Source organism: Pseudomonadota bacterium (assembly GCA_039818985.1).
Classification (GTDB): domain Bacteria; phylum Pseudomonadota; class Alphaproteobacteria; order Sphingomonadales; family Sphingomonadaceae; genus Alterisphingorhabdus.
Genome location: JBCBSU010000001.1, coordinates 1,721,353 through 2,182,725, shown reverse-complemented (window position 1 = coordinate 2,182,725; position 461,373 = coordinate 1,721,353). Strand labels below are relative to the sequence as shown.

The following is a 461,373-nucleotide window of genomic DNA, read 5'->3' as shown; positions in this document are numbered from 1 at the left end:
GGTCGGGCCTTGAACATGGCAACCAGCCGAGCTTTGCCGAGGTGTTTGACGGTTTGAGGGCGCGCTAAGTCATGGCTGCGGCAAAATCTGCCAACAAAGACAATCAGCGGCCGATCATCGTCAAGAAGATCATCGCTGATGACCATGGCGGCCATCATGGCGGTGCTTGGAAGGTGGCCTATGCCGATTTCGTGACCGCGATGATGGCGTTCTTCCTGCTGATGTGGCTGCTCGGGGCGACTGATGAGAAACAGCGCAAGGCGCTGGCCGACTATTTCACCCCGACACTGGTGGAGCTGAAACAGGGCAGCGCTGGTTCGAACGGCCTTTTCGGCGGCGATTCGGTGGTTTCGCGCGATGAATATCCGCATGCCATGGGGCAGACCGGCGACCGCTCACTGACCATCCCGAAAGATGCGACCGGTGTCGAGGACAGGGGTGGCAAGTCAAACCGTTCGTTGCAGAAAGTGGCGTTCGAGGCGTTGCGCGAGGAGCTGGAACAGCGGCTCAATTCGCGCCCTGATCTGGTGCAGATGTCGCGCAATGTGCGCTTTACCCATACCCAGGAAGGGCTGCGCATCGATCTGGTCGATGAAGCCGATTTTGCGATGTTCAGCCTGGCCACCGACGATCTTGCCCCACGTGCGCGGGTGCTGTTGGCGGAAGTTGCCGATGTCATTACCAGTCTGCCCAATCCGGTGATTGTCCGGGGGCATACCGACAGCCTGCCCTATGCATCGGGCAAGGTGATGAACAACTGGATGCTTTCAACGGCGCGCGCCGAGGCGACGCGCAAGACACTGGTAGAGGGTGGGGTAGAGCCGAAACGTATGCTCCGTATCGAAGGTGTAGCCGCGCGCGAGCCGTTCAACCCGGCAGATCCCGCCGATCCGCGCAATCGCCGTATGTCGATCACCCTTGCCTATATGGACGGCAGTGCGGGTGCCGTCGCTGCGGTACAAGAATCAGCAGACGAGTCAGAAAGCTGAGCCGGTAACGGCACCCGCGCAATCATTGCGGATGCCGACATAGCCGCAAGAACTTTTCGGTGCCGCTCGCGACACGCCGGGCGATCTCGTCACGGCTGAGTGGCTGGCGCACCGAAAGGCGGAATTCCATATCGGCAAAGCCTTTCCAAAGGCTCAGCAGATCCTCGGCACCTTCACGCGGATTGTCGAGCATCAGCTCGCCTTTTGATGCCGCTTCCGATAGCACCCGGGTCAAACGATCGCGGCACTGGCCGGGTCCGGCAGCAAAGAAACGATGCGCCAGATCCGGATGCTCGGCCAGGTCCTGCGCCAATATCCGCTCCATGGCCACATGGTTTTTGTGGAACAGAAAAGCCAGCAGCGCTTCACCAAATCCGTTGAGCCGGGTGACAAGGTCGGTGCTCTCGGCCTTTTCCTCGCTGAGCATCACGGACATGGTCTCGACCTGGGCCTTGACCACTTCCTCGAACAGCGTTGGCTTGTCACCAAAGCGGTTGTAGATGGTGACTTTGGACACGCCGGCAGACTGGGCAATCTCTTCGATTGTGGCGGCGGCCACACCCTTGGTGAAGAAGATGCGCTGTGCGGTTTCTATGATCGCGCGATGCTTTTCCGGGTCACGCGGGCGACCGCCCGGATGCGGTGCTTTCAGTCCCTTGCTGGTAACGGATTTCGACAAAATGGAACCTTTTTCAGAAATTGAACATTGACGTTCAATAACTATCGGTTAATTAATAAACGAGAGCGTTCACTATCATGAGTCGTGCGGCGATGCAAACGCTGCGCCATGGTGTTTCACAGCGGATTCGACCGAGGGACAGGAATGAACTGGATTGCTATCCGAATGCTGACCGGCGACCGTACCAAATTTGTCGGTCTGCTCTTTGGGGTGGCCTTTTCGACCCTGTTGATCAGCCAGCAGGTGACCATTTTTGTCAATCTGCTGATGCGCGGCGCCAGCGCGGTGGAGGATATTTCAACTGCGGAAATCTGGGTCATGGATCCTTCCGGACGCACCGCGGATATTACCTTTCCGATGCCGTCCACCGCGCTGGAGCGGGTACGCGGTGTCGATGGCGTGCAATGGGCAGTGCCGCTGATCCGTGCCGGAGCCAATGTCCGTACCCGCGATGGCGATCTGGAGGGCGTTACCGTGATCGGTGTCGATGATGCGACGTTGATCGGCCTGCCGCGCAATATGGTCCGGGGAGAACGCGGTGCACTGGCCGATCCGGATGCGGTGTTTATCGACGATGTCGGTTCGCGCCGCCTGTTCCCCAGCAGCGAAGAGGCCATGGGCACCCGCCTTGAACTGAATGACCAGCGTGCGGTGATCCGCGGTATTGTCGATGCCACTCCGACCTTCACCTCGCAGGTCACGCTCTATACCCGCTATTCCAATGCGCTCAATTTCGTGCCGGGTACACGCAACCGCATGAGTTTCGTTCTGGTGCGTACTGAAGATGGCCGCAGCCCGGTCGAGGTGGCGCGCTATATCGAAAAGGTCACCGGCCTCAAGGCGCGCACGCGCGAGGAATTTGCGGATGACGGGATCAACTTCATCATCGAGAATACAGGTATCCCGGTCAATTTCGGCATCACCGTGGCGCTCGGTTTCATTGTCGGTGTGGCGATTGTCGGGCTGACCTTCAGCCTCTTCATCCGTGATAATATCAAGCAGTTCGGCGCATTGAAGGCGATCGGTGTGACCAACAACAAGATCCGTCTGATGGTCGCCTGTCAGGCCGGACTGGTCGGGTTGATCGGTTATGGTATCGGCATTTTTCTTGCAGTGCTGTTTATCTACACCACCGAGGCGATCGACACCTTCAAGGGCTTCTACACACCCTGGCAGATCCCGTTGCTCACCGCGGTGGTCACCATGGTGATGATCATGCTCACCGGTTTTCTGGCGTTGCGCGAAGTGGTGAACACTGAACCATCGGAGGTGTTCCGATGAACCAGCAGGCCGTATCTACCGCGCGACCCGTTCCGCTGCAGGTGATCGAGAATGCCGCCATCTCGGTGCGCGGCATCGTCAAGGAATTCCCGGTTGGCGACAGTTTTATCCGGGTGCTGCACGATATCGATCTCGATGTTCGCCCCGGCGAACTGACCTATCTTGTCGGCGAGTCCGGATCGGGCAAGACGACGCTGATCTCGATCATTGCCGGGATTATGTATCCGACCAAGGGCAGTGTCAGCGTTTTCAATACTGCCATCTATGACCTGTCCGATAATGGCCTGGTCAATTTCCGGCTCGATAATATCGGCTTTGTATTCCAGCAATATAACCTGCTGCCGACGCTGACCGCTGCGGAAAATGCCGCCGTGCCGCTCATTGCCGCCGGTGTGCCGCGTGCCGAGGCTGAACAGCGAGGCCGCGAAATGCTGGAGAAACTCAATATTGGCGATCAGGCAGACAAACTGCCGCGCCAGCTTTCCGGCGGCCAGCAACAACGCGTCGCGATCAGCCGTGCGCTGGTGCATGAACCCAAGCTGGTGGTCTGTGACGAACCGACGGCCGCACTCGATGCCATGTCCGGGCGGCGGGTGATGGACCTGCTGCGCGAAGTGGCGCTGTCAGAAGAGCGCGCCGTTATCATCGTGACCCATGACAATCGCGTTTTCGATCTGGCTGACCGTATTTTGCAGATGGAGGATGGCCGCATCACCCATGATGGCAAGGAGATGCCCGATGGCCATTGATCCGCGCCACCCGCTTTCGCTGTTTCCTACTCTCACACCCATTATGCCTTCAGGGAATAACCCATGAACAAACTCAGTTTTTCCCGCCAGATATTGCCGATTATCGCGATCATCGGAATGATCGCGGCGGCCTATATGGTGTTCGTATCGCAACCTGACAGCACCACCACCGACCCGGATTCCATCCCGGCAACTGCGCCCTCCGGCCAGGCGGCAACCGTTGCCGGGGCAGGCGTGGTCGAGCCGTCGAGCGAACTGGTCGATATCGCTCCGGAAATCGCCGGTGTGGTGTCCGAGCTTTATGTCAGCGCCGGCGATACGGTCAGCAAGGGCCAGCTGTTGTTCGCGGTCGATGCGCGCGATGCCACGGCGCGGCGGCGCGAGGCCGAGGCCAGGGTGAGAAGGCTGAAAAGCAGCATTGCCGCCGCCAGCGTCACGCTCGACAATGCGCGCCAACAATTGGCACTGTACGGCGACATCGCCGATAGCCGGGCCATTTCGGAACGCGAGGTGATCGATCGTGAATCCGCAGTACGCGATGCGCGTGCACGGCTGGCACTGTCGCGCGCCGAATTGCAGGAGGCCGAGGCGCAGCTTGCCAGTGCCAGAGTGACGCTTGATCGTCTGGTAGTGCGTGCGCCGATGGCGGGTGAGATACTCGACGTCAATATCCGCCCCGGCGAATTTGCCCAGACCAACCAGATGGGCGGCAACGCTCAGCCGGCGATCATCATGGGCAATACCGATCCGCTGCATGTACGCATCGATATTGACGAGAATGAGATTGAACGGCTGTCGCTCGGTGATCCTGCTGTGGTCAGTCCGCGCGGCAATGGCGACAAGAAGGTGAATGTCGATTTTGTCCGCGCCGAGCCGCTGGTCACACCCAAGACATCACTGACCAACTCGTCCTCCGAACGGGTCGATGTACGGGTGCTGCAATTGATTTATGCGCTGCCCGGGGATGATCATGGGCTGTTTATCGGCCAGCAGGTCGATGCCTTTGTCCCGGCGATCGCGCCCCAGGCCGAGGACGACCCCGACAGCAAATCCCGCGACACCAAATCCCGCGACACCAAATCCCGCGACAAGGCGGAGACGCAGTGATGGCACCGCATTTCGGCCATCGGCAGATATGGCCACTGCTGGCTGGTGTGTCGCTGCTTGCCGGCTGTATGACCGGTACCAGGCCGCCCGCACCGGAAACGGTGGTGTTGCCCGACGGCTTTGCCGCTCCCCTTGCCACCAGCGAACAGGCCGGGACCATTGCCGCGCTGCTGCCGGTTGACGACCCCGGTTTCATCGCGCTGCGCGACACCGCTCTGGGCAATGCCCCCGATCTCGCCGCAGCAATGGCACGGATCAATGTTGCCCGGGCCGGGCTGCGCGGTGCCGGGGCGGAACGTTTCCCCAATATCACCGGCTCGGCCTCGGTAACGCAGCAGCGGATCAATCCGGCGCAATTCGGCGGTGGCGGAGATAGCGGAGACGGTGGCGGGCCGGGCGGCTTTGTCATCAACCAGGACCAGACGCTGTTCAGCACCTCGCTCAATGCCAGCTGGGATGCCGATCTTTTCGGGCGGCTCCGCGCTGCCGAGCGCGCAGCGGCGCTGCGGCTCGATGCCAGCACCGCCGATGCCGCGGCAACAAGATTGGCGCTGACCGCAGATATCGCGCTGAATGTTGCCGATTATCGTGCTGTGGCTGCGCGACGGGCGGTTATCGATGCCGAAATTGCCGACCTCAGTGCACTTGAAGCCCTGACTGGTGAGCGCGCAAGGGCAGGGTTGGTACCTGAATTTGATACCGTGCGTGCCCAGTCGCTGCTGCGCCGCGCGGAATCGCGCCGCGCGCCGCTGGTTGCTGAAGAAGGCGCGATTGTCGCGCGGCTGGCGACGCTGACCGGACAGTCGGTGCAGCAGGTCAAGGCGCAGCTTGGTGCCGGTGATGCGCAAGCCTCTGCCGGTTTTGCCAGCGTTCCGGCGTTGCGCGTGCCGTCGACACTGTTGCGTGCCCGGCCCGATGTCGTCGCCGCGCAATATCGTCTTGCCGCCGCCGATGCCGATCTCGCCTCGGCGGTGGCATCGCAATATCCCAGCTTTTCGATACAGGCGAGTCTGGGCCTGATTGCGCTGGCACTGGGCGATCTGTTCAGTGACGATGCGATCATCGGCTCGGTGGTCGGCGGCGCGACGGTACCGTTGCTCGATTTTGGCCGTATTGGAGCGCAGATCGACCAGCGTGAGGCCGAGGCAGCACTCGCCTTTGCCGATTATCGCCGCGTCCTGTTCACCGCACTGGGGGATGTCGAGGCGGCGCTGACCGCAGTGGCCGCTTCCGATGCTGAAGTGACCGCGCTGGCGCGCCAGGCGGAGACCGATCGTGACGCCGCTACACTTGCCGATATCCGCTACCGCAATGGCCTGGACGATTTCCTCACCGTTATCGATGCGCAGCGAAACGCCAATGCCTCGGCCGAGGCATTGGTGCTGGCCGAGGCCAATGCTCGACGCCAGCGTATTGCGCTCTACCGCGCTATTGGGGGTGAACCGCAAACCGCAACATCAGTGGTCGAGGTGGTCCAGCCAGCGGAGGGGCCATAGACCAGGCGCATTATCGCATTTCCGAACAGATGCCCGACCTCCCCCTCTCGGGCGTTTGCCGGGGCCAATCTCCCCCTCCCTGGCGGCCCCGGACAAGCAAAAGGGGCGGCACACATCCATGTGAACCGCCCCTTTTGTCTTGCTTTCCTCTCTCCAGACCGAAGGGGAGACCGATATCACCAGATCCGGATGCGTTCTTCCGGCGGCAGATAGAGTTCATGATCGGGGCCGACATTGAACGCTTCATACCATTCATCGAAATTGCGCACGATGCCGTTGACGCGGAAATCCGGTGGTGAGTGCGGGTCGGTCTTGAGCTGGCGCCGCAGATATTCCTCGCGCGATTTGTTGCGCCACACCTGGGCCCAGGCCATGAAGAAGCGCTGATCACCGGTCAGCCCGTCAATCACTGGTGCTTCTTTGCCTCCCAGCGAGAGCTTATAGGCGCGATAGGCCATGGAAAGGCCGCCAAGGTCACCGATATTCTCGCCCAGGGTGAGCTGACCGTTGACACAGGTCTCGCCATCATCGAGCGGGCACAGCCTGTTATACTGGGCCACCAGCGCGTTGGTCAGCTTCTGGAAATTGGCGAGGTCGCTCTCGGTCCACCAGTTGCGCAGCACGCCATCGCCATCGGACTTGGCGCCCTGATCGTCAAAGCCATGGCCCATTTCATGGCCGATAACACCGCCAATGGCGCCGTAATTGACCGCCGGGTCCGCCGACAGGTTGAAGAAAGGCGGTTGCAGAATAGCTGCAGGGAAAACAATCTCGTTGCGGTTGGGTGAATAATAGGCGTTCACCGTCTGCGGCAGCATGAACCATTCGGTCTTGTCGATCGGCCCGCCCAGCTTGGACAGCATGTCATCAAATGCCCAGTCATTGGCAGCCATCATATTGCCAAAGGCCGAACCCGGTTCGACGGTGAGATCGTCATAGGTCTCGAACTTCTCGGTATAACCGATCTTGGGCGTGAACTTGGCCAGCTTGTCGCGGGCGGCGACCTTGGTTTCCTCGCCCATCCATTCGATATCATCGAGATTGGCCGCCATTGCGCGGCGCAGATTCTCGACCAGTTCATCCATTGCCGCCTTGTTCTCGGGCGGGAAATAGCGCGCGGCATAGACCTTGCCGACGCCTTCGCCCAATGCGCCCTCTACGGCACTGACGGCACGTTTCCAGCGCTCGCGCTGCTGTTCGCGCCCCCCCAGCTTCTTGCCGTAAAAGGCGAAGCTCGCCTCATCGATATCGCTCGGCAGCACTGAGGCGGCATCGGACAGCATATGTGCTGCCAGATAGGCCTTCCATGTCGCCAGCGGTGCCTCATTGGCGAGCTTCAGCAGGCCCGGAATACCGGCGCCGAGCTTGGCCAGCTGTTCCGGCGTCAGGCCGTTCTCATCAATTTCCTCGGCGGTCGGGGTGAGCTGGCGGATGACATAGCTGTCATTATCACCGAGGCCGACTTCGTCCATAAAGGCTGCGATCGGGAAACCGCCGGCCATGGCGATCAGCCCGGCCCGGTCGACCTTGTTATAGGTGAGGTTGCGGTTGCGTCCCAGCGCCCGGTCCCAATGCTGTTCGGCAATCTGGCGCTCAAGCCCATAGACCGCTTCGGCGGCGGCGGCCGGGTCCTCATATCCCGCCTTGCCGAGCAGGAAGGTCAGATATTCCTTATAGGCTTTGCGGATATCCTGGTTGCGCTCGCTGTCATCGAGATAATAGCTGCGGTCGGGCAGGCCGAGACCGGACTGGTTGACATAGAAGGTATATTGGTCGGTCTGCTTGCTGTCGACATCGACCCAGCCGCCCAGTGGTGCCGAAAGGCCGGTCATGCCAAAGGCTTTGGCCAGATCTTCGCGGCTGTCGATGGCCATGATCGTGCCCATAAGCCCCTGAACCGGGGCAAGACCGGCGGCGTTGATGGCATCGACATCCATGAAGGTGTTGTAATAGGCGGCAATCTTGCCTTCGAGTGTCGCCGGGTCGGGCTGTTCCGCAGCCAGCTCATCGATGATCTTCTTGACCCGCTGTTCGGATTTCTCGGCCAGCAGTGTGAAGCCGCCATAGCGCGAACGGTCGGCGGGAATTTCGAAGCTGTCGACCCATTTGCCGTTCACATGGGCGAAGAAGTCGTCGCCGGGATGCACGCTTGGCTTGAACAGCGTGGTGTCGACACCCCAATCGCCCCAATAGTCACGCGCGGTGGTGTTGATGCCTTCCTCACCGCCTTGTTCTTCCGCTGCGATCAGCGTATCACGATCGCTGGCTTCGATATCGCCGGTTTTCGCCTGTGCGGCAGTCGCAGTGGAAATAGCCAGCGCCGCGAACGACGCGGTGGCAAACAGCTTCTTCATTGGTAATGGCTCCCCATTATTCTGGATATATTTTGTGCAGTCTGTTGCATATGGCACAGCTTTGTCCCGCGCAAAATCACTTCTGCCAAAACCCCAGCCGGTTCGATAACCAACATTCTCGTTGCGAAACAAAAGCAAAATGGCAATGCGGGGTTTTCCGGCATTGCCATTGGCCCATGGCCTGCTAATCCGACGCGATAATGCTGGTCTCCATTCTTCTCCTCATAGTGGGTTTGGCGCTGCTTGTCGGTGGCGGTGAATTGCTGGTGCGCGGTGCGGTACGGCTGGCCGACCGTCTTGGCGTCAGTCCACTGATCGTCAGCATCGTGATCATCGGTTTCGGCACCTCGGCACCCGAGCTGGCCGCCAGCATAGAAGCCAGTCGCATCGGTGCGCCCGGCATTGCCTGGGGCAATGTGATCGGCTCCAACCTGGCGAACAGCCTATTGATCCTGGGGGCGACAGCAACGGTCGGTCGGCTGGCGGTAACGCGCGGTCCGTTATGGCGCGATGGGGGCGTCGTCATTGTCGCCACCTTCATGCTGTGGATGCTGGCGATGGATGGCAATATCGGTCGACTCTGGGGCGTGGCGATGCTGGCGTTGCTGATCGGCTATCTCTCTTATGCGGTTATACAGGAAAAACGCAGCGGCGGGGTGACTGCCGCCGGGGACTTCGGCATCGCCAATGCCGAGATACTGGGCGTCGATGAAGAGCCGGGCGAGGCACTGGACGATGCGGTGGAGATCGCCGCCCGACCGGAAGCGAGCGGAATACTCGGCCTCTATTACCGCTATCCGGTGCCGTCCTCGCTTGTGATCCTGCTTATCGGACTGGGGCTGATCCTGGGTGGCGGGTCAATGCTGGTCGAGCAGGCGGTGGTCATTGCCGGCGCATTCGGTCTCAGCGAGACGCTGATCGGAATCACCGTGATCGCCATGGGCACCTCGGCGCCCGAGCTGGTAACCTCGCTTGTAGCCGCCTTGCGCAACCAGGGCGAGATCGCGGTGGGCAATGTCATGGGCTCGAACATTTACAATATCCTGGGCATTGGCGGCACTGTTGCGGTGCTGTCACCCAAAGGCTTTCCCGATAATCTGGTGATGCCCGATCTGCCGATCCTGATGATGTCGGCCATCATCATGATGCTGTGCGCCGCATCGCATTACAGCATCTACCGCCGCGAAGGCGTGCTGCTGCTGTTGTGCTATCTGAGCTATATCGGCTGGAAGGTCGCGACTATCTGAGTCAACAGCGCTGCCGGGCGTGACAGGCACAATGGCCAGCGCTATATTGATCAAAACATGGAAAATATATGGGCCAAGGGTCCCAGGGGAACGATATGCGTACATGGGTGCGAAACAGCCTGATCTTCATCTTTCTGGTCATTGCGATACTGGTTGCGGCAGCGTTCTTCCTGCTGCGCGGACAAATGGCGGAATATACACTGGATCAGCTGAGCGGGCCCGATCCGGTGATCTCCGAGCCGCGCATCGAGCGCTTTCCGACGATCAATATTGCCGAGATTGCCGGCTGGGCCAAAGATGAGGCACCGATTGCCGCCAAGGGCCTGACGGTGACCCGCTTTGCCGAAGCACTCGACCATCCGCGGCAAATGTATCGCCTGCCCAATGGCGACATATTGGTAGCCGAGACCAACAGCCCGCCGCGCGAGAACAAAGGCATAGAGGGCTGGGTGATGCGCAACCTGATGTCGCAGGCAGGTGCCGGCTCAGCCTCTGCCAACCGTATCAGCCTGTTGCGCGACGCCGATGGCGACGGTGTGGCCGAGCAGAAAACCGTTTTCCTTGAAGGGTTGAACTCACCTTTCGGCATGGCGCTGGTCGGTGACACGCTTTATGTCGCCAATACCGACGCGGTGCTGGCTTTCCCCTATAGCGAGGGTGATACGCAAATCACTGCCAAGGGCGAGAAGATTGCCGATCTTAACGCCTCCAAGCCGAACAACCACTGGACCCGAAACCTCATCGCCTCACCCGATGGCACCAGCCTGTTCGTTGCGGTCGGCTCCAACAGCAATATCGGTGAAAACGGCATGGACAGTGAGAAACAGCGTGCCGCGATCCTCGAAATCAAGCTCGATGACGGCAATGCGTTGCGCGAATATGCCTCAGGGTTGCGCAATCCGGTGGGCATGGATTTCCATCCGATTACCGGCGGGCTGTGGACCGTGGTCAATGAGCGCGACATGCTTGGTCCCGATCTGGTGCCCGACTATCTTGCCGAAGTCGATGTCGGTATTCAGTTTGGCTGGCCGCATTATTATTGGGGCGGCTATCGCGACAGCCGGGTCGAGGAGGTGCTGTTGCGCGACCTCTCCGATTATATCCGCCGCCCGGACTATGCTCTTGGCGCGCATGTTGCGCCACTTGGCGTGGTCTTCTCGCATGAATCGGTATTTTGTGACGCCTTTGCCAATGGTGCCTTTATCGCCCGTCACGGATCGTGGAACCGCAAGCCGGCATCGGGCTATGATGTGGTGTTCGTCGCCTTTGCCGACAATGGCGAGCCTGAGGATGCCCTGCCGGTCGATGTGCTGACCGGCTTCCTCACCGATAATGGCGATACCCGCGGTCGTCCGACCATGGTCGAGATCGACGCTACCGGTGCGCTGCTGGTTACCGATGATACCGCGGGCATCATCTGGCGTGTCGCGCCAGAGCCGGGCTCATGCCCGCCCATTGGTGGCGACAGCGACGATGATAGCGGAGCCGCTGTCGACGAAGCTGCCTGATCCTTTTACCAACCCTTGCTGCAGGACATGTCCATGACCGTCACCCAAGCCGTGCGCAACCGCCGCTCAGTCCGTCATTTTCTCGACACACCGGTCGATACGGACATATTGCGTCAGGCACTGGAAACGGCACAATATGCGCCATCGGGTGGTAACCTCCAGCCATGGCATGCCGAGGTGCTGACGGGTGAACCACTGGCAGAGCTCAAGGCGGCGGTGGCCACGAAGCTGCCCCTCGGGCCGGACGGGCAATCGCCGGAATATCCCATCTATCCCAAAGGTCTGCAGGAACCCTATCGCAGCCGTCGCTATGGTGTTGGTGAGGCGCTTTATGACAGCCTTGGCATAGCCCGTGAGGACAAGATGGGCCGGATGATGCAGATGGCGCGCAATTTCCAGGCATTCGACGCGCCGGTGTGCCTGTTCGTGCATACACCGAAAAATATGGGACCGCCCCAATGGTCGGATATCGGCATGTGGATGCAAACGCTGATGCTGTTGCTGGTCGAAGCCGGGCTCGACAGTTGTCCGCAAGAGGCATGGTCGATCTATGGCGCAGAAATCCGCACTGCGCTGGGGCTGTCCGATGACCATATCTTCTTTTGCGGCATGGCTATCGGTCATCGCGATCCGGAGGCACCGGTCAACCGCTTCCCTGTGCCGCGCGCACCGCTGTCGGAAGCAATATCATTTCACGGCTTCGCATAGCAACCGCACCTTGCCGATGGGCTGCGATCACCCTGATATTCTTGCTGATTGTGCCATTATTACACAAAGTTGCGACAATTGTGATTTGTGGCACCATGGCTTCCCTTAATGTCTGATACATCCTATAACAGTTGTGAAATGAGTCTCATAAGGCTGCAGCTGGGCTGCGCATAGCGGGGCTTAAATCGGGTCGCACTGTAATGGATGCTGTCGGCGTGGGAACGCCGGGCGGCGGCATTTGCAAGAGGGGTGTGCGATGCGGTTTTGTGAGGAAGATGCTCCCGTCAGGACAACCGGGAGGCTTTCATTTCTCCATCTCCCTGACAGGATGATGCGTTCTTCGCAGCTGGCGTGCAAGGCTGCGCTGGCTATTGGTCTGTCGCTCGCCACAATAGCCTCGGTCGTTCCCGTTCAGGCCCAGCAGCCGGTCAGTCTGCGCGACAGCTTTCCGGTCGGCAGCGGTGGTGGCGACACGCTGTGCCAGGCCCAGAGCCGGTCGCTCGATCCTGCCAATATCTCTCCATTTGACCGTAGCTGGGCGATTGTTTGCCGCGATTCCGCCAAGCCGGTCGGCTATGTTTTTGCGCTTAGGGAGAGTGCTGGAGACGTATCGCAGCGGCTGACGACCCGGCGCAGCGATGATGTCGATTGCTCTACCTCGCAACAGGCGGCAAGTTCCGATGCGCGCTCCTGTATCTGGCGCGAGGGCAATTTGCCCTACACCATTTTGCGCCGCAAGACTGGCAAGGCGCATTATGTTGCCGAGGGCTTTTCCGCCTATAATGATGCGTTGCGGCTGGCGCTGGAATCGGTGATGACCGACCGGCTGGTCGATGGTGATATCCGCGTTGTTACCACATCATTCGGCGACAGCGCCGCCTTCGCCAGGGTGCAGGCACTGACGCTCGAGCCGGATCAGGCACTGGCTGAGGGCTATCGACGCAATAATCGTGGCGATTATGCTGATGCGGCCGCGTTTTTCGAGACGCTCGAACAGCGGCTGATCGGCGAGGAAACCAGCCTCGACCCGGCGGAGTTCATCATCAACCGGGCGTTGCAAAAATCCAATCTCGGCGAATTTGCCGAGGCCGATGCGCTGTTTGCCGAGGCGCGACGCAGCCCGACCGACGATCCGGTGCAGGCGCGGCTGCGGCGTAATTTCGAGGCAATCCACCTGATCAACCAGCGCCAATATGACGCCGCCAGGGCGCGGCTTGCTGAACCGATCGCGCCGATTGTCGACAGCGCTAGGGTGTTGCGCGAACAGGGCGAGATCACCCGCCCGATTTCAGCCCGGATCAACAATGAGACCAGCCTTGGCGACATTCTGGGTTTTGTCGATGATCTCAAACTGACGCCGGAGGAGCGAGCGATCATCATCGATGCGCAGGCCAGGCACCTGGTTGCCACGGCACAGCGGCTTTCGGGCCAGCCTGAAGTGGCGCGGGAAGGCCTGTTGCAGGCGTTGCAAGAGGTCATGGCGGTGCGCGATGGCCGGGTCGTATCGATTATCCGGTTGCGTACCCAGATACTCACCGAACTGGGTGTCATAGCCGAAGATGGCGGCGACTATGCGACGGCAGAGGATTATTATCAGCAGGCGATCACACTGTTGCAGACACAATATCCCGAAACGCGCGCGCTGAGTGCGGCAAGGGCGCGGCTGGGGGCATATCTGGTGCGTCGCGGCGAGAATGACAGGGCGCGTGCCGTGTATCGCGAGGTGGTGGAAAACTCGCTCAACCGGCGCAGCGCACTGACCGGATTTGCCAATCAGCTGGCGCCCTATTTCGACATGCTGGTGGGTGACGGCAATGCCAGTGATGCAGATGTGCAGGAGTTCTTCGAGGCGACCCAGATACTGGTCCGGCCCGGTGTTGCCGAGACCCAGGCGATATTGGCACGCGAACTCAGCGCCGGCGATGACGAGGCGGCAAGGCTGTTCCGCCAGTCGACCAACCTTACCCGCTCAGTCGAGAGGCTTCGGATCGAGTTTGCCGCGCTCGGCGAAGTCGAGGACCAGGGCAGTGTTGCCCAGCGCCGCGTTGCGCTGGCGAGCGAAATTGACCGATTGGAGGCGGCGCAGCGCCAGGTGCTGATCAGCCTCTCGGCCTATCCGCAATATACCGCGCTGGCGACGCGGCTTCTCGGCCTTGACGAGCTGTCCGATGCGATCAAGCCGGGCGAAGGCTTCAGCCGCATTTCGGTCGCTTCGGGCAAGGTCTATGTGTTCTTTACCGACGGCGAGACCAGCCGTGCCTGGCGCGCTGATCTCAGCGCTGCCGATATGGAACGCCGTGTCGATGCGATACGCGAGACCATTTCCGAATTCGATCCGGTGTCCCGGCAATATCTGACCACGCCCTTTGATGTTGCCAATGCCCGGTCGCTCTATAGAGACCTGTTCCAGCCGATTGACGGCCCTCTGCGCAATCTCGACCATCTGATTTTCGAGCCTGATGGTGCGCTGCTGCGGTTGCCGATCGACCTGCTGGTCACAGATGATGCCTCGGTGGAGCGCTTTGCTGCGCGCGCCGACAGCATCGATGGCGACCCGTTCGATGTCAGCGATGTCCGATGGCTGGCGCGTGATCTGGCGGTGAGTACCGCGGTGTCGGCGCGAGCCTTTGTCGATGCCCGGGATGCACCGGCATCGGGCGCAAGCCGGCAATATCTTGGCATGGGCGAAAATGCCGCGATTTTCGGCGAAACCCGCATCAGTGGCACTCGCGGACCGACAGGGGAGGGTACGGCGGGCTGTGCCTGGCCACTGGCAGAGTGGAACAAGCCGATTTCCGCAGCGGAATTGCGTGCCGTCGGCACGTTGGTTGGCCAGTCGCAGTCGGAACTGCTCACTGGTGCGGCATTCAGCGACAGCGCTATCAAGGCGCGCGGCGATCTGGATGACTATCGCATATTGCACTTCGCTACCCATGGTTTGGTCACCGCGCCGCGTCCCGAATGTCCGGCACGCCCGGCGCTGCTGACCTCCTTTGGCGATGACGATTCCGACGGGCTGTTGACCTTTCGCGAAATATTCGACTTGAGGCTCGACGCCGATCTGGTGATCCTCTCTGCCTGTGACACCGCCGGCAAGGCAACGGTTGCGGCCACGCGGGAGGCCGGGCTGGACACGGGTGGCGGCGGTTCGCTCGATGGTCTGGTGCGTGCCTTTATCGGCGCCGGTGGCCGTTCCGTGCTCGCTAGCCACTGGCCGGCACCCGATGATTTCGATGCGACATCGCGACTGATCACCACGCTTTTTGCCGAAGGGCAGGACACGGCGATATGGGCGGCGCTGTCAGCCGCGCAAAAGCCGCTAATGGATGACCCGATAACGTCGCATCCCTATTACTGGGCCGGTTTTGCGGTGATCGGCGACGGTGCGCGCAGCCTGCGCATGGATAGCGCAGCCAGCCCGGCGGCTGCGGACTGACGCATGACCGATATCGCCCCCTCCGCTGCACCATCAAGTGTCGAGGTTGACCGCACGGCCAGGCGGATGATCTCGCAACTGGGTCCTGTGCGGCTGGTGGCGACCGTCTTCTTCATCCTGTTGGCGCTGCTGATCGCACGGTTCAGCTGGGATGTACCGCTGCTGCGCGATGCGGAAAGCGCGCTTTACGATATCCGCGCGGCCAATTTCGCACCACAGGCGGCGCAGGATGAGCGTATCGTTATGGTCGTCTATACCGACAAGACATTGCGCGACACCGGCCAGCGATCACCGGTGGATCGCACCATTCTTGCCAATGCGCTGCAGAATATCGATGCGCTGCAGCCGAAATCGATCGGCATCGATATATTGTTCGACCAGCCGCAGGATGATGACCCGCTGTTGCAGCGGACGCTGCTCGACATGGCCACGCCGACGCATATTGCCTATGCTTCGGTGGATACCAATGCCGAGGCGATCCGCTTCGAGCAGCAGAAGTTTCTCGAAGCCTATCTCGATGATGTCACCACCGGCAACAGCGCCGCAAGCAGCATTCGGCTGCAGACCGACAGTGATGGCGTGGTGCGCCGCTGGCCCGACCAGCCCGAGGAATTGCCACCATTTTTCTCCATCGCGCTGGCCGGAGAGGCCAAGGGCTTTGACAGTTATCAAGGGCCAATCCTGTTCCGCGCGCCCGAGGCGGTTGACCGCCCGGTTTTCGCCAAAATCCCAATCGATCTGTTGGCGGACCCGGCAACCGCCAAGATCGTCGCTGGACAGATTGCCGGGCGGCACGTGCTGATTGGCGGCGATTTCGTCGATTTTGACCAGTTCGACACCCCGTTCACCCGCATTGGCGATCCAGTCACCAGGGCAAGCCAGATGATCGGGCTGGAAGTTCATGCGCATATGCTGGCGCAGTTGCTTGACGGCGAGCAGCCGGCGACCATTCCCGGCGCTGTGCTGTGGCTGGCGGCGTTGCTGGTGATCATCGCCGGTGGACTGACTGCGGTCAGCAATGCCCGTGCCTGGGTGATCGCGCTGCTGCTGATCCTGCAACTGGTGTTTTTCCTCGCCATGCCCTTCTGGCTGGAATCGATGAATGTACACACGTTGGGCCTGCCGTCCTTTGGCTGGGGCGCCGGCTGGTTGATCGCCTATGCCTCGATCAGCGCATCGGCACGGGTCATCGGTTCGAAACAGCGCGCCTTTGCCCAGGGCGCTCTGGGCAAATATCTGCCCAAATCGGTCGCTTCGGAAATCCTGCAGGATCCGGACAAGCTGGCGCTGCATGGTGAGAAGCGCGAGATTTTCTGCGTCTTTACCGATCTCGAGGGCTTTACCAAGCTGAGTCACGCTATCGAACCGGAAATGGTGGCCCATTTGCTCAACGATTATCTCGACCGGCTGGCGGCGGTGGTGCTGGAATATGGTGGCACCCTCGACAAATTTGTCGGTGATGCTGTCGTTGCCTTCTGGGGCGCACCGATTTCCTATCCTGATGATGGCGAACGGGCAGCACGCGCGGCCTATGCCATGTACCAGGCCGGGGAGGATTTCCGCAACTCCGCGCCAGCCGGTGTTCCGCCGATTGGCCGTACCCGCGTCGGCATGCATTTCGGCGAAGCGATAGTCGGCAATTTTGGCGGTGAGGGGCGGATACAATACACCGCCTTCGGGGACAGCATGAATACTGCGGCACGGCTCGAAGCCGCGAACAAGGCGCTAGACACCAGGGTGCTGGTCAGCCGTGAGGCGGCCGAGCGTTCGGGACTGGACTGGTATCGGCCCATGGGCACCATCACGCTGCGGGGGCGCGCCACTCCGGTAGAGATTTTCGAGCCTGCGCCCGAATGGCAGGCCGAGCAGCGCGCCGAACTGGCAAGCATTGTATCCGCCCATGCCGAGGGTGATTCCAGCGCTGTGTCACGGCTCACAGACATTATCGCGAAATGGGGCGAAGATAATGCCCTGAGCAATTTGATGAAACGGTTGCAGGCAACCGGAAAAGGAGAAAGCTATGTTCTGGGATAATACCAGAAAGACAGGAAAGGCGACGCTAAAGGCTGCCCTGGCGGCGGCGATCGTCTCGGGGGCGTTCGCTGCGGCGACGGTGCCTGCGATGGCGCAATCGGTGGTGGTGCGTTCAACCGGGCCATCGGCATCACAATATCCTGCCGGCAAGAAGCTGGCTGCAGATGCACGCATTACGCTGAAAAGCGGCGATGTCATCACCGTTCTCGACAAGGCCGGCACCAGGGTGCTGCGCGGGCCACAAACGGTGTCGCTCAATCGTCGTGTCGCCAGTAATAGCCGGTCCAGCGGCATGGCCTCGCTGCTGACTACACGCAGCAACCGGCGTGCCCGCACCGGGGCGGTACGCAGCGCAGGAACCGCGCGTGCCGGCGATAGCCAGGCTCCGGTACGCAGCCCGAATTTGTGGTTCGTCGATACCAGCCGTCCGGGCATCTACTGCATTGTCGACCCCAAGGCGACGGTATTGTGGCGCAAAAGCGTACGCAGCGGCGAAACCGCGACACTTGTCTCTGCCAGCGGCGGTGGTTCCGCTGCTATTGAGTGGCGTCGTGGCAATGCGCTGAAGCGCTGGCCGGTCGAGACTGTGCCATTGGCCGATGGCGGCAGCTACAGCCTGGCGATGCCGGACGCCACAGAGCCGGCACAGATAACCGTGCGTATGATGGCAGATGTGCCCGAAGCTCTTGATGATATCGCTGCGGCGCTGATCGATCGCGGTTGTCAGCGGCAGCTTGATCTGCTCGTCGATACACTGGGCACCGAAGATGCAACGGATGCAGCAACGACGGACATGGCCGGATAAGATGTTGCCGATCGCATCCTCCTGCCGTGTCGTGCTGCTGTTTGCCGCACTGGCGCTTGCGCTTCCCGCAGCGGCGCGGGCGGATGTGCTGGTCATCGATTCCGCCGGTCCGTCGGCTGCCGATTATCCGCGTGGAACTCGCCTGGCCGATGATGCCGAGATTAGCCTGAAACAGGGTGATGGCCTGTTGCTTCTCGATGGCGGGGGTACAAGGGTGCTGAGGGGGCCGCTGACGATGCGGCTCGACGCACCGCACCCAAGAGCGCAGGAGCGTGCAGAGGGTATTGCCCGCTCGCTGCGCAACACACAGCGCTCGCGCGCCGGAGCGGTGCGCGGCCCTGTTCCCGCTCCCGGCGGCGGCACACTCTATGAGAATGAAAAACCCAGGACGATGTGGTTTGTCGATATCGGGCAGGGCGGCACGGTCTGCCTGGCGGAAGGTGCGCGCGTCACTTTGTGGCGCAAACGCGGAGGACGGGAACAACGTTTGCGCCTGGACCCGATCGAGGGCGGAGAGAGCAGGCTGGTCTATTTCCCGTCCGATACCAATGAAGTTGCCTGGTCGTCGGCGATGGCGGACGGAATAAAGGCGTGGCAGCTCACACAGGACCCCGCCGATGGCGAGACCGAACCGGTAAAGATCTATCTTACAGAAGTGGATATCGAGAGTGATGATCCTATCAGTCTTGCCACTGTGCTGTTGGACAATGGCTGCGACGTACAGCTCGAATATGCCGCTGAGAAGCTGAGGAATCCGCAATATGGGGTCGTGCTGCCATCGCCGGGAGGCGATGCAATTCAGCTCGTCCATAGGGAAAGGGAAACGGCACCCGCAGCGATGTGAACGCACAGGCTGTGAGAACAATGCCGCTATGTCGCGCCGGATGAATGTGCCTTGGAATGTGAAGGGGAGTTTATGAGGCAGGATATTGCCAGGCTGGCAAAAACCGGGAAGATGGCGACACGACTGCTTGCTGCAGGCGTGACGGCATCGCTGATGCTGCTATCGGTTCCGGTGGCAGCGCAGGGCGTTCCGGGCGGTGTGACCCGCGAAGAGATTCAGCGTACCGACCCGGACCGCGCTGCTCCGGTGCAGGGCCAGCCGATCAGCGTCGATACCGAATTTGAGCGTGCGCCCTGTCCATTGGCGGCCCCCGAATTTGCCTCGACCCGCTTCACCCTGAGCAATGTGCGCTTCAACGGTCCCGATGCGATCGATCGCAGCCTGCTCGCAGACAGCTTTGCCCCCTATATCGGCCAGGAAAACTCGGTCGCGATTATTTGCGAGATTCGTGACCGGGCAGCGACGGCGTTGCGCAATCAAGGCTATCTCGCTGCGGTGCAGGTACCGCCTCAGTCGATTTCCGACGGTGTGGTGACGCTCGATCTGCTGGTCGCGCGGATGACCCGGGTGGAAATTCGCGGCGATGCCGGGCCATCGGAAAAGGTGCTGGCGCGCTATATCGAAAAGCTATCGGGCCAGCCGGTGTTCAACATCGTCGACGCCGAGCGCTATCTGCTGCTGATGCGTGATATTCCAGGGCTGGATGTCCGCCTCGCGCTGCGCCCGGCCAATGCCGCGCCGGGCGAGGTGATCGGCGAGTTTTCGGTGATCCGCACACCTGTCTTTGCCGATGTTGCGATCCAGAATCTCGGTAGTCGTGAAGTCGGGCGGTTTGGCGGTCTGGCCCGGGTCAGCATCAACGGTATCACCGGGCTGGGCGACCAGACCACAATCAGTGCTTTCTCGACCCTTGATTTTGATGAACAGCAGGTTCTGCAGCTGGCGCACCGCATGACTCTGGGTGGCGAGGGTTTCACTATAGGCGGTGATTTCACCTATAGCTGGAGCGAACCGAGCGTCGGGGCCAACGGTCTGCTCGACTCCGAAACGCTGGTCGCCAATCTCAACATGCGTTACCCATTTATCCGCAGCCAGGCGAAGAATCTGTCGGGCACATTCGGGTTTGAATATATCGACCAGGATGTCGATTTCGGTGTCGCACCGCTGACCCGCGATACGCTGAGCGTGCTTTATGCCCGGCTCGATTATGGCGAGATTGCCTCTGCCAGCATTACCGGACGCGATGGTTATTCTGCGGTCGAACCGAAATGGTCGTTTCTTGCAGGAATCGAGTTGCGCCAGGGTATCGATATCTTCGGCGCGACACCGGGTTGTGGTGTCAACTTCACCGACTGCATATTGGGCAATGTCATTCCGCCCAGCCGTATCGAGGCCGATGGCACCCAGTTTGTCTTCCGCGCCAATGCGCAGCTCGATTATCGCCCAACGCCCGACCTGCTTCTCAGCGTCGCGCCGCGGGTGCAATATGCACCGGACCCGCTGCTTGCCTATGAGGAGTTTTCCGGCGGCAACTTCACTGTTGGCCGGGGTTTCGATCCGGGCGTGATCATTGGTGACAGCGGTATCGGTGTGCGCAACGAGATTGCCTATGGCTCGCTGATACCCGACGGACCCAAGGCTTCGGCATTCCAGCCCTATGCCTTTTTCGACGCTGCCTGGGTGTGGAATGAAGATGCCGCCTTTAACGGCCTCGATCCGCAGGAGCTCTATTCGCTTGGTGCGGGCCTGAGGGCCAATTTGCGCAATACCGCGACGCTCGATGCACTGATTGCGGTGCCGCTCAACAGCGCCGGTTTCCAGACCAGCGTTGGCGATGTGCGCTTTCTGTTTACGCTTTCGGTGCAGCTGGCACCGTGGAATTTGCGCTGATGTGGGGACGCAATAGCAGCACGATGTTTGAAGGGATGAGGAGCAGGACCATGGCCGATCATAACAGGAGGGAAAGCCAGGCAGATATCGTGCAAACACGCCATCGCGGCACTATGCGGCATCGCCTTCTGACCACCGGCTCTGCGGTGGCTGCCGCTCTGGTATTGAGTCTGGGATCACCGGCACAGGCCCAGACCGTGGCTGGGGCAGGCGCGGGCCATCCCGGCTTTTCGGTGCAGAATTATCCCTTGCCCAATCGTGTTACATTGTCGCGGCCCACGCCTGCGCCAAGGACGGTGCCCAGTGTTCCTGTTCCTGCGCCGCCGCGCTCCTTGCCTGTTGTGACACCGCGCGCTCCGCTTCCGTCGCGGCGCCCGGCCATGCCGGTGATGGTGCAGGAGAGCCGACCGCACATGCCGTCGATGCGGGTCGAAAATGCACCGCACATGCCGGAGATGCGAGTGGAATATGCACCGCATATGCCGTCAATGCGTGCGGAAAACGCTCCGCAGACGCCGCCAATGCAGGTGCAGGAGGCACCGCATCGTCCGCCGCTGCGCGCCGAGAATATACCGCATATACCCCGTTTGCCCGGACGCGGTGGATCTGAGACCATCGCGATAAACGGCAATGCGGGGATTGATCCGAATGATCTGGAAAACCTGCCCTTTCAGGACGGAGGGCCATTAACTGTCCAGAACCGTCCATTTGCTGTCGGGCAACGCATAGAACTCGCTCAGACGATACAGGCCAATCCGACATTCATCCTCGGCAATGGCGTCTATGATGCGAATGCCTTTGGCTTCAATTTCGGTGCCGGCCCTGTGGCGGTCGTCGACCAGGTCACGCTCACCGGCCCGGAGGCGATTATCAACTGGACGCCACTGGACACCGCGCTGTTCTCGACGACACAGGATGCCATCAATATCCTTCCTGAAGACACTTTTTTGCAATTTGCCGGTCCTACATCGGGATATACGGTGCTCAATCGCATCCTGCCTGCGGTCGATGCCAATGGCGATATCCGCGCGGTCAATTTCGGCGGCACGGTGCAGAGCTTTCTGGGCACGAGCACCGACGCCAACGGGATTTTCAACGGTCCGACAGGCGGTAATATCTGGTTCTACAGCCCCGGCGGCATCATTGCCGGGTCGACATCGACATTTGATGTCGGCAGCCTGTTGCTGACCACCAATGATATCGACACGACGGGCGGTCTGCTTGACGCGGGCAATGTTGTTCGCTTTCGCGGTGCTTCCGACAGTCTGTCGGCGGTGGTAATCGAAAATGGTGCCCAGATCAGTGCGCTCAACCAGGGCAGTTATATTGCCATGGTGGCTCCGCGCGTTCAGCAGGATGGCAATGTCAGCGTTAATGGTTCGGTCGCCTATGTTGCGGCCGAGCAGGTCGACCTCAGTATCAATGAAGGACTGTTCGACATTAATGTCATTGTCGGCACGACCGATGCCAATGGTGTGGTCCATAACGGCACCACCAGCGGGCCGGCACGGCGTCCCAATCTGGTCGGCGGTGTTCCCGATCCGACCACAGATGTCCAGAATATCTACATGGTCGCGGTACCGAAAAACGACGCGCTGACCATTCTGGTATCGGGCAATATCGGCTATTCTCCGGCTGTCAGGGCCGAGGAGCTGAATGGCCAGATCATCCTGTCCGCAGGCAACAGCGTTTTCGGAGAGACCGTTCCCGCCGTTCAGGACAGTAGCAGGACCGCGAATATCACATTTGGCGATACCGTGCTGTCCAACGATCTGACCGCTTTTGCCAATAACGCTATCGACATTACCCGGCGTACCTTTGACAGCACCGCCAGTGTCAGCCTTGATGCTGCAGACCGTATCGATCTGATTGTCGCCAATGCCGATCTTATCGAGGTTGATGGCACATTGACCGCCAGCGCCGGCAGCGGCGGCAGGGGCGGCATTGTGAATATCGATGTGCAGGGCGGCACCGATGCCGGCATTATCCGTATTGGCGAAAGCTTCATCATCGATGCCAATGCTGTCGGGCTGGTTACGCCCAATGGCGGTGCCCCCGGTGAGGATGCGACAGCAGGCAGCGTCGCCTTCTCGGTAACCAATGGCGGCATAGTCGAGGTCAATGATCTGCTTTCGATTGCAGCCGATGCTACCGGAGGCTCGACCCCGGATGCAGCCGGCAGCGCGACCGGTGGATCGATCAGCTTTACGCTCGACGGCGCATCCAGCACCATAGAGACGGGCCGTGCCTTGCTGACCGCGACCGGCAATCGTGCGTTCTCCCAGGTTGTCAGCCCGCTCGAAGGCAATGATTCTTTCGGCGGTAATATCACCATTGATCTGCTCGACGGCAGCCTGTCCACCACCGGTGGTGCGTTCGGCATTGACGGCTTTACGGCCGAGGCCAATGCGGTTGCCAGCTTCGGCACCAACGGCAATCCGCACAATGCAACGGCCGGCACGGTTGCCATGCGGGTCATAGGCGGCACCCATAATTTTATCGGCGTCCTGGACCTGTCTACCTTTGCGCAGTCGCAAGAAGGTGGTTTGGCGACATTCGGGCGGAGCAGCCTGGAAGTGCGCAACGTTACCCTGGGTATTGGTAACAATCTGTCACTGGATAACGGCACTTTCGGTGATGGTGCCAATGGCTTTGCGCTGAACAGCGACTTGCTGGTCGCCGATGGTGCTGTGCTGAATGTCAATGGCAGCATCAATATGAGCGCTAACGGTGCGTTCGAGAATTCCCGCGATACCACTGTTATTGGTGGCAATGTGCAGCTCCTTGCCGATAACGGCACTGTCACCACCGGTTCGATCGATTTCGACAGTAGGGCCAATGGCACGAGCTTTTCGATTAACTCATCTGCCAATGCTACTGCAGGGAACATCACGCTTCGGTCTGTCAATGGCGGGTCGATTACGTCGACCGGGTTCAACTCGATTAACGCCGATGCAGCCAGCGGCGATGGCTTTGACGGCACTATAGGCACAGGCGGCAACATCCTCATCGAGGCCGATAACGGCGCGATCACCTTTAGCCGCAGCCTCTTCCTCAGCGGTAACGGAACCGGCGGATCACGTTTCGACTCCAGTGGTGAACTGAGCCAGGGTGTGGGCGGTGACGTGACAATACGTGTTAATGGTGCCAATGGCGCGATGACATTTGAGGATCTGTTTGCCAGCAGCGATGGTCAGGTATTCTTCGATGTCGAGGGCGGCGGTTCGCCCAATGCGGGCGACGGCGGTACCGGCACTGGTGGCAACATAACCTTCGACCTGCTGGGCGGTACCTTCAACGCCGACTTTATCAGCGTCGGCGCAGACGGTTTTGGCGGTGAAGGTGGCGGCATCTTCAATGGCACGGAAACCGGGGATGGCGGCACAGGCCGCGGCGGCAATGCCATATTCAACCTCAATGGTGCCACTGTGGTCATCGATACACTGACTGTTACCGCCGATGGCAATGGCGGTTCGGGTGGCTTTGGCAATGCGGCCGATGGTGATGACCCCGGCAATGGCGGGCAGGGCATTGGCGGCACGGCGACTTTCAACGCGCTGTCGGGCACGCTCACAGTCGGTACGCTCAACGTCTTTGCGCGTGGCAACCGTTCCGGTGGTTTTGGTGGTGGCTCGCTTAACGGACCGGCTGCCCGGGGCGGTGACGGACAGGGCGGTCTGGCTCAGTTCATCAATAACGGATCGGCCACGGTGAACGCCGGCACCATAGTTGTGTCCAGCGAGGGCTTTGGCGGCCGCGGTGGCCGCAGCGACCCGGGTTTCAACGGTGGTGATGGCGGCAACGGTACCGGTGGCACGGCGATATTCCGCGATGATGCCGGCATTGTAACCTTCGACGAATTGAGCGTTCTCGCCAATGGCAATGGTGGTGAAGGCACCAATGAAGGTAGTTTTGGCATCCCCGGTGCAGCCGGCGGCAATGGCGGTGATGGCATAGGCGGCACCGCGTCGTTGCTGCTCAATCAGGATATCCTGCCGACACCCGCTCCGACTGGCACGATTCTGGTCAGCGCCGATGCGACCGGCGGTGCCGGCGGCGATGGCCTGGATGGCGGTAATGGCGGCGATGCCACTGCCGGCACGGCAGAAATAGTCGTTACCGCTGCTGACGTTACACTCGATAATCCGACAGTCAGTGCCAATGCTTTTGGCGGCTTTGGTGGCACTTCGAGTGATGTTGGCAGCGGCGGCAATGGCGGTAATGCCACCGCCGGTACTGCAGCTTTGATTGCTGATGCCGGGGCAGTCGTGTCTTTCGAGGCGCTGACCATGCAAGCCAATGGCATAGGCGGAACCGGCGTTGAAGGTGCCGACAATTTCGGCTCGACACCCAATGGCGATGATGGCGGCGATGGTGGTGATGGCGGCGATGGCATAGGCGGTACCGTTTTGCTGCGGGCCCAGGAAGGCGGCGCGATCATGGTGCTCAATGATGCGCTGGCCGATTTTTCTGCACTTGGTCTGGGCGGCGATGGCGGTGCAGGCGGTGCAGCCAACGACTTTGCCACCAGCGGGACCGGTGGCGATGGCGGCAATGGCGGCCTTGCCGTGGGTGGAACGGTAGAGCTTGTTGCGGCCGGTGGCCGTCTCACCTTCAGCGATGTCACCGTAAGTGTGGCGGGCGATGCCGGAGACGGCTTTATTGGCGGCCTTGAAGCCGGATATGGCACGCGCGGACGCGACGGTCTGGGGGGTGTCGGCAGCGGCGGCACGGTGCGTGTTGTCCAGACCGAGGATGGCAGCGGAAATGCCGGTGGCATCAGCTTCGGCAATACCCAGTTCACCGCAAATGGCTTTTCGGGCCAGACCATCGACCCGGGTGTCAGCCCGCCGAGCATCACCAGCCCCAATGGTTTTGGCGGTCGTGTCGAGATCAACAGCTTTGCCGATGACAGCAATGGCGGCATCGTCTTCGATAGCCTGAGCGTTGAGGCGCTGGAGCAGTTGCAGGACGATATTTTCGTGGGCGGCTTTTTCGTCAACAGCACCACAGGCCAGGTCACGGTTTCGGGCGATGCGATGGTCAATGTCGGCGGTGATGTCGGGTTCGCCATGACCGGCGGCGGCAACTTCACCATTGGCGGTGATCTTACCATCATTGCCGGTGGATCGGTTGCGGCAGAGCATAGCAACCGGCCGAACAATGCTTCCGCATTCACCACCACCGCTTTCAATGGCGGTTCCGGCAACACGGTCTTTGCCGAGAATATCTTCATCCTTGCCGAGGGCAATGTCACCAGCGCCGGCGGGACGCTGATCAACGGTGGCACCGGGGTAATCGATATCCGTTCCGAGGGCTTTATCGATGTCGCCAATCTGCTGGCCGAACAGTTCATTACGCTTTCCGCCGCGCAATCGGTGACCGTGGGAGATGCGGTGGTGACCGGCGACGCCTTTGATGGCGGCAATGGTCAGGCCGATGGTGCCGGCATATTCATCGAGTCCGGTGCGGTTGTGGATCCTGTAACTGGCGGCAGGGCATTTATCGATTTCGATACGATAATCACCGGCAGGGTTTCTGCAGCGGCCTTTATCGAAGTTGACGCGGGCGGTTCTGTGATCGCCCGGTCTGGCGCTGCTATCAGCTCGGACAATCGTGTTCAGTTCCGCAGTGGCAATGATATCATTGTCGAAGACGGAGCAACCATTGCCAGCGCGCTCGATCCGATCCCCGACTTTGGCTATGGCGGTGGCGGCGCTACCGATGGCCCGGCCAACCTGATCCTGTCCGCCGGTGCGCTGGACGTTCTTGGTCAAACACCACCGGGCATATCGAGCATATTGATCGAGGGCAGCCTTGATGCCAGCGGCGCAGCGGTGATCATGAGCGGTGATGCGATCCAGGCGCTGAACGGCGTGATCACATCATCGTCCCTCGTTGCCGATGTCACCAGTGCCCCGGCCACCGGCGATCCGCGCAGCAATGATGAAGGCGCACTGGTCTCCGATTGTCTTGAAGGCAATATCTGCCTCGCCAGCATCGTCGCCGATGATACGGTGGAGATCGGCCAGAATGGCACCCCAATCGATTTCCGTCTTACCGATGGCAATATCGATGCGCTGAATGTGGCGGTGACGACGCGCAGCGAAATCGTGCTGGGCACCATGGGTGAAACCACACAGGTGATTGGCGCAGACTTCCTGGCTCTGGAAACGCAGGAGGGTGATGTAACCCTGCTCGGTGATGCCCAGCTTTCCAGTGACCAGATTACCATATTGGCGGAACAGGGCAGCCTGATCGGCACCGGTTCGCTAACCAGCGGCAACGATATCGGCATCACCGTCGCAGACAGTATCACTGCAGCGGCGATTCTCGCGGGCGGCCAGCTGACCACGGTGGCAGAAGTGGGTGGCGAACTGGAAGATGTCTATGTTCTGCCCGGCACCTTTGATGTCGGTGAATTCGGCGTCGGTGCCGGTAACATCGCCGTCGATGCCGGCGATATTCTGATCGGCAATGCTGATCCGTCGGGTAATGACATACTGCTCAACGCTGCCGGTTTTGCCTTTCTGGGCAGCAACAGCAGCGCCAATATCATTGATATCAGCGCCAGCGATATCGATATCGGCGATATCTTTGCCGATGACAGCATAAACCTGTCTGCCAATGGCACCATTACCGGGTCTTCGGCATCGGCAGGCTTCTCAATGTCTGCTGCGGCAACGGATATCGACTTCGGTACATTTGATGGCAGCGTTACCGATCTTTCCGCCGATATCATCATTGTGAATGAAGTGTTCGGTTTTGACGAAGTGTTCATCAATTCGGGCAGCCTCAGTGCCGACACTATCGAAGGCAGCAATGTAAGCATCGATACCGGCGACATGTCGGCATTTCAGGTGACCGGCGACACGATCGACATTATCGCTGCCGACTTCGTCAATATCGACTTCATCGATTCCAGCGATACGCTCAGCATCGATGCCGGTCTGATCGGTTTTCAGCAGGCCGATGTCGTCGGCACTGCCACATTGACGTCATTCCTCGACATCGACGGCAGTGTCTTCAACGCAGGTGAAGCCGAAGTGACCGCCGATGGAACCATCACCATTGATGATGTCAGTGTGGCCAATAGCGGTAATTTTGTCGGCGATGGCGGGGTAATTTTCGATACCGCCGATATTGGTGGCGGTCTGCTGATGCAGGCAGATAATGGTGGTGTCGAGGTAACCACTGATCTCAGCGTCGGCGGCGATGCCACGCTTGACGGCCAGGCGATACTCGTCAATGCGCTGGGCAATCTTGTTATCACCAGCGCAAATGCCAGCAACGGCAATATCGACATCACCTCAGCCGGTGATCTCGGCCTGCTCGACGCATCATCGGCGGGGGATATCACCCTTGTTGCCGATGGCTCGGTGACTGCCGGTTCAATGGTTTCCGGCACCGCGCCAGGCAATCCGAACAGTGGCGGCATTTCGGCCTTGTCCACGCTGGTCACACCGTTCCAGACAGTGGTTATCGGTTCGCCGGGTGTCGGCGATATCAGCATTACCGGCGGCGATGTCAGCTTTGTCAATGATGTCGAGGCCGGCAACCAGCTGATTGTCACCGCAGGCAGCACCATCAGCGTTGATGCGCTGGCTTCGGGGGCTGAGATATTCTTCACCTCCAGCGATATCGCCATCGGCACCAGCGGTCAGGTCGGTCGCTCCGATGTCACCAGCCTGATCGAGTTCAATAACACCAATGATGCCGAGATGCTCATCGGTGGTACCGGTGGCACCGGCTATGTTATCGACAATGACGAGTTCAGCCGGGTTTTCTCCGGCGGAGATATCCGCTTTGTCTCGCCCGCGCTTTCGCGTCCTGATGGCGACATGATCATTCGTGATCTGTCGATCACCGTGGGCCAGGGAACCGGCGATCCGCAGGATGGCAATATCGGATCCGGTGGCTCGGTCTTCTTTGAGGCGGGTGACCTGATGATCGTCAACGGGCTGGTCAGCGCCGCCAACGCCAATGCCAATAACGGTCTGATCTTCGATGTCAGTGGCCAGTTCCGTCTCGATGCGGAGACCGGCACGATCCAGCTGCTCGATCCCAATGGCGGCTTTACCGGCTCCATCGGGGTCACCGCGTCGCAGATTTTCGCCGTCACCGACGCCGCCTTTGCCGATATCAGCGGGAGTAGCGCCGCCGCTATCGATACACGGCTCGCCAATAATGACGGTGTCGACAATGCCGATGGCTTCTTCCGCACCGGGGCGCTGTCGTTCGAGGCCGGGTCGCTGCTGGCGATCCAGAACAGCGCCGCGGGCACGGAGTTCGATGACCGCCGGGGCTTCACCGCGAACAGCCTGACCATCGATATCGATCCGCAGGGCAATGGCATCATTGTCATCAACGGGGTGTTGATCGATGCCAGTGGCGGTGTCGTTACCGGCATCGATGTCATCGCTGCCGCCACCATCACGGCGGGCGGCGGCACCCCGATCTTCGACACTGATTCGACGATCAATGGCTGTGTGATTGCCGATCCGGCAAGCTGTGCAACGTCGACGCCGACCCCGACACCCACACCCACGCCGACACCAACCCCGACGCCTACACCGGCACCGACTCCAACGCCGGCGCCTACGCCCACTCCGACTCCTACCCCGACCCCGACACCCACACCGCCAACCAGCGATGACTCGGCACCGCAGATTGTGCAGCGTGATGTTATTGAAGAAGAGGTCGATGATCAGGAAGAGGAAAATCGTCAGGAGGCGATTGCCGGCTTTGGTGTCGAGATCGACCTGATTGAGTTGCGCAATTCGGAGGAAATCGGCTTTGAACCGGTGATTGACGAGCCGGTGACCGGCTCGGGCAATGATGATCTGTGGACGCCACCGACCGAGGATGATGAAGAATAAACAGGAGGAATGACGGCAACTGGTCGGGTAAATCTGGCCGGTTGCCGCCATTTGTGCCGAGTTGATGCTTGACCTTGGCCGCGGCTTGCAACACAGCAGCATCCATGTCTGATGTTACATTATCTCCTACGCCCGTCGGCGCGCCGCTGAACCTGTATAACAGCCTGACCCGGACGCTGGAGCCTTATGACCCGGTGCATCCCGGCGAGGCGCGGGTCTATTCATGCGGGCCGACAGTCTATAATTATCCGCATATCGGCAATATGCGCGCCTATGTCTTTGCTGACACGCTGGGGCGGGTGCTGAGCTACAAGGGCTATAAACTCACCCATGTCATCAACATCACCGATGTCGGTCACCTTACCGATGATGCCGATGATGGCGAGGACAAGATGGAGAAGATGGCGGCAGAGAAGGCGCAATCGATCTGGGATATCGCCCGCCATTATACCGAGGCCTATTGGGATGACGTGAAGGCGCTGAATATCCGCCAGCCTGCGCATTGGTCGATTGCCACCGACTATGTCGACCAGATGATCGACTTTGCCAAGGGGATCGCCCCCAAACATTGTTATGAGCTTGACAGTGGCCTTTATTTCGATGTCTCGACCGTGGCCGGTTATGGTAGCCTGGCGCGTGCGGCGACCGAGGAAGGTGAGGGCCGTATCGAAAAGGTCGAAGGCAAGCGCAATTCCCAGGATTTCGCCATATGGCGCAAGACGCCGCCGGGCGAGAAGCGCCAGATGGAATGGGATTCGCCCTGGGGCAAGGGTGCGCCGGGCTGGCATCTCGAATGCTCGGTCATGTCCGAGGCGCTGCTCGGTTTTCCCTTCGATATCCATACCGGTGGCATCGACCATCGCGAGATCCATCACCCCAATGAGATTGCGCAGAACCAGGCCTTTGGCTGCTGCGACCACAGCGGCGCGCGCATATGGATGCACAATAATTTCCTGATCGACCGCACCGGTAAAATGTCGAAATCATCGGGTGAATTTCTGCGAGTGCCACTGCTCGTCGAAAAGGGTTTCCATCCGCTGGCGTACCGGCTGATGTGCCTGCAGGCGCATTACCGGTCCGAGCTGGAATTTGGCTGGGATAATCTGCTGGCGGCGCTGACCCGGCTCAAGCGGATGGTGATGGCGGCCGAAAGGCTGGCCGATGCGGTGCCGGCGGACAGGATGGATCATCCGAAATTCGCCGCGATACTCGAGCGGTTCGATGCTGCCATTTCCGACGACCTCAACACCGCGATCGCCCTGACCGCATTGGAGGAGGCGCTGGCGGTCAAGAAGGTCGATGCCGGAATCAAGCGTGCGGTCATAGAGCATATCGATGCGGTGCTCGGGCTCGACCTGTTCGGGTTTGGCCGCGCCGATCTGCGCATCCGGCCCAAGCATGCGGTCATCACCGAAAGCGAGATCGAGGATGCGCTGGCGCGGCGCAAGGCAGCGCGCGCAGAAAAGGATTTTCCTACCTCTGATGCCATTCGCGACGAGCTGACGGCCAGAGGTGTCGAGGTCATGGACGGCGATCCGCTGGGCTGGGACTGGATTTTGTCCGTCTGACATTGTCATCCGTCTAAAAGCTGGCATGTCAGACAGATCGCGCTTGCCTCGCGGCGCGGCTTTTCTCTACTCTGGCGGCCAGCGACGATTCACGAGAGGGAGATTATGCGCGGCAAGATTCTTGGCGTTGATCGTGTCACCGGAAAAGGCCAGATTTCCGGTGATGACGGCCAGAGATACCAGTTCGGCAAGGAAGACTGGAGTGCGCAGGCGCCACCGGCGATAGGCGCGCTCGTCGATTTCGAAGTCAACGGCAAGGATGCACTCAGCGTGTTTCGTGTCGATAATGGTGCTGTTACCCCGGCCACGGCACACAGCGAAAAGAGCAAGATTGTCGCGGCACTGCTGGCCTTTTTCCTCGGCCCTTTTGGCGTCCACAAATTCTATCTCGGCTATAATGGTGCAGGCATTGCCATGCTGTCGGCGACGCTGATCGGTTTTGTGCTGAGCATCATCATCATTGGCATCTTCGTGGTGATGGGGGTCAGCCTCGTCGCCTTTATCGAGTTCATCATCTACCTCGTAACCAGCGATGAGGATTTTCAGGAAAAATATGTCCGCAACAGCCGTCCCTGGTTCTGAGGCGGCATAGGGTTATGGCAAAAGCGGTCATATCGGCGTTGATACGCCCTTTGCTCGAAGGCAAACTGCCCGCCGGGATAGAGCCGCTGTGGTTCATGACGCCCGAAGAGGCGAAAGCCGAAATTGCCGATGCGGATATTGGCTGGGTCGATATGAACGATCCGCGGGCGATGAAGGATGTGCTGCTCGCGGGTGAGCGGCTTAAATGGGTATCGACCATCTATGCCGGGCTCGATCATTTTCCGGTAGAGGCACTGGCTGCCCGCGGCACCATGGTGACCAATGGTGTCGGCATCAACACCATTGCGGTTGCTGAATATGCGGTGATGGGCATGCTCAGCCTTGCCAAGGGCTATCCCGATGTGGTGCGCGCCGCTGATCGGCGCGAATGGCTGACCGCTTCGCCCGGCACCGTCGAACTCCATGACAGCAAAGCGCTGATTGTCGGCTATGGCGCCATTGGTCGGGCGATTGGCGAAAGGCTGCGCGGCTTCGGTGTAGAGGTCACCGGCGTCGCCCGCACCGCACGGCCCGAACAGGGCATATGGGGCGCCGGTGACTGGCAGAATCGCATCGGTGAATTTGACTGGATCATCCTCGCCACGCCGTCGACATCCGAGACCACCGCCTTGCTCGGAAGCGATGCAATTGCGGCGATGAAGCCCGAGGCCTTTCTGGTCAATATTGCGCGCGGTGACTGTGTCGATCAACCTGCGCTGATCGCGGCGCTCGAAGCGCGGCGGATCGCTGGCGCCTTTCTCGATGTCACGACGCCCGAACCTTTGCCCGAAGACCATCCCTTATGGTCGCTGCCCAATGTCCAGCTATCGATGCATCTGTCGGGCCGGGCGCAGCAGAAGATGTTCCCGCGTTCGGCGGCGCTGTTTCTGCGCAATGCCGCGGCCTATGTCGCCGGTGAACCGCTGGAAAACCGGGTCGACCTGACGCTGGGTTATTGATCTGGCCGCCTGCTGTGACTGGGCGCTGGCAGGTGCCTGAAATCATTGCCATTGCCGGGTGACATTCCACCGATAATTGCTTATGCAGTAACGAGAATATCCGGGGGACAGCGACTCACCATAATGCTGTCGATCATACGGGTCGTCCGCAAGACGCATTATGTCCGCTGAGAGAGGGAGGCCTAGTAATCATGACCAAAGCATCTGACCTGTTCGTCCAGTGTCTGGAAGAAGAAGGCGTTGAATATATTTTCGGCGTTCCGGGCGAGGAAAATCTCGACATGCTCGACAGCCTGTCGCGCTCCGACAAGATCAAGCTGATCCTGACGCGTCATGAACAGGGTGCGGGCTTTATGGCCGCCACCTATGGCCGCCATACCGGCAAGACCGGCGTGTGCATGGCAACGCTTGGCCCCGGCGCTACCAATCTGGTCACTGCCGCCGCCTATGCCCAGCTTGGCGGTATGCCTATCCTGATGGTCACCGGGCAGAAGCCGATCAAGCATTCGAAACAGGGCCGGTTCCAGATTCTCGATGTCGTCGACATGATGGGGCCGATCACGAAATTCACCCATCAGCTGGCCGGTGCGGATAATATTCCCAGCCGGGTGCGCGAGGCGATCCGGCTGGCCGAAGAAGAAAAACCGGGCGCCACGCATATCGAATTTCCCGAGGATGTCGCGGCGGAGGAGACCGAGTCGACGCCGATTCCGCCCAGCCTGACCCGCCGCCCGGTTGCCGAAGCCAAGTCGGTGCGCGCTGCGGTGAAGAAACTGGAAAGCGCCAAGGCACCGATACTGGTGCTGGGCGGCGGTGCCAACCGTACCATCACCGGGCGAATGCTGACCCAGTTTATCGAAAAGACGGGCATTCCTTTTGTCACCACCCAGCTTGGCAAGGGTGTTGTCGATGAACGGCGTGACGAGTTTATGGGCTGTGCCGCGCTGTCGGCGGGTGATTTTGTCCATCGCGCCATTCAGGCGGCAGACCTGATCGTCAATGTCGGTCATGACGTAATCGAGAAACCGCCCTTCTTCATGGAAGCCGGTGGTGCCGAGGTTATTCATGTGTCGATGAATTCCGCCGAGGTTGATCCGGTCTATTTCCCGCAGATCGAGGTCATCGGCGATATCGGCAACGCCATCTGGCAGATGAAGGAAGATATCATCGTCTCGTCCGACTGGAATTTCGATGCGATGTACAAGGCGCGGGCCGCCGAGAAGGTGCATACCGATAGCCTCGATGATGATCAGCGCTTCCCGATCTTCCCGCCGCATCTGGTCAAGGTCATCCGCGATGCCATGCCCGGCGACGGCATCATCGCGCTCGACAATGGCGTCTACAAAATCTGGTTTGCCCGTAACTACAATGCGCACAAGGCGAACACGGTTTTGCTCGACAATGCGCTGGCGACCATGGGGGCGGGGCTGCCCTCGGCGATGATGTCGGCGATGCTCTATCCCGAGCGCAAGGTGATGGCCATCTGTGGCGATGGCGGCTTCATGATGAACAGCCAGGAAATGGAGACGGCGGTGCGGCTCGGACTCAATGTCACCGTGCTGATTCTCAACGACTCCAGCTATGGCATGATCCGCTGGAAACAGGCCAATATGGGCTTCGAGGACTGGGGCCTGACCTATGACAATCCCGATTTCGTCAAATATGCCGAAAGCTATGGCGCCAATGGCTATCGCATCGAAAGTGCCGAGCATCTCAAACAGACCATCGACCATTGTCTGGCGACCGATGGCGTGCATCTGATCGACTGCCCGGTGGATTACAGCGAGAATGACGAGATATTGAACATCAAGATCAAGGAACTGAGCAAGCAGGTGTGAGTGCAAAACCGTTCGCCCTGAGCTTGTCGAAGGGCCGTTATTGGTAATCAAGGCAGGGCTTGGACAGGCTCAGCCCGAACGGACTGGAAATCATGACCAAACTCAAAGACATTTACCCGCTCTATCTCAATAACGAGGCAGCGCAGCCCAATACCGACCTGAAGGTCACCGACAAATATAGCGGTGAGGTTGCCTTCCGCACCGCCCTGGCGACCCCCGATGTGATCGATCAGGGCATTGCCGGTGCTGTCGCCGCAGTCGAGCCGATGGCGCGGATGGCAAGCTATGAGCGACAGGATGTGCTCAATCACTGTGTCAACCGCTTCAAGGAACGCTTCGACGAGCTGGCCTATGCGCTGTGCGTCGAAGCGGGCAAGCCGATCAAGGACAGCGAAGGCGAGGTCACACGACTGATTGACACCTTCCGCATTGCGGCAGAGGAATCGGTGCGGATGACCGGTGAGGTCCAGCCGCTCGATATCTCGCCACGTGCACGCGGGTACCAGGGTATCTGGAAACGGGTGCCGATCGGCCCGTGCAGCTTTATTTCGCCGTTCAACTTCCCGCTCAACCTGGCGGCGCACAAGATCGCCCCGGCAATTGCTGTGGGCTGTCCGTTTGTGATGAAACCGGCATCGAAAACACCGCTCGGCGCAATCATCATGGGCGAGGTGCTGGCGGAAACCAATCTCCCCAAAGGGGCCTTTTCAATCCTGCCCGCCAGCCGCGATGGTGCCGATCTGTTTACCGAGGATGAGCGTCTGAAGCTGCTTTCCTTTACCGGCTCGCCCGGTGTTGGCTGGGACCTCAAGGCCAAATCGGGCAAGAAAAAGGTGGTGCTGGAACTGGGTGGTAATGCCGCCGTGATCATCGACGCGGATGCCGATCTCGATGATGCGCTTGAACGGGTGATCTTCGGTGCGTTCTACCAGTCCGGGCAGAGCTGTATCGGGGTACAGCGGATCATCATCCACGAAAAAATCTATGACCGTTTCCGCGACATGCTGGTGGCAAAAACCGCGACGCTCATCGCCGGTGATCCCAAGGATCGTAATACCTTTGTCGGACCGATGATCAGCGAGAAGGAAGCGATGCGGCTCGATGGCTGGATTCAGGATGCGATTGCCAAGGGCGCGACGCTGCTCACCGGGGGCAGGCGCGACGGTGCGATGCTCGAGGCAACATTGCTGGAGAATGTTCCGCGCGATTGCGACGCAGTGCGCGAGGAGGCCTTCGGCCCGCTGGCAATATTGTCGAAATTCAGTGATTTCGGCGCGGCGCTCGACGAGGTCAATGACAGCAAGTTCGGCTTGCAGGCGGGTATCTTCACCCGCGATCTGTTCAAGACGCTCGATGCTTGGGATACGCTCGATGTCGGCGGTGTCGTGGTCAATGACGTGCCGAGCTATCGTGTCGACAATATGCCCTATGGCGGCGTCAAGGATTCCGGGCTGGGGCGTGAGGGGATCATCTTTGCCATGGAGGATATGACAGAAATTCGCAATTTGGTGATCCGGCGCACATAAGGCCATGGCAAGACGGGATAAATAATCAGCATTCTCCCTTGCAAGCGGGGGAAGAAACAGGTTTAATACAAGAACATAAGATGGGGTCGCATCGTTGGACTTGAGGGGCCGGTGGCCAAGCCGCCGAGCAGGTAATAACGATGCAGGATGGAGAGAAAGAGCGTGGCCACGCCGCGCACCGTGACGCTGTTTCCGCTGCTGCGGTCGCGTCTCAAAGCCGCATCGGCTATGTTCCCGCCTTGCTGCTCGCAGCCGCAATGGCGATCTTTGCCCTCATTACCATTTTCATCATAGGCCTGGCGGCGCCCGAACCGGTGCAGGCGCAGGCCGCGAGCGAGGCAATACGCGGCAAGCATATGGGCGTTGCCACCTGCGCCGGCTCGACCTGCCATGGCCGCAATGAGGCTGATGGCGAGATTGTGCGCCAGGATGAACTGATGCGCTGGCAGGAGGAATCGACCCCTGGCGGCGCGCATAGCCGGGCTTTCCGGGTATTGGGCGAGGCACGCAGCCTGGCCATTGGCAAGAAGCTCGGCATTGGCGATCCGCGCTCGGCGCAAATGTGCCTCGGCTGCCACGCGACTCCGGCACATGCCACCGGGCCGCGCTTTCAGCTTGACGATGGCGTTGGCTGCGAGGCCTGTCATGGCGCCTCTTCGGGCTGGCTCTCGAGCCATTATGCCGTGGGTGCCGACCATGGCGACAATGTCGGTCGCGGGTTGATCCCGCTCGATAACCCCAAGGCTCGTGCCAGCGTTTGCCTCGACTGCCATTTCGGCAGCACCAACAAGGGTCAGTTTGTCGACCACCGCATCATGGCCGCCGGCCATCCGCGTATCTCGTTCGAGCTCGACCTGTTCTCGACATTGCAACAGCATCATGATGTCGACGGCGATTATGTCCAGCGCAAGGGCAGACCATCCTCGGTCCGCTTCTGGGCTGTTGGACAGGCAATGGCGCTCGAACGGTCGCTCAACCTGTTCGCCCGACCCGGAATTGCCATGGAGGGCCTGTTCCCGGAATTCTATTTCTATGACTGCCATAGCTGCCATCGCCGCATCTATGACGACCCCGATGCGCGCCCGGCATTTCTCGATAATCCGGGACGGCCAATCCCGACCGGCATGCCGCCCTATAATGACGAGAATATGATCATGCTGGCGGCTGCAGTGCGTGTCGTCGCGCCCGATCTGGCAAAGGATTATGATGCGCGCACCCGTGCTTTTCACGCCGCCATGGGGCAGGGGCGTCAGGCGGCGGTGACCGAAGGCCGCAAGCTGCAGCAATTTGCCCGCCGGCTTGCCGATCGTTTCGCCCGCAGCACATTTACCCGGGCCCAGACCTTTGCGATCATGGAGACCATTGCCAGCGAGGCAATATCGCCGCGCTTCACCGATTATGAGGGGGCGGTGCAATCGGTGATGGCGGTCGATACACTGCTCTCCGGACTGGTCAATGATGGCGCGGTGTCGGCGCGTGCCGCCAATGCGCTGCGTATCCAGATCAACGAGGCCTATGCCGCTGTCGCCGAGCCCAATGCATTCCGGCCGACATCGTTCCGGCGCGCGCTTGGCCGTTCAGTCCAGACTATCAGGACGCTCAAATAATGACCCAGAGCAAGGCATATTGGCGCTTGCGGCTGCGGCGTGCCACCGGCATGGCGCTGTCATCGGCGCTGGTGCTGGCGAGCGTTTCCGCCTGTGGTGGTGATGGCGGCGGTGGCGGCAATCCGCCGCCGATACAGGGACCAAATCCGGCTCCTGCGCCTGCTCCAGCACCCGCGCCGCCACCGGGTGGTCTTTTTGCGCCACCGCCGCTGGTGGCGCTTACGGTCACTGATGTGCAGCAGATTATCGCCCAAGCGGTGGGTGAAGCGCAGTCGCGCAACCTGCCGGCCGACATTGCCGTGGTTGATCGTGTCGGTAATGTGCTCGCGGTGTTTCGGATGAATGGTGCCCCGGCTGAAACCCGGCTGAGCACGGTGACCGGTGATAGTGGCAATAGCGGCGATACCGGACTGCAGGGCGCGATGGTGCCCAATGCCGCCGCCGCTATCGCCAAGGCAATCACCGGTGCCTATCTGTCGAGCGGCGGCAATGCCTTTACCTCACGCACGGCCAGCCAGATCGTGCAGCAGCATTTCCCGCCGGCGCCGACCACGCCGGGGCTTGAAAGCGGGCCGCTTTTCGGGGTGCAGTTCAGCCAGCTGCCCTGTTCCGACCTGTCGCAGCGTTTCGCCCCCGGTGGCGGGGTCAGTGCCTTTATCGGCCCCAAACGCTCACCGCTGGGTCTGGCTGCTGATCCAGGTGGGCTACCACTCTATAAAAATGGCGTTCTGGTCGGTGGAGTCGGCATCATGGGCGATGGCGATTATGGCTTTGACACCAATATTCTCGACCGTGACAAGGATGACGAAGAAGCGATCGCCATTGCCGCGAGTCAGGGCTTTGCCGCGCCCGGCGCGATCCGTGCAAACCGGATTACGGTGGACGGTACATCGTTGCGCTTCAGCGATGCCGATACCGGCGATATCGGCGCGTTGCAGAACAACTTTCCCGCAATCAACGGCAGTGCCGGTAATCTGATCACCGTCACCGGCTATACCAATGGCATCATTGTCGCGGGCACTGCCTATGGCAGCGAAGCCTCGGGCATCCGCGCCGCACGGGCCAATGAATTTACCAACCCCGATGCCTTTGTCCTGACCGATGGCGCCGGGAATAACCGCTTTCCGATCCGTGGCGGCACTGACGGCGCTGTGGTCAACCAGCCGCTGACCAGTGCTGAAGTGCGCGCCATACTCGAAGAGGCGTTCACCGTGCTCAGCCGGGCACGGGCACAGATCCGCCGGCCGCTCGACAGCCGGATGCAGGCGACGATTTCACTGGTCGATACCAATGGCCAGATACTCGGCATTGTTCGCTCGCCCGATGGCCCGATTTTCGGCACCGATGTGTCGCTGCAAAAGGCCCGGACCGCAGCGTTTTTCTCCAGTACTCGCGCCGCTGACCAGCTGTTGGCCACACCAGCGGTTCCGGGTGTCGCTGATGTCCCTTCCTATGTCGCAGCGGTGCGCAATTTCCTTGGCGACCAGACGGCGCTGACCGGCACCTTCGCCTTTGCCGACCGTTCGGGTGGTAATTTGTCGCGGCCTTATTTTCCCGACGGTGAGGTCGGTCGTCCGCCCGGACCGCTTTCGGTTCCGATCGGGGATTTCAGCCCCTTTGCCACGGGATTGCAGACTGATCTGGTGACGCCCAATGTTGGCGCGCATGTCGAATTCATTCGCAGCAATGGCGCATCTGCCGATACGCCGCAGCGCTGTACCCAGCTTCCGGCCTATTCGGCTGGCCGCAACCGTTTGCAGAACGGTATCCAGATTTTCCCGGGTTCAGTACCGATTTATCGCGGCAATCAGCTTATCGGCGGCATTGGCGTTTCGGGCGATGGTATCGACCAGGACGATATGGTCAGCTTTCTGGGTTTGCATAATGCCGGTGTGCGGCTGAATGGTGCGCTGGGCAACGCCCCCAAGGATATCCGCGCCGACCGCATTGTCGTCGATCTCGGCAATGCACAGGTGCGGCTGCGCTATGTCAATTGCCCGTTCGCGCCGTTTCTCGACACCGCCGCGCAGAATGTCTGCGAGGGTTTGTAGAGGTGACGGTAGCAACCAGCCTTTTGCCTTTCATGGCGATCCTCGCGGTACATGGTACCGCCGAGCCTGCGCCTGACGATATCTCGTGGCAGCCCGAACCGGCACCGGCGGAGGAGCCGGTTCCGACCGAATCTGGCACCGAGGTCGAAGAACAACCCGGACCCGATGCCGAGGATGCGTTGATCGATGGCCGCCGTCGCCCCGGTGTCGAAAAGGAACTGCCCGATCCGGTCATCCAGAACAATCCGGGCGCGGTGCGCGCGCCCCCGCCCGAGGCTTTCCCGACCGATGACTTCCCGGTGCCTGATCGTTGGCGGCTGATCCAGTCGCTTGGTGTGGTCAAGGAAAACTGGTTCGATCCCTATAACCAGAACACCTATAAGGGTGATCGACCGATCTGTATTCCCACCGAGGAAGAACAGGCGCGGCGCAAGGCGGAGGGGCTGCCCCGTTGCGCGACGCCGAAATTCCTTGGTCTCAAGAGCGAGGGCGAGTGGTTCTTCGTCGTCAACGCGATTTCCGATACCATTATCGAGCCGCGCAGCTTCCCGATTCCGGTCGGAGTGCAGACCACAGAACGGCCCGACAGTCTCGACGTATTCGGTCGCGCCGACTCTTTGGTATTGGCGCAGACTTTCATTACCGGCTTTGCCCTGATCAAGGGTTCGACCGCCTATAAGCCGCCCGATGTCGAATACCGCGTGACACTGGCGACCCAGATCAACCATGTCGATGTGCCAGAGCGGCGCGTGCTTTTCGTCGAGCCGAGCCGGGAAAGCCAGCGCACCGACTTTTTTGTCGGGGTACAAGAAGCCTTTATCGACTATCACTTCCGCAACACATCGGACCGTTATGATTTCGATTCCGGTCGTATCGGCATCCAGCCGATGCAGGCCGATTTTCGCGGCTTTCTGTTTCAGGATAACCAGCTCGGCGTGCGGCTGTTCGGCACTCGCGACAATAATCGTGTCCAGTATAATCTCGGTGCTTTCATGCGGCTGGAGAAGGACACCAATTCGGGCCTTAACGATATCGGCGCGACGCCGCGCAGCGATTTCGTCTTTTTCGGCAATCTCTACCGTCAGGATTTTCCCTTTGTCGGCCTGACCAGTCAGGTCTCTGTGACCTATAATATGAACCGCGAGGCCGGTGACATCGAGATTGACGATAATGGTTTCCCTGTGCGCCCGGCGCTGCTCGGCGATTTGCGCGGGCGCGATTATGATGTGGTCTATCTCGGCTATGCCGTTGATGGTCGCATCGGGAGGATGAACCTGACCGGTCAGCTTTACGGTGCCTTTGGCGAGGACCGGAACAGCATCTTCACCAGCCGTCCGGCCGATATCGCAGCCTGGTTTGCCGCGGCAGAGTTGAGCTATGATGTTGACTTCATGCGCTTCCGTCTGTCGGGCCTGTTCGCCAGCGGTGATAGTGACCCGGACAATGACACTGAGGCGGGTTTCGATGCGATTTTCGAGAACCCGATTTTTGCCGGCGCCGATACCAGCTACTGGATCCGCCAGACCATACCCTTTGCCGGTGGCGGTCGTGCGGTCAGCATCAACGGCCGCAACGGCATATTGAATTCGCTGCGCTCGTCCAAGGAACAGGGCCAGTCCAATTTCAACAATCCGGGCACCATATTGCTCGGCGCAGGCGCGGATTTCGATCTGACTCCCGAGATACGGGTCTCGGCCAATGCCAACCATTTGTGGTTTGACAATACCGCGACGCTGCAGGCGCTGCGCAATGAAGGTTCGATCCCCAATGCGATTGGCTGGGACCTCTCGATCGCCGGTATCTGGCGGCCCAAAGCGACGCAGAATATCGTTTTCCGTCTGTCGGGCGCGCTGTTCGATCCTTCAGACGGTTTTTCCGACCTGTTCACCCAGGCGGGTGACAGTGACATTTTCTATTCGGTGCTGTTCAATGCGATTTTGGCGTTCTGATCGAGCGGGGCAGGCCCCCGCATTTCTGGCCCGTATGGCGGCGGTGCTGACGCTTGGTCTGGCATTGTCGCTTGGTACGCCCGATACCGGCTTTGCCGCCAAGAAGGAAAAGCCGCAAAAGGTAAAATACCGTTTCACCCCGCCGGCGCCACAGAATCAGAGTTGGGCCGAAGCTGATGCCAAGAGCACCGGCTGTCAGAGCTGCCACACCGCCAGCGACCACAAGACCATGCACGCCTCGCCGGCGGTTGTGCTGGGTTGCACCGATTGCCATGGCGGCGATGCCAGCGTCACCGGTAATAATGACTGGGGCTGGAATGATGCGCGCTATCTGGAAGCGCTGAAAAAGGCGCATGTGCTGCCGAAATATCCCGAAGCCTGGCACTGGCCGTCCAGCGCTAACCCGAAACGCTCCTATGCGCTGATCGCCAAAGAGTCGCCCGAATTTGTCCGTTTCGTCAATCCGTCCGACTATCGTGTGGTACGTGAAGCGTGTGGCGCCTGTCATATCGAGATTATCGAGGCATCGGAACGCTCGCTGATGTCCACCGGCGCGATGCTGTGGGGCGGGGCAGCCTATAATAACGGCATTGTCCCGTTTAAAAACTATATTTTCGGCGAGGCCTATACCCGTGGCGGCAAGCCGGCGAGCATCAAATCGGCCATGCCCGAAGAGGGCCAGCCCTTCGGCACCGTCAGCGCGGCGCAAAAGGCGCGCGGCGCACTGCCGATCATGTATCCGCTGCCGACCTGGCATGTCATCCCACCGGGTGACATCTTCCGCGTGTTCGAGCGTGGCGGGCGCAACGTGAACAGCCAGTTCCCCGAAATCGGTCTGCCCAATATCGGTGGCATTATCCAGCGGCTCGAAGAGCCGGGACGGCCTGACCTCAAACAGTCCAATCGCGGCCCCGCCACTGGCCTGCGTGTCGCTATCCCGGTGCTCAACATCCACAAGACCCGGCTCAACGATCCGTTTCTGTGGCAGATGGGCACCAATGACCAGCCGGGCGATTATCGCAGCTCGGGCTGCGCCGCCTGTCATGTCGTCTACGCCAATGACCGCGAGCCGCGCCACAGCCTGACCTATGCCAAATATGGCCGTGACGGCCAGACTGACACCGCCGATCCGACCATTGCCTATCTTACTGAGGGCCAGAAGCGCTTTGGCAGCTATGGCACCTATGATGCGGCCAAGGCCGGTCATGGCGGCGGCCATGGTGAAAAAGGCCATGGCGGTGATGGGCATGATGGCATTGGCGGACCGGGGGAGAGGGAGCGTGGCCATCCGATCAAGCATGAGTTTACTCGTGCCATCCCGACAGCACAGTGCATGAACTGCCATATGCACCAGCCGAATATCTTCCTGAACAGCTATCTCGGCTATACCATGTGGGATTATGAATCCGACGCGCCGAAAATGTGGCCGGGTCCGGAAAATACGACATCGCGGCCCGAAGGCCTGTCGGATGAAGATTATCAGCGCATCTACAAGAGTCAGAAATTCCCCACTGCCGCCGAGGTCCGCGCGGTTCTCGACCGCAATCCCGAGGGTGCATCGCCCAAAGGGCTATGGGCTGATATCGATTTCCTGCGTAATGTCTATGATCTCAACGAGGAATTGAACGACACGCAATTTGCCGATTATCACGGTCATGGCTGGAATTTCCGTGCCATTTTGAAGCGCGACCGGGCGGGCAATCTGCTTGATTCGGAAGGCAAGATTGTTGCCGATGATGATCCGGAGAAATTCCGCAGGGCGGGTGAGGACAAGTTCGTCAAACCCGGCAGCAATCCGGGCAAATCGGTGCATATGATGGACATCCATGCCGAGGTCGGCATGCAATGCGCCGATTGCCATTTCGCGCAGGACAGCCATGGCAATGGCCTGATCTATGGCGAGGTCGCCAATGCGGTCGAGATTGGCTGCAAGGACTGCCACGGCACGGCGGATGCCTATCCGACGCTCAAGACTTCTAATCTTGCGGCGCGACTACAGGGCACCAATCTGGCGTTGCTGCGCAATCCCGATGGCAGGCGCCGCTTCGAATGGATGGAAGACGTGGATGGCCGCCGCTATCTGATCCAGCGTTCGATCATCGACCCGGAGCTGAGCTGGCGTGTCAGCCTGACCAGGGACAGTGTTACGCGGAGTCACCCCGATTTCAACGCCAGATCGGCCCGCGCCAAGCTGGTCGCCAAATCGGCTTCGGATACCGGCGAATATCGCTTCGGCACCGGCGTTTTACCGTCCGAGCGGGCACATGATGATGGTAATATGGCGTGCTTTACCTGCCATCTGAGCTGGACCACCAGCTGTGGCGGCTGTCACCTGCCGATCGAGGCGAACTGGAAGACCAAGAAGCATAAATATGAGGATGTCGAGACGCGCAACTATGCCACCTATAATCCGCAGGTGGCGCGCGACCAGATGTTCCAGCTTGGCCGTCATCAGACCACCAAGGCGGGAACCGAGGTCGACGAAAATGGCAAGCCCATCGGCATTATCGCACCGATCCGTTCGACTTCGGCGCTGATCCTGTCCTCTACCAATATCAACCGCGAACGCATCTATGTGCAGCAGCCGCCAATCTCGGCATCGGGCTATTCGTCACAGGCCTTTGCGCCGCATTTCCCGCATACAGTGCGCAAGACCGAGACCAAAATGTGCTCCGACTGCCATTTGAGCGCGGCCAATGACAATAATGCGATCATGGCGCAGCTGCTCTTGCTCGGCACCAATTTTGTCAACTTTGTCGGACTGCATGCCTTTGTCGGCATGGAGGACGGTTTTGAGGCGGTGCGCGTCACCGAGTGGGACGAACCGCAGGCGGTGATCGGTTCCTATCTGCAGCGTTATGCCTATCCCGATTACTGGCGGATGCATGTCGAGGATAATGGCCGTGAGCTGAAAAACTGGGTGCGTGGCGAGACCTTTGATGGTGATCTGTCGGGCGAGACCAAGGCGCTCGAGGAATTTGCCAATGTGGTGCAGGATACGTCGGGCGCGGTACGCTGTCTGCAGCATCGCGGCGAATATATGTTCGTCGCCGAAGGCAAGGGCGGCTTCCGCGCCTATGATATCGCCTCGGTCGGCAATAAGGGTTTTTCCGAGCGGATTGTCCGCGCACCCTTCTCTTCGCTGGGGCATGACACCCATGTAAAGACGAAGAATGCCAGCTGTATGGCGCTGGCGACCACCCAGCCGATTGCACCGCACCGCAATGAAGACATGGCAGCGACCAACCTCACTGACGCTGATGGCAATGTCATTATCGAGGAAGATGGTACCCCGCGCACCATGCTCGAGGAAAATCAGGAGCAGGCTTTCCACCCGATCTACAGCTATGCGGTGATCACCGACAGCGTGGAAGGGCTGGTGCTGGTCAATATCAACACATTGGCCGATGGCGAGTTTCGCAACAATTTCTTCAAGCGGACCATATTCGCCAACGGTGCCAAGGCGTGGAATCCGGGCGGTGTTCTTAATGGCGCGCGGCATATCACATTGGCAGGCCACATCGCCTATATCACCACCGCTTCGGGGCTGGTGGTTCTCGATCTCGACGATCCGGCCGATCCTCAGGTCACGGCGCAGCTTCCACTCAGCGACGCCAGGGCCAGTGCGGTGCAGTTCCGCTATCTCTGGGTCACCGACAGCGAGGGTGTGAAGCTGTTCGACATCACCCGGCTGCGTCAGCCGGTGGCGGTGCCGCAGGCGACGGTCCCGCTGGATGATGCGCAGAAACTCTATCTCGCACGGACCTATGCCTATGTTGCGGCGAAGCGGGACGGATTGGTGATCCTCGACATCACCAATCCGGAAGCTCCGCGTGAATATATGCGGTTCAATGCTGGCGGGACGCTCAACGATGCCGAAGATGTCATTGTCGGTTCAACCAATGCGACGCTGTTCGCCTATGTTGCGGATGGTCGCAATGGCCTGAAGGTAATCCAACTGACCTCACCGGCAAGCCAGCCGAAATTCTATGGTTTCTCGCCCGCGCCCAAGCCTGAACTGATTGCCTTTGCCCGTACTGCCGCGCCAGCGCTGGCTCTGTCCAAGGGCCTCGACCGTGATCGGGGTGTCGATGAAACCGGCGGCCAGATTGCGATATTCGGTCGCCTGGGTTCGCGGCCCTTTACCCGCAAGGAAATGGAGCGGCTGTTCCTCAACAGCAGCGGCGTGCCCTATAAGGTCAAGGATGAGCCTGATCTGTCGGACTGGTTCGGACCGCAAATCGCCCGCCGCTCCACCCTGCCGCCCCCGCCGCGCCGATAACGACGGCGCAGGCGCATTATCAGCTGTCTTCCAGTGTAAGCGCTTCGATTTCGAGCAACAGCGTCGGTTCACCCTCATGGCGTTCGACCCGATGCGTGACATGGATGTCGATGACCACATGGCGGTTCAGCGCAAATTCGTGACTCTCCAGCCGCTCTGCCAGATCATGTCCTGCGGCGACACTCTCGGTGCCGGTAAAAGTCAGTGCCAGACGGTGACGCATGCCTGTAAAGGTGGCGCTGGCCCAGTCATAGCCTTCATGGAAGCGCAGCTGTGCCTGACCCCGGGTCATGGCGATCAGTTCGTGCACCAGCGCGTTTGCAGGATCGTTGCAGCTATGTCGGTTGGCCGCCTTGGTTTCAACCGGCATCGGTATGGCCTGCTTCCGCAGCATATTTGTTCATGAAATGTTCTATTTTATCCCGCATGGCTTTTCTCGGCTCACGCCCATTGCGCATATCATCGACGAGGCGCGGATCATGTGCTGCCAGTCGACCGAATTTGGTTCGCGGCATGTCATGCTTTCTGAGGAATTTCTCGACTTCACGCAAAATCATGATGCACCCTTTCTCACTGATTCGTTCTGGTGCATAGGAAAATGACGATGACAATCCTACTTGTCTAGGAAAAATCCTATGCTATAGTCATGACTATGACCGATAATCACAAAGTGCGAGAAACCCTGGCTCGGCTGATCGCTGATCGTGGCGTCAGCTATGCCGGCGTGTCGGATATGCTGGGACGTAATGCCGCGTATATACAACAGTTTATCAAGCGTGGTACGCCAACGCGGCTTGCCGAGCCCGATCGCAGATTGCTGGCCCGTTTCTTTGGCGTCGCGGAAGATGTGCTGCGCAATGCCGATGAAAACGGTACCGAACTGCCCGGCGAAATGGTCCAGAATGGGCAGGATAGAGGAAAATCCCTGCGTGCCATACCCAAGCTTGCCATTGGCGCTTCGGCCGGGCCAGGGCGCAGCGCCGAAGACGAGCATGTCGAGTGTGAACTCGCCTTTGATGAAAACTGGCTGCGGCGGCAGGGGCTGGGGCGTGCGGCACTCAGCATGATCCGGGTCGAAGGCGATTCGATGGAACCGATGCTGTGCGATGGTGACGACATCATGGTCGAGATGGCGACCGGTGAGATAGCGCGGCGCGATGGTATTTATGTACTGCGTATCGACGATGCGCTTATGGTCAAGCGCCTCGCTTTTCAGCCTGACGGCAGCGTTACGGCGATCAGTGACAACAGTGCCTATCCGGCGTTGCCGGGTCTGGCGATGGCCGATATAGCGATTGTCGGTCGGGTGGTGTGGGCCGGACGCAAGCTCTGACAGTTACCGGCTTATTCCGCGCCGCTACCATTCTCGCCGCTACCATTTTCGGGCGTATCAATACCGCAGCGCAGTTCGGCACGCCCTGCATCGGTGATCTGGTACATGCCGACGCCGATGCGGGCGATCAGCTGGCGTTCGGCAAGGTCGCGCCGGGCCCAGAATATCGAGCCCATCCAGTGCTCAGCCTCGCGGCGCAGCCGGGTCCGGGTGAGGGCATCGCAATTTTCGGGTATGGGGACGGCATATTCCTTGATGCGTTTTTCGATGGCTTTGTCGGTCCAGCGTTCGCCATCCTGCATAATATCCAATATCGCCATGGCAACGGCGTCACGACCAATCGTTTCCGGCTTGCTCAATCTATTTCGATGCCCTTGCCCCCAGGGTGGTTGTGGTGGCGGATGAATAGCCCGCAGCGTGCGACGAATGCCAACAGGCTGCGGCGGAGCGAGCCGCATATACGCCCACAGCATGGCAAGTCTTGCATTTGCGGCGAGTCGCTGCCACATCGTCAGCCATGTCGAACCAGCCCAATACCCCCACAAATCCGATCCAAAATCCGCCCTTGCGTGCCGCCATCATCCCGGTGACGCCGCTGCAGCAGAACTGTACGCTGTTCTGGTGTACCAGTACCAACAAGGCGGCTTTTGTCGATCCCGGCGGTGACCTGCCACGGCTGAAACAGGCACTGGCCCAGACCGGGGCCGAACTGGAAAAAATCCTCATCACCCATGGCCATATCGACCATTGCGGCGAGGCTGGCAAACTGGCGAAAGAACTTGGCGTGCCGATCGAGGGACCGCATGAGGAAGACCGTTTCTGGATATCGCGGCTGGGCGACGATGGCCGCAATTACGGGATTGCCGGTGAGGTGTTCGAACCCGATCGCTGGCTGCACGATGGTGACCAGGTGACAGTGGGCGATCTCACCCTTAATGTTATCCATTGCCCCGGCCACACGCCGGGCCATGTCGTGTTTCACCACGCGCCGTCCAGGCTGGCAATTGTCGGCGATGTGCTGTTCCAGGGGTCGATTGGCCGTACCGATTTTCCGCGCGGCAACCATGGTGACCTGATCAATGCGATCACCGGCAAGCTTTGGCCGTTGGGGGACGATATCACCTTTGTCCCGGGCCATGGCCAGACCAGTACTTTCGGTCATGAGCGCAAGACCAACGCCTTTGTTGCCGACGATGTGCTGGCGGCGCGCGGCTAGCGATTATGCAAGCTGCCAGTCATGCAAGCTGGCTATGCAAAATGGGCTATCTAATAAATTTTCTCAATAGCTTGCAGATTTGCAATTAAATTTCGCGAATGCGTCCTATCTTGACATAGTCGAACCAGTTTCGTAACAAAACCTTCGTAATTGGACGGCACCCCCAGAGAGGCGCTGCCAGTTGCACGCAGGCGGAACGTGAAAACCTTACCCAAGGAGCGTTCCCAATGAAGACACGTCTTACCCTTTTTCTTACCGCCACAGCCTTGTCTCCCCTCGCTGCCACACCTGCTTTGGCAGAGAGCAGCGGTGAAGCAGGTGAATTTGAATCCTCAGGTCTTGCTACCAACGGTGCGGCTGCGATCAGCAGCATTCGCACGCCTGAAGAGCGCAAGCTAAACCCGGAGCTCAAGGTCGCCAATGTCAGCACCGCCAAGAACAGCAACCGGTTCAGCAGCATTGCCACCATCGGTGATGGCGCTGCGCCGCCTGTTTCCGCTACCGGTTACAGTCTTGCCGGTGCAGATAGCGGTTTTGCCGGAAATATCGACGCCGGATATGTTGGTACCCCGATCGCACCCTCCGACGCATCGGCGCTGACCGGTGCTTCGGCTGCCGCTGCCGCCGCAGCCCAGGGTTCGCCAGCCGCGCGCGAGGACAGCTACAGCGTTCTGCTGAACCAGGACAGCTTTTTCGGCTTCTATCCGTCATTCAATGGTCTGATTCCGATCGGCGACAATGTCGATTTCAGCTTTTACGGTATCCTGTGGACCAATTCCGGTTTCAGCACCGTTGTCGGCACCGACGGCGATCTGTGGACCGAGTTTGGCGTTGGCGCCAACTTTCACCTCGCCGACGGCAAATTGCAGGTGAAGCCGCAAATCGGCCTGACCAATGGTGCGCTGCTGTCCGGTGGCGTCGTCGATGCCAATGGCGACCCCACGTCCACCGGTGGTAATTTTGCCGATGGCATCGTGCCCAGCCTGACGGTCAACTATGGCGATGATTCGTTTGAAGCGGAATTTTATGGTGGTTATTACGCCGCCCTGCGCAATCGCAACGATAATGCAGCGCTCGATTTTCTCCACACCTGGATCAATGCGGGCTACCGCTTCAGCGACAAGTTTTCGGCCGGCGGCCATTATGAATTGCTGTCCAATACCCGCAACACCTTTCCCGGTGGCTCCAGCGCTGTCGTCTATCAATGGCTTGGGCCCTATGTGCAGTTCTCGCTCGACAACGGCTTTTTTGCCCGCTTCACCGCCGGTGCGGATATCGAGGATGGCAATGATGGGGACTTCTACAAGTTGACCGCAGGCTTCTCCTTCTGATCGGAGGAGAGAGCCCCTTGGGGTGGGGCGCCTCGATATTGTCGGGGCGCCCCATTACAGGGTCTCAGATGCGTGTGCGACAGCCTGTGTTCACTCGCTGCGAAGTGCCTCGATCGGTGAGAGCCGCGAAGCGCGGATTGCCGGATAGCCGCCGAAAAGCAGACCGATAAACGCTGAAAAGACGATTGCAACCAGCGCTGTTCCAATACCGATGGGAACCGGAAAATCGGCGTAGACCGATACCAAAAGGCTGCTGAGCCAGGCCAGCAACAGACCGACACAGCCGCCCAGAACACACAATACCGCCGCCTCGACAAGAAACTGGTTGCGGATATCGCTGCGTTTTGCGCCCAGCGCCATGCGCAACCCGATCTCGCGCGTCCTTTCGGTCACGCTGACCAGCATGATGTTCATGATCCCGATGCCGCCGACCAGCAGCGAGATCGAGGCAATCGCCACCAGCACTGCCTGCATGATGCTGGTTATGAAACCGAAATCCTCCTGAAATTCCTCTGTCGTACGCACCCTGAAAGGCCGGACCTGGCCCTCGCGGATATTATAGCGATCCTCCATGAGGCTGATCAGATCGGTTTTGGCGACACTCAGTGAATAGCCATCCTCAAATCCGATAAAGGCCAGCTGGACATCATCAGGACCGGCCAGTCCGTCGCCGGCAAAACGCTGGCGCATGGTTGAAATCGGCATGAACGCGACATTGTCGCTGTCATCGCCGAACGCACCGCCTTTCTCCTCCATCTGGCCGATAACGGTAAAGGGTATGCCATTGACCCGCACGGTGCTGCCTACCGGGTCGGTATCGACAAACAGCTCGTCAGCGACGGTTTTGCCCAGAACGATAACCCGCCCTGCACTGCGGACATCTTCGTCCTCGATAAAGCGCCCAAGCGCCGCCTTGGTGTCGGTGACAATGCCATAGCCGCTGGTAATCCCGACGGAATTTGTCGTGGTGCGGTTATTGCCGACCACCAGATCGATCGAATAGCGCAGTTGCGGCGCAATGGCGCGAACACCTTCAATCTCGCGCTCCACAGCTGCCAGATCACGCATGGTCAGCCGCCCGCGCGTGAAGGAGCGGCGCGGCCCATCACCTTCAGCCTCGGGCGACAGGATGGCCATATTATAGCCGAAGCTGTTGATCGTCTGCACGACACTCACCTGGGCGCCGTTGCCGACCGCAATCGCCAGTGTGACGGCGAAGACGCCGATCATCACGCCCAGCATGGTCAGGATCGAGCGCATGACATTGGTACGCAACGCCGTTAGCGCAATCGCCACATTGACGGTCCAGCCGGATAGCATGGTCGCTGTTTTCGATGCCATCAGTCAGCCCGTTCCATCTCTGCTGCACCGGCGCCTGTCGCCACAGTGCGGTTGTCCACCGGTCGGTCCTCGATAACATTGCCATCGCGGAACTCGATCCGGCGCTTGGCATGATTGGCAATTTCGCTCTCATGCGTGACCACGATAAGGGTAATGCCGGCGTCGTTGAGCTGCTGGAAGATCGTCATGATATCTTCCGATGTGCGCGAATCGAGCGCACCTGTGGGTTCGTCCGCCAACAGGATCAGCGGTTCGGTCACCAGTGCGCGGGCAATGGCGACGCGCTGTTGCTGGCCTCCTGACAGCTTGGCAGGCGTGTTATGCAACCGCTCTCCAAGCCCCATATCGATCAGCTTGGCTGTGGCGCGCTGACGCCGCGTCTCTGTGTCCAGACCGGCATAGATTAGCGGCACCGCAACATTGTCGATTGAAGATGTTCGTGCCAGCAGGTTGAACTGCTGGAACACGAAACCGATTTTCTGGTTGCGCAGCTGGGCCAGCGCATCGCTGGTCATCTCTGCCGTCGATATGCCGTCGATAAAGACCTCGCCACTGGTCGGGACATCCAGGCAGCCGATCATGTTCATGAATGTCGATTTACCCGAGCCGCTGGCGCCCATGATGGCGACATATTCGCCGCTATTGATGGTCAGCGAAACGCCATTGACGGCATGGATTGTCTCTCCACCCAGATGGTAGCTCTTTACCAGATTGTGGGTCTCAACCAGTGGGCGCGTCATCGGATTTATCCGCCTGCACCAGCAGCATCTGGATCGGCATTGTTGCCGTCGAGATTGCGTGATCGCACCACTATCCGTGTGTTCTCGGCCAGTCCCTTGACGACCTCGACATATTCCTCGCCCTGCAGGCCGGTTTCGATCAACTGGCTGTCGGGTTTATAGGGGTCATCGCCGACGCGCCAGACGGTCGCCTGGTTGACGGCCTTTGGTTCTTCCCTCCTGGCTGCGGTGTCGCGATCCTGCAGACGTGGCCGAAAGCGCGTTGCCGATACCGGAACCCGCACCACATTGGTCCTGCGACCGGTGATGATATCGACATTCGCCGTCATCCCGGTGAGCAATTTGCCATCCTTGTTGTTGACATCGAGGATGACGAGATAGCTCACAGCACTGTTCTCCTCGGTTGCGGATTTTCGAATTTGTTGAACGCTGGCCTGAAAAACCTCATCGGGATAGGCGTCGACAGTGAAGCGTACTTTCTGGTCCTCGCGAACCTCGCCGATATCAGCTTCATCGACTGCCGCTTCGACCTGCATGCGGCTTGTGTCGGCTGCGATTGTGAACAGATTGGGCGTCTGGAAATTGGCGGCAACGGTCGTCCCTGGCTCGACGAGCTTGTCGATAACCACGCCGCTGGTGGGGGCGATGATCCGGGTGCGTGACAAATCCAGCTCGGCCGATGCAAGCTGTGCCGAGCTTTGAGCGATCTGCGCCCGGGCACTTTGCGCCTGGGCCCTGGCGGTGCTTAACGTCGCCTTGGCGGTGACAAGGGCATTTTCGGCCTGATCCAGCCCTGCACCCGAAACAAAGCCTCTTGCTTCGAGCGTCTTGCGGCGTTCAAATTCCCGGCTCTGTACCACGACATCGGTTTCCGCCTGACGGATGGCCGCCAGCGCCTGAGCGAGGCTGGCACGCGCGAGATCGACCTGGGCTCTGGCCTGGGTAACCTGGGCGCGGGGCCGTGTGGAATCGATCTCGGCAAGCAACTGCCCCTTGACCACGGTGGAGTTGAAATCGACATACACAGCGGTGATTTGGCCGGAAATTTCCGAACCGACATTGATTGTGTTCAATGCGCGCAATGAACCACTGGCCGAGACGGTGCGAATGACATCGCCACGGGAGACGTCTTCAGCGACATATTCATAGCCCGGTGATGATCCGGCAATGATGCGATAGCCGGCAAATGCGGTGATCAAAATGGCGATAGTCGTGATGATCCAGTGCTGACGCATCCAGCCCAATATTCGTCGCACATCCTGACCTTTCGCAAATTGCCCCCTGTCGCTCTAAATAGAGATTTCGGGGAAAAATTGCGACATGCGTTGGTGGGATTTTGTCGGCAGTTGGTCCGCAAATCCAATGACAAACCCGCTGTCGCAAGTGCTGCAGGCCGGAACATGTTCAATGCCGAGTGACTGCCATGACGCTGCAGTCACCACTTTGTATCGCGCGAGACGGAAGCGATTTACTGTTTGTCCATGTCGAAATTGACGCTCGCATCGCTGCTATTCGTCGCTGCAGTCTCTTCTTCAGAAGCTGCTAAAGGATATGCAATAACGCCATAATCTTGCAGATTGATAGCGGCGATTTCCGCCGCAAGGTCGCTTTGCAGGACATAACGGGATATTGACTTGAGGTCTTTCGCCAGACTGGGTTTGAGATAAGGGGCGGCATCCATCGGGTCTCGCCCATAAAGTGCTTCCCTGATCGCGGTGGCAGTCAAAAGCGACCGCTCGCTGAGATAGCCAGCCGCAGATGTACGCCATTCGGCATATCCGACGCCTTGGCTGGCCGAAAAATTAAAGGCGTTATTTGCCAGAAAAACACCGAAGCCGAGATAGACGCTGCACAAATCGGTGCTGTGTTCCATCATTTCCTCACCACCCGGCATGACCGTTTTGGCATAGGCCATGAGATAGTGAGACAGCTCATGAGCCAGGGTTGCGATCAGGCCGACCGGATCATGACGTTGCTCCGGATTATAGGCAATTTCGCCGATATGCTGGCCGTCGGCGTCGCTCAACAAACGAAAATGTCCGAGAGGCGCCTGGACATTATGAACCAGATGAATGGCTTTTCCAACTTGTGTCGGGCGGTTCTGTTCGCCGATGACCAGCATTGTCGGCCAGTCGGCCATGTCACAATGGGCTTTGACCTGATCCAGAATATCAGCGACAGCCTGATCCGGGTCATCGGAAACCGGAGGAAAGAAATCCGGCGTCGGCAAAATCAGCGGCGATGGCGCGACGTCATCCTGACCGAATTCCTGTTCCAGCCATTTAAACCCGGCGAGCAACCATTCCCACTCATCCCTGCGGACTGGCATGCGTGGACCGAATATCATGACTTGTCTCCGGGCTTAATCATTCCGTTTAGTGCGGCGTAAGCCCCAAAGCGACTGCAGCCGCATAGAGCGCCAGCAGCAACAGCGTCAGCAGGGTGATGATGGTGCCGACCATCCGGCCTTTTTCCAGCGCGCCGCCATCCATGCCAAAACCATGCGCGATGCGTGCGGCCATATAGATATAGCCGATCGACCACAGCATGATGCTGCCATGACCGGCAATCTCCAGCGCTGCGATCAGTGCCAGTACAAACGGCGTGTTCTCGACGAAATTGGCCTGGGCGCGCATACGGCGCAGCACGATATCGCTGCCGCCATCGCCAACGCTGACCTTCTCGCTGCCGCGTACCCGCCCGATGCGAACGGCTAGCCAAATGTTGATCAGGGCTGCCAGTGCGGCCATGGTGAGGGTTATCGGAATATCCATGCAGTTTCTCTCATTCTGTGCATAAGTGAAATGATTGTCGACAATGCCTCAGCATGACAAGCGTCTGCGATCCAGTCTTGCACAATCGGAAAAAATCGCTATAGCCGCCGCTTCGCTTGCGCCGGAACATTTTTCTGCCCGAATCATTATCGGGGTTTGCAGACATACGATCCGGTCGCGGCATGAAATGAATCCACAGTCTATTTTTTACGGAAGCAGGTGACACCATGGCTGTCCCCAAGAGGAAAACAACGCCGTCGAAGCGCGGCATGCGGCGCTCGCACGATGCTCTCAAGGTCGAGGCGTTTCAGGAATGCCCGAATTGCGGCGAACTGAAGCGTCCGCATCACGTTTGCGGTGCCTGCGGCTATTATAATGGCCGGGAAATAATTGCTCCGAGCTACTAAATCGGCAATAGACGGGTCTGTAGATAAAAACAGGCCCGATAACGGGCTATTGCAGGATAGGGCATGAAGCAACGAATTGCGATTGATGCAATGGGCGGCGACCATGGGGTCGCCGTTATGCTTGCTGGTGCCGCTCTCGCGCGTCATCGCCATGACAGTTTCCAGTTCCTGCTGGTGGGTGACCAGCCGCGCATCGAAAAGGCGCTGGACAACCATCCCGGATTGCGCGCGGCTTCGGAAATTCTCCACAGCGAAAAACAGATTACCGGCGATATCCGCCCAAGCCAGGCGGTGCGCCAATCCCGTGGTACCTCGATGGGCATGGCGATTGATGCGGTAAAGGCCGGCGAGGCCTCCGCCGCAGTCAGCGCCGGCAATACCGGCGCGCTGATGGCGATAGCCAAGCTGGCGCTGCGCACCATGCCGGGGATTGACCGGCCGGCACTGGCGGCGCTGCTGCCGACGCTGGGCGATCATGATGTCATCATGCTCGATCTTGGCGCCAATACCGAATGCAATGCCCGCAATCTGGTGCAGTTTGCCGTGATGGGTGCCGCCTATTCGCGTATTCTCTATGACTTTGATGCTCCCCGGGTACGGCTGCTCAATATCGGTACAGAAGATATGAAGGGTACCGAAGATCTGCGCGATGCAGCGCAGATGCTGAAAGATGCGGTAAATCTGCCCATGGCGTTTGAAGGCTTTACCGAGGCGGACAAAATCTCGCGCGGTGATGTCGATGTGATCGTTTCCGATGGCTTCTCCGGCAATATCGCTCTGAAAGCGGTAGAAGGGGCAGCGCGCTTTGTGACCGATTTGCTGAAGCGCAGCTTTGCCAGTTCGCTGCGTTCCAAATTCGGTTTCCTGATCTCGCGTCCGGCGACAGAATTGCTGCGCCATCATCTCGATCCGAATAATCATAATGGCGCGGTTTTTCTTGGCCTGAATGGCGTGGTGGTGAAAAGCCATGGCAGCGCGGATGACAAAGGTGTCGCCAATGCGGTTGAGGTTGCGGCGCGGCTGGTAAAGCATGATGTCACCCAGCGCATTGTCGACGATCTTGGAAATTTTGATACCAGCGCCGACGAGCCGGATCAGAAGCAGGCGGTGTAATTTTGGCTGACATGCCTCGCTCCGTAATTATCGGTACAGGCTCTGCCTTGCCGGAAAAATGCGTCAGCAACGACGAGCTGGCCCGGCAGCACAATATTGACACCAGCGATGAATGGATCCGCGAGCGCAGCGGCATTACGCAACGCTATATCGCCGGAGAAGGCGAGACGACAGCGACACTGGCGGTCGACGCGGCTGGCAAGGCGCTGGAAGCCGCCGGGATGACGGCAGCGGATATCGACCTTATCATCGTAGCGACCGCTACACCGGACAATACTTTCCCCGCCACCGCTACCAAAGTGCAGCGAATGCTCGGTACTTCAGGCGGCATTGCTTTTGATGTTGCGGCAGTATGTTCGGGGTTTATCTATGCACTGACTGTCGCCGATGCGATGCTGCGATCGGGGCAGGCCGGCACCGCTCTGGTTATCGGTGCCGAAACCTTCAGCCGCATCCTCGACTGGACCGACCGCACCACCGCTGTGCTGTTCGGCGATGGTGCCGGCGCGGTGGTATTGCGGCGCGAGAATATGCCTGCAGATGATGGTCGTGGCATTTTGGCCAGCCGATTGCACGCCGATGGCTGCCAGCATGACCTGCTCTACGTCGATGGTGGCCCCTCAACGACCCGGACAGTCGGCCATGTGCGGATGCTGGGGCGCGAAGTTTTCCGCCAGGCGGTCGGCAATCTCAGCACGGTGATGAACGAGGTTCTCGATGATGCCGGGCTCGAAGCGGCCGATATCGATTGGGTGGTGCCGCATCAGGCCAATGCCCGTATACTCGATGCAACCGCGCGAAAACTGGGCTTGCCGGCGGAGAAGGTCATCGTCACCGTCGACCGGCACGCCAATACTTCGGCTGCATCGGTGCCGTTGGCGCTCGATACCGGAGTGCGCGATGGCCGGATCACGCCGGGCGATCTGCTGATCCTGGAAGCGATGGGCGGCGGGTTTACCTGGGGCGCTGTTGCGATACGTTACTAGGTTAAAGAGACTTATACAAAAAAATGTGCTATGGCATCACTATGTCATCCGGTGCATGGGCTTGCTCCGGATGTATCATATATTGGATGGGAGTTGGCTTATGCGTTCAGTAGGCACCTTAACCCGCGCGGATCTGGCTGATACGATCAATCGTCAGGTCGGGCTCTCCCGTGCCGACTCGGCGCAGATTGTAGAGTCGATCATTGACCATATCTGCGATGCCCTGGTCGATGGCGAACATGTCAAAATATCCGGCTTCGGCACCTTCCTTTTGCGCGACAAGGGTGAACGTATCGGTCGCAATCCAAAGACCGGTGTCGAGGTTCCGATTACCCCGCGCCGGGTGCTCACATTCCGCGCCAGTCAGTTGATGAAACAGCGCATAGTTGCAGGCGACTGATTTCTCTGGCAGAATCATCGCCTATAATATTGGCGATTGGTTATGCAAAAATCAGACGATGCATTGCGCACAATTGGCGAAGTATCCGAGGCGCTGTCGGTAAAACCCCATATTCTGCGCTATTGGGAAGAGCAGTTCTCCATGCTCAACCCGCTCAAACGCGCGGGGGGCAGGCGATATTACCGGCCGGAAGATATCGCCCTGCTGCGCCGGATCGACAGGCTGCTTAATGAAGAAGGCTATACCATCAGGGGGGCACAGAAGGCGCTGAAGAATGGCGATGGCAAAAGCCGTGCTGTTTCGGGGAAAACCCCGGCCCTGGTTACGGCTGAGCCGTTCGAACCGGTGCTACCATTGTCGGGCAGGAGCACATTGTCAGAAACGATGCTCATCGAACTGCGCGCCATTCGCAGCGAACTGGTGGATGCGCTCGACAAGAGCGGTTAGCGTCAGCAATTCGGCTAATGTCGTACTTCGGGGCCAAGCTCCGGATCAATATCGCGCGGCCGCACCAGCAGTTCGAGTTGCGCCGGGGCGCTGCCCAGATCCTGCCATGCGTCAATATCGGTCTTGAGTATCGCCAGCGCGCCTGTGGGGAATTTCGTTTCTACTTGGTCACGCATCGGGCTGCTGCCGTCATCGGGGAGCAGTTCGAGGATCAAATCTTCCAGCCCCGGATTATGCCCGGCGATCATCAGCACCGAGGCAGCATCATCCTGTTCGCGCAACAGTTCGAGCAGTGTTGCCGACGAGGCGAGATAGATGCGTCGGTCCCACTGGGTGGTGAATTTGCTGTCGAGCTGGCTTTCGACATGCTCCAGCGTCTCGGTGACACGCGCTGCCGGTGAGGCCACCACCGCGTCAAACTGCATATGGTTGGCCTTGATATAGGCCCCCATCACGGTGGCCCCTTTGATGCCACGGGCGTTGAGCGGACGATCGAAGTCGCGGGTCTGTCCATCGGACCAGTCGGACTTGGCATGCCTGAGGATCGCGAGTGTTTTCATGTCGCTATTGGGTCCTGCCTGGGCTGATCCTGATCCGGTTGATCCGGCGACTCGGTACCATCTCCGATAATATGATTTTGGACCGCCATGACCGCCTCTGCAAGCGTTACCCGCGACACCGGTGTGCCTTCCGGGAAAGCGCCGAGCAGGCGTGAGGGAAAGGCGGCGGACAGCACAACGAAATGGCCATGATCCTGCTTGCTGCGGATCAGCCGGCCAAAGGCCTGAGCCAGTCGCGCCTTGATAATCTGGTCATCATAGGCCGAGCCGCCATTGGCCAGTTTGCGCGCCTTATGCACGATGCTGGGCTTGGGCCAGGGCACGCCTTCCATCACAACCAGTCGCAGCGAATGGCCGGGGACATCGACACCATCGCGCAGTGCATCGGTCCCGAGCAAAGTCGCGCGCGGATCATCGCGGAAAATATCGACCAAAGTGCCGGTGTCGATCGGGTCGACATGCTGGGCGTAAAGCGGCAGTCCATGCTCGGCCAGCCGGTCGGCGATACGGCCATGCACCGCGCGCAACCGCCGGATGGCAGTGAACAGCCCCAGCGCACCACCCCCGGATGCCTCGATCAGTCGGGCATAGCCATTGGCCAGTGCCGCGATATCGCCGCGCTTGATATCAGTGACGATCAGAATCCTGGAGCGTGCGGCATAGTCGAACGGGCTGTTTGCGGCAAAGCGTTGCGCTTCAACCGGCATATGCGCTGCGCCGGTACGGGCAATGGCTTGTGGCCAGTCATCACCGCTTTTCAGTGTTGCTGAAGTGACCATCACACCATGGGCGGGTTTGAGAACCGTCTCTGCCAATGGCCGGGTCGGATCGATCCAGCGGCGATGCAGACCGACATCATATTCGCGCCCTTCATAACGGTCGACCGCCAGCCAGTCGATAAAGTCGGCATCGGCCGGTCCGCCCAACGCCGAGAGCATCGAGAGCCAGGAAGACAGGCTGTCGGTGCGCCAGCCGAGGCTGCCTAAAGCACCTTCGATCCGTGCCCGCGCCGGTGCATCCATCCAATCGGGACCATCAAGCAGCAATGCTTCAAGCCGATTGCCCAAGGTGATCAATGGCTTGAGTAGCCGGTCGATGGTACTGGCAGCCCTGGCCGCAGCTTCGAGCAGTTCGCCGCTTAGCTCGGCGCATTCGGTTTCCAGCCCATAGCCGGCATCCTGCGAACCGCTTTCATCCCGCGCATAGACCAGCGTGCGAATGGCGGCGAAAAGCGCCTCTATCTCGCCTTGCGGTGTCCCTTCGATCAGCCGCTGTAGCCACCCTTCGCCGGGGAGCAGGCTGGCCGCCATGCGCGCCGCTTCAATCGCCGTACCGCCTTCGTCATCATAGCTGGCGACGTCGGCCAGTCGCGCCGCCAGACCGCGCCGTCGTCCGCGCGCATTGCCCTCTGGTCCGATTACCCAGCGGCGAATCTCAATTGCCTCCTGCCCGGTCAGCGCAGCGGAAAACATGCTGTCGGCGGCATCGAACAGATGATGCCCCTCATCGAAGATGATGCGGCTGGCATGGCCCTGTTCGTCGCGGCCGCGCACGGCATTCACCATCACCAGTGCATGGTTGGCGATGACGATATCGGCCTGGGCACTGGCGCGGCTGGCCTTTTCAATGAAGCATTTGCGATAATGCGGGCAGCCGGCATAGATGCACTCGCCGCGCCGGTCGGTCAGGGCGGTGGCACCCTTGCGGCGGAACAGGGCGGGCAGCCATCCGGGCATATCGCCGCCGATCATGTCGCCGTCACGGCTATAGGCGGCCCAGCGCGCCACCAGCTGGGCGAAGATCGCCGGACGGCCGCTGAAACCGCCCTGCAATGCATCTTCGAGGTTCAGCAGGCAGAGATAGTTTTCCCGGCCCTTGCGGACCACCACCTTGTGCTTGAGGATATGCGCATCGGGGTAGATGCGCCGCGTTTCCTGTCGCAGCTGGCGCTGCAGCGCCTTGGTATAGGTCGAAACCCAGACAGCACCGTCGGCCTCTGCCGCCCAGAGCGATGCCGGGGCGAGATAGCCAAGCGTCTTACCGATCCCGGTGCCTGCTTCGGCAAGCAGCATATTGGGGGCGTTGCGACGCGCGCGTGGGGCAAAGACCTGCGCTGCCGATTTGGCATAGGCAACTTGTCCTTCACGTTTCTCGGCGCCTTGACCGGTCAGCGCATCGAGTTGGTCGATCACCATCTCTTCATCCAGAGTGACCGTGCCGGGGGCAGGGCGGGGTGCTTCCTCCTCCCATTCGGAAAGCCTTGAGAACAGCCATTTCTCCGCGCGTTCTGGCTTGCGCAGGCGGCGGATGACTTCCCCTGCCCATGCCCAACGCTGGCGGTGCAAGGCTTGGGCTACATCCCATGCCCCCTCCCGCTCGGCCCAATCGGGAGATTGCAGGGAGGTGAGCAGGGTCTCAGCAGCGGTGTGGAGCAGGGCGGGGACGTCGGGATCGTCAATAAGCCCCTCCTGTTTACGGGAGGGGAGAGACAGGTTCAGTGCTTTCAGTAAACCCGCTGGCGTCGGCACCATAAACCTTGCCGGATGCACAAAGGCGAACAGCTCCAACAGATCCAGCCCGGAAATATCCGCATAGCCTATCCGCTGCCCGATCAGCGGCGCGTTGAGCAGGATCACGGGCGTATCCGCCGCCAGCGCCACCGCCTCGCCGCGGCCCAGCCGTCGGGTCTCGCCCTGATTATCGCGCAGCCAGATGCCGCTATGGCTTGCATGAATGGCAGGAAAGGCTAGGGGAGTCATTGTTCTGGACCTTGTCCAGCGATACGGCACCAGCCCACTCCCCCACCCGACCACCCAAGGGTAGTATATGGCGTGGTCGGGTGGGGGAGTGGGCTGGTGCCGCTCTTCATGTCGCAGACATGACAAAAAACGAACGAAATGGAAACAGAATAAGATGGATTATCGCGAAGCAGCAATGACCTCAAAGGCCTGGCCATTTGAAGAGGCACGCAAGTTGCTGAAACGTTTCCGCGATGACAAGGGCAAGCCGACCACCAAGCCAGCCGGTGTACCGATGCTGTTCGAGACCGGCTATGGTCCCTCGGGCCTGCCGCATATCGGCACGTTTAACGAGGTGCTGCGCACAACCATGGTGCGTCGCGCCTATGAGACGCTGACCGCCCATGAAAATGGGGAGTCTGCGCCGACGCGGCTGATCGCCTTTTCCGATGATATGGATGGGTTCCGCAAGGTGCCGGGCAATGTTCCCAATCAGGATATGCTCGCCGAACATCTGCATAAGCCGCTGACTCAGGTGCCCGATCCGTTTGGCGAATATGACAGCTTTGCGCATCACAATAATGCACGGCTGCGGCAGTTTCTCGATCAGTACGGCTTTGACTATGAGTTCATGTCCTCGACCGAGCAGTACATGTCGGGCGCATTTGATGACACGCTGAAGCTTGTCCTCCAGCGCTACCAGCAGATCATGGACATCATGCTGCCGACCCTCGGCAAGGAGCGTCAGGTGACCTATTCGCCGGTGCTGCCGATCAGTCCCAGGACCGGCCATGTGCTGCAGGTGCCGGTCGAGGTGGTCGATGCCGAAGCCGGTCTGGTGCGGTTTGAAGATCAGGGCGAGATGATCGAGCACAATATCCTCTCCGGCGGTGCCAAGCTGCAATGGAAGGTCGACTGGGCGATGCGCTGGACCGCGCTCGGCGTCGATTATGAGATGTATGGCAAGGACCTCACCGATAGCGGCGTGCAGTCGGGCAAGATTGCCAAGGTGCTCGGCGCGCGTAAGCCGGAAGGGCTGATCTATGAGATGTTCCTCGATGACAAGGGCGAGAAAATCTCCAAGTCCAAGGGCAATGGCCTCAGCATCGAGGAATGGCTGCGCTATGGCAGCGAGGAGAGCCTGGCTTTCTACATCTTCCGCGAGCCGAAATCGGCCAAGCAGCTGCATCTCGGTGTGATCCCGCGCGCGGTCGACGACTATTTCCAGTTTCGCACCAACTGGCATGGCCAGGAAGCCGACAAGCGGCTCGGCAACCCGGTGCACCATGTCCATAATGGCGCGGTGCCGGAGGAAAGCATCCCCGTGACCTTCGGCCTGTTGCTCAATCTGGTCGGCGTTATGGGCGATGTCCCCAAGGAGCAGATCTGGGGCTATCTGCGCCAATATGCGCCCGATGCGACCGCCGAGCGCTATCCGGACCTTGATGGCCTGATCGATAACGCGCTGGCCTATAGCCGCGACTTTATCGCGCCGACATTACAGCGCCGCAAGCCACAAGGTGGCGAGGTTGCCGCACTCGAGCGGCTGGATGCTGAACTGGCGACACTGCCTGATCATGCAGCGGCCGAGGATATCCAGACCATCGTATACACCATCGGCAAGGATGAGGCCTATGGCTTCGGCAATCTGCGCGACTGGTTCAAGGCGCTGTATGAGACGCTGCTCGGCTCCGAACAAGGCCCGCGCATGGGCAGCTTTATCGCGCTGTACGGCGTGGAGAATACGCGCACGCTGATCCGGGAGGCGCTGTCATGAGCGGCTATCATCTGGCTCAGATCAATATTGCCCGTTTTGCGAAACCCAAAGACGACCCGGTCAATGCCGATTTCATGAACGGGCTCGACCCGGTAAACGCGCAGGCAGAGGCGGCGCCGGGTTTTGTCTGGCGGCTGGTGGGCGAGGGCAATGACGCGGTGGACCTCAGCCCGGACGCCAGCGATCCGCGCCTTGCGATCAACATGTCGCTCTGGACTGATGTCGAGGCGCTGGGGGCTTTTGTCTATCGCAACCCTGATCACCTCGCCTTTATGCGCCGCCGTCGCGAATGGATGGAGCATATGAACGTCTATCAGGCGCTGTGGTGGGTGCCGGTTGGCCATATTCCGACCGTCGAGGAAGGCATGGCGCGGATTGCGAAGCTGGAAAAGCATGGTCCGATGACGGAAGCTTTTACCTTCCGCCAGCCTTTCCCGGCTCCTGATGGCACACCTGCCGTTCCGGTTCTGGACGAGTGCGCCTGACTGGTGGCAGCATCTGGGGCAAGAATTTGAACAACATCGTCAATTTCGATGATCTCGGCCTATCTCCAATCATTTTGGAGATAGGGGGTTTTGCGCTGCGCTGGTATAGTCTGGCCTATCTGCTGGGGCTTGTGTTTGGCTGGTGGATGCTCAAGCGGATGCTGACCCGCTCCAACCCACCCATGTCGTCACAGGATGTCGATGATTTTCTTCTATGGGCCACCATCGGCGTGATTCTCGGTGGCCGTCTGGGCTATGTCCTGTTCTACAATCCGGCCGAATTTCTGGCTGACCCCCTCAAGATCTTTGCCATCTGGACCGGTGGCATGTCGTTTCACGGTGGTGTGCTTGGCATGCTGCTGGCCATCATGATCTTTGCTTATAGGCGTCAGCTCAACTGGCTTCGGATCGGTGATTACATTGTCTGTGTTTATCCCTTTGGGCACATGCTGGGCCGGCTCGCCAATTTTGTGAACGGAGAATTATGGGGACGTCCGACCGATGGTAGCTGGGGAATGATCTTTCCCCTGGCCGGAGATGAACCAAGGCATCCGAGCCAGCTTTACCAGGCTGGACTGGAGGGCCTGTTGCCGCTGATCGTGCTGATGTTTCTGTTTTGGCGGACAGACGCAAGGCATCAGCCGGGTCTGCTGGTCGGTGTTTTCTTCATCATCATGGGCGTGTCCAGAGTTGTGCTGGAGCTCTTCAGGGAGCCGGATCGCAATTTGGGTACCTTGTCCACGGGGCTGACCATGGGCCAGACACTCACCATTCCGTTGCTTCTCGTGGGGCTGTGGCTGATTATCCGGCGGCATCCGCAAACGCTATTGAGAGAATCGGAATGATCGAAGTCTTCACCACCGGCGGCACCATCGACAAGGTCTATTTCGACGCGCTGTCGGAGTATCATGTCGGCGAGACGACACTGCCCGATATCCTTGCCGAGAATAATGTCCATGCACCGCATCGCGTGACGCAGTTGATGCGCAAGGACAGTCTGGAACTGACCGATGCAGACCGTGCCACCATCTGCGAGGCCGTCGCCGCATCCGATGCGCCGCATATCCTGATCACTCATGGCACCGACACCATGATCGAGACCGGCAAAGCGCTGTCACGCATCGATGGCAAGACCATCGTGCTGACCGGATCGCTGCAGCCGGCGCGGATCAAGAACAGCGATGCCGCGTTCAATGTCGGTTTTGCCTTTGCCGCGGTGCAGGCGCTGCCGCCCGGGGTTTATGTCGCGATGAACGGCCAGATTTTCGACCCGCGGGTCAGCCATAAGGACCGTGCCGCCGGGCGCTTCGTCAACAATTGAGCCGTCGCTGATCAGTTCCGGCGCGGGCGCCCGCATTGCGAGATGCCGGTTGCGTAAAGGTGCATCACGCGGTTATCGTCTTCGGTGAGTTCGGCGCTGAAGCTGTAATAGCCCTCGATGCTCATGCGGATGAGGCTGGCCTGCATTTTATTCTTTTCGAGCCGTGTCATGGTGAAGGCACCCATATCGCCTTCGAGCCAGCAGCTATACCCGGTGTCGACGCGCAGGCAGCGGCCATTAGCCTGAAAATAGTCGCGCGAGCCCTTCAGCGTATAGCCGACGCGGATCGGCAGTTCCTCGAAATCGTTACCGGCACCGCGGCGCGCGACGAAAAAACGGGTCACTGTCTGTTTCGGGTTGCGGGCCAGATGTTCGGAATCGTAAACTCGCATATAACAGGCGCTTGTAGTCTCCAGCCCGTCGAAATTCTGGGCCATCATCGGTGCGGTCAGGGTCAGCATGGCGAGCGGCAATATCGGCAGTTGCATCGCATGATCCTCCTATTGGCTATCCGATCCTGTCGGCGGCAAATAGCATATCGGATTCGCCGGTCACTATTATGACAGCATAGCATGCCCCTTGCAGACCTGCCCCGTCATGCCGATATTTGCTCCATGCATATCCACGCCGACTTTACCCAGACCGCTGTCGTCCGCCCGGGCGATGTCGACTGGACCCCGTCGCCGCTCGACGGGGTTGATCGCCAGATGCTCGACCGTATCGGCGGCGAAGTCGCCCGCGCCACCTCGATCGTGCGCTATGCCGCTGGCAGCCATTTCGGTGCGCATATGCATGGCGGTGGTGAGGAATTTGTCGTGCTCGAAGGCATTTTCTCCGACGAGCATCGCGACTATCCGGCGGGCAGTTATGTGCGCAATCCTATCGGCACCAGCCATACGCCCTACAGCTCTGACGGCTGCACCATCTTCGTCAAGCTGCACCAGTTCGATGCAGGTGATACGCGCCAATTCCATCTCGATATGCATAGCCTTGACCTGGCACCGCTGCCCGATGGGGAAGGTGTCTCGGCGGCACCGCTGCACCGCTTTGGTGCTGAAGAGGTCAAGCTGGTGCGCTGGGAAGCAGGATCATCGCATCCCGCGCATGTGCATCCCGGAGGCTCGGAGACGCTGGTTCTGGAAGGCACTCTGGCCGATGAGCATGGCACCTATCCGGCGGGTACGTGGATGCGTCAGCCACCCGGATCATCGCACAGCCCCTATAGCGAAAGTGGCGCGCTGATCTGGGTGAAGACCGGTCATCTCAGCCCGGAAGTGCTGGGCGACTGGGCCAAGGCCGCCGCCTGAACCTAGACTGTTCTTCACTTAGCTTGAAACACGTCATTGCGAGCGTAGCGAAGCAATCCAGGGCAACACGCACCCGCTCTGGATTGCCGCGTCGCTTCGCTCCTCGCAATGACGATTCAATGTAAATGAAATCGACTCTAATCTCCTCTGCCTGAATACTTTACCGTTAGCCCTGAGCCTGTCGAAGGGCGGTTCTCGACTTGGTGCCATGCTGAGAAACGGGCTTCGACAAGCTCAGCCCTGACGGTTTTTTACTGAGGAACCTAAGCCGCCACCCGCGTCGCTTCTCTGCCTGTCACCTGCCGCAAGACGCTGCGATAATCGGGCGCGATGGTCATCTTTGCACCATGCCCCTGGCTAAGCAAATGCTGATGCGTCTCGGCTAAGCGATAGCAAGGCACGCCCATAAACAGATGGTGCTCGGCATGGTAATTCACCCAATAGGGCGCCACCGTCGCCCGCGCCAATGGCCCGGCATAGGTGGTGCGCGCATGGCTGAACGGGTCGCTGCTCCCCGTCGTGGTGCAGGCATGTTCGGCGATATTGCGGATGCGCAGGAACAGCGGGAATGTCGTCGCCAGCGCCACCAGCCACAGCGCATAGGCTATCCCGCCCGTGACCGGCCCCAGCGCAAGCATTGCCAGTAACACCAGCACCAGTTGCACCAGCAAAAAGCGCCCGGTGCTCTTCGCCGTGGCGATCGCGCCGCTGTCATCGGTTACCGGTGCGGAGACGCCATTGCTGCTGGCATGATCGCCTTTCGCCGCCTCGGTGCGCTCGCTCCGGTTAAACACGGTCCCGGCGCTGGTATCGCGTTTTGCAGCGGTCGTGCCGCCACTGCCGCGCAGCATCGCTTTTAGCCCCTTCAGCGCATAGCCAAATTGCGCCGCGCGTTGCTTCAGAAACGTCTGCCCGGTCAGATCGCGGATGATCTTGCGTCTCAGCGAGTCCGGGCGCACCGGAAACGGCGCGGAGAGCGGCAGGTCCGGGTCCTCTGGTTGCTGGGTAAAGCGGTGATGGGTGAGGTGATAGGCGCGATAGCTTTGCAGGTCCGCCCCCGTCGCCGCGCCCGCCAGCCAGTCGCCGGCAAAATTGTTGGTCTTGCGCTTCGGATGCGTCAGGCCATGCGCCGCCTCATGCATCAATATCGCCAGCCCCAACTGTCGCCCGCCGAGCAGTGCCAGCGCCAAAGGCGTCACCACCAATGCCACCAGCCAGCTCCATGCAAAATCCGCGGTCCACAGCCAGGCCGTCCCGCCAGCCACCAACGCCACCACGGCCCAGCCATGCGCAATCAGCGCCAGCCCGCGCCAGCGCGACACAGACGTCAGCGCGCGCCATTGCTCGGGCGCGAAAATCTGTCGGGGGCTGGCGGCTTTAACGGCAGGCATGGAACAATAATATCACGCGCCATCGGAGGCGGCAACGACGCCGGGGAATCCGCCGCTGCCGCGCCGCCATTGCTACGCCTGGGCCAATAGGTCCGAATCGGCCCTGAAGGTGACACAGGGTGACAGGCTGTCACCATCAGGGGAGCACCCCCATATAGCTGAAATAATGCGCTTTTTCGGCTAAAAGCCCGTGTAGGTGACACTTGGGACAGGGCGCAAAAACAGGCATTATGGGTGGCGATGACCGGCAAATCCATCATGCCGCGATTATAGTGCCGGCACGGCGGTGTAGGACAGATCGCTATCAACGCTTCACTCCCTCCGCGCGCTTATTCCGGCTGCGTATCAAGCGCTACAAGGCGTCCCAGACAGTCTATACTGCATCCTGAAAGGGGGGAGTGGTTATGCGAAAGCGGGGATATATACGGTCCGGGCGGGTCAAGTCAGGCTCTATGCGCGGCGTGGCATTGTTATCGGCTCTGGCCTGCGCCGCGCTGCCGCAGATGGCGCTGGCCCAGACCACCGAAAGCGCGGAAGAGCGCGAGACCCGGCACCATCTGTCGCTGATCCTCGGCGCCACGACGCTGGTGGAGGATGGCGAGACGGCGATCACCTATGGCGTGGATTATGAGTATGAACTTAGCGAGCGGCTGGGCATCGGCTTTGTTGCCGAGCGTGCCGAGGGCGCGGTCGACGCGACCACATTGCTGGCGGTGATGGATATCCATCTGCAACCGGGCTTTGTGCTGCAAATCGGCCCCGGCGTCGAATGGGCCGAGGGCGAGACCTTCTTCATCGCCCGCACCGGCCTGCTCTATGAGATCGATATCGGCGACTGGGTCATCGCGCCGACCGTGTCCTATGACTTTTCCGAAGGCCCGGATGCGGTGATTTATGGGGTTACGGTGGGGGTGCGGTTTTAGGAGGCTGCACCTTCTCGCTTTGATCTAATGGCTTGGCATTGTTTTGCTTTGCGAATAGACCTTTGCAAAAGGGGAAGGCGATGACCAACACGCTCTATTATGGTGACAATCTGCATGTGTTGCGTGAGCATATCGCTGATGAAAGCGTTGACCTCATCTATCTCGATCCACCATTCAATTCTAACGCCAATTACAATATCTTGTTCAAGTCGCCCACTGGTAAGGACAGTGACGCACAAATCGAGGCGTTTGAAGATACTTGGCACTGGAATGATACTGCTGAAGAGGCGTTTGACGATGTTATGCGCTCGGGCAATGCGCAGGCGTTCGAACTGCTGCGTGCGATGCGCAACTTTCTCGGTGAAAATGACATGATGGCCTATCTGGCTATGATGGCTGTAAGGCTAATTGAACTGCATAGGGTGCTTAAAGAGACGGGCAGCCTCTATCTTCACTGTGACCCGACCGCGAGCCATTACCTGAAGTTGCTGCTCGATGGGGTGTTTGGGGCCACAAATTTTGGTAATGAAATAATTTGGCGGCGTCAAAACGCAAAGAGCTTAGCTTTCACACGCTTCGCCAGAAATCATGACGTGATATTGAGGTCACAAAGTCTGACGAGTGGAAGTGGAATCAGCCTTTCGAGGAACATGATCCAGAATATGTTGCAAAATTCTACAAATACGAAGAGGCAGAAACTGGCAGACGTTACCGCCTCTCAGACTTAACCAATCCAAATAAGAATAGGCCTAACCTGACATATGAATTTCTAGGTGTAACCCGTGTCTGGAGATGGACACGCGAAAGAATGCAAAAGGCTTATGAAGATGGCATTGTAATTCAGGCTAAGCCTGGCGCTGTTCCTGCACAAAAGCGGTATCTTGATGAACAGGATGGGAATCCCGTAGATACTATTTGGGAGAATATCAGGCCATTACAGGGGCAATCCCAAGAACGCCTCGGCTACCCAACCCAGAAACCGCTCGCCCTACTCGAACGCATTATCGCCGCCTCGTCGAATGAAGGTGATGTAGTGCTCGATCCCTTTTGCGGCTGCGGCACAGCAGTGCATGCAGCGCAGAAGTTGGGGAGGTCATGGGTCGGTATCGATGTCACCCATCTCGCAATCGGGCTGATCGAAAAGCGGATGAAGGACGCTTTCCCCGAAATCAGTTTCGACGTCGTCGGTCGTCCACAATCGCTGGCTTCGGCAGAAGACTTGGCCAAACGCGATAAGCATCAATTTGAGCTTTGGGCGCTGTCCGTAGTCGATGCTGTCCCTTGGAAAGGAGGCCGCAAAGGTCCCGATGGTGGAATTGACGGGATTATATATTTCAAGCCCGATGGTAAAAAGACCGAAAAGGCGATTGTCGAGATCAAGGGTGGTAGCACCGGGGTCAAGGATGTTGGGCGGCTGGCGCAGGTGATCGAGCGCGAGGGCGCGCCGATTGGCGTATTGATTACAGCGCAACTGCCGACCCGTGCGATGGAACGCGATGCTGCCAGCGTTGGCCGGTGGGAAAACCCAACGACTGGGCGCAGCCATGCTCGGCTACAGATCATCACCCTGGCCGAATTGTTCCAGAACAAGCGCCCCGATATTCCCTGGGTTGACCCGTCCACCTTCAAAAAAGCCAAACGCGAGGAAAAGCAGCAGGGCAAGCTTTTATAATGCCAAGTACAATCATTGCCGTCATTGCGAGCACAGCGAAGCAATCCAGGGCGTTGGAGCGCTGTGCTCTGGATTGCCGCGTCGCTTCGCTCCTCGCAATGACGGTCCTAAATAAAATGCGTTAGGACGCGCGCTTTAAGCCCCCAACTCCACCGCCAATCGTTCCATAAACACCACCCCCTGCGCCATTTGTTCGACTGCGATCCACTCATCCGGCTGGTGCGCCTGTTCTATCGAGCCGGGGCCGCAGATTATGGTGGGGAAGCCGGCTTGCTGGAACTGGCCGGCCTCGGCGGCGTAGGAGACCTGGCCGGCGGGGCTATTGTCGCCGGGTTTTACCGCAGGGCTGAGGTTGCGGGCGAGAGCCTCGGCGGGGTTGTGTTCTGTCGGTGCCAGCGGCGGGACATTGGCCATCCGGGTGAGTGTGACGCCGCATGTGTCGCAGTGGGCGCCGATCGCGGCGTCGGCGCGGGCTATGTCGGCGCGGAAGGGGACCAGCACCTCCTCGGCATCGACACCCGGCGGGCAGCGCAGATCAAAGGTGAAGCGACATTCGCGCGCCAATATGTTGGACGCGGTGCCGCCCTGAATCGTGCCGATGGTTAGCGTCGCATGCGGCGGGACAAAGCCGGAGCCTGCAGGCGGATTGGCCTCAAGCGTCAGCGCCAGTTCGCGCAGTTCCGCCATCAGATCGACTGCGACCATGGTGGCCGAAACGCCGAGATGCGGCAGGCTGCTATGCGCCTCCTTGCCGGTGACGATGACCTCATAGACATTGATGCCCTTATGTCCGCTGATCGGTTGCATCAGGCTGGGCTCGCCTATAATCGCGCAGAGCGGCGGCGGAATGGTCTCGGCCATTCGGGTGATCATTGCGGGCGCGCCCTGACAGCCGACTTCCTCATCATAGCTGATCGCGAGATGGACGGGCTTGCTGGCTTTGACGAACAGCGGCACGGCAGCGAGCGCGACGGCGATAAAGCCCTTCATATCCGATGTGCCGCGGCCATAAAGGCGATGTTCCTTACCATTTGGGCCCTCGACTGCGCGAGGCGTCACCGTCCATGGATCGCTGGTCCAGGGCTGGCCATCCACTGGCACAACATCGCTATGGCCAGAGAGGATCACGCCGCCGGGAACATCGGGGCCGATCGTGGCGAAGAGATTGGCCTTTTTGACGCCATCCTCGCCGGGCACATTGGCGACGCGGCTGGCGCTGACGCCATGCCCCGCCAGATAATCCTCTACCCAGGCGATCAGCTCCAGATTGGAGCCGCGCGAGGTGGTGTCAAAGCTGATCAGCTTTTCGAGGATGGCGAGCGCGGAAGCGAGCAGGTCGGAGGAAGGTGCGGCAGTCATATCCATGGCCTAACGCGTTGCGGCGCGATTGTCACATCTGTGCTGTTACTGCCTGTCTCATTCGGTTGCCGGGACCGCCTCGGGCTCGGGCCGCGGGGCATATTGGCGGCCATCCTCGGAGAGCAGCGCGGCGATTGGCCGGGTCGCCGGCCATTCGGCCAGTACCAGCATCATGATGGTGGTGAACGGTACCGCCAATATCGCGCCGGGAATGCCCCATATGGCGGTCCAGAAGGACAGCACCAGCATGATGGAAAAAGCGCTGAGATTGAGCGACTTGCCGATCATCCTGGGTTCGACGACATTGCCGATGATCGTCTGCGCCGCGGTGAGCAGCCCGGTGATGATCAGCGGCGTGGTCAGATTGCCGAACTGGGCCACGGCAAACAGCGCCGGAAAAGCGACGCCGACAATCGAGCCGATATAGGGGATATAGTTGAGCAGGCCGATGATAATCGCCCAGAGGATGGCGAATTCCAGCCCGAAAAGCAGCATGATGATCAGGCAGACCAGGCCGAGCAGGATGTTGATCAGCGACTTGGTGGCGAGATAGCGCCCGATATTGAGGTTGATCTGGGCCACGATATCAAGCGTGGTATTGGCCCGCTGGTCGGAACCGAAAGCGGCGCAGACCTTGTCCTTGAAACCGCGAATCTCGGTCGTCAGGAAGCCTGCATACAGCACGGTGATGAACACGAAGCCGCCAAAGCTGCCGAGCGATGACAGTACCGATTGCGACAGCGCGGGAATGTCGATGGTGTCGAAAAAGCTGTACACCGCATCGCGAAAGGCCAGCCGGGCCGCATCCTGGCCGCGCTCGATAATCGCTTCGGGCGCCTCCATCAGGTCATCGGTCTCCATCGGTGGCGGCGGTTCGGTCGGCGCGGCAAACCACTGGTTGAACAGGTTCTGCAGATTGGCCTCATATTGCGGCAGGCTGGGGATGAGCGTCTCCAGATTGACGATCAGCAGCCAGCTGACGGCATAGACCAGCCCGAGTATCCCGAACAGCAGCACGATGGTGCGCATCCATAACGGGCTGCGGCGCAGGCCGGGCACGCGGCCGATGGCCATGCGCGCGGCGAAGAATATCTGCACCATGATGATGGCGGTGACGATCGGCAGGATGAGGTCACGCCCGATAAACAGCAGCCAGCCAATCAATATCGCCAGCCCCAGCGAGAAGAAAATCGTACTCAGTCTGCTCTGCTTCATTGCTGGCATCATTACGGGCGTTGGCGCGCAGTGCAACGGCTAAAGTCGGCGATAGTCCGGCTCCAGCTCAGCGCGAAGCGATCCTGCCGCGTGCCTGAGCCAATTGCCGCTGATGCCATGGCCCAACTCATCGCTACTTCGTGTTTGGGGGCAGCGTCGATATCCCCGGCCTTTCCCATGACCACACATGTACCCGGCGCTCTCCGGAGCCGGTTATTGCCGGATCTGCAAAATGTCCGTGCCGTTTTTGACGCTGTGCGCGATCAGGAGCGTCTCAATCATTAGCTGAATCCGTACTGGCCTAGTCGATGGCTACTTTCGTGTAGCGGGCATCGATAACCTGCCAATCAAGATTGGCCATGAACGCATCGATATAGCGCCCGGTCGCGGTGCCATAATCCATGTGATAGCTGTGCTCATACATATCGAGCGTGATTAAGGGCATGCTGGTTGCAGCCCCGTGCATATGGTCCCAGGCCCAGTAGTTGTGCAGGCTTTTTGTATAGCTGTTATAGCCGAGAATGGCCCAGCCCGAACCGCCCGAGAGTGACAATGCGGTGCGGTGAAATTCGCTGGCCCACATATCGAAACTGCCAAAGCTGGCGGCGATTGCCTCAACCACCGATCCGGCGGGACGTCCATCGCCACCCAGTGCACCGAAATAATATTCATGCAGGATGACCGACCCGGTGCGGTGCAGTTCCTCACGCTTGAGGCCACCATAGACAAGAGCGGGGAAGTCTGCGTCTTGCATCGCCTCTGCCAGCTTGCCCTCGATGGTGTTGAGCGCGCGCACCGAGCCCTGATAATTATTCTGCCAGTGCGATGTGATCAGATTCTCCGACAACCCGGTCAGTTTTTTCGGGTCGAATGGCAGCGGTTGTGGGCTGTACTTTGCGGCAAAAGCCGGAGCTGCAAGCGGTTGTGGTTGCGCTATAGCAGCGGTTGATGCCGCGGGGATGATGGCGGCTCCGGCAATGCCTGCCGAAACGGTGCTGATGGCGTCGCGCCGGGTTATCTGCGTCATGGCTCTCTCCTTGCTATAGATCACTCTGCTATTGCGCCGTGCTGATACCCCGCTTGGTTTCGAGATAGGTGGCGAAGCTGGCGAGCCAGTGGCTGCCCGAATAATGCTCTTCGCTGACGGCGGCGATACCGGTGTCCTTGTGCACCTTGGCAGCGGCGAGCAGTGCGGGGATGCGCGGGTCATCATCGGCAAGCGCCGAGCCAATGCCCTCCAGCGCCCATGCGCGCGACAGATTGACGCCATCGAGATGCACCAGCTTGCCATCGCTGGCATCGCGCACCACGCCGGGGGTGAGCCAGCCGGCAGAACCGTCTGTGGGGATGGTAGGCAGGAAGCGGCTGAGCCATGCGCTATAATCCGCCTGAGGCATTACCCGGCGCATCAGGTCCGCCTCCATCAGGCAGGGGGAAAGGAAATCTTCACCCGATGGCTCATAGGCAAGCGGGCAATTGGCATCATCCTTATGGAATTCCAGCGCCTTGTCGATCAGCGCTTGTTCCAGCGCGCTGTTCTCGACGGTGCGGGCATAGTCGAGCATCAGGCCGAATGCGAAGGCGGTCTGGTTATGGGTGCCGAGCCGGATCGGATAGGCGAGCTTGGGCAGCCACTGCATGATCTGCGCGACAATCGCGTCCTCCAGCGGTGCCAGTGTCTGGCGATATTCCTGTAACTTGGGGTCATCGCTTTCATGCAGCTCGGCGACGAGCTGCAGATACCAGGCAATGCCATAGGGCCGCTCGAAGCTGCCGCGATCCTCGCCTTGGTAATAGACCAGTTCACCGGCGATGTTTTCCTCGGTGAAGCTGCGATCGAGCGCGGCGATTATCGCCTCGCGCATTTCCTGGTTATTTTGGGCCTCGCCGCCAGGGCTGTCGGGATCGGTCTTGAGAATGCGCACCAGCAGCCAGTGTCCATGCACCGAGCTGTGCCAGTCAAAGCAGCCATAAAAGGCGGGGTACAGATCGCGTGGTTCGCCGACATCGGCATCGCTGTCGAGTACATGGCTGATCTTGTTGGGATATTGCTTGTGCACACAGGCGAGCGCGAAGGTCGCGAAGCGGTCGGTCAGCACATTGGCGCGCGGCTCGGGAATCGCGATGGCATTGGCTTCGGTCTCCCGCTTTTCGAGATCGACCGGTTTGCAGGCAGTGGCCAGCGACAGCAGGGCGAGCCCCATGGAGGTTGGAAATAACAACCGCGTTCTAATCATCATCTTTGCTCCTTGCACTGTAAGGCAGGAATAGACCAGTCAAATAGGCCGTGCCAAGATTTCTCGCCTGCTGCCCCACGCAGCGATCCTGCCTGACGCATTACCGGACAAAGCATTCCCGCTTGCAATACTGCCTCCTGCTGATAAAAATGCACAAATAATCTGTTGTTCGGAATGAGTGTGTTTTTTCTTTCGATCACCGGAAAGGGGCCGCCAAACCCGAATAAATTGCATGGGTAAACGATAGCCTGCGCGGACTTGCTCGAGATCGATTGGATTATCTTTTTGAATAGGGAGCGAATTATGGCCGACAAATCCGCAGTGCTTGGCGAAGACGAAGCCCGTCAACGCCTGCCATGGCGTCGACCCGAACTGGTCGAGCTGACGACAATCGAAGAGGTAAAGGCCGGGACGCTCGCTTTCAACGAGCCAGCTAATCCGGGCACTGGTAGCTTGTCCTGAACCCATATAGCGCCGTGCCGAGAAGAGCACTCAGCGCGTCTGTTCGCAGAAATGGTATGTCTTGGTTTCCGATTGCCGGAAACGGGCTGCGAGAGCGGATCAAATTGCATGGGGAGACGATAGCCTGTGCAAATCGCTGATGATCGACCGTATATCTGTTTGAAGAGGGAGCAAATGATGGCTGACGAACCCGCGGCGATTAGCGAAGACAAAGCCCGTGAACGCCTGCCATGGCGTCGGCCCGAACTGACCGAATGACAACGATGGAAGATGTGCGGGGCGGAACCTTCGCTGATACCGAGACAGCTGCGCCCGTTACTTTCAGCTTGTCCTGAACCTATATCGTACCGCGCCGCGTAGCGCTTGCGGATTAAAGGGTTTAGCCATGGTATCCTTGTTTTGCGGCTGGCATGGTGCCGTTTCGGACAAACCGGTAGCGATTGATGATTTTGCCAGCGCGTTGATAGCATCGGAGCCATTGCGACAGGTCAGCGGGTTTTCGCATCTGGTCATTGGCGACGTGACCCTTGCCCTGGCCAATGTACCGCCGTCCAATGCGCCGTCCTACCATTTCAACAACGCCATTGTGCACCGCGGCGCGGTGGGACTGGTTGCCGATTGTCGGCTCCATAACCGCGCTGCCTTGCGGGTGCTGCTGCCCGATCAGGCCATGGACGATGATGCTAGCGACGCCGATATTATCGCCGCGCTCTATTGCGCCAGGGGCGAAGACGGCCTCGACGCGCTGAGGGGCGATTTCGCCTTTGCGCTTTATGATGCGGATCAGGACCGGCTGATTCTGCGGCGCGACCATTTCGGTGTGCGCCCGCTATATTATAGCCGGCTCGGTGGAGACGGTTTTGCCTTTGCCTCACTGGCGCGTGCCTTTACCGGTTCGGGTCTGGTGGCGCACAAGCGTGACTGGGACACTTCGCTGGCCTATCTGGCGACAAATGTGCGTTCCGGCGACGGGACCATGGTCGAGGATGTCAGGCTGTTGGGCGCGGCGCATCAGCTGACACTGGCGCAGGGCATGCCGCATGTCCGGCGCTATTGGCATCTCACGCCGCCCCGGTTGGCGCGGCAGAATCCGGATTATGACCAATGGTGCGCCGGGCTTAAGCAGCGTTTCGACCATGCCGTCGCGGTCCGCCTGCCGCTATGCGGTCCGGTCGCCTCGGAGCTTTCGGCCGGGCTGGATGCAGGCGGCATCACCGCCACCGCAGCCAATTTGCTCCCTGCGGAGGATCAGCATGTCCATGCCTATATCGGTACCCTGTCCGATGATGCCGATCCCGACCTTTTTGTCGATGAAAGTGCTGTGGCGCAAGATATTGTCAAAGCCTCGAACCGCATCAGTATGACCAAAGTAGCGCATGCACCCGGCCCTCCGGGGCTATTGGCCCAGCCTGAACCGGACAGGATCGAGGGCAGCTATGTCTTGCGTGAAGATGAGACGTGCCGGCTGGCAGCGGAAAGCGGTGCCGACACCGTGCTGTGCGGATGGGGCGGCGATCAGTGCGTCACCTATCTCGGGCATCAGGCCTTTTCCCATGCATTGCGGCGCGGCCATCTCGGCCCCGTCTGGGGCGATATCCGCAATGCCCATGCGCAAAAGGGTCTCCTGGGTGCCGCAAGGCGTGCCGCAGCGATCGGCCTGACTGCATTGCTGCCCATGGGTCGTTCGCGGCCGATCAAGACATGGCTGCGCGGTGAGAGCGGTGTAGCGGAAACACAGCGCGATATCATGGGATTGCGCCCGCAATATCGCGGCAAAACGATGCGCGATCATGATGGTGGCGATGTCACCCTTAGCCAGATAGCAGGGCTGGAACAGATTGCCGATACCGGCAGGCTCGACAGCCTGGCGGCGACGTCGGCGCGCCATGGCGTACAGTACAGCTTTCCGATGCTTGATGTCGATCTGGTGGAGTATATGTTGACCTGCCCGCCCGAATTTCTGTGCGACCGCGATATGCAGCGCAAGCCGTTTCGCACCATCATGCTGGGGGTGTTACCCGACAGCATAAGGCTGCGCCGGCAGAAGATGCTGCCATCGCCCGAATTGCCGTTCGGGGTTGCGGAAAACCGTGGTTATTATCTGGAGCGGCTGGCGGTGCTTGAACGCGACAGTCGGCTGCACGAATATGTCGACTTTGCCCATTTGCGCAAAAGGCTGGTGGCGCTGCCCGAAGCCGATACATTGCGCCCGCTATTCCGGCAAAATGCCGCCAGGGGCGAGCAGACGCGACCGGGCCAGCTAAATGCAAGCTTTTTGAGCGTCGACCGTATCGAACGGCTTCAGCAATGGCTCGATGAAGATGGCCCGCCGCAACAGGCTGTGCCGGGCGGCTGACCGCCCCGTTGTGCGGCTTATTTCTGCGCCGTTACCCAGTCACGGATTTTCGATTCAAGTACACTCATCGGCAGCGCGCCGGTATTGAGTATCTGGTCGTGAAATTCACGCGGGTCGAAAGCATCGCCCAGTTCTGCCTGCGCCTCTCTTTTGAGCCTTTGTATGGTCAGCGCGCCGATCTTGTAGGCAACCGCCTGTGACGGAATGGCGATATAGCGCTCGACCTCGGCAGTGGCGTCGGTCTCGCCCATGGACGAATTGTCGAGCATATATTTGATTGCCTGTTCACGGGTCCAGCCCTTGGAGTGCAGTCCGGTGTCGACGACCAGCCGCATCGCGCGCAGCATTTCGTCGTCGAGATGGCCCAGCCGCTGATAGGGATCGTCGAACAGCCCCATGGGGAAGCCCAGCTTCTCCGAATAGAGCGCCCAGCCCTCGACATAGGCGGTGTTGCCGCCAAAGCGCATGAAAGCGGGCAGGGCGGCATTTTCCTGTGCCAGGCTGATCTGGAAATGATGGCCCGGTGCACCCTCATGCAGATAGAGCGTGGTCTGACCCGGCGTGGTGCGGCTGGGCAGGTCATAGGCGTTGAAATAGAAGATGCCCGGACGCGAGCCATCAGGCGTGCCCGACTGATAGGAACCACCTGCCTGGAACTTTTCGCGGAACGGCTCATAGGGGCGGATTTCCAGTGGCGTCTTGGGGATCACCTTGAACTGGGTCTCGATTACCGCATCGACTTTTTTGCCAAGGTCATAATAGGCTTGAGTCAGCGCCTCGCGGCTCTCCGGCTTGAACTGCGGATCGGTGCGGATGAAGTCGAAAAACTCTTTCAGCGTCCCTCCAAAGCCGACTTCCTGCTTGATCGCCTCCATCTCGGTGGTGATACGCGCAACTTCGCTGAGGCCCAGCTCATGGATCTCGTTCGCGGTCAGCGGCAGGGTCGTCGTCTGCTCAAGCAGATATTGGTAAAGCGTCTCGCCGCCCTTCATATAGGAGAGACCGACCCCCTCACGTGCCTGAGACAGATAGCTGTCGCGCAGATAGTCGCGCAGCCGGGTATAGGCGGGATAGATACCGTTTTCGATAGTGTCACGATATTCTGCGGTCAGCCGCGCCTGGTCGGCTTCGCTAATGCCTTCGGGGAATTTCTTGACCGGGCCGAAATAGGGGCTCTCCTCGACGCTCTGGGCAAGCTGGGTGTTGAGTTGTTCGATAACATTGCCGATAGTCAGCCTGGTCTCGAACACGCCCGAGGCTTCGCCCTGACGGAAGCGTTCGATGCTGGCATCGATCAGCGTGATGAAGCCCTGATGCCGCTTCAGATTGTTCTCATAATCTTCAACTGTCCTGAAGGGTGCGGCCCCGGTGCCCGAGGCGAAATTGGGGTAGAATGTGTGGAAGCCGGAGAAATGATTGAGCGGCCGAACGACCGTCAGCGCCATGATTTCATCCGAATAGCCTTTGAGCGAGACTTCCTGGTTACGCTTGAACACATCATAGGCAATGGCATCGACGGTATTCAGCTTGCTGCGGTCAATGGCTTCGAGCGCCTTCAGATTGTCCAGTGCCGCCTGGCGTTCAGCATCGAAATAGGCATCGGAGATATAATCGCCAAACTGGTCCGCATAGCGCATGTCGCCACGGAAAAGTCCGCTGATCGGGTTGCGCTTCAGCGATGCCTGGTCATCGGCGGCAAAGATGGCGCGCAACTTCTCACCTTCGCTCTTTTCCTCACCATGGTCCATCGCAACCACTTCAAGCGCGGTTTCGGCCGGGCTAGTATTGGCGAAGACCTGACCCGGCGCCGAGACGGCGAGGGCAATGGTCGATGTGGCTAGCAGCATGGTAACACGCATAATGAAGTCCCCTAATCGTGATCTGCCAGCAAGATTACGCCTTCCAAAAGGCTATCGCAACGGCGTCAGCCGAAGAGGATGCGGCGTTGGTCGATGGTTTCTGGACATGATGTTATAACATCTGATCTGATCCTGAGTCAGCCCGCCTCTCCGACCCTTCGCATATGGGCCGTTTACAGACTAATCGTCCGCCCAGGGCCGTTCGCGAAACCAGTTGGTGATGATATATTTGACGCCTGCCGTCACCGGCGCGCCAATATGCGCGACATGGCGATTGGGCCTGCCCTGGGGGGTCATGTTGTTCCATGCCAGCAACGATCCGGTTTCCGGGACGACACCGAAGCCGAGATGCGGGAAATGGGTCTCGCCGCCGCCTTGTGGCTGGTTGAGATAAACCATTGCGGTCCAGCTGCGCTGGCCGGCGCGGTTCATCTCCTTTTCCCAATAGTCGCTTCCTTCATGGAAGAAATCATGATGCAGCTTGAACTGCTCGCCTATGCGATAGCGCTGACCCTGTATCGTCTCGCCATATTCGCTGGCTAGGCCCAGCAGGCCCGATATGCGCTGGGCGATGCGCTGTACCTCGGGGTCATGGCGCGGGAAGTTACAACTTGAACTGGTACGGAACTGGGTGTCCTCCGGCGTGTCATAGAGCGTTGACGGGATGGCGTCGCGGTCGATCAAACGCATCAGCATGCGGCAGTCATCGGGCGGTAGGAAGCCGCGCATGCTGTAGACTTGCGCCTCGTCGGTTTCGAAGCGATAGACGCGGCCATTGCGGTCGAGCCGGCTGCTGACCTGTTTGCCGAATTTCGCCAGCTTGCGGCTATTGGGCGTTCTGGGCATGGATTCAATGCAGATCGGGTGGTCGTGGCATGAAGATTTATTCGATGACCCGACCGCGGACCATAACGAAATCCATCTTATCCAGTGCCGCGCCGATGGCCCGGGCCACCGCCATCATCAAGGCTGCTGCCAACTTGCCGCTGCGCCGCAATATGATGTTTGTCATGATCGTCTCCCCATCTCCCATCACCCCGACAGCCCCCATTGGCGGAGTTTCCTGCGGTTCAGACTAGAGGCTTGATGCGATCAGGCAAGGGGTCCGGTTTCTCGGCAAGTGCGGAGCACGTCATCTTTCATGAGCTTTACAGCGTTCCCATGAGCCTTACACTGCAGCATCAACGCGCACTGCTGACGGGGAAGATGGCAGTCCGTTTCAGATGAGGGTTTCAAGAGCAAGCAATCACAGGAGAGACTGATGTTCGGCAAGCGTAGTATTGCATTCCTGACGCTGGTTGGTGTTGTCCCATTGACCGAGACAGTGGAAGCACGACAATCGTCTTCGAGGCAGAATCTGCCGGTTTGTCAGATGCGCTCGGATGGTGCCTCTCTTACGCTGAAAAAATCATTTGGGGGAAACATGATTCCGGAGCTTCTGGTGCGTTTCCAACCGGACAGAAAGGTTTTTTCATCTGATGAGGCGAGAGCCCAGATGGATGGGAAGTCCGGCAAGCGCTTTGGCGAACTGATCGGCCTGTACCAGAGTTTCGGCAATGGATTCGAAGCCATGGATATGACCCTCACCCTGCCCGATCAGGACTATGATGAGCCGATGGGCGCGGCAAGGTTCGGTTCCGGCACGACCGCTTTTGTAACCAAAAGGACGCTAGTCGGCTCTGGTGTAAGCGCTGATGTCAGCGACTTTGGACTGACCAATGGCAGTTTTCCGGTGACCTATGCGTGGCAAAAGGGCGGTCGCAAATATCAGGCAACCTATGTCTTTTCTTCGGTTCTGTCGAACAAACAGATTCGATGGGCCAATAATCAGCTGAGCGTACTGACCGAACGCTGGAACAGTGGCAAGTGCCGGATAAACGGGACCGCAAAAGTCCGCACCAGGGCAGGCCGTGCCTGTTTCCTGACCACTGCTGCTTGCGATGTAATCGGCCTGGCGGATGATTGCTGGGAGCTTGAGTCCTTGCGTCGGTTCCGCGACGGCTGGCTTGCGCGTCAGCCGCACGGCCGAGATGCTATAGCAACCTATTATCGTGAAGCGCCCGCAGTCGCAGCACGGCTTCGCACCCAGCCGCGGAAGCTTCTCAAGCTTTACTGGACGCGTATCCTGCCAAGCGCCATTGCCGCCCGTTTCGGCTTCAACGGATTTGCTGAGCGTCTTTACACCCGGATGATGCAAGATTTTGGGGTGAGCCTGTCTTCGCGCTGACTTTTTTGTTGTGCACGGTGATTGTTGCGCGCCACCCGGACCGGACACAGCATGGGTGACAAGGTATTGGCGCTTTGCCATGGCAGCAGACTCAGATTGCTGAATCGTGCTATATTGCCTTAGGGGGAGGAGACAAAACGCCATGCCACGCAAGACAATTGGCGAATATGAATTCGCAAAAATCTATCCCATGTATGTGTCGAAGGTGGAGAAGAAGGGCCGCACCCGGGAGGATGTGGATACTGTGACCAAATGGCTGACCGGATATGATGATACCGGGCTTGCCGATCAGATTGACCGTTCAACCAGCTTCGCAACTTTTTTTGCGGAAGCACCGCATATGCATGACAATGTCGACAAGATCACCGGTGTTGTGTGCGGCGTTCGGGTTGAAGATGTTGCCGATCCACTGGAACAGAAGGTGCGCTGGCTCGATAAGCTGGTCGATGAACTGGCCAAAGGCAAAGCGATTGAGAAAATCCTGCGATAAACCGCCGATATAAAGCGTTTTACGGGCTTGGTTTGACGGGCTGGTATGAACTGGCGGAATGTCGCTCAACTTCTTACTCATCCCCCAAAATATGGATCAGCATCGGTTCGCCCATCAGGCTGGGTGAGCCCGCCAGCGTTTCCAGTGTCGCACTGATCTGGCTTTCGCTGCATTCGTGCGTCACCATTGCCACCAGCACTGCCTCGCCGTCGCTGCTGCGTTCTTTCTGGATCAGGCTTTCGATCGAGACATCGGCATCGCGCATCGCTGCGGTGATTTCGGCCAGGACGCCGGGGCGGTCGGCGACCTCGAAGCGCAGATAGGCGCGGCCGACACGGTGACCCGATGCCGCCGGGGCGCAGGCTTCCAGCGCGCTGACCGGCATGGCAAAGGCGGGCGACTGTTCGCCCCGGGCAATGGCGATGATATCGGCAACAACCGCAGATGCAGTCGGACCATCGCCGGCACCGGCGCCCTGAAACAGCAGGCGCCCGGAGAAATTACCCTCGGCGACCACAGCATTGGTCGAACCGTCGACATGCGCCAAGGGATGGTTTTGCGGCACCAGATAGGGATGGACACGCTGGAACAGGTCATTGCCGTCACGCTCGGCCAGGCCGAGCAGGCGGATGCGATAGCCCAGCGCATCCGCCTGGGCGATATCGGCAGCCTGGATGGCGCGGATGCCCTGTATCGCGACATTGTCGAAATCGAGGCGGCTGGCAAAAGCGAGGCTGGCGAGGATCGACAGCTTATGCGCCGCATCGACGCCGTCAATATCGAAGCCGGGATCGGCCTCGGCATAGCCCAGCTGCTGTGCTTCGGCGAGCACATCGTCGAAATCGCGGCCGCTCTGCTCCATGGTTGAGAGGATGTAATTGCTGGTGCCGTTCAATATGCCATAGACCCGCTCGATGCGGTTGGCGGCGGTGCCTTCGCGCACACCCTTGATTGCCGGGATGCCGCCAGCCACCGCAGCCTCATAATGCAGCGCGGCCTCATTGGCCTCGGCCAGTTCGGCCAGCTCCAGCCCGTGATGTGCAATCATCGCCTTGTTGGCGGTCACCAGTGACTTGCCATTGGCCAGTGCCCGTTTGGCGAGGGTCAGCGCCGGGCCGTCGGCACCACCGATCAGTTCGACGATGATGTCGATATCCGGATCATCGGCCATGGCCAGCATGTCATCGACCCAGCGATAGTCGTTAAGCGCAATAGCGCGATCCTTGCCACGATCGCGCGCGGTGATTGCGCCAATGCTGAGCGACTGGCCCGAGCGACGCGCAATCAGCATCGCATTTTCCTCGATCAGCCGGATCACCCCGGTGCCCACGGTGCCGAGGCCGGCTATGCCGAGTGTCAATGTTCGCGATGCCATATATCCATGTCCTGCCGATGTGCCTGTGCTTTTCAGACTCTCTAACCCGCATGCGGCGAAATGCCAGCGTCAAATAAAGGCTTCGCGCCGATGATTCACGCCATTGGTTTACGCCGGGGGTCCGCCACCCTATATGGCGCCGGCATAACCAAGCTCAGGAAAATCCATGGCAACATCATCCGATATGTCCCCCGCTGCTGCAGCGGCGACGGCTGCGCCCACAATCCTTGTGCTTGCGGGCAAGCGCGACGGCAAGCTCGATCCGCTGGCGGAGGAAGCCGGGGTCAGCCATAAATGTCGGGTGCCGATCCAGGGTAAGCCGCTGCTGCAATGGGTGCTCGAGGCGGCTGACGAGGCCTGGCCCGACAATACGATACTGGTGTCGATCCATGATCCCGAAGTGATTGCCGATCTGCCCGCAGTGATGGCGCTGCAACAGGCGGGGCGACTGACCATCTGCGAAGCGAAACAGGGTATCGTCGAAAGCCTGGAAGAGGCGATCCGGGTGGCGGATACGCCGTTCCCGCTGCTGATCACCACCGGCGACAATGTCATTGTTTCACCCGAAGCCTTGCGCGCCATCCACCAGTCCGCGGTCGATCAGCAGGCCGATGCGCTGCTGGCCATTGCGAAGCGCGAAGATGTTCTGGCGGCGCATGCCAATGCCCAGCGCCGCTTTTACGAATTCTCCGACATGGCGATCTCCAACTGCAACAGCTATTGGCTGGGCAATGATGCGGCGATGCGCGCGGCGGAATCCTTTCGCGGCGGCGGCCAGTTCATCAAGACCAAGGGCGCAATTGCCAAAGCCTTTGGCATTGTCAATCTCATCCGCTTCAGGCTCGGCTGGTGGCGGCTTGACCAGATGCTGGAGGCGCTGTCCCGTCGTTTCCGGGTCCGGATCGCGGCGCATATCTTCGATGATGGTGCCTATGCTGTCGATGTCGATAACCGCCGGACCTATGACATCTCCGCGATGCTGCTGGAAAAACGCAAGCTCTAGCCACCCGCGCCGCAAATCGCGAGGACGGGGTTATTCACACGGGCCGAGCTGTCGCAACACCATTGCATAATCGGCGCGTGCAACCTGGTTGGCGCTGCTACTGCCGGAATAGAGCACGCCATCGGGAATATTGCGCGGCAAGCCACAGGCGAGGCGATACCATAGCAATGTACCGGGCTCTGGACGCTTGGCTGCAGCATCGACAATCTCGCTCAGCGATACTGCCCATATCGGCAAGCGGCGCGGCCGTCTCAGAATCGAGATCGAGACAGGATCGCCGCCGGGAGTGTCGAGGAATATCTGCGTCTCGCCTTCGCCTTCCAGGTTGCCCGGTACGTGGAATACCTCCCTGATGCCGGTGATCGGTGGCGGCGCATCGGCGGCCAGCAGCGCCCGGGTGATGCCACGCACCCTGGCTTCCAGCGGCTGCGACCAGGGCTGTTGGGCATCCGGCCCGATCAGCTGAATCTCATTGGCGCTGTTGCCGCGCCGGGCGAAGAGCAGGAACGTCTGTTTTTTCAGTTTTGGCGCCTTGCCGCGCGCGTTCAATGGCATGTCGACAAGGTAGCGAATCGATTCGGGCAGACCGCCCTGGCCGCGGATCAAACCGAGAATATCCGCCTCGACATAGATTCGCACCTGGCCCGGAGCGATGCCAGGAGCGCGCTCTGCGGGCAAATTTATTGCGCGTGTGACCCGGGCAGACGCAATAATATCAGCATTGTCAGCCAGCCGCGCCAGCATGGCATAGTTTGCCTGAGCAGGGGGTGGTGATTCCTGTGCAGTGGCGTGATTCGTAAAGAAAAACAGCGCGATTGCGACTATGGTGGCGATGTGTCTGGGCATCTTGTCAGGCCTTGTTCCGGATGTGCCGAACGATATTCACCCTTTGATAATTGTCGTGAATGTGGTTAATCACAAGTGAATTTATGAAACCGTTTGCCTGCTCCGGCGTGTGCCGTTAAGCAGGAGCAAAATCTATAACATAAAATTTATGCATTGCGGGTGGGCGTCAAAAACTGTCAGTATGTGATAATGCATCGCAAAGGTTATTGCAGCCTGTCTGGCGACCGGACCGGCGACATTGCAATGCCTTTCCGCAATGATCTGGCTTTAGTTAGGGGAGTGCGTTTCTGAATGTCATATGTCGATCAGGATATGAGCGGGAACAAGATCGTTTCCGCACTTATCGTTGCCTTGATTATGGTTGCCCTTGGCTATGGCCTTATCAAGGGCTTTGAGGTTGTAACCGGCAAGAAGCTCATTGACACGACTGAGGTCATCGAGATCGAGGAAGAGATTCCCGAACCCGAAGAGGAGCCGCCGCCAGAGCCTGAAAGGCAGGTAGAGCCGCCGCCAATCGTGTCGCCACCGCCTCCGATTCAACTGCCTGCACCGACACCACCGCTGCAGACGCAGACCGAGATTCCGGAAACTTTTACGCCAACGCCACAGGCTGATCCGGTGCCGGAGCCTGCTCCGGAACCGACACCGCCGCCGCGTGTATCCAAGCGGCCCAACCCGGAGCCGCGCAACAATCGCGGTAGCTGGGCCAACACCAATGACTATCCTTCGCGCGCCCTGCGTGAAGGGCGCGAAGGCACGACGCGGGTCCGGCTGACCGTCGGTACCAATGGACGCGTATCCGACTGTGCGGTTACCGGCTCGAGCGGACATAGCGACCTCGATGCTGCTACCTGCAAGAATGTGAAGCGTCGTGCACGTTTCCGGCCGGCTCTCGATCCGAACGATAACGAGGTTACCGGCACCTATAACTTCGCTGTGCGCTGGCAGATTCCCGATAGATAAGCCGGACGCTGGATGGTTTTTGATGCATATGCCCGGCTTTTGGTGGGTACAGTTTATGTTTTCTGAGAGGAAATTATGATGATGGTTGAATTTTTGAGCGCTGCCGGGGCCGAAGTGCCTCAGACGGAATTCGGTTTCTGGACAGCTATGGAAGAAGGTGGTCCGGTTGCCTGGACCACTGCCGGTATCCTGGCAATCATGCTGTTCTTTTCGCTCTACATCCTGCTGGTCAAACTGTTCGAGCAGAACAAGGTGATGAAACAGGGCAAGGAAGTGAAACGCTCTTTCTGGCGCGCCAAGACCCTGCGCGAGGGTTCGGCAAAGCTGGAGAAGAACTCGGCCTATAAGCAGATTGTCGATGACGGCATCAAGGCGCGCGAAGAGCATGCCAAGCTGGAAGATCCGATGGAAGCGCATGACTGGCTCCACGGTTCGCTGACCCGCTCGGAAGACTCGATCAATGCCAAGCTGGCCGGTGGTCTGCCTTTCCTCGCAACGGTTGGTGCTACTGCACCGTTTATCGGCCTGTTCGGTACCGTTGTCGGCATCTATCGCGCACTGATCAAGATCGGTGCCAAAGGTTCGGCCGCCATTGGCGACGTTGCCGGTCCGGTTGGTGAGGCGCTGATCATGACCGCATTCGGTCTGCTCGTCGCTGTGCCTGCTGTGCTTGCCTATAACTGGCTGCAGAGCCGCAACAAGCGTATCGCCGAGAGCATGCACGCTTTCTCGACCGATCTGCTGGCGTTTATTGCTTCGGACGGCAAGGTCGTTCCGGCGGTTAACGCTCCTGCAGCTGCCAAAAAGCCTGCGGCACCGGCCAAGCCTGCAGCAGCCAAGCCAAACCCGGCTACTCCGGCTGCCAAGAAGTAAGTTTGACGGAATAATATGGGGTGGGCCGGTCTGACCGGCCTGCCCGATCAGTCACGCACGGCATAATGCCGCTATCGTGGCGATAGCTGGAACAGGATTACGTTATGGCAATCAGTATGGGAGGCGACGGCGGCGAAACGCCAATGTCCGACATTAACACCACACCGCTCGTGGATGTTATGCTCGTTCTCCTCATCATCTTCCTTATCGCCATTCCGGTGGCGATTCAGACCATCGAGAATCTCGAGCTGCCGGTGCAGGAATATGAGGCCAATGAAACCAAGGCCGAAAATGTCCTGCTGTCCGTAACCTCGACCGACGCTTCGGGCCGCAGCCCCGGCGATTCGGGCTATGAGGGGGCATCCCAGGGCGGTGAATGCCGCATCTACCGCAATGTGACGCCGGTGGGTTCGACCGAGCTGCAGGAATGGGCTACCGAATATATCGAAAAGTTTGTCGAGGATCGTGGCGGTATCGACAATATCGATCCCGAAGACGTTCCCGAGGCGCATATTCGTGGCGATATCGACGTACCCTATCGCTGTGTCGGTGGTGCTATCTTCATCATGCAGGCTTCCGGTTTTCCGAAGGTCGGCTTTATTTCGGAGCCCAATCTGGGCGCGTGATCGTCCGGGGGCAGCAAGCGCCCGGCCAGCCTGAAACCCGTAAGGATCGTTCGGGCACAGGATGTAAGAGTTAAGGAGAGCCTGTTATGGCAATGAGTGGTGGCAAGGACGATGGCAGTCCGATGATGGACATGAACACGACGCCGTTGATCGACGTTATGCTCGTGTTGCTGATCATGTTCATCATCACCATCCCGCCGCAGATGCACGCTATCAAGCTGGACCTGCCGCAACCGGATAATTCGATCAATACGCCGCCGGTTGATCCGGTCCGCAACAAGCTGATTGTCGAGCCCGATGATACGATTTTGTGGAATGGCGAAGCGGTCAATATCAACCAGGTAGAAAACCTGCTGGCCCGTTCGATGCAGATGGAAGTGGAGCCCGAGCTGCAGTTCCAGCCCAATGCCGTCGCCCGCTATGAGCGCGTCAACCAGGTGCTCAAGGTGATCAAAGTTGCCCAGGTGACCAAGTTCGGCTTTGTCGGCAATGAGCAATATCGTATATTCACCACCGCTGGCGGCTGATCCGGACCGCTGAAAGCATCTTACCAGAAAACGCAAAAGGGCCGTATCGCATGATACGGCCCTTTTTGCTGGCTGCCGACCTGGTTCAGAGGGCGCAAACTTGACGCTACGGAATGCTGGTATATCATCTCCTGCGGGGAGAGCATGATATGACCGGAAAAGCCGCATCCGCCACCAGTCGTGACTATCTGTCGGATCTCAACACCACGCCGCTGATCGATGTCATGCTGGTGCTGCTGATCATGTTCATCATTTCCATCCCGCCGCAGATGCATGCAATCAAGCTTGATCTGATGCATGGCGATCCGCCTGTAATAGCCGAGCGGATATTGGAAACGAACAAGATCGTCGTGACGAAATCGGATGTCATTCTATGGAATGGGAAGCCGGTTACTATCACCCAGCTTGACACGCTTCTGCGGGTGATAGGCGCAGAAAGGAACGGGCAGGCCGAAGTCCAGCTACAGCCTGAAGCGATAGCCCGTTATGAGCAGGTCAACCGTGTGCTCAAGTCGGTGAAGCAGGCTCAGCTGACGAGCTTCGGCTTTGTGGGTAATGAGCAATATCGGGATTTTGTCCGGCCTATTTGATCAGCATGGATTGCGATGACGGCGCGTCGAATTGCAGGCTCGCCAGTCGGGCATAAAGGCCGTCACTGGCACTTAGCTTCGCGTGATCGCCTTCCTCGACAATCCGTCCCTCATCCATCACGATGATACGATCGGCGGCACGGATGGTGGCGAGACGGTGGGCGATGACCAATGTCGTGCGATCCTCCATCAGCCGGTCAAATGCCTGCTGCACCAGCCGCTCGCTCTCGGCATCGAGGGCCGATGTCGCCTCGTCGAGCAGCAGAATCGGTGCGTTGCGCAGCAATGCCCGCGCAATCGATATGCGCTGGCGCTGGCCGCCTGACAGCCTTGTGCCCGCCTCGCCGAGATAGCTGTCGAGACCATCGGGCAGGGCGCGGATGAATTCGGCGGCATTGGCGGCCTCGGCCGCTGCCCAGATTTGCTCATCACCGGCGTTCCAGTTGCCATAGCGCAGATTATCGCGCGCCGAGGCGGCGAACAGCACGCTCTCCTGCGGCACATAGGCCATGCGCTGGCGAATATCGGCCGGATCGGCCGAGGGCAGGGCAACGCCATCGACCCGGATGGTCCCGGCCTCGGGGTCATAGAAGCGCTGTGCCAGCTGGAAGATAGTCGATTTGCCGGCACCGGAGGGACCGACAATCGCCACCGTTTCACCCGGTGCGATGGTCAGGCTGAAATCCTGTATCGCGGGCGTTTCCGGCCGCGTCGGATAGCTGAATGTCACCTTCTGAAAGCTGAGCTGGCCGCGTGGCGGCTGGGGCAGATCGACCGGTCGTGCCGGTGCGGCGATATCGGGTTCGGCATTAAGCAGCTCGTTGAGCCGTGCCGAGGCCCCCGATGCTCGCAGCAGGTCGCCATAGACCTCGGTCAGCGCGCCAAAGGAGCCGGCGACCAGAACGCCAGCAAAGATGAACGCAGCAATGGTGCCGCCGGTGAGCCGCCCCTCGACGACATCGACCGCGCCCTGCCACATGATCCCGGTAATCGCGCCGAAGATCAGGGTGATGATTACCAGCGTCAGCACCGCGCGCAGCGTAATGCGTTTCCTGGCGGTGTCGAAAGTGCGTTCCACCGACCCGGCAAAGCGCTCCGCCTCGCGGCTTTCCTGGCCAAAGGCCTGAACGATCTTCATCGCCCCCAGTGTTTCGGTGGTGTTGGCGCCGACATCGGCGACCCGATCCTGGCTCGATTTCGAGACTGCTTCAAGACGCCGCCCGATGATGACAATCGGGATGATGATCAGCGGAATACCGATCAGCAGATACATGGTCAGCTGCGGCGCGAGATAAAAGAGATAGATAATGCCGCCAACGCCGACGACCAGATTGCGCAGCGCAACCGAGACGGTGGTGCCGACAATCTGTTCGACAATTGCGGTGTCGGCGGTCATGCGCGAGGCGATTTCCGATGGCCGGTTCTCCTCGAAAAAACCCGGCGACTGGCGCAGCAGATTGCGTTGCACCTCCAATCGTATATCGGCAACCACACGCTCGCCCAGCCAGGACACGAAATAGAAACGCAGCGCCGTAGCAATCGCCAGCACCACCACGATCAGCAGCAGATAGTGGAAAAAGGGCGCGATATCCTGGGCATTGGTGCCGAGCGCGGCAAAGCCTTCATCGACCACCTTTTGCAGCTGGCGCGGGATCGCCAGCGTACCGAGCGCCGCCACCAGCAGGGCGAGGCCGGCAAACAGAATCTGCCGCGGATATTGGATAGCATGCCGCCAGAGCAGCCGCAGATTTCCGAGCTTGCGCAGCGAGCGATCTTTCTTGTCATCGCCATCGGGTAATTTTGCCATGGCAGTGCGCTAGCAGGGTGCCGGGACAGGCTCAACCGGTTTGGCATGTCGTTGGTCGATAGCCGGTGATTATCACCCCAGTGTATCAATAGCTTGACGTAAACCGGTTGTGCACTGCCGCAATTGGGTCTAGAATCGCGCATAACAGGGCGGGGGCCAACCGAAAAGACGCAGCAAGCGCACTGGTCCCTGCCGTCGCAAGGAACATATATGATCTATCAGGCCTATGAGATGCAGCGCTCCATGCTGGCGAGCGCGAGTGCCTGGGCGCATATGAGCGCGCAACTCCTCAACAATCCGGCCAATCCCTTCGGTTATGTCGGTGGCGGTCCGGTGTTGGCGCATGCGCTGGATGTCTTTGCTCATGCCTCGGCTCCGCGCGGCAAGCCGGCTTTCGGGATCGATACGGTCGATGTCGATGATACCGAGCAGCCGGTAACCGAGGACATCGTTCTCCAGATGCCTTTTGGCCAGTTGAAGCGTTTCCGCCATGCGGCGTTGCCTGACAATGCGCCGCGTTTGTTGATTGTAGCACCGATGTCAGGGCATTTCGCGACGCTGTTGCGTGGCACGGTGGAACGGATGATCCCGCGCCACGAAGTCTATATCACCGACTGGCGCGATGCGCGGCAAGTGCCGCTGGAAGAAGGGTCTTTCGACCTTGATGACTATATCGATTATGTCATCGCCTTTCTCGAGCATATCGGCGCAGGTGCGCACATGCTAGCGGTGTGCCAGCCATCGGTGCCCTGTTTTGCCGCTGCGGCGGTGATGTCGGGTGAAGACCATGACTGCCGCCCGCGCACGCTGACCATGATGGGCGGCCCGATCGACACCCGTGAGGCACCGACATCGGTCAATCTGATGGCGCAACAGCGCCCGCACAGCTGGTTCGAGCAGAACGCCATCGCTACCGTGCCGATGCAGTATCCCGGCCATGGCCGTCGCGTCTATCCCGGCTTTCTGCAGCTTGCCGGCTTCATGTCGATGAATTTGGGTAACCACATGTTCAGCCATTGGGAGATGTTCAAGCATCTGGTCGATGGCGATGGTGAAAGCGCGACAGCGACCAAGGACTTTTATGACGAGTACCGCTCGGTGTGTGATATGACGGCGGAATTCTACCTGCAGACGGTCGACCATGTGTTCCAGCGGCATTTGCTGCCGCGCGGCGAGATGATGCACCGGGGACGACGGATCGATCTTGGTGCCATCCACGATATCGGCCTGCTGGCGATTGAAGGCGAGCGCGACGATATCAGCGGCATTGGTCAGACGCGGGCGGCGCTGCACCTCACCCCGGCGCTGGACGAACGCTTCAAATTCTACGACCTGGTGGAGAATGTCGGCCATTACGGCATTTTCAACGGCAGCAAATGGCGCACCAAGATCGCACCGCTGGTCGAGGAATGGATCATCGAGCATAACGACTGATCGAAGATTGCCGCGCTGTCGGACTTTGGGTCGGATTTGGGGTTTTCCCCATCCGGCGAATGCCCTACATCACCGCGCATGATTACACTCAAATCCGCAACTGTTGAGCGCTGGGATGTCGATGGCGCCTTCACCATCGCCCGGGGCAGCAAGACCGATGTCGATGTCGTGGTCTGCGAAGTCACCGATGGCGCCCATATCGGCCGTGGCGAGGGCACACCGATCTATTATGAGGGCGAGACTGCCGAGTTGTGCGTCGAAGCCATCGAGATGCGCGCCAAGCAGAACCGCGAAATTACCCGCGAAGACCTGCTTGAATCAATGATGGAAGGCGCGGCGCGCAATGCGCTCGATGCCGCTTTATGGGACCTGGAGAGCAAGGCAACCGGCAAGCCTGTATGGCAGCTGGCGGGTCTGCCCGAACCCAAGCCGCTGGTCACCGCCTATACTGTATCACTCGGCGAGCTCGACCAGATGGCGCAGGACGCTGCCGGTGCGGTGGCAAAGGGCTATAGCCTGCTCAAGGTCAAGCTGAACGGCGAGAATGACCTCGACCGGCTGGCCGCAGTATACGCCGCTGCGCCGGGCGCGCGAATCATCGCCGATGCCAATGAGGCCTGGGACGAGCTCGACATATTGAGCATGGCCATGGGCGCGCACCAATATGGCGTCGAGCTGATCGAACAGCCGGTATCCGCCGGGTTCGAGGATGAGCTGATGGCGGTGGAAACGCCGGTGCCCTTCTGCGCCGATGAAAGCTGCCATACCAGTGAGGACCTTGACCGGGTCGATGGCTGTTTCGGTGCTATCAACATCAAGCTCGACAAGACAGGCGGGCTGACCGAAGCGCTGGTCCTGATGGAAAAGGCGCGGATGCGCGATCTCAAAATGGTGGTCGGTTCGATGCTGGCAACCAGCCTCGGTGTGGCTCCGGCTTTTGCACTGGCGCAAAAGGCCGATTGGGTCGATCTTGACGCCCCGGCCCTGCTGAAAAAGGATCGCGAGGACGGCTTCCTGTTCCAGGACGGCATGATCCACCCGCGCTGATGCTGCTGTGACTGAAGTTGCTGGCAAAGAGGCTGATGCCAAACCGGCCAGAGCGCCGCGCATAATTACCGAAAGGCTATTGCTGCGTTCGTTACGCCGCAGCGATTTTGATGCATTCTGCGCAACCCGAGCCAAGCCCGAGGTCATGCGCTATATCGCATCCGAACCCTTTACCCGCAGCCAGCTCTGGGAGAAATTTCTGCGCGGCCCCGGGCTGTGGCCGTTGCTGGGCTATGGCATTTGGGCGATCGAACGACGCGAGGATGGGAAGCTGATCGGCGAGGTCGGCTTTGCCGATTATCAGCGCGATGTCGATCCGCCGCTGCCGGGGCAACAACCCGCCAAGGGCGAGGCGATCTGGCCCGAGGCATCATGGTTGCTCGACAGCGATGCCCATGGCCAGGGCTATGCCAGCGAAGCGCTGACGGCGGCGTTGGCATGGGCCGATGCCGAATTGCGGACGCCCCTGGTGTGCATCATCACGCCCGACAATGACGCATCACTGCGACTCGCGGCGCGTCATGGCTTCCTGGTTGTTGGCCACCGCGTGCACAAGGCCGACCCGGTGCTGGTGCTGCACCGCGGCTGATACTCTCGCAACATCATGATTTTGCTGCATTTTCGACGGATATGTAATATCTATTTGCCATAATGTTAAAAATATCTAACATAAAGTCATAATGATTCGACATTTAGAGGAAGAGATATGACATTCCATGAGAAGATTGCCTGGGCAGCATTGCTGACCATAATCGGCGGGTTCGGCACTTATTTTGTCAGCCTGATCTATGCCGCCAGCACCGACAGCGTATCGCTCGACTATTTTCTCGGCCTGTTGCTGACAGTGGTTGTCGGCGTCACCGTCGTGATGATCGTTGCGGCATCGGCAATTGCCATCCTGGCACCCGAGGACGCGCATGCCAAAGCCGATGAGCGCGACCAGCTGGTGGGCAAGCGCGCCGCGGGCATAGCCTATTTCATATTGCTGATCGGCGTTATCTGCGCTGTGTTCAGTGTCCATCTTGGCGCCAGCCTGTTCTGGATACTCAACGCGATATTGGCGGTCATCGTGGTGGCGGAGGCTATCCGCTATGGTGCTAAGATCTGGCAATATCGGCAGGGGTGAGGGGCGTGGCCAAAACACCCTTCACCAACACCATTCGCCGGCTGCGTTTCGAGGCCGATGAAATGACGCAGGCGGAACTGGGGGCGAAGGTCGGCGTTACCCGCCAGACCATCGCCGCCATAGAGCAGGGAAAATATTCGCCGACACTGGAAACCGCCTTCCGTATTGCGCGGACCTTCAACCAGCCGCTGGAGGCGGTATTTGCATGGGACGAGGGGGCTTAAGCTCCGCCTCGTCCCCAATCCGTACTTCTGCTTACAGTACCTCGAACAGGCCAGCCGCGCCCATGCCGCCGCCGACGCACATGGTGACGACGACATGCTTGGCACCGCGGCGCTTGCCTTCGATCAGGGCGTGGCCGACACAGCGCGCGCCGGTCATGCCATAGGGGTGGCCGATGGAGATCGAGCCGCCATTGACGTTGAGCAGCTCATCGGGAATGCCGAGTGTGTCGCGGCAATAGAGCACCTGCACGGCAAAGGCTTCATTCAGCTCCCAAAGGCCGATATCGTCCATTTTCAGGTTGAAGCGCTCAAGCAGCGCCGGGACGGCATAGACCGGGCCGATGCCCATTTCATCGGGCTTGGTGCCAGCGACCGCCATGCCAACATAGCGGCCAAGCGGGGTGAGGCCGCGCTTCTCAGCCACCTTGGCTTCCATAACGATAGAGGCAGAAGACCCGTCGGAAAGCTGGCTGGCGTTACCGGCGGTGATGGTCTTGTCGGGGCCGAGCACCGGCTGCAGTCCCTGCAGGCCTTCCAGCGTCGTCGTAGGGCGGTTGCCCTCATCCTTGGTGATGGTGACTTCCTGCTCGGAAACCTCACCGGTTTCCTTGTTCTTGTACATCATCTTTGTGGTGACGGGGACGATCTCGTCGTCAAAATGACCGGCCTCCTGGGCTGCCGCGGTGCGCATTTGCGACTGCAGCGAATATTCGTCCATGACGTCGCGGCTGATCGAATAGCGGTCGGCGACAACCTCGGCGGTTTCCAGCATCGACATATAAATGTCGTTATGCATCGCCACCAGTTCCTTGTCCGGCGAAATGCGCATTTCCGGGGTCTGCACCAGGCTGATCGATTCCTGGCCACCAGCGGCGACAATATCCATATTGTCGACAATCACCTGCTTGGCGGCGGTGGCGATGGACATCAGGCCGGATGAGCATTGCCGGTCAATGGTCATGCCGCTGACCGAGATCGGCAGGCCCGAGCGCAAAGCCACATTGCGCGCCAGATTGCCGCCCTGTGTGCCTTGCTGCAGCGCGCTGCCCCAGACACAATCCTGTACCTCGCCGCCTTCGACACCGGCGCGCTCGATCGCGGCGGTCAGCGAATGGCTGCCCAGGGTCGGGCCAGCGGTGTTGTTGAACCCGCCGCGATAGGCCTTGCCGATCGGGGTGCGGGCGGTGGAAACGATAACTGCATCACGCATGGGGAATTCTCCTTGGGTTCCGTGCCTCCGATGAAGCGGAGGGGCTTAACAGATTAAACGAAAAACTGGCTGATCCATTCGGCGATCAGTGCCGGCTTGTCCTCGCCCTCGATCTCGACGGTGAATTCGAGTGTCTGCTGCCACTGGCCGGGGCGCTTTTCCTCGAGGTCGAGCAGCTTGAAATGGCCGCGGACGCGCTTACCCGAGCGCACCGGGGCAAGAAAGCGGGTCTTGTTGCCACCATAGTTGACGCCCATTTTCACGCCTTCGACGCGCGGACAGTCGGACCTGGCCATCATCACCGGGAACAGGCTGAGGCTGAGAAAACCATGGGCGATGGTGCTGCCAAAGGGGGTCAGTTTCGCCTTTTCCTCATCGACATGGATGAACTGGTGGTCACCAGTGGCATCGGCGAATTTGTTGATCATCTCCTGGTCGACCAGAATCCACTCCGACGATCCGAGCTGGTCGCCCTTTTTGTCCAGCATTTGCTGCGGCGTGATGGCTGTCATGATGGCGTCCTCTTGCTATTGGCTCTTGCTGTTGGTTTTATCGTTGCACATTGCAACTCTAGTGCCGCACAAAAGGCATGGGCGCAAGGCTGGCCGGGCGATTTTTACCGATGTCGCGCGGCCTGTTGGCCGTGCCGTAGCGTGAATAGAGATTGTCTTGCCATGGCCTGTCCGATAGCCTGCCTGTCATGGCGTGGTTGGCGAAATATCGGTCGGCAAAACTCCTGCTGATTATCGGCGTCGCGGCTTCTGTGCTGCGGCTGCTCCTCGATAGCAGCTATGCCACGACAGCTTTGGTCTATGTCGCCATTCCGGCATTGATTGCGCTTGCGCTGATCGTCTTTGTCGACCCCTATGAAGGGCATTCGGAACACCGCAAATTCTGGTTCTTCATGCTCGATTCGCTGATCGTCATGCTGGCGACTTCGGCATTGCTGATGGAAGGGTTTATCTGCGTCATAATGTTCATGCCGATCTATTTCGGCATCGGCCTGCTCGCCTATATTTACAAGCGGATCAGGGGCGATTTCAGGGTGGATAGCCAGGAAGATCTGGCGCAGCGCTTCAAGGTCAATGCCTGGCTTGCGCTGCCATTGCTGCTGCTCTCGGTCGAAGGGGTGGTGCCGCAGACCAGCTTTGAACGCTCCAACAGCATTACCCGCAGCCGGGTGATCGATGCCAGTAGCGCCGACATCATCAGGCATCTCAATCATCCGATGTACTATTCCGGCGACCGTGGCTGGCTGATCTCGATTTTCCCTCAACCTGTGCGCACCGAAAATCCGGGCCTTTATCCCGGTGCCATTCACAGCCTGCATTTTGTCTATAATCGCTGGTTCGTCACCAACACCAAACATGGCGAAATGCATGTGCGCATCGATGAGGCATCGCCGCAGCGGATCCGCACCAGCATATCGCGCAATGACAGCTATCTGGGCAGCTATATCGATATTCGCGGTACCGAGGTGAATTTGCGACCACTAGACGGTGATCGCACCGAGGTGCGCCTGACAATACGCTATGAGCGCACGCTCGACCCCTATTGGTATTTCCATCCGCTGCAGAAAATTGCAGTGGAGCAGAGCGCCGATTATCTCCTGGCACAGATTATCGATCCTGCGGGGCAGCAATGATCGTCGATGCAAGCGATGAAGGCGCAGACGCCAGTGCGGGCAGGGTGCGCTGGAGCGCAACCAAGTCACTCTGGTTCACCGGCCATGCGCTGGTCTGGATGGTGCTAGGCTCGCTATATTTCAGCTGGAGCGCGGTCGCGCTGTTTCTCCTTACATCGGCGATAACCCTGTGCGCCGGCCATTCGCTGGGAATGCACCGCAAGTTCATTCACAACAGCTATCAATGCTCGCAATGGCTGGAGCGTCTGGGTGTCTATTTCGGCACCCTGGTGGGACTGGGCGGGCCGCGATCCATGCTGTTCACCCATGATGTCAGGGATTGGGCGCAGCGACAGCCCGAATGCCATCCCTTTCTGGCGCATCAGTCGGCCATGCTGCGTGATTTCTGGTGGCAGCTGCATTGCACATTGTCGCTGACACATGAACCCCGGATCATCTGGCCATCATCGCTAGCGCGCAGCAGCCTTTATGACTGGCTGCAGCGCACATCGATGCTCCAACAGCTGCCTTGGGCGCTGCTATTCTATGGTCTGGGTGGCTGGGGCTGGGTTGCCTGGGGCATTTGTGGTCGCATCACCATATCGATATTGGGGCACTGGCTGATTGGCTATTTCGCCCACAATCAGGGGCATCGCAGCTGGCATGTCGAAGGCGCGGCGGTGCAGGGCCATAATGTGCATTACACCGCACTGATCACCTTTGGCGAATGCTGGCACAACAACCATCACGCTTTTCCCGGTTCGGCAAAGTTGGGGTTGTTGCCGGGGCAATGTGATCCGGGCTGGTGGGTGCTGTGCTTTCTGTCCCGGCTTGGTCTGGTGTGGGACATGAAGGTGCCGGAACGGCTCGATGAAGTGAGAGATCTGTCGCGCAAGTCCCGGCCGGACACCCGATCCGAGCGTGCTAATCCTCTGCCGAGTGGAAGGTAAAGCCGTCCTTGGGATAGGGCATGATCATCGTGCCATCGGGGGCGGCGGTAAAGGTTGTCTGGGTCGGATAGGCGAACTCCAGGCCTTCCTCGTTGAACCGCTGCAATATCTCCAGCCCGATATCATGCCGCTTGTTGTACACCACCTCATAGTCACTGCTGTAGATATCGAACTCGACCTGAAAGTCGATCGAACTGTTGCCGAAACCGACAAAGCCGGAGCGCACGAATTCGGCACCATGTTTTTCGACAATCGAGCGCAACAATGCAGGTATTTCCCGCGCCTTTTCCGGCGGCGTCTGGTAAATCACGCCAATGCCATAGCGGGTCCGGCGCCGGTCGAGCCGGGTATAGTTGATGATTTCCTTGTCGAGCAGATTGCTGTTGGAAATGATGACCTCTTCGCCGAAAATCGACCGCAGCCGCGTGCTTTTCAGGCCGATTTTCTCGACCTTTGCGACGGTATTGTCATAGCCGATAAAGTCGTTCCGCCGGAAAGGCTTGTCAAAGATAATCGCAAGCGCCGCAAAGAGCTCTTCGAACACGCCCTGTGCGGCCAGACCGATGGCGATGCCACCGATGCCGAGGCCGGCTATCAGGCCGGTGACGTTGAAGCCCAGATTGTCGAGCACCACGATGGTCGCAACGCTGAACACCGCGACGGTGACCAGAATGCGGATCAGGGTAAGCGCATTGGTGAGTGTTTCCGAGGCTTCATCGCTGTCGCCGCCATTGGCGCGGCGCTCGATCAGGCCAAGGGCAATTTCGCGCAGCCATATCGCCGCCTGAAAAACGGCGGCAATGGTGAAGAGAATAGTGATCAGTCGTTCGATCGGTTCAGGCGTTTCGGCAAAGCCGGTGACCAGACGGATCGACACCAGCAGCTGGAACAGCCGCCCGGTCTTGCCCAGGGTACGAGCGATGATTGCCGGCATGGATAGCCTGTCGTCACGGCTTCGCGCAAAGTTGAGCGCGCGGCTGCGGACAAAGCCCAGTGCCATATAGATGGCAGTGCCAATGGCAAAAGCGATCAGTATCTCGGTGCTGTGGGTGGTGGCCCAGCCTTGCGTCTTCACCCATGTCCGCTGCAGTACATTGGGGTCGAGCGCGCTGGAAAGCGCCGTGGTGGAGCCGGTGTCGGACGCGGAAAGCATGGCCGCCACCTAGTCAGTCAGTTTACAACTTACAACCCCCAGCCGCCAGTGCCCGGCCCGCATCCTGCCTATTCCGCCGGTTGCGCCAGCTTGCGTGTACGCTCCTGCAGCGGCCGGAATGCGGCCTCCTTGCGGCGCCGGGTAAGATAGGTGTCGAGCCCGATCTGCATCGCCACCAGCATGTAGATAAATGGCTGGAAGGCGATGCCGACAAACATCGATCCGACAAGATAGATGATCTGCCCATTTTGCAGCGCCAGCGCGAAGGGCGCTACCCATTCCTCGCCGGGCTTGTGATCCTTGCTGTAGCGTCTTCGAATCATCTCCATGCGGAACAGTCCGCCCACCATGATACCAAGCCACAGCGCAAGTCCGGGAAAGCCCTGCTCGCCCAGCATCTCGAAATAGCTGTTGTGATAGGCGCGGGCCTCATCGACATATTCTTCCACCTCGATCGCGGTGCGCGAGCCGGTTTCGCGGGTTTCGACCTTTTCGACCTTGAGGCTGTTGCCGCGATAGGCTTCAAAACCACCGCCAAAGGGCCGGTCCTTCACATAGTCCAGCGTCCACATCCACACCGCGACCCGGGTCGATGCCGATTCATCGGCGCGGTGATCGCCAATGGTCGCCATCCGGTCGGTATAGCTTTGCGGCAGTAGCGGCAGCGCCATGATGCCCACCGCGACCGCCAGCCCGGCATAGACGAAGCGATAGCGGTTGAAGCGCAGCATCAGCACCGCCAGTGCCCCGGCGCATAGCAGTCCGGTGCGGGCCTGGGTGCCTATCGGGATTAGCAGGCAGGCAAAGACCAGCGCATAGGCGAAGACCTTGACCCGGATATCGGGCACGAACACCGTGCCATATTTGGCTAGCCACAGCACCAGCGGAATGACGGTGATCGCGACGGTGGAGATGATCGAGCCTTCATAAAGCCCGCTATTGTCGTCGATCAGCAGCTGCAGCACGCCATAGCCGCCGCCTCCGGCAGCGGTCTTGATGCCGCCGGTAATGATCAGCGTGCCCACCGAAAGCACCATGAACAACGCCAGCGCCTCGAGCCGCAATTTGGTGCGCAATGTCAGCGGCAGGAAGATGGCGAACACCAGGGCCTTCCACACCCAGTCCCATTTTTCCGCCGCCTCGGCGGGGAAGTCGGCGATATTATTGGTGGTGTAGTAGCAATAGACCAGCAGCAGCACCATCATTGTCTGGCGGATGGAGAAGCGGCTGTCCTTCTTGTCATCGGCTATCCAGTAGCCGAGAAAGGCGAGGCCAAAGACGATCAGCGAGATCGGGATCGAATTGAGCAGATAATAGCTCATCCGCTGCGGCGCGATGATGTCGATATAGACATAGGTCAGCACGAACAGGAACGGCCGCTTGAAACCATAGGCGATGAGAAGGCCGAGAAAGGCAGTGAAGAAGATATCGCGCACCGGATCAGTCCCGACTGTCAGTCATGGCGGGGTTCTTGCCGCGGTTGCGATGAATGTTGAAGCCGCTGGGGACGGTATCGCGCTCGGGCGGGTCTTCCTTGTCCAGATCATCGCGATGGATGATCCGCCAGCCCGCCAGCGCGATCAGCGCATGGGTCAGTAATATGGAAAACGTGTCTATCATGTCCGCCTTAATCGCCGTTCCCGCCCGGAACAGCATCACTGTGCCGCACTTGCCGGGCAATAGCGCATCGCGGTTGATGACGCGTTAATCAAATTGCGTCATAAGCGCCATCCATGGCGACCCGCATATTGCATATACTCGACCACAGCCTGCCGCTCCATAGCGGATATTGCTTCCGTACAAGGGCGATCATGAAGGCGCAGATCGCTTCCGGGCTGGAGGTTGCCGGGGTGACCGGAGTGCGTCACAGCCGCAACCTGCCGGCCGGGTCGACGCCGCCCGACAGCCATGAGATCATCGATGGGCTGGACTTTTTCCGCACTCATGGCGATGCAACCGGGCCGTCGCCGCTGCGCGAATGGCGCGAGACCGGGCTGTTGGCCGGGCGTATCGCCGAGGTTATCGAGGAATGGCGACCGGATGTTCTCCATGCCCATTCACCGGCGCTGAATGGTCTGGCCGGGCTGCGTGCGGCACAGCGCAGCAATTTGCCGCTGCTCTATGAGATTCGCGCCTTTTGGGAGGATGCCTCGATCGGCAATGGTACTGGCAGCCGCCATTCGGCACGATACTGGATGACGCGGATACTGGAAAACCATGTGATCACCGGCGCCGATGCGGTGGCGGTGATCTGCGATGGATTGCGCCGCGACCTGCTGGCGCGTGGTGTGGTCGCCGATGACCGGCTGGTGGTGGTGCCCAATGGCGTCGATATGGCATTATTCGGCACACCGCCCGCACGCGATGATGTTCTGGCCGCTGAGCTGGGGCTGGATGCTGGTACTGCACAGCGTCCGGTAATCGGCTTTATCGGCAGCTTTTACGATTATGAAGGGCTGGATGACCTGATCGCAGCAATGGCGCATCTGGCGCAGCGCCAGCCACAGGCGCAGTTGCTGCTGGTCGGGGGTGGTCCGATGGAAGCCGCGCTCAAGGCGCAGGCGGCGTCGTCGCCGGTGGCTGCCAATATGCATTTTACCGGACGGGTGCCGCATGACCAGGTCGAACGCTATTACAGCCTGATCGATATATTGGCCTATCCGCGCAAGGCGATGCGGCTTACCGATCTGGTCACACCATTGAAGCCACTCGAAGCCATGGCGCAAAACCGGCTGGTCGCTGCTTCGGATGTTGGCGGTCACAGGGAACTGATCGAGCATGGCCGCACCGGAACACTGTTCCGTGCCGATGATCCGGTCGATTGTGCCCGCGCGCTGGGGGATCTGCTGGAAAACCGCGACATCTGGGATGCGCGCCGCGCAGCCGCGCGCAGCTTTGTCGAGACAAAGCGCAACTGGTACAGCAATGTAGAGCGTTATCTTCCCGTTTACCAAAAGCTGTTAGGACAAACCGTCGACCCGGATGTGCACCGGGCAGCATGATATGTCCCAGCGTGGTTTCCTGAGAGACCGGGGCACAGGGACCGATGGGGTTAAAGAGTTATGGCGAATAATATTGCCGACATGTTTTCACGGGCTATCGAGCGCTTCGGTGCCTTGCCGATGGCCGCAATTGCCGGGGTTGCCATCGGCGCGGTGACACTGGTTATCCATAATAGTGTCTTTGAGAGCATCATATTGGCGGTCGGCCTGAACGAGCTGATCCCTGCTGCGGCGCCGCCGCTGGGCCTGACCGCGCGGATTGCCATAGCAGTGGCGACGGCGCTGTTCGTCACGGGCATTTGCGCCATCATGTTTTCATCCTGGGATGACAGCGATGAAGACGAGGATATGGATGATCTTTACGAGAATGTCGTCGAAATCGGTGATGACATGCCGCGCCCTGGCCTGGCTGAGCGGCTGCGTGCGATATTGCCGTTCAACTATGGCGGTGATGACGGCGAGGTGCGTGAGCTTGATGACCTGCCGCGCATGCGTCGTGCCGATAGCCATCCCGATGCGCCTGCGCGCGCGCCGCTGCTGGCGGGCCGCGATCTGGCTGCAAAGGAACCGGAAAGGGCCAACACCGCACCAGCTTTGGCGGGTGAGGATGACAGCCCGGTTGACAACAAGTCGGCCCGGCGCGACCGGCTGAAAAATCTGTTGCCGCTCGAGCTTCTGCGCAGCGATGCGGTCTCTGGTGGAGATGAGCCGCTGGTCGCCAAGCGACGCCTCGACAAAGATAGCGCCGGTGACATAGCGGAATCTGTGACCGAAGCGGAAGTGGATGCCGAGAAAGTGGCGGACGAGAGTTTCACCGAACTGCCACCGGCGACTGCCGGGGAGGATGTTAGCGACGCAGCGTTACTTGCGGCAGCGCTGGCCCATGCCGACAGCGTGGAAAACCCCGGTGACGATGAATACGACGACCATGATGTCTATTATGACCATGATGAATATGACGATGCGGTGCCCGAATGGGAGACACCCATCGCCGAGACATCGGGCTTTGTCGGGGACATCGACGCCGAAGAGGTCGCGCTTGAAGAACCCGTCAGCGACGACATGGCAGAAGCCGCTGAGGACGAAGTCGAGCCGCCACTGGCTGAGCTCAGCATTGATGCTCTGATCGACCGGCTCGAGCGCGGGCTTGACCGTCTGGCCGCAGGCCGGGCGGAACAGGTGATCGAGAAGGTTCCGGCCATTGCCACCATCGCTCCGGTTGCGCCGGTCGCAGAAGAAATCGCCGCGCCGGAGGAGCCGGATGCCGCTCCTGAACCGATGCCGGTATCGCTGGTATCGCCGATGGAACAGGCCTTTGAGCCTGAGGATGAAGCGGTGGCAGAGGTTACCTATGACGCTGTGCCATCGGCAATGGATGAGGAGGCAGCCTCCGCTGGAGCTGAAACCGCCGATGTGACACCATTGAACCAGCCCGAAGATGTCGATGCGGCGCTCAAGGCGGCGCTCGAAACGCTGCGCCAGATGACCGACAAACAGCGCAACGCCTCTTAAGGCTGGCTAGAGATCCTCATCTTCCAGGCTGAGCAAGCTGGCATTGCCACCGGCGCTGGTGGTGTCGGTGGAGGTTACCCTTTCGGCGCAGAAACGCGGCAGATAATGTGGTCCACCCGCTTTTGGACCGGTGCCTGACAGGCCTTCGCCGCCAAAAGGCTGGCTGCCGACAATGGCGCCAATCATCGAACGGTTGACATAGAGATTGCCAACGCTGGCACGGGCCTCCACAATGGTCGCAGCGCGCGCTACCCGGCTGTGAAGCCCCATGGTCAGACCAAAGCCCTTGGCGTTGATCCGGTCTACGGTTTCGTGCAGCTTTTCCGCTTCCCATGTTGCGACATGGATGATCGGACCGAACCATTCAGTGTCGAGATCATCCATCGCGTCGAGCGCGATCAGGGTCGGGGGCACAAACAGCCCGGTTTCGGGCACATCCACCGTCTTGATAATCCGGTCGGAGACACTGTCCCGATAGGTCATCAACCTGTCATAGGCGGCCTGGTCGATCACCGGGCCAACATCGCTGTGCGGATCGCCGGGGTCGCCCACCACCAGCGCATCCATCGCGCCCTTGAGCATGGTCAAAGTCCGCTCGGCAATATCCTCTTGCAGCAGCAGCAACCGCAACGCCGAGCAGCGCTGTCCGGCGGACTGAAAGCCGGAAATGACGACATCGCGCACCACCTGTTCGGGTAGTGCGGTGGAATCGACGATCATTGCGTTAAGCCCGCCGGTCTCGGCGATCAGCGGCACGATCGGGCGGTGATCATCGGCAACCAGCGCACGGGCAATCGCCTTGCCCGTGGGTACCGATCCGGTGAACGCGACCCCGGATATGCCATGATGATCGACCAGTGCTGCGCCTTGTTCCGCACCGCCGACGAGCAATTGCAGCACATGCTGCGGAACCCCTGCTTCATGCGCCAGCTTCACGGCATAAGCGGCGATGCGCGGCGTTTGCGGTGCTGGCTTGGCGATGACACAATTGCCACTGACCAGCGCAGCCGTGACCTGCCCCAGAAAGATCGCCAATGGGAAATTCCAGGGCGCGATACAGCCCCATATGCCACGCCCGCTCATACGCAGCATATTCTGCTCACCGGTGGGGCCGGGCAGTTCGACCGGCTGCAGCGTGCGGCGCGCCTCGGCGGCATAATAGCGGCAGAAATCGACTGTCTCGCGCACTTCACCCAGTGCATCGGGAATGGTTTTCTTCGCTTCGTTGACCGCCAGAGCCATAAGTTGCGGGCGATGCTCCTCGAGCAGACCGGCCAGCCGTTCGAGACAGGCAGCGCGATCCTCCACCGGCATCCTGTCCCAGCCATGAAAGGCTGATTGCGCGCGGTCGACCAGCATGTCGACATCGCTTTCATCGGGCATGGTGATTTCAGGGGCATTGGCGACTTCTCTCGCAGTGTGCGCCAAGATCAGCCGGTCGTCGAGATCGATTCCGCTGGAATTGCGTCGCTCCGGCCCGAACAGCTCGACCGGCAACGGGATCGCCGGATGGCGGGTGCCGCCGGTCTCCAGCACATATTCGACCGGATCGGCCAGCAGTTCATCGACGCTCATACTGTCATCGGCGAGCTGATGCACAAAGCTGCTATTGGCGCCGTTCTCCAACAGGCGGCGGACGAGATAGGCGAGTAGATCGCTATGACCGCCCACCGGCGCATAGATGCGGCAATGATAGCCTTCGTCGCGCACCAGCCGCTCATACAGACCATCACCCATGCCGTGCAGCCGCTGAAATTCGAAATCGCGGCGATCACCGGCCCAGGTCAATATGGTGGCGATGGTGCGCGCATTATGGCTGGCAAAGGCCGGCTCGATATGGCTGTATTCGAGCAGCGCCCTGGCACAGGCAAGATAGGAGACATCGGTCGCCGGTTTGCGGGTGAACAGCGGATAGTCGGAAAGCCCATGCTCCTGGGTAAACTTGATCTCGCCGTCCCAATAGGCGCCCTTGACGAGCCGCACCTTGATCTTTTCGCCCGCTTCCTCGCCCAGCGCATTGGCCCAGCCGCACACCGCCAGCGCCCGCTTGGAATAGGCCTGTACCGCCATGCCCAGGCCATCCCAGCCGTTAAGGCTCTGCTGGCGGCGCACCCCGGCAATGACGTCGAGACTCATGATCAGCCGTTCCGATTCCTCGGCGTCGATGGTGAGGGCAATATCATGCTTCGCTGCCTTTTCGGCCAGCTCGGTAACGCGGTCGATCAGCACTGGCAGGCAGCTATCCGACTGAGCGGCCTCATAACGTGGGTGCAGCGCCGACAATTTGACCGAGACGCCATGACCTGATTGCGGTGCGCGGGCAATGGCCTCGATCGCGCCGGCATAGGCCTCGAAATAGCGCTGCGCATCTTCATGGGTACGTGCGGCCTCGCCAAGCATGTCGAAGCTGGCGGTGAAGCCGCGATGCTGTTTGCGGTCCATCCGCACCAGGGCTTCATCGATGGTGCGTCCCATGACGAAAATCTCGCCCATCAGCCGCATCGCCGCGCCTACAGCCTGGCGCACAAAGGGTTCGCCGGTGCGATTGATCAGCCGCTTGAGCATAGAGGCGTTTGCGCTCTCGCCGACCACCGCACGGCCCAGTACCAGGCCCCAGGTGGCGCTGTTGACCAATGTGCTGGCCGATTTGCCGCTATGCGCGCGCCAATTGGCGCTGCCGATCTTGTCGGCAATCAGCCGGTCGGCGGTCTCCGGATCGGGGACACGCAGAAACGCCTCGGCCAGCGCCAGCAGGGCCACACCCTCGGCTGTGGACATGCGATATTCCTGCAGGAACTGGTTGACCCAGCCGCCCGACTGGGCGCTGCGCAGATCGGCGAGCAGCGCATGGGCGCTGTTCAATATCGCGTCTTCCTCGCCGGGATTGTCGGTCTTGGCGATGGCCACCAGCGGGGCCAGCACCTCATATTCGGGCAGGCGGTGCAATCGGCGCATTTCGGCACGGGCATCGTCGATAGAGGCGATAGGCGGGATGGCATTGTGCATCGGCATGTCACTTCATCACAAGGTTGGCGCGGCGGACAGTGAGCGTCCGTGCCAACATGATCCAGGGGAGGTACGGAAAAGACCATGAGGGTCCACCGAAAGATGCCAGACCCTATCGCATTTTCGCTTTTTGCGGCCAAGCAAAACATGCATCATGGCCGCGAAAAATCCACCTTCCGGTTGAGCTTATGCACACAGCCTTTATGGGGAAGCGATGCGCCGCATTCTCGCCTGCCTTTCGCTGATCATCCTGCTCGCGCCAGGCACATTTTTGCGCACCGAGCCAGAACCTCCGAATGATTCCCAGGAGATATCGCTGGTGCCGGTGGCACTTAATCCGCTCAAACCGGCGCAACGCCGTATCGGCGCGCTCGATTATATTGCAGGCTGGGAGCTGCGCAGCCGCAATTCGCGCTTTGGCGGCATATCATCGATGCTGGTTGAGCCGGGCAGCCGTATATTGGCGTTATCCGATGGCGGCACATTGTTCAGCTTTGCGTTGCGCCAGAGCAGCGGCTTTGCCGATAGCGCTGCGGCTGATGCCGATGGCGGCTGGAGCGACTTTATCGCCCCGCTTCCGGGTGTCGATGGTGAGGATCGCAACAAAGCCTATCGCGATGCCGAATCGCTGGTGCGTGATCCGGAAACCGGACGTTTCTGGGTCGGATTCGAGGATAGCAATCGCATCGTCCGTTATGGCGCCGGGCTGGCCCGGGCAGAGACCGGTTACCGCCCCGAGGCTATGCGCGGCTGGCCAAGCAATAGCGGCGCCGAGGCGATGGTGCTGCTCGGCAGCGCCCGCTTTCTGGTGTTTTCCGAGGATCAGGAATACGGACCCGGTGTGACCGAGGCATTGCTGTTCATCGGCGATCCTGCCGACCCCGAGGCGCAGGCCATCCGCTTCGGCTATCGCCCGCCCATCGGCTATAACATCACCGATGCGACGCTGCTGCCCGACGGCCGTCTGATTATTCTCAACCGGCGGTTCACCGTGCTTGAAGGGGTGTCGGCGCGGATTACCGTGGCCGATCCAGCCGACATTGCGCGCGATGCGGTGCTGGAAGGGCGGTTGATCGCAGGCATCGATCCGCCTTTGACCGTCGACAATATGGAAGCCATTGCGATTACCAGTGAAGCGAGTAGCGATGACCCGGACGCTGGCGAGGACATCATGGTGTGGATCGCCTCGGACGATAACTTCAACACGGTGCAGCGCAGCCTGTTGATGAAATTCCGCCTTGATCTGGAGCGACTCGATTCGGGTGAGACATTCCGCCCCGGCCTGTCATCGATCGAGTGAAGCGAGCGCTGCCAGTGGATACGAAAAAGCCGCACGAAAACAGAAGTTTCCATGCGGCGATCACGTTTGAGTGTCTGCTCTCAAGCGAGCAGGCTGTGCCCTGGTTCAGGCGGCAGCGGCTTTTTTCAGCTCTTTCTTGACCTTGACGGCACGTGCGGAAAGCTTCTCGTCGGAAGTCTTCAGCAGCCAGTTATCGAGGCCACCGACATGCTCGACTGAACGCAGGCCAGCAGCCGATACGCGGAACTTGAAGCTGCGCTCCAGCTTGTCCGACATCAGCGTGACATTCTGCAAATTGGGCAGGAATACGCGCTTGGTCTTGTTGTTGGCGTGGGACACATTGTTGCCCACCATCCGGCCCTTGCCGGTCAGTTCGCAGATACGCGACATCGTCTCTATCCTGTATATCAAGAATCTCTGGAAAGCGCGCGACATAGCCATGTTGGCCTCAACCGTCAACGACAAAGCGCTTTACAAGGCATGATTCATGCGGTCTAGCGCCCAGCATGCCACGCAGCAAACCCGGAATGTTCATGGATCAGGCGCTGGAACAGGCACGCGCGGCGATGCAGATCGGCGAAGTGCCGGTCGGGGCGGTTGTGGTGCGCGATGGCGTTGTCATTGCGACCGGCCATAACCGTATGCGCATGGACAATGACCCCACGGCGCATGCCGAGATGGTCGCCATGCGTCGTGCCGCAGCCAGCCTCGGTACATCCCAACTTATCGATTGCGACCTGTGGGTAACGCTGGAGCCCTGCGCCATGTGCACCGGGGCCATTGCCCATGCCCGTATCCGCCGGCTTTATTATGGTGCCAGCGACCCTAAAGGCGGGGCAGTGGAGCATGGCCCCAGATTGTTCAGCCAGACGACGCTGCATCACAGGCCCGAGCTTTATTCCGGAATTTCCGAAGAGGAAGCTGCGGCTTTGCTCAAGACGTTTTTCGCAGACAAGCGCTAATGTCGCAGCCTTAGGTGCATAATGCGGCGCGGGCTTCGCTTTCGACTATTTGCATCATGTGTTGCCACGGACCGGGGCCATGGCTGATACGCGCGACGCCAGTTTCGGCAAGGCGATTTCTGTCGACCATGTTGGGCAGCCTCATCACATTGACCGGGAGAGTCGATTCTCGGCAAATGGTTTCCAGCATTGTTTCGTCCGCCAGTCCGGGAACGAAGAAACCATCGGCGCCAGCCTCGGCATAGGCTTTCACCCGGGTCAAAGCCTCATCGGACATGGAATCGCTGTCGAGCGATGCGCGCCCGGCATCGAGCCAGATATCGGTACGCGCATTGATGAACAGGGCGACACCTTCGGCGTCGGCGGCCTTGCGGACGGTTGCGATACGCCCGGCCTGTTCGGCAACAGAATAGAGCGCGGCCTGATTGATCTGCTGGTCTTCAAAATTGATGCCGACAACACCGGTAGCAATCAGCCGGCGGACATTCTCCGACAGCGTGCTGCCGCCATCGGCATAGCCTGCCTCGAAATCCACCGTCACCGGAAGCGACACTGTATCGCAAATCTGCCGGCTGGTGGTCAGCACGGCATCGAGCGGAAGTACCTGTCCATCCGCATAGCCCTGAGCGCTGGCGACCGAAAAGCTGCCGGTGCCAATGGCCTGTGCCCCGGCCCGCTCGACCGCCAGTGCCGAGCCGGCATCCCATATGTTCCATAATGTGACCGGATTACCGGGTATGTGCAGGCTTCGAAACGCCTGGGCCTTGTCATTCTGCTCTGTCATGTCTGTCTCCCTTGTCCGACAGATAGCCGTGCATCAGAAAATGCTCGTCCCGAAACTTGTCATGAAAGCGATTTCAGTCTCATTCATCGCCAAAACGCGGATAATCGCGTCCGGCATAAAGATGGTCCTCGCCGGTGCGGGTCATATCGCCGATAAATTCTGCCCAGACGCCGCCGGGATTCCAGATGGCCTGCATCCGGGTTCGTGCATCGGCTTCCGAAAGCAGCCCTGTTTCCTGATCATATCTGTAGAAAAAGGCGCTGACCCGCGCATTGACGATACAGTGCACATGCACATGGTCGTGCGCATGGCTGTCCATGGCTCGGCGAAACCGGTCATAATCGCTTTGCCGAGGGGTATCGAAGGCAACCGGGATATGGATATAATTCAAGCCGAGACCGGCGCAGATAGCGGCTTCGTCCTTCAGCGATCGCGGATGGTCATGCGGCGCCAGATTGATGATGGTGGTAACGTCGGCGGCTTTTAGCGCCGTCAGTTGCGCGGCACTTGGCTGACCCGATGTGGTGATTTTCTCGCGCAATCGCAGAAAGTTGAAGATGCCCTCGGTCTCGCCGGTTACCTCCTGTCGTCAAAACGCGATCAATTCGCGGCCAATCAATGCACGAAGCGTGTCACCACATCGCGATAGGAGCGCGATACCTTTACCTGGGTGCCCGATTCAAGAATCAGGAAGCATTCGCCATTGGTGTGCGGTTTGACCTGGCGCACCTGGTCGAGATTGACGATGGTCGAGCGGTGCACCCGCTGGAAGTTTTTCGGGTCCAGTCTTTTTTCCAGATCCTTCATCGTCTCGCGCAGGATCAGCGAATTGTCGGCAGTGTAGATGCACATATAGTCGCCTGCGGCATCGATGCGCTCGATAGTATCGACATCGACGCGGAAAATCTGACCGCGATCCTTGACGTTGATCAGCTTCTCATAGCGGCTGGGTGGCAGTGCATCCTCTGATTGCTCGAGTTCCTCAGCTGCCTCGGGTGCCACTTCGTTGAGCAGGCCACGCAGCTTCTCGGCTTCGTCGCGCACCCGCTTGTCGGCGAGCCGTTCGCGAATGCGATCCAGCGTATCGGCCAGCCGGTCCTTGTCCACCGGCTTCATCAGATAGTCGACCGCCTGAGTCTCGAAGGCGCGCAGTGCATGGTCGGAATAGGCGGTGACGAACACGATCAGCGGCGGCTCAATGTCCATAATGCCCTTGACCACGGAAAAGCCGTCAAAGCCCGGCATCTGGATATCGAGAAAAACGAGATCGGGCTTGAGTGTCTTGATCTTGCGGATCGCCTCGCGGCCATTGGTGCAGGTATCGACAATCTCTATATCTTCAAACTCGGCCAGCCGGACTTGCATGCCCTGGATCGCCAGTTTCTCGTCGTCGACCAATATCGTTCGTATCGTCATTGCCTATTCTCTCTTGCTCGCGTCGCTCTTGCTCGCGTCTTGCCTGTTCGCGTGTTTCTGCCGGCAGCTCGATAATCACGGAAAAACCGTTCTGACCGGGTGAGGAGCGTATCTGGAACATATGGTCATCGCCATAGGCCTGCGCCAGCCGGTCGCGGATATTCGTCAAACCGACGCCGGTGGAGCTTACTGCGGTACCCAGCTCGTTCCCCGGAGTGTTGTCATTATGCACACCCGGACCGGTATCGGAAACGGTAATACGCAGCTTCTCGCCGTTTATCCGGGTTTTGACCGTGATATCGGCGCCTTCTTCCAGGGGGGTGACAGCATATTTGATCGAGTTTTCTACCAGCGGCTGGAGCAGGAGCGAGGGCATCAGCGCCTCGCGCGTCTCTTCCTGAATGTCGAATTTCGGACGCAACCGCTCCTCGAAGCGCATTTTCTCGATGTCGAGATAAAGCTTCAGCGTTTCCACCTCCTGCGCCACGGTGACCCGGCCGGTAGGCTCGTTGACCAGTGTATAGCGCAGAAACGAGGATAGCCGCGACAGCATGGCATTGGCCGGCTCGGTCTCCTTGAGCAGCACCAGAGTCGAGATGCTGTTCAGCGTGTTGAACAGGAAATGCGGGTTGAGCTGGTAGCGCAGCATCGCCAGCTGGGCGCTGGTCGCCTGACTTTCCATGCGCTGCAGCTGGTCGGCGCTCTCCTCTACCTGAAGGAAGAAGTTGATGGCGTAATAGAGCGCCGACCAGGCACCGAGCAGCATCAGATCGAAGAAGAACGTGCCGAGCAGCAGCGCGGTAAAGGCGGTATCGCTGTCCTGGCGATAGAGCGAAATCACCCAGGCATCGATAAAGGTGTAGAGGATCACCGCGACGAATAGCGACAGGATCGACAGGCCCCAGGTAATGATCGGCTTGCGATTCATCAGCGAGCGATAGACCACCGCCAGGATCAGCGAGATCGAATAGCCGGCGATGGTGTTGACGACGACAATGGCAAGGAAGCTGATCGGCTGGCCATTGGCGATACCGCCCACGGCGCGCAACAGCATCGCACCGATCCAGCCGGCGAACTGGAGATTCCAGAAGGCGCGGTTCTTGTTCGCAAAGAACGGGGTAGGCTTGATCGGAACAATGGCCATGGCTGAGCAAATAGGGGGTTTTGGTTTGCGAGGGAAGTGGTGTTGCGTCCTGCGCCCCGATCATTGCGACGATCCCGTTGGATGGCTGGGGTTTTGACAGCAGACAAAGTCATGATAGCCTGTTGCCAGAGCAGAATGAAAATGCAGGAGAGAATGATGGATGATGCAGCCTTGACCGGCGATGCGGTGCCGGGCGCAACCGACGATCATGACGGCCATGGCGATGCGGAACACGCAAAATTCCCCGAAATGAAACAGGGTACCCAGGAAGACTGGGCCATCATCGCCGGGCATTTCCGCCCCTTTGCCGCCAAGGTCGCCGACAGGGTGCTCGATCATTTGCGGCTGCTTGATGGAGACTATGGCGGTTTCCCGGTTGACCGGCTGGAACACAGCCTGCAGACCGCGACCCGCGCGCATCGCGACGGGCGGCCGGAGGATTATGTGGTGATGGCGCTGCTGCATGACATTGGTGACACGCTGGGCAGCTATAACCATCCCGATGTCGCCGCTGCGATCATCAAGCCCTTTGTCAGCCCGGAACTGCACTGGATCACCGAGAAGCACGGCATCTTCCAGGGCTATTATTTCTTCCATTATCTCGGACAGGATCGCGATATGCGCGAGACTTATCGTGGCCATGAGCATTTTCAGGCCTGCGCCGATTTCTGCGAGAAATATGACCAGGCCGCATTCGATGCCAGCTATGACAGCGCGCCGCTGAGCTTTTTCGAGCCGATGGTGCGACGGGTCATGGAGAAGCCGATCAACTCGGTTTATGCTGACTAGAGACCCAATAACCGTCATTCCGGCTAGCTCGCTTTTCTAACCAAATCGGAGATTTGGAGAAAACCGGCTTCCGGAATGACGAAGCGGAGATATCTGTTTTTAATCGATCTCTGCGCCGCCGCTGATCAGCAGCGGTGGTGGCAGCAGGCCGTTGGCATCGCGCCGGGTCCGGGCCATGGCGGCGATTTCCTCTTCGAACAGCGCGACCCGCTTGCGCCAGCGATAATGTGTCGGCGCCGAGAAAATGCCCTTGCCAAATCGCTTGCCATAATGGGTCCAGAAACGGATTGCGCCTTCAGGGTCGAAACCGGCATTGGCCATCAGCCAGACCGACAGCCGGTCGGCCTCGATCTCGGTCATCTTGATCGCCTCGGCATCCTTGCCGAGCGGTCCGAACACACCGCCATCAATGCCGGCGGCGTCGAGCTTGTCGGGATGCCTCAACAGATTGTGCGCGATTTCATGCGCCAGCACCGCCGCCAGTTCATCGTCATCGCGTGTCAGCTCGGCCAGCCGCGAAGTGATGGTGACCAGATCGCCATCGGTCGAGGCGTCGCGCTTTTTCGACGGTGCAATCTGGAAGCGCGAACGGCAAGTTCTAACCGGTAGTAACGGCGAGAGCCTTGCCCATTGCGCCTTGCCTGCCGCGTTGCCCGGTAACCACACGATATCCTGTTCGGCCTGCTCGAAACGCCGTTGCAGCATCGCTTCGAGCGCCTGCAGATCACCCAGCGTTTCGGGTGCTTCGCGCACGGCGTCACCATTTTCCGGATCAAGCGGGTCGGCATGGCGGGTAAAGGCGATATTGTCGCCGACCGACAGGCCGAGTCCGGCCGCCGGGCTGTCGGGCGCGATTGCGGCGATCCCGACATAGCCTTCGCGCAGCCCATAGGCGCGCTTTGCCTTGTCCTTGTCGCCATAGCTGGCGAGCAGATGCAGCTGCCATCCGACATGCCACATCCGCTTGTGGCAATAGGGCATATTGGCGCGTAGCAGCCGGTAGCTGACGCTGGTCACCCGCTGGTCAAGCCGCCGCAGGGCAATATAGGGCGCAAGGTCGCGGGGTATTTCGACGGTATCGCCGGCAATTTGCGGCGATTGTGCCTGTGCATCGGCGATAGAGACCGCTTGGCCGGCCAGTGCCAGCAACCCGGCCAGCATCAACGGGCAACCGATGACCGATCTGGCGGCGCCCGGGATGCGCCCCGGTTCAGCCACCTGCCGAACGGCTGGCCCGCACTGCGGCAATGGCGGCCTTGAGCTGGTCATAGCCGACCGCGCCATTGAAGATCTGGTTGCCGACGACCCAGCTAGGCGTGCCGGTAAATTCAAGCTGCTGTGCCATGCGGATATTGTTCTCGATCTCCTGTTGTGCCTCGGCGCTGGCGGCAAAGCTGCGCGCGCTGCTCAGGTCGAGATTGGCCTTGCGCGCGGCGGTTTCGATGGTGGTCGAGGAGGGACGACCGACATCGAACATTGCGGTGTGGAAATCATAATAACGGCCCTGCTTGGCGGCTGCGAGCGCCATGCCGGCGGCATCGCCGCTGGAATCGGAGAGGATCGGCAGTTCGCGAAACACCACCTTGAGGCCGGGGTCTTCCTCGATCAGCCGCGCCACGTCACTGACGCTCTGGCGGCAATAGCCACAGGCAAAATCGGAAAATTCGACCAGTACGACATCACCATCGGGATTGCCGGCAAAAGCCTGGGCGAAGGGCGTTTCGATCTGCTGCCGGATGCCCTCGATACGGGCCATGGCCTGCTTCTCGCGCAGCCGTTCGACCGCTTCGGGGATGATCTCCGGATTGTCGAGAATATATTGCCGGATAATGTCCTCGAACGCCGCCTGTTCCTGCTCGCTGATACCGGCGGCACGTGCGGTCTGATCGGTATCGGACGAACCGCCCGATCCGCTCTGCCAGAAAAACACCCCTGCGGCGGCGGCAACCGCCAAAACAGCACCACTGGCCATAATTACCCACTTTCCTTGAGAATTGTCGTTGCCGCTCGAGGCGGTTGATGCAGCATTTTTCGGCATGAAGACTCCGCTTGTTCAGCCGCTTAGCGGCGTCGGCCCTGGCGTTCAAGGGCATCGCGTGCAAGCAGGGAGATATCCTGTGCCCGGATCCAGTCGGGGGTATATTCGGGCAGCCCGGCCATGGCGATGCCCGCATGGCGCATCGCCAGCGGCGCATTGCCCTGAAGCACATAGCGTTCGGCGCTGGCCAGAGATGCGCGCGGTTCATCGCCCTGCTGCGCATAGACCACGCCGAGCTGATACCAGGCAAAGGGGTTGCGTGCATCGCGCGCTACCGCTGCCTTGAGCACCCGTTGTGCCTCTTCGAGATGGTCGGGATTCTCGGTGGCGATCAGTGCATGGCCGAACAGCCCGGCGATCAGCGAGTGGTTGTTGGTCAGATAGGTGGCACGCCGCAGCGGCTCGACCGCCTGTTCGGGGCGACCGCTTTCGAGCAATATCTGGCCGTGCAGCTCAAGGAAATAGGGGTCGTCGGGGTTAAGTGCCAACAACTCCCTGGTTTCGTTCAGCGCTTTTTCGGGATAGGCGCTTTTGTGCCAGGCATAGGCACGGGCATAGCGTCCGGGAATGCTCTCATCATATTCGGGATAGTCGCGCAGTGTGAGGCGCGGTTCGAGAATATAGCCTTCCAGCTTGGCCTTGACCCGTTTGAAACGCCGCTCAATATCCTGATCCAGCGGCTTGTCCCAGGCCGCATCCTTCTCATAGATATCCTGCAATGTAGTCACACGCTCGCCCGAGAGCGGGTGGGTACGACCGAAGCTGTTATCTTGCGGGATGGCGAGGCGGAATTCCAGATTTTGCAGCTTCTTGAAGAAGTTGATCGATCCACGACCGGTCATCCCCGCCTGCGACAGATATTTGGCACCGGCGACATCGGCTGCGGCTTCTTCTGCCCGGGTATGCGCGAGGAACTGGTTCAACGCCGCTTGCTGGCCGAGGCCGAAAAGTCCGAGCCCGGCTTCACCCGCGCCGGCAGCAATGGCAGCCGCACCGAGAATGAGACTCAAAATACTGATATTGCCAGCCTTGCCGCCTGCTTCGGAGCGGGTAATCGAATGGCCCAGCGCAATATGGCCAAGCTCATGCGCGATCACGCCCTGCACCTCATTGGCGGTATCGGCGGCGCGGATCAGGCCAGTATGGATGTACACGTCCTGGGTGCCGGCAACAAAAGCGTTGATCGAGGGGTCATTGATCAGCACGACATTGACATTGCCGGGCCTGAGGCCAGCGGCGATGATCAGGTCGCGCGACATATCCTTCAGTAATTCTTCGGTTTCGGCATCGCGCAGGATCGATTGTGCCTGCACCGGCTGGATCATCAGCGCGGCCATGACCAGCAGCGCCAGGATCCTGGCTGCCCATAAATGGCCGCGTTGCAACCATTGTTTCGGCCAAGCGCCAACGGCACGCACAGCGACGCGCATCATCTCGGGTGATGTGTGAGCCGACAGCGCTCTACGATCGATCATGCCGTGCACCTTTGATGATGTCGCATGAACCGACGCTGAAACGCCAGCGCTGCCCGGAGTGCGACCTGCAGATATGATATAGGAAGTCGGCGCCGCTGGCAAAAGGGTGATCGGTCAGCTGCCGGTCGCGCGGGTCTCAAGCGCGGCAAGGAAGTTGTGCGACGCCTGTTTCAGATTGTCTGCTTCTTGTTCCAGATTACCCATGACCGAACGCATGTCGTCGGCAAGACAGCGAATTTCACGCGACGCTTCGGCCATATTCTCGGTGTCGCAGCGGACATTATCGGCTTCCTGGGCGACATGGCCGACATTGCGGCCAATATCCTGCGTCGCGTTGGATTGCTGGGTGATCGCGCTGGCGATCTGCCCTGCGCCATTGGCCAGCTGGTCTATCTCGCCGGTGATGTCGGCGATGCTGTTCACCGTCTCGCCGACATTGCTCCGCATCGCCTCGACCTTCTCATTGACCGAGCCAATGGCATTTTGCGTCTGCGCCGCCAGATTCTTGACCTCATGCGCGACGACCGCAAAGCCTTTGCCCGCCTCACCGGCACGCGCTGCCTCGATCGTGGCGTTGAGTGCGAGCAGATTTGTCTGCTGCGCAATGGTCTCGATAACCGTCGCCACCTCACCGGTGCTCTCGGCATGGCCGCTCAGGGCATGGACCTTATTCTGCCCCTGCAGCGAGGCTTGGCGGATATTCTGTGCCGCCTGGCTCTGTTCATTCGTCTGGGTAAGGATTTCCTCCGCCGCAGCGGAAAGCTGGCTGACAGCACTTGCGGCGGACTGCACCGCATTGCTGACATTGGTGGTACGCTCATAAACGGTCTTGGCGCGATTCTCGGCATCGGATCCGATGCGATGGATATCGGCAGTGGTGGTGGCCAGCATATCGATGGCCTTGGTCAGCGCGGTAACGGTGCGACCGACACTGGTTTCGAAATCGCGCGACAGGGCCTGGCGTTCGCGTTCGCGGGCGGCAAAATGCTCCAGCCGCTCCTGCTCGACAATTTCCGCCGCTTCGATCTTGCGGCTGGATTCGAGCGCGATGCGCTCGGCCTCGCTGGCAGCCTTGGCGGTTTCGGCGGCGGCGAGCTCCTCCGCCTGCGCCACCGAGCGCGAAAAGGAGTTCCACTGCATCATCAGGACTCGCCACAGCGAAAAGATGAACATCACGAATAGCGGGTAAAAGATTATCGGCAGGCTGATCCGGCCGATATACAGCGAGAAAGCAAAGCCTGTGGAGACGCTGGCCAGCCAGATCATATTGATCAAAGGTGACTTGAAATAGCATAGCGACCCCATAGTGACGATGGCCACTGCTACCGCCATTGTCATGGCATGGATCGCGCTATCGTCGGACTGGAAGAATCCGGCGAATATCGCACTCCACCCCCATGCGGTGATGATCACCATGGCAACGAACATGGTGCCGAAAACGCGATAGCCTGCCTGGTCATCGGCCATTGCCTTTTGCGACTGCAGCAATGCCCAGTGCAAGCGCAGAAAGATGAGACTGGTCAGCGAAACGGTGGTTGCACCGGCGAGGATAAAGCCGCCGCCAACGGAATCATGGAACAGTAACGACAGGAGGGCCATCAGCACGATGACAATGGGGGACACAGCGACCTGTCCCTGGCTGGTGCCGATCAATTCCACCCGTGCCAGCCGCGCATTCCGTTCGCTGTCACCGCGCAATGGCTGGACAATATCGCGGACGATATTGCGCTGATGCGCAAACACATCGTCCAGAAATGTCTTCCACATGGGCCTCGAGCCTCACCAATATTGCACTGCCGGTCCCGACAAATACTAGGAAATCATGGTAAAGGAGAGGTTAATGGGTCAGCGCTTTGGTGCCGCTTTTCTTCTGCGCCAAATCGCCCGCAAGGCCTTGCGACGGATCGAGCACCGAGCGGAAGAAATCATGGCTGTCTTCAAGCACCGGGGCGCGGTTACGAAACGGACGCGACACTGCCATGATGATGTCACTGTGATCGACGCCATCATAGCCAATATAGCGCGATTGCCCGCCAGTTGCTTCCATGCGCGCTTGCAGGGCCTCGCTGTTGCGCGGTCGTACGGTGGTGTCTTCGGTGCCACTGAGCAACAACAGCGGCGGGGCATCGGCACGGGCAAAACTGATCGGCTGGGTCGCCTCGGGATCGGGCGCTTCACCGAAGCTGTTCTGCGCCGCTTCCGAGGTGAAGGGGTAAAAGTCCGCCGGTCCTGCAAGCGACGTTACGCCCCGGATGATATCGGTATTCTTGCCATGCGCCGCGAGCCATTGCGGATCGAGAGCGGCCATCAGCGCATTATAGGCACCAGCCGAATGGCCAGCGATGACAATAGACCCGGGATCGCCACCATGATCGGCGATATTGTCATGCGTCCAGGCAATGGCTGCGGCGGCATCGCGCGCCATCTCCGGAAAACGCACATCGGGGTAGAGGCGGTAATCGGGCAGCACCACGATATAGCCGAGTTCAGTATAGGCGCGGGCAAGAAAACCATATTGATGCTTCTCGCCAAAATACCATGAGCCGCCATAGAAAAAGACCAGCACCGGCAGCGACGCATCAGGCGGTGTGTCAGCAGGGGTCCAGATATCGAGGCTGAGACGCGGGTGATTGGCGAAGGACAGATCCTGCGCCACTTGCACCGCTTTGCTGTTGAGAGAGTATAGCGCATCGGCGCGGTTGAGCTGTTCCGCCCCCGGTCGGCTAAAGAACCATCCCGCCAGTCCGGCGATGGCGAGCAGCAGGGTGGTGAATATGATCCAGCGCATCGGTGTCTCCTGGTAAGTGATATGCGCCGGTCTATTCCGGCAGGGCATTGGCGATCAGCAGCGCCAGTGCGACAGTGATCAGGATCAGCCCGGCAATGCGGTTCAGCATCCGGGTGCGTCCGGCGCCGCGCGCCAATGAACCGCCGCGTGCGGCTATTATCGAATAGGTGGTCAGGCTGGTGGTCTCGGTAAAGATGGTTGCCAGCACCAATATCAGTATCTGCGGGCCGACGGGCCGGTCGGCATCGAGAAATTGCGGCAATATGGTGGTATAGAATAACAGCGCTTTGGGATTGGCCATATGCACCGCGATACCGCTGGCAAAGCCGGCAGCGAGGCTGCTGCCCGGGGCACTGGCGCGGCCCGGCAGCGCCGGGTCGATAATGGCAGGCATGCTGTCGGTGCGCAGCCTCTGCCAGCCGAGCCAGATCAGATAGGCCGCACCGACATACTGGATCACGGCAAAGGCGACAGGTGCAGTGCTGGCGAGCGCAATCAGTCCGACCGCGCTGAGGCCATACCATACGAAATTACCGACATTGATACCGAGGATCGGCCCAATGGCATTGCGTGTGCCCCCGGACAGGGCGTGGCTGACAGTGATCATCACCGCCGGTCCGGGTACCAGGCAGAAAGCGAGGTCCGTCAGGATGAAGGCGATGAGCGTTTCGGCGGACATGGGCGCGCTATAGCGTGATTACCGTCCGCCCGAAGCGAAAAATCCGCTCAACCGACGCTTTCGATCAGTTGCAGTACCTCATCATTGGTCGGGCGCACCTTGTAATCGGCGGAGACCGATTTTGCCCGCACGACACCATCGGCATCGAGGATGAAGATCGAGGCATAGGGCACACCATAGGCACGGCTTTCCGGATCGGCATATTGCGGATCGCGAATGGCAAAGGCATCGATCAGCTTGGACCCGTCATCGGAGAGCAGGGTATAGGGAATATCCTGGTCACCGGCGAAAGCTGCGAGCGAACTGACCGGGTCATAGCTGACTCCGGCAAGGGTGTAGCCCGAATTCGCGACATCCTCGGCAATGTCCTTCAGGCCCTTGAGCTGGGCCTGACAGAAAGGACACCAGTCAACCGAGCGGGTGAATACCAATATGGTGCCTTTCTCGTCTGCCAGCGAAGCGACGCTGGCCTTGTTGCCGGCGGCATTGGCGAGTTCCAGATCGACCGGCGCGCGATCGCCGATCGCCGGACCGGGCTGGTCGGAAACGGCGATAATTTCGGTTTCGGTCTCGGCTTCAGGCGACGGTTCGGCTTGTTCCGTCTGGGTGTTGCACCCGGCAACAGCGATGGTGGTGGCGACCAGAAGAGCTGCGGAGAGTTTTTTCATCGTATGTCTTTCATCCCTCAATCAGATACGCGCGATGATGCGTTTCACACGCACCATCACAGATTTCGCAGCATATGGGGACAAAGTTACAAATGTAAACGTATCGGCGGCTGGTTATCCGCGATTTACCGCAGCTCATCCGGGTTGGGGTAGCGTTGGGCAGTGGGCAGTTCGTGCGCCGTTGCCATCCAGTCTATACGGTCGGCAAGCTGGATAAGCATTTGTGGTGGCAGCTTTTCCGGTTCGTCCAACGTTGCCGACTGGACATCGACACAGCCGGGAATCAGCGCGTCATTGCTGTAAAAAAGACCGGTGCCGCACTGGATGCAAAAATGTCGGCGCGCATGCTCGGACGAGGCATAGGTGGCAACTTCGCCGCTATCGATATGTACCGCCTTATCGCGATACATTGCCCAGCCGACCATTGGCGCGCCGGAGTTGCGACGGCAATCGGTGCAATGGCACAGCGTATGGTTGAGCGGTGGTCCCCGCAATGTGTAACGGATGGCGCCACAATGGCAGCCACCGGTCAATATCATCTCGTCATCATCTACGGTCAAAGTCATCCCCGATATGGAACTGTACGCTTTTCGGGCATGAGTGTGGCCGGTTTTCCCATGTCCGGCAAGTGTGGTGCCGGACTATGTCCTAGTTATCGGCGCTGCCGCTACTTTCCTCGAGCAAGGCCCGCACCAGCATGCTGCGCTGGGTCCGCGATGAACGATCCAGCGGCAGGTCATAGAGCTTTGTCAGGAAAGCCTCGTCACGACCGGAAATATGATCATAGCCATGGGCGGGGTCGAACAGGTTCATGATCGAGTCACCATAGGGGCCGGCATCGGCACGCATCTCGGCGAGAACTACCATCGCAGCATATTGCGATACACTGTCGAGCGTATAGCCATGTGCTGCGTTGACATCGATCACCACGCTGGCGGCGATAATGGCGCGCCCGGTATTGGAACTGATCAGGCTGGGGCGATATTGCTGCAGGGTTGGCGCATTGCCCAGATTATTGCCGATATTGCTGCCATCACCTTCAGCCGTCACAAAGATCGGATCACCAAAAGTCGGTCGCTCGCCGCCAATGGCACGAGCCTGTGTCCGATACCACCAGCGTATCGGTGCGTCGCCATCGAACATGGCCTTGCGCTCGCCCAGTGGAACTTCGGCAAATTGCCGGCCTTTTTTGCGCCGTATCTGGCTGGCGGTGTCACTGCCATCGGTGCTGAAAATCACCGAAATATTGGGCGGGCAACCCTCTCGCGCGACCGGCGCACCGACCTGCATGGCAACATCGCGGATATGCCCGATGACGATGGCGGCATGCTCGGCGCTGATGCCGAATGCCACCGGGCAGATCGGGTCGAGCCATCGCGCGGCGGGAGTAAGCCCATTGGCAACACCGGCGCTACGCACATATTCGACAATCTCGGCGCGCTCTTCAGCCCTTGTGCGCGGCTGCCCATCAACCGTAATTCGGCTGTCCGATGCTGTTGCTGCCTGTTCCTCGCTATCCTGCTCCTGAGCAGCTGCCGACAATGGACAGACAGCGATGCCGAGTATCGTCGCCAGGGCGAAGGAGACATGCCTGCCACGGGCAAATTTCAAAAGCTCACTGTGCATAGCGGTTCCTTAGGATTGGGAATGGCTCAAACTCTCTATGTCTATGATAATATTCCGCAGGCGGAACCAATATCAATGTGGCAGCTTTGATGACAGGACGCGCGCTGGCTAATTCCGTACCATCGCCGTGCTTTCCTTGAGCAAGGCCCGCACCAACACCCCGCGCTGGGTTCGTGATGACCGATCAAGCGGCAGGCTGTACAGTTTTGTCAGAAAGGCAATGTCGCGTTCGGCAAGATCGTCGCCACGATCGGGGTGTTCGAACAGACCCAATATGGACTCATTATAACCGCTCGTGCCCTGCCGCATCTCCGCCAGCGCCACCATTGCGGCATAGTTGGAGACGCTGTCGAGCGTGAACCCATCGGCCTGATTGACATCGATGACAACACTGGCGGCGCGGATAGCCCGGGCTGTATTGGTGCTGACCAGGCTGGGGCGATATTGTTTCATGATATTGGCATTGCCGAGATTGGTGCCAAATTGGGGCGCACCCGGGCCGGTCTCTACGGCAAGAAAGACAGGGTCTCCAGTGCTGTGCTGACCGCCCCAGCTTGGCTGTTCCTGCGTCCTGTACCACCAGCGGACCGGGTTGTTGCTGTCGAACACATCATCGCGCTCGCCATGCGGTACTTCGAGAAATTGCGATCCGTTACTGCGCCTGATGCCAGCCACGGTGTCACGCCCGCTCTCGGCAAATATGATGGTCATATTGGGGCGGCATTTCGCCCTGGCGACGGGTGCGCCCACCGTGCTTGCCACAGCGTGGATATGGTCTGCAACAATCTTGCCATGTTCATCGCTGACGCCCAGCACACGCGGGCAGATCGGGTCGATCCAGCGCGCCACCGGGCGCTGGCCTCTGGCGACACCGGTGCGGCGGACATATTCGACAATCTCGGCGCGCTCTTCCGCGCGGGTGCGTTGCTGTCCTTCAACCGTAATCCGGTCGTCCGATGCTATGGTTGCAGCTTCGCCAATATCCTGTTCCTGCGCAGCAGCCGTCAATGGATGTGCAGCCATGCCCAGTATCGCAACCATAGCGAAAGTGAATGGGGCGAAAGTGAATGGCTTGCCGGTGATATCTTTCAAAGGACCACTATTCATGTCAGCTCCTTTAAATTTGCGATGGTTCGGCCTCACTACATCTATGACATTATTTCGCAGGCGATCTCCAATATAAAGGCAATATCTCCAGCGATAGGAGATGTATCGCCTAATTCTGCTCAACCGCTTTGCTCTGGTCGAGCAATGCGCGCACCAACATACCTTTCTGCGCCCGGGCCGAGCGGTCCATGGGCAGGCTGTAGAGCGTTGTCAGGAACGCCAGGTCGCGATCGGTGAGGCCGTCAAACGGTCCGCCACTTTCAAACAGACCCAGTATCGAGCCATCATAAGGCCCGGCATCGAAGCGCATCTCTGCCAGAGTCACCATCGCTGCATAGCTGCCGATGCTGTCGAGTGACAGACCGCTGACCTCATCGGCCTCGATCATCAGGCTGGCGGTTTCCAGTGCCCTCAGTGATTTGGTGCTGATGAGGCTGGATTTATATTGCTGGTAAACATTCCCGTTGCCGAGATTGTTGCCATAATTGCCGCCTGCCTGGCCACCGCCGAAATTAGCGCCAGCCACACCGACCGAAGGCGGGTCGCCCTTGCCGCTATGCTCCCCACCTCGGCTGGGGCGCTCTCCGGTGCGATACCACCAGCGCGTTGGCAGGCTCCCCTCAAACAGGGCCTTTCTTGAGGTCGTCGGCACTTCGCGGAACTGGGATTGCCGCTTGCGACGAATCTTGCCGATCATCTCATTATTGTCGCCGCTGAACATGATGGTGATATTCGCCCGGCACGCACCTCTGGCCACCGGTGCGCCGACCTGTTGCGCCACATCCTTTATCCGTTGCACCACAATCTCGGCCTGACGTTCGGATATGCCCAATATGCGCGGGCAGATCGGGTCGACCCAACGGGCGACAACGCGCTGCCCGAATATCACACCCGAGCGGTCGACATAGTCAACCGCCTGTCGCCGCAGCTCATCGCCTGTTTTCTGCTTGCCGTAAACGGTGACCGAGCCAATGGACTGCTGCGAAGATGGTGCTTCCGGCTCTATATCGCCCGCTGCTTCCTGCTGCGCTGATACGGGCGTTAGGGACAGTCCGGTAAAGAGGAGAAAGGCTATGAAGAAACGGGTTTTTATAACGGGTGTGCTGCTACTGGCGCTGCCTGGCATAGAGTTTCTCTCCAGCAATATATGTCCAACCCACCCTCATGGGCGCGGGCTATAACACATATTTGCTGAGGTCGGTATCCCGTGCAACATCATCGAGCTGCTTCTGGACATAGGCGGCATCTATGGTGACGCTTTCGCCCGTCATCTCCTCGGCGTTGAAGCTGATATCCTCGAGCAGCTTCTCCATCACCGTCTGCAGCCGCCGGGCGCCGATATTCTCGACCGTCTCGTTGACATTGGCGGCGATTTTGGCGAGCGCCGCAATGGCGTCATCGGTGAAGTCGAGCGTCACTTCCTCGGTGCCGATTAGTGCGGCATATTGCGCCGGCAGATTGGCCTTGGTGTCGCTGAGGATGGTGACAAAGTCTTCTTCGGTCAGTGCGCGCAGTTCGACCCGGATGGGCAGGCGGCCCTGAAGTTCGGGTAGCATGTCGCTCGGCTTGGAAACATGAAAGGCGCCCGAGGCGATGAACAGCACATGGTCCGTCTTCATCGGACCATATTTTGTCGCCACGGTGGTACCCTCGATCAGTGGCAGCAGATCGCGCTGCACGCCTTCGCGGCTGACCGATCCGCCGCGCACATCGCTGACCGCGATCTTGTCGATCTCATCGAGAAAGACGATGCCGTTCATCTCGGCATTTTGCAGCGCGGCACGGGCGACATCGTCATCGTCCATGCGCTTGTCGGCTTCTTCCTCGACCAGCTTGTCCCAGGCATCGGCAACCCGCATCTTGCGTCGCTTCATCGGTGTCTGGCCAAAGGCCTTGCCCATCATGTCGCTAAGGTTGATCATCCCGACCTGTCCGCTCATGCCGGGGATTTCCATCGGTGCATTGGGTGTGTCGCTGACCTCGATCTCGACTTCGGCATCGTTCATATGGTTGTCGACAATGCGCTGGCGGAAGCTCTCGCGCGTCGCCTCGCTGGCATTGTCACCGACCAACGCGTCGAGCAGGCGTTTCATCGCCGCTTCCGAGGCGGCCTCGCGCACCGCCTCGCGACGTGTGTCCTTTTCCAGCCGCACCGCCTCTTCGACAAGATCGCGGGCAATCTGGTCGACATCGCGACCGACATAGCCGACCTCTGTGAATTTGGTCGCTTCGATCTTGATAAACGGCGCCTGGGCCAGCTTGGCGAGGCGGCGAGAAATCTCTGTCTTGCCGCAGCCGGTGGGGCCGATCATCAGGATGTTCTTGGGCGTTACCTCATCGCGCAATTCGGCGGGCAGGCGCTGACGCCGCCAGCGATTGCGCAGCGCCACGGCAACAGCGCGTTTGGCGTCGCGCTGGCCGACAATATGCTCATCCAGCGCGGCAACGATCTTTTTCGGGGTCAGTTGGTTCGTCATATCGTCCGTAATATAATTTCAATCACAATTCGATTTGGGGGTTGCCTGGCCAGAGTCAAGCGCAGCGCATGCCATTGGCAATGGCCGCATGGCCTTCGATAATCATCTCCGACACGGCCTGTTGCGGGGTCCGGTCATATTGACCGCGGTCGAATGTGCCACCCAGCACAACGCCGTCGGAGCGCGGAAACATGTAGAGGCCGCGGCGGTTGGTATAGGCATAGGTGATTTCCGGCTGCGGCAGCAGGATCTCCAGCTGGCCACGTACCGGAGTCAGCTCTTCATCACCGAACAGTTCTGCCGCGCCGAGACCGATGCAGTTGAATATCAGCTTTTCAGGAAGCGTCTGGATTTCGCTCCGGTCATGGAAATGGCGTACCATGATCTTTCCGCCAGCAAGCAGGATATCGCGCTGGATCGCGCGCAAAAAGCGGGCAGGCTCAATATACATATTGTGAGAGCGGCGCAGATGCGGGCTACCGAACGGGTTGTCGACCTCTTCAATAGTCTGCATTGCGGGCAGCATATTGGCGATAAGCCGGTCAACGGTGCCCATATTGATCGGATTGTCCGACAGCTCATAAGTGGGCATCCAGCGCACGCCATAATGCTCACCCACCAGCAGCTGATAGCGATAATAGCTATAGGCGCTGGCCTTGACGAACTGCTCTTCAAATTCCGGCGTGAGCTGTGACCGTGAGAAGACCGAGCTGGGATACCATTGGCCGCCAGCAATGTTGGACGTGGTCTCGGGCGGGAGCTGGCTGGTGTAGATGGTCACCTGCTGTCCCGCCTCCTGCAGCAGTCGTGCCGTTGTCAGTCCCATGATCCCGGCACCGATGACCGCCACCGGACCCGAATGACCGGGTAGCCCAAGATCGACCGCGAGCTTCGAACTGCCCCAGCCCAGCGTAATTCCGCCGCCGCCATGGCCGTAATTATGCACGACCTGTTTGTCGCCCATCGCTTCACGGCGGACGACAAAGCCGGAGGGGCGATAGGGGCGCAGGCCAACAAGCTGGCGAATGACGCGGTCGGCGCTGACATTGACTCCGGGCAGGCAGGGGGAAGGTGTGGCCGAAACCAGCCGCTGCGCCGGGCGGGCACAGGCGGAGAGCATGGCTGTGCCGGTCAGGGCAGCACTGCCAGCGAGGAATCGTCTGCGGTTGAGGCTGTCCCTGTCAAGCACCGGGCGACTATAGGCGGTCAGGTCGTGCTGTCGAGCGTTTCCACGGTCAACTGGTCATTGGTGTAGACGCAGACATCGGCAGCAATTTTCATCGCCTTGCGCGCCAGAACTTCGGCGTCTTCCTCATAGTCCATCAGCGCGCGGGCAGCGGCGAGGGCATAGTTGCCGCCCGAACCGATGGCGGCGATGCCGTCACCCGGCTCGAGCACATCGCCATTGCCGGTGAGGATCAGCGTTACCTCCTTGTCGGCGACGATCATCATCGCTTCGAGGTTGCGCAGATATTTGTCGGTGCGCCAGTCTTTGGCCAGCTCGACCGCGGCGCGCATCAACTGGCCATTATGCCGCTCCAGCTTGGCCTCGAGTCGCTCGAACAGGGTGAAAGCGTCAGCCGTGGCGCCGGCAAAGCCGCCAATAACCGAGCCATCGCCCAGCGCACGGACCTTGCGGGCATTGGGCTTCATGATCGTCTGGCCCATGGAAACCTGGCCGTCGCCGGCGATGATGGCCTTGCCGTTCTTGCGGACGCCGATGATCGTGGTGCCATGCCATTGCGGCATGGAATGTGCGTTATCTGTGTTCATGGGAAACATATGGGGCACGGGATTTATCGGTACAAGATCGGTATTATGAGAGACCGCATCTATCCGTTCGCCCTGAGCTTGTCGAAGCCTGCCCAGAGCGACTGCTGCAAGCAGTCAGTCGACGGGGGCCGTACTGTTTTTGAAAGTGAAAAGCAGGGTTTCGACAGGCTCAACCCGAACGGAGAAATATCCTGAGGATTAGCCGCTGCCGAAGACGATAAAATGTGGATTGTCATAGCCGCGTTCGGCCTTTTGATAGCCGAGCGGGGTTTTTCCGTCTGCCAGCGTCACCCGACCGCCCGCGGCCTCGACAATCGCCTGTCCCGCCGATGTGTCCCATTCCATCGTCCGGCCCATGCGCGGATAAAGATCGGCCTTGCCCTCGGCGACAAGACAGAATTTGAGTGACGACCCGGCGGAGATGATCTCGGCGACATCATGGTCATCGAGAAAACTGTCGGTCTCGGGCGAGCGGTGCGAGCGCGAGGCGATGGCGACGAGTTTGGTGTGACGGTCGCTGGTGCACAACACGGTCCTGGTCTCGGGCATTGCCCATGCGGCATCAGGGGCGATGTCTACCTTCCATGGCGGGCCTTCGGGATGCGCGACATAGAGCGCGCGATGCGCCGGGGCATAGATAACCCCCGCCACCGGCCGGCCATCACAAATAATACCGATATTGACGGTGAAGTCCTTGCGGTTATTGATAAATTCGCGCGTACCATCGAGCGGGTCGACACAGGCATAGAGCGTGCCGAGATCGGGAATGCGTCCGGCGGCAACCTCTTCCTCGGCCAGCACAGGCAGGCCAGGGGCAATCTTCGCCAGCGCTTCGAGGATCAGTTCCTCGGCCTTGTGATCGGCTTCGGTCACCGGCGAATTATCTTTTTTCTCAACCACATCACAGCCCTTTATGAAATAGGGCATGATGAGCGCGCCGGCGGCATGGGCGATGCGGGCGAGTGCCTCGCCGGTCAACGGTGCTGCCGCGCCAGGCAGGATTTTGCCGCTCGCCTGTGTCATATCGTTGCCGACCATTCGCCGAGTATCGCCTCGACAATATGCTCGGCTGCGTCTTCGGCGCTCATACTGGTGGTGTCGATGCGGATTTCCGGCTTTTCGGGTGCCTCATAGGGGCTGTCGATACCGGTGAAGTTTTTCAGCTCACCGGCACGTGCTTTCTTGTACAGGCCCTTTTCGTCACGCGCCTCGGCAACATCGAGCGGGGTATCGACGAAAATCTCGATAAACTCCCCTTCGGGCATCAGCTCGCGCGCCATCCGCCGTTCGGCGCGGAAGGGCGAGATAAAGGCGGTGAGCACGATCAACCCCGCATCGGTCATCAGCCGGGCGACCTCGGCGATGCGGCGGATATTCTCCACCCTGTCGGCATCGGTAAAGCCAAGATCCTTGTTGAGACCATGGCGGACATTGTCGCCATCGAGCAGAAAACTGTGCCTGCCCATGGCGTGCAGCCGCTTTTCGACCAGATTGGCGATCGTTGATTTGCCCGAACCCGACAGGCCCGTGAACCATAGCAGCCGCGGCCTTTGGTTCTTCTGCGATGCGTGTGCCTCGCGGGTGATGTCAACGTTCTGCCAATGGACGTTCTGGCTGCGGCGTAGTGCGAAGTTGATCATTCCCGCTGCGACAGTGGCATTGGTCACCTTGTCGATCAGGATGAAACCGCCAAGGTCACGTCCGCCCCTATCGGCATCATTATAGCCTTCAAAGGCGATACGCCGGTCGGTGGTGATTTCGGCAACGCCGATGCTGTTGAGCTCCAGCGTCTTGGCGGCAATCTGTTCCATGGAATTGACATTGATCTGATATTTGGGCGGCTGCACCGTGGCCGAAACCATCTGGCTGCCGAGCTTGAGCATATAGGCGCGGCCCGGCAGCAGCGCTTCCTCATCCATCCAGACAATCGTCGCCTCGAACTGGTCGGCCGCCGCCGGCGGAGCATCGGCGGCGGCGATCACATCACCACGCGAACAGTCAATCTCGTCGGTCAGAGTCAGCGTCACCGACTGGCCCGCCACTGCCTCGTCAAGATCGCCGTCAAAGGTGACGATCCGCTCTATAGTGGAGGTCTTGCCCGACGGCACCACGCGCACCCGATCACCGGGTTTTACCGTGCCGCTGGCAATCTGGCCGGCAAAGCCACGAAAATCGAGATTGGGCCGGCTCACCCATTGCACCGGCATCCGCATCGGCCCTTCGCGCCGCGCATTGACGCCGATCTCGACGCTTTCGAGATGGTCGATCAGTGCCTTGCCGGCATACCAGGGGGTGTGGTCACTCAGTGATGCGATATTGTCGCCGGCAAGGCCCGAAATCGGGATGGCGGTGAAGTCGCTGATGCCAATGGATCTGGCGAACAGGTCATAGGCGCCGACAATCGCGTCATAGCGTTCCTGATCATAGTCGATCAGGTCCATCTTGTTCACCGCCAGCACGATATTCCGGATGCCGAGCAGATGCGCCAGATAGCTGTGCCGCTTGGTCTGGGTCAGCACGCCTTTGCGCGCATCGATCAGGATGATGGCAAGATCTGCAGTTGAGGCACCGGTGGCCATGTTGCGGGTATATTGCTCATGCCCCGGTGTGTCGGCGACGATGAACTTGCGCTTTTCGGTGGCGAAAAAGCGATAGGCGACATCGATGGTGATACCCTGCTCGCGCTCGGCGGCTAGGCCATCAACCAGCAGTGCGAAATCGATATTTTCGCCCTGGGTACCGCTGGTTTTTGAATCCGCTTCCAGCGCGGCAAGCTGATCCTCGAAGATCATCTTGCTGTCATAGAGCAGCCGTCCGATCAGCGTCGACTTGCCGTCATCGACACTGCCGCAGGTGATGAAACGCAGCATCGTCTTGTGCTGGTGCGTATCGAGATAGGCATGGATATCGTCGGCAATCAGCGCTTCGGGGCGATAGACGGTTTTTTTGGTCATATTTCTGTCTCTGAAATGCAAGCCTGAGCCAACAACGCCGTTCGGGCTGAGCTTGTCGAAGCCCTGCGTTTATTTGCAAGAAAAGAACGGCCCCCTTCGACTGACTGCTTGCAGCAGTCGCTCAGGACAGGCTTAGACAGGCTTAGGGCGAACGGTCTTGAGCAGGTTGCCAGAGACCCCTGCCTTCGCAGGGGTTGACCCTGCGGAACGCTTTGCATTCCGTGGCGAGTCAAAAATAGCCCTCCTGTTTCTTGGCTTCCATCGATGCGCCCTGGCCCTTGTCGATGGCGCGGCCCTGTCGCTCGGAACCGGTAGCCAGCAGCATCTCCTGGATGATCGCGGGCAGGTCGGAGGCATCGCTTTCGGTCGCGCCGGTGAGCGGGTAGCAGCCCAGAGTGCGGAAGCGTACCGAGCGTTCCACCACCTGTTCGCCATCTTCGAGGCGGAAGCGGTCATCATCGACCACTATGGTCAGGCCGTCACGTTCGACCGTGGGGCGCGGCGCGGAATAATAGAGCGGGACAATGTCGATATTCTCCAGCAGGATATATTGCCAGATATCGAGCTCGGTCCAGTTGCTCAACGGGAAGACGCGCATGCTCTCGCCTTTATTCTTACGGGCATTATAGAGCTTCCAAAGCTCGGGGCGCTGGTTCTTCGGGTCCCAGCGATGGCTGGCCGAGCGGAAGCTGAAAATCCGTTCCTTGGCGCGCGCCTTTTCCTCATCGCGGCGACCGCCACCAAAGGCAGCGTCGAAACCATGGCGTGTCAGTGCATTTTTCAGCGGATCGGTGAGCATGGTCTGCGAATAGAGCGAAGAACCGGTGTCGAACGGATTGATACCGCTCGCCGCACCCTCCGCATTATGTTCGACCAGCAGTTCAAGGCCATATTCCTTCACCGTGCGGTCACGATGATCAAGCAGCGCCTGAAAATCCCAGCCCGAGGCGATGTGCAGAAAGGGGAAGGGCGGCGGCGAGGGATAAAACGCCTTGCGTGCCAGGTGCAGCATCACCGATGAGTCCTTGCCCACCGAGTAGAGCATGACCGGCTTTTCCGCTTCGGCGACAACCTCACGCATGATGTGAATGGCCTCGGCCTCGAGCCGCTGGAGATGGGTGAGTGTCATAAGGTGGTGCCTGAACCGTCAGGAATGGAGTGTGGGTGGCGCTTGGCCCTGTACAGCAAATATATCAATAGCCAGGGCGATTTGCATGGAGATTTTCTTTGTGCGGCGCAACCCTGGCTTATTCGCTCCGATTGGCAATTTCGGCCAGCAGTGCTTTGACCCGCTGTGATTCACCGCGCGGGATGATCAGCAACTGGTCGCCCTCGGCGATGATGATCAGATCCTTTATTCCCGTTGCGGCGATTTTGAGGCTATCGCTCTGGACCAGATTGCCCTCGCTATCGAGCAGCGTCACCGGACCGGAAAGCGCGTTTCCCGCGCCGTCACTGTCGGCCAGCGCATGCACTGCATCCCAGCTTCCCAGGTCGGACCAGCCGCAATCAAGGGCAAATACTGCGACATTGCCCGCCTTTTCCATGATCGCATAGTCGATTGAGTCCGATGGCGATGCCGCAAACGCCTCTGCATCGGGGGTCATGGCCTGATCATCGCGACGTGCCGCTGCATGCGCTGCGGCGCAGGCTTTTGCCATCCCGGGTGCATGTTGCTCAAGTTCCTGCCAGTAACGGTCTGCGCGCATGAGGAAGATTCCGGCATTCCACAGATAGCCACCCTCATCGAGCATTTGCTCGGCCATGGCGCGCTCGGGCTTTTCGACAAAGGCCTTCACCCTGTGGCCGCTGCTGCCATCGAGCGATGCGCCCTGATGGATATAGCCATAGCCGGTCTCGGCATGGGTCGGTGTGATACCGAAGGTGACCAGTGCCCCGGCCTTGGCTGCCGGAACTGCCGCAGCGACAACCGCGCGGAACATAGCGGGATCGGTGATCACATGATCGCTTGGCATCACCAGCATCAACTCTTCACCGACGAGCTCCAGCGCCGCCAACGCTATTGCCGGTGCAGTGTTGCGCGCGACCGGTTCGAGGATGATCCGCGCGGTTTCACCAAAGTCCGCTGCTTCCAGTTCTTCGGTAATCAGTGCGCGATGCGCGGCATTGCCGATGATCAGCGGTGGCGCAAATTGCGCGCGGTCGCCAATACGGTCGAGCGTTGCCGCGAACAGGGTGCCTTCTCCCGCCAGCGACAGGAACTGTTTCGGCCGGGCATTGGTCGATCGCGGCCATAACCGTGTGCCCGATCCGCCTGAAAGTATGACCGGGACGATCATGACGCTGCGCCGCTGTCGAGGCTGCGCGGCCAGGCAAGCAGCATGGTGGTTGCGGGATCGAGCGCGACACTGGCGAGCGCGCTATGCGCCTCGCGGCGATAGACCTGGCCGTGGTGCAATGTCTGGCCATCGATCTCGGCAGGTCCGTTGATCGGCGCCCAATAGCTGTCGGTGACCATGGTGCTCGCCAGCTCGCGCACCTGCTCTGCATCATGTGCCAGCGCCAGCCCGAAATGTGGCCAGTGGCGGATCAGCGGGTCCTGGCTCAGATAATCGCCATGATTGGCCATGGCATAGGGCCCGGGACTGGCAACAGCGATGGCGTCGTCGAGATGGAGCTCGCGCGGCCGGCCATAATCATAGAGCCGATAGGTGATGTCGATATTCTGCTGCACCTCGATCAGGGTCAGCCCCGGTCCGATGGCATGGATGGTGCCGGGGGCGACATACCAGATATCCCCGGCGCGGGTCGGTTTCCAGTCGATCATATGCTCGACCACACCCGAGAGCGACGCCTCACGCAGTTCCTCAGGGCTTATCGGGCTTTTCAGCCCCAGACCCAGCACCGCATCGGGTTCGGCCTGAATGACATACCAGCACTCTGCCTTGCCGCAGCGCTGGCCGCGCGCGCGCGCCGCAGCATCATCGGGGTGCACCTGCACCGACAGCTTTTCCGAGGTGAAGAGATATTTGATCAGCAGCGGATCATTCACCAGCTCGCTGCTCGACTGATACCATAGTTCGCCAATGCGCCTCGGCTCGCCGGCATGGGCATCGACAAAGGGCGGCGCGAGGTCGTCGCGGCCCCAGGGTTTCTCGACCATATGCGGGGTGAGCCGGGTCAGCATGGTATGATTCCGCCGCTAGAGCAGGCGGCGAACCTCCTGAGCATGATAGACGCGCACATCGGCATCGATACGCGTGGCCTTGGCCAGTTCGAGCATGAATTCGGTCATATGTGGCTGGCCGAAATGCCCTTGCAGTGCCTCTTCATCGCGCCAGCGCTCGGAGATGCGAATGACTTCAGGATCGTTGATGCACTGGGCAATGCTGTAGTGCAGGCAGCCTTCCTCATTTGCATTGGTGGCGGTGACCGCTTTGGCTGTCGCCGCCCGCAGTTTTGCGACATCACCTGGGGAATATCTGATCCAGCCTTCAACGATTATCATGGCAGCCCTCCTTACGCTTTTATGCTGTGATAGTGCTTATACCATTCCACAAAGCGGGGGATACCATCTTCAAGTCCGGTTGCCGGGGCATAGCCGACGGCAGCGGCAATGGCTGTGATATCGGCATAGGTTTCATAGACATCGCCCGGCTGCATCGGCTTCATGATCTTCTCCGCCTCACGGCCACAGGCCTGTTCGATGGTAGCGATGAAATCCATCAACGCTACCGGTCGGTTATTGCCGATATTATAGACCGCATGTGGCGAGACGCTGCCGCCGGGTTTTGCCTGCGCATCATCGGCGGGTGGGGCATCGAGCGTTGCTACAAGTCCGGCGATGATGTCGTCGATATAGGTGAAATCGCGCTTCATCCTGCCATGGTTGAACACCTGTATCGGCGTGCCTTCACATATCGCCCTGGTGAATTTCCACGGCGCCATATCGGGCCGGCCCCATGGTCCGTAAACGGTGAAGAAGCGTAGGCCCGTGAGCGGCAGGCGATAGAGATGGGCATAGGTCTCGCTCATAAGCTCGTCCGCCTTTTTGGTTGCGGCATAGAGCGACACCGGATGATCGACACGTGCATCGACCGACAATGGCATCTTGGAGGCGTGGCCATAAACCGAGGATGACGAGGCATAGACCATGTGGCCGATCTGCCGCACCCGCGCCAGTTCGAGCATATTGGCATGGCCGACCAGATTCGACTGCACATAGGCAGCCGGGTTTTCCAGGCTGTAACGCACCCCGGCCTGGGCGCCGAGATGGACGATCCGGTCGAATTGCTCGGTTGCGAGCACACTGCTCAGCGCCTCGCTGTCGGCAAAATCGAGCCTGTGAAAGACAAAAGCCCCGCCGGTTGCGGCAATATCATCGAGCCGCGCCTGTTTCAGCGCCGGATCATAATAGTCGTTGAGATTGTCGATACCGATGACGCGATCGCCCCGCGCCAGCAGCGCCTTGGCCAGCGCATGGCCGATAAAGCCGGCAGCTCCGGTAATCAGGATCGTCATTCAGCGTGCCTTCCCGTCAACAGACAGCGCTGTTCTATAACACAGATATTGCTATCCGGTTGACCCGCCTTGGTTATTGCGCCTCAGCCCTGATCGGTGCTGGCCCACATGCCGCGGGTGTCATAGACTGTCCTGCCGGCCAGTTTTTCGCGCGATACCACCTTGAACGCGTCATGATCGACCAGTGCGACAATGACATCGCAATCGTCAAGAGCGCTGTCGAGATCGGTGAGAACCGCGCCGGTGCCATCGAAACCCGGGGGCAATTGCGCGGCATAGGGTTCGACAATCTGCACCCGTTCGCCATAGCTGTGTGCCAATGACAGCGCCACTTTTAGCGCCGGGCTTTCGCGGAAATCATCGATATTGGCCTTGAAGGCGAGGCCGAGACAGGCGACTTTCGCGCTCTTTCCGGCAGCCTCGACCATACCCTCGGCGCGACCGATGGTATAGTCGCACTTGCCATCATTGACCCGGCGCGCGGTGGCGATCAGTGGCGTCTGCTCGGGCGCTCCATGCACCAGAAACCATGGGTCGACAGCAATGCAATGGCCGCCGACACCGGGGCCGGGCTGCAGGATATTGACGCGCGGATGACGATTGGCCAGCGCGATCACTTCCCAGACATTGATGCCCATTTTATCGGCGATCAGCGACAGTTCATTGGCAAAGGCGATGCTGACATCGCGCGAGGCATTTTCCACCAGCTTGACCATTTCGGCAGCGGCTGCGCTGGTGTGTACGCACTCGCCCTTGACGAAAATCTCGTAAAACGCCTTGGCCTTTTCGGCGCAATGTGGCGTGATGCCGCCGATGCTGCGGTCATTGGAGACCAATTCGGCGATAATCTGCCCCGGCAGCACCCGCTCCGGGCAATAGGCGACATGGACATCGCAAGCCTTGTCGCTGGTGCCGGCAATGGCGAGATCGGGGCGCAGGCCGGCGATCTCGGCGCAGATTGCCGCCGTGGTGCCGATTGGCGAGGTCGATTCGAGGATCACCAGATCGCCCTGCTTCAGCACCGGGGCGATGCGCCGCGCCGAATCCATGACATAGGAGATATCGGGTTCGTGATCGCCCTTGAAGGGCGTCGGCACTGCGATCAGGAAGACATCGCTCGGTTCGACCTCGAGCGAAGCACGCAGTCGGCCACAGGCGACCATATCGTGCACCAGCGTATCGAGATCGCGCTCCTCGATATGGATTTCGCCGCGGTTGATGGTGTCGACCACATCGGCCTTCACATCGAAACCGCAGACATGGCAACCCGACTGGGCAATCACCGCTGCGGTAGGCAGGCCGATATAGCCAAGTCCGACCATGGTGACACGGGGCAGTGTTTCGTGCGTCATGCTTTTACCAACTCCGCAATCCGGGCGCTGCTCTGGCCATCGCCAAAGGGATTGTGCGCGCGTGCCATCTGATCATATTCCTGAGCGTCATCGAGCAGCCTTGTGGCGTTGGCAACAATGGCCTCGCGATCAGTGCCGACCAGCCGTGCAGTGCCAGCCTCGACGCCTTCGGGGCGCTCGGTGGTTTCGCGCATCACCAGCACCGGCTTGCCCAGCGCCGGGGCTTCTTCCTGCACCCCGCCGCTATCGGTGAGCATGATCTCGGCGAGCGACAGCAGCCGCACAAAATGCGGATAGTCGAGCGGCTCGATCATGGCGACATTGTCTAGGCCCGACAGCGCCGCATCCATCACCGCGCGGACATTGGGGTTGGGGTGCACAGGGAAGATGAGTGCGACATCATCACGCTGCGCCAGCTCGGCAATGGCGGCAGCGATATTTTCCAGACCACCGCCGAAATTCTCGCGCCGGTGGCTGGTAACGCCGATAATCCGCTTGCCGGCAAAGCGCTGCTCCAATTCGCTGAGGCCCGTAGCGAGTTGCGGCTCGGCCTCGATGCGTTTGGTTACCCAGTGCAGCGCATCGATCACGGTGTTGCCGGTAACGTGGATCAGCGACGGGTCGACGGCCTCTTTCTTCAGTGCATTGGCCGCGGTTTCGGTCGGAGCAAAATGCATATCGGCAATGGTGCCGATGATCTTGCGGTTCACTTCTTCAGGCCAGGGATGGTAGATGTTGTAGCTGCGCAGCCCTGCCTCGACATGGCCGACCGGGATCTTGCGATAATAGGCAGCCAGGGCACCGACCATGGCGGTGGCGGTATCGCCCTGGACGATAACGCGATCGGGCTGCACCCTGTCCATCACTTCGCCGATCTTGGTCAGCAGCCGTGCCGTCAGTGCATCGAGTGACTGGTTGGGCTGCATGATATCGAGGTCATGATCGGGGGTTATCTGGCCGATATCGAGCACCTGGTCGAGAATCTCGCGGTGCTGGGCGCTGACACAGACCACCGGGTCGATGCCTTCGGCTTCGGCAAAGGCATGGACGACCGGGAAAAGTTTGATTGCTTCGGGGCGTGTGCCGAAGATGACGAGGATTTTCTGGGACACATCACGCTCTGTCGCAGTTGTAGATCGCGCCGCCTATGCACCATGTGGTTGCACAATGCCATAAAAAGCTTAGGGCTTTGCGGCAATATTCGCAGCCGTAAAATTTCCGCAGCCATATTGCCTGAAAGAAACCGCCTCATGCCCGGCCCGACTGGCTCATCTTCGAGCAGAAAATCATCGCCCAGCCTGCTTTCGGGCCTGTTCTCGGCCAAGCGCCTTAGTTGGGCCTTGCGCGCAGCATTGCTGCTGATCCTGTTGTGGTTTGGCCTGTGGTTCGCTGTCGGCGATAGCCTGTCCTATTTCGGCTATATCAATGCTGGCGGACTGGTGTTCGGTATTACCGCAATCATTATCGCGGTAATCCTGACCATGCTGCGTGACTGGATTACCGCACCTTTGGCGGCGATAGTCGGCTTTGGGTTGATGCTGATGCCATCGGGCACCAATATGGCCGCCGGCGAGGAGCGCCAATTTGCCAGCGACCTCAGGGTAATGTCCGCATCGCTGCGCGGGCTTAACCGCGACATGGCGGGGTCGGCCAGGCATCTGGCGCGCTATGATGCCGATATTATCGGGTTGCAGGAAGTCCATGATGCCGAGGCATTTCGTCAGGCGCTGGAAGAAGAAACCGGCAAGCCCTGGAATGTGGTGACGCAAAACAACCTCGCACTGCTCTCGCACCATCCGGTTCGCGCTGAAGCACTGGCGATTAACGGCGTTCTCAAGACGCGGGTCATGGTCGATGGCCGCCGCTTCTCTGTCTGGACATTGCGTGCGCCAAAGGCATTCGAGACGCCTACGGTCAACCGGTTATTCTATCGCGACCTTGCCGAGGCCATTGCCAATGAAACGCCGGACGCGGTCATCGGCGACTTCAACGCCAGTCGCTGGAATGAGGGCTATGCCATCATGTCCGATCTGATGCAGAATGCCCAGAAGAGCGCTGGTTTCGGACCGGGTAGCACCTTTCCCGGTCCGGCCCGGCGCAGCGGCCTGTTCGGTGCCTATGTCCGTATCGATCATATATTCGCCGCTCGCGAATTGCGTATCGCCAATGCCTTTACCGGGGGTGCGTATATTCAGTCCGATCATCATCCGGTGATTGCCGATTTTCGCCTCGGTACTGCGGGAGCGACGCAATAGGCGGCTAGGCTTCGGGCCTTTTATGGCTTAGCCGCACCGCACCGAGGCTGATGTCGCCCGCAGCGGAGAGTCCGCCCAGTCGCACCGCCATTACCAGCCGATAGACCGGGCAGTCCTGTTCGCCCAGCACAGTCTGCCAGCGTGGCGTGTCAAGCCGTTCGGGAACCAGTGCTATCTCCGGGGCCCTGTTACGCGGCGTGTCGGTGCACTGCAGATACCAGCGCAGCTTGCCGAGATCGCGCCGTGCCAGCGCGTCTGTGTCAAGCTGCAGGGTAATCTCTCCCGGCGGTAGCATCACAAGATGCTCGGCAATCGGCCCCAATGCGCGTCGATCAAGTTCCAGATCAAGCCGGGTATCGCTGTCATCGCCGGCACCTCTTACCAGAGGCAGGATAGAGCGGCTGGAGCGGAAGCGCCAGTCGGTCGGGTAGGGCAGGTTCATCCGTTCGCCGCGCGGCCATGCCAGGGTGATCGATCCATTGGCCGGAAGCACCGCGCTTTGCGAAGGGAAAAGATTGGCCCAGGTCTGCAATGCCCGCCCGGTCTCGCCTTTTTGTACCAGCATGTTGATAAAAGGCAGCGCTTCGCGCGGCGTTACTGGGGATTCGGTGTTCTTCAGGCCGATGGCGATGTTCTCAAAGCCGCGATATTGCGACGGATCGGTGTCATCGGCGTCGGCGAAAAAGTTGGCACGCCATGGCGGATTGGCAATGAACTGCTGCCGCACCGTGCCGGAAAGTTCGGGGTCAAGCGCGGCAAGGGTGAAGATGGAGAATATCTCGCTCTGCACCCGCCGCCGCCGCAACAGGGCATCGGCGTGCTGGATGCTGCGGGCATAATCGCCGTCGCGCAGCGATTGTTCGAACAGCCATGCCTGAGTCGCGCTGTCGCGCCAGCTCAACTGTCCCGCGAGCTCGACCAGCTTCTTGCCCTTGTCTTCTTCGCCTTCGTCAAACCGGGTGATACCCAGAGTGCGCAATGCCTCGACATGAGTCAGCGAATCATCAAGCGCATCCATGGCAAAAGCACCTGCGGACTGTTTCTCGTCAGCTGCCAGCAGATCGGAAGATAGTCGCGCCGCAGCCTCACCGTCGCTGGTCGGGAATAACAGGCCGGTTTGCCATTGCCGGTTGCCCGCTGCCGCTTCGCCAAGCTGGACCGCGACCACGAGGGCCGCCAGCAACAGGCACAGGACCAGTATGACCCAGAATCTCAGGCGACCCGCTGTCCCCGAAACGGCATCAGTCATCACGCTTCACGTAGTTGTACTGATAGCCGTAATATTCGCCATAACCGCTCGATACACCGTCGAATTTCGACAGGATCAGGCCCAGCAATGTGGCATCGGCATCGTTAAGGCGACGGATGGCAGATTTGGTCTGTCCACCACGAATACGCCCTGCTTCGACGACCAGAACCGTGCCGCCCACGGCGCGGCTCATCTGCGGCGAATCGGCCAGCCCCATAACCGGAGGACCGTCGAACAAGATGTGATCATAGCGGCCTTCGACCGACTTGATAAACCGCGTGATCGCATGGCTGACAATGATCTCGGTGGGGTCAGGCGGGATAGGGCCGCAGGACAGGAAATCGAAATGCATGTCAGCAGGTTTGGAGATGACGGTATCGAAATTGGCATTGCCCGTCAGTGTCGAGACAAAGCCCATATTGTTTTCCACGCCGAGATATTTGTGCAGCGACGGGTTGCGCAAATCGCCATCGACCAGCAGCGTCCGCTTGCCGGCACGGGCAAAGCTTTCGGCAATGGCGACGGCGCTGGTCGACTTACCCTCTGATGGCTGGCTACTGGTGAGCAATATGCTCTTGGGTGCACCCTCGCTGGTACTGAAATCGAGCGAAGAGCGGATCGACGAATAGGCTTCGGCGATGGCCGATTTCCGGTCAGAGAGTGTCTCGATCAGCGGGTCTTCCTGCTTGTAGACCGGAGTCGTGCCGAGCAGTGGCAGGCCGAGCTTGCGGGACGCGTCATCGGGTGTCCGGATCGAGTCGTCGAAGGTTTCGCGCAGGAAGGCGACCAAAAAGGCTATGGCGAGGCCGATAACTCCGGCCAGCAGCATGTTGATCAGCGGCTGCGGTGCAATCTTCTCGGCTGATTGTGCCTCATCTATGATCGAGATGTTGTTGGTGACCACATCAGCGCTGGTATTCACCTCTTCGAACCGCTCGAGCAGCGACTGATACTGTGCCCGGTTGGTCTCCACCTCGCGCGCCAGCAGGTTGAGCTGGACCCGCTTGTTCTGTTCTTCAAGCGTTGCGTCCTTCAACTGTTCCAGATTGCTTGCCAGCGATGCTTCCTGGCGCTGCTTGATTTCATAGTCATAGCGGATCGCCCCGGTAATGCTGGTTGCGATGGCGTTGATTTCCGAGTCGAGACTATTGAGCTGGGCCGCAGCCTGTACGGCCACAGGGTGATCGGGCTTGTAGCGGTCGAGCAGCTCGCGCAGCTGCGATTCCTTGGCCGCTTTTTCGGATAACAAGCTCTGGATCGCGGGATTGTTCTGGACCGCGCTGATCTCCAGCGGCGGACGACCACGCACTGCTTCCCATTCCTGTTGGGCAAGGATGCGGTTGGTGCGTGCCTCTGCCAGATCGGTGTTCATCTGGACCAGATTTGCGGTGGTTATCGAGCGCGGAGCGGAGCGGCCTTCTTCGTCGGTGCTGCCAACGCCATCGCTGGCATCGATAATCTGGGTGTTGCGGGCATAGAGCAGCGCCTGTCGCTCGGCTTCTTCCAGTCTCTGCTTGGCATCGGCGATTTCACTTTCAAGGAAATCGCGGGCATAGGAGCTGGCTTCATAACGCTGCTCGATATTGCCTGTAATCAGGCTCTTGGCGTAGGCATTGGCGACACGCTGCGCCAGTTCCTCGTCGCGGCTGTCAAAGGTGATGGTGGCCACCTTGTTGCCGAAGGGCAGTGTGATATCGATATTGGCGACCAGCGTGGCGACGACCTGTTCGAGCCTGGCGCGCTCGAGCGATGTGCCTTCACCGGCAATTTCGACCGGCTGCTCACCCATTTTGACCAGAAATGTGTCATTGGCATTGAGGTCGAGATCGGTGGCGACGCGCTGTGCCATTGACCGGCTCTTGATCAGATCAACCTGCGAATTGAGGTAGCGCTGGACATCGGCGCCACGCAGCCTGTTGCTCAACTCGGTTGAATCGGTCAGCACATCATTCGAGTCTGGATCGATCTGGATTTTTACTTCCGCCTGGTAGATTGCAGGCGAAACGATGGTCACAGCAACACCGATCAGCAGTGCCACCAGAATAATGGCACCCATAATGTAGCGCTGGCGATATGCCATCGATCGGATTTCGGCAAAGTTGATCGAGAAGCCCTGCTGTTCTTCGAGGATCTCTGTTCGATCAAATTCTGGACGTGTCATAAGCGATGTATCTCTTCGAATATCGATAGTGCTTTAGTTTGCAAGCGGTCTGAAAACGGCAATCAGCGGTGCTATTTTCAGGAAGTCCTGATAACCTTGGCGCAGGCTCGAAAATCCGACAACGATAATGTCACCGGGCAATATCACCGGATTGGCCATCTCGCCCGAGCGGATCCTTGCCAGGTCGAATGCGGCGACCATTTTCTGGCCGTTGACGCTGCGGAACACCGCAATCTCGTCAAGCTGTGCGACATCATCCGGGCCGCCGGCCAGCGCGATGGCAGTGAGCAGGTCACTTGTTCCGGTAAGCGCGAACACGCCCGGGCTGCTGACTTCGCCTTCCACCGTGACCCGTTTCGAGTTCACCTCCTGCACATTGACCGCGACACTGGGGTTGACCAGATATTTTTCGCCGAGCCGGGTGGTGATTTCCTGGGACAGCTGATCGGGTGTCTTATTGACCGCCTCGACCTTGCCAATAAGCGGCATTTCTATGCGGCCGCCGGAATCGACGCGCACCGCATCGATGCTGAGATCGGGTTCGCGGAAAACGCGTACCGTCAGCACATCCTGCGGTCCGATGACATAGTCTGGAAAAGGATTGCCCGGATCGGGTACGGTTCCGGCCAGTGCGCTCGCATCGGCTGGGACAATTCCCGGCACGATTTCGCGTGATGACTGGCAGCCCGATACTATCAAAGACAGGCTGATCAAAATTCCTAACGCGGCGATTTTATTCACTATGAAACCCTTGCAAGCAAATTTCGTAAGCAATCTTCGTAATCAATCTCGGTGCAGCCTTCGCATCATAACCGCCGATGCAGCTATCGCGTAAGCGCGCGTTTGTACCAAAATGTCGTCATCCTCATATTCTCAAACGCCTAGCCTATTCCCCTTTGCGCCGAAAGCGATAATGCCCGGGCGACGGATTTCATTCCCGGTGCGATTGACCGCCAGCCTGTGGCGGCCGCCTGGAACTGAAATGCAGATGGCTGCGAGAACGCCAAACAGGGCGGCAATGGCAAGGCTGCGCATCGGGTAATCCACAAGCGAATGCAGCGCTATCATTGTCAGCCCCCAACAGGCCAGCAGTGGCAGGTCGGTAATGTCGCCCCGGGTCCTGCCGACGATAATCCGGCGCATGGCGGGCAGCATTACCACCGCCATAGCGGCCAGCAGAATGAGGCCGAAAATCCCGGTCTCGATAATGATCTCTATATAGTCATTATGCGCATGGTTGACATAATGGGTGCCGATAATGTCGAGGCTCTCCTGGCTGCGAAACGCTTCGTCAAAGGTGCCGATGCCAGAGCCGAAGGGGAAATAATGCCCCATTGCGGCCAGGGTGTCGGGCCAGAATTCATAGCGGTGATCGTCGGACTGTTCGAAACGCGCGCTCAGGCTTTCCAGATTGCCGAGATTGCCGGTCCACCAGCCGAGCAAGACCAGCGCGACCAGCGCGCTGACGCAGATGGCAATGGCAATTAACCCGGTTTTGCGGTGCCGTTCGGGGATCGACAGATAGGCAAGGAAGAGTATGGATAGCAGCAGCAGCACGGTGACGGCGCGGCTGCTGGTGGCCAATATGCCGATGGCCAGGACAAAGGCCAGTGCCCAGTAAAGCATATGGCGCGACAGCGGTGCCGCATGCAGCCGTGCCGCGAGCATGGCCGGTGCAAGCACAAGGCTTATCAGCAGGAACAGCGCCATATGGTTGCGATTGGCAAAAATGCCGATGGGCAGACCCTTATGGGTGGTGTCATAGAAATAGAAGCTCTCGCCGCCCGAAAGCGACTGGGCAATGGCGATCAGCAGGTGGAGAGCTGCGGCCAGCATCACGCACCACAGCAGCCTGGTCTGGAGCCCGGTATCGAGTCGGCTGACAGCGATGAAGGCGGTCACCGGTACGATCAGATAGAGCGCCGAGCGCAAGGTGCTGTCGGGATTGATCGACCATGGTCGCCAGGCATCGCCCTGACCGATCAGCACCGCCGCTTCGGCCAGCGGTGCGCGCCCTGGCAGATTCTGCCAGACAGAAGGTGGCAGTGGTACCAGCTGAATGACGCTCAGTGCCACAGTCGACAGGATCAGGATTTTGGTACCACGCAGATGCATGGTTTCCCGGTCTTTCTTCTTGCCGATAAGCGACAGGAACAGTGCCGGGATCGCAGCGAGATAGACCAGCATTTCGGTCATCGGGAAACGGCTGCCGCTGCCGCCCAGGACAAAGGCTATCGCCAGAAAGAGCAGCGTGGCGATGGCGGCGGCGTCCGCATTGGCCGGCACCAGCGCACGGGACCGTCTTGCCGTCCTGTCTGCATAAGCCGTAGCCATTATCCTGCCTCGACAATCGATGATGCTGTCACAAAGTACCCATGGTACGCCTGCTTTCGAAGAGAGGCGTGCTGCTCTGGGCTGGTTGAAGTTGTCCGCTGCGTCCTATGCGCATTGTTGGATGGCGTCAATTCAAACATGGGCATTGCTTATGCATCGAATCTTTACCGAATTATCGCCTGTCGGCGGCGTGCCGCGATGGCATGATCGCGCCTTTGGCGGCAAGGTTTTCGATTTCCCCTCTGGTCAATAGCTACCGAAGGGATATATGGCCGCGCCACGGTGAACGGAATATGACTATCTGCACAGGCGGTGAACGCCCATCGATGATTGCATATGTCCGGCCATATGATCGGTATGATCGAGGCGGTGCATTTTGAGTGTCGGACGCAATACTGTCTATAATCTGGCTGGAACGGTCACGCCGCTGGTCCTCGCGCTGGTTACGATTCCGCTCTACCTGCAACAGGTGGGCGTCGAGCGTTATGGCGCGCTGGCGATCATATGGGTCATTCTCGGATATTTCGGGCTTTTTGACCTGGGGCTGGGGCGCGCCACGGCGCACCGTATCGCCGTGCTGGTCGATGATGAGCCGGGCAAAAGAGCCGATGTTTTCGCCACCGCCGCGGTCGTCAATATCGGCATGGGAATATTTGGCGGGGTGCTGCTCTATGTCGCCGCCAGCTATTTCTTCTCGGTCCATTTCGAGGCTGACCAATGGCTGCGTGAAGAGGTGCTCGACGCGGTGCCGGTGCTGGCGCTGGCGGTGCCGGTCGCGACGCTGACGGGTGTTGCTTCTGGCGCGTTGCAGGGGCGGGAGAAATTTCTCGATGTCAATATCGCGACGGTGATCAGCACCAGCCTGTTCCAGCTCATTCCGTTGGCGACGGCTTTCATTATCGGGCCGACGCTGAAATGGCTGGTGGTCTCGGCGATCATTGCGCGTGTCATCGGCTTCGGCATCTTCCTGCTCAGAGTGCGGACACATCTGCTCAGGGGATTCACGCCGCGTTTCGACAATGCCGAATGGCTGGGCCTGCTGAAATATGGCGGCTGGGTAACATTGACGACGCTGGCGGGGCCGCTGATCGTGGTCGGTGACCGGTTGGTTCTGGGCACGACACTGGGTGCCGCCGCTGTCGCGATTTACGCCGTGGCCTTTGATATATCGCGCCGCGTCGCGCTGATCCCCAAGGCGGTTGGCAATGCGGTATTCCCGCGCATCGCCTCGAGCGAAGGCGAGGCGCGCAAGGACATTTTGCGCAAAAGCCTGTCGGTGCTCGAAATCCTGATGACGGTGATGATCATCGGGATCATCTGCATTGCCGAGATATTCCTCAAGCTCTGGGTCGGTCAGGATATTGGCGAACAGGCGACGATCCCGGCGCGTATCCTGATGTTTGCCTATTGGATCAATGCCTTTGGCGTGATTGCGTTCATTTACCTCCAGGCAGAGGGCAAGCCCGATATCGTCACCAAGATCACCATCATCCAGCTGCCATTCTATTTCGTGCTGCTCTATTATCTGGTCGAGGCCTTTGGCGCGATCGGGGCCGCTTCCGCGGTGCTGTTGCGGCTGATCTTCGACGTCATGTTCCTGCTCTTTGCGATAGACCGGAAAATGCCCCTGCCGCGCTCCTTCTTCCTCAATTTCGTGATGATCCTCGCCCTGGTCGTGGCGCTGTCGCGCTATGAGTTCGGCGTACTGGCAACGCTTTCGCTATGGCTGGCGGCGACAGTCATAGCGCTCGCCCTTTCCTGGGGGCATGCCGATGGCGATACCCGCGCGATGATTGTCGCGACGCTGAAAACACTGACCAGCAAGGTGCGGCTGGTATCGCGGCGATAGGCGCGGGCGCCATTTTTGGTGAATTTATGCTTCTCTCCGCCGTCTAATGCCCCTATTGCCCCGCTGTCATATTCATCAGCCGGGATATGCGCGCGAATCTCAATCTTTTGCGAAGGTTAGGAACAGATAATGAATTTGACCGACATTATTGGCCGGTTGAGGCAGAAGATACGCAAGAGGCAGGGCAGGCCCACCAATCATTTCCCCTTCGCCGAGCGCCAGATTCCGGCATCGCAGGCGATGCAGTCGCTCGAGGAGTTTCCCAGCGATCTGGCCGAGATATTCTTTCGCCATGATGGCCGCGTCGTCCATAAATGGCTGCACTATCTCGATGTCTATTCGCGTGAATTTGCCCGTTATCGCAACAAGGCCGATGTGAATTTCCTCGAAATCGGTGTGTTCAAGGGCGGCTCGCTCGAAATGTGGCGCAAATATTTCGGCCCTGACGCGAAGATTTGCGGCGTCGATATCAATCCCGATTGCGCGGACTATGTCGACGCGCCCAATCAGGTGCGTATCGGCTCACAGGCCGATCCGGCATTCTTGCGCGGCGTGGTCGAGGAAATGGGGCGGCCCGACATCATTCTCGACGACGGTTCGCATGTGGCGACGCACCAGCAGGTCAGTTTCGAAACGCTATGGCCGCTGCTCAACCATAACGGGCTCTATGTCATAGAGGATTTGCACACTGCCTATTTCCCCGGCTTCAACGAGGGCGGCTATCAGCGCCGCGGCACCGCGATCGAGGTCGCCAAGCAGATCGTCGACGACATGCATGGCTGGTATCATCCGAAAAAACCGCTTTTCGCGGACAAGAATGAGGTTGCCAGTGTGCGCTTCTATGACTCAATTGTGGTGATCGAGAAGCAGAAGGTGCCGATGCCGTCGCATATGCAGGTCGGGCAGGTCTCGTGAGGCTGTCCGGCCGGCAGCACCGGGACCGCCGGATATTGGCCGGACTTATCCATCCGCTTTTTCGACGACGATGATATAGGCGCGGTCGAGAAAGCTGTTGAACAGGCCGAGCGTCGCCGCGCGCAGCAGCTTGAACCGGCGTGCGGTAAACGGTGCTGGGATGACTTCTTTCAGCTTGAGGCCCGAGCTGACCATCAGTTCCACCGCGGTCGATTTCACGAAGAAGCGCAAATGGGTGCGGTCGAGAATGCCGGCATCCTTATATTCCCATTTGTTGCCGAACAGCAGCGGCAGGCTGGCGTTGATCTCACGCACATTGGGGATGCTGGCGATGAATACACCGCCGGGCTTCATGCAGCTGTGGATATCCGCGACGGTCTGCCACGGATCGACCAGATGCTCGAGCACATCGAGCGCCAATACGGTGTCGAAACCGCCCAGATCCTCGGCGCATCCGGCCAATGCCTCACGGCTGGAAATATCGGTTTTGCGGTAATAATCGAGCCCCGGTGTGGTGTGGCTTTCGTCGATCTGGTCGAGCACGGCGACCTTGTCGGCCAGCCCCTGGGCCTTTGCGGCCAGCGCTGTGGCCCCGGTGCCGCCGCCAATATCGACCAGCCAGCCCTCGGTGCGGGGGATATAGGGAAAGATGTCGCTGCGCACGAGACCATGATAGTTTTCGATGCTCGGTGCAGCGGGTGCGGTTTCGGTTGGGCTGGTAACGGTCAAGGGGATGATTCCTGCTTTATGCTGCAGATGCACAATTAATTCGGGCAAGCGGTCTTTAGTGGCTTGAGTGCCACTCGGCAAGCGGTTATGCCACCGGCGAAACACGGCGCGGCACCGGCCGCTACAAGGAATTTACAATGGCTGTTTTAGACTTTGTCGGCAATTCTGGAAGCCCACGGTTCCAGGAAGACCAGTGCATTGAAAAAGGCCGGGCGCTGGCCGAGCGCTATCAGAATGCGGAGCCGTTCCCGCATATCATGATCGAGGACTTCCTCCCGATCGAGCTGCTGCGCGATGTCGCAGAGCATTTCCCCGAGAAGGAACATGCCCGCTCGTTCAACCGCAAGCAGGAAAATCTGAAGTTTCAGTTCCACCCCGAAGATGTACCGCATGATCCGACCCGGAACCTGCTGGCGGCGCTGAACAGCCAGCCATTTCTGAATTTTCTCTCTGCCATGACCGGTATAGAGGGGCTGATTGCCGACCCCTATTATGCCGGTGGCGGACTGCATCAGACATTTCGTGGCGGTCATCTCGGGGTTCATGCCGACTTCAACAACCACAAGATCATGCATGTTCGGCGGCGGCTCAATGTTCTGGTCTATCTCAACGAGGACTGGGACGACAGCTATGGCGGCCATCTTGAACTGTGGTCGAAGGACATGAAGGAAATGCACCACCGCATCGCGCCGCTAATCGGTCGCTGCGTTGTCTTCAGCACCAATCTCGACAGCTATCACGGCCATCCCGACCCGCTGAATACGCCGGATGGCGTCTCGCGGCGCTCGATTGCGACCTATTACTACACCTCGACTGCGGACATTAACGATCAACCTGATCGCACTACCAATTTCATGTCACGCCCCGGATCGCATGATGCCACCGATTATAGCGTGAAATTGCGCCACCTTGCCAAGGACTGGCTGCCGCCAGCATTGTTGCGGATGGTCGGCAAAAGCCATTAACCCGGGTCACCGGCGCTTGCCGGTGCAGGCGCAGCTATTGGGCAAGGGCTTCTATTGTCTGTGTCAGCACTGCCTCATCGGCATCGCTCAGGGGCTTTGACGGCCGCACCGGGAAATGCTCCGGCACTTCGAGACGCTGCTGCAGCGAGTAGCCATGGGCTGCGAGAAACTGCTCCATCTCCCCAAGCGCTTTGGCCGGCGCGGCGCACATATCCGCATAATCGATGCTGAACAGCCGGCCCTGATCGATGATCGCCATGTCTTCGGCGATATCCCGCGCCACGCCGATGACCTGTGCCACCGCGCGCTCACTGTCGCTTTTGCCGGCATAATCTGCCGCCAGCCTTGGTCGCACCGACCACCAGATATCGCCATGTTTTTCCGGGCCGCCCTCGCTGCGTTCGGCGCGTATGATCGACCGGGCATTGTCGCGTATGTCGCGCCGCACCTCGATATAGAGCGCATCGGGCCAGATGCGCTGCATCAGTCGCAATCGGTTGGAATGCATGACATTCTTGTTGAGAAAGGGCGCGTCCAGCACGGCGGTGAAGCCGGCTGTCAGCTGCCGCAATTCGGCGATGCTTGGTTCGGGATAATCGCGGCCATCGGTCCAGTCACCATCGGCAAGCCAGCGCTGCCATATCCAGCCGCCCTCATTGGGCGCGCCCCATCCGTCAATATGGCCATAGCGGCTGGTGAAATTGCCCTCCCATTTGCCGATTGCGCCCTGGAAGAGTCGAGTGGCCGCCAGCGGTGTCCGGTAAAAGCGATGCGCTGCATTGGCCATATAGGCAAAGCGAAAGCGGGTGATCAGCAACTCATAGAGCAGCGACGTGCCCGAACGCGGGGCGCCGATGATAAACACCGGCGGCAGTGCACGATCCGGCTTTGCCCGCATCAATTGCCCTTCCAGCGGTGCCATGGCGGCATGGCCGACATTGCGCGCCAGCGATATGGCGAGGCGTTTCATTTGTGCACCATATCCGGGTCGGGCAGAGTGATGGTCTGGCCGCCGGGCAGGCTAAACAGCGCCTTGAGCTCGAATTTCAGCCGTGTCCACCATGGTCCGGCATTGGCCGGTGGGCGGAACCCTCGTAACAGGGTGGCAGCGGCATAATATGGGATGCGGACGATGTCGCGCAGCGTCATCAGTAAAGTGCCGAGCCAGGCGATACCGGCACCCCGGGTAAAGCGCAGGAACAGAATATGGCCGCGCGTCATTTCGACCGCCTTCCAGTCATTCATCTGGCCTGTGCTGGCGGCACCGTGGTGGAGTATTTCGACTTCAGGGTTATACACCACATCCCATCCGCCCTTGCCGGTGCGGTGGCACCATTCAGCCTCCTCGCCATACATGAAGAAGCGGGTGTCGAGGCCGCCCACCTGTTCCAGCAACTCGCGGCGTGCGAACATGAAACACCCCGACACCGCATCGACCCGGTTGACTGTATCGCGCGACAGCCCGGCATAACGCAGGTCGCCGAACAAGCTGGTCCGGCGCAGCCACAGGCTGGGCATGAAGATGATGAAGAACAGCTGGGTCAGACTGAGAAAGCGGATCATGCTCGATTGCTGGCTGCCATCATCGAGCCGCACCCGCGGGCCCATGATGCCGGTTCTCGGACTGGCCGTCATATGGTCGATACAGCGCCGCAATCCGCCGGGGAAAATCTCGGTATCAGGATTGAGCAGCAGGATATGGCGACCATGTGCCTGCTCGAAGCCGATGGCATTGCCATAGGCAAAGCCGCCATTGGCCGGGCTGTCGATCACGGTAATATCGGGGAATGTCTGGCGCAGTGCAGCGGCGCTGCCATCGCTGGAGCAATTGTCGACCACGATCACCTCGACCGCCAGATCGCCCTTATTGTCGAGCACCGACTGCACACAGGCCAGGGTCATGTCGCGCGTATTGTAGCTGACAATGACCACCGACACGTCATGCGTGACGCTTTCTGGCAGGCGCAATGTGGTGCTGGGAGAGGTCATGGCATCCAGGCGGGATCGGAAGAAGGGTCGCAATAATGCGCTCGGCGCCCCGATATGTCAGGTGGAGCGCTATTTCAATCTGTTTCGGCCTCGGCTATCGCGCTGCCATGAATCGCTCCGGCCCGATCACCAGTGCGCTCAGCGTGTCCGAAATCCCGGTGGCAGATGTACTGCCGCTGCTTGTAGCGGCCGGTAATGCGAGCTGGCGGCAATATCCCGCCTATGCCGGTGTCGCGGCAAAGGCAGCAGGCGCGCGCAGCCATTATCTGCTGGTCAGCGATGGCGACCAGCCTGTGGCCCTGGCCAATGCCCGTATAAAGCCGCTGCCGCTGGTGCCGGCAGGGCTGGCGGTGATTGCACAGGGGCCGGTGATGCTAGACGATGGTGCCGAAATGGTGGCGCATGTTCAGGCGGCGCTGCGCCACTATCTGGTTGCGGGAAAGGGTTATAATCTGCGGATCAATCCGCCGGTGATCACGGACGATATAGCCGTGCAGCGCAGCGCCTATGAGGCGATCGCCGGCTTCGCCCCGCTATCCGGCACCGGCTATGAGACATTCATCATCGACCTGGCACCCGATATGGAGGCGTTGCGCGCTGGGCTTAACGGCAAGTGGCGCACCGATTTGCGGCGTGGGGAGAAAGGGGATATCAGAATTACCCGCAGCGCCGATCCGGAAGATTTTCGTCTGTTCCAGCCATTATTGCAGCAACTGTCGCACCAAAAGGGGTTCCAGGCACCGCAGGATGCTGCGTTTTTTGCCGATGCCGCCGAAATGGCGGGTGCGGATGAGCGGCTGCTGGTCCACCTGGCCTGGCATCAGGACCGGCTGGTCGGCGGCCATATCGGTGCCTATAGCGGCAATATGGCGGTGTATCTTCTCGGCGCGACCAATGATGAGGGGCGTGATCTGCGCGCATCCTTCCGCCTGCAATGGGCGGTGATCGAACATGCACGGTCGCTCGGACTCAGTCATTATGATCTGGGCGGTGCGGATGAAGAGGACAATCCCAGCGTATTCCGCTTCAAGAAACGGATGGGTGGTGTGCATTATCGCGGACCCGAGATACAGGAGGCGCGTGCAGCCTGGCCGAGAGGTCAGATAGTCGAGCTTGCCGAGACCATATACAACAGGGTGCGCGGATGACCTTCATCCTGAATTTTCATGGGCTGGGGACGCCCAAGCGCCCCTATGAAGAGGGTGAGGCACCCTATTGGATCAGCGAGTCCGTCTTTCATGACACGCTTGATCTGGTCGAGCGCACGTCCGCACCTTTGTCGATCACCTTTGATGATGGCAATGATTCTGATTATCACATCGCCGTGCCTGAGCTGCGGCGGCGCGCCATGAAAGCAAGCTTTTTTGTGCTTGTGGGCAAGCTCGACCAGACCGGCTATCTGACCAGTGAGCAGGTGGCCGAAATCGATAGTGACCCGCTATTCGCCATCGGTTCGCACGGCATGGATCACCAGCCATGGCCGGACCAGGATGATGCAGCGCTGACGCGCGAGCTTGTGCGGTCGCGTGACATATTGTCGCAGATATGCGGCCGCAGTATCGACGATGCCGGGCTGCCATTTGGCCGCTATGACCGACGCGTCATGCAGGCGCTGAAACAGGCCGGATATGGTGCTATTTATTCCAGCGATGGCGGGCCGAGACTGAGCGATAGCAACCCCATTCCGCGTTTCAGCGTAAGGAAAGATACCAGCATGGATGGGTTTGGGGATTTTCTCGCCAATGCCCAGAGCAGCAGCGCCAGGGTCCGGCAAGAAGCCAAGTGCATCATGAAGCAGCTGGTGCGCTGACCCATGGTAAAAAAGCAGAAATTTCTCGAGCTGGAAGCCGTGCGTGGCGTCGCGGCGCTTATGGTCACACTTTACCATTTCCCGACCTTTTCGCCGATTTACGAAAATCCGGTCATCCGCAATGGCGATCTGATGGTGGATCTGTTCTTCGTCATCAGCGGCTTTGTGATTTCCTATAATTATTTCGACAATATCGGATCATCCGACAAGCTGGTGGCGTTCCAGAAGAAACGCTTCTGGCGGCTCTATCCATTGCATCTGCTGACATTCCTGGTGTTTGTCATTATCGACCTGACGCGCATTGTCATGAACGGAGAGAGCGGGGAAAGTCCGGAAAGCTGGAAGCTGGCGCTGTATAACCTGCTGCTGGTGCAGGCGCTGTTTGCCGATGAGCTATCCTATAATTTTCCCAGCTGGTCGATCTCCACCGAGTTTCTGACCTATTTCGTTTTTGCCTGCATTGCGATGATGGCGGGTCGCCTGAAGAGTGCGATCATGCTGACCATGTTCGTCGCCAGCGCTGCTTTGTGCTGGCATCTTGATGCCTTTCACAATGTCGTTGGCTATCCGATTCTGCGCTGTTTCTACGGCTTCTTCGCCGGGGTCCTGGTGCACCGGTTTTATGAGGGGGGCGACCATCGCCGCTATGGCTGGTTGCTGTCGCCAATCATCTGGTCGCTGGTCTCGATCGCCACCATGGCCTTTTACGACCGCCTGGCTGCCTGGCTGCCGGTAGTCATCTTCTCGCTGCTCGTGGCATCGCTGGCGGTGCATGCCGGGTCGAGCCATATGACAAATCTGCTCAACAGCCGCTTTCTCCAGCATCTCGGCAAGGTCAGCTACAGCATTTATATGTGGCACATAGCGATTGTTTTTGTATTTATCCGCATCCTGCAGACGGTTTTTGGCTATGGCGGGGAATTCGTTCCCAATGTAGGTATCAAGCTCGATATGGGCGCCGGTGTCGCTTCGCTGGTAACAATGCTGTATCTGCTATCCATCATTGTTATCTCAAGCTACAGCTACCATGCCGTTGAAATGCGTTTCATGAAGCGAAAGAAGGCCTAGGTAATGCAGGGTTTCAAGAGAGTTTGGCCATTGGTGCTGTTTTTCTACAGCCTTTTGCTGCCGCCGGAGATCTTCTTCGAAATCTCCGGTTTCCGGTTTTACGCCTTTCGCATCGTCGAATTTGCTCTTTTCCCTGTCGTTCTCATCCAGATGCTGCAGGGCCGGATCCGCATCAATATCGTCGACCTGCTCAACATATTCTCGGCCGCATGGCTGGTGATATCCTTCAGCGTCATCCACGACTTCATGTTCGCCATAGAGAGCGGCGCGTCGTTGGCAGCCGATGCCCTGATTGCCTATTTTCTGGCGCGATGCTCCATTCGCAATCTCGCTGACCTCAGGCTGTTTCTGACCGTCATCATTCCCGGCGTTTCACTGGCGTCTGCCATGCTGGTGATAGAAAGCCTGGGGGGCAAACTGTTGCTGAGGCCTGCCGTGGCGGAGATTCTCGGTTCCCGAGAAGTGGGGGCATTCGGTCTTCGCAACGAAAAAAGGCTCGGGTTTTTGAGAGCCTATGGGCCATTTTATCATCCTATCATGGCCGGTATGTTCCTGACCTCACTGCTGCCGCTTTACATGCTGGCCATGAAGCCCGGCAGGACCAAGATTGTCGGTATCGCGTCATCACTTGGCGCCCTGTTTTCGTTCAGCTCTTCGGCCTTTCTGGGCGTTGCCACCATCTCCGGCCTGTATGGCTATGAGAGGCTGTGCCGCGTCGTACGCGAACTGTCATGGCCGCTGCTCGTAATGGTTGCTTTCGTTATCCTGATCCTGCTGCACTTTTTTTCACAGGACGGCCTGATTGCGGTATTGAACCGCTATCTGCTGCTCAATCCGTCAACCGGCTATTATCGCACATTGATCTGGCAATATGCCGGGGCCGAAGCGCTGGCAAACCCGGTATTCGGTATCGGGCGCAATGAATGGCTGCGACCACTATGGATGGGGAGTAATTCCATTGATGCCCATTTCCTGTTGTTGGCGGTGAAAAACGGCATGCCGGCGGCGATATCGGCCTTCCTGGCCTATGTCATCGCGATTATTGTTCTTTCCAAAAGGGTATCGGATGCGAGGACCACTGAATATCGCAATGTCTATCTCGGGCTTGCCATAGCCCTCGCGGTCGTACTGATTGGCCAGTTCACCGTGTCTGCCGTTCTCACCACCCAGGCGATCGTGCTCATCATACAGGGTATTGGCACAAGCCTGGCTTTTCAGAGCCGGAAAGTTGTTCAAATACCGCCGAGCAGGCCATATTCACGGGCCCCATCGCACGCCTGAGGATCAGCATCCCGGGCGGCTATTCGATTCTAGAGAAGGTAACGAGCTAAAATGAAGCGTTTGGTACGACAGGCCATGCTGACCACGCGGTCATGGTATCAGCGTAAGGTGCTGGGACTGGATATCCATCCGACGGCACGGATGTCGATGTCGGCCGAGCTCGACTGGACATTCCGAGCCGGCATTCACATCGGCGCGGAAAGCTATGTCGCCTTTGGCGCGCGGATCATGACGCATGACTTCACGCGCGGCCTCTATCTGCACACCCGCATCGGCGAGCGCTGCTTTATCGGCGGCCAGAGCCTGATCCTTCCAGGCGTGACCATTGGCGACGGTGTGATTGTCGGCGCCGGCAGCGTCGTCACCAAGGATATTCCTTCGCATTGCGCGGTGGCCGGTAATCCGGCGCGGATCGTCAAGGAAGGGATTGTTGTCGAGATGTTCGGGCGGCTGGTCGAGGCCGATGAGAATGAGCGGCGGCTGCGCGAGAGTGATCCCGAGGCGGCGAAGCTGCCGGGACGCGACTTCAAGAAGCGCCAGGCCAAAGCCGACCGCGAATAGCGCCGCCGCACCATGACAATCATCCATATTTCCACCGATTATCCGGACAGCGTCCAATCGGCGAAGACCCGGGCAATCGCCAATCTGGTCGAGGCCACGGCGGACCGGTTCGATCATCAGGTTTACTCGCTCAACCGTCGTGACATTCCCCCTGCCAGCGGCATGAAGCGATGGCTGGGTAAGGACTGGGGCAGGGGTATCCATCGGCATGATGAGACCGGCAATATCTCGAGCTGGACCTATGCCGCGCCGTCGCGTGGCCTGTTCCTGCGGTCGAGCCTGCATGCGGTCGCTGACATATTGGCCGATGATATTGCCCGGCGGGGACTGAGACCGACGCTGATTCAGGGGCACAAGCTCAGCATGGAAGGCTTGATTGCGCGCAGACTGGCGCGCCATTTCAATGTCCCCTTTGCGCTTTCGATTCAGGGCAATACCGATCGTTCCATCCTGAAGGTGCGGCGCGACCTGTGGCCCGATTATGGCCAGATATTCCACCAGGCCGCGATGGTCTTCCCCTTTGCGCCATGGGCCTTGCGTTATTGCGAGCAGGCGCTGGGCCAGCGCAATGGCCCGGTGCAGATGCTGCCCTGTATCACCGAACAGGACCGGATCATCGCACCGCAGGAAGCACCGGACCGGATCATGACTGCATTCCATCTGCGGCACTGGCAGATCAAGAATTTCGACCGGCTGGTCAAGGCGGCGAACCGGGTGCGGCAGGGGCAAAGTGGCTTTACTTTCGATATCTATGGTGGGGGTGAGGACGGCCTTGTCGCCATGCTGCAGCGACGTATCGATGACGCAAAGGCCGGCGGCATCGCACTCAAGGGCAGTGTGGCCGGTGCCGACATGCAGGCGGTGATGAACCGCCATGCCGGTTTTTGCATGGTCTCCAGGCGCGAGAGCTATGGTATGGTGTTCGCCGAGGCGTTGCTGGCGGGTTGTCCGATCGTCTATCCCGCCGATGCCGCGGTGGACGGCTATTATGACGGACAGTCTTTCGCACTGGCGGTGGCGCCACAGGATGATGGTGCGATTGCCGAAGCGATGCGCAAGATTCTGCGCGACCAGAAGGCGATGAAACAGGATCTCGCCGCGTGGCAACAATCGGGCGCGGCGCGCGAATTTCAGCGCGACACCATCAGGGGCAACTATGCGCGCGGACTCGGTATCGCGCTGGGCGAGGAAAAGGCCGATGCGGGTTGAACTGCTCGATACCCCGATCGACGTGCTCGGCTTTGATGAAACGCTGGAGCGGTGCGAAGCAGCAATGGCAAGCCGCGAACAATGCGTCCATGTCGCGATGAACGCGGCGAAATTCGTCAAGATGCGCAGTGATCGCGAACTCCATAATGATGTCACTGGCGCCGACATTATCGGTATTGACGGTATGGGCATCGTGCTGGCGCTGCGGATTCTCGGCCTGCGCGATGCGCCCAAGGTTTCGGGTGTCGACCTGATGCTGGCGCTGCTGGCGCATTGTTCTGCAAGCGGGCGCAGACCCTATATTCTCGGCGCTCGGCAGGATGTGCTGGAACGCGCCATCGCAACGGCCCAGAAGCGCTGGCCGGGCCTTGCCATGGCCGGGTCGCGCAACGGCTATTTCGGCCCGGAAGATGAGGCTGACATTGTTGCCGATATTCGGGCCAGCGGTGCCGATTGCCTGTTCATCGCCATGCCGACACCGCGCAAAGAACGCTTTCTTGCCAGATATGCACGCGAGGTTGAGGTGCCGTTCATCATGGGCGTTGGCGGGTCGGTCGATGTGCTCGCCGGGCATGTCAGCCGTGCCCCCGGATGGATGCAGCGCAACGGGCTGGAATGGCTGCACCGGCTGATCCAGGAGCCGCGCAAGATGTTCTGGCGCTATGCCAGCACCAATGGCCGTTTTCTGGCGCTGGTGCTCGGGGCCCGGCTGCGCGGAGAGAAAGTCTCCTTACCCGGCTAGGACGCGCTCCGGTTCAGGGTAATTCGGCGATGGCCTCGGCAAATGTCGGCGCGAAAGCACGGATGACCTTTTCCGAACCATCACGGGTCAGATGTCCCTCATCAACATAGATGATCTTGCCATTCTCGACGATGCGGCACTGCTGCGCATCGCAAAGCGCAGCAAATGGATCGACAAAGCGCACATTGTCATATTTGTCGGCAAGTTGAGCGAGCCGGGCGTTGAAAGCGCGATAGCGCGATTGCCTGGCGGGATAGGCCGAGGGGCAATCGCCATCGATATATTGCAGGCAACGGAAATAGCCCTCCTTCATCTGTTCTGACGCATCCAGCGTTCCTGCCGCTGAACCGATCAACACGACCGGCTGATTGTCCGGCAAAATCTCGAACAGGCTGTCCAGCCCCGTCAAGATCGCGCTGGCCGCTTTGGGATCGTTGGCCGAGCCATCGGTGCCGATCTGCTGGCCCTGGTCATCGGCGACATAGATATCCCAGAACTGGGCGATCACCAGCACGCTGCTTTTCTCTGCGAGATTGGTCCTGAGCCTGTTGAGCTGCTTGGTGCAGTCCGGACGGACCCGGCCCTGGAACAGGCTGGTAACGCCGGGTAGCGCCATACAGGCATATTCGCCAATATATTCGAACGGTACATCCTGATCCTTGGCATAGCCGTCCAGCGCGCCGACATAATGGCGTGCATGGCTGTCGCCATAGAGCAACAGGCCGCCATCCTGGTCCGCCTTGTCGTTGCGGAAGTACCAGCCGAATGTGTCCTCAGGGTCGCCCCTGTCCGAGAGGCCAGCAACCGTTGGCAGTGCTGGCCACGATGTGAAACGTCCGGCGAGTCCGACTCCGGCAGTAGCGGCAAGCGCTGCCGCGGCTATGAACAATATCAGCTTGTTGGAGCGATTTTTGAGCAGCGTGAAACGCGCCGGTTTCTCGATCACGACATAGGTTAGCCACGCCAGCAGCAGGGCAAGGACCATCAATGCGGCTATTACCAGTGGATCGTGATGGAAATATTTGATGCGATAAAAGGCCAGCAGTGGCTGGTGCCAGAGATAGGCGCTGTAGCTGATCAGGCCGATGGCCACGAAAGGCTTCCAGCTCAGCAGGCGCGCGGCGAAAGTCTCTCCCCTGGCGAACAAGATGATCAACGCCGTGCCGCCTATGGGGAAAAGTGTGATCAGGGCTGGTGAGCGGGTTTCCGGCGTAAAGACAAGATTGGAGGCGACAACCAGTGCCAGCCCGACCAGGCCGAGCATACCTCCCAGCCGTGGCCCGATCGCCTCAAGCCTGTTCGCCGACGACTTCATGAAGACGGCGCATAGAGACCCTGCCATCAGCTCCCAGGCACGGCTGGGCAACAGATAGAAATTGGTCATTGGCAGCGCCCGCGAGGCATATTCGGAAAAGGCCAGGCTGGTCAGCCCGATGGCCAGCAGAAACCACAAGGCGGCATTTGCGCGGTATCGCCAGATAAGGATCAGCAGCACAGGGAAGATGATGTAGAACTGCTCCTCGACCGACAGGGTCCAGGTATGCAGCAACGGCTTAAGTTCGGCCGACTGGTCGAAATAACCTGTCTGCCGCCAGAACAGGATATTCGATGCAAAGAGGCTGACCGCAACAAGGCTTTCGGCATAATCGTCCCATTGCGGCAGTGTCATCCACAACCATGCAACCACGGTGGTGAACAGCAGGACGGTAAACAGTGCCGGTAATATCCGCCTCGCCCGGCGCTCGTAGAATTTGAGGATGGAAAATCGGCCCTGATCGAGATCCTTGATGATGATTGCAGTGATCAGATAGCCCGATATGACGAAGAAGACGTCGACACCGAGATAACCACCGCTGAAAAGGGGCAGGCCGGCATGGAAGAACATCACCGGCAGGATGGCAAATGATCTGAGACCGTCTATTTCGGGCCTATAGGCTATCGCTGTCACAGATCGCACTCCGGAGGCATGTTCGTCATGCGGTCGGCTAAGCGTCAGCCAGCTTCAGCAGATATTGGCCATAGCTGGTCTTGGCGAAACGGTTGCCGGCCTCGATCAGCTGGTCGCGATCGATAAAACCCTGTTCAAAGGCGATTTCTTCCAGACAGGCGATTTGCTGCCCGGTGCGGTGCTGGATGGTGCGGACAAATTCCGATGCCTCGACCAGGCTGTCATGGGTACCCGTGTCGAGCCAGGCATAGCCGCGGCCCATCTGCTCGACGAACAGGTCGCCTGCCTCCATATATAGCCGGTTGAGATCGGTGATCTCCAGCTCGCCGCGCGCCGAGGGTTTGACCTGTAGTGCCAGATCGGTGACGCGCTGGTCGTAAAAATAGAGGCCAGTGACCGCCATGTCCGACTGCGGTTGCGCAGGCTTTTCCTCGATGCTGATGGCGCGCGCATTGCTATCGAGTTCAACCACGCCATAACGCTGCGGATCATCGACCTGATAACCGAAAACCGTCGCGCCCTTGCTGCGGTCCACGGCATTGGCGAGCAATATCTGCAACCCGGCGCCGAAGAAGATGTTGTCGCCCAGGATCAGCGAGGCCGGGCCGCCATCGACAAACTCCGCCCCGATGTGAAAGGCCTGGGCCAGTCCTTCGGGCTTGGGCTGCAGTGCATAGGATATGTCGAGGCCATATTGCGCGCCGCTGCCGAACAGCTGCTTATAGCGGTCGAGATATTCCGGCGAGGAGATAATCAGGATTTCGCGGATGCCGGCAAGCATCAGCACCGACAGCGGATAATAGATCATCGGCTTGTCATAGACCGGTAGCAGCTGCTTGTTCACCGCCAGCGTTGCCGGGTGCAGCCGGGTGCCCGAGCCACCGGCCAGAATAATGCCTCTCATGCGTCAGTCCTTCAGCAATATGTCGAGAATATCATCAACCGCACTCTGCCAGCTGCGTGGTGTGACGGCAAAATCAGCGGTGATCTTGCTGGTGTCGAGGCGGCTATTGGCGGGGCGCCTTGCCGGGGTAGGATAGTCTGTGGTGGAAATGGCGTTGAGTGCCGGTGCCGTGTGTCCCTCGGCATTCAGCCGGTCGAAAATATGCGCCGCGAGGCCATGCCAGCTTGTCTCACCGGCATTGGTGAAGTGGTAGATGCCGGTCTGGCGGGTCGGATCGTCGACCATGGTCAGGATCAGCGATTGCAGCACATTGGCAATGTCAATGGCGCTGGTCGGGTTGCCGATCTGGTCATCAACGACACTCACCGTGTCGCGCTCTTCCGCGAGGCGCAGCATGGTCTTGAGGAAATTATGGCCATGCGGGCTCAGCACCCAGGCGGTGCGCAATATGATGGCCCGGGCACCGCTTTCCAGAACGCCCTTCTCGCCCGCCAGCTTGCTCTTGCCATAAATACCGAGCGGCGCCACCGGATCATCCTCGCCATAGGGTGTGTCCTTGCTGCCGTCGAAGACATAGTCTGTCGACACCTGGATGATCGGCAGTCCCTGATCGGCGGCAGATTGCGCCAGCACTTTTGCGCCATGGCCGTTGGCCGCCATCGCCAGTTCGGGCTCGCTCTCGGCCTTGTCGACCGCGGTATAGGCCCCGGCATTGACCACGGCATTAAGCGGGTTTTCACGGATGAAGCGCGCGACCGAAACGGGATCGGTCAGGTCGAAACTATCGAGATCGGGAACCACCAGTGCGATATCATCGGGCCAAGGCAGCGCCTGCAGGCAGGTGCCCACCTGCCCGCTGCCTCCGGTGATCAATATCCTGCGTGCTTCGATCATGTCCGTCCTGTGCCCAGCCTTTCGCCGCGATAGGCGCCGGACAGTATATCACGCCACCACGTCTCATTGTCGAGATACCATTTTATGGTCTTGGCCATGCCGCTTTCAAATGTCTCGACCGGCTCCCATCCAAGATTGTCCTGCAACTTGCCGGCATCGATGGCATAGCGGAAGTCATGGCCCGGCCGATCGGTGACAAAACTGATCTGTTCACGATAGCTTTTGCCGTCGCTGCGCGGGCGGATACCGTCGAGCGTGTCGCAAATGGTTTCGACCACCTGCAAATTGGTACGCTCGCTATTGCCGCCGACCATATAGCTTTCGCCTGAAGTGCCGCTCTCGATAACCGCCAGCATGGCGCGGACATGGTCATCGACATAGAGCCAGTCGCGGACATTGCTGCCATCGCCATAGACCGGCAGCGGTTCGCCAGCGAGGCATTTGATGATCATCAGCGGGATCAGCTTTTCGGGGAAATGATAGGGGCCGTAATTGTTCGAGCAGTTGGTGATCAGCGTGGGCAGGCCATAGCTGTGATGCCAGGCGCTGACCAGATGATCCGACCCGGCCTTGGATGAGGAATATGGCGAGCGTGGATCATAGGGCGTTTCTTCGGTGAAATAGCCGGTATCGCCCAGTTCGCCGAACACCTCATCGGTGGAGATATGGTGGAAGCGAAAGACGCTTTGGTCATCCGCATCGAGACCCTGCCAATATTCGCGCGCCGCCGCCAGCATGTTGAAGGTGCCGACCAGATTGGTCTGGATGAACGCGGCCGGACCATCGATCGAGCGGTCGACATGGCTTTCGGCGGCGAGATGCATGATGGTATCGGGCTGGAACTGGACGATTTCCCGTGTCACTGCCGACAGGTCGCAAATATCGACTTGTGCAAAGCTGTAGCGCGGATCATCGGCGACCGGAGCCAGCGAGCTCAAATTGCCAGCATAGGTGAGGGCGTCGATAACATGTACATGGTGCGCGCTGTCATTTATCAGCAGACGCACCAGCGCAGAGCCGATAAAGCCCGCGCCGCCCGTAACCAGAATCCTGCGTGCTGTCATGATGTTGCACCTTGTTTTAGCGGAAAATTCCTGTTGCGCTAGCTAGCCTGACAATGTGTCGCTGTCACCCGGTTACACCGCAAATTGCACAATAAACTGCGGCTCAGAACGGGTTGCTGAAATCGGCGAGGCCGGGATGGCTGCCATCCTTGTCGGAGACGATCGGTGGCTTGCCGTCGAGCGGCCAGGGCAAAGCGAGGTCGGGGTCGTCCCAGGCCAGACCGGCATCACATTCGGGGGCGTAATAGTCCGAGCATTTATAGGCAACTTCCGTTGCCGGGCCCAGCGTGACAAAGCCATGGGCAAAACCGGCGGGAATGAAAAGCTGGCGGCCATTTTCGGCGCTGAGCTCGGCAGCGGCCCATTGGCCATAGCTTTGCGATCCGCTGCGGATATCGACGGCAACATCCCAGATCGCCCCGGCGACACAGCGCACCAGCTTGGCCTGGGCATGGGGTGGAGTCTGGAAGTGCAGGCCGCGCAGCGTACCCGGCTCAGCGCTCAGTGAATGGTTGTCCTGTACAAAAGCGATGTCAGCGACGTTGCGGCGAAACCAGTCATCGCGAAAGGTCTCGGCAAAATAGCCACGGGTATCGCCATGGCGCCTGGGCTCGATGATCACGACTGGGGCGATATCGGTCGGAATGGCCTGCACCGGATGGACTTTCTGATCTCGAAGCGTTCGGAGCGTACTGCGCGGACGCGGCTCAATAGGCGTTGCGGTGAATCAGCACCCTGAAGGTCATCAGGACGATCTTGATATCACCCCATAGCGACCAGTTGGCGCGATAGTCGAGGTCGGAACGCAGCCGGTCTTCAAGGTCCTGCCGCTTTTCGGTGGCACCGCGATAGCCGCGGATCTGGGCCAGGCCGGTAAGACCGGGCTTGACCGCGTGGCGGTGCCAGTAGCGGCTGTCAATGTCCCAGAACAGCAGGTTTTCGGCGCGCGAACCAATGGCATGGGGGCGCGGGCCAACAACGCTCATATCACCGACCAGCACGTTGAAGAGCTGGGGCAGTTCATCGATGCTGGTCTTGCGGATAAATGCACCCAGGCGCGTGATGCGGTCATCATCGCGCCCTGTGGAGCGATCACCATTGGCATCGCATTTCTCGCTGCGCATGCTGCGAAATTTGAGGATGTAGAAGGGCCGGTTACCCAGTCCGATGCGCTTTTGCTTGAACAGCGCAGGACCAGGCGATTCCAGCTTGATCAATATCGCGACGACCAGCATCGGCAGCGCCAATATGGGCAATGCCACCATCACGAAAGCGATGTCGAACAGCCGCTTGGTGATGCGCTCATTCCATTTGAGCGGACCCTGGGCAATTGACAGTGCGATATGGCCGTCGCGACGGTCGAGCGCGATCGGTGCGAGATCGTCAAGCTCGGGAATGACAATCTCGGCATTGATGTCGAGCGCTTTCAAGGTAAATGCCCAAGCTTGGCGCTTTTCCGGCGTGCAGTGGACCACAACCCGGTCCATATTCTGCGTCATCAGGCCAAGTCGCTGAACGATCACCGGGTTGGTGAGATCGGGTTCCAGCTTCTGCGATACGGCATCGATCAGTGGACTGTTGCCGGTATAATGTATCGAGACACCATCCTGGATGATGATTTCGGCCATCGGGTTGCTGCCCAATATCCGCTTGGCAAGCTGTGACATCAGCCAACGCCCGGCAAACAGGAATATCAGCCCCAATACGCCCCCGGTCAAAAAGATGAAGCGCGAGAAATCGGCACTGGCCTTGAGGAAGAAGGCGGTGAGCACAACCGCGCCCATCGCCAGCAGGAACGAGGTGGCAGCACGGGTATAGCTGGTCCAGAAGCTGCCGAGGACGGTCGAGCCATAAGCGCGCGAGTTGAACGCGGTGGCAAGATAGATCGGTATGCAGACAGCGAGCATATTGCTGATCTGCGGGATGCTGATGATGCCGAGCCGGGCGATATTGGCGAGGGCAAAAGCGGCAATGATACACAATATATCGACGACACACAGCCCGGCATCCAGCCTGGCACGGCTACGCCGCTTGCTGGCATTCCTGGTGATATCCTGGCGTGTTACGTCAAGCACCTGATCGGTATAATCCTGAGAAGAAAGAAAAACCAGTCCGGCCTCCACTTCCGCTTCCAAGTCGGTCGCGGCTTGCGAATCGAAAGGAATCGCGGGTTCTGCCGTTTTCTGGGGGAGATTCATTGCTATTATCTTGCCTCGCAGAGTGGAATCATGAAAATTCAGTACTTTATCTTACTTTTCTGCGACCCTGGCGACATCTAAGACCATGAAGACCATGGTTAAGCCCATGTCTGATAGAACTATATGATGCAGCGCACAATCGCCTAGCCATAATCGTATCAAAATGTAACGCTGAAGCGATGAAAGCCGCTTCATGTGGGACCGGTTTCATGTAAAGGTCAAAAATGACAGTTATGTTTCATGATGTTACCGCTCTTGCACAATCGCTGCTCTCGTATCAACGTGTCATCCCGGCAACAAGGAAGATGGCCTTTGTCGCCAGAGGGACATAAGGCTGATGGCCGGACAGTTAGCATCGCGGAAATTATCGGAGCATCGATGAATATAAGAGAAGTCGCAGGTCTGGCTCTGTTGCCAGTCTATAGCGGGGCATCGGGTCGCGGGGGGCAGTCATAATGGCAACTCCTTTCACGGTACAGGCTGATATGGATCTGGGCAGCCGTGTTGCGCCTTATCTTGTCGATACAGGTGCCGATGTGCAGATCACTGAGGCTTTGGTTCCAGAGACATTGGGAACGACGGAGCATAAGGGTGTTGCCTATGAAGTCACCGAGGATGACTTTCTGCTGCGCCTGCCGAACGGTGTTCGTTACCGGGTGCAGGGCGGTGAAAGCATATCCTATCACCGGCCCGACGGCGTTTCCGACCGCGAGGTTGCGCTGTTCCTGCTCGGTTCGGCCTGGGGCGCATTATGCTATCAGCGCGGGCTGCTGCCGCTACACGCCAGCGCGGTTCTCGCCGGCGGCAAGGTGCATGCCTTTACCGGCGCATCGGGTGCTGGCAAATCGACATTATCGGCGGCTCTCGCGGATCGCGGCTATCCGTTCTTCACCGATGACATATTGATCATCGATCCGGCGCAATGCGATGAGCAACTGACCTGTTATTCCGGTCAGAAAGACCTGAAGCTGTGGAAGGATGCGCTGGAGCTGACCCGGGCAGAGCAGGGCGCTGCGGTGCGTGATGCCGAGGATTTCGAGAAATATTTCGCCACGCCCAGGCTGAGCGTGGAAAGTGGGTCGGGATCGCTGGCCAGTCTTTCCATCCTTTATCCGGGTTCGCGTGAGCCTGGTGTCGAGCGGTGCCAGATTACCCCGATTACCGGAGGCAATTCGGTGGTCCGCCTGATGCAGAGTGTCTATCGGCCACGCTATGCCACGGCGATATGGGGGCGCAAGCGCACCTATATGGTGCTGGCGCAGCTGATTAACGACGTGCATGTGCAGTCTTTCACCCGCCCGTTTCTGCGCGAGGACTTTGAAATCGGTCTCGATTTCATCGACAGCTGGCTGCAACAACAGGCCGATGCGGCGACCGGAAGAGATCCCGGATAATGGCAAGCAGCGTATCTCGTTCCGACGCCGCCGATGCGCCGCCGGCGCGGCAGTTGGTGTGGCTTGCCAGCTACCCTAAGTCGGGCAACACTTGGACGCGGATATTGCTGGCCAATTTTCTCGATGCCGACAAGGCGGCAGCAAGCGATCATATTGCGCTGTCCGGATCGATATCGAGCAACCGCCCGCGGTTCGACAGCCTCACCGGTCTGCCATCATCGGACATGACCGACGACGAGATAGACTGCCTCAGGCCCGGTTGCTATCGCGCGCTGGCCGAAGACAGTCGCGAGCAGCTCTTCATCAAGGTGCATGATGCCTATCATGACAACCGTGAGGGCAAGCCGATCTTTCCTGCGGAAATATCGCTGGGGGCAATCTATCTCGTCCGCGATCCGCGCGATGTCGCGATATCCTATGCCCATCATCAGGGGCATATGGACTTTGCCAAAGTGACGAGACAGCTTGCCAATCCGCGCCATGTCCTTGCCGGTTCGCGCAAATCGCAGCTGCGCCAGACCATGGGAACATGGAGCGACCATTATCGCAGCTGGACCGCGCAGCAGGATATTCCGGTGCTGGTAATCCGCTATGAGGATATGCTGGAAGATACGGTTGCGGCGCTGCGGGCGATGACCGGTTTCCTCAAGCTTCCAGACGCGGAGGATGAAGCGCGGTTGCAGCAGGCCGTCGACAATGCCCGTTTCGAAAAGCTGCAGGCGGCGGAGAAGGAAAAGGGTTTTTCCGAGCGCCCGGAAAAAGCGAAGCAGTTTTTCCGTTCGGGCAAGGCGGGTGAATGGCGTGATGTGCTCGACGTAGCGGACCGGGAGACCATTGAAGCCGATCATGGCAAGGTGATGCGGCTATTGGGTTATCTGTAAAAATATGCACTATAACCGCAAACAGACATAAAGGGAAAACATGACTGAGACAGGGCAAGTGGGTCGCGAAGACCAGATCAACAAGACGGATTCACATGTCGAAACAGTGGTCGACGATGAAATGGTGCTGATGGATATCGAACATGGCAATTTCTACAGCCTGACGGATACAGGCAAGCGTATCTGGGAACTGATCGACGGCCCGACCAGGGTCGATACGCTGGTAGAGCGGTTGACGGCGGAATATGATGTTGCCGAGAATGAATGTATCGAACATCTGTCGGGCCTGCTCCACGACCTGCAGCAGCGCGGCCTGGTCACTGTGACGCCCGCCTGAGCACGATGACTCTCGCCCGGTTTCGGGTTGTGGGCGACATTATCGGACAGGAACCGAGATGACAGGCATTGCTGCGGTTTTCGACAAGACAGGTCATGGCCCGTGCCGTGACTCGCTGGAGCGCGTTATCAATTCGCTGAAGCTCTATGGGCCGGACCGGTCGGGGCTTCGCATCAGCGGCCCATTCGGGCTTTGCTGGACGCATGGTGGGGGCTATTTTCCGCAAGACCAGTTCGAGCGCCAGCCGTTGATTGTGGCACGATGGTCGTGCGTGTTTTCCGGTCATCTTGTTTATCGCGACGAACTGGCCGACACGTTGGGCATCACCCCGGACCGGCTGGCGTCGATGCCGGACAGTGCGCTGTTCCTCGCTGCCTGGCAGAAATGGCAACAGGATACCGGCGAGCATGTCGAAGGTGAATATGCCGCGATCATCGGCGATAATGAGAGCAATGCATTGTTTGCACTGCGCTCGCCGACCGGGGCACCGCCGCTCTATTATCACGACACCCCGGACCGGTTCCTCATCGCCTGTATCCCCAAGGCGTTGTTTGCCCATGGCGATGTTCCACGCCAGCTTGACGAGGCTAAGCTCGCCGATAGCATGGTGCTCAATTACGAATATAATCCTGGCTGCTATTATCAGGGCCTGACCAGCATCCGCTCGGGTACCATGGTCCGGGTGACGGCCACGGATATTCGCGTGCATGGTTTCTTCGATGTCCGCACCGCACCCGAAATCCGCTTTGCCAGCGATGAGGATTATGTCGAGGCCGCGCGCGAACTGGTGCGCAATGCCGTCGGTCAATATATGGCCGGGCCGGACATTCCGGCGGCGCATCTCAGCGCCGGGCTCGATTCCTCGACCGTGGTGGTGACGATGCTCGACCTGCTGGCGGAGAGCGGTCGTGGCGAAGAACGTATCGATACCTACACCCATGTGCCCGAGCCGGGCTGGGATGGCCGTGCCTATGGTCATTTGCGTTTTGGCGATGAGTCGCCAATGGTGCGCGAACTGGCGGCGCGATACCCGCAGATCAACCCGCATTTTATCGACTGTGCCGACGCGCCGCTGGGTGGTGGCGATACTGCTCTGGACAAGCTGTTCCTGCTTGCCGAACAGCCCCCGCGCGGCATCAGCAATTTACACTGGGGCGATGCCATCAACCGCCGGATTCGCGCCAGTGGCAAGCGTATTGCGCTGGGTGGTGCCAGCGGTAATGCCACCATCAGTTTTAACGCCAGAGGACTTTACGGCCAGTGGTTCCGTCAGGGGCGGTGGCTTAAGCTGTGGCGCGAACTCGCCGCGGACAAGACGCCCGGCTTCAGGTTTTGCGGCGTCTATTCCCGTGCCATCGCGCCCAGCCTGCCACCATCGGTGACCCGGACAATTGCCCGGCTGCGCGGGCTGGCGGCACAGAGTGGCTGGGGCGGATATTCCGCGATCTCTCCCGATTATGCCGCCGAGATGGATGTCGATGGGCGGGCCGAAGCGGTTGGCTGGGACACCAGCTATTCGGGTTTCACCGATGCGCGGGAGATGATGTACACCATGCTGCAGCGTGGCGGCCGCGATGAAGGTGCAGCCTTTCGTCAGGCGCAGATGGTGACCTCCGGGGTGCTGACCGTGGACCCATTGGGCGATCCCAGGCTGCTGCGCTTCTGCGCTGGTATTCCGATGGATCAGTATCTGCGCAACGGCAACCATCGCTTCCTCGTCACCCGCATGATGGCGGGCCGTCTGCCCGATATTTATTTCTCCCCGCGTCGTGGTCGACAGACTGCCGACTGGCACTACAAGATGACGCGTGATCTCGATCATTTCCGCCAGCAGGTGGCCGAGATGAAGGCCGACCCTGATATTGCCCGGCGGTTCGACATTGCGCGTCTCGAGCGAGTCCTCGAGACCTGGCCGGACAAGACACCGCTATCGCACAGGGACCATCCCGATTATGCCATTGCCATGCTGGGCCTGGGCCGGGCGACAACCACAGCGCGGTTCATCAACTGGGTTGAGGGCAAGAACCGGTGAGCTGTGCGGTTGCCAGCGGCGGTGAGACTGGCCTATCAGCTATCGGACAGAGGTGATTTTCTCATCAAGGGGAGCAGGATGATCCGCAAGAGTATGATGTTGGCGCTGGCCGCTTGGCCGGGCGCGCTGATGGCACAGGCCGCACCGGTGGAGTCGATCGACCAGACAGAAATATTGCCCGAGCTCAACGCCAGTAATGTGGTTCCCGTTCTCAAAGTCGTGACTGGCAACCACGTCACCAGCCTGGACAGCGATCTCAACCATTTCATCACCGCCACCGCCACTAATGGCCTGCGCTTCGATGTGCGTTTTCATGGATGCGAGGACCCGAAGGCGGAGAATATAGACAAGATGCAATGCCGCGCGCTCAGCCTGGTGGCACTGTGGGAACCGCGTGGCGATGCTGCGGTGATGAATCCGGTTATTGCCGATTTTCTCTACAAAAATCCGCTGGCCAATGCCGGCATGCTGCCCGATGGCAGCATCTATATGACGCGTTATATCATTGCCGATTACGGTATCGCCCAGGGCAATTTACTGTCCGAGATGGCGAATTTCGTCCGTACCGCTACCGACTTCACAAATACGGTAAACCGCACCGGCGCTGCTGCCACTGAAAAGTGATAATATTACATTATAAGCGTTACAGCTATTTTTCTGAAACAATTGTAAAAAAACGCAAATTCATGTATTCCTCTCTTGCGGGTTGCAATCAATAGATTCGCACTATTCGGGAGGGGTAATTATGAAGAGATTGAAAATCACGGCGGCCATGGGTGCCGCTGCACTTGGTATGTCTGGATTTACAGCGTCGGCACAAGCACAGGTCGATCCGTATCTGGGGCAGTTGATGTATTTTGGCGGTACTTTCTGCCCACGGGGCTGGGCCGATGCAGCCGGATCAATATTGCCGATAAGCTCCAATCCGGCTCTGTTCTCACTCTTTGGCACCAACTATGGTGGCGATGGCCGGACCACTTTCGGCTTGCCCGATTTGCGTGGGCGCGCGCCGATCAGCGATGGCACTGGCCCCGGACTGCCCAATTACGTGATAGGTCAGACGGGCGGTTCAACTTCGTTTACCCTGACAGTGGCCCAGCTGCCCAGCCATAATCACACCGGCACTGTTGCCGCCAGCCCGACACTGGGCGACACCAACCAGCCGGTGCGCAACAGCTTCGCCCAGGCACCGGCAGGGCAGAATGTCTATCTCGACGGCAGCCCGGCGGTGAACAACATGAACGCTGATACTCTGCGTATTAACAATACCGGCGGCGGCCAGGCAGTGAACAAATTGTCGCCTTTCCTCGTGGCGCGCTGGTGTGTCGCTATTCAGGGAACATTCCCTTCACGCAACTGATCGTTCGAAAGGCTTTTCGAGCAATCTGAAAGTTATTGAGTGAAAGGATATTCACCATGAAGAGAATCAAGATACTGGCTTCTGCAGCGGCTATGGCTGCCATGGCCGGAACCACGGCGACACCGGCGCAGGCGCAGGTAACACCGCTGATCGGGCAGATGACCGCCTTTGGCGGCAATTTCTGCCCGCGTGGCTGGGCTGATGCCAGCGGCGCGCTGCTGCCGATATCGTCCAATACCGCACTGTTTTCGATTATCGGCACCATTTATGGTGGTGACGGACGCAGCACTTTCCAGCTGCCCGACCTGCGTGGTCGGCGACCCGTTGGTTTCGGCAACAGTCCGATAACCGGCAATTATATCATGGGACAACGTGGCGGCAGCGTCAGCTTCACCCTGATCGAATTGCAATTGCCCTCGCACAACCATACCGGCACGGTGGCGGCCAGTCCTCTGCCCGGGGATACGCGTCAGCCGGTACGGAACAGCTTTGCCCAGGCGCCTGCCGGCTTGAATATGTATCTGGATGGTGCTCCGGCAGTCAATAACATGAACGCCGATACCGTTCGCACCGGTAATACCGGCGGCAACCAGGCGGTGAACAAGGTTTCACCGTTCCAGGCCGTGAGATGGTGCATCGCGATCCAGGGGGTATTCCCCTCGCGTAATTGATACAGCCGATCAGTTTGCAGGCTGATACACGGAGAGGGCGGCTCACTTGCCGCCCTTTCTTGTCACCTGAAGTAATTACGCCAGAGCGGATGAATAACCGCATTGCAAATTGGTTAAATTTGGTTTACGTATATTTTACATAGATATATACGAGTGATTTCGGGAGAGATATGATGGAACGACGGCTAGAGACTCATAGCGAGGAAAAGCGGCCCTGGACCAAACCGGAGCTCAGGGACATTTATGCCGGTGCCAGCGACATTCACAATGGCTTCGCTCTCGGCAGTGACGGCAACTCGCCCGGTCCGCCGGATACATCGTCCAGCTAAATCCCGGTTTTTCTTCCTTTTCCGGATGCTTCCGTCACAGCGTGGCGTGAAGTGTCTTGTGTTTGCCGTATATCATGAATGTTGCCACTCGGCTGCGACGCTGCCGAACATGTTTTCCTGGTACTATTTTGATCAAATTGACTGGCGGTCTTTTCGGCAATAGGCATGATGCATTGCTCTTGGTGACATTTTTTTCTCCCAGCTCGGGATATTGATACGAGTGACGGCTAGCTCCTCCTCATTGCGACATAAGAACGGCATCGATCTGCGCCTGTATCTCAGCGGGCTGGTGCTATTCGCACTGGCGCTGTTTTTCTGGACCAGTTCGCGCTATCCGGCGCTTAACGAAAAGGCGCTGATGGGCGGCAATACGCCGTTATCGGGCCTCTCTTTCGATATTGTCCTCGATATTTTCCCTGACAGTCCGCTATGGTGGGAATTAACAGCCAATATCGTCAACTGGATCGTCACAAACTGGAAGGGCATGACCTTCGGTGTGCTGTTCGCCGCGGCGCTGCTGACGCTGCTGTCGGTGATAAAGAAGAAGTCGTTTGAAAGCGGTTTCGCCAATGCCGCGCTGGGGGCGGTAATAGGCGCGCCGCTCGGCGTATGTGTCAATTGCGCCGCGCCGATCGCTCTGGGCCTGCATATCGGGCGGATGCGGCTGGAGACGACATTGTCGGCGCTGATCGCCTCGCCAACGCTCAATGTCATCGTCGTGACCATGAGCTTTGCGCTGCTTCCGGTGCATGTCGCTGCGACCAAATTGCTGCTGTCTTTGCTGATGGTGCTGCTGGTGGTGCCGCTGCTGTGCAAATACTGGCTCAAGGCGGAAACCGCCGCCAGTGGCAGCAATATGGCCAATCTGACCGGGATTACCGAAGCCAAAGGCTTTACCGGCTGGATCGCCCGGGCGCTGGCACCGCGCGAATATGAGGCGCCATCGGGCGGATTGGGCGACACATTGCTCTGGTATGCGCGCACCTTTGGCCGCAACCTGTTCTTCATTGCCGTTATCACCGTGCCGATGATGTTCGTTGCCGCCATACTCGGAGCTCTGGTTGCGACCTGGTTCGACAATAATGCGCTGACCACTGTGTTGCCGATACGCCAGCCGGTGCTCATCCTGCTGGCGATGCTTGCCATCGCGGCGGTAGCAACATTCGCGCCTGCACCGATTGCGCTTGACGTGATACTTACTGCGGTATTGCTGGGTATAGGCATGCGCACCGACTATGCCGCGGTGGCGCTGATCGCGCTCGGTACCTTCAGCGTCTATGCCTTTATCATATTGTGGCGTGCCATCTCGCTGAAAACCGCACTCACCATCTGGATCGCCACCATGGGGCTGGCGATGGGTGGCGGCATTATCGCCAATCTGACCGCGAAATATGAGATCGCCTATTTCGAGCAGCGCGCCTCGGAATATCTGGCGGCTGCGCCCGATGTTGATGTGCCGGTGCCACCTGCCTTGCCTGCAGCCAGTTCGTGGGCAGAGCTGCAGCCTCAGGTCAATGCCCAGACCATAAATCCGGTTGCCCTGCCGGTTAGCGTCTCGAGCAATCGCGGCAGCGATATCACCGTTTCGCGTTTTCTGCCCGGGGCATCGGACATATCTTCGGCACCAGCTGCTGGCGGCACCGTCTTTACTCGCGTTCCAGGCCAGCAGCTCGGCCTCGACGAACAGGGCATTCTCCATCCCTATCGTGAAATGGGTCCGGATATGCTGAGCGGTGCCATCGCTGCCGGTGATGTTCATGGCGATGGCTGGATCGATGTGGTGACACGGCGTCCCACCGGAGCGACCGGCCTGTCGTTCTACAGCAATATCGGCGGACGGTTTGCGCGGCAGGAGATCGATCTGGGACCAGTAGCCGATATGGGCGTGATCAATGTCGCGCTGGTAGACATGGACAATGATGCGTGGCTCGACCTGGTGGTAGCGACGCGGGCGGACGGGCTGTTCGTCTTCTACAATCAGGGCGGGACATTCGGGCAAGCCAGCATGTCGCATATCGTCACCGAGCCCTATGGTCTGGCCATGTCGATGGGTTTTGCCGATATGGATCGCGATGGCGATCTCGACATGGTGCTCGGCCGTTGGGCGCATGGTTCAGGCCGTGAAGGCTGGCAGGCGGTCATTCCCGATGTTGCAACCAACCAGATTGCCTGGAATGATGGTAACCGGCGGTTCGTGATTACCGAAGTGCCGGGCAGCGCCGGGCAGACGCTGACCACATTGGTGAGCGACGTCAACAATGACGGCATTCTCGATCTGATAAAGGGTGATGATGTCGCGGCGACCGATCAGGTGATCCTGTTCTCGGATCAGGGGCAAACACTGAAACCGAGCCGTGACAACCAGCCTTTCCGCTATGGCATGCGCACCAGCATGAGCTACGATGTTGGCGACTGGAATAATGACCTGCGCCGCGACTATTATGGCGGTCAGATCGCCAACGGCCAGAATATGGCGCGCGACGCTACCAGGGGCGATGGCCGGATTTTCGAGATTTGTCAGCAAATCGGTTTTGATAACGGCTGGAGCATGCAGCAGGTTCGGGGCTGTGCCGCCGAGCTCAAGTCCATCGACAATATCCGTGGCGGTTACAGGGCGATCCTCAATGTCAGATGCGGGCACGGCCAGAGCACCCGCGATGCGACATTATGCTTCGGGCTGGATTATCTTTTCTATGTCCGCAAGAAAATGAGCAAGGAGCGGGCGCTGACACCTGAAGAAGCGCAGCGCCGATGCGCCGACAGACTGGTCCGTCTCACCTATTTTGCCGATATGTGTGATGCGATGCTGCTGCCGGTGCAACCGATCATGACGCGTGAGCAACTTGCTGTTGCCCATGTTCCTGCGCTGAACTACCGAAACCTGCTTCTGACCGCTACGGCCGATGGCGGCTATGCCGAAGAGGCGGAACCCAATGGTGTCGCCTTCCCGGGCTGGTCATGGAACAGCCGCTTTGTCGATCTCGACCAGAATGGCTGGCAGGATCTGCTGGTTGTGACCGGCATCTGGCTTTCGCCAAGCCAGTCGGGAAGCAATATCTTCTATCATAATGATGCAGGCCAGTTCCGAAATGCGACCAGTGATTTCGGCTTCACCGATATCGTGCCAAGCTACAGCTATGTCAGCTTCGACTATGATCGCGATGGCGATATTGACGTTATCCGTGACATCAGCGCCAGCCGCATGATCGTGCATCGTAATGACCGTCCTGCCGGCAGGGCGTTATGGGTGCATCTGCGCGATGGCAAGGGCAACAGCATGGCTATCGGGGCAACGGTGACGATCTGCACCGATGGCGTCACTATGGTGCAGCCGGGCAGGTGCCAGATGCGCGATATCAAGGCAAGCGGGGGTTTTCAGTCCTTTGACCCGGTGGCGGCGCATTTCGGGCTGGGTAATGCGAGCGCGGTGTCATTGATCCAGGTGCGCTGGCCCGATGGTGAGGTCAGTAGCATTCGCCCTGACAGCGCTTTGGGCGAAGGCGAAATTACAGTGTCGCGCGGCTGACTCAGGTACTTTATCGCACAGCGTGTCGGCAGTCGCGGACAAGACGCTGCTGTTCAACAGCGCGGCCATTGGGATCATGGAGCCGCAACAGGAAAGACGGGTGTACCGTGATCACCAGGTCACCAACAGCATCCCATGAGCGATGCAGCCCGCGCATCGCACCGATCTTCACAGCACTGCCGGTCAGTGCCCGCGCCGCGGTAGCGCCCAGCGCTATCGTCACACTGGGCTGTACCAGCGCCCGCTCATGCAGCAGCCAGTCGCGATAGGCGGCGACATCTGAGGCGGAAGGGGAGCGATGAATGCGCCGCTCGCCGCGCGGCTCATATTTGAAGCGCTTGACCGCATTGGTGAGATAGCATTGGCTGCGGTCGACTCCTGCCTCTGCCAGCACTGTATCGAGCAGCCTGCCGGCGGGACCTACAAACACACCGCCCTCCCGGTCCTCGACATCACCCGGTTGTTCCCCGACCAGCATGATATCGGCATTGGCCGGCCCTTCGCCCAAAATAAAGCGCTCTGTAAAGCCCTGCCACGGCCAGTCATTGCGCGTCATCATCACCCGGTTCAGGGCTGCCAGATCGGGAAAAGTCTGGGCCGGAGCAAGGCTGGCTTCCGCTGTGGCAGGGCCGGCCGCAGTCACCGCGTTATCCTGCATGTTTCGCACCCTTGCGGAGCTGTTGTCGATCAGTCCGGGAATCAACTGGGCTTCGGGCAGGTTCTGCCAGTATTTTACCGGCATTTCGCTCTTCATTGCCTGCACCTTGACCCGTGCCGGGTTGAAGATGCTGCGATAATAGCTGCGCCATTCATCTTCTATCGCATCGCTGTCGGGGACGTCGGATTTCTGGCCGCCTGGCCCGAGCCGGAGCTGCACTCCGTCCCAGGCTATGCTGGCCTGGGGCGTTACGATCAGCCAGTCCATGCCGGTGAAACGGTTGCGGAAGAAGCGTGCGACATGTGCGGTGATATGATGTTCCGGCTCGAACCAGGCGGCGAATTGTTCGCGCGCCGCGCCATCATCATCGATGTGCTCACCGGTTTTGCGGAAGCGCACAAAGGCGTGCATTTTGTGAATGTCGCGCCGGACATTTTTCGCCATCGCCATGATGCGCCGCACATCGCTGTCGGCGGGATTGCCCATCAGCCCGGGCGTCTGGCGGATTCGCCATAACAGCCGATAGCCAAGCGCAAAACGATCATGGTCGCTGTGCAGCAGCGCCGTCATCACTATGGTGAGATGCTGCCGGTTAAGGCGCAGCGCAGCGGCGTTGCCGGAGTCGGGAATATCGGCGCGCGGGATCAGGTCGAGCGCGGCCGTACGACCTGCCACCTCCCAGTCGAGCTGCTCTGGCGCAATCTGTGCCGCCAGCGCCTTGCGCGCGGCATTGCGCCACCCCGCAAGATCGGTCTCGCCGGCAAGGCGGGCGCGATAATCGGCTGTTTGTGGTTGGGCCAGCCCGGTCATGCGCCGAACAGGTTGAGCTGTGTGGGCTGCGGCGCCAGCCGGGCATAGAGGTTTGCATCATCGAGCCGCGACCCCGGGGTCCAGTCGCGGGTCACGATAAAGGGCAGCATCTTCGAGACATTGCGGCACAGCGTCTCGATATCCGTCAGTTTCAGGCTGGCAAAGCGCCGCGCCTTGAGGATCGCGAGCACACCCCGCACGCCCAGCCCGGGTACCCGTAACAGCATCGCTTTGTCGGCGCGATTGATATCGATCGGAAAATGCTCGCGATTGCGCAGTGCCCAGGCCAGTTTCGGGTCGATCGCCAGGTCGAGATGGCGCCTGCCCGCTTCGTCGACCTTGGCCCCGGTCATGATCTCGTCGACACCGAAGCCGTAAAAGCGCAGCAGCCAGTCGGCCTGGTACAGCCGGTGTTCGCGCACCAGCGGTGGCGCTGCCGGCGGCAGTTGCGACGAGGCATCGGGGATGGGGCTGAACGCCGAATAATAGACCCGTTTGAGCCCGACGCCTTTATAAAGGCTGGTTGAGGTGCCGAGTATCTTGCCGTCATCGGAATTATCCGCGCCGATGATCATCTGGGTAGAATGGCCGCCAGGCGAGAATAAGGGCGCTTTGCGCGAGGTCTTGCGTTCAGCTCTGGCCTCGCTGATCCGCCGCCCCAGCGTGCCCATGGTCTTGCGGATATGCGGCCCTGATTTCTCCGGTGCCAGCCGGTCGATACTGTCATCGCTGGGCAGTTCGATATTGATAGACAGCCGGTCGGCATATCGGCCGGCGCGGGTGAGCAGGTCGGGATCGGCCTCGGGAATTGTCTTTAAATGGATATAGCCACCGAATTTGTTTTCCACGCGCAGCAGTCGCGCCACCTCGACAATCTGCTCCATGGTATAATCGGGGCTGCGGATAATCCCCGAGGAGAGGAACAGTCCCTCAATATAGTTGCGCTTGTAGAAATCGAGGGTGAGGTCGACGATCTCCTGCGCGGTGAAGGCGGCGCGGCGCACATTGCTCGACGACCGGTTGATGCAATAAAGGCAATCGAACATGCAGTAGTTGGTCATCAATATCTTAAGCAGCGAGATGCAGCGTCCATCGGGGGCATAGCTGTGGCAGATGCCCATGCCGGTGGTCGAGCCGATGCCGCCGCTGGCGAGCGAGCTGCGCTTTACAGAGCCGCTGGAGGCGCAGCTGGCATCATATTTTGCTGCATCGGCAAGGATTTCGAGTTTTTCGGCACGAGTCAGAACAGGCATTTGTTCTGTATATGTTCCGTCTTTATCAAGATCAAGCGGAACTCTGTGAGAAGATGCTATTGCGCAATCAGGCTGGAGGCTGGTCGACCGCCCGCCGGTAGAGATGCCAGGTCGCATGACCAAGTACCGGCAGCACCACAAACAGCCCCAGGAACAGCGGTAGCATCGCGATAAACAGCGCAATGGCGATGAGGCAGGCCCAGCCCAGCATCACCTTGGTATTGGATCGCACCGTCGCGAGACTGACAATAATCGCCGTGATAAAATCAATCTCGCGATCAACCAGCATTGGTAAACTCATTACGGTGATTGCGTAAAAGGCCAGTGCCATCAGCGCGCCGATTGCGCCGCCGACAATCAGCATCGCAATCCCGGTATCCGTCATCAGGAACTCCAGCGATTCAGAACCCATGCCCGACGCTGACAGGAAAATGGCGAAGACACCATGTGCGATAATTACCCAAAAACCAAAGGCGACGAACACAATGACACCTATCGCCAATATCTGCTCATCACCGCGCCCGCGCAATGCACCCAGGATCGCTCCCCAGCGCATCGGCAAACCTTCCTCGCGGCGGCGGCTGACTTCATAAAGGCCGACGGCAACAAAAGGCGCGATCAGCGGGAAACCTGCGGCGAGGGTCGAGAGCCAGGCGAGCTGACTCCAGACGAAAAGGACATAATAGAGCATCAGCCCGGCAAAGACATAAATGCCGGCGAAAAACAGGCCGAACTGGGGGTGGGTAGCAAAATCGCGCCACCCGGCAACAAGTGCAGTACGCAGATCGGCTGTGGTCAGATCGCTTGCCACCAGATCACGGGCGACCGGCGTTTGTTTGCTTGTGGCCATAGTGCCTCTCCCCATTACAGAGAGTGCAACAATCGGCGAGCCTCATCAACCCATAGCTGGACGGCGTTGTGTGTTTCGCATAATGCGCTTCGGCAACGGCATTCGGGCTAAACGCCCATAGGGCCCTATCAGCTCTGTGGGAGCTTTGTGTCAGTGTGTCATAACCCTCGTCCTGATAATAGTCTTCGAGAACCTGCTAGCAATGACTGAACAGTCAAATGAGCCACTCGTCTCGTTCATCGTGCCTACACTTAACCGTGGCACCTATCTGCTTGATACGGTCAAATCTGTCCTGGTAGCTGGAGATGAGAGCCAGGTTCTGATTGAAGTCATTGTGATAGACAGCAACAGCGATGATGGATCATGGGAGGAACTGCTCAAGGTTTTTGGTAATGACAGCAGGCTGCGGGCTTATCAGAATGCGCGTGGTTCTGGTGCTGTGCCCAGCTGGCTGGAAGGTGCGCGGAAAATTCGCGGCAGATTTGCTACCTTTATATGGTCTGATGATGGCATTGCGCCCTTCTATCTGAAACGCACGCTGCCCTTGCTGGACAAGGGTGAAGCTGTCGCCTTTGGCATGCACAAATGGGTGCACGATAAAGCCCTTAACGACAACGACTTCATAAAAGAGATCGCGGCAACAGGGCATGGTGCCTCGCAGCCCTATCAGCCGGGCCAACGCCATTTTGAATATTGTGATTCCGAAACTGTGCAGCATCTTTCCCATGACGGAGTGCTCCATGACTATTTTTTTCGAAACCGGAACAATCCTTTCGTCACCATTACCCCTGGCAAGGCGCTATTTCGCGCCGATGTTCTGCGCTGCTGGACCGAGGAGATGGCTACGCTTATGCAAAGCAGCTGGCTCGCGCGTGAACTGCTCCTGAAAAATGCCATCGGTCCGGATCTGGCCCTTATCCTGTTCGGTCTCGAAATGCAGGATGCAGGCACAAGCTTCCAGTGTACCGAGGCTCAGATCAATCTGCATCGCGTGCATTTTGGCCAGATTGGCCAAAATGCAGGAACATGGCGCATGGATGCCGGATATCGCATTGTTAATGCGCTTTTTTATTGCAGAGGCCGGCTACAAAGCCATTTCTCGGATGACGAGATCTATCAGACAGGTGCCCAGTTGGCATTGTTGTTGTTTGCGTCCTTGCGCGCTATCGGTCGCGAGACCAATGTCCCGATTGCGTGGCGTTCAGCGCTATCATTATCCAAGCATATCACAGATATATTCCGCTATTGCGTGAGACGGGATGGCATAGCAGGCGCTTTTCGCCTAGTGCGAGCAGCACAGCAGCGCCGCCATATCAACAGGCTTGCAAAAGCGGAAAAATCTGCCTGACATATTCGCCATATTATCAGCAAGAAAGATCATCGGAATGGGTTACAAAGTGCCTCTAGCTTCATTACGGCTGGCCGAAGCCGAGCTTGTGGCGGTCATGGATGTGCTGAAAAGCACCATGGTCAGCCAGGGACGCGCTGTTGCCGATTTTGAGGCGGCGCTGGCCGAGCAAGTGGGTGTTTCTCATGCGGTAATGGTCAATTCCGGTACATCGGCCAATATGATTGCGCTTGAAGCGGTCGCGCATCTTAGCCGTATGCGCCCGGATGCTCTGCCCCGGTCTCTCGATCGTGGTGACGAAGCTATCATCCAGGGGCTTTGCTGGCCAACCACATTGACGCCCTTGCTTAATCAAGGTCTGGTGCCGGTATTTTGCGATATCGACCCTATAACGCTCAACGCTGGCGTAGCGCAGATAGCCGCCGCACGCACTGCGCGAACCAAGATGGTCATAGCCGTTCCAGTGCTCGGCAACCCCGGCCATCTGGAACAGGTTAAGGCCTATTGCGAGGCGGAAGGCCTGATTTTTGTTGAAGATTCCTGTGAGAGCATGGGCGCAATTACGGAGCAGGGCCATCAGGTCGGTAGCCTTGGTCTCACTGCAGCCTTCAGCTTTTTTATTTCGCACCACATCACCACAATTGAAGGTGGTGCCGTGCTCACTGATGACCCTTTACTCGCCCAGATCGCCAGAGCCTTGCGGGCGCATGGCTGGTCACGGGAACTCGACCGCGAACAGATACCCTTCGAGATTCCCGATGGCATTGACCCGCGATTTCACTTTCTGTTGCCCGGCTATAATGTGCGCTCGACAAATCTGAATGCGGCGATTGGTCTTGAGCAGCTAAAGCGCCATCCCGGCTGGCTGGATGACCGGCGCAGACTGGCCAGCGGCAGGATCGCGGCGCTTGCGGATCTGGTTGACAAGGTGATTATACCCGGCGTGGAATGTGCTGATCGGCATAGCTGGATGGCCTTCCCGATGCGCTTGCCTGATCGCCAATCAAGGGATCGCATGGTTGCGGCACTCGAAGAAGCGGGTGTTGAAACCCGACCAGTTATTTCCGGCAATATCTTGCGCCATCCGCTGGTGGATACGCTGCCGCTGGCAGAGCATCAGGCTGTGTTGCCGGAATGTGATGCGATTTCGCAAACCGGGCTGATGATAGGCATGGACCCGGATATGGATGACGACCGGGAGGCGTATTTGCATCAGGCCCTGCGCGACGCATTGGAGGCATAGAGGCTCTTCTTTATAACAGTAACTACTGCCATATTGAGACTATCAGAAACTTCCATCGAAAGAGACGGTGCCGACTCTCTTACCGAGATTGCTGTTCTGCCTGCAGATCGGCGAGGTCCGCATGCACCATTTCTTCTATGAGAGCATCGAGCGCAATTTCCGGCTGCCAGCCCAGTTCCGCTTTGGCTTTGGCTGCATCACCACGCAGCGACTGCACATCGACAGGGCGAAAATAATTGGTATCAACTTCGACAAGTATCTGGCCGTTCCTTGTGTCCAGGCCTTTTTCATCAACGCCCTGTCCGACCCATTCAATAGTGCGGTCGACATGTGAAAAGGCGAGTTCGATCATGTGGCGGACGCTATGGGTTTGCCCTGTCGCCAGAACATAGTCACCTGGCGCATCCTGCTGCAGCATTTGCCACATGCCCTTGACGAAATCGGCAGCATGGCCCCAGTCGCGTTTGGAGGAAAGATTACCCATCAGCAGTTTTTCCTGCTTGCCGAGATGGATCGCCGCAACACCGCGGGTTACCTTTCGAGTCACGAAGTGCCGCCCCCGTAGCGGACTTTCATGGTTGAACATGATGCCATTGGATGCATGCAGCCCATAGCCATCGCGGTAGTTTCGCACCAGCCAATAGGCATATAGCTTGGCCGCTGCATAGGGAGATGCTGGCTGAAATACAGTGTTTTCATGCTGTGGTGTTTCAGGCGCGTTGCCAAACATTTCCGATGTTGACGCCTGAAAAAAGCGTGTATCTTTCAAGCCCATCAAACGGATGGCTTCCAGAATTCGCACAACGCCAAGGGCATCGGCGTCGGCTGTATATTCCGGATTCTCAAAGCTCACCTGCACATGGCTTTGCGCTGCAAGATTATAGACCTCATCAGGACGAATGTCAGAGATCAGGCTCATAATGGCGCTGGCATCTGTCATGTCAGCATAGTGCAATGTGAGTTCACCCTCGCCATTGCGCAAATCGCTCAGCAGATGCTTTACGCGGCGACTGTTCGACTGCGATGTCCGTCGGCGCATGCCATGAACATGATATCCTTTGTTGACAAGCAGTTCAGCGAGATAGGCGCCATCCTGTCCTGTAACGCCGGTTATGAAAGCGGTTTTTGTCATGGCAGGGCCTTCGCCGAATTGCGGCTTGTTATCAAGCAAATAAGCTCCTGCCTCCACCAATTTACGGGGTATATTGGAAAAAGTTTTTGGACCTTATCGTTTTGCATGGCTATGGCTTCCGGCTTATTATGACCGTCAAGCCGCAAAAGTTGGAAGATAGCCTGAAAATGCCTGTGCAGGACCGCGCGGGCTGGCTCGACCATGGTGACGTTGTTGCAGATTTGGTCTCGATAATCATTCCCACATATAACCGTCGGCATATGGTTGGTGAGGCCATAGAAAGCGCTTTGTCTCAGACATGGGACAATATTGAAGTTGTCGTTATCGATGATGGATCGACGGACGACACAGTCGAGATGATCGAGAAGAGATGGGGTAAAACGCACAACCGGCAAATGCGTTTGCTTCAGCAACCCAATCAGGGGCCAGCTGCTGCGCGCAATGCAGCAATGCGCGCAAGCCGCGGCGATTATCTCATGTTTCTGGATTCGGATGATCTCCTGCTGCCTGATGCAGTAGCAGAGCTGATGACAGCATTGAAAAATGGCACAGCGCAATATGCCATGGCGACCGTTGCGATTATTGATAGCGACAACCAGCTTCTCGACTATCCAATTGTCGGCGTCCCGGTGCAGCCGCAAAATGGCAATATATTCGTCAGTTTCTGCATCACCAACAGCGCCTTGTACAAGCGCAGCCTGATTTCTGCTGCGGGTGCTTATAATCGCGGCCTGTTGCGTGGCGAGGATAACGAACTGCATTGGCGCGTTGCGGTTGTCGGCGGCGATGGGGAAGTGGTCGATACCGTGGTTGGCGTTCGCCGTATCCATAACCAGTGCCAGCTCAGCGTTGATCTTGATGAGACAGACAGGCTGGATATCATCGCCCAGATGCTAGAGGCTTTTCGGGTTTGGGCATTGGACAGCCATATCCTGCATGGCCATGTGTTGCACTACTATCTGCGACAGCTTTTGCAGCTTGCCACAGAATATGGCGCTGAGGGTAATTTTGACCGCAAGGCGAAAATCCTGTCTGTGCTCAATCAGCAAGCCCCTGGCAATCAACCCATTCGGACTATGGCCAAATTATTGCGTCCCAATGTTCGCACGATTAGCCAGAGTTTGAACATGGTTTTCAAGCTTGGCCGCTACTTTCCGAGACGAGAACGCCGCCTCCGTTACAGAAAAACTGTTGCGCGAGATTTCCGCTGGCCTGCTTCAATCAGCAGTCGGTAGAAATTGCGGTAAAAGACAATCTGGCCATCAGGCTGGCAAAGCCGACGACAACAGCATCACTATTTTGGGACATATCCCTTGTGCCGGTCATATTCGACATCCTCTGAACCAGTCCAGTCCTGGTGGCGGCGGTAAATGCGTATCGGCTTTTTCGGGAGCGGGGCCGCCTTATAGCTGGATACGAACCGCGCTATTCGCGCGGTGGTATTGCATTCTTCCAGTACGATACGCTTTGCTTCCAATATCGCATCACGGTTCTTTTTATAGCGGTCGGAGTGCACAATATCTTCCAGAATTCTGATAATGTCGGGATCGTCAGGATCGATAATCACCATGCTTTCCTTGGGGAAGAAATCGGTGACATTGGGAGCACCGACGTAAAGCGGCATGGTTTCTGCAACAAAGCAGTCCATGATCTTTTCCGTAACGTAATTTTCCATAAATGCGTTTTCAAAGGCGATGCTGTAACGATAGGGTGCTATGCCATTCCATTTGTCTGCGATCGGTGAAAAGCCGCGCCCATAAAGGTCGAGCGGTAAGGTGCTTTGCTTGAGCTTTTGCAAGAACCGCAGACGATAGCGATGCTGCGGCATAATCGAGGCATTGCTGGTGACCCAGGAAAGCAGGTGGGTTTTTTCGGTCACATGGTTGGTGCGCAGATAGTCATAATTGCGCTCCACCGTCCATGTCGGGCAGAGCGCGGCGGCTTCGATATATTGACGATTTCCGGGAGGATTTTCGATATAATCACGATTATGCGTAAGCACGATCGTGTGTTCGCCCTGCGCCTTATGGATATTGGCATGAAACCGGGTGGCCGGCTCGCATACGGCAAAGACCACCCGGTTTGGGCTGGCGATAATATCTACATGCTTGAGAGAGCGGTCAATCGCGCTCATGATGACGTGCCAGTCCGGATCCGGATAATCTGGCCGTACAAAGGCAACATCACCCCAAACACATGATTCATTGGGTGTCGAAAGCGGTATCGCACGCCCCAGCCCGCAAAGATGTTCATGCCCTTCATAATCGTCATGGACGCAAACGGTGATCCGCGTGTTGCGCGCAGACTCATCACTGGCCAGAGGCGACGGCGTCCACGTATAATTGCGATAGGTGCGGATGCTATAGTATTTTATGCGCCGAGAAAGAGAGCGCATCAGAAAAAAGGGAAAACCCATTCCCGATGCCCTGAGTTTTTCCCATTTGCGCCGCCCTGAGCTTGTCATTGGGCAGCATCCATAATCTGCGATTCTGCACACTCGGCTTTTGCGACTAACTGGGGGACGGGCAAAAGCCGTGTCACTTCATATTCATCAGCATGGCGATAATCCGGGCCGATATGGCGGATGGTGAATGTTTCTGGGCTGCTTGGTGGTTCTTCTACGCCGTTTACGAAATTGGCTAGCCGGGCAATCATGTTATAGTGATCGAGGGTAATGCGCTTGGCTTCCAATATTGCGTCACGATTTTTGCGGTAGCGGTCTGAATTGACGACATCCTCGATTATACGCCAGATATCGGGATCATCCGGGTCGATAATCACCATGCTTTCGGCCGGAAAAAAGTCAGTAACCTTCTGGCTTCCGCAATAGAGCGGCATGGTTTCAGCAACAAAGCAATCGGTCAGTTTTTCCGTGACATAATGGTCATATACCGCATTCTCAAAGGCGATGCTGTAGCGGTAGGGCGCAAGTGCATCCCATTTGTCATGCACTTCCCGGAAGCCGCGACCAAAATGGTCGAAATCAACGCCTTGTGCCTTCAGTCTTTCCAGAAACCGCAAGCGATATCTATGCTCGGGCATGATTGTATAATCGCTGCACACCCATGACAGCTTTTTGGGCTTTTCGGTTACGCTTGTGGCCTTGAGGAAATCATAGTCCCGTCCGACTATCCATGTCGGGCACATGCAAGCGCTCAATATATGTTTTCGCATGCTGTGTTTTTCCGCCACGATTTGTTCATCGCTGGTAAGCACGTAAGAACCTTCGCCCTGCGCGGTGTGCATCGCTTTATGAAAAGGGGTAGGCGGCTCGCAAATCGCATGGATCACCCGATTTTGGCTTGCGGTGATTTTGAGTGGCCTGCGATCACGATCTATTGCTGTCATCACCAGATGCCAATCAGGATCGGGGTAATCCTCACGTACAAAAGCGACATTGCTCCAGACGCATGATCGTCCCGGGGTCAGCATTTTTACCGTTTCGGCAAACACATTGGGAAGGCGCACATTTCCCCAGTCATCATAACAGCAGATCACGATATCGGCCTTGTCTGCATCTGCGTCTGATGCAAGCGGGACCGGACGGGAAAAATAGCGCCTGTAATAGTGGTTGAGCAGATGGCCGAGGCGCCTTGCCACCCGCCGCAAGAGATGGGGACGCGTCCAACGGTTCTGTCTGTCCACCATGTCTCTGTCGCCACTTTGTCTCTGTGCGACTGCCAGAAGAGCCGAGGTTGAAACAGCTACCTTCAGCCAGCGCACCATCATTGCTGTAAATTTCGGTCGCCATAATCCACAAGGCTGCTATGGCGCAACTATGACGTTGGCATGGTTCCTCACCGTTTAGTCCTGGCTCTTTAATTCTGTTCTTTTTGCCCTCCACAGTCTAGGCCATCAGGCAGGATCCATGACCGTATCTACAGAAGCATCACGACATAGCATTTCCAGCGCATTGGGCATTGTCTATCACGCCCTGCCCGCGCACCGAAAGCCGCAGATCATTCGCCTGTTATTGCTCATGATTGCAGGGGGCTTCGCAGAGTTTGCTGTGCTTGCGTCATTGTTTCCATTTCTGGATGTCATAGCCAGACCAGAGACCAGTTCCGTTTCCGCCTGGTTGCGTCCGATAATGGATGCGTTTCCCGATTTTGGCGACAGCGTGATGTCGCGCCTTGTGGTTCTGGGGTTTCTGCTTGCCATATTTACCGGCGGTGCGGCCATGATCCGGGTTGGTCTGGCCAGAGCGATAAACGCCCTGGCCATAGGGCTTGGGCTCGATCTCACCGGGCGGTTGCTCGATGTTGCACTGCACCGGCGCTACCGCGACCATGTCGATCGCCACAGCAGCGAGCTTATCGGCGCTATCCAGAAGACTGACGAAATCGTCTATTATATTGTACTTGCGCTATTGCAGGGGATGAGCGCCGCCATTATCGGTGTAACCATCATCGCAGCATTGCTGTTTATCTCACCTGTGATAACCGCTGTCGCTGGCATCATCTTTGCCTCCGCCTATTGGCTATTGTCCAAGACAACACGCCCTTTGTTGCGCAAACATTCTGCTGTTGCAGCACAGATGCAGACCCAGCGCGTCAAAATCGTCCAAGAGGCCAGCGGCGGCATGCGCGATATCATTATCGGGCAAACCCAAAAGGTCTTTGCCGATGCTTATCGCTTTGCAGACCAGAAGTTCCGCCACGCCTTTGCTCTGTCACTCTTTCTTGCTCAGTTGGCGCGGCCGCTGATCGAGTATCTCGGTATCCTCCTGATCATTGGCCTGGCGATTTATTTTGCGATGCAGCCGGGCGGTCTGGTGGCGGCAATTCCAGTTCTGGGTTCGCTGGCGCTCGGTGCGCAGCGTCTGCTGCCCATGTTCCAGCAGGTCTTCAGTGCATGGGCTTCGGTTACCAGCCGGCAGGCTGCACTTTATGATATTGCGCAGTTACTTGGTGAAGCCGAGAGCAATGAACAGCCAATATTGGATGATGGAAAGCAGGAGTCTTTTGCTGGTTTTCGGGCGGTTAGGCTGGAAAGCGTTGCTTTCGCCTATGACGCAAAGCCTGTTCTTTGCGATGTCAACCTCACCATAAATCGCGGCGAGCGGATAGGGATATTGGGGGAAACCGGCAGCGGTAAGAGCACGCTTGTTGATATCATAACCGGACTGCTCGAGCCGGATAGCGGTAGGGTCACGGTTGATGGCCAAGTGCTCGATGCTGATAATCGCCAGTTTTGGCGCAAACAGATAGCCTATATGCCGCAATCGGTTTTCCTCGCCGATACAAGCGTTACTGAGAATATCGCCTTTGCACATGACAGCGTGGCTATCGATGCAGAGCGTGTGCGAGAGGTTATCAGCATTGCACAGCTGGCTGATGTTGTTGATGCCTTACCCGATAAGGCCTCCACGCTGATCGGTGAAAATGGCGTGCGCGTGTCCGGCGGCCAGCGCCAGCGTATCGGTCTTGCGCGTGCGCTCTATCGTCAGGCTGACCTGCTGGTGCTGGATGAGGCGACGAGCGCGCTCGACACCGCAACCGAGGACCGGATGATGCGCGCGTTAATCGCGGCGCGCCCCGATATGACGATGCTGATTGTCGCGCATCGTGAGAGCAATTTTGCGCATTGTGATCGCGTCATCAAAGTTGTTGATGGCAATATCGAGCAAGTGTCGCATTAGTCGACGGGATATCGGTGATACCCACACATCACGGAGTTTATTGAAGTCCAGTTTTCACAAATTACCGCGCGGTGTCTGCTGGGATGCAGGGCTGGGAAGCTTGGTCTGAAGCACCCCCGGCGACGAATATTTATAACACAGTGTGCATCTCGCTTTAGGTGAAACCTTTGCGTGAATTCTCTTATTACAATTCTCTATCGACGACGCGCTCCATTCAATGTCATATGCTCGAAAAAGCATTGAAGATGTTATCAAAAGATGCACGCATAACTAATGTCTGAATCCTTATTTTTCGTCACTCTAAGCGATATGGCAAACCATAAATGCGGGTGCCTCACACTCATGCAGAATGGCACCTGAAATATGTGCAAATCATCCTTTCTGAAAACCGCGGTAATTTGTGTAACTGCTTTTATCATCCTTTCAGTGGTAGTTGTTTTTGCCTGGTCAAGTACAGGCGTATCGGTTGACCGTGATACCAGCGACCCTGGGGTGCTACTGGCAAATCGTGATGTCGATAGGGCCTCGCAATATCGCGAAGGCTATTTCGCCTTTGCAGGCACTACTCTGCACTATGTCGAGGCAGGTAAAGGGGACATGGTGTTGTTCTTGCACGGCTTCCCATCTTACTGGCCATCATTCCAGCGGCAGATGGAAGCATTGAAGGCAGATTATCATGTCGTCGCGATAGATGGCCTGGGGGCGGGTAAGTCGGATGCACCACAGGATGTTGAAGCCTATAAGCTGGAGGCAATGGCCGATCATGTTTTTGCGCTGATCGACCATTTGGGAGCCGATCAAGTTCATCTTGTTGGTCACGACTGGGGTTCGGCTTTTGCTATAGGATTGGCCCAGCGTTATCCGAAGAGAGTGAAATCCGTAATAGCGTTCAGCGCACCACCGCAGAATGTGATATTGGATATTCTCGCAAATGTGCCCGAAGAACGCGCGACATTTGCCTATGTTGAGCAGTTTAAGCGGGCACATCCCGCTATCCTGCTGGCCATGGGCATTGAGCAAAGCATCTGGGATGGCGCTTATGGTCCGCTGGTGGAAGCCGGCCATTTGAGCGAAGAGGAGGGCGCTCTCTTTCGTCAAGCAACAAGCGATCCGAAGCGTATTGATGCGCATATCAACTGGTACCGTGCGAATATCCCGTCGCCCGATGCGGTAAGCGAAAGCGACTATTGGCCCGCCAGACAGGCTCGGGTTGTCGCTCCAGCCCTTTATATCTGGGGTAGTGATGACCCGATTTTCAGCCAGTTGGCGATTGATAAAATGGAAGCATTATCGGATCAGAGCGAACTGATGATCCTTGAGGATGTTGGCCATTGGCCCCATGTCGAACGGGCAAAGGAAGTCAATGCCGCTCTTAGAGCGCATATTGCTGCAGCTTCTGATACGACAGCAGAGTAAATCCTTAGTCCTCATCCTCCAATGCATAGGCAATAACATAACCGCCCTTGCCATCGCGGACATCTTGGGAATCGACATATTCATTGGTCGCCGGATCACGCGGATAGCGCCAGGTCGGGTTTGGTACGGTGACGATCAGATATTGCTTACCGTCCTTTTGTGAACGGTAGGACATGGGTGTAGACTGACCGTTGCCGGGCAGATCGGCTTCCCATTTTTCCTCACCGGTGCGCACGTCGTAGGCGCGGACCTTTTTGTCCATGGTTGAGCTGAGAAAGGTCAGGCCACCGCGCGTTGTCAGCGTTCCGGCGCGGATCGCGGTGCCGACATCATAGGGAATGCCCGAGCGCAGGTTGAATGGGCCCGAGCTGCTCATATCGCCTGCGGGGCGGCTCCAAAGCAATTCCTTGGTATTGAGATCAATCACCGCGATGCGCGACCATGGTGGTTCAAAGCACGGTACCTGTGTGCCCAGTCGCGACATGAACGGCATCGGCAGGCCATAATATTTGATCCGCCTGTGATCGAACGGGTCATTAGCATCAGGCTCACCCGTTTTCGGCTTTGGTCCATCGGGATCGAGTTGGACCGCAGGGTGGTTCTTGCCGAGCAGCAGCGCTGCGCGTGGCCCGGCTTCAGCAACTTGCTCGGGCGTTACCAGGATTAAGCGGTGCGCCAGCATCATCGGTGCGGCGACAAGCAGGCCATTATCGGCGTCGACCGAGACGCTGCCCCAGTTGAAGCCGCCAAAATTGCCGGGGTAAAGCATGGTGCCGGTGTTGGTGAGGCCAGTGGGTACAGTGGGCGGGGTGTACATGCCCTCATAGCGCATTGTGCGATATTCGATCCGGCAGACAAGTTGGTCGATCGGCGTCAGGCCCCACATATCCTTCTCATAGCGATAGGGGTGGAAATTGGGCAAAGGTGAGAAGGGCTGTGTCTCTGACAGCTTTTCCTTCGGCTCCGCGCCCTGAGGCGCCGGGCGTTCTTCAATCGGATAAACAGGCGTGCCATCGCGGCGATCGAGCAGGAAAATGTCGCCCATCTTGGTGGGGACAGCAACAGAAGGCACTGTCTCGCCATCGCGGGTCACGTCGACGAGTACCGGCTGGGCAGGCACATCATAGTCCCAGATGTCATGATGCACCGTCTGATACTTCCAGCGTGGTTCCCCGGTTGCCGCATCAATGGCGACAACAGCGGACGACCATTCCTCATCGAAATCGCGGCGCGCGCCGCCAAAATAGTCTGGGGAGGCATTGCCGGTCGGCGCATAGATCAGGTCAAGCTCGGGATCATAGCTCATGATCGACCAGGCATTGGGTGTGCCCAGCGTATAGGTCTCGCCCTCGGCTGGTTCACTGTGAACGCCGGGATTGCCGAGATCCCAGGCCCAGGCAAATTCGCCCGTCATCGCGTCAAAGGCGCGGACAACACCCGGCGGCAGGCCGAGGTCTTGCGAGTCCAGCACTTGCCCGCCAACGACCAGATTGTCACCCGCAACCAGAGGGGAGGAGGTGACGTAGTACTCCTGCGGTTCATGCACACCCATACCCTTACGCAGATCTACCATGCCATTATCGCCGAAATCGGTGCACAGTTCGCCGGTCAGCGCATCTACGGCAATAATGCTCGCGCCGACAGTGGAGGTGACGATGCGCTTGGGGCACTGGCCGGCATAGCCTTCAGGCGCTTCATGATAGCCGAGACCGCGACAGGTGCGTGCATATTGGTGATCTGCCGGTGGTTCAATCCCCGGTTCATAACGCCAGATTTCTTCGCCCGTGCTGTCATCAATCGCGATCACGACATTCAGCGCGGCGCAGATATAGAGCATGCCGTTGACGTTGAGCGGGGTTGCCTTGAAATCTTCCTCGACTCCGGTGCGATAGCGCCAGACTTCTTTCAGCCCGCCAACCGTTTCGGTGTTGATATCGGTCAGTCGGGCAAATCGGGTGCCGCCTTCATCATTGCCATAGTTGCGCCAGTCAGTAACGGCGTTGGCGGTAGCGAGATCGCGGACTGTCCCGGTGCCGTTTTGTGTGTAGTCTTGCATAAAGGCCAGCAAAAGCAGCGCGACAGTGGCCAGGCTGGACGCGCCGACCCACCATTTTGACGGCTGTGGCGTAGGATCAGTGCTACCGTGATTGTCTGCTTTATCGGCACCCGTTTTTTGATCAGGTGCTTTGCGGGACCATGGTGTCAAGAACCAGAGGCCCAAGCCCAGCCATGCTGCGAGCCGTGGCAGCAGGGCGAGGAAATCGAGCTCCGCCTCATAGAGCGACCAGATCAGCGTTGCCGCCAATATCACCGCATAGAGCTTTATTGCCTTGCTGCTGCGCCGCTTGACAAATATGCCGACCATGAAGGTCGCAACCCCGGCAATGGCGTAATAGGGGCTGCCGCCGAGATAGATCAGAAACCCGCCAAGAAGAGTGAGAACAAGCCCAATCACCCAGAACAGGACAATGAAAATCCATCGGACAATATTGGACATGGTCATAATCGGTTTCCGGTCAAATCTCGGTCATATCCATAGTTGGTATCATAGAGGAAAAATCGTATTTCCGCCGTCCAGAACAACTGTCTGTCCTGTCATAAAATCGCTTTCGCGCGATGCCAGGAATACGGCTATGCCTTCCATATCCTCCAGTTCGCCTATGCGGCCAATGGCTGAACGGCGGCGTGCTGAGTCCTGAAACGCCTTGCTGGTATCCATGGACATTTCGGTTTCGATAAAGCCGGGCAGGATCGCGTTTACGCGAATACCCTGATTGCCCAGTTCCATCGCCAGCGCCTGCACCAGACCAATAACCGCAGCTTTTGTGGTCGAATAACCAGCCGCACCGCCCGTGCCGCATAATGCCGCGATGGAGGATGTCACCACCAGCCGACCGGGTGTCTGGTTGGCCAGCATATGCTCGGTCACCGGTTTCCAGGTCTGAACCACGCTCATCAGGTTGAGGTCTATGGTGTCGAGCCATGTCTGACGATCGGTCATATGCGACATGCCGCGAAAGCCGCCGCCGCCGGCATTGGCGAAGCAACTGTCCACGCGGCCATAGGTTTCAACAGTTTTGGCAAAAGCCTCATCAATCTGGCTTTCATCGGTGACATCACAGGCATAGGCCTCTGCTTCACCGCCCATGGCCCGCAATTCTTCAACCGCTGCGGCGTTCTTTTCGCTATTCCGTCCCCAGACCGCGACCTTGGAACCGCGTTTCACCAGGCCGCGGCAAAAGGCAAGGCCAAGGCCGCCATTGCCGCCGGTGACAATGGATACGTGATTGGAAAGGTCGAACATGCGTGCTCCCTAAATGCCGTTATCTGCGAAATTGCTGGATGAAAACACCGAGGCCTTGTCGAGCTTCTGCAGCCCGAGAAGATTGCCATCGGGGTCGCGGCCGAACATTATCTGGCCACCATCCATTGGCCCTGGCTCGGTAACGACAGTACCGCCCGCATCCACCAGCCTTTTGCGGGCAGCCTGCATGTCGGAAACATCGAAGACGATCATGTTATAGCCGAGGGCATCAACGGGCCTCGGGGTTTCCACATCTTCGGTGGGGTGGCTGTGATATTGAAATATCTCCAGCTCGAGATTGCGTATCTGGAACCACGCCATTTCCAGCTCGCTGCCCGGAAGGCCGGAGACCTTGTCTACCTTTTCGCCAGAAACCGAGAACCATTGTCCAACCCGTCGCGGTTCATGCTGATTGAGAAAAGCAGCATAAAAATCGACCAGTCGGTCAATGTTGGGCGTTGCAAGGGATACTTGGCGAATGCGGTAGGAATTTTTGGGTGGTTCGGGCAGCTCAAGCTTGGCGACATCGACATGCTCAACCTCGGCCACCAGGCCGTCGCGATCACGGGCATAAGCATAATAGACCGGATTCTTTGGATTCAAGTGCACCATCTCCTTGTCACCGATATAGTCGGCACCACCGGCAAGAAGTTTCTGATAGGCTTGGGTTTTGCTGTTCACCTGATAGCAGACATGGGCAATGCCCGGGCCTTGAACATCCATGGGGGCAGTGGATTGAGCGGCGAGTGAAGGGGCAACAAATTGCATGAACCGTATTTGCGCGTTGGTGCTGCGCAGCGTCATGGTCTGCACCTCAACGCCTTCCCTGCCAGCGATCGCGTCTAATTGGGTGCTGCCGGAAATCGGGCTTTGATCAACCGATTTCAGATCAACCGCGTCGCCATAGAGCTTTGCGGTCTGCTCAAGATCGGCAACGGTTGCGCCAACATAGTTCACCCCGATTATAACCGAGTCTGTTGGCACTTCGGTCGGTGTCGAACCACCACATGCCGCCAGCAGAAGCGTGGCACCAATAGCCGCAATATAGTTCTTCATTTTCTTACCCTGCCTAACTGCGTGAGGCCGGATGACCCCTCCCGGTAACCAGCGATCATATCTGATCTTCTTGTGAGATCACTGGCTTTGAATGGCGATCACCCTAAAGCTTTAGTATACCAAAAGTCAACTAATGCTTCCATTGAGGTGAAAAATATGTATATGGAGAAGCCTATATAGACAAAAAATATACATAAGGTCATCCGATAGGAGGGGTGGAATGATGAACGGTCCAAGGGCCATGAGCCGCGGGATTCTGCTGGCTGGGGTTGCTTTTTCCATATTGCCCGGCGCGGCAATGGCGCAGACAGGGGGCGAGCCGGAAGAGAGCACGCAAGGGGTATCCGACTCGGCAGACACCGATGAGAATGTGATCATCGTCACCGCGTCGAAGCGCGAAGCCACTTTGCAGGATACCCCGATTGCGGTGTCCGTAACCACGGCAGAGCAGATCGAAGACGCCCAGATACGCGATATCCTCGATATCCAGACGCTGGTACCATCACTTCGCGTAGGGCAGGGCGGTATTTCTGCGAATACGACGTTGAGCATTCGCGGCTTTGGCAACGGATCGAATAATATCGGTATCGAACCTTCGGTCGGGGTTTTTGTCGACGGGGTTTATCGTTCGCGTGCTTTGGCGCAAATTGGCGATCTTCCCAATGTGCAGCGGGTGGAAGTCCTGCGCGGGCCGCAATCGACATTGTTCGGCAAAAATGCTTCTGCCGGCGTTGTCAGCATTGTCACCCGCAAGCCGCAATTTGAATTTGGTGGTTTTGGCGAGATTTCCTACGGCAATTTTGATGCGCTAATTGTTCGCGGTGATGTCACCGGGCCGATCACCGATACCCTGGCGTTCAGCATTGGCGGCAATCTTAACCAGCGCGATGGCTATATCCGGGACACAAATCTCAATCAGGATCTGAACGAGCGCGACCGCTGGAGCACCCGTGGCCAGCTCCTGTTTGAGCCCAGCGAGGATCTGAGTTTTCGTCTGATCGCCGACTATGAGAATATCGATGAAGTCTGCTGCGGTGGCGTCAATGTCGTCGATGGGCCTACGGGTGCAGTCTCGCGTGCTCTGGGATCTACCGTGATCCCCAATAACCCGCTCGGCCTGACCAGTTCCCTGACCTTCGCGCCGTTTAACGAAATCGATAATTTCGGCGTGTCGCTGCAGACCGATTGGTCGCTTGGCGCGATCGACTTCACGGCTATCAGCGCCTATCGCGGTGTCAGGGTTGATCTGAATCAGGACAGTGATTTCAGCAATCTCAATTCACTGGCCAGAAGCGCCATCGATACGGATATCGATACCTACACGCTCGAATTGCGCGCTGCGTCAAATTTTGATGGGCCGCTCAACTTCCTTGTCGGCGGGTTCTTCTTCCAGGAGAATATCGATCAGGTGCAGGACTTTCAGTTCGGTGAGGATTTTGCAAATTTTGCCAATGCTGTAACCGGTGGTGCCTTTAGCGCTCTTGAACCGACAATCAGGGCGTTGGTACCGGGTATTGCGCCCGGTAACTTTGGCGGTGTCGGGCAGGGGCGTTTGCTCAACTTTGACTATGCCAACACCGCTTTTTCGATTTTCGGTGAGGTGAATTACGCCATAACCGACCGGCTGACAGCGACTGTTGGGGCCAATTTTACCAATGACCGCAAGCAGGTTGTGCAAGACAATATCAGCACTGATGTGTTTGCCAGTGTTGACCTGATCCAGGCTGGCTTCAATGCTGCACTGCTGCAAGGAGCAACGCCGGAACAGGCTGGCGTACTGGCTTCAAGTCCAGGCACGAACCCGTTTTTGGGGCTGCGTGCTTTTCAAATTGTTCCTCCGTTTCTCAACTTCCCCAATGAAATCGAGGATGGCCGCACAAATGACAGCGATCTGGCCTATACCCTTCGTCTGACCTATGAAGCGAGCGACAATCTCACAGTGTACGCAACCCATGCCACGGGCTTCAAAGCATCATCGTTCAACCTCTCGACGGACAGCCGGCCATTTGGCACAGACTTCATACCCGGCTCGCCTTTTCAGGTTCCGCCACCTGCATCATCGCCCATTCGTGATGCCGGTCTGGCGCTTCCAAATCTGACTGCAGGCACGCGCTTTGCCGGGCCTGAAGAAGCGACAGTCTATGAGCTTGGGGTCAAGGGACAGTGGCAGGGCTTTGCCTTTAATCTGGCGATATTCGACCAGACGCTGGAAGGTTTCCAGGCCAATCTGTTCACCGGTGACGGTTTTGTTCTCGGCAATGCCGAAGAACAGTCGGTGCGCGGATTTGAATTTGATACTTCGGTCTCTCCCATTCCTCAGCTGACATTCACTGCTGCCATAACTTATCTCGACGCAACCTTTGACAGCTTTACCGGCGGGGTTGCGTTTAACCCGGCGACATTTTCAGCCGTGCCGACCGATCTTTCGGGGGAAACGCCAGCGGGTATCCCTGAATGGTCTGGAAGTTTCAGCGCTGCCTATGTCCATGAATTTGGTGATGGGACCACATTGCGATTCTATGCCGACTATCTGCTGGAGAGCAATGTCGAGATTGCCCAGGGATTGTCGCAGTTCAAACGATCGGTCGAACAGCTCAATGGTACAATCAGCCTTGGACTGACCAATGGCATCGAGCTGACCGCATGGGCTCGTAACCTGACCAACGCGGCTTATCTGCAAGGCGTATTTCCATCTCCTGGCCAACCAGGTTCCCTGAATGGTTTTCGTAATCAGCCAAGGACATATGGCGGCTCGATACGGTTCAAATTCTGATCCGCATTTCTCCCGAAGGATCAACTGGGTGGGCGGCTTAAGCCGTCCACCTTATTTTTGGATGGGACTTCACCGTTTATCGTTTGAGCTTTTGTGACCTTATGGAAATGTCGTATTTCATGCCCGTAAGGCTGCCTATGATCATCGCAACCGTTATGTCCTCAACCCTTTGCCTGCTCATGCCGCTGCGTAGCAGATATTCCCCTGCTGACGCCGGAAGGCCAAAGGAAATATCTGTATAGGCCGCCGCATCCTCAATCGGCAGATCAAAACTTTTGGCCACAAGATTGGCAAAATATTCTACCGCCTGCCCACGCCGGAAATAGGTAGGATCAGGCGCATTGGATATGTTCGGATAGGCTTGAAGCCGCTCAATGACCATGCCGCGCTCCTCAATATTCAGCAGATAGACACGGGTGACATTCCGCACCAGTTCTTCAAATGTTGTCGCCTTTTCGGCCACCTCAAACTGCTGACGCCTCAGCGCCTTCAACTCGCGGTCGAGCAATTCTCTCAACAAGTCTATCAAACTGTCAAAATACCGATACATCAGCGCTTTGCTGACCTCGGCTTTCTGGCCGATTGCTTCCATCGAAAGCCCCGATGTTCCGTCCGTTGCAATCATGTCGGCAGCGCTGTCAAGAATCATCGATCGCCGAACCTTGCGGCTGAATCTCTGTTTTGGCTGTGATTGCTTCTTCGCCATCTGCTTTTTGCTCAATTGTTGATGGTTCGGTGATTAACGCAGTTCATCAAGCAAGCTGGATAATCTGGCTCGCACCAATCTAGGTAGACTCATCGTCTAAATAGATACAACTATCGGGAGCTTTTTGGCTAGACTGCGAATAGCCCATTGAAAATATGGTGAGCCCTGCTGGGGTCGAACCAGCGACCTACTGATTAAAAGTCAGTTGCTCTACCGACTGAGCTAAGGGCCCGTAACCATGTTTGCGTGCCCGTATTGGGCGGCACGGTTTGCGTTGCGAGGGCATCCCCTAACGGCGTCACCGGCTGTGGTCAAGCGGCTTTGACCGATTCCGCGCTTTGGTGTCGGCGCGACGCTGCCGCGCGGCGAGCTGTGCGATGCTGAGGCCGCTGACCGGGTCGCGCCAGCCACCGGCGATATGCGCCGCGGGGTGCAGCACAAAGCCGCGCTCCCTGAATGCCGGGTGCGGCACGGTCAGGCTGTCGTCGAGCCATATCCCGCCGCGCCACAGGATAATATCGAGATCGAGGACCCGCGATGACCATCGCCGCCTGTGACGGGCGCCGAAGCGGTTTTCCAGCGCCTTGAGATGCGTCAGCAGGGCCGAGGGCGCGAGCATGGTCTCGATGATCGCGGCGCTGTTGGCGTAGAAGCGCTGTGACGGCCCGAGCGGGGCACTATGGATGATGGGTGCGGCATCAATCAGTCGGAGCGGCGCAGCATCGAGCAGTTGCATCGCCGCGCCGAGCACCGCCTGTGGCAGGCCATGGTGCCTGTGCCGCCGGTTGGAGCCGAGCGCGACCAGATAGCAATGCGCTGCCGTTGGAGAGCTTGTATCATCCATCACTGCGCCCTATCGCAGCGGCCATGCCCGATGCCAGTGCTTTCTCGATACCGTTGCAGGGCGGTGCCCCGCCGGGTTGCCGCCGGTGTTCGCGGCTGGTGGCGCTGCGACGGGAAACGCGCAAACACCATCCCGGATGGTGGAACCGTCCGGTCCCGGCCTGGGGCGACCCGGATGCATGGCTGGTGTTGGTCGGGCTGGCCCCTGGAATGCATGGCGCGCACCGCACCGGCCGGGCCTTTACCGGCGATGCCTCGGGTACGGTGCTACATGCGGCACTGGCACGCCATGGGCTGAGCAATGGCCTTTACGAGGCACAGGCCGATGACGGATTGGAGTTGCATGGCGTCGCCATCACCAATGTCATTCAGTGCCTGCCGCCAGAGAACAAGCCGAGCGGCGCCGAAATTGCCGAATGCCGCCGCTATTTCAGCCGGACATTGCGTCACCTGCCGCAAGCGCGGGTGGTGCTGGCCCTGGGCCGCGTAGCGCATCAGGCGCTGGTGCGCCATGCCGGGCTGGCGCAGAAAGATGTGCGCTTCGCCCATGGCGCGCAGCATCAGCTTCCCGATGGCCGCTGGCTGGTGAGCAGCTATCACTGCTCGCGCTACAATATGAACACCGGGCGGCTGACCGAGGCAATGCTGGATGGTGTTTTTGTGCAGGCAAAAGCACTCGGTCAGGCCAGCGAGTGATTTGGGCGTTGCGTCGTTTCGGAGCGCCGCATAGGGTCCGGCGCGCAACAACATAAGGATAGCCCATCTATGTCGATCATCCTTCACCATCTCGAATATTCCCGCTCAACCCGGATCATCTGGCTGCTTGAGGAAATGAAGACCGATTATGAGATGGTGCGCCATGCGCGCAATCCGCAAACCTTCCGCTCGCCCGAGGAACTGGCCGCAGTGCATCCGCTGGCCAAGGCGCCGACGGTGATTGTCGATGGCGTGACCATGGTCGAATCGGGGGCGATCATCGAATATCTGATCGAACGTTTCGGCAATGGCCAATTCGCCCCGGCACCCGGCAGCGAAGGGCGCGCACGCTATCTCGAATGGATGCACTTTGCCGAGGGCACGATGAGCATGCCGGTGATATTGACCGCGCTGGCGCCACGCTTTGGCGGCTTGGGCGAGACGTTGACGCCCTTTATCACGACCGAGGTGGTCAAGCTGCTTGGCTATGCCAATGATGCGGTCGATGGCCGCGATTTCCTGATCGGCGATGATCTGACCGGCGCCGATATCAACCTTTGCTACCTGCTTGAGGTAGCAACGGCGGCGAAGCTGATGCCCGCTTATCCCGAATTGCAGCGCTATCTCGCCGCGATGCGGGCGCGCCCTGCCTATGGAAAATCGCTCGAACTTGGCGGGCCGATTGTGTTTTCGCCTGCCTGACCCGCAGGCGGCGCAATGCGCATTTTCACCCTTTTGCTCCTGGCGTTGATCGCCTTTGCAGGCAATTCGCTGCTAAACCGCGCGGCGCTGGCCGATGGGGCTATAGGCTGGGCTGATTTTACCATCATCCGGCTGTTCTCCGGTGCACTGTTCCTTGTCGTTCTGGTCGCCATCCGCAATGGCGCCATCGCCTTTCCGAAGCAGTTCAGCCTTGCGGCATGGATGATGCCGGCCATGCTGTTTGCCTATGCCGCGCTGTTTTCCTGGGCCTATCTCGGCCTGACAGCGGCCACCGGCGCGCTGATCCTGTTCGGCTGTGTGCAGATGACGATGCAGGGCATCGGCCTTGCCCGGGGCAGCTATCCCAGCGCCTTGCAGCTCATGGGGACGGCGCTGGCCTTTGCCGGACTGGTGTGGCTATTGCTGCCCGGCGTTGCGGCGCCGCCACTTCTGCCAGGGCTGGCCATGGCCGGGGCGGGCATTGCATGGGGCATTTATAGCTGGCTCGGGCGCGGTGTGGCCGATCCAGTACAGACAACCGCCGCGAATTTTTCCGGTTCGCTGGTCTTCTGCCTCTTGCTGGTAGCACTGGCCGGCCTTTCCGGGCCGGTGACGCTGCCCGGCATCATGCTGGCAGTAGCTTCCGGAGCGATTACCTCGGGTCTGGGCTATGTACTATGGTATGCCGTGCTGCCGCGGCTCAGCGTGACAAATGCTGCCGTGGCGCAGCTCTCGGTCCCTGCCATCGCCGCAATGGGTGGCATTGTCCTGCTCGGTGAAGCGCTGACCGCGCGTGTGGCCATTGGCGGCGCGATCATATTGGCCGGGATCGGCCTGACGATCATGCGCAGGCCATAGAGGTTGTGACTGGCTATGCTGCAATTGTGTATTGCTCAAATACCACACCCTTGCTATAGTCTTACTCGGAGTGCAGCGCGGTGCCAATGATGCAGCGTGCGGGGAATGGGAGAAAGATAATGGCCGAAAAAGAAAAAAGTGCTGATGGTTTCAAGTTCAACCAGCCGACAATTGTCGCGCTGCTCTATCTCGGATCATTTCTGACCGGAGTGTCGGGTCTGGTCGGCGTGGTACTGGCCTTTGTCTGGCGCGGTGAGGGCGGCAGCGGCTGGGAGACCAGTCATTATACCTTCCACATCTACACCTTCGTCATCGGGCTTGTAGCGAGCCTTATCGCCTTTGTGCTGCTGTTCGTGTTTATCGGTGCGCTTCTTTACCCGCTGATCGCAATATGGGTCATCGTCCGCACCGTAGTGGCGATGCTGGCGGCGCAGAAGGAAGAGCCGATCAAAAACCCGAAGACGATGTTTCTCTGATAATTCAGAATATTACACGCCCTGCAATATAGGCAGGCCATAGAAAATTGCTGACTCCGTATCCTTGGCTGGGTACGGAGTTTTTCTTGTTTCAGGAGTTGCTATGCGTTTGTCCCTGTCCCTTTTTGCGCCTGTTCTGGCTGTGAGCATCGGCTGTTCCACGGTCTCTACAGCTGAACAGAAGCCGGCTGTCGCGCCGATATTGACCAGTGAACAGGCCCGTGATGAACTTACCTTTGCCAGGCCGCTGGAAGCGCGTGTCACCCATGTTGACCTTGACCTGACGCTGGATTTTGATGCCAGGCGTGTCGAGGGCAGTGCTACGCTGGACATTGTCGCTGCACCCGAAGCCAGTGAGATCATCCTCGATTCCAAAGGCCTGCTGGTCGAAAGCGTAACCGATCCGCAAGGCAATGCGCTTGATTATACCATCGGCGAGGACATGGGGACGATCGGCGCGCCTTTTACCATCCGTTTTAATCGGGATAGCGGCGCAGCGCCGCAGAAAATCACTATCACCTATGCCAGCGGCCCCGATGCGGTGGCGCTGCAGTGGTTGTCGCCGGAACAGACTGCCGGTGGTGAAAAGCCGTTCATGTTCAGCCAGGGGCAGGCGATCCTCAACCGCAGCTGGATCCCGACACAGGACAGCCCAGGCATCCGCCAGAGCTGGGAAGCGACGATCACCGCGCCTGAGGACCTCAACGTCGTGATGAGCGGAATCCTGCAGGGCGAGGCGGAACCGGCGGGTGAGGGGATACACCGCTTTGCCTTCACCATGGACAAGACCGTGCCGCCTTATCTTATCGCCATTGCGGCGGGCGATATTGCTTTTGCCGAACTGGGGCCACGCTCGGGCGTTTGGGCCGAGCCGTCAATGCTGGAAACCGCCAAGGCAGAGCTGGTTGATACCGAGGCAATGATCGACGCGGCCGAGGCGATTTATGGCCCCTATCGCTGGGGCCGTTATGACATGATCGTACTGCCGCCCAGCTTCCCCTATGGCGGCATGGAAAACCCGGTGATGACTTTTTTGACGCCGACCTTTATCGCCGGGGACCGCAGCAATACCGGGCTGGTCGCGCATGAGCTGGCGCATAGCTGGTCGGGCAATCTGGTGACCTATGCCAGCTGGAGCGATGGCTGGCTGAATGAAGGCGTGACCTCCTATTTTGAGAGCCGCATCAGCGAGTCCGTGTTCGGCAAAAAGCGCGCCGAACAGGAATATGCGTTGAGCTATGGCTCGCTGGTGGCAATGGTCGAGGAGCGCGGCGCGGACAACCCTGCCACCGCCATGCGCACGCCCGATAATATCACGCCGTTCGAAACCGCTGGTGAAGCGATTTATGACAAGGGCACGGTGTTCCTGCGTACAGTGGAACAGATTGTCGGGCGCGAGAAGTTCGATGCATGGATGCGCGGCTGGTTTGATCGCCATGCGTTTCAGCCTGCGACGTCGGAGATGTGGCTGGCAGAAATCCGCGAGGGCCTGATCAAGGGCGATGCCGAGCTGGAAGCAAAGCTGATGCTCGATGAATGGGTTTACGGCACCGGCATCCCCGGCAATGCCGTCAAGCCCGATCCGGCCGCCTTTGCCGCCGTTGATAGCGCGGCCAGGATCTATGTCGAGAGCCGCACATTGCCGGTTGAAACATGGACCGGCTGGAGCGGTGCCGAACAGATGCGCTTTATGCGCAAACTGCCTGCAAAACTGAGCGCTGCTGAACTGACCATGCTGGATGATGCGCTGCGCGTCTCAAGGACCGGCAATAACGAAGTGCTGTTCCTGTGGCTGGAGGCGGCGCTGCGCAACCAGTATCAGCCAGCCGTGCCGCAGGCCGAAGCCTTCCTCACCCGCATAGGCCGCAACAAATTTGTTGCGCCGCTATACAAGGCGCTGAGCCAACAGGGCGAATGGGGCATGGCCATTGCCAAACCGCTATACGCACGAACACGCGCGGGCTATCATTCCTATACACGCAGTCAGGTTGACCCGCTTGTGGGTTGGGAGGGGTAAAGAACAGCTATGAAAAATCTGAAGACTATTTTGAAATCGCTTCCAGTCTGGGGTTTCGCTTCGTTCGCAGCTGCGACTGCTATGGCCTCCGAACCGATAATGGTCAATTCAACCGAAGAAGCCGCATTGTTGGACGGTCGCTGTGGTGGTGATGAATGGGATGCTGCGACAGAAATTTCTCTGTCTAGCGACGTGTCTCTTCTTCTGATGCATGACCAAAATTCATTATATATCTGCGGCAAAGCAAAAGATGGCGAGCCCACGGCCATGGATTTGTATGTTGAGAATACAGATACTGGCAAACTCCACCGCATTCACCTCTCCGCGCAGATGGGAGAGAGTATTTATGACGGCAGCGAGTGGATTGACTTGGGAGCGTGGGAACTTGAAGATTATGCTGGGTTCTGGACACCCTTTTTCGGCTTTCAGGAAAATGAGAATGGCGGGCGTCCAAGATTCTATCGTGGCTCGCACAAACAGGTCCAAATCTTGCACAAGAAGTTTCCCGGTAATAGCTGGAGAATGAAGTACAATCTTGCAGTAGGGAGAGAAGGCCGCTGGGTGGAACACCACTTTCCAGAAGATTCAGTAGATAGCGATACGTCAACTTGGACGGATTTTGTATTTTCAAAGTGAGATTAAAGCCCCTCTCCTTTAGGGGAGGGGAGATAACTTAAATCTCCGCGCGAGATCATCGACGGCTTGGTCCTACTGATCCTTACACATTGCATCCCCATCCGCCATCGCCGCGCGCAGCCGGGAGGCCTTTTCTTCATAACCAGCGCGGGTGAATGTGCCGGTCTGGGTGGTTGAAGCCTTGGCGGCGCTTTCATAGGCGGTGATGGCGGATTCGCACCGGCCCGCTGCCTCATAAGCCTGCGCCAGCAAATTAAGGTTGGCGTGATAGCCAGGATAGCCTTGGACGAGATATTCAAACACGGTTGCCGCCTCATCCGCACGTTCCGCCTGAAGTAGCGCTATTCCATAATTCTGATAAATCGCTTCGCGCTGTCGGGCAGCCGTGCCATAGCGCGCGCGGATATTGACCTCATGGGCGATAAAGTCATCTATGTCGAAGCCGGTGTCTGCCATGGTGAATTGCAAATCTTCAAAAACATAGCGCAGACCCTGATAATGGCCGGGCAGGCGGATAGACATATGATCCTCGCCTGCAATTTCTTCATGGCGCCACACAAGGCCTTCTGGCTTTGCAGTTTCCAGCGTTTCGACAAAACGCCCCAATTCCTGACGCATGCCATCGCCGTCTTGCTCGCCTATACCGAAATAGATTTTTGCCGCTGGCTGCGGGTTGGCGGAGAAATATACCTTGGCCCGGGCATTCATCTCTTCGCCACCCCACCAAAGGGCGGGTGATAGAATGATATAGGCGTCAAAAAGGCCCGGGCGTTCCATTAAGGCATAGGCGCCGAACAGGCCGCCAAAGGAATGGCCTTCCAATATGCGGTGGTCGCTGGTTTGGTATTCTTGTTCAATCGACGGAATCAGCTCTGTCTCAAGAAAGGCCAGAAAACTGGCAGCGCCGCCGCTATTGGCATCGCCTTCTACAGCGGAAGGCGTGTAATCGCGCGCGCGATTGGTACTGACTATGCCGACAAAGATCATTTTCGGCACGAAGCCCAGCGAGCTGAGCGTGTCGATTGTCGCTATGGCGTGCGTCATATTTTGACGGCCATCGAGCATGTACAAGACAGGATAATCGGCATCGCTGTCTTCGTAACCATCGGGCAATGAAACGATAACGGGTCGATCCTCATTGAGGATATCAGAACGCACTGCGATCTCGCTTGCTGATACAACCGGCTCTTGTGCCGACAGATTTGGCGCAAGCATAAGCGTCAGAACGGAGGCGACGAAAGCAACGACTCCAGGTGCAATCTTCATGCGAATTTCCTTTGCCGGCTTCCAACAAAATGATCGTTAGAGCAGTACCGACTACAAGTGTAGTCGGTACTGCTCTCTAGTCAGCTGTTCCAGTGGTGTAAAGGGGTTTTGCGAACCAGGGAGAGATGCTTTTATCTCTGTGCCTTCGTGTTCCTGCGCGAGATTATGAGAGGCTCAAACCTGTCAATCGGCCACAGCGTCCGGTTCAAGCTGCGCCGATGGCCGTACTTTCGCCGTACCTTCCTCACGTTGGCGCTTGAGTTCCTTTTTGAGCTTGGCCGGATCTTCGGCGAAAACGAAACCAAAGCTGACACCGCCTTCCTTGCCGATGGTGGCGTGGTGCAGCTTGTGCGCCTGAACCAGCCGCTTGGCATAGCCACGCTTGGGCACCCAGCGGAAATAGCGCTGGTGCACCAGCCCGTCATGGATCAGCGTGTAGATGCCGCCATAAATAGTGACGCCCACGGCAATCCACCAGAATATCTCGGCGACAAAAACCCCCATGGCAAACAGGCTCATCGCCGTAACCGAGCCGACCACGGCGAACAGGTCGTTCTTCTCGAGGATATTGTCATGCGGCTCATGATGGTCGCGGTGCCAGGCCCAGCCCCAGCCATGCATGATATATTTGTGGCTCCACCAGGCGACAAACTCCATGAAGATGACGGTGGCTATGACTATCGCAAGGATGACCCAGATATTCATAATCGCTTTGCTGTCCTCTGTCGCTGAACTGTAGCGGTTAGCCTTCGCTTCCTACATAATGATTTGCTGGACAATATCCATATCACACTTTGCCTTGGCGTATGAACTATCTAAGACGTGGCTATGGACGAGAACAGGCAACCAAAAACGCTGTATGAAAAGATCTGGGATGCGCATGTCGTGTCGACACGCGATGACGGCACCGCGCTGATCTATATCGACCGGCATCTGGTGCACGAGGTGACCAGCCCGCAGGCATTTGAGGCGCTGCGCCAGGCTGGCCGACCGGTACGCCGCCCCGATCTGACATTGGCTGTGCCCGATCACAACCTGCCGACCACGGCGCGGCTGGCGGCCGATGGTTCGCGCCTGCCGATCGCCGATCCTCAGAGCGCAGCCCAGCTGGCAGCGCTGGAGAATAATGTTGCTGCGTTCGGCATTCCCTATTTCGGTGCGACCCATCGCAATCAGGGGATTGTCCATGTCGTCGGACCGGAACAGGGCTTCACCCTGCCAGGCACAACGCTGGTCTGCGGTGACAGCCATACTTCGGCGCATGGTGCATTGGGGGCGCTGGCTTTCGGCATTGGCACCAGCGAGGTCGAGCATGTGTTGGCGACGCAGACGCTATTGCTGCGCAAATCGCTGGCGATGGAGGTGCGGGTCGAGGGCGAGGTGCCGCTGGGCGTCACGCCCAAGGACCTGATCCTGCATATCATCGGCACCATCGGCACCAGCGGCGCTACCGGTCATGTCATTGAATATCGTGGGTCTGCGGTGGAGCGCATGTCGATTGAGGGTCGGCTGACCATGGCCAATATGTCGATCGAGGCGGGCGCGCGCGCTGGTCTGATCGCGCCCGATCAGACCACCTTCGCCTATCTCAAGGGACGGCCCATGGCACCCGGGAGCGAGCAATGGGACGCGGCCTGTGGCTATTGGCGGACCCTGAGAAGCGATGACGGTGCGCTATTCGACAAGAGTATCACCATTAATGCTGCTGTGGTCGAGCCCAGCGTCACCTGGGGGACCAGCCCTGAAGATGTGGTCGGCATTTCCGGTCATGTCCCCGATCCGGCGAGTTTTGGTGATGCCGGCAAGCGCGCTGCTGCGGCCAAGTCGCTCGCCTATATGGGGCTGGAGCCGGGCACGGCGATGACCGATATCGCCATCGACCATGTGTTTATCGGCAGCTGTACCAACAGCCGGATCGAAGATCTGCGTGCCGCCGCTGCGGTGATCGGTGACAGGAAGAAATCGGATCAGGTCAAAACTGCGCTGATCGTGCCGGGGTCGGGTCTGGTCAAGCACCAGGCCGAGGCAGAAGGTCTCGACATGGTGTTCAAAAATGCCGGTTTCGAATGGCGTGAGCCGGGCTGCTCGGCCTGTCTCGGCATGAACCCCGACAAGGTGCCCGCAGGCGAACGCTGCGCCTCGACCAGCAACCGTAATTTCGAGGGAAGGCAGGGACCGGGCGCGCGGACACATCTGCTGTCTCCGGCCATGGCAGCCGCAGCGGCGATAACCGGCAGATTGATCGATGTCAGGCGACTTGCCTAATGCTGCGGGGGCAATGCATTTGCGGTGCTGTCACCATAGAGCTGAAAGCAAGGCCGACACATATCAACAATTGTAACTGTTCGCTGTGTTTACGCAGCGGTGCGCTTTGGGGTTATTTTGCGCCGCAAGATGTCATCATCACCGGAGAAACACGCGAATTCATCCGCAATGACATCGGCGTTCCCGCGCTCATATCGCATTTTTGTGGCCATTGTGGCAATGTTACCCACTGGACGTCACTCAAGGGGTTCCCGCAGGACCGGATGGGTGTAAATATGCGTTTGATGGAAGCAGCTGCATCAGCGGGTGTTACGATCAAATACCCTGATGGCGCGAGTTGGGATGACGTCTCTGAATTGGGATATCGCAGACCTGACGTGATTGTTCCAGAAACCGGGTTGGCTGGACTGTGCTGCTGCTGATTACAGATTATGTTGAAGAGTGATGACCATGACTGACAATGACAATGAAAAGGGCCCTGATAACAAGGAAGGCTGGTCCACCGGTGCCATGGTAGGCGCTGCGGTTGGATCGGCGGCGCTGATGGCGGCTTTGCTCTATGCCGGCAACAGCGCCTTGCGGCGCAAGGCCGGGGCCAAGGCCGATGCGAAAAAGGGTGATGAGATGCCGCCACCGCCCGAGGGCGAACAATATGAGAGCGACTGAGCGGTGACGCCGGTCAAGCGCGTATCGGGCCGCGCCTATCCCTGGGGCGCGGTCAATATCGATACCGACATCATCATTCCGGCCAAATGGCTCAAAACCATCAGCCGCGATGGGCTGGGGCAAGGTGCGTTCGAGAGCGTACGGGCACATTCGGGCAATGTCTTTGACGATCCGGCAAATCAGGGCGCTTCGATATTGATCGCGGGTGACAATTTCGGCTGTGGCTCGAGCCGTGAACATGCCGTTTGGGCGATGCGTGACATGGGAATCACAGCGGTAATCGCCCCAGGATTTTCCGATATTTTCTCGGGCAATGCGTTCAAGAACGGACTGGTCACGGTGGTTCTGCCACAGGATCAGATCGACCGGCTGCTCGAGGTTGCCCAGACCAATGAAATTACCATCGATCTCGAAACCGAGACGGTTACCACGCCGTTTCAGGACCGCTTTGCCTTCAGCCTCGATCCGTTCCGCAAGCACTGCCTGATCAACGGTCTCGACGAAGTCGCGTTGACGCTGGCCGATGCCGATGCAATCGATGCGCATGAACGCCGCCAAGCCGAGTCCACGCCCTGGCTTGTGCCGCAATAACCCAATTCCTACAGAACTTTATTCAGAACCATTCAGGAGAAGATGATGCGCGCGCTTTTGTCGAAACAGGTTGGAGGTCCCGATACGCTGGAGATGACCGAGGTCGATGATCCGACACCCGGTGCCGGCGAGTTGCTGGTTTCGGTCAAGGCCTGTTCGATCAACTTTCCCGATGCGCTGATTATCCAGGATCTTTATCAGCTGCGCCCGCCGCGGCCATTCGCGCCGGGCAGCGAGATTGCCGGTGTGGTCGAGGCGGTGGGCGAGGGCGTCACCGATTTTGCTGTCGGTGATAGGGTGATTGCCGGCACCGGCTTTGGCGGACTGGTGGAAAAAATCACCGTCGCCGCTGCGGGCGTTTATCGCCTGCCTGATGCTTTCTCCTTTGAACAGGGTGCGTCGCTGCTGATGACCTATGGCACATCGATCCATGCACTCAAGGATCGTGGCCATATCAAACAGGGTGATACGCTGCTGGTGCTTGGCGCCGCCGGGGGTGTTGGCCTCGCCGCAGTGGAGCTGGGCAAGGCCTATGGCGCCCGCGTCGTCGCTGCGGTCTCGAGCGAGGCCAAGGCTGAAGCCGCCAAGACAAGCGGTGCCGATGAAGCGGTAATCTACGACCGCCAGCCATTCGATAAGGCGCAGTCCAAGGAACTTAGCCAGAAATTCAAGGAAGCGGTTGGTCCCAATGGCGCCGACGTCATCTATGATGCGGTGGGCGGTGACTATAGCGAGCCGGCGCTGCGTTCGATCGGCTGGGAAGGGCGTTTCCTTGTTGTCGGCTTCCCTGCCGGCATTGCCAAATTGCCGCTCAATCTGACGCTGCTCAAAAGCTGTGATGTCTGTGGCGTGTTCTGGGGCGCCTTTGCCGCACGCGAGCCGCAGCGCAACGGCGCCAATATCGCGGAGCTGTTCGATCTGTGGGGCGCAGGCAAGATTAGTCCGAAGATATCCGAGACCTTTGGCTTCGAGGATGCGCCCAAGGCGATTGCCAAGCTGGCCAATCGTGAAGCCATCGGCAAGCTGGTCGTGACAATGTAAGCAGCGCTTGCGTGACTCGCCGGTGCGGCTTAGTGCTGGTGAGAAATATTCGCCACAGGATTGTCAGGACGGAACATATGACCACTTTCAAGGATCGCGAAAAGGCATTTGAAAACAAGATGGCGCACGACGAGGATGTGGAATTCCGCATCACCGCACGGCGCAACCGGCTGCTCGGCCAATGGGCTGCGGCGAAAATGTCGCTGACGCCGGAAGAAACCGATGCCTATGCCAAATCGGTGGTCCAGGCCGATTTCGAGGAGGCCGGCGATGAGGATGTAATCCGCAAGCTGCTTGGCGACCTGACTTCGGCCGGTGTCGATATCGATGATGCCGGTGTCCGTGCGGCACTCGATGAACAGATGATCGAGGCTCGGCGCCAGTTCACCGAAGAGAATAGCTGAGGATTAGCCAGCCATGCCGATGCAGGCCGAGGATATAGAGAAAATGATCCGCGAGGCGATCCCCGATGCCGAGGTGACGATCACCGACCTTGCCGGCGATGGCGACCATTATGCGGCGCATGTAGTGTCGGAGAGCTTTCGCGGAATCAGCCGGGTCAACCAGCACAAGGCGGTCTATGCCGCACTGGGCGGGCGCATGGGCGGCGTGCTTCATGCCTTGCAACTGACGACTGCGGTACCCACTTCCTGACCATAACCCCCAATGCAAGGAACAATCCCATGACCGATGCCACCCAAGAAAAAATCGGGAAAACGGTTTCCGAAAATGATGTCGTCCTGTTCATGAAGGGCACTCCGCTTTTCCCGCAATGCGGCTTCTCCAGCCGCGCGGTCGCCATTCTCGACCGCCTTGGTGTTGCCTATGAGAGCGTCGATGTGTTGCAGGACATGGAAGTGCGCCAGGGGATCAAGACCTATTCCGACTGGCCGACCATCCCCCAGCTCTACGTCAAGGGCGAGTTTGTCGGCGGTTCGGACATTATGATGGAGATGTTCGAGGCTGGCGAGCTGGAAACCATGATGGAAGAAAAGCAGGTCGCCAAGGCGGAGTCCTGACCACAGACCTCATCCGAGGATAGAAGACACAGAAAAGCCGCACCTTTTTGTCGGGAAAGGTGCGGCTTTTCTTTTTGCGGGTCCAGGCCTGACGGGTGGTGGCCTGTCCCTTGGGAAAGGGTCGGGGAGGCGGTCTGCTAGAGACCAGAAAAGCAGACCGCCCTCCAAGTGAACCAGTAGGAACGCTGTAAACTATGCAGGGGCCGTGCCAGTTTCGGCGGGCACATAAGAAACAGCGATTTAGATGGTTATCGCGCCGGTAACACTTTCCGGCATGTAAAAAATGCTGACATGAGCGGCAAATCAGGTCGGCAAAGCGGCAAAAAATCCTGCCGGATTTTGCCGATTGCCGGTTTTACTTGCATGGCGACTATGGCTCCGCCATCTCATCGGCCATGGATGACATGCCCAGTACCGATCCACTGACCGGCAAGCCGCTGATAGCCGCAACGCCCGCTGCCACCATCATTGTTGCTGCCGACCAGCCAGAGGGGCCGCCCAAATTGCTGATGGTTGAACGTTCGGGCAAAATGGCCTTTGCCGCAGGCGCGGTGGTGTTCCCTGGTGGCCGCGTCGACAGTGGCGATTATGTGCTGGCGCGCCGGTTTCTCGGTCGCTCCGCTGATAATGCGAATGAAGACGAGGCGCTGGCGGATATGGCCGGGCGCATTGCCGCGATCCGCGAAACCATCGAGGAGGCGCGCTATCCAGTGGCAATAGCGACAGTGCCTCAAGCGGAGGCAATTGCCGCGATCCGTGCTGAGGCTTCGGGAGACAGCCATTTCGATGCTGTGGTCGACCGCTTCGGGTTGCAGCTCGAGCCGCAGAGCCTGACCTATTTTGCCCGCTGGCGACCGCCTTTTAACGAGAAGCGCGTATTCGACACGCGCTTCTATATCGCGCGGGCGACATTGCCCGAGGAACAGGCGGTGGTTGACGATACCGAGAACCGCAAATTGTTCTGGGCGACGGCGCAGCAGGTGCTCGACCGCGCCGAACAGGGCGAAATCAAGCTGATCTTCCCGACGCGGCGCAATCTGGAAAAGCTGGCCCTGTGTAACAGCCATGCCGCGCTGGTGGCGCATGCCGAAGCGTATCCGCCGCAGCTTGTCACTCCATTTATTGAAGAGCGAACCGGCGAACCGCATCTGTGCGTGCCCGATGGTCTGGGCTATCCGGTGACTTCGGAACCGATCAGCGGCGCAATGCGGGGTTAGACCATATCAGGCCGAACAGCTCGCGCCACCCAGGACGCAGAAGCGGGCGCAATGCGGATGGTTGAGCTTTACCGAGCGTGACGCCTGTTTCAGCGTCTGGCCCATGTCGAAGGCTGCATCATAGGGCAGCAGCGTGCAGGCGGCGACGGTTGGTTTCTCGTTACCCTTGTGTTTCACCACCATGCGGCTGGTGGCGCACATGATCGAGGCAGGGTCGACGCTGAGAATATCCCAGCATCGGGTGGTGATCTCGGCGATATCAGCGCCCGCATCCATCTCGGGAAACTGCACAAACTGGTTGGGGTCATCGAGGTCGACAGGCAGCGCTTCAGTGACGAACAGCCCGGCAAAGCCGGCGCGCCCCTGTTCTTCGTTCTCGCTGGCCAGTCGCCGTCCGGCAATAGCGATTCGAAAGCCATTTTGCGCCAGCCATTTGAGGCCATCCATGGCCTTGTGCCAGCTATTGGCGCCACGCTCTGCCTCATGCACTGCCTGGCTGTAATGGTCGAGGCTTATGCGCAGCGTCAACCGGTTGCCATAGCGTGCTTTCAGCTCGAGCAGTGCCGTTTCGTGCCGCCGCATCGGCCGCATTGCATTGGTCAGTACCAGCACGTGAAAGCCACGCTCAAGGCAACTGGTCAGGATCGGCATGATGTCTGGGTTCATGAACGGCTCGCCTCCGGTAAAGGCGATTTCGCGCGTCGGCAGCGCCTCATCACGGATCTCGTCAAGATAGACGAGCACCTCGTCATGGCGGATATAGACCAGCGCGTCGTTGGTCGGGCTGCTCTCTATATAGCAGGAGGCACAGGCAAGGTTGCACAGCGTCCCGGTATTGATCCACAGCGTTTCCAGCGCCCGCATATCGACCGAGGCGCGTTTCTCGCCCCCGGCGGTGACATCAGGGTTCTGGAACTTGGCTGGATCAAGTGGCTGCTTTTCGGGCAGCGCAAACGGGCTGTCTTCTGGTTTTGGCTGGCTGGCGATAGGTCTGTGCCCCGATACTGCGGCGAGAGGAATTTACAATCTAGCCGCACATTCCGGGACTGTCATCAGCGTAATTGCCTTTGCCCTATGGGCAGTCTGAGCAGCGGATTGTTCGGATCGGGGCGCTCGCCGGTCCATGCGATTTCCGGATCAGCCAGATAATAGCTGCCCTTGAGTTCATAGACATTGCGATAGCCATAGCCATAAAGGTTGATAAAGGTCGGGATATTGAGCGCCAGAGTTGCTTTCTTACCAACAACCGGGAAGGCATTGTCGCGAAAATTATTGTTGCAGTAGATCAGGATCTGGCGATCCTGGTCATCGCCGATTACTTTGCGCAGTTTCTCATCGGTAAAGTCGGAAAAAGGCAGGTTGACAGCGCCTTTTACGTGCCCGGCAGCAAAGGCTGCGGCAGAACGGGTGTCGAGGATCAGTACATCTTCCGTCGCAGCCCGCCGGTTGAATTCTTCCAGACTCACAAGACGCTGCTGGCGATAGGCAAAGACTTTATCGGTAAGCTCAGCAAAGCCCTGATAATCCACCTGAGCTTCGGTTTGGGGCGCAGCTGGCGTCTCCTGTGCAGCAAGGGTGCTCGGTATGGCAAGGGCAACTACGGCAATGGTGATAACAGCGCGCATGATATTCTCCTGCAAGCGAAGACAGACAGTGCGCTGTTGCGACTGAACTATCTGTGAATTGTCCACCACCTGGGCTTCGCAAGGAACCGCGCCAGCCTCTGGCGTATCTGTTCAATGCCCCGGCCTCGGTACGCGTTGTCCTGCTCTATGCTACAGTCTAAAACCTTTCCCGTGCGAAAAAATTCAGGAGTGCCCAGTTGATGAAGCTCAGGAAATCGATCAGCAGGTTTCGGATGATATCGGGTATATTATTCGTGCTGGTCGTAATCATCTATTTGCTGAACGCATCATGGCTGGCCCCGCGACCCCTTGGTCAGGCCACTCTCATGGCCCATCGCGGTATCCACCAGCTTTATGATCGTGCAGGTATCGACAATGATACCTGCACGGCGACGAGAATGCTTCCTTCTACCAATCCCTATCTGGAAAACACGATACCCTCCATTGAGGCCAGCTTTGCCGCAGGTGCCGACATATTGGAGATCGACATCCACCCGACAACGGATGGCGATTTTGCGGTATTTCACGACTGGGAAGTCGATTGCCGTACCGAAGGACGCGGCGTTACACGCGAGCAGTCAATGGCTTATCTGAAAACTCTCGATATCGGCTGGGGATACACTGCAGACGCCGGTAACACCTATCCTTTTCGCGGCAAGGGGAAGGGCATGATGCCATCTCTGGCCGAAGTTCTCGAGGCATTCCCGGAGAGGAGATTTCTCATCAACTTCAAGAGCCGCTGGATAAAGGAAGCGGACCATTTGCTTGCCTATCTGCAGCGCCATGAAATCGATATTGATGACCGGATTGCCGTATATGGAGGGGACCGGCCGGTCGAGCGCTGGAAAGAGATACATCCTTCCGGTTTTGCCTTCACCAAGGCTGACATGAAGCGCTGCACCTTTGCCTATGCAAAATTTGGATGGAGCACGATCGTTCCGGAAGCCTGCAAGAATAGCGTTATCGGTGTGCCGATACATTTCCGACACCTCGTCTGGGGTTGGCCCAACCGGTTTCTGCTGCGCATGCAAGAGGCTGGAACAACCGTAATCATTCTTGGTGAGGTGGAGAATGAAAACGGGGCGCCGGGTATTACAAATCCGGAGGATTTGACGGGAATCCCGAATGGATTTGACGGCTGGATCTGGACTGACGCGATAGAGACTATCGGTCCGGCCTGGCAAGCGCGCTAAGGTCTCACCGCCGCAGTTTTGCGAGGAACCGCGCCCAGCCTTTGGTCCATTTGTTGAACACCTTGGCCTCGTCCGAAGCAAAGGCCGCTGCCTTGCTGTGCTCGGCGCGGTTGGGATAGGGCACGATCAAACTGGCCATGCCGAAGGTGTTGGACTTGCCGGTGATCGCCATCGACCAGGGCAGCAGCATGTCGCCGGCATGAGCCCCGACGATGGTGGCACCAAGCACCTTGCCGCCCTTTTTGACGATTTTGACAAAGCCGGTGGTTTCAAGCTCGGTGACGGCACGGTCATTATGCGAGAAATCCTCGCGCCACACGGTGATTGTGTCGCCATGTTGCTCGCGCGCCTGTTTCTCGGTCATGCCGACCTGTGCCAGTTCCGGGTCGACATAAGTGACCCAGGGCAGGGCCTTGTAATCGGCCTTGCTCGGCAGCCCGAAGCCGACTTCGAGCACGACATTGGAGCCTTCATAGCCGGAAACATGAGTGAAATGCGGCCCCGGACGGCAGTCGCCAATGGCATAGATATGCTTCTGGCTGGAGCGGCGACGGGCATCGACAGTGATACCCGCCCTGTCATAGGCAACCCCGGCGACTTCGAGGTTGAGACCATCGAAATTGACTTCACGGCCGGTGGCGATCAGCAAATGGCTGCCGCTGAGCTCCTCGCCGCTATCGGTGGTGAGGATGATGGTATCGCCTTCCATCCGCACCTCGTTGGCGCGGGCATTTTCGTTGATGACAATGCCTTCCTCGCGCAGCCGGGCGATGACGATTTCGGCGGCCTCGTCATCATCTTTGGGGAAGGGGCGTCCGACAGTAGCGACGGTGACTTCACTGCCGAGGCGGCGGAAGCTCTGCGCCATCTCCATACCGATAGGTCCGCCACCGAGCACGATCAGATGCCTGGGCAGTTCGGTGAGACCCCAGATATTCTCATTGGTCATGAACGGCACATCATTGATGCCGTCAATCGGCGGCACAAAGGCGCGGCTGCCGGTGGCGATGACGATGCGCGGTGCGCTGATCTCGCGCGTCCCGCCGGCATTAAGCGCCACGGTCAGCGATTTTGGCCCGGTAAAGCTGGCATTGCCGCGAATAACATCGACGCCCATTTCCTCGAACCGTTCCTGGCTGTCTTCCGGCGCGATGGTGGCGATGGCGGCATGGATATGGTCATGCACCGCCTGGAAATCGACCCTGGGCTCGACATTGTCGATGCCGAATTTCTTCGCCGTGCGCATATCCTGTGCCCGGTGCGCGGCAGCGATAATGGCTTTGGACGGTACGCAGCCGGTGTTGAGGCAGTCGCCGCCCATCTCGCTGCGCTCGACCAGTGCTGCATTGAGCCCCAGCATGGCGCAGCCACCCGCAGCGGTGAGCCCGGCCGAGCCTGCGCCCAGCACGATGATGTCATGTGTGTATGTCATGGCAGTTGTTTCGCCTTGGGAATGAGAGAGGTTACAGTCACTTGGCGCGGGCCAATAAAAATAATCCGGTTGCCCGATGCCGATGGAGACGGGCATGTAGCATTGTCGAGGGCCAGGGGCGAATCACAAAGGGCACATCATGAATATCGAAAACAGCCGAGAATATTATGGCCAGGTGCTGGGCGGGTCGGATGATCTCAAAACCGATGCCTGTGTTACCGCCGAACGTCCGCCCCGGGCGGTGATCGAGGCACTGGCCAATGTCCATGATGATGTCAAAGCGCGCTATTATGGTTGCGGCCTGATCGCGCCGCAGGCGGTCGAGGGCGCGCGCATTCTCGATCTTGGCTCGGGATCTGGACAGGACGCCTATATTCTGGCCCAGCTTGTCGGCGAGCAGGGCGCGGTGGTCGGCGTCGATACCACACCGGAACAGCTTGCCGTCGCCGATGCGCACATTGACTGGCATGCCGAGCGTTTCGGCTATGCCCGGCCCAATACCCGCTTTATCGAAGGCGATATCGAGAGGCTGGATCGGCTCGATCTGGAACCGGGCAGCTTCGATGTCATCGTTTCCAACTGCGTCATCAATCTGGTCGCCGACAAGGGCAAGGTGTTCCGCGATGCCTTTGAGCTGCTCAAGCCCGGCGGCGAGATGTATTTCTCCGATGTCTATTCGGAACGGCGGGTGCCGCAGCACCTGCTCGATGATCCGGTGCTGCACGGCGAATGCCTGTCGGGCGCGCTCTACTGGGGTGATTTCCTCGATCTGGCCCGGAAAGCCGGCTTTGCCGATCCAAGGCTGGTCAAGGACCGGCCGCTGGGCATTGGCGATCCTGCAGTGGCTGCGAAGCTCGACGGCATCAACTTCTACTCGGCCACCTATCGTCTGTTTCGGCTCGACGGGCTGGAGCCGGAATGCGAGGATTATGGCCAGGCGGTGATCTATAAGGGCAGTGTTGCCGGCGAGGAGCGGCTATTTGCGCTCGACAAGCACCATATGATTGAGCGCGGCCGCGTTTTTCCGGTGTGCGGCAATAGTTGGAAGATGCTGGCCGATACGCGCTTTGCGCCGCATTTCGACTTTATCGGCGATTTCTCGACCCATTATGGCGTGTTTGAAGGATGCGGCACCGGGCTGCCTTTCGCCATGCCCAGCGGTGATGGCGAGCTGGTAGCCGCGGCCTGCTGCTAGAGCTTTTGCCGGGCATGACGATGCGCATTCTTCTTACCGGTGCAACAGGCCTGGTCGGCGGCGCAATGGCGGGAGCGCTGCTCGACAGCAGCCATGCTGTCTGCGCGGTGATCAGGGGTGAGGGCCGTCATGTGCTCGATATGGATGGTCGCAACCGTATTGCCGAAGTCGAGACGGTGCAGGGCGACATTGCGGCCACGCATTTCGGCCTTGCAAAGCTTCCGGCGGATGTCGACCTGATCGTGCATTGTGCCGCGACCACTGATTTCACCGCCAGCGACGCGGTTTATGATGCGGTCAATGTGGGTGGGGCAAAAAATGCGGTGACGCTGGCGCGGCATCTCGGCGTTCCCTTACTGCATGTCTCCACCGCCTATGTCTGCGGCCGCGCCGACGGTGCGGTACCCGAAGAACCGGCCGATCCGTCACGCATATTCACCAATGGCTATGAGCGTTCCAAAGCAGTCGCCGAGAGCTATGTCATGACTGGGCGTGCAGCCGGGCTTGTCGCCGCCATTGCCCGGCCGAGCATCATTGTCGGGCGGCTCTCCGATGGCGCTATTCCGCGCCAGGATGATTTTTATCACCTGTTTCGACTGTTCGGCTCGCCACTGCTGGCTCGGGTCCCGGCAATTGATGGCGCGGCCTTTGCCATTGTGCCGATCGACCATGTCATTGCCGGCTTGATGGCGATGGTGCACGACATGGCGGCCTTTGATGGCGATGCAGTGCATCTGGTCGCCGATCATGCCTTTCCGCTGGCTGACATGCTGGAGATTGTCGGCGAATATCCGCGCGCCCGTCCGGCCGAGATTGTCCATCCCGAAAGCTATGATCCTGCCAAGCTCGACCGGCGCAGTCTTATGGTGCATCGCAAGGTCGGGGCGCAGTTTTTCGATTATTTTGCCCGGGTGCCACGCTTTGAAAGCCGCATCATGGCCCAGAGAGCGGGACTCGCCGCGCCGCATATCGACAAGCCCGCTCTGCGTCGCATGGTCGAACATTGCCATGAAACCGGGTTTCTCGACTGGAAATAGGGATCGTTCAGGTTACCGGATATCAGGATAGAGATCGTCCAGCTTCTTGCGCACGCCAAAGCTCCACATGATCCCGATTTTGAGATAGCGGTAATTGGCCTTGAGCGGCCCCCAATGGGCGATGCGCCGGTCCGATGTGATGACCGGCTTGCGTGTCATCTTCAGCTTTCCACGTGTCGCCATGCCGATGCACAGATCCGCCTCTTCCATGATGGTGGCGTCGCTGGGTACGCCGCCAATGGCAAGAAAGTCATCGCGGCGGAAGAACATGGCATGATCACCGAAGAGCAGCCGCACTCCGCGCACAAACAGATGCGGATGGGTGACGATGGGATACCAGGTCTTGATCCAGTTGTGCAGCGTTGTGCCCCATCGGGTCTTCCTGCCACGAATAATCGGCAGGAAGGTGGCGAGCGCGATTTTCGGGTCGCCAAGGGTCTGGCGCACATGGGCGATGGCATCGACGGGCAAGATACTGTCGGCATGGAGGATCAGGATGATCGGGCTCTCTGCCTCGGTAACGCCATGATTGATCTGCGGCCCGCGCCCCTTTTGCGGCGCGATAATGGCGCGGAAACCGGCCTGTTTTGCCAGTTCCATGGTTGCATCACTGCTGCCGCCATCGACCAGCAGCACCTCATCGGGCGCGGGGTCGAGCGTGGCGATATTGGCGATGGTCGCGGGCAGCGACTGTTCCTCCTGCCAGGTCGGGATCAGCAGCGTGACATGTTGCTGGGTGTCGGCGGTCATTGCGCGATGCTTCCTGTCAGTTCAGGCCAGCGTTCCAGATCCTCGGGGCGGTCGCAATCGGCGAGCATCGGCAGCAATAGCGGCTCTATGCCCATGGCTTTGAGCCGCGCCAATGTCGTCGGCAGTACCTGATCGGTACTCCACGGCATATTGGTGAAAAGTTCGGGCAGCGGGCGCGTCATGCCGATGAGATAATAGCCGCCATCCTCGGCCGGGCCGATGACTACCTCATGGCTGTGCAGCGCGGCGACCGCCTGCTGCACAATCTCGCCGGTGAGATCGGGTGTATCGGCGCCGAAAAAAATCTGCGGACCATAGCCCAGTGCGGCGAGCAGCCGGTCGGTGAGATCACCTTCGGGCTGTGCGGCATGTTCGGGCGCATCGCCGAGCCATTGGCGGAAAGCGGCCTCGTCATTTCCTGCATAATGCACAGTCACCGGCTGGCCGCTGCCAATCAGCGTCGCGCAGGTCCGATGCGCCAGCTGTCGGTGCAGCGCCGCTGCCCCTGCTTCACCCAGCGCCGGGATCAGGCGTGTCTTGGCATAGCCGGGTACCGGATATTTGGCGAACAGCCGCAGCATGACGGAAGCACTATCGGGCATGGCATCAAGCCATAGGCTGGATTGCCGAGGAAACAAGGCCAATCAAACAAAGGTTGCATTCATGTCATGTGCTGATCATGGTGCCCGCCCTGTTCGCCGCTAAGGGACACCGCCATGTCAGAGATCATCCTCTATGATTATTTCCGTTCGACCGCCGCCTATCGGGTGCGGCTGGCGCTCAATCTGAAAGGCGTCGACTATCACACCGAGTGGGTCAATCTGGTCGATGGCGATCAGCGCGGCGCGGCTTATACTGGGCGTAACCCTCAGGGGCTGGTGCCGATGCTGCATATCGATGGTCATGACCTGGCCCAGTCGCTGGCGATTATCGATTATCTCGATGCGCGTTTCCCCCAGCCGCGCCTATTGCCCCAAGACCCGGTGGCGCGGGCCAGGGTGCTGTCCGATGCGATGGTGATCATCGCCGATATCCACCCGATCAACAATCTGCGTGTCTGGCAGTATTTGAAACACCCGTTCGGGCACAGTCAGGATGATGTCGTGCAGTGGATGCATCACTGGATGACGCTGGGCTTCACCGCGCTGGAAAAAGCCGCACCGGAGCAAGGCATTTTCGGCGGTGAAACGCCCAACCTCACCGATATCTGTCTGACAGCGCAAATGTACAATGCAGAGCGCTTTGGCCTGCCGATGGATGATTTCCCGAAACTGACGCATATTCATGCTGCATTAGGCGAACACGCGGCATTCAGGGCCGCCCATCCCGACAGGATTGCCGCCGAAACATGATTTTGAAAACCGTCTGTCTTTCCGGCTCGGCCATGGCCTGTGCCATCGCCCTGTTGCCTTCCGCCGCCTTGGCACAGGAGCAGCCGGACCCATGCCTGTTGATTGATTGCACGCCTGATCGCGAGCCCGGTAACGATCCACCACAAAGCGTCGAGCCGTATATTATCGCGCGCGACGACATTGTCGTATTGGGAGATAATCTGGGCGATCCGCTGGGCGACAAGGCCTATGCTGTCAGCGAAATAGGACCGGCATCGCTGGCGAATGAGGCCAGTGGACGCATCGAAAATGCGCTGCGCAATATTCCCGGTCTGCAGCAGTTTCGCCGTTCCGATTCACGCTCGGCCAATCCCACCAGCCAGGGCGTGACGTTGCGTGGGCTGGGAGGAAATGCCGCCAGCCGGGCGCTGCTGACGCTCGATGGCGTGCCGCAGGCAGACCCCTTTGGCGGCTGGGTCAGCTTCCCCGGCTTTGATGCGCTAGCAATCGAAATGGTGCGGGTGCGTCGCGGCGGTGGCAGCGGCAGCGATGGTGCGGGGGCGTTGGCGGGCACGATTGCGCTCTCCAGCGTCGGGGTGGGTGAGAGCAGCCGTTATGGTGGCGCGCTGCGCTATGGCAGCCGCGACAGCCTCGAGGCCAATGCCGAGGTGCAGCAAAAGCTGGGCGCGGGTGGGCTGACATTCTCGGCGCAATATGCCCGGGGCGATGGCTTTATCCCGGTGATCGAGGAACAGCGCGGTGCGGTCGACCGCCCGGCGGAATATCAGCAATATGGCTTTGGTGCGCGTTTTGTCGCGCCGTTGAGCGGCGATACCGAGCTTCAGGCCAATATCCGCGCCTTTAGTGATTCGCGTGAGCGCGGTTTTGCATTCAGCGACAACCGCAATGACGGCGCCGATGCCTCGCTGCGGCTGGTGTCGCGCGGGCGCTGGCAATGGGAGGCGCTGGCCTATCTCCAACTGCGCACATTCGAGACCAGCTTTGGCAGCGTGGCCGCCGACCGCAATTCGGTGCGCCAGGTGCTCGACCAGTTCAATGTGCCCAGCACCGGCATCGGCGCGAAATTCGAGTTGCGTCCGCCAATAGACGACACCGCCGAGCTGCGTATAGGCGGCGACTGGCGCCGCACCATTGGCGAGACCAATGAGCGCTTCTTCTTCCAGAATGCGGAACCTCTGCGTGGACGCAATGCCGGCGGGCGCACCGACACGCTGGGCGGCTATGTCGAGGCGAGCTGGCAGACGACGCCCGAATTGCTACTCACCGGCGGAGGGCGGGTCGATTACTGGTCGATCAGCAATGGCTTCCGCCGCGAGTTCGAGCTTGCTCCAGCTATTGCCGGACAGATCCGCAGTGATGATCGCTTTGCCGATCGCGATGGCGTCGAGGGCACCGGGCGGATCGGCTTTGCCTATGATGCCGCCAGCCTGTTGACGCTGCGCGGCGCCGCCTATCTCGGTTGGCGCCTGCCGACCCTGAATGAGCTGTATCGTCCGTTTCGCGTCGGTGCCGATGCAACGGCGGCGAACGAAAATCTCGCGCCAGAGCGGTTGCGCGGAGTGGAGTTTGGATTGGACTGGGAGATTTACACGCTGCGCTTCAGTGGAACGGTTTTCTACAACCAGCTCGACAACGCCATCGCCAATGTTACGCTCGACAGCGGCCCGGGGCTGTTCCCCGGGGTTGGTTTTGTCTCGGGTGCAGGGGTGTTTCGCCAGCGGCAGAATCTTGATGCTGTCGAAGCGCTGGGCGTCGAAATCGACGCCGCCATCGATATCGGAGCCTTCACCCTGGCGGTGGGCTATGCCTGGGTCGACAGCGAGGTGGCGGGCAATGCCGGGGCACAGGCCGGGATTGACGGACTGCGCCCGGCCCAGGTGCCACAGCATTTCGCCAATGCCTCGCTCGATTGGCTGCCGCGGGACAGTGCTGCCAGCGCTGGCGTGACATTGCGCTATATCGGCAGCCAGTTCGAGGATGACGGCAATACGCGTTTGCTCGACGACGCCTTTACTCTTGATGCGCGCGCCGGTTACCGGCTGAGCGATACACTGATGCTCGAGGGTTGGGTGGAAAATCTTTTCGATGCCGAGATACAGGCCGGGATCAGCGGTGCCGGTGTCATCGAACGCGCCCGGCCCCAGACATTCTGGCTCGGCGTCAATGTGGTGCTGTGATGGCGAATCGGGATCCTGTAGCAAAAAATGCTGTCGAGGCTGACCGCAAAAGGCTGGCGGATTTCCTGCCCTATCAACTGTCAATTACCACCAACACCGTCAGCAACCTGATTGCCGAGGAATATCGCAGCCGCTTCGGCCTCAAGATCACCGAATGGCGGATTATGGCGGTGCTCGGCGATCTGGAACAGGCGACGCAGAGCGAATTGGTGGCGGCGACGCGGATGGACAAGGTTGCGGTCAACCGTGCCTGCAAGGCGCTGGTCGAACGCAAGCTGATTGCCCGTGCGCCGCACGCCAGCGATGGCCGATCGCACCAGCTGGTGCTGACTGCTACCGGTAAGGATCTTTACACTGAGATCATGCCGTTGGCCGAGGATATGGAACGGCGGATATTCGCGGTGCTGTCGTCAGAGGAAGCGGCGCAGCTCGGTGACATGCTGACCCGGTTGCGCCAGTCCAGCGACAATCTGCGCGACGGCGACTGAGGTTTACGCTGCCTCGGCGCGCATCACGCTGCCCGAAAGCTTCACTGCCATGTCACGATTGATCCGGGCACGTAGTGCATTGTCGATATCGGGGGACTTGTCGCACAACCGACGCAGCGCGGCGCTGTCCCAGACGAGTATCTCGCTGTCGGCAGTGCTGGTCACTTTGGCGCTGGCCGGGCCGTTGAGCAACCAGGCAACCTCACCGATGAAATTATTGGTGGACAGGGTGAAGCTGTCGTGCCCCTTGGCGACCTGGACCGTACCGCCGGTGATGAAATAGAGCCGGTCGGGGGGCTCTCCCTCTGTGGTGAGCGGGGCATCCTGCTCTCCGGCAAGGCGTGTCGCCAGCTTGGCCAGGCGGCGAAACTGGCCCGGATTGAAATTGTCGAACTGGCTGTAGAGCGCCTTGTCCGCCTCGGTCATACCCCAGGTAGTCCGCTCCAGCGCAATGCGGGCCATGACAAAGACATTGGCGATGGTCATCAGCACGGTCGACCCGATGGCGATCCACAGCGTGACCTCCGGCACCAGCAGATAATAGGCGATGTAGAAACCATTGCCGACCAGTGTCAGCAGCCGCAATGTCAGCTCACCGCGCACCGCAAAGGCGATGATGTAGATGATGGCGCCGATATTGATCAGGATAGTGCCATCAGACCAGCCCATAATTCGCCCCTCTTCTGCGAGAATTTGCGTAGAGAAATTATGCGACCTTTTTGGGACGACCATAACCGCTATGAGGTCTTGGTGAAAGCCGCAGATGACAGCATGGAAAGGCATTGCAGAATCATCCTGAAATGAATATAGTTACAACTGATACTAAATTGGATTTTCCCGGAACCCCTCAGGAGATATCTGCCATGAACGCCCCGACAACCGCAAACTCCAGTGATGTTGCCAATCCCGCCGGCCTGGACGGCTTTGAATTCATTGAATTCTGTTCCCCCGAGAAAGGTCAGCTCGAGCCGGTTTTTACTGCCATGGGCTTTACCCATATCGCCATCCATCGCAGCAAGGATGTGCATCTCTGGCGCCAGGGCGGTATTAACCTGATCATCAATTACGAGCCGCGCAGCGCTGCCTGGTATTTCGCCCGCGAACACGGCCCCTCCGCCTGTGGCATGGCGTTCCGGGTGCATGATGCGGCCAAGGCCTATGACCATCTGATCGAGGCCGGAGCAGAACCGGTGCAGGTCGAGACCGGGCCGATGGAACTGCGCCTGCCCGCCATTCGCGGCATTGGCGGTGCGATCCTCTATCTGGTGGATCGCTATGACGGCAAGACGGGTCAGGATGATCTGACCATTTACGATATCGATTTCGAATATCTGCCCGGTGTTGATCGTCGCCCCGAAGGCGCTGGTTTCCAGCTGATCGATCACCTGACGCATAATGTCTATACCGGTCGCATGGCCTATTGGGCCGATTATTACGAGAAGCTGTTCAACTTCCGCGAAATCCGCTTTTTCGACATCAAGGGCGAATATACCGGTCTGACCTCCAAGGCACTGACTGCACCCGATGGCAAGATCAAAATCCCGCTCAATGAAGAAGGCGAGGGCGGCAAGGGTCAGATCGAGGAATTTCTGCGCGCGTTTAACGGAGAGGGTATCCAGCATATCGCGCTGATTTGTGACGATCTGGTCAGCTGCTGGGATAAGCTCAAGGCACTCGGGGTACCGTTCATGACCGCGCCGCCAGCGACCTATTATGAGATGCTCGATGAGCGTCTGCCCGGCCATGGTGAGAACCCGGATGAGCTGAAAATGCGCGGTATCTTGCTCGATGGCACCACCGAGGGTGGTCAGCCCCGGTTGCTGCTGCAGATTTTCGCCGAACCGCAAATCGGTCCGGTTTTCTTCGAGTTCATCCAGCGCAAGGGCGATGACGGCTTTGGCGAGGGCAATTTCAAGGCGCTGTTCGAGAGTATCGAACGCGACCAGATTGCCCGCGGTGTGCTGGATGCAGATCAGGCTCCGGCTGAGTAATCTTAAAGTTGAGCAAGCGGACGGCGCCCTCTCCCAACCCTCTCCCCTGAAGGGGAGAGGGCTATGTCTCCCTCCCCTTCAGGGGAGGGATTAAGGGAAGGGGATACGACCAAATCTGCAGGTCAAAAGGAGACCCTCAATGACCACCACAGCACCAACAATCTCGCGCATCCATCATGTCGCCTATCGCTGCAAGGATGCGAAGGAGACGGTTCAATGGTATGAGCGCGTGCTCGGCATGGAATATACCAATGCCTTTGCCGAAGATTATGTACCATCCACCGGGGCCCATGATCCCTATATGCACATCTTCCTCGATTGCGGCGGCGGCAATGTGGTCGCGTTTTTTGAGCTGCCCAACCAGCCGGAAATGGGCAAGGATCCCAATACTCCGGCCTGGGTGCAGCATATCGCCTTTGAAGTGGAAGATCTCGACGCGTTGCTGGCTGCGAAAGCGCATATCGAGGCGCAGGGCATTGACGTGCTGGGACCGACCTATCACGGCATTTTCCGCTCCATCTATTTCTTTGATCCCAATGGCCACAGGCTGGAACTGGCGTGCAATATCGGCACGGAAGAGCAATATGCCGAGCTGCGCCAGGTCGCTCCGGAGATGCTGGAAGAATGGAGCAGGACCAAAACCGCGCCGAAACATGCGCAATGGTTACATATCGACCCGGATGCCGAGTAAAGGCATCAAAAAACCGTTCGGGCTGAGCCTGTCGGAGTCGAAGACGGTGCAAAGCACCAACCCCTGTACTTTCTTGACCAAAAATGAAGAACAGCCCTTCGGCAAGCTCAGGGCGAACGCTAGTGTGGAAATGAAAAGATAAGGAACCCTGAATGAAACTCGCCTCACTCGAATCCGGTCGCGACGGTCGTCTGGTCGTCGTGTCCAATGATCTGGCCTGGTATGCCGATGCGACGCATATCTGCCCGACTCTGCAGGCAGCGCTGGATGACTGGGGCACCATTTCGCCGCAGCTTGAAGTGCTGGCCCGCGATCTGGAACATGAGGTCATCCCGCGCGAGCGTTTTCACGAGCATGAGGCCGCCGCACCGCTGCCCCGCGCCTATCAATGGGCCGATGGCAGCGCCTATGTGAATCACGTCGAACTGGTGCGCAAGGCGCGTGGTGCCGAAATGCCCGAGACTTTCTGGACCGACCCGCTCATGTATCAGGGCGGATCGGACGATATGCGCGGCGCGCGCTCGCCGATCCTTCTCGCCGATGAGGCGTGGGGCTGCGATCTGGAAGCGGAGATTGTCGTCGTTACAGGCGATGTACCGCAGGGCGTGACGCCGGAAGAAGCGCGTGACTATATCCGCCTGGTTGGGCTGGTGAACGATGTCTCCCTGCGCAACCTTATCCCCGGCGAACTCGCCAAGGGCTTTGGCTTTGTCCAGTCCAAGCCGGCCAGCGCTTTCTCGCCGGTGTTCGTCACCCCCGATGCGCTGGGCGACTATTGGCAGGATGGCAAGCTGCACCGCACCTTGCTGGTGGACTTGAATGGTGAGCCTTTTGGCCGTGCTGTGGCGTCGGATGACTGCACCTTTGATTTCGGCGTCCTGATCGCGCATCTGGCCAAAACCCGCAATATCGGTGCCGGTTCGATCATCGGCTCGGGCACTGTTTCCAACCGCGACAGCGATGGCGGCCCGGGCAAGCCGGTGAGCGAGGGTGGCCTTGGCTATAGCTGCATCGCCGAGGTGCGGATGGTGGAGAAAATCCTGACCGGCGAATTCAAGACCGGCTTTCTGAAACATGGCGACACCGTTCGCATCGACGTTCATGACGATAGGGAGCACACGATCTTCGGCGCGATCGAACAGACAGTAAAGCCGCTCGGCTGAGCTGAAATTGCCGGTTGCATGAAAAAGGGCGGCACAATGGCCGCCCTTTTGTGTCTGTGATGTGCCTGATCAGCCCAGCGCGTCGTTGATCGAGCAGGCAGCAGGCCCAAGGATCACGATAAACAGCACCGGCAGGATGAACAGGATCAGCGGCACCGTCATGATGGCGGGCAGGCGTGCGGCCTTTTCTTCGGCGCGCATCATCCGTTCATTACGGAATTCAGCCGACAATACCCGCAATGCCGAAGCCAGCGGCGTACCGTATTTCTCGGTCTGGATCATCGTCGTGACCACGCCTTTGACCGCCTCCAGATCGACACGATAGGCAAGGTTCTCGAACGCCTGTCGCCGCTCGGTGAGGAAGCTCAGCTCGATCGCGGTCAGGGCAAATTCATCGCCCAGTTCAGGATAGGCTCGACCCAGTTCCTTGGCGACACGGTTGAATGCGGCATCGACAGTCAGGCCCGCTTCGGCACAGATCACCAGCAGGTCGAGCGCATCCGGCAAACCCTTGCGGATGGCGTCGGTACGCTTGGAAATATTGTTCTGGACATAGAGGTCAGGGCCTTTGTAGCTCAACACCAGAATGACCGCGAACGCGCCGAATTTCTTCAGCGGTGACCAGTCAGCCAGCATATCGAAAGCATAGATATAAAGCGCCGCCGCGCCGCCCAGCACCAGCGGCAGGATCAGGCGCCCGAAAATCACAGCAACGGCGGCGTCCTTGGAACGGATACCCGCCTGGGCCAGCTTTTGCTGCGCCGCCTTGAGCTGTTCGTCCTGCAACACGCTGAGCGATGTCAGCAGGTTGCGCATCCTGTCGGTGGTCTCATTATGCTGAACCAGCTTGGCGCGCTTCTTGGTGGATGCGGTGATGCCGGCCTTGAGCTGCTCACGCCGCTCGTTGAGCGATTTGACGCGCTTGGCCATCGGGTCACGCACTGTAGTGGCGGCATAGATCGCCACCAGCACCGAGAAGGTTGCTACGGCGGCGAGTATCGTGGCAAACCAGATGACATCAACGCCGAGCAGGGTCGGGCCTGTCGCGTCTGGGACACTGGTAAAGCTGGCATTGGCGAGGGTGTAAAGGTTCATCATTCCCGCCATCAGATCTCGAAGCTGACCATCTTGGCCATGATGAAAACGCCGATGCCCATCCACACCAGACCGCCAAGGCCGGTGACCATCAGGCGCTCATCGACAAAGAAGTCGCCGATATAACCGGGGTTGATCCACCAGATCATGCCGAAGACGATGAATGGCAGCGCGCCGACAATATAGGCGGATGCCTTTGATTCCGACGACATCGCCCTGATCTTGAGTTTCATCTGCGCTCGCTTGCGCAGCACATCGGCGAGATTGGCAAGCGTTTCGGCAAGATTACCGCCGGTCTCGCGCTGGATGGCCAGGGTGATGCAGAAGAAGTTGAACTCCGGCGTGTTGAGCTTTTTCGCGCTTTCCTGAAGCGAGTCTTCCATGGTGCGACCGATCTTTATGCGCTCGGTCACCTCACGAAACTCGATGCCGACCGGACCGGGAATCTCATTGGCCACAACGCCCAGTGTTTCGGTGACCGGAAGGCCCGAGCGCAGACCGCGCACCAGCAACTCAATGGCATCGGGGAAGTTCGTTGTGAACTGACCGATACGCCGCTTGATCAGGAAGCCGATGACCATATGCGGCAGGCCAAAGCCGACGGTCAGCCCGATCAGTGCCGACAGCAACAGATTGTCGGTGCGGAAAAACAGCAGCAGCGTGATGATCGCGGTGACCGCGACACAGACATAAAGATATTGCCGCAGCGTCCATTCCCTGCCGGTCTGTGCCAGCCGGTTTTCCAGCATGGCGATTTTCGACATCTCGCCCTGGGCATTGGTCCTCGGCTTGCGCGCGGCAATCGCCTTGCGCATCTGGGCCTCGACCTGGGCGTTGGCATTGTCGCTGTGGCGCAGCTTGACGTTGCTGAGACGCCGTGCCGCCTCTTTCTGTACCGATGGTCCGGAAAAGGCGAAGATGATCATGACGAGGATAGCCAGAACCCCGACCACCAACAGCGCCATCTGCATCCAATCCGTCATGTCCGTCCCCTGATCTCAGGCACTGTCGGCCGCCGTGTTTTTGCGACCGCAGCCCTTATTCCGGTTTCTTGGGTTTTGCCGGCAACAGCGACTTGAAGTCGCCGAACTTGCCGAGCAGGGATTTCTTGGCGCCGGTCTCATCCTCGGCCTCGTCATCCTCTTCGGCCGATCCCAGCACGCGCTCGCCAAGCGCCGAGATGACGCCTGCGGCCTTGCTGTTCTTGTTGGCAGCGACGAAGGGCTGACCCAGCTTGGCGGCGGCAGCCGCGCCCTTGAAATCGGCAGGGATGATGAAATCAATCTTGCGTTCGACCGAGGCCTCGAAGTCGGATTTGCTGATTTCCAGGTTGCTCGGTTGCACCTTGTTGGCGACCAGCAATACCTGTGCCTGCGGTGCGTTGCTCTTGAACCAGGACAGGATGCGGATGGCATCGCGGGCAGAGGCAAGGGTCAGTTCGGTGACCAGCACCGCGACATTCACATCACCCAGAAGATGCGGGAAATTGACCAGCATGTTGCGTGGCAGGTCGATCACCGTTCCCTCGAACGAGGCACGGAATTCCTCCTGAAGCTGGAAGAACGCAGCACCATCGGTCATCAGCGGCGAGCTGATCGGGGCCTCTGCCGACAATATTGCCAGCTTCTCATTGGCTTTGATCATCGCACGTTCGATGAACAGTCCGTCGATACGGCTGGGATTGTCGATGGCATCGGTCAGCCCACGGCCCGGCTCGAGGTCCATGACCAGTGCGTCGGTACCGAAATGCACGTCGAGATCGAGCAGCGCGGTATAGCGGTCGCCCTGCTGGCTGAAATACCAGGCCAGCGAGGTGGCGATGGTGCTGGCACCGACACCGCCACGGGTGCCGATTACGGCGGTGGTGATATGCGGGCGCTCATTGCCGGTTTCCTGCTGCTTCGGCGCATTGAAAATAGCCTGGGCCTGGACCAGTGAATCGCGCAGCTGGTCGGGACTGACCGGCTTGAGCAGATAATCCTGCAGGCCGCTGACGATCAGGTCGCGATACAGCCGCACGTCATTGACCTGACCCATGGCGACAACCACGGTGCCGGGTTCGCAGACTTCAGCCAGCGCATTGATATCGTTCAGCGGATCGCCGGATTCCGAAAGGTCGACAAGCAGGATGTTCGGACTGGCGGCAATGGAGAGGGATTGCACCGCATTGCGCAGGCCGCCCTGATTGCATTTTTCCGACTGCCAGCCCATTTCGATGCAGACATTGCGGACGATATCCAGCGTTTCATCATCGCAGATATAGGCGGCAAAGGCATCGCGTGTGCCAGCGCCTGCGGGATTGAAAGGTGCGTTCATCTTACTGTGCTCCTCCACCGCCGGCGCCACCCCCGGCACCGCCGCCACCGCCGCCTCCGGCACCGCCGCCAAAGCCGCCACCGCGCAGGCCGCCGGCCCCGGTCGGTGCTGCCTGGCGCAGCGTATCAATGGCCTTGGTACCGGTCGCGGTATCCGACGAACCGTCACCCTGACCACGAACCAGATCTTCCGGATCGGCGACCATGGAAGCGAGGTTGCTGTTGGAGGCACAGCCGAAATTGCTGCTGGTGGCATTGTTGAAATTGGTTTCGCTGACCGAAGACCAGTCGGGACAGCCATCGACGCGTGCTGCCGAACGGCTGACCACGATACGGACATCACCCGGTGCGATGGTACCGCCGGTAATTGGCGCGCCTTCGGAGACCAGCAGGCCATATTTGGCTGCCGCCGTCTCGACGACCGAACGCACGGCACGGTTGCCTGACGGGTTGTCGATGGCAATGCGGTCGCCATAGCCCAGCCCCATGGTTTCGAACCACTGGGCCAGCTTTGCCTGTTCCGACACCGGCAGCGAGCCGCCGCGGGTGTTGAGGTCGAGCGCATAATTGTCACGCGATACGATCGGCTGGTGCACACTGTTGAGCGAGCGATTGCTCGCCATGTTGCTGGTACAGGCGCTGGCCGCGAGAGCCAGGCCGATAACAAGGGCCGATGTCAACGATTTACGTTTGCTATGTGCCATTTATCCGGTCCTTCTCAATCAAAACTGAAGCCTGGGGTGGCGTCGTTATCTGCCCGCTTCTCGTCCTTGCGCCTGTCGCGTGCCGGACGTGCCGACTGTTCCGGCACAAGACTGCCCATATCCGGGCCACGCTGGCCGGTGGGCTGCTCGACGCTCGGTTTCGGGCGTTCACCGCCGGATATGCCGTCGGTTTCCTGGTTCAGGATCAGACGCTGTGCGTCATTGGAAATCTGGAAGGCATCGGTCGGCAGCTTGATGTCATTGGTGTTGACCGGCTTGACCAGATAGGGCGTCACCACGATCACCAGCTCGGTTTCACCGCGTTGGAACGAGTTCGACTTGAACAGATTGCCAAGGATCGGGACATCGCCAAGGCCCGGGGCCTTGTTGACCGAATTCTGGACATTGTTGCTGAGCAGGCCGGCAATCATGAAGCTCTGGCCCGAGCCCAGCTCCACTGTGGTTTCGGCGCTGCGGATCGTCAGGCCGGGAATGGTAAAGCCGTTGAGCGTGACAGCGCCGGAAGCCGAAAGCTCGGATACCTCGGGACGAACCCGCAGCGATATCCGGCCATTCTCCAGCACTGTCGGCGTATAGGCGAGGCTGACGCCGAAGCTGCGGAACTGCACCGCGACATTGCCCAGGCCCTGGGCAATCGGGATCGGGAATTCGCCACCGGCGAGAAACTCTGCGGTCTCACCCGACAGTGCTGTCAGATTGGGCTGCGACAATGTGGTCACCAGACCGACGGTCTCGGCAAGGTCAAGGGCACTGGCCACGTCGACGCCGAACAAACGGCCAAGACCGGCCAGCGTAGTACCGCCGCCGCCGATGCTGGTCACCTGCGATGTGCCCTCGGTAGCCTGTGTGGTGCCAGTAAAGGTGCCCAGGCCGCCAATGGTGAACTGGGTCGCCGCGCCACGGCCATTGGTGATACCGAACTGGAAGCCGCTGGTGCCGTCAAAGGTCTGGATGTTGGCACCGATATTCTTGACGAGCGAACGGCTGACTTCGGCAATTTTGACCTGAAGGTTGACCTGCAGCGGCGTCGCGGTTTTCAGTCGGCTGATAACCTGTGTGTCCTCGCCGACAAAGGCCTGGACCAGGCGTTCGGCTTCGGCTGCATCATCGGGTGCGGCAATGGTGCCGGTGAGCAATACCAGGCCGTTCATGGTGGCGACGTTGATCTTTGCCTCGGGCATGGCCAGTGTCAGCATCTGGTCGATCGTGTCGATATTGGAACCGACGCGGATGGTGGCTGAATAGACAACCTTGCCAGCGGCGTTGCTGGCGTAAAGCGTGGTTTCACCTCCGGCCTTGCCGAAAACATAAAGCTGACGCGAACTCTTGACCTGGACATCGGCGATCTGGTCATTGGCAATGAACAGATCGGTGATGTTGCCAGGCAGCGTTACCAGCTGGCCGCGGCCGATTGACAGCACGATTTCACGCGAAGGCTGCGGGTTGGTCTGGGCTGCCGCCGGTGCACCGCTCAGGCCGGCCATAGCCGAGACGCCAACGGCTCCGGCCAGGGCAGAGCCCATCAGGGCTTTGCTGAAACTCTTGAAAAGGCTCATCTTATTTACCTCCAACCGGAACGGTGGTGACATTTTTGCCGCGGGATACGCGCACAGTGGGTACGGCAGGCCTTGCAGGGATGCCGGTAGCGGTCACTACAGGCCCACCGCTTTTCTTGGCTGCCGGAACGCTGCGGCGTTGAAAGCGCGAGACATCGCCGCCGGTAACGAAAGTGGTGTCGGTATCGATCGGGCGGGTAGCGATGGAGCGCAGGAATTTCTCTTCCGCGTCCGGATCATCATTCTCCGGCACGTCGATCTCGCCAGCAGCAATGGCACGCTCGAGCTCGGCTTCATTGTCGGCGATCGAGCGCAGCGACAGGCTGATCACACCAATGGTCTGGGCCACAGCGATTTTCTCGGCGATTTGCGGTGTTACCTCGACAGTGACGGTATTGAACTTGGTAACGATCTGGTTGCCATTGGCGTCCTGCGATGAAGCACGCTGGTCGGTAGCAAGAACGCGCAGGTTGCGGATGATGGTCTCCGATGCCTTGAGCGAGGGGCCATCCTCACCCTTGACCGACTGGGTCAGGACCAGATCGATACGGTCGCCGGGGAACACAAAGCCGGCAACACCAGTGCGTTCGGATACCGGTACCGTGACGGCGCGCATGCCCGGGCCGAGTGCCGCAGCGAGGAAGCCGCGGTCGCCCGGCTTGACCAGTGAACCCTGGGTAACCGGCTGGCCGGCAGTGATCGGGTTACGCACGACAGTGCCGAGCAGCGCCGAGCCGTCGGTTGCTTCTTCGAGGAAATAGGCTTTTTCCAGCAGCTCTTCGGGCCAGGGCTGGAAGCTGAACGCATCGGGGGTGACGATGGTACCCACCGGCAAGGCGCGATTGGCCACCAGCACCTTCGGTCCGGTCTGGACCGGAACTTCGGCGGCGACAGTCTGCGGCGCTGAAGCGCCGGCGAACATGCTGCGGGCCAGAAACGCGGTTCCCAGCGCTATGACCAGCGCACCAACCAGCAATACCAGCTTCTTCTTATCCATGATCTGACTGCCTCCACGCAGCTATAATGATTGCGTTGTCCGTCTCTATTCAGGTAAATTGGTTAAAATATCGTTCGCCAACCATCCAAAGCCCGGCAAAGGCGATGGCGATACCGTAGGGAATTTCCAGCTTGTCCTCGGAGCGGCGGATCTTGTGGATCATTGCCATGAAGATCGTCAGCACGCCGCCTGCTATGGACATGATGATCACCAGTTTGAGCATTTCCGGCCATGGAAACCACAGGGCCAGTGCAGCGAGCAGCTTGACATCACCGCCGCCCATGGCGCCGATGGCGAACAACGCAGTGAAGATGGTGAATACGCCAAGCGCGAGGGCGATCTGGGTGGCGATGTCGGGCCATAGTGCCAGACCGCTCGACCACCAGAAAATCGGGGCCGCCAGAGCGATACCGGCATTGAGCCAGTCTTCGATCTCGCGACGGCGCGCATCGGTATAGGCGGCATGGACAAGCGAGATTGCCAATGCGCCCAGCATTCCGTAAATGAGCTGTGCCCCCATCATGAAAGGCGTTTTTAAGCCCCATGGCTTACCAAAAAGTAACCATCGACCGATTTTTCGATAATGCGCCCGGACTTTGGAGTGCACATGGCCGAATTTGATCGCCGCAGCCTGCCCGAAGCCGCCGCAGAGAGCCGCTGGACCACGCGTGACGGCTGGAATATCCGCCGCATGGACTGGCCGACCGCCAATGGCGGCACATCCGGGAGTGCATCCGAGCGCAAGGGCGCGATGCTGTTCATGCCGGGGCGCGGCGATATTTACGAAAAATATCTCGAAACGCTACACCATTTCAATGTGCAGGGCTGGGATATCACAGCCTCGGACTGGCGTGGTCAGGGCGCCTCGGGCCGGATGACAGACAACCAATATGTCGGCCATATCGATGATTTCGCCACCTGGATTGCCGATTTCGAGGAATTCTGGCCGCGATGGAAGGCCGAGCGCGAGGGGCCGCATGTGGTGCTGGCGCATTCCATGGGCGGCCATCTGGTGGCGCGGGCGTTGATCGACGAGGCCATCGACCCCGATGCGGTGGTGCTGAGCGCGCCGATGCTGGGGATGCAGGGGCCGGGAGGGCTGCCGATATCGTGGAGCCACAATCTGGCAAAGGTGATGCGCGCGCTGGGCAAGCCCGACCGGCCAGCCTGGAAGGTCAGCGAAAAACCGGCCTCTCCGGTTGCCAAGCGCATGTCGCTGCTGACTCATGATCCCGAGCGCTATGGCGATGAGGCCGCGTGGTGGACCAAGCGCCCCGAGCTGGTGATGGGGCCCCCAAGCTGGCACTGGGTCGAGCGCGCCTATGCTTCGGTGCGCCATATCCATGCGCCGGGCCAGTGGGAAAAGGTGACGACCCCGGTGCTGCTGCTGGCAACATCGGCGGACCAGCTGGTGAGCTATGCCGCTATCGCGGAGGCGGCACACCGCCTGCCACATGCGCGACTGATCACCTATGGTGAGGAATGCGCGCATGAACTGCTGCGCGAGGTCGATGCGGTGCGCGACAAGGCGATCGCCGAAATCGACAGCTTTCTGCAGGAGACGCTGGGGGTGGCTGTCAGCGAAGCAGCGGAATGACACCAGGCTCCAATCATTATGATGCAGTCATTGTCGGTGCGGGCATGGCCGGTGCCAGTCTCGGCTATGAACTGGCCGAGACCATGACAGTGGCGATTGTCGAGGCGGAAGATGTCGCCGGTTATCATGCCACCGGCCGCTCGGCTGCTTTCTGGACCGAAAGCTATGGCGGCCCGGACATCCAGCCATTGACCACGGCATCGGGGCCGTGGCTGGGTACGCCGTCACCGGATTTTGCCGAAACCGGCTTTTTGCGCCGACGCGGCGCGCTGACCATCGGGCTGGCCGCGAACCGCGATGCGCTTGATGCCGAGGCGGCATTGTTTGCCAAACGCGGTGTCTCCATGAAGCGGCTCGGCGCAGCTGATATTGCCGCGATTGTCCCCGGTATCCACGCCGCCTGGTCCGAAGCGATCTCGGAGCCCGATTGCTGCGATATCGATGTTGGCGGCCTCCACCAGGCCTATCTCGCCGGTGCCAGACGGCGCGGTGCGACGGTGCTGCTGGCGCATCGGGTCGGTTCGGCCCGTTTCGCGAATGGGCAATGGACCATCGCCACGGCGCAAGGAGCATTGACGACGCCGCTGCTGGTCAACGCCGCCGGCGCCTGGGCCGATGAGCTGGCGCAAATCGCAGGCGTGGAACCGGTCGGTATCAGCCCGTTGCGGCGTACCATCGTACAGTTGCGCATCGCGCCTGCGGCTCCCGATGACATGCCGCTGGTAATCGACCATGGCGGTGAATTCTATTTCAAACCTGAGCATGGCTCGCTCTGGCTCAGCCCGCATGACGAGACCCCAAGTGCCCCCTGCGATGCCGCGCCCGAGGAATGGGATGTGGCGCTGGCTATCGACCGGCTCAGACAGGTTGTCGACTGGCAGATCGAGGCGGTCGAACATCGCTGGGCAGGACTGCGCAGCTTCGCTCCGGACCGGGTTCCGGTCTATGGTCATGATCCCGATTACCCGGCATTCTTCTGGTTTGCTGGGCAGGGCGGTTATGGCATCCAGACGGCACCGGCGGCGGCCCGGCTGGCGGCGACAATGGTCACCGGTAACAGCCCTGATCCGCTCGATCGGGCAATTGATCGTGGCCGTTACGATGCGGCGCGTTTTGCCAACAGGCGACATATGCGAGCGGCGTCGATGTAAAATCTTGGCGCTCCCACGTATCGCCGTCCAAATCTCTTTGCCGTCAGGACCTTCTGTCTCTGGTCAAGCGGGGTGGCACGGATTATTGTCATGCCGAATCCGGTGGCCTGCCCACGGGATTTACCGCCGATTCCCGGCGTCACCATCAGACAGGAGAGCAAGGCCATGGCGCACAAGTTCGAGATCTACAAAGACAAGGCAGGCGAGTTCCGCGTCCGCTTTAAATATAACAGCGAAGTAATGTTCTCGACCGAGGGCTATAGCTCGAAAAGCTCGGCGCAGAATGCCATCGACTCGATCAAGACAAACGGTCCGGACGCCCCTGTCGAAGACAATAGCTGATCGCGCCGCCTGAACAGCGCTAGAGCCCCCTTTGCGCCTCGGCAGCATCGCTGGCGAGGCGGTCCGCGCGCTCATTATAGGTATCGCCGGCATGGCCTTTGACCCAGTGCCATGAGATATCATGGCGCTGGACTGCCTCTACCAGCCGCTGCCACAGATCGGCATTTTTCACCGGCTTCTTCGCCGCAGTGCGCCATCCATTGCGCTGCCAGCCATGGATCCATTTGGTGATCCCGTCGCGGACATAGACGCTGTCGGTGGTTAGCTCGACCGCACATGACCGGGTCAGCGCGTTGAGCGCCTCGATCGCCGCAAGCAGTTCCATGCGGTTATTAGTGGTGTCCGGTTCGCCTCCGGACAATTCCTTTTCCTTGTCCTGGAACCGGATCACTGCGCCCCAGCCACCGGGGCCGGGATTGCCCTTGCACGCGCCATCGGTGGCGATGCGCACAATATTGTCCTGCTCGCTCACTGCGTCGCTCCATTGCTGAAAATGCCGATCTGCCCGGAGTCGGCGTAAAATGCCAGACGCCGGGCAAAGGCCATCGGATCCTTGCGTGTCACCAGCGCATCGGCGGGAGTGTGAATCCAGTCATAGGCGCGGCTGAGCAGGAAACGCAGCGATGCTCCGCGTGCCAGCAGTGCCATGCGTTCTGGCGCGAATTCGGCATTCTCACGCGGCACCACAGCATGATAGCCATTCAGCAATGCGCCGGAGACAGCCCGATCGAAGCGCTTGCCGTCATCGGAAAAGCACCATGCCGCATGGGTTACCGCCAGATCATAGGCACGGATGTCGGTGCAGCTGAAATAAAAGTCGATCAACCCGGTAACATTGTCGCCGAGCATCAGCACATTGTCGGGAAAGAGGTCGGCATGAATCGGCGATTGCGGTGCATCATCGGGCCAGTGCGCGTCGATATCCGCCAGAGCCGATTGCACCACAGCTGCAAGACCGGGAGCAATGCTATTCAGCGCATCATCGCCGATATCGCCCGCCAGCTGGTGCCAGTTGACCGGTCCCATGCTGTTATACCTTTGCAGCGGGAAATCCTGTGCCCCAAGATGCATCTGGCCGAGGGCATGGCCGGTCGCCAATGCCTGGGCCGCTGTGGGTCGGCTGACCGAGACACCCGGCAGAAAGCGGATCAGGCAAGCAGTGCGCCCGGCAAGTGTCTGGATTTTCGTACCATCCCGGTCGGCGATCATTGGCGGCACAGCCAGGCCGTGCCCGGCAAGGTGATCAAGCAGCGCGATGAAAAAGGGCAGGTCCGCCGGATCGACCCGCTTTTCATAAAGCGTCAGGATGTAGCGGTCGCGATCTGTCTCGAGCAGATAGTTGCTGTTCTCCACGCCTTCGGCAATGCCTTTCGCAGAGCGCAGTGTACCGACGTCATAGCGGGTGAGAAAATCCGCAATGTCCTCTGCCGCGACGCGGGTATAAACGGCCATGAATGCGCCGCCTCAGGCGGCCTGGTCTTCAAGGCCGCGCGGCAGTTTGAAGGTGATGCGCTCGTCGGCGGTTTTCACCATGCGCTCGGTGATGGTGAAATGCTCACCCAGCGCATCGACAACTTCGCGCACCAGCGCTTCGGGTGCCGAAGCACCGGCGGTAAGGCCCAGGGTTGTCACACCTTCGAGCCAGCGCGGATCGATATCATAGGCGCGCTGGATCAGCATTGCTCTGGTGCCTTCACGCTCCGATACCTCGACCAGCCGGACCGAGTTGGAGCTGTTGGGTGCGCCGATGACGAACATCACGTCGCAATCGGCAGCAATGGCCTTGACCGCCGCCTGGCGGTTGGAGGTGGCGTAGCAGATATCCTCTGCCTTGGGCCCGACGATATTGGGGAAGCGTGCTTTAAGCGCATCGACAATTTCGGCGGTGTCATCGACCGAGAGTGTGGTCTGGGTCAGAAAGGCGAGATTATTCTCGTCTTCGGGCTTGAGCCGGGCAACATCTTCCAGTGTCTCCACCAGCGTCATCGCGCCTTCGGGCACCTGGCCAAAAGTGCCAATCACTTCGGGATGGCCTTCATGGCCGATAAACAGGATGTGGCGACCATGCTCGACCTGGCGTTCGGCCTGGCGGTGTACTTTGGATACAAGCGGACAGGTGGCATCGAGATAGTTGAGGCCGCGTTCCGCTGCCTTTTGCGGCACCACCTTGGGTACACCATGGGCGGAAAAAACCACCGGAACCCCATCGGGAACTTCTTCCAGCTCCTCGACAAAGACTGCGCCCTTGGCTTTGAGGCTGTCGACGACATAGCGGTTATGCACGATTTCATGGCGGACATAGACCGGCGCGCCATATTTATCGATCGCCAGCTCGACAATATCGATGGCGCGGTCGACCCCGGCGCAAAAGCCGCGTGGTGCGGCAATCACGATTTCCAGCGGTGGCCTGGATTTGCTTTCGGTATCGGTCGGCATATTGGGGATCGCCGCCGAGCCCGAGGTGGAAGTCATAGTCATGCGTACGGTTTCTTTCGTATTTGCATCAGTCATTGCCAGCAACCCAACCCTCAGTTTCTGGTTTACGGCATATTGTCGCCGCACGGCGACAGCGCCCTTCATTCATCCTCCAGCATAGTATGTAGAGATAAAGCGGGAATGTGCAAAGCCCGATGCTGCGGATTCTGTGCCGCACAGGCCGGATCGTCCCCGAGACGGCGGGATAATCCGGCGATAGGGCTTTGAATGTCGGCACGGAGCGGATAAGGCACGACAAAACCAGTCAGGAACAAGAGGGCAAGATGGCAGTATATGGCAGGATGATCGGGGCAGCGCTTATCGGCAGCATGATGCTCGCGGGCTGTGCCGGCGATGACCAGCTGGTGGTTGATCAGGGCGTCGGCATCACCACCACTCTGTCGACCTGTCCAGAGGTTGCCATTCCAGTCTATACTGGCGATGTTACGTTGTTCAATCCACAGGACAGCCGTGATGCCAGCGCCATCGATATTGTGGCGCAGGTGACCAATTTGCGTTCAACCTGCAATGAGGGAACCGACAGGCTGTACACCGAAGCGACATTCGATGTGATCGCACGGCGGCAGAATCCGAACGGTGCCCGCACGCTGAGATTGCCCTATTTCTCGACCGTGGTGCGTGGCGGCACTGCGGTTATTTCGAAGCGGATCGGCTCGGTCACGCTGCAATTTGCTGATGGGGACTATCGCGCCAGTGGCAGTGGCAAGGCCGGTGCCTTTGTCGACCGCGCCTCGGCGACGCTGCCGCCCGATATCCAGGAGCGCATCACCGCACGGCGCCGCAGCGGCGAGCAATCCGCCGCCATCGACCCGCTGTCGCTGCCCGAAGTGCAGTCGGCGATCCAGCGTGCTACATTTGAGGTTTTGATCGGCTTCCAGCTGACCCCTGACCAGCTGCAATATAATGCTACCCGCTAGACACTGTCTCTGACCACAGATCTGATACCCCAAAACAGGTTTCCGTAGAATTTACGTTACGGAAATAAGGGGATTATGCTACACTCCTGAGTCCCAAAAGGAGAATAGCATGTCCAGATCCTCACCCTTCACCACCCGGAATTTCGTGACGACCGCTCTGGCGGGAACCCTGTTGCTGATGCCCTTTGCCGCCGGAGCACAGCTGGTGCAGGAAGAGGAGGAGTACGAATATGACCAGGCGATTGTGGTCACTGCCACACGTCAGGGCGGGGCGCAGGATATTCGCCATTTCCGTTCGGTTGCGCTGACCAGCGATACCCTGCCGCGTCCGGAATCGCTGACGCTTGAGGGCCTGCTCGGTGAGCATGATCTGCCGCTGGCTGGTGGCAGAATCTGTGACCAGGCGCTGTGTGTCACCGGCGAGGCCATGCCCTGGGCGACGCCGATCCGCCCCGATGACCGGTATCTTGCGGGGATCGGCTTTGTCACCGGTGCCGACAGCGCATCGCTTCAGGCGCAGCCGCTCAATCTGGTCGCAGTGGTCGACAAATCCGGATCAATGGCTGGCCAGCCTCTGTCCATCGTGCGCGAAAGCCTCAAAATTGCACTCGGCCATATGCGCGACGGCGACCAGATTTCGATCATTCTTTATGGTGATCGCTCGCATGTCTATCTGGATCCGACACCGGTTGGCGGCAATCGCGGCAAGATCGAGGCGATGATCGATGCGATCCAGAGCGCCGGTTCGACCAATATGGAAGAGGGACTTTCTGTCGGTTATGAGACCGCATTCGCCACGGCGAAGGATTTTTCGGGCAACAGCCGGGTGATGCTGTTTACCGATGAGCAGCCCAATGTTGGTCGTACCGATGCCCAGAGCTTTATGGGCATGGCGCGCGCCGCTTCGCTCAGGGGCGTCGGGCTGACGACCATCGGTGTAGGAGTGCAATTTAACGGTGCGCTGGCGCAGAAAGTGTCGAGCACTCGTGGCGGCAATCTGTTCTTCTTCGCCAATCGCGACGAGGCTCAAATCCAGTTCGCCAAGGATTTCCATAATATGGTCAATGCCCTGGCCTATGATCTTGTGCTGACGCTGACGCCGCCGGCAGGGCATCGGATCACCGGCGTCTATGGTGTGCCGGCAGACATATTGGAGGATGGCGGCAATGGCGCGGTCAGTGTGACCATTGGCAGCACATTTCTGTCGAGCAACAGCGGCGGGATTTTTGTCGGCCTTGGCAGGGACGGTGCCAGCGAATATCTCCCTTCATCCCTGGCGGCAGACAGACCGGTGCTCGATGCCCGGCTGCGCTATGTCGATGCCGCGACCGGTGCCGAAGCTGTTGACAGCGTCAGCATCGGCGGACTGGCCGAAGAACCGAGCGCCGGTTTGCGGCTTGCAGGCAATCTGGTCGATGAATTTTTCACTGTGCGAGCCGCGACCCGGGCCTTTCACCGCGAGGGCAAACCGCGTGAGGCCTATGCCTATCTGCGCGGCCTCGATCAGCGGCTTGCAACCAGCGATATCGAAGCCTTGCAGCCCGAGCGCGAGCTGGTCTCGTCATTGCTCGGCCAGGCAGCGCTCTATGCCGGCTATGCCGGAGAGGGCGGCAAGCCGGTGCCGCGTGCCTATCGCGTACTGGGTGACTGGGAGGTGCTGTCGGTCGATGGCATGAAGGATCTCGCTCGTGGCGACAGCCTCATCTTCAACAATGATGAGGAGATGATTACCGAGTTTCGGCGGCAGCGCGCGGATGGAAGCGACGATCTGGTCCAGTATTTCGCGATCAACGACCGGGAAATCTATGTCGCTTCCGAAGACCTGCTGATGCGCTATGCGCTTTATGGCAACAAATTGCGTCTGACGACGCGCGACGGTTTCGGACGAATTGTGCTGCGCCGGGCAACCGATAGCGGCGACTGACGCAAAAGGACTGTTGCCCGCTACGCATTGTCGTGTCGGGCGAGCCTTGCCACAGAAGCTTTCCGACAGTCTTGTCTGCACCGTGTGATATGCGCTAGGGCGGCGCAGCCTTTGCCGCTGACGTGCGGGGGGCGCATCACCCAGCCTTATCAGAAAGCCGTCCCGACATGCCGCTTTACGCCGATTTCGCCGACCATATGAACGCCGCGCTCGATGCGCTGGTGGCGGGTGGTGCCCTGCCGGAGGATGCCAATCGTGCGCCGGTAACAGTCGAGCCGCCGCGCGATGCGGCGCATGGCGATCTTTCGACCAATGCGGCGATGGTGCTGGCCAAGCAGGCAGGGATGAAGCCGCGTGACTTTGCCGAAAAACTGGCAGGGGAGCTGAAGATGCTCGACGATGTTGCCAGCGTCGAGATTGCCGGACCGGGTTTTATCAATATGCGGTTGAACGCCAGTGTCTGGTATCGTGAGCTGCATGCCATTGCCGCTGCCGGAAGTGATTATGGCCGCCCGGTGACCCCGGCAACAGGTACGGTCAATGTCGAATATGTCTCGGCCAATCCGACGGGTCCGATGCATATGGGGCATTGCCGCGGTGCCGTGGTCGGCGATGCGCTGGCCAGCCTGCTTGCATATGCGGGGCATAAGGTGATCCGCGAATATTATGTCAATGATGCCGGAGGGCAGGTTGATGTCCTCGCCCGCTCGGTGCATCTGCGCTATCTGGAAGCACTGGGTCGCGATATTGGCGATATCCCCGAGGGGCTTTATCCGGGTGATTATCTGATGCCGGTCGGTGAGCGACTGGTGAAAGAGCATGGCGATGCCTATGCCGACGCCGCCGAGGAGCAATGGCTGGCGCTGTTCCGGCGCGAGGCGGTGGCCGACATGCTCGCCATGATCCGCAAAGATCTGGCGCTGCTCGGAATCAATCATGATATTTTCGCCTCGGAGGCCGAATTGCAGGCGGAAGGCAAGCCTGAAGCGGCCGAGGCCTATCTGCGCCAGCGCGACCTGGTTTATGATGGTCTGCTCGAGGCCCCCAAGGGCAAGACCCCGGAAGACTGGGAGCCGGTTGAGCTGCCGCTTTTCCGCTCGACGAAATTTGGCGATGACCAGGACCGGCCGATCCGTAAGTCGGACGGCAAATGGACCTATTTTGGTGCCGATATGGCCTATCATTTCCAGAAGGCGCAGCAGGCCGATGCGCTGATCAATATCTGGGGTGCCGATCATGCCGGCACGGTGAAACGGATCAAGGCCGCAGTGCAGGCGCTGACCGAAGGCAAGACCCGCTTCGATATCAAGTTGGTGCAGATGGTGCGGCTGCTGCGTGATGGTGAGCCGGTGAAAATGTCCAAGCGCTCGGGCAAGTTCGTCACCCTGGCCGATGTCGTCCAGGAGGTCGGCAAGGATGTGGTGCGTTTCACCATGCTCACCCGCAAGGCCGATGCCCAGATGGATTTCGACTTTGCCAAGGTGGTCGAAGCGTCGAAGGACAATCCGGTCTTTTATGTGCAATATGCCCATGCGCGGATCTGCTCGACCTTTCGCAAAGCGGAGGCGGAAGGCATTGCGCCGTCATCCGATCATCTCGGCCGGCTGGTCGATGAGGACCTGGCTCTGGTCAAGATGCTGGCACAATGGCCGCGTATCATCGAATCCGCTGCGGCGGCGCGCGAACCACACCGTATCGCCTTCTACCTGCATGACCTTGCTGCCGCCTATCACGCCTTCTGGAATCTCGGCCATGACCAGACCGACAAGCGTGTCCTGATATTGGACGATCCGGAAATCAGCGCCGCGAGACTTTTCTTGAGCGCCAATATCGGGCAGGTATTGCGTAACGGTCTGGCGCTGATGGGCGTCGAGGCCGCCGAGAAAATGTAACGATAATCGCGGTGCGCAGGGCGTCGGGCCCGGTATCGGGGAGACAGGTTCATCATGACCGATGACGACAATAAGGACGAAGAGCTGGAGGAACGGCTCGATCTGGACGATGATGCCGATCGACTGCCCTGGCTTGAATCTGCCGAGGATTATGATGGCGATACCGTGTCGCCGACACGGGTGGTCTGGCTGCTGTTTATGGGGCTGGTGGCGATTGGCGTGGTTGTCGGCCTTGTCTATCTCTATCAGCAGCGCCAGCAGCAACTGGCTGTCTCGGGGCAGGGCGGTCTGATCGAAGCCCCCGAGGGCGATTACAAGGTCGCGCCCGAAGATGCCGAAGGCAAGACCTTTGACGGCACCGGTGATGCCAGCCCGGCTGCTGCCGAAGGGCAGGAGCGGGTTGCCGCGCTCGGCGGCGATGACAAGAAAGCGGCCAATGGTGTGCTGGTGCAGCTGGGCGCCTATAGCAGCGAGGCCAAGGCCAATAGCGGCTGGGTTACGCTGTCGGGCCGCTATGACTATATCAAGGCTCTGCCGAAGCGCATTGCCTCAGCCCAGGTTGAAGGCACAACAGTCTATCGGCTGAGCGCCGTGGCACCTGACGCCGCGACCGCGCAATCGGTATGCAACAAGTTGAAAACTGCCGGGCAAAGCTGTCTGGTCGTACGCTGAACGTGTATAGCCTGTCGTCATGACGATGGAGACAGTGCGGTGAAACCTGTTGTTTTCGGCATGTCCGGGCTCGCGCTGACGGCAGATGAGCGTGCATTTTTTACTGATGCCGACCCGGCGGGCTATATTGTTTTTGCACGCAATATAGAAAGCCCGGCGCAGTTGCGCGTGCTCACTGATGAGCTGAGAAGCCTGCATGGTCGCGACCGGTTGATGATCCTGATCGATCAGGAAGGCGGACGCGTGCAGCGGATGAAACCCCCGGTCTGGCCGGCCTATCCGGCACCAGGGGCGTTTTCTGCGCTCTACCATGCCGCGCCGATCAGCGCGCTCGAAGCCGCGCGCGTCAATGCCATGGCGCTGGCGCTCGACCTTGCCGAAGCGGGGATAACCGTCAATTGCGCTCCGATGATCGATGTTCGCCAACCGGGCAGCAATGATACGGTTATCGGCGATCGCGCCTTTGGCGATGATCCGATGATGGTGGCGGCGCTGGGCCGCGCGACGCTGGACGGACTGCGACAGGGCGGTGTGCTGGGCATTGTCAAACATATGCCGGGTCATGGCCGGGCGCTGGTCGACAGCCATGAGAAGCTGCCGGTGGTCGAAGAAAATGCCGAGACGCTGGTCGAGAGCGATCTGGCGCCTTTTGTCGCACTGAACGATACGTTGATGGGCATGACGGGCCATATCATCTTCCCGGCATGGGATCCGGATCGTCCGGCAACGCTGTCGCCGCTGGTCATCGAACAGGTCATTCGTGACCAGATTGGCTTTGACGGATTGCTGTTCAGCGATGATCTTGACATGAAGGCGCTCGCGGGCAGCGTTCCCGACAGCGCAGTGGCCTGTATCGGGGCAGGGTGCGACATTGCGCTCAATTGCTGGGGCAATATGGCGCATATGACCGAGATTGCCGACCGTCTGCCCGATCTTGCTGGCGCGGCACAGGCGCGGTTCGACCGGGTGGTGGCAGCGATGCCGCCGCTCAACCATATCACTGACGAGCGTGAGGCACTGATCGCCAAGCGCGACAGTCTTTTGGCGCTGGCATCATGACCGAAACCGACCAGCCCCTTGCCGATGACGCGTTATGGGAGGCGGATGCGCCGCCGCGCCGTGTTGCTAAACCGGAGCAGCTCGAGATCGCGCTCGATGGCTGGGAGGGGCCGCTCGACCTCTTGCTCAGCCTGGCGCGGACGCAGAAGGTCGACCTGATGGAGATTTCGATCCTCGATCTGGTGCGGCAATATCTCGATTTCATCAACAATGCCGAGGCGCTCAAGCTGGAACTGGCGGCCGATTATCTGGTGATGGCGGCGTGGCTGACCTATCTCAAATCGGCACTGCTGCTGCCAAAAGACCCCGAAGTCGAGCCATCGCCCGAGGAGCTGGCGCTGCAGTTGCAGCTACGGTTGCAGCGGTTACAGGCGATGCGCGAAGCGGGGGCACGATTAATGGCGCGCGACCGGCTGGGGCGCGATGTTTTTGCACGCGGTGCGCCCGAGGGGCTGAAACAACTTACCGAGACACGCTGGACCGCCTCGCTTTATGACCTGATGCAGGGCTATGCAGCGGTGAAGATGCGCAGCGCACCGGCAGTGCATATCGTGCGTTCGCGGCCGGTGATGTCGCTGGAGGAGGCATTGGAACGGGTCTCGGCGATGATCGGTGTCGCGCTTGACTGGACCGCGCTGTCGGCTTTCTTGCCGCCACAGGCGCATGGCGAGCTAAGGCGCTCGGCGCTGGCGTCAAGCTTCGCCGCCGCGCTGGAACTGGCGCGCAACGGCCGGATCGAACTGAAACAGGATGAGACCTTCGGACCCTTGCAGCTGCGGGTGCGTGACGGGGAAGGACAATGAGCATGGATGAGCGGTTGCGCGCGGTGGAAGCGATTATATTTGCGGCAGAGACGCCGATACTGGCTACCGATATTGCCCGGCATGTCGGTGATGATGAGGATATTGCGCCGCTGCTCGAAGAGCTGAGTCGGCATTATGCCGATCGCGGCATCCGGCTGGTGCGCAATGGCGAGCTGTGGCACTTTCAGACCGCGTCCGATCTGGCGCATCTGCTGCGGCATGAGCGTGAGGCGGTACGCAAATTGTCGCGCGCGGCGACCGAGACGCTGGCGATCATCGCCTATCATGAGCCGGTCAGCCGCGCCGAGATCGAATCGATTCGCGGGGTGCAGACGAGCAAGGGCACGCTCGATGTGCTGATGGAGCTGGAATGGATCCGTCCGGCGGGGCGGCGCGAGACGCCAGGGCGGCCGCTCACCTATGCAACGACACCGGAATTTCTGGTCCATTTCGGCCTGTCCGGACGGCGCGACCTTCCCGGTATCGCTGATCTGCGTGCCGCTGGCCTGCTCGACCCCGTGGATGTCGCGATGGAGCAGGCGATGAACGAAATGGCCGAGGATGTCGAGAGTGAGGCGGAGGTCGCTGATGTCGGTGAAACCAATACCGGCTATGATGCGCCTTTGGACGAATATATCGGCCAATATGAAGATTCAGTAGCGGAAACACCGGAAAATCCCTAATATAAGGGCATATCGGACCAGAGACATGGAAATGCATATGCTATTGTCCGGTCCGCCAAGGAGAATGAAATGGGTTTCAGTAATATTGGTCTGCCCGGCCTGCTGGTCATCGCTGCGCTGATCCTGCTGCTCTTCGGACGCGGCAAGATTTCCGAGGTGATGGGTGAATTCGGTAAAGGCATTAGCAGCTTCAAGAAAGGTCTCTCCGATGAGGAAAAGGCCAAGGCTGCCGCCGAGCCGCGCCGTATCGACAACCATGACAGCGTCGGTGCCGACACGACTGCCGCCGAAACCAAGGCAGGCGACTAGGGTTCCGGCCCTGGCCGTGCTGCCCGAACAGGCCATGGTGAATGTTTGATATCGGTTGGACAGAGCTTCTGGCCATCGTCATCGTTGCGATTGTGGTGATCGGCCCGAAGGACTTGCCGCTGGCGATCCGCACCGCCGGGCGCTGGGTTGCGCGTGGCCGTCGTCTGGTCGGCCAGTTTCGCGCCAGTATCGACACGCTGGCGCATGAGGCGGAGATGGAGGAGATGGAGAAGCGCTGGGCTGAGCAGAATGCCCGGATCATGCGCGAACATGGCGATGCCGCGCCAATGCTTCCGGGCGTTGCCGGTTATGCCGAGAGTGCCGCCCCTGCCTCCGACAGCTCTGTGGATGGTGCCGATAAGGGTGAGGCTGCTGCCGCTTCCGATACTGCCGATACACCCGATGCTACCGCCGACAAGGACGGTCTGTCCAAGGACGTGATGCCATGAGCGACATCCCGGCTCAGGATATGCCTGCGGCTGCCGAGCCCAGCGACAATGCAGAGCCTGCACCGGATGACAAATCGGCGGAGTTTGATGGCGGCAAGATGCCGCTGCTCGATCACCTGATCGAGCTGCGCCAGCGGCTGTTATGGAGCCTGGTCGCCTTTGCTATCGCCTTTATCGCGTGTTTCGTCTTTTCCGAGCAGATTTTTGCGATCCTCGCCCAGCCGCTGATTACCGCTTTTGGCGGCGATGAAGGCAAGCTGATCTATACCAAGCTTTATGAGGCGCTGTTCGTCGAGCTCAAAGTTGCCTTGTTTGCGGCGTTCTTCGTGTCTTTCCCGGTGATTGCCAATCAGTTTTGGCAATTTGTTGCGCCGGGCCTCTACAGCAATGAGAAGAAGGCGTTCCTGCCCTTCCTGCTGGCGACGCCGATATTGTTCAGCGCCGGGGCTGCGCTGGCCTATTTCGTGGTGATGCCGCTAATGTTTGGCTTTTTGCTGGAATATGAAGGTGATCGCGGTGGCCTTGAGCTCGAGGCGCTGCCCAATATTGGCGATTATCTGTCCTTCGTCATGCAGATCATCCTGGCCTTTGGCATCGCCTTTTTACTGCCGGTCCTGCTGTTGCTGCTCAACCGGGCCGGACTGGTCAGCCGGGATCAGCTGGCGAAGCTGCGGCGTTATATGATCGTCGGCTCCTTTGCCGTAGCGGCGATATTGACGCCACCCGATGTGGTTTCGATGCTGTTCCTCGGCTTACCGCTGATCGCGCTTTACGAAGGCTCGATGCTGATCATGCGTTTCACTGAGAAACAGGACGCGGCCAAGGCCGACTGACGATAAATTTCGTGGCTATTTTGCCGCGTCCGCGGCATCGGCCACGGCATCGCCGGCCGATTCTATATCCCTGCCGATACCCGACACGGTGTTGCAGGCAGTGACCAGCAGCGCTGCGGCGGTGACAGTCAGGATCAGGGCGGACTTGCGCATCTATTCTCTCCCGGGGGCTATTGGATTACCGGACTCTATAGGTCAGAACCGCATGAATGACGGATGAAGCCTCGTTGCACGTAGAGAAAATAGCGTTCGGGCATGCTGAGAAGGGGGGAGGATCACATGCCCGAACGCATATCACTGAGACAGGAAGAGGGGGGTAATATCGCTGTCTCAATCACACAAACGATAGCGGGTGGATTATGTTCCCGCCTCCGTTGGCAAAAGCGGAAAAATTTCACGCATTGACCAAATGATGCGCTGACCAGTGCAGTGGTTCACCAGCTCCGGAGATTGTGGTTGTTGACTGGGCAATAAAAAACGGGGCCGAAGCCCCGTTTTTCGAAAGTCACATATTTGCCGTCAGACCATTACGGGCTGGTCGGCGCATCGTCGTCGTCATTGTCAGCGGCAATGATGATACCACCGATGATACCTGCAGCAGCGATGATGGCGACGATGATACCTGTGCCACCTTCAAGTTCGCTTTTGCTGTTAGCTTTTTCGACCGAACGCGATACTTCGGCTGATTCGGCCTGATTGGCCTGTGCCAGCACCGGCGTGGTGGTCAATGCGAGTGCCGCAGCGGTGGCGGTAATAGCGCGAAGTTTCATTACATACTCCTGTGATCTCTCAATTCACCTGTTAACTAATCCAATCGGTCCAGTGAACGCAAGCCCAAAATTTCACGGCCACGGAATTTTTTGCCAAGGAAAACCAAATGTTGGGCATATTTGTCACACCCGCATTGTGCAAAGCAGCATTTGGTTAAGTTTTCATTACATCCGTTACACGTTTCACAGCGTCCAGCGTTCCGTTTGTCGCACATATTCAGAAAAGGGTTGGGGTTGCTGAACGGAGTCCAAAATAGTGCTTATCTGACAGTCTATTGTGGAAAAAATCACAGACTTAAGAGTTTGACGGCACAGCATAGCGTTGTGCTGGTGTATCAGTTTGAATCGGCTGCACTCCAGGTCTTGCGACCGCCAATCCAGGTCTCTCGCGGACGAATCGTCCGGATCACCGATGGCGAGGCGAGCATGATGTCGTCATCAATCAGCAGGAAATCGGCACGATGTCCCGGCATGAGCGATCCCAGCCGCCCTTCGGCATAGCCTGCCCAGGCGGCGTCGATGGTGAACGCCGCCAGTGCCGCTTCGCGGCCAAGGCGCTCCTGCGGCTGCCAGCCGCCAAAAGGCTCACCATCTTCGTCTTCCCGGGTCATCGCCACGGCAAGGCCGACAAAAGGATTGGCCGATTCGACCGGAGCATCCGAGCCGAATACCAGCCTGGCCCCGCTGTCGCGCAATGAGCGCCAGGCATAGGCACCGCTGAGCCGTGCCACCCCGAGCCGCTTTTCGGCCATGATTCGGTCGGATGTCTGGTGCACCGGTTGCATCGAGGCGATGGCGCCGAGTTCGCGGAAACGCAGCAGGTCGACCGTATCGAGTATCTGTGCATGCTCGATGCGCCAGCGTCGGTCGGTGCCGAATGTGTCGGAGAGCTCCTCCATTGCGTCGAGCGCCTGCTGGTTGGCGCGATCACCAATGGCGTGCAGCGCCAGCTGGAATCCATCCATGCTTGCGCGGCTCATCAGGTTGAGCAGCTGGGTATCGTCAAGAAACTGCAGCCCGGTCTCGCCCGGTGCATCGCTATAGGGCTGCTTCAGCCAAGCCCCGCGTGAGCCCAGCGCACCATCGAGATAGAGCTTCACGCCGTTCAGGCGAAGCCGGTCATCATAGAGCCAGGGTGTAGGACCGGGGCCGCCAATGGCAACCATCGCATCGATACCGGCGGCATAGGCCATGATTCGCAATTTCAGCGCGCCGCGATCACCGGCGCGGCGATAGCTCTGCCACGCTTCCATGCTGGTGCCCATATCCGCCATGGCGGTGATGCCCTGCGCCAACAGGATATTCTGTGCCTCTTCCAGCGCGAGATCGCGGTCGGCAGGGCGGGGGGGCGGCACGAACTTCCCGACCAGATCTTCGGCAGCATCAACGAAAATGCCGCTGGGTCGGCCATTGACTTTCTCGATCCGCCCGCCAGCGGGATCGGGGGTGCCGGCAGTGATACCGGCGATTTCCATCGCCTTGCTGTTGGCCCAGCCGGCATGGCCGTCGACGCGACCAAGAAAGACTGGGCGGTCAGCGACCACCGAATCAATCTCTGCCGCAGTCGGAAACCGGCCAAGGCCCCATTTTTCCTGATTCCAGCCGCGACCGATAATCCAGGGGCGATTGGGGTAGCGCGCCGCATATTCGGCAATGGCCGCCTGCGCCTCGGTCAGCGAACGGGTGCCGCTGAGATCGAGTGTCAGCGCCTGAAAGCCGGTATTCATGATATGGCCATGGGCGTCGATCAGGCCGGGGATCAGCGTCTTGCCCTTGCCATCGAGTTTATAGTCGACCCGTTCGGGGCGCTCGTCGCGGCGTTTGAGCAATTGCGCGACGCGGCCGTCATCATCGATTACCATCCCCGTAAAGCGAACAACTTCTCCATCGCGATCAAGCGTGATGCCGTTGACATTATCGATCAGCGTATCGGCATATGCGGCGTTACTCGCCAGCGCCACTATCAGCGCGGCAGCGGCAAAGATAATATGCCGCGCCATCGCAACCGGTGTTTCATATCCCGTCATCATGGTTTTTCTATCCGCCGCACCAGCGCGCTGGTATCCTGTCGGCCCGCCCCCATTTTCTGCAGTTCGGCATAAAACTGGTCGACCAGCGCTGCGACCGGCAAGGTAGCCCCATTGCTGCGCGCCTCTTCCAGCGCCAGCCCGAGATCCTTGCGCATCCAGTCAATCGCAAAGCCGAAATCGAAGCTGTCCTGGTCCATGGTCTTCCAGCGATTGTCCATCTGCCAGCTTTGCGCCGCGCCGCCGGAAATCGCCTCGAACACCAGGTCTCTATCAAGCCCGCTGGCCTGTGCGAAACGCAGGCCCTCGGACAATCCGCCCAATATTCCGGCAATGCAGATCTGATTGACCATCTTGGTGGTCTGTCCGGCACCGGCGCTGCCGACATGGACAATACGCGCGGCATAGGCCTGCATCACCGGCTCGGCTCGCGCCATGGCGGCGTCGCTGCCGCCACACATGATCGCCAGCATGCCGTTTTCCGCGCCTGCCTGACCGCCCGAAACCGGGGCGTCGATACAGTGAATCTCGCGCGACTTGCCCTCGACCGACAGCTGGCGCGACAGCCGTGCCGAAACCGTGGTGTGATCGATGAAAAGGCTGTCCGCCGATATGGTCTCGAAAAAGCCGCCACGCCCCAGTGTCACAGCAGCGACATCATCGTCATTGCCGACACAGGCCATGGCAATGTCGCATTTGCTGGCGGCCTCTGCCGGACTGTCATGCACCGAAACACGGCCGGCACAATCGGGATCGGCATCGCTGAGCGCAGTGGCCAGCGCCTCGGCCCTGGTCCTGGTGCGGTTGAACAGGCGGAGGTTATGCCCGGCGCTGACCAGATGGCGCACCATCGGTCCGCCCATAACCCCAGTTCCGGCAAAGGCTATATTGGCCATGGTTTAGCGGTCCCTTTCGATGATGGCGCTCCCGGTCTGCCAGCGCGCGGTGCTGTCTCATGGCGCTCGCTGCGGCATATGGTCAAGCCCGATCAGCACTTTTCAGAATTTTGCCCCTTTGATTCGGATCGCCAAGGGTTTAGGCGATGGCACCATGACCGATACCGCGATACAGCTTCCCGATCCGGCGACAGCCAGCCTGACCATTGGCGACATCCATGCCGCCCATAAGCGCATTGCAGGATCGGTGGTCCGCACCCCGACTCTGCTCAGCCGCACCCTGTCCGAGATCACCGGGGCCAATGTCTTTCTGAAGTTCGAGAATCTTCAGTTTACCGCTGCCTATAAGGAACGTGGTGCGCTCAACTTCCTGATGCAGATGCCCGAAGAGCTGCGCGCCAAAGGCGTGATCGCCGCTTCGGCGGGCAACCATGCCCAGGCGCTGGCCTATCACGGCACCCGGCTGGGCGTTCCGGTGACCATCGTGATGCCGCAACCGACACCGACGGTGAAGGTACAGCAGACCGAAGCCAATGGCGGTACGGTGATATTGCACGGCGAGAAGTTCGACGATGCCTATGCCCATGCGCGCGAGCTCGAGCAGGAGCGTAACCTGACCTTTGTCCACCCATTCGACCATCCGTGGATCGCGGCGGGGCAGGGCACGGTGGCACTGGAGATGCTCGAGGATCATCCCGGGATCGATCATCTGGTGATCCCGATTGGCGGCGGCGGGCTGTTCTCCGGCATGGCCACAGCAGCGCGGGCGGTAAAGGAGAATATCCGCCTCACCGGGGTCGAGGCCGAGCTCTATCCATCGATGTACGCCAGGGTGAACGGCTTTGAGATGGCGTGCGAGGGCGACACGCTGGCCGAGGGCATTGCGGTCAAGGAACCGGGCAAATTCACCGCCAAGATCGTCGAAAAATATGCCGACTCACTGGTTCTGGTGAATGAGGCGGCGCTGGAAAAGGCGGTCAGCCTGCTGTTGCAGATCGAGAAATCGGTGGTCGAGGGCGCCGGTGCCGCCGGACTGGCGGCGATGCTGGCGCATCCGGAAAAATTTGCCGGACACAATGTCGGCGTGGTGCTGTGCGGCGGCAATATCGATACGCGGTTGCTGGCCAATGTGCTGCTGCGCGATCTGGCGCGCTCGGGCCGCCTGGCGCGGCTGCGCATCAACCTGCAGGACCGCCCCGGCGCGCTGTTCCGTGTGATGCGGATGTTTCACGAGCACCAGGTGAATATCATCGAGATTTATCACCAGCGGGTCTTCACCAACCTGCCGGCCAAGGGGCTAATCACCGACATCGAATGCGAGGCGCGCGATGCCGAACAGCTCAACCGCCTGATCAACGATCTGCGCGGGCAGAAATATCAGGTGGCCCGGGTGGAACTGGCTTAGGGGTCAGCCCGGCACTTGCAAAACCGGCTATATTTTGCTTGCGACCACTGCAAATTCGGTGTGCTGCTGTGAAAAGGGCTGGCCGGAAACGTCCTTATACAGTTGCTGCACCGCAAACCCACCGGCGCGCAACTCTTCCTCCAGCCCCTCGGGGCTAAAATATTGCAGCCAGTTATAGACGGTTTCCGCACCGCCGCTTTCGGGGAAGATGCTGTATTTATCCAGCACCACAGCCTCGTCCACATAGGTGTGCGTATTGACGAAGCAATAATAATCCTCGGCACACCAGAAGTGATTGAGCTGGTTCTTCTCATAAAAGCTGGCGTCTTCGCGGGCAGAAAAAGCGGCCATGGAATAGGCATCCAGAAGGATGGTGCCGTCGTCCTTGAGGCATTTGTGGAATATGCCGAGCAGCTTCGCCCTCTGCTCCGGGCTGAGGGCACAGAAATCGCACATGATCATGGAGATCAGGTCAAATTGATCTTCAGGATCATATTCAAGATAATCGGTATGAACATAGCTGATTTGCAGACCGGCTTTCTCCGCCTCTTCCCGGGCATGGCGAATAGAGTTTTCCGAGAAGTCGAGACCGGTAACAGCAGCGCCCGATCGGGCAAGTCTGGATGTATATAGGCCAGGGCCACAGCCAAAATCGCATACCGATTTGCCCGGCCCCAGATCGAACTGGTCGATCATCCACGCAGAGGAGGCCTGGATAAAGGCGATGTTCCTTGATGCCATATCCAGGCTCTCATTGAGGTGGAAAGCCAGCATTTGCTCTGCACGATATGCATCTGCCCATAGCGATTCCGCTGTATACACCGAAAACGCTTCCGGCTTGCTGTCGATTTCCTTGAGTTTCTCAAACACCGATATGTTCCGATCAGAAAAGCGATAACTGTCGTCTTACACACAGAAGGAATTTGCGCCAAAACCATAAAAATGGTGGATACGTGGTTAAGGCATTTGAGCCTGAGCCGCAGTTACGGCATAGTCGCATCTTGCATGACGATATATGATTGCTTCAATCCGGCATTATTGCAGAACAGAGGGGGTCTGAAAGAACCGTGAGCGCACCTACCCGTTTTCCGCGTTTCTTTGTGACTCATCCGTCACCCTGTCCCTATCTGCCCGGTCGCACCGAGCGCAAGGTGTTCACCGAGCTTTCGGGCGACCATGCCAGCGAACTCAATGACGCGCTGTCGCGCATCGGTTTTCGCCGCAGCCAGAATGTCGCCTATCGGCCCAGCTGCACCGACTGCAAGGCGTGCGTTTCGGTGCGCGTTGTTGCTGATGAATTCGCGCCCAGCCGGACCCAGCGCCGCATCGCCCGCGCCAATGGCGATCTGGTCTCACGCATCTGCCGGCCATGGGCGACCGAGGAACAATATGCGCTGCTCAAACGCTATCTCGCCGCACGCCACCCCGATGGTGGCATGGTCGATATGGATGAGTCGGACTATGCCGACATGGTCGAACAGTCGCCGGTGCGCAGCCATGTTATCGAATATCGCGAACCGCCCGAACCGGATGGCAGTGAAGGGCGACTGGTCGGCGCCTGTCTGACCGATGTTCAGGGCGATGGCCTGTCGATGGTGTACAGCTTTTTCGACCCCGACCATCCGTCGCGCCAGGGGCTGGGCAACTATATTATCCTCGACCATATCGACAGGGCGCGGCGCGAGCGGCTGCCCTATGTCTATCTCGGCTATTGGGTCAATGGATCGCCGCGCATGGCCTATAAGACCCGTTATAAACCGCTCGAACGGCTTGGTCCCAATGGTTGGTATCGCGCCGACCTGTCCACGCCGAACGGTGCGTAAAATCTGCTGCACTCCGGTGATCGTCATTGCCCCGGCATGAGGCCGCATGATAGGCGGCGTTACTTTTGCCACTCTGCCGCAGCATTTTCCTGACAAAAGGCGCTTTGCCAACGATGCCTGCGTTGATGCGTAACGCTGAAAGACCATGGTGTATCGTGTAACCCGGAACCCGGCCCTGTCGCCTATATCCCGACCGGGGGCATGGTGTGCGTCTGGCATGGCTCTCATGGTCTGGCTGCTGCTGGCCCCGGTGGAGGCACTGGCCGTTCCATCGCAGCAGGCCGATAGTCCGTTGCCACAGACCGCGCCCGCCGCGCCACCAGAGCAAGACGATGATGCGCTGCTGCAACCGCTGGTCAGCGATGATGATTTCGGTGTCGACTGGCCCGATTTTGAAGCGCCGGTGCTGAACGATCAGGAGCAGGCTACCAATGCCGGGGCGGAAGAGCCGTCCGAGGCTGCAGCATCGGGTACCGTCGCTGCCGATGCCGAAGGCGGTGCTGAAGACGACGCTGCCATAGCGGCAGAAATCGCTTCCGACGCGGATATCACCCGGGACAGCGGCGCTATCGCCAGCGAGATTGCCGAGAGCATATCGGATGATTTAGCCGATGCCGAAGACAGCGCCGAAGCGTTGCGCGATGCCGGCCGCAGCTTCGGCAATTTCCGGCTGGTGCTGCGCTACGCCGATGACACGCTACCGCCGCGCGACCGCGAGGCGCTGGCTGAGAAGTTCGACATGCTCTCGGCGCTTGAGCAGACCGCTTCGGATGATGACAACATCGCCCAGATTCGGCGCCGGGCTGACAAGGACAGGGACATTTTGGAGCAGCTGCTTCGCGTCTATGGCCATTATGACGGTGTTGTCAGCCAGAGCTTCGAGGCAGATCCCGAGCGTGATCTGGCCATCATCTTCACCATTCAGGCCGGGCCGCAATATAATCTTGCCAATATCGATCTTGGTAATCTCACCGATACCGGTGCCGACTATCCGTTTTTTATTCAGCGTTTTGGCCTGGAAATCGGCGATGCGATCAATTCCTATACGATAGTCGCGGCGCGCAATACGCTGGCCGAAGCGCTGGCGGAAAATGGTTATGCCTTCGCCACTCTCAAAGAGCCCGAGCTGCTGATCGACCATGCCGGTTCTATTGGCGACCTGTCGCTGCCGGTCGAACCGGGCAGGAAATTCGTCTTTGGCGATATTGTCGTTGGGGATGATCCGCTGCTCGATGCCGATCATATCGCGCTGATTGCCCGCTTCGAGAGCGGTGATATTTATCGCCAGTCGCGTATTCAGGATCTGCGCCGCGCCATCCTGGCGACCGGACTGGTCTCTGCAGTGACCATAGAACCGGTAGAGACCGAAGCCCCGCCCGAGATTGACAGCGATGACTATAGCGGTCCGACCCCGGAGCCCGCAGAAGCCACGGTCGATCTGGCGGTGGATATCGAACCGGCACCGCTGCGGACGATTGCGGGTGAGGTCGGCTTCGGTACCGGCGAGGGCTTTCGCGTCGCTGCCAGCTGGGAGCATCGCAATCTGTTCCCGCCCGAGGGCTTGTTCCGGGTGCGCGGCATTGCCGGTACCCAGGAGCAACTTCTCGGCGCGACATTCCGGCGCAATAATTTCCGCGAGCGCGATCAGATCCTGCTGGTCAATGCGCTGGTACAGAATGTCCAGCGTGATGCCTTTGATGCGCGCACATTGCTGCTTTCGGGTGCATTGCAGCGCCAGACCAACCTGATCTTCCAGAAGAAATGGACCTGGTCCGTCGGAGCTGAGCTGGTGCTTACCGATGAGAGCGATGTTGTCGGGGCGCTCAACCCGACCGGGCGGCGAACCTTTGCCATTGCCGCGCTGCCGCTGACACTGGCCTATGACGGCACCGATGACCTGCTCGATCCGCTTTCGGGTTTCCGGCTCAGCGGCTTTCTTTCCCCGGAGATATCCTTTCAATCGGGCACCTTCGGCTATGAGCGGACCCAGATCGATGGCAGCTTCTACCTGCCGGTGCGTGACCAGGTGACGCTGGCGGGCAGGGTGCGGCTCGGCTCGATTGCCGGGGCGAATGCGCTCGATATTGCACCCTCTCGCCGCTTCTATGCCGGTGGTGGCGGCTCGGTACGCGGCTATGGTTTTCAGGATGTCGGGCCGCTCGATGCCAATGGCGATCCGATAGGCGGGCGTAGCCTCGCCGAGTTTTCGCTCGAGGCGCGTATCCGCTTCGGCAATTTCGGGGTGGTGCCGTTTATCGATGCCGGCAATGTCTATAATGACGCGCTGCCGACCTTTGGCGGACTGCGCTACGGTGCCGGTCTGGGGTTTCGCTATTATAGCAGTTTCGGCCCGTTGCGGCTGGATATCGGCACGCCGCTCAATCCGCGTCCGGGCGATGCCGCGATCGGCGTCTATGTCTCGCTGGGGCAGGCATTCTGATGACCGGCGATAACGAAACCATGATGCCGCCAGACGGCTCTGAGGGAAGCGCCGAGAGTTTTGAGCATGTGGTGCTCGGCGAAGATGAAGCGATCCGCAAATCGCCCTGGCGCTGGCCGCGGCGCATCGCGCTAGCGCTGGTTGTGGCGCTGGCGACGCTGATCATGCTGGCGCTGGCACTCGATACCGCGCCCGGCCGCCGCTTCCTTGCCGACCGGATCGCAGCGCTTGAATTCGACAATGGCCTGAAGATCGAAATCGGTCGTATCGACGGCTCGATCTACAATGAGGCGCTGATCCATGATCTGGCGCTGCGCGATCCGGAAGGACGCTTTTTGAGCGTTGACCGGACAACACTCGACTGGCGGCCTTTGGGCTGGCTCTCCAACCGGCTCGATATCAGGGCGCTGCTGCTCGAACAGGCGCGGCTGGAGAAGGTGCCAGCGCTGCGCGAGACCGACAGCGACGCGCCGATTCTGCCCGGTTTCGATATTCGCGTCGACCGGTTCGAGGCGCGCGACCTGATCATTGCCGAGGGGATTGCCGGAGAGGCACGCACCGGCGACATTACCGGCGCGGCGGATATTCGCGACGGCCTCGCCAAGGTCAATCTCGATGCGCGATTGCGCAATGGCGATGATCGTATATTGGCCGATATCGACATTGCCCCCGATGCGAACCGCTTCGATGCGGCGCTCGATATTGCCGCGCCTGCCAATGGCGTTATCGCCGCGCTGATTGGCTGGGACCGGAGCCTCACCGCTGTTCTTCAGGGCGCGGGCAGCTATCAGCGCTGGGCGGGCACGCTGGTTGCCGAGACCAATAAGCAGCCGCTCATCCGTCTCGACCTGACCGAGAGCAGTGGCGAATATGGTGCAACGGGCGAACTGTTTCCGGGCGATTTCGTCTCGGGGCAGACAGCCCAACTGCTGGGTGATGCCATTGCGGTCGACTGGGCCGGCCGGCTCGAGGACAGGGTGTTGAGCAACCGCCTCGATCTCGAAGCTGCGGCCTTTACCCTGCGGGCCAATGGTGATGCCGATCTCGGCAATAACCGTTTCGACGCATTGGCTGTTGTGGCACGGTCCCGCCAGCCTGAACTGAGTCTGGCGGGCATTGCCTTGCGCGACTTGCGCATGGAGGCTGTTTTCAATGGCCCTTTCGCGGCTCTGGAGACGCCCTATACGCTGCGCGCCGACAATCTCGTTTATGGCGATTATGCGCTTGCCGCACCGCGGCTCGAGGGGCAGCTGATGCGCGAGCAGGGCGCATGGGTGGCGCGCTTTGCCCTTGGCGGCAACGAGATTACCACGCCCAATCCGTTGCTCGACCGGCTTGTCGTAGAGGCGGGCCTGTCGGGGGAGCTGCGGCTCGAAAAGGGGCGTCTGTCCTCGCAGGAACTGGCCCTGCGCGGCCCCAATATTCGCGGTGATCTTGCGCTTGCGGGTGCGCTGGCTGAGCAGGATTACCGGTTCACCGGCACAGTTGCCGCGCCCGGCTTTGCTTTTGACAATCTCCTGACGCTTGATGCCCGTGCCAATGTAGATGCTCGCTTCGGCCGGAGTTGGGCGGTAAGCAGCGACCTTAGCGGTGAGATTACCGAAGTCAGCAATCAGAGTTTTGCCCGCTATGTTGGCGAGACCGGACGGTTCAGCGCCGCTATCGAGGCGGCACAGGGCCAGCCGCTCTTTGTGCGCGATGCCGATGTCGCGGTGACACAATTGGCGTTTATCGGTGGCGGTCGCATCGAGCCTGATGGACGGATCGTGCTGAGCGCGGCGGGCAGCCATGTGCGCTATGGCGGTTTTGATATCGATATTGATGGCCAGCGCGATTCCGCTGCTGCCAATATCGCGCTGGCCAGCCCTTATCCGGCACTCGACATTCGTGACGTGACAATCGCCATATTGCCGACCGAGACCGGGTTCAACGTGACGGCTGACGGCCAGTCGGTGCTCGGCGCCTTTACCGGCAATGCCGATATTGCCGCGCTCGACAATGGTCTGACCCGCATTGCCATCAATCCGTTGCGGCTGTCCGACACGGTTGTGACCGGGGTGTTGACTGCAGGCGATGCCGGGCTGCGCGGCGATTTGCAGGCGCGTGGCGGCGGAGTCTCAGGCACCGTCGCTGTGCAGCCCGATGGCGGACGCAGCCGGCTCACCGCCGATCTGACGTTAAACAATGCCGTGTTTGTCGGTGCGACGCCGATCCGCATCCGCCAGGGATCGGTTGATGCTACCGCATTACTCGGCGATGGTCCTTTGGCGGTCGATGCCACGATCAGTGCCCAGGGGTTGTCGCGCGGCAATCTGTTTATCGGTCGGCTCGCCGCCAATGCCGATCTTGTCGGGCGCAATGGCCGCATAAGAGGATCGATTGCCGGGCGGCGCGGCAGCCGCTTCGCGCTGCAGGGCGAGGCGCTGGTCCGGCCGGAACGGATATCCTTTGATCTCGACGGTGCCTATGCTGATCGCCGTATCACCATGCCCGAAGCGGGTACGATGATCCGTACCGATGCCGGCTGGCAGCTGAAAAAGACCCGGCTCAATATCGGCAATGGCTATATGCTTGCTTCCGGGCGTGTTGGTCGTACCACGCGCATCGATTTCGGCCTCAGCCGCATGCCGCTGGCGGTTCTTGATATTGCCTATGAGAATCTCGGGCTTGGCGGCACCGCCTCAGGCCAGCTCGATCTCAAGTTCAACCGGCGCGGCCTGCCCACCGGCACCGCCAAGCTACAGCTCAACCGGCTGACTCGCTCGAGCGTGGCACTGACCTCGCGTCCGGTCGATCTGGCGGTCAACGCCAGCCTGACCACCGACCGGCTGGCACTGCGCAGCATTATCCGTGACGGTGACAGGGAGTTGGGGCGGGCACAGCTCAAGCTCAGCAACATGCCACAAAACCCTGATCTCGTTCGCCGATTCACCCGTGCCGACCTGCTCGGCCAGATCCGCTATGACGGTCCCGCCGATGCGCTGTGGCGGCTGGTGGGCCTGAGCATTTTCGATATTACCGGCAATGTCCAGCTCAGCGCCGATGCCACTGGCAGCTTGAATCAACCGCGCGTTCGCGGGCAGGTCGAAAGCCGTAATGCGCGGCTGGAAAGCAGTGTCTCGGGCACGGTGGTCAAGGATATCGTGGCTGAGGGCCGTTTCTCAGGTGCCCGGCTGAACCTTGCCCGGTTCAGTGGCACCGCACCCAATGGCGGCAGTGTAACCGGCTCCGGCATTATCGATCTCGGTGGACCGAGGGGCGTGATGCTCGACATCACGGCGCAGGCGGACAATGCGGAGCTGCTCGACCGCGATGATTTCGGTGCCGTTGTCACTGGCCCGATCACCATCAAGTCCGATGGTATTGGCGGCACATTGGGCGGTGACCTGGTGATCAACCGCGGCCGGTTCGTGCTGGGCCAGACCAGTGCACTCACTGAATTGCCCAATATCGCCTATCGCGAGATCAACCGCCGTGCCGATGAGGCGCCGCCGCGCGCCCGGGCAACCCCATGGCGCTATGCCATCAAGGCGCGGGCGGACAACCGTATCGCCGTGCGTGGCCTGGGTCTCGACAGCGAATGGCGCGCCGACATATCGCTCGCCGGACCGGTCAACCAGCCACAGATTAGCGGTCTCGCCGAGCTGATACGCGGCGATTATGAATTTGCCGGACGTGACTTTGATCTTCAGCGCGGCGCCATCCGGTTCCGGCAGAATTCACCGCCTGATCCAACGCTTGATATCGAAGCCAATGCCAATCTCCAGGGGCTCAACGCCACAATCAATGTTCGCGGTACCGGGCTGCGTCCCGAAATCACCTTTGCCAGCATTCCGGCACTGCCCGAGGATGAGCTGCTGGCAAGACTGATTTTCGGGTCTTCGGTGACCGATATTTCCGCTGCCGAGGCGGTACAGCTTGCCGCTGCGCTGGCATCGCTGCGGGGCGGTGGCGGTCTCGATCCGATCAACGCGCTGCGCGGTGCGGTGGGGCTCGACCGGCTGCGCATAATCGCCGCCGATCCGTCAATCGATGCCGGTACCAGCATTGCAGCGGGCAAATATATCACCCGGCGTGTCTATGTCGAAGTGATTACCGATGGCGCTGGCTATTCGGCAACTCAGGCCGAGTTCCAGATTACCCGTTGGCTGTCGATCCTGTCGACCATCTCGACCATTGGTCGCCAAGGCGTTAATGCCCGTATATCGCGCGATTACTGACGCGATGTTACAGGCTAATTGTGCAACGCGGCAATTTTCCGCTTTCATTCGGGCATTACTGACATTACTGTCAGCATATGTCGCGCCAGCATCACCATCCCATCAGCGTCTCCGCCTCTGAAATTGATTTCATGGGGCATGTCAATAATGCGCATTATCTCAACTGGGTACAGGATGCTGTGATCGCTCATTGGGAGAAGATCGCGCCGCCGACGGCCGTGGCCGAACATCTCTGGGTCGCGCTCAAACATGAGATCACCTATCGCAAGCCGGCTTTTCTCGATGACGAGGTGATTGCCACCGTGATCCTTGAGAAAGTGCATGGCGCGCGCGCCTTTTACGACACCGTCATCAGCCGTGGCGAGGAAGTGCTGGCCGAAGTCAAATCGAGCTGGTGCTGCATCGATGCCGAGACGCTGCGTCCGGCGCGGCTGACCAAGGATGTCGTGCGCCGCTTCCTTCCCTTAACCGAAGACTGATCACCCGGTCATCTCTCAACCGTAACAGTGCTTGCGCATCGCCTGTGACTGTTTCACAGCATAGCGCGCTGGCGACTGAGAGGAAAGACACCGCATGACCGATATTCTCTACGCCGCGCCGCTGTCGCTCTATTCGGGCAAGGCGCGCGCCTATATGGACTGGAAGGGCGTGGATTATCGCGAAGCGCTGTCGCGGCCCGAAGTCTATCGCGACATCATCATTCCTGCGGTCGGCCGTCCGGTGATCCCGGTGCTGCAGCTCGCCAATGGCGAAATCATCCAGGACACAACAAAGATTATCGATCATTATGAGGGTGTTGCCGAGGGTCCTTCGGTCTATCCCGAAACGCCCGTACAGCATCTGGTGGCGCTGCTGTTCGAAAGCTATGGCGATGAATGGCTGACCATCCCGGCAATGCATTATCGTTGGAACTATAATGAGGAATGGGCCTATTCCGAATTTGGCAAGGTAGCCCATCCCGATGGTACGCCGGAAGAACAATATGCTGTCGGCAAGGAGCGCGGCACCGCGTTCAAGGGCTTCTGTCCGGTCCTCGGCATCAACGAAGCGACGATCCCGGCAATTGAAGCGAGCTATGAGGCGTTACTCGCTGATCTGGATACACATTTTGCCGCCCAGGACTATCTGCTCGGGTCACAGCCCAGTATAGGTGATTATGGCCTGATCGGCCCGCTTTATGCGCATCTTTATCGCGATCCGGCCTCGGGCGAGATCATGCAGCGACTGGCGCCCAATGTCGCACTCTGGGTCGAACGCATGGTGCAGGTCGAAACGCCGCTATCGGGCAGTTTTCTTGATGACGATGCGATTCCCGAAACGCTCTATCCGGTGCTGCGGCGGATGATGGCGGAGCATATTCCCTGGCTGCAGATCAGCGCCGATATGCTGGCGGGATGGGCAACAGAAAATGCGGGCGAGGAACTGCCGCGCGCGGTTGGCTTTGCGCCGTTCACGATCGAAGGCACCAGTGGCGCGCGGGCAGCGACGCTGTTCAGCCTGTGGATGCACCAGCGCCCGCTTGACGCCTATCGGGCGCTGCAGGGCGATGCACGGGTGCGTGCCGATGCGCTGCTCGATGCAGTGGACGGCAGCGCGTTTCGCGATTTCCGCCTGCCGCAGCGGCTTGATTTTGTTGACCACCGGCTCGTTCTGGCCGATTGATCCGGCACCAGCACAATGTGCTGTCAGGCAACATTGGGAAGTGACAGACAGGGCCATGTTCGGCCATCTCCAAGCCATAACTGTATATCGCGCAATGCGCCAAGATAGAGCTTTGTAAGCTCTTAATTGGTGCAGGTGCCGATAAGATGGCCTTTGCAGGTTTCTGCGCCAGCAATTAGGGATGCCCGCATGTCCAATGAATTCATGATCATCACTTTTGCGCTGTTCCTTGCCGGGATTATCGCTGTGCCATTGGCGAAGCGGTCCGGATTGGGATCGGTATTGGGATATTTGCTCGCCGGGATCGCACTGGGGCCTGTGCTGAGCTTTGTTGGCGCAGATGTGACCGGGATGCAGCATTTCTCCGAATTTGGTGTTGTGATGATGCTGTTTATCATCGGGCTGGAAATGAGCCCCAGAGCGCTGTGGGACATGCGTGCGCGAATTTTCGCGTTGGGCGGCCTGCAGGTCGGGATCACGGCTCTGATCGTATGCGCTATTGCGCTGCTGTTCAGTCAGCCCTGGACCGTGGGGATTGCGATCGGAATGATCCTGGCCTTGTCCTCGACAGCCATTGTCAACCAGACCCTGAATGAGAAAGGGCTGTTAAAAAGCGATGGCGGACAGGCCAGTTTTGCGGTGCTGCTGTTTCAGGACATCGCAGTTATCCCGATGCTGGTCGTCATTCCCCTGCTGGCTCTTCCGGAACTGGCCGGGAGTGGCACGGCAGCAGTCGATAGCCATGCAGCCGGCGAGGGCGCGCTTCATCTCAACCTGGTGGAGAATCTGCCTGCCTGGCAAACGGCTATTGTTACGGTTGCAGCCATTGGCGCAGTGATCTTTGCTGGCCGCTATCTGACTGACCCAGTCTTCCGCTTTGTCTCGCGTGCCCGGCTGCGTGAGCTCTTTGTGATGACGGCACTGATGATCGTTCTGGCCATCACGATCCTGATGACGATGGTGGGCCTGTCAGCAGCGCTCGGCACATTCCTGGCCGGCGTCGTGATGGCCAACAGCGAATTTCGCCATGAGCTGGAAAGCGATATCAACCCGTTCAAGGGGATATTTCTGGGCATCTTTTTCATGACGGTCGGTGCGGGGATAGATTTTGCTTTTCTGTTTGCAAATGTCTCGCTGGTTATCGGCCTGACCCTGGGGCTCATCATTCTCAAGATCGCGGTACTGTCCGTTCTGGCGCGTGTTTTCAAAATTGCGGGCGGCGACAAATGGCTGTTTAGCCTGGGATTGGCGCAGGCAGGTGAATTCGGCTTTGTGCTGCTGTCATTCTCTGTCGCCAGTGCCGCCTTGCCAACGGACATTGCTGACATATTGCTATTGGTCGTTGCCCTGTCGATGCTGGTGACGCCGGCGCTCTTCATTCTCTATGATCGTGTCATTGCCCCTCGCTATTCGGTCGAGCAGGAGCGCGAAGCGGATGAGATAGACTCCGACGCCAAGATCATCATTGCCGGGCATGGCCGTTTTGGCGGTATCGTCAATCGCGCATTGTCGGGCGCAGGTTATGACACAGTCGTTGTCGATTACAGCTCTGATCAGCTGGAAATGCTGCGGAGCTTCGGCATGCGCGTGCATTACGGGGATGCGACCCGACATGATCTGCTGGAAGCGGCAGGGTTGGAGAATGCGCATATCCTGGTCATTGCGATTGATGACAAACAGGCCATTACCCAGCTTGCGCGATATGTCTGCAAAGCCTTTCCGCATGTGCATGTGGTGGCTCGCGCCATTGACCGTACCCATGTCTATGATCTTTGGTCGGTTGGTTGCCGGGACATTATTCGCGAGACCTATGACAGCTCACTTCGCGCTGCGCGTTCCGCACTGGAAGCGCTTGGGATAGAGCGTCCGGAAGCAGAACGCATGATGGCGGTATTTGAGCAAGTCGATCGTAGCTCCATGGTGGAGCTTGCCGGTCTGTATGATATAGACATTCCGGTGCAGGACAATGACGCTTACATGCAAAAAGCGCGCGAGATGCGTGCTGAATGGGAACAGCAACTGAAAGGCAAGATGCGTCCTTCAGCCGATTGAAGCATCAGATGTGCGGTAAGATCAGCCGAGCAGCCCGAGTGCGATCAGGATCATCAGAAACAGCACGCTGATGATGTTGATAAAGGCGAACAGCACGATGAAACGGAACACCGTGCCTATGCGCGAAAAGCCATAGGCATGGCGCAGCTGGCGGTAGAGATGGAATGGCGCGTAAAGCACTGCCAGCGGAATCACCAGTCCGGGAAGAATGTTGAACTTTACCGATAGCGCACAGGCAATGAACAGCAGCGACATGAAGGCCAGCGAATAGGTGGTGAACACCGCATGATCGTAAAAGCGGTGGCCGCGCTTGCCGATGGTGACCAGCCAGACAAAGGGTATGGATAGCGGGATCAGCAGCCAGGCGAACTTATAGCCGTTGGATTTGAGCTTGTAGAGCAGCAGCTCCGGGTTGCTATTGGCTTTTTTGGCGGCGTTGGTCACCCATTTGTTGAGCCAGGGTACGCCGGTATCGACATTGCCTTCGGAGTCCAGCCCGGCAATGTCGCCATCATCATCTACAAGCTCGGGATATCGGACAGAGCCGGTAGTGGCGAAGGATAGCGCATTGGCTTTGCCCTTTTCGGCGTTGATTTCTCCCTGTAATTTGTCGCGTTCCGCTTCGGAGAGAGCTTCCTGCTCCAGCTTTGCCTGTTTTTCGGCAATCAGGGCTTCTACCTCGGCCAGGTTTTGCTGGTCCGTTTGCCAGCTCCAGTCGATCGGCGTTACCTCGCCGTCACTGTCTGTACTGGCGTTCGACAAGCCGGGAGAGCCGACAAAGGAGAAGATGGCAAACATCATGAATATGGCGAACAGGAACAGCGCCATGGGTGAGATGAATTTGGCGCGCTCGCCATGGACATAGCGCCGGGTCAGTTCGCCCGGCTTCCATGCCAGAAGCGGCAAAGTGTTCCAGAACTTGCCGTCAAAATGCAGCACCCCGTGCAAGATGTCGTGCCAGAAGGCGCTTATCGAGCGGTGAATATGTGCGGGCTGGCCGCAGACATGGCAATGCGAGCCGATCAGCGTTGTACCGCAATTGAGACAGGCTTCGCCATGCGCGGCGTCGGCGCTGGTCTCGCCGTCGCGCTTTTCAAACACCCGGCCTGCCATGGCACCTTCTGCCATGGTTCCGATCGCTTCAAATTCCTGAGACATGAGGGTCGGCCCCAATCCTTGTGATCCGGCGCAGTCCCCTTGCGCAGAACCAGTTTAGCCAAAATCCGGTGGTCTTGCAAAGCACGGAATTGCAAAGACCGTCGCGGCACCCCATAAACCCGGCATGAACAGTTTCGATCCCCGCACATTTCGCGATGCACTGGGCCAGTTTGCCACCGGCGTCACCATCGTTACCGCGCGCAGCGCTGATGGCACGCCGGTAGGTGTTACCGCCAACAGCTTCAACTCGGTCTCGCTCGACCCGCCGCTGATACTATGGTCGCTCGCCAGAACCTCACGCTGCATGTCGGTGTTCGAGGCAGCAGAGGAATTTGCGGTGCATATCCTCGCCAGTGATCAGGATGACCTGTCGAACCGTTTCGCCTCGCGCATGGACGACAAATTCGCCGGACTTGATATCGCCGGTAGCGGGCTACCCCTGCTCGAAGGCTGCACCGCGCGCTTCCGCTGCCGCACCCGCCATGCCTATGAGGGCGGCGATCATGTCATCTTTGTCGGTGAAGTGGTGGGGTTCGAGCATGATGCCAAGCCGCCGCTGTTGTTCCATGGCGGCGACTATGCCGACAAGAAAAAGCGGGTGCGCCCTGTCGGTGACGCAACCGAATATGGAAGCGATGTTGCCGATGCCGAGATTGTCGGTCCGCCGGTGCTCTATGAAGTCGATGGCCGCATCGCCACCATCACTCTCAACCGGCCCGGCGCGCGCAATGCGCTGTCCGAAGAGGTGATTGCGGCACTTGTCGATGCGCTTGATGCCGCCGAGGCCGACAGTAACGTCAGCTGCGCCATATTGACCGGGGCAGGAGACAGTTTCTGCTCCGGCGGCAATATCAAGCAGATCAGGGCGCTCACTGCCGAGCAGCAGATGAGCCCGCTCGAGCTCGAGCAATGGTATCGCGATCATATCCAGCGTATCCCGCGGACCATGGATGCGATGTCGGTCCCGGTAATTGCCGCTATCAACGGCCATGCCATTGGTGCCGGGTGCGACCTGGCCTGTATGTGCGATATCCGTATCGCCGCCGACAAGGCGGTGTTTGCCGAGAGCTTTCTGCGCGTCGGGATCATACCGGGCGATGGCGGGGCCTGGTTGCTGCCGCGCACCATCGGTATGGCGCGGGCGAGCCAGATGCTGCTCACCGGTGAGTTTATCGATGCCGCCAGGGCGCTTGACTATGGTCTGGTCAGTGAGGTGTTGCCCGCCGGTGATCTGCTGTCCCGGGCCGGAGAGCTGGCCGAAATGGTAGTGCAATATCCTCCGGCCGCGGTGCGCAAGTCGAAGCGGCTGCTGAAGGATGCGCGCGACATGTCGCTCAGCGAGCATCTCGATGAGGCGGCGATCTGGCAGGGCGTGCTGCAGCAGATGGACGACCATCGCGAGGCGATCGACGCCATTCTGGAGAAACGCAAGCCACGCTTCAGCGGGCGTTGATGCGCGTTTGATACCAGTTGCGATGTCCTGACCTGCCGGCGGCGACCAATATGATACATCTTTTTACGCGGCACAGCCTTTTTACAAGCCGTTAGCCGTCGTTGCACATATGTTACGTCTCAGGACGGGACAGTATCTGATAATTTCAGAAGCAACTAAATAAAATACGGTGAACTGAAAAGAATTTGTCGTTTTCTATGGTTAATGGTTTGCAAAGGATCCACTTCCGACGCTATTCATAAGACACAAGAAAAGTCGCAAACGGCATGGAGCGTGGCAATGGGGATAGCGCATGATAAAAACGCTACTGATACCAGTGCGTTAAACGTTCGCGCCGATGTCAACGGCCTTTTGCGCCAGCGCGAAGCAGAAACCCGCAATCGCCTGGCCGTCGATCCCGATCTCTATCGACTTGGCGAACTGGACTGTCTTTATGAACAGGATCAGGCGACGCTCTGGACCTATATGAACCCGATTGGGCGACCCAGCTTCAACCCATCAATGCTCGATGATTTCCGCCGCTGGCAGAATGCCATCCGCACCAGTTTCGGGCCGGACAAGCTGCCGCTCAGCTTTCTCGTATTGGGGTCGCGCTGCCCCGGCGTGTTCTGCTATGGTGGCGATCTCGATCTGTTTGTGTCGCATATACGTGCCGGCAATCGCGAGGCACTGGTCGATTATGGCCGCAAATGTGTCGGGATCCTGCACCGCAATATGCATGCGCTGGATCTGCCGATGGTCACTATCGGCCTGGTCGAGGGTGACGCACTGGGCGGCGGTTTCGAGGCGTTGCTCTCCTTCGACCTGATCATCGCCGAAAAAGGCAGTAAATTCGGGCTGCCGGAGACGATGTTCGGTCTGTTCCCGGGAATGGGGGCGCATTGCATCTTGTCGCGCAAGCTGGGCACCGCCATGGCTGAACGCATGATCATGGGCGGCAAGACCTATATCGCCGAAGAGCTGTACGATATGGGACTGGTGCACGAACTGGTCGAACCCGGCGAAGGCGTGGCTGCGGTGCGCAAGTTCATCAGACGCGAAAAACGCCGTCTCAGCGGGCGCCTCGGCTCGAACCGCGCGATGAATCTGGTCGCTGATATCCGCCTCGAGGAATTGCAGGCCGTTGTTGAGCTATGGGCGGATTCAGCACTCAAGCTGCGTGAACAGGATCTCAAGCTCATGCTGAAACTGGTTTCGGCACAGACCCGGGTGCGCAAACAGGCAATGGATGATGTGACGCATATCGGTCAGCCGCGCAATCTGGCGGATGGTGCCGAATAGCATAGCCAGTATCAGCTCCTGGCCGGCAAAGGATAAGCTGTCGTTTCCCAATCGATATCGAGCGCTGCAGTGCGGCCCAGACTGGCAAGCTTGAGCGCTTGCGTTTCGGGCACCGGTCGGCTGTAATAATAGCCTTGGCCCTGGGTGCAGCCTGCCTGTTGGACCGAACGGGCATGATCGGGATTTTCAATACCTTCGGCGACAATCGTCATGTCGAGCGTGCTTGCCAGTTCGGCAACGGCACGGATAATGGCATTGGACTTCGCACCGGCATTGGGGCCACTGACGAACGAACGGTCGACCTTGATCTTGCTGAAATTATAGCTGTGCAGATAGGATAGAGAGGAATATCCCGTGCCGAAATCGTCCAGCGCGATGCGGATACCTTCGAGCGACAGCGTATCCATAAAGTCGGAAATGGCGGCATCCTCGTCGATGAACACCGTCTCGGTGATCTCCAGTTCCAGACGTTGTGGCGCGATCCCGGCATCGCGGATGGCGCGCAAGATGCCCAGTGCCGCGCCCGGGGCGGTCATCTGCACCGGGCTGACATTGACACAGACGGCGATATCTTCGGGCCATTGGGTTGCCGCCTCACAGGCACGCGCGGTGATCCAGTTGCCGAGAGTGATGATCAGCCCGGTATCTTCTGCAACCGGGATGAACTCGGTCGGTTCAAGCTCGCCCTTTTCCGGATGGAACCAGCGTACCAATGCCTCGAACGCCTTGATGCGTCCGGTCTTGAGATCGACGATCGGCTGGTAATAGAGGCTGAGTTCGTTCTTCTGGATTGCGGCACGCAATTCCGTCTCGATTTCGCGGCGGCGCACCAGGTCACGGTTCATCGACTTGGCGAAGAAGCTGTACTGGTTCCGGCCATTGACCTTGCTGTGATAGAGGGCAAGGTCGGCGCATTGCATCACACCGTCAAGATCGGTGCCGTTTTCCGGCATTTGCGCAATGCCGATCGACACACCGATTTCCAGCCGGTGGCCGTCGAGCCGCAATGGCCGGGTCAGCTCGGTCAATATGTCCTCGGCCATCGCTTCGATGGTGCTGCGTTCGGTTTTGGAGCTGACGACAACAAATTCATCACCGCCAAAGCGCGCGACAATGTCTTCCGGGCAGATCCGCCGCAGCCTTTTTGCGGTTTCGGCGAGCAGTCTGTCGCCAACGGGATGGCCCAGCGTGTCATTGACCTCCTTGAACCGGTCAAGATCGAGCCAGAAGACGCTGATTGCAGCATCATTCTCGTTTTTCGCCAGCAGTTTCACCAGCTGACCGTTCAGGCCGGCACGGTTGAGCAGCCCGGTGACAATATCGGTGCGGGCATAGCTGCGCATTTTCTCGGCCAGCTCGGCATTCTGCTCGGCAGCGTCGAAGGAATCGCGGACAATGGCAAAGGTGTTAATGGTGATGCCAATCATCGCGGTATCGAACAGTACGATGGTGATCGCCAATATCTTGTAGGAGACGATGCCGCTGAACCACAGCGCCAGTGCTGGCGGCAGGGTGGTGAGAATAATCTGGCCAATAGCAATGACCGGGCGCCCGGCATTGCGCCCCGATATGCCGGCAGCGTAACCGATGGCGTTGGTCGAGGCCAGCACATGCAGCGTCGGATCGTCGGCAAAAGCCACCGCGAGAGCCGTGACCATGCCCAGCGACAGCGCATAGGCCCAGGCGCCGGCTTCATAAAGTGTTTCAAAGGCTTCGGCATCGCCGCGGCGGCTGCGATCCTCGAACATATAGGCAATGGTGACGCGGAAGGTCGAGACGATGGTGATGACCACAGCGGCGATGTAAAGTGCTTGGCTCTCCGCCTGCCAGGCGATGAAGACGGCCGCCAACACTCCGCACAGCGCACCGAGCAGCAGCGAGATGGGCGAGGTATACAGGGTAGAGACGAGCGCTCGCTTAACCCGATCGTTCAGCGGGTCCGAGCCAAAGATACCGTCCAGTCGAGATGGCCGAAATTTTATGGTCCGCTCCGTTTCTTCGCGCCACTAATATGGTTTCCCACATAACTCCCTTGGCAGAGAGTTCTGATTTTTTGGTTAATGCCGCATATACAAATTGACCGTGGCAGCGCTGGAGCGAGGGTCTGTGCGGGAGGTTTCAGAGCCATTAGCGGCGCATGGAAAACTGTATCAGACAAGGGCTTTGTAGCCGCCATCTGTCGGGTTTCAGCCATCCGCGGGCATATCCCACTGCGTCATCAGCTTGCGATCGAGAATGCGCGCCAATTCGGTCCACCAGCGTTGTCCGTCGCTATTGCCTTGCCAGAAACAACGCTCGGCCTGGTGCGCAGCATAGGCGGCACTGCCAAAACCGTAACGGGCAAACAGCCGCAAAGCGGCGCGCAACTGCGGTGTGTCTATCGCCGGCTCGCCGTGTGATGGCTGGTTGTCATTAGCCGTTTTGGGGGCAGCTTTTGGCGCTATTGCAGGCGTTCGCTCCTGCGGTCCGCGCCGATGGCCAGGCGCATCCGTGTCGCTGGCGGTTTCAGGCAGGGTGCGGGATGGCGTTTTCATGACATTTCCCATTTGGCCAGAGCGCCCCGATGGCGCATCTGTGGTCATGGGAAAATAGAAGCAGCGGGCTAATCCGCGGTTGCCTCAAATGGTTAAGCCAAGGCGCGGAAATATTAACCATGATATGGCGTAGCCCGGCTCCGCGGTAATATACTGGTGTTTCTATCGCTTGCCGGGTTCGGCAATCCAGCGGCCGCTGTCACGATATTCGGGCCGGATCGTGCTGGCACCGGGCAGGTTCTGCGCCCGGTAATTGGCATCACCGCCCTTGGCCCGGGCAGCCTCGGAATAACGCGGCGGTGCAGACTGAGCGGATGCCGCTGGTGCTTTTTGGCTGGTGTTCTTGTCCGCAGCATTGGCAGCGGCTACCTGCTGGCTCTGGGCAATAGCTGCCTCATAGGCGCGCGCCAGTGCTACCGGATCTGTCGTTGCCGATGCCCGGGTAATCGCCTGTTTCGGTTTGGGGCCGGGGCTTGGTTCATTACCGGCATAGATGCCGGAAAATGCCGCTGGCAGCCCGGCGCTGCCTTTCCAGCTGTAAAAACGGTGCGCACCAATGGTGCCGAGAAAGTTGAGGCTGGGTGCCCAATAGGGGCTGACCTCGGTGGTGTGATAATGAGTGGCAAGGCCCGCCGGGGCAAACACCGCGCCGTCGAGCATGTCGCTGGCGACCAGGCGCGCACGCTTCCAGTGATAGGGATCGGGACGCCGCGCCATTGAACCATCGCAGCTGAAGGTGAACTGGCAGCCAGTGGCGCGTTCCGAACCCTGATAGACGACGCCGCAGATATTGGCGGGATAGCTCGGATGGCGCACCCGGTTGAGAACAACCTGGGCCACGGCACGCTGTCCGGCATCGGGCTCGAGCGCCGCTTCATAATAGATTGCCGTGGTGAGGCATTGCAGCGCACGATAGCGGTCGCGGGTGCTGCCGCCGAGACGGAAGGCGCTCGCTGCAAATGGACCGATCGCGGCGCTGGCGGTGATATTGCCGGCACCGGGTATCAGCGTTGTGCCAGCGTTGCCGGCGGCATTGGTAGCCAGCCAGTCGCCATCTTCTGCGAGATAATAAAAGGCTGAGCCGGGGAAATTGTCCGCCGCGCGTTCCGACCAGAGCTGGCGGGCATCGCTATAGGCAGGCACTGCGGAGTCGCTGTTCTCGCCCTGTGCCGTGCCCATCTGCACCAGCGCGAAGCTGGAGAAGACAAACAGCGATAGCGACAGCAGCTTTTCGCGCAGCGACAGCCTCAGGCTCTGGCGTACGCGACTCGCCTTGCGCCGCTTGCGGGCGCGCCGTTTCACTCGATTGTCGCTATTGTGCCCCATAATCCGGCGAATCTGTGTCCCTCTGCACCTGTTCCGGTGCCTATGTTGGCCTGAGCTATACCATCAGCAACGGCCTTGCGGCTATGCGGTTGAGCAGTTTTTACGGGTGCCGTCCCGCTGCGGGACAGTGGGGCGGGTCAGGATTAAGACAGCGTCAACTGTCAGACCTGGGCTGCCCGGGCTTTTTCCTCATGGCTGTTCACCAGTCGTAGCGCCAGGACATAGCCCAATATGCCGAAGATCACACCTCCGATTGCCGGGCCTGCGATCAGCCCTGCTGCGCCTGCCAGCCAGTCACCGATCACCAGAAACGGCACAATGCCGATGGTGTTGCGGCCCCAGTTGAGCCAGGTTGACCAGCGTGGTCGCTCGAGATTGTTGAACGTCGCGTTGGAGATATAGAGGATGCCGTTGAACAGGAAGAGCGGTGCGACAATGCCGCCAAATACCTGCAACAGCATCACTCCTTCGCCATCCAGATCGAACAGGTCGGCGATCAGCGGCGCGGCAAAGAACAGCACCGGCCAGATCAGCAGGGTATAGCCGGTGGCGAACAGCACGGCATTGCGGATGCTATCGCGCACCCGGTCATAGGACTGGGCACCGTAATTCTGGCCAACAATCGGTCCGATCGCACCCGACAGCGAGAATAGCAGACAGAAGGCGACCGGCACGATGCGTCCGATCACCGCATAGGTGGCGATCACCGTCTCATTATATTCGGCGAGGAAACGGAAAGTGATAAACCCGCCCACCGGTGTCGCCAGATTGGTCAGGACTGCCGGTCCCATAATCCCCCATATCGGTGGCAGGTCGGCGGTAAAATGCTCCCATTTCAGCGGCGCAAAACCGCCATAGAGCCGCAGCACCGGCCAGAAGCCGGCGACGGCCATGGCGAAGATCGACAGTACCGTCGCATAGGCAGCCCCGGCAAAACCCAAATCCAGCCCGAAGATCAGCAGCGGGTCGAATATCGCATTGGTCGTCGCCATGGCCAGTGTTGTGTTCATCGCCCGCCGGGCGTCACCATGGGCGCGCAGAAATCCCGAGCAGATCATGCCGGTTACGGTGATCGGGCTGAACGGTGCGACGATGCGGATATATTGCACCGCCGCTTCGCGCGCGGTGCCGGTGGCACCGATCAGATCCATGAAACCGGGGGCGAATATCCAGAAGGCCAGCGCCAGCGGTAGAGAAAGGACGATGCCGAGCAGCATGACATGGGTGAAAAGCACATTGGCCTTTTCGCCACGCCCCATGCCAATGCTTTTGGCAGCGAGCGCGCTGATGGTAATCATCAGGCCGATATTAAGCGCCGAGTTGAAGAACAGCAGCGTCGCGGCAAAGCCCATGGCTGCGGTCAGTGCCGGATCGCCGAGTTGGGCAATGAAAAACAGGTCGAGAAAATCGACCAGGAACATCGCCACCAGCCCGAAAGATGAGGTCAATGTCATCACCGCGACATGGCGCATCAGGCTGCCGCTGAGGAACTTGCCCGGCCTGGTACTGAGCGAGCCGCGCTCTGCCGTCTCTCCGGCGCGTGCCGGTGGCGCGCTGTCGCCTGCGATGGTCTGGCCGTTCTGGGTGGCGCGCTTGAAGATGGAGATTCTCGCTGGCGGGAGGAATGGTATCAGACGATATAGGCAGCACCCGGGCAAAGGCAAAGAAGCATTTCTTGGCCGGACCGGGCGCGTGGCTACTGTCTTGCCAAGGCACAGCAACGCCGATAGACGTCTGCCCACGGTACAGGTCGCCCGGAGACGGGCGTGAATTGGGAATCCGGAACAGGGTGGAGCGCCATGCTTCATCACGCCGGAGCTGCCCCCGCAACTGTGACCGGCGAGTCTGTGCGCCATATGCCACTGGAGAGCCCTTGATCAGGCTGGCCGGGAAGGCGGTGCCCCAGATGACGACCCGGGAGCCAGGAGACCAGCCTGTCGCCGGTCGTCGTATCCAACGGACGGGGTGTGCCGGAGGAACGAGGAAAGGCTGCTTTCCGCGTGACGACACTTGCATGTGAACGTCATGGGAAGGGAGTAAACACCATGCGAATACAATCGATCAAGACAGTGCTGCTCTGCAGCGCGGGTGCATATTGCTTGCTGGCAAATCCGGCGCTGGCGCAGGAAGATTCGACGCAGAATGATACGGAAAGCGGTATCTTCTCGGACCCGGATTTCGATGAAGGCATCACTGTATTGGCCAGTGGCTGGAAAGATGCGGCGAGCGACACAGGTCGTGCCATCACGGTGATCGGCGATGAAGAAATCGAGAGTATCCAGACCTTTGATATTGTCCAGATATTGGAGCGCGCACCCGGCGTGACCACCAGCCGCAATGGCACTTTGGGTTCGGTGACCTCGGTTCGTTTGCGCGGTAGCACCTCGGATCAGGTGCTGTTCCTGGTTGATGGCGTGCGGCTGAACGACCCGTCCTCGCCGGGCAACAGCTTTGATTTCGGTAATATCCTGCCGCAGAACATCAACAAGGTCGAGGTGCTGCGCGGCGCCAATTCGATTATCTGGGGCAGCAACGCCATTGGCGGCATTATTGCGGTAGAAACCGGCGGCGATGGTGAAAATGCATCTTTTGTTGCAGAGGCCGGTTCGTTCGGTACCTATTCGCTGACCGGTAGTGTGAATCCCGATCTTGGCGATGCCCTCAATATCAGCGTCTCGGGCGGCTATCTCGAAAGCGACGGTTTTTCCAGCTTTGCCGGCGGCACCGAGGATGACGGCTATAACCAGCTCTTCATCAATGGCCGTATTGCCTATGCGATTACCAGCGAGATCTCGGTTTTCGCACAGGCACGTTTTGCCGATAGCGAGCTGGATATTGACGGCTTTCAGTTCGTCCCGCCCTTTGCCCAGATCGACACGGCAGAGTTTCAGGAAACCTCGCAGGTCTCCGGTTCGGCAGGCATCGAATATAGTGGCGAACGGCTGAAACTTCGCGCGCTCTACTCGATTGCCGATATCAACCGCGACAATTTCAACCCGGCCTTTGGTACCGATCCGGTTTTCTTTGGCGAAGGCCGCAATGAGCGGCTTGAGCTGCGCGGCGAATATGCTGTCACCGATACCGTCAATTTTTACTTTGGTCTCGAAAATGAAGAAACCAGCTTCGACACCGGAACCATTGGCGATAGCGGCCTCGACAGCATTTACGGCCTGGTGCGGCTCAACAATGACCGGGTGAATATTTCTGCCGGTGTCCGCGTCGACGATCATGAGCAATATGGCACCGAGGTCACCTTTGGCGCCGATGGCAGCATTGCCATTGGCGATGATGGCTGGCGGGTGCGCGCTGCCTATCAGGAGGGCTTCCGTGCGCCGAGCCTGTTCCAGTTGCTCTCGGCATTCGGCAACCCCGGTCTCGATCCGGAAACCAGCCAGGGCTATGAGGTCGGCATCGAATATCAGGACCGCAATGCCGGTGGCACCTTCGCCGGGTCGCTGACGCTGTTCCAGAGGGACACCGACAACCAGATCGATTTCTTTTCCTGTTTTGGAGCAGATGTAACGGAATTCCCCTTATGCGGGGATGGGCGCTTTGGCTTTTTCGACAATATTCTCGAAACCCGTGCCCGGGGCGTCGAGGCGGAGCTGGTGGTGCGCCCGTCACGCCGCCTGACGGCGCGCGCGGTCTATAGCTATATAGACACCGAAAACCGCAGCCCGGCGAGCTTCAACTTCGGCAATCAACTGGCACGCCAGCCCGATCATGCGCTGACGCTGGCGGCGGACTGGTTTGCCGAGGAGATTGGCAACGGCTTGCGGCTTGGTGCCGATTTGCGGCTTGTTTCAGACAGTTTCGACAATGTCGGCAACACTGTTGCGCTCGATGGCTTTTCCACTGTGCGCTTCCGCGCGGCATTTAATGTGACCGGGAATATAGAGGTCTTCGGCCGTCTCGAAAACGCCTTTGATGTCGACTACCAGACCGCCGCCGGTTTCGCTACAGCCGGCCAGTCGGCCTTTGGCGGGATACGGGTGCGTCTGTAATGCGGCCACTGGCTCTTGCGGCTCTGGCCCTGCTGGCGGCATGCCAGCAGGGCACAGCTGGTGAGTCAGAGGCGTCCGATACCAACCTCCCGCGCATCGTCTCGATCAACCCCTGCACCGATGCGATTGTTGCCGAGCTGGCGGCACCAGGCCAGATTCTTGCGATCAGCCATTACAGCCATGATCCCGAAGCAACATCGATGTCGCTCGAAGAGGCGCGGCTTTATCCCGCGACGGATGGCACAGTGGAAGAGATATTAGCGCTCAATCCCGATCTGGTGATCGCCGGCGGCCATGTCGGTCCGGCAACGGTGGCGGCGCTGGAACAGCTGGGCGTTGCGCTGGTGCAGATGCCGGTCGCCATGAGTGTCGATGACAGTCATTCCGGCATCCGCATCATTGCTGCGGCGCTGGATCGCGAACCACAGGGCGAGGCGCTGGTGGCACGGATCGACGCCGCGCTGTCGGCGGCCCGGCCCGAAAACGATGCCCCACCCATTGCCGCATTGGTGTGGCAGGGCGGGGGGCTTGTCCCCGGAGAGAATACGCTGATCGATGCGTTGCTCGCCGCTACCGGCTTCCGTAATGTCAGTAGCGATCATGGTCTTGCAAGCTGGGACATATTGCCGCTCGAGCCGCTGCTGGCCGATCCGCCTGAAGTGCTGCTGACCACCGCGTCGGACATGGTGCAACAGGACCGGATGCTGGGACATCCCGCGCTGCAGCGGATGCGCGGGCAGATGGTGATAACCGATTTTGATAACAGGCTGCTCTTTTGCGCCGGTCCGACCATTGAGCGCGCAGCAAAAAGGCTGTCTGAGGTACGGCGGGAGGTGCTGCGGTGACTGCTACCAAGGATCCTTCCCGCTTGCGGGGAGAAGGACCGCCGAAGGTGGTGGAAGGGGACCTGCCGTTTTTGCATAGCAAGTGGAAATCCCCCTCCGTCAGCGCTACGCGCTGCCACCTCCCCGTTTACGGGGAGGGTTTATGACCGCCGCCCGCCTCAACCTTGGCCTGATTCTCGCGCTGGTCACCGCGACATTATTATCGCTGATTGCCGGCAAGGTGTGGGTCGCACCCTTTGGCAACGACCTGAACGCCCATATCATCATCGCCGAGCTGCGACTGCCACGCGCGGTGCTGGCCATGATTATCGGTGCCGGGCTCGGTATGGCCGGGGCGGCGATGCAGGGTTTTTTGCGCAATCCCCTCGCTGATCCGGGGCTGTTTGGCATTGCTCCCATGGCAGCGCTGGGTGCGGTGCTGTCGCTTTATTTCGGCTTTGCGGTGTCGGCCTGGCTACTGCCGCTATTTGCGCTGATCGGCGCGGCGCTTGCCATGGCGCTGCTGTCGCTGATTGCCGGGCGCTCTGCCAGTCTGGTGCTGTTTACCCTGGCGGGGATGATGATCGCCAGCCTGGCCGGAGCGTTTACCGCGCTGGCGATCAGCCTGGCGCCGACGCCCTTTGCGATGACCGAGATCGTCACCTGGCTGATGGGGGCTCTGACCGATCGCAGCTGGCGCGATGTGTGGATTGCCGGGCCATTGGTTCTGCTCGGCTGTGGCGTGCTGATACTGACCGCGCGCAGTCTCGATGCGCTGTCGCTGGGTGAGGCGGCGGCGCGCTCCATGGGGGTTTCGATGCAGCAATTACAGGCTCTGCTGATCATCGGCATCGGTCTGACCGTTGGTGCCTCGGTCGCGGTGGCGGGGATTATCGGCTTTGTCGGTCTGGTGGTGCCGCATCTGATGCGGCCGCTGACCGATGGCCGCCCGTCGCAATTGCTGCTGCCCTCGGCGCTGGCCGGGGCGTTGCTGCTGGTGGTTGCCGACAGCCTGGTGCGGCTGATGCCAATGGCGGGCGAATTGCGCCTCGGTATCGCGTTGTCGTTGATTGGCGGGCCGTTTTTCCTGTGGCTGCTGCTTGATATGCGGCGGAAACTGGCATGACATTGCACGCGGAACATATCAGCCTGACACTGGGCGGCGCGACCATATTGCGCGATGTCAGCATCGCCTGCGCGCCGGGGCAGATCACCGCGCTGGTCGGCCCCAATGGTGCCGGCAAGACCAGTCTGCTCACCTGCCTGGCCGGATTGCGGCGGTCTGATAGCGGCATGGCACTGCTCGATGACACGCCGATCCTGTCGCTACCCGACCGCACACGGGCGCGGCGTATTGGTTATCTGCCACAGGGCCAGTCGGTGCACTGGGACATTACCGCGCGCGCGCTGGTGGCGCTGGGCCGTTTTCCGCATCGCGGGCGATTTGCCGCCGAGGATGATGGCGACCGCGCCGCAATCGAGGCGGCGATGACGGCGATGCAGGTGACCGATTTTGCCGAACGAGCGGTGGCAACGCTTTCAGGCGGCGAACGCGCACGGGTGCTGCTGGCGCGGGTATTGGCGGGCCAGCCGCAATGGCTGCTTGCCGATGAGCCGCTGGCCAATCTCGATATCGGCCATCAGCAACAGGTGCTGCGCGCGCTGCGCAGCATTGCAGACAGCGGCACCGGGGTGGTGATCGTGCTGCACGATCTCAACCATGCACTGGCGGTGGCGGATGCGGCGATATTGCTCGATGCCGGGCAGGTCGCCGCTACCGGGCCGTGCGCCGAAGTGCTGAACGCGGAGCATGTCGGCAAGGTCTATGGCTTGCCAATACGCAGCATTGATAGCGGACAGGGCCGCTTGCTGCTGCCCGATGCTCTATAGCGGCAGCGCCTATTGCGGCGTTGCAGCCACGGGCTCGCCACAGCGGCTATGGTCACCGGCTTCACAGGCGGCGACATCAGCCTGCCATTTTGCCACCGCAGCGGCATGCTCCTCGCGGGCCTTTTCATAGGCGGCGACCGCTTCGTCATATTTGCGCAGTGCTGAGGCGCGATCGAGCAACTCTTCGCTCTGCTCTTCAATCTCTTCCTCATATTCGGCCTCAGCGACAGCATTTTCCTCGAGCTGTTCGCGCGCCAGTTCGGCCTGTGTTTCATTGGCCTCGCGGCGTTCTTCTGCCTCTGCTTCGCTTGTCTGGTCGGGTTGCTCCTGCGCTGCCAGCGGTGTGCAGAGAAGAGCGGCCATGGTCATGGTGCTGAAGGCATATATGCGAATCGTCATGATGCGTCCCTTTATCCTGTGCCGGGCAATACTATCCGGCTTTTGCCATGAACCCAATATTGCACCGACGAAATGATCTGCCATAAATCCGTCACCTGGCTGTAAATCCTGTGGCAAGGGCCACGCTGCTAGGCATGGGCAAAGGGGTAACTCTATGAACAGGTTTGCGGGGCTGTGCCTGGCTGTGTTGCTCGGCGCGACCATGGCCGAGGCCAAAGAGGAAGCCGCCAGCGAGATTGTGCTGCGCGGTGATCGCAGCGTTGCCGCCATGGTGGTGCGCGGCGACAGGGAATATCCGGTGCGGCTGGTGGTTGATGGCGCCAGTCCCGGCCGCCCGATCCTCAACCCCAAGCTGGTTCAGCGTGCCGGTATCGGCAAGAGCCTGATCGGTGGCGGCTTTCTCATCGGCCCGGTCAAGCTCAGTGCCGATACCAGGGTGGTGAAATATCGCTTTGGCGATTATGTCTGGAAGCGCCGCTCGCTATGGACCGACCGCGCCTATGAGCCGGATCATGATGGCGGGGTTGGGCCGCTGGGCATACCCTATGACATTGTCCGCATCGAGTGGCGCGAGCCGCAGCCGGAAGAGCGGATATGCAGCATGAAGCTGCACAATAATGGCCATGCCGTTGCGCGGATCGAGCGCGGCGGCAAGACCATCGATATCAGCTTCACCGCCAAGCGCGGCCCGTCGCTTTCCACCGCCGCTGCCGGTGCAGTCATCGCCGAGAGTAATGGCGGCAAGTTCAGTGGCGAGCTCGGGCGTGTCCCCATCGCCTATGGCATCACCCGGCCGATCCGCAGGCTGGCGCTGGCCGATCCGCTCACCCTGTGCGGCGTGTCGCTGGAAAGCTTTTATGTGCGGACCCGCGATTTCGGTGATTCATCGGGGATTGCCGATGGCGACCTGGAACGCGCCAATAGCGACAGCAGCGAAATCGTGGTGGTCGGCAAGCGCGGTAAAAAGGACCGCAACAGCTATTTCCTGGCGATTGGGCAGGATGATTTACGGCATTGTTCGTCGATCACCTATGACAAGCCGGCAGGGGAGATCCGGTTGTCATGCGGGGTGGGGTGAGTGCGGGATATTATTGCGGCGTGGCTTGCGGCACATAGCGACCGTCGAACACCACGCTCCATGTCTTCTCGCCATCGCGCGACTGTTCCCAGAGCTGCCGCACCGAGCCGTCTGCATTGGGGGTCCAGGTAACGCGGTTGACCGGCGTGCCATCGGCATAGCCGGGCCAGTTTTTGTTGCTCAGCACCATCGCGCCATCGCTGTTGACGCCGCCCTCGATATAGAGCGCACTGCCATCGGCGCCCATCCATGTCTGGTGCCAGCGTTTGCGCGCGGCATCGTAAAAGCTCATGCTCATGCCGCTATAGCCACCCTTGGTCGAATAGCTTTCGCGGATAACACAGCCGCCATGCAGCCGCTCGATCCGGTTGACCCCGGTCGGTGCCTGCTGCCCTGCAGGAGTGACATCCCAGGTGCCGAGCCAGAAATCGAAACCGCGATGCGCTTCGCTGGAGCAGGGCGGGGGTGGCGGTGTGGGTGTCGCCTGCTGCGCAGCGACCGGCCCGGTGAGCAGGGTTGTGAGACAGGCCGAGGCGTTGAGGATTGGGATGAGTGCTCTGCTTTTACAGCCGTCCCGCTTATGCGAACGCTGCGATGAAATGTCGATCCTGCCCATAAAAACACCCTCCTGCTATATTTGAGCCGGAGGGTGCTTGATTGGTGACGGCTACGCAATATCGCTTCGACGCAGTTGCCATCTTATGCGACTAACCTGCCTTGCGGATAATAATATGGATTTCGCTTATTGCCTGCAGGCTTAGAGCGAACAGGTCGCTCCAGAATTTTTCCCCTTGGCGCCATAGCGTGCGATATTGTGCAGCGTTCTGCGCGGGGTTCTGCAAACTATGTTTCCTGCGAGGAGAATTGTACCTTCATTCGGATCGACCAGTCGATAGGTCACCACCAAACCGCCGCCCATGGTCACAGCTGGTGCTCCAAGTCGCGTGAATATGTTGTTTGTGGTTAGCAGGGTTCCGCCTGCCTTTTCGACCTTGATGCGCAATATCAACAGATTTGCGATATCATCGGCCAAGTTTTCTTGCAGCAGGGCGCGGGCAAATAATGAAGGCGCACCCTTGTCGCTTGGCTTGGTAATGGCTGTAAGGGCGGCGCTGAGAGAATCTGCGATCGCCTTTTCGCGCTTGGCAATGTCATCATTGGCGCACCCTGCCTTATAAAAGGCACTGACTATCTGCCGCGCATCAAGCAGGCTTTTGTAAATACCTTTGGTAGAATCGATTTCAGTTTTCACCATTTCAGATGGCAATCGCCACCCGTTGGAGTCATGTGCCCCGCTGAGTATTTGCTTGCTGAGTATTGCATTGATAACCATTTGTTCGCTTTGAGTTATATTCACCCCTTTGACTTCTGTGTCACTTCGCAAAAGTGCCACGAGATCGGCAGCGGTCAGCTTTGGACCGGGGGTGGCAGTTGCTGCAATTCCGGGCTGACCTTTGGAACCAGACTTGCCTGCACAGAAGCTTGTCTTGTGGATTTCGCTAAGAAAGGGCTCAAGAGATTCAAGCTGTGCTTCGACCAGCAGATAGTCATTGATATCCAGCGATTGCTCGGCACCAAGTGGCACAACACTCTTATTGCTTTTCTTGGTTTTTACCCTCGTAGCCAGAGACTCTGCAAGTTTATCCAGCAGCGATGCCGACAGGATAAAACCCTCAAGTTCTCCTGCGCCGTCACCGGTTGTTGCCTTCCCATCTGGCGCTGTAAGTCCGAGAAAACTTAAAAGCGCAATATTCTCCACTGTGTCATCATCGTCGCCACCGTCACCATTGTCCTGAGCAGATACTGGCTGTGTGAGGAGCAGAGCAGAGGCGGCAACACTTGCAAGTATTTTTCTCATATCTTTTCTCTCAAGCTGTTTTGGGGCTCGCATATTCTTCGATAACGTCAGTTAATCAGCCACGCCCGTGATGCTCATCACGCTCTGCATATGGCTGTCGGGAAGTGTCATTCTTGGCAAAAAAGAACATCGCAGCGTCGTGCACAGCCGTGAGCCAGGATCTGGCGGAAGCACAACGCGCCGACTATGCCAAGGAGCAGCGGTGCATTAATGGTCGTACCCAACGTCTTTCTATTGGCGACCCGCCTGACGGTGTTGCAGAGTCATCACAGGGAAAGAGGAGACAGGTTTTGATGCGGCTGTGGCTGGGTCTTGTTTTGACGTTGATTCTTACCGGAAACGCTGCAGCGCGTGATCGTAACCCGAGCGAAATCACCCTGTCCGGCGAACACAGATTTACGGCATATATTGTCAATGAGGAAGCGGAGGATGTTCCGGTCACACTCTTGGTCAATGCCACCGAATCCGGGCATATCAAGCTGAATTACAGTTTCGTTCAGGCCGCCGGTATCGACCCGGGGTACGATGCCGGCTATTTCACTGTCGGCCCGATCCGGTTTCCGTCCTTTTACCAAAAGCTGCGGCTTCGCGCCGATACGCTGAACTGGAAGGGCAAGGCCTATTGGAGCGAGGGCGAATATGTGGACGACGAAGATGGCGCTATCGGCCCCTATGGCCTGCCGCATGATATAGTCCGCTTTCAATGGCGTGAAGAGCAGCCGGGTGAAGAAATCTGCACCATGCGACTGCACAGAATTGGCTGGACCAGGACCGCAGGGACCAGGATCAAGGTCGGCAAACGGACCATCAATGTGTTTTTCAGCAGCCTGAACCTCGAGAGCATTGCCACCGCCGCCGCTGGAGCCGCACTTGCCGAGGCCTTTGACGGCGAACTGGTGGGCAAGACAGAAAGTGCGACATATCCCGGTGATATTGACCGCCCTATCCGCAAGGTGGTGCTTTCAGAGCCGCTGCGGCTATGTGCAATAACCCTGAATGATTTTCATGTTCGGCTGCAGGATTATGGTGACAGTTCCGGCATAGTGGACGGCGATCTGCGCCGGGCCAACAAGGATAGCGACGAGTTGACCATCATCGGGGCGATCCCCAATCCGGGCACGGTCCTTTATGATCTGGATATCCGCCAGGAAGACATGCAGCACTGTTCTTCCGTCACTTTCGACAAGCGCAAGAAGCAGATCCGCCTGTCCTGTTTGCCGCAGGCGAAGACGCAATAGCAGGCCGCATAATCCCTTTATCCGGCATTGCATTTGCACCCCCCAATTGCCATCTCTTCCTCTCACAGGGGATCAGCGCGTGCCTGCGCTTGCCATCGGAACATTTATGGAACATAAGGCCGGATGCCGCCCAGATTATGGGGGTTGAATGTCAGACTGCCGGAAAGAGCTGCCATGTCTCTCACGAAAATTGCAAAGCATAGGTTTACCATATGCTGACCAAAATAAGCGTTCGCGGGGCGCGCGAGCATAACCTTCAGGGCGTGGATATTGATCTGCCGCGCGACAAGCTGATCGTCATCACCGGCCTGTCGGGCAGCGGCAAATCTTCGCTCGCCTTCGACACCATCTATGCCGAGGGGCAGCGGCGCTATGTCGAGAGCCTTTCCGCCTATGCGCGGCAGTTTCTCGAGATGATGCAGAAGCCCGATGTCGAGCATATTGAGGGGCTGTCCCCGGCGATCTCGATCGAGCAGAAGACCACCAGCCGCAATCCGCGGTCCACTGTCGCCACCGTCACCGAGATTTATGATTATATGCGGCTGTTATGGGCGCGGGTCGGCGTGCCCTATTCGCCCGCCACCGGCGAGCCGATCACCGCGCAGACGGTCAGCCAGATGGTCGACCGGGTCAAGCAACTGCCGGAAAAGACGCGGCTCTATCTGCTCGCCCCGGTGGTGCGCGGCCGCAAGGGCGAATATCGCAAGGAGCTGAAAGAGTGGCAGAAAGCGGGCTTTACCCGCGTCCGCGTTGATGGCGAATTTTACGATATCGAGGAAGCGCCTGCGCTCGACAAGAAATACAAGCATGACATTGAGGTGGTGGTCGACCGGCTGGTGGTGCGCGATGATGACAGCATGGACACGCGGCTGGCCGACAGCTTTGAGACGGCTTTGAAGCTGGCGGATGGGTTGGCTTATGTTGACCTGGCTGAGGGTACGGTGGCGGAGGCTATGCAAAAGTCTCCCTCTCCTTCAGGGGAGGGATTAAGGGAGGGGGAGTTACAATCCCCTCTCCCAACCCTCTCCCCTGAAGGGGAGAGGGCTAGTGGGAAGATGAAAGGCACCGGCGTCCCCGATAATCGCATCATCTTCTCCGAACGCTTTGCCTGCCCGGTCTCGGGCTTCACCATCGAGGAAATCGAACCGCGGCTATTCTCGTTCAACGCCCCGCAGGGCGCGTGCCCGGCCTGTGACGGCATTGGCGAGAAGCAATATTTTGACCCCGATCTTGTCGTCCCCAATCCGGAGCTGACACTGAAGCAGGGGGCCATCGCGCCCTGGGCCAAGTCCAACCCGCCATCGCCCTATTATATGCAGGTGCTGACCAGCCTGGCCGATCATTTCGGCTTTGATCTCACCACGCCGTGGAAGGATATGGAGGCGCAGGACAAGGACGTGATCCTGACCGGCACGGGCGGCCTGCCGGTGACGCTGACCTTCAAGGATGGCAAAAAGAGCTATCAGGTGAAAAAGCCGTTTGAGGGCGTGATCGGCAATCTCAATCGCCGCCTGTTGCAGACCGACAGCGCCTGGATGCGCGAGGAGCTGGCCAAGTTCCAGACGGCGCAGCCCTGCGAAGTCTGCCATGGCGCGCGGCTCAAGCCCGAGGCGCTGGCGGTCAAGATTGCCGGTGAGGATATCTCCATCTCCACCCGCCGCAGCGTCGGCGATGCGCTCGCCTGGTTTGAGGTGCTGGAGGACAAGCTCACCGACCAGCAGAAACAGATCGCCAAGCCGATCCTCAAGGAAATTATCGAGCGGCTTGGCTTCCTCAACAATGTCGGCCTCGACTATCTCAATCTCGACCGCAAATCGGGCACGCTTTCGGGCGGCGAGAGCCAGCGCATCCGCCTCGCCAGCCAGATCGGCAGCGGCCTGTCGGGCGTGCTCTATGTCCTCGACGAACCCTCTATCGGCCTGCACCAGCGCGATAATGACCGGCTGCTGGTCACTCTCAAACGCCTGCGCGATCTCGGCAATACCGTTATCGTCGTCGAGCATGATGAGGACGCCATTCGCCAGGCGGATTATATCGTCGATCTCGGCCCCGGCGCGGGCGTGCGCGGTGGCGCGGTTGTCGCCGAAGGCACGCTGAAACAGATCCTCAAATCGAAAAAATCGCTCACCGCCGATTATCTCACCGGCCGCAAGGAAATCGCTGTCCCCAAAACCCGCCGCAAGGGCAATGGCAAAAAGCTGACAGTGCATGGCGCGCGCGCCAACAATCTGCAGAATGTCACCGCCTCGGTGCCGCTAGGCACCTTTACCTGCGTTACCGGCGTGTCGGGCAGCGGCAAGTCCAGCTTCACCATCGACACGCTCTATGCCGGCGCGGCGCGGGTGCTCAATGGCGCGCGGATTATCGCGGGCAAGCATGACAGGATCACCGGGCTGGAGCATTGCGACAAGGTGATCGATATCGACCAGTCGCCGATCGGCCGCACCCCGCGCTCCAACCCCGCCACCTATACCGGCGCCTTCACCAATATCCGCGACTGGTTTGCGCAGCTACCCGAGGCGCAGGCGCGCGGCTACAAGCCGGGGCGGTTCAGCTTCAACGTCAAGGGCGGCCGCTGCGAGGCATGTCAGGGCGATGGCGTCATCAAGATCGAGATGCACTTCCTGCCCGATGTCTATGTTACTTGCGAGGAATGCGGTGGCAAACGCTATAATCGCGAGACGCTGGAGGTGAAGTTCAAGGGCAAGAGCATCGCCGATGTGCTCGACATGACGGTCGAGGATGCGGTCAGCTTCTTCAAGGCGGTGCCGCCGATCCGCGACAAGATGGCGATGCTGAACGAGGTGGGGCTGGGCTATGTCAAGGTCGGTCAGCAGGCGACCACGCTGTCGGGCGGCGAGGCGCAGCGGGTAAAACTCGCCAAGGAACTGAGCAAACGCTCGACCGGCAAGACGCTCTATATCCTCGACGAGCCCACCACCGGCCTGCACTTCGAGGATGTGCGCAAGCTATTGGAAGTGCTGCACCGACTGGTAGAACAGGGCAACAGCGTGGTGGTGATCGAACATAATCTCGACGTGATCAAGACGGCGGATCATATCATCGATCTCGGTCCCGAAGGCGGCGTCAAGGGCGGCGAAGTGGTCGCCGAGGGCACACCCGAAGAGGTGGCGCAGAATCCGCGATCCTTTACCGGCCAGTATCTCAAGACGATGCTGGCCAAATAGGAATCCTGTGTTTCTTTCAGAAATAATGCTGCCAAATCCGTAGCTTGGCCATTTTTTCCGGTCGATATTGCGGTCTGTGACTGCTGTCACAGCAATATTCGTCTCCTGATTCTAATTACTACAGCATAGCAACTGTGGAGTTAGAACAATGGCAGAGACAAACAACAGTAATAACACTGATACCAACCCCGCTGATGAAGCGAAGGACCACTTTTCGGCGATATCTACCAATCTCACCGAACTGGTGACCAAGGCGGACCAGATGCATGCGCAATGGATCCAGCAATGGTATCAGTCGGTCAACGCCATGATCTACATGCAGCCGATGCAGCCGCAGGCGGTGATGGCGTTCGAGATGCAGTCGCGCCATCAGATGGAGTTTCTGACCATGCTGCGACCGTCGGCCAAGGCGTTGCAGGAACAGGGGCTGAACGATCTCGACACGGCCATCGGCAAGGCCGAGGAGAACACCAAAAAGGCGCTGGATACCGTCATGCAGGGCTATAAGAGCATGACCGCCGACAACCAGCGGACCCAGCAGAACATCTGGAACACCAACCGCCAGACCAATAGCGACATCGCCAATATCTACAGCGATATCAATTCCATGCGCTCGGGCAGCATGGATCGCAGCCATAGCAGCTTCATGGACATGCTGCGCAGCTGATAGCCGGTTTTGAACAAGACATATTGAAATCCAGTCAGGAAGGGAAAGACCATGTTCGGAAATGAGGAAAGCCAGGAATGCACCAATGCCAAGGCCGAGCGCGATCGGGTAAAAAATGAATATGACAGCGCCGTCCGTGAAAAGGACAGCGCCGAGCGCGACGAGACAAATGCCGAACGGGAGCTGCAGAATGCGCGCAACGAGGTTGAGAATTGCAGCCGCATCTATGGCCAGGCCCAGCGCGCCCATCAGGCGGCGGTGGATGCGGAGAAGGCGGTAACCCCCGACAATGCTTTCAACACTGGAAATCTCGGTGGCGGCGCAGGCTATGGCCAGGACAACCAGTCGGCCCAGCTGCAGCAGGCAACGGCGAACGCCAAGACCGCCATGGACCAGGCCTTGACCAATCTGGAAAATGCGAAGACCACCTCCAACAACGCCCTGAGCACCTATGAGAGGGCAAAAAGCGTTGCCGATACCGCACGCTCGCGGGAGGAAAGATGGAAGAAGGAGGTCGACAACAAACAGACAATTGTCGACAATGTCTGCTGATCAGGCATATAATAGAGATGGTGGGAGGAAATAATCATGTACCATTATAAAGACCTTAAGGACCAGGCCGAGCATGATAACAAGACATCCGAAGCAAAGGATGTGAAAATGGGGACAGGCGGATGCAGCCTGTGCGGCTGTGGTGGCTTCTCACCCTATGGCGAGAATGACGAATATTGCTATTGCGGCCACCATTATAACGACCATTACTGACGCGCTCTGCCAGCGCCACAGTGCCGACTCACCGGGGAATGCGAAGGCGTTCTCCGGTGGATTGCGTTCAGTTATGAAAGCACCGCCTCCCTCCATGTCCCATACCCCCAATCCCTGATACTCTCGACACCGCTCTTTCCACCTGTTGATCCGGTGCTGCGATTTTTCCGCATTCAGGGGCAAAACTGTCACCCTGTGCTCTCATCGTGCGGTTTCGCATTTCTCCATTGCTTTCCCATGCGATCGCCCCGCCTTCTCGCGCAAAACCATGGGTGACGAGGTGTCACCCTGTGTCCCCTTTTGTTGGACCGGCCCGCGCCGCGCCCTTTCGCCTCGTGCCGTTGCCAGCCCGGCCTGTGCCCCGCATCACTTTACGTTATTTTTCTGGCTGTTAGGATCGGTGACACGAACCGGGGAGTCGCTTTGTTGATTTTGCATCCGTCACCGGCCCGGATGCGCTTTTTTCAGGGAGACTCCTTATGCGTACATTCTCTTTCTGCCTGTCCGCCGGTGTTGCGGCCATGGCTTTGTCGCTGGCGGCTGCGCCGGGGGCGATGGCCAAATCGCAGGCGCCCAAAGCCGATGGCGATGGCGACGGCATTGCCGACCGTTTCGACACCGACTGGGACAATGACGGCACCCCCAATGATGAGGACAAGATGCCCTATGACCATGACAATGACGGCATTCGCGACGAGGATGACAAGGACATTGATGGCGATGGCAAGCCCAATGAGAGCGACCGATACCCCTATGACAAGAACAATATGAAGGACCCCAAGGCGAAGGACCCGCGCAAAGACGAGAAATATGACCCGAAGAAATATGACTCCGACGGCGACGGCAAGGTCGATGCCGAGGACCCGGATGATGATGATGACGGCATCCCCGATAAAGAGGACAAGATGCCCTATGATCACGACAATGATGGCTGCCCAGACTGGCAGGACCTGGACGACGACAATAACGGCATTCCCGACAGCGATCCGCGTGACCGGCGATATGATCATGACAATGACGGTGTCGACGACAAGGATGACAAGGACGACGATAATGACGGGCTGATCGACAGCGAGGAGAAATATCCGCTGGATCATGACAATGACGGCATTCTCGACCGGTTTGACCAGGATGATGACAATGACGGGCTGAGCGATGAGGCTGAGCGGCGCGCGAATGGCAATGAGAGTAGCACCCGCAACCATGACAATGACGAATATGAGGATAATGACAAGATGGAGACCGACAAGGACGGTGACGGGATACCGGACGCCAAAGACAAATATCCCTATGACAGGGACAATAATGGCGTCGACGATTATAATGAACCGGATTTCAAGCCGGGCGGCTGAACCGCGCAGCGCCGGCCGGGCGGCCTGATGGCCGCCTCCGGCTGCTGTCAGACAAAGCGGCCGAAGCCGGGTCTTTTGGCGGGCTGCCTGACCGCGCGGTAGCGGGTGAAGACATGGCCTTCATCGAGCGGCTTGATCACCGTGCGTTCCCAGGTTTTGTCGTCGCAATTGTTGGAGAACTGCTCGAGGTTGAGCGGTTCGCGGCAGCGCAGGCCGAAGGCGATGCGGTCCTTTTGCGGGCGGGTCCAGCGGATTTCCGCCTTGATATGCCGGCCATCGGTCAGGTGTAGCTCGACAATATCACCGGGCCTGATCGCAGCGCTGGTGATGCCGCCCATGCCATGGGCGGAGACATTGCGGATGGTGGTGTCGATCGTCCCGATTTCGGGGTGGACGATGTGCATGCGGATCAGCCGCGCCGTGCGCGGCTCGGCTTGGTTGCGGGTCAGCTCGGGTGGTCGCTGGCGCGGTGCATCGACGTCCGGCTGTGCGGTTGCGGGTGGTGGCTGGGGCGCCGATGAATCCTGGGCCTGGGGCGTGGGGGATGCAGGCCCGGCAGCCGGGGCCGCGGGGGCTGGCGCAGGATTTTCAGCGGCGGCAGGAGCAGCTGCCGGATCATCCGGGGCAATGCTGGCGGCGCAGGGTGCAGGTGCCGGGGGCGGTGCCAGAGGCGGTGCTTGCGTCGGGACAGGGGGCGGCGCGACCGAATGGTGTGCCTCGCCGCCAACGGCAATGGCGTCGGGTTGCTGCTGCTCCGGCGGCAGGTCATTGGCTACCGTCGGCACACCCTGCTGCATACGAAAATGCGACCGGGCATGCGACATGCTGTCGGAGAGCGAGGCATCCTGCCCTGTATCGGTCGCAGCATCGGGCGCAGGTCGGCCAGGCGCCTTGTCGTCAGACATGCGCGACCTCCATCCGATATGTATTTCGACGTAACATTGCCTACGTAATAACGGTCGCGTCGGGACGTGGTTAAATTGGCGTCAACCACTATGTCCTGATGCACCGCGCGGCGTGTTGCCGGGCGTCCGGTTTGACGGGATAGTGTCGGGCGGATAACAGCGTCGCGAACGCAGCAGAGGAACCGGCATGAGCGACAGCAACATGATCTATGTCTTGAACGGACCCAATCTCAACCGGCTCGGCCTCAGAGAGCCGGAGATATATGGATCGGAGACACTCGACGATATCGCCGCCATGCTCGAGGACAGGGCGGGGGAGCTGGGGCTGGCAATTGACCTGCGCCAGTCCAATCATGAAGGCCATCTGATCGACTGGCTGCACGAGGCGCACGGCGCGGGGGCAAAGGCGGTGCTGCTCAATGCCGGCGCCTATACCCATACATCCATTGCGCTCTATGACGCGATCCGTTCGATCGACACACCGGTGATCGAAGTGCATCTTTCCAACCTGGCGGTGCGCGAACGCTTCCGCCACAGAAGCTGGGTCGGCCGTGCCGCCAGGGCCAGCATTTCCGGGCTCGGGGCGCAATCCTATCTGTCAGCGCTGGAAGCTGCGGCGCGGCTCTGACCGGGGCATCAGCCGTTACGGCGGGGCAACAACATTGCCTGTGATCAACGCTTTGGGCTTGTCAGCACGCCATCTCAGCGGGCATAGGCGGGAACGACATCAGAATATCGACGCATCGGACAAGATGCGCGCATCAGCCATGAAGGGACGACCATGGGGGAAAATCAACGCAAATCACGCGCCACTGACGGCATTCGCATCGACGCGGCGCTGGTCCGCGAGCTGGCGGAACTGCTGGGCGAGACCGATCTGAGCGAGATCGAGGTCGAGGATGGTGACCGCAAGATTCGCGTGGCGCGGACGCTGTCCGTCGCCCCGGCTGCCGCTGCTGTTGCGGTTCCAGCCCCGGCACCTGTTGCTGCACCGGCCGCCGCCCCGGCAGCTGCGGCTGCCGAGTCACCTGCTGCAGCCGCTGCCGATACCGCCAATGCGTTGAAATCACCAATGGTCGGCACCGCCTATCTGGCTCCGTCCCCCGAAGCCGCTCCGTTCGTCATTGTTGGTGATACAGTCAAGGAAGGCGACAATCTGCTGATTATCGAGGCGATGAAGGTTATGAACCCGATCACCGCCGATCGCGCCGGCACCGTCAAGGCGGTACTGGTCGAAGACGGCCAGCCGGTGGAATTCGAGCAACCGCTCGTCGTCATCGCATAGGGCGGACCGGACGCTATGAGCATCAAGAAGATCCTGATCGCCAATCGTGGCGAAATTGCGCTGCGCATCCACCGTGCGGCGCATGAAATGGGAATCAAGACGGTGGCGGTGCACTCGACCGCCGATGAAATGGCAATGCATGTACGTCTCGCCGATGAAGCGATCTGTATCGGCCCGCCGCCGACCCGCGAGAGCTATCTCAACATTCCGTCAATCATCTCGGCCGCCGAGATCAGCCATGCCGATGCCATCCATCCGGGCTATGGTTTCCTGTCGGAAAACGCCAAATTCGCAGAGATCGTCGAGGCGCATGACATCGCCTGGATCGGCCCCAAGCCCGAGCATATTCACACCATGGGTGACAAGGTCGCAGCGAAGAAGACCGCTGGCGCACTGGGCCTGCCGCTGGTGCCGGGGTCGGACGGTGCGCTGGAATCACCCGAAGAGGCGAGGAAGCTGGCTGCCGACATTGGCTATCCGGTGCTGATCAAGGCGGCATCGGGCGGCGGCGGCCGCGGCATGCAGGTGGTGGAGAGCGAAGACCAGCTTGAGGGCCTGATGCAGCAGGCATCGACCGAAGCGGCGGCAGCCTTTGGCGACCCGACCGTCTATATGGAGAAATATCTTGGTAATCCGCGGCATATCGAATTTCAGGTGTTCGGGGATGGCAAGGGCAATGCGGTGCATCTGGGCGAACGCGATTGTTCGCTGCAACGGCGGCACCAGAAGGTGCTGGAGGAAGCACCGTCGCCGGTCATTACCGAAAAGCAGCGCGCCGAAATGGGAGACATCATCGTCAAGGCGATGTCCGATATGGGCTATCGCGGCGCCGGTACGATCGAGTTCCTCTACGAAGACGGCCAGTTTTATTTTATCGAGATGAACACACGGCTGCAGGTCGAGCATCCGGTGACGGAGGCGATTACCGGGATCGATCTGGTGCGCGAACAGATATTGATCGCCGCCGGTGAACCGCTCAGCTTTACCCAGGATGAGGTGGAGCTGCACGGCCATGCGATTGAATGCCGTATCAATGCCGAAGACCCGAGGACCTTTGCGCCATCACCCGGCAAGGTCACCGGCTATCATCCGCCCGGCGGCATGCATGTGCGGGTCGATAGCGGTTTGTATCACGGCTATTCGGTGCCGCCCTATTATGACAGCATGATCTCCAAGCTGATCGTCTATGGCAAGACCCGCGAGAAATGTATGATGCGGTTGCGCCGGTCACTGGAAGAATATGTCATCGAGGGGATGAAGACCACTATTCCGCTGCACCAGGCGCTGCTCGACGATCCCGAATTCCAGGCGGGCGAGTACAGCATCAAATGGCTCGAGCAATGGCTTGAGAAAAACAAGGACTGATTAAGCCAGGTGAGAGCCGGCGTTTTGTAATTATCCCGACAACCATTGAGACGGTATCGGGACGAATTATGGCGACCGGTGTAATAACAGTGTAATAACTAATTACTCCAAAGCGACCGCAAAATATTTTTGCTGTAATCTCGCTCTAAATCGGCACTATTCTGCCATCTCTCAAAAGATATAATGTTACATTGTGTCGAAATCACTCTGTAATCACATAAGTTCATTTGTCGACTCATGTAAAATCATGTATATGATTCGCATAATAAAGAGTACTGACAATAGTATAGCAGTAAATCACCCTGATTTACTGAAACGGGAGGATATTGCCTTATGACCCTGTTTTCATCCTTTGAAATTCTCGCAGAAAACCTCGTTCCCAATGGAGTTCTTCCGCCTACTGCCGCCAACCCTTTTGCGCTGCAGGGTTATTTTGTGCAGATTTCGCTCGTTCCCGGTGCATCGGCCACGCAGTTCAACATTGTTTTCGACGAGACGACGCAATTCAATTCAGGCATGGGGCGCAACGGAGTATTTGCACAATATATCGATGCCAATGGTAATGTGAACATTGTGCCCGGCTCGACATTTTTCGGCTCGACCAGCATCGGTTTTCTGTACCAGACAATCAATGCCGGTGAGACGCTTATTTATGGCGTCCAGGCCATTTCGCCACCGACAGCCACAGAGCAGGATGTTGCGATTCCGCAGGGCGGGACCGGCTGGCGTGGCACGGTGCAAATCGCGCCAACCAATCCCGGTTCGCTGATCGCCACGCCGACCCACCGTCTGGTCTATTATAATGGCGATGACATCACCACTGACTCGGTCATCGATGCCGTGGTCTATTCGGTGCCGACCTTTACGGGCGCGACCAAGGTCTGAGCTATGACCAGCCAGACATTCACCGCCTTCTGGCTCGGCTATGTACCGTCCGGGCCAGGGGCTGCACCGGCGCTGTCGGCAACGCCGGACTATATCGATACGCTGGTCCTGGCCTTTGCCAATCTGTTCCCCGATAACACCACCTGTACCGGCTATTTGCAGAAGTCGCACAGCGAGGATTATTTGCGGGCAGGTATTGCCTCGATCCGGGAGTCATCTCCGGACACCAGGATATTGTTGTCGCTGATTGGCACGCCCATACCGCCGGTCGGATGGAATACCGGGATTACCGACCCGGCGGCCTTCGGGTCATGGTGCGCCAATCTGGCCCATGACTGGGATCTGGACGGGTTCGATATCGATAATGAGGACGATAACAGTTTCCCGGGGCAGCAATTTTGCGATGCGGTGATCGGCATGCGCACAGCCATGCCGGACAAGATATTGACGCTCGATACTTATATCTTCGATCGCGACAAGGAAGTAATCAAGCAGCTCGCGCCCCACCTCACCAGCATCAACACCATGGCCTACTTCAAGGACTTGGAGGACATGCAGACACTGGTAAACCAATATGCGTCAGTCATAGAGCCGGGCAAGATCTCCATCGGTGTCAAGGCGGACAAGGTGGGGCCGATTACCCAGGGCACCTCGGTGGAGGAGACCAAGGCGCTATGCACCTGGGAACCCGATGCCGGTACGAAGAAGGGTATGATGCTGTGGAATCTCAGCAGCGATATCGAAAGCGTGACCGGCAAGCCCGATGGTACCTGGACCCGCACCATCCATGAGAATCTGCCATGAGCGGCGCGGTGGTCAGTGATGCGGTGCTGATGACGCTCGCGGGTATCGCCTATGGCGCGCCCGATGATATTGCCGACTATATTGCGAGGGCCGAACCGACATCAGATGGATGGTCGGTGGCCTGGCTGGCAGTGCCTGCCGATCCCCCGGTCAACTTCGCCTATATGGCGGTCAATGGGGATGGCAGCGCGGCGGTCATCGCCATTCGCGGCACCTATCCCAATCCCTTTTCCCCGGCCTATTGGGATGATGGCGATCAGGACAGTCCGTTTGGCGACATGGTGAACTGGCCCGGGGCGTCAGGTGCGAAAATTGCCGGTGGTACCAATACCGGTTTCACCAACATCATGGCGTTGCAGGATAGTGGCGGCAATGATCTGGCCCAGGCAGTGGCGGCGCTGCCCGAGACGACGCAGGTCATCGTCACCGGGCACAGCCTGGGTGGCACATTGGCTCCAGTGGTGGCGCTCAAACTGGCTGAGCTTATGCCACAGCGCTCCATTGCGTCCACCAGCTTTGCCGGGATGACGCCGGGCAATCGGCAATTCGCCGCCCTGTTCAGCAGCGATAGTGCCGCCGGTGTCGTTGCCCGGCGGGTGTATAACACGCTCGACACGGTGTCCTATGGCTGGAACAAGGTCTGGGCGACGCATGATTTCTACCAGCCCGAACCGCAGGGCGGGCTGGTGGTCAAGGGCCTGTTGCTGGCGACCGAGGCGCGGCTAAAGGCAGGAAAATATGGCTATGCTGCGATTGGCGACCCGGTTCCGCTCAAAGGGGCGGTGAAACCGCCGACCATTGGCTGCGATCTGGTCGCCTATGTCATAGAGAATCTGCACCAGCACATGCCCGACACCTATCTTGCGCTGCTTGGCGCGCCGCCTTTGCCCTTCTCGATCCTGTTCGGTACCATAGTGGCATCGCGTGAGCCGGACACTGCGGCGGTGTCTCCCGATCACCACCTGCCGGTGGTGCATATTGCGGGTGCGTCCTAGCGACCGGATTATTGTGACGGGGTCATAGCTGACCGAGCAGTTTCTGTGCCCGCAGGCGCCAGGCATCTGCGAGCTTCGGATGATGGGCCAGCGCTTCGATCGCATCGGGTTCCTGCTTGTGGTCACCGGCGATAAGCAGCGCAAAAACCCGCCGGATACTCCAGGCAATATCGCCACGTTCGACCCGCATCAGCGCGTCATCGGGGGCGACATGTCCTTCCTCGATCACCCGGGCATAGAGACCGCAACGGCCGCTGTTGACAATCGCCGCCATGATACTGTCCCTGCCTTTGCGCTGGAAGCGATGATCGAGTTTCCAGCAGGGCTGGCGCCCATGGCTGATCTCGATCAGCGCCTCGCCGATGCGGAATCGGTCGCCAATATGGGTGACGTCCTCGGTCAGCCCCTGTGTTGCAATATTTTCGCCAAAGGCATTGGGCTGCTGTAGCAGCGGATGATCCCCCAGCCGTTCGCGCCACCATGGGTAATGATCCTGGTCATAGAGATGCACTGCCTTGTCCACGCCGCCATGATGCAGCGGGTCTGCGACCTCGTCATCGGCAAAGCCCATGGCGGTCAGCATTTGCGGTTCGCTGACCGGCGCCTTGGCGATGGCGCTCAGCGTGCCATCGGCACGGAACGGAACAGCTTTACCGATATTGAGACTGATGATTGTAAAATTCGTAGTCATTCCACCCATGATCATAGAAATAGGCTATCAGTGGGGAAGGAGCAATGCATCTCGAATCATTCATTTTAGATGCTATGAACATGAACAGATAGCAACGTTACGGTTCAGCAAAAGGTCACCGCCCGGATGCTAGCACACCGTTAACAGTCGGCGCTAACCCGCCGCTCCGCAACGGGAGACTGATGATGAAACATCTTCGCATTGCTGCGCTACTGGCGGCAACATTTCTTTCACCGCTGATGGCCGGACAGGCCGTGGCAGCGAGTAACGGCAGTACGACCCAGGCGGCACAGGTGCCCACATCGGCGCTTGCCGCGCCATCGCCCATAGGCATGGTGATGCTCGATAATCAGGACCGGCGCGAGTTGCAGCGCCGCGGTCGCGGTGGTGGTGCAAGGTCACGCGGTGGTCGTGGCGGGCGGGCCAGTGCCCGTGGTGGGCGAGGCGGCCGGGCGACGGCACGCGGCGGTCGTGGCGGCCGCGCAACCAGCCGTGCACGCGGCGGCAACCGGCAATTCCGTCAGTCGCGCCGCGATTTTCGCGGAGCACAGCGCGACTTCCGCGGTTCTCGCCGCGATTTCAACCGGACACGCCGTGCAGAGGGAGCCGGGTCACCGGGCACGCGCGCGGCACGACGTGATGTGCGCCGCTCTGCGCGCGATGTTCGCCGTGCCGGGCGTGACGTCCGGCGTGAAGGCAGGCGTGCGGATGGTGCGGTAGGTCGTACACGCGATTTCCGTCGCGGTGGACGACAGGATCGCCGCGGCGCCGGTGTACCGCGTCGCTTCCGTGACGGGGTCGATATCGGTGATTTCCGGGCTGATCGCCGCGGTCGTGGCTTCCGCGATGGCCGCAGGGGCTTTCGCGGTGATCGCGGCGCGCGCGGCAATGGCCGGGCATTTAATCGCGGTCGCAACTTCCAGCGTGGCAGGGACTTTCAGCGTCGGCGCGATTTTCGCGCGGGCCGCCAGTTCCAGCGTGGTCGCAATTTCGGTCGCGGCGGTCGTGCCTGGAATCGCCGCGGATGGCGGGCCAATCCGCGCTTCAACTGGCGCGCGCATCGACGGCTGAACCGCGGTCTTTTCCGCGCCGGCTTCTATCGGCCACCGATCTTCGGCTTTGGCTATCGCCGCGTTGGCATCGGCTTCTTCCTGGGGGCACCATTCTTCGCCCAGCAATTCTGGATCAACGACCCTTGGGCGTTCCGCCTGCCACCGCCGCTCTTCGGTCAGCGCTGGGTGCGCTATTTCGACGATATGCTGCTCGTCGATATTCGCACCGGTCAGGTCATCGATGTGATACCCAATTTCTACTTCTAGATCTTCATACCGTTAGATTGCCAACCCCTTCTGGCATTCTCACTCGCCCTCCAGCTCAAGGCTGGGGGGTGCTTTGTGTTTCCCCGTCAGAGATACTCTCTTCGCCTGTCTCCGATGATGCGGCGGGCTGCTCCTGCTGGCGTGCGCGTTCCAGACGTGCTGCCTCGCGTGCCTGTGCAGCATATTCGGGGTCATAATCGGGCAGCTTGGAAAAATCGACCATCGGCGGCATAGCCCTGGGGCAGGGCGGAATAAGGCACATTCCGCCGACAGTGGCCTTGCCCTTGAAGATACCGGCTCCAGCGACATCGGGCGCCGGTGGCGGGCCGCCCAGCGCTGCGCGGCTGGTGGTTGAGGGCGGCACCCGATAGGCGGCGCCATCATCGAGCTGGGCGCAGACGGTCACCACATCGCCATCATCCGATGACACGCATCGGGGTGCTGGTTTCACTGCCCTTGTCCGTAATCGTCCGCGTTCGAGAACCTGTTCCACCGACAGTAGCGGTTTGTCCTGGCTTTTGATCGGAACGGTAGCTTCCGACTCTGCTTCATCGTCTTCCGGCCCGACCGACTGTGCATAAGTTGGAGGTGCAACAGATGCAGCCAGAAATACTATGAGCTCTGCAGAGAAAGCATAAGGTAATAAATGCCTTATCATCGACAGGGGCGATGCTTTGGCAATGGATATCCTGTGTCATCCACCGCAGAAAATGGCATTGGTTACCCTCGCTTCTCGACAAGCGTGACAAGCTTACCTATGGGGCGATGACGGCAGCATTAAGGCGCTGCAAAAGCCGCTGCAAAGGCGGTGTCCAAGTGGGAGGGATCAGGCATGACGGACATTGTGGCACAGGCCGAATCAGAGCATCTGAGCCGGGTGCTGGTGCTGGAGATGGTGCGTGTCACCGAGGCAGCGGCGGTGGCCGCATCGAAGCTGATCGGACGTGGCGATGAGAAAGCTGCCGATGCCGCTGCGGTCGAGGCGATGCGCGCGGCGCTGAACAAGCTCTATATCGATGGCACGGTGGTGATTGGCGAGGGTGAACGCGATGAGGCGCCGATGCTCTATATCGGCGAGAAGGTTGGCCTGCAGACCAACAAGGCACCAAAGATCGACATTGCGCTCGATCCGCTCGAAGGCACCACCATCACCGCCAAGGCCGGGCCCAATGCACTCGCGGTGCTGGCCATTGCCGAGCATGGCAATCTGCTCAATGCCCCTGATGTTTATATGCAGAAGCTGGCCATAGGTCCGGGCTATTCGGAAGGCATTATCAATCTTGATGCCAGCCCCAGTGACAATGTCCGCGCGGTGGCGAAAGAAAAGGGCGTCGAGCCGGGTGATATCAATGTCTGCGTTCTCGACCGTCCGCGTCACAGCGCGCTGATATCCGAATTGCGGGCGCTGGGCTGCGGCATCATGCTGATCCCCGATGGCGATGTCGCCGGGGTGATCGCTACCACCAATGAAGACACCACCATCGACATGTATATGGGCGAGGGTGGCGCGCCGGAAGGCGTGCTGGCGGCGGCCGCGTTGCGCTGCGTCGGCGGCCAGTTTCAGGGTCGGCTGTTGTTCCGCAATGATGATGAACGCGCCCGTGCGCGCAAATGGGGCATTGAGGATCTCGACCGCGTCTATACGCTTGACGATCTTGCCAGCGGCGACTGTATCTTCGCAGCCACCGGCGTCACCGATGGTTCATTGCTCGACGGCGTCAAGCGGCTGCGTAGCGGCGTGATGACCACCGAGAGCGTAGTGATGCGCGCATCCAGCGGCACTGTCCGCTGGGTGAAGGGTGAGCATCGGGTATAAAGCATTCGCCCCTGGCGGTCAGAACACGCCCATGGCAAGGCCGTTGGCCAGCGCTGCGCCGATATCCCGAGCTGTGGCCAGCGTTTCGGGTGGCACCGTCTTGGGCGCGAGTATTTCCTCCGCCGTTTGCGCTCGGGTGTTGACGATCATGCTGTCGGTTACCCGTTTGAGGCGCCAGCCTGTGGCGATGCGTTCAAGCTGTTTCAGCGCATTCTCACCATCCGATCCGGCGGCGATCATCGCTGCATAGGGGCGCCCCTCGATCCTGCCGAGCAGCGGGTAATAATGGCTGTCGAAAAATTCCTTCATGCCACCGGCAATTGCGGCGAGGTTCTCCGGGCAGGCAAAGATATAGCCATCGGCGTTGCGCATCAGTTCGGCATTGGCCTGTCCTGCCTCGACCAGATGCGTGGTGACATCACCCGCGCCCAGGGCACCCTCATAAGCCGCTTTCGCCAGCGCCCGTGCGGTGCCGGTGCGGCTGAACCAGATGATTGCGAGAGAGTGAGGCAAGAGCGCTTTCCTGTGTTCATCTGCCGTTGTCTGACCCTAGGCTAAATCGCTTGTCGATGACAATGTTCAGAGGCATAAACCCTCCCATGCAAAGCGTTTTCCAGCTTCCCCGCTTCACTATCATTTCGATGCTCCTGGTGTTCATTCTATCGGGCTGCGTCGCCTTTTCCGCAGAGCGCTGGGAAAGCTATGCCGGTGGCGAACTGTGCGCGGTGCAGCCAACATTTTCCAATGCCGAGAAACAGGCGCTTCCGATATTTTTTGTCACTACCAGCCTGCCCGATTGCCGCCGTCAGCCCTATGCCATGACCATTCAGCGTGGCGATCGCATACGCTATGGCCGCGTGCATGGTAGTGGTACCAGCGAAAAGCCGCAGCCGCCGGAATTTCTGTTCCAGGCACATAATAGCTGGCAGCAGGATATTGCCGATGCCGCCACGCTCTCGAGCGGCAAGATTGTTGTCTATATCCACGGCTATAACAATGATTTTGCCGACACAGCGGTTCAGTCCGAGCAGATCCGCTATCATACAGGCTTTGCCGGCCCGGTTATCGGCTATAACTGGCCCAGCCATCACAAGTTTCTGCGCTACGCCGTCGATGAAGTGAACCGCGTGTGGGACCAGCCATATTTCACCGCCGCACTGTTGGAGCTGGCGGCTATGCCGCAGATCAGCGAGATTGTCCTGGTCGCTCATAGCATGGGTGCGCGCGGTGCCATCGCCGCGACCCATATGATCGATCGCGGGCATCCGCATTATGCGCATAAGCTCAGGAATATCATTCTTGCATCACCCGATGTCGATCGCCAAATTTTCGAGCGTGAGGCCCGTGATCTGCTACTGACCGAGGCAAAAGTTGCGCAAGGACGGCGTATCACTGTCTTTGCCTCTGACAATGACCGTGCCGTGGCTGCGTCACGCTTTCTGCATGGCTATGACCGGCTGGGCGTGACCCGCTGTATCGACCCTCTGGCGACACCCCCCTGCTATGCCCGACCGCTGCGCAATGGCAAACCGATAGCCGGGCTGACCATTATCGATACCAGCGCCGTCAGTGGCGGCTTTATCGGCCATATGGATTTTCTCGACAGCAAGGCAGGACGCGAGTTTTTCTGCGCGGCCTTGCTTTCCGACGCGACGATGATGCCGCGCGCCTATACTATCATCGAGGCGACTGAGGCTAACGCGCCAGGGACTTGCGCCGAAACCGCTATGATGCAGCTATGAGTGATTTCGAGACATTATTGGACGACGTTCGCGCCTGCCGGATATGCCCTGACCTGCCGCTTGGGCCGCAACCGCTGCTCCAGGCGTCGCCAAAGGCGCGAATTCTGATTGCCGGGCAGGCACCGGGGCGCAAAACACATATCGCCGCCAAGCCCTTTGACGATGCCAGCGGCAGGCGGCTGCGTGACTGGCTCGGCGTCAGCAACGCGCAATTCTATGATCCCGGGCTGTTTGCCATTCTGCCCATGGCATTTTGTTTCCCCGGTTCAGGAAAATCGGGCGATGCACCACCGCCGCCCATCTGTTCCGAGACATGGCGCGCCCCGTTGCTCGGCGGTCTGCCCGATATCCGTTTGACCATCATCCTCGGACGTTATGCCATAGGCTATCATTTGCCCGATGACAGCAAGGCACCGATCGACCAACTGTCGAAGCGCTGGCTTGACCGGGGTGGTGATTGCCTGATGCTGCCGCATCCCAGCCCGCGCAACAATATCTGGCTGGCGCGCCATCCCTGGTTTGATGCGGAACTGTTGCCCCGCCTGCGAGAGCAGGTCGCAAAGCTGATCGATTGTGGATGAGTCACGCTTTTCGCTTCGCCTGCGCCAATGTTGATGGCACTGTACCCATATGAGTGAAGCTCTGGACGACAGAATAGAGGATTATGCCCTCGGCATCCGCCAGTCCTGCTCCGGCCAGCCCTGGCGCTGGCGCGGCGCACAGGCCGATTATCGTGAAGGGCTGAAACCCGATGATCTGGTGACGCAGTTGCTACTTACCCGGGGCGTGACGCGCGATGAGGTGGCGCGTCATCGCCAGCCGACATTGCGCAGCTTCATGCCCGACCCGTCGATCTTTCGCGATATGGATCGTGCCGCCGAACGACTGGCCGAAGCGGTGATCGCCGGTGAGACGGTCACCATCTTTGGAGACTATGATGTCGATGGCGCGACCAGTTCGGCGCTGCTCATCCTGCTGTTGCGCGAATTGGGACTGGAAGCGGGCGCCTATATCCCGGACCGGTTGATGGAGGGCTATGGCCCTTCGGGCGAGGCGCTGGTCAAGCTGGCAGGACAGGGCTCGACGCTGATCGTCACTGTCGATTGTGGTGCTATGGCGTTTGACGCGCTGAGCATGGCGCATCAGGCCGGGGTGGATGTGATGGTCGTCGATCATCATAAATGCGCGCCCGAGCTGCCGCACTGTTTCGCGCTGGTGAATCCCAATCGTCAGGATGAGGATGATGAGGCAGCATCACACGGCCATCTGGCGGCTGTGGGCATGGCATTTCTGCTTGGTGCTGCGCTGGTGCGGACATTGCGCGAGCGCGGTTATTTCGAGGGGCGCGATGAGCCCGAGCTGATGGCACTGCTCGATCTGGTGGCGCTCGGCACCGTCGCCGATGTGGCGCAGCTTAAGGGGCTTAACCGCGCCTTTGTTGCCCAGGGCCTCAAGGTCATGGCGCGGCGGCGCAATATCGGCATGGACGCCCTGATCCGCGCCAGCCGGTTGACCCGCGATCCCGCCTGTTCCGATCTAGGCTTTGCCCTGGGCCCGCGCATCAACGCTGGCGGCAGGGTGGGGCGCTCTGATCTTGGCGTACGCTTGCTGACAACATGTGATGTGCACGAAGCCGAGACTATTGCCGCCGAACTCAACCAGCTCAATGAGGAACGCCGCGCCATCGAGGCAGCGGTGCAGGAAGAGGCCGAGGCACAGCTCGAGGTGCAGGCGGACAGGGCCTTGGTGGTTGTTTCCGGGCGGGGCTGGCATCCGGGTGTCATCGGCATTGTTGCCGGGCGGTTGAAAGAACGCACCGGGCGGCCAACCATCGTCATCGCGCTGGATGAAGACGGTATCGGCAAGGGTTCGGGGCGGTCGATCAGCGGTGTCGATCTCGGCGCGGCGATTATCGCAGCACGCGATCAGGATCTGCTGGTTGCCGGTGGCGGCCATGCCATGGCGGCTGGGCTGACCATCAATGCGGACGCTATAGACGCTTTCCGCGATTTTCTCTGCGATCGACTGGAACGCGATGTCGGGCAATCCCGCGCCGACCGGGCCTTGCTGGTCGATGGGGTGTTCGCGCCGGGCGGGCTGACGACCGATCTGGTCGAGCAGATGGACGGGGCTGGGCCCTATGGCATGGGCTGGCCGGGGCCACGCGTTGTTATCGGTCCGGCGCGGCTGATCAAGGTGGATATTGTCGGCACTGACCATGTCCGTGCCATTGTCGCCGGCGATGACGGAAAGTCGGTCAAGGCGATTGCGTTCAGAAGCGCCGATACGCCGCTGGGGCAGGTGCTGCTGAGCACGCGCCGGGACCAGCGGATATGGCTGGCGGGGCGGGCCAAGATCGACGAATGGAATGGCCGAAGCAGCGCTGAACTGATTATCGATGATGCGGCGCTGAAATAGCACAGCTGGGAGGAGCGACCATGTTCAGCCATGTCACATTGGGCACGAACGACTTTGCCAGGGCCGAACCCTTTTACGATGCGATCATGGAGGTGTTGGGGCATAGCGAATTGATGCGCAGCGATTCCGGCAAGGCCTATGGCGAGCCGACCGGAGCCAAGATCTTTATCGGCCCGGCCTTTGACGGCCAGCCTGCGACGCATGGTAATGGCACGCATATCGCTTTCATCGTTCCGTCCCGGGATCAGGTTGATCGTTTTCATGCCGCAGCATTGGCGTATGGCGGTAGCGATGAAGGCGCACCGGGCCTGCGCGCCTATTATCACCCCAACTATTATGGCGCCTATGTGCGTGATCCTGATGGCAACAAGCTGCAGGCGGTGTGCCACAGCAGCAAGGGGTAGAAGCGGCACTGAATATTTTTGCACCGTGCCAAATCCGCACTTGACCGCATCGCATCAAATCCCTAATTGCGGCAACTCGCTGCCACGGCATGCATGTGGCCCCTTCGTCTAGCGGTTAGGACGCGGCCCTTTCACGGCTGAAACACGGGTTCGATTCCCGTAGGGGTCACCACCTTTTCTGCGATTTCAATCCCATATGAATGCAGATGAGCTCTTATGATATAGCCACAGCGATCCGGCTCTTATCGAACAGCAATCAAGCGCTAGTCCCTTATATTGTGTGATCCCGCTCTCTATTCGATGGTAAATAGAGAGAGCAGACCTGCTGTACAGACCGCGAGCAGGCTCAACGGGATTGAGGGTTCCCCAGCTGCTGCAAGAAACAACGCTACAAGTCCGGCAACACCGAAAACAAGAGGGCGGCGAGCTGCCAGAAAAGTCTCAAGGATCCAGCTTGTGTTTCGAAGTTTACGCGACGGCCTGCCGGGAGCGGCGCTGTCAACGTCTTTTCCGTCTAAGACATTGGCAGAGACGAAGCCTTTCAATTCGCGGGTCAGCAGGTTGTCGTCATCAGCTGGCATTATTCTCTCCCTCGACAAGCAGGTTTTTCGCACGTATGCGCGCACGGCGGATATGACTTTTGATTGTTCCAACAGGTCTACCGGTTATCTTTGCAGCCTCACCATGGGAAAACCCATAGGCATCGCAAAGGATAAGAGCGGCGCGTTCTTCTTCAGATAGCATGGATATCGCCCGTGCTATGTCGATATGCTCTTCATTCATATTCGGGTTTAAGTCGGATTCATCATGTTGATTATCCACTAAGGTCTTTATGGCCCGTTGCCGTATTTCAGCGCGGCGGAGTGCTTGCAAATGCTCGCGATAACCAATTGTGAATAGCCAGGTACGGAATGACGCTTCTCCTCTGAACTGACCAATTTTCAGAAGCGCGGTGAGAAAGCTCTGCTGCATGATGTCATTAACGCGCGCGCCATCTGCGCCGAGAGAGAGCAAATACCCCTGCATGGTCCCGTGGTGGCGACGGAACAACTCGCCAAAGGCATCACGGTCACCGGTTGCCTTGAGCAACGCTACCAGCGCCTTGTCATCAAGTTTGCGCACCAGCGGTGCCCTGTCATGCCCGGTCGTGCAGACGCAGGACCATCAGAACGGAATAGGCATTGCCCAGCGCACCGGCGATTATCGCAGCTGCCAGCATTGCCGAACGTATTTCGACGGGCAGGACGAGAGTGCCGAGCAGTAAGCCAGCGCAGGTCGACCCCCAAAGTATCGCCTTGCGAAGGTCCGATTGTGCTGTGGGTCTCTGGCCCAGCAAGGCAGTGATACTGTCCGGATCGAGGTCCGTGCGCGATAGCAGCGCCTCTCGCATGGCCTCGATCCGGGCGCGCTTCAACCTGTAGATAAGCCATTGGGCAGAAATGACAATCGCTCCGATGACGAGCGCGAAGACGATCGGAATCACTTCATCCAGGGGACTCACATCCAGATTTGCTGCTTCCACGTTTCGTCACTCCCGATGCTCTTCACAGAATAGCCGTCGCTTCTTTGATGCGTGACCGCGGTCATTTGGATGAGGGGGCAAAAAAATAAATGGAAATCATCATCCAATGCACCCTGCGGAAGCATCAGAGGCGTGTAATGCAGAGGAGAAAGATGTGATGAAAGCCTTTATGATGCTGAGCGTCTTGTTGCTTGCGCCAGTGCCGGTGCAGCAGGAAAGAGATATCCGGGACGCGGCCGTGCCAGCAGAAGAGTTTGCGGCCCTGGACACCCTGATTGCGGAGCAGATGCGAAAGCTGGAAATACCGGGCCTGTCGCTGGCAATCATTCGCAACGGGCGAGTAGCGTATGTCCGGAGCTATGGTGTGGCTGACCGTGAAGCAGGCAGGCCCGTTCAAAATGACACGCTGTTTGAAGCAGCCTCGCTCAGCAAGGTCGCCTTTGCCTATTTCGCGCTGCGTGAGGTTGAAAGGGGCAACATCGCGCTCGATGCACCAATTGCCGAAATCTTCAAGCACCCCGATATAGATGATCCACGCAGTCTGCGTATCACCCCGCGAATGGTGTTGTCACACCGCACCGGCTTTCCGAACTGGCGATGGGAGAATGAAGATAACGCGCTTGATATCCGCTTCGAACCAGGCACCGAATTTGGCTATTCGGGTGAGGGTTTCGAATATCTGGCGCACGCAATCGCGCGAAAACGTGGTACCGACATTGCTGGTCTTGAAGCGATCATGCGGGCAGACCTCAAAGCCGGACTCGGCTGCGACACAGGGCCGTGGACTGTCTCCGATGCCAACCGTGCCGACATCGCGGCCGGATATATTGGCAAGGAACGGCAAGATGATTGGGCAGTCGCGAAACCTGTTGTCTCAGCAAGCCTTTTCAGTACGGCAGAGCGCTATGGGTGCCTTCTGGCAGGTGTTCTCAACGGGGCTGGCCTTTCGCGAGATCTGTATCGCGACATGGTATCTTCTCAGGGGGAACTGGGTGCGGATGATGATTTCCGCATGGATTTCGGGCTTGATGCCTGGGGTCTTGGTGTCGCGATCAAGCAGACCAGCCATGGAACCGCCATATCGCATGGCGGCGTGAATGAAGGCTTCACGGCGTGGTTTACTGCTCTCAGAGATCAGCGCAGCGGCTATATATTCTTCACCAATTCGCAAAAAGCCCCCGAACTCAATGCGGCGATCGAGGAGCGATTGCTCGCCATTTCGACCGGTGTTGAGTAAGGGGCATGGCACCGCAGCCTCGCGCTTTGTGCGCTTCCGCTGGTCAACCCACATCCTCTGCCGAGCGCATAGTCGAACTCGACATTGTGCGCGGCTTTGCCCTGTTCGGTGTACTGATCGCCAATTTGGTCCTTTTTTCCATAAGTGCGAATATTGCGACCGGTGCTCAACAGCAAAGCTTCTTTGCAGCTCCAGACAATCAGTTGACGCTGTTCCTTGTCATCTGGCTGGTCGATGACAAAGCCAGTACGCTCTTCGCGATCCTTTTCGGCATGGGCTTCTGGTTGCAATGGGCACGGCTGCAAAGGCGCGGCAGCAATGCCGGTCTTGTCTATTCAAAGCGTTTACTCATCCTGTTAGCCATCGGCGCGCTGAACCTGTTTCTGGTCTGGCCATGGGATATTCTTCAGCAATATGCGCTTGTGGGCTTCTTGCTGTTGATATTGCGACGATTGCCGAGCCGCTGGATGCTTGTATCGGGTATCGCCCTGAGCATAGCCGGCAAGCCCCTTGCCGAATGGTGGCTTGAGCAGGCTGGAGTGACTGCGGTCAGCGACAGAACGGTCTTTTCCAGTGCAGCCATTCTTCAAAGACAGGCAGCCTATGTCGAGGGGACATATTCCGAATGGCTGCAAGCAACATCACAGCTTGTTCTCAATGATTATCTGGCAAGCGGTGCGATCCTGGCCTGGGTCCTCTACGTTCTGGGACGTTTTTTGCTGGGAGCCTATATCATGCGAGAGGACTGGCTGGATCGGGCCATGTGTTCGCCGCGTGCGACAGGGCGTTTCGCTTTCGCCATGATCATATGCGGACTGGCCCTTGAGGCTGCCCAGACTTCTATGCTGCTCGGCTTCGTCACAGCGCCAGAGGCTTTGCACATAGCTGCGCATGCCCTAGGTGCGCCCATACTTGCATTCGGTTACGCAGCTGCGGTGATCAAGGGGTTGCAGTCTGGCCCTTCTGGATGGATTTTGCGATTATTCCAGCCTGTCGGTCAGATGGCACTTACCAATTATCTGGTCCAGGGTATCTTCATCGGGGTGTTGCTCTATGGCTTTCATGGAGGCTTCGCGCTTGCAGGTACCCTGCAGCCTGTACTGGCTGCCCAGCTGTCTATCGGCTTCTTTGCAATGCAAATTATCGCCAGTCACCTGTGGTTCTGGAGATTTACACGCGGTCCGGTCGAAGCCTTGTGGCGAAAGGGAACCTATGGGAGTGGCGGACGTGTTGATGTCCGGCCTTCAAAGCAAAACCGGTCGGTATCTTGCGATACCGACCGGCCCCACTAATGCCTTTGATTCAATCAAAAGGCATAACGCAAACGCAGTATACCGGCATGGCTGTTATAGCCTGATGCTATCTCGCCCTGATAATCAAGGCTGACGCTGAAACCGGTTTCCTGACCGTAGTTCAGGCCTGCGCCGAATTCGAAGCGAGACTGCTCGCCATCGGTGCTGCTGACACGGAAAGGCGTACCTGCACCGGCAAAGCCGAGGTCAAACACCCGGGCATCACCGATAAAGTCATAGGCATAGGCGACATTACCACGTAACGAGAAACCGCTGTCGCTTTGCGTTGCCAGACGTGCCCCGACACGGCCTTCGAGGAAATCAACATCACCGGCATCCACATCGAGATTAAGGCCACCGGTTTCGGTGTAGCTATCCGATGAGAGGCTGGCATAGTTGAGCCCGACAAAGGGAATGATGCTGACCGTTTCGGTGCCCAGTTCATAGCCGGCATTCACCTGTGCCCGGACACCATCGACATCAAAGCTGCCCGATACCGGACCGCTAAGAACGCTGGTCCGTGATGTATCGACATCACTGAAGGAATAACCGACCACGCCGTTCACGAACAGCTTGTCCTGGTTATAACCGAGATAGGCCGAAATCTGCGATGCATTGATGTCGCTCTGCTCGCCGGCACCGCCATTCTGGTCGATGTCGATATCGGCATAGCTATAGGCCAGACCGACCCGCAAGCTGTCGCTGGCTGCAAAGTCAACGCCGATGGTCAGACCAAAGGCATCCGCGTCATAGCCGGTCACACTGGTGCTTTCGGCATCGCGGTCCGCCGTGCGGCCCAGAAACTGACCCCAAAGACCTGTTGCATTGCCGCTGGCCAGGCGATTGGTAACGAAAGCATCGGCAGTGTTTTGCGTTTCGAAGATTTCGCGGGTTACGCCTTCGTTCAATGCCGGAAGCAGTGTCAGTGCCGCTGCCTCGAACCCGGCTGCATCGGTGATGCTGTTCAGACCATTAAACACATTGGCAGGGAGTTGATTGGCAGTCACCGCGTTGGTCAGTGCACCGCCAAAGCTGCTGATATTGGCATCGGTCGAAACAGCAGCCAGATCGGTCGCGGATGTGGTTACGGCGATGGAGCCGATGTCGACCTCATAATCGATGAGGAAGTCATCATCATTCACATTGACCGTGACCCCATTGTCAACGAAATCGCCTGCTTCATCAAGGACGACGATGGTGCTGCCAATATCGGCCTGCCCGATATCTGTCGTCGCAATGTTGACAACGCTGCCTGCGTTTAGGGTGGTATCGCCCTCAACGAACAGCGAGTCACCGCCAAGCTCGAAACTGAGCGTTCCGTCAACCGTCAGATCACCGTCTATGACATTCTCGCCATCGATCGCGACCGTGGCAGGGGCGTCGACGACAACATTGACATCATTGGAGACATTGCCAGCCAATGTGCTGGTGCCGCCAGCGAATGTCAGTGTATCGGTAAATGCCGAACCGAGGAAATCGCCTTCAAGGCTGCCACCGGTCTGAACAAAGTTTAGCGCGGCAAGGGCCGTTGACGCGTCCACGGCGTCGGCACCGGAAAGCGTGCCACTATTGGTGAACGTGCCGGTAAAGGCGATGTTCTCGATCAACACGGCCGCTGCAGTTTCCGATGTGATGGTGCCATTGTTGACGATATCATCGGCAACGGTAACGGTTGTACCTTCACCCGCGCCGTTGAACAGGCGCAGACCGGCAGATGCACCGGAAGCCAGCGCCTCGCCGCGGCCGGCAATGGTACCATCATTGACCAGGGTGAAGCTGCGAACATCACCGTCATTGACGCCAAGCTGCAGCGAGACACCCGAACCGGCAACTACCGGGTCAATCACGCCGATATTGTTCAGGGTGAAGTTGTTGGCCGTGGCATCCGAATAGACGGTGCCGTTGCGTTGTGCACCGGTGCCGAGGATCGAACCGCTGTTGTTCACGGTCAGGCCGGTGCCATCGATATTCAGCGCACGGCTGCCCGAAGAGATGGTACCGGCATTGTTGACGACAGCACCGGTGAAATCGCCGCCACCGCCTGGTGTCGCATTGCCGAAATACAGGCCGTTCTGTTCACCGAAGATGGTGCCTCCAGCCTGGTTTTCGATAGTGCCGCTGAACGACGTACCGTTGACGAAACGGATACCGGCAGCGGTACCCTGGGTCGACTCACTGGTGATGGTGCCAGAGTTGGTGATGGTTCCGGTGAACAGGCCGGTTGACGGGTTCATCAGTGATCCATCGACACGCCCGCGTTCAAAACGCAGACCGTCACCAGCAGTTGCCGCTCCGGCTGCAGCCTGACCACGGCCCTGAATGGTACCGGAGTTGATGATAGCAAAATCATTGCCACCAGCGGACAACTCTGCAGAGAAACCTGCACCTTCATTGCCTTCACCTGCGTCGATCAGGCCGGCATTGTTGAGGGTGAAATCCTGTGCGGTGCTGTCGGCATAGACGGTGCCATTGCGCTGATTGCCGGTGCCGATGATCTGGCCACCAGCCAGATTGTTGACCACCAGGCCCGTGCCATCAATGTTCAATGCCCGGCTGGCCGAGCTGATCGTACCGCTGTTGTTGACGACAGCACCGGTAAAATCGCCGCCGCCTGCAGGCGTTGCATTACCGAAATACAGGCCGTTCTGAACGCCGGAGATGGTGCCGCTATTGTCGATGGTGCCATTGAAGGACACGCCATTGACGAAACGGATACCGGCGACCGTACCATTGGCGCCTTCACTGTCGATCAGACCCGAATTGGTTATCGTGCCGGTGAAAAGGCCATTGGTGGTGCCATCGAGCATGCCACTAACGCGTGTGCGCTCAAAGCGCAGGCCATCACCTGCTGTTGCTGCACCTGCGCCTGCATTACCACGACCCTGAATCGTACCAGAGTTGACGATGTCAAAATTGGTGCCACCATCTTCTACGGATGCCAGCTCTACGGAGAAACCTGCACCTTCATTGCCTTCACCTGCATCGATCAGACCATCATTGTTGAGGGTGAAATCCTGTGCGGTGCTGTCGGCATAGACAGTGCCGTTGCGCTGATTGCCGGTGCCGATGATCGAACCCGAATTGTTCAACGTCAGGCCTGTGCCGTCAATGTTGAAGGCCCGGCTATCCGAGGAGATTACACCGGTAGCGAGGTTGTTGAATACACCATTGGTGTGATCACCGCCGCCTGCCGGTGTCGGGTTACCGAAATAGACACCGTTCTGGACTCCGGTGATCGTGCCGGCATTGTCAAATGTGCCCTGGAAGGAGACGCCGTTGACGAAACGGACACCAGCAACTGTGCCATTCGCACCTTCGGAGGCAATCAGGCCGCCCTGTGCATTGGTAACAGTGCCGGTGAACAGGCCAGTGGTCGTTCCGTCGAGCATGCCGTTGACACGCGCACGTTCAAAGCGCAGGCCATCACCTGCAGTTGCTGCGCCAGCAGCAGCATCGCCACGGCCCTGAATGGTACCCGAGTTGATGATGGTGAAATCATTGCCCTCAGCCGAAAGCTCGACCGAGAAGCCGGCACCTTCATTGCCTTCGCCCGCATCGATCAAGCCTTCATTGTTCAGGGTGAAGGCTTCCGCCGTACTGTCGGCATAGACCGTGCCATTGCGCTGATTGCCGGTGCCAATAATTTCGCCACCCGCGCGGTTGTTGATGGTCAGTCCGTTCCCGTCAATATTGAGGGCGCGGCTGTCAGAGGAGATGGTGCCGAGATTTTCAACCACAGCACCGGTAAAATCGCCACCGCCTGCGGGGATGGCATTGCCGAAATAGAGACCATTTTGCGTGCCGGAGATAACACCATCGGCCTCATTGGTGATGGTGCCGGCGAAGGATACGCCGTTGACGAAACGGATGCCGGCAACGGTGCCATTTGCACCATCCGAGGAAATGGTGCCCGAGTTGGTGATATTGCCTGTCAGCAGACCGCTGGTTGATCCGTCGAGCATGCCATTTACCCGGGTGCGCTCGAAGCGAATGCCGTCACCGGCTGCTGCCGCGCCCGCGCCCGCATTGCCGCGACCGGCAATCACACCGCTGTTGTTGATGGTGATGGTCGTGCCTTCAGCTGCCAGTTCAGCCGAAAAACCGGCACCGCCGACAACAGCATCTATCGTGCCTTCATTGTTAAGTGTGAAATCATCAGCGGTGATGTTGGTATATACGGTACCGTTGCGCTGAATATCGGTGCCCAGAATTGCGCCCAGATTGTTGAGCGTCGCGCCATTGCCATCAATCTGTACCGCGCGCGAATCTGCTTCGATAATGCCGGTCAGACCGTTGTTGATGATCGCGCCGCTGGTGCCATCAGACACCTGGACGGTCTGGGTTGCACCGGTGGTTGCCAGTGTGCCGTCATTGTTGAGCGTCACATCATCATTGACGATTACGACAGCAGGTGCGCCATCGACGCTGGTTGTATTGCCGACCGGATTTACGATGATTTCGTTATCGGCAATGCTGGTTATTGTCGTCATGTTGGCATCGGGGATAATGGTCTGCGCCTGTGCATTGGCAGATGTCATTATTGCCAGCGCGGAAGAGGTCAGCAGCAAGCTGTGCGACGCAGCTTTTGCTCTGCTTGTGTTCGAGGTTTTCATCAGTGAGCCTTTCAGATTCCTAGTGGGGACAGTGAAGGCTGATCCAGCTAAGAGCGGCCTTCCGACAGCGAGGCTTAGGGCCGGAAAACCGAGTCGTATAATATATGTTTCTGATGGTGATTATAAGCGCTGCTTATAAGGCAAAGTATTGATAAATATAGATATAATTGCAGCATGACTAATCGCAGTCCCTGCTTTCGGGAACTGTATAAAGAGGCGATTATGAGGGTGCGTTTATGCCTGTTTGGTCAGTGCAAGGCCTGGGTATTATCTGGTGGATGGCGGCGAATCTGATCGCATAATGCGTGCAGGATATGTTCGCGTGGACACCCTTTGCGCGAGAGAAAACCGATATTTCTAACATAGCTCTCATCATTGATTTCGATGAAGCGGATATGCGGATTCGCACGGGCGATAAAAGGCACTCCCAGTTCCGGCATCAATGTGCAGCCGAAATCATTGGCAATATAATGGGAGGCGGTCAGCAGACTGGTCGCAGACATATCTTCCGGTACATCCAGACCGACACGATTATCCTGACACAAGGCTATGGCTTCATTGCGCAGGCAGTGTTCTTCATCGAGCAACAGCATTTCTTCGCGTGGAACCTCTCTGGCGGAGATGGTGTGGCGATTGCTCAGCCTGTGCTTGTCTGAAACGATCAGATACAGCTTCTCGCGGAATACCGGGGTGAAATTGCAGCCAGCCGCATCAAAGGGTCCGCTGACAAGCGCGACATCGATGGTACGGCGACGCAATTCCTGTACCAGTTCCGCCGTCGGTTTCTCGCGATAAATAAGCTTTAGCGAGTCCGCGATATCTTTCACCGAACGGCTGATATAGGGAACGATAAATGGTGCCAATGTCGGGAAAATTCCCAGCTTCAGTGGAACCGATAGCGGGTCACGATATTCTGCCGCCATATCATTAATCTGGCGTGCAGAACGCTGCATGTCCTTGGCCGTGGCGATAATCCGGTAACCTGCCTCGGTCGGACAAACGCTCTGATTGGTACGGACGAATAACTCTACGCCGAGGCGCTCTTCCAGTTTTTTTACCTGAGACGAGAGCGCCGGCTGCGAGACATGGCATGCCTGCGCCGCTTTGCCGAAGTTACGATAGCGCTCAATAGCGACAATATATTCGAGATCGCGAAGATTCATGCCCTGCCTCTTTTCGTTGATCATTCGAACCAATTAGGGGCGAGGTTACAACGCATCCGGAAAACCCTGGCCACAAGCCCTCATAGGCTTCCCGCGATGACAGGCGCCATTAATGATGTCTTGTGCATCCGCTCTGGCCCTAAACCTCTACATTCTGATCTCTGGCGACGTTCCAGTCCGGGCATATGCACCCAGAATCGAGAATTTCGGGTCACCTTTGTAAAATGCCTTATACTGTCTGCAGCCGTCGTGATGCGTGACTGTCAGACTCGGACCTGTCGGCGCGAGGCGGTTGCCTGATTGAGCAAAGGGAGGTTGCTATCATGAAAAGGATTTATCACACTACAACCGCGCTGACACTGGGCCTTGCTGCAGCAATTCTGCTGCCTGCCGAGGAAGCGCGCGCCGATGACTGTATTCTCGACCGCAACGATAACGGCACACCCGATGCTGGTGATGACGATGGTGGTGCGGATTCAAACGATGATGATACGAGCCTGGCCTGTGGGGTTGGCGCTACCGCAACCGGCGCATCTTCGACGGCCCTTGGCGGCAATGCCAATGCCGCCGGTGCACAATCGATCGCGCTTGGCTTCAATTCCAATGCCACCAATGCTTCGAGTATATCAATTGGTGCGCAGAGCGATGCGACCGGCGAAAACTCTGTAGCGATTGGCGGCGATGGCGGCGATGGCGGCACCCAGGGTTCGCTCGCATCCGGCAACAACTCTGTCGCAGTCGGGGGCGATGCCCAAGCCGTTGGTGAAGACGCAACAGCAATAGGGGCGGGGGCCCAGGCCGGTGCGTTTGGCACGGCCTTTGGTCGGCTCGCCATCTCCAGTGCCAGCGAAGCCCTGGCCATCGGTCAGAACAGTGACGCCACAGCTACTGCTGCTGTTGCCGTCGGCACCGATGCACAGGCGACGGGCATAGGGGCTGTCTCGCTCGGCCGCCAGGCCAATGCCGCACAGGGTGATGCCGTGGCTATTGGACGTTCGGCAAACGCCAACGCAGGAAATGGTCTGGCCATAGGCGCGTTTGCATCAACCACTGCCAGTAACAGCGTCGCTTTGGGCGACAATTCGGTCGCCAATCAAAGCAATACCGTCTCGGTCGGCGCAGCCGGCAGTGAACGCAGGATCGTCAATGTCGCGACAGGTACGGGTGATACCGATGCGGTCAATCTCGGTCAGCTCAACGCGGCGGTTGCAGGCGCGGCCTTTGCCAGCTCGGACTATTTCGTCGCCAACAGCACCGGAACCGCCGCCAGCGCAGCCGGCGATGATGCCATCGCCGCGGGCGAAGAGACCAATGCCAGTGGTGACGAGGCGGTCGCGATCGGCGAGCTCGCACAGGGTTCGGGCGAAGGCGCGATTGCCATCGGGCGCGATTCCGATTTCGACGTGCTGCTTGATCCTGACGATCCCGCCAATGGCGACCTCGATCCCTTTGGGGCGATTGCATCGGGACGGGATTCGGTTGCCATCGGCACTGATGCGAAGGCGTTCGACTTTGGCGCGGTCGCGATCGGCGATGAAGCTCGGGCGGATACTGAGAGCAGCATAGCCATCGGTCAGTTTGCGCTCGCCGATACCGGCTTTGACTCGATTGCGGTCGGCTTTGCCGCCACCGCCAGCGGCGAACAGGCGATTGCGATCGGTGCGGGCGCTCGGGCGCTTAACGACGATACCATTGCAATTGGCGATTCTGCCTTTGTCGCAGGCGATAACGGTATCGCGCTGGGGGACGATTCGGCGGTAGTGGAGGCTGACGGCATCGCGCTGGGTGAAAGCGCGGTGGTCACTGCGATCGAGGGCGTTGCTCTGGGCAAGGAAAGCGCGGTGATCGGCAATCACGGCGTCGCGATCGGTCGTTCGGCCGGTGCCGACGGGTTCGGCTCTGTTGCGCTTGGCGGTGACGGCACGGATGTTGATGACGACATCGATCCGACGGTTGAAATCGGTGCGCTGGCGCTGGGCGCCGACAGCACCGCGGTGGGCGCGGACGCCTTTGCCGATGCGACCGGCGCGACCGCGCTCGGCTCGCGCGCGGCGGCACAGGCGCAGGGCGCAATTGCCATCGGCTATGACAGCGACAATGATGATGCGGCGGGTAGCGGCATCGCCACCGGTGCGGAGGCACTGGCACAGGACAGTATTGCCATCGGCACTGACGCTCTTGCGTCGGCCACGGGCGCGGTTGCTCTGGGCGCCAATTCTATCGCCGATGAGGCCGATACTGTTTCGGTCGGCTCCAGCGGCAATGAACGGCGCGTCGTTAATGTCGCGGCGGGCACCCAGGATACCGATGCGGTGAATGTCGCGCAGCTCAATGCAGCGACCGCGAGCACGCCCTATGTGCAGGTCAACTCGACGACAGGCGGAGCAATAGCCTCAGGCAATGGCGCGATTGCGATTGGCGGGGATACCGGTGACGGCATTGACGGTGATGACGATGGTGCACAGGCCAGTGGCAATTTCTCCATGGCGATCGGTGCCGATGCCAATGCGCAGGGGCTGTTGTCATTTGCCATCGGTCCGGCTGCGAGCGCCACCGGCAACAGTTCCATGGCGATCGGTACACAGTCCCGGGCCGAGGGTGTGGGCTCGATAGCCATGGGCTTCCAGGCGTCGGCGACAGCAAATTTTGCCGCTGCCTTCGGGCCGCGAGCTTCATCCGCCTTTGCCAATTCGATTGCCATCGGGTTCGACGCGGCGACCACCCGGACCAACCAGGTGTTGCTGGGTACCACGACGCAGACAGTAACGCTGCCTGGTCTGCCCCAGGCGATATCCAACAATGCCCAGTCGGGTACGCTGTTTTATGTCACAGTCGATGCGGCCGGGAATCTGGGCTTTTCCTCGACACCGTTGGGAATCAGCAGCACGACTCTGGTTGCACAGCCCGTACAAACCGCAGGAGCGGCTCCGGTGCCAGCTATTACACCGATGCCGGCTACAACAGCACCGCCTGCATCTGCTGCGGAGGTTCCAGCAACCAATATTGCTGCTGCGCCGCAACCACCTGCATCGCCGGGCCTTGCCCAGACGGGGGGTAACAGTAGCCCTGGCCATGCGCCGGTTCAGGCAGCAGCAAACACCGCTGCACTGGGTGGGCACGAATGGGATCCTGCCGAGGCACCGATGGGCGCATCAGGCATGGCACCTGGAGATCGTGGTGGTCCGGCGCGTGTGGAGCTGGCCAGTGCTCCCGAAACAGTAGTTCCTGACCAGCCAACGCCTGCCGGTTCTTCTGATGAGCCGCCCATTGGCGTTGTGCTTGGCGAGGAGAGCCAGAATGTCCCTGAGCCACCACCAGCCAGCCATAACAGCAATGCCAGCCCGCGCCGGGTTGCGTCCGCATCGAACAGCAATGCAGCCACGCTTGCAGCCAATACTCTCTCGGTTGCGAACCAGGTGACACAAGCCCAATTTGGTGCCCTGACAGACAGGGTAACCACGCTGGAAGGCCGGGTGGATGCATTTTTTGATCTGGCGACGACAATTGATCGGGACGCCCAGCGGGGCATAGCCGCGATTGCTGCACAGGCCAATCCGCACTTCCCGAGTGAGGCGGGCAAGACCAGCTATGCCAGCAACGTAGCCGTCTATCGCGGTCAGGTGGGTGTATCGGCAGGGATGATGCACCGGTTTGAAGGCGACTTTGCCATTACCGCCGGTGTCACCTATGCTGGTGGCAATTCGACCAGTGTCCGCGCCGGTATTGCGGGCGAATTCTGATCCATTTCTGCCGATCCCCAGAGGAGATGAGCCATGACACACACAGACAAGGGAACAGACGAGGCTATCCATGATATTATGGTTGAACCCAGAAAATCCTGGACCAGACCGGTGCTGCGGGCCCTGTACCAGGATATGGAGGATATTGAGGGTCTGACGGGAACCAATGTAGAGGTGATCACCGGTCCAACCTCGTAACGACCGTGCGGGGGCTGGGCAGGGCATCAGTGGCTATGCCCGCCAGCGCCGGTCGCTTTCGCGGTTAAAATATGATATTGGTTGTCTCGGCACATCATTCCGGGCGCTGTAATTCACATAAAATGGCGCACAGCTGGTGTCTGCAAACCGCAATATGACGCCGATTATTCACAACTGTCCATTTTAGTTGACACATCGAGTGTTAATTTAATTTGACTCTCCCTGAAAAAACTGAAATAGTTGACGGGCATAGAGCTACTATTGGTCGGCCCGATGCAGAATATTGCGCTGCCCGCGTCTCGGCGCGGGGAAAGGGGTTGCACGCTATTCCTTGGCGCTTGCCTGGCGGACAATGCAGGTATGAAGCCCGCATTTGTTGATTGCCATAATCGGAAGAGAGGAAACTCTATAATGACTGACGATACGAAGGTTTACCCAACAGGCCTTACCGAAGCAGAGGCCATCGAGATTAATGAGGGCCTGAAATGGGGCACGCGTATCTTCGCTGCCATTTCCGTTTTCGCCCATGTCCTGGCGTTCGCACTGTCGCCGTGGATGCAATAAGGGAGAATGACCCATGAATGAAGGCCGTCTATTTCTTTACGTAAGCCCGAATGTGGTCTTGCCCATTCTGTTCATCACTCTGGTGCTGACTTCGCTTACAGTCCATTTCTCGATCCTCAACAACACCACCTGGTTTGCTGACTTCATGCAGGGCAGTGCCGCTGCTGAAGCACCTGCTGCACCTGCTGCTGCAGAGTAAACAAGAGGACCATTCCCGGATCTGGAGTCCAGGCGCCAGATCGGAATAGTCAGGTTGTCAGTAAGAAGAGGGTCCGGTCTCATGACCGGACCCTCTTCTATTGTCAGGCTGGTGTTCGCCGTTGGTCTGTGACGGTCAAGGCAATCTAGGCCGTCCTCTATCTCCGTGCAGGTTCGGTCTTGGCTTCGGGACGACGCAACAGCGGTATCATGACCAGCAGCGTCGCCAGAAGTAGCGCAATTTCGAGTAGATAGACCAGTATATAACCATTGGTTACCGGTGGCCAGGCGTCTGAAAGAATGATGTTGCGGCCGATATCGCGCATGACCCCGCCCAGAGCAGCGCCGACACCGGCAGCCGTCGCCTGCACTGCACCCCATGCTCCGAGCGCGATCCCGACCTGGCCGACGGGAGCATGGCGCATAGTTGCCGTCAGCGTGCCATGGCCGAACAGCCCGGCACCGCAGCCGATCAGCAGAACACCGACAGAAAATAGCTGCGGCGAAAGGGCCGGAGCGGCAGTTATTACCATGATGAAGCCGGGCAACCCGACCAGCGCGCCCGAACCGGACATCATCATGGGATCGCTGCCCCGGCTGAGAATTTGCGAGGCCATGGCAAAACCGACGAGACTGCCACCAGCGAAAATGGCGGTGAGCTTGGTGGTGGTGCCTACGTCCAGACCGAGGACCTGCCCGCCATAGGGTTCAAGCAGCACGTCCGACATGGTGAAGGCCAATGTGCCCAGGCCGATAATGACCAGCCGCCGCATCGCATGACCCTGTTTGATGAAGCTTTCCCAGCTTTCCCTGAAAGTCGGCGGTGGTGGCGGCTCTTCGGTCATCAGATGTGCTGGAGTGCGCGCTTCCTGCTTCCAGGTCGCGATAAAGTTGAGCACTATGGTGACTATCGCGCAGATCGATATCACCTGGATCAGACGAAAGGGTGTGAAATTGGTCAGGAACGTACCAAAGGCGAGAGCGGCTATGATCGAACCGACCAGCAGGCTGACATACATCAGGCCGACTACATTGGCCTGCTGGTCTTCGCGCGCCAGATCGGTAGCCAGTGCCAGACCCACGGTCTGGGTGATGTGAACGCCTGCGCCGACGAGCAGAATTGCAATTGCCGCACTCATCTGACCGAACCATGGCGGCCAGTCGGCCGACTGCAAAGCACCGGCGAGCACCAGCAGCGCAAAGGGCATGATCGCCAGGCCACCAAACTGGATCATGGTGCCGCGATAGATAAACGGCACACGGCGCCAGCCCAGGGCCGAACGATGGGTGTCTGAGCGAAAGCCGATCAGCGCGCGGAACGGCGCTACCAGAAGTGGTATCGCCAGCATCACGCCGACAATGGTCGAGGCAACCTTCAGCTCGACAATCATCACCCGGTTGAGCGTGCCGACCAGAAGCGTCAGGGAAATGCCGACCGAGAACTGGATCAGTGACAGGCGCAGCAAGCGCGACAATGGCAGATCGTCGCTGGCGGCGTCGGCAAAGGGCAGCAGTTTCTTGCCCCAGCGTACCCACAGAGCCATCAATTTCTTGTCGAACTGATTCACACTGGCGGCCTCTGCTGATCGTCTTGGCGACTATCCTGAATTGTCTATAGAAACAGACGGTTGTCGACAAGTCCAGCAGATGTTCCCGCCTGTGCCACCGCAAGACTTTGGCGATGGTCCAAAAGGCGATAAAGACGAGGCGCTCATCCGGTAGAGATCAAACAGAAATCGACCTCTGCACGGGGTTATGACGCGGTCACGGCGATCACATTGTCATCGCTGTTGCGGTCGATATATTTATTATAGGGGTCGATGCCGACATATTCCGGTTTTTGCGATGTCCGGATAGTGATCTGCTGGCGTCCCGACCTGACCGGCTGGCGCTGCATCGAAAGCACGTCCGCCTTGCCAAAGGCACCGAGCCCGGGACGGGCGGTAAACAGACCGACATCGATGCTGTCATCGAGACGGGCTTTTGTTTCCTTGCCCTGGCCATCGGCGTAAAACTTCTCGGCAACAATGGTGAGTGTCGTTTCGAAGCTGCCATCATCCATCTCACGCACGTCGACACTGTCGGCCTTGAGGTCGTAAATAGTGATCTTCTCCAGCATATCGGTCACAAGCTGGTGCTCGAGCTGGTTGCGTGCCAGCGATTTGAAGCCATCGACCAGATCGTAGGAATTGGCATAGGGCTGGCTTTTGAAGCGGTACTGATCGAGCAGCCCGGCGAGCATGGCATTGACCCGGTCCTCGCCCAGACGGTCCTGCAGCAGATACATCACCACCGCGCCTTTGCGATAATGGATATAGCCCTGATTCTCGACGCGGTTGAGCGGAAGTTCCTCGATCACCTCGCTGCCGCGCGCCGACAGATAGCGATCAAGCTCATATTTCAGGAAGCGACGGATCTGGTCCTCGCCGTACATGTCTTTCATCACCATCAGCGCCGAATATTGCGCCAGCGTCTCGATCAGCAACGTACCGCCCTGCTGGTCGGCGCTGATCAGCTGATGGGCCCAATATTGATGGCCGAATTCATGCGCGGTGACATAGGTGACATAGTCGATCGCGTTCGGGTCACTGTTATCGGCGATAAAGCCAAGCCGCTCGGAATAGGGCACCGTGCCGGCAAAGGCCTGGGCGAAGGTGTCATAACCGGGAAACTCGATGATCCGGGCATAATCGAACTGATAGGGACCGAAATTGGCCTTGTAATAGGCCAGCGACGCCTCGATCGCATTGAGCATGATGTCGACATTATAATCATGTTTGGGGTGATAATAGACCGCAATATCGACACCATCGGCCTCGCGTTCCTTAACCGCATATTCCGCTGACTGGACCGAGAAGAAGGCCAGTATCGGCTGCTCGGAAACAAAGCGTGCAACCCGCCGGTCACCGCGGATTTCATCCGATACCTTGCTGCCCGGAGCAATCGGCGTCTGGTCCTTATGGGTCGATACGGTAATGTCGGATGTCACCCAGTCGGCATTGGCGACATAGTTTTTCTCGCGGGCACTCTCATCTTCCAGCTTGGCCTGGCGCAGTTCCGGTGCAAGGCCATATTCGCGCCGCGTCTGGCGGTCCTGCAACAGACCATTGCGATCCATGCCGAGCTGCGGTGCAAATTCACTGTTGTTGAGGAAGGTACCGTTGCGCACCAGCCGGGTGTCATTGCCGCTGGCGCGGAAACCGCGCTGCTCACGCGATGTTTCAAAACTGACGGTACGGGTCTCGCCCTCTGCCATCGGCGTATCGAGGGCGTAGATCCAGTATTTCATCGCCGGATCGTCGAGTGTGATGCTGCTATCGGCGATGGTTATCGACTCGACCTTAACCTGCGTATCGGGGAAGCGCACATGCAGCGCTTCCACCGGCGCACCGGTATCGTTGACAATCACCATGGTGCCCGAGGCGGTCATGCGCTTTTGTTCGGGATAGATATCGACCTTCAGCGTGATATCGGTCGTCGATGGTTGTCTGATATCCTCATATTTGAGATATTTCTTCTCATAGTCAGCCAGCCGCTGCTCGCGGTCGGACTGGGTGAGGAAATCGTTCATGACATTGGTGTTGTTGTAGATGAACGCACCGCTGCTGGCAGCGGTGAGGCCGGCACCGAGGATCAGTGCGCCGGTGGCGCTGACCAGACGCCGTGGCAGTTGGCGCAGTCGTGGCAGCAGGTTGACCTCGGTCCCCCGGCGCCACAGCAGATGCGCCAGTGCCGCGAGGATAACGGCGATGGCACCCCAATAGAGGCGCAACCACCAGCCGACCATGCCGTTGACATTATTGCCGTTGAGATCGGAGAATAGAGGGCTGGGGGCGGCATTGCCGTAGAGGTAGAGCGGGTGTTCAAGACCGATTGCGGAGAATGTGATGGTTGCAACGAGATAGAGCACCATGATCGCCCAGCCGACATATTTGTTCGGGCTCAACGCCTGGACGAACACCGCCAGCACCGCGAGGATGATCATGTCGACGCCCCAGGGCAGCAGATACCACATGACATACTGGTCCAGCGCGACGTCGGTAAAGCCACGCGCCAGCTGGATCAGCACCGCTGCGATCATCGATATAAGAATAGTAGCAAACAGAACGCCGGACACGGCAATCGTCTTGGGAACCATATAGGCCCAGTTGGGGAGCGGCGTGGAATCGATAATCTCGTGCATTTTGCGGTCGCGGTCACGCCACACCAGCTCGCCGGCATAATAGATGGCGATGATCAACGGGATGATGCCGAAGGCGCCGATCAGGTCGATCAGCAGCACAAAGGTGAGCGGTCGCGAGGGCGTGCCGTAAATCTCATTAGTGAACATCAGCGCGGCGCTGGCGTTGAACAGTCCGATGATCAGTAAAACGACAAAGGCCGGGCTTTTGAACACCTGAACCATTTCGAAACGGGTGCGCGACACCAGATGCGCCCAGGCGGCGGCGTTGACATTGCCATCAGGCAGATGCTCGACCAGCAGGGGTTTAACGGTGGCAAGCTTCGCCGCCTTTTTGGCCTGTCGCTTGGCTTTGCGGGCGGAAACGCCGCGTTCGGCAAAACTGAACCAGCGATAGGCGAACGCCAGACAAAGCAGTGAAAAGCCAATCCAGATCAGCCTGTTCCACAGGATGACACCGCCCATGGGCGGCACCAGGCTGTTGGACTCGCTGGCTGTCCAGTACCGGATGACATTGTTGAAAGCGGCGATACCGAAAGGATCGGCATAGCCGGTGAGGTCGCGCAGCTCGGGCATGTTGTCGGTGCTGACGTTGAACACGATATAGAGCACAAGCAGCACCACCACGCCGAGATAGCTGTACATCATCGAGCGGGTCAGTGTCGCTACGGCGAAGAAAATGCATGATGTCAGGAAGATGCCCGGCAAAGCCATGACAATATAGGCAAAGGCATAGTGGCTGAACCGGTTGGGGCCGAGTGTTTCCGGGTCAAGCCATGGCATTAGCGACCCGAGCCAGATGGCGATTGGGACTGTCAGAAACGCAATCGAAGCCGCCAGAAAGGCTCCGGCGAAACGACCGATGAGATAATCGAACTTTCTGACGCGCGTGGATCGCACCATTGGTCCGAAACCGCTCTCATCATCGCGGACAATGACATTGGCGACAAAGGCGGTGGTCACAAACATAAAGAAAAGCGTCTGGATCAGGTGAATCCGGATGATGGCAACGGGGCTGTTGGCATTGACATTGCCGCCGCTGCCAATCTGTATACCATCGACCGTCATCGCGCCGAATGTCAGCAGAAAGAACAGGATGGAGACTACCCAGAAGACCGGGTTTTTCAGCTGGTAACGCAGCTCGAAAGTAGCAATTTTTGCGAACATCACTTCTCTCCGCTTCAGGCCGCTGCCGCGCTGTCGCTGCGGGTTCTGGCCAGGGTCGAGAAATAGACATCTTCGAGGCCGCCATTGACCGAGGCGAAGCCATTGCCCGGATCCTCGGCAGAGAGGATGTTAATGATCGTCGCCCCGGCAAATAGCCGCGTCGATATCACCTGATATCTGGCGCGATAGTCCTCCAGCTCGTCGCGTTTGATGGTTTTCGACCAGACGCTGCCCTGTGTCTGTGCGATCAGATCGAGCGGTGCGCCTTGCAGCTGGATGCGACCATTGGCGATGACGGCCATATTGGGACAGAGATCCGCGACATCCTCGACAATATGAGTCGACAGGATGATGACCACATTTTCGCCAATTTCCGCCAGCAGGTTGAGGAAGCGGTTGCGTTCCTCCGGGTCGAGCCCGGCAGTGGGTTCATCGACAATGATCAACTCGGGATTGCCGATCAGCGCCTGGGCGATGCCGAAACGCTGGCGCATGCCGCCGGAAAAACCGGCAATCGCTTTTTTGCGCACGCCCCACAAATTGGTCTGGTTGAGCAATGTCTCGACCGTCGCCTTGCGGTCGGCGCGTGAGGCAATCCCCTTGAGAACCGCCATATGGTCGAGCATGTCATAAGCCGAAACGCGCGGATAAACGCCAAAATCCTGCGGCAGATAGCCGAGCCGCTCGCGCAGTGCTTCGGGCTGTTGCAAAATGTCGATATTGCCGAACTGGATAGAGCCCTGTGTTGGTGTCTGCAGTGTCGCCACGGTCCGCATCAGTGTCGATTTTCCCGCGCCATTGGGGCCCAGCAGTCCGTACATGCCCTTGGGTATGGACAGGGTGACATTGTCCAGCGCCCGGGTGCCATTGGGGTAGATATGGGTGACATTCTGCAGTTCGAGCATGATCATTCTCTCATTGGGAAACCGAGAGCGTTATGCATAGGTAATACACCTAGAGCAAGGCACTGGCGTGCGCCTTCGTCAAAGACAGAATGTCATTCGTCTAAATTCGACCCGGACAAAAAGTGGCGCCAATGTCCGATATCGTCCATAGCTGGCGGTCATTGTGCAGCTTGGTCCGGCCAGCAGAAAGCCTTTCAATGTCAAAACCATTGCGCCTTTTCTGGTTTATGATCGGTGCCTTTGCACTGTCGCTGGGCGCGATTGGTGTTTTTCTACCGCTGCTACCGACGACACCCTTCGTCCTGTTGGCGGCTTTTGCCTTTGCCCGCTCATCGCAGCGTTTCCATGAATGGCTGCTGCAACACCGTATATTCGGGCCGCTTATTGCCGACTGGCGCGACCATGGCGCGATCAGCCGCAAGGCAAAGACACTCAGTATCATATCGATGATCACGGTGCTGGCTGTATCGCTCGCCCTGGCGGTGCCGCAAACGGTGATTATCATCCAGTTGGTCGTACTGTCTGCCGCCGCACTGTTTATTCTGACCCGACCGAGCGTTGTGGCGGACAAGGCGGAAATCTCATCGAAGGATGAAGCTCAGGACTGAAACACCGCATGGTCGCCGAGATCGCTTTCCGCTTCCCCGGCGACCATACGGGCGTAAAAGTCGAACAGCGTTTCCTCGCCATATTCGGGCGTTGCATCAGCGTCATATTCTCCGGTCTCGGGGTTTAGCACCAGCATCGATTCGGTGGCATAATAGCGACCGATCCGTGCTAGCTCGGCCTTTTCTGCCGCTGCGGGGATCAGCCATCCGGCTATTCTCAGTAGCACGATAATGGTGCTGAGCATCGCCACCGGAACCTGTTTGTAATTTGGTGCCTTGCCGAGCAGTTCGAACAGCTTTTCGCCTTGTTGCCGCGGCGTGATGGCCGGTCCGGGGCCGCCAATGGGCAATATCCGGTTATGCAATGCCGGATCGTCCAGACAGTCGGCGATGAAATGCGCCAGATCATCATCGCTGATCGGCTTGCAGGCGGTCAGCGTGCCATCACCGAACAGCAGGAACGGCTTGCCCCGCCGCACGCGCTCAATCTGTCCCGACAGCGATTTGAAAAAGGCGGTTGGACGCACGATCGACCATGTGATCCCCGACTCCATCAGCGTCTTTTCAAAAGCCAGTTTGGCATGCTGAAACGCCAATTCGGGCTTTTGCACACAGATCGCCGAGAGCAGCACCATATGCGGCACGCCGACTCTTTTGGCCGTCGCCAGCGCGTCAATATGCGCCTGATAGTCGATAGCCCAAGCATCCTTTGGCGCCCCGGTGCGCGAGGCGAGGCAGGAGACCAGCGCGTCGAAATGCTCGCTGCAAAAGCCCTCATCGCCGAGCGATTGCGCGTCTGTCGGATCGCCGAAGCGCAGAATCGCACCCGATAATTCCGACGGTGCAGGCTGGTCAGCGACATCGGGTTTTCTGCGCAGAAAACACACCACCTGATGTCCACGTTCGAGCAGCGCGCGCACAGTGGCGCGGCCAATCGTCCCGGTGCTGCCAAGCACGAATATGCGTTTTCCGGAACCGGAAGGCGTTTCGGCGGTTATGCTATCAACCATGGCGGTGATCCTGACTCTGAACCGGTGATAGCAGATAACCTCCGCTATCGTCACGGGATCGGCTATAACCGGACGGACATGATGCCGACAGGGGAAAGCATATGAAGGGGGATGGCCAGATGGCCAGGAATGACCATCCATTGCGGCAATGGGCCGTGGACGAGATGAACCTGCGCCGCTTTGCGCCGGTGTCCGATAATTGCGAGATTTATCAATGGGTCGTGCTGATCGACCAGCAACAGCGCCATGATGAGGACCAGCATCTGGTCAATGGCCGGCCGGATTTCAAAGACTGGCATCTCAGCCCGCGCAGCGCCACCGGCGATAATGGCAATGGACTGTATGTTCTCTGGGAACGTCATACCGAAGCGAGCACCCTGACGCTGATCCTTCCCGGCAATATGCCGACGAAGCTTTCCGATCCCTATCTCCATTGGCTCGAACAATGGCCCGGTGCCATATTGCGCGCGACGCGGATCAAGGTGGTGCCCGGAGGCAAAGAACTGGAAACCCATCTGGAGACGATGGGTCTGAATGATCGTGATATTGTGTGCTGCGATGTCAATCGCGGCATGCGCATCTGGTCTGATTTCGGCATCCACAGGGACGGCTTTGGCAGGCTGCTGGTATCGGGCGGTACTGTTTCGGACAATGAGCGTGGCCGCATCATCCAGCGGGTGCAGGAGCTGGGCAATTATCGCAATATGGCGCTGATGGGTTTTCCCACGGTGCAGAAATACGGGCCGCAGGTCGACGAGCTGGAGCAGCAGCTGTCGCAACATGCCGAGCGTGTGGCCCGTGCGGCTGACGATGACGACGATGATATGCTGCTGCAGCAGCTTGCCGATATCTCGTCACGCCTCGAACTGATCCGGTCGGCCAGCGGCTTCCGGCTCAGCGCGACCGCAGCTTATGCCGAGGTCGCGTCGGACCGTTTGCAGGCGCTCGATATCGTGGCGGTTGAGGGTTATCAGACGCTGGCGGAATTTACCGAACGGCGGCTGGTCCCGGCGGCGCGGACCTGTGCCACATTCCAGTCACGCCTGGCGCGTATTGCCGAGCGTATATCGCGGGTGATGCACACGCTCGACGTGCGTATCGATACCCGGATCAAGGCCCAGAATCTCAGCCTTACAAAGTCTATGGAACGATCGACCAATTTGCAGCTGCGGTTGCAGACGCTGGTCGAGGGGCTGTCGGTGATCGCCGCGGCCTATTATCTCGTCGGGCTCGTCGGTTATATGGTCAAAGGTGTCTATGCGCTGGAAAAAGGCTATCTGCCCGAGATCGTCATGGGCGCGGTGACGATCCCGGTTATCCTTGTAATCTGGCTCTTTGTGCACCATTTACGGGACAAGGTCCTGCAAGAGACTGAGAGTAAAAACGATAGTTAATCAGATGGTTAGATATTTCTGACCAATCTGGTCTTTTATTGTATCGGAAACTCGGCTAATTTTTTAAGTGGTTGATTATTTTATCAATAAGAATCGATGGGAGAAAACATGGTCAAGTCGACAGGATTAGTGAGTGTGGTCGCACTGTCAGCTCTGCTGGCGGCATGCGGCGGTGGTACCGAAGGTGGCGAAGCACCGGCCGAAGCGCCTGCGGAAACCGAAGCTCCTGCAGAAGAAGCCCCTGCTGAAGAAGCCCCTGCTGAAGAAGCGGCTGAAGAAGGCGCCGAAGCGGAAGCCGAAGGCGGTGCCGATCTGGCCGGTCTGACCGGTGATGCGGCTGCCGGCAAGGTTGTATTCAGCCAGTGCCGCACCTGCCATGAAGTCAAGGAAGGCGTGAACAAGGTTGGCCCGTCGCTCGCCGGTATCGTCGGTCGCCAGGCCGGTTCGGTTGAGGGCTTCAGCTATTCCACTGCCAACGCCAATAGCGGCATTACCTGGACCGAAGATGTTCTGTTTGAATATCTGAAAGATCCGCGCGGCTATCTGCCCGGCACCAAAATGATCTTCAACGGTCTGCCAAATGATCAGGACCGTGCCAATGTCATTGCCTATCTGAAAGATCCCAGCTGATCCGACGATATATCCAGACAAAGAAAAGGGCCGGAGTTTCTCCGGCCCTTTTTGTTTCTGTGGAGCGCGGCTTTGCGCCGCAGAGCGCTTTGACGCTAGGCGGCGACATCGCGCCTCGCCAATTCGCAATGCGACCAGATTTCGCTCAGCGCGTTTAGCAACCGGTCGATATCGCCATCACTGTGCACTGGTGACGGCGTCACGCGCAGCCGCTCGGTACCACGCGGTACAGTGGGATAGTTGATCGGCTGCACATAGATGCCGTGATTGTCCATCAGCCAGTCGCTAATGAACTTGCACTTATGCGCATCGCCTACCATCACCGGGATGATGTGGCTGGGATTGTCGATATGTGGAATGCCGAGACGGTCCAGCGCGCCGCGCACCTTGGCAACCCGCTCCTGATGACGTTCACGCTCAACATTGCTGGTCTTCAGATGCCTGATGCTGGCACAGGCACCGGCGGCAATGGCCGGGGGCAGGGCGGTAGTGAAGATGAAGCCGCTGGCAAAGGTGCGGACATAGTCGCACAGATTGCGTGACGCGGCGATATAACCGCCCATCACGCCAAAGGCTTTGCCCAGCGTGCCTTCGATCACGGTGATCCGGTCCATCAGGCCTTCGCGTTCGGCAACACCACCGCCGCGTGGGCCGTAAAGGCCGACAGCATGGACTTCATCGATATAGCTCATCGCATTGTGCTTCTCGCAAACGTCGAGAATCTCTGCGATCGGTGCGATATCGCCGTCCATCGAATAGACGCTCTCAAACGCCACCAGCTTGGGCCGGTCGGGGTCAAGTGTGGCCAGCTTCCTGTCGAGATCCTCGGGTGAATTATGTTCGAAGATCATGCGTTCGGCACGGCTGTGGCGGATGCCCTCGATCATCGAGGCATGGTTGAGGGCGTCGGACAGTACAACGCAACCGGGAATACGGGCTGCCAATGTGCCGAGCGCGGCCCAGTTGGAGACATAGCCCGAGGTGAAGAGCAGCGCGTCTTCCTTGTTGTGCAGGTCGGCCAATTCTTTTTCGAGCAACACATGATGATGGTTGGTACCGGAGATGTTGCGTGTGCCCCCTGCACCTGCACCACATTGGTCAATCACATCGTGCATCGCCGCAGTAACCTTGGGATGCTGCCCCATGCCGAGATAATCATTGGAGCACCAGACCGTTACTTCGGTGGTGCCGTCATCGACATAGCGTGTGGCATGGGGGAAGGCCCCGGCCTTGCGCTCGATCTCGGTGAAGATGCGATAGCGTCCTTCGTCGCGGACGGCTTGCAACTCGCCACCGAAATAGCTCTCATAATCCATGCCCACACTCCTTATTATCATTTATAGTCATAGCGTTGTTTGTCGCGCGCATCCAGTGCCCATTGCCACAAAGCGGAATCCCGAAACGGGATGGTGAAGAAGAAATGCTCCAGTGCCGCCAACAGGCACAGACAGCAGAGCAGCGCCGACTGAATTGTGTCGCCAATCACGTTGGCAGTGAAGGCGGCATAGCCGAAATAGCCAGCCAGACCGAGTATCGCCAAAATGGTGACGATCAGCATCGGGCGAAGTCGTTTCGGGCCGAAATAGCTCTTGAGATATTCCAGATGCCGCGGCAGCAGCTCGGTGCTCATATTCGGTACGCCGCGATAGATGTTGAACTTTGACGACAGGCGGAAGATCAGCAGTAACGAGAATGTCAGCGCACCGGTCGAATTCTCGCTGAACCAAGCCAGCGATAGCAGCATGCCGGCGGTCATCGCCAGAGCTACCTCATGGTGGATCAGTGCCATGGTCGCGAGCGAGAAGCGCTCCCACCCCTTTGCGTCTTCGGGGCAGGGGTCACGATGCGACCCTGCGACTGCGCCGGTGAGGAAGCTGATCTCGTGCCAGCTCCAGATCAGCAGGCCACCGACAAAGCTGGTGTAAATCGCCCAGGGCGCGGTTGAATGACTGCTCAGCACCAGCAGCAACAGGCCACCAATGGCGCAGACACCGGCAATGACCAGCGAGCGCCCAAAAGACTGGCGATGCCGGTGGTTAAGCGTCGCCACAAGCCCGGTGCTGACAAACCACAGCGCCGTGACTACGAGAAACGCGATGCCGAGATCGGTAAGGCTCACCATGCAGGGTAAAGCCTGATCGATTGCGGCAGTTCATTGGCTTTGGGCTTCATGAAATACATGCGGGCAAAAGCCATGCCGGCCTTGGCGATATGCTTTGCCTGACCCAGCTTGCCGGAGATGCCGCCGCGCGCCTTGGCATCCTCTATGCCATTGGAGGCGATGCGCAGGTCCTCCATCGCCTTGCGGAAGCGCGGATCATTGGTGTCCAGCTTCACCGGGAAAACCTGTTCGGAAATCTTGGTGCAGATGTCGAACACCTCATAGCCATAATCTGCCGGATCAACGCCCAGTGCCTCATGGAAGACCGGGCGATTGTGATCGCGGACATACATGGTGGCGTAGACCGACAGCAGGAAGAAGCGGATCCACAGCTTGTTATGGCCCTTTAGCAGCTTGGGGTCTGAGCGCAGCAGCATGGCAAAAGCCTCGCCATGGCGGAACTCGTCATTGCACCAGTCCTCGAACCAGTCGAAAATCGGGTGGAATTTGTTGTCCGGATTGCGTGCCAGATGCCGGAAGATGGTGATATAGCGCGCATAACCGATCTTCTCTGACAGATAGACCGCGTAGAAGATGAATTTCGGCCGGAAATAGGTGTATTTCTTGGTCTTGGTCAGAAAGCTCAAATCCACACCGATGCCAGCGCCTTTCAGCGTCTCGTTGATAAATCCGGCATGACGGCTTTCATCGCGCGCCAGCAGCTTCATCAGCCGCTTGACGTCCTTGTTCTTGGTGCGGCGAGCAATCTCTGCATAGAGTATGCAGCCCGAAAATTCGGAAGTCAGCGAGCTGGCAAGGAAATCGATGAATTCCTTTTGCAACCCGGGCTCAAGCTGCTCGATAACGCCGTCAAAGGCATCCGTCTTGCGGAAATGTTTCTTGTTACGGTCGTCTTCCATCTCCTCCATCAGCGCTTCCCATTCGTCGCGCACCGGGGAGACGTCGATCCTGTCCATCGCATCGAAATCCGTGGTGTAGAAGCGCGGTGCCAGCACCGTATCCTGCTGCGCTATGGCCATGGTATCGGGTGAACCATGGAGGGCGGGTTCGAGTTTTTTCGTCGGTGCGTTCATCACAGCCTCCCTGGATTGAAACTGACTTCATAGAGTTCGGCCATCTCGAAATGGCCGGCAATTTTGGTCCATAGTCGTTTTAGCGGACCGGCGCGTTCCACCGTTGCCTGACGCTCGAACGCGATTTTCTCGCCGAAGGCCACGGTGACTGGAGCGCCATGAACTCTGACCTTGTCGCCGGGATAGATGGGAATATCGCCATCGAGCCTGACATGGGCGTGGAAATGGTCAGGGCTTTGCTCGATCTCGATACGGCAACCGGTATCGAATTTTTCCGAGGTGAGAAGAGACATCAGCTATCGGCTCCTTTGAGCATGGCGGCAAACATGGCGGTATGGTCGGGGCCGAAGCCATAGATTTCGACCGTTTCGCCGGTGCTGGGATCTTCAAGCGACAGGGCGCCATTTTCCCAGCGGATCAGGGTGAAGGGCGGTTCGGCACCGATACCGCGTTCCCGGCGTGTTTTGATAAGGCGGCGCAGGCTGGCGCGCATAAAGCCGCCTTCGCCATAGCCGATTTCCGATACGGTCTCACCGGTATCGGCATCGCTGACCGTGACGCCGCCTTCGGCCGTATCGGTGAAATACAGATTGCGCGTTTCCTGCGGTGCCACCTCGGCGCGCGACAATTCCGGGCTGCCCGATTTGGGCAGGAACCCGCTGGTGACCGCACCGGTCATTGCCATGGCAAACAGTAACAACGCCGCGGCGCCATAAAGCGCGCCGGGCGGAACAGTGGTGTCATGGTCGTGCGAATGGCTCATGCAGGCAGGCCTTTCAGCGGGACATTGTCCGTCTTGCCGGAGGAGGCGGCTTCGGGAGTAATATCCTGCAATTTGCTGGTGGCTTCAAACAGCATCCGGGCCACATTTGCGGCTTGTGGAATGGCCCGGATCAGCGGTTTTGGCCGTATTATGCTGAGCGAAGTGGCATGCGGCCACAGCATGAAATAACCGATGCGCGGTGCGCCCTCCATTTGCAGCGCGATGCTGCCATAATCATCGCCCAGCGTCTTGAGATCGGCCGACTCAATGCATGTCAGTGGCAGGTTGATGCAGTAGTTAAGGGCAACGCCGGAGCGCAGCACAACCCGCTTGTTGGTCAGCGTGTAGAGTGTGGTGCGTTCAACCAGAAACAGATAACCGGCGAAGGAGGCGATGCTGAGGCAACCGACCAGCAACAGGATGATGCCGGTGGTAATGCTGGTCTGCGCAGCGGTGATGGCCGAAAACAGGATCACAAACCCTGCCGCCAGCCGCATGTGCAGCGCGGATTTCGCCATCACCTTCCAGTCCGGGGTGCCCTGCCAGATGATGTGCTCATCATCCGGCAGTTCTTCGGGCAATCCCGGGACCGGTTCATAGTCGTATTCGCTCATACTTTTGACTCCTGGCGCTCCTCATTGGCGTAGAGATAGCCGCCTCCGAAATAGGCCACGACGCGCTCCTCTTCGTAGAAGGTGATCTCACCCGGCTTCTTGGGTGTCGGTGCGGCATCAAATTGGTCCGCGTTGATTGCATCGATGATCACCTCGCCCCAGCGGCCCTTGACCAGCGACATCGCCATGGGTGCCAGCACCTTCTTCTTGCCGGTATCGATTTCCAGATAGCGGATCTGATGCTCGGCGCGGTCGACCCAGATATCGCTTATGGTGCCGGCAATCTCGCCATCGGCACCGATCACCTTCATGCCGCGCGGATCGGGGTCACGAGGGTGCACGCTGATATGCGGGACGGTATCGATTGGCACGATGCGGGGGCGACCCTCACCGTCGAGATCAGGATGGTCCGAACGATCGGCCCAGGCTGCCGGGCCGAGGCCGTCTTCCAGCGGATTGCCGGTGGGGGCATAGGGCGCGCCGATGCTGGCAAAGGTCCGTTTGGCGGGGATATCCACTCGCTCCTTGCCGATAGTTGGCGTGGTCATGTCGGGACGGTCGAACGGCATTTTGAAGGTCTTGGGTTTATCGTGCAGCAGCGGACCACCCATGGTGTCGCTGCGACCGGTGAGTTCATGCTCGAGCGGATAGCCTTCGCGCCGGTCTTCGCGGCGCAGATACATAACCAGCCCAAAGAAAAACCCGAAAAAGGCGATAAGGGCGACAAAGGCCACGTCGTAGACGCCAACAAAAACAGTATCCATCTCTCTTCTCCTCAGTATTTCCGTTTTGATCAGGTCGGAAATTCGCTCAAGCCAAAGCGTTCACCTGCATTATCCGCGCGTTCGTCTTCGGCGTCGGGCATTCCAATCACCGGCCCCAAAGCGACGAGCGTCACGAGTAATAGAAGAATTTCAATGCAATAGACGGCACCATAGCCGCTGGCGCGGACTGCCAGTGTCGCTCCCAGGCCATCGGCCAGCGCATAATAGGCGATGCCATCGCGAATAAGGCCACCGAGCACGATACCGATACCGGCGGCGCTCGCCTGCACCGCGCCCCAGGCGCCGAGCGCCAGGCCGGCAGAAGTGCCCTGGCGAGCAAGGCCCATGGCGGCGATCATAGTGCCGACCGAGAACATGCCGGTGCCGAAACCAATGGCGATGGCGCCGGCATAGAGCAGCGGCACCGATTCCGAAGGTGCGGCAAAAAGCGTCATCAAAAAGGCCACCACACCGGCGACCGCACCGCCGCCTGCCAGGCGCAGTGCATCGGCGCCGTCGTTGAGCCGCTTGGCGCTATAGACAAAGGCGATCAGCGCACCCAGCGCCCATGCCCCGGTCAGCGCCGTGGTTGAACCGACCGACAGGCCGAGAATCTCGCCGCCATAGGGTTCGAGCAGAGCATCCTGCATGGCAAAGGCCATGGCGCCAAGACCAATGGCAAGAAGCAACCGCTTGGTGTTGGGACGCGCAGCGAACGCTGCCCAGATTTCGCTGAATGCCGGAGCCGGTGGATCTGATTTCCTGAGTGCCGTTCCGCGTGCTTCCTGTTTCCAAAGCGCAATGATATTGAGCACTGCGGTGATCACTGCAGCGCCGGAAATCACCTCTACCAGCCGGGTGTTGCTGAAATCGGCGAGCAGGTTGCCGATGGTGAGTGCGGCCATCATCATGCCGACCAGCAGCATCAGATAGAGCAGGGCGACGACACGCGGGCGCTTTTCGGCAGGGGCAATATCGGTAGCGAGCGCCAGCCCGGCGGTCTGGGTTACATGCATGCCGGCCCCGGTGAGGAGAAAGGAGAGGCAGGCGCCTGCAACGCCGGCGAGGAAGGTATCCTCGCGGGTAAGGAGGACCAGGGCAAAGGGCATGATGGCCAAGCCACCAAATTGGCCCAGCGTACCGAACCAGATATAGGGCACCCGGCGCCAACCGAGCAGCGAGCGATGGGTGTCCGATTTATAGCCGATCAGTGCGCGAAATGGCGCGACGACCAGCGGGATACCGATCATCAGCGCGATAATCCATGTCGGCAGGCCGAGCTCGACGATCAGCACCCGGTTCAGCGTGCCATTGAGCAGCACCACGGCGATGCCGACACTGACCTGGAACAGTGCCAGCCGCAACAGACGCCCCAGCGGCAGCTCGGCACTGGCGGCATCGGCAAAAGGCAGCAGCCTGATACCAATGCCCTGCCAAAAGCTGACCGAAGAGGGCTGCTGCTTCACCGTCGGCTCATCCCCATGGCTTCGGATTTGTAGAATCCGCTGGAGACGCGCTCGGTGAAATTGATCTGCCATTCGGGCAGGGCCGCTTCGACCGCCTTGGACAGCCGCGCTTCCGACAATGGCTTGATTGCCGGGGACCGGTCGCTGCGCGGGAACGCCTTGCCGACCATGTGCATCGTGCGCAACAATGCCGTGCCCGGCGCAAAGGTGAAGGCAATTTCATTGGCTCTGTCAGACCATGCCCGCAGCACCGCCAGCACATCATTCTGGCTGTAATGAATCAGCGAGTCCATCGCGATAACATGGTCGAAAATGCCGAGATCGCGATGCCGCATATCGCCGACCTTCCAGTCGATCGACAGGCCTTCGGGCGCGCGCTTCTGCGCCACATCGATCAGCCCCTGCGATACATCGACCGCGACGACATGCGCGCCGCGTGCTGCCGCTGCAATGGCCAGCGCCCCGGTGCCACAACCGGCATCGAGCAGGCGCATGCCGTGCATGTCGGTGGGCAGGGTATCGAGCAGAATGTTGCGCATCCGGTCGCGTCCGGCGCGCACAGTGGCACGGATGCCGCTGACCGGCGCATCGGAGGTCAGATCGACCCATGCCTTGCGCGCGGTCTGGTCGAAATACTGCTCCAGCCGGCGGCGGCTCTGATGATAGCTGGTCGAGGCGAGGCCCTGAGGCATGATCAAATACCTTCCATCATTCAAATCCCAGAAAGTCGAAGATATCGCGGTCCTTCATCGGGGTGGTTTTGAGCGGCTCGGCGCCGTCCCACAGCTTTTTCGCCAGCGCGATATATTCCTGGCGTGCCGCCTCGACTTCGGGGGAATCTTCCATCTCGAACAGCGTGCATTTTTTCAGCCGTGACCGGCGAATGGCGTCGAGATCCTTGAAATGCGCCAGCCGCTTCATGCCGATGGCATCGGAGAAGCGGTCGATCTCGTCGGTTTCGGCCGAGCGGTTGGCGACGACGCCGGCAAGCCGGACATTATAGTTTTTCGACTTGGCGTTGATCGCCGCAACGATGCGGTTCATGGCGAAGATGCTGTCGAAATCATTGGCGGCAACGACAATCGCATTGTCGGCATGCTGCAGCGGCGCGGCAAAGCCGCCGCACACCACATCGCCCAGCACGTCGAAAATAACCACATCGGTATCTTCGAGCAGATGGTGCTGCTTCAGCAGTTTCACCGTCTGGCCGACGACATAGCCGCCACAGCCTGTGCCGGCGGGCGGGCCACCGGCCTCGACGCACATCACACCATTATAGCCCTCGAACATATAGTCATCAGGACGCAACTCCTCGCTGTGGAAGTCGACTGTTTCCAAGACGTCGATCACCGTCGGCATCATCTTCTTGGTCAGCGTGAAGGTCGAGTCATGCTTGGGGTCACAGCCAATTTGCAGCACCCGGTGGCCGAGCTTGGTAAAAGCCGCCGACAGGTTGGACGATGTCGTCGATTTGCCGATACCGCCCTTGCCGTAAACCGCGAAAACCTTTGCCGATTTGATCTCGTCTTTCGGGTCCATATGGACCTGGACACTGCCTTCGCCATCGGGTGGAGCATCGCTTCCGTCTAAAAGGGTCATTGGGGGGTTCCTCTCTCCAGGGATGGGTTGTGATGGGGGGTCATTCTGCCGGCACCAGGCCTTCCAGCCGGTCCTCCAGATCGTCACTGGCCGCCTGCAGGGCTGCCAATGTGGCTTCATCGGGTGACCATAATTCGCGGTCACAGGCTTCGAGCAGGCGTTCGGCCATGCGCGACGATGATTTCGGGTTCAGCTCGGCAAGACGCGCGCGCATCTCGTCATCGAGCACAAAGGTCTCGCTGATCTTCTGATAGACCCAAGGCGATACCGTCTCGCTGGTGGTGGCCGACCAGCCCAGCGTGTTGGTGACATGCGCCTCGATATTGCGTACGCCCTCAAAGCCGTGCTTGAGCAGGCCCTCATACCATTTCGGGTTGAGCATGCGGGTGCGGGTTTCCAGGTCGATCTGCTCGCCCAGCGTGCGCACCTTGGTATCGCCCTGGGTGGCATCGACGACATAGACCGGGGTGGTCTGGCCGCGCGCTTTTTCCACCGCTTTGGTCATGCCGCCCAGTCCATCGACATAATGGTCGATATCGGTGACGCCGAGTTCGACCGATTCGAGATTCTGATAGGTCAGCTCGACATTGGCGAGTTCGCTCTCAAGCAGTTCGCGCTGCTGTACCGGCTCGCCGCTGCGGCCATAGGCAAAGCCCTTCTTGGCCTCGAACATATTGGCCAGCTCGTCCTCGTCATCCCAGGTGGCGCCGTCGATCATCTGGTTGACATTGGCGCCATAGGCCCCTTGCGCGTTGGAGAAGACACGCAGGCTCGCGGTCTCCAGATCGCAGCCATGTTTTTCCTGATGTGCGAGGCTATGCTTGCGCACGAAATTCTGCTCCAGCGGTTCATCGGCGCTGGTCGCAAGCCAGCTTGCCTCAGCCAGCATCCGCGTCTGCAGCGGCAGCAGATCACGGAAAATGCCCGACAGGGTGATGACGACATCGATACGCGGCCGGCCAAGCTCCTCGAGCGGGATCAGTTCCGCGCCAGCAAGACGGCCATAATCATCGAACCGCGGTCGTGCGCCGATAAACGCCATCGCCTGGGCGATTTGCGAGCCTTCGCTTTTGAGATTGTCGGTACCCCACAGCACCATGGCGATGCTTTCGGGCAGGCTGGCACCCTCGGCCTGGTGCCGTTCGAGCAGTTGCGCCGCCTGCGTTTCGCCCAGCTTGCAGGCATAGCTGCTCGGCAGGCGGAACGGATCGAAGCCATGGATATTGCGACCCGTGGGCAACACCTCGGGATTGTTGAGCACATCGCCGCCCGGAGCAGGTGGCACATAATGCCCGTCCAGCGCCTGCATCAGCGAGCCAAGCTCGTCGGACGATTCCAGCCGCGCGGCAATCTCTTCGTGACCAAGATCGGGACTGGCCTTGGCCATCGCCTCGATCAGATCTTCGCGTTCCTGACCCTCCAGCTTGCCGCCCAGGACATGCAGGCCTTGCGGGATCAGTTCTTTTTCAAGCTCATAGAGGCGGCCCGAAAGGCTTTCCAGATCACCCGCCTCGATATCAAGCTCGCGGCACTGGTCGTGAATCATCTCTTCGAGATCGGCACGCTCGGGGTCGTCGGGCTGGGCCGTGCGCCACCTTTCGAGCATCGACTTGAGCTCGACAAAGCCCTTGTAGAGACCGGCTTCGGCAAGCGGTGGTGTAAGATAGCTGATCAGCGTCGCGCCCGAGCGGCGCTTGGCGATAATGCCTTCGGACGGGTTATTCGAGGCGTAGAGATAGAAATTGGGCAGCGTGCCGATCAGCCGTTCAGGCCAGCACTGGCCGCTCATGCCGGTCTGCTTGCCGGGCATGAATTCCAGCGCACCATGGGTGCCGAAATGCAGCGCAGCATGAGCGCCGAAATCCTCGCGGATATAGCGGTAAAAGGCCGAGAAAGCGTGGGTCGGGGTGAAGGTACCCTCGAACAACAGCCGCATCGGATCGCCCTCATAGCCGAAGGTTGGCTGAACCCCGACAAAGATGTTGCCGAAATGCGCCCCGAGTATCTGGATATTCTGTCCATCGCTCAGCTGCTTGCCGGGAGCAGGCCCCCATTGCGCCTCGATCTCCTTGAGATAGGGCTCGCGGCGGACATAATCATCGGCCGGGATTTGCACCGCGACATTGGCGTCAGCGCCATAGCGCTCGGCATTGCCTTTTAGGACAATAGCCTGCAGTTCGGCGACCGTATCCGGTAGCTCGACGCTATAGCCTTCATCCTTGAGCCGGTGCAGTGTCGCATGCAGCGATTCAAATACCGACAGGAACGCGGCTGTACCGGTCGCGCCCGAATTGGGCGGGAAGTTGAACAAGACCAGTGCGAGTTTGCGTTCGGCCTTGGCGGTGCGGCGCATCGCGATCATTTGCGATACCTTGGCTGCCAGCGCCGCAGCACGCTCGGGGCAGCTGTTCATTGCCCGGACATTGTGCTCATTGTTGAAATGGCAGTTGCGGCTGCAACCGCAACAGCCTTCAGGCGAGCCATCGGAACGGCCACCGAATACCGTCGGGGTGATCGCGCCATCGAGCTCGGGAATGGCGAGCATGATCGTGGTTTCGAGCGGCAACAGGCCCATATGCCCGGCGCTCCAGTTTTCCAGCGACTGGAACTCGATCGGGTGCGCCGCGACATAGGGCACATCGAGATCGCGCAGCGTTTCGACTGCGGCATCGACATCATTATAGGCCGGACCGCCGACCAGCGAGAAGCCGGTGAGGTTGATGATCGCATCAACGCTGGGCTTGTGATCCTTGTCGACGAAATATTTGTCGATAGCCGGGCGGGCATCCAGGCCATTGGCAAAAGCGGGAATGACCTTGAGGCCCTGCGCCTCCAGCATCTCGATCATGCCGTCATAATGGCCAGCATCCTTGCCCAGCAGATAGGAGCGCAGCATTAGCACCCCGACCGTGCCGCTGGGCTGTTTCGGCGCGGGCAGCAGGCTGGCATCCTCGGTCAGCCGCTCGGGCAGATCGGGGTGATAGACACCGACTTCCGGATAGGCGCGTGGCGGCTGAACGCTGAACGAGTCCTTCAGGCTCTCGCGCTCGCCGCTGGCATAGCGGTTGACCAGGCCCCGCACCATGTCGACGACATTGTCGTCCGAACCGGCAAGCCAATATTGCAGCGTCAGAAAATATTGCCGCACATCCTGCGCCGTGCCGGGGATGAAGCGCAGGATTTTGGGCAGACGGCGCAGCATCTTCATCTGGCTGGCGCCGGCACCACCACCCGTCTTTTTCGATCCACGCAGCTTTTTCAGCAGCGCCATCGGGCCTTTGGCCGGTTTGTCCATGCTGTAACTACCGAGCCGGGTCAGCTTGACGATTTCCGCCGTCGACATCAGCCCGACAATTGCGTCACAGTCATCGCGCCGTGCCTCGAGTGCCGAATAGATGGCGCGGACATGGTCCTCGATAAACAGCATGGTGACGATGATGATATCGGCCTGCGCAATGTCCTGTCTCGCGGCTTCGAGCAGCGAAGGATCGCGGTCCCAGTCCGAAGCGGCATAGAGCGCGATGGAGATATTGTCCTCGGCCAACTGCTGGTTGGCGCGCTCGACCGCAGCGGTCAGATGGTTGTCCAGCGTGATGATAACCGTGCGGACCGAGGGAGATGCGTTACTTGGCATAATGCGCCTTCGCGTCGTAAAGGGTGTCCAGTTCGATTGTGGTTATCCCTTGCTCTGCGGCGAAGGTTTCGGTGTTACGACGTGCCTTTCCACGCACGAAGAAGGGTATTTTCTTGAGCTCCTTCATGGCCTCATCGGTCCATATGGCCTCGCCGACTGCTGCCGGAGCTTCGGCGACTGCGACATCGCCCAGAGTGTCGGCCATTGGCGGTTCTGGCTGCGGCGCGGCTTGGGTCTGTGGCGCGCCATGGCCCGCACCCAGATGTGAAGGGCCGGCCTCGTCGCTAAACTCGAAATCGTCGCGGAACATGGTGAGCAGATGCTCTTCCAGACCCATGACCAGTGGATGCACCCAATCGTCGAAAATGACATTGGCGCCTTCAAAGCCCATTTGAGGCGAGAAGCGGGCCGGGAAATCCTGTACATGCACCGGCGCCGAAATCACCGCGCAGGGCAGCGAGAAGCGCTTGGCGATATGGCGCTCCATCTGGGTGCCGAGGATCAGCTCGGGCTGGGCCTCCTCAATGGCTTTTTCCACCGCCAGATGGTCATCGGTGATCAGCGGCTCGACATCATATTTCTTGGCCGCGGCGCGGACATCGCGGGCAAATTCGCGATTATAGCAACCCAGGCCGCAGACCTTGTAGCCCAGCTCGTCATTGGCAATGCGCGCGGCAGCGACGGCGTGTGTGGCATCGCCAAAGATGAAGACACGCTTGCCGGTGAGATAGTTGGAGTCGATCGAGCGGCTCCACCAGGACATGCGCGACAGGTTGCGCTCAAGCATTGGCTCAGGATCTACCCCGGCTATCTCTGCGACTTCACGGACAAAATCCTGCGTCGCGCCAATGCCGATGGGCACGGTGCGGACCATGGGCTGGCGGAAAGTACGTTTCAGATACTCTGCCGCCATTTCGCCGATTTCGGGATACATGACGATGTTGAAATCGGCCTCGCCGAGACGCGCAATATCGGCAGCGGTGGCGCCCATTGGTGCGGTGACATTGACGTCGACGCCCAAGCCATCGAGCAGGCGGGTGACTTCGACAATATCGTCACGGTGACGGAAACCGAGCGCGGTCGGGCCGAGAAGATTGGCGAGCGGACGACGGCCCGTAGCTTCGCGGTCGCTGGGCGTGCGCTCCTTGTCGGCGAGCGAGCGGACAATTTGATAGAAGGTCTCCGCTGCGCCCCAATTTTCCTTGCGCTGATAGCTGGGCAGTTCGAGCGGAATAACCGGGATGGGCAGGCCCATTTTCTCGATCAGGCCAGCGGGATCATCCTGGATCAGTTCGGCGGTGCAGGAAGCACCGACCAGCATCGCATCGGGCTTGAAGCGTTCGAGCGAGTCCAGCGCCGCATCCTGAAACAATTGCGAAGTATCCTTGCCCAGGTCACGCGCCTGGAAGGTGGTATAAGTGACGGGTGGGCGATGGTCGCGCCGTTCGATCATGGTGAACAACAGATCGGCATAGGTGTCGCCCTGCGGCGAGTGCAGCAGATAGTGCACGCCTTTCATGCCGGTGGCGACGCGCATCGCCCCTACATGGGGCGGGCCTTCATATGTCCAGACGGCTAGCTGCATCGCTTATACCTTCAACACATCACGGCGGCGCATCGGCCGGGCGAACAATTCGGCGAGATCCCCTGCCTGATCGAAGCCATGGATGGGCGAGAACACCAGCTCGATCGCCCATTTGGTGGAAAGGCCTTCATTCTCGAGCGGATTGGCGAGACCGAGGCCGCATACGGTGAGGTCAGGCCTGGTGGCACGCACCCGCTCAAGTTGTTTGTCGACATGCTGGCCTTCGCTGAGCTGGACCCCCGGCGGCATGTGCTCCAGTTCCTTCACCAGATGATTGCGGTGGAGATAGGGTGTGCCGACCTCGGTCAGTACCATGCCCATCTCATTGGCGAGGAAGCGTGCCAGCGGAATTTCCAGCTGCGAGTCCGGCATGAAGAAGATGGTGCGGCCCTCCAGCCGCTCGCGCTGATGCTGCAGGCCGCGGCGGGCGCGCTCCTGATAGGGCAGCAGCACTTCGGCGACATGGCCGGTATCGATGCCGAAGGTCTTTGCTGCCGCCATCAGCCAGTCGGTGGTGCCCTCGACACCGAAGGGGAACAGGGCATCGATCCGCTTTGCCCCGCGCTCCAGCAGCCTTTGGCCGGTATCACCGAGAAAGGGTTGCGCCAGCAGGAAATGGGTATTGGGGCCGATACCCGGCAGCTTGTCGACCGAGCGTTCGGGCAGGCTTGCGACATTGTCGATGCCGATCTTGGCGAACAGCCGCATGAACTGATCCTCGACAATATCAGGCAGCGAGCCGACAAGGATCAGGTTTCTCGGTGCATCCTCGGGCAGTGTCGGCATTTCCGGCACCAGCGAGGCAAGGCAGGCATCTTCGCCCTCGGTAAAGGTGGTCTCAATGCCGCTGCCCGAATAGTTGAGCACGCGCACATTGGGTGCATGCTGCGCGCCGAGGCGCTGCGCGGCTTTGGCGAGGTCGAGCTTGATCACTTCGGAAGGGCAGCTGCCGACGAGGAACAGTGTCTTGATCTCGGGCCGCCGCTCCAGAAGTTGGTTGACGATGCGGTCAAGCTCCTCATTGGCATCGGCGAGGCCGGCAAGGTCCCGCTCCTCCATGATCGCGGTGCCGAAGCGTGGCTCGGCAAAGATCATCACGCCGGCGGCCGATTGCATCAGATGGGCGCAGGTGCGTGAACCGACGATCAGGAAAAACGCGTCCTGAATCTTGCGATGCAGCCAGATAATGCCCGTCAGGCCGCAGAAAACCTCCCTCTGACCCTTTTCCTTGAGGACGGGTGCGCAGTCTTCGCCATTGGCAGGCGGTTTTTCCATCATCAGGGGAGCGGTATCGTTCATGCGGTCACCGGGTTTTGGGGGCTGGGGGAAGTGGTGGACAGATCGGCCTGTCGCTGGCGGTCATCCGCATCGGTTGTTTGCAGACGCTCGCCTTCGAGCCGCGCCATGCGCAACTTCCACAGGAACTGACCGGCATTGACGACATAGGTGGCATAGGCAGCGAGCGCGACATACATGCGCTCCTCGCTCGAACCCCAGCCATAGAACAGCATCAACAGATAGGCGGTGTGCAGCGCCAGCACCGCCATGGAGAAGACATCTTCCCAGAAGAACGGTTTGGCAAACAGCCATTCGTCAAACACCACCTTCTCCCAGATCGAGCCGGTGACCATGATGGTGTACAGGATAAGCGTCTTGATCAGGATCGAGATTTCGGCGGCGCTCTCACCCTCGCCGGTGACGAGATAGCGGATCACCAGAAACAGACTTATCCCGAAGACGAGAAACTGCAGCGGTGCCAAAATGCCCTGGACCAAGGTCCAGCGCGACTCGTCACGACGTTTGCGCTGTTCCGGAGTGTAGAGAATATGTGCAGCTTGAGTCGGCTCGGAAACGTCAGATTTCCGGGGGTTTTTCCCAGTGTCGATGTGAGCGATACCCGACAGCTTTCCTACTCCATTTGTTGGTAACGGAGATTAGGAAGGTTTGCGGCAAAGTGTCAAGTTTTTTTGACGTTATGCAAAATTGACACTTTTTACCTCGCCGCATTGCGTATTTCCCCACCTTATAGTAGGTTGCGAGTCACGTGAGGCGTATTCGCCCGCGCGGCCGACGTATGGCACGCCGACCAGACTTGACGCAGGAGAGTCTGAAACATGGCATCATTTGGGATCGCAGATTTACGCTCCAAGCTGGATGGCTGGAGATCTGGCAAGAAGCATCACAACCCATCGTCGGAGGATCGATTATCTGAAAACGGTGATGCACAGCATGTGGACCTGCTCTCCGGAGCCGATGCCGATGAGGACCTTTCGGTGGTGCTGGAAAATCTGGTTATTCCGAAGCTGATCGCCGACGGCCAGGGCGGCGGCAGCATGATGCAGCCTCGCTCGCCTTTCAATAGCGACAAGCGCACCATTTCCGGCAGCGATGTATCCTTTTTCACCGCGCTTGCGCTTGAAGGGGACGCCCGCAAGCTTCTCGATTTTGTCGATCACTGTCTTGCCACGGGTAGTTCGATCGAAACCATCTATGTCGATCTGCTCGCACCCAGCGCCCGACGGCTCGGGCAATATTGGGACGAGGATCGAGCCGATTTCGTCGATATCACCATGGGGCTTTGGCGGGTGCAGGAAATTCTGCGCGAGATGACATTGCGTATTCCGCCGGCGATGGACGCAGGCCATGGCCAGCGCTCCGCATTGTTTTCCACCATGCCCGGCGAGCAGCACAGCCTCGGCACGCTGATGGTCGCAGAGTGTTTTCAGCGCGCCGGATGGGACGCAGATGTGCTGATGGAGCCGACGCGTTCGGAACTGACCGGCAAATTCGCGAATCGTCATTATGATCTGATAGGATTGACCGTAAGCGTCGATTGCCCTACCGCGACAATTTCAAGCCTTATCAAGGCAATCCGGACAGTTTCCACCAACCCTGATATCTGCATCCTTTTGGGAGGGCGTGTGATAAACGAACAGCCAGATCTGGTCGAGATTTGCGGTGCCGATGGCACTGCTGTCGATGCGCCGGGCGCTGTGGCATTGGCCAATGAGCTGACGCCGCTCAAATCTGACATGTTCGAGAAGCTGGCCTGACAGAGGCCCCGAGAATTGGCTGTGTCCGATGAACTATGAATCCACAGGCGATCAGCGCATACCGTTCAGCGATCCGGACGCCATGTTCGACGGATTCACCAAGCAGGACGTTATCGAACTGGCCTATTGCGCCGGCGATTTCATTCTCGCCATCGATGAGAATGAGATTATTCGCGATGTCGCGGTAAACAGCCGCGATCACAGCCTGGCCCAGAAATGGGTTGGTCGCAAATGGTCCGATACGGTCAGTCAGGAGAGCAAGGCGAAGATCGCCCAGATGCTGCAGACCGAGAATATCGCAGACCAGCTGTGGCGCCAGGTCAATCATGTCGATGATGGCGACGACATTCCGGTCAGCTACAAGATACTCAAGCCCTCGAGCAGCGCTTGGCACATTGCCATTGGCCGCGACATCCGGTCGATTGCTCTGCTGCAGCAACGGCTGCTCAAAACCCAGCAGTCGATGGAGCGCGACTATCTGCACCTGCGCCAGACCGAGACGCGCTATCGCCTGCTGTTCGACAACATCTCCTATCCGGTGCTGATCGTCGATACCGAAAATTACGAGATCCAGCAGGCCAACCGCGCCAGCCATGCGTTGATCAATGCGGCGCCGGGTGCGCTGGAGAAGCGCAATCTGCTCGATCTGGTCGAGACCGAATTTCGCGACGATATCATTGCCTATATGGGTGCGATCTCGGTCAGCGGCAAAGTTGACCCGGTGAGCATCCGCATGATTGGACGCACCGGTTTCGTCAAATTGTCGGCCTCGACATTCCGCCAGTCGGGGCGGCAATATTGGCTGATCAACATCGATGACGGCCAGCATGAGGTGCCGAGCAAGCGTTCGGACCGCTATGTTCTCGATGCAGTCGAGAAAATGCCCGATGCCTTTGTCCTTGCCGATGAAAATCAGGACATTATTGTCGCCAATCGCGCCTTTGTTGAACTGGTGCAGGCCGGCTCGGTCGAACAGTTGCTCGGGGTATCGCTCAACCGCTTTATCGGCCGTCCCGATGTCGATCTCAACCTGCTGAAGAAGCAGCTCAAGGACCATCAGAACGTCCGCAACTTCGGTTCGGTGGTCAACGATCTCAATGGCGGCGAGGAACCGGTGGAACTGTCGGCGATCATGATCGAGCGTGATCAGCCACTGTTCGGCTATTCGGTGCGCAGTGTCGGCCGGCGTGAGCGTGACCTTCCCGACGCCGCGCAACAATTGCCGCGTTCGGTGGACCAGCTCACCGAGCTGGTAGGGCGCAAGCCGCTCAAGGAAATTGTCCGCGAGAGCACTGATCTGATCGAGCGTATGTGCATCGAAGCCGCACTGGCGCATACCTCGGATAACCGGGCGTCAGCCGCGGAAATCCTTGGTCTAAGCCGTCAAAGCCTCTATTCCAAACTGCATCGTCACGGTCTTGGAAACCTCAGCGGCAAGGACTCGTAGCATCGCCTGACAACTGTCTATTTTTACGACAGTTTTTATTGTCCAAATAATTTGACACTGCCAGGTGATTGGCATAGCCTTCTCGCATGTCAGAACCGGCCACAGACTCGGCACTCTCCCGGACATTTGCGCAGCTCCCTGCGCCGCGGGATGTGCTGGAGCTGACAAAGCCGGTGACATGGTTCCCGCCCATGTGGGCGTTTATGTGTGGCGTCGTATCATCGGGTGCCTCGATCACCGAGAACTGGCTGTTTCTCGCGCTCGGCATCTTGCTGACCGGACCGATTGTCTGCGGCACCAGCCAGGTGATCAACGACTGGTGCGACCGCGAAGTCGATGCGATCAACGAGCCGGACCGCCCAATCCCGTCGGGGCGCATTCCCGGCTTGTGGGGTGTATGGATTGCGCTGATCGGCTCGGCGGTGTCACTGTTGCTGGCGGCATATCTCGGCTTCTGGGTCTTGATCGCCACCTGTGTCGCGCTGTTCTTCGGCTGGGCTTATAGCTCGCCGCCCTTCCGTTTCAAGCGCAGCGGCTGGATCGGGCCGCTGGTCTGCGCGCTGAGCTATGAAGGCCTGTCCTGGTTTACTGGTGCCAGCGTCATGCTCGGCGGCCTGCCCTCGGAAACCGTGCTGCTGGTCATCCTGCTCTACAGCCTGGGTGCCCATGGCATCATGACCCTCAATGATTTCAAGGCAGTGGAAGGCGATACCGCCATGGGTCTCAAATCGCTGCCGGTGGTGATGGGTGTGCGCAATGCAGCGCTGTTCGCCTGCGCCGTGATGGCAGTACCGCAGATCGTGGTGATAGCGGTGCTGGTCGCCGAGGGCCTGACCCTTTCGGCCGGCATCGTCAGCCTGTTCCTGGTGATCCAGATCGGCCTGATGGTACGGCTGGTAGGGAGCCCGCGCAAATTGGCCCCCTGGTATAATGCAACGGGTGTTTCGCTCTATGTCTTCGGCATGCTCGCCGCGGCACTGGGGCTGGGAGGATATATCTGATGGCACAATCACTAAAGGGACGGGCACTGGACACTAAAGGCGTCCAAGCCACCGGACTGAGCTGGTTCGGCATTATCCGCCTGGGCGCGGTGCAGGCATCGATCGGTGCAATCGTGATGCTGGCAACATCGCTGCTCAACCGGGTAATGGTGGTCGAATATTCGGTGGCGGCGGCGATCCCGGCAGCATTGGTGGCATGGCATTATGCGGTGCAGCTCACCCGCCCGGTCTGGGGTCATCAATCGGACCATAGCGCACGGCGCACGCCATGGATCATCGGCGGCATGTGCGTGCTCTCTCTCGGCGCGATCATGGCGGTCAATGCGACGATCATGATGTCTTCGCCCGGCTTTTTCGGTGCGGTTCTGGCGATTGTCGGTTTTACCCTGATCGGCTTCGGTGTCGGCATAGCAGGTACCGCGCTGCTGGCGCTGCTGGCGTCGCGGGTGTCGATGGAACGCAAGCCGGCCTCGGCAGCGATTACCTGGACGATGATGATTGCCGGTATTGTTGTGGCGGCGGCGGTTGCTGGCGCCAATCTTGACCCCTTTAGCGCACAGCGTCTGGCGATTGTCGCCAGCTTGGTCGTGCTCGCTGCCTTCTGCCTGACCCAGGTTGCGCTATACCGGCTCGAGGACAGTACGCCGATAGTCGAGCGTCCCAATGCCAATGCCCAGGCAGACAGCTTTATCGAGGTGGTGCGTGAAATCTGGCAGGAAAATCAGGCGCGCCGTTTTACCTATTTCGTATTCCTGTCGATGCTGGCTTACAGTATGCAGGACCTGATTATGGAGCCTTTTGCGGGCTTTCTGTTCGAGATGACCCCGGGTCAATCGACAACACTGTCGAGTGTGCAGCATAGTGGCATCCTGCTTGGTATGCTGGTCGCCGGCTTGGGCGGCAGCCTGTTTGCACGGCACTATGGTGCCAATTTGAAGATCTGGATCGTCATCGGTTGCGCCGGTTCGGCGGTAATGCTTGCCGGGCTGTCCATGGCGGCGACAGTGGGCATTGCCTGGCCCTTACGCATGAATGTGTTCGGTCTTGGATTTGCCAATGGCATGTTTGCCGTCGGCGCGGTGAGCGCGATGCTTGGCCTTGCCAGCAAGGGCGTGGCTTCGGGCGAGGGCGCGCGCATGGGCGTCTGGGGCGCGGCACAGGCGATAGCCTTTGGCTTGGGCGGGTTGCTGGGTGCGGTGATCGTTGACCAGCTGCGCAGCCTGACCGGTGAAGACGTCACTGCCTTTCAGATGGTGTTCGCCATCGAAGCGCTGCTGTTTATCGCCGCAGCGCTGATGGCGACGACGATGCAGATGCCGCGCAAGCAGCGCCAGATGCCCGATAGCGGGCAGGATGTCGGAAAGGTGATGGGAATATGAGCAGCAGTAACCAGCAGGTAGACTTTGACGTTGTCGTAGTCGGCGGTGGCCCTTCCGGTGCCACTGCGGCGCATGACTTGGCCGTACAGGGTCACAAGGTGATGCTGCTCGACCGTGATGGACGGATCAAACCCTGTGGTGGGGCGGTGCCGCCGCGGCTGCTCAAGGATTTCGACATTCCGCAATCGTTGCTCAAGGCGCATGCCCATTCGGCGCGGATCATTTCGCCCAAGGACAACCGCGTCGACATGCCGGTGGGTGAGGGCGGCTATGTCGGCATGGTTGATCGCGATGAATTCGACGAATGGCTGCGCAACCGTGCTGCCGAGGCTGGCGCGGTGCGCATGACCGGAACCTATGAAGGCATAGAGCAGGGGCCGGACAATATTGCCACCATCATGTTCCGCAAGGATCGCCAGTCGGAACCGCAAAGAATCTCCACCCGGATGGTCATCGGTGCCGATGGCGCGCGCTCCAAAGTGGCGCGCGATTCCATCAAGAATGCTGACCGCGTACCTTGCGTCTTTGCCTATCACGAAATCGTCAAGGTGCCCGAAGAGCATCAGCAAGACTATCGCGACGATCGCTGCGACGTCTATTATCAGGGCCATTTATCGCCCGATTTCTATGCCTGGATTTTCCCTCACGGCAAAACCGCCAGCATCGGGCTGGGCAGTGCCAATAAAGGCTTTCCGTTGCGCGAAACGACCAAGCTGATGCGTGAACAGACCGGTCTTGACGGCTGGGAGACGATCCGGAAGGAAGGCGCTCCGATTCCGCTCAAGCCGCTCAGGAAATGGGACAATGGCAAGAATGTTCTGGTCGTCGGTGATGCCGCAGGCGTGGTCGCACCGGCTTCCGGCGAGGGCATTTATTATGCCATGGCCGCCGGTCGCATGGGGGCCAATGCGGCGATGCAGTTCCTCCAGACCGGACAGGCCAAGGCGCTGGCCGGCGCGCGCAAGGCCTTCATGAAACAGCATGGCCGGGTGTTCTGGATCCTCGGGATCATGCAATATTTCTGGTATTCCAGCGACAAGCGCCGCGAGCGCTTTGTCAAAATGTGCGATGATCCCGATGTGCAGCGCTTGACTTGGGAAGCCTATATGCACAAAGAATTGGTCAAGCGTGACCCGCTGGCGCATGTCAAAATCTTCCTGAAGGACACGGCGCATCTTCTGGGGATCAAATCCATGGAAGAAGGGCAGGTCGCCAAGGGAGGATAAGCCAGGGATATGAATAAAGCGGCGCTACTCCCGATCAGCATCGCCGCTTTCCTGGCCTTGATGACGGCCCTGATCGGCAGTACGATCACGGTTCTTGATGAGTGGTATTATTCGCTGGCACAGCCTGAATGGGCACCGCCGGACTGGCTGTTCGGTATTGCCTGGACCGTTATTTTCGCACTGATTGCGCTGGCGGGCTATCTCGCCTGGTTCAAGGCACAAACACGGCGCGATATCGATTTCGCGCTGATGCTGTTCGCACTGAACGGTTTTCTCAACCTGATGTGGAGCTTCCTGTTCTTCCGCTTCCAGCGACCCGACTGGGCGTTTTATGAACTCATCATGCTATGGGTGTCTATCCTCGTCCTGATCATCTTCTGCGGTCGTTTCTCGCGCGGTACCTCGCTTCTGCTGCTGCCCTATCTCGCCTGGGTCAGCTTTGCCGGGGCGCTGAATTACGAGATTGTCCGCCTTAACGGACCCTTTGGCTGAAGCCGGTTGATGGAAGCCTTCTTCTCTTCCGGCCGGGCAGTGGATGTTGTCCTGCTGGTACTGCTGGCTGAAGCGCTCTGGCTGAAATATCGTGGTGGCGACTGGATCGCCATATTGGGTGCTCTGATGCCGGCGGTGCTGATGATGTTGGCATTGCGCGCTGCACTGACCGGCGCCTCCTGGCCGATGATTGCGCTGCCACTTGCTCTGTCTTTCCCAATCCATCTCTACGATATGCGGAGGCGCAGGGTCGCGGCCCGGGACTGATCTGCAAAGCGGGTTTTGGACCCGGCATTTGAGCGCGTCCTTTTACCGAAAATGCAAAAAGAATGCCCGGCACCTAAGGTGCCGGGCCAGGTGGGTGCCTGTGGTGTTGCCACCCCAGGGGAAAGATCGTTCCGGTCAGTATTCCGGGGCGTATTTGTGTTCGATTGCCCAGAGATACCAGTTATCGACTACGGTGCCGGTGAGCAGAATGCCGATGCCGCCGGTCAGCGTCGTCAGCACCGCAAACCACCAGGCCCAGCGGTGGATCGACTCCATGGTGGCGTTGAAGCCCATGGTCCAGCGCCAGAACAGCGCCGCACGCTCCGTCGCGGTACCGCGATCTGTGATCTGTTCGAGTTCGCGCTCACCGCCATAACGGCCGACCGCCAGGATCGTCGCGCCGTGCATGGCGAACAGCAGCGCCGAGCCATAGAGAAAGACGATGGAGAGCGCGTGGAACGGATTGTAGAACAGATTGCCATATTGCAGCGAGAAATTGTTGGTCCATTCCAGATGCGAGAAGATGCCATAAGGCACTGCTTCGGCCCAGCTGCCCATAAACCATGGGCGAATGAAGCCGAGCACCAGGAACAGCCAGATCGCCGACAAAAACGCCCAGGCGACATGCGTACCCATGCCCAGGGCAATCGCCCGGCGATAGGTTCTTAGCCACCATAGCAGCACCGATGCGGTAAGCAGGAAGCCGGTAATGATGAACCACCCGCCTTCATTCAGCGGTACAAAGGGCGAGAAGCCATATTCCGGCCCCGGCGGATCGAGCGTCAGCCAGAAAAACTCGCGCATGAACGCTTGCGGACTCCAGTCCACCGACGCCAGGAAGTTGAAGCCGATGATCGTGATGGCCAGACCACCGCTGACCAACGACATCAGCCCGAGCCAGCCAAGATAGAGCGGGCCGATCTGCGCCTGGCCGAATGTCCCCATCCAATAATTGAAACTCGTGCCCTTCAGTCGCGGTTCACTGGTTCCGGCCTTGTGCGGCATCCCCATTTCCGGAGTATGCTGCAGCTGCACCTGGGTGAAGATATTCTGATAACGTGTACGTGCCATGTGCCTATACCCCTTCCTTACTCAGCCCAGACCGGAATGCTCTTCCACCAGTCCCACCATTCGGGCCAGCCTTCGGCCCAGATTGGTCCGGAGATGAAGATGCAGACCGCGCTCCAGAAACCGGCATTCAGTGCCAGGAACAGGCCGACGCGGTGGATGCCGATGGTGCCGACCGAATAGCCGATGAAATCGCGGAAGAAGGTATCTTCATATTCGGGCGTCTTGACCGGCTCTCCCTTTTGCGGATTGACCGCCGACAGGATCAGCGCACCATGCAACGCCAACGCAAGGTTGGTCGTGAAGAAGAAGGTGATGGCGATCATATGGGCTGGATTATAGTGGAAATTGACATATTGGTATCCGGTGTTGGAGACCCAGTCGAGATGACTGAAAATGCCATAGGGAAAGCCATAACCCCATGCGCCCATGAAGAAGGGCCGGAAAACGACCAGTGTGACATAGGCAAAAATCGCGAAGCTGAAGGCGATCGGCACATGATAGCCGATACCCAGTTTACGGCATATCTCCACCTCTCGTAGCGCCCAGGAACAGAATGCCCCGACCGCACATATGGTGATGACCTGCCAGAGGCCGCCCTCTCGAAGCGGCGCAAATTCCAGACCGTAGCTGATGTCAGGCGGATTGATCGAAATCAGCCATGGGTTCCATGTCGGTCCTATGGCGGCGCCATAAAATATCAATGCTGTCCCAAGGGATGCGAATATCGCCGTGGTGACGCCAAAAAATCCGACGTAAAACGGGCCGATCCAGAAATCGAACAGATCGCCGCCGATCAACGTGCCCCCCCGGACACGATATTTTCTCTCATAGCTTAAAAGCGCCATCGCAACTTCCTTCAGACATTTTCCTCTGGCACCGGGAATACGGTGCGCACGTCTCTGCCCAAACCACGCAAGAGCCTGCCCCTATGGGAGGCGCGACAGTCGCCTGTCGCGGCCTCCTTGGGAGCTTGGGTTCAGGTTAGCTGTTCAGACTGTTCCAGCGTGACTGAAGCAGAGTCAGCCGACGGCTTTTCGAGCCAGTTGTAGCGGTCCGTGCTCAGCAGGATGAAATGAATCAGCACTGCCAGAGTGAACAGGAACACCGCGAGAGCGACCAACGTCCTCCGCGGATCGAATGTAATCCACATTCTCCACATAATATTGTCTCCTTAAGCCAGGAACGCGGTGAGCGTTGCTTGCGCAACCTGCACACCGTCATTCAGCATTGCGTAGCCGGGGGTATCCGGGAACCATGGTTTCCACATCCACACCAGAACATGCGCAACGACTGCGACAGCGGTGAAGAAGCCCATGCTTGCGACAAAGAGTTTGTGAAACTCTTTCGCCTCCTCGGGGGTCAGATAGGCCTCGGGGCCCAATCGTTCTTCGTTACTCATACTTCCTTCTCCATTCTAGCCCCCTGACAGCCGCCCAAGGCGCCTCCCACGGGTATTGCCCTGGCGGCACCCATTGCCGACAAGGTTGCGGACGCGAAAAAGCCGCGGCTTTTCGCGAATAGGTGGAGCGGATCATGCGCAATCATGCGTTCGCCCCTTCGAGTAAGGCCGCCGCGAGACGGTCGGCTGAAACATGCTTCTCCCCTGCACGCCGCGCCTGTCGTTCGGCGGCGTCACGCAGATTCTTGGCAGCGGAGATGCGGACCAGAACGGGTTGGGCTTCGACAATGGCGTCGAGCTTTTTCTTGGCTTCGTGATCCCATTCGAGCGGTGCCTCGGCGCGCGCCGGGGTGGCCTCGCCCTTGTCCATCTGGGTCGATAGCGGAAGGATATGGAACAGCGCATCGAACAGCGCGTTGCATACCTCCTGCACCAGATAGGTGGCACCGGCATAGCCCATATAGGGGGTACCCGTGTGGCGGCGGATGGCGGCGCCGGGGAAGGAGGCGGGAATAAATATGCCACGTCCCCCGGCCTCGGCCATATACATGCGCTCATTATAGCTGCCGAACACCATCATCGGCGGTGTCTCATGGATTGCCGTGCGCACGGCTTCATTATCGGGTTTGACCCCGGCGGTGCGACCGAAGGAGAAGGCGCAGGGCATGCCCATGTCATTCTCGAGGAAATTGCGGATGCCGCGGGCATAGGTCTCATTGGCGACGATGCCGAAATTGGCGGTGCCGAAGAAATCCTGGGTTACCGAGCGCCACAAATCCCAAAGCGGCTTGATGGTGGTGTGCTTTTCCTTCTCGATGAACGGCTCTGGATCGAGTCCGGTCATCTCACCGAGCTGGCGCAGGAATTTGGTGGTGGAATCCAGACCAATCGGCGCCTGCAAATAGGGCCGTTCGAGCAGTTCACAGAGGTTACGGCCAAATTCGCGATACATGCACACATTGACCGAGGCATTGGCGAGCTGGCGGATGTCCGCCAGATGGCTGCCGAGCGGGAACACCATATTGACCTCGGCGCCAATGCCTTCGATCAGCCTGCGGATTTCAGCCAGATCAGACGGCATATTGAACATGCCATAACTCGGCCCGATGATATTGACCTTGGGCTTGTCGCCTTCCTTCAGCACCTTGGGTTTGGGCATTTTCTTCGGCCCGAACTCGGTCCATAGCCAGGAAAGGGCGCGGTCTTCCGACTGCCATTGATCCTCATCAATGGTGCGTGGCAGGAAGCGCTTGATATTGGTGCCCTCAGGCGTCACGCCGCCGCCGATCATCTCGGCGATCGAGCCGGTGACCACCACAGCGGGCAGATCCGGGTCGAGCGACTTCCAGGCGCGTTTCATCGCGCCTTCGGTGCCGGTCTTGCCAAGCTCTTCCTCGGCAAGGCCGGTGACCACAATCGGCAGCTCATGCGGTGGCAGACCATCGGTATAGTGCAGCACCGATGTTACCGGCAGGTTTTCACACCCTACCGGGCCGTCAATGATGACTTGCAGGCCCTTGATCGCGGTGAACGCGTAAACCGAACCCCAATAGCCACCGGCGCGGTCATGATCGAGTATCAGTGTCATGTTCCAATCGCCTCCGCTGCCTTGGCGGCTGCCGCATTTTGCGCCGCATATTTCTTCTTGAACTTGGGCCTGTCGGTCGGCGTGTCTTCCCAGATTCCGGCGGTATGGCCTTCACCAACCCCTTCGAAAAAGGCGGTCATCCGGTCGAAGCGCTCCTTGTTGCCGAGCGCACCATTGATCACCTGCGCCAGACTGCCGGCACCTGCCGGTCCCATTAGCGGGCGCGCTGAGATCAGATTGGTGAAATAGAGCCCCGGCGTACCCTTTGACTTGGCATGCTGGACAACCGGCGTAGTGCCGATGGCAAGATCGGGCTCATACTCGTCGACCGCAGCATTGTCCTCTTCCAGGCTGGCGCGATAATTGACCTTGCAGCCATGCGCCTCAAGCCATTCGCGATCCGGATCGGACCATTTGGTCTTGGGGCAGGCAGAACCGACATAAGGCACTTCCGCGCCGCTTTCGATCAGCAGGCGGGCAACCAGCAGCTCGGAGCCTTCATAGCCGGCAACCGTGATCCGGCCCTTGATCGGCATCGCCGATAGCGCGCCATCGATGGCGGGCAGCATCGCATTTTGCGCCGCCGCAATCTGGTCGGCGCTGCAGCCATGGGTCTCGCCAATCGCCTTGAGCCAAGCAGCGGTGCCATCACGACCGACAGGGGCGGAGCCGACAACCGGACGACCAGCAGCCTCGAACTCGCGGATGCTGGCGGTGTAGAAGGGATGGATGGCCGCGATAACCGAGCCATCGAGCGCACTGTAGAGCTCGCGCCATTCGCGCGTTGGTACGACGGCACCAGCCGCCAGCCCGAGCGGGGCCAGCATATGGCCAATGCCCACCGGATCAGCCGGGAACATTTCGCCCAGCAGCGTCACCGTAGGCTTGTCAGAACGCTCACGCGGTGCCGCAACCGGGCCTTGCTCGGCCTCTTCACGAGCATATTTCAGCATTGCCCCGGCGAGCACGTCCTTGGCCTCGGCATGGGTCGGGACACCAAAGCCCGGTACATCGATGCCAATAATCCGCACACCATTAATCTGGTCGGGCAACAGCCGCAGCGGCACGCCGCTGGCAGTCGGGACGCAGAGATTGGTGATGACGATGGTGTCATACTTCTCGGGATCGGCCATCTGTTCGACAGCTTCCTTGATGTCCTCGAACAGCTTGCCGGTGACTAGGGTCTCGGAACTGAAGGGGACATAGCCGACGGTGCGCCGGGCGCCATAAAAGTGCGAGGTGAAGGTCAGGCCGTAGACGCAGCAGGCGGAGCCGGAGAGGATCGTCGCGGTGCGGCGCATGCGCAAGCCGACACGCAGCGAACCAAAGGCCGGGCACATGCTCTGTGGCTGGTCATGCGGTCCTACCGGATAGTCCTTCTCATATTGGTCGAGAATATCGCTCTTGCCCGCCTTTTTGGCGGCCTCGCGCATGGTGTCGGCGCCGGCGTGGCAACCGCCGCCTTCAGGCACAGGAGGAGCGTCAGGCTGAGCAACGTCCAGCCGGTCGGGAGAGCGATCCGTTTCGCGATCTGTTTGGGGGGTATGGAGATCAGTCACGGCTCATACCTCGTCGTAAATCACTTCGAGAGAGGCTTTTTCTTCATATACGCCGCCGCGCATATCCGCCTGAGTGGCGGGGACGAGCTCAATTTCGCCGCCCACTTCTTCTGGCGTGAAGAGGTCGAGCAAGCCTTCCTGGGTCAGCGGCACCGGATGTTGCGGCGGCGCTTCGGCGACATTGGTGGCGAGTTCCTCGAACAGACCGCTCCATTGCCCGCCGGGCTTGCCGATAATCTGGTAATTGGCCGATTTGCGGCGAATATCTTCATCTGCCGGGATCGCGGTCAGCACCGGAATATCGACCGCCTTGGCGAAATTATGTGCCTCGCCGGTGCCGTCATCCTTGTTGATAATCATGCCGGCGACGCCAACATTGCCGCCCATTTTGCGGAAATATTCGACCGCCTTGCAGACATTATTGGCAACATAGAGTGATTGCAGGTCGTTCGAGCCGACAACAATCACCTTCTGGCACATATCGCGGGCGATCGGCAGGCCGAAGCCGCCACAGACCACGTCGCCGAGGAAATCGAGCAGCACATAGTCAAAGCCCCAGTCATGGAAGCCCAGCTTCTCCATCAGCTCGAAGCCGTGGATGATACCACGTCCGCCGCAGCCGCGCCCGACTTCGGGACCGCCCAGTTCCATGGCGAACACGCCGTCACGCTGGAAGCAGACATCCTCGATGGTGACTTCCTCACCCGCCAGCTTCTTGGCCGATGAGGTTTCGATAATGGTCGGGCAGCTCTTGCCGCCGAACAGCAAGGATGTGGTATCCGATTTCGGGTCGCAACCGATGAGCAATACCCGCTTGCCCTGCTGCGCCATCATATAGCTGAGGTTTGACAGGGCAAAGCTCTTGCCCGATCCGCCCTTGCCGTAAATGGCGATAATCTGGGTTTCTTTCTTCACCTCGCCCGTGTGAACGGGATCGGGTTCAATGGCCGCTTCTTCGCGCAGGGCATCTACATCAAGCATGGTCATTCGGTCTCTCTCCAGTCGAGCACCATTTTCAGGCACTCAGGGTTTTCAAAGGCTTGGGGGTAAGCCTTTTCTGCATTGGTTGCGGGTTCAACGCTGGTAATAAGGCCGGACAGGTTGAGCGCCCCGGTGTCGATCAGCGCATTGACTGTCGCCAGATCTTCGGGTTGCCATTCTGCCGCGACCCGCAGCCGCGCTTCGCGTTGAAAAGCGGGCGGAAAAGCAAAGCTGATGGGTTGGTCGTAAAAGCCTGCCAGAACGATCTCGCCACCCTTGGCGAGCCGCTGGATCAGTGGTTCGATCACGCCGACACTGCCGCTGACCTCGCAGATCGCTGCATAGTCGCGGCGATCATCATCATCGGGATGGATCACCGAATAGCCCATGGCGCCATCATGGCGGTCGGGGTTGATCTCCCAGACTGTCGGTGCTGGTGCGCCGGTAGCGACCGTCAGCCGCGCAATCAGCCGGCCCAGCACACCATGGCCGACAATCAACTCTGGTGGCGCGTTGCGGTTGATGGCGTGCAGTCCGGTAGCAGCCAGTGCGTATAATATGCCTTCCTGGCCGAGTTTTTCGGAAACCGGCAACGCCCTGGCCGAGGCGAGTATTACCCGGCTCGCCGAGCCACCGAACAAGCCGCGGGCATCCTGATAACAATTGGCGCCGGGGACAAAGACCCACTCACCGATACGGTCCTTGGCATCGGTACCGGCATCGACGACACGGCCAACAGACTCATAACCCGGCACCAGCGGATAACCCATGCCGGGGAAGTTGGGCATCTTGCCTGTCCATAACAGTTTCTCGGTGCCGGTGCTGATTCCGCTCCAGTGAATATCGACCAGAAGATCCGCATCTCCCATGTCTGTCAGAGCGGTCTTGCGGACAGCCAATGTGCCAGGAGCGTCAATGACAATTGCGGACGTGTTCAACAGTTCGACCTCCGTGGATTATCGCCCGAAAATACGGGGACTCCATGAATGTCAACTTATAGCAACACTGATGAATGTCAAATAATTTGGACAGTTTTGCCGTTATTTGTCTGCGACCATTGCCCTGGTGATGATTGGCTGTGCTGTTTTGATCTCTGTAACACGCGAAAACCCGGCATTTTTAAGCATTTGGCGGTTTTCTGTGAACGACCTGGGACGCCCTGATCGCATGGCCCATAAATAGAGTCCAAAATAGCCATCCCCCATGCCTTCGGCGCCGCGAGTCTCCGCCATCGGCTCGACAATCAGGAGTCGTCCTCCGACCGGGAGCGCCGCATGTATCTTGGCCAGAAGTGGCGTGATCACCGTATCGTCATGGTCGTGCAGAATGCGCACCAGCGTGATGAGATCATAGCCGCTGGGCAGCGGGTCGGTCTTGAAGCTGCCAGGGTGCAGTTGCACACGGTCGCGCAAGCCCAGTTCGGCAAGTCGCGCCTCTGTGCTGGGCATGACATCGGGCAGATCGGCAATGCCCAGTTCCAGATCGGGCGCTACCTCGGCGACAGTCGCGGCGAACGCTCCGGAACCGCCACCAATATCGAGCATCCTGCCATGCCGGGAAAAGGCATAACGGTTGATAATCTGCTGCGCCACCATCGGCTGGGTGGCAGCCATGAGTTCGGAATATTCGGCCGCTGAGTGTGGCTTGCCATCCTCATTGGTCTCCTCTTTTGCAGCATAGGTCCAGAAGGCGGAAAGCCGTGTTTCCGACTTGCGGTCATCGCGCAAAAGCGCCAGCAGATCGGTGATATCCTCATAGAGCAGCTGGTGATGACGAGCCATTGCGAGGGCGCCCGGATTGGACGAGAGCGGTGCGCCGGCCACGCCCAAGGTCCAACCATTTGGGATCGGCGACTCGACAAGCTCTATTGTCCGTGCTGCCCGCATCAAACGATCGGCTGCTGCGCGACTCAGGCTGCAATGCGCGGCAATATCATCGAGCGGACGGATCGTATCGGCAAGATAATCGAACAGGCCTGTCTCGACGATCGCTCCTATCACCTGCGAATAGACAAAGCCGTTGATCAGATTGAACTGCTCTGCCGCACGGCGGCGGGCAAAGCCGCGCACAAGCGGGGTGTTAGAGGCCCAGCTCAGAAATTTCTCGCTGCTCAGAATTTGGTTCCGCCGCAGCACATAGCGGGCATACCATGTCAGTTTTTCGGAAGCGATGTCAGGACTCCTGTTCTTTCCCAAGTGTCAATAAGACTGGACATTTTGCAAATCTACGTCAAACTGAGCGTTTAGGGACCATCCCTAAAGATCAATGCCCTATCCTTTAGGAGAGAAGGTGAAGGAAGCGCCAGTCATCATTATCGGGGCAGGGATGGGTGGTCTGGTGAGCGCTGCCCTGCTCTCGGCACGCGGCGTGCCGGTGGTGGTAGTGGAAAAGGAGCAAAAGCCCGGCGGTAAGGCGCGCAAAGTGGATATAGAAGGACAGGGCGTGGATGCCGGCCCGACTGTTTTCACCATGCGGCCATCGCTGGAGGCGATTTTTGCCGATGCCGGTGCAGAGCTGGCCGACCATCTCGACCTGAAACCCGCTGACCGTATCGCCCGCCATGCCTGGGATGACCGTGATATACTCGATCTTTTCGCCGATGAGCAGCGCAGCATTGACGCGATTGGCGATTTCGCCGGCGCGCAAGAAGCCGAAGGTTTTCGACGCTTCAGCCGTGATGCGCAGAAGATGCTCGACATATTGAACGAGCCTTTCATGCATGGCAGCAAGACCAGCCCTTTGGGCCTGATGCGCAGGGTGGGCTGGAGCCGTGTCGGAAAGCTGCTGGCGATCAGGCCGTTCCAGACGATGTGGAGTGCGCTTGGCGGTTATTTCAAGGATGTACGCCTGCGCCAGCTTTTTGGCCGCTATAGCACCTATTGCGGCTCCTCGCCCTTTGAAACTCCGGCCACGCTGATGCTGATCGCCAGTGTCGAGGCACGCGGGGTCTGGCTGATCAGCGGTGGCATGAGTGCGTTAGCCAAGGCGTTGGAAACGGTGGCCGCCAAAAACGGTGCCGCTTTCCATTATGGCGATGCGGTGAAGGAAATCACCGTTGCCGGTGGCAAGGCCAAGGGCGTTACCCTGGCCAATGGCGAGCAGCTGGAAGCGCAGGTGGTTATCTGCAATGCCGACCCTTCGGCATTGGGCACAGGGCTGTTCGGTGCTGCGGCCAGCAAAGCAGTCGATGCCATCAGCAAGGACAAGCGTTCCTTGTCCGCCATGGTCTGGCTTGCCCATGCCGAAACCGGCGGCTTTGAACTCGACCATCACAATGTGTTCTTTTCCGATGATTATCCTCGCGAATTTGCCGAGATTGCATCGGGAAAGCCACCGGACAGGCCAACCGCCTATGTCTGCGCACTGGATCGCGGGGGCGGCGGATGGCGCAAAGGGGAACCAGAACGGCTTCAAGTCATTGTTAATGCACCAGCCAATGGCGATTCCCACGAATATACCGAGGAGGAGAAAGAGCGATGCACAGCAAACATGCTGCATCAACTGAGCCATTGCGGTCTGGATGTGAAGCAGCCCATGGCGCACCAGCTGGTGACGCCCAGCGCCTTCCACAGGCTCTTTCCGGCGACGGGTGGAGCCCTTTATGGACGGGCCTCGCACGGCTGGGCGGCGTCCTTCCTCCGGCCCGGCAGCAGGACACGGGTGTCTGGGCTTTATTGCACGGGCGGGGGGACCCATCCGGGGGCGGGAGTCCCGATGGCCGCCTTGTCCGGCAGGATAGTGAGCGAGACGGTGCTGGAAGACCATTTTTTGACGCGTATGTCCCGCCCACCGGTTATCACTGGTGGTACCTCGACGCGATCAGCGATGACGCGCGCTATGGACTGACCATCATCGGCTTTGTCGGCAGCGTCTTCTCGCCCTATTACAAGAAATCCGGTCGCAATATTCCGCTCGACCATTGCTCGATCAATGTCGCACTTTATGGCAAGCGCGGGGCCCGCTGGGTGATGACCGAACGCGATGCTGCGGCAAGCCGTCAGGAATGCGACATGCTGCAAGTTGGGCCGAGCGCGATGCGCTGGGACAAGGATCGGCTGATCATCGATATAGAGGAGCGCGACAGCCGCATTCTCAACCCCTTTCGCAGGCGGGTCAGGGGGCAGGTGATATTGCACCCGGAGATGATAAATGGGCATGCCTTCAAGCTCGATCCGCAAGGGCGCCATAGCTGGCGACCGATTTCGCCCCAGGCGCGCATAGAGGTGAAGATGGAGCAGCCCGATCTGTCGTGGAACGGTAACGCCTATCTCGACAGCAATCATGGCGATGAGCCGATTGAAGACGGCTTTCGCAGCTGGCACTGGTCACGCGCCCATATCGGCAAGGAAGTGGTGGTGATCTATGAAGGTTGTCGCCGTGACGAAAGCCATTTTGCCAGTGCGCTGCGTTTCGATGCTTCAGGTACACCGCATGAGGTGGAGATGCCTCTGGTCGCGCCTTTGCCGCGTACCTTTTGGGGCATGGAGCGCCAGACCCGTGCCGACAGGGGCTTTGCTACCGTGTCCAAGACCTGGGAGGACTCACCCTTTTATGCGCGCTCGGCGCTGTCGATGCGGCTTTTTGGTGAGCCGGTCATGGCGGTGCAGGAGAGCATCTCGCTCGATCGGCTGATCAACCCGGTGGTGCAGTTGATGCTGCCTTTCAGAATGCCGCGCGAACGCTCATGATGCGGCGCAATCTTCGGAGTTCTCCTCCGCAGCCTTTTGCGCCGCCTTCTCCTTGTCTTTGGCTATTTCGCGGCTGACCGACCAATATTGCCAGCCGACAAAGCCGAGCATCAGAGCACTGAAAATGGCCATTTCGATAAAGCCGAGACTATTCATGCAACCGGTCCATTTTCTGCCGCTATCTCTTATCTCTCCGACAATAGCCTAGCGCTTCAGATGTTCGGCGGCAAATGCACGGATAAGGTCTACCGCGCGTTCGGCATCCTCTTCATGCGCCAGATGACCAAGCGCTGCCATGTCCTGTGTCACCGCTCCTGGGATTCTTTCGGCTGCGGCGAGGACAGAGGCTCTAGGAATGGCGCTGTCGCGTTCGGCGGCAAGCAGCAGCACCGGGGCGCTGATCTCGCTCAGCCGGTCGCGCAGCGTATCGAGATCCCAGTTCGCCATCATGCGAATGGCGCCGTCGCAATGTCCCGAATGGCGGAACAGCTTCTGATATTGCGCGATACCGGCCTGGTCGATAGTCGAACCGGTGGAACGTTTGAGGAATTTTTCGGCCTCGCCTGGTCGGCTGGCCATCCGGGAAAAAATGATCGCGGTTAGCGGGTTGGTGAACAGCATTCTTGCCAGTGACGGGAAGATCCTGGCTGCGAGTCCCGGGAAAGGCATCAGTGCCGGGGTGAAACCAATTAGCGGCATATCCCATTGCCGGTCGAGCAGTATCTGCGTGCCGATGGCGGCGCCGGCGGAGTGACCGATGATCAGATCGGGCCGTATGCCGAGATGTTCAACCAAATCGCCTACTGACTGCGCCATGGCGGGCAGGGTGACGCGCCGCTGAAAAGTCGATCGGGTGAAGCCATGGCCGGGCAGATCGGGGGCGATGACGCTATAATGCTGCGCCAGCAGCGGCAGTAGATCGCGCCAGCTATGCGTTGCCGCTCCGGTGCCGTGCAACAAAAGGATGGCAGGGGCATCCGCACTTTCAGTTCCCATTTGCTGCACATGCCAGCGATAGCCCTGATGGCTGACAAATTGGCTGGCGCTGTGATTAGGCCAGTCGCGGCCTTCGCGTTCCCAGACCGGATAGCGCTGGGCCATCAGCTTTGGTCCTGGCCGACGCTCTCGATCGCCTCGACCATGGCGGCACTCTGCGCCCGGGGTAGCGGAAAATAGCGCCCGCGCAACGCCGCTGCCAGCGCTGCCGCTTCTGGCCGCGGACGCGGCGAAATATCCAGCACAATGGCGGGCAGGGCCTGTGCCGCGATCGCCCTGGCGGCATTTTCGGCTTCCTCCATCGCGCCCTTGCGGTCAGGCGTGCCGTCGCCCAGCACATTGGCCTTGCCATCGGTGAGCAGCGCGATGGTTGGAGTCTGGCCGCGCTTGACCGCGGCTTCGGCCAGTTGCTGTGCGGCAATCAGTCCCGCCGCCAGCGGTGTCCCGCCACCACCGGGTAGCGCGCTCAACGCTCGTCGCGCCCGTGTCAGTGAGCGGGTGGGCGGCAGCAATATCTCGGCGCCATTCTGCCGGAAGGCGATCAGCGCCACCTGCGAGCGTTTGATATAGGCCTCGGCCAGCATCAGTTCGACCGCACCCTTGGCCTCGGCCAGTCGAGCAAGTGCCGAAGACCCGGAGGCATCGACCGCGAAGATGGTCAGGCTCTCGCGTCGTTCCTCGAAATGGCGCACACGCAGATCGGACTTGCGGATATGGATTTTGTCCGGATCCGCATCCTGATCTGCTGCTTGGGTGCTGTTGCGACGGATGGTCTGCCATGGTGCTGCGGCGCGCAGGCTGTCGATCAGCGCCAGCCGCTTGCCATTGCCGGGGATACCGGGGCGGGTACCCAGCGGTCGCCCGCGCATGGTCGATTTGCTCTTCTGGCCCGATTTGCCGGCGCTCGATGGTCCCCCGCTACGGATATTGTCCTTGATCTGGTCGAGTATATCGGGTGGAATCGCGGCTACCGCCGCCTTGAGCAAAATATCCTCGAGCGGGATATCCTCAAGGCTCTGCTCCTCATCGCCATCACCCGGATCGTCTTCCGGCTCCTCTGGCGGCGGCTCGTCTTCCGGCGGGGGCTGTTCCTCCGGCGATGGTTCGGCGGGGGGCAATTGCGTCGCGCGTGGTGCAAGCACCAGCCGCACGGCAGCAGCGAGATCGGCATCATCGGCACTGCTTTCACCGAACAGCGCAGCATGGCGGCGGGCGACATTCTGGGCGAACAGCAAAGGGCGCACCGAATAGATGCCTAGCATTGCCGCAGTCACCGCCAGCGATTTCTGCTGTTTTTTGGTCAGTCGCGCATTTTTGCTTTCGGGCGGTGCCGGGGCCAGTTCTGCTATGTCGAGCGACCGGATACGACCGAGGTCGCAGCGAAAGGCAATGCGCTCGATCAGCGCGCGTGACGGGGCCTCATCGGTCTCGACGGAATCGTCGAGAAGAATCACCGCCATTTCGTGCGTGTCGAGTGCCTGGGCGATATGCGCGGCGACATCTTCGGCCATGCGCTCGGCCATCGGTATTAGCAATATCCCGCCACGCGCCTGCTCGATCAGCCCGGCGCGCTCGACTCGCCGCCCGCTGGCAAGCGTTGCGGTGAGGTCGACACCGCCGAGCAGGCGCTCATTATCGACATTGATCGGAATTTTGACCACCGGATGGTCAGCGCCCAGCCGTTCGACCATATTGATGACCAGCGCGTCACGCACCGGGCCGAAGCCGCGCAGGCAGATACCCCTGAAGCCGAGCGGATCGTTACAGAACAGCTGAACCGCCAGGCTATGGTCAAGAAGCGCCTGATCAGCATCATCCGGGTCAAGAAGCGGATCGTCTGTGACCGGGTCGTTCAATCGAACAGCTCTTCCAGTGCCCGTTCGATCCGCACTGTCGATCCGGTCTCATCGAGCACATCACGCCGCAGCCGGTGGCGCAGCGCCAGCGGTGCCATGGTCCTGAGATGCTCTCGGGTCACCGCCTTGTCGCCATTGAGCGCGGCCAGCGCCCGCGCCGCACGCATCAGCGTCAGTTCGCCACGCAGGCCATCGGCGCCCACCGCCTTGCAGATTTCGGCGGTGTCCTTGAGCATATTGGCCGAAGTCTTGATGCCTGGAAGCGCCTTCTTCGCTCTGGCAATCTTGCGTAGCACCTTGGCATCTTCCGGCTTCCATTTCTCGGCGAATTTCTTGCCATTGCGTTCCTGCTCGTCGCAACGGCGCATGATCTCGACCCGCTCGTCTATCGATTCCGGTGTGCGTACCTCGACAGACAGGCCGAAACGGTCGAGCAGTTGCGGTCGCAATTCGCCTTCCTCCGGGTTGCCGCTGCCGATCAGCACGAATTTCGCCGGATGGCGGATGCTCATGCCATCACGTTCGACCAGATTTTCGCCCGATGCCGCGACATCGAGCAGCAGATCGACGACATGGTCCTCGAGCAGGTTGATCTCGTCAATATAGAGGAAACCGCGATGCGCCTTGGCCAGCAATCCGGGTTCAAACTGCTTCTCGCCATGTGCCAGCGCCCGCTCAAGGTCGAGTGTGCCCAGCACCCGATCTTCGGTGGAGCCCAAGGGTAAATCGACAAAAGGCACAGGCACCTTGCGCACCCGTCTGGTGGCCTGCGGATCGACAAAGCCATCGGGATTATCCGGATCGCAATTATAGCGACTGCCTTGCAGAACGCGGATGGGGGGCAGGGTTGCGGCGAGTGCCCTTGCGGCGGTGGATTTTCCGGTGCCGCGATCGCCGAAGATCATGACACCGCCGATACGGCCATCGACCGCGGACGCCAGGAGGGCGAGTTTCATCTCGTCCTGGCCGACAATTGCGCTAAAGGGGAATGCACTCATAGAGGCAGGTCTAACATGCAGTCAGATGTATGAAAAGATAAACAACTCAAGGTGTAAGGCTGATTATACCTAGAGCTTTGACTAATCACCGGAAAGGATGCGCAGTTCCCCCCTGGTGCTGTCGCCGGACGGCTCGAGGGTGATAGTATAATCCTCTCCATCATTGGTTTTGCCGATGATTCTGTTGCCGTTGCGCCGGGCCGTGGCACCATCCTCAGACATTTTGCTGACAAACCAGTCGGCGACGCTGTCAGCATCAGCAGGTGCGGTGAAACGGATCGACACAACCGACTGCGACGCGCCATTATTGCTGTTGCTGTCGATATTGATGCCGTTGACGCGTGATCCGGGATAGAGTCCTTCGGCACGGCCATTGGCATCATCGGTGGTGATCTCGTCGATTGGCAGGTCAATGTCCATCGAGAAACCGTCAGTGTCGATAGAGAAGGACAAGCTTTCCTCTTTGCCGTCCTTGCTGCTTGCGGACGCACTGGCTGCGCTGGTGCCGTGTGACCGGCCGCTGCTGCTGTCGGCGGCGACAGTCTCGCCTCTATCGACCGGCTGATCGGCGCTTTGGCTGCAGCCCGCGCATATCAGGGCCATTGTCGCCATCAGGGCAAAGGTTCGCATGTCGGTTCCTCATCTATCTGTGTTATTTGCATAATACAGTATAGCGACCAAGCGACAAGGTCAACAGCGCCCTGGTGCACCAGAGAACAAGGGTCAGAAAGGGAACAGAGGTGCTACCCGGACGCGCAAACGGGGGCCGACCTTTCGGTCGGTCCCCACTGCGCCAGTCTATCGGGTGACCGCATTGGAAATCGCTTTCCATCGCAATTCCGACGCAGGGATACGGGATCCCGCCTCTGAAACTGCTGCGGGCCTTGCGGTCCAGCGATGCATGTCGCCCTACCGTCCGGCGTCCGATGCTTCCAAGCGGCGGGCTGATCCGAAAATCACACTCGCCGCTTGTCCGCATCCGATAATGCCTTCAACTCTCCTGTACCGCCTGCTGCTGCGCCCATTTGCATAGCCGCTGCTACCGGCTGGTCCATTCGATCCAGCATCATCCATCAGTCAAACGATGACAGCGAGGCCATCAACGCCTTTTCCGATGATCGAAAGTCTTTCGTCATGCCACCGTTTCCACCTCACGGCTTCAACACACAGCCCTTCCGCTCCTGTTTCGGCGTCCACCGTTGCCAGCGTCTTCCGTCTCTTTCGCTTCAGGCCCGTACTCTAAAATCTCCTGCATTTTCATGCACTTGACTTTATTTCCTGTCATGTCGTCATCGTTTCGACAATTCAAAGCTGTCATGGCTGAGCCGGGTTCGCAACACAAAATGGATGAAGTTATCCACAGAGGGTGACGCTTTCCGGTGGATAAATATGTGGACAGTAACTTACACTCTCCACTGCGACATCTTCTCCCGTAGTCACGCAATAATATGACTCCGGTCCAGACGATTCCCGACTGCCGACTCAGCGATTCCGGCGACCGAGCAATCTGAGTCGCAAGGCGTTCAGTTTGATAAAGCCCTCGGCATCGCGCTGGTCATAACTCCCGGCATCATCCTCGAAGGTGACCACGTCCTCGCTGTAGAGGTTAAAGGCGACATCGGCCTTGCGCCCGACCACCTGCGCCAGCCCCTTGTAAAGCTTCAGCCGCACTGTGCCGGTGACATTGCGCTGGCTGTGGTCGATCGCCGCCTGCAGCATCTCGCGCTCGGGCGAGAACCAGAAGCCGTTATAGATCAGCTCGGCATAGCGCGGGGCCAGTTCGTCCTTGAGGTGCGCCGCGCCGCGATCGAGCGTCAGCTGTTCGATGCCGCGATGCGCAATGTGATAGATGGTGCCGCCTGGCGTCTCATACATGCCGCGTGATTTCATGCCGACAAAGCGGTTCTCGACCAGATCGAGCCGACCGATGCCGTGCGTTTTGCCGAGTTCGTTCAGCTTTGCCAGCAATGTCGCCGGGCTCATCGCCTGACCATTGATCGCCACGGCATCGCCATGCTCGAAATCGATGGTGATATATTCGGGTGTATCGGGCGCGTCTTCGGGATTGTCGGTGCGCGAATAGACATAGTCCGGGGTTTCTTCCCAGGGGTCTTCGAGCACTTTGCCTTCCGATGAGGTGTGTAGCAAATTGGCATCGGTGGAAAAGGGCGCTTCGCCACGCTTGTCCTTGGGCACGGCAATCTGGTGCTGTTCGGCAAATTCGATCAGCCTTGTGCGGCTGGTCAGATCCCATTCACGCCATGGTGCGATGACGGTGATGTCTGGATCGAGTGCATAATAGCCGAGCTCGAAACGCACTTGGTCATTGCCCTTGCCGGTAGCACCATGGCTGACTGCATCGGCACCGACCTGGTGGGCAATTTCGATCTGGCGCTTCGAGATGAGCGGCCGCGCGATTGAGGTACCAAGCAGATACAGCCCCTCATAAAGGGCATTGGCGCGCATCATCGGGAAGACATAATCGGCGACAAATTCCTCGCGCAGATCTTCGATGAAGATATGTTTGTCGGGAATGCCCATGGCCTCAGCCTTGCGCCGTGCCGGTTCCAGTTCCTCACCCTGACCCAGATCGGCGGTGAAGGTGATAACCTCGCAGCCATATTCGGTCTGCAGCCATTTCAGGATGACGCTGGTGTCGAGCCCACCCGAATAGGCGAGGACGACCTTATTGACGCTGTTCTTGTCTGGGGCTTGGCTCATGCTGGGGTTCCTGCTGGCGACGATGCTGTGAACGCAAAATGATTGTGGCGCGTAACAGGCTGCCGGAAAGGGTGCAATATGCTACTGTCGGCTGAGGGAGGACAGGATCATGGCACAGGCAGAACTCAAGACACGCGAAAATGATAGCGATGTGAACGCCTTTGTTGATACCGTCGAGCATGAGGGACGGCGCGAGGATGCCAAGGTGCTGATGCAGCTATTCCACAAGGTCACAGGCGAACAGCCGAAAATGTGGGGCGGTTCGATCATCGGCTATGGCCGTTACCATTATAAATATGACAGTGGGCGTGAGGGCGATATGTGCCGCAGCGGATTTTCCCCGCGCAAGGCCAATCTGAGCCTCTATATCATGGGGCCTTATTGTGACGATGAGACGCGGGTAAAGCGCGATGCGCTGCTGGAAAAGCTCGGCAAACACAAAATGAGCAAGGCCTGCCTCTACATCACGCGACTGAAAAATGTTGACCTCGACGTGCTGGAGCAACTCATCCACGAAAATTGGGATTATATGAACCGCGCCTATCCGGAGTAACACTGTCTACCATAGCGGCGTCGTCGCTGCCTTTGACAAGACAAGGCTGGTAACCAGGCCCAATGTTATCAGCGCGAAAAAGGCTGTGAGCAATTTCTGTTTTCTGGCCTGACCCGTAAGGAGCAGAATAGCGGTTGCGCCGCCATTGGATGCTATGCCCATCAGGATCACACCCCAGGGGAGCTGGCCTGCTCCCAGCGTTGCCAGGCCGCCGACTTGCATAACTCGCATGCCAATGCCGCCCGGCTGGGGCAGGCGCTGATGGCTCTGGCACCTGCAGCCGATCATCAGGCTGTAGAGGATAGTTGCCTGATCATTTGTCATTTATGGGGGCATATGATCCGGCTAGCGGTTCTTGCCGATGATAATGCGCGCGCTGAAAATCTGCTCGATCAGTAAGCATCATGATCGCCGGGCATTTGCACTCATTTTTCAGCTAACGGTCTTATTGCGATATTCGCGTTCCACCTCGGCAATATAGTCGCGTGTAAGGGGGAGGACATCGCGGCGGCGGGTGAGCTGGATTTGCGCGTTCATATGGCCGTCATGGAAAAACGCATTGGCGGCAGCGGCGAGATAGAACATCCACATGCGGTAAAAGCGCTCATCATATAGCTCTTCTATCTCCGCGCGCCTGGCCTCACAGCTTTTGTACCAGTACACCAGTGTATGGCCGTAATGGACCCGCAAAATCTCTATATCGGTAGCCCATAGCCACGCCTTTTCGACATGTGGGATGATCTCGCTCAGCGCCGGGGCATAGCCGCCGGGGAAGATATATTTCTGCGTCCAGGGGTCAGTGACGCCGGGGCCGTCGGCACGGGCAATGGTGTGGACCAGCGCGACGCCATCAGGCTTCAGCCGGTCGCGGATACTATCGAAATAGGCTTGGAAGTTGGGCCGACCGACATGCTCGAACATGCCGACCGAAACGATGCGGTCAAAACTCTCCTGGACATGGCGATAGTCGATCAGTTCGAATGTCACCCTGTCGGCTACGCCTGCTGCCGCAGCACGTTCGCGCGCGACCTTCAGCTGCTCTTCCGAGAGTGTAATGCCGGTCACGTGCGCGCCGGAGACCTTATGAATATAGAGCGACAATCCGCCCCAGCCACAGCCGATATCGAGCACATGATGATCGGGCTTCAGGTCCAGCTTGGCAGCGATATGCGCCATCTTGTCCTGCTGCGCCTGTTCCAGCGTGTTGCCTGTGTCGATGAAATAGGCACAGCTATATTGCCGGTCGGCATCGAGGAACAGGTCGTAGAGCCGGTCGTTGAGATCATAATGATGCGCCACATTCTTGCGGCTGCGCACCGAGTCATTGACCTGCTGGATGCGCGACAGGATGCGCTGTGATTTCCACAGCCCGACCCGGGTAGGATTGTCATAGTCCCAGCGCATATTGAACGCGATCAGGCCCAGCAGTGCAAAGATATCGTCATTCTCGATGGTCAGGCCGCCATCCATAAAGGCCTCACCCGCGCCGAGTGCCGGATTGCGTGCTATCCGGCTGGCCGTAGCCTTGTCGGCGATTTTCAGCCTTACCGGGCCATAATCGTCATGCGGTGTGCCATAGCTATAGGCTTCGCCATCCGGGCCCTCGACTTCGAGTACGCCCTGGGTGATGATCTTGTTCAGAAACCGGTCCAGCAACCACATTTTTCGCGACCCCAATCCTATTTTTCATCGTATCTCTGTCGAAATTTCCGCCGAGCGCAAGTCAAATCCCCGCATACCAGGCATAGTCGGCGACATCTTCCCAATAGCCGCCCTTGCCGCCATAGATTCCGGTCAGACTTTCCACCGCCTCTATCCGCACGACATATTTGGCGTGCTTGTATCCCAGTTGCTGCTCGACCCGCAGCCGCAGCGGTGCCCCATTGCCTACAGGCAAAGGTTGGTCATTGAGCGCCCAGGCAAGGATGGTCTGCGGATGCCAGGCATCGATCAGGTCGATACTCTCATAATAGGGAATGCCATAGAGTCGGTCGGCGCAATGGAACACCAGATAGCGCGCATTGTCCTTCAACCCGGCCTGTTGCAGCAGGTGCGACAGCCGCACCCCGGTCCATTTGCCGATAGCGCTCCAGCCCTCGACACAATCATGCCGGGTGATCTGGCTCTGCTCCGGCATTGCGCGGATTTCCTCCAACGACAGTTGCAGCGGTTTGTCGACTAGACCATCGACCACCAGCGGCCAGCCGGCAAAGTCGCGCGCTGCAAAACGGGCATAGACAGCGCTGTCCGGCTCGCTTGTGCCATTAGACGGGAAAATGCGCGAGATCGCGCTTTCGGGGAAGGTGGTGGCCAGCGCCTGGCGATCAGCAAGCGCGCGCTGCACGGTGAAATTGGCGCCCTCTGCGCCGCGCAAAACCTTGCGAAAAGATTTGCTGTCATTCAGCATATCGCAACCGCCGAGCAGTCCGCCGCCAAGCCCGAGTGCAGCGCCGCCGAGCAATTTGCGGCGCGAAAGGGTCCGTTTATCCGCCATCAATAGCACTTTCGGGCTGTAGCCGGATCGTTCCGAAAATGATGCCGCGCATCTGGTTTATCGGGCCACTCAGCAGCACCATCGCGATATGCACCAGGAAGAACGCCACCAGTGCAAAAGCGATGATGAAATGCCATGACCGCGCCGATTGCCGACCGCCGAACAATTCGGGCAGCCAGGGCAGGGCGACATTCATCTGCGGTGACATTGCCAGCCCGGTGGCGACCATCAGCGGCAGGGCGATGAAGATCACGCCGATATAGCTCAGTTTCTGCAGGCTGTTATAGCGCAGCGCTGCAGGGCCTCTGGGAAAGCGCAGCTTGAGATGATGCACCAATGCTGTTCCCAGATTACGTGGCGACCAGTCCTCGCGGCGCATATGCAGGCTATCGGCGATATGCCGGTTGAACAGGCTGACAGCCATGAACAGCAACAGTCCGAATGCGAAGACCCACGCAAAGAAGAAATGCCATTGCCGCCCGGCAGCAAGGTCATAGGTGGAGGGGATGGTGGCCCAATCGGGGAAGGCCCAGTTCTGCACCCGCCCCCGATCGTCGCGCCAATGGCCGATCACACCGGTTGAAGGAATATAGGTCCGGTTGATACGGACATAGCTGCTGGTCGGGCTGGAGCCGACAGCAAACCAGGCCGGATCATGCTTGTTGCCGGCATCGCCCCAATAGAGCCGGGGGTGAGCGTTGAAGATGGTCAGCCCGCTCATCAGTAAAACCAACAGCGTGACAGCATTGGTCCAGTGCCAGAGCCGCGTCACCAGCCCATGGCGGCGCACGGTCATGGCTCGCCCCCTGCTGCCTTGCTGGTCTTGCCTGTCTGTCATGCGGCATGGCGTATCTCGGCCATGCCCCTTTCTGCAAGCAACTTATCCTGTAGCGATGCGAAAAATATCGTGACAGACAGCGCGAGGATGACCGGCAGCACGCAAATGGTAAATCATTGCACTAACGTAATATAATGGAACGGTTTTTCATTTTCCGCCGCCTCATTCTTGCCACTTTCGGAAGAATATTATTTGCACGCTCGATTTGAGTCTGAAGGAGGGGATAATGCGCAAAACAGTTACATTACTTGCTGCCAGCCTTTGTCTGGTGATGCCACAAATAGCCGCGGCGCAGCAAATTGGTCCTGTCCCGACACAGCAATTGCCCAGCGATGTGCGCATTACCGCAGGCATTACCATTCCCCTGGGCGGTAATGGCCAGCGCGCTGATGAGGAGCCGCGCCTCGACTTGAACATTGCGCCGGAAACCAGTGCTTTTGCTTTAAGTGGTGGCACCCCGCTTCCTGTGTTTGAGCGCCATGACTTTCAACGCAGTTTCAAGCCCAAACCTCTGCTGAGCTTCAATCTGGGACCGTCGCAGCGTGTCAGTATTGCAGGGCAGACATTTTATCAGAGCCGTTTCTACCAGAATGAGGGCGATCCCGAGTCCGAAGAGAAAGACAAGGACAGCACGATAGAGAAAATCGGCAAGGGGGCGGCCATCGCCGCCCTTGCTGCCGGTGTGGTCGTTGCTGGCGGGTTGCTGGCCATCGTCATCGCCTGCAGCAGTGAAGATGGGTGTGGTGAATGATGGTATTTGGCATCATGAATCGTGAACCGACGGTGCAGCAAGAGCCCGGTAGTTTTCGGTATGCGGGCTTTCGCATTTCCCGCCATCATGGCGGCTAGCACTGCCTCCCGGATAAAGCCGGGAAGCAGTGCTCAGGCGGGCGCTTTCTCTGCCGCTTCCCGATCACGCTGCGCTCGGCTTTTCTTTTCCGCTGCGGTTTTCAACTGGCCGCAGGCGGCATCGATATCACGGCCGCGCGGTGTACGTACTGGCGCGCTGATGCCGCCTTCAAAAACGATATCCGAAAAGCGCCTGATGCGTTCGGGCGTCGAGCATTCATAGGGTGCGCCCGGCCAGGGGTTAAACGGGATCAGATTGACCTTGGCAGGGAGTTTATATTCCTTGAGCAGCCGCACCAGCTCATGCGCATCCTCATCGCTGTCATTCTTGTCCTTGAGCATGACATATTCAAAGGTGATGCGCCGCGCATTATTGGCGCCGGGATAGGCGGCGCAGGCGGCGAGCAGTTCTTCAATACCATATTTCTTGTTGATCGGCACAATCTCGTCGCGCAACGGCTTGGTGACCGCATGCAGCGATACCGCGAGGTTGACGCCGATTTCTTCGCCAACACGCGCCATGGTCGGCACGATGCCGCTGGTGGAGAGGGTAATGCGCCGCTTTGACAGTGCCAGCCCATCGCCATGCATAACGATCTGCATCGCATCGCGGACATTGTCGAAATTATAAAGCGGCTCACCCATGCCCATCAGCACGATATTGGTGAGCAGGCGGCCATCTGCGGTATAGCCGCTGCTATCGGCCTCATCATCCAGACCGTCCATTGCGCCTTTTGGCCATTCCCCCAGCGCATCGCGCGCCAACATAACCTGTCCGACAATCTCGCCCGGTGTCAGATTACGCACCAGCCGCATGGTGCCGGTGGCGCAGAAGGTGCAATTGAGGGTGCAGCCGACCTGGCTGGAGATGCATAATGTTCCACGATCGGCATCGGGAATGAACACCATCTCGAAGTCATGGCCGTCATCGGTCTTGAGCAGCCATTTGCGGGTGCCGTCCCCGGAAATCTGGTCCTCGACAATATTGGGGCGACCGATCACAAATCGTTCGGCCAGCCAGGGCCGCATCGTCTTGGCAATATCGGTCATTGCGGCAAAGTCGCTGGTGCCGCGATGATAGATCCAGTGGAACACCTGTTTGGCGCGCAGCTTGGCCTGTCGCGCATCCAGTCCGGCCTCGGCGAACAGGTCACGGATCTGCTCACGCGCAAGACCCATAAGGTCGATACGCCCATCGGCGCGCGCGGTAACGTTATCCGGGCGCGGTACGGGCACCGGATCGATATGGCCGGGTATCTGCATGGGCGGCGATATAGTGCAGCATTGGCTGAAAAGGAAGGGACCGTGTGAGAGTCTGGCCATGGACGTATTTTTGCGTCAAAGTACGGGCAATACAGCCAGCCATAATCAGGAGTCGCATCCCATGACAGAGCGCCCCCTCTCGCAAACCGCCATATTTCGAGGCGCAAGCGTATTTTTTCTTGTATCGTTGTTTTTGACCCTAATCATCGACAGCGTTCAGGCGCAGGTTCCCCGCCGGGCACCTAATCCGCCCAAGCCGCTTGCGCTGGAGAAGGTCGAAAAGCTGATCGAACGCCAGCATCGCGAGGCAGATCAGGATCGCAACGGCTATCTGACCGTCGAGGAAGTGCGCGGCCAGATAAATGCCATGGCAGAGGCGATTGTGCGTGAGCGTTTTGGCCGGATCGACACTGACGGTAATTCGGCCGTCTCCTATGCCGAGTTTGCTGCGTGGCAGCGCAGCATGGGGGCAAATGCGCTTGATGACAGGGCCGCGGCATCAGTCAGCCAGGCAATGGTTCCGAACAGCCTGCCCTTCAAGATCACCGATCGCAAATATCCGCGTGCATTGCGGCTTCTGGTCCCGCCGCTCAATGTGACGATGTTGTCTCAGGCCGACAGTAATTATGACGGACAGATCAGCGTCGAAGAACTGAAAGTCGTGCAGACAAAGCGTTTCCGGGAGCTCGACGAAAATTCGGATGGCTTCCTGATACTCACAGAATTGCCGACAAACACCAGCAGAAACCGTGGCGGCGGGCGACAGCGACCACCGTCCGATGCGCCGCCACCGCCGCGTGCCAATGGCGACAATCCACAATAAGGACCAATGTGACAGGCATTGCCGGGTCAGCCTGAGGCGCAGGCCAGAGCCGCTGCGTCCATGGCGGTAGCTGCACCGGGCAGGGCATAGCTGTCGACAATACGCCCGCCGCTCTTGCTGCGTGCGCGCAGCGTCATGCTGCGCGCCGACCGCATCGCGGCGATAATTGCGGCATCGCCGGTCTTGTCGCTGGCCCAGGCATCGCCATCGCCACCGGTCAGGGTGAATCGGCGGTTGCCGACACTGAGGCGGATCTCGGTATCTTCGGCAACCGGGCGACTGAGGCGGAAATGCACCTGACCGCGGACTTGGCGTTTTGGCCACCAGCCGATGCTGGCATAGGCGTTGTAGCGGGGGCGGCCGTTAATCTCCTCGGGCTTGGCGATGGCGTAGCAGCGGCTGATATCGGCATCGCGAAACGCACCCCAATTGTCGAACACGCCAAGGCTCTCCTTGGCCATTAACGGCATGGCGATGAAGCCGCTGACCAGCGCCGCTATCATCGGTGCGCGCCGCATCAGGCACGTTCTCCGCCGGTGCCGGTGACCACCATATGCTCTGCGCCACCGACAAAACAGGTGACCGAACCCTGTGGCAGACCCGGGGCAATTGGCGCACCGTTCTTCGGGTCGTCATCGAGTCCCAGCAACACGCCGCGCAGCACTCTGCTGGAAATGCCGTGCATGATGACCAGCTTGTCGCCCGGTTCACTGCCATATTCTTCGACCCAGGCTGTTACGCGCGCGGCGATCGCGGGATAATCCTCGCCATCGGGTGCCGGGGTCAGCAGCCGCGTTTGCATATCGACAATGGGGCCATATTCTTCGCTGACATCGGCATAATAGCGACCGCCCCAGCAACCCATGCCAATTTCCACCAGCCGTGCATCGCGCCGTGCCTGATGCCAGTCCAGCTGTAGATGCTCGGCAATCACCGCCAAGGTCTGCAAGGCGCGTCCGGTTTCCGAGGCCCAGAGGCTAAGGGGCGGTTTTGCGCCCAGTTCCTGCCGTAGCGCAGCGCCCATGCTATCGGCCTGGGCAAAGCCGGCGCGGGTCAGTGGCGTGTGCAGCGTATCGCCCTGCAGCCGTGCTGCGGCGTTGAACACGGTTTCGCCATGACGGGCGATATAGAGACGGCCATTGATGGCGGGGGTGCTGATCATGGGGTCAGCTTAGTGGCGCAGTTGCGCCGGACTGACAAGCCCGCAATGGCGCGTGACAAACCGCCCCGATCAGCGTATTGGCGCGGCGATCATGACACAGGAAACACCCACATTGCCGCGCCCCAGGCGTATCGATGCCCCGCCAAAGGTGGGCATGGTGTCGCTCGGCTGCCCTAAGGCGCTGGTCGATAGCGAGCGGATTCTGACGCGTCTGCGCGCCGATGGCTATGATATGTCGCCCGATTATGCCGGGGCCGATGTGGTGCTGGTCAACACCTGCGGTTTCCTCGACAGCGCCAAGGAAGAGAGCCTGGAGGCGATTGGCGAGGCGATGGCGGAAAATGGCCGGGTGATCGTCACCGGCTGTATGGGCAAAGAGGCGGAGACAATCCGTGCGCGCTTTCCCGATGTCCTCGCCATTACCGGCGCAGCGCAATATGAGGATGTGGTTGGCGCGGTGCATGAAGCAGCGCCACCGGCACGCGGCGAATATATCGACCTGATCCCGCAAGCAGACCCAGACGCGCAGACCAAACATGGCGGGTTGAAGCTGACGCCGCGCCATTATGGCTATCTCAAGATTTCCGAGGGCTGCAATCATCGCTGTTCCTTTTGCATCATCCCGCAATTGCGTGGTGATCTGGTCAGCCGCCGCGTTGATGCGGTGCTGCGCGAGGCGGAAAAGCTGGTTGCGGCAGGCACCAAAGAATTGCTGGTGATCAGTCAGGACACCTCGGCCTATGGTGTCGATACCCGGCATGAGAGCCGCATGTGGAAAGGCCGCGAGACGCGCGCCCACATGACCGATCTGGCACGCGAACTGGGCCAGCTGCGCACTTCCGAGGGCAGGGCGCCCTGGGTGCGGCTGCACTATGTCTATCCCTATCCGCATGTCGACAAGGTCATTCCGCTGATGGCCGAGGGTCTGTTGACGCCCTATCTCGACATTCCGTTCCAGCACGCCGCGCCAGCGGTGCTGAAGCGTATGAAGCGCCCGGCCAATGAGGCCAAGGTTCTGGAACGGGTCAAAAAATGGCGCGATATCTGTCCCGATCTCACCATCCGCTCGACCTTTGTCGTCGGCTTTCCCGGCGAGACCGAGGAGGATTTTCAATATCTGCTCGACTGGCTCGACGAAGCCCAGCTCGACCGCGTTGGCGGCTTCCGCTTTGAACCGGTCGAAGGCGCCGCGGCCAATGCGCTCGACAATCCGGTGCCGGAAGAGATGAAGGAAGAACGCTATCAACGGCTGATGGCAAAAACCGCCGCAATCAGCGCCGCCAAATTGCAGGCCAAAGTCGGTCGCACCCTGCCGGTGATCATCGATGAAGTCGGCGAGCCGGACGAGGATGGCGCGATTGGTGCAACTGGCCGCTCACAATCTGACGCGCCGGGCATTGATGGCGAAGTCTTCCTGCGCGATGTGTCAGCGGATCTTACCATTGGCGATATTATCGATGTGCAAATCGAGGACGCCGATGCGCATGACCTATATGGCGTGCCGGTTGTATGAATCACACTATCTGCTAGCATCGCCGCTTAATCGCCCGGTTAAACGATTGCATAGATGATCGCAGCAGGGTATATTGACATTAATGTTAATAAGTGCGGTCCGTGATGTGGCGGGTCGGATGATGCGGAGAGTGAGAATGGCCGAACAAATCGTCGATGTTCTGATCGCGGGGGCCGGGATTTCCGGCATCGGCATGGCGGTGCATCTCAAGCAGCAATGCCCGGGCCGCAGCTTTGCGATGATCGAGCAGCGCGAGGATCTGGGCGGCACCTGGAACCTGTTCCAGTACCCCGGCATCCGCTCGGACAGCGACATGCATACTCTGGGTTTCGAGTTTGAGCCGTGGCGCGAGCAGAAGGCGATTGCCGATGGTCCGTCGATCCTGAACTATCTGCACCGCATCACCGACAAGCACTCGCTGCGCCCGCACATGCATTTCGGCCACAAAATCCTCTCGGCCAGCTGGTCGAGTGAGGAAGCGCTGTGGACACTGACCATAGAAACATCGGATGGCGCGCAAAAGCGGATGCAGGGCCGGTTCCTGTTCATGGGCACCGGCTATTATGATTATGATCAGGGCTATGATCCGGTGTTCGAAGGACGTGAGGATTTCGAAGGCCAGATTGTCCACCCGCAATTCTGGCCCAAGGATCTGGACTATAGCGGCAAAAAGGTGGTGATCATCGGTTCTGGCGCCACCGCAGTGACTCTGGTTCCAAACATGGCCGATACCGCTGGCCATGTGACCATGCTGCAGCGCACGCCGACCTGGTATGCGGTGCGCCCGGCCAAGGATGCGATTGCCAATTTCCTGCGCGCCATCATGCCCGATCAATGGGCCTATAACATCATCCGCAAACGCAATGTCTGGTTGCAGAACTGGTTCTTCAACCGCGCCAAATCCAAACCCGATACGGTTGCCAAAAACCTGATGAAGAATGTGAAAAAGTCGCTGGGCCGTGAACCCGACGCGACGACATTCACGCCGCCCTATAATCCCTGGGACCAGCGCTTGTGTCTGGTGCCTGATGGCGACATGTTCGTCGCCATGCGTGAGGGCAGGGCAAGCATTGTCACCGATCATATTGAGCGCTTCACCAAGACTGGTATCCAGCTCAAATCGGGCGAGCATCTCGATGCCGATATCATCGTCACCGCCACCGGGCTGAAACTGGCTATGGCGGGCAAGGTGGCGTTCAACATCGATGGACAGGCCACCGATTTCACCGACCGCTTCTATTATAAGGGCTGCATGTTCTCCAATGTGCCCAATATGGCGATCGTGTTCGGTTATCTGAACGCATCATGGACGCTCAAGGTGGATATTGTCGCCAATTATGTCTGCCGTATCCTCAACAGAATGCAGCAACAGGGCGCAGCCATTGTTATGCCGCAGCTCGACAATCCGGATGCACTGCCCGAGGAACAGGAGCTGTTTGGCGGCTTCTCTTCGGGTTATGTCCAGCGCGCCAGCAGTATCCTGCCCAAACAGGGCGCGGACATGCCATGGCGACTGACTCAGGACTATCTGTTCGAGCGCAATGTGCTGCTCAATGATCCGCTTGAAGACGGGGTGCTGACCTTCAGCGCGGCCGGGGCTGTGGAACGCCCCGAGGCCGAGCCTATAGCCGAAGCAGCGGAATAGGGATTTACCGTCCTGCTTGCTTTGCAGCGGGCAGAAATGGAAATTACACTTTTGCGTCAGCGACAAAACGCACTATCTGTCAGACATGATAGATTTTTCCCATTTGATCGCCGCTGATACCGGCCAGTCAGCTACCCCGATAACCTGCCTTACCGCCAGTCAGTTCGATGGCTGGCTGCGGCAGCAATCGGATGCTGTCCGTGCTTTCGTCAAGGCGTCCGGTTTTGCCGCCAAACCCCATGAATATGTGCTGGCGCCCGACGGCAATGGTGAGACGCTGCGCGTGGTTGCCGGCGTTGCCGATAGCGAGGCGCTGGCGGTCTGGTCGCTGGCGAGACTGGCTGACATCCTGCCAGAGGGGTATTATCGCCTCGATGACGAGGTGACGCCGGGGCAGGCGGTGATCGGCTGGTGCCTCGCCCAGCATCGCTTCGATCGCTACCTTTCCAATGGCAGCGCCACTGACAAGGGGCCGCGCATTTTGTTGACCGACAAGCTGCCCGATTCCGAAGCCCGCCTTGCCGAGGCGGGTGCGACGGCACTGGTGCGTGATATGGTCAACACTCCGGCCGAGGATATGGGGCCGGCCGAGCTGGAGCGGCTCGCCGAAAAGGCCGCCAAGGCGTACGATGCCGAGCTGACCGTGACGCGCGGGGATGCGCTGGAGCAAGGTTATCCGATGATCCATGCGGTTGGCCGGGCCGCCAGTCGCCAGCATGCCCCCCGGCTGATCGAACTCCGCTGGGGCAGCGAGGATCATCCGCGCCTTGCCATTGTCGGCAAGGGCGTTTGCTTCGACAGCGGCGGGCTGGATATCAAGACCGCAATTGGCATGCGGCTGATGAAGAAGGATATGGGCGGCGCGGCGCATGCGTTGGCGCTGGCGCATCTGGTGATGGTGGCAAAACTGCCGGTGCGGATGCACATGCTGATCCCGGCGGTGGAGAATGGCATTGCTGCTGGCGCCTTTCGCCCGGGTGACATCCTCACCAGCCGCAAGGGCGACAGTGTCGAGATCGGCAATACCGATGCCGAGGGACGGCTGGTACTGGGCGATGCGCTGACAAAGGCGGGTGAAGACACGCCTGAGCTGGTCATCGACTTTGCCACACTTACGGGCGCGGCGCGGATTGCCCTCGGCCCCGATCTGCCGGCGATGTTCTGTGACAATGATGATGTTGCCGGGGCGCTGCACAAAGCCGGATGCGCTGTCGGCGATCCACTATGGCGGCTGCCGCTCTGGGATGATTATGGCGACATGCTCAAAAGCCCGGTGGCCGATGTCAACAATAGTGGCGGTGCTTTTGCCGGGTCGATTACGGCGGCGCTTTTTCTCAAGCGCTTTGCCCCGGACAATGTTGACTGGGTGCATTTCGACACCTTTGCCTGGCGGCCGACGGCGAGGCCGGGTCAGGCTGTGGGCGGAGAGGCATTGGGGCTGCGTGCCAGCTGGCACTATCTGCAACAGCGTTTTGGCTGACCTCCTTACTTTGCGGGCAGAATTTATTACTACCATGTAACCATTTCGTTCATCGCTCCGAACCCTGTTGTGAACGGCCATGGCTGGCCTTGAAGCAACTCAGTTTGGAATGATGATGACATTGACGATACAATGGATGCAGGGACTGATCAGCTATGTGCGGGCGTCCGAACCTGATCTTACCAATCGCCAACTCGCGGTACTGATGCTGGTGCATTACCAGCAGGGACCGCATACGGTCCGTGGCCTGGCCAAGCGGCTTAATGTTTCCAAGCCGGTGATCACGCGGGCACTGGACAAACTTGCCAATCTCGGCTTTCTGGCACGGCAGCCCGACGAGACTGATGGTCGGAATGTGTTTATTGTCGCCACCGATGCCGGAGCGCGTTTCCTTGAGAAGTTCGAAGACTATTTCGACAGGGACGATAGCGAGCGTCCCTCCCTTGTCACAGGCGACTGGGCTATTCGGCACTGAGTCTGGCGGCATCCGGCGGTTTCGCCTGAGCGGTCCGGCGCCGCGTCATGATATCCGCATCACCCCGGCCCGGGGTGATCTGGCCGATATCCGCCTCGCCGGAAAAGTATTCGCCTCCTCCTATGTCGCAGCTATACCCTATCATTGCGTAGCAGCTTTAACGACCTTGCACCGCGCGCCATCGGATATCGCCGAAGCGGTGTCGCAGTTGCGGCTGGGCGATGGTTTTGCAGTGCTCGAAATTGCCGGTGGCTGGTGCTGGGGTTATTGCCTTGACGATGGCTATTGCGGCTATGTCCGCGCGTCGTCGCTGGCGCGGGACACGATTGCGGCAACGCACCGGGTGACTGCGCGTTCGACCCTGATCTTTGCTGAAGCCGATTTCAAATCACCGATTGTCATGCGACCGGCCATGGGTACGAGCCTTGTCATTTCCGAAGAACAGGGCCATTTCAGCTGTTGCGGCCAGGGCTATGTACCGACCGGCCATATCGGTCGCATTGACGATTCCGCCAGAACCGGGGCAGAGGCCATTGCCGACATGGCCGAAAGGCTGATCGGGGCGCCTTATGTCTGGGGCGGACGCAGCGGTGACGGGCTCGACTGCTCGGGACTGGTGCAGCTGGTATTGGCGCTTGGCGGTATCGCTGCGCCGCGCGACAGCGACCAGCAGCAAGAAGCGCTGGGCATAGAGATCGACCCCGCCATGGCTCTGCAGCGCAATGATTTGGTATTTTTTCCGCATCATGTCGGTATCATGGTGGATGCGCATCTTCTGGTGCATGCCAATAGCGATGCCATGTGCGTGTCGGTAGAGCCGCTCGACAATGTGGTGGCGCGGCTCTCGTCACGGGGGCACGAACAAGCGATAACCGCAAGGAAACGATTGTAATGAGTTTGACGGTTTTCATCGACGGCGCTGCTGGTACTACTGGCCTGAAAATCCGCGAGCGGCTTGAGCAGCATGATGCCCTGTCGCTTCTCAGTCTCAGTGATCAGGACCGGCGCAACCCGGACCGACGGCGCGACATTCTCAACGCTGCCGATATTGCGATATTGTGCCTGCCGGATGATGCGGCGCGTGAGGCCGTGGCGATGGTCGAAGGCGGGACCACCAGGATCATCGATGCGTCCAGCGCGCATCGCACCGATAAGGATTGGGTCTATGGCTTTGCCGAGCTCGATCCGCAGCAGTTCGACGCCATATCCGGCGCGCGTTTCGTCTCCAATCCGGGCTGTTATCCGACCGGTTTCGTGGCGTTGGTCGCACCTCTTGTAGATGCCGGGCTGGTGCCTGCGGATTATCCGTTCACCGTACATGCGGTCTCCGGCTATTCGGGCGGCGGCAAGGCGCTGATCGGTCGCATGGAGGAAGATGAACCGGATATCGCCTGGCGCGGCTATGGGCTGGATATGATGCACAAGCATCTGCCCGAAATGACGCTGCATGCCGGCTTGGCGCATGCGCCGATTTTCTCGCCCGCCGTTGTCCATGCCTATCGCGGCATGGCGGTTGAGGTGCCGCTGCATATTGGTGGCACATCGGATGTCGCCGGGGCCGATGCCCTGCATGAACGGCTGGCAGAGCATTATGCGCACGCACCACTGGTTACGGTCCGTCCGCTGGTCAACGACGGCGCACCCGAAGAGTTGCTGATCCGCACCGGCACCCTTGGCGATGACAGACTGAAACTCTCTGTTTTCAGCCGTGCCGATGGCCGTCAGGCGCGCCTGTTCGCGATGCTCGACAATCTCGGCAAAGGCGCCAGCGGCGCAGCGGTTCAAAACCTCAACATCATGGCAGGCCTGGATCCGGTGACCGGTCTGCGGTTGTGAGTCACAGCAGCAATATCTGCCGATTCCGTTTTATGTAGCGGGCGCTACATTTTTCTGTTAGACGATTCTTCGATCAGGAGACCGTCATGACTCACGCTACCATCCCAACTGCCCCACGCCTTGCTGCCAGACAGCTTCTCATCTGCATTCTTATGGGCATTGCCCTGTGGTTTTTCGCAGCGCTGTTGCTGCGCATGCTGGGGCAGGCGGAACTGCTCAGTAAAGGCAATATGGCGCTGCTCTATGCGCTGGTAATTCCCGGGACCATACCCTTTGTCTATCTCATCCGCCTGGTTGCCCGGCTGCATCCGGGGCAGCTTGGCCCTGGTCTTGCCGTGGCGACCGCTGCGGCGGCTTTATGCGATGGCATGGCGCTGATCTGGTTTCCCGGCCTCTATGGGGCGACGACAGAGATTATCGCGTTTTCGGGTGCCAGTATATTATGGGGTGCAGGGGTTGCGATTGCGCTGGGCTTCTTGCTGGATCGGCCTCCTTCGGCCTGATAGCGATCAGCCGAGTGCGTCCTTCCCGACCTGTTCCAGTCCAAGCGCCTTGAGCAGCACCTGACCCTCGATCATCACCAGCAACCGACACGCTGCCTTGTGCCGTGTCTCTTCATCAGCCCCGGCCAGGCGTTCCTTGCCCCATAAAAGAAACTTCTCACCGAGCCTCTTGCCAACAATATGGGCATTGGCATCGCCATGGGCACCTTCGCTGGCGAGAGCGATCCAGATACGCATGAACGGCCATGCCAGATCGCTGGAAAGCAGCGGCATCAACGCCGCCAGCAGGGCATCCGGGGGCATCGGTTCGCTGTCGGCAATGGCGTCCAGCATCGCCACCATGCGATCAGCCACCCGCTCCAATATCGCTGCCATCAGGGCATCCTTGTCGGGGAAATAATAGAGCAGCATCCGGTCGCTGGTGCCTGCGGCCTTTGCCAGTGGTCTGAGACTGGCTGCGGTCAGGCCATTTTGCAGAACAAAGTCGGCCATGGCGTCGACCATGGCCTCGACTTTTGCGCTGCGCTTCGGCGATGCTGCTGATGCGTTTTCCTGTGTCACTCGCCCTTGCCTAGCAGAGACTGGCGCCTGCGCACAGCATCAGCAGCATCGCATCATCACTGCGCTGGCAAAACCTTGCTGTTGCGGAGCACGGCCGCAGAAACCAGCGCCACCAGCGCCGCAATCGGGAAGATTTCGGTAAAGCTGATCGGCATGCGATAGACCGGGTTGCTGTAAAGCTCCGATGCATCGCTCATCTCCTTTCGGAAGGCAGCGATTTCCTGAGCCGATGCGCCCGCAGATTCGCGCTTGGCAATCTCGCTCTGCATATAGTCACCGAAAAACGCATAATCGGTCTGCCACAGGAAGAACTCCCAGCCGATGACATAAACAAGGCCAGCGACCACAGCCATGCCAAGGCCGAGCTGAAACGCGGTCCAGAAGCGGATGACGCCGCCCTGCTCATTGTCGCGATAGCGTTTCACGCCGATAAAGATCAGGCTCAGCGCGACCAGCATGATGGTATAGCCGACAAGCTCGCTGCCGCCGCCTTCACCACCGAACACTATGCCCAGCGCAATGCTGGTAATTGTGAGCGCGCCTGCAATCGCGCCATAGATAAGGATGTTGCGTGTCATGATCGTGTCTCCCATGTGTTCACCCGTGTCTGGATGCTCCATGGCTAAGCAGGCTCGGTGCACCAATCCTATCGCCCAAAAGGGTGATTTGGCCAGAATCACCTGTCTTTATGGGAGAATTCGCAGCTCGCGCGCCTTGCTGATCGCCTGGGTGCGGCGGGTGACCTCCAGCTTTGTAAACAGGTTGGTGATGTGGGTTTTCACCGTGTTCGGAGAGATATCGAGGCAGCGCGCAATCTCTTTGTTGGTATACCCTTCGCCGAGAAGCGCAAGCACATCATATTCACGCGCGCTGATGCCCAATGCGGCCATCGCCTTGTCATTGCGGGCAAAGTCCTGTGCTTTGCTCCGGGTGAGTCGCAGGCCAACCCACAGCCCGACAAAGGCGAAAGCAAAGGCGATGATGACAATATAGGCCGATCCGGACAGTGCCTGCACGGTATAGCGATATTCCAGCCATTGCAGCGCCAATGCGCCCAAAGCCAGCACCAAACCATAAATGACTATGGATCGGAGCATCGGCCTTCGCATCGTCTGCTCCGTCAGAAGAACGCCTGTATCCCGGTCTGGGCCCGGCCGAGGATCAGCGCATGGACATCATGCGCGCCCTCATAGGTGTTGACCGTCTCCAGATTCACCATGTGGCGCATCACCTGATATTCTTCGGAGATACCGTTGCCGCCGTGCATATCGCGGGCCATACGCGCAATATCCAGTGCTTTGCCGCAATTATTGCGTTTGACGATGGAGATCATTTCCGGCGCGAACCGGCCCTCTTCCATCAGTCGCCCGACGCGCAGCGAACCCTGCAGGCCGAGTGCAATATCTGTCTGCATGTCGGCAAGCTTCTTCTGATAGAGCTGGGTTGCCGCCAGCGGCTTGCCGAACTGCTTGCGGTCGAGCCCATATTGCCGTGCTGCATGCCAGCAAAACTCCGCTGCACCCATCGCGCCCCAGCCAATGCCGTAACGGGCGCGGTTGAGGCATCCGAACGGGCCTTTCAGTCCAGAGACTTCGGGCAGCAGTGCATCTTCGCCGACTTCGACTTCATCCATCTGGATCATACCGGTGGTCGAGGCGCGCAGGCTCAGCTTACCCTTGATTTTGGGTGCGTTGAGGCCCTTCATGCCCTTTTCGAGAATGAAACCGCGAATGGCCCCGTCATGCGCGTCGGACTTGGCCCATATGACAAAGACATCGGCAAAGGGAGAATTGGAAATCCACGTCTTGGCACCGGAGATCACATAGCCATTGCCGGTTTTTTTTGCCCGGGTCTTCATTCCCGCCGGGTCTGATCCGGCATCGGGTTCGGTGAGGCCAAAGCAGCCGATCAGTTCGCCCGAAGTCAGGCCGGGGAGATATTTCTGCCGCTGTTCCTCGGAACCATAGGCATTGATCGGATGGATCACCAGCGACGACTGGACCGACATCATCGAGCGATAGCCGCTGTCGACGCGCTCGACTTCGCGCGCGATCAGACCATAGGCGACATAGGATGCACCGGCACCGCCATATTTCTCCGCCAGCGTCGCGCCGAGCAGGCCGGCCTTACCCATCATCGGGAAAAGTTCGGGTGCGTCGGTTTCTTCGCGATAAGCGTCGATCACGCGTGGTTGCAGGACATCCTGAGCAAAGCCGCGTGCCGTGTCGCGGATCATCCGCTCGTCTTCGGTCAGCTGGTCCTCGAGCAGGAACGGATCATCCCAGGAAAAGGATATGAAATTTTCGTGAGCCATGCGCTCCCCATATGGCGGATGGCGCGGTTACTCAACAGCGCGATTGTCGCTAAGTGGCAAATCCGTGCTTTCATCTATCTCCAAGACTGCCTGTTGCGGCTGTGTGCCATAACCATAGCCCATGCCGACCAGCGTGCTGAGAATGGCGAAGCTGGCAAAATGCAGCAGAAAGGGCGACCAGATTTTCAGAATTTCGCCATAGCCCATTTCGCGCTGTTCGCGCGGCAATGCGGGATCGCGCTGCAGCATGGTCTGCCCATAGACCATGGCCTGGCGTACGAAGAACAGGATAATCAGGCACCAGCTCCCGACCACACCGGCATAGAAAAGCCCGTCCTGTTGCCAATAGAGGCTAGCCACCAGAGCGCCCTGGAACAGGACCGACAGGATGATCAGTTTCACCAATGGCTGGGTCAGCGTCCAGCGACCGAAACGCAGAAGCAGGGCAGTCATGTCCATGGCCATGATCCTATAACGGGGAAGTGTTATCGGCAAATGCTTGCTGGCCATAGGGCTGATGTCTTGCGCGTATCGGCGCAGATGCTAAGCACGGAAGGCTTATTTGCCCCTGAAACCCTGAGGAGCCGCCAGATGCCGCTTCATGTCCATCAATTTCCTTGTCTCAGCGATAATTACGGTTTTTTGCTGCATGATGATATGAGCGGTGAGACCGCCGCCATCGATACGCCCGATGCCGATGAATATCTCAAACAGGCAGAGAATAAGGGCTGGCGCATCAGCCATATCTGGAACACCCATTGGCATCCTGACCATGCCGGTGGCAATCAGGCAATAAAGGATGCCACCGGCTGCACCATCATCGCGCCCAGAGGCGATGGTGCGCGCATTCCGGTCTATGATCATCAGGTTGATCCGGGCGACACAGTAAAGCTGGGCGATCATGAGGCGCATGTGATGGATGTGTCGGGCCATACGCTCGGCCATATCGCCTATCATCTGCCCGATAGCGAGATTGCCTTTGTCGGCGACAGCATCTTCGCGCTGGGTTGTGGACGGATGTTCGAGGGCACGCCCGAGATGATGTGGTCGACCATGTTGCGGCTGCGCGACCTGCCCGACAACACCACGCTCTATTGCGCGCATGAGTATAGCCAGGCCAATGCCCGCTTCGCGACGCATATCGACCCGGACAATACCGCACTTGAGGACTATTCTGCGCATATTGATGCCCTGCGTGCCGAGAATAAACCGACCGTGCCGACAACGGTGGCACGTGAACTGGATACCAATCCATTTCTGCGCGCCGATGTTGCGGCGATGCAGGCGCATATGGGGCATGAAGGCGATGCCGTCGCCACCTTTGCTGCGATCCGCAGCGCCAAGGACAATTTCTGATATCCATGGCTGCCCGGAATGATGATGGATTGCGGTTGCGGCAATTTACTGCCAGCCGCGAATGGGATTTTGTCGCCGAAGAGGATCGCTATCTCTCGCGAACAGAGGAACCGCGCTACCGCTTCGCGCTGATCGGCTGCGGCGCAATGGGGCTGGAGCATCTGCGAGTCACCGCGCTGGAAGGGCGCGCCCGTGTCATCGGGCTACATGACCCGCATGAGCCCAGCCTCGCCGCAGCGCAACGGCTGCATGACAGCCTTGGCGAAGAAACAGCGCTAGCCGTCTATGACAGCCCCGAGGCGGCAGCGAATGACCCCGCTGTCGATCTGGTGATCATCGCCACGCCCAATCACAGCCATTGGCCGGTGTTGCAGCAGGTGCTGCCTGCCGGCAAACCGGTGCTGTTGGAAAAGCCGATGGCGACGACACTCGACGATGCGCTGGCGATGCTGCGCGCGGCGGAATGCCATCAGGAACCGTTTCTGCTCGGGCTGCAATATCGCTACAAAGCGCTCTATGCTGAGGCTCTGGACCGGCTCGCTGACCCGATCACTATCGGCAATCTCAAAACGCTGCATATCGCCGAATATCGTCCACCCTTTCTCGACAAGGTGGGGCAGTGGAATAAATTCAACCACAGTTCGGGGGGGACACTGGTCGAGAAATGCTGCCATTATTTCGACCTGATGCATCGCATCACCGCAGCGCCGCCCGAGCGGGTCTTTGCCAGTGGATCGCAGGCGGTGAATTTCCGCGATTTCGCCCGCGATGGCCATGCCGGTGACATGATCGACAATGCCGATGTGCTGATCGACTATGCCAATGGGGTGCGCGGCGGCTTCACCCTCAATATGCTCACCGCCGATTTTCGCGAGGAGCTGGTGGTCACAGGCGATAGCGGCCAGTTACGCGGTGGTGAGCATGCCGATCCCAATGGTGATGACCGGTTTCGCAACCATATCACCATCGTCCAGGGCGATGCCGGGCGGCGGGTGGATATCCAGCCCGGCTATCCGCGCTGGATAGAACAAAGCGGCCATGGCGGTGCGAGCTGGCATCTGCACCGTCGGCTGATTGACGCACTCGATGGCAAGGCCACCAACCTGGCTACGGCGCGCGAGGGTTTCTGGGCGTTTTTGGTCGGTGCCGCGGCGCAACAGAGCATTGCCAGCGGAGAGCCGGTGGAAATTGCCGCGATGCTTGCTGCGGCAGGAGTGGCGATTGACGATGTCGCCTTCCCGGTCGCCCCATGACATCTGACAATCTCTGGACCCTGTTCGGTGCCGCGGCGATCATGGCGATGGTTGCATGGCTGTCCTGGCTCAAGACCCGTGGCACTGCCGGCGACCGCGATGGCTATTTCCTTGCCGGGCGGGGCCTCACCGGTATCTTTATCGGCGGCTCGATGCTGCTCACCAACCTGTCGGCGGAACAGCTGATCGGGCTCAACGGCTCAGCCTATGCCTTCAACATGTCGGCTATGGCATGGGAGGTCACCGCCGGCTTTGCGATCATCATCATGGCGCTGGTGTTCCTGCCGCGCTATCTTGCTGGCGGCTATACCACCCTGCCGGAGTTCCTCAGCAGCCGCTTTGATGAAGGGGTGCGGCGCTATACCGTGGTGTTGTTCCTCTTGGGCTATGGTCTGGTGACTATCCCCTCTGTGCTCTATTCGGGTGCGTTGGCCGTGCTGGGCCTGTTCGATGTCGAGACGATGACTGGCCTTGGGCAGACCGGCAGCCTGATCAGCGTCATCCTCGTCATTGGCATAGTCGGTGGTGCCTATGCTGTTTTTGGCGGACTGAAAGCGGTGGCGGTGTCGGATACGATAAACGGTATCGGGCTGCTGATCATCGGCTTTCTTGTGCCGCTATTCGGGCTGATCGCATTGGGCGAGGGCAGTATTGCCAGCGGCATGGAAACGGTTTTCACTACCGAGACGCAGAAACTCAACGCCATTGGCAGCAATGCCGATCCGACACCGTTTCTGACGCTGTTCACAGGCATGATCTTCGCCACTTTGTTCTACTGGGGCACCAACCAATATGTCATCCAGCGCACCCTGGGGGCCAAGTCGCTGGCGGAGGGGCAGAAGGGCGTGCTGTTCACCGGCTTTCTCAAATTGCTGGTACCGGCGATGATGCTGCTGCCGGGGATCATCGCCTTTCATCTTTATGGTCCGGATATTGGCGGGCTGGACAAGGCTTATCCGCGATTGGTGGCCGATGTGCTACCCGGCTGGCTGTCGGGTTTCTTCCTGGCGGTGTTGCTGGGCGCGGTGTTCAGTTCGTTCAATTCGCTCCTCAACAGCGCCGCGACGCTATTCGCGCTTGATATCTATGCCCCGATGCGCGGCGGGAAAGTTGATGATGCGACACTGGTCAGGACCGCGAAAATCGCCAGCCTGGTAATCGCGCTGGCCAGCTTTGTCGCTGCGCCGTTCCTGCAAAATGCGCAGGAAGGCCTTTGGCAGATCATCAGGATTTTCAGCGGTTTCTACAATATCCCAGTGATCGCTATCGTGCTGGCCGGGCTGTTCCTCCGCAACGTGCCGCCGTGGAGTGCAAAGGCTGTGATCCTGTTCCATGTCGCTGCCTATGGCGCGCTGCGGTTCATTCCGGCGCTCGATACCGGCCTCAATTTCGTGCATCTCTATGCGATACTGTTTGTCGTCGAGATCGGCTTTATGGCCGCATTGTCGGAAGGCCTGGGCAGTGGTGCGACAGGTGATGACGACAGGGTGCATCCGGTCGACCTGACCCCATGGCGCTATGCCGGTCCGGTCTCGATCATATTGGTGGCGGCGATCATCGCGATCTACTTGCTATTCTCACCCATAGGCCTGGTCGGTGGCCTGAGCGATATATTCTGGCCAGCATTGGCGGCGGTGACAGTCCTGGCGGGATTGGCCATTATGTTCGAACGCCGCCGCTGGGCGCGCAAATATCGCGGCCATTATCGGGAGAATATCGGCTAATGGACAACTTCCCTTCCATCATCACCGCCCATGGTCACGCTCCCGATACTGGTGATCCGCACGGCTTGTGGCAAGCCATCAGCGCCAATGTCGAACAGCAGCTGGCGCAGACCGGCGCGGTGCTGCTGCGTGGTTTCGGTTTTGCTGACGCCCATGATTTCGACGCCCTTATTGCAGCCACGGGCTGGCCCGGCTTCACCTATGCCGAGTCGCTTTCAAATGCGGTCCGCGTCAATGTCACCGAACGGGTGTTCACCGCCAATGAAGCACCGCCGCATGTCGAGATCCACCTGCACCATGAGATGGCGCAGACGCCGATCTATCCGTCGCGGCTTCTGTTCTTCTGCGAGACCGCACCCGATAAAGGCGGGGCGACACCGCTCTGCCGCTCGGACATGTTGTTTGCCCGGATAAGCGAAACGCTGCCCGGCTTCGCCGAAAAGTGCCAGCGGCTGGGTGTGCGCTATACCAATATCATGCCGGGGCGTGATGATGCCGCGAGCGGGCAGGGACGCAGCTGGGCCAGCACGCTGAGCGTTGCCAACCGCGAACAGGCCGAGGCCAAGCTGAGAGTGCTGGGCTATGACTGGCACTGGCGCGATGCGGACATCGGGTCAGAGCCTGCCTTGCGCGTAACCACATCGGCCATGCCGGCCATCCGCGTGCTTGATGATGGCAGTATCAGCTTTTTCAACCAGCTAATTGCTGCCTGGGCCGGATGGGCCGATACCCCCGGAGATGAACCCCCCAAGCTGAGCTTTGGTGATGGCAGTCCCCTTGATGATGAGGATATGGCAAAGGTCGCCGACATGGCCGAGACCGTCACCGCTGATTGCGCGTGGCAGCAGGGCGATATCGCGATTCTCGACAATTATCGGGTGATGCATGGTCGCCGGCCTTTTGCCGGCGAAAGGCGGGTGCTGGCCGCGCTGATCGGATCGGCCTGAAGCCGCCCCGGATTTATGCACAGGAAATGTTTTCATGGTATCCGCGCCAGCTGTGCCAAAGCGATACGAACCGGATGTTAACCATCTTGCGCACTGGCGCAGAGTGTGAAGAAAGTCTTAAACATGCAGCATGAGACAGCGCAGTGGCAATGCCGCACGATTCCCGACAGAACGCGTTGACAGCCGCGACAGGGGCCATCCCTTTCGGGCTGGATTGCCGCTGTCTGCACTGATCGTCGAGCCCGATCCCGAGGCTGCGGTGGCGAGCAGTCGGGCCGAGGATGCGCGGCTGTTCTTCCTCAGCTTTGCGACGTTTTTCCTCGCGATTTCCGCCTTTATCTGGTGATCGCCGAGGCCGCACCTTAACCCGCAGTCTTGTCCATCCGCTCGGCATCGTGAAACTCATCATCAGGTCCCAGCGGCTCATCACAGGCCTTATGCAACAGCCAGCCAAGCCAGGCGGCGACCAGACACATTGCGGCAACAAGCAGGAACTGGTCGAGCGTTGAAATCCCGAGGAAGCTGAGGCCTGCGGCCATCGCAGCGCCGGCGACCATGCAGCCGGAATTGACAACATTGTTGGCGGCGATGGTACGTGCGGTACGGCTGATGTCGACGGTGGTGGTCAGAAACGCATAGAGCGGCACCACAAACATCCCGCCGGTGATGGCTACCCCTGCCAGTATCGCCAGCAACAGCCAGGCGCCATCATGGTTGATAAAGGTGCCGAAGGTGTAGAGATCATCACCGTCAAGACCGTCCCAGCCGCCTGCAAAGATGTAGAGCAGGATGACAAAGCCCCCCATCAGGATCACACTCATCGGCGCATAACGGGCGGAGACCTCACTTTTGAGCAGCCGGTTGATCAGCACCGATCCCACTGCGATACCGATCGAGAATACACCGAGGAACAGGCTGGCGACTTCAGGCGCGGCAGTGAGCACATTTTTCACCAGCGGCGGGAACTGGATCACCAGCACCGCACCAATGGTCCAGAAAAAGCTGATCGCGACAATGGCGAGATACAGTCTGCGGATATGCAGCGTGTCGCTGATCAGCCGCCAGGATGAACGGAAGATGTTGAAATCGATCTTCTCACGCTCCTTTTGCGGCGGTGCATCGGGCACGAAACGGCTGGAGACCCAGCCGATAACGGCAACAATCAGCACCAGTATCGCCGCCAGTTCGACGCCATTGCCCGCACGGTCGATGATGATACCGCCCAAAATGGTACCCGCAAGAATGGCGATATAGGTGCCGGCCTCGACCAGCCCGGTCCCGGCGAGGACCTCATCCTTTTCCAGATGCTGGGGCAGGATGGCATATTTGATCGGCCCGAAAAATGTCGACTGCAGCCCCAGCAGGAACAGCGCGATATACATGATGCTGACGAGTCCGAAATAGAGGCCGACCGCGCCGGTAATCGCCAGCCCGATCTCGGCTGTTTTGACATGTCGGATGATCATCGCCTTGTCGAAATTGTCCGCCAGCTGCCCGGCCAGCGCGGAAAACAGGAAGAAGGGCAGGATGAACACCAGAGACGCAACGGCGTTGAACACGAACTCCTGCTGGGGATCCTTCAGCACCGCATAGGTCACCAGGATGACCATCGAGAATTTGAACAGATTATCGTTGAACGCACCCAGCAACTGGGTGATGAAAAGCGGGGAAAACCTTCTCTTGCCAAGAAGGGGAAGTGCTGATGACATGCTCTGGAGATGCCCGGTTGTTGGTCCCTGAACGCCTGCTGTAGCCAATCATGCCGCCGAGTCCAACCGGTGATTGACAACCGGTGCAGGACACAGCCTGCCAAGAGGTTTCCTTTTTCGCGAAACTGTGTCTATGGACGCAACACCATGCTGACCCTGCCCAACCTGTTGACGCTGTCGCGCATCGTCACCGTGCCGTTCCTCGTGGCGCTTTTATGGTGGCCGGACTGGCAGCTGGGCTATCTTCTCGGCTTTGGCCTCTACTGCCTGATGGGCATCACCGATTATTTCGATGGCTATCTGGCGCGGGCGCAAGGCGCGGTATCGAAGCTGGGCGTGTTTCTCGACCCGATTGCCGACAAGATCATGGTCGCGGCGGTGATCCTGATCCTGACGGCACAGGGTTTCCTGCGCGGGCCTTATGTTGGCGACCTGCATGTGGTCGCGGGGCTGGTGATCCTGATCCGCGAAATTACCGTATCGGGTTTGCGCGAATTTCTCGGCGGCATTCAGGTGTCGGTGCCGGTGACCAAATTGGCGAAGTGGAAAACGACGTTTCAGCTAATTGCACTGGGCGCGCTGATCCTGGGGGGCGCTGTTCATGGCCAGCCTTGCCAGACCCTGGGTCCAGAATGCGCAACGCTGACAGAAAGCTGGGTGCATGTTGTCGGCCTTGCGAGCTTGTGGGTCGCGGCGGTGCTGACCATGATCACCGGCTGGGACTATCTGCGCGTTGGTTTAAAGCATATGGATTAGGGCGCTGTCTGCCATCCGCGCCGCAAGATATCCGCAAGCATTTTGAATTCTTCTTCGCGCGGGCTGTTCTTGCGCCAGGCAAGGGTGATGTCGCGCGATGCCTGGGAGGATTTGAGCGGCCGGGTGACGATGCTGGTGCCGGTGAGTATCTCGCTGTGCAGCGCCATATCGGGCAGCAGCGTCAGGCCTAGGCCGTTATCGACCATCTGCACCAGTGTGTGCAGCGAGGTGCCGATCATGGTGGCGCTGGCGCTCAGCTCCGGGCGGTTGCAGGCGGCAAGCACATGGTCTTTGAGGCAATGGCCGTCCTCGAGCAGCAGCAGCCGGGTCTCGTCGAGCAGCGTAGGGTCGATGCTGGTCGGCGGGTCGCGCGGATCATCCTTGGGGAAGGCAACATGGAAACTGTCGCTGAACAGCGTTTCCATTGCCACTTCGCCACAGGCAAAGGGCATGGCGAACAATATGCAATCGACCTGGCCGTGATGCAGCGAGTCGCAGGCGGCGGTGCTGACCTCTTCGCGCAGATAGAGTTTGAGCTCGGGCTTTTCCTGGCGCAGGCGCGGCAACAGCTGCGGCAGCAGGAACGGCGCGATGGTGGGGATGACGCTCATCCGTAGCTCGCCTGTCAGCGGCTGGCCCGAGGATTTGGCCAGTTCGGCCAGCTCCTCCGCCTCACGCAGCAACCGGTGGGCCCGTTCAACCACCTGATTGCCCAGCGGCGTGAAGCGAACAACGCGGCGGGTGCGTTCGACCAGGGTGCAGCCTAGCAGCGATTCCAGCTCGCGCAGACCTGCCGATAGTGTCGACTGGGTGACGAAACAGCTCTCCGCCGCCTTGCCGAAATGGCCATGCTCCTTGAGCGCGACGAGATATTGCAGCTGTTTGAGCGTCGGCAGAAACCCGCTCATAGAGGTATATTCTCTACCGCTGGTTGCTTCACGGCGCTATTGGCTTCGGCGCTCTCCGGCGTCTCGGTGCGGGTCATCTTCAGCCGGTTGTCGACTATGGTGAAGGCGAGGCGGCCCTCGACCAGATCAAGCGCGTCATGGCCGAATTCCTCATAGCGCCAGCCGGTAAGTATCTCGAGCCCGTCGCGCTCGCCCGCAGCCAGCTTTTCAAGTTCGTCGGCCCGGGCGATCAGCCGCGCCGCGACGTTCATCTCGCGGGCGCGGATTTTGAGCAGCAGCTTCAGCAGGTCGGTGACCAGCGCGCCTTCCTTGCCGAGACCGGGCCCACGACGACCGCGCGGTGGCATTTCCTCGGCAGGCAGCGGTTCTGCCTGCTCCAGCACCGCCATAAGTCGCGCGCCAATATCATTGTTTTTCCAGCTTTTCGAAAGACCGCGTATCCGCGACAGATCATCCTGCTGCTTTGGCGGGTGCGCGGCAATATCGCCCAGTGTCTCATCCTTGACGATGCGACCGCGCGGCAGGTTCTTGTCCCGCGCTTCGGTCTCGCGCCATGCGGCCAGTGCCTTCAACCGGCCGAGCACATGCTTGTTGCGGCCCTGCGCCTTGACCCGCCGCCACATGGTGTCGACATCCAGATCATATTGCGCCGGGTCGCCGATCTTTTCCATCTCATGGTTGAGCCAGGCACCGCGCCCGGTATCGCGCAGCTTGTCCAGCATTTTCGGGAAGATGGCGGACAAATGGGTGACATCGCCAATGGCATAGTCGATCTGCCGCGCATCGAGAGGGCGGCGCGACCAGTCGGTGAAGCGCGCGCCCTTGTCGACCTTCACGCCGAGCCAGTTATCGACCAGATTGGCATAGCCGATCTGCTCTGCCTGCCCCAGGGCCATTGCCGCAATCTGGGTGTCGAACAGCGGTGCCGGGGTCTTGCCGGTCATGTTGAAAATGATCTCGATATCCTGACCGCCGGCATGGAACACCTTGAGGACGTCCATATTGTCGGTGATCAGGTCGAGCAGCGGCGACAGGTCGATATCATCAGCCATAGGGTCGATGGCGGCGGCTTCCTTGCCATCGGAGATCTGCACCAGGCACAGTTCGGGCCAATAGGTGTTTTCGCGCATGAATTCGGTATCGACGGCGACGAAATCCGCCTGTGCCAGCCGGGCGCACAGATCGGCGAGCGTGGCGCTGTCGTTAATCAATGGATGAATTTTCATGAAATTGCTCTTAAAGCTGCCGACGCGGCTTGACAAATGATTGTCTCATCTGTGTTAGGCGCTGCAAACATATTACGGCGCGATCTGCAGATGTCATCCCACAAGGCTGCCGCGTCCACTATATTTAGTCAGGATTTTACAATGCACAGCTATCGCACGCACCATTGTTCTGCGCTCCGCAAGGACCAGGTCGGGGAGAAGGTCCGTCTTTCAGGCTGGATTCATCGTACCCGCGATCATGGCGGTGTGCTGTTTGTCGATCTGCGTGACCATTATGGCATCACCCAGATTGTTGCGGATACCGACAATCCGTGCTTCGCGGCGCTTGACCGGCTGCGCAGCGAGAGCGTTGTCACCGTGACCGGCGAGGTGCTGGCGCGCTCCGATGAGACGGTAAACCCCAATCTGCCGACCGGCGAGATCGAGGTGGTGGCGCGCGAGGTCGTGGTGCAGTCGGCGGCAGAAGAGCTACCGATGCCGGTGGCGGGCGAGGCTGATTATCCCGAAGATATCCGCCTGCGCTATCGTTTTCTCGATCTGCGCCGCGAGCAGATGCATGCCAATATCATGCTGCGCTCGGCGGTTATCGCATCGTTGCGCCAACGCATGGTGGGGCAGGGCTTCACCGAGTTTCAGACGCCGATCCTGACCGCATCGTCGCCTGAGGGCGCGCGCGACTATCTGGTGCCCAGCCGGGTACATCCGGGCAAATTCTACGCGCTGCCCCAAGCCCCGCAAATGTTCAAGCAGCTGCTGATGGTCGCGGGTTTTGACCGCTATTTCCAGATCGCGCCCTGCTTTCGCGATGAGGATGCGCGCGCCGACCGTTCGCCGGGCGAGTTTTATCAGCTCGACCTGGAGATGAGCTTTGTTACCCAGAAAGATGTGTTCAATGCGCTCGAGCCGGTGCTGGCGGGCGTGTTCGAGGAATTTGCCAATGGCAAGTCGGTAACGCCTGCGGGCGAATTCCCGCGTATTCCGTACAAGGAAGCGATGTTGAAATATGGCTCGGACAAGCCCGATCTGAGAAATCCGATCGAGATTGTCGATGTCACCGAGCATTTCAAAGGCTCCGGTTTCGGCCTGTTCGACAAGATCACTGCTGGCGGCGGTGTCGTCCGCGCCATTCCGGCACCGGGCGCGGGCGCAAACAGCCGCAAATTCTTCGATGATATGAACAACTGGGCGCGGGGTGAAGGTTTTGCCGGGCTTGGCTATATCAATATCAAGGAAGGTGTACCGGGCGGGCCGATTGCCAAGAATCATGGCGAGGAAGGCACGGCCAGGCTGCTCGAGGAACTGGGTCTGGGCGGCAATGACGGTGTGTTCTTCGCCGCCGGTAAGGAAAGCGATGCCGCCAAGTTGGCCGGTGCGGCGCGCACCCGGATTGGCGAGCAGCTCGACCTGATCGAACAGGGCTGCTTCAAATTCTGCTGGATCGTCGATTTCCCGATGTTCGAATATGATGAGGACACGAAAACAATCGATTTCAGCCACAACCCTTTCTCGATGCCGCAGGGCGAGATGGAGGCGCTGGAAAATCAGGACCCGCTGGATGTTCTTGCCTGGCAATATGACATTGTCTGCAATGGGGTGGAGCTGTCCTCGGGGGCCATTCGTAACCACCGGCCCGATATCATGTACAAGGCGTTTGAAATTGCCGGCTACAGCAAGGATGATGTCGACCGTGAGTTTGCCGGCATGATCAACGCCTTCAAATATGGCGCGCCGCCCCATGGTGGTTCGGCACCGGGTGTCGACCGCATGGTGATGCTGCTCGCCGATGAAGCCAATTTGCGCGAAGTGGTGCTGTTCCCGATGAACCAGAAGGCCGAAGACCTCATGATGGGTGCGCCGGGTCATGTCGACCTGAAACAGCTGCGCGAGCTGCATATCCGCGTGGTCGAGCCGCCAAAGCAGGGCTGATGGTTCGCGGTCCGGCCTGCGATTATGTTGGCAATTGTCCATTAAAGCGCTGGCAAGAAGGCTGTGCTATGCCCTGTGACGAGATTTAGGGGACAGCATGACCATCAAATTCTCGGACTATGAGAAAGGCGCGTCATTTGACGGCGATTATTCCGATGCACTCAAGGCGGTGCAGCGGCGGCTGGCGCGTGCGCATTTCGCGCATATCGTCCATGGCCGACGCTCGATGATCGTGTTCGAGGGCTGGGATGCTGCCGGCAAGGGCGGGATTATCCGCCGCATGTCTGCCGAATGGGATCCGCGCTATTTTGAGGTTTATCCGGTTGGCGCGCCAAGCCGCGAGGAGAGGGAGCGCCATTTCCTCTGGCGCTTCTGGCGCAACCTGCCGGGTACGCGCAATATCTCGGTATTCGATCGCAGCTGGTATGGCCGGGTGTTGGTCGAACGTGTTGAGGGTTTCTGCAGCGAAGCCGAATGGCAGCGCGGCTATGATGAAATCAATGAGTTCGAGGCGCAGCAGATCGACAGCGACACCCATTTGACCAAGATATTCCTGCATGTGACGCAGGGAACACAGGACAAGCGGCTAAAGGCACGGCTCGACACACCGCATAAACGCTGGAAGGTGACCGCAGAGGACTTCCGCAACCGCGCCCGGCGTGAGGATTATCTTGCTGCCATGGCCGACATGTTCGCCCGTACCGACACCCGTTGGGCACCTTGGGCGGTATTCGACGCCAACAACAAGAAAGCGGCACGGATCGCGGTGATGACCCATATTGCCGAGCAACTGGAAACGGCAGTGCCGGACGGTTTTGATGCGCTTGATCCGGAGCTGGTGGCGATGGCGGAACTGGCTTTCGGTTATAAACCGGAAGATAAATAACCATTCACCCTCAATAGTCTATCGCGATTATCTCCCATTCTTTGGGGCCTGTCGGGAGTTGCACTATACGCAGGTCGCCGATCCTTGCGCCGCGCAGCGCCCGGGCCAGTGGCGCGTTCCAGCCGATACGTGCGGCCCCGGCATCGGCCTCGTCATCGCCGACCAGCGTTACCGTGCGGCGGTTATCGTCTTCATCTGCCAGTTCGACTGTGGCACCGAAATAGACCCGGCTCTTGTCGGGATGCGCTGTCGGATCGATAACCTCTGCCTGTTTGATCCGTCGCGACAGATAGCGCACTTCGCGATCGATCTCGCGCAGCCGCTTCTTGCCGTAAATATAATCGCCATTTTCCGAGCGGTCGCCATTGCCCGCCGCCCAGCTTACTGTCTCGACCACCTTCGGCCGTTCGCCATGAAACAGCGCGTTATAACGCGCCTGCAGGGCGGCCAGCCCCTTGGCGCTGATATAATTGGGTTTGTCCGGCATCGGGGCAGAGACGGGAGGTTCAGCCCGGTGTGCGCTTGCCGAGATAATGGCTCAGGCGATTGGGCCCGCTATAACCCGCCTTGTCTGGGTACATCACATCATAGACAACGGCATTTTCGAGTACCCGCTGGACATAGTTCTTGGTCTCGAAGATCGGAATCTCCTCGATCCACTGGATGATGTCGATCTCTCCGGTACGGGGATCGCCATTGCGGCGCAGCCATTTGTTCACATTGCCCGGTCCGGCATTATAGGCCGCAGCCGCCAGCGGATAGCTGCCGCCATAATAACGCCGCATGCGTTCGAAATAGCTCGACCCGAGACGAATATTATAGAGCGGATCCTCGGTCAGAGAGCCGAAATTATAGGCAAGGCCGATCTTGCCTGCCTGTTCGCGCGCGGTTGAGGGCAGAAGCTGCATCAGGCCGCGTGCCCGGGCGTGGCTGACGGCGCGCTGGCTGAACTGGCTTTCCTGCCGGGTAACGGCGTGGATAAAGGTCCAGCTATTCTGATAGCCTGAGGGCACCGGCATATCGGGAAAGGCGACCGCTTGCAGCCGGTCATAGCCATTGGCGCGGGCGCTGCGTCCGGCGATCACCGCGAGGTCGCGGCGACCGATCTGCTCCGACAGCTGCCCGAGCAGCAGATAGTCCTGCTCGCTCTCTGCATCGGCAGAAAGCGCACGGAAAAAGCTGTTCTGCACCCGCCAGTCGCCGGTGCGACGGGTAACCAGCTTCGCGGCTTGGACCAGCGGGTCGCTGTCGAACTTGCCGCGCGCGACAATGTCGATGCTGTCGGTGTCCACGGTCGCAAACGGACCGACATCGCGGCCCAGCCGCTCAACCGCGAGTTGGCCGTAAAAATGATCGTCATATTGCGCTGCCATGGTGAAATATTTTTCCGCCTGCGCAGTATCATTGGCCTCGGCGGCGGCGCGACCGGCCCAGTAAAAGCCTTTGGAGCGGGTCTGCGGCGTGCGCGCGGCATTGCCATAGCGGGCAAACATGGCAATGGCCTTGGCCGGCTGGCGCTGTTCCATTAGCGCGGTGGTGCCGGCAAGCCAGGTCAGGCTGGTATAATCGTCGCGAATGCCGAGGCTCTCACCGCTGATATCGGTGCCCTTGGGAAAGGCATCATCGACCTGTGAGGCGATATTATAGGCCAGCGTCCATTGCCGGTCATTGGCGGCGGCGCGGGCATTGACCAGCAGCACTTCATACCATTCTTCGGCATCGACCGGATAGCGGGTCAGCATTGGCCGGTTGGCGAGCAGATTGCGCGCGGTGATCGAATTGCCGCTGTTGCGCAACTGCATGGCATAGGCGGCGAGATAGCCGGGGTCGCTGCGCACATTCTGGGGCAGACTGCCATGATCCACGCCTCGTTTGCGCAGCATTGCCAGCCGCGCGGCAAAGCCGGGGCGGTTTTCCGGCGACACGAAGCTCAGCTGCGTCTCGGCGCTGTTCGCGGCCTTGGCCCAGAGCAGTGCATCCATCCGGGCATCATGATCGGCTATCGAGAAGTCACTTGAGAACAGGCCGATCAACCGGGTCTCGTCATCCTTGGTCATCGGGCCGTTGCGCCATGCCTCGCGTGCCACTTCACGGGCTTTTTCGAACTGTCCCGCGCTGTTCAGCACGACGGCATAACGGGCGCGTCCGCTATTGGTGACCGGTTCGAAACGGTCGAAATAGGCCAGCACCTGGGTCGGCGAATAGCTGTTGAGGTTGATTGCCTGTTCGGCATTGCGGCGAAACCGGCTTTCGCCGGGCCAACCGGGATAGGTGACGAGGAAGCTGGCATATTCCTCGAAAGCGTAATTGTCCGATCCGCGTAGCGTTTCCCAGCGGTCGATAGCGGCATTGATATTGCCCGATGTGCGATCCTTCAGCACCGCGCGAGCGCGCTCCCAGCCACTGTCTTCGGCGGTCGGCTGGGCGGCGCAGGCCATTGGTATGGCGAGTGCACCGGCAACGATCAGGGCGAATGCGGAGCGGGACAGATGGCGTGCCGGGTTTTTCTGTGCGGGGAAAAGTGATGTCATGCTGGACATTATGGTGCTTTGCTCCTTATCAGGCGCTGAACAATATGCCTGTGGCGCACAATCGTGCAGCGATCCGCCACGTAGCGCAATGCATTTCACGCCGGGTTCCTGACCCTGTGGCGGTTTTTGAGGAGCAAATCCATGTTTTCCGGCTCCATTCCGGCTCTGGCGACTCCCTTTTGCGACGGATCGTTTGACGAGGCGGCTTTCCGGGCACTGATCGACTGGCAGATCGATGCCGGCAGCCGTGCGCTGGTACCCTGTGGCACCACCGGCGAAGCAGCGACGATGACGATTGCCGAGCATAATCATGTGGTTGCGGTCTGTATCGAGCAGGCCGCGGGACGCGTGCCGGTGATTGCCGGTTGCGGCTCCAATGATACCAGAGTGGCGCTGGAGCATATGCTGGCGGCCAAAGCTGCCGGTGCCGATGCGGCACTGGTGGTCCCGCCTTATTATAACCGGCCTAACCAGGCGGGCATATTGGCGCATTTCGAAACACTGGTAACGGGCTGCGACCTGCCGATTGTCGCCTATAATGTCCCCTCGCGCACAGTCACAGATATCAGCTGCGCCACCATGGCGCATATGGCAAACAGTGGTTGGATCATCGGCGTCAAGGATGCCACCGGCGAACTCGACCGGGTCAGCGACCACCGGGCGCATTGCGGCGAGCCATTCTGTCAGCTTTCCGGCAATGACGATGTCGCACTTGGTCATCGTGCCATGGGTGGGGCGGGGTGCATCTCGGTGACCGCCAATGTCGCCCCGGCATTATGCGCCGAATTTCAGCAGGCACTCGACGACAGAGACATGAATCAGGCGCTGGCATTGCAGGACCGGCTATACCCGTTACACAGGGCGCTGTTCGCCGATGCCTCGCCGGGGCCGGTCAAATATGCGCTCAATTGCCTCAGGCCCGATTTTTCCGCCGATTTGCGACTGCCGATGACGCCGCCAAGCGCGGAAGCCAAGGCGGCGGTCGATGCCGCGCTGGCGCATGCGGGGCTGATACAGAAATAAGCGCCATGGCACGCCCCAAACCCAGTAGTTTCGACAAGGCCAAGACCGTCGCCGAGAACCGGCGCGCGCGCTTCGACTATGCCATCGATGACGTGTTCGAGGCCGGCATTGCGCTGACCGGCACCGAGGTAAAATCGCTGCGTTTTGGCGAGGGTTCGATTGCCGAGAGCTATGCCGAGATCAATGATGGCGAAGTATGGCTGGTCAATGCCAATATCCCCGAATTCAGCCACGGCAACCGCTTCAACCATGAGCCGAAGCGGCCGCGCAAATTGCTGCTCCATGGCCGCGAAATCCAGAAACTGCATGGCGCGGTGGCCCGCAAGGGCATGACGCTGGTGCCGCTGTCGATCTATTTCAACCAGAAGGGCCGGGCCAAGGTCGAGCTGGCGTTGGCAAAGGGCAAAAAGGCACCCGACAAACGCGCGACAATCAAGGAGCGCGATTGGAAACGCGAGCAGGGACGCCTACTTAAAGATAATGGGTAATATTTACCACGATGGTGGCCATTCACGATGAAGCGCATAATCGCCTGGATCGTGAACAAGATGCCGACACGCGAGGGTATGGAGCGCAACAAATATATGCGCCCCATAGCTGGACGGGTTTTGCGCTCCGAGCTGTGGCGTTTTACCCGCCGCTCGGTGCCGCGTGGTGTGGCGCTGGGCATGCTGGCGGCGTTTCTGATTCCGCTGGGCCAGATTTTCGTTGCGGCCTTTCTGGCACTGCCGCTGCGCGCCAATGTGCCGGTGGCGGCGCTGACCACCTTCATCACCAATCCCTTCACCTATCCATTCTGGATCGTCGCGGCCAACAAGGTCGGTGATTTCATCCTGCAGATCGACGCGATGACCTATGGTGAGCCGCTCAATACCCAGATGCGCAGCACCTTGGGCGAGTGGATCAACTGGCTGTTCCTCGAAGCCGGTGTGACGGCCTTTGGTTTTGCGGTGCTGGCGATTGTCTTCGCCTCGCTCGGCTATGTCGTCAGCTCCTTTGGCTGGCGCTACTGGATCGGCCGTAAAAGGCAGCGCTCGCAGATGGCGCTGCGCCGCGGCGCCTGACGCCAGCACTTTGTCAAAAGCGGCATTTCATGCACAGCCTTGTGTTTCGGCGCCAACGCGAATTGCCTTTGCCAGCCAAATCCGACTAAAGCGAAAACAGCATGAAGCAAGGGTTGAAACAGGCGCTGCCGGGCAATGGTCGGATGGAAGGACTGGTCGCCGCTGATGACGGCGTGACCGGCATGGCACCGCTCACTGCCGGGGCGATTATGGCCGGGCTGGTGGCAACGGTGGCGCTGGCCTATTTGCTGACCGACAATGTCATGATCGCGCTTCTGCTGGCGGCGGCAATGCTGTTCTTCGCTGCTTTGATATGGTTCTATGTCTCGATGGTGGCCGATGATCGGTCGGCAGAGGAATTTATCGCCGACTGGACCATCACCGCTGCCGTGGCCGATCAAAGCAACCAGCTTATTGCCATCACGGATCGCGCCGGACGGTTGGTCTGCGCCAACGGCCTGTACGCCGAGATATTTGGCGACTATCTGCCACCGACCGACCTCAAGCTCGACAGTGGCAGTGATACGATTGTCCAGCAGGCAGGGCGCGCCGCGTGGCGTGATGGCGATGCCCAGGCCGATTCGGTACGCCATCTCGGCAATGCCTATGAACTGGAGGTGCTGCGCATCGGCCGCGGCGATGACCATTTGCTCTGGCGTTTCCGCGCGGTGTTGCAGGCCAGTCTGGTCGAGGAGGCAAAGCGGCTGGTCGGCGGCTTTGCCGGTCGTGCTGCGGGCGAGGCCGGACTGATAACCGCTGTTGTCGGGCCCGAAGGGCGTATCCGCTCGGCCAACAGCGCCTTTGCCCTGCGCGCTGTCGGCGATGGCAACACCAACCTGATTGGTCGTGATTTTGCCAGCTTCCTGCGGGTCGATGATGCGCAGAACATCTTTTTCGAGCGCGAGGGGCAGACCGGACCGGCGCTGCAACTGGTGCATATCCCGCTCGCCGACCAGAATGGCTCGGCCGAACGCCGTGAAAGTGATCATCCGGCGCTGCTGCTGTTGCTCGATCGCCAGGAAGTTTCGGCGCGCAAGGGGGCGGAACTGATGCAGGTCGAGCTGATGTTCTCGCTGCTGCCCTTTGGCCTGGCCATGGTGAATCGCGATGGCCGCTTTCTGTTTGCCAATGGCGCCTTTACCCGTGCCAGCGGCCTCGATGATGAGGCGCTGCCTCCCTATCCGGGCGATCTGGTAATTGCCGAGGACAAGGCGGCGCTGGCTGACACCATTCGCCGCTTCGCTTCAGGGCCGCCCCAGGGAGGCGATCTGGCGGTGCGGCTCAAACATCAGCCCGATGAGCCGATCTCGCTCAATGTCGCCGGGGTACGCGGGCTTGGCGATGCGGCGGTGCTGTTGTCGTTGCGGGACAATAGCGAGGAGGCGACGCTCAAGCGTCAGGTGGCGCAGGCGACCAAGATGCAGGCAGTGGGCCAGCTGGCCGGTGGCGTCGCGCATGATTTCAACAATGTGCTGACCGCGATTCTCGGCCATTGCGATCTGATGCTGCTGCGCCACAGCCCGGGCGATGGCGATTATGACGATATCCAGCAGATCAAGAATAACTCCGCCCGTGCCGCCAGCCTGACCCGCCAGCTGCTCGCCTTTTCACGGCAGCAGACGCTACGACCACAAATCTTGCAATTACCGGATGTTATCGCCGAGACCTCGCACCTGCTCAACCGGCTGATAGGCGAGAAGGTGACGCTGGAAGTGCGGCACGACCGCAATCTCGGCGCCATCCGTGCCGACCCCGGCCAGCTCGAACAGGTGATCATGAACCTGGCCGTCAATGCCCGCGACGCGATGCCGGATGGCGGTATATTAGCCATCGAGACGCGCCGAGTCTCGTCCGGCGACGTGCGCGCGATGAACAGCGACATATTGCCGGTTGCCGACTATTCGGCGATTGTCGTGCGCGATGAGGGCTGCGGCATCAGCGCCGAGAATCAGGCCAAGATTTTCGAACCCTTCTTCACCACCAAGGATGTCGGCAAGGGCACCGGGCTCGGGCTGTCCACTGTCTATGGCATCGTCAAACAATCGGGCGGTTATATCTTCGTCGACTCTGCCATAGGCAGGGGCACCAGCTTCACGCTTTATTTTCCGGTGCATGACATACGCGGTGAGACCGCCGCCGAACCCGAGGGGAAAACGCTGTACGATCCCCCTGACGAGCCCAATGACTATCTGGGGGGCAGTGGCACCATCTTGCTGGTCGAGGATGAGGACATGGTGCGCGCCGTCGCCGAGCGCGCGCTGACCCGACAGGGCTATAGCGTGATCACCGCCGGTGACGGCGAGGACGGACTTGAACAGTTTGCCGCGCATGACAATGTCATCGATCTGGTGATCAGCGATGTGGTGATGCCGGTGATGGACGGCCCTGCCATGGCGCGGATCATCCGCGAGCGTGCACCCGATGTGCCGTTGATCTTCATGTCGGGCTATGCCGAGGAACAGCTGCGCAAGTCGATTGATGTCGACAATATGGGCTTTTTGCCCAAACCGTTCAGCGTGGCGCAGATTTGCGAGAGCGCCGGGCAGGCGCTGCGCCGCAGCAGGGAGAAGGCATAGTCATGGCTGACGCTGAATCGCGCAGGACTTTTCTGGTCGCCGAGGATGAGGCGATGATCGCCATGTTGCTTGAGGATATTCTTGATGCGGCGGGCCATGATGTTGCCGCAGTGGTCGACAGCAACGCTGATGCCATGGCGGCGCTTGAGCGCGGTGGCGTTGATGCAGCGATTCTCGACATCAACCTTTCCGACGGCGAAAGCTGGGCACTGGCGGCGCATCTGCAGCAACAAGGCATCCCCTTTCTCATCGCCAGCGGCGACAGCGCCGTCACCCCACCGGATGGTATGGCACCGGTAAAAATGCTCGCCAAGCCATTCAGCCTGGCCTCTCTGGAAGACGCCATCACCGGCCTTGATGGATAATTTTTGTTCTGCCCTTGTTCTACTGGAACAAATGCGGTACAGCCTGTGGACAGCTATTCATTGATTGATTCCATTTTGGCATCTAGGCAGGGAGCAGGCACATGGCCGGACAGTTGAAACTCGTTGACGCGGAAAAGCAGACAAAGACTATGGATCGGCAAAAAGCACTTGATGCGGCACTGGCACAGATAGACCGTGCCTTCGGCAAGGGATCGGCGATGAAGCTGGGCTCGCGCGAGGCGATGAATGTCGAGGCGATCTCGACCGGTTCGCTGGGTCTCGACATTGCGCTTGGCATTGGCGGCCTGCCGCGCGGCCGGGTGATCGAGATTTACGGACCGGAGAGCTCGGGCAAGACGACACTGGCGCTGCACACCGTCGCCGAGGCGCAGAAGACCGGTGGTACCGCTGCCTTTGTCGACGCCGAGCACGCGCTCGATCCGGTCTATGCCAAGAAGCTGGGTGTCGATATTGACGAGTTGATCGTGTCGCAGCCCGATACCGGTGAACAGGCGCTGGAGATTGCCGACACGCTGGTGCGTTCCAATGCCGTCGACATATTGGTCATCGATTCGGTCGCAGCACTGGTGCCGCGCGCCGAGATCGAAGGCGAGATGGGCGACAGCCATGTCGGCCTGCAGGCACGGCTGATGAGCCAGTCGCTGCGCAAGCTCACCGGTTCGATCAGTCGCTCGCGCTGCATGGTGATCTTCATCAACCAGCTGCGCATGAAGATCGGCGTCATGTACGGCAATCCGGAGACCACCACCGGTGGCAACGCGCTCAAATTCTATGCCTCGGTACGGCTCGACATTCGCCGCACCGGCCAAATCAAGGATCGCGATGAGATTATCGGCAACTCGACCCGGGTAAAGGTGGTCAAGAACAAGGTTGCGCCACCGTTCAAACAGGTCGAGTTCGACATCATGTATGGCGAGGGCATTTCCAAGATCGGCGAGATTCTCGATCTCGGCGTCAAGGCCGGTATTGTCGAGAAATCGGGCAGCTGGTTCTCATACGACTCGGTGCGCATCGGCCAGGGGCGCGAAAACGCCAAGACCTTCCTCAAGGAGAATCCAGAGCTGATGGAAAAGCTGGAAAATGCGATCCGCGGCAAGGAAGACGAAGTTGCCGAGGAAATGATGACCGGGCCCGACAGCGACGGCGAGAAATGATATTCCGGCGACAACAATGCGGCTTTTGCGCAACATCTGCAGGATAAACAGAAGGCGGCAAATGTTTACAATCCGGCGGGATTTACTTTTGTGAACCTCTGATGCATCCCTTAGTTTCCAATAGGGGGAGCATATCATGAAGTCAGTTTTTTCGGTTGCTGCTGTCGCAATGATGGCAGTAGGTCTCGGCGGTTGCGCAACTGTCCTTAACGGCACCAATCAGGATGTCGAGTTTCTGTCCGAGCCCGATGGTGCCGTGGTCGAGCTGGTGACGGGCCAGACATGCGAAACGCCGTGCGAATATGAGCTGAAGCGCGGCCATGATACCCGCGTCGATTTTACCAAAGAAGGCTATAAGCCGGAATTTGTCTATGTGCAGAGCCGTCTGGCCGGTTCAACCTTCGGCAATATCATCGCAGGCGGCGGTATTGGTGCGGTGGTTGATGGTTCTAACGGTTCGTCCAATCGGCTTTTCCCGAGGCCTGTCTATATCCGTCTGGTTCCTTTGGGATCGGATGAAGAGGCCGTGCTGCTCGACAAGGATGGTGAGGTGATTGCCACCGTAGCCGAGCATAATGCCGAAGTTGGCGAAGATGTCCGCAAAGGTCTCGAGGAGCAGGGCCTGTTTGAGCGCGGTGCAGCACAATAATTGCGGATTGCGATCGCAATGCAGGAGGGTGCACCGGACCGTATGTCTGGTGCACCCTTTATTGTTAGTATCAAGGCACTGACGCACTTGTGCTGACCGGTTGCTGCGGACAATTCATCATTGCCATACAGCAGGCCTTGTCAGTATAACCGACCTCGCTTAAGTCGCTGGCATGACTTCGACCAATGACATACGGCAATCGTTTCTCGATTTCTTCACCGCGCATGGCCACAGGGCCATTGCCTCGGCACCGCTGATCCCGCAGGCGGACCCGACATTAATGTTCGTCAATGCCGGCATGGTGCCGTTCAAAAATGTGTTTACCGGGCTGGAAAGCGCGCCCGCACCCTGTGCCACATCGTCGCAGAAATGCGTTCGCGCCGGCGGCAAACATAATGATCTCGACAATGTCGGCTATACCGCGCGTCACCACACCTTTTTCGAGATGCTGGGCAATTTCTCGTTCGGCGATTATTTCAAGCAGGATGCGATCAGCCATGCCTGGGAATTGTTGACCGGGGTTTGGGGCATTTCACCGGATAAGCTCACCGTCACCGTCTATCATGATGATGACGAAGCCTTTGCGCTGTGGAAAACCATTTCCGGCCTGCCCGAGGACCGCATCATCCGCATCGCCACCGACGACAATTTCTGGTCGATGGGCGATACCGGTCCATGCGGCCCGTGCAGCGAGATTTTCTACGATCATGGCGACCATATCCCCGGTGGCCCTCCCGGCAGTCCCGATGAAGATGGCGACCGCTTTGTCGAGATATGGAATCTCGTTTTCATGCAATATGACCGCGACAGCGAGGGCACACTCAACCCGCTGCCCAAGCCGAGCATCGACACCGGTATGGGGCTGGAGCGTATCGCCGCGGTATTGCAGAACACCCACGACAATTACCGTACCGACACATTTGAGGAACTGATCGGCGCTTCTGTGCGGCTCACCGGTTCGGATGATCCGGGCAATGCCGGCCATCGCATCATTGCCGATCATCTGCGCTCGACCAGCTTCCTGATCGCCGATGGCGTTCTCCCCGCCAATGAGGGGCGCGGTTATGTGCTGCGCCGGATCATGCGCCGCGCCATGCGCCATGCGCATCTGCTTGGTGCCGATGAACCACTAATGTACCGTCTGGTACCGACATTGGTGAGCCAGATGGGACAGGCCTATCCCGAACTGGTTCGGGCACAGCCGCTGATCGCCGAAACGCTGGAGCGTGAGGAAATCCGCTTCCGCAAGACGCTTGATAAAGGTCTCAAACTGCTCGACGAAGCGGTGATCGATCTCAAGGCTGGCGATACATTGCCCGGCGAAACCGCGTTCAGGCTCTATGATACCTATGGCTTCCCCTATGACCTGACCGAAGATGCGCTACGGGCGCAGGACATCGGCGTAGACCGTGCTGGTTTCGATACCGCCATGGCTGAACAGAAAGCTGCCGCGCGGGCCGCCTGGAAAGGCTCGGGTGAAACCGCTTCGGACGATATCTGGTTCGATATTGCCGAGCGCGAGGGCAGCACCGAATTTACCGGCTATACGGCGCTGCGCGGCGACGGCGCGGTGGTGGCACTGATATGTGATGGTGCTGAGGTCGATACGCTCAAGGTCGGTGAAACCGGAATATTGCTGACCAACCAGACGCCATTTTATGGCGAATCTGGCGGTCAGGAGGGCGATAGCGGTGTGGTGATGATGGGTGATACCCAGATTGCCACGGTCGAGACGGTGAGCAAGCCGCTGGGCCGGTTGCACGCGCACCACATCGCCATGACCGGCGGCATGCTGACCAGGGGCGATACCGTCACCCTGCTGGTCGATGGCGGTCGCCGTGACCGGCTGCGTGCCAACCACAGCGCGACGCACCTGCTCCATGCTGCACTGCGCCGCCATCTGGGCGAGCATGTGACGCAAAAAGGCAGCCTTGTTGCAGAGGACCGGCTGCGCTTCGATTTCTCGCATCCCAAGGCAGTCAGCGCGGAAGAAATCGCCACGATTCAGGCCGAGGTGAATGCCCAGATTCGCGGCAATCGCACGGTACACACGCGATTGATGACACCCGATGATGCGGTCGCTGCCGGCGCACTGGCGCTGTTCGGCGAGAAATATGGCGATGAGGTCCGGGTACTTTCCATGGGCGACTGGGAGGACAGCGATTATTCGGTCGAACTGTGCGGCGGCACCCATGTCAATGCACTGGGCGATATCGGCCTGTTGCATATCATCTCGGAAAGCGCCGTCTCGGGCGGTGTGCGACGTATCGAGGCGTTGACCGGAGAGGCGGCGCGCGACTGGCTGGTGCAGCGCGACCACGCCTTGCAGGAAGCTGCAAGCGCGCTCAAAACTTCGCCTGCCGAAGTTACTGAACGCGTCGCAACGCTGGTGCAGGAGCGCAAGAAGCTGGAACAGGAGCTGGCCGAAAGCCGCAAGAAACTGGCGCTTGCGGGCAATGGCGGTGGCGGCGAGAAACCCGCTGGCGATGAAACCATTGGCGATATCCGCTTTCGCGGCCAGCGTTTCGATGGCCTCAACCCCAAGGAGCTGCGTGGCCTGCTCGACAATGCCAAGGCCGATATGGGCAGCGGCGTTGTGGCGATGATCGCGGTCAATGATGGCCGCGCGGCCGCCGCGGTCGGTGTCACCGATGATCTCTCCGATATGCTGAGCGCGGTCGATCTGGTGCGTGTTGCCGTCGAAGCCCTTGGCGGCAAGGGCGGCGGCGGTCGCCCTGACATGGCGCAGGGCGGAGGCCCCAATGGCGATGCTGCGGACGAAGCGATTGCCGCGGTGCGCGCGGCGATTCGCGGATCATAAATCCTCCCCGTCCCGGGGAGGAACCCATGGCCTTTCGCGATCAGTCCGGCTAAGACGCTGGCCATGTCCGGTCTTTCCCTTGGCACTGCAACATTACTGGTCGCCCTGGGCGGTGGTCTTGGTGCTGCGGGGCGTTTCCATCTCGGTCGCGTGGCGTTGCAGTTTTTCGGGCCGGGCTGGCCTTGGGGCACGCTGATTGCCAATGTCAGTGGCGGCTTTCTGATGGGCTGTCTCGTTGGTGTACTGGCGCAGCAGGCCAGTGGTGGTGAGGGCTGGCGGCTGTTGATCGGTATCGGCTTGCTCGGCGGCTTTACCACCTTTTCCGCCTTCTCGCTGGAGACAGTCAATATGCTGATGCGCGGCGATATGGCGATAGCGCTTGGCTATATATTGCTGTCGGTCGTGGCCGCTGTCGCGGCGCTTTATGGCGGGCTGATGCTGGCGAGGCTATGGGCATGACCGCAGGCGAACAAGCCAGCGGCGAGCCGCGCGTGCGCGAATATCGCATCGCCAGGGATGATGATGATATCCGCATCGATCGGTGGTTTGCGCGGCATATGGGGCATATCGGATTTGGCACCATCTCCAAATGGGCGCGTACCGGGCAGATCCGCGTCAATGGCCGCCGGGTGTCGCCGGGCGACCGGCTGCGCACCGGGCAGTTGCTGCGCGTACCGCCCGAAGACCCCGGACACCGCCAGCGCCACACCAAACCAGTGCGCGAGCTGTCCGAAGAGGACAGGGCGCTGGCCGAGAGCCTGGTAATCGAAAATACCCGGTCGGCGATCATCCTCAACAAGCCGCCGGGGCTGGCTACGCAGGGCGGCAGCAAGACCTATCGCCATATTGATGGCCTGCTCGATGTCTATCGGGAGGGCGATGATCCGCGCCCGCGTCTGGTGCATCGGCTCGACAAGGATACCTCGGGAGTTTTGCTGGTGGCACGCACGCCTGGAAGCGCCGCGTTCTTCTCGAAACGGTTTTCCGGACGGACTGCGAAGAAAGTCTATTGGGCACTGGTCATGGGCCTGCCTGAGATACGCGAGGGCCAGATCGACCTGCCGCTGGCGAAACAGCCGGGCACAGGCGGCGAGAAAATCTATGTCGATCATGAACAGGGCCAGCCGAGCCGCAGCCGTTACCGGGTGATCGAGCATGCCGGCGGCAGGGTAAGCTGGGTCGAGCTGCACCCGCTGACCGGGCGTACGCACCAGCTGCGCGTGCATATGGCGGCGATCGGCCATCCGATTGTCGGTGATGCCAAATATGGTGGCAAGGAAGCCCATGTTACCGGCCCGGTCAGCCGCAAAATGCACCTCCATGCCAGGCGTCTGGTGATCGAGCAGCCCGATGGTGACCGCATCGATGTGCGGGCCGAACTGCCACCGCATTTCGCCGATACGATGGAGAGCATGGGTTTTGACCTCGCACTAGGCGATGTGTTCGATCCGGTGGATGGTGAGGCACTGCCCGACCGCGCCAACCAGAAGCGAAAGGCCAAGGCCCACGCCAAACAGGTTCGCAAGGCCCGGCGCGGCGAAAGACGGGGGCGCAATACCTCTGCCAAAACAGCGGCCAAAACCAAACCGGGTAAGACACCGGGGCGCAAACCGGTAACGCGTGGCAAAGTTGCTGCCAAAAAGAGGCCTGCACGCGGTGCGCCGAAGGGCAGGCGCGGCTGATGCACCCGGATCGCAGTTTCCATATCACTGATCGCGATGTGATGCGGCAATGGGTCGAGGAAATCGGTTTCGGCACGCTGTTCGCGCAAACGCCCAATGGCCCGCGTGTAGCGCATATTCCGGCGCTGTTCGATGGACCGGAGCGTCTGGAATTCCATCTCTCGCGCGGCAATGCGCTGACCCGCCATATTGCCGATGGCGATGTGCTGTTCGTGGTCAACGGACCCGATGCCTATATCAGTGCCAACTGGTATGATATTCCCGATCAGGTGCCGACCTGGAACTATCTCAGCATCGAACTGGAAGGCGATGTCAGACGCATGGAGCGCGACCGCATGCCTGACCTGATTGATCAGGTGACAGCGCATCATGAAATGCGTGCCGGCGAGGATCCACCCTGGACCCGCGACAAGATGGCATCGGGCAAATTTGAGGGGATGTTGCAGGGGATTGTTGGTTTTCGCATGGCGATCAAGGCATGGCGCGGCACCGCCAAGCTGAGTCAGAACAAGCCCGAGGCAACACGCCTTGCTGCTGCCGACAGGGTCGAAGCCAGCGGACGCCGGGCGATGGCGATGTTGATGCGAAATGTGGAGAGTGGCGAGTGACCCGACTGGCGATATTCGATTGCGATGGCACCATGGTCGACGGGCAGGCCAATATCTGCGCTGCCATGGAGCGCGCCTTTGCTGCCGAAGGCCTGGCCCCGCCTGATCATCACCAGACCCGACGCATTGTCGGCCTGTCACTGGCGGAGGCGATGCACGCGCTGGCACCCGATCTGGACGAAGCACAACGGGCGCGCCTGGCCGATCATTATCGCACCGCCTTTCAGACATTGCGCGCCCGGGGCGATCTGACCGAACCGCTTTATGACGGCTTGGTCGAACTGCTGCAGCGTCTGCGTGAAGCTGACTGGCTGTGCGCGGTGGCCACAGGCAAGTCGGATCGCGGTCTGCGCTTTGTACTTGAGCATCATCAATTGTCCGAACATTTTATCAGCCTGCAAACCGCCGACCGGCACCCGTCCAAGCCGCATCCGTCGATGATTTTGCAGGCGCTTGACGATGCCGGGGCAGAGCCCGCCCATGCAACGATGATCGGCGATACCAGCTTCGACATGGTGATGGCGATCAATGCCGGAGTCCGCCCGATTGGCGTTGACTGGGGCTATCATGATGCGCATGAGCTGCACGAGGCTGGCGCTGACCATGTGGTGACCAGCATGGAGGCGCTGTTTGCCGTGCTTATGGAAGAGGACACCCATGGACGATGAAACCCAGGCAAAGCAGCGCTTTGCGGTGATCAACATATTGCGGCTGGGCGGGGCCGTGCTGGTGGTACTGGCGCTGTTGATGATCAACGGGACTATTGGCGGGCTTCCCGATATTGTGGCCTATGTGCTGCTGGTTGTCGGGCTGTTCGATTTCTTTGTCGTTCCGTTGCTGTTGGCGCGGCGCTGGCGGAGTCCGGAGGAACCGGCGGACAGACAATGACGGCAACTTCTCCCGGATCGCAGGCGGAGACACCGCGCGCCAAGCGATTCTACAAACAGGTGACGGTGGATGCTTCCGGCGCGACACATGCGATACTGCTTGATGGCCGGGCAGTGAAGACGCCATTGCGCCGGGCGCTGGCGCTTCCCACGGCGCAACTGGCGGAAATGGTCGCCGGCGAATGGCGTGATCAGGATGCGTTTATCCGCCCCGAAACGATGGTGCTCACCGGCTTTTGCAACGCCGCTATCGACCGTATTGCCGATCATCGCGACGAGGTAGGCAAGGCGATTGCCGGTTTTGCCGAGACCGACACGCTGTCCTATCGCGATGGCCCGGACTCGCCCTTATTCACCCGGCAACAGGCGGTGTGGGAACCGATATTGCGCGATCTCGAGGCAGCACATGGCATTGTCTGGTTGCGTCTGTCGGGCGTGATGCCACGGCCGCAAACGCCCGAAGTGCGGGCACTGGCCATGGCGGTCATCGCTGATGATGATGCGTTCCGGTTGACCGCCTTCAGCCAGATAGTTGAACTGACCGGTTCCTTTGCACTGGCGCTGGCCCTGCGCGAGCAGCGCCACAGCCCTGATGCGATCTGGGATGCGGCGTTTCTCGAACAGACATGGCAGGCCGAGCAATGGGGCGAAGACGCGGAAGCCACGGCCCAGCTCGAGGCGCGCCGCGCCCGCTATGACGCGGCAGTGGCGATGTGGGGCGTGCTCAACTAGCCCTTCGCCTGTTCGGGCCGAGTCTCAATCCAGAGCCGCATAGAGCATGGTCTTGATCTCGCGGCGGATGGGATAGGCGGATGACGGCATCAACTGGGTCATGAACACCATGATCACATCCTCTACCGGATCGACGAAAAACGCGGTCGAGAACATGCCGCCCCAATAGAAATCGCCGGTGGAGCCGGGCATGCCGGTCGCGGCATTGTCGATGGTGGTGGCAAAACCAAGGCCGAAGCCGGCACCGGCATTCTGCGCTTCGGAGAATAGCGCAGTGCTGTGCCGGGTCAGGTCGCCGCCGCCCGGAAGATGATTGCTGGTCATCAGTTCCAGTGTCTTGCGCCCGATGATCCGCGCGCCGTCAAGCTGACCTTCATTAAGCAGCATCCGGCAGAACAGATGATAATCGTGCAGCGTCGACATCAGCCCGCCACCGCCGGAGAAATAGCCCGGCTTGGGTAACCACGCGGTTTTGGCACCGCGATCATAGGGCTTCATCTTTTCTTTGGGATCAAAAGAGTAGCTGTCGGTCACGCGGTCGACCTTTTCGGCGGGCAGCTGGAAATGCGTGTCCTCCATGCCCAGCGGATCGAAGATATTCTGCTGGAAATAGTCGGCGAGCGACTGGCCGGAAATCCGCTCGATTATCGCGCCGAGCACGTCGGTGGACACCGAGTAATTCCAGCTGGTCCCGGGGTCGAACTGCAACGGAATCTTCGCCAGCGAGGCGATGAAATGGTCGATATCGCCGCCGTCAAACCGTTCGAAACCAAGCTTGCGATAGGCGGCATCGACCGGAGTACGCTCCTGAAAGCTGTAGGTCAGGCCGCTGGTATGGCGCAGCAGGTCGATGATTTGCATTGGCTCGACAGGTGGGCGGGTGACAAAAGGCTGGTCACCGCCGCCGCTCACAAAGACGCCCATGCCCTTCCATTCAGGCAGGTAGCGATGCACCGGATCGGCCAGCGCCACCTTGCCCTGTTCGACCAGCTGCATAAAGGCAATCGAGGTGATTGGTTTGGTCATGCTGGCGATGCGGAAGATCGCGTCTTCGGTGAGCGGCTGCCCCGGTCTTGCCTCGCCTTGCAGCGAGACATGGGCAATTTCATCGCCACGCCCGATCAGCAACGCCGCATGCGGCAGCAACCCGGTATCGAGATATTTCGCCCTGATAAAGGCCGGGATGTGGTCGAGCAAGGGGCCATGAAAACCCAGTGATTCAGGGTCGGAAACGGTGAGGGTCATGGGCTTTATACCGCTGTCTTGCCAAAGGCCTGGCGGTTATAGGGATGAGAGGTGGAGAGACCGCCATCGACGACCAGCGCATGGCCGTTGACATAGCTGGCGCGGTCCGAGGCGAGGAACAGCGCGGCTTCCGCAATCTCGTCGGCCTCGCCGCCGCGTTGCATCGGGTTGAGCTGGCCGACCGTAATCTCGCGGCCCTTGGCGCGCGCGGTCTCATAGATGAAGCTGGTCATGCCGGTCTCGATCAGTCCGGGGCAGATAGCGTTGCAGCGCACATTGCTGCCGGTCAGCTGTTGCGCCGCGATCTTCACCAGATTGACGACCCCGGCCTTGGATGCAGTATAGGCCGGTCCGCCGGCGCCTGAACGCAATCCGGCGACCGAGGCAGTGGCGATGATCGAGCCGCCGCGATTGCCATTGGCCTGGGAGGTCTCGACAATCGCCTTGCCGCCATATTTGATTGCCAGGAAAACGCCGATCAGGTTGACCCGCAATATCTCTTCCCATTCTTTTGCGCTCTGGTCGAAGATGCCGTCAAAGCCGCCGGAAATGCCGGCATTGGCGAAGAAGATATCGAGGCCGCCATGATCGGTGACGGCACGGTTGACCAGGGCCTTGACCGCGGCTTCATCACCGGCATCGGCCTTGACTGCCGTGATATGATGTGGCGCCAGAGCCGCGGTTTCCTCGACCGCATCGGTGATATCGCTGGCGATGACATGCGCCCCTTCCTGCGCGAACAGCATTGCGGTGCGTCGGCCAATGCCACTGCCCGCACCGGTGATGATGGCGGTCATATTTTCGAGGTCTGCCATGTTTTCTGTCTCTTTCTTTTTGGTAGTCATCCCCGCGCAGGCGGGGATCCGGAGCAAATATACCCGGCGCTTGCCGCTGTGGATTGGGCTGGCGTCCGTCTTCGACTCCCCGCCTGCGCCGGAATGACAGTGTATTTATATGTGCCTAAAGCCCAGCCGCAATGGTCGTGCCGCCATCGACGATAATCGACTGACCGGTCATGAAGGTCGAGGCATCGGAGGCAAGGAAGACGGCTGCGCCGGCTATCTCATGCGGCTCGCCGATGCGGCCTAGTGGAGTCGCATTTTCGACATAGGCCATCAGCTTGGGATTCTCCCACAAAGCACGCGCAAAGTCGGTCTTGATAATCCCCGGTGCGATGCAGTTCACCCGCACACCCTGTTTGCCATATTCGGTCGCGAGGTTACGTGCCAGCTGGAAATCCGCTGCCTTGGAGATGTTATAGGCGCCGATGCTCGCGGTTCCGGTAAAGCCACCTATTGAAGAGATAATCACGATCGAGCCATTATTGCGGTCGAGCATTTCCGGCGCGACCATCTGGATCAGCCAGTGGTTGGAAACGATATTGTTCTGCAAAATCTTGTGGAATTGTTCGTCCTCAATTCCCGACATCGGCCCATAATAGGGGTTGGAAGCGGCATTGCAGACCAGGATGTCGATCTTGCCGAACGCCTTGCGCGTCTGGTCGACCAGATTCTGCAGATCGTCCTTGGAGGAGATATTCGCCGCCACCGCCAATGCAGTGCCTTCGCCATGCTCCGTATTGATGGCCTTGGCGACCTCGTCACAGGCATCCTGCTTGCGGCTGGAGATTACGACTTTCGCGCCCTGCACCGCCATCTGTTCGCCTGTCGCCTTGCCGATTCCGCGCGAGGAGCCGGTGATAATCGCGACCTTGCCGGTTAAGTCGAATTGGGACATCTTGCTTATCCTTATAATATTGTTGAATTATTCAATCCCGGCCTTGAGCGCGAATTGCCAGCCGGCCTCGACCAGCCCGGGTACCCGTTCGGCCATGCTCTTGGCATGCTTGCTCGACGCGGTCCCGTCGATAACCCGCTTCTTGATCCCTTGCAGGATCGCCGCCATGCGGAACAGATTATAGGCGAAATACCAGTCCATATCGGGAATGTCGGTAATTCCCGACTGCTCGCTGTAACGCGCAATTGTCTCCTCGATAGTGGGGATGCCCAGCTCCCTGAGATTCAGCCCGGCAATACCGTTGCGCCCTTCGGTCGGGGTGATCCAGCTCATCAGATAATAGGACAGGTCGGCAATCGGATCGCCCAGCGTCGACAATTCCCAGTCGAGCAGGGCAATGACGTGATTTTCACTCTTGTGGAAGATCATATTGTCGATGCGATAATCGCCATGGACAATGCCATAGCCGCGCTGCTCGGGAACGGTGGCGGCGAGCCATGCCATCATCCGGTCCATCTTCTCGATGGTCTCGGTTTCCGACAGACGATATTGCTTGGTCCAGCGCGAAATCTGGCGTTCGCAATAATTGCCCGGCTTGCCATGATCGCCCAGACCAATGGCTTCCGGGTCAAAGCGGTGCAGATGCGCCAGCGTATCGGTCATTGCAGTGTAGATATCGCCACGGTCCCTGGGTTGATAATCGGGCAGAGTCCCGTTCCACAGACTGCGGCCATCGGCCATGCCCATGATGAAGAACATCGACCCGATGACAGCGTCATCCTCGCACAGGCCATAGGGCCTGGGCACCGGAAACCCCTGGGGGTGCAGCGCCGCCATGGCGCGATATTCACGGTCGACCGCATGGGCGGAGGGCAGCAATTTGCCGAACGGCTTGCGCCGCAGCACATAGGACCGATCCGGCGTGTCGACGCGATAGGTCGGGTTGGACTGACCGCCCTTGAACTTGCGCAACGTTAACGGGCCTTGATAGCCTTCGACATTGGCTTCCATCCACTTGGTCAGTTGCGCTTCGTTAAGCTGATCAGCCTCGGGGACGTCCATTGTTCCCGTCATGGTCTGCTGGGCATCTTCGCTCATAGAGCCTCTCTCGGTAAAATGCTGGTTTTATCTGAATCTTTTCCCCTCTCCTTTAGGGGAGGGGTTAGGGGAGGGGAATATCAACTTGCTCTGTGCCGTTTGGATAGCCCCCTCTCCCAAGCCTCTCCCCTGAAGGGGAGAGGGCTATTAGCGCGCAACCCCCAAATCGCCCGACGAGATTTGCGCCGCCTCGGCGTCGCGGTCGCGATATTTGCCCATTTCCAGCCGCGCAATGGTGCGGGCATGGACTTCGTCCGGGCCATCGGCGAGCCGCAATGTACGCTGGCCCGAATAGGCTGAGGCGAGGCCGAAATCCTCGGACACACCGCCGCCGCCATGCGCCTGGATCGCATCGTCGATGATCTGCAGTGCCATGGTTGGCGCCTGCACCTTGATCATGGCGATTTCGGCCTTGGCCGCCTTGTTGCCGACCTTGTCCATCATGTCGGCGGCCTTTAGGCACAGCAGGCGGGTCATCTCGATATCGATGCGCGCCTTGGCGATGCGCTGTTCCCAGATGCTGTGCTCGGAAATGCGTTTACCAAAGGCGACGCGGGTGGTCAGGCGCTTGACCATCTTCTCCAGCGCTTCTTCGGCGGTACCGATGGTGCGCATGCAGTGATGGATACGACCGGGGCCAAGGCGGCCCTGGGCAATCTCGAAGCCGCGACCTTCACCAAGCAGCATGTTGCTTGCCGGGATGCGGACATTCTCCAACTCGATTTCCATATGGCCATGCGGCGCGTCATCATAGCCGAAGACCGGCAGGTGGCGCAGGATTTTCACGCCTGGCGCATCAAGCGGCATGATAACCATCGACTGTTGCTTGTGACGACTTTCCTCGAAATCGGTTTTGCCCATGACAATGGCAACTTTGCAGCGCGGATCGCCTGCGCCCGATGACCACCATTTGCGGCCGTTGATGACATATTCATCGCCTTCGCGCTTTATCGAGGTTTCGATATTGGTGGCATCGGAAGAGGCGACGCGCGGCTCGGTCATCAGAAAGGCTGAACGGATTTCGCCTTCCATCAGCGGTTTGAGCCACTCATCCTTCTGCTCGCGGGTGCCATAGCGGTGGAACACCTCCATATTGCCGGTGTCGGGCGCGGAGCAGTTGAACACTTCGGAAGACCAGGCGACGCGTCCCATTTCCTCGGCGCACAAAGCATATTCCAGATTGGTCAGACCCGGGCCGTCAAATTCGAAGCTGTCATCGACATGCGGCAGATTGGGATTGGAGGGCGGCATGAACAAATTCCATATGCCCTGCGCCTTGGCCCGTGCCTTTTCTTCCTCGATGGTCTGCAACACCTTCCAGCGGTCGCCGCTGGCCTGCTCATTCTTGTAATCATCCTCGCGCGGGCGGACATGCTTCTCGATATAATCGCGCACGCGATCACGCCAATATTGCTGCCGTTCTGTCAGGTCAAAATCCATTATCCGTCCTTTTCCTCTATCGGTCTATTCGATGAAAAACTGTCTTGTTGAAATCCGTTGTTGAAACTCTCAGCCGGCTATCCGCTCTCCGCCTCTCGCTGGCCGCGTGCTTTTGCCCTCAGCCTCGCCAAATGATCGGCATGGCTTATGGGGATCAGGCGATAGGCGAATCCTCCAGCAATGCCGAGACAGGTTATGAGCAGCGCGAAAATCAGGGTCAGATTGGACACGATTGCAGGATCGACAGTGCCCGGCTTCGCGCCTTCTGGCAAGCCGACACCGCTGATGATCAGACCCGACAGCAGGATACCGAGGCCGCCGACCATCTTCTGCATGAAGAACATGCCGGCGGAAAACAGCCCTTCGGTGCGCTTGCCGCTGCTCTCTTCATAGGCATCGGTGACATCGGCCATCATCGACATGGTCAGGATCATCGCGGCAATTCCCATGCCGGTGGATGTCGCCACCAATGTGAACAGCAGTGGTAACATCATGGGTGAGCCATTGGCGGGAAACAGCTCGAAATAGCGCAGCCAATAGGGTGCAGTGCCGAGGACGAGGCTGATAAAGGTAAACAGCGAAGCGCCGCCGGTTTTTTCCAGCCTTTTGGATATCGGTGTAACCACCAGAAATGCCAGCAGCACGCCGCAGAACAATATCAGCGGATAGATCAGAAACTGGTCTTCGGTCAGTTCCCAGACATGGGTGAAGAGATAGTTGGTCAGCGCAAAGATGAGTCCCTGAATGGTAAATGCGAAGACCCCGGCAAGCATCAGCAGCAGAAATGGCCGGAAGCTGAATGCACCGAGCATTTCTTGCAGTCCTTCGGCCGGAGCGTGGACTACGCCTTGGCGATGATAGGCACCAACGATCCTCCTATGGGTGCCGATTGCCGATACCAGCACCGCAATCACCATGATCACCGCGCCAAAGAACGCAAAGCCGGGATAGCCATCGGGGTTGAGCAGTCCGTTCTCATATTCCGGTGTTGCCTGAAGGAAATAGCCATAGGCCATGGCCAGCATCATCAGGCCGGCGGCCCAGCCAAAGATAAAGCGATAGCGCAACACCACTGTGCGTTCATGATAGTCCGGCGTCAGTTCGGGAATCATCGCCAGCGACGGCACCTCATAGGCGGAGAGGCTGAAACGCACCAGTGTTGCGATCACCACCAGATAGAGGAAGGTCAAGCCATCGCTCATTTCCGGCGGGTTCCAGAGCAGCAGCCACATGATGGCAATGGGAAGGGCGGAGGCGTAGAGCCAGGGATGGCGCTTGCCGAAGCGGGTGCGGGTATGGTCGGAGAGCTGGCCGATTAGCGGGTCGATAAAGGCATCGATGCACAGGGCAATGGCCAGCGCCAGAGAGACAAGCAGTGCATCGAGCCCGATGACCTGATTATAGTAGAACAGCAGGAAGACCGCGAAGCCATTGTCCTTGATGCCATAGGCAACAACACCGAATCCGAAGGTCAGCTTTATATGGAGTGGAACTTTCGCGTCGGCGGAAGCGTCCGGCGCATCAGCGGAAGTGTCCGGGGAGGAGGCAATCTCCGACGAGGGCGAGGCGGTGGCCATTAACGGCGCCAGCCTTTCATGCCTGACCAATAATGCCCATGGCCGGGGGCGCTGGCCATATCTGGACCCATATTTTCTCTCCTGCGGCCCGGTCTTGTCGCCGAGTCTTTCGGGTAACAGCATATGCACCCCTGACAGGGCGTCAACCAACGCTTTCCCGCCGTTACGGCAAGCTGGCTATGGGGCCAAGGGGTTGCCGCCCGGCCTTTGGCGCAGTACATGATATCGCAGAAAAGCGCCGGTGAAGCGGCGTTGTGACCCTCGCATATCACGCTCATAGGAGAAGCCCCCAATGTCCGACACCCAGATCGATCTTGAACAGTTTCGCAGCGACATACGCGCCTGGCTCGAAGAGAATTGCCCGCAGGAGATGCGCCAGCCGGTCAAGGGCGAGGACGATGTCTATTGGGGCGGACGCAATGCGAGCTTCAAGAATGACGCGCAAAAAGCATGGTTCGAGGCCTGTGTCGCCAAGGGTTATACTGTGGCGGACTGGCCAAAGGCCTATGGTGGTGCTGGCTTTACCCCGGCGCAGAACAAGATCTGGAAGCAGGAAATGGCGCGCATTGGTGCGCGTCCGCCGCTGTCCAGCTTCGGCATATGGATGCTCGGCCCGGCGCTTCTGCACTTTGGCACCGAAGAGCAGAAGGTACATTATCTGAACCAGATCGCGCGTGGCGAGATCCGCTGGTGCCAGGGCTATTCCGAGCCGGGTTCGGGTTCCGACCTCGTATCGCTGCAGACCTTTGGCGAGGACAAGGGCGATCACTGGGTGGTTAACGGCCAGAAGATCTGGACCAGCTATGCCGATAAATGTGACTGGATCTTCTGCCTTGTACGGACCAACAAGGAAGACAAATATCGCGGCATTTCCTTCCTGCTGTTCGATATGGAAACGCCGGGTGTCTCGACCAAGCCGATCAAGCTGATCTCGGGCAATTCGCCTTTCTGTGAAACTTTCTTCGACAATGTCGTCGTGCCAAAGGATCAGATTGTCGGTGAGCTTAACCGCGGCTGGGATGTTGCCAAATATCTGCTGGGTCATGAGCGCGAGATGATCTCGGGCGGTGGTCTGGGCGATGGTGCCCCGTCACTGGGCGCGAAAATTGCCAAGGTCATCGGTACCGACGATTCCGGCAATCTTGATGACCCGATGCTGCGCGCTCAGTTGGCGCAATTCGATGTCGATGCACTGGCATTCAAAGCGATGGCCGAGAAATTTGTCGATGAGATGAAGGCCAGAAAAGGCCATCCCGCCAAACCCAATATGATGAAATATGCTGGTACCGAACTTAATAAGCAACGCCATGAGCTGATCATGGCGTCGGGCGGATCGGACGCACTGGAATGGGAGAGCGAGACCTCAAATCATGGGGCCAAGCCGCGTACATGGTTGCGCACCAAGGCCAACAGCATAGAGGGCGGCACCAGCGAGGTAATGCTCAACGTTATCTCCAAGCGCATTCTCGACCTGCCAGGGGCCTGACAGGCTCTGCTCTTCATAATCCTTCTCGCGTCATCCCAGCGAAAGCTGGGATCGCTGGCGATAAAGCACAGGTTCAACCAGATCGCTTGAGATTCCAGGTTTCGCTGGAATGACGAAAAGATCAGAAAGACACCAAAATGCCCATGTATCTCAATGAAGACCAGGCGATGCTGCAGGACAGCGCGCGTGAATTTATCGCCGGTGAAGCCCCGGTTTCGCATCTGCGCGCGCTGCGTGACGAAAATTGCAAGGACGGCTTTCGTCATGCGCTATGGAAGCAGTTTGCCGAAATGGGGTTCACCGGGATCCTGATTTCCGAGGAAGATGACGGTTTGGGCCTCGGCCATGTTGAAGCTGGCATCGTGCTTGAGGAAATTGGTCGCAACCTGACGCCATCGCCGTTTCTGACCACTTCGGTTGCCGGTGTCTCGGCGCTTAACGCCGGTGGCAAGGCGCTGCGCGAGAAATATTTCCCCGGCATATTGAGCGGTGACACAGTGCTGGGCCTCGCCATTGAGGAACGCGCCAAGCACCGCCCCGACCAGATCGCCATGGCAGCGGAGCGCTCGGGCAATGGTTTTAAGCTCAACGGCAAGAAGACCTTCGTCATCCATGGCGCTTCGGCCGATGCCCTTATCGTGGCGGCACGCACCGCGGGCTCGGCCGGAGACAGTGAAGGATTGACCCTGTTCATGGTCGACAAGGATGCTGCAGGCCTCAGCACCGAGGCGACTCGGCTTGTCGACAGCTCGGTGGCCGCTGCGGTGACTTTTGACAATGTCGAGGTCGATGCCGATGCCGTGATCGGCGAAGTCGACCAGGGGCAGGACGTGCTCGATGCGCTGCTCCATGCCGGTCGCGCCGGATCGGCGGCAGAGCTGGTCGGTGTCGGTTCGGGCGCGATGGACATGACCGTCGATTATCTCAAACAGCGCAAGCAGTTCGGCAAGCTGATCGGGGAATTTCAGGCGCTGCAGCACCGGACCTCTCATCTCTATTCAGAAATGGAAATCGCCCGAGCAGCGGTGATGAAGGCGCAGCAATTGCTCGACCAGGGCAATGAAGGTGCGGATGTCATGGTCTCGGTTGCCAAGGCCAAGGCCGGGCGCACCACCGGTCTTGCAGTGCGTGAAGGCGTGCAGATGCATGGCGGCATCGGCATGACCGACGAATATGATATCGGCTTCTATATGAAGCGCGACCGGGCGCTGAATGAATTTATGGGTGATGCCAATTACCATGCCAACCGCGTCGCCCGGATGCACGGTTATTGATCTAAATATATAGAATAATTGTCATGCTGAGTTTGTTTCAGCATCTCAAGCAATCGCGCGTAAACGGCTGAGATCCTGACACAAGTTCAGGATGACGAATTTGGAAGGGAATTCCATTATGGACCTTACGAAACTCTTCTCGCTCGACGGCAAGATCGCCATCGTCACTGGCGGATCGCGCGGTATCGGCAAGATGATTGCCCAAGGCTATCTCGCCGCCGGAGCCAAAGTCTATATTACCGCGCGCAAGGCGAAAGTCTGCAATGCCACCGCTGATGAGCTGGGCGAAAACTGCGTCTCGCTGCCCGGTGACCTCAGCTCGATTGAAGGGGCACAGGCTTTCGCGGCGCAGATTGCTGAACGCGAGTCCAGGGTCGACATATTGGTCAACAATGCCGGTGCTGCCTGGGGTGCCGAGTTCGAGGAGTTTCCCGAAATCGGCTGGGACAAGGTGATGGACCTCAATGTCAAGTCACCCTTCTTCCTGACCCAGGCACTGCACCCGCAACTCAAGGCGGCAGCCACGGCGGAAGAACCGGGCAAGGTGATCAATATCTCCTCGATTGACGGCATCCGTATCAACCCGTGGGAGACCTATAGCTATCAGGCGAGCAAGGCGGCGCTGATCCAGCTGACCAAGCGTATGGCGGTACGCCTGCTCAAAGACAATATCATCGTCAGCGGTATCGCTCCGGGCGCATTTCCTTCCGAAATGAACAAGGCCGCGCGCGATGCCGAGGCGGTTGTCGCCAAGTTCATCCCGCTGAAGCGCGTCGGCACCGCCGAAGATATGGCGGCGGCTGCCATCTATCTCGCCAGCCGCGCCGGAGATTATGTTGTCGGCACCACCATCCCGGTCGATGGCGGTATCGTCAATGCATCGGCGCCCGGTGGTGGCACCGACCCGGAAGGCAATTAGCCGCAGCGGGCAGAGGGGCTCCGGGCCATTGGCTGTTATGGCTGCGTAACAAGCCACACAGCATCGCCAATGATGATAGAGTAGGATTTCGATCTCGGTTTCGGAGCCTTTCCCCATGCATTCAGCCTCTATCGCTGTCCTGTCTTCGCTTTTGCTTCTTTCTGCGCCGGCCTGTGCCCAGGATACAGGCGAGCAGCCACCACTCGATGATTTCTCCGATGTAGAGGCAGAGCGGCAGGCAGAAGCAGAGCCCGATATTGCGCCTCCCGAAGCTGGCGACGATACCGCACCGCAGCCTGATACCGTTCCGGGCGCGGACGAAGCGCTGGCGCGGTTAGCCACGATTGTCGATCAGGTCGATCCCGAGGCCAAGCGCACCAATAACAGCTGGGAATTGACGGTCGGTGAAACCACGCTGATCGTCGTTACCGACCCTGCCGCCGGGCGGATGCGTATCATCACCCCGATAGCGGCGGTGGAAGACCTGCCCGAAGGTGCATTGATGCGGTTGATGCAGGCCAATTTCGATACTGCGCTTGATGCGCGCTATGCCATCGCCAATAATCTGGTCTGGGGTACCTTCATCCACCCGCTGATATCGCTTACCGACCGCGATTTCGCTTCAGGCCTGCTGCAGACCAAATCGCTGGCGGATACTTTTGGCACGACATTCAGCAGCGGTGCGCTGAGCTATGGTGGTGGTGATAGCAGCGCGATTATCGAGGACCAGCTAGAGCAACTACTCGATGAGCTGGAAAAACAGGACACGATCTGAGCTGGTTGGACAGATAGCAGATTTTACCCGGGTGGGTGCGCTTGATGGCATCGTTCGCTGGCGGAATCGCGTGATTTGCGGCATGATATGGCAGTTAATTGCAAGGAGTCGTGTCATGTCTGCAGCGATGAGATCTGCATCGGGGAAAATCGCTTCTGCCTTGGCTCTGGCGGCGATGTTGCCCATGGCGTTCCCGGTTTCGGCTATTGCCGCGCCGCATATGACCATGGCCTATCAGGGATTCTCGCTCAAGGGTGCACTGGCCGATGCCAGTGACAGCGCACTCGACAAGCTGGCCCAGCCGGATGCCTTCTATAATGACAAGGATGTGCGGGTGCGCCTGCCGGGGCCGTTACGCAATGCCGGGAAAATATTGCGCTTTGTTGGCAAGTCGGGGCTGGCCAACGATCTGACCCGCAGTCTCAACGATGCTGCCGGCATGGCAGCGGAAGAGGCCAAACCGGTTTTTCGCGCCGCAATCGATGACCTGTCGCTCAGTGACGGTGTCGGCATTGTTACCGGTGGCGATATGGCAGGCACCGAATATCTGCGTAGCACTTCGGGTGAAGTGTTACGCGAAAAGGTGCGACCGCTGGTGGTCGATGCGCTGACCGAGGTCGGCGCTTTTCAGCAACTCGACAGGCTCCAGGATGTGCGCCAGATCGCAGCGCTGGCGGGTGCGGATATCAGCAATGACGGCCTGGCCGACAGTGTCACCGATCAGGCGATGGATGGCATTTTCAGCTATATCGGCCAGGAAGAGGCCGCGTTTCGCGCCAATCCGCTGGAAAAAGGCAAAGGCCTGCTCGATGGAATTTTCGGCGGGTAGCGACTGCGTCTAGCTGTCTTCCGGTGCCATCAGGTCGCGGACAAAATCAATCAGGCCTGTCTGGCGCGCGCGGCGCATGCGTTCGGCGTGCAATATCTCGCGCACCTTGGCGAAACAGCTGTTCACATCATCATTGATGACGACATAGTCATAGCCGTCCCAATGGCTGATCTCGCTCTGCGCTTCGGCCATCCGCCGGGCGATAACTTCATTGCTGTCGGTGCCGCGCTTGCGTAATCGGTCATGCAGCTGCTCGATCGATGGCGGCAGGATGAACACCCGCACAACATCACCCTCGGCGCGCTGGTAAAGCTGCTGCGTGCCCTGCCAGTCGATATCGAAGAGAAAGTCGACACCGTCCTTGAGACCCTGTTTCACCGCAGATTTGGGCGTACCATAGCGATGACCGAAGACATGTGCCCATTCGAGCAACTCACCGCCGTCAACCATTTCCTGGAAACGCGTGTCATCGATGAAATGATAATGCCTGCCATCCTCTTCGTCGGGGCGTGGTGGGCGAGTGGTGACCGATACCGACATTTTCAATGCATTATCGGCTTCCAGCAACATGCGCGCGATGGTCGATTTACCGGCGCCGGAAGGTGAGGAGAGAATGAACAAAAGGCCGCGCCTATGCAGCGCGCTTTGCTCTATTGGGTCATGGCTGTCGGATGGGCTCTGCATCGCGGCTCTGTGGCCGCAAAAGGGGCGCGTCGTCAAGCGTCACTGCCGTCAGCGTCGGTTTCTCCGGTCTCTTTTGCCGGTTCTGCATCATGACCGATGCGCTGTTGCTGCTGCTTTTGTTGCCGGGCTTTCTGCTTTTTGCGGTGGTCATAGATGGTCTTGGCGGCAAGACCGGCGCCGACGACCATGGCGCCGGGCAATGAGCGGGTGGCGATTCTGGTCGCGGCCAGGCCCAATATGGTATAGCCGATGCCGGGTTTTTTGAGCTGTTTGGCAGCCTCGCCGCTGACAAAGCCGGTCACTACAGACTGAACCATGGGGTCCTGCAATATCGTCGTCATGATCGCTTTGCCCGATTTCCATGCGCCGAATTTTTCCGGTTTCCCTGCGGCTTCCACGGTGAGCCCGTTCTTGGCTGCCGCGTTGGTATCAGCGCCATTATCGGCGGTATCCGCCTCGTCCTGATTGTCGCTTTGCGTATTGGCCATAGCTTGCATCCATCAACCATAAATGCATGCGGGCGGACAATTATCAAGCGGGGTGCGCCTATGGCGAATGGACAAGGCTATTTTTTCTTGCCGAAATCGACGGTCACAACATTGGAACCATCTTCGCTGTCCTCGGCATCATCGGGATGGTCGTTTTCTGCCTCTTCATGCGGTTCGGGTTCGCCCGAAGCCTCGTCATCGACCTGGAACTGCAGCCCGAAATCGACCGCTGGATCGACAAAAGCGGTGACGGCGGCATAGGGTATGGTGAGCTTGGCGGGAATCTGGTTGAAGCTCAGCCCGACCGAGAACAGCTCTTCCTCGATATGCAAGTCCCAGAACTTGTTCTGCAGCACGATCGTCATCTCTTCCGGAAAGCGCTCGATCAGATGCGAAGGGATGTCGACACCGGGTGCCCGGGTGCGGAAGGTGATGTAGAAATGATGCTCGCCGGGCAGGCCGCTATTCTCAATTGTGCGCAAAACCCGTCCGATGACGGCGCGCAGGGCATCCTGCACGATCTCGTCATAGGGAATCAGGCTATCTGGCGCATCATCACTCATGATCCTTTGGTGGCCTTTTGCTCGGTGAGCGTCAAGACGCTTGGACAGGCAATTTGTACACTGCCTGGTGTTTTGCCTTACAAAATATCAGGCAGCGGACACATTCCTACGCTTGGCTGCGATACTCTCGGCGCATTGCCCCTTGTTCATTGATATTTGCCGCGTATAGGAAGCTGCATGAGAAAAGCGTCGATCGTCCGAACCACCAAGGAAACCGATATTGCCGTCCATCTCAATCTGGATGGTACCGGGGTGTATGATATCTCGACCGGGATCGGCTTTCTCGACCATATGGTTGAACAATTCTCGCGCCACTCGCTGATTGATCTGGAGGTCAAGATCAAAGGGGATCTGCATGTCGATCAGCACCACACCACCGAGGATTGCGCGCTTTCCATCGGTCAGGCGATCAGCGAGGCGCTGGGCAACAAGGCGGGCATTGTCCGCTATGGCAGTGCCTATTCGCCAATGGATGAAACGCTGAGCCGGGTGGCGGTGGATATTAGCGGCCGGCCTTATTTTATCTGGAACGCAAGTTTTTCACAGCCGCGTCTGGGTGAAATGGATACCGAGCTGTTCGAGCACTGGTTCCATTCGGTGTCGCAGACAGCGGGTCTGACGCTCCACATAGACCTGCTGCGTGGCCAGAATAACCACCATATCATCGAGAGCATCTTCAAGGGTTTTGCCCGCGCGATGCGGCTGGCGGTGGAACGCGATCCGCGCAAGGGTGACGCTATCCCGTCGACCAAGGGCACGTTAAGTGGCTGAAACCATTGCGCTGATTGATTATGGCGCGGGCAATCTCCATTCGGTGCACAATGCGGTGCGCGCTGTCGGCGCTACAGTCGATGTGACTGCCGATCCGGAACTTGTCGCCAGAGCCGACCGTATCATATTGCCCGGGGTAGGGGCCTTTGCCGCCTGCGCCAATGCACTGCGCGCGATTGATGGCATGGTCGATGCGCTGGAGCAGCGGGTGCTGAACGATGCGGTGCCATTTCTCGGCATTTGTGTCGGAATGCAGCTCTTGGCGACGCGCGGGATTGAGCATGGCAGCCATGACGGTCTCGACTGGATCGGTGGTGAAGTTCGCGCCATCGAGCCGTCCGAAACTGTCAAGGTACCGCATATGGGCTGGAATGATGTGATCCCGACGGATGGTAATGCCGGGTTGCCAATACAAGGCGAGGCCTATTTTCTGCATGGCTATCATTTTGTCGCGGATGACCCGGCGCATGTCGCCGCGCATAGTGACCATGGCGGCCCGCTCGAAGCGGCGGTGCATCGCGACAATATTATCGGGGTGCAATTCCACCCGGAAAAGAGCCAGAAATATGGGCTGAATTTCCTGCGGACTTTTCTGGATTGGAACCCGAAGTGATTGTTTTTCCTGCCATTGACCTGAAAAACGGCGAAGTCGTCCGTCTCGCCGAGGGCGATATGGACCGCGCCACGGTCTATGGCGACAACCCCGCAGCGCAGGCCATGCTGTTCGCTGATGCCGGCGCACAGCATCTGCATGTGGTCGATCTCGATGGCAGTTTTGCCGGTGAGGGGCGCAATATCGATGCGGTGAAAGCAATCATCGAACGCTTTCCTGGCTATGTGCAGCTTGGTGGCGGCATTCGCGATGCAGCAGCGGTTGAAGGCTGGTTCAATCTGGGAGTGGCGCGGATTGTCATGGGGTCGGCGGCGCTCAAAGACCCGCAATTCGTCAAGGATATGGCGCGTGAATGGGAAGGCGGTATCGTCGTTGCGGTCGATGCGAAAGACGGCATGGTCGCAACCGAGGGCTGGGCCGATGTGTCCGATGTCCCGGTAGCCGATCTTGCACGGCGGTTTGAAGACGCGGGCGTTGCGAGCCTGTTGTTCACCGATATCGGTCGTGACGGCATGCTAAAGGGCGTCAATATTGAGGCCACCGTCGATCTCGCACGGCAGGTCGATATCCCGGTGATCGCCAGCGGCGGGGTAAAGGGCCTTGATGATATCCACATACTGGCGCTGCATGCCAATGAAGGGATAGAAGGCGTAATCACGGGCCGCGCACTTTACGAAGGCAGGCTTGATCTTGCAGCGGCGATTGCGATGGGCGCGCGTGTCTGAGCCATGGACTGGGGCATTGTCATCCTGCAAACAGGCCTGTTTTGTGCAATCGCATTCTGTGTCTGGAAGATCGTAACCAGCCTGCACTCGGGTCATTTCTGCGCGCGCACGGAGGTGGTTTCGCGTGAGGATGACCCGCTGCTATTCAACCTGATGGTGATTATCCTTGTTTCGGTCATCCCGTTCTTCATCGGCATATGGGGTGCAACGAGTATCGACCTGGAAAATACGCGAAATCTCGCCGTGTGCGTCGCACTTGTCTGTGGCGGTTTGGGAGGCCTTTTATGGATCGGCGTTATCATCGGGATTGCGCGTCGCCGCGTCTATGTTCGAGGGTATGTATTCTCGAGAGATTCTCAGCCAACAGCCTATTGGGTGTTTTTTATGGTCTATTTTTGCACTGCCAGTTTTGCGACACTGCTGACCATCGGCGCTGTGGGTAGGGCCCTGCCATGACCGTCCGCACCCGGGTTATTCCCTGTCTTGATGTCGCCAATGGCCGGGTGGTCAAGGGCGTGAACTTTGTCGACTTGCAGGATGCCGGCGATCCCGTGGAGCAGGCCCAGGCCTATGATGCGGCGGGCGCGGATGAGCTGTGCTTTCTCGATATCACCGCCAGCCATGAGAATCGCGATACCATAATCGATGTCGTCCGCCGCACAGCGAAGGTGTGCTTCATGCCGCTGACCGTCGGTGGCGGGGTACGCGGAGTCGAGGATGCGCGCGCCCTCCTGCTCGCGGGCGCAGACAAGGTGGCGATCAACAGCGCTGCTGTGGCAAGGCCCGAGGTGATTGCCGAGATCGCCGAGCGTTTCGGCAGCCAGTGCGTTGTCGCTTCGATTGATGCGCGCGCGAGAGAAGAGGGTGCCAATAGCGAGGGGGGCTGGGAAATCTATACCCATGGCGGCCGTCGCGCGACGGGCGTTGATGCGATGGAGCATGCGCGGCGGGTTGTCGAATTCGGCGCAGGCGAGTTGCTGGTGACCTCGATGGACCGCGACGGCACGCGGCTTGGCTATGATCTTGAGCTGATCCGGGCGATGGTGGACAATTTCGATGTGCCGGTGGTCGCCAGTGGTGGCGTTGGCAATCTGGAGCATCTGGTAGAGGGCGTGACCAAATGCGGCGCCAGCGCGGTGCTGGCGGCATCGATCTTCCATTTTGGCGAGGCCAGCATTGCCGACGCGCACAGGGCATTGGCAGAAGCGGGGTGCGCGGCGAGAGCGCACTGAATCCTCCCCTTCAGGGGAGGGGCCCATCCGTAGGATGGGGGAGGGGCATAGGCCGCTAATACAAAGTCTGCATTATATCGAACCTGCCCCTCCACCAGCTTCGCTGGTCCCCCTCCCCCAAGGGGGAGGATTGTGTTGACGTGGGCTAACATGGCAGGCAATTCTGTCGTCATGAATATCGATACCATCACCCATCTGGAGAGCATTATCGCCGAGCGCCGCAATGCTGATCCGTCGACCAGCTATGTCGCTTCGCTAAACGCCAAAGGTCGCGAGAAAATGGCCCAGAAAGTCGGCGAAGAGGCAGTCGAAGCGGTGATCGCCGCGATGGCCGATGATAGCGATGCGCTGATCGGCGAAAGCGCCGATCTGGTCTTTCACTTGCTGGTACTGCTCGCCGAAAAGGGGATCAGCTGGCAGCAGGTGATGGATGAACTGGCGAGCCGCGAAGGGGTGTCCGGGCTTGTGGAAAAGGCGGCACGCCCGAAAGAGTAAGGGGGAGACAGACCAATGGCTATCGATGCGACACAGCCTTATGATGATGACAATATCTTCGCCAAAATCCTGCGCGGGGAAATCTCCAACAAGACCGTTTATGAGGACGATTTCGCGCTGGCTTTCCACGACATCAACCCACAGGCGCCGACGCATGTGCTGGTGATCCCCAAGGGCCGCTATGTCAGTTGGGATGATTTCTCGGGCAACGCCGATGCCGAAGAGATTGCCGGCTTTGTCCGCGCTGTCGGTCATGTTGCGCGCAGCCTCGGGCTGGTCGAGCCGGGCTATCGCCTGCTTGCCAATATCGGCGGCCATGGCCATCAGGAAGTGCCGCATCTGCATGTCCATCTGTTCGGTGGACGACCATTGGGGCCGATGCTGGTGCGGCTGAGCTGAAAACCTTTTCAATAAGGCACATTGGGACAAGTCTGCGGCCGGTGGAACATCTTGCCCCGCTCGCACCACAGCACCAGCACAAAGGCAATGCCGCCCGCTGCCAGGAAACCCAGTGCCATTGGCATGGTGCTGCCATCGAAAAACTGGCCGATAGCGGCGCCGATAATCGCCCCCAATACGGTGCGGACGAAAGTCTGGAAGGATGAGGCAGCGCCTGCCACTTCGCCAAAAGGTTCCATCGCCAGCGAGCTGAAATTGGAGCCGGTGAAGCCGAGCATCGCCATATTGGCGGTCGCCAGCAACAGGAACAGTGGCATATTGTCGGGGGCATAGAGCGCGGCGGCGATCTGGCCGAGCGACAGTGCGATAAAGGCGATCAGCGCGCTGTGCGAAACCCGGCGCGCGCCGATCCGCTCGACCACCCGACTGTTGACGAAATTGGCCAGAGCCAGTCCGCCCGCGACGGCGGCAAAGGCATAGGGGAAGATGTCTGCGGCATCGAAGGTCACGGCGAAAATCTGCTGCGAGCTGTTGAGGAAACCGAACAGCGCGCCGAAGATGATACCGGCTCCGAGGACATAGCCCATAGCCATGCGGTTGGTCAGCACGATGCGCCAGGTATTGGCCAATATTGTCGGCTTGATACGCTTGATATTGCACGGGTCGAGCGTTTCGGGCAGCCGCAGCCAGACCCACAGCACCACAGCGCAACCGGCAATGGCATAGACCGCGAAAATCCAGCGCCAGCTGGCGACATAGAGGATCACCTGACCGATGGTCGGGGCGATGACCGGCACCGCCATGAAGACGATGAATATCATCGACATCAGCTTGGCCATGCTGTCGCCCGAATAGCGGTCGCGGATCACCGATGTTACCAGTACGCCGATGGCGGCGGCGCCAAAGCCCTGGGCAATGCGAAAGCCCAGCAGCGCGGTAAAGCTGCCAGCCAGGGCGCAGAGCAACGCGAACAGGATATAGATACCAATGCCGGCAAACAGCACCGGGCGACGGCCGAAACGGTCGGCCAGCGGACCATAGATCAGCGCGCCCGCGCCCATGGCGGCGATATAGACAGAGATGACATATTGCCGGTCATTGGGCGCCGTCACACCAAGCGCCTCGCCAATGGCCGGGAAAGCGGGAAGCATCGCGTCGATGGCGAGCGCGTTCAGCGCCATCATCGCCGCCATCATCGCGACAAATTCGCGCTGGCCGGGGAAACGGCGCTGCAGCTTGGAGGATAGCTGGTCAAGGGTGGGACTGGTCTGATCCATTGTTGTTCGAGATTTCGGAATCGTCCTTTAATCATATCGTCATTCCGGACTTGGCTTTGCCCGAAAAACGTCTGTTTTTCGCTGGCAATGCTTGATCCGGAATCCAGGACCACAAGCGCTACCTCTGCTTGTCCCAGATTCCGGATAGCTGGCTTTTCTTGCCAAATCGGAGATTTGGAGAAAGCCGGCTTCCGGAATGACGAATTATGCAAAGCGGAAAGCATCTTATGGCCATGCTTCGGGACAATTGCCAATGGTTTCTTGGCCGCCTATTTTGCCGGCATGAGTGGCGAGAGCAGCAAGCCTGACGTTGAAGACGGTGATGACAGCGCCGCCCCGCCGCGCAAGATCATCCATGTCGACATGGATGCGTTCTTCGCCAGTGTGGAGCAGCGCGATAATCCGGAACTGCGGGGCAAGCCTGTAGCGGTGGGGGGATCAGCGCGGCGCGGGGTGGTGGCAGCGGCCAGCTATGAGGCGCGTAAATATGGGGTGCGCTCGGCCATGCCGTCGGTGACGGCGGCGCGGCGCTGCCCCGATCTGATCTTCGTCAAGCACCGCTTCGATGTCTATCGCCAGGTGTCGCAGCAGATCCGTGCCATCTTTCACCAGCATACCGATCTGGTCGAGCCGCTGTCACTTGATGAGGCCTATCTCGATGTCACCAACGACAAGCAGGGGATCGGTTCGGCGACATTGATTGCCGAGGCCATTCGCGTCGCTATCCGTGAAGAAACCCGACTTACCGCCAGCGCCGGTGTCTCCTATAACAAGTTTATCGCCAAGATCGCCTCGGACCAGAACAAGCCCGATGGCCTGTGCGTTATCCGACCAGAGCAGGGGCCGGATTTTGTTGCCGCGCTGCCGGTGCGCCGGTTTCATGGCGTTGGTCCGCGCACGGCAGAGAAAATGGCGGCGCTGGGGATCGAGACCGGCGCCGATCTGCGTGCAAAGCCTCAGGAATGGATGCAGGAGCATTTCGGCAAGTTCGCGACATATCTCCATGGCGCGGCGCGCGGCATCGACCACCGTCCGGTTCAGCCCAACCGTATCCGCAAGTCGATCGGTGGCGAACGCACCTATGGCGAGGACATTCTGGCCGATGACGCACTGCGCCAGGCACTCGACCATATTGTCGATATTGTCTGGGAACGGATCGAGAAGAACGAGGCACAGGGCCGCACGGTGACGCTCAAGGTCAAATATGCCGATTTTCACCAGATTACCCGGGCCCATTCGCTCGACCGCTGGGTCGCCGACAAGGCCGAATTCTCCGAGATCGGCCATGCCCTGCTTGAAGCACTGCTTCCGGTGGAGCAGGGGATACGGCTGCTGGGCCTGACGCTGAGCGCGCTGGATCTCGCCGGGGAGGAAGCGGGAGATGATGATGTGCCGGTGAAACCGCAACAGCAGAGCTTCGGCTTTCTGTAAAGCGCTTGACGAATCAGGTCAAATGTTCTTACTTTGTTCCAATCATGCAAGGCGAAGCGATATCTCCATCCGCCACTGGCGGGGTCAGCGATGATGCGCGTCCATTGGTACCACTCCCCGACGGTGCCACGGGTGAAGGGCTGGCCTTTGCCGATAGTGAGTTTGGCGAGAATGCTGGCGGGCTGCGCTATATCTTTATCGACTTCAACGCCTATTTCGCCAGTGTCGAACAGCATGACGAGCCGGCGCTGATCGGCCGCCCGGTGATTGTCATTCCGCTGCAATCGGAGCATAGCGGCGCGATTGCCGCCAGCTATGAGGCCAAGGCGCTGGGCATATCGCGTGGCACCACGGTGCGCGAGGCGCGCGAAATCTGTCCTGATGTCGCGGTGCGCCCGGCGCGGCATGACCGCTATGTTGTGATGCACCACAAATTGCTCGAGGAGATTGAGCGGCATATCCCGATCCAGCGTGTCTGTTCGATCGATGAATGTGTCTGCCGGCTCAACCCCGAAGAGGCCGAGCCAAAGGCGGCACGGGCGCTGGCGCGGCGGATCAAGGCGGGATTGCATGCCCGCTTCGGTGCGGCGATCCGCTGCTCCATCGGCCTGTCCTCCAGCACCCTGCTGGCGAAGCTTGCCAGCGGCCTGCAAAAGCCCGACGGCCTGACCGTGATCCTGCCCGAAAACCTGCCCGGCGCGCTGGCGACTTTGCCGCTGGAAGCGATCCCCGGCATTGGCCGCGGCGTATCGCAGCGGCTGATCCGCGCCGGCATTGCCGATTTTATCAGCCTGTGGAACCTGGCCCCGAAACAGGCGCGCGCGATCTGGGGTTCGGTGACCGGTGAGCGATTCATCTATGGCCTGAAGGGGCATGACGTGCCCGATGGCGCGGCGCCGAAAAAGGCGATGATCGGGCACAGCCGGGTGCTTTCCGGCGCGCATCGCCGCCCCGAAGGCGCACGGATTGTTGCCCGGGCGCTGCTGCTCAAGGCGGCGAGCCGATTACGCCATTACGGGCTGCATGCCTCGGGGTTACACCTGTCGCTGCGTTTCTATCCCGAGGGTAGTCTGGCGCAGGATATTCGCTTTCGTGCCAGCCAGAATAGCTGGCGCTTTCTCACCCAGCTGGACGAGATGTGGTGGCCGATGATGGATTGGCTCGCCGATCCGGGCCACCATCGTGATGGGCGCCGGCGTTCGATCAAGCTCGCCGCAGTGCATCTGTTCGGCCTGCAGAACGGCGCGCCCGAGCGCGACCTGTTCATCAGTGTTGAGAGCGATCATCGCGATGCGCTGCAGGCGGGGCTGTGGCGGCGCATCGACGATGCCAATCGCAAATATGGCATGGAGACGCTGATGCCCGCCTCGCAACAGGGCATGGACCTCAATTATCTCGGCGTGAAGATTGCCTTTAGCCGGGTGCCCGAAGCGGCGGAATTTTCCGACCGCAGCCTCGAGGACCAGAAGCATCTGACCGGCATGGCGCATCATCACCGGCTGCGGCAGAATGCCAGCCGTTCGCTCTATTGAGGCGCGCCCGGATTCTGCGCTGCCACCGGATGCCACCGCCCGTCGGGCTGCGCCTCGCCGAGCATCTCAAGAATACGCTGGCGTGAAGCGCTGGAGGCAGAGGCGGGCAGGGCGGTGACCGGGAAAAAGCGCGCCTCGATAATTTCGCGCCCGTCGATTTTTGGCTGGTCACTGGTGGTCGCGGTGAACACGCTAACATGGTTGCGCGCGCCCTTGCTGTCGTCGAAATATTCGCCGAGCAACGCCAGACCTTCGGCGCGGCAGCCCACCTCCTCCATCAGCTCGCGTTGCGCTGCATCGACCGCCGCCTCACCGCGCCTGATGCCGCCACCGGGCAGCATGTAGAGATCGCTGCGGCCATAGCTGTGCCGGATCAGCAGCACCTCGCCCGCCGCATTGCGCACCACCAGCTTGGCGCCAAAGACTTTGGGCCGGAACACCCGCCAGTAAAGCGCCCGCCCGGTCTGGGCGAAGCGGTAGAGAAGGTGGATGGGGTTCATGTCTCGGCTAGAGTGCCGGCCTGTCACACATCCAGATTCGCCACATTCAGCGCATTGTCCTGGATAAATTCGCGCCGTGGTTCGACGATATCGCCCATCAGCCGGGTGAAAATCTCGTCGGTGACATCGGCGTCCTCGACATGCACCTGGAGCAGCGAGCGGTTGTCCGGGTCGAGCGTGGTTTCCCAGAGCTGCTCGGCATTCATCTCGCCCAGTCCCTTGTAGCGCTGCACCGACAGGCCCTTGCGCCCGGCACCGAGCACCGCGTCGAGCAAGGTGCTGGGGCGGGTGATGGTGACGCCCCGGGCGGCGGCATTGGGGTTGTCCGTATCACCGATTTTCACCAGCGTGCTGCCATCCCGATATTGCTCGGCGCGCTCCATGGCGAGGCTGTGCAGCCGTCGTGCCTCGGTGCTGTTCAGGAATTTGGCGTCGATGACATGATGATCGGTAACGCCGCGCCACAGCCGTTCGAAATGATAGCCGCCTTCTTCTGACACCCGGCCCGACCAGCGTGCCTCCTCGTCTGCGGCATCGAGCCAGGCTGCGGTGGCTTTGGCTGCCGCCGCGCGCGCCGCTGTGTCGCCATCGGGTGCCAGCGCGCCGGTGAGCGCCATCGCTTCGACAATATCGGGATCATAGCGGCGCGGGGCATAGGCCATCAGCGCGCGCATACGGCGGGCATGTTCAACCAGATCCTTGAGGTCATTCGCCCCGATCTGGCCGCCACCAGCGGTGTTGAGCACCCGGTCCTGCAGCCCGGCCTCGATCAGATAGGCATCGAGCGCCGCATCGTCCTTGAGATAGACCTCGCTCTTGCCCTTGGCGACCTTATAGAGCGGCGGCTGGGCGATATAGAGATGGCCGCGGCGGATGATCTCGCCCATCTGCCGGTGGAAAAAGGTGAGCAGCAGCGTGCGGATATGCGCGCCGTCGACATCGGCGTCGGTCATGATGATGATCTTGTGATAGCGCAGCTTGTCGATATCGAAATCATCGCGAATACCGGTGCCCATCGCCTGGATCAGCGTGCCGACTTCCTTGGACGAGATGATCCGGTCAAAGCGCGCGCGCTCGACATTGAGGATCTTGCCCTTCAATGGCAAAATCGCCTGATACTGGCTGTTGCGGCCCTGTTTGGCTGAGCCGCCAGCGGAGTCACCCTCGACCAGGAACAGTTCGGACTTGGCCGGGTCGCGCTCGCGACAGTCGGAAAGCTTGCCGGGCAGCGAGGCGATATCCATCGCGCCCTTGCGCCGGGTCAGTTCGCGCGCCTTTTTCGCGGCTTCGCGGGCGGCGGCGGCCTCGACAATCTTGCGGATGATCATGCTGGCGCTTTGCGGGTTTTCTTCCAGCCACTCATCCATCTTGTCGGCCATCAGGCTTTCCAGCGGCTGGCGCACCTCGGAGCTGACCAGCTTGTCCTTGGTCTGCGACGAGAATTTGGGGTCAGGCAGCTTGACCGAGACGATAGCGGTCAGGCCCTCGCGCATGTCATCGCCGGTGAGCTTGACCTTCTCCTTCTTCATCAGCCCCGAACGCTCGGCGTAATTGTTGATCGTGCGGGTCAGCGCCGCACGGAAGGCGGCCAGATGGGTGCCGCCATCGCGCTGCGGGATGTTGTTGGTGAAGGTGAGGACATTCTCATAATAGCTGTCATTCCATTCCAGTGCGACATCGATGGTGATGTCGTCACGGGTACCGGAAATCGCGATTGGATCCTCGACCAGCGGTGTCTTGTTGCGGTCGAGCCAGCTGACAAAGGCGGCGATCCCGCCTTCGTAAAACAGGTCATGCTGCAGATGCTCCTCATGCCGCTCATCGCGTAATATGATCCGCACCCCCGAATTGAGGAAGGCAAGCTCGCGATAGCGATGCTCCAGCTTTTCAAAATCAAACTCGGTGATCTTGAAGGTCTCGGGCGAGGGCAGGAAAGTCACCTTGGTACCGGTTTCCGGGCTGCCATCGTCCTTGATCGGTGCATCACCAATGACTTTCAGCGGGGCCTCGGCTTCACCATGGCGGAAGCGCATATAATGCTCCTTGCCATCACGATAGATGTTGAGGTCGAGCCATTCGGATAGCGCGTTGACCACCGACACGCCGACGCCGTGCAGACCGCCGGACACCTTATAGGCATTGTCGTCCGAGGTATTCTCGAACTTGCCGCCGGCATGCAGCTGGGTCATGATGACCTCGGCCGCCGACACGCCTTCTTCCTTGTGCATGTCGACCGGGATGCCGCGGCCATTGTCCGAGACAGAGACCGAACCATCGGGGTTGAGTGTGATCAGCACATGGTCGCAATGCCCTGCCAGCGCCTCGTCAATCGCATTGTCGGAAACCTCGAAGACCATGTGATGCAGGCCTGAACCATCATCGGTATCGCCAATATACATGCCCGGGCGTTTGCGCACGGCATCAAGGCCTTTGAGGACCTTGATCGAGTCCGCGCCATAATCGCTCTGATTGGGGTTATCGGCAGAATCGCCAATGCCATTTTCAGGCGTTCCGGATGAGGTGTTTTCATCTGTATCTGTCATAGAAAATATATAGGGCTTTCAAAGGCGATTACCCAATAAAAAGCGCATTTTTTCCACATTTTTCACCGCCCGCAGAGCCAATGCGAAAGGTGCTGATTCGGACGCTGCCATGGGCTGCGTCGCTGCCCGTGCCGTAGCGCGTTTGGCGGCAGGCATCGGGTCTTGGTAAAGTTGCCGAAACAGCCAGCAGTCAGGGAGAAAATGCCATGCCCAATCCCGCTCATATCGTGCCTTTTGCCAAGCATGTCGGCATCGATATCCGCACGCTCGAAAAGGAGCGTGTCATCGGCACGCTCACGGTGCGATCGGAAATCTGCAACATTGCCAGCGGCCCGAACGCCAGCATCCATGGCGGCGCGATAATGACCTTTGCCGATGTGCTGGGCGCATTTGGCGCTTATCAGAACCTGCCCGAGGGGTGCGAAGCGTCGACGACATCAGAGAGCAAAACCAATTTTCTGAGCCATGCGCCGATCGGCACGGTGCTCACCGGCGAGGCGACACCGCTCAAGATCGGCAAGCGGCTCTCGGTCTGGCAGACGCGGATAACCCGTGATGATGACACGCTGGTGGCGGTGGTGACGCAGAGCCAGATTTATCTCTGAATCTCAGTCCCGTCCGGAATTTTCGGCGGCGGGCGCAAAGGCCGGGCGGAAATGCACTGCGCCCTGCCATATGGTCTGGTGAAACAGGTCGGCGCCCTGGATCAGCAGCGTATTGACATATTGGCTCTTGTGACAGGGAAAGGCGGCGCGGCTGGCGGCCAGGTCAGTCTCATCATAGGCAATGCTGATCGTCAGCAGCGCAGGGTCGGTGGTGATCCACGGAATGACCTTTGCTTCGGGAATATCGGGAATTGAGCCGTTTGCGATGCCCGGATAGAGCAGTTGAGGACGATCATTACCCATGCTCTGCACGACTTCGGTGACCACGGCGCTGATCAGGCGATGATCGGGATGGCCATAGCCACCTTCCGGCCCCCAGCTGATTACCAGATCAGGATGAAAATCATCGATCTGGGCGCGGATCTGGTCTGCAAGGCTCCCCAGAATACGGTTATTGGGCCGTGTTCGCTGCCCCAGCGTTCCATCGCCGAAATCAAGCAGCATTGCATCGGATAGCCCCAGCGCCTGTGAGGCACATCGCGCTTCATCGCTGCGCAGCGCCGCGATCTCTTCGCCAGGCGGCAAATCGGTCTGGGGCGCGGAAAGGTCGCCCCTGGTGGCATAGAGGATGTGAACCTCTGCGCCTTGCCGGGCAAGGCGTGCCAAAGCGGGGGCAACGATGAGTTCATCATCAGGATGCGCGAAAATGGCGAGCACAGTGTCGGCTTCGGTAATGGATTTGCTATCGGCATCAGCCTTGGCCGATGCGCTGATGTTGCAGAGCAGAGCAAGAGCCGTCGATGCCGGCAGCCATCGCGATATTCGTGTCATTTCACTGGCCTCTCCGGACAATCTGACTGTGCCTTACCGGTTATCCTATCGCAGCAAGGCAGGAGTGAAAATGCAAAACAGGCCGGCAGCAGGTTGCCCGGCCCCAATCCGGGCTTTACCTTTGGGCAAAGGCGTGAAGATTTCGACCGGCCTGTTGATGTCCGGACCGCCTGATAAAGAAAAGACAGAGGAGAGCCAAGGCCATGACCGACACCCCCGTGTCCTATCTCGAGCAGCCCTTTGGTCATCTGCATGACCTTATTGCCATGCATGGCCAGCAGCGCCCGGAGCGGATGGCGTTTGATGATGGCGAGGAACGGCTGACATGGGGCGAGACCGTGCCGCTGGTCTATCGCATCGCGGCACAGTTGCAGGCGGAGGGCATGCAAAAAGGCCAGGCGGTTTCGATCCTCGGTACAACAACGGCACGCTATGCGCTTGTCTATATCGCCACCATCATCGCCGGGGGTTGTGCCGCACCGTTGACGACTTCGGCGACGCCGAAACAGCTCGCTGCGATGATGGCCGATAGCGGCGCGGATATGCTGTTTGTCGACACCGCCAAGCGCGCGGAACTGCTTGAAAGCGGTGTTGATCTGCCCGATCTGAAGCACATCATGCTCGATGCCGCCATGGATGGCTGCCCGGCGCTGTTCGACTGGATGGCAGCGGAAGGCGCGCAGCCCACAACCCCCGATATCGGTCCCGATGATCCCTATAATATCATCTATTCCAGCGGCACCACCGGCACCCCCAAGGGGATTGTCCATTCGCGGCTGATGCGCTGGCGGCAATCGGCGGTGGGCGAGCGCTCGGGCTATGGTGCGCCGGGGCAGGTAACATTGCTGTCGACGCCGCTCTATTCCAACACCACGCTCGGCCTGTTCAACCCGACCGTGCATTATGGCGGCACGGTGCTGCTGATGCGCAAATTCGATGTCGCACGCTATCTGGAGCTGGCGCAGCAGCACCGCGTCACCCACACCATGCTGGTGCCGGTGCAATATCAGCGGTTGATGGATTATCCGCAGTTTGACGATTTCGACCTGTCGTCGTTCCAGCTCAAATATTGTACCAGCGCGCCCTTTTCGGCTGAGCTGAAGGCTGAGGTACTGCGCCGCTGGCCGGGCGGACTGGTGGAGATATATTCGATGACCGAAGGCGGGGTGGTGTGCCTGTTGATGGCGCATGAGCATCCCGACAAGCTGGATACGGTCGGTATAGCCTGGGGCGGCAGCGAGGTGATCACCATCGACGAGGCGGGCAATCAGTTGCCGCCGGGCGAAATGGGCGAGTTGGTCGGACGGTCATCGACGATGATGAGCGGCTATCAGAACCAGCCGGAAAAGACCCAGGAAGCCAGCTGGTATGATGCGGAAGGCAATCGCTGGCAGCGCATGGGCGATATTGGCCGGGTCGATGAGGATGGTTTCATCACGCTGATGGGTCGGTCCAAGGATATGATCATCTCCGGCGGTTTCAATATCTATCCGCGCGATCTCGAGGAAGCGCTTATGGCACAGCCCGGCGTGGCCGATGCCGCGGTGGTGGGCGTCGCATCCGAGCGCTGGGGCGAAACCCCGGTCGGTTTTGTCGTTGCCGAAACGGGCGAAGCGCTTGATCCGGATGCGCTGCTGGCGGCAACCAATGCTGAACTGGGCAAGACCCAGAGGTTGTCGGCACTGCATGTGATTGATGAACTGCCGCGCAGCCATATCGGCAAGGTACTCAAAACCGAACTGCGTGCGCGGCTGAAATAACAGGATCGGAATCAGCATATTGTCGAAAATTCTGACAATGGTTAATGGCCGGGTAACCATGTAAACCACAGTAACATAATAATTTCATTCATTTAGCCCGGCTGGCGCGCTTTGTGCTGCGTGTAGACATGAAGTCATTCTTCAGGGACAATGTAATGCGCACAAGAAGAAAGTGGCTGGCATATTTAGGACAATATACACTCTTCGTGTTGGCGCTGTTTGGCATGCCGCAAATGGTGCAGGCCAATATCATCGAATATGAGGTTAGCAGTCCTGCTACAGGCGGCGATGCTATCCTGCTTCTCGCGCCTCCCTTTAATGACGACAGTGCCTTCAGTTCTCCAGATGGTGCGTTGTTTGTTGTTGATACCGCCGCGCAAACCGCCACTTTCACAGGGGCGCTGACCAATCGGCTTGGTGATGTGGCCTCTGTGGAATTATCTTTCGGAAATTTCCTGGAAGAGTTTAATCGCTTCAGTGATGTGCCTGATATTGATTTTTTTGGCTCTGTAGATGGTCGCATTACCGTAAATGGGAGCGAGACTTTCACCGTTACGAGTTTCGATAGCGTTTTTGCCCCAAACCGCATTCTGGAATTTGGCGAGGGTGCCATTCCGTTTAGCCCCGGATTTGGGATATTTGGCGGGTTCGATCTCACAGACGCAACCGGACAATATGCAGGTCTCGCGCAAATAAGTGGTTCATTGCGCGAACGCGGCGCAACCGACGTCCCGGCCCCGGGCGGGCTTGGACTGATGGGGTTGGGTCTGATCGCCATGGGGCTTGCAGGCTATCGTCGGCGGAAAAGAACAGGAAGGTAAGCTAATGGCCAGACCCTCCGCAATATTGTTGACTTTGGCAGCGCTGCTCGGGCCGACGGCTGCAGTGGCAAACATCATTAAATTTGATGTCAGCAGCAGGGAAGACTTCATTGCGGCTGATGGCCAGAGATGTTCATCGCTGGTCCTCGTCGCGGTTGTTGGTTTCGATTGTAATGATCAGTTTTTCCCGGATGGCGATGTTATATTTTCCGTCGACAGAGAGGCGGGAACAGGTTCATTTGCCGGGTCGCTGATCAATCGCAGGGGTTTTACGGCTGAAATTGATCTTGAATTTAGCGGATTTCTCGACACGGTTCTGGGAACGGACATCCTGGTCGATCCGACAGGCCCTTTTTTCTATGATCCGGTGAATGACGTTCCCGCCATAGACTTTTTTACCGAAGTCAATGGTGGGATTCGCATAGCCACGGCACGGCCATTGACGATAAACCGCTTCCTCGATCCCGAAGCAAGCGGTGTCCTGCAATTTGGCGTAAACGCCAATGATGCATTTCCAGGACTGGGTATCTTTGGCCGCCTTACCACATTGGATAATCCGCAGCCCAGATTTGAGGATCCCGTAATCATAAGCGGCAGGCTGACACCGCGCAACAGCACCAGCGTGCCTGCCCCCGCAGGCATGGGCCTGATGGCTCTGGGCCTTACCACACTTGGCCTGATGGGCTGGCGACGCCGAAAGGCGGCCGCGCGCCAGCGATAAGGCGAAAAATGGTACCGGCGAGTAGAAACGTCGGATTTTTTGACAAATCACCGATTTGGCGACGTAGCGTTAACCTTTGAAATCACGCAAAACAGGCGTTTTCAGCATTTTGGCACACCCCCTGCTTAACTTTATGGCAAGAATTTGAGAAGGGCGGGATCGGCTTTGCCTGATCCGGCCACAGGGAGACAGAAAATGTTCAAGAAGTTTATCAGGGGCGCAGTAGTTATTGCCGCTATGGCGATGACCGTGCCGCAAATGGCATCGGCCAACGTCATTCAGTTTGACGCCAAGGATTATAACAATGCCGGGCAGTGTTCGCACGGCCTGTGGACCGGCGGCCTGGGTTCGGGTTGCGGTCGCCGCTATTCGCTGCAGGATGGCGCGCTGTTCACCATTGATGAGCAGAACCAGACGGCCACCTTCACCGGCAGCGCCATCAACAATCAGGGCAATGTCGCCCAGATCGATCTCAGCTTTGGCGGTTTCCTCGAAACCATTTTCGGCACCAATTTCGATTACAAGGCCGGCGGCGGCCCGTTCAATGCGGCCACCGATACGCCTGACATCGACTTTTTCACCACCGGATCGGGCACCATCACTATCGATGGTCGGGTGTTTACCCTGAACTCCGCCGACCCGTTTGCCGGAAACACCACAGTCCAGGTCGGACCGGGTGCCAATGACAAGAACGACAAATTTGGCGCTTCGGCATGGATCAATGTGCTCGACCCATATGGCAACCCACTGCGTCAGCACTGGGATTTCAACCTCAACCTGCATGAGAGGCCGGGTGGTTCGACCGGTGGTACTCCGGTTCCGGCACCGGCAGGTCTGGGCCTGATGGCCATGGGACTGATCGGGCTCGGTTTCGGCCTGCGCCGTCGCAAGCGGGTATATAGCTGAGCCGTAACCCGATACTGTCTGTCACCCTCGAAAAGGGCGCCGGAGACTGTTCCGGCGCCTTTTTTCGTGTCCATTGACAGGATAAGATGATGCATGGGGTGGCTGATAGTATCTCCCTATAATTGCAAATGTTTCAGGGTATTTTCAGTCTTTGCTGCTATAGCCATTGACCATGTCACGATCGAATATATCGCCGAACAGACGCAACCGCTCCATGTTCGTTGCGCTTGCCGCCGCAATGACGCTGGCAGGATGCGGCATTGGCGCACCCGAAGACCCCTGGGCTGCCGGCAAGCAGGCCTTTGCCGAGAACAGCTTTGCCGATGCCCGCATTCACCTGATGAATGCGCTCAGGGCGGATCCATCATCACCCGAGGTAAATCTGCTCTTTGCCCGCACCATGCTGGAGCTTGGCGACGGGCTGTCGGCGGAAAACGCGCTGTCCAAGGTCAAGCCCGGTGACGGCATATCGGGTGATGCGCTGGTACGGCTGCGTGCCCGGGCCAATATTCTGCAGGGCAAATATCGCGAGGCGCTGGAGATGCTCGATGCCGCTCCGGCAAGTGATGAACCGGAATGGCATCGGCTGGGCGCGCGGGCATTGCTCCAAAGCGGTGATTTCGCAGCCGCCAATGCGCGTATCGAAAACGGTCTGGCGCTGCATCCCGACAGCGCCGACCTGTTGGCACTGGCCGCCGCGCTCGCCATCGAGGAAGGCCGGATCAGCGAGGCGCGCAGCCGCATTGACGCCGCGCTCAAAGCCGAACCGGACAATCTTGACGCGCTGCTCATCTCGGGCAAGCTGGCCTTGTTCCTCGATGATCTGGACGCGGCGGAAAAGGCATTCGACACCGCGCTGGAAAACTATCCGGACTCGGTCACACCGCTGATCAGCCTCGCCGCGATCAAGGCCGACACTGCCGATTATGACGCGGCTTTGGGCTATCTCGACCGCGCTGACTCAATGGCGGCGATCCAGCCGGTCTCGGTCTATCTGCGGGCACGCATAGCCTTTGCCCGCGAGGACCTGGCAACCGCCTATCGGTTGATGCAGGAGGCTGGCGCAGCATTGAATGACCATCCGCCCTCGGTCTTGCTAAGCGGCGAAATCGCCATGGCACAGGGCAATTACAATCAGGCGGAAGAGCGATTGTCGCGCTTCGTGTCGCTGTTCCCCGGCCATGTCAAAGGTTCCTTCCTGCTGGCTGAGGCCCGGGAGAAGCAGGGAGACACACGCGGTGCGATGAAGGCAGTACGCCCGGTGATTGACCGCGCCGATATCGATCCGGTGCTGCTTGGCTATGCTGCCGATATTGCCCGCAAGACCGGCGATACCGGACTTGCCGAACGGCTGGAACGACGCTCGGCAGCGCCCAAGCTCGATACCGTCGGCGACGATCTGGTGCGAGCGCAGGAGGCGCTGCAGCAGGACCGCCCCGCCGAAGCGTTGAACATCTATGAAGCATTGATAGGCAAGGGCCTGCAGGACAATGCGCTGGTGCGCAACAATGCGGCGCAGGCGGCGCTGATGGCGGGCAATGCAAGCCGGGCGATGCGGCATGCGCGCGCCGCGATGGACCTCGCGCCCGAGGATCCGTCGGTGCAGGATACGCTGGGCTGGGTGCTGCTCAATAGTGATGGCGACAAGGTCGAGGCGTTGCAGTTGCTGCGGTCGGCGTCGCTGGCGAAACCGGCGGATATGGAGATACGCTGGCATCTGGCCCAGGCGCTGATTGCCAATGGTGAGAAGGCTGCGGCGAAGCAGGAGATCGAAATCATCCTGCCCTTTGTCCGCCCCGAACAGCGCCAGCGGTTGCAGCAGGTCGCGGCGGCGCTTTAAAGGCTTAATGGCGCTAGCGCTGCCAAGGCTACTGGACTCGGTGCCTGCACGAAACTATCGCTGGCGCCATGACCATATCTCCCGGCGAATCCATCCTTATCATCGATTTTGGCAGTCAGGTGACCCAGCTGATTGCGCGGCGTGTGCGCGAGGCGGGGGTCTATAGCGAGATCGCCCCGTTCAACAGCGCTGCCGAGGCGTTTGAGCGGTTGCAGCCAAAGGGTGTGATTCTGTCGGGAGGCCCGGCCTCGGTCACCGATGCGGATGCGCCGGATATTCCCGATACGGTTCTGGAGAGCGGCGTGCCGCTGTTCGGTATCTGCTATGGCCAGCAGGTGCTGACCCAAAAGCTGGGCGGCAGTGTCGAGGGCGGCGAGACCGGTGAGTTTGGCCGTGCTTTCCTCGATGTCGATGCCGATTGTGACCTGTTTTCCGGCCTGTGGAAGCCGGGGGAAAAGCATCAGGTGTGGATGAGCCATGGCGACAAGGTGACGGCGCTGGCTCCCGGCTTTTCGGTTGTCGCCACGTCGCAGGGTGCGCCCTATGCGGTGATCGCCAATGAGGACAAGCGCTATTATGGCATGCAATTCCACCCGGAAGTGGTGCACACCCCGGATGGCGCGCGGCTGATCGCCAATTTTGTGCGCCATGTCTGTGGCTGTGCCGGCGACTGGACCATGGCCGAGTTCAAAAAGACCAAGATCGCCGAGATTCGCGAACAGGTGGGTGACGGCAAGGTGATTTGTGGTCTGTCCGGTGGCGTCGACAGCGCGGTGGCGGCGGTGCTGATTCATGAGGCGATTGGTGACCAGCTCACCTGTGTCTTTGTTGATCATGGCCTGATGCGGATGGGCGAGGCGGATCAGGTCGTTAGCCTGTTCCGTGGCAGCTATAATATCCCGTTGGTACATGTCGAGGCGGAGACGTTGTTCCTCGGTGGCCTGAAAGGTGAGACCGACCCGGAAAAGAAGCGCAAATTCATCGGCAAGACCTTTATCGATGTGTTCGAGGATGAGGCGAAGAAGATCGGCGGCGCGGCGTTTCTGGCGCAGGGGACGCTTTACCCGGATGTCATCGAGAGCGTGTCGTTCACCGGCGGGCCGAGCGTCACCATCAAGAGCCATCACAATGTCGGCGGCCTGCCCGAGCGGATGAATATGGCGCTGGTCGAACCGCTGCGCGAACTGTTCAAGGACGAGGTGCGCGACCTGGGCCGCGAACTGGGCTTGCCCGATGTGTTTGTCGGTCGCCATCCTTTCCCGGGGCCGGGCCTCGCCATCCGTATCCCCGGCGAAGTGACGCGCGAACGCTGCGAGATATTGCGCAAGGCCGATGCGATCTATCTCGAGGAAATCCGCAATGCCGGATTATATGATGCGATCTGGCAGGCATTTGCCGTGTTGCTCCCGGTCAAGACCGTCGGCGTGATGGGCGATGGCCGCACCTATGACAGCGTCTGCGGCCTGCGCGCCGTAACCAGCACCGACGGTATGACCGCTGATGTCTACCCCTTTGACGCTGCCTTCCTCACCCGCGTCGCAACGCGGATCGTCAATGAGGTGAAGGGGATTAACCGGGTGGTCTATGACTATACCAGCAAGCCGCCGGGGACGATTGAGTGGGAGTAACCACTTGGCCAAGCAGCTTGGCCATGTTATATGTAATAATATTATGACCATCCACGTAAATATCGGCGAAGCCAAAACGCGCCTATCGGAATTGATTGCAGCGGCGCTGCGTGGGGAAGAGGTTGTCCTGAATAAAGCCGGGCGTCCGGTGGCGCGTATCGTGCCCGACGCGGATGCAAGCGCAATAGAACGCGAAGCGATTGCTGCAAAGCGGCTTTCGGCCATAGGATCTCTTGCCGATAAATATGCGCATTTGCCTGATGAGGCTTTCGATATTCCGCCTTCTATGACCGATGAGGAATATGAAGAGCGCGTGAAGCGCAAATTTGGCTGACCATTTTGTTGCTGCTTGATACGCATATTTTGGTGTGGCTGGTCGCACGCGACAAGCGGCTGCAGCAAGAGCAAATAGATGCCATTATCAACCCGGACAATCGGTTGTTTGTGAACGCAGTCATTGCGTATGAATATACGCATTTGCAAAGCAGTGGCCGCTTGCCGATTGAAGAAACGCTATCTGATTTGCGAGAGATTCTGGGCTTGGAGATTGTAAACCTGCCGGCAAATAGCTGGCAGGCTATCGATACTATGCCGATGATCCATCGCGACCCTATTGACCGGATGCTGATCGCGCATGCACTGGCTGAAGATATGACTGTCATCACTGCCGATCACCATATTCAAAGATATCCAGTCAAAACCATCTGATGCAACTCGATCTCGGCCCCGATCCGCGCACGGCGCAAATTGAGGAACTGCACGACCTGCTGATCGCGCATTTTGGCCGGGTGGTGCGTCCGCCGGACAAGCGGCGTGATCCGGTATGGACATTGGTGCAGGGCGTCATAGGCGCGCGGACCAAGACGCAATATTCCAATGTTTCGACCGATACCATGCTGGAACGCTATGGCTCTTGGGAGGCGGTGGCGTCGCTTGATCTTGAAGAGCTGACCGAGCTGCTCTCCACCGCGACTTATCCGTCGCTAATGGCCGAGCGGCTCAAGGCGTGCCTGCAGGCGATTATCGCCGAGCGCGGGAGGGTGACGCTCAATCATCTGCACAATCTGCCGACCGATGCGGCGATGGCCTGGCTGGAGACGCTGCCCGGCGTGGCGCGCAAGGTGAGTGCCGGGGTGATGAACGCCAGCAGCTTCAACCGCAGCGCGTTGGTGATCGACACCAATCACCGCCGCGTCATCCAGCGTATGGGGCTGGTGCCGCCCAAGGCCGACAGCCGCCGTGCCTATGACCAGCTGATGCCGATATTGCCGCAGGAATGGGGCCCGGCGGATGTTGACGAGCACCATCTTCTGGTCAAGCGCGTCGGCCAGCAATTTTGCCGCCCCAGCCATATGGCCTGTCCGTCTTGCCCGGCACGGCCGCTGTGCCGTACAGCGAACCCATGAATATTCGCCGCCTGACCCCGGAAGATCTGCCTTTGTTTCGTGCGGTCAACCAACTGTTCGCCAATGTCTTCGAAATGCCGGAGGAATATGGCGGTTCCCCGCCCGATGACGTCTATGTCCACCGCCTGCTCGGCAAGCCGCATGTCATCATATTGGCGGCAATGGAAGGCGAGGAGGTGATCGGCGCGCTGACCGCCTATGAGCTGGAGAAATTCGAGCAGGCGCGCTCGGAAATCTATATTTACGATCTCGCAGTGCTGGAAGCGCATCGCTGCAGGGGCGTTGCCAGTGCCCTAATCGAGCAAACCCGCACAATTGCCCGGCAATGCGGCGCATGGACGGTGTTTGTCCAGGCCGATTGGGACGATACGGCGCCGGTCACGCTCTACACTAAACTCGGGCATCGCGAGGATGTCCATCATTTCGACATAAAGCCGTAATTTCGTTTTTCCCCCTATGGTTTAACCAATTTTTACCCCGTTCGTGCATGGCATGGCCTATGAAGATCAGCCATGACTTTGATAAGGGCAGGAGCCGCGCAGAGCCGATGAGCAATGTCACCAGCCTTGCCCGCGATGCCCGGCGCGCCATCGGCAATATGCTGCATGCACGGCTGACGCAGCCAGGGCATCGCCAATTCTATCTGGCACAGATTGCCGATCATGGCCGCAACGCGGCGCTGGGCTATCACGATGAGGACCATTTGCGCGCGGCGGCGGGCTGGCTGAAAGCGGCACAGGACAGTCAGGATGATGGCGGCTTTTCGGGGCGTTACAAACTGGATAAGGGCTGGACCTCTTCTTACCCGGAGACCACCGGTTATTTGGTTCCCACCTGCCTTGCACTGGCCGAGAGGCTGGACGAGCCGGAATGGGAAGCGCGCGGCACACGGGCGCTGGATTTCCTGCTGCGGCTACAACTGGAAAATGGTGCCTTTCCCGGTGGCGAGGTGGCGGAAAATACCGACAAACCGTCTCCGTTCAATACCGCCCAGATATTGAACGGCTTGAATATCTGGGCCGCTGAAAAGCAGGATGTCGATGCGCGACAGGCGGCGGATCGCGCTGCCGCCTGGCTGGTTTCGGTGCAGGATGATGATGGTGCGTTTCGCCAGCATTTCTATCTCAACCAGCCCTCGGCCTATGCGGCGCATCTTTCCTGTTGGCTCGCCGAATATGGCGTGATGTTCGATGACAAGGCGGCGCGAAAAGCGGCAGAAAAGCATCTCGACTGGGTGTTGGCGCTGCAGGATGTAGAGACCGGCTTTTTCGCGCGCTCGGGCTTTTACGGTGCCGATCATGACAGGGGCACCGCCGTGACCCACACCATTGCCTATACAATCTGGGGGGTATTGCTGAACGGCCTGCTGCTCGGGCGCGAGGACGCCATCGATGCGGCGCAGCATGCGGCGGAACGGATCATGGAGCGTATGGAAGTGCTCAAATTCCTGCCCGGCCGGTTCAACAGCCGCTGGCGCATCGACGAGCGCGCGCAGTGCCTCACCGGCAACGCGCAAATGGCGCTGATCTGGCTGCGGCTCTATGATGAACGCGGCGACTTGCGCTTCGTCAACGCCGCCTGCCGCGCCATCGATCTGGTCAAGCAGGCGCAGCCGATGGACAATCCCAACCCCGGCCTGCAGGGCGGGATTGCCGGATCCTTCCCGGTCTGGGGCGGCTATATTTTCCATGCGGTGCCCAATTGGGCGGCGAAATTCTTTATCGATGCGCTGCTGCACAAGGAGCGGGTGCTGACCGCTCTGGAAAGCGACTGAGTGGGTTATGCGGATATTCCTGCTTAGCCATGATCGCGCCAAGCGCGGCAGCACCGTTGCCGAGGCTTTGAAACGGCATGGGGTTACTCCGACCGGATTCGTCTTCGAGGGCTGGCGCCCGCCGAAATTGCGCCGCCGGATCGAGAAGCGGCTGGCCGATCAGGGGATACCCGTGCTGGCACCGAAGACACCGGCAAACCGAGGGCAGGGCGGGGCACCCGACCCCTATCCCGATCTGCCGCCCGCCGGCGACTATGCCGCGTGCGAGGCGATTGCCACCACCAATGTTGCCGACCTGGTGTCAGTGGAGAGCCTTGATGCGTTGCGCGCGCTTGAACCCGATCTGTTTGTCCATGCCGGCGCAGGGATATTGCGCGCTCCGCTGCTGGCGATACCGCGGCTCGGTACGATCAACGCGCATATGGGGCTGTTACCGCGCTATCGCGGTATGAATGTTGCCGAATGGAGTGTGCTCGAAGGGCGGGAGGTAGGGTGTACCGTGCATCTGCTCGATCCGGGGATCGATACCGGCGATATTATCGCGACCCGCAATGTCGGTGTTTCTGATTGTGATTCCATTGCTGCACTGCGTGCCAAAATGGACCGGGCCCAGCTCGATTTCCTGGGCGAGACGGTGAAGCAGATTGCCGATACCGGTGAATTGCCGCCGCATCATCCGCAGCTGGAAGCCGATGGCCGGCAATATTTCACCATGCACCCCGATCTGAAAGCGGTGCTGGATAAACGGTTGGCTGCGCAGACAGGCTGAGTTTGCCGAATATCCGAATGCTATTGCGGATGACTTGCCGACCGCAATCTCCTATCCTTTCTGGTGAAATCAAAACGTTTCCGGAAAGGACAGCCCCTTATGAAAGCCATGCGACTGCATGCCCCGGCCTCGCTCGATAATCTCAGGCTGGCCGACCTGCCTGAACCAGCGCCTCCGGGACTGGGAGAAATCACCGTCAGGTTGCGCGCCAGCAGTCTGAATTACCATGACTATGCCGTTGTCAAAGGCATGTTGCCGACAGCCGACAAGCGCATCCCGATGTCTGATGGCGCCGGTGAAGTTACCGCCATTGGCGAAGGCGTGACCGACTATGCCGTGGGCGAGGCCGTTGTCTCCACCTTCTTCCCTGACTGGCTCGACGGCATACCGCCGACCAATGGCTTTCAGCGCGTGCCGGGTGACGGCATTGACGGCTATGCTTGCGAACTGGTGACCGCCCCGACCACCGCCTTTACCCATGTCCCGGCGGGGTATAGCGCAGCTGAAGCGGCGACGCTGACCTGTGCCGGCTTGACCGCCTGGCGGGCATTGTTTGTCGACAATGCCATCAAGCCGGGCGACAAGGTGCTTGTGCAGGGATCGGGCGGAGTCTCGGTTTTCGCGCTGCAATTCGCCAAGATGGCGGGGGCCGAGGTGATCGCCACCTCCTCGTCCGATGCCAAGCTGGAGCGGCTCGGCGAACTGGGCGCCGACCATCTCATCAACTATCGCGACACCGAGGCCTGGGGCGCGAAGGTGATCGAGCTCACTGCGGGTAGCGGTGTCGATTGCGTCGTCGAGATTGGTGGGCCGGGAACGCTCGACCAGTCGATTATGGCGACCCGCATTGGCGGGCATATCGCGCTTATCGGCGTGCTTACCGGCTTTGCCGGGCCAGTGCAGACGGCGCTTCTGATGGCCAAGAACATTCGCCTGCAGGGGCTCACCGTAGGGTCGCGCCAGCACCAGCTCGACATGATCGCCGCGATCGATGCCAATGGCATCCGCCCGGTGATCGACAAACACTTCCCGCTGGCAGATCTGGCCGATGCCTTTCGTCATCAGGAATCGGGCACGCATTTCGGCAAAATCGCCGTCGATATCTGAGGCGCGCAAAATGACTCCGACTGCCAGAATCCTGCTCCTCGGTTCGGGTGAACTGGGCCGTGAATTCGTCATCTCGGCCAAGCGACTGGGGTGCCATGTCATTGCCTGTGACAGCTATGCCGCCGCGCCGGCGATGCAGGTGGCCGATGCGCATGAGGTGTTCTCGATGCTTGATGGTGATCGACTGCGCGCGACCATCGAAAAGCACCGGCCCGATTTCATCGTGCCCGAGATCGAGGCGATCCGCACCGAGATACTGGCCGAAGTCGAAGCCGATGGCTTCAACGTCGTCCCCTCGGCGCGCGCGGCGCAGCTGACCATGAACCGCGATGCCATTCGCGATCTGGCGGCGCGTGAACTGGGGCTGGTGACATCGCGCTATGCCTATGCCGAGAGTCGTGAGGAGTTACGCGCCATCGCGGCAGAGATCGGTGCACCTCTGGTGGTAAAGCCGGTTATGTCCTCCTCGGGCAAGGGCCAGAGTACGGTGCGCGACCTCACCGGTATCGATGCCGCCTGGGACTATGCCGCGCAGGGGATGCGTGGTGACCGGGTGCGGGTGATTGCCGAGCAGTTCATTGATTTCGACTATGAGATTACCCTGCTCACCATATCGGCGCGAGACAGGGTGCATTTCTGCCCACCTATTGGCCATCGCCAGGAGCGCGGCGATTATCGCGAAAGCTGGCAGCCCGCCGCTATGTCGCCCGCCGCACTCGAACAGGCGCAGGCTATGGCGGCGAAGATTGTCGGTGCGCTGGCGGGTGAAGGCGCGGGATGGGGCCTGTTCGGCGTCGAGTTCTTCGTGAAAGGTGACAGAGTGATCTTCTCCGAGCTGTCACCGCGACCGCATGACACTGGCATGGTGACCCTGGTGTCGCAGAGCCTCAACGAATTCGACCTGCATGGGCGCGCCATTCTCGGCCTGCCAATCCCACCCATCGTGGTTAAGGGAGCGGCTGCCAGCGCAGTGATATTGGCGGATCGCGATGCCGAGGATTTCCATTTCACCGGGCTGGAACAGGCACTGTCATTACCGGACGATGCGCCGGATGCACATGTCGATATCCGGCTCTTCGGCAAACCGGTGACACGGCCCTCGCGCCGCATGGGCGTCGCGCTGGCGCGGCTGGCGGATTCGGGTGATACCCGGGCTGCCCGTATACTGGCCGTGAATGCCGCCAAGGCGGTACATATTCACTATGACGATGACGGTGCCATGACCGACTGAGGCCCGACAATGGGAACATTTTGCGTGTGTTGCGGGTGCAATGCGAAAAACGCCTGTCACCAGCCTTTTCCTCTGCTATGCGGTGCGCCAAATCAGCACAGCCGAACAGGATAGACAGGGATTCGCATATGACACCGACACTTTATGGCATCGCCAATTGCGATACGATCAAAAAGGCGCGCAAATGGCTTGAGCGCAATGACGTCAACTATGTGTTTCACGATTACAAGAAATCCGGTGTCACAACCGACATGCTGACTGACTGGGCGCTGGAACTGGGTGACTGGGAGCCATTGCTCAACCGTCGTGGCACGACGTTCAAGAACCTGCCGGATGTCGCGAAGGAAAATATCAATGAGAATATTGCCCTGGCGCTGATGGTTGAGAACCCGTCGATGATCAAGCGCCCGGTGCTGGCTTGGGATGGCGGCGTCATGGTTGGCTTCAAGAGCACCGATTATGAGGCAGCTCTGCTGTGAGCGGCTTCGACGACATTCGCATCAGGGCAGAACATGCCGGAGCATTTGAAACGTCGATTATCTATTCCAGCTTCAAGGATTGCGATGCGCTGTGCACGGCGCTCAAGGCCAGCATCGCTGAGCGCCGGGCCGGTGGTGAGAATATGCCCCGCTCCAATGTCGGCGGCTGGCATTCCGATACCAGGATGCTCGACTGGGGGGGCGAGGCAGCGAACTTCGTTGCCGACAAGGCGCTCGCGCTGGCGAAGCGGATCACCGGGCTGGACCAGGGCGATCCGGCTGCCCTGGACTGGAAAATCTACATGTGGGCCAATGTGCTGCCTGCCGGTGGCCTCAACACAGCGCATGTTCATCCCGGAGAATTATGGGCCGCTGTTTTCTACGTTGATCAGGGTAATGCCGGCGACGATATTGGCGGTGAACTGGTTCTCGAAGATCCGCGTTTCCCGATGACCCATATGCGGATGAACAGCCTGCGCGTGCTCGGTAGCGATGGCCAACCGCAACAGGGTGAATTGCGGCTGCGGCCGAATAGCGGCGACATGATATTGTTTCCGGCCTGGCTGCGTCACTGGGTACGGCCCTATCATGGTCAGCGCGAACGGATATCGCTGGCGATGAATATCGATGCCCGGCCTCCCGGCGGTAAATAAGCAGCGACAGGAGAGACAAATGGCGAAAGCATTATGGAATGGCGTGGTGATTGCCGAAAGCGATGATATCGTGACGATCGAAAACAACGCCTATTTCCCGCGTTCGGCGGTGAATGATGCCTATCTCAAGAACAGCACCACTACCAGTGTCTGCCCGTGGAAGGGCACTGCATCCTATTATACGCTGGTAGTCGACGGCACCGAGAATCCCGATGCCGCCTGGTATTATCCGGAACCCAAAGATGCAGCCGTAGAGATACGCGACCGGGTTGCATTCTGGCGCGGGGTTGAGGTCAGCGGTTAACCAGCGAGCCGGCGCCGGGATCATCGGCACTAAACAAAAATGTCATAAAGCCGCTTGGCCTGCGCCGCGATTTCGGCTTTAAGCAGCAAAAATTCGTCAGAGATATGGGGAGAGGCGCATGGCGGGCGCAGCTGGCGTTGCACAAACGGAAAACTGGTCATCGCGCTTTGCCTTTGTGATGGCGGCTGTCGGCTCTGCTGTCGGTCTGGGCAATCTGGTGCGCTTTCCTGCCGAGGCGGGCAGCAATGGCGGTGGCGCCTTTGTTATTTTCTATATCTTCTGCGTTGTGATGATTGGCTTGCCGGTGCTGCTGGCGGAGACACTGATCGGTCGTCACGGCAAATCCTCTGCAGTGGAGAGCGTCAAGAAGCTGGCGCGGGAATCGGGCAAATCGCCATGGTGGTCGCTGGCCGCTTTTGTCGGCATGCTCGGTGCCTATCTCATCCTCACCTATTATTCGGTCATTGGCGGCTGGGTCGTCTATTTCACCGGTGTA

424 protein-coding genes, 2 tRNA genes, 1 pseudogene and 1 riboswitch (2 of these 428 cut by a window edge) are annotated in these 461,373 nt (G+C 59.1%); of the genes and pseudogenes, 240 read left to right on the top strand and 187 right to left on the bottom strand.

Annotated features, from left to right (window positions below):
* On the top strand, positions 1 to 68 hold the end of the coding sequence (gene motA / locus AAFX04_10395) for a flagellar motor stator protein MotA (protein ID MEO1045838.1). 796 nt of this gene lie to the left of the window's left edge; only the last 68 of its 864 coding nucleotides appear in the window; its start codon lies beyond the left edge, outside the window; its stop codon occupies positions 66 to 68.
* Between the two features lie 3 nt (positions 69 to 71).
* A complete protein-coding gene (locus AAFX04_10390; protein MEO1045837.1) occupies positions 72 to 989 on the top strand; it encodes a flagellar motor protein MotB in 918 nt (305 codons plus the stop codon).
* A gap of 22 nt (positions 990 to 1,011) precedes the next feature.
* Here AAFX04_10390 and AAFX04_10385 read toward each other — a convergent pair whose 3' ends face one another.
* Positions 1,012 to 1,668 carry a TetR/AcrR family transcriptional regulator gene (locus AAFX04_10385; protein MEO1045836.1) on the bottom strand — a complete coding sequence of 219 codons (657 nt, stop codon included), beginning with the start codon at positions 1,666 to 1,668 and terminating at the stop codon, positions 1,012 to 1,014.
* 144 nt (positions 1,669 to 1,812) lie between these two features.
* On the opposite strand from AAFX04_10385, the gene AAFX04_10380 reads away from it, so the two are divergent.
* From AAFX04_10380 to AAFX04_10365, 4 genes are all read left to right on the top strand, one after another.
* Entirely contained in the window at positions 1,813 to 2,949 is a 1,137-nt protein-coding gene (locus AAFX04_10380; protein ID MEO1045835.1) for an ABC transporter permease, read from the top strand.
* Positions 2,946 to 3,698 carry an ABC transporter ATP-binding protein gene (locus tag AAFX04_10375; GenBank protein ID MEO1045834.1) on the top strand — a complete coding sequence of 251 codons (753 nt, stop codon included), beginning with the start codon at positions 2,946 to 2,948 and terminating at the stop codon, positions 3,696 to 3,698. Before AAFX04_10380 ends, AAFX04_10375 begins: the two co-directional genes overlap by 4 nt.
* Before the next feature lie 63 nt (positions 3,699 to 3,761).
* The gene (locus tag AAFX04_10370) at positions 3,762 to 4,805 is read left to right on the top strand and encodes an efflux RND transporter periplasmic adaptor subunit (protein ID MEO1045833.1); all 1,044 of its coding nucleotides are present in this window, start codon (positions 3,762 to 3,764) and stop codon (positions 4,803 to 4,805) included.
* On the top strand, positions 4,805 to 6,301 hold the full coding sequence (locus tag AAFX04_10365) for an efflux transporter outer membrane subunit (protein ID MEO1045832.1): 1,497 nt from the start codon (positions 4,805 to 4,807) through the stop codon (positions 6,299 to 6,301). Before AAFX04_10370 ends, AAFX04_10365 begins: the two co-directional genes overlap by 1 nt.
* 176 nt (positions 6,302 to 6,477) lie before the next feature.
* On the opposite strand, the gene AAFX04_10360 is transcribed toward AAFX04_10365, so the two are convergent.
* Entirely contained in the window at positions 6,478 to 8,655 is a 2,178-nt protein-coding gene (locus AAFX04_10360; GenBank protein ID MEO1045831.1) for a M13 family metallopeptidase, read from the bottom strand.
* A gap of 200 nt (positions 8,656 to 8,855) precedes the next feature.
* On the opposite strand from AAFX04_10360, the gene AAFX04_10355 reads away from it, so the two are divergent.
* The 18 genes from AAFX04_10355 (at position 8,856) to AAFX04_10270 (ending at position 46,368) form a co-directional block, all read left to right on the top strand.
* Positions 8,856 to 9,902, top strand: coding sequence for a calcium/sodium antiporter (locus tag AAFX04_10355; GenBank protein MEO1045830.1), 1,047 nt, complete (start codon positions 8,856 to 8,858; stop codon positions 9,900 to 9,902).
* A 95-nt stretch (positions 9,903 to 9,997) separates the two neighbouring features.
* On the top strand, positions 9,998 to 11,410 hold the full coding sequence (locus tag AAFX04_10350) for a sorbosone dehydrogenase family protein (protein MEO1045829.1): 1,413 nt from the start codon (positions 9,998 to 10,000) through the stop codon (positions 11,408 to 11,410).
* A 33-nt stretch (positions 11,411 to 11,443) separates the two neighbouring features.
* Positions 11,444 to 12,118 (top strand): nitroreductase family protein, encoded by a 675-nt coding sequence (locus tag AAFX04_10345; protein ID MEO1045828.1) that lies wholly within the window; start codon positions 11,444 to 11,446, stop codon positions 12,116 to 12,118.
* Positions 12,119 to 12,446: 328 nt separating this feature from the next.
* Positions 12,447 to 15,554 (top strand): CHAT domain-containing tetratricopeptide repeat protein, encoded by a 3,108-nt coding sequence (locus AAFX04_10340; protein MEO1045827.1) that lies wholly within the window; start codon positions 12,447 to 12,449, stop codon positions 15,552 to 15,554.
* Positions 15,555 to 15,557: 3 nt separating this feature from the next.
* Entirely contained in the window at positions 15,558 to 17,588 is a 2,031-nt protein-coding gene (locus tag AAFX04_10335) for an adenylate/guanylate cyclase domain-containing protein (GenBank protein ID MEO1045826.1), read from the top strand.
* Entirely contained in the window at positions 17,575 to 18,393 is an 819-nt protein-coding gene (locus AAFX04_10330; protein MEO1045825.1) for a hypothetical protein, read from the top strand. Before AAFX04_10335 ends, AAFX04_10330 begins: the two co-directional genes overlap by 14 nt.
* A gap of 1 nt (position 18,394) precedes the next feature.
* Positions 18,395 to 19,237, top strand: a complete 843-nt coding sequence (locus tag AAFX04_10325; GenBank protein ID MEO1045824.1) for a hypothetical protein — start codon at positions 18,395 to 18,397, stop codon at positions 19,235 to 19,237.
* A 72-nt stretch (positions 19,238 to 19,309) separates the two neighbouring features.
* A complete protein-coding gene (locus tag AAFX04_10320; protein ID MEO1045823.1) occupies positions 19,310 to 21,127 on the top strand; it encodes a ShlB/FhaC/HecB family hemolysin secretion/activation protein in 1,818 nt (605 codons plus the stop codon).
* A 50-nt stretch (positions 21,128 to 21,177) separates the two neighbouring features.
* The gene (locus tag AAFX04_10315; protein ID MEO1045822.1) at positions 21,178 to 30,006 is read left to right on the top strand and encodes a hypothetical protein; all 8,829 of its coding nucleotides are present in this window, start codon (positions 21,178 to 21,180) and stop codon (positions 30,004 to 30,006) included.
* A gap of 104 nt (positions 30,007 to 30,110) precedes the next feature.
* Entirely contained in the window at positions 30,111 to 31,574 is a 1,464-nt protein-coding gene (gene cysS / locus AAFX04_10310; protein MEO1045821.1) for a cysteine--tRNA ligase, read from the top strand.
* A gap of 105 nt (positions 31,575 to 31,679) precedes the next feature.
* Complete coding sequence (locus AAFX04_10305) at positions 31,680 to 32,156, top strand: TM2 domain-containing protein (GenBank protein MEO1045820.1); 477 nt, start codon at positions 31,680 to 31,682, stop codon at positions 32,154 to 32,156.
* 14 nt (positions 32,157 to 32,170) lie between these two features.
* A complete protein-coding gene (locus AAFX04_10300; protein MEO1045819.1) occupies positions 32,171 to 33,115 on the top strand; it encodes a D-2-hydroxyacid dehydrogenase in 945 nt (314 codons plus the stop codon).
* A gap of 191 nt (positions 33,116 to 33,306) precedes the next feature.
* Complete coding sequence (locus AAFX04_10295) at positions 33,307 to 34,953, top strand: acetolactate synthase large subunit (GenBank protein ID MEO1045818.1); 1,647 nt, start codon at positions 33,307 to 33,309, stop codon at positions 34,951 to 34,953.
* A gap of 92 nt (positions 34,954 to 35,045) precedes the next feature.
* The gene (locus AAFX04_10290) at positions 35,046 to 36,479 is read left to right on the top strand and encodes an aldehyde dehydrogenase family protein (GenBank protein ID MEO1045817.1); all 1,434 of its coding nucleotides are present in this window, start codon (positions 35,046 to 35,048) and stop codon (positions 36,477 to 36,479) included.
* A gap of 140 nt (positions 36,480 to 36,619) precedes the next feature.
* Positions 36,620 to 38,086 (top strand): multiheme c-type cytochrome, encoded by a 1,467-nt coding sequence (locus AAFX04_10285; GenBank protein MEO1045816.1) that lies wholly within the window; start codon positions 36,620 to 36,622, stop codon positions 38,084 to 38,086.
* Positions 38,086 to 40,137, top strand: coding sequence for a heme-binding protein (locus AAFX04_10280; protein MEO1045815.1), 2,052 nt, complete (start codon positions 38,086 to 38,088; stop codon positions 40,135 to 40,137). Before AAFX04_10285 ends, AAFX04_10280 begins: the two co-directional genes overlap by 1 nt.
* 32 nt (positions 40,138 to 40,169) lie before the next feature.
* The gene (locus tag AAFX04_10275; GenBank protein MEO1045814.1) at positions 40,170 to 42,086 is read left to right on the top strand and encodes a hypothetical protein; all 1,917 of its coding nucleotides are present in this window, start codon (positions 40,170 to 40,172) and stop codon (positions 42,084 to 42,086) included.
* Positions 42,087 to 42,120: 34 nt separating this feature from the next.
* On the top strand, positions 42,121 to 46,368 hold the full coding sequence (locus AAFX04_10270) for a hypothetical protein (GenBank protein MEO1045813.1): 4,248 nt from the start codon (positions 42,121 to 42,123) through the stop codon (positions 46,366 to 46,368).
* A gap of 19 nt (positions 46,369 to 46,387) precedes the next feature.
* Here the strand turns inward: AAFX04_10270 and AAFX04_10265 are convergent, their stop codons facing one another.
* Positions 46,388 to 46,738 (bottom strand): hypothetical protein, encoded by a 351-nt coding sequence (locus tag AAFX04_10265; GenBank protein MEO1045812.1) that lies wholly within the window; start codon positions 46,736 to 46,738, stop codon positions 46,388 to 46,390.
* Positions 46,728 to 46,925: a hypothetical protein gene (locus AAFX04_10260; protein ID MEO1045811.1), complete on the bottom strand. Its 198-nt coding sequence runs from the start codon at positions 46,923 to 46,925 to the stop codon at positions 46,728 to 46,730. The genes AAFX04_10265 and AAFX04_10260 overlap by 11 nt, the downstream gene beginning before the upstream one ends.
* A 95-nt stretch (positions 46,926 to 47,020) precedes the next feature.
* Here AAFX04_10260 and AAFX04_10255 point away from each other — a divergent pair, with 95 nt between their 5' ends.
* Positions 47,021 to 47,701 (top strand): S24 family peptidase, encoded by a 681-nt coding sequence (locus AAFX04_10255; GenBank protein ID MEO1045810.1) that lies wholly within the window; start codon positions 47,021 to 47,023, stop codon positions 47,699 to 47,701.
* 11 nt (positions 47,702 to 47,712) lie between these two features.
* Here AAFX04_10255 and AAFX04_10250 read toward each other — a convergent pair whose 3' ends face one another.
* On the bottom strand, positions 47,713 to 48,060 hold the full coding sequence (locus AAFX04_10250) for a winged helix-turn-helix domain-containing protein (GenBank protein MEO1045809.1): 348 nt from the start codon (positions 48,058 to 48,060) through the stop codon (positions 47,713 to 47,715).
* 158 nt (positions 48,061 to 48,218) lie between these two features.
* On the opposite strand from AAFX04_10250, the gene AAFX04_10245 reads away from it, so the two are divergent.
* On the top strand, positions 48,219 to 48,917 hold the full coding sequence (locus tag AAFX04_10245; protein ID MEO1045808.1) for an MBL fold metallo-hydrolase: 699 nt from the start codon (positions 48,219 to 48,221) through the stop codon (positions 48,915 to 48,917).
* A 227-nt stretch (positions 48,918 to 49,144) separates the two neighbouring features.
* The gene (locus AAFX04_10240) at positions 49,145 to 50,248 is read left to right on the top strand and encodes a DUF6733 family protein (GenBank protein MEO1045807.1); all 1,104 of its coding nucleotides are present in this window, start codon (positions 49,145 to 49,147) and stop codon (positions 50,246 to 50,248) included.
* 90 nt (positions 50,249 to 50,338) lie between these two features.
* On the opposite strand, the gene AAFX04_10235 is transcribed toward AAFX04_10240, so the two are convergent.
* From AAFX04_10235 to AAFX04_10215, 5 genes are all read right to left on the bottom strand, one after another.
* Positions 50,339 to 51,589 (bottom strand): ABC transporter permease, encoded by a 1,251-nt coding sequence (locus tag AAFX04_10235; GenBank protein MEO1045806.1) that lies wholly within the window; start codon positions 51,587 to 51,589, stop codon positions 50,339 to 50,341.
* Positions 51,589 to 52,329: an ABC transporter ATP-binding protein gene (locus AAFX04_10230; protein ID MEO1045805.1), complete on the bottom strand. Its 741-nt coding sequence runs from the start codon at positions 52,327 to 52,329 to the stop codon at positions 51,589 to 51,591. Before AAFX04_10230 ends, AAFX04_10235 begins: the two co-directional genes overlap by 1 nt.
* Before the next feature lie 5 nt (positions 52,330 to 52,334).
* A complete protein-coding gene (locus AAFX04_10225; GenBank protein MEO1045804.1) occupies positions 52,335 to 53,585 on the bottom strand; it encodes an efflux RND transporter periplasmic adaptor subunit in 1,251 nt (416 codons plus the stop codon).
* Positions 53,586 to 53,797: 212 nt separating this feature from the next.
* A complete protein-coding gene (locus AAFX04_10220) occupies positions 53,798 to 54,676 on the bottom strand; it encodes a hypothetical protein (protein MEO1045803.1) in 879 nt (292 codons plus the stop codon).
* A gap of 28 nt (positions 54,677 to 54,704) precedes the next feature.
* Positions 54,705 to 55,103 (bottom strand): MAPEG family protein, encoded by a 399-nt coding sequence (locus AAFX04_10215; protein MEO1045802.1) that lies wholly within the window; start codon positions 55,101 to 55,103, stop codon positions 54,705 to 54,707.
* 227 nt (positions 55,104 to 55,330) lie between these two features.
* On the opposite strand from AAFX04_10215, the gene rpmF reads away from it, so the two are divergent.
* The 5 genes from rpmF to AAFX04_10190 all read left to right on the top strand — a co-directional run bounded on the left by rpmF (position 55,331) and on the right by AAFX04_10190 (position 58,456).
* Complete coding sequence (gene rpmF, locus AAFX04_10210; protein MEO1045801.1) at positions 55,331 to 55,510, top strand: 50S ribosomal protein L32; 180 nt, start codon at positions 55,331 to 55,333, stop codon at positions 55,508 to 55,510.
* A 63-nt stretch (positions 55,511 to 55,573) separates the two neighbouring features.
* Positions 55,574 to 56,623, top strand: coding sequence for a phosphate acyltransferase PlsX (gene plsX / locus AAFX04_10205; GenBank protein MEO1045800.1), 1,050 nt, complete (start codon positions 55,574 to 55,576; stop codon positions 56,621 to 56,623).
* An 11-nt stretch (positions 56,624 to 56,634) separates the two neighbouring features.
* Positions 56,635 to 57,609 carry a beta-ketoacyl-ACP synthase III gene (locus tag AAFX04_10200; protein MEO1045799.1) on the top strand — a complete coding sequence of 325 codons (975 nt, stop codon included), beginning with the start codon at positions 56,635 to 56,637 and terminating at the stop codon, positions 57,607 to 57,609.
* Between the two features lie 100 nt (positions 57,610 to 57,709).
* A complete protein-coding gene (locus AAFX04_10195; protein MEO1045798.1) occupies positions 57,710 to 58,009 on the top strand; it encodes an integration host factor subunit alpha in 300 nt (99 codons plus the stop codon).
* Positions 58,010 to 58,051: 42 nt separating this feature from the next.
* The gene (locus tag AAFX04_10190) at positions 58,052 to 58,456 is read left to right on the top strand and encodes a MerR family transcriptional regulator (protein ID MEO1045797.1); all 405 of its coding nucleotides are present in this window, start codon (positions 58,052 to 58,054) and stop codon (positions 58,454 to 58,456) included.
* A gap of 14 nt (positions 58,457 to 58,470) precedes the next feature.
* Here the strand turns inward: AAFX04_10190 and AAFX04_10185 are convergent, their stop codons facing one another.
* Positions 58,471 to 59,016 (bottom strand): histidine phosphatase family protein, encoded by a 546-nt coding sequence (locus tag AAFX04_10185; protein MEO1045796.1) that lies wholly within the window; start codon positions 59,014 to 59,016, stop codon positions 58,471 to 58,473.
* Positions 59,013 to 61,775, bottom strand: a complete 2,763-nt coding sequence (locus AAFX04_10180) for an ATP-dependent DNA helicase (GenBank protein MEO1045795.1) — start codon at positions 61,773 to 61,775, stop codon at positions 59,013 to 59,015. Before AAFX04_10180 ends, AAFX04_10185 begins: the two co-directional genes overlap by 4 nt.
* A 154-nt stretch (positions 61,776 to 61,929) precedes the next feature.
* On the opposite strand from AAFX04_10180, the gene AAFX04_10175 reads away from it, so the two are divergent.
* Genes AAFX04_10175 through AAFX04_10160 form a run of 4 tightly spaced genes read left to right on the top strand, consistent with a single transcriptional unit; the run spans position 61,930 to position 65,337 of the window.
* On the top strand, positions 61,930 to 63,531 hold the full coding sequence (locus tag AAFX04_10175) for a lysine--tRNA ligase (GenBank protein MEO1045794.1): 1,602 nt from the start codon (positions 61,930 to 61,932) through the stop codon (positions 63,529 to 63,531).
* The gene (locus AAFX04_10170; protein MEO1045793.1) at positions 63,528 to 64,016 is read left to right on the top strand and encodes a DUF3291 domain-containing protein; all 489 of its coding nucleotides are present in this window, start codon (positions 63,528 to 63,530) and stop codon (positions 64,014 to 64,016) included. The genes AAFX04_10175 and AAFX04_10170 overlap by 4 nt, the downstream gene beginning before the upstream one ends.
* A gap of 26 nt (positions 64,017 to 64,042) precedes the next feature.
* Positions 64,043 to 64,861, top strand: a complete 819-nt coding sequence (lgt, locus tag AAFX04_10165) for a prolipoprotein diacylglyceryl transferase (protein ID MEO1045792.1) — start codon at positions 64,043 to 64,045, stop codon at positions 64,859 to 64,861.
* Complete coding sequence (locus AAFX04_10160; protein ID MEO1045791.1) at positions 64,858 to 65,337, top strand: asparaginase domain-containing protein; 480 nt, start codon at positions 64,858 to 64,860, stop codon at positions 65,335 to 65,337. Before lgt ends, AAFX04_10160 begins: the two co-directional genes overlap by 4 nt.
* An 11-nt stretch (positions 65,338 to 65,348) precedes the next feature.
* On the opposite strand, the gene AAFX04_10155 is transcribed toward AAFX04_10160, so the two are convergent.
* Entirely contained in the window at positions 65,349 to 65,825 is a 477-nt protein-coding gene (locus AAFX04_10155) for a hypothetical protein (protein MEO1045790.1), read from the bottom strand.
* Between the two features lie 126 nt (positions 65,826 to 65,951).
* On the opposite strand from AAFX04_10155, the gene AAFX04_10150 reads away from it, so the two are divergent.
* Positions 65,952 to 66,644 carry a cupin domain-containing protein gene (locus tag AAFX04_10150; GenBank protein ID MEO1045789.1) on the top strand — a complete coding sequence of 231 codons (693 nt, stop codon included), beginning with the start codon at positions 65,952 to 65,954 and terminating at the stop codon, positions 66,642 to 66,644.
* 263 nt (positions 66,645 to 66,907) lie between these two features.
* Here the strand turns inward: AAFX04_10150 and AAFX04_10145 are convergent, their stop codons facing one another.
* Positions 66,908 to 68,035, bottom strand: coding sequence for a fatty acid desaturase family protein (locus AAFX04_10145; protein MEO1045788.1), 1,128 nt, complete (start codon positions 68,033 to 68,035; stop codon positions 66,908 to 66,910).
* Positions 68,036 to 68,496: 461 nt separating this feature from the next.
* On the opposite strand from AAFX04_10145, the gene AAFX04_10140 reads away from it, so the two are divergent.
* Positions 68,497 to 68,958, top strand: a complete 462-nt coding sequence (locus tag AAFX04_10140; protein ID MEO1045787.1) for a hypothetical protein — start codon at positions 68,497 to 68,499, stop codon at positions 68,956 to 68,958.
* Between the two features lie 80 nt (positions 68,959 to 69,038).
* A pseudogene (locus tag AAFX04_10135) lies at positions 69,039 to 70,630 on the top strand (DNA methyltransferase).
* A gap of 135 nt (positions 70,631 to 70,765) precedes the next feature.
* On the opposite strand, the gene argE reads toward AAFX04_10135, so the two are convergent.
* The 5 genes from argE to AAFX04_10110 form a co-directional block, all read right to left on the bottom strand.
* The gene (argE, locus tag AAFX04_10130; protein ID MEO1045786.1) at positions 70,766 to 71,995 is read right to left on the bottom strand and encodes an acetylornithine deacetylase; all 1,230 of its coding nucleotides are present in this window, start codon (positions 71,993 to 71,995) and stop codon (positions 70,766 to 70,768) included.
* Positions 71,996 to 72,046: 51 nt separating this feature from the next.
* Positions 72,047 to 73,204: an AI-2E family transporter gene (locus tag AAFX04_10125; GenBank protein ID MEO1045785.1), complete on the bottom strand. Its 1,158-nt coding sequence runs from the start codon at positions 73,202 to 73,204 to the stop codon at positions 72,047 to 72,049.
* Between the two features lie 301 nt (positions 73,205 to 73,505).
* A complete protein-coding gene (locus tag AAFX04_10120; GenBank protein ID MEO1045784.1) occupies positions 73,506 to 74,231 on the bottom strand; it encodes a Fe-Mn family superoxide dismutase in 726 nt (241 codons plus the stop codon).
* Positions 74,232 to 74,259: 28 nt separating this feature from the next.
* Entirely contained in the window at positions 74,260 to 75,444 is a 1,185-nt protein-coding gene (locus AAFX04_10115) for a DUF2891 domain-containing protein (GenBank protein ID MEO1045783.1), read from the bottom strand.
* Between the two features lie 36 nt (positions 75,445 to 75,480).
* The gene (locus AAFX04_10110) at positions 75,481 to 75,909 is read right to left on the bottom strand and encodes a hypothetical protein (GenBank protein MEO1045782.1); all 429 of its coding nucleotides are present in this window, start codon (positions 75,907 to 75,909) and stop codon (positions 75,481 to 75,483) included.
* Positions 75,910 to 76,288: 379 nt separating this feature from the next.
* Here AAFX04_10110 and AAFX04_10105 point away from each other — a divergent pair, with 379 nt between their 5' ends.
* Complete coding sequence (locus AAFX04_10105; protein ID MEO1045781.1) at positions 76,289 to 78,259, top strand: asparagine synthase-related protein; 1,971 nt, start codon at positions 76,289 to 76,291, stop codon at positions 78,257 to 78,259.
* Positions 78,260 to 78,276: 17 nt separating this feature from the next.
* Here the strand turns inward: AAFX04_10105 and AAFX04_10100 are convergent, their stop codons facing one another.
* The 3 genes from AAFX04_10100 to AAFX04_10090 form a co-directional block, all read right to left on the bottom strand.
* Entirely contained in the window at positions 78,277 to 80,118 is a 1,842-nt protein-coding gene (locus AAFX04_10100; GenBank protein MEO1045780.1) for a DUF885 domain-containing protein, read from the bottom strand.
* A gap of 180 nt (positions 80,119 to 80,298) precedes the next feature.
* Positions 80,299 to 80,964, bottom strand: a complete 666-nt coding sequence (locus AAFX04_10095; GenBank protein ID MEO1045779.1) for a 2OG-Fe(II) oxygenase — start codon at positions 80,962 to 80,964, stop codon at positions 80,299 to 80,301.
* 37 nt (positions 80,965 to 81,001) lie between these two features.
* Complete coding sequence (locus AAFX04_10090) at positions 81,002 to 81,130, bottom strand: hypothetical protein (protein ID MEO1045778.1); 129 nt, start codon at positions 81,128 to 81,130, stop codon at positions 81,002 to 81,004.
* Positions 81,131 to 81,379: 249 nt separating this feature from the next.
* On the opposite strand from AAFX04_10090, the gene AAFX04_10085 reads away from it, so the two are divergent.
* Together AAFX04_10085 and AAFX04_10080 are read left to right on the top strand one after the other, a co-directional pair.
* Positions 81,380 to 82,345, top strand: a complete 966-nt coding sequence (locus AAFX04_10085) for a CFI-box-CTERM domain-containing protein (protein ID MEO1045777.1) — start codon at positions 81,380 to 81,382, stop codon at positions 82,343 to 82,345.
* Positions 82,346 to 82,487: 142 nt separating this feature from the next.
* Positions 82,488 to 82,835 (top strand): DUF2200 domain-containing protein, encoded by a 348-nt coding sequence (locus AAFX04_10080; GenBank protein ID MEO1045776.1) that lies wholly within the window; start codon positions 82,488 to 82,490, stop codon positions 82,833 to 82,835.
* Between the two features lie 73 nt (positions 82,836 to 82,908).
* Here the strand turns inward: AAFX04_10080 and AAFX04_10075 are convergent, their stop codons facing one another.
* Positions 82,909 to 84,210, bottom strand: coding sequence for a homoserine dehydrogenase (locus AAFX04_10075; protein ID MEO1045775.1), 1,302 nt, complete (start codon positions 84,208 to 84,210; stop codon positions 82,909 to 82,911).
* A gap of 166 nt (positions 84,211 to 84,376) precedes the next feature.
* Here AAFX04_10075 and AAFX04_10070 point away from each other — a divergent pair, with 166 nt between their 5' ends.
* Positions 84,377 to 85,213, top strand: coding sequence for an NTP transferase domain-containing protein (locus AAFX04_10070; GenBank protein ID MEO1045774.1), 837 nt, complete (start codon positions 84,377 to 84,379; stop codon positions 85,211 to 85,213).
* Positions 85,214 to 85,243: 30 nt separating this feature from the next.
* Here AAFX04_10070 and AAFX04_10065 read toward each other — a convergent pair whose 3' ends face one another.
* Positions 85,244 to 86,059: a hypothetical protein gene (locus tag AAFX04_10065; protein MEO1045773.1), complete on the bottom strand. Its 816-nt coding sequence runs from the start codon at positions 86,057 to 86,059 to the stop codon at positions 85,244 to 85,246.
* 312 nt (positions 86,060 to 86,371) lie between these two features.
* Here AAFX04_10065 and AAFX04_10060 point away from each other — a divergent pair, with 312 nt between their 5' ends.
* The 5 genes from AAFX04_10060 to AAFX04_10040 all read left to right on the top strand — a co-directional run bounded on the left by AAFX04_10060 (position 86,372) and on the right by AAFX04_10040 (position 89,638).
* Positions 86,372 to 87,022 (top strand): energy transducer TonB, encoded by a 651-nt coding sequence (locus tag AAFX04_10060; GenBank protein ID MEO1045772.1) that lies wholly within the window; start codon positions 86,372 to 86,374, stop codon positions 87,020 to 87,022.
* A 75-nt stretch (positions 87,023 to 87,097) separates the two neighbouring features.
* A complete protein-coding gene (locus AAFX04_10055) occupies positions 87,098 to 87,895 on the top strand; it encodes a MotA/TolQ/ExbB proton channel family protein (GenBank protein ID MEO1045771.1) in 798 nt (265 codons plus the stop codon).
* A 104-nt stretch (positions 87,896 to 87,999) separates the two neighbouring features.
* Positions 88,000 to 88,521: a biopolymer transporter ExbD gene (locus AAFX04_10050; protein MEO1045770.1), complete on the top strand. Its 522-nt coding sequence runs from the start codon at positions 88,000 to 88,002 to the stop codon at positions 88,519 to 88,521.
* An 86-nt stretch (positions 88,522 to 88,607) separates the two neighbouring features.
* Complete coding sequence (locus AAFX04_10045) at positions 88,608 to 89,048, top strand: biopolymer transporter ExbD (protein MEO1045769.1); 441 nt, start codon at positions 88,608 to 88,610, stop codon at positions 89,046 to 89,048.
* 149 nt (positions 89,049 to 89,197) lie between these two features.
* A complete protein-coding gene (locus AAFX04_10040; GenBank protein MEO1045768.1) occupies positions 89,198 to 89,638 on the top strand; it encodes a biopolymer transporter ExbD in 441 nt (146 codons plus the stop codon).
* On the opposite strand, the gene AAFX04_10035 is transcribed toward AAFX04_10040, so the two are convergent.
* Positions 89,631 to 91,445 carry an ABC transporter transmembrane domain-containing protein gene (locus tag AAFX04_10035; protein MEO1045767.1) on the bottom strand — a complete coding sequence of 605 codons (1,815 nt, stop codon included), beginning with the start codon at positions 91,443 to 91,445 and terminating at the stop codon, positions 89,631 to 89,633. The genes AAFX04_10040 and AAFX04_10035 overlap by 8 nt on opposite strands.
* Positions 91,446 to 91,655: 210 nt before the next feature.
* Here AAFX04_10035 and phaZ point away from each other — a divergent pair, with 210 nt between their 5' ends.
* The 5 genes from phaZ (at position 91,656) to AAFX04_10010 (ending at position 95,276) form a co-directional block, all read left to right on the top strand.
* A complete protein-coding gene (gene phaZ / locus AAFX04_10030) occupies positions 91,656 to 92,879 on the top strand; it encodes a polyhydroxyalkanoate depolymerase (GenBank protein MEO1045766.1) in 1,224 nt (407 codons plus the stop codon).
* Between the two features lie 78 nt (positions 92,880 to 92,957).
* Positions 92,958 to 93,926: a dipeptide epimerase gene (locus AAFX04_10025; protein MEO1045765.1), complete on the top strand. Its 969-nt coding sequence runs from the start codon at positions 92,958 to 92,960 to the stop codon at positions 93,924 to 93,926.
* Between the two features lie 7 nt (positions 93,927 to 93,933).
* A complete protein-coding gene (locus AAFX04_10020) occupies positions 93,934 to 94,515 on the top strand; it encodes a GNAT family N-acetyltransferase (GenBank protein MEO1045764.1) in 582 nt (193 codons plus the stop codon).
* Positions 94,516 to 94,632: 117 nt separating this feature from the next.
* Positions 94,633 to 95,052: a hypothetical protein gene (locus tag AAFX04_10015; GenBank protein ID MEO1045763.1), complete on the top strand. Its 420-nt coding sequence runs from the start codon at positions 94,633 to 94,635 to the stop codon at positions 95,050 to 95,052.
* 5 nt (positions 95,053 to 95,057) lie between these two features.
* On the top strand, positions 95,058 to 95,276 hold the full coding sequence (locus tag AAFX04_10010; GenBank protein ID MEO1045762.1) for a helix-turn-helix transcriptional regulator: 219 nt from the start codon (positions 95,058 to 95,060) through the stop codon (positions 95,274 to 95,276).
* A gap of 31 nt (positions 95,277 to 95,307) precedes the next feature.
* Here AAFX04_10010 and AAFX04_10005 read toward each other — a convergent pair whose 3' ends face one another.
* On the bottom strand, positions 95,308 to 96,486 hold the full coding sequence (locus tag AAFX04_10005) for an acetyl-CoA C-acyltransferase (GenBank protein MEO1045761.1): 1,179 nt from the start codon (positions 96,484 to 96,486) through the stop codon (positions 95,308 to 95,310).
* Between the two features lie 53 nt (positions 96,487 to 96,539).
* Complete coding sequence (locus tag AAFX04_10000; protein MEO1045760.1) at positions 96,540 to 96,998, bottom strand: MaoC family dehydratase; 459 nt, start codon at positions 96,996 to 96,998, stop codon at positions 96,540 to 96,542.
* Positions 96,999 to 97,186: 188 nt separating this feature from the next.
* Here AAFX04_10000 and AAFX04_09995 point away from each other — a divergent pair, with 188 nt between their 5' ends.
* Together AAFX04_09995 and AAFX04_09990 are read left to right on the top strand one after the other, a co-directional pair.
* Positions 97,187 to 98,131, top strand: coding sequence for a hypothetical protein (locus AAFX04_09995; GenBank protein ID MEO1045759.1), 945 nt, complete (start codon positions 97,187 to 97,189; stop codon positions 98,129 to 98,131).
* Positions 98,128 to 99,060 carry an acyl-CoA desaturase gene (locus AAFX04_09990; protein ID MEO1045758.1) on the top strand — a complete coding sequence of 311 codons (933 nt, stop codon included), beginning with the start codon at positions 98,128 to 98,130 and terminating at the stop codon, positions 99,058 to 99,060. Before AAFX04_09995 ends, AAFX04_09990 begins: the two co-directional genes overlap by 4 nt.
* On the opposite strand, the gene AAFX04_09985 is transcribed toward AAFX04_09990, so the two are convergent.
* The 3 genes from AAFX04_09985 to AAFX04_09975 all read right to left on the bottom strand — a co-directional run bounded on the left by AAFX04_09985 (position 99,035) and on the right by AAFX04_09975 (position 101,833).
* Entirely contained in the window at positions 99,035 to 100,213 is a 1,179-nt protein-coding gene (locus AAFX04_09985; protein ID MEO1045757.1) for a mechanosensitive ion channel domain-containing protein, read from the bottom strand. The genes AAFX04_09990 and AAFX04_09985 overlap by 26 nt on opposite strands.
* A gap of 68 nt (positions 100,214 to 100,281) precedes the next feature.
* A complete protein-coding gene (locus AAFX04_09980) occupies positions 100,282 to 101,649 on the bottom strand; it encodes a putative O-glycosylation ligase, exosortase A system-associated (protein MEO1045756.1) in 1,368 nt (455 codons plus the stop codon).
* A 4-nt stretch (positions 101,650 to 101,653) separates the two neighbouring features.
* The gene (locus tag AAFX04_09975; GenBank protein ID MEO1045755.1) at positions 101,654 to 101,833 is read right to left on the bottom strand and encodes a hypothetical protein; all 180 of its coding nucleotides are present in this window, start codon (positions 101,831 to 101,833) and stop codon (positions 101,654 to 101,656) included.
* Positions 101,834 to 101,946: 113 nt separating this feature from the next.
* Here AAFX04_09975 and AAFX04_09970 point away from each other — a divergent pair, with 113 nt between their 5' ends.
* Both AAFX04_09970 and AAFX04_09965 read left to right on the top strand, forming a co-directional pair.
* Positions 101,947 to 103,215, top strand: coding sequence for a TIGR04063 family PEP-CTERM/XrtA system glycosyltransferase (locus AAFX04_09970; GenBank protein MEO1045754.1), 1,269 nt, complete (start codon positions 101,947 to 101,949; stop codon positions 103,213 to 103,215).
* Positions 103,216 to 103,296: 81 nt separating this feature from the next.
* Positions 103,297 to 104,727, top strand: coding sequence for a hypothetical protein (locus AAFX04_09965; protein ID MEO1045753.1), 1,431 nt, complete (start codon positions 103,297 to 103,299; stop codon positions 104,725 to 104,727).
* Positions 104,728 to 104,733: 6 nt separating this feature from the next.
* Here AAFX04_09965 and AAFX04_09960 read toward each other — a convergent pair whose 3' ends face one another.
* Positions 104,734 to 107,733 (bottom strand): L-glutamate gamma-semialdehyde dehydrogenase, encoded by a 3,000-nt coding sequence (locus tag AAFX04_09960; protein MEO1045752.1) that lies wholly within the window; start codon positions 107,731 to 107,733, stop codon positions 104,734 to 104,736.
* 214 nt (positions 107,734 to 107,947) lie between these two features.
* On the opposite strand from AAFX04_09960, the gene AAFX04_09955 reads away from it, so the two are divergent.
* Positions 107,948 to 109,033: an esterase-like activity of phytase family protein gene (locus AAFX04_09955; GenBank protein MEO1045751.1), complete on the top strand. Its 1,086-nt coding sequence runs from the start codon at positions 107,948 to 107,950 to the stop codon at positions 109,031 to 109,033.
* Between the two features lie 105 nt (positions 109,034 to 109,138).
* Here AAFX04_09955 and rpmB read toward each other — a convergent pair whose 3' ends face one another.
* The gene (gene rpmB, locus AAFX04_09950) at positions 109,139 to 109,423 is read right to left on the bottom strand and encodes a 50S ribosomal protein L28 (protein ID MEO1045750.1); all 285 of its coding nucleotides are present in this window, start codon (positions 109,421 to 109,423) and stop codon (positions 109,139 to 109,141) included.
* 116 nt (positions 109,424 to 109,539) lie between these two features.
* On the opposite strand from rpmB, the gene AAFX04_09945 reads away from it, so the two are divergent.
* The gene (locus AAFX04_09945; GenBank protein MEO1045749.1) at positions 109,540 to 109,995 is read left to right on the top strand and encodes a nucleoside deaminase; all 456 of its coding nucleotides are present in this window, start codon (positions 109,540 to 109,542) and stop codon (positions 109,993 to 109,995) included.
* A gap of 10 nt (positions 109,996 to 110,005) precedes the next feature.
* Here the strand turns inward: AAFX04_09945 and AAFX04_09940 are convergent, their stop codons facing one another.
* The 4 genes from AAFX04_09940 to AAFX04_09925 all read right to left on the bottom strand — a co-directional run bounded on the left by AAFX04_09940 (position 110,006) and on the right by AAFX04_09925 (position 113,339).
* Positions 110,006 to 110,779 (bottom strand): isocitrate lyase/phosphoenolpyruvate mutase family protein, encoded by a 774-nt coding sequence (locus tag AAFX04_09940; GenBank protein MEO1045748.1) that lies wholly within the window; start codon positions 110,777 to 110,779, stop codon positions 110,006 to 110,008.
* Positions 110,780 to 110,858: 79 nt separating this feature from the next.
* Positions 110,859 to 111,320 (bottom strand): protein tyrosine phosphatase family protein, encoded by a 462-nt coding sequence (locus AAFX04_09935; GenBank protein ID MEO1045747.1) that lies wholly within the window; start codon positions 111,318 to 111,320, stop codon positions 110,859 to 110,861.
* A gap of 74 nt (positions 111,321 to 111,394) precedes the next feature.
* Complete coding sequence (locus tag AAFX04_09930; GenBank protein ID MEO1045746.1) at positions 111,395 to 112,195, bottom strand: LytTR family DNA-binding domain-containing protein; 801 nt, start codon at positions 112,193 to 112,195, stop codon at positions 111,395 to 111,397.
* Positions 112,119 to 113,339, bottom strand: coding sequence for a histidine kinase (locus AAFX04_09925; protein MEO1045745.1), 1,221 nt, complete (start codon positions 113,337 to 113,339; stop codon positions 112,119 to 112,121). The genes AAFX04_09930 and AAFX04_09925 overlap by 77 nt, the downstream gene beginning before the upstream one ends.
* 249 nt (positions 113,340 to 113,588) lie before the next feature.
* Between AAFX04_09925 and AAFX04_09920 the strand changes: the two genes are divergently transcribed.
* Entirely contained in the window at positions 113,589 to 114,128 is a 540-nt protein-coding gene (locus AAFX04_09920) for an HD domain-containing protein (GenBank protein ID MEO1045744.1), read from the top strand.
* 99 nt (positions 114,129 to 114,227) lie between these two features.
* On the opposite strand, the gene AAFX04_09915 is transcribed toward AAFX04_09920, so the two are convergent.
* The 23 genes from AAFX04_09915 to wecB all read right to left on the bottom strand — a co-directional run bounded on the left by AAFX04_09915 (position 114,228) and on the right by wecB (position 138,659).
* Entirely contained in the window at positions 114,228 to 115,346 is a 1,119-nt protein-coding gene (locus tag AAFX04_09915) for a M48 family metallopeptidase (GenBank protein MEO1045743.1), read from the bottom strand.
* Positions 115,339 to 116,100, bottom strand: a complete 762-nt coding sequence (locus tag AAFX04_09910) for a DsbA family protein (GenBank protein MEO1045742.1) — start codon at positions 116,098 to 116,100, stop codon at positions 115,339 to 115,341. The genes AAFX04_09915 and AAFX04_09910 overlap by 8 nt, the downstream gene beginning before the upstream one ends.
* An 89-nt stretch (positions 116,101 to 116,189) precedes the next feature.
* The gene (locus AAFX04_09905) at positions 116,190 to 117,503 is read right to left on the bottom strand and encodes a M48 family metalloprotease (protein MEO1045741.1); all 1,314 of its coding nucleotides are present in this window, start codon (positions 117,501 to 117,503) and stop codon (positions 116,190 to 116,192) included.
* A 252-nt stretch (positions 117,504 to 117,755) separates the two neighbouring features.
* The gene (locus tag AAFX04_09900; protein ID MEO1045740.1) at positions 117,756 to 119,408 is read right to left on the bottom strand and encodes a methyl-accepting chemotaxis protein; all 1,653 of its coding nucleotides are present in this window, start codon (positions 119,406 to 119,408) and stop codon (positions 117,756 to 117,758) included.
* Positions 119,409 to 119,478: 70 nt separating this feature from the next.
* A complete protein-coding gene (locus tag AAFX04_09895; protein MEO1045739.1) occupies positions 119,479 to 120,429 on the bottom strand; it encodes an alpha/beta hydrolase in 951 nt (316 codons plus the stop codon).
* Between the two features lie 31 nt (positions 120,430 to 120,460).
* Positions 120,461 to 121,108 carry a LysE family translocator gene (locus AAFX04_09890; GenBank protein ID MEO1045738.1) on the bottom strand — a complete coding sequence of 216 codons (648 nt, stop codon included), beginning with the start codon at positions 121,106 to 121,108 and terminating at the stop codon, positions 120,461 to 120,463.
* 47 nt (positions 121,109 to 121,155) lie between these two features.
* The gene (locus AAFX04_09885) at positions 121,156 to 121,776 is read right to left on the bottom strand and encodes a peroxiredoxin family protein (GenBank protein MEO1045737.1); all 621 of its coding nucleotides are present in this window, start codon (positions 121,774 to 121,776) and stop codon (positions 121,156 to 121,158) included.
* Positions 121,777 to 121,901: 125 nt separating this feature from the next.
* A complete protein-coding gene (locus tag AAFX04_09880) occupies positions 121,902 to 122,312 on the bottom strand; it encodes a GFA family protein (protein ID MEO1045736.1) in 411 nt (136 codons plus the stop codon).
* Positions 122,313 to 122,424: 112 nt separating this feature from the next.
* Entirely contained in the window at positions 122,425 to 123,402 is a 978-nt protein-coding gene (locus tag AAFX04_09875; GenBank protein ID MEO1045735.1) for a hypothetical protein, read from the bottom strand.
* Between the two features lie 108 nt (positions 123,403 to 123,510).
* Positions 123,511 to 124,509, bottom strand: coding sequence for a hypothetical protein (locus AAFX04_09870; GenBank protein ID MEO1045734.1), 999 nt, complete (start codon positions 124,507 to 124,509; stop codon positions 123,511 to 123,513).
* Between the two features lie 109 nt (positions 124,510 to 124,618).
* Positions 124,619 to 125,635 (bottom strand): hypothetical protein, encoded by a 1,017-nt coding sequence (locus AAFX04_09865; GenBank protein MEO1045733.1) that lies wholly within the window; start codon positions 125,633 to 125,635, stop codon positions 124,619 to 124,621.
* A gap of 49 nt (positions 125,636 to 125,684) precedes the next feature.
* Entirely contained in the window at positions 125,685 to 126,986 is a 1,302-nt protein-coding gene (gene hslU / locus AAFX04_09860; protein MEO1045732.1) for an ATP-dependent protease ATPase subunit HslU, read from the bottom strand.
* A 55-nt stretch (positions 126,987 to 127,041) separates the two neighbouring features.
* Positions 127,042 to 128,175, bottom strand: coding sequence for an FAD-dependent oxidoreductase (locus AAFX04_09855; GenBank protein ID MEO1045731.1), 1,134 nt, complete (start codon positions 128,173 to 128,175; stop codon positions 127,042 to 127,044).
* 17 nt (positions 128,176 to 128,192) lie between these two features.
* Positions 128,193 to 128,735: an ATP-dependent protease subunit HslV gene (gene hslV, locus AAFX04_09850; protein MEO1045730.1), complete on the bottom strand. Its 543-nt coding sequence runs from the start codon at positions 128,733 to 128,735 to the stop codon at positions 128,193 to 128,195.
* Positions 128,736 to 128,957: 222 nt separating this feature from the next.
* Positions 128,958 to 129,782: a 3'(2'),5'-bisphosphate nucleotidase CysQ gene (gene cysQ / locus AAFX04_09845; GenBank protein ID MEO1045729.1), complete on the bottom strand. Its 825-nt coding sequence runs from the start codon at positions 129,780 to 129,782 to the stop codon at positions 128,958 to 128,960.
* Complete coding sequence (gene cysN / locus AAFX04_09840; protein MEO1045728.1) at positions 129,779 to 131,713, bottom strand: sulfate adenylyltransferase subunit CysN; 1,935 nt, start codon at positions 131,711 to 131,713, stop codon at positions 129,779 to 129,781. Before cysN ends, cysQ begins: the two co-directional genes overlap by 4 nt.
* A 229-nt stretch (positions 131,714 to 131,942) precedes the next feature.
* Entirely contained in the window at positions 131,943 to 132,842 is a 900-nt protein-coding gene (cysD, locus tag AAFX04_09835; GenBank protein ID MEO1045727.1) for a sulfate adenylyltransferase subunit CysD, read from the bottom strand.
* A 118-nt stretch (positions 132,843 to 132,960) separates the two neighbouring features.
* Positions 132,961 to 134,013 carry a mannose-1-phosphate guanylyltransferase/mannose-6-phosphate isomerase gene (locus AAFX04_09830; protein MEO1045726.1) on the bottom strand — a complete coding sequence of 351 codons (1,053 nt, stop codon included), beginning with the start codon at positions 134,011 to 134,013 and terminating at the stop codon, positions 132,961 to 132,963.
* Positions 134,010 to 134,861 carry a class I mannose-6-phosphate isomerase gene (locus tag AAFX04_09825; protein ID MEO1045725.1) on the bottom strand — a complete coding sequence of 284 codons (852 nt, stop codon included), beginning with the start codon at positions 134,859 to 134,861 and terminating at the stop codon, positions 134,010 to 134,012. Before AAFX04_09825 ends, AAFX04_09830 begins: the two co-directional genes overlap by 4 nt.
* A gap of 15 nt (positions 134,862 to 134,876) precedes the next feature.
* Complete coding sequence (locus AAFX04_09820; protein MEO1045724.1) at positions 134,877 to 135,182, bottom strand: antibiotic biosynthesis monooxygenase; 306 nt, start codon at positions 135,180 to 135,182, stop codon at positions 134,877 to 134,879.
* 11 nt (positions 135,183 to 135,193) lie between these two features.
* The gene (locus tag AAFX04_09815) at positions 135,194 to 136,195 is read right to left on the bottom strand and encodes an SDR family NAD(P)-dependent oxidoreductase (protein MEO1045723.1); all 1,002 of its coding nucleotides are present in this window, start codon (positions 136,193 to 136,195) and stop codon (positions 135,194 to 135,196) included.
* 83 nt (positions 136,196 to 136,278) lie between these two features.
* Positions 136,279 to 137,547, bottom strand: a complete 1,269-nt coding sequence (gene wecC / locus AAFX04_09810) for a UDP-N-acetyl-D-mannosamine dehydrogenase (protein MEO1045722.1) — start codon at positions 137,545 to 137,547, stop codon at positions 136,279 to 136,281.
* On the bottom strand, positions 137,544 to 138,659 hold the full coding sequence (gene wecB, locus AAFX04_09805) for a UDP-N-acetylglucosamine 2-epimerase (non-hydrolyzing) (GenBank protein ID MEO1045721.1): 1,116 nt from the start codon (positions 138,657 to 138,659) through the stop codon (positions 137,544 to 137,546). Before wecB ends, wecC begins: the two co-directional genes overlap by 4 nt.
* Before the next feature lie 138 nt (positions 138,660 to 138,797).
* On the opposite strand from wecB, the gene AAFX04_09800 reads away from it, so the two are divergent.
* Positions 138,798 to 139,802, top strand: coding sequence for an endonuclease/exonuclease/phosphatase family protein (locus AAFX04_09800; protein ID MEO1045720.1), 1,005 nt, complete (start codon positions 138,798 to 138,800; stop codon positions 139,800 to 139,802).
* Positions 139,803 to 139,806: 4 nt separating this feature from the next.
* Here the strand turns inward: AAFX04_09800 and AAFX04_09795 are convergent, their stop codons facing one another.
* The 4 genes from AAFX04_09795 to AAFX04_09780 all read right to left on the bottom strand — a co-directional run bounded on the left by AAFX04_09795 (position 139,807) and on the right by AAFX04_09780 (position 145,546).
* The gene (locus AAFX04_09795; protein ID MEO1045719.1) at positions 139,807 to 141,051 is read right to left on the bottom strand and encodes a hypothetical protein; all 1,245 of its coding nucleotides are present in this window, start codon (positions 141,049 to 141,051) and stop codon (positions 139,807 to 139,809) included.
* Entirely contained in the window at positions 141,044 to 143,212 is a 2,169-nt protein-coding gene (locus tag AAFX04_09790) for a polysaccharide biosynthesis tyrosine autokinase (GenBank protein MEO1045718.1), read from the bottom strand. Before AAFX04_09790 ends, AAFX04_09795 begins: the two co-directional genes overlap by 8 nt.
* A 33-nt stretch (positions 143,213 to 143,245) precedes the next feature.
* The gene (locus AAFX04_09785) at positions 143,246 to 143,875 is read right to left on the bottom strand and encodes a polysaccharide biosynthesis/export family protein (protein ID MEO1045717.1); all 630 of its coding nucleotides are present in this window, start codon (positions 143,873 to 143,875) and stop codon (positions 143,246 to 143,248) included.
* A 210-nt stretch (positions 143,876 to 144,085) separates the two neighbouring features.
* Positions 144,086 to 145,546, bottom strand: coding sequence for an O-antigen ligase family protein (locus tag AAFX04_09780; GenBank protein ID MEO1045716.1), 1,461 nt, complete (start codon positions 145,544 to 145,546; stop codon positions 144,086 to 144,088).
* Between the two features lie 376 nt (positions 145,547 to 145,922).
* On the opposite strand from AAFX04_09780, the gene AAFX04_09775 reads away from it, so the two are divergent.
* Complete coding sequence (locus AAFX04_09775) at positions 145,923 to 147,395, top strand: flippase (GenBank protein MEO1045715.1); 1,473 nt, start codon at positions 145,923 to 145,925, stop codon at positions 147,393 to 147,395.
* 129 nt (positions 147,396 to 147,524) lie between these two features.
* The gene (locus AAFX04_09770) at positions 147,525 to 148,310 is read left to right on the top strand and encodes a class I SAM-dependent methyltransferase (GenBank protein MEO1045714.1); all 786 of its coding nucleotides are present in this window, start codon (positions 147,525 to 147,527) and stop codon (positions 148,308 to 148,310) included.
* A gap of 45 nt (positions 148,311 to 148,355) precedes the next feature.
* Here the strand turns inward: AAFX04_09770 and AAFX04_09765 are convergent, their stop codons facing one another.
* On the bottom strand, positions 148,356 to 149,039 hold the full coding sequence (locus AAFX04_09765; GenBank protein MEO1045713.1) for a methyltransferase domain-containing protein: 684 nt from the start codon (positions 149,037 to 149,039) through the stop codon (positions 148,356 to 148,358).
* Positions 149,040 to 149,176: 137 nt separating this feature from the next.
* Between AAFX04_09765 and AAFX04_09760 the strand changes: the two genes are divergently transcribed.
* Positions 149,177 to 150,004: a 2OG-Fe(II) oxygenase gene (locus AAFX04_09760; protein ID MEO1045712.1), complete on the top strand. Its 828-nt coding sequence runs from the start codon at positions 149,177 to 149,179 to the stop codon at positions 150,002 to 150,004.
* A gap of 34 nt (positions 150,005 to 150,038) precedes the next feature.
* Here the strand turns inward: AAFX04_09760 and AAFX04_09755 are convergent, their stop codons facing one another.
* The gene (locus tag AAFX04_09755) at positions 150,039 to 150,974 is read right to left on the bottom strand and encodes a sulfotransferase (GenBank protein MEO1045711.1); all 936 of its coding nucleotides are present in this window, start codon (positions 150,972 to 150,974) and stop codon (positions 150,039 to 150,041) included.
* A complete protein-coding gene (locus tag AAFX04_09750) occupies positions 150,971 to 151,993 on the bottom strand; it encodes a glycosyltransferase family 2 protein (protein MEO1045710.1) in 1,023 nt (340 codons plus the stop codon). The genes AAFX04_09755 and AAFX04_09750 overlap by 4 nt, the downstream gene beginning before the upstream one ends.
* A 107-nt stretch (positions 151,994 to 152,100) precedes the next feature.
* On the opposite strand from AAFX04_09750, the gene AAFX04_09745 reads away from it, so the two are divergent.
* The 7 genes from AAFX04_09745 to AAFX04_09715 are packed head-to-tail and all read left to right on the top strand — an operon-like array spanning position 152,101 to position 158,664.
* A complete protein-coding gene (locus tag AAFX04_09745; GenBank protein ID MEO1045709.1) occupies positions 152,101 to 153,141 on the top strand; it encodes a GNAT family N-acetyltransferase in 1,041 nt (346 codons plus the stop codon).
* The gene (locus tag AAFX04_09740; protein MEO1045708.1) at positions 153,138 to 153,803 is read left to right on the top strand and encodes a polysaccharide deacetylase family protein; all 666 of its coding nucleotides are present in this window, start codon (positions 153,138 to 153,140) and stop codon (positions 153,801 to 153,803) included. Before AAFX04_09745 ends, AAFX04_09740 begins: the two co-directional genes overlap by 4 nt.
* A gap of 3 nt (positions 153,804 to 153,806) precedes the next feature.
* Positions 153,807 to 154,871 carry an acyltransferase gene (locus AAFX04_09735; protein MEO1045707.1) on the top strand — a complete coding sequence of 355 codons (1,065 nt, stop codon included), beginning with the start codon at positions 153,807 to 153,809 and terminating at the stop codon, positions 154,869 to 154,871.
* A 3-nt stretch (positions 154,872 to 154,874) separates the two neighbouring features.
* Positions 154,875 to 156,152, top strand: coding sequence for an O-antigen ligase family protein (locus tag AAFX04_09730; protein MEO1045706.1), 1,278 nt, complete (start codon positions 154,875 to 154,877; stop codon positions 156,150 to 156,152).
* Between the two features lie 51 nt (positions 156,153 to 156,203).
* The gene (locus AAFX04_09725; GenBank protein ID MEO1045705.1) at positions 156,204 to 156,713 is read left to right on the top strand and encodes an acyltransferase; all 510 of its coding nucleotides are present in this window, start codon (positions 156,204 to 156,206) and stop codon (positions 156,711 to 156,713) included.
* A gap of 12 nt (positions 156,714 to 156,725) precedes the next feature.
* The gene (locus AAFX04_09720) at positions 156,726 to 157,922 is read left to right on the top strand and encodes a glycosyltransferase (GenBank protein MEO1045704.1); all 1,197 of its coding nucleotides are present in this window, start codon (positions 156,726 to 156,728) and stop codon (positions 157,920 to 157,922) included.
* Positions 157,912 to 158,664 (top strand): WecB/TagA/CpsF family glycosyltransferase, encoded by a 753-nt coding sequence (locus AAFX04_09715; protein MEO1045703.1) that lies wholly within the window; start codon positions 157,912 to 157,914, stop codon positions 158,662 to 158,664. The genes AAFX04_09720 and AAFX04_09715 overlap by 11 nt, the downstream gene beginning before the upstream one ends.
* A gap of 13 nt (positions 158,665 to 158,677) precedes the next feature.
* Here the strand turns inward: AAFX04_09715 and AAFX04_09710 are convergent, their stop codons facing one another.
* The 6 genes from AAFX04_09710 to AAFX04_09685 all read right to left on the bottom strand — a co-directional run bounded on the left by AAFX04_09710 (position 158,678) and on the right by AAFX04_09685 (position 165,672).
* Positions 158,678 to 160,612, bottom strand: coding sequence for an acyltransferase family protein (locus tag AAFX04_09710; GenBank protein MEO1045702.1), 1,935 nt, complete (start codon positions 160,610 to 160,612; stop codon positions 158,678 to 158,680).
* Positions 160,613 to 160,649: 37 nt separating this feature from the next.
* The gene (gene rfbA / locus AAFX04_09705) at positions 160,650 to 161,516 is read right to left on the bottom strand and encodes a glucose-1-phosphate thymidylyltransferase RfbA (protein ID MEO1045701.1); all 867 of its coding nucleotides are present in this window, start codon (positions 161,514 to 161,516) and stop codon (positions 160,650 to 160,652) included.
* A gap of 3 nt (positions 161,517 to 161,519) precedes the next feature.
* Positions 161,520 to 162,410 (bottom strand): dTDP-4-dehydrorhamnose reductase, encoded by an 891-nt coding sequence (gene rfbD, locus AAFX04_09700; GenBank protein MEO1045700.1) that lies wholly within the window; start codon positions 162,408 to 162,410, stop codon positions 161,520 to 161,522.
* Positions 162,407 to 163,474 carry a dTDP-glucose 4,6-dehydratase gene (gene rfbB / locus AAFX04_09695; protein ID MEO1045699.1) on the bottom strand — a complete coding sequence of 356 codons (1,068 nt, stop codon included), beginning with the start codon at positions 163,472 to 163,474 and terminating at the stop codon, positions 162,407 to 162,409. Before rfbB ends, rfbD begins: the two co-directional genes overlap by 4 nt.
* 103 nt (positions 163,475 to 163,577) lie before the next feature.
* The gene (gene rfbC / locus AAFX04_09690) at positions 163,578 to 164,129 is read right to left on the bottom strand and encodes a dTDP-4-dehydrorhamnose 3,5-epimerase (GenBank protein ID MEO1045698.1); all 552 of its coding nucleotides are present in this window, start codon (positions 164,127 to 164,129) and stop codon (positions 163,578 to 163,580) included.
* 52 nt (positions 164,130 to 164,181) lie between these two features.
* Positions 164,182 to 165,672 (bottom strand): exopolysaccharide biosynthesis polyprenyl glycosylphosphotransferase, encoded by a 1,491-nt coding sequence (locus AAFX04_09685; protein ID MEO1045697.1) that lies wholly within the window; start codon positions 165,670 to 165,672, stop codon positions 164,182 to 164,184.
* A 455-nt stretch (positions 165,673 to 166,127) separates the two neighbouring features.
* Here AAFX04_09685 and AAFX04_09680 point away from each other — a divergent pair, with 455 nt between their 5' ends.
* The 9 genes from AAFX04_09680 to AAFX04_09640 all read left to right on the top strand — a co-directional run bounded on the left by AAFX04_09680 (position 166,128) and on the right by AAFX04_09640 (position 176,202).
* A complete protein-coding gene (locus AAFX04_09680) occupies positions 166,128 to 167,066 on the top strand; it encodes a hypothetical protein (GenBank protein ID MEO1045696.1) in 939 nt (312 codons plus the stop codon).
* Complete coding sequence (locus AAFX04_09675; protein ID MEO1045695.1) at positions 167,066 to 167,947, top strand: sulfotransferase domain-containing protein; 882 nt, start codon at positions 167,066 to 167,068, stop codon at positions 167,945 to 167,947. The genes AAFX04_09680 and AAFX04_09675 overlap by 1 nt, the downstream gene beginning before the upstream one ends.
* Before the next feature lie 40 nt (positions 167,948 to 167,987).
* A complete protein-coding gene (locus tag AAFX04_09670) occupies positions 167,988 to 168,284 on the top strand; it encodes a PqqD family protein (GenBank protein ID MEO1045694.1) in 297 nt (98 codons plus the stop codon).
* Between the two features lie 58 nt (positions 168,285 to 168,342).
* Positions 168,343 to 170,316 carry an asparagine synthase-related protein gene (locus AAFX04_09665; GenBank protein ID MEO1045693.1) on the top strand — a complete coding sequence of 658 codons (1,974 nt, stop codon included), beginning with the start codon at positions 168,343 to 168,345 and terminating at the stop codon, positions 170,314 to 170,316.
* A gap of 78 nt (positions 170,317 to 170,394) precedes the next feature.
* Positions 170,395 to 170,940: a hypothetical protein gene (locus tag AAFX04_09660; protein MEO1045692.1), complete on the top strand. Its 546-nt coding sequence runs from the start codon at positions 170,395 to 170,397 to the stop codon at positions 170,938 to 170,940.
* 121 nt (positions 170,941 to 171,061) lie between these two features.
* A complete protein-coding gene (locus tag AAFX04_09655) occupies positions 171,062 to 171,676 on the top strand; it encodes a tail fiber protein (GenBank protein MEO1045691.1) in 615 nt (204 codons plus the stop codon).
* A 56-nt stretch (positions 171,677 to 171,732) separates the two neighbouring features.
* Positions 171,733 to 172,347 carry a tail fiber protein gene (locus tag AAFX04_09650; protein ID MEO1045690.1) on the top strand — a complete coding sequence of 205 codons (615 nt, stop codon included), beginning with the start codon at positions 171,733 to 171,735 and terminating at the stop codon, positions 172,345 to 172,347.
* 170 nt (positions 172,348 to 172,517) lie between these two features.
* Positions 172,518 to 172,676 carry a hypothetical protein gene (locus tag AAFX04_09645; protein ID MEO1045689.1) on the top strand — a complete coding sequence of 53 codons (159 nt, stop codon included), beginning with the start codon at positions 172,518 to 172,520 and terminating at the stop codon, positions 172,674 to 172,676.
* A gap of 220 nt (positions 172,677 to 172,896) precedes the next feature.
* A complete protein-coding gene (locus AAFX04_09640) occupies positions 172,897 to 176,202 on the top strand; it encodes an FG-GAP-like repeat-containing protein (protein MEO1045688.1) in 3,306 nt (1,101 codons plus the stop codon).
* Positions 176,203 to 176,212: 10 nt separating this feature from the next.
* Here the strand turns inward: AAFX04_09640 and AAFX04_09635 are convergent, their stop codons facing one another.
* From AAFX04_09635 to AAFX04_09625, 3 genes are all read right to left on the bottom strand, one after another.
* Positions 176,213 to 177,670 (bottom strand): UdgX family uracil-DNA binding protein, encoded by a 1,458-nt coding sequence (locus AAFX04_09635; protein MEO1045687.1) that lies wholly within the window; start codon positions 177,668 to 177,670, stop codon positions 176,213 to 176,215.
* Complete coding sequence (locus AAFX04_09630; protein MEO1045686.1) at positions 177,667 to 178,923, bottom strand: putative DNA modification/repair radical SAM protein; 1,257 nt, start codon at positions 178,921 to 178,923, stop codon at positions 177,667 to 177,669. Before AAFX04_09630 ends, AAFX04_09635 begins: the two co-directional genes overlap by 4 nt.
* Positions 178,924 to 178,990: 67 nt before the next feature.
* Positions 178,991 to 179,773 (bottom strand): DUF2189 domain-containing protein, encoded by a 783-nt coding sequence (locus tag AAFX04_09625; protein ID MEO1045685.1) that lies wholly within the window; start codon positions 179,771 to 179,773, stop codon positions 178,991 to 178,993.
* Between the two features lie 202 nt (positions 179,774 to 179,975).
* Between AAFX04_09625 and AAFX04_09620 the strand changes: the two genes are divergently transcribed.
* On the top strand, positions 179,976 to 181,121 hold the full coding sequence (locus tag AAFX04_09620; protein ID MEO1045684.1) for a glycosyltransferase family 2 protein: 1,146 nt from the start codon (positions 179,976 to 179,978) through the stop codon (positions 181,119 to 181,121).
* Between the two features lie 37 nt (positions 181,122 to 181,158).
* Positions 181,159 to 182,364 carry a DegT/DnrJ/EryC1/StrS aminotransferase family protein gene (locus AAFX04_09615; GenBank protein ID MEO1045683.1) on the top strand — a complete coding sequence of 402 codons (1,206 nt, stop codon included), beginning with the start codon at positions 181,159 to 181,161 and terminating at the stop codon, positions 182,362 to 182,364.
* Between the two features lie 79 nt (positions 182,365 to 182,443).
* On the opposite strand, the gene gmd is transcribed toward AAFX04_09615, so the two are convergent.
* Positions 182,444 to 183,496 carry a GDP-mannose 4,6-dehydratase gene (gmd, locus tag AAFX04_09610; GenBank protein ID MEO1045682.1) on the bottom strand — a complete coding sequence of 351 codons (1,053 nt, stop codon included), beginning with the start codon at positions 183,494 to 183,496 and terminating at the stop codon, positions 182,444 to 182,446.
* A 128-nt stretch (positions 183,497 to 183,624) separates the two neighbouring features.
* On the opposite strand from gmd, the gene AAFX04_09605 reads away from it, so the two are divergent.
* Positions 183,625 to 184,731: a glycosyltransferase family A protein gene (locus AAFX04_09605; GenBank protein ID MEO1045681.1), complete on the top strand. Its 1,107-nt coding sequence runs from the start codon at positions 183,625 to 183,627 to the stop codon at positions 184,729 to 184,731.
* A 59-nt stretch (positions 184,732 to 184,790) separates the two neighbouring features.
* Here the strand turns inward: AAFX04_09605 and AAFX04_09600 are convergent, their stop codons facing one another.
* Positions 184,791 to 185,630: a glycosyltransferase family 10 gene (locus AAFX04_09600; GenBank protein MEO1045680.1), complete on the bottom strand. Its 840-nt coding sequence runs from the start codon at positions 185,628 to 185,630 to the stop codon at positions 184,791 to 184,793.
* 326 nt (positions 185,631 to 185,956) lie between these two features.
* On the bottom strand, positions 185,957 to 187,225 hold the full coding sequence (locus AAFX04_09595) for a glycosyltransferase family 10 (GenBank protein MEO1045679.1): 1,269 nt from the start codon (positions 187,223 to 187,225) through the stop codon (positions 185,957 to 185,959).
* A gap of 349 nt (positions 187,226 to 187,574) precedes the next feature.
* Here AAFX04_09595 and AAFX04_09590 point away from each other — a divergent pair, with 349 nt between their 5' ends.
* Both AAFX04_09590 and AAFX04_09585 read left to right on the top strand, forming a co-directional pair.
* Complete coding sequence (locus AAFX04_09590; protein ID MEO1045678.1) at positions 187,575 to 189,137, top strand: ABC transporter ATP-binding protein; 1,563 nt, start codon at positions 187,575 to 187,577, stop codon at positions 189,135 to 189,137.
* Positions 189,138 to 189,500: 363 nt separating this feature from the next.
* Entirely contained in the window at positions 189,501 to 190,553 is a 1,053-nt protein-coding gene (locus AAFX04_09585) for an alpha/beta hydrolase (protein ID MEO1045677.1), read from the top strand.
* Positions 190,554 to 190,557: 4 nt separating this feature from the next.
* Here AAFX04_09585 and AAFX04_09580 read toward each other — a convergent pair whose 3' ends face one another.
* Genes AAFX04_09580 through AAFX04_09570 form a run of 3 tightly spaced genes read right to left on the bottom strand, consistent with a single transcriptional unit; the run spans position 190,558 to position 194,913 of the window.
* Positions 190,558 to 193,056 carry a PQQ-binding-like beta-propeller repeat protein gene (locus AAFX04_09580; GenBank protein ID MEO1045676.1) on the bottom strand — a complete coding sequence of 833 codons (2,499 nt, stop codon included), beginning with the start codon at positions 193,054 to 193,056 and terminating at the stop codon, positions 190,558 to 190,560.
* 42 nt (positions 193,057 to 193,098) lie between these two features.
* Positions 193,099 to 193,857: an SDR family NAD(P)-dependent oxidoreductase gene (locus tag AAFX04_09575; GenBank protein MEO1045675.1), complete on the bottom strand. Its 759-nt coding sequence runs from the start codon at positions 193,855 to 193,857 to the stop codon at positions 193,099 to 193,101.
* Positions 193,858 to 193,866: 9 nt separating this feature from the next.
* Positions 193,867 to 194,913 (bottom strand): VOC family protein, encoded by a 1,047-nt coding sequence (locus AAFX04_09570; protein ID MEO1045674.1) that lies wholly within the window; start codon positions 194,911 to 194,913, stop codon positions 193,867 to 193,869.
* 241 nt (positions 194,914 to 195,154) lie between these two features.
* Between AAFX04_09570 and AAFX04_09565 the strand changes: the two genes are divergently transcribed.
* Positions 195,155 to 197,686, top strand: a complete 2,532-nt coding sequence (locus AAFX04_09565; protein ID MEO1045673.1) for a TonB-dependent receptor — start codon at positions 195,155 to 195,157, stop codon at positions 197,684 to 197,686.
* Positions 197,687 to 197,762: 76 nt separating this feature from the next.
* Here AAFX04_09565 and AAFX04_09560 read toward each other — a convergent pair whose 3' ends face one another.
* The 3 genes from AAFX04_09560 to folK form a co-directional block, all read right to left on the bottom strand.
* Positions 197,763 to 198,407 (bottom strand): helix-turn-helix domain-containing protein, encoded by a 645-nt coding sequence (locus tag AAFX04_09560; protein MEO1045672.1) that lies wholly within the window; start codon positions 198,405 to 198,407, stop codon positions 197,763 to 197,765.
* A 141-nt stretch (positions 198,408 to 198,548) separates the two neighbouring features.
* A tRNA-Lys gene (locus AAFX04_09555) sits at positions 198,549 to 198,624 on the bottom strand.
* 66 nt (positions 198,625 to 198,690) lie between these two features.
* A complete protein-coding gene (gene folK / locus AAFX04_09550; GenBank protein ID MEO1045671.1) occupies positions 198,691 to 199,236 on the bottom strand; it encodes a 2-amino-4-hydroxy-6-hydroxymethyldihydropteridine diphosphokinase in 546 nt (181 codons plus the stop codon).
* Between the two features lie 23 nt (positions 199,237 to 199,259).
* On the opposite strand from folK, the gene AAFX04_09545 reads away from it, so the two are divergent.
* The 6 genes from AAFX04_09545 to AAFX04_09520 all read left to right on the top strand — a co-directional run bounded on the left by AAFX04_09545 (position 199,260) and on the right by AAFX04_09520 (position 204,620).
* Positions 199,260 to 199,931, top strand: a complete 672-nt coding sequence (locus AAFX04_09545; protein ID MEO1045670.1) for a uracil-DNA glycosylase — start codon at positions 199,260 to 199,262, stop codon at positions 199,929 to 199,931.
* A gap of 69 nt (positions 199,932 to 200,000) precedes the next feature.
* A complete protein-coding gene (locus tag AAFX04_09540) occupies positions 200,001 to 200,633 on the top strand; it encodes a glutathione S-transferase family protein (protein ID MEO1045669.1) in 633 nt (210 codons plus the stop codon).
* A 15-nt stretch (positions 200,634 to 200,648) separates the two neighbouring features.
* Entirely contained in the window at positions 200,649 to 201,491 is an 843-nt protein-coding gene (locus AAFX04_09535; GenBank protein MEO1045668.1) for a DMT family transporter, read from the top strand.
* Between the two features lie 119 nt (positions 201,492 to 201,610).
* On the top strand, positions 201,611 to 201,967 hold the full coding sequence (locus tag AAFX04_09530) for a hypothetical protein (GenBank protein MEO1045667.1): 357 nt from the start codon (positions 201,611 to 201,613) through the stop codon (positions 201,965 to 201,967).
* A gap of 103 nt (positions 201,968 to 202,070) precedes the next feature.
* Complete coding sequence (locus tag AAFX04_09525; protein ID MEO1045666.1) at positions 202,071 to 203,984, top strand: M1 family metallopeptidase; 1,914 nt, start codon at positions 202,071 to 202,073, stop codon at positions 203,982 to 203,984.
* Between the two features lie 9 nt (positions 203,985 to 203,993).
* Positions 203,994 to 204,620 carry a hypothetical protein gene (locus AAFX04_09520; GenBank protein ID MEO1045665.1) on the top strand — a complete coding sequence of 209 codons (627 nt, stop codon included), beginning with the start codon at positions 203,994 to 203,996 and terminating at the stop codon, positions 204,618 to 204,620.
* A 72-nt stretch (positions 204,621 to 204,692) separates the two neighbouring features.
* Here the strand turns inward: AAFX04_09520 and AAFX04_09515 are convergent, their stop codons facing one another.
* Positions 204,693 to 205,886 (bottom strand): alpha/beta hydrolase-fold protein, encoded by a 1,194-nt coding sequence (locus AAFX04_09515; protein ID MEO1045664.1) that lies wholly within the window; start codon positions 205,884 to 205,886, stop codon positions 204,693 to 204,695.
* Positions 205,887 to 206,069: 183 nt separating this feature from the next.
* Positions 206,070 to 206,591 carry a sterol desaturase family protein gene (locus AAFX04_09510; protein ID MEO1045663.1) on the bottom strand — a complete coding sequence of 174 codons (522 nt, stop codon included), beginning with the start codon at positions 206,589 to 206,591 and terminating at the stop codon, positions 206,070 to 206,072.
* 123 nt (positions 206,592 to 206,714) lie between these two features.
* Between AAFX04_09510 and leuC the strand changes: the two genes are divergently transcribed.
* The 9 genes from leuC to AAFX04_09465 all read left to right on the top strand — a co-directional run bounded on the left by leuC (position 206,715) and on the right by AAFX04_09465 (position 212,685).
* Positions 206,715 to 208,151 (top strand): 3-isopropylmalate dehydratase large subunit, encoded by a 1,437-nt coding sequence (gene leuC / locus AAFX04_09505; GenBank protein MEO1045662.1) that lies wholly within the window; start codon positions 206,715 to 206,717, stop codon positions 208,149 to 208,151.
* The gene (locus AAFX04_09500; GenBank protein ID MEO1045661.1) at positions 208,151 to 208,573 is read left to right on the top strand and encodes an aldehyde-activating protein; all 423 of its coding nucleotides are present in this window, start codon (positions 208,151 to 208,153) and stop codon (positions 208,571 to 208,573) included. The genes leuC and AAFX04_09500 overlap by 1 nt, the downstream gene beginning before the upstream one ends.
* Before the next feature lie 28 nt (positions 208,574 to 208,601).
* Positions 208,602 to 208,817, top strand: a complete 216-nt coding sequence (locus tag AAFX04_09495) for a hypothetical protein (GenBank protein ID MEO1045660.1) — start codon at positions 208,602 to 208,604, stop codon at positions 208,815 to 208,817.
* A 3-nt stretch (positions 208,818 to 208,820) separates the two neighbouring features.
* Positions 208,821 to 209,408 carry a 3-isopropylmalate dehydratase small subunit gene (gene leuD, locus AAFX04_09490; GenBank protein MEO1045659.1) on the top strand — a complete coding sequence of 196 codons (588 nt, stop codon included), beginning with the start codon at positions 208,821 to 208,823 and terminating at the stop codon, positions 209,406 to 209,408.
* A 45-nt stretch (positions 209,409 to 209,453) separates the two neighbouring features.
* Positions 209,454 to 210,449: an NADPH:quinone oxidoreductase family protein gene (locus AAFX04_09485; GenBank protein MEO1045658.1), complete on the top strand. Its 996-nt coding sequence runs from the start codon at positions 209,454 to 209,456 to the stop codon at positions 210,447 to 210,449.
* A gap of 77 nt (positions 210,450 to 210,526) precedes the next feature.
* The gene (locus AAFX04_09480) at positions 210,527 to 210,853 is read left to right on the top strand and encodes a DUF1476 domain-containing protein (protein ID MEO1045657.1); all 327 of its coding nucleotides are present in this window, start codon (positions 210,527 to 210,529) and stop codon (positions 210,851 to 210,853) included.
* Between the two features lie 13 nt (positions 210,854 to 210,866).
* Positions 210,867 to 211,103, top strand: a complete 237-nt coding sequence (locus AAFX04_09475) for a BolA family transcriptional regulator (protein ID MEO1045656.1) — start codon at positions 210,867 to 210,869, stop codon at positions 211,101 to 211,103.
* Between the two features lie 29 nt (positions 211,104 to 211,132).
* Positions 211,133 to 211,468 (top strand): Grx4 family monothiol glutaredoxin, encoded by a 336-nt coding sequence (grxD, locus tag AAFX04_09470; GenBank protein MEO1045655.1) that lies wholly within the window; start codon positions 211,133 to 211,135, stop codon positions 211,466 to 211,468.
* Positions 211,469 to 211,863: 395 nt separating this feature from the next.
* Positions 211,864 to 212,685: an NUDIX hydrolase gene (locus AAFX04_09465; GenBank protein ID MEO1045654.1), complete on the top strand. Its 822-nt coding sequence runs from the start codon at positions 211,864 to 211,866 to the stop codon at positions 212,683 to 212,685.
* Between the two features lie 6 nt (positions 212,686 to 212,691).
* Here the strand turns inward: AAFX04_09465 and AAFX04_09460 are convergent, their stop codons facing one another.
* Positions 212,692 to 213,549 carry a radical SAM protein gene (locus tag AAFX04_09460; GenBank protein MEO1045653.1) on the bottom strand — a complete coding sequence of 286 codons (858 nt, stop codon included), beginning with the start codon at positions 213,547 to 213,549 and terminating at the stop codon, positions 212,692 to 212,694.
* Between the two features lie 188 nt (positions 213,550 to 213,737).
* Positions 213,738 to 214,310: a rhodanese-like domain-containing protein gene (locus tag AAFX04_09455; GenBank protein MEO1045652.1), complete on the bottom strand. Its 573-nt coding sequence runs from the start codon at positions 214,308 to 214,310 to the stop codon at positions 213,738 to 213,740.
* Between the two features lie 200 nt (positions 214,311 to 214,510).
* Here AAFX04_09455 and AAFX04_09450 point away from each other — a divergent pair, with 200 nt between their 5' ends.
* A complete protein-coding gene (locus AAFX04_09450) occupies positions 214,511 to 215,503 on the top strand; it encodes a glycerophosphodiester phosphodiesterase family protein (protein ID MEO1045651.1) in 993 nt (330 codons plus the stop codon).
* A gap of 4 nt (positions 215,504 to 215,507) precedes the next feature.
* Here the strand turns inward: AAFX04_09450 and AAFX04_09445 are convergent, their stop codons facing one another.
* Positions 215,508 to 216,935, bottom strand: coding sequence for an FAD-dependent oxidoreductase (locus AAFX04_09445; GenBank protein ID MEO1045650.1), 1,428 nt, complete (start codon positions 216,933 to 216,935; stop codon positions 215,508 to 215,510).
* Between the two features lie 139 nt (positions 216,936 to 217,074).
* Between AAFX04_09445 and AAFX04_09440 the strand changes: the two genes are divergently transcribed.
* Both AAFX04_09440 and AAFX04_09435 read left to right on the top strand, forming a co-directional pair.
* Positions 217,075 to 218,130 carry a methyltransferase domain-containing protein gene (locus tag AAFX04_09440; protein ID MEO1045649.1) on the top strand — a complete coding sequence of 352 codons (1,056 nt, stop codon included), beginning with the start codon at positions 217,075 to 217,077 and terminating at the stop codon, positions 218,128 to 218,130.
* A gap of 20 nt (positions 218,131 to 218,150) precedes the next feature.
* On the top strand, positions 218,151 to 219,167 hold the full coding sequence (locus AAFX04_09435; protein ID MEO1045648.1) for an SDR family oxidoreductase: 1,017 nt from the start codon (positions 218,151 to 218,153) through the stop codon (positions 219,165 to 219,167).
* 12 nt (positions 219,168 to 219,179) lie between these two features.
* On the opposite strand, the gene AAFX04_09430 is transcribed toward AAFX04_09435, so the two are convergent.
* Positions 219,180 to 219,917, bottom strand: coding sequence for a glycosyltransferase (locus AAFX04_09430; GenBank protein MEO1045647.1), 738 nt, complete (start codon positions 219,915 to 219,917; stop codon positions 219,180 to 219,182).
* Positions 219,914 to 220,519: a TIGR04282 family arsenosugar biosynthesis glycosyltransferase gene (locus AAFX04_09425; GenBank protein ID MEO1045646.1), complete on the bottom strand. Its 606-nt coding sequence runs from the start codon at positions 220,517 to 220,519 to the stop codon at positions 219,914 to 219,916. Before AAFX04_09425 ends, AAFX04_09430 begins: the two co-directional genes overlap by 4 nt.
* Before the next feature lie 114 nt (positions 220,520 to 220,633).
* Between AAFX04_09425 and maiA the strand changes: the two genes are divergently transcribed.
* Genes maiA through AAFX04_09410 form a run of 3 tightly spaced genes read left to right on the top strand, consistent with a single transcriptional unit; the run spans position 220,634 to position 223,934 of the window.
* Positions 220,634 to 221,269: a maleylacetoacetate isomerase gene (maiA, locus tag AAFX04_09420; protein ID MEO1045645.1), complete on the top strand. Its 636-nt coding sequence runs from the start codon at positions 220,634 to 220,636 to the stop codon at positions 221,267 to 221,269.
* Entirely contained in the window at positions 221,266 to 223,446 is a 2,181-nt protein-coding gene (locus tag AAFX04_09415; protein ID MEO1045644.1) for a TonB-dependent receptor, read from the top strand. The genes maiA and AAFX04_09415 overlap by 4 nt, the downstream gene beginning before the upstream one ends.
* Positions 223,446 to 223,934 carry a MarR family winged helix-turn-helix transcriptional regulator gene (locus AAFX04_09410; protein ID MEO1045643.1) on the top strand — a complete coding sequence of 163 codons (489 nt, stop codon included), beginning with the start codon at positions 223,446 to 223,448 and terminating at the stop codon, positions 223,932 to 223,934. Before AAFX04_09415 ends, AAFX04_09410 begins: the two co-directional genes overlap by 1 nt.
* Before the next feature lie 3 nt (positions 223,935 to 223,937).
* Here the strand turns inward: AAFX04_09410 and AAFX04_09405 are convergent, their stop codons facing one another.
* Positions 223,938 to 224,603, bottom strand: a complete 666-nt coding sequence (locus tag AAFX04_09405) for a cyclic nucleotide-binding domain-containing protein (protein MEO1045642.1) — start codon at positions 224,601 to 224,603, stop codon at positions 223,938 to 223,940.
* Between the two features lie 194 nt (positions 224,604 to 224,797).
* On the opposite strand from AAFX04_09405, the gene hppD reads away from it, so the two are divergent.
* The 3 genes from hppD (at position 224,798) to AAFX04_09390 (ending at position 227,779) form a co-directional block, all read left to right on the top strand.
* Positions 224,798 to 225,925, top strand: coding sequence for a 4-hydroxyphenylpyruvate dioxygenase (gene hppD / locus AAFX04_09400; protein ID MEO1045641.1), 1,128 nt, complete (start codon positions 224,798 to 224,800; stop codon positions 225,923 to 225,925).
* A gap of 139 nt (positions 225,926 to 226,064) precedes the next feature.
* Positions 226,065 to 226,616 carry a VOC family protein gene (locus AAFX04_09395; GenBank protein ID MEO1045640.1) on the top strand — a complete coding sequence of 184 codons (552 nt, stop codon included), beginning with the start codon at positions 226,065 to 226,067 and terminating at the stop codon, positions 226,614 to 226,616.
* Between the two features lie 152 nt (positions 226,617 to 226,768).
* On the top strand, positions 226,769 to 227,779 hold the full coding sequence (locus tag AAFX04_09390; protein MEO1045639.1) for a fumarylacetoacetate hydrolase family protein: 1,011 nt from the start codon (positions 226,769 to 226,771) through the stop codon (positions 227,777 to 227,779).
* Between the two features lie 69 nt (positions 227,780 to 227,848).
* Here AAFX04_09390 and AAFX04_09385 read toward each other — a convergent pair whose 3' ends face one another.
* From AAFX04_09385 to AAFX04_09355, 7 genes are read right to left on the bottom strand one after another with little or no spacing between them, the layout of a single operon-like run.
* A complete protein-coding gene (locus AAFX04_09385) occupies positions 227,849 to 228,877 on the bottom strand; it encodes a type II secretion system F family protein (protein MEO1045638.1) in 1,029 nt (342 codons plus the stop codon).
* Between the two features lie 8 nt (positions 228,878 to 228,885).
* Entirely contained in the window at positions 228,886 to 229,857 is a 972-nt protein-coding gene (locus AAFX04_09380) for a type II secretion system F family protein (GenBank protein MEO1045637.1), read from the bottom strand.
* 55 nt (positions 229,858 to 229,912) lie between these two features.
* Positions 229,913 to 231,190, bottom strand: a complete 1,278-nt coding sequence (locus AAFX04_09375) for a pilus assembly protein CpaE (protein MEO1045636.1) — start codon at positions 231,188 to 231,190, stop codon at positions 229,913 to 229,915.
* A gap of 1 nt (position 231,191) precedes the next feature.
* Positions 231,192 to 231,893, bottom strand: coding sequence for a CpaD family pilus assembly protein (locus AAFX04_09370; protein MEO1045635.1), 702 nt, complete (start codon positions 231,891 to 231,893; stop codon positions 231,192 to 231,194).
* Positions 231,894 to 231,907: 14 nt separating this feature from the next.
* On the bottom strand, positions 231,908 to 233,470 hold the full coding sequence (locus AAFX04_09365) for a type II and III secretion system protein family protein (protein ID MEO1045634.1): 1,563 nt from the start codon (positions 233,468 to 233,470) through the stop codon (positions 231,908 to 231,910).
* A 1-nt stretch (position 233,471) separates the two neighbouring features.
* The gene (gene cpaB / locus AAFX04_09360) at positions 233,472 to 234,467 is read right to left on the bottom strand and encodes a Flp pilus assembly protein CpaB (GenBank protein MEO1045633.1); all 996 of its coding nucleotides are present in this window, start codon (positions 234,465 to 234,467) and stop codon (positions 233,472 to 233,474) included.
* Between the two features lie 49 nt (positions 234,468 to 234,516).
* Entirely contained in the window at positions 234,517 to 234,990 is a 474-nt protein-coding gene (locus AAFX04_09355) for a prepilin peptidase (protein ID MEO1045632.1), read from the bottom strand.
* Between the two features lie 84 nt (positions 234,991 to 235,074).
* Between AAFX04_09355 and AAFX04_09350 the strand changes: the two genes are divergently transcribed.
* The 3 genes from AAFX04_09350 (at position 235,075) to AAFX04_09340 (ending at position 237,557) form a co-directional block, all read left to right on the top strand.
* Positions 235,075 to 236,064, top strand: a complete 990-nt coding sequence (locus AAFX04_09350) for an alpha/beta hydrolase (protein MEO1045631.1) — start codon at positions 235,075 to 235,077, stop codon at positions 236,062 to 236,064.
* The gene (locus AAFX04_09345; protein MEO1045630.1) at positions 236,061 to 237,215 is read left to right on the top strand and encodes an FAD-binding oxidoreductase; all 1,155 of its coding nucleotides are present in this window, start codon (positions 236,061 to 236,063) and stop codon (positions 237,213 to 237,215) included. Before AAFX04_09350 ends, AAFX04_09345 begins: the two co-directional genes overlap by 4 nt.
* 165 nt (positions 237,216 to 237,380) lie before the next feature.
* Complete coding sequence (locus AAFX04_09340; GenBank protein ID MEO1045629.1) at positions 237,381 to 237,557, top strand: YegP family protein; 177 nt, start codon at positions 237,381 to 237,383, stop codon at positions 237,555 to 237,557.
* Between the two features lie 19 nt (positions 237,558 to 237,576).
* Here the strand turns inward: AAFX04_09340 and rnhA are convergent, their stop codons facing one another.
* Genes rnhA through ispH form a run of 3 tightly spaced genes read right to left on the bottom strand, consistent with a single transcriptional unit; the run spans position 237,577 to position 239,993 of the window.
* Positions 237,577 to 238,029, bottom strand: coding sequence for a ribonuclease HI (gene rnhA, locus AAFX04_09335; protein MEO1045628.1), 453 nt, complete (start codon positions 238,027 to 238,029; stop codon positions 237,577 to 237,579).
* Complete coding sequence (thrB, locus tag AAFX04_09330; GenBank protein MEO1045627.1) at positions 238,026 to 239,009, bottom strand: homoserine kinase; 984 nt, start codon at positions 239,007 to 239,009, stop codon at positions 238,026 to 238,028. The genes rnhA and thrB overlap by 4 nt, the downstream gene beginning before the upstream one ends.
* Positions 239,010 to 239,021: 12 nt before the next feature.
* Positions 239,022 to 239,993, bottom strand: coding sequence for a 4-hydroxy-3-methylbut-2-enyl diphosphate reductase (ispH, locus tag AAFX04_09325; GenBank protein MEO1045626.1), 972 nt, complete (start codon positions 239,991 to 239,993; stop codon positions 239,022 to 239,024).
* A 323-nt stretch (positions 239,994 to 240,316) separates the two neighbouring features.
* Here ispH and AAFX04_09320 point away from each other — a divergent pair, with 323 nt between their 5' ends.
* The 10 genes from AAFX04_09320 to tatC all read left to right on the top strand — a co-directional run bounded on the left by AAFX04_09320 (position 240,317) and on the right by tatC (position 249,594).
* Complete coding sequence (locus AAFX04_09320) at positions 240,317 to 240,970, top strand: hypothetical protein (protein ID MEO1045625.1); 654 nt, start codon at positions 240,317 to 240,319, stop codon at positions 240,968 to 240,970.
* A 109-nt stretch (positions 240,971 to 241,079) separates the two neighbouring features.
* Positions 241,080 to 242,894: a VWA domain-containing protein gene (locus AAFX04_09315; GenBank protein ID MEO1045624.1), complete on the top strand. Its 1,815-nt coding sequence runs from the start codon at positions 241,080 to 241,082 to the stop codon at positions 242,892 to 242,894.
* A 167-nt stretch (positions 242,895 to 243,061) separates the two neighbouring features.
* The gene (gene argS / locus AAFX04_09310; protein ID MEO1045623.1) at positions 243,062 to 244,786 is read left to right on the top strand and encodes an arginine--tRNA ligase; all 1,725 of its coding nucleotides are present in this window, start codon (positions 243,062 to 243,064) and stop codon (positions 244,784 to 244,786) included.
* A gap of 54 nt (positions 244,787 to 244,840) precedes the next feature.
* Positions 244,841 to 245,458, top strand: a complete 618-nt coding sequence (locus AAFX04_09305; GenBank protein ID MEO1045622.1) for an SPOR domain-containing protein — start codon at positions 244,841 to 244,843, stop codon at positions 245,456 to 245,458.
* A 39-nt stretch (positions 245,459 to 245,497) separates the two neighbouring features.
* The gene (gene nagZ / locus AAFX04_09300) at positions 245,498 to 246,517 is read left to right on the top strand and encodes a beta-N-acetylhexosaminidase (protein MEO1045621.1); all 1,020 of its coding nucleotides are present in this window, start codon (positions 245,498 to 245,500) and stop codon (positions 246,515 to 246,517) included.
* Complete coding sequence (locus AAFX04_09295) at positions 246,514 to 247,320, top strand: ScpA family protein (protein ID MEO1045620.1); 807 nt, start codon at positions 246,514 to 246,516, stop codon at positions 247,318 to 247,320. Before nagZ ends, AAFX04_09295 begins: the two co-directional genes overlap by 4 nt.
* Before the next feature lie 2 nt (positions 247,321 to 247,322).
* Positions 247,323 to 248,003, top strand: a complete 681-nt coding sequence (gene scpB, locus AAFX04_09290) for an SMC-Scp complex subunit ScpB (GenBank protein MEO1045619.1) — start codon at positions 247,323 to 247,325, stop codon at positions 248,001 to 248,003.
* 69 nt (positions 248,004 to 248,072) lie between these two features.
* The gene (locus tag AAFX04_09285) at positions 248,073 to 248,312 is read left to right on the top strand and encodes a twin-arginine translocase TatA/TatE family subunit (protein MEO1045618.1); all 240 of its coding nucleotides are present in this window, start codon (positions 248,073 to 248,075) and stop codon (positions 248,310 to 248,312) included.
* A gap of 41 nt (positions 248,313 to 248,353) precedes the next feature.
* Complete coding sequence (tatB, locus tag AAFX04_09280) at positions 248,354 to 248,761, top strand: Sec-independent protein translocase protein TatB (protein ID MEO1045617.1); 408 nt, start codon at positions 248,354 to 248,356, stop codon at positions 248,759 to 248,761.
* A gap of 98 nt (positions 248,762 to 248,859) precedes the next feature.
* Positions 248,860 to 249,594 (top strand): twin-arginine translocase subunit TatC, encoded by a 735-nt coding sequence (gene tatC / locus AAFX04_09275; GenBank protein ID MEO1045616.1) that lies wholly within the window; start codon positions 248,860 to 248,862, stop codon positions 249,592 to 249,594.
* Between the two features lie 15 nt (positions 249,595 to 249,609).
* Here the strand turns inward: tatC and AAFX04_09270 are convergent, their stop codons facing one another.
* From AAFX04_09270 to AAFX04_09255, 4 genes are all read right to left on the bottom strand, one after another.
* On the bottom strand, positions 249,610 to 249,747 hold the full coding sequence (locus AAFX04_09270; protein MEO1045615.1) for an entericidin A/B family lipoprotein: 138 nt from the start codon (positions 249,745 to 249,747) through the stop codon (positions 249,610 to 249,612).
* A 374-nt stretch (positions 249,748 to 250,121) separates the two neighbouring features.
* On the bottom strand, positions 250,122 to 250,364 hold the full coding sequence (locus tag AAFX04_09265) for a hypothetical protein (protein ID MEO1045614.1): 243 nt from the start codon (positions 250,362 to 250,364) through the stop codon (positions 250,122 to 250,124).
* Positions 250,365 to 250,699: 335 nt separating this feature from the next.
* A complete protein-coding gene (locus tag AAFX04_09260) occupies positions 250,700 to 252,394 on the bottom strand; it encodes an amidohydrolase (GenBank protein MEO1045613.1) in 1,695 nt (564 codons plus the stop codon).
* On the bottom strand, positions 252,391 to 253,287 hold the full coding sequence (locus AAFX04_09255) for an NAD(P)-dependent oxidoreductase (protein MEO1045612.1): 897 nt from the start codon (positions 253,285 to 253,287) through the stop codon (positions 252,391 to 252,393). The genes AAFX04_09260 and AAFX04_09255 overlap by 4 nt, the downstream gene beginning before the upstream one ends.
* A gap of 154 nt (positions 253,288 to 253,441) precedes the next feature.
* On the opposite strand from AAFX04_09255, the gene AAFX04_09250 reads away from it, so the two are divergent.
* Positions 253,442 to 254,692 (top strand): threonine ammonia-lyase, encoded by a 1,251-nt coding sequence (locus tag AAFX04_09250; GenBank protein MEO1045611.1) that lies wholly within the window; start codon positions 253,442 to 253,444, stop codon positions 254,690 to 254,692.
* A 27-nt stretch (positions 254,693 to 254,719) separates the two neighbouring features.
* On the opposite strand, the gene AAFX04_09245 is transcribed toward AAFX04_09250, so the two are convergent.
* A complete protein-coding gene (locus AAFX04_09245; GenBank protein ID MEO1045610.1) occupies positions 254,720 to 255,433 on the bottom strand; it encodes a class I SAM-dependent methyltransferase in 714 nt (237 codons plus the stop codon).
* Between the two features lie 326 nt (positions 255,434 to 255,759).
* Between AAFX04_09245 and AAFX04_09240 the strand changes: the two genes are divergently transcribed.
* From AAFX04_09240 to AAFX04_09215, 6 genes are all read left to right on the top strand, one after another.
* The gene (locus tag AAFX04_09240) at positions 255,760 to 256,515 is read left to right on the top strand and encodes an arginyltransferase (GenBank protein ID MEO1045609.1); all 756 of its coding nucleotides are present in this window, start codon (positions 255,760 to 255,762) and stop codon (positions 256,513 to 256,515) included.
* A gap of 217 nt (positions 256,516 to 256,732) precedes the next feature.
* A complete protein-coding gene (locus tag AAFX04_09235) occupies positions 256,733 to 258,955 on the top strand; it encodes a BamA/TamA family outer membrane protein (GenBank protein ID MEO1045608.1) in 2,223 nt (740 codons plus the stop codon).
* Positions 258,955 to 263,175 carry a translocation/assembly module TamB domain-containing protein gene (locus AAFX04_09230; protein MEO1045607.1) on the top strand — a complete coding sequence of 1,407 codons (4,221 nt, stop codon included), beginning with the start codon at positions 258,955 to 258,957 and terminating at the stop codon, positions 263,173 to 263,175. The genes AAFX04_09235 and AAFX04_09230 overlap by 1 nt, the downstream gene beginning before the upstream one ends.
* A 77-nt stretch (positions 263,176 to 263,252) precedes the next feature.
* On the top strand, positions 263,253 to 263,654 hold the full coding sequence (locus AAFX04_09225) for a thioesterase family protein (GenBank protein MEO1045606.1): 402 nt from the start codon (positions 263,253 to 263,255) through the stop codon (positions 263,652 to 263,654).
* Positions 263,655 to 263,748: 94 nt separating this feature from the next.
* Positions 263,749 to 264,837, top strand: a complete 1,089-nt coding sequence (locus tag AAFX04_09220) for a glutathione S-transferase (GenBank protein MEO1045605.1) — start codon at positions 263,749 to 263,751, stop codon at positions 264,835 to 264,837.
* A gap of 189 nt (positions 264,838 to 265,026) precedes the next feature.
* A complete protein-coding gene (locus AAFX04_09215; GenBank protein ID MEO1045604.1) occupies positions 265,027 to 266,889 on the top strand; it encodes a cation:proton antiporter in 1,863 nt (620 codons plus the stop codon).
* 21 nt (positions 266,890 to 266,910) lie between these two features.
* Here AAFX04_09215 and AAFX04_09210 read toward each other — a convergent pair whose 3' ends face one another.
* Positions 266,911 to 268,047: a DUF3667 domain-containing protein gene (locus tag AAFX04_09210; protein ID MEO1045603.1), complete on the bottom strand. Its 1,137-nt coding sequence runs from the start codon at positions 268,045 to 268,047 to the stop codon at positions 266,911 to 266,913.
* A 124-nt stretch (positions 268,048 to 268,171) separates the two neighbouring features.
* Between AAFX04_09210 and AAFX04_09205 the strand changes: the two genes are divergently transcribed.
* Positions 268,172 to 269,500 (top strand): enoyl-CoA hydratase-related protein, encoded by a 1,329-nt coding sequence (locus AAFX04_09205; protein MEO1045602.1) that lies wholly within the window; start codon positions 268,172 to 268,174, stop codon positions 269,498 to 269,500.
* A gap of 279 nt (positions 269,501 to 269,779) precedes the next feature.
* Positions 269,780 to 270,781, top strand: a complete 1,002-nt coding sequence (locus tag AAFX04_09200) for a crotonase/enoyl-CoA hydratase family protein (GenBank protein ID MEO1045601.1) — start codon at positions 269,780 to 269,782, stop codon at positions 270,779 to 270,781.
* Positions 270,782 to 270,792: 11 nt separating this feature from the next.
* Here the strand turns inward: AAFX04_09200 and AAFX04_09195 are convergent, their stop codons facing one another.
* The 4 genes from AAFX04_09195 to AAFX04_09180 form a co-directional block, all read right to left on the bottom strand.
* Complete coding sequence (locus AAFX04_09195; GenBank protein ID MEO1045600.1) at positions 270,793 to 272,634, bottom strand: EAL domain-containing protein; 1,842 nt, start codon at positions 272,632 to 272,634, stop codon at positions 270,793 to 270,795.
* A gap of 333 nt (positions 272,635 to 272,967) precedes the next feature.
* Positions 272,968 to 273,315, bottom strand: a complete 348-nt coding sequence (locus tag AAFX04_09190; GenBank protein ID MEO1045599.1) for a hypothetical protein — start codon at positions 273,313 to 273,315, stop codon at positions 272,968 to 272,970.
* Between the two features lie 162 nt (positions 273,316 to 273,477).
* The gene (locus AAFX04_09185; GenBank protein MEO1045598.1) at positions 273,478 to 274,641 is read right to left on the bottom strand and encodes a cell wall hydrolase; all 1,164 of its coding nucleotides are present in this window, start codon (positions 274,639 to 274,641) and stop codon (positions 273,478 to 273,480) included.
* 161 nt (positions 274,642 to 274,802) lie between these two features.
* The gene (locus AAFX04_09180) at positions 274,803 to 276,305 is read right to left on the bottom strand and encodes an MATE family efflux transporter (GenBank protein MEO1045597.1); all 1,503 of its coding nucleotides are present in this window, start codon (positions 276,303 to 276,305) and stop codon (positions 274,803 to 274,805) included.
* Between the two features lie 66 nt (positions 276,306 to 276,371).
* Positions 276,372 to 276,594, top strand: a riboswitch (cobalamin riboswitch).
* A gap of 92 nt (positions 276,595 to 276,686) precedes the next feature.
* Here AAFX04_09180 and AAFX04_09175 point away from each other — a divergent pair.
* The 4 genes from AAFX04_09175 (at position 276,687) to AAFX04_09160 (ending at position 281,359) form a co-directional block, all read left to right on the top strand.
* The gene (locus AAFX04_09175; GenBank protein ID MEO1045596.1) at positions 276,687 to 278,645 is read left to right on the top strand and encodes a TonB-dependent receptor; all 1,959 of its coding nucleotides are present in this window, start codon (positions 276,687 to 276,689) and stop codon (positions 278,643 to 278,645) included.
* Entirely contained in the window at positions 278,645 to 279,490 is an 846-nt protein-coding gene (locus AAFX04_09170) for a helical backbone metal receptor (protein ID MEO1045595.1), read from the top strand. The genes AAFX04_09175 and AAFX04_09170 overlap by 1 nt, the downstream gene beginning before the upstream one ends.
* 142 nt (positions 279,491 to 279,632) lie before the next feature.
* Positions 279,633 to 280,595, top strand: coding sequence for an iron ABC transporter permease (locus tag AAFX04_09165; protein MEO1045594.1), 963 nt, complete (start codon positions 279,633 to 279,635; stop codon positions 280,593 to 280,595).
* The gene (locus AAFX04_09160) at positions 280,592 to 281,359 is read left to right on the top strand and encodes an ABC transporter ATP-binding protein (protein ID MEO1045593.1); all 768 of its coding nucleotides are present in this window, start codon (positions 280,592 to 280,594) and stop codon (positions 281,357 to 281,359) included. Before AAFX04_09165 ends, AAFX04_09160 begins: the two co-directional genes overlap by 4 nt.
* A 9-nt stretch (positions 281,360 to 281,368) precedes the next feature.
* Here the strand turns inward: AAFX04_09160 and AAFX04_09155 are convergent, their stop codons facing one another.
* Positions 281,369 to 281,758, bottom strand: coding sequence for a hypothetical protein (locus tag AAFX04_09155; protein ID MEO1045592.1), 390 nt, complete (start codon positions 281,756 to 281,758; stop codon positions 281,369 to 281,371).
* Positions 281,759 to 281,912: 154 nt separating this feature from the next.
* Between AAFX04_09155 and AAFX04_09150 the strand changes: the two genes are divergently transcribed.
* A complete protein-coding gene (locus AAFX04_09150; GenBank protein MEO1045591.1) occupies positions 281,913 to 282,836 on the top strand; it encodes a hypothetical protein in 924 nt (307 codons plus the stop codon).
* Between the two features lie 10 nt (positions 282,837 to 282,846).
* Here the strand turns inward: AAFX04_09150 and AAFX04_09145 are convergent, their stop codons facing one another.
* On the bottom strand, positions 282,847 to 283,452 hold the full coding sequence (locus AAFX04_09145; protein ID MEO1045590.1) for a hypothetical protein: 606 nt from the start codon (positions 283,450 to 283,452) through the stop codon (positions 282,847 to 282,849).
* Positions 283,453 to 283,593: 141 nt separating this feature from the next.
* Entirely contained in the window at positions 283,594 to 284,694 is a 1,101-nt protein-coding gene (locus tag AAFX04_09140; GenBank protein MEO1045589.1) for a hypothetical protein, read from the bottom strand.
* A gap of 149 nt (positions 284,695 to 284,843) precedes the next feature.
* Between AAFX04_09140 and AAFX04_09135 the strand changes: the two genes are divergently transcribed.
* The 6 genes from AAFX04_09135 to AAFX04_09110 all read left to right on the top strand — a co-directional run bounded on the left by AAFX04_09135 (position 284,844) and on the right by AAFX04_09110 (position 291,904).
* Entirely contained in the window at positions 284,844 to 285,932 is a 1,089-nt protein-coding gene (locus tag AAFX04_09135) for a hypothetical protein (GenBank protein ID MEO1045588.1), read from the top strand.
* Between the two features lie 212 nt (positions 285,933 to 286,144).
* Positions 286,145 to 289,120: an excinuclease ABC subunit UvrA gene (gene uvrA / locus AAFX04_09130; GenBank protein MEO1045587.1), complete on the top strand. Its 2,976-nt coding sequence runs from the start codon at positions 286,145 to 286,147 to the stop codon at positions 289,118 to 289,120.
* Between the two features lie 148 nt (positions 289,121 to 289,268).
* The gene (locus AAFX04_09125; protein MEO1045586.1) at positions 289,269 to 289,787 is read left to right on the top strand and encodes a hypothetical protein; all 519 of its coding nucleotides are present in this window, start codon (positions 289,269 to 289,271) and stop codon (positions 289,785 to 289,787) included.
* A 51-nt stretch (positions 289,788 to 289,838) separates the two neighbouring features.
* On the top strand, positions 289,839 to 290,339 hold the full coding sequence (locus tag AAFX04_09120; protein MEO1045585.1) for a hypothetical protein: 501 nt from the start codon (positions 289,839 to 289,841) through the stop codon (positions 290,337 to 290,339).
* 36 nt (positions 290,340 to 290,375) lie between these two features.
* Positions 290,376 to 290,552: a hypothetical protein gene (locus tag AAFX04_09115; GenBank protein MEO1045584.1), complete on the top strand. Its 177-nt coding sequence runs from the start codon at positions 290,376 to 290,378 to the stop codon at positions 290,550 to 290,552.
* A 479-nt stretch (positions 290,553 to 291,031) separates the two neighbouring features.
* Entirely contained in the window at positions 291,032 to 291,904 is an 873-nt protein-coding gene (locus AAFX04_09110) for a hypothetical protein (GenBank protein MEO1045583.1), read from the top strand.
* 47 nt (positions 291,905 to 291,951) lie between these two features.
* On the opposite strand, the gene AAFX04_09105 is transcribed toward AAFX04_09110, so the two are convergent.
* Positions 291,952 to 292,809, bottom strand: coding sequence for a PilZ domain-containing protein (locus AAFX04_09105; protein ID MEO1045582.1), 858 nt, complete (start codon positions 292,807 to 292,809; stop codon positions 291,952 to 291,954).
* A 187-nt stretch (positions 292,810 to 292,996) separates the two neighbouring features.
* Between AAFX04_09105 and aroQ the strand changes: the two genes are divergently transcribed.
* The 6 genes from aroQ to AAFX04_09075 all read left to right on the top strand — a co-directional run bounded on the left by aroQ (position 292,997) and on the right by AAFX04_09075 (position 298,143).
* On the top strand, positions 292,997 to 293,437 hold the full coding sequence (gene aroQ / locus AAFX04_09100) for a type II 3-dehydroquinate dehydratase (protein MEO1045581.1): 441 nt from the start codon (positions 292,997 to 292,999) through the stop codon (positions 293,435 to 293,437).
* Positions 293,438 to 293,590: 153 nt separating this feature from the next.
* Positions 293,591 to 294,094, top strand: a complete 504-nt coding sequence (accB, locus tag AAFX04_09095; GenBank protein MEO1045580.1) for an acetyl-CoA carboxylase biotin carboxyl carrier protein — start codon at positions 293,591 to 293,593, stop codon at positions 294,092 to 294,094.
* 15 nt (positions 294,095 to 294,109) lie between these two features.
* A complete protein-coding gene (accC, locus tag AAFX04_09090) occupies positions 294,110 to 295,459 on the top strand; it encodes an acetyl-CoA carboxylase biotin carboxylase subunit (GenBank protein MEO1045579.1) in 1,350 nt (449 codons plus the stop codon).
* Positions 295,460 to 295,792: 333 nt separating this feature from the next.
* Positions 295,793 to 296,344, top strand: a complete 552-nt coding sequence (locus tag AAFX04_09085) for a hypothetical protein (GenBank protein MEO1045578.1) — start codon at positions 295,793 to 295,795, stop codon at positions 296,342 to 296,344.
* Between the two features lie 3 nt (positions 296,345 to 296,347).
* Positions 296,348 to 297,148 (top strand): glycosyl hydrolase family 18 protein, encoded by an 801-nt coding sequence (locus tag AAFX04_09080; GenBank protein ID MEO1045577.1) that lies wholly within the window; start codon positions 296,348 to 296,350, stop codon positions 297,146 to 297,148.
* Positions 297,145 to 298,143, top strand: a complete 999-nt coding sequence (locus AAFX04_09075; GenBank protein ID MEO1045576.1) for a lipase — start codon at positions 297,145 to 297,147, stop codon at positions 298,141 to 298,143. Before AAFX04_09080 ends, AAFX04_09075 begins: the two co-directional genes overlap by 4 nt.
* A 22-nt stretch (positions 298,144 to 298,165) precedes the next feature.
* Here the strand turns inward: AAFX04_09075 and AAFX04_09070 are convergent, their stop codons facing one another.
* The gene (locus AAFX04_09070; protein MEO1045575.1) at positions 298,166 to 298,834 is read right to left on the bottom strand and encodes an MOSC domain-containing protein; all 669 of its coding nucleotides are present in this window, start codon (positions 298,832 to 298,834) and stop codon (positions 298,166 to 298,168) included.
* A 182-nt stretch (positions 298,835 to 299,016) separates the two neighbouring features.
* On the opposite strand from AAFX04_09070, the gene AAFX04_09065 reads away from it, so the two are divergent.
* Positions 299,017 to 300,153: an RcnB family protein gene (locus tag AAFX04_09065; GenBank protein MEO1045574.1), complete on the top strand. Its 1,137-nt coding sequence runs from the start codon at positions 299,017 to 299,019 to the stop codon at positions 300,151 to 300,153.
* A gap of 55 nt (positions 300,154 to 300,208) precedes the next feature.
* Here the strand turns inward: AAFX04_09065 and AAFX04_09060 are convergent, their stop codons facing one another.
* Positions 300,209 to 300,604 carry a hypothetical protein gene (locus AAFX04_09060; protein MEO1045573.1) on the bottom strand — a complete coding sequence of 132 codons (396 nt, stop codon included), beginning with the start codon at positions 300,602 to 300,604 and terminating at the stop codon, positions 300,209 to 300,211.
* A 381-nt stretch (positions 300,605 to 300,985) separates the two neighbouring features.
* Between AAFX04_09060 and glpX the strand changes: the two genes are divergently transcribed.
* Entirely contained in the window at positions 300,986 to 301,969 is a 984-nt protein-coding gene (glpX, locus tag AAFX04_09055) for a class II fructose-bisphosphatase (GenBank protein ID MEO1045572.1), read from the top strand.
* An 18-nt stretch (positions 301,970 to 301,987) separates the two neighbouring features.
* Here the strand turns inward: glpX and AAFX04_09050 are convergent, their stop codons facing one another.
* Complete coding sequence (locus AAFX04_09050; GenBank protein ID MEO1045571.1) at positions 301,988 to 302,482, bottom strand: NAD(P)H-dependent oxidoreductase; 495 nt, start codon at positions 302,480 to 302,482, stop codon at positions 301,988 to 301,990.
* Between the two features lie 86 nt (positions 302,483 to 302,568).
* On the opposite strand from AAFX04_09050, the gene AAFX04_09045 reads away from it, so the two are divergent.
* The 5 genes from AAFX04_09045 to AAFX04_09025 all read left to right on the top strand — a co-directional run bounded on the left by AAFX04_09045 (position 302,569) and on the right by AAFX04_09025 (position 306,705).
* The gene (locus AAFX04_09045) at positions 302,569 to 303,711 is read left to right on the top strand and encodes an alpha/beta hydrolase (GenBank protein ID MEO1045570.1); all 1,143 of its coding nucleotides are present in this window, start codon (positions 302,569 to 302,571) and stop codon (positions 303,709 to 303,711) included.
* On the top strand, positions 303,708 to 304,292 hold the full coding sequence (locus AAFX04_09040) for a uracil-DNA glycosylase family protein (GenBank protein ID MEO1045569.1): 585 nt from the start codon (positions 303,708 to 303,710) through the stop codon (positions 304,290 to 304,292). Before AAFX04_09045 ends, AAFX04_09040 begins: the two co-directional genes overlap by 4 nt.
* A gap of 49 nt (positions 304,293 to 304,341) precedes the next feature.
* Positions 304,342 to 306,129, top strand: coding sequence for a single-stranded-DNA-specific exonuclease RecJ (gene recJ / locus AAFX04_09035; GenBank protein ID MEO1045568.1), 1,788 nt, complete (start codon positions 304,342 to 304,344; stop codon positions 306,127 to 306,129).
* Between the two features lie 20 nt (positions 306,130 to 306,149).
* The gene (locus AAFX04_09030) at positions 306,150 to 306,533 is read left to right on the top strand and encodes a VOC family protein (protein ID MEO1045567.1); all 384 of its coding nucleotides are present in this window, start codon (positions 306,150 to 306,152) and stop codon (positions 306,531 to 306,533) included.
* A 97-nt stretch (positions 306,534 to 306,630) separates the two neighbouring features.
* Positions 306,631 to 306,705 (top strand) — tRNA-Glu (locus AAFX04_09025).
* Positions 306,706 to 306,826: 121 nt separating this feature from the next.
* On the opposite strand, the gene AAFX04_09020 is transcribed toward AAFX04_09025, so the two are convergent.
* Genes AAFX04_09020 through AAFX04_09010 form a run of 3 tightly spaced genes read right to left on the bottom strand, consistent with a single transcriptional unit; the run spans position 306,827 to position 308,055 of the window.
* A complete protein-coding gene (locus tag AAFX04_09020; protein MEO1045566.1) occupies positions 306,827 to 307,114 on the bottom strand; it encodes a hypothetical protein in 288 nt (95 codons plus the stop codon).
* Positions 307,104 to 307,655 (bottom strand): sigma-70 family RNA polymerase sigma factor, encoded by a 552-nt coding sequence (locus AAFX04_09015; protein ID MEO1045565.1) that lies wholly within the window; start codon positions 307,653 to 307,655, stop codon positions 307,104 to 307,106. Before AAFX04_09015 ends, AAFX04_09020 begins: the two co-directional genes overlap by 11 nt.
* A 13-nt stretch (positions 307,656 to 307,668) precedes the next feature.
* Complete coding sequence (locus AAFX04_09010; GenBank protein MEO1045564.1) at positions 307,669 to 308,055, bottom strand: hypothetical protein; 387 nt, start codon at positions 308,053 to 308,055, stop codon at positions 307,669 to 307,671.
* Between the two features lie 157 nt (positions 308,056 to 308,212).
* On the opposite strand from AAFX04_09010, the gene AAFX04_09005 reads away from it, so the two are divergent.
* Together AAFX04_09005 and AAFX04_09000 are read left to right on the top strand one after the other, a co-directional pair.
* Positions 308,213 to 309,292, top strand: a complete 1,080-nt coding sequence (locus AAFX04_09005) for a serine hydrolase domain-containing protein (GenBank protein ID MEO1045563.1) — start codon at positions 308,213 to 308,215, stop codon at positions 309,290 to 309,292.
* Between the two features lie 5 nt (positions 309,293 to 309,297).
* Positions 309,298 to 310,584 carry a DUF418 domain-containing protein gene (locus AAFX04_09000; GenBank protein MEO1045562.1) on the top strand — a complete coding sequence of 429 codons (1,287 nt, stop codon included), beginning with the start codon at positions 309,298 to 309,300 and terminating at the stop codon, positions 310,582 to 310,584.
* A gap of 14 nt (positions 310,585 to 310,598) precedes the next feature.
* Here AAFX04_09000 and AAFX04_08995 read toward each other — a convergent pair whose 3' ends face one another.
* Both AAFX04_08995 and AAFX04_08990 read right to left on the bottom strand, forming a co-directional pair.
* Positions 310,599 to 315,122 carry an autotransporter outer membrane beta-barrel domain-containing protein gene (locus AAFX04_08995; protein MEO1045561.1) on the bottom strand — a complete coding sequence of 1,508 codons (4,524 nt, stop codon included), beginning with the start codon at positions 315,120 to 315,122 and terminating at the stop codon, positions 310,599 to 310,601.
* Between the two features lie 323 nt (positions 315,123 to 315,445).
* Complete coding sequence (locus tag AAFX04_08990) at positions 315,446 to 316,360, bottom strand: LysR substrate-binding domain-containing protein (protein MEO1045560.1); 915 nt, start codon at positions 316,358 to 316,360, stop codon at positions 315,446 to 315,448.
* A 323-nt stretch (positions 316,361 to 316,683) separates the two neighbouring features.
* Between AAFX04_08990 and AAFX04_08985 the strand changes: the two genes are divergently transcribed.
* The 4 genes from AAFX04_08985 (at position 316,684) to AAFX04_08970 (ending at position 321,061) form a co-directional block, all read left to right on the top strand.
* Complete coding sequence (locus tag AAFX04_08985; protein MEO1045559.1) at positions 316,684 to 320,100, top strand: hypothetical protein; 3,417 nt, start codon at positions 316,684 to 316,686, stop codon at positions 320,098 to 320,100.
* 33 nt (positions 320,101 to 320,133) lie between these two features.
* Positions 320,134 to 320,298 carry a hypothetical protein gene (locus AAFX04_08980; protein MEO1045558.1) on the top strand — a complete coding sequence of 55 codons (165 nt, stop codon included), beginning with the start codon at positions 320,134 to 320,136 and terminating at the stop codon, positions 320,296 to 320,298.
* Positions 320,299 to 320,709: 411 nt separating this feature from the next.
* On the top strand, positions 320,710 to 320,862 hold the full coding sequence (locus AAFX04_08975; protein MEO1045557.1) for a light-harvesting protein: 153 nt from the start codon (positions 320,710 to 320,712) through the stop codon (positions 320,860 to 320,862).
* 13 nt (positions 320,863 to 320,875) lie between these two features.
* On the top strand, positions 320,876 to 321,061 hold the full coding sequence (locus AAFX04_08970) for a light-harvesting protein (GenBank protein MEO1045556.1): 186 nt from the start codon (positions 320,876 to 320,878) through the stop codon (positions 321,059 to 321,061).
* Positions 321,062 to 321,218: 157 nt separating this feature from the next.
* Here AAFX04_08970 and AAFX04_08965 read toward each other — a convergent pair whose 3' ends face one another.
* From AAFX04_08965 to AAFX04_08955, 3 genes are all read right to left on the bottom strand, one after another.
* Complete coding sequence (locus AAFX04_08965) at positions 321,219 to 322,628, bottom strand: PucC family protein (GenBank protein MEO1045555.1); 1,410 nt, start codon at positions 322,626 to 322,628, stop codon at positions 321,219 to 321,221.
* Between the two features lie 185 nt (positions 322,629 to 322,813).
* Complete coding sequence (locus AAFX04_08960) at positions 322,814 to 326,407, bottom strand: M1 family aminopeptidase (GenBank protein MEO1045554.1); 3,594 nt, start codon at positions 326,405 to 326,407, stop codon at positions 322,814 to 322,816.
* Positions 326,408 to 326,421: 14 nt separating this feature from the next.
* Positions 326,422 to 327,312 (bottom strand): ABC transporter ATP-binding protein, encoded by an 891-nt coding sequence (locus tag AAFX04_08955; GenBank protein MEO1045553.1) that lies wholly within the window; start codon positions 327,310 to 327,312, stop codon positions 326,422 to 326,424.
* A 197-nt stretch (positions 327,313 to 327,509) separates the two neighbouring features.
* Here AAFX04_08955 and AAFX04_08950 point away from each other — a divergent pair, with 197 nt between their 5' ends.
* Positions 327,510 to 327,920, top strand: a complete 411-nt coding sequence (locus tag AAFX04_08950; protein ID MEO1045552.1) for a YbaN family protein — start codon at positions 327,510 to 327,512, stop codon at positions 327,918 to 327,920.
* Here the strand turns inward: AAFX04_08950 and AAFX04_08945 are convergent.
* Positions 327,911 to 328,930: an NAD(P)H-binding protein gene (locus tag AAFX04_08945; protein MEO1045551.1), complete on the bottom strand. Its 1,020-nt coding sequence runs from the start codon at positions 328,928 to 328,930 to the stop codon at positions 327,911 to 327,913. The two genes, AAFX04_08950 and AAFX04_08945, sit on opposite strands and share 10 nt — an antisense overlap.
* Before the next feature lie 119 nt (positions 328,931 to 329,049).
* Here AAFX04_08945 and AAFX04_08940 point away from each other — a divergent pair, with 119 nt between their 5' ends.
* Both AAFX04_08940 and AAFX04_08935 read left to right on the top strand, forming a co-directional pair.
* Positions 329,050 to 330,324, top strand: coding sequence for a DUF3422 domain-containing protein (locus AAFX04_08940; protein MEO1045550.1), 1,275 nt, complete (start codon positions 329,050 to 329,052; stop codon positions 330,322 to 330,324).
* A gap of 108 nt (positions 330,325 to 330,432) precedes the next feature.
* A complete protein-coding gene (locus tag AAFX04_08935; GenBank protein ID MEO1045549.1) occupies positions 330,433 to 330,954 on the top strand; it encodes a cytochrome c family protein in 522 nt (173 codons plus the stop codon).
* 95 nt (positions 330,955 to 331,049) lie between these two features.
* Here the strand turns inward: AAFX04_08935 and hemA are convergent, their stop codons facing one another.
* Genes hemA through bchF form a run of 14 tightly spaced genes read right to left on the bottom strand, consistent with a single transcriptional unit; the run spans position 331,050 to position 346,400 of the window.
* Complete coding sequence (gene hemA / locus AAFX04_08930) at positions 331,050 to 332,270, bottom strand: 5-aminolevulinate synthase (GenBank protein ID MEO1045548.1); 1,221 nt, start codon at positions 332,268 to 332,270, stop codon at positions 331,050 to 331,052.
* Between the two features lie 17 nt (positions 332,271 to 332,287).
* Entirely contained in the window at positions 332,288 to 333,076 is a 789-nt protein-coding gene (gene puhE, locus AAFX04_08925) for a putative photosynthetic complex assembly protein PuhE (protein MEO1045547.1), read from the bottom strand.
* On the bottom strand, positions 333,070 to 334,149 hold the full coding sequence (gene acsF, locus AAFX04_08920) for a magnesium-protoporphyrin IX monomethyl ester (oxidative) cyclase (GenBank protein ID MEO1045546.1): 1,080 nt from the start codon (positions 334,147 to 334,149) through the stop codon (positions 333,070 to 333,072). The genes puhE and acsF overlap by 7 nt, the downstream gene beginning before the upstream one ends.
* A complete protein-coding gene (locus tag AAFX04_08915) occupies positions 334,149 to 334,442 on the bottom strand; it encodes a hypothetical protein (GenBank protein ID MEO1045545.1) in 294 nt (97 codons plus the stop codon). The genes acsF and AAFX04_08915 overlap by 1 nt, the downstream gene beginning before the upstream one ends.
* Complete coding sequence (puhC, locus tag AAFX04_08910; GenBank protein ID MEO1045544.1) at positions 334,442 to 334,912, bottom strand: photosynthetic complex assembly protein PuhC; 471 nt, start codon at positions 334,910 to 334,912, stop codon at positions 334,442 to 334,444. Before puhC ends, AAFX04_08915 begins: the two co-directional genes overlap by 1 nt.
* On the bottom strand, positions 334,909 to 335,526 hold the full coding sequence (puhB, locus tag AAFX04_08905; protein MEO1045543.1) for a photosynthetic complex putative assembly protein PuhB: 618 nt from the start codon (positions 335,524 to 335,526) through the stop codon (positions 334,909 to 334,911). Before puhB ends, puhC begins: the two co-directional genes overlap by 4 nt.
* Positions 335,523 to 336,290 (bottom strand): photosynthetic reaction center subunit H, encoded by a 768-nt coding sequence (puhA, locus tag AAFX04_08900; protein MEO1045542.1) that lies wholly within the window; start codon positions 336,288 to 336,290, stop codon positions 335,523 to 335,525. The genes puhB and puhA overlap by 4 nt, the downstream gene beginning before the upstream one ends.
* A gap of 29 nt (positions 336,291 to 336,319) precedes the next feature.
* Complete coding sequence (locus tag AAFX04_08895; protein ID MEO1045541.1) at positions 336,320 to 337,756, bottom strand: BCD family MFS transporter; 1,437 nt, start codon at positions 337,754 to 337,756, stop codon at positions 336,320 to 336,322.
* Positions 337,753 to 338,448, bottom strand: coding sequence for a magnesium protoporphyrin IX methyltransferase (bchM, locus tag AAFX04_08890; protein ID MEO1045540.1), 696 nt, complete (start codon positions 338,446 to 338,448; stop codon positions 337,753 to 337,755). The genes AAFX04_08895 and bchM overlap by 4 nt, the downstream gene beginning before the upstream one ends.
* A 16-nt stretch (positions 338,449 to 338,464) precedes the next feature.
* The gene (bchL, locus tag AAFX04_08885) at positions 338,465 to 339,355 is read right to left on the bottom strand and encodes a ferredoxin:protochlorophyllide reductase (ATP-dependent) iron-sulfur ATP-binding protein (GenBank protein ID MEO1045539.1); all 891 of its coding nucleotides are present in this window, start codon (positions 339,353 to 339,355) and stop codon (positions 338,465 to 338,467) included.
* Positions 339,356 to 339,395: 40 nt separating this feature from the next.
* Positions 339,396 to 342,989 carry a magnesium chelatase subunit H gene (locus AAFX04_08880; GenBank protein MEO1045538.1) on the bottom strand — a complete coding sequence of 1,198 codons (3,594 nt, stop codon included), beginning with the start codon at positions 342,987 to 342,989 and terminating at the stop codon, positions 339,396 to 339,398.
* Positions 342,979 to 344,574, bottom strand: coding sequence for a ferredoxin:protochlorophyllide reductase (ATP-dependent) subunit B (gene bchB / locus AAFX04_08875; GenBank protein MEO1045537.1), 1,596 nt, complete (start codon positions 344,572 to 344,574; stop codon positions 342,979 to 342,981). Before bchB ends, AAFX04_08880 begins: the two co-directional genes overlap by 11 nt.
* A 3-nt stretch (positions 344,575 to 344,577) precedes the next feature.
* Entirely contained in the window at positions 344,578 to 345,873 is a 1,296-nt protein-coding gene (locus AAFX04_08870) for a ferredoxin:protochlorophyllide reductase (ATP-dependent) subunit N (protein MEO1045536.1), read from the bottom strand.
* A complete protein-coding gene (gene bchF, locus AAFX04_08865; GenBank protein ID MEO1045535.1) occupies positions 345,870 to 346,400 on the bottom strand; it encodes a 2-vinyl bacteriochlorophyllide hydratase in 531 nt (176 codons plus the stop codon). The genes AAFX04_08870 and bchF overlap by 4 nt, the downstream gene beginning before the upstream one ends.
* A gap of 288 nt (positions 346,401 to 346,688) precedes the next feature.
* Here bchF and AAFX04_08860 point away from each other — a divergent pair, with 288 nt between their 5' ends.
* From AAFX04_08860 to AAFX04_08830, 7 genes are all read left to right on the top strand, one after another.
* Entirely contained in the window at positions 346,689 to 347,627 is a 939-nt protein-coding gene (locus AAFX04_08860; GenBank protein ID MEO1045534.1) for a cobalamin-dependent protein, read from the top strand.
* Between the two features lie 28 nt (positions 347,628 to 347,655).
* Entirely contained in the window at positions 347,656 to 349,074 is a 1,419-nt protein-coding gene (ppsR, locus tag AAFX04_08855; protein MEO1045533.1) for a transcriptional regulator PpsR, read from the top strand.
* 86 nt (positions 349,075 to 349,160) lie between these two features.
* On the top strand, positions 349,161 to 350,075 hold the full coding sequence (chlG, locus tag AAFX04_08850) for a chlorophyll synthase ChlG (protein MEO1045532.1): 915 nt from the start codon (positions 349,161 to 349,163) through the stop codon (positions 350,073 to 350,075).
* Positions 350,075 to 351,454 carry a BCD family MFS transporter gene (locus AAFX04_08845; protein MEO1045531.1) on the top strand — a complete coding sequence of 460 codons (1,380 nt, stop codon included), beginning with the start codon at positions 350,075 to 350,077 and terminating at the stop codon, positions 351,452 to 351,454. The genes chlG and AAFX04_08845 overlap by 1 nt, the downstream gene beginning before the upstream one ends.
* A complete protein-coding gene (locus tag AAFX04_08840) occupies positions 351,451 to 352,680 on the top strand; it encodes a geranylgeranyl diphosphate reductase (protein ID MEO1045530.1) in 1,230 nt (409 codons plus the stop codon). The genes AAFX04_08845 and AAFX04_08840 overlap by 4 nt, the downstream gene beginning before the upstream one ends.
* Positions 352,681 to 352,689: 9 nt before the next feature.
* Positions 352,690 to 353,172 carry a TspO/MBR family protein gene (locus tag AAFX04_08835; protein ID MEO1045529.1) on the top strand — a complete coding sequence of 161 codons (483 nt, stop codon included), beginning with the start codon at positions 352,690 to 352,692 and terminating at the stop codon, positions 353,170 to 353,172.
* A gap of 9 nt (positions 353,173 to 353,181) precedes the next feature.
* On the top strand, positions 353,182 to 353,439 hold the full coding sequence (locus AAFX04_08830; protein ID MEO1045528.1) for a hypothetical protein: 258 nt from the start codon (positions 353,182 to 353,184) through the stop codon (positions 353,437 to 353,439).
* A gap of 135 nt (positions 353,440 to 353,574) precedes the next feature.
* Here AAFX04_08830 and pufM read toward each other — a convergent pair whose 3' ends face one another.
* The 9 genes from pufM to AAFX04_08785 form a co-directional block, all read right to left on the bottom strand.
* Positions 353,575 to 354,510 carry a photosynthetic reaction center subunit M gene (gene pufM, locus AAFX04_08825; protein MEO1045527.1) on the bottom strand — a complete coding sequence of 312 codons (936 nt, stop codon included), beginning with the start codon at positions 354,508 to 354,510 and terminating at the stop codon, positions 353,575 to 353,577.
* Between the two features lie 17 nt (positions 354,511 to 354,527).
* On the bottom strand, positions 354,528 to 355,355 hold the full coding sequence (pufL, locus tag AAFX04_08820) for a photosynthetic reaction center subunit L (GenBank protein ID MEO1045526.1): 828 nt from the start codon (positions 355,353 to 355,355) through the stop codon (positions 354,528 to 354,530).
* 131 nt (positions 355,356 to 355,486) lie between these two features.
* Positions 355,487 to 355,669 (bottom strand): light-harvesting antenna LH1, alpha subunit, encoded by a 183-nt coding sequence (pufA, locus tag AAFX04_08815; protein MEO1045525.1) that lies wholly within the window; start codon positions 355,667 to 355,669, stop codon positions 355,487 to 355,489.
* A 12-nt stretch (positions 355,670 to 355,681) separates the two neighbouring features.
* Positions 355,682 to 355,909 carry a light-harvesting antenna LH1, beta subunit gene (pufB, locus tag AAFX04_08810; protein ID MEO1045524.1) on the bottom strand — a complete coding sequence of 76 codons (228 nt, stop codon included), beginning with the start codon at positions 355,907 to 355,909 and terminating at the stop codon, positions 355,682 to 355,684.
* A gap of 142 nt (positions 355,910 to 356,051) precedes the next feature.
* The gene (bchZ, locus tag AAFX04_08805) at positions 356,052 to 357,497 is read right to left on the bottom strand and encodes a chlorophyllide a reductase subunit Z (GenBank protein ID MEO1045523.1); all 1,446 of its coding nucleotides are present in this window, start codon (positions 357,495 to 357,497) and stop codon (positions 356,052 to 356,054) included.
* Positions 357,494 to 358,930, bottom strand: a complete 1,437-nt coding sequence (gene bchY / locus AAFX04_08800) for a chlorophyllide a reductase subunit Y (protein MEO1045522.1) — start codon at positions 358,928 to 358,930, stop codon at positions 357,494 to 357,496. The genes bchZ and bchY overlap by 4 nt, the downstream gene beginning before the upstream one ends.
* Positions 358,931 to 359,059: 129 nt before the next feature.
* The gene (locus AAFX04_08795) at positions 359,060 to 360,043 is read right to left on the bottom strand and encodes a chlorophyllide a reductase iron protein subunit X (GenBank protein ID MEO1045521.1); all 984 of its coding nucleotides are present in this window, start codon (positions 360,041 to 360,043) and stop codon (positions 359,060 to 359,062) included.
* Positions 360,040 to 360,975: a chlorophyll synthesis pathway protein BchC gene (bchC, locus tag AAFX04_08790; protein MEO1045520.1), complete on the bottom strand. Its 936-nt coding sequence runs from the start codon at positions 360,973 to 360,975 to the stop codon at positions 360,040 to 360,042. Before bchC ends, AAFX04_08795 begins: the two co-directional genes overlap by 4 nt.
* A 102-nt stretch (positions 360,976 to 361,077) precedes the next feature.
* Positions 361,078 to 362,232 (bottom strand): methyltransferase, encoded by a 1,155-nt coding sequence (locus AAFX04_08785; GenBank protein ID MEO1045519.1) that lies wholly within the window; start codon positions 362,230 to 362,232, stop codon positions 361,078 to 361,080.
* Between the two features lie 94 nt (positions 362,233 to 362,326).
* Between AAFX04_08785 and crtD the strand changes: the two genes are divergently transcribed.
* On the top strand, positions 362,327 to 363,883 hold the full coding sequence (gene crtD, locus AAFX04_08780; protein MEO1045518.1) for a 1-hydroxycarotenoid 3,4-desaturase CrtD: 1,557 nt from the start codon (positions 362,327 to 362,329) through the stop codon (positions 363,881 to 363,883).
* Positions 363,856 to 364,725 carry a hydroxyneurosporene dehydrogenase gene (locus tag AAFX04_08775; protein ID MEO1045517.1) on the top strand — a complete coding sequence of 290 codons (870 nt, stop codon included), beginning with the start codon at positions 363,856 to 363,858 and terminating at the stop codon, positions 364,723 to 364,725. The genes crtD and AAFX04_08775 overlap by 28 nt, the downstream gene beginning before the upstream one ends.
* Here the strand turns inward: AAFX04_08775 and AAFX04_08770 are convergent.
* The 6 genes from AAFX04_08770 to AAFX04_08745 form a co-directional block, all read right to left on the bottom strand.
* Positions 364,720 to 364,881 (bottom strand): hypothetical protein, encoded by a 162-nt coding sequence (locus AAFX04_08770; GenBank protein ID MEO1045516.1) that lies wholly within the window; start codon positions 364,879 to 364,881, stop codon positions 364,720 to 364,722. The two genes, AAFX04_08775 and AAFX04_08770, sit on opposite strands and share 6 nt — an antisense overlap.
* Before the next feature lie 48 nt (positions 364,882 to 364,929).
* Positions 364,930 to 365,826 carry an alpha/beta fold hydrolase BchO gene (gene bchO / locus AAFX04_08765; GenBank protein ID MEO1045515.1) on the bottom strand — a complete coding sequence of 299 codons (897 nt, stop codon included), beginning with the start codon at positions 365,824 to 365,826 and terminating at the stop codon, positions 364,930 to 364,932.
* On the bottom strand, positions 365,826 to 367,577 hold the full coding sequence (locus AAFX04_08760; GenBank protein ID MEO1045514.1) for a magnesium chelatase subunit D: 1,752 nt from the start codon (positions 367,575 to 367,577) through the stop codon (positions 365,826 to 365,828). Before AAFX04_08760 ends, bchO begins: the two co-directional genes overlap by 1 nt.
* Complete coding sequence (gene bchI, locus AAFX04_08755; protein ID MEO1045513.1) at positions 367,574 to 368,575, bottom strand: magnesium chelatase ATPase subunit I; 1,002 nt, start codon at positions 368,573 to 368,575, stop codon at positions 367,574 to 367,576. Before bchI ends, AAFX04_08760 begins: the two co-directional genes overlap by 4 nt.
* 81 nt (positions 368,576 to 368,656) lie before the next feature.
* Positions 368,657 to 369,205, bottom strand: a complete 549-nt coding sequence (locus tag AAFX04_08750; protein MEO1045512.1) for a hypothetical protein — start codon at positions 369,203 to 369,205, stop codon at positions 368,657 to 368,659.
* An 852-nt stretch (positions 369,206 to 370,057) separates the two neighbouring features.
* Entirely contained in the window at positions 370,058 to 371,296 is a 1,239-nt protein-coding gene (locus AAFX04_08745; protein MEO1045511.1) for an argininosuccinate synthase, read from the bottom strand.
* A 109-nt stretch (positions 371,297 to 371,405) separates the two neighbouring features.
* Between AAFX04_08745 and AAFX04_08740 the strand changes: the two genes are divergently transcribed.
* Positions 371,406 to 371,849 carry a DUF1801 domain-containing protein gene (locus AAFX04_08740; GenBank protein MEO1045510.1) on the top strand — a complete coding sequence of 148 codons (444 nt, stop codon included), beginning with the start codon at positions 371,406 to 371,408 and terminating at the stop codon, positions 371,847 to 371,849.
* A 6-nt stretch (positions 371,850 to 371,855) separates the two neighbouring features.
* On the opposite strand, the gene AAFX04_08735 is transcribed toward AAFX04_08740, so the two are convergent.
* The gene (locus AAFX04_08735) at positions 371,856 to 372,080 is read right to left on the bottom strand and encodes a hypothetical protein (protein MEO1045509.1); all 225 of its coding nucleotides are present in this window, start codon (positions 372,078 to 372,080) and stop codon (positions 371,856 to 371,858) included.
* Here AAFX04_08735 and AAFX04_08730 point away from each other — a divergent pair.
* A complete protein-coding gene (locus AAFX04_08730) occupies positions 372,066 to 372,248 on the top strand; it encodes a hypothetical protein (GenBank protein MEO1045508.1) in 183 nt (60 codons plus the stop codon). The two genes, AAFX04_08735 and AAFX04_08730, sit on opposite strands and share 15 nt — an antisense overlap.
* Before the next feature lie 33 nt (positions 372,249 to 372,281).
* On the opposite strand, the gene AAFX04_08725 is transcribed toward AAFX04_08730, so the two are convergent.
* From AAFX04_08725 to AAFX04_08715, 3 genes are all read right to left on the bottom strand, one after another.
* The gene (locus AAFX04_08725) at positions 372,282 to 373,511 is read right to left on the bottom strand and encodes a cyclopropane-fatty-acyl-phospholipid synthase family protein (GenBank protein ID MEO1045507.1); all 1,230 of its coding nucleotides are present in this window, start codon (positions 373,509 to 373,511) and stop codon (positions 372,282 to 372,284) included.
* Positions 373,512 to 373,572: 61 nt separating this feature from the next.
* Positions 373,573 to 374,343 carry a molybdopterin-dependent oxidoreductase gene (locus AAFX04_08720; protein ID MEO1045506.1) on the bottom strand — a complete coding sequence of 257 codons (771 nt, stop codon included), beginning with the start codon at positions 374,341 to 374,343 and terminating at the stop codon, positions 373,573 to 373,575.
* Positions 374,333 to 375,139, bottom strand: coding sequence for a cytochrome b/b6 domain-containing protein (locus tag AAFX04_08715; protein ID MEO1045505.1), 807 nt, complete (start codon positions 375,137 to 375,139; stop codon positions 374,333 to 374,335). Before AAFX04_08715 ends, AAFX04_08720 begins: the two co-directional genes overlap by 11 nt.
* A 268-nt stretch (positions 375,140 to 375,407) precedes the next feature.
* Here AAFX04_08715 and AAFX04_08710 point away from each other — a divergent pair, with 268 nt between their 5' ends.
* Complete coding sequence (locus AAFX04_08710; GenBank protein MEO1045504.1) at positions 375,408 to 375,932, top strand: hypothetical protein; 525 nt, start codon at positions 375,408 to 375,410, stop codon at positions 375,930 to 375,932.
* A gap of 131 nt (positions 375,933 to 376,063) precedes the next feature.
* Here AAFX04_08710 and rlmN read toward each other — a convergent pair whose 3' ends face one another.
* Entirely contained in the window at positions 376,064 to 377,293 is a 1,230-nt protein-coding gene (gene rlmN, locus AAFX04_08705; protein MEO1045503.1) for a 23S rRNA (adenine(2503)-C(2))-methyltransferase RlmN, read from the bottom strand.
* Positions 377,294 to 377,486: 193 nt separating this feature from the next.
* Here rlmN and AAFX04_08700 point away from each other — a divergent pair, with 193 nt between their 5' ends.
* Entirely contained in the window at positions 377,487 to 378,116 is a 630-nt protein-coding gene (locus AAFX04_08700; GenBank protein ID MEO1045502.1) for an EF-hand domain-containing protein, read from the top strand.
* Positions 378,117 to 378,142: 26 nt separating this feature from the next.
* On the opposite strand, the gene AAFX04_08695 is transcribed toward AAFX04_08700, so the two are convergent.
* Together AAFX04_08695 and AAFX04_08690 are read right to left on the bottom strand one after the other, a co-directional pair.
* On the bottom strand, positions 378,143 to 378,634 hold the full coding sequence (locus AAFX04_08695; protein MEO1045501.1) for a hypothetical protein: 492 nt from the start codon (positions 378,632 to 378,634) through the stop codon (positions 378,143 to 378,145).
* Complete coding sequence (locus AAFX04_08690; protein ID MEO1045500.1) at positions 378,634 to 379,278, bottom strand: histidine phosphatase family protein; 645 nt, start codon at positions 379,276 to 379,278, stop codon at positions 378,634 to 378,636. The genes AAFX04_08695 and AAFX04_08690 overlap by 1 nt, the downstream gene beginning before the upstream one ends.
* Positions 379,279 to 379,369: 91 nt before the next feature.
* On the opposite strand from AAFX04_08690, the gene rimO reads away from it, so the two are divergent.
* The 7 genes from rimO to AAFX04_08655 all read left to right on the top strand — a co-directional run bounded on the left by rimO (position 379,370) and on the right by AAFX04_08655 (position 386,730).
* On the top strand, positions 379,370 to 380,791 hold the full coding sequence (gene rimO, locus AAFX04_08685) for a 30S ribosomal protein S12 methylthiotransferase RimO (GenBank protein ID MEO1045499.1): 1,422 nt from the start codon (positions 379,370 to 379,372) through the stop codon (positions 380,789 to 380,791).
* Positions 380,792 to 380,927: 136 nt separating this feature from the next.
* Positions 380,928 to 382,436 carry an NAD(P)/FAD-dependent oxidoreductase gene (locus tag AAFX04_08680; GenBank protein MEO1045498.1) on the top strand — a complete coding sequence of 503 codons (1,509 nt, stop codon included), beginning with the start codon at positions 380,928 to 380,930 and terminating at the stop codon, positions 382,434 to 382,436.
* Positions 382,437 to 382,521: 85 nt separating this feature from the next.
* Complete coding sequence (locus tag AAFX04_08675; protein MEO1045497.1) at positions 382,522 to 383,916, top strand: leucyl aminopeptidase family protein; 1,395 nt, start codon at positions 382,522 to 382,524, stop codon at positions 383,914 to 383,916.
* Between the two features lie 109 nt (positions 383,917 to 384,025).
* Positions 384,026 to 384,391: a MarR family transcriptional regulator gene (locus AAFX04_08670; protein ID MEO1045496.1), complete on the top strand. Its 366-nt coding sequence runs from the start codon at positions 384,026 to 384,028 to the stop codon at positions 384,389 to 384,391.
* Entirely contained in the window at positions 384,360 to 385,283 is a 924-nt protein-coding gene (locus tag AAFX04_08665; protein ID MEO1045495.1) for an NlpC/P60 family protein, read from the top strand. The genes AAFX04_08670 and AAFX04_08665 overlap by 32 nt, the downstream gene beginning before the upstream one ends.
* Complete coding sequence (argC, locus tag AAFX04_08660; protein MEO1045494.1) at positions 385,283 to 386,227, top strand: N-acetyl-gamma-glutamyl-phosphate reductase; 945 nt, start codon at positions 385,283 to 385,285, stop codon at positions 386,225 to 386,227. The genes AAFX04_08665 and argC overlap by 1 nt, the downstream gene beginning before the upstream one ends.
* An 86-nt stretch (positions 386,228 to 386,313) precedes the next feature.
* Positions 386,314 to 386,730 (top strand): hypothetical protein, encoded by a 417-nt coding sequence (locus AAFX04_08655; protein ID MEO1045493.1) that lies wholly within the window; start codon positions 386,314 to 386,316, stop codon positions 386,728 to 386,730.
* Between the two features lie 6 nt (positions 386,731 to 386,736).
* Here AAFX04_08655 and AAFX04_08650 read toward each other — a convergent pair whose 3' ends face one another.
* From AAFX04_08650 to AAFX04_08630, 5 genes are all read right to left on the bottom strand, one after another.
* Positions 386,737 to 387,291 carry a TetR family transcriptional regulator gene (locus tag AAFX04_08650; protein MEO1045492.1) on the bottom strand — a complete coding sequence of 185 codons (555 nt, stop codon included), beginning with the start codon at positions 387,289 to 387,291 and terminating at the stop codon, positions 386,737 to 386,739.
* A gap of 56 nt (positions 387,292 to 387,347) precedes the next feature.
* Positions 387,348 to 387,869, bottom strand: a complete 522-nt coding sequence (locus tag AAFX04_08645) for a DUF4199 domain-containing protein (GenBank protein MEO1045491.1) — start codon at positions 387,867 to 387,869, stop codon at positions 387,348 to 387,350.
* 108 nt (positions 387,870 to 387,977) lie between these two features.
* On the bottom strand, positions 387,978 to 388,388 hold the full coding sequence (locus AAFX04_08640) for a response regulator transcription factor (protein MEO1045490.1): 411 nt from the start codon (positions 388,386 to 388,388) through the stop codon (positions 387,978 to 387,980).
* A gap of 23 nt (positions 388,389 to 388,411) precedes the next feature.
* Entirely contained in the window at positions 388,412 to 389,605 is a 1,194-nt protein-coding gene (locus tag AAFX04_08635; GenBank protein ID MEO1045489.1) for an acyl-CoA dehydrogenase, read from the bottom strand.
* A 27-nt stretch (positions 389,606 to 389,632) separates the two neighbouring features.
* Positions 389,633 to 390,064 (bottom strand): hypothetical protein, encoded by a 432-nt coding sequence (locus AAFX04_08630; GenBank protein MEO1045488.1) that lies wholly within the window; start codon positions 390,062 to 390,064, stop codon positions 389,633 to 389,635.
* Positions 390,065 to 390,196: 132 nt separating this feature from the next.
* Between AAFX04_08630 and gloB the strand changes: the two genes are divergently transcribed.
* The 5 genes from gloB (at position 390,197) to AAFX04_08605 (ending at position 395,231) form a co-directional block, all read left to right on the top strand.
* A complete protein-coding gene (gloB, locus tag AAFX04_08625) occupies positions 390,197 to 390,961 on the top strand; it encodes a hydroxyacylglutathione hydrolase (protein MEO1045487.1) in 765 nt (254 codons plus the stop codon).
* Positions 390,962 to 390,966: 5 nt separating this feature from the next.
* Positions 390,967 to 392,214, top strand: coding sequence for a Gfo/Idh/MocA family oxidoreductase (locus AAFX04_08620; GenBank protein MEO1045486.1), 1,248 nt, complete (start codon positions 390,967 to 390,969; stop codon positions 392,212 to 392,214).
* Positions 392,211 to 393,938 carry a solute:sodium symporter family transporter gene (locus AAFX04_08615; protein ID MEO1045485.1) on the top strand — a complete coding sequence of 576 codons (1,728 nt, stop codon included), beginning with the start codon at positions 392,211 to 392,213 and terminating at the stop codon, positions 393,936 to 393,938. Before AAFX04_08620 ends, AAFX04_08615 begins: the two co-directional genes overlap by 4 nt.
* Complete coding sequence (locus AAFX04_08610) at positions 393,938 to 394,885, top strand: TauD/TfdA family dioxygenase (protein ID MEO1045484.1); 948 nt, start codon at positions 393,938 to 393,940, stop codon at positions 394,883 to 394,885. Before AAFX04_08615 ends, AAFX04_08610 begins: the two co-directional genes overlap by 1 nt.
* 130 nt (positions 394,886 to 395,015) lie before the next feature.
* Entirely contained in the window at positions 395,016 to 395,231 is a 216-nt protein-coding gene (locus AAFX04_08605; GenBank protein MEO1045483.1) for a hypothetical protein, read from the top strand.
* A 16-nt stretch (positions 395,232 to 395,247) separates the two neighbouring features.
* On the opposite strand, the gene AAFX04_08600 is transcribed toward AAFX04_08605, so the two are convergent.
* Entirely contained in the window at positions 395,248 to 396,594 is a 1,347-nt protein-coding gene (locus AAFX04_08600) for an MFS transporter (GenBank protein MEO1045482.1), read from the bottom strand.
* 147 nt (positions 396,595 to 396,741) lie between these two features.
* Here AAFX04_08600 and pgsA point away from each other — a divergent pair, with 147 nt between their 5' ends.
* Positions 396,742 to 397,350, top strand: coding sequence for a CDP-diacylglycerol--glycerol-3-phosphate 3-phosphatidyltransferase (gene pgsA, locus AAFX04_08595; GenBank protein MEO1045481.1), 609 nt, complete (start codon positions 396,742 to 396,744; stop codon positions 397,348 to 397,350).
* On the opposite strand, the gene AAFX04_08590 is transcribed toward pgsA, so the two are convergent.
* Positions 397,347 to 398,258, bottom strand: a complete 912-nt coding sequence (locus tag AAFX04_08590) for a hydrogen peroxide-inducible genes activator (GenBank protein ID MEO1045480.1) — start codon at positions 398,256 to 398,258, stop codon at positions 397,347 to 397,349. The two genes, pgsA and AAFX04_08590, sit on opposite strands and share 4 nt — an antisense overlap.
* A complete protein-coding gene (rnd, locus tag AAFX04_08585) occupies positions 398,255 to 399,484 on the bottom strand; it encodes a ribonuclease D (protein MEO1045479.1) in 1,230 nt (409 codons plus the stop codon). Before rnd ends, AAFX04_08590 begins: the two co-directional genes overlap by 4 nt.
* 141 nt (positions 399,485 to 399,625) lie before the next feature.
* Here rnd and aspS point away from each other — a divergent pair, with 141 nt between their 5' ends.
* Positions 399,626 to 401,410 (top strand): aspartate--tRNA ligase, encoded by a 1,785-nt coding sequence (aspS, locus tag AAFX04_08580; protein ID MEO1045478.1) that lies wholly within the window; start codon positions 399,626 to 399,628, stop codon positions 401,408 to 401,410.
* A 97-nt stretch (positions 401,411 to 401,507) separates the two neighbouring features.
* Complete coding sequence (locus tag AAFX04_08575) at positions 401,508 to 402,296, top strand: polyphosphate kinase (protein MEO1045477.1); 789 nt, start codon at positions 401,508 to 401,510, stop codon at positions 402,294 to 402,296.
* 10 nt (positions 402,297 to 402,306) lie between these two features.
* On the opposite strand, the gene greB is transcribed toward AAFX04_08575, so the two are convergent.
* Both greB and AAFX04_08565 read right to left on the bottom strand, forming a co-directional pair.
* Positions 402,307 to 402,783: a transcription elongation factor GreB gene (greB, locus tag AAFX04_08570; GenBank protein ID MEO1045476.1), complete on the bottom strand. Its 477-nt coding sequence runs from the start codon at positions 402,781 to 402,783 to the stop codon at positions 402,307 to 402,309.
* Between the two features lie 19 nt (positions 402,784 to 402,802).
* Positions 402,803 to 404,836 carry a lytic transglycosylase domain-containing protein gene (locus AAFX04_08565; protein MEO1045475.1) on the bottom strand — a complete coding sequence of 678 codons (2,034 nt, stop codon included), beginning with the start codon at positions 404,834 to 404,836 and terminating at the stop codon, positions 402,803 to 402,805.
* 132 nt (positions 404,837 to 404,968) lie between these two features.
* Between AAFX04_08565 and dapA the strand changes: the two genes are divergently transcribed.
* The 14 genes from dapA to AAFX04_08495 all read left to right on the top strand — a co-directional run bounded on the left by dapA (position 404,969) and on the right by AAFX04_08495 (position 418,409).
* Positions 404,969 to 405,850, top strand: a complete 882-nt coding sequence (gene dapA, locus AAFX04_08560; GenBank protein ID MEO1045474.1) for a 4-hydroxy-tetrahydrodipicolinate synthase — start codon at positions 404,969 to 404,971, stop codon at positions 405,848 to 405,850.
* Positions 405,851 to 405,855: 5 nt separating this feature from the next.
* Positions 405,856 to 406,338 carry an SsrA-binding protein SmpB gene (smpB, locus tag AAFX04_08555; protein MEO1045473.1) on the top strand — a complete coding sequence of 161 codons (483 nt, stop codon included), beginning with the start codon at positions 405,856 to 405,858 and terminating at the stop codon, positions 406,336 to 406,338.
* 27 nt (positions 406,339 to 406,365) lie between these two features.
* Positions 406,366 to 406,914 carry a DUF2062 domain-containing protein gene (locus AAFX04_08550; protein ID MEO1045472.1) on the top strand — a complete coding sequence of 183 codons (549 nt, stop codon included), beginning with the start codon at positions 406,366 to 406,368 and terminating at the stop codon, positions 406,912 to 406,914.
* A gap of 101 nt (positions 406,915 to 407,015) precedes the next feature.
* On the top strand, positions 407,016 to 409,490 hold the full coding sequence (locus AAFX04_08545; protein MEO1045471.1) for a response regulator: 2,475 nt from the start codon (positions 407,016 to 407,018) through the stop codon (positions 409,488 to 409,490).
* Positions 409,491 to 409,492: 2 nt separating this feature from the next.
* Positions 409,493 to 409,855, top strand: coding sequence for a response regulator (locus AAFX04_08540; GenBank protein ID MEO1045470.1), 363 nt, complete (start codon positions 409,493 to 409,495; stop codon positions 409,853 to 409,855).
* 101 nt (positions 409,856 to 409,956) lie between these two features.
* Positions 409,957 to 411,030 (top strand): recombinase RecA, encoded by a 1,074-nt coding sequence (gene recA / locus AAFX04_08535; protein ID MEO1045469.1) that lies wholly within the window; start codon positions 409,957 to 409,959, stop codon positions 411,028 to 411,030.
* Positions 411,031 to 411,166: 136 nt separating this feature from the next.
* Positions 411,167 to 411,679: a hypothetical protein gene (locus AAFX04_08530; GenBank protein ID MEO1045468.1), complete on the top strand. Its 513-nt coding sequence runs from the start codon at positions 411,167 to 411,169 to the stop codon at positions 411,677 to 411,679.
* Positions 411,680 to 411,851: 172 nt separating this feature from the next.
* Positions 411,852 to 414,500, top strand: coding sequence for an alanine--tRNA ligase (gene alaS, locus AAFX04_08525; protein ID MEO1045467.1), 2,649 nt, complete (start codon positions 411,852 to 411,854; stop codon positions 414,498 to 414,500).
* Positions 414,501 to 414,563: 63 nt separating this feature from the next.
* On the top strand, positions 414,564 to 414,959 hold the full coding sequence (gene crcB, locus AAFX04_08520) for a fluoride efflux transporter CrcB (GenBank protein ID MEO1045466.1): 396 nt from the start codon (positions 414,564 to 414,566) through the stop codon (positions 414,957 to 414,959).
* Entirely contained in the window at positions 414,956 to 416,182 is a 1,227-nt protein-coding gene (locus tag AAFX04_08515) for an RluA family pseudouridine synthase (GenBank protein MEO1045465.1), read from the top strand. The genes crcB and AAFX04_08515 overlap by 4 nt, the downstream gene beginning before the upstream one ends.
* The gene (locus tag AAFX04_08510) at positions 416,182 to 416,790 is read left to right on the top strand and encodes an FMN-binding negative transcriptional regulator (GenBank protein MEO1045464.1); all 609 of its coding nucleotides are present in this window, start codon (positions 416,182 to 416,184) and stop codon (positions 416,788 to 416,790) included. The genes AAFX04_08515 and AAFX04_08510 overlap by 1 nt, the downstream gene beginning before the upstream one ends.
* Positions 416,787 to 417,458 carry an HAD-IA family hydrolase gene (locus AAFX04_08505; protein MEO1045463.1) on the top strand — a complete coding sequence of 224 codons (672 nt, stop codon included), beginning with the start codon at positions 416,787 to 416,789 and terminating at the stop codon, positions 417,456 to 417,458. Before AAFX04_08510 ends, AAFX04_08505 begins: the two co-directional genes overlap by 4 nt.
* Positions 417,448 to 417,678, top strand: a complete 231-nt coding sequence (locus tag AAFX04_08500) for a hypothetical protein (protein MEO1045462.1) — start codon at positions 417,448 to 417,450, stop codon at positions 417,676 to 417,678. The genes AAFX04_08505 and AAFX04_08500 overlap by 11 nt, the downstream gene beginning before the upstream one ends.
* Entirely contained in the window at positions 417,675 to 418,409 is a 735-nt protein-coding gene (locus AAFX04_08495; protein ID MEO1045461.1) for an ATP12 family protein, read from the top strand. Before AAFX04_08500 ends, AAFX04_08495 begins: the two co-directional genes overlap by 4 nt.
* 24 nt (positions 418,410 to 418,433) lie before the next feature.
* On the opposite strand, the gene AAFX04_08490 is transcribed toward AAFX04_08495, so the two are convergent.
* The 6 genes from AAFX04_08490 to AAFX04_08465 form a co-directional block, all read right to left on the bottom strand.
* Complete coding sequence (locus tag AAFX04_08490; GenBank protein MEO1045460.1) at positions 418,434 to 419,654, bottom strand: serine hydrolase domain-containing protein; 1,221 nt, start codon at positions 419,652 to 419,654, stop codon at positions 418,434 to 418,436.
* Positions 419,655 to 419,659: 5 nt separating this feature from the next.
* A complete protein-coding gene (locus tag AAFX04_08485; GenBank protein MEO1045459.1) occupies positions 419,660 to 420,469 on the bottom strand; it encodes an SDR family oxidoreductase in 810 nt (269 codons plus the stop codon).
* Positions 420,470 to 420,614: 145 nt separating this feature from the next.
* Positions 420,615 to 421,391, bottom strand: a complete 777-nt coding sequence (locus AAFX04_08480) for an SDR family oxidoreductase (protein MEO1045458.1) — start codon at positions 421,389 to 421,391, stop codon at positions 420,615 to 420,617.
* Between the two features lie 27 nt (positions 421,392 to 421,418).
* Positions 421,419 to 422,489 (bottom strand): phosphotransferase family protein, encoded by a 1,071-nt coding sequence (locus AAFX04_08475; GenBank protein ID MEO1045457.1) that lies wholly within the window; start codon positions 422,487 to 422,489, stop codon positions 421,419 to 421,421.
* Between the two features lie 147 nt (positions 422,490 to 422,636).
* Positions 422,637 to 423,929: an acyl-CoA dehydrogenase family protein gene (locus tag AAFX04_08470; GenBank protein ID MEO1045456.1), complete on the bottom strand. Its 1,293-nt coding sequence runs from the start codon at positions 423,927 to 423,929 to the stop codon at positions 422,637 to 422,639.
* 77 nt (positions 423,930 to 424,006) lie between these two features.
* Entirely contained in the window at positions 424,007 to 425,629 is a 1,623-nt protein-coding gene (locus AAFX04_08465) for an MFS transporter (GenBank protein MEO1045455.1), read from the bottom strand.
* A gap of 169 nt (positions 425,630 to 425,798) precedes the next feature.
* On the opposite strand from AAFX04_08465, the gene AAFX04_08460 reads away from it, so the two are divergent.
* From AAFX04_08460 to AAFX04_08440, 5 genes are all read left to right on the top strand, one after another.
* On the top strand, positions 425,799 to 426,992 hold the full coding sequence (locus AAFX04_08460) for an acyl-CoA dehydrogenase family protein (GenBank protein ID MEO1045454.1): 1,194 nt from the start codon (positions 425,799 to 425,801) through the stop codon (positions 426,990 to 426,992).
* Between the two features lie 137 nt (positions 426,993 to 427,129).
* Positions 427,130 to 428,266 (top strand): acyl-CoA dehydrogenase, encoded by a 1,137-nt coding sequence (locus tag AAFX04_08455; protein ID MEO1045453.1) that lies wholly within the window; start codon positions 427,130 to 427,132, stop codon positions 428,264 to 428,266.
* 118 nt (positions 428,267 to 428,384) lie between these two features.
* A complete protein-coding gene (locus AAFX04_08450) occupies positions 428,385 to 429,185 on the top strand; it encodes an SDR family oxidoreductase (GenBank protein MEO1045452.1) in 801 nt (266 codons plus the stop codon).
* A 115-nt stretch (positions 429,186 to 429,300) separates the two neighbouring features.
* On the top strand, positions 429,301 to 429,960 hold the full coding sequence (locus AAFX04_08445; GenBank protein MEO1045451.1) for a hypothetical protein: 660 nt from the start codon (positions 429,301 to 429,303) through the stop codon (positions 429,958 to 429,960).
* Between the two features lie 115 nt (positions 429,961 to 430,075).
* A complete protein-coding gene (locus AAFX04_08440) occupies positions 430,076 to 430,789 on the top strand; it encodes a DUF4197 domain-containing protein (GenBank protein MEO1045450.1) in 714 nt (237 codons plus the stop codon).
* A gap of 9 nt (positions 430,790 to 430,798) precedes the next feature.
* On the opposite strand, the gene gmk is transcribed toward AAFX04_08440, so the two are convergent.
* The 3 genes from gmk to AAFX04_08425 form a co-directional block, all read right to left on the bottom strand.
* Positions 430,799 to 431,473 (bottom strand): guanylate kinase, encoded by a 675-nt coding sequence (gene gmk / locus AAFX04_08435; GenBank protein MEO1045449.1) that lies wholly within the window; start codon positions 431,471 to 431,473, stop codon positions 430,799 to 430,801.
* A gap of 32 nt (positions 431,474 to 431,505) precedes the next feature.
* Positions 431,506 to 431,961, bottom strand: coding sequence for a hypothetical protein (locus AAFX04_08430; GenBank protein MEO1045448.1), 456 nt, complete (start codon positions 431,959 to 431,961; stop codon positions 431,506 to 431,508).
* A gap of 77 nt (positions 431,962 to 432,038) precedes the next feature.
* Complete coding sequence (locus AAFX04_08425; GenBank protein ID MEO1045447.1) at positions 432,039 to 432,524, bottom strand: ClpXP protease specificity-enhancing factor SspB; 486 nt, start codon at positions 432,522 to 432,524, stop codon at positions 432,039 to 432,041.
* 177 nt (positions 432,525 to 432,701) lie between these two features.
* Here AAFX04_08425 and hisB point away from each other — a divergent pair, with 177 nt between their 5' ends.
* From hisB to AAFX04_08390, 7 genes are all read left to right on the top strand, one after another.
* Positions 432,702 to 433,295 carry an imidazoleglycerol-phosphate dehydratase HisB gene (hisB, locus tag AAFX04_08420; GenBank protein ID MEO1045446.1) on the top strand — a complete coding sequence of 198 codons (594 nt, stop codon included), beginning with the start codon at positions 432,702 to 432,704 and terminating at the stop codon, positions 433,293 to 433,295.
* A complete protein-coding gene (gene hisH / locus AAFX04_08415) occupies positions 433,288 to 433,908 on the top strand; it encodes an imidazole glycerol phosphate synthase subunit HisH (GenBank protein MEO1045445.1) in 621 nt (206 codons plus the stop codon). The genes hisB and hisH overlap by 8 nt, the downstream gene beginning before the upstream one ends.
* Positions 433,905 to 434,633 (top strand): 1-(5-phosphoribosyl)-5-[(5-phosphoribosylamino)methylideneamino]imidazole-4-carboxamide isomerase, encoded by a 729-nt coding sequence (gene hisA, locus AAFX04_08410; protein ID MEO1045444.1) that lies wholly within the window; start codon positions 433,905 to 433,907, stop codon positions 434,631 to 434,633. The genes hisH and hisA overlap by 4 nt, the downstream gene beginning before the upstream one ends.
* 3 nt (positions 434,634 to 434,636) lie before the next feature.
* Complete coding sequence (locus tag AAFX04_08405; protein MEO1045443.1) at positions 434,637 to 435,089, top strand: hypothetical protein; 453 nt, start codon at positions 434,637 to 434,639, stop codon at positions 435,087 to 435,089.
* On the top strand, positions 435,086 to 435,865 hold the full coding sequence (hisF, locus tag AAFX04_08400; protein MEO1045442.1) for an imidazole glycerol phosphate synthase subunit HisF: 780 nt from the start codon (positions 435,086 to 435,088) through the stop codon (positions 435,863 to 435,865). The genes AAFX04_08405 and hisF overlap by 4 nt, the downstream gene beginning before the upstream one ends.
* Positions 435,866 to 436,036: 171 nt before the next feature.
* Positions 436,037 to 436,360 carry a phosphoribosyl-ATP diphosphatase gene (locus tag AAFX04_08395; protein MEO1045441.1) on the top strand — a complete coding sequence of 108 codons (324 nt, stop codon included), beginning with the start codon at positions 436,037 to 436,039 and terminating at the stop codon, positions 436,358 to 436,360.
* A 15-nt stretch (positions 436,361 to 436,375) separates the two neighbouring features.
* Positions 436,376 to 436,759: a histidine triad nucleotide-binding protein gene (locus AAFX04_08390; protein MEO1045440.1), complete on the top strand. Its 384-nt coding sequence runs from the start codon at positions 436,376 to 436,378 to the stop codon at positions 436,757 to 436,759.
* An 8-nt stretch (positions 436,760 to 436,767) separates the two neighbouring features.
* Here AAFX04_08390 and AAFX04_08385 read toward each other — a convergent pair whose 3' ends face one another.
* Positions 436,768 to 438,036, bottom strand: a complete 1,269-nt coding sequence (locus AAFX04_08385; GenBank protein MEO1045439.1) for a multidrug effflux MFS transporter — start codon at positions 438,034 to 438,036, stop codon at positions 436,768 to 436,770.
* Positions 438,037 to 438,318: 282 nt separating this feature from the next.
* On the opposite strand from AAFX04_08385, the gene dinB reads away from it, so the two are divergent.
* Positions 438,319 to 439,467 (top strand): DNA polymerase IV, encoded by a 1,149-nt coding sequence (dinB, locus tag AAFX04_08380; protein ID MEO1045438.1) that lies wholly within the window; start codon positions 438,319 to 438,321, stop codon positions 439,465 to 439,467.
* A gap of 44 nt (positions 439,468 to 439,511) precedes the next feature.
* Positions 439,512 to 440,999, top strand: coding sequence for an impB/mucB/samB family protein (locus tag AAFX04_08375; GenBank protein ID MEO1045437.1), 1,488 nt, complete (start codon positions 439,512 to 439,514; stop codon positions 440,997 to 440,999).
* On the opposite strand, the gene AAFX04_08370 is transcribed toward AAFX04_08375, so the two are convergent.
* Complete coding sequence (locus tag AAFX04_08370) at positions 440,993 to 441,499, bottom strand: NUDIX domain-containing protein (protein ID MEO1045436.1); 507 nt, start codon at positions 441,497 to 441,499, stop codon at positions 440,993 to 440,995. The genes AAFX04_08375 and AAFX04_08370 overlap by 7 nt on opposite strands.
* Before the next feature lie 23 nt (positions 441,500 to 441,522).
* Positions 441,523 to 444,042, bottom strand: coding sequence for a DNA topoisomerase (ATP-hydrolyzing) subunit B (gyrB, locus tag AAFX04_08365; GenBank protein ID MEO1045435.1), 2,520 nt, complete (start codon positions 444,040 to 444,042; stop codon positions 441,523 to 441,525).
* 206 nt (positions 444,043 to 444,248) lie between these two features.
* Between gyrB and AAFX04_08360 the strand changes: the two genes are divergently transcribed.
* Positions 444,249 to 444,647 (top strand): PaaI family thioesterase, encoded by a 399-nt coding sequence (locus AAFX04_08360; protein ID MEO1045434.1) that lies wholly within the window; start codon positions 444,249 to 444,251, stop codon positions 444,645 to 444,647.
* Positions 444,648 to 444,650: 3 nt separating this feature from the next.
* Here the strand turns inward: AAFX04_08360 and AAFX04_08355 are convergent, their stop codons facing one another.
* On the bottom strand, positions 444,651 to 445,478 hold the full coding sequence (locus AAFX04_08355) for a PIG-L family deacetylase (protein MEO1045433.1): 828 nt from the start codon (positions 445,476 to 445,478) through the stop codon (positions 444,651 to 444,653).
* A gap of 203 nt (positions 445,479 to 445,681) precedes the next feature.
* On the opposite strand from AAFX04_08355, the gene AAFX04_08350 reads away from it, so the two are divergent.
* The 18 genes from AAFX04_08350 to AAFX04_08265 form a co-directional block, all read left to right on the top strand.
* A complete protein-coding gene (locus tag AAFX04_08350; protein MEO1045432.1) occupies positions 445,682 to 447,238 on the top strand; it encodes a class I adenylate-forming enzyme family protein in 1,557 nt (518 codons plus the stop codon).
* A 128-nt stretch (positions 447,239 to 447,366) separates the two neighbouring features.
* Positions 447,367 to 448,059, top strand: coding sequence for a PEP-CTERM sorting domain-containing protein (locus tag AAFX04_08345; GenBank protein MEO1045431.1), 693 nt, complete (start codon positions 447,367 to 447,369; stop codon positions 448,057 to 448,059).
* A gap of 4 nt (positions 448,060 to 448,063) precedes the next feature.
* Positions 448,064 to 448,780, top strand: coding sequence for a PEP-CTERM sorting domain-containing protein (locus tag AAFX04_08340; protein ID MEO1045430.1), 717 nt, complete (start codon positions 448,064 to 448,066; stop codon positions 448,778 to 448,780).
* Positions 448,781 to 448,975: 195 nt separating this feature from the next.
* Positions 448,976 to 449,686: a PEP-CTERM sorting domain-containing protein gene (locus tag AAFX04_08335; protein MEO1045429.1), complete on the top strand. Its 711-nt coding sequence runs from the start codon at positions 448,976 to 448,978 to the stop codon at positions 449,684 to 449,686.
* 172 nt (positions 449,687 to 449,858) lie between these two features.
* Positions 449,859 to 451,526, top strand: a complete 1,668-nt coding sequence (locus AAFX04_08330; GenBank protein MEO1045428.1) for a tetratricopeptide repeat protein — start codon at positions 449,859 to 449,861, stop codon at positions 451,524 to 451,526.
* Positions 451,527 to 451,594: 68 nt separating this feature from the next.
* Positions 451,595 to 453,154, top strand: coding sequence for a glutamine-hydrolyzing GMP synthase (gene guaA, locus AAFX04_08325; GenBank protein ID MEO1045427.1), 1,560 nt, complete (start codon positions 451,595 to 451,597; stop codon positions 453,152 to 453,154).
* A gap of 4 nt (positions 453,155 to 453,158) precedes the next feature.
* A complete protein-coding gene (locus tag AAFX04_08320; protein MEO1045426.1) occupies positions 453,159 to 453,488 on the top strand; it encodes a type II toxin-antitoxin system prevent-host-death family antitoxin in 330 nt (109 codons plus the stop codon).
* An 8-nt stretch (positions 453,489 to 453,496) separates the two neighbouring features.
* On the top strand, positions 453,497 to 453,862 hold the full coding sequence (locus AAFX04_08315) for a type II toxin-antitoxin system VapC family toxin (protein MEO1045425.1): 366 nt from the start codon (positions 453,497 to 453,499) through the stop codon (positions 453,860 to 453,862).
* Positions 453,862 to 454,560 (top strand): endonuclease III, encoded by a 699-nt coding sequence (locus tag AAFX04_08310; GenBank protein ID MEO1045424.1) that lies wholly within the window; start codon positions 453,862 to 453,864, stop codon positions 454,558 to 454,560. Before AAFX04_08315 ends, AAFX04_08310 begins: the two co-directional genes overlap by 1 nt.
* The gene (locus AAFX04_08305) at positions 454,557 to 455,000 is read left to right on the top strand and encodes an N-acetyltransferase (protein MEO1045423.1); all 444 of its coding nucleotides are present in this window, start codon (positions 454,557 to 454,559) and stop codon (positions 454,998 to 455,000) included. Before AAFX04_08310 ends, AAFX04_08305 begins: the two co-directional genes overlap by 4 nt.
* Positions 455,001 to 455,059: 59 nt before the next feature.
* Positions 455,060 to 456,334, top strand: coding sequence for a prenyltransferase/squalene oxidase repeat-containing protein (locus AAFX04_08300; GenBank protein MEO1045422.1), 1,275 nt, complete (start codon positions 455,060 to 455,062; stop codon positions 456,332 to 456,334).
* 7 nt (positions 456,335 to 456,341) lie between these two features.
* On the top strand, positions 456,342 to 457,103 hold the full coding sequence (locus tag AAFX04_08295) for a formyltransferase family protein (protein MEO1045421.1): 762 nt from the start codon (positions 456,342 to 456,344) through the stop codon (positions 457,101 to 457,103).
* Between the two features lie 99 nt (positions 457,104 to 457,202).
* Entirely contained in the window at positions 457,203 to 458,210 is a 1,008-nt protein-coding gene (locus AAFX04_08290; protein MEO1045420.1) for an NAD(P)-dependent alcohol dehydrogenase, read from the top strand.
* A gap of 10 nt (positions 458,211 to 458,220) precedes the next feature.
* Complete coding sequence (gene purT / locus AAFX04_08285) at positions 458,221 to 459,441, top strand: formate-dependent phosphoribosylglycinamide formyltransferase (protein ID MEO1045419.1); 1,221 nt, start codon at positions 458,221 to 458,223, stop codon at positions 459,439 to 459,441.
* 128 nt (positions 459,442 to 459,569) lie between these two features.
* Positions 459,570 to 459,920: an ArsC family reductase gene (locus AAFX04_08280; protein ID MEO1045418.1), complete on the top strand. Its 351-nt coding sequence runs from the start codon at positions 459,570 to 459,572 to the stop codon at positions 459,918 to 459,920.
* A complete protein-coding gene (locus tag AAFX04_08275; GenBank protein MEO1045417.1) occupies positions 459,917 to 460,573 on the top strand; it encodes a TIGR02466 family protein in 657 nt (218 codons plus the stop codon). The genes AAFX04_08280 and AAFX04_08275 overlap by 4 nt, the downstream gene beginning before the upstream one ends.
* A 19-nt stretch (positions 460,574 to 460,592) precedes the next feature.
* Positions 460,593 to 460,877 carry a DUF427 domain-containing protein gene (locus tag AAFX04_08270; GenBank protein ID MEO1045416.1) on the top strand — a complete coding sequence of 95 codons (285 nt, stop codon included), beginning with the start codon at positions 460,593 to 460,595 and terminating at the stop codon, positions 460,875 to 460,877.
* A 118-nt stretch (positions 460,878 to 460,995) separates the two neighbouring features.
* A protein-coding gene (locus AAFX04_08265; GenBank protein ID MEO1045415.1) for a sodium-dependent transporter crosses the window boundary here: on the top strand, positions 460,996 to 461,373 show its 5' end (the start). 1,092 nt of this gene lie beyond the right edge of the window; the window shows 378 of its 1,470 coding nt (coding positions 1–378); its start codon is at positions 460,996 to 460,998; the stop codon falls past the right edge of the window.

Coding starts and splice junctions, on each gene's coding strand:
- AAFX04_10390 (MEO1045837.1), top strand. CDS start 72: ATGGCTGCGGCAAAATCTGCCAACAAAGACAATCAGCGGCCGATCATC.
- AAFX04_10380 (MEO1045835.1), top strand. CDS start 1,813: ATGAACTGGATTGCTATCCGAATGCTGACCGGCGACCGTACCAAATTT.
- AAFX04_10375 (MEO1045834.1), top strand. CDS start 2,946: ATGAACCAGCAGGCCGTATCTACCGCGCGACCCGTTCCGCTGCAGGTG.
- AAFX04_10370 (MEO1045833.1), top strand. CDS start 3,762: ATGAACAAACTCAGTTTTTCCCGCCAGATATTGCCGATTATCGCGATC.
- AAFX04_10365 (MEO1045832.1), top strand. CDS start 4,805: ATGGCACCGCATTTCGGCCATCGGCAGATATGGCCACTGCTGGCTGGT.
- AAFX04_10360 (MEO1045831.1), bottom strand. CDS start 8,655: ATGAAGAAGCTGTTTGCCACCGCGTCGTTCGCGGCGCTGGCTATTTCC.
- AAFX04_10355 (MEO1045830.1), top strand. CDS start 8,856: ATGCTGGTCTCCATTCTTCTCCTCATAGTGGGTTTGGCGCTGCTTGTC.
- AAFX04_10350 (MEO1045829.1), top strand. CDS start 9,998: ATGCGTACATGGGTGCGAAACAGCCTGATCTTCATCTTTCTGGTCATT.
- AAFX04_10345 (MEO1045828.1), top strand. CDS start 11,444: ATGACCGTCACCCAAGCCGTGCGCAACCGCCGCTCAGTCCGTCATTTT.
- AAFX04_10340 (MEO1045827.1), top strand. CDS start 12,447: ATGATGCGTTCTTCGCAGCTGGCGTGCAAGGCTGCGCTGGCTATTGGT.
- AAFX04_10335 (MEO1045826.1), top strand. CDS start 15,558: ATGACCGATATCGCCCCCTCCGCTGCACCATCAAGTGTCGAGGTTGAC.
- AAFX04_10330 (MEO1045825.1), top strand. CDS start 17,575: ATGTTCTGGGATAATACCAGAAAGACAGGAAAGGCGACGCTAAAGGCT.
- AAFX04_10325 (MEO1045824.1), top strand. CDS start 18,395: ATGTTGCCGATCGCATCCTCCTGCCGTGTCGTGCTGCTGTTTGCCGCA.
- AAFX04_10320 (MEO1045823.1), top strand. CDS start 19,310: ATGAGGCAGGATATTGCCAGGCTGGCAAAAACCGGGAAGATGGCGACA.
- AAFX04_10315 (MEO1045822.1), top strand. CDS start 21,178: ATGGCCGATCATAACAGGAGGGAAAGCCAGGCAGATATCGTGCAAACA.
- cysS (MEO1045821.1), top strand. CDS start 30,111: ATGTCTGATGTTACATTATCTCCTACGCCCGTCGGCGCGCCGCTGAAC.
- AAFX04_10305 (MEO1045820.1), top strand. CDS start 31,680: ATGCGCGGCAAGATTCTTGGCGTTGATCGTGTCACCGGAAAAGGCCAG.
- AAFX04_10300 (MEO1045819.1), top strand. CDS start 32,171: ATGGCAAAAGCGGTCATATCGGCGTTGATACGCCCTTTGCTCGAAGGC.
- AAFX04_10295 (MEO1045818.1), top strand. CDS start 33,307: ATGACCAAAGCATCTGACCTGTTCGTCCAGTGTCTGGAAGAAGAAGGC.
- AAFX04_10290 (MEO1045817.1), top strand. CDS start 35,046: ATGACCAAACTCAAAGACATTTACCCGCTCTATCTCAATAACGAGGCA.
- AAFX04_10285 (MEO1045816.1), top strand. CDS start 36,620: ATGCAGGATGGAGAGAAAGAGCGTGGCCACGCCGCGCACCGTGACGCT.
- AAFX04_10280 (MEO1045815.1), top strand. CDS start 38,086: ATGACCCAGAGCAAGGCATATTGGCGCTTGCGGCTGCGGCGTGCCACC.
- AAFX04_10275 (MEO1045814.1), top strand. CDS start 40,170: ATGGCGATCCTCGCGGTACATGGTACCGCCGAGCCTGCGCCTGACGAT.
- AAFX04_10270 (MEO1045813.1), top strand. CDS start 42,121: ATGGCGGCGGTGCTGACGCTTGGTCTGGCATTGTCGCTTGGTACGCCC.
- AAFX04_10265 (MEO1045812.1), bottom strand. CDS start 46,738: ATGCCGGTTGAAACCAAGGCGGCCAACCGACATAGCTGCAACGATCCT.
- AAFX04_10260 (MEO1045811.1), bottom strand. CDS start 46,925: ATGATTTTGCGTGAAGTCGAGAAATTCCTCAGAAAGCATGACATGCCG.
- AAFX04_10255 (MEO1045810.1), top strand. CDS start 47,021: ATGACCGATAATCACAAAGTGCGAGAAACCCTGGCTCGGCTGATCGCT.
- AAFX04_10245 (MEO1045808.1), top strand. CDS start 48,219: ATGTCGAACCAGCCCAATACCCCCACAAATCCGATCCAAAATCCGCCC.
- AAFX04_10240 (MEO1045807.1), top strand. CDS start 49,145: ATGAAGACACGTCTTACCCTTTTTCTTACCGCCACAGCCTTGTCTCCC.
- AAFX04_10235 (MEO1045806.1), bottom strand. CDS start 51,589: ATGGCATCGAAAACAGCGACCATGCTATCCGGCTGGACCGTCAATGTG.
- AAFX04_10230 (MEO1045805.1), bottom strand. CDS start 52,329: ATGACGCGCCCACTGGTTGAGACCCACAATCTGGTAAAGAGCTACCAT.
- AAFX04_10220 (MEO1045803.1), bottom strand. CDS start 54,676: ATGATATTCGGTCCACGCATGCCAGTCCGCAGGGATGAGTGGGAATGG.
- AAFX04_10215 (MEO1045802.1), bottom strand. CDS start 55,103: ATGGATATTCCGATAACCCTCACCATGGCCGCACTGGCAGCCCTGATC.
- rpmF (MEO1045801.1), top strand. CDS start 55,331: ATGGCTGTCCCCAAGAGGAAAACAACGCCGTCGAAGCGCGGCATGCGG.
- plsX (MEO1045800.1), top strand. CDS start 55,574: ATGAAGCAACGAATTGCGATTGATGCAATGGGCGGCGACCATGGGGTC.
- AAFX04_10200 (MEO1045799.1), top strand. CDS start 56,635: ATGCCTCGCTCCGTAATTATCGGTACAGGCTCTGCCTTGCCGGAAAAA.
- AAFX04_10195 (MEO1045798.1), top strand. CDS start 57,710: ATGCGTTCAGTAGGCACCTTAACCCGCGCGGATCTGGCTGATACGATC.
- AAFX04_10190 (MEO1045797.1), top strand. CDS start 58,052: ATGCAAAAATCAGACGATGCATTGCGCACAATTGGCGAAGTATCCGAG.
- AAFX04_10185 (MEO1045796.1), bottom strand. CDS start 59,016: ATGAAAACACTCGCGATCCTCAGGCATGCCAAGTCCGACTGGTCCGAT.
- AAFX04_10180 (MEO1045795.1), bottom strand. CDS start 61,775: ATGACTCCCCTAGCCTTTCCTGCCATTCATGCAAGCCATAGCGGCATC.
- AAFX04_10175 (MEO1045794.1), top strand. CDS start 61,930: ATGGATTATCGCGAAGCAGCAATGACCTCAAAGGCCTGGCCATTTGAA.
- AAFX04_10170 (MEO1045793.1), top strand. CDS start 63,528: ATGAGCGGCTATCATCTGGCTCAGATCAATATTGCCCGTTTTGCGAAA.
- AAFX04_10160 (MEO1045791.1), top strand. CDS start 64,858: ATGATCGAAGTCTTCACCACCGGCGGCACCATCGACAAGGTCTATTTC.
- AAFX04_10155 (MEO1045790.1), bottom strand. CDS start 65,825: ATGCAACTGCCGATATTGCCGCTCGCCATGCTGACCCTGACCGCACCG.
- AAFX04_10150 (MEO1045789.1), top strand. CDS start 65,952: ATGCATATCCACGCCGACTTTACCCAGACCGCTGTCGTCCGCCCGGGC.
- AAFX04_10145 (MEO1045788.1), bottom strand. CDS start 68,035: ATGCCTGCCGTTAAAGCCGCCAGCCCCCGACAGATTTTCGCGCCCGAG.
- argE (MEO1045786.1), bottom strand. CDS start 71,995: ATGGATATGACTGCCGCACCTTCCTCCGACCTGCTCGCTTCCGCGCTC.
- AAFX04_10125 (MEO1045785.1), bottom strand. CDS start 73,204: ATGAAGCAGAGCAGACTGAGTACGATTTTCTTCTCGCTGGGGCTGGCG.
- AAFX04_10120 (MEO1045784.1), bottom strand. CDS start 74,231: ATGACGCAGATAACCCGGCGCGACGCCATCAGCACCGTTTCGGCAGGC.
- AAFX04_10115 (MEO1045783.1), bottom strand. CDS start 75,444: ATGATGATTAGAACGCGGTTGTTATTTCCAACCTCCATGGGGCTCGCC.
- AAFX04_10110 (MEO1045782.1), bottom strand. CDS start 75,909: ATGGGTTCAGGACAAGCTACCAGTGCCCGGATTAGCTGGCTCGTTGAA.
- AAFX04_10105 (MEO1045781.1), top strand. CDS start 76,289: ATGGTATCCTTGTTTTGCGGCTGGCATGGTGCCGTTTCGGACAAACCG.
- AAFX04_10100 (MEO1045780.1), bottom strand. CDS start 80,118: ATGCGTGTTACCATGCTGCTAGCCACATCGACCATTGCCCTCGCCGTC.
- AAFX04_10095 (MEO1045779.1), bottom strand. CDS start 80,964: ATGCCCAGAACGCCCAATAGCCGCAAGCTGGCGAAATTCGGCAAACAG.
- AAFX04_10090 (MEO1045778.1), bottom strand. CDS start 81,130: ATGACAAACATCATATTGCGGCGCAGCGGCAAGTTGGCAGCAGCCTTG.
- AAFX04_10085 (MEO1045777.1), top strand. CDS start 81,380: ATGTTCGGCAAGCGTAGTATTGCATTCCTGACGCTGGTTGGTGTTGTC.
- AAFX04_10080 (MEO1045776.1), top strand. CDS start 82,488: ATGCCACGCAAGACAATTGGCGAATATGAATTCGCAAAAATCTATCCC.
- AAFX04_10075 (MEO1045775.1), bottom strand. CDS start 84,210: ATGGCATCGCGAACATTGACACTCGGCATAGCCGGCCTCGGCACCGTG.
- AAFX04_10070 (MEO1045774.1), top strand. CDS start 84,377: ATGGCAACATCATCCGATATGTCCCCCGCTGCTGCAGCGGCGACGGCT.
- AAFX04_10065 (MEO1045773.1), bottom strand. CDS start 86,059: ATGCCCAGACACATCGCCACCATAGTCGCAATCGCGCTGTTTTTCTTT.
- AAFX04_10060 (MEO1045772.1), top strand. CDS start 86,372: ATGAGCGGGAACAAGATCGTTTCCGCACTTATCGTTGCCTTGATTATG.
- AAFX04_10055 (MEO1045771.1), top strand. CDS start 87,098: ATGATGATGGTTGAATTTTTGAGCGCTGCCGGGGCCGAAGTGCCTCAG.
- AAFX04_10050 (MEO1045770.1), top strand. CDS start 88,000: ATGGCAATCAGTATGGGAGGCGACGGCGGCGAAACGCCAATGTCCGAC.
- AAFX04_10045 (MEO1045769.1), top strand. CDS start 88,608: ATGGCAATGAGTGGTGGCAAGGACGATGGCAGTCCGATGATGGACATG.
- AAFX04_10040 (MEO1045768.1), top strand. CDS start 89,198: ATGACCGGAAAAGCCGCATCCGCCACCAGTCGTGACTATCTGTCGGAT.
- AAFX04_10035 (MEO1045767.1), bottom strand. CDS start 91,445: ATGGCAAAATTACCCGATGGCGATGACAAGAAAGATCGCTCGCTGCGC.
- phaZ (MEO1045766.1), top strand. CDS start 91,656: ATGATCTATCAGGCCTATGAGATGCAGCGCTCCATGCTGGCGAGCGCG.
- AAFX04_10025 (MEO1045765.1), top strand. CDS start 92,958: ATGATTACACTCAAATCCGCAACTGTTGAGCGCTGGGATGTCGATGGC.
- AAFX04_10015 (MEO1045763.1), top strand. CDS start 94,633: ATGACATTCCATGAGAAGATTGCCTGGGCAGCATTGCTGACCATAATC.
- AAFX04_10005 (MEO1045761.1), bottom strand. CDS start 96,486: ATGCGTGATGCAGTTATCGTTTCCACCGCCCGCACCCCGATCGGCAAG.
- AAFX04_10000 (MEO1045760.1), bottom strand. CDS start 96,998: ATGACAGCCATCACGCCGCAGCAAATGCTGGACAAAAAGGGCGACCAG.
- AAFX04_09995 (MEO1045759.1), top strand. CDS start 97,187: ATGGCGTGGTTGGCGAAATATCGGTCGGCAAAACTCCTGCTGATTATC.
- AAFX04_09990 (MEO1045758.1), top strand. CDS start 98,128: ATGATCGTCGATGCAAGCGATGAAGGCGCAGACGCCAGTGCGGGCAGG.
- AAFX04_09985 (MEO1045757.1), bottom strand. CDS start 100,213: ATGCTTTCCGCGTCCGACACCGGCTCCACCACGGCGCTTTCCAGCGCG.
- AAFX04_09975 (MEO1045755.1), bottom strand. CDS start 101,833: ATGATAGACACGTTTTCCATATTACTGACCCATGCGCTGATCGCGCTG.
- AAFX04_09970 (MEO1045754.1), top strand. CDS start 101,947: ATGGCGACCCGCATATTGCATATACTCGACCACAGCCTGCCGCTCCAT.
- AAFX04_09965 (MEO1045753.1), top strand. CDS start 103,297: ATGTTTTCACGGGCTATCGAGCGCTTCGGTGCCTTGCCGATGGCCGCA.
- AAFX04_09960 (MEO1045752.1), bottom strand. CDS start 107,733: ATGCACAATGCCATCCCGCCTATCGCCTCTATCGACGATGCCCGTGCC.
- AAFX04_09955 (MEO1045751.1), top strand. CDS start 107,948: ATGCGCCGCATTCTCGCCTGCCTTTCGCTGATCATCCTGCTCGCGCCA.
- rpmB (MEO1045750.1), bottom strand. CDS start 109,423: ATGTCGCGTATCTGCGAACTGACCGGCAAGGGCCGGATGGTGGGCAAC.
- AAFX04_09945 (MEO1045749.1), top strand. CDS start 109,540: ATGCCACGCAGCAAACCCGGAATGTTCATGGATCAGGCGCTGGAACAG.
- AAFX04_09940 (MEO1045748.1), bottom strand. CDS start 110,779: ATGACAGAGCAGAATGACAAGGCCCAGGCGTTTCGAAGCCTGCACATA.
- AAFX04_09930 (MEO1045746.1), bottom strand. CDS start 112,195: ATGACGATACGAACGATATTGGTCGACGACGAGAAACTGGCGATCCAG.
- AAFX04_09925 (MEO1045745.1), bottom strand. CDS start 113,339: ATGGCCATTGTTCCGATCAAGCCTACCCCGTTCTTTGCGAACAAGAAC.
- AAFX04_09920 (MEO1045744.1), top strand. CDS start 113,589: ATGAAACAGGGTACCCAGGAAGACTGGGCCATCATCGCCGGGCATTTC.
- AAFX04_09910 (MEO1045742.1), bottom strand. CDS start 116,100: ATGGCCAGTGGTGCTGTTTTGGCGGTTGCCGCCGCCGCAGGGGTGTTT.
- AAFX04_09905 (MEO1045741.1), bottom strand. CDS start 117,503: ATGGCCGCGCTGATGATCCAGCCGGTGCAGGCACAATCGATCCTGCGC.
- AAFX04_09900 (MEO1045740.1), bottom strand. CDS start 119,408: ATGTGGAAGACATTTCTGGACGATGTGTTTGCGCATCAGCGCAATATC.
- AAFX04_09895 (MEO1045739.1), bottom strand. CDS start 120,429: ATGCGCTGGATCATATTCACCACCCTGCTGCTCGCCATCGCCGGACTG.
- AAFX04_09890 (MEO1045738.1), bottom strand. CDS start 121,108: ATGTCCGCCGAAACGCTCATCGCCTTCATCCTGACGGACCTCGCTTTC.
- AAFX04_09885 (MEO1045737.1), bottom strand. CDS start 121,776: ATGAAAAAACTCTCCGCAGCTCTTCTGGTCGCCACCACCATCGCTGTT.
- AAFX04_09875 (MEO1045735.1), bottom strand. CDS start 123,402: ATGCACAGTGAGCTTTTGAAATTTGCCCGTGGCAGGCATGTCTCCTTC.
- AAFX04_09870 (MEO1045734.1), bottom strand. CDS start 124,509: ATGAATAGTGGTCCTTTGAAAGATATCACCGGCAAGCCATTCACTTTC.
- AAFX04_09865 (MEO1045733.1), bottom strand. CDS start 125,635: ATGCCAGGCAGCGCCAGTAGCAGCACACCCGTTATAAAAACCCGTTTC.
- hslU (MEO1045732.1), bottom strand. CDS start 126,986: ATGACGAACCAACTGACCCCGAAAAAGATCGTTGCCGCGCTGGATGAG.
- hslV (MEO1045730.1), bottom strand. CDS start 128,735: ATGCCGCAATGGCATGGCACCACGATCATCGGCGTCCGCAAGAACGGC.
- cysQ (MEO1045729.1), bottom strand. CDS start 129,782: ATGACACAGGCGAGCGGCAAAATCCTGCCTGGCGCGGCAGCACCGTTG.
- cysN (MEO1045728.1), bottom strand. CDS start 131,713: ATGACCAAAAAAACCGTCTATCGCCCCGAAGCGCTGATTGCCGACGAT.
- cysD (MEO1045727.1), bottom strand. CDS start 132,842: ATGACACTCACCCATCTCCAGCGGCTCGAGGCCGAGGCCATTCACATC.
- AAFX04_09830 (MEO1045726.1), bottom strand. CDS start 134,013: ATGATCGTCCCGGTCATACTTTCAGGCGGATCGGGCACACGGTTATGG.
- AAFX04_09825 (MEO1045725.1), bottom strand. CDS start 134,861: ATGCTGACCCGGCTCACCCCGCATATGGTCGAGAAACCCTGGGGCCGC.
- AAFX04_09820 (MEO1045724.1), bottom strand. CDS start 135,182: ATGATAATCGTTGAAGGCTGGATCAGATATTCCCCAGGTGATGTCGCA.
- AAFX04_09815 (MEO1045723.1), bottom strand. CDS start 136,195: ATGACGATCCTGATTACCGGAGCTGCCGGCTTTATCGGCCATGCGCTG.
- wecC (MEO1045722.1), bottom strand. CDS start 137,547: ATGACGCACGAAACACTGCCCCGTGTCACCATGGTCGGACTTGGCTAT.
- AAFX04_09800 (MEO1045720.1), top strand. CDS start 138,798: ATGCCCGGCCCGACTGGCTCATCTTCGAGCAGAAAATCATCGCCCAGC.
- AAFX04_09795 (MEO1045719.1), bottom strand. CDS start 141,051: ATGACTGATGCCGTTTCGGGGACAGCGGGTCGCCTGAGATTCTGGGTC.
- AAFX04_09790 (MEO1045718.1), bottom strand. CDS start 143,212: ATGACACGTCCAGAATTTGATCGAACAGAGATCCTCGAAGAACAGCAG.
- AAFX04_09780 (MEO1045716.1), bottom strand. CDS start 145,546: ATGGCTACGGCTTATGCAGACAGGACGGCAAGACGGTCCCGTGCGCTG.
- AAFX04_09770 (MEO1045714.1), top strand. CDS start 147,525: ATGAATTTGACCGACATTATTGGCCGGTTGAGGCAGAAGATACGCAAG.
- AAFX04_09760 (MEO1045712.1), top strand. CDS start 149,177: ATGGCTGTTTTAGACTTTGTCGGCAATTCTGGAAGCCCACGGTTCCAG.
- AAFX04_09755 (MEO1045711.1), bottom strand. CDS start 150,974: ATGAAACGCCTCGCCATATCGCTGGCGCGCAATGTCGGCCATGCCGCC.
- AAFX04_09750 (MEO1045710.1), bottom strand. CDS start 151,993: ATGACCTCTCCCAGCACCACATTGCGCCTGCCAGAAAGCGTCACGCAT.
- AAFX04_09745 (MEO1045709.1), top strand. CDS start 152,101: ATGAATCGCTCCGGCCCGATCACCAGTGCGCTCAGCGTGTCCGAAATC.
- AAFX04_09740 (MEO1045708.1), top strand. CDS start 153,138: ATGACCTTCATCCTGAATTTTCATGGGCTGGGGACGCCCAAGCGCCCC.
- AAFX04_09735 (MEO1045707.1), top strand. CDS start 153,807: ATGGTAAAAAAGCAGAAATTTCTCGAGCTGGAAGCCGTGCGTGGCGTC.
- AAFX04_09730 (MEO1045706.1), top strand. CDS start 154,875: ATGCAGGGTTTCAAGAGAGTTTGGCCATTGGTGCTGTTTTTCTACAGC.
- AAFX04_09725 (MEO1045705.1), top strand. CDS start 156,204: ATGAAGCGTTTGGTACGACAGGCCATGCTGACCACGCGGTCATGGTAT.
- AAFX04_09720 (MEO1045704.1), top strand. CDS start 156,726: ATGACAATCATCCATATTTCCACCGATTATCCGGACAGCGTCCAATCG.
- AAFX04_09715 (MEO1045703.1), top strand. CDS start 157,912: ATGCGGGTTGAACTGCTCGATACCCCGATCGACGTGCTCGGCTTTGAT.
- rfbA (MEO1045701.1), bottom strand. CDS start 161,516: ATGAGAGGCATTATTCTGGCCGGTGGCTCGGGCACCCGGCTGCACCCG.
- rfbD (MEO1045700.1), bottom strand. CDS start 162,410: ATGATCGAAGCACGCAGGATATTGATCACCGGAGGCAGCGGGCAGGTG.
- rfbB (MEO1045699.1), bottom strand. CDS start 163,474: ATGACAGCACGCAGGATTCTGGTTACGGGCGGCGCGGGCTTTATCGGC.
- AAFX04_09685 (MEO1045697.1), bottom strand. CDS start 165,672: ATGAATCTCCCCCAGAAAACGGCAGAACCCGCGATTCCTTTCGATTCG.
- AAFX04_09680 (MEO1045696.1), top strand. CDS start 166,128: ATGGCAACTCCTTTCACGGTACAGGCTGATATGGATCTGGGCAGCCGT.
- AAFX04_09675 (MEO1045695.1), top strand. CDS start 167,066: ATGGCAAGCAGCGTATCTCGTTCCGACGCCGCCGATGCGCCGCCGGCG.
- AAFX04_09670 (MEO1045694.1), top strand. CDS start 167,988: ATGACTGAGACAGGGCAAGTGGGTCGCGAAGACCAGATCAACAAGACG.
- AAFX04_09665 (MEO1045693.1), top strand. CDS start 168,343: ATGACAGGCATTGCTGCGGTTTTCGACAAGACAGGTCATGGCCCGTGC.
- AAFX04_09660 (MEO1045692.1), top strand. CDS start 170,395: ATGATCCGCAAGAGTATGATGTTGGCGCTGGCCGCTTGGCCGGGCGCG.
- AAFX04_09655 (MEO1045691.1), top strand. CDS start 171,062: ATGAAGAGATTGAAAATCACGGCGGCCATGGGTGCCGCTGCACTTGGT.
- AAFX04_09650 (MEO1045690.1), top strand. CDS start 171,733: ATGAAGAGAATCAAGATACTGGCTTCTGCAGCGGCTATGGCTGCCATG.
- AAFX04_09645 (MEO1045689.1), top strand. CDS start 172,518: ATGATGGAACGACGGCTAGAGACTCATAGCGAGGAAAAGCGGCCCTGG.
- AAFX04_09635 (MEO1045687.1), bottom strand. CDS start 177,670: ATGACCGGGCTGGCCCAACCACAAACAGCCGATTATCGCGCCCGCCTT.
- AAFX04_09630 (MEO1045686.1), bottom strand. CDS start 178,923: ATGCCTGTTCTGACTCGTGCCGAAAAACTCGAAATCCTTGCCGATGCA.
- AAFX04_09625 (MEO1045685.1), bottom strand. CDS start 179,773: ATGGCCACAAGCAAACAAACGCCGGTCGCCCGTGATCTGGTGGCAAGC.
- AAFX04_09620 (MEO1045684.1), top strand. CDS start 179,976: ATGACTGAACAGTCAAATGAGCCACTCGTCTCGTTCATCGTGCCTACA.
- AAFX04_09615 (MEO1045683.1), top strand. CDS start 181,159: ATGGGTTACAAAGTGCCTCTAGCTTCATTACGGCTGGCCGAAGCCGAG.
- gmd (MEO1045682.1), bottom strand. CDS start 183,496: ATGACAAAAACCGCTTTCATAACCGGCGTTACAGGACAGGATGGCGCC.
- AAFX04_09605 (MEO1045681.1), top strand. CDS start 183,625: ATGACCGTCAAGCCGCAAAAGTTGGAAGATAGCCTGAAAATGCCTGTG.
- AAFX04_09600 (MEO1045680.1), bottom strand. CDS start 185,630: ATGAGCGCGATTGACCGCTCTCTCAAGCATGTAGATATTATCGCCAGC.
- AAFX04_09595 (MEO1045679.1), bottom strand. CDS start 187,225: ATGATGGTGCGCTGGCTGAAGGTAGCTGTTTCAACCTCGGCTCTTCTG.
- AAFX04_09585 (MEO1045677.1), top strand. CDS start 189,501: ATGTGCAAATCATCCTTTCTGAAAACCGCGGTAATTTGTGTAACTGCT.
- AAFX04_09580 (MEO1045676.1), bottom strand. CDS start 193,056: ATGACCATGTCCAATATTGTCCGATGGATTTTCATTGTCCTGTTCTGG.
- AAFX04_09575 (MEO1045675.1), bottom strand. CDS start 193,857: ATGTTCGACCTTTCCAATCACGTATCCATTGTCACCGGCGGCAATGGC.
- AAFX04_09570 (MEO1045674.1), bottom strand. CDS start 194,913: ATGAAGAACTATATTGCGGCTATTGGTGCCACGCTTCTGCTGGCGGCA.
- AAFX04_09565 (MEO1045673.1), top strand. CDS start 195,155: ATGAGCCGCGGGATTCTGCTGGCTGGGGTTGCTTTTTCCATATTGCCC.
- folK (MEO1045671.1), bottom strand. CDS start 199,236: ATGGATGATACAAGCTCTCCAACGGCAGCGCATTGCTATCTGGTCGCG.
- AAFX04_09545 (MEO1045670.1), top strand. CDS start 199,260: ATGCCCGATGCCAGTGCTTTCTCGATACCGTTGCAGGGCGGTGCCCCG.
- AAFX04_09540 (MEO1045669.1), top strand. CDS start 200,001: ATGTCGATCATCCTTCACCATCTCGAATATTCCCGCTCAACCCGGATC.
- AAFX04_09535 (MEO1045668.1), top strand. CDS start 200,649: ATGCGCATTTTCACCCTTTTGCTCCTGGCGTTGATCGCCTTTGCAGGC.
- AAFX04_09530 (MEO1045667.1), top strand. CDS start 201,611: ATGGCCGAAAAAGAAAAAAGTGCTGATGGTTTCAAGTTCAACCAGCCG.
- AAFX04_09525 (MEO1045666.1), top strand. CDS start 202,071: ATGCGTTTGTCCCTGTCCCTTTTTGCGCCTGTTCTGGCTGTGAGCATC.
- AAFX04_09520 (MEO1045665.1), top strand. CDS start 203,994: ATGAAAAATCTGAAGACTATTTTGAAATCGCTTCCAGTCTGGGGTTTC.
- AAFX04_09515 (MEO1045664.1), bottom strand. CDS start 205,886: ATGAAGATTGCACCTGGAGTCGTTGCTTTCGTCGCCTCCGTTCTGACG.
- AAFX04_09510 (MEO1045663.1), bottom strand. CDS start 206,591: ATGAATATCTGGGTCATCCTTGCGATAGTCATAGCCACCGTCATCTTC.
- leuC (MEO1045662.1), top strand. CDS start 206,715: ATGGACGAGAACAGGCAACCAAAAACGCTGTATGAAAAGATCTGGGAT.
- AAFX04_09500 (MEO1045661.1), top strand. CDS start 208,151: ATGCTGCGGGGGCAATGCATTTGCGGTGCTGTCACCATAGAGCTGAAA.
- AAFX04_09495 (MEO1045660.1), top strand. CDS start 208,602: ATGACTGACAATGACAATGAAAAGGGCCCTGATAACAAGGAAGGCTGG.
- AAFX04_09485 (MEO1045658.1), top strand. CDS start 209,454: ATGCGCGCGCTTTTGTCGAAACAGGTTGGAGGTCCCGATACGCTGGAG.
- AAFX04_09480 (MEO1045657.1), top strand. CDS start 210,527: ATGACCACTTTCAAGGATCGCGAAAAGGCATTTGAAAACAAGATGGCG.
- AAFX04_09475 (MEO1045656.1), top strand. CDS start 210,867: ATGCCGATGCAGGCCGAGGATATAGAGAAAATGATCCGCGAGGCGATC.
- grxD (MEO1045655.1), top strand. CDS start 211,133: ATGACCGATGCCACCCAAGAAAAAATCGGGAAAACGGTTTCCGAAAAT.
- AAFX04_09465 (MEO1045654.1), top strand. CDS start 211,864: ATGGATGACATGCCCAGTACCGATCCACTGACCGGCAAGCCGCTGATA.
- AAFX04_09460 (MEO1045653.1), bottom strand. CDS start 213,549: ATGCGGGCGCTGGAAACGCTGTGGATCAATACCGGGACGCTGTGCAAC.
- AAFX04_09455 (MEO1045652.1), bottom strand. CDS start 214,310: ATGCGCGCTGTTATCACCATTGCCGTAGTTGCCCTTGCCATACCGAGC.
- AAFX04_09450 (MEO1045651.1), top strand. CDS start 214,511: ATGAAGCTCAGGAAATCGATCAGCAGGTTTCGGATGATATCGGGTATA.
- AAFX04_09445 (MEO1045650.1), bottom strand. CDS start 216,935: ATGACATACACACATGACATCATCGTGCTGGGCGCAGGCTCGGCCGGG.
- AAFX04_09440 (MEO1045649.1), top strand. CDS start 217,075: ATGAATATCGAAAACAGCCGAGAATATTATGGCCAGGTGCTGGGCGGG.
- AAFX04_09435 (MEO1045648.1), top strand. CDS start 218,151: ATGCGCATTCTTCTTACCGGTGCAACAGGCCTGGTCGGCGGCGCAATG.
- AAFX04_09430 (MEO1045647.1), bottom strand. CDS start 219,917: ATGACCGCCGACACCCAGCAACATGTCACGCTGCTGATCCCGACCTGG.
- AAFX04_09425 (MEO1045646.1), bottom strand. CDS start 220,519: ATGCCCGATAGTGCTTCCGTCATGCTGCGGCTGTTCGCCAAATATCCG.
- maiA (MEO1045645.1), top strand. CDS start 220,634: ATGTCAGAGATCATCCTCTATGATTATTTCCGTTCGACCGCCGCCTAT.
- AAFX04_09415 (MEO1045644.1), top strand. CDS start 221,266: ATGATTTTGAAAACCGTCTGTCTTTCCGGCTCGGCCATGGCCTGTGCC.
- AAFX04_09410 (MEO1045643.1), top strand. CDS start 223,446: ATGGCGAATCGGGATCCTGTAGCAAAAAATGCTGTCGAGGCTGACCGC.
- AAFX04_09405 (MEO1045642.1), bottom strand. CDS start 224,603: ATGGGCTGGTCTGATGGCACTATCCTGATCAATATCGGCGCCATCATC.
- hppD (MEO1045641.1), top strand. CDS start 224,798: ATGAACGCCCCGACAACCGCAAACTCCAGTGATGTTGCCAATCCCGCC.
- AAFX04_09395 (MEO1045640.1), top strand. CDS start 226,065: ATGACCACCACAGCACCAACAATCTCGCGCATCCATCATGTCGCCTAT.
- AAFX04_09390 (MEO1045639.1), top strand. CDS start 226,769: ATGAAACTCGCCTCACTCGAATCCGGTCGCGACGGTCGTCTGGTCGTC.
- AAFX04_09385 (MEO1045638.1), bottom strand. CDS start 228,877: ATGATGAACCTTTACACCCTCGCCAATGCCAGCTTTACCAGTGTCCCA.
- AAFX04_09380 (MEO1045637.1), bottom strand. CDS start 229,857: ATGACGGATTGGATGCAGATGGCGCTGTTGGTGGTCGGGGTTCTGGCT.
- AAFX04_09375 (MEO1045636.1), bottom strand. CDS start 231,190: ATGAACGCACCTTTCAATCCCGCAGGCGCTGGCACACGCGATGCCTTT.
- AAFX04_09370 (MEO1045635.1), bottom strand. CDS start 231,893: ATGGCACATAGCAAACGTAAATCGTTGACATCGGCCCTTGTTATCGGC.
- AAFX04_09365 (MEO1045634.1), bottom strand. CDS start 233,470: ATGAGCCTTTTCAAGAGTTTCAGCAAAGCCCTGATGGGCTCTGCCCTG.
- cpaB (MEO1045633.1), bottom strand. CDS start 234,467: ATGGATAAGAAGAAGCTGGTATTGCTGGTTGGTGCGCTGGTCATAGCG.
- AAFX04_09355 (MEO1045632.1), bottom strand. CDS start 234,990: ATGATGGGGGCACAGCTCATTTACGGAATGCTGGGCGCATTGGCAATC.
- AAFX04_09350 (MEO1045631.1), top strand. CDS start 235,075: ATGGCCGAATTTGATCGCCGCAGCCTGCCCGAAGCCGCCGCAGAGAGC.
- AAFX04_09345 (MEO1045630.1), top strand. CDS start 236,061: ATGACACCAGGCTCCAATCATTATGATGCAGTCATTGTCGGTGCGGGC.
- AAFX04_09340 (MEO1045629.1), top strand. CDS start 237,381: ATGGCGCACAAGTTCGAGATCTACAAAGACAAGGCAGGCGAGTTCCGC.
- thrB (MEO1045627.1), bottom strand. CDS start 239,009: ATGGCCGTTTATACCCGCGTCGCGGCAGAGGACATTGCGGATTTTCTC.
- ispH (MEO1045626.1), bottom strand. CDS start 239,993: ATGCCGACCGATACCGAAAGCAAATCCAGGCCACCGCTGGAAATCGTG.
- AAFX04_09320 (MEO1045625.1), top strand. CDS start 240,317: ATGGCAGTATATGGCAGGATGATCGGGGCAGCGCTTATCGGCAGCATG.
- AAFX04_09315 (MEO1045624.1), top strand. CDS start 241,080: ATGTCCAGATCCTCACCCTTCACCACCCGGAATTTCGTGACGACCGCT.
- argS (MEO1045623.1), top strand. CDS start 243,062: ATGCCGCTTTACGCCGATTTCGCCGACCATATGAACGCCGCGCTCGAT.
- AAFX04_09305 (MEO1045622.1), top strand. CDS start 244,841: ATGACCGATGACGACAATAAGGACGAAGAGCTGGAGGAACGGCTCGAT.
- AAFX04_09295 (MEO1045620.1), top strand. CDS start 246,514: ATGACCGAAACCGACCAGCCCCTTGCCGATGACGCGTTATGGGAGGCG.
- scpB (MEO1045619.1), top strand. CDS start 247,323: ATGGATGAGCGGTTGCGCGCGGTGGAAGCGATTATATTTGCGGCAGAG.
- AAFX04_09285 (MEO1045618.1), top strand. CDS start 248,073: ATGGGTTTCAGTAATATTGGTCTGCCCGGCCTGCTGGTCATCGCTGCG.
- tatB (MEO1045617.1), top strand. CDS start 248,354: ATGTTTGATATCGGTTGGACAGAGCTTCTGGCCATCGTCATCGTTGCG.
- tatC (MEO1045616.1), top strand. CDS start 248,860: ATGCCGCTGCTCGATCACCTGATCGAGCTGCGCCAGCGGCTGTTATGG.
- AAFX04_09270 (MEO1045615.1), bottom strand. CDS start 249,747: ATGCGCAAGTCCGCCCTGATCCTGACTGTCACCGCCGCAGCGCTGCTG.
- AAFX04_09265 (MEO1045614.1), bottom strand. CDS start 250,364: ATGAAACTTCGCGCTATTACCGCCACCGCTGCGGCACTCGCATTGACC.
- AAFX04_09260 (MEO1045613.1), bottom strand. CDS start 252,394: ATGATGACGGGATATGAAACACCGGTTGCGATGGCGCGGCATATTATC.
- AAFX04_09255 (MEO1045612.1), bottom strand. CDS start 253,287: ATGGCCAATATAGCCTTTGCCGGAACTGGGGTTATGGGCGGACCGATG.
- AAFX04_09250 (MEO1045611.1), top strand. CDS start 253,442: ATGACCGATACCGCGATACAGCTTCCCGATCCGGCGACAGCCAGCCTG.
- AAFX04_09245 (MEO1045610.1), bottom strand. CDS start 255,433: ATGGCATCAAGGAACATCGCCTTTATCCAGGCCTCCTCTGCGTGGATG.
- AAFX04_09235 (MEO1045608.1), top strand. CDS start 256,733: ATGGCTCTCATGGTCTGGCTGCTGCTGGCCCCGGTGGAGGCACTGGCC.
- AAFX04_09230 (MEO1045607.1), top strand. CDS start 258,955: ATGACCGGCGATAACGAAACCATGATGCCGCCAGACGGCTCTGAGGGA.
- AAFX04_09225 (MEO1045606.1), top strand. CDS start 263,253: ATGTCGCGCCAGCATCACCATCCCATCAGCGTCTCCGCCTCTGAAATT.
- AAFX04_09220 (MEO1045605.1), top strand. CDS start 263,749: ATGACCGATATTCTCTACGCCGCGCCGCTGTCGCTCTATTCGGGCAAG.
- AAFX04_09215 (MEO1045604.1), top strand. CDS start 265,027: ATGTCCAATGAATTCATGATCATCACTTTTGCGCTGTTCCTTGCCGGG.
- AAFX04_09210 (MEO1045603.1), bottom strand. CDS start 268,047: ATGTCTCAGGAATTTGAAGCGATCGGAACCATGGCAGAAGGTGCCATG.
- AAFX04_09205 (MEO1045602.1), top strand. CDS start 268,172: ATGAACAGTTTCGATCCCCGCACATTTCGCGATGCACTGGGCCAGTTT.
- AAFX04_09200 (MEO1045601.1), top strand. CDS start 269,780: ATGGGGATAGCGCATGATAAAAACGCTACTGATACCAGTGCGTTAAAC.
- AAFX04_09190 (MEO1045599.1), bottom strand. CDS start 273,315: ATGAAAACGCCATCCCGCACCCTGCCTGAAACCGCCAGCGACACGGAT.
- AAFX04_09185 (MEO1045598.1), bottom strand. CDS start 274,641: ATGGGGCACAATAGCGACAATCGAGTGAAACGGCGCGCCCGCAAGCGG.
- AAFX04_09175 (MEO1045596.1), top strand. CDS start 276,687: ATGCGAATACAATCGATCAAGACAGTGCTGCTCTGCAGCGCGGGTGCA.
- AAFX04_09170 (MEO1045595.1), top strand. CDS start 278,645: ATGCGGCCACTGGCTCTTGCGGCTCTGGCCCTGCTGGCGGCATGCCAG.
- AAFX04_09165 (MEO1045594.1), top strand. CDS start 279,633: ATGACCGCCGCCCGCCTCAACCTTGGCCTGATTCTCGCGCTGGTCACC.
- AAFX04_09160 (MEO1045593.1), top strand. CDS start 280,592: ATGACATTGCACGCGGAACATATCAGCCTGACACTGGGCGGCGCGACC.
- AAFX04_09155 (MEO1045592.1), bottom strand. CDS start 281,758: ATGACGATTCGCATATATGCCTTCAGCACCATGACCATGGCCGCTCTT.
- AAFX04_09150 (MEO1045591.1), top strand. CDS start 281,913: ATGAACAGGTTTGCGGGGCTGTGCCTGGCTGTGTTGCTCGGCGCGACC.
- AAFX04_09145 (MEO1045590.1), bottom strand. CDS start 283,452: ATGGGCAGGATCGACATTTCATCGCAGCGTTCGCATAAGCGGGACGGC.
- AAFX04_09140 (MEO1045589.1), bottom strand. CDS start 284,694: ATGAGAAAAATACTTGCAAGTGTTGCCGCCTCTGCTCTGCTCCTCACA.
- uvrA (MEO1045587.1), top strand. CDS start 286,145: ATGCTGACCAAAATAAGCGTTCGCGGGGCGCGCGAGCATAACCTTCAG.
- AAFX04_09125 (MEO1045586.1), top strand. CDS start 289,269: ATGGCAGAGACAAACAACAGTAATAACACTGATACCAACCCCGCTGAT.
- AAFX04_09120 (MEO1045585.1), top strand. CDS start 289,839: ATGTTCGGAAATGAGGAAAGCCAGGAATGCACCAATGCCAAGGCCGAG.
- AAFX04_09115 (MEO1045584.1), top strand. CDS start 290,376: ATGTACCATTATAAAGACCTTAAGGACCAGGCCGAGCATGATAACAAG.
- AAFX04_09110 (MEO1045583.1), top strand. CDS start 291,032: ATGCGTACATTCTCTTTCTGCCTGTCCGCCGGTGTTGCGGCCATGGCT.
- AAFX04_09105 (MEO1045582.1), bottom strand. CDS start 292,809: ATGTCTGACGACAAGGCGCCTGGCCGACCTGCGCCCGATGCTGCGACC.
- aroQ (MEO1045581.1), top strand. CDS start 292,997: ATGAGCGACAGCAACATGATCTATGTCTTGAACGGACCCAATCTCAAC.
- accB (MEO1045580.1), top strand. CDS start 293,591: ATGGGGGAAAATCAACGCAAATCACGCGCCACTGACGGCATTCGCATC.
- accC (MEO1045579.1), top strand. CDS start 294,110: ATGAGCATCAAGAAGATCCTGATCGCCAATCGTGGCGAAATTGCGCTG.
- AAFX04_09085 (MEO1045578.1), top strand. CDS start 295,793: ATGACCCTGTTTTCATCCTTTGAAATTCTCGCAGAAAACCTCGTTCCC.
- AAFX04_09080 (MEO1045577.1), top strand. CDS start 296,348: ATGACCAGCCAGACATTCACCGCCTTCTGGCTCGGCTATGTACCGTCC.
- AAFX04_09075 (MEO1045576.1), top strand. CDS start 297,145: ATGAGCGGCGCGGTGGTCAGTGATGCGGTGCTGATGACGCTCGCGGGT.
- AAFX04_09070 (MEO1045575.1), bottom strand. CDS start 298,834: ATGACTACGAATTTTACAATCATCAGTCTCAATATCGGTAAAGCTGTT.
- AAFX04_09065 (MEO1045574.1), top strand. CDS start 299,017: ATGATGAAACATCTTCGCATTGCTGCGCTACTGGCGGCAACATTTCTT.
- glpX (MEO1045572.1), top strand. CDS start 300,986: ATGACGGACATTGTGGCACAGGCCGAATCAGAGCATCTGAGCCGGGTG.
- AAFX04_09045 (MEO1045570.1), top strand. CDS start 302,569: ATGCAAAGCGTTTTCCAGCTTCCCCGCTTCACTATCATTTCGATGCTC.
- AAFX04_09040 (MEO1045569.1), top strand. CDS start 303,708: ATGAGTGATTTCGAGACATTATTGGACGACGTTCGCGCCTGCCGGATA.
- recJ (MEO1045568.1), top strand. CDS start 304,342: ATGAGTGAAGCTCTGGACGACAGAATAGAGGATTATGCCCTCGGCATC.
- AAFX04_09030 (MEO1045567.1), top strand. CDS start 306,150: ATGTTCAGCCATGTCACATTGGGCACGAACGACTTTGCCAGGGCCGAA.
- AAFX04_09020 (MEO1045566.1), bottom strand. CDS start 307,114: ATGCCAGCTGATGACGACAACCTGCTGACCCGCGAATTGAAAGGCTTC.
- AAFX04_09005 (MEO1045563.1), top strand. CDS start 308,213: ATGAAAGCCTTTATGATGCTGAGCGTCTTGTTGCTTGCGCCAGTGCCG.
- AAFX04_09000 (MEO1045562.1), top strand. CDS start 309,298: ATGGCACCGCAGCCTCGCGCTTTGTGCGCTTCCGCTGGTCAACCCACA.
- AAFX04_08995 (MEO1045561.1), bottom strand. CDS start 315,122: ATGACATCTGCCAATGCACAGGCGCAGACCATTATCCCCGATGCCAAC.
- AAFX04_08990 (MEO1045560.1), bottom strand. CDS start 316,360: ATGAATCTTCGCGATCTCGAATATATTGTCGCTATTGAGCGCTATCGT.
- AAFX04_08985 (MEO1045559.1), top strand. CDS start 316,684: ATGAAAAGGATTTATCACACTACAACCGCGCTGACACTGGGCCTTGCT.
- AAFX04_08980 (MEO1045558.1), top strand. CDS start 320,134: ATGACACACACAGACAAGGGAACAGACGAGGCTATCCATGATATTATG.
- AAFX04_08975 (MEO1045557.1), top strand. CDS start 320,710: ATGACTGACGATACGAAGGTTTACCCAACAGGCCTTACCGAAGCAGAG.
- AAFX04_08970 (MEO1045556.1), top strand. CDS start 320,876: ATGAATGAAGGCCGTCTATTTCTTTACGTAAGCCCGAATGTGGTCTTG.
- AAFX04_08960 (MEO1045554.1), bottom strand. CDS start 326,407: ATGTTCGCAAAAATTGCTACTTTCGAGCTGCGTTACCAGCTGAAAAAC.
- AAFX04_08955 (MEO1045553.1), bottom strand. CDS start 327,312: ATGCTCGAACTGCAGAATGTCACCCATATCTACCCCAATGGCACCCGG.
- AAFX04_08950 (MEO1045552.1), top strand. CDS start 327,510: ATGTCAAAACCATTGCGCCTTTTCTGGTTTATGATCGGTGCCTTTGCA.
- AAFX04_08945 (MEO1045551.1), bottom strand. CDS start 328,930: ATGGTTGATAGCATAACCGCCGAAACGCCTTCCGGTTCCGGAAAACGC.
- AAFX04_08940 (MEO1045550.1), top strand. CDS start 329,050: ATGGCCAGGAATGACCATCCATTGCGGCAATGGGCCGTGGACGAGATG.
- AAFX04_08935 (MEO1045549.1), top strand. CDS start 330,433: ATGGTCAAGTCGACAGGATTAGTGAGTGTGGTCGCACTGTCAGCTCTG.
- hemA (MEO1045548.1), bottom strand. CDS start 332,270: ATGGATTATGAGAGCTATTTCGGTGGCGAGTTGCAAGCCGTCCGCGAC.
- puhE (MEO1045547.1), bottom strand. CDS start 333,076: ATGGTGAGCCTTACCGATCTCGGCATCGCGTTTCTCGTAGTCACGGCG.
- acsF (MEO1045546.1), bottom strand. CDS start 334,149: ATGAACGCACCGACGAAAAAACTCGAACCCGCCCTCCATGGTTCACCC.
- AAFX04_08915 (MEO1045545.1), bottom strand. CDS start 334,442: ATGTCTCTTCTCACCTCGGAAAAATTCGATACCGGTTGCCGTATCGAG.
- puhC (MEO1045544.1), bottom strand. CDS start 334,912: ATGAGCCATTCGCACGACCATGACACCACTGTTCCGCCCGGCGCGCTT.
- puhB (MEO1045543.1), bottom strand. CDS start 335,526: ATGAGCGAATACGACTATGAACCGGTCCCGGGATTGCCCGAAGAACTG.
- puhA (MEO1045542.1), bottom strand. CDS start 336,290: ATGGATACTGTTTTTGTTGGCGTCTACGACGTGGCCTTTGTCGCCCTT.
- bchM (MEO1045540.1), bottom strand. CDS start 338,448: ATGCCTCAGGGCCTCGCCTCGACCAGCTATCATCAGAGCCGCCGCCGG.
- bchL (MEO1045539.1), bottom strand. CDS start 339,355: ATGACCCTTTTAGACGGAAGCGATGCTCCACCCGATGGCGAAGGCAGT.
- AAFX04_08880 (MEO1045538.1), bottom strand. CDS start 342,989: ATGCCAAGTAACGCATCTCCCTCGGTCCGCACGGTTATCATCACGCTG.
- bchB (MEO1045537.1), bottom strand. CDS start 344,574: ATGCAGCTAGCCGTCTGGACATATGAAGGCCCGCCCCATGTAGGGGCG.
- AAFX04_08870 (MEO1045536.1), bottom strand. CDS start 345,873: ATGAACGATACCGCTCCCCTGATGATGGAAAAACCGCCTGCCAATGGC.
- AAFX04_08860 (MEO1045534.1), top strand. CDS start 346,689: ATGGCATCATTTGGGATCGCAGATTTACGCTCCAAGCTGGATGGCTGG.
- ppsR (MEO1045533.1), top strand. CDS start 347,656: ATGAACTATGAATCCACAGGCGATCAGCGCATACCGTTCAGCGATCCG.
- chlG (MEO1045532.1), top strand. CDS start 349,161: ATGTCAGAACCGGCCACAGACTCGGCACTCTCCCGGACATTTGCGCAG.
- AAFX04_08845 (MEO1045531.1), top strand. CDS start 350,075: ATGGCACAATCACTAAAGGGACGGGCACTGGACACTAAAGGCGTCCAA.
- AAFX04_08840 (MEO1045530.1), top strand. CDS start 351,451: ATGAGCAGCAGTAACCAGCAGGTAGACTTTGACGTTGTCGTAGTCGGC.
- AAFX04_08835 (MEO1045529.1), top strand. CDS start 352,690: ATGAATAAAGCGGCGCTACTCCCGATCAGCATCGCCGCTTTCCTGGCC.
- AAFX04_08830 (MEO1045528.1), top strand. CDS start 353,182: ATGGAAGCCTTCTTCTCTTCCGGCCGGGCAGTGGATGTTGTCCTGCTG.
- pufM (MEO1045527.1), bottom strand. CDS start 354,510: ATGGCACGTACACGTTATCAGAATATCTTCACCCAGGTGCAGCTGCAG.
- pufL (MEO1045526.1), bottom strand. CDS start 355,355: ATGGCGCTTTTAAGCTATGAGAGAAAATATCGTGTCCGGGGGGGCACG.
- pufA (MEO1045525.1), bottom strand. CDS start 355,669: ATGTGGAGAATGTGGATTACATTCGATCCGCGGAGGACGTTGGTCGCT.
- pufB (MEO1045524.1), bottom strand. CDS start 355,909: ATGAGTAACGAAGAACGATTGGGCCCCGAGGCCTATCTGACCCCCGAG.
- bchZ (MEO1045523.1), bottom strand. CDS start 357,497: ATGACACTGATACTCGATCATGACCGCGCCGGTGGCTATTGGGGTTCG.
- bchY (MEO1045522.1), bottom strand. CDS start 358,930: ATGCGCGAGGCCGCCAAAAAGGCGGGCAAGAGCGATATTCTCGACCAA.
- AAFX04_08795 (MEO1045521.1), bottom strand. CDS start 360,043: ATGACCATGCTTGATGTAGATGCCCTGCGCGAAGAAGCGGCCATTGAA.
- AAFX04_08770 (MEO1045516.1), bottom strand. CDS start 364,881: ATGAATAGTCTCGGCTTTATCGAAATGGCCATTTTCAGTGCTCTGATG.
- bchO (MEO1045515.1), bottom strand. CDS start 365,826: ATGGCCCAGCGCTATCCGGTCTGGGAACGCGAAGGCCGCGACTGGCCT.
- bchI (MEO1045513.1), bottom strand. CDS start 368,575: ATGAGTGCATTCCCCTTTAGCGCAATTGTCGGCCAGGACGAGATGAAA.
- AAFX04_08750 (MEO1045512.1), bottom strand. CDS start 369,205: ATGCGAACCTTTGCCCTGATGGCGACAATGGCCCTGATATGCGCGGGC.
- AAFX04_08745 (MEO1045511.1), bottom strand. CDS start 371,296: ATGAGCCAAGCCCCAGACAAGAACAGCGTCAATAAGGTCGTCCTCGCC.
- AAFX04_08740 (MEO1045510.1), top strand. CDS start 371,406: ATGGCACAGGCAGAACTCAAGACACGCGAAAATGATAGCGATGTGAAC.
- AAFX04_08735 (MEO1045509.1), bottom strand. CDS start 372,080: ATGCGAGTTATGCAAGTCGGCGGCCTGGCAACGCTGGGAGCAGGCCAG.
- AAFX04_08725 (MEO1045507.1), bottom strand. CDS start 373,511: ATGTGGTTGCTGGACCGGTTTCTGAACAAGATCATCACCCAGGGCGTA.
- AAFX04_08720 (MEO1045506.1), bottom strand. CDS start 374,343: ATGGCGGATAAACGGACCCTTTCGCGCCGCAAATTGCTCGGCGGCGCT.
- AAFX04_08715 (MEO1045505.1), bottom strand. CDS start 375,139: ATGACCGTGCGCCGCCATGGGCTGGTGACGCGGCTCTGGCACTGGACC.
- AAFX04_08710 (MEO1045504.1), top strand. CDS start 375,408: ATGCGCAAAACAGTTACATTACTTGCTGCCAGCCTTTGTCTGGTGATG.
- rlmN (MEO1045503.1), bottom strand. CDS start 377,293: ATGCAGATACCCGGCCATATCGATCCGGTGCCCGTACCGCGCCCGGAT.
- AAFX04_08695 (MEO1045501.1), bottom strand. CDS start 378,634: ATGCGGCGCGCACCGATGATAGCGGCGCTGGTCAGCGGCTTCATCGCC.
- AAFX04_08690 (MEO1045500.1), bottom strand. CDS start 379,278: ATGATCAGCACCCCCGCCATCAATGGCCGTCTCTATATCGCCCGTCAT.
- rimO (MEO1045499.1), top strand. CDS start 379,370: ATGACACAGGAAACACCCACATTGCCGCGCCCCAGGCGTATCGATGCC.
- AAFX04_08680 (MEO1045498.1), top strand. CDS start 380,928: ATGGCCGAACAAATCGTCGATGTTCTGATCGCGGGGGCCGGGATTTCC.
- AAFX04_08675 (MEO1045497.1), top strand. CDS start 382,522: ATGATAGATTTTTCCCATTTGATCGCCGCTGATACCGGCCAGTCAGCT.
- AAFX04_08670 (MEO1045496.1), top strand. CDS start 384,026: ATGATGATGACATTGACGATACAATGGATGCAGGGACTGATCAGCTAT.
- argC (MEO1045494.1), top strand. CDS start 385,283: ATGAGTTTGACGGTTTTCATCGACGGCGCTGCTGGTACTACTGGCCTG.
- AAFX04_08655 (MEO1045493.1), top strand. CDS start 386,314: ATGACTCACGCTACCATCCCAACTGCCCCACGCCTTGCTGCCAGACAG.
- AAFX04_08645 (MEO1045491.1), bottom strand. CDS start 387,869: ATGACACGCAACATCCTTATCTATGGCGCGATTGCAGGCGCGCTCACA.
- AAFX04_08640 (MEO1045490.1), bottom strand. CDS start 388,388: ATGCTCCGATCCATAGTCATTTATGGTTTGGTGCTGGCTTTGGGCGCA.
- AAFX04_08635 (MEO1045489.1), bottom strand. CDS start 389,605: ATGGCTCACGAAAATTTCATATCCTTTTCCTGGGATGATCCGTTCCTG.
- AAFX04_08630 (MEO1045488.1), bottom strand. CDS start 390,064: ATGGACATGACTGCCCTGCTTCTGCGTTTCGGTCGCTGGACGCTGACC.
- gloB (MEO1045487.1), top strand. CDS start 390,197: ATGCCGCTTCATGTCCATCAATTTCCTTGTCTCAGCGATAATTACGGT.
- AAFX04_08620 (MEO1045486.1), top strand. CDS start 390,967: ATGGCTGCCCGGAATGATGATGGATTGCGGTTGCGGCAATTTACTGCC.
- AAFX04_08615 (MEO1045485.1), top strand. CDS start 392,211: ATGACATCTGACAATCTCTGGACCCTGTTCGGTGCCGCGGCGATCATG.
- AAFX04_08610 (MEO1045484.1), top strand. CDS start 393,938: ATGGACAACTTCCCTTCCATCATCACCGCCCATGGTCACGCTCCCGAT.
- AAFX04_08605 (MEO1045483.1), top strand. CDS start 395,016: ATGAGACAGCGCAGTGGCAATGCCGCACGATTCCCGACAGAACGCGTT.
- AAFX04_08600 (MEO1045482.1), bottom strand. CDS start 396,594: ATGTCATCAGCACTTCCCCTTCTTGGCAAGAGAAGGTTTTCCCCGCTT.
- pgsA (MEO1045481.1), top strand. CDS start 396,742: ATGCTGACCCTGCCCAACCTGTTGACGCTGTCGCGCATCGTCACCGTG.
- AAFX04_08590 (MEO1045480.1), bottom strand. CDS start 398,258: ATGAGCGGGTTTCTGCCGACGCTCAAACAGCTGCAATATCTCGTCGCG.
- rnd (MEO1045479.1), bottom strand. CDS start 399,484: ATGAAAATTCATCCATTGATTAACGACAGCGCCACGCTCGCCGATCTG.
- aspS (MEO1045478.1), top strand. CDS start 399,626: ATGCACAGCTATCGCACGCACCATTGTTCTGCGCTCCGCAAGGACCAG.
- AAFX04_08575 (MEO1045477.1), top strand. CDS start 401,508: ATGACCATCAAATTCTCGGACTATGAGAAAGGCGCGTCATTTGACGGC.
- greB (MEO1045476.1), bottom strand. CDS start 402,783: ATGCCGGACAAACCCAATTATATCAGCGCCAAGGGGCTGGCCGCCCTG.
- AAFX04_08565 (MEO1045475.1), bottom strand. CDS start 404,836: ATGTCCAGCATGACATCACTTTTCCCCGCACAGAAAAACCCGGCACGC.
- dapA (MEO1045474.1), top strand. CDS start 404,969: ATGTTTTCCGGCTCCATTCCGGCTCTGGCGACTCCCTTTTGCGACGGA.
- smpB (MEO1045473.1), top strand. CDS start 405,856: ATGGCACGCCCCAAACCCAGTAGTTTCGACAAGGCCAAGACCGTCGCC.
- AAFX04_08550 (MEO1045472.1), top strand. CDS start 406,366: ATGAAGCGCATAATCGCCTGGATCGTGAACAAGATGCCGACACGCGAG.
- AAFX04_08545 (MEO1045471.1), top strand. CDS start 407,016: ATGAAGCAAGGGTTGAAACAGGCGCTGCCGGGCAATGGTCGGATGGAA.
- AAFX04_08540 (MEO1045470.1), top strand. CDS start 409,493: ATGGCTGACGCTGAATCGCGCAGGACTTTTCTGGTCGCCGAGGATGAG.
- recA (MEO1045469.1), top strand. CDS start 409,957: ATGGCCGGACAGTTGAAACTCGTTGACGCGGAAAAGCAGACAAAGACT.
- AAFX04_08530 (MEO1045468.1), top strand. CDS start 411,167: ATGAAGTCAGTTTTTTCGGTTGCTGCTGTCGCAATGATGGCAGTAGGT.
- alaS (MEO1045467.1), top strand. CDS start 411,852: ATGACTTCGACCAATGACATACGGCAATCGTTTCTCGATTTCTTCACC.
- crcB (MEO1045466.1), top strand. CDS start 414,564: ATGTCCGGTCTTTCCCTTGGCACTGCAACATTACTGGTCGCCCTGGGC.
- AAFX04_08515 (MEO1045465.1), top strand. CDS start 414,956: ATGACCGCAGGCGAACAAGCCAGCGGCGAGCCGCGCGTGCGCGAATAT.
- AAFX04_08510 (MEO1045464.1), top strand. CDS start 416,182: ATGCACCCGGATCGCAGTTTCCATATCACTGATCGCGATGTGATGCGG.
- AAFX04_08500 (MEO1045462.1), top strand. CDS start 417,448: ATGGACGATGAAACCCAGGCAAAGCAGCGCTTTGCGGTGATCAACATA.
- AAFX04_08495 (MEO1045461.1), top strand. CDS start 417,675: ATGACGGCAACTTCTCCCGGATCGCAGGCGGAGACACCGCGCGCCAAG.
- AAFX04_08490 (MEO1045460.1), bottom strand. CDS start 419,654: ATGACCCTCACCGTTTCCGACCCTGAATCACTGGGTTTTCATGGCCCC.
- AAFX04_08485 (MEO1045459.1), bottom strand. CDS start 420,469: ATGGCAGACCTCGAAAATATGACCGCCATCATCACCGGTGCGGGCAGT.
- AAFX04_08480 (MEO1045458.1), bottom strand. CDS start 421,391: ATGTCCCAATTCGACTTAACCGGCAAGGTCGCGATTATCACCGGCTCC.
- AAFX04_08475 (MEO1045457.1), bottom strand. CDS start 422,489: ATGAGCGAAGATGCCCAGCAGACCATGACGGGAACAATGGACGTCCCC.
- AAFX04_08470 (MEO1045456.1), bottom strand. CDS start 423,929: ATGGATTTTGACCTGACAGAACGGCAGCAATATTGGCGTGATCGCGTG.
- AAFX04_08465 (MEO1045455.1), bottom strand. CDS start 425,629: ATGCTGTTACCCGAAAGACTCGGCGACAAGACCGGGCCGCAGGAGAGA.
- AAFX04_08460 (MEO1045454.1), top strand. CDS start 425,799: ATGTCCGACACCCAGATCGATCTTGAACAGTTTCGCAGCGACATACGC.
- AAFX04_08455 (MEO1045453.1), top strand. CDS start 427,130: ATGCCCATGTATCTCAATGAAGACCAGGCGATGCTGCAGGACAGCGCG.
- AAFX04_08450 (MEO1045452.1), top strand. CDS start 428,385: ATGGACCTTACGAAACTCTTCTCGCTCGACGGCAAGATCGCCATCGTC.
- AAFX04_08445 (MEO1045451.1), top strand. CDS start 429,301: ATGCATTCAGCCTCTATCGCTGTCCTGTCTTCGCTTTTGCTTCTTTCT.
- AAFX04_08440 (MEO1045450.1), top strand. CDS start 430,076: ATGTCTGCAGCGATGAGATCTGCATCGGGGAAAATCGCTTCTGCCTTG.
- gmk (MEO1045449.1), bottom strand. CDS start 431,473: ATGCAGAGCCCATCCGACAGCCATGACCCAATAGAGCAAAGCGCGCTG.
- AAFX04_08430 (MEO1045448.1), bottom strand. CDS start 431,961: ATGGCCAATACGCAAAGCGACAATCAGGACGAGGCGGATACCGCCGAT.
- AAFX04_08425 (MEO1045447.1), bottom strand. CDS start 432,524: ATGAGTGATGATGCGCCAGATAGCCTGATTCCCTATGACGAGATCGTG.
- hisB (MEO1045446.1), top strand. CDS start 432,702: ATGAGAAAAGCGTCGATCGTCCGAACCACCAAGGAAACCGATATTGCC.
- AAFX04_08405 (MEO1045443.1), top strand. CDS start 434,637: ATGGACTGGGGCATTGTCATCCTGCAAACAGGCCTGTTTTGTGCAATC.
- hisF (MEO1045442.1), top strand. CDS start 435,086: ATGACCGTCCGCACCCGGGTTATTCCCTGTCTTGATGTCGCCAATGGC.
- AAFX04_08395 (MEO1045441.1), top strand. CDS start 436,037: ATGAATATCGATACCATCACCCATCTGGAGAGCATTATCGCCGAGCGC.
- AAFX04_08390 (MEO1045440.1), top strand. CDS start 436,376: ATGGCTATCGATGCGACACAGCCTTATGATGATGACAATATCTTCGCC.
- AAFX04_08385 (MEO1045439.1), bottom strand. CDS start 438,036: ATGGATCAGACCAGTCCCACCCTTGACCAGCTATCCTCCAAGCTGCAG.
- dinB (MEO1045438.1), top strand. CDS start 438,319: ATGAGTGGCGAGAGCAGCAAGCCTGACGTTGAAGACGGTGATGACAGC.
- AAFX04_08375 (MEO1045437.1), top strand. CDS start 439,512: ATGCAAGGCGAAGCGATATCTCCATCCGCCACTGGCGGGGTCAGCGAT.
- AAFX04_08370 (MEO1045436.1), bottom strand. CDS start 441,499: ATGAACCCCATCCACCTTCTCTACCGCTTCGCCCAGACCGGGCGGGCG.
- gyrB (MEO1045435.1), bottom strand. CDS start 444,042: ATGACAGATACAGATGAAAACACCTCATCCGGAACGCCTGAAAATGGC.
- AAFX04_08360 (MEO1045434.1), top strand. CDS start 444,249: ATGCCCAATCCCGCTCATATCGTGCCTTTTGCCAAGCATGTCGGCATC.
- AAFX04_08355 (MEO1045433.1), bottom strand. CDS start 445,478: ATGACACGAATATCGCGATGGCTGCCGGCATCGACGGCTCTTGCTCTG.
- AAFX04_08350 (MEO1045432.1), top strand. CDS start 445,682: ATGACCGACACCCCCGTGTCCTATCTCGAGCAGCCCTTTGGTCATCTG.
- AAFX04_08345 (MEO1045431.1), top strand. CDS start 447,367: ATGAAGTCATTCTTCAGGGACAATGTAATGCGCACAAGAAGAAAGTGG.
- AAFX04_08340 (MEO1045430.1), top strand. CDS start 448,064: ATGGCCAGACCCTCCGCAATATTGTTGACTTTGGCAGCGCTGCTCGGG.
- AAFX04_08335 (MEO1045429.1), top strand. CDS start 448,976: ATGTTCAAGAAGTTTATCAGGGGCGCAGTAGTTATTGCCGCTATGGCG.
- AAFX04_08330 (MEO1045428.1), top strand. CDS start 449,859: ATGTCACGATCGAATATATCGCCGAACAGACGCAACCGCTCCATGTTC.
- guaA (MEO1045427.1), top strand. CDS start 451,595: ATGACCATATCTCCCGGCGAATCCATCCTTATCATCGATTTTGGCAGT.
- AAFX04_08310 (MEO1045424.1), top strand. CDS start 453,862: ATGCAACTCGATCTCGGCCCCGATCCGCGCACGGCGCAAATTGAGGAA.
- AAFX04_08305 (MEO1045423.1), top strand. CDS start 454,557: ATGAATATTCGCCGCCTGACCCCGGAAGATCTGCCTTTGTTTCGTGCG.
- AAFX04_08300 (MEO1045422.1), top strand. CDS start 455,060: ATGAAGATCAGCCATGACTTTGATAAGGGCAGGAGCCGCGCAGAGCCG.
- AAFX04_08295 (MEO1045421.1), top strand. CDS start 456,342: ATGCGGATATTCCTGCTTAGCCATGATCGCGCCAAGCGCGGCAGCACC.
- AAFX04_08290 (MEO1045420.1), top strand. CDS start 457,203: ATGAAAGCCATGCGACTGCATGCCCCGGCCTCGCTCGATAATCTCAGG.
- purT (MEO1045419.1), top strand. CDS start 458,221: ATGACTCCGACTGCCAGAATCCTGCTCCTCGGTTCGGGTGAACTGGGC.
- AAFX04_08280 (MEO1045418.1), top strand. CDS start 459,570: ATGACACCGACACTTTATGGCATCGCCAATTGCGATACGATCAAAAAG.
- AAFX04_08270 (MEO1045416.1), top strand. CDS start 460,593: ATGGCGAAAGCATTATGGAATGGCGTGGTGATTGCCGAAAGCGATGAT.